The sequence below is a fragment of the Rhodococcus sp. Z13_19A genome, from assembly GCF_058133575.1.
This window is the reverse complement of record NZ_JBYUNN010000001.1, coordinates 1,070,622-1,425,051: the sequence shown is the minus strand read 5'-3', so window position 1 is coordinate 1,425,051 and position 354,430 is coordinate 1,070,622. Positions and strand designations below refer to the sequence as shown.

The 354,430-nt window shown below is 72.4% G+C and carries 333 protein-coding genes, 7 tRNA genes, 1 other RNA gene and 1 pseudogene (1 of these 342 running past the window's edge); 136 read left to right on the top strand and 206 right to left on the bottom strand.

The genetic code is table 11. The annotated features are described in order from the left end of the window. Positions 1-397: 397 nt before the first annotated feature. The gene (locus tag AC3YNX_RS06665) at positions 398-1,618 is read right to left on the bottom strand and encodes an acyl-CoA dehydrogenase family protein (RefSeq protein ID WP_127781898.1); all 1,221 of its coding nucleotides are present in this window, start codon (positions 1,616-1,618) and stop codon (positions 398-400) included. A gap of 93 nt (positions 1,619-1,711) precedes the next feature. Here AC3YNX_RS06665 and AC3YNX_RS06660 point away from each other — a divergent pair, with 93 nt between their 5' ends. From AC3YNX_RS06660 to AC3YNX_RS06635, 6 genes are all read left to right on the top strand, one after another. Then, positions 1,712-3,298, top strand: a complete 1,587-nt coding sequence (locus AC3YNX_RS06660) for a FadD3 family acyl-CoA ligase (protein WP_489994951.1) — start codon at positions 1,712-1,714, stop codon at positions 3,296-3,298. Between the two features lie 87 nt (positions 3,299-3,385). After that, on the top strand, positions 3,386-4,282 hold the full coding sequence (locus tag AC3YNX_RS06655; RefSeq protein WP_127781896.1) for an enoyl-CoA hydratase: 897 nt from the start codon (positions 3,386-3,388) through the stop codon (positions 4,280-4,282). A gap of 2 nt (positions 4,283-4,284) precedes the next feature. Further along, positions 4,285-5,445 (top strand): acyl-CoA dehydrogenase family protein, encoded by a 1,161-nt coding sequence (locus AC3YNX_RS06650; RefSeq protein WP_489994950.1) that lies wholly within the window; start codon positions 4,285-4,287, stop codon positions 5,443-5,445. Further along, positions 5,442-6,440: an acyl-CoA dehydrogenase family protein gene (locus AC3YNX_RS06645; protein WP_127781894.1), complete on the top strand. Its 999-nt coding sequence runs from the start codon at positions 5,442-5,444 to the stop codon at positions 6,438-6,440. The genes AC3YNX_RS06650 and AC3YNX_RS06645 overlap by 4 nt, the downstream gene beginning before the upstream one ends. Beyond that, a complete protein-coding gene (locus AC3YNX_RS06640) occupies positions 6,437-7,543 on the top strand; it encodes an acyl-CoA dehydrogenase family protein (RefSeq protein ID WP_489994949.1) in 1,107 nt (368 codons plus the stop codon). The genes AC3YNX_RS06645 and AC3YNX_RS06640 overlap by 4 nt, the downstream gene beginning before the upstream one ends. 152 nt (positions 7,544-7,695) lie before the next feature. Next, positions 7,696-8,559: an LLM class F420-dependent oxidoreductase gene (locus AC3YNX_RS06635; RefSeq protein ID WP_489994948.1), complete on the top strand. Its 864-nt coding sequence runs from the start codon at positions 7,696-7,698 to the stop codon at positions 8,557-8,559. Positions 8,560-8,622: 63 nt separating this feature from the next. Here AC3YNX_RS06635 and AC3YNX_RS06630 read toward each other — a convergent pair whose 3' ends face one another. From AC3YNX_RS06630 to AC3YNX_RS06605, 6 genes are all read right to left on the bottom strand, one after another. Then, positions 8,623-9,891, bottom strand: a complete 1,269-nt coding sequence (locus AC3YNX_RS06630) for a hypothetical protein (RefSeq protein ID WP_489994947.1) — start codon at positions 9,889-9,891, stop codon at positions 8,623-8,625. Next, positions 9,885-10,433 carry a nuclear transport factor 2 family protein gene (locus AC3YNX_RS06625; RefSeq protein ID WP_489994946.1) on the bottom strand — a complete coding sequence of 183 codons (549 nt, stop codon included), beginning with the start codon at positions 10,431-10,433 and terminating at the stop codon, positions 9,885-9,887. Before AC3YNX_RS06625 ends, AC3YNX_RS06630 begins: the two co-directional genes overlap by 7 nt. Next, a complete protein-coding gene (locus tag AC3YNX_RS06620; protein ID WP_489994945.1) occupies positions 10,420-10,653 on the bottom strand; it encodes a ferredoxin in 234 nt (77 codons plus the stop codon). The genes AC3YNX_RS06625 and AC3YNX_RS06620 overlap by 14 nt, the downstream gene beginning before the upstream one ends. Further along, on the bottom strand, positions 10,653-12,005 hold the full coding sequence (locus AC3YNX_RS06615) for a cytochrome P450 (protein WP_127781889.1): 1,353 nt from the start codon (positions 12,003-12,005) through the stop codon (positions 10,653-10,655). Before AC3YNX_RS06615 ends, AC3YNX_RS06620 begins: the two co-directional genes overlap by 1 nt. Further along, positions 12,002-12,802 (bottom strand): SDR family oxidoreductase, encoded by an 801-nt coding sequence (locus AC3YNX_RS06610; RefSeq protein ID WP_127781888.1) that lies wholly within the window; start codon positions 12,800-12,802, stop codon positions 12,002-12,004. Before AC3YNX_RS06610 ends, AC3YNX_RS06615 begins: the two co-directional genes overlap by 4 nt. 81 nt (positions 12,803-12,883) lie before the next feature. After that, positions 12,884-14,110, bottom strand: coding sequence for a cytochrome P450 (locus AC3YNX_RS06605; protein ID WP_489994944.1), 1,227 nt, complete (start codon positions 14,108-14,110; stop codon positions 12,884-12,886). A gap of 106 nt (positions 14,111-14,216) precedes the next feature. On the opposite strand from AC3YNX_RS06605, the gene AC3YNX_RS06600 reads away from it, so the two are divergent. Beyond that, positions 14,217-14,825 carry a TetR/AcrR family transcriptional regulator gene (locus tag AC3YNX_RS06600; protein ID WP_489994943.1) on the top strand — a complete coding sequence of 203 codons (609 nt, stop codon included), beginning with the start codon at positions 14,217-14,219 and terminating at the stop codon, positions 14,823-14,825. Here AC3YNX_RS06600 and AC3YNX_RS06595 read toward each other — a convergent pair. Then, positions 14,822-16,045 carry a cytochrome P450 gene (locus AC3YNX_RS06595; RefSeq protein ID WP_127781885.1) on the bottom strand — a complete coding sequence of 408 codons (1,224 nt, stop codon included), beginning with the start codon at positions 16,043-16,045 and terminating at the stop codon, positions 14,822-14,824. The genes AC3YNX_RS06600 and AC3YNX_RS06595 overlap by 4 nt on opposite strands. A 2-nt stretch (positions 16,046-16,047) precedes the next feature. Further along, a complete protein-coding gene (locus AC3YNX_RS06590) occupies positions 16,048-16,650 on the bottom strand; it encodes a TetR/AcrR family transcriptional regulator (RefSeq protein ID WP_489994993.1) in 603 nt (200 codons plus the stop codon). Positions 16,651-16,764: 114 nt separating this feature from the next. Between AC3YNX_RS06590 and AC3YNX_RS06585 the strand changes: the two genes are divergently transcribed. The 5 genes from AC3YNX_RS06585 (at position 16,765) to AC3YNX_RS06565 (ending at position 21,031) form a co-directional block, all read left to right on the top strand. Then, positions 16,765-18,255 carry an aldehyde dehydrogenase gene (locus tag AC3YNX_RS06585; RefSeq protein WP_489994942.1) on the top strand — a complete coding sequence of 497 codons (1,491 nt, stop codon included), beginning with the start codon at positions 16,765-16,767 and terminating at the stop codon, positions 18,253-18,255. A gap of 67 nt (positions 18,256-18,322) precedes the next feature. Beyond that, on the top strand, positions 18,323-19,075 hold the full coding sequence (locus tag AC3YNX_RS06580) for an SDR family oxidoreductase (RefSeq protein WP_127781883.1): 753 nt from the start codon (positions 18,323-18,325) through the stop codon (positions 19,073-19,075). Beyond that, positions 19,072-19,971: an NAD(P)-dependent oxidoreductase gene (locus tag AC3YNX_RS06575; RefSeq protein WP_489994941.1), complete on the top strand. Its 900-nt coding sequence runs from the start codon at positions 19,072-19,074 to the stop codon at positions 19,969-19,971. Before AC3YNX_RS06580 ends, AC3YNX_RS06575 begins: the two co-directional genes overlap by 4 nt. A 68-nt stretch (positions 19,972-20,039) precedes the next feature. Next, entirely contained in the window at positions 20,040-20,360 is a 321-nt protein-coding gene (locus tag AC3YNX_RS06570; protein WP_127784588.1) for a carboxymuconolactone decarboxylase family protein, read from the top strand. An 11-nt stretch (positions 20,361-20,371) separates the two neighbouring features. Further along, on the top strand, positions 20,372-21,031 hold the full coding sequence (locus AC3YNX_RS06565; protein ID WP_489982527.1) for a class I SAM-dependent methyltransferase: 660 nt from the start codon (positions 20,372-20,374) through the stop codon (positions 21,029-21,031). Here the strand turns inward: AC3YNX_RS06565 and AC3YNX_RS06560 are convergent. From AC3YNX_RS06560 to hsaA, 6 genes are all read right to left on the bottom strand, one after another. Beyond that, complete coding sequence (locus AC3YNX_RS06560) at positions 21,007-22,065, bottom strand: prenyltransferase/squalene oxidase repeat-containing protein (RefSeq protein ID WP_489994940.1); 1,059 nt, start codon at positions 22,063-22,065, stop codon at positions 21,007-21,009. The two genes, AC3YNX_RS06565 and AC3YNX_RS06560, sit on opposite strands and share 25 nt — an antisense overlap. A 52-nt stretch (positions 22,066-22,117) precedes the next feature. Continuing rightward, positions 22,118-22,849 (bottom strand): class I SAM-dependent methyltransferase, encoded by a 732-nt coding sequence (locus AC3YNX_RS06555; protein WP_489994939.1) that lies wholly within the window; start codon positions 22,847-22,849, stop codon positions 22,118-22,120. After that, complete coding sequence (locus AC3YNX_RS06550; RefSeq protein WP_127781879.1) at positions 22,843-24,117, bottom strand: glycosyltransferase family 4 protein; 1,275 nt, start codon at positions 24,115-24,117, stop codon at positions 22,843-22,845. Before AC3YNX_RS06550 ends, AC3YNX_RS06555 begins: the two co-directional genes overlap by 7 nt. A gap of 138 nt (positions 24,118-24,255) precedes the next feature. Next, positions 24,256-24,816 (bottom strand): 3-hydroxy-9,10-secoandrosta-1,3,5(10)-triene-9,17-dione monooxygenase reductase subunit, encoded by a 561-nt coding sequence (gene hsaB, locus AC3YNX_RS06545; RefSeq protein ID WP_489994992.1) that lies wholly within the window; start codon positions 24,814-24,816, stop codon positions 24,256-24,258. A 2-nt stretch (positions 24,817-24,818) separates the two neighbouring features. Then, complete coding sequence (hsaC, locus tag AC3YNX_RS06540) at positions 24,819-25,721, bottom strand: iron-dependent extradiol dioxygenase HsaC (RefSeq protein ID WP_489994938.1); 903 nt, start codon at positions 25,719-25,721, stop codon at positions 24,819-24,821. A gap of 77 nt (positions 25,722-25,798) precedes the next feature. Continuing rightward, entirely contained in the window at positions 25,799-26,977 is a 1,179-nt protein-coding gene (gene hsaA / locus AC3YNX_RS06535; RefSeq protein ID WP_489994937.1) for a 3-hydroxy-9,10-secoandrosta-1,3,5(10)-triene-9,17-dione monooxygenase oxygenase subunit, read from the bottom strand. Between the two features lie 170 nt (positions 26,978-27,147). Between hsaA and AC3YNX_RS06530 the strand changes: the two genes are divergently transcribed. From AC3YNX_RS06530 to AC3YNX_RS06510, 5 genes are all read left to right on the top strand, one after another. Beyond that, on the top strand, positions 27,148-28,329 hold the full coding sequence (locus tag AC3YNX_RS06530; protein ID WP_127781875.1) for a 3-ketosteroid-9-alpha-monooxygenase, oxygenase component: 1,182 nt from the start codon (positions 27,148-27,150) through the stop codon (positions 28,327-28,329). A gap of 5 nt (positions 28,330-28,334) precedes the next feature. Beyond that, positions 28,335-28,709, top strand: coding sequence for a hypothetical protein (locus AC3YNX_RS06525; protein ID WP_127781874.1), 375 nt, complete (start codon positions 28,335-28,337; stop codon positions 28,707-28,709). A 4-nt stretch (positions 28,710-28,713) separates the two neighbouring features. Next, positions 28,714-29,772, top strand: coding sequence for a 2Fe-2S iron-sulfur cluster-binding protein (locus AC3YNX_RS06520; RefSeq protein ID WP_489994991.1), 1,059 nt, complete (start codon positions 28,714-28,716; stop codon positions 29,770-29,772). 211 nt (positions 29,773-29,983) lie between these two features. After that, a complete protein-coding gene (gene kstD, locus AC3YNX_RS06515) occupies positions 29,984-31,765 on the top strand; it encodes a 3-oxosteroid 1-dehydrogenase (protein ID WP_489994936.1) in 1,782 nt (593 codons plus the stop codon). Next, entirely contained in the window at positions 31,755-32,615 is an 861-nt protein-coding gene (locus AC3YNX_RS06510; protein ID WP_489982520.1) for a MaoC/PaaZ C-terminal domain-containing protein, read from the top strand. Before kstD ends, AC3YNX_RS06510 begins: the two co-directional genes overlap by 11 nt. Positions 32,616-32,712: 97 nt before the next feature. On the opposite strand, the gene map is transcribed toward AC3YNX_RS06510, so the two are convergent. Beyond that, complete coding sequence (map, locus tag AC3YNX_RS06505; protein ID WP_489994935.1) at positions 32,713-33,495, bottom strand: type I methionyl aminopeptidase; 783 nt, start codon at positions 33,493-33,495, stop codon at positions 32,713-32,715. A 68-nt stretch (positions 33,496-33,563) separates the two neighbouring features. On the opposite strand from map, the gene AC3YNX_RS06500 reads away from it, so the two are divergent. Continuing rightward, complete coding sequence (locus AC3YNX_RS06500; protein WP_127781870.1) at positions 33,564-33,875, top strand: helix-turn-helix domain-containing protein; 312 nt, start codon at positions 33,564-33,566, stop codon at positions 33,873-33,875. Here the strand turns inward: AC3YNX_RS06500 and AC3YNX_RS06495 are convergent. Further along, the gene (locus AC3YNX_RS06495) at positions 33,872-36,058 is read right to left on the bottom strand and encodes an acyl-CoA dehydrogenase family protein (RefSeq protein WP_489994934.1); all 2,187 of its coding nucleotides are present in this window, start codon (positions 36,056-36,058) and stop codon (positions 33,872-33,874) included. The two genes, AC3YNX_RS06500 and AC3YNX_RS06495, sit on opposite strands and share 4 nt — an antisense overlap. Positions 36,059-36,174: 116 nt before the next feature. Between AC3YNX_RS06495 and kstR the strand changes: the two genes are divergently transcribed. Both kstR and otsB read left to right on the top strand, forming a co-directional pair. Further along, positions 36,175-36,816, top strand: a complete 642-nt coding sequence (kstR, locus tag AC3YNX_RS06490) for a cholesterol catabolism transcriptional regulator KstR (RefSeq protein ID WP_127781868.1) — start codon at positions 36,175-36,177, stop codon at positions 36,814-36,816. A 69-nt stretch (positions 36,817-36,885) separates the two neighbouring features. Continuing rightward, positions 36,886-37,644 carry a trehalose-phosphatase gene (gene otsB, locus AC3YNX_RS06485; RefSeq protein ID WP_489994933.1) on the top strand — a complete coding sequence of 253 codons (759 nt, stop codon included), beginning with the start codon at positions 36,886-36,888 and terminating at the stop codon, positions 37,642-37,644. Positions 37,645-37,696: 52 nt separating this feature from the next. On the opposite strand, the gene rlmB is transcribed toward otsB, so the two are convergent. Genes rlmB through AC3YNX_RS06460 form a run of 5 tightly spaced genes read right to left on the bottom strand, consistent with a single transcriptional unit; the run spans position 37,697 to position 41,852 of the window. Further along, complete coding sequence (gene rlmB, locus AC3YNX_RS06480; RefSeq protein WP_489982514.1) at positions 37,697-38,680, bottom strand: 23S rRNA (guanosine(2251)-2'-O)-methyltransferase RlmB; 984 nt, start codon at positions 38,678-38,680, stop codon at positions 37,697-37,699. After that, entirely contained in the window at positions 38,680-40,170 is a 1,491-nt protein-coding gene (cysS, locus tag AC3YNX_RS06475; RefSeq protein WP_489994932.1) for a cysteine--tRNA ligase, read from the bottom strand. The genes rlmB and cysS overlap by 1 nt, the downstream gene beginning before the upstream one ends. A 24-nt stretch (positions 40,171-40,194) precedes the next feature. Next, on the bottom strand, positions 40,195-40,665 hold the full coding sequence (gene ispF / locus AC3YNX_RS06470; protein ID WP_127781864.1) for a 2-C-methyl-D-erythritol 2,4-cyclodiphosphate synthase: 471 nt from the start codon (positions 40,663-40,665) through the stop codon (positions 40,195-40,197). 10 nt (positions 40,666-40,675) lie between these two features. Continuing rightward, the gene (gene ispD, locus AC3YNX_RS06465; RefSeq protein ID WP_489994931.1) at positions 40,676-41,350 is read right to left on the bottom strand and encodes a 2-C-methyl-D-erythritol 4-phosphate cytidylyltransferase; all 675 of its coding nucleotides are present in this window, start codon (positions 41,348-41,350) and stop codon (positions 40,676-40,678) included. A gap of 13 nt (positions 41,351-41,363) precedes the next feature. After that, complete coding sequence (locus AC3YNX_RS06460) at positions 41,364-41,852, bottom strand: CarD family transcriptional regulator (protein ID WP_127781862.1); 489 nt, start codon at positions 41,850-41,852, stop codon at positions 41,364-41,366. 289 nt (positions 41,853-42,141) lie between these two features. Here AC3YNX_RS06460 and AC3YNX_RS06455 point away from each other — a divergent pair, with 289 nt between their 5' ends. From AC3YNX_RS06455 to disA, 3 genes are all read left to right on the top strand, one after another. Next, positions 42,142-42,744, top strand: a complete 603-nt coding sequence (locus AC3YNX_RS06455) for a copper chaperone PCu(A)C domain-containing protein (RefSeq protein WP_127781861.1) — start codon at positions 42,142-42,144, stop codon at positions 42,742-42,744. Between the two features lie 151 nt (positions 42,745-42,895). Beyond that, positions 42,896-44,251: a DNA repair protein RadA gene (radA, locus tag AC3YNX_RS06450; RefSeq protein WP_127781860.1), complete on the top strand. Its 1,356-nt coding sequence runs from the start codon at positions 42,896-42,898 to the stop codon at positions 44,249-44,251. Positions 44,252-44,332: 81 nt separating this feature from the next. After that, the gene (gene disA, locus AC3YNX_RS06445) at positions 44,333-45,397 is read left to right on the top strand and encodes a DNA integrity scanning diadenylate cyclase DisA (protein ID WP_489994990.1); all 1,065 of its coding nucleotides are present in this window, start codon (positions 44,333-44,335) and stop codon (positions 45,395-45,397) included. A gap of 46 nt (positions 45,398-45,443) precedes the next feature. Here the strand turns inward: disA and AC3YNX_RS06440 are convergent, their stop codons facing one another. Next, complete coding sequence (locus AC3YNX_RS06440) at positions 45,444-46,157, bottom strand: hypothetical protein (RefSeq protein WP_489994930.1); 714 nt, start codon at positions 46,155-46,157, stop codon at positions 45,444-45,446. A gap of 71 nt (positions 46,158-46,228) precedes the next feature. Between AC3YNX_RS06440 and AC3YNX_RS06435 the strand changes: the two genes are divergently transcribed. Continuing rightward, positions 46,229-47,116 carry an HhH-GPD family protein gene (locus AC3YNX_RS06435; RefSeq protein ID WP_489982510.1) on the top strand — a complete coding sequence of 296 codons (888 nt, stop codon included), beginning with the start codon at positions 46,229-46,231 and terminating at the stop codon, positions 47,114-47,116. On the opposite strand, the gene AC3YNX_RS06430 is transcribed toward AC3YNX_RS06435, so the two are convergent. Beyond that, positions 47,113-47,868: an alpha/beta fold hydrolase gene (locus tag AC3YNX_RS06430; protein ID WP_489982509.1), complete on the bottom strand. Its 756-nt coding sequence runs from the start codon at positions 47,866-47,868 to the stop codon at positions 47,113-47,115. The two genes, AC3YNX_RS06435 and AC3YNX_RS06430, sit on opposite strands and share 4 nt — an antisense overlap. Before the next feature lie 55 nt (positions 47,869-47,923). On the opposite strand from AC3YNX_RS06430, the gene AC3YNX_RS06425 reads away from it, so the two are divergent. Next, entirely contained in the window at positions 47,924-48,229 is a 306-nt protein-coding gene (locus AC3YNX_RS06425; RefSeq protein ID WP_127781856.1) for an antibiotic biosynthesis monooxygenase family protein, read from the top strand. A 106-nt stretch (positions 48,230-48,335) separates the two neighbouring features. Beyond that, a complete protein-coding gene (locus AC3YNX_RS06420) occupies positions 48,336-48,848 on the top strand; it encodes a DUF4352 domain-containing protein (RefSeq protein WP_489982508.1) in 513 nt (170 codons plus the stop codon). 6 nt (positions 48,849-48,854) lie between these two features. Here AC3YNX_RS06420 and AC3YNX_RS06415 read toward each other — a convergent pair whose 3' ends face one another. The 10 genes from AC3YNX_RS06415 to AC3YNX_RS06370 form a co-directional block, all read right to left on the bottom strand. Beyond that, the gene (locus AC3YNX_RS06415) at positions 48,855-49,820 is read right to left on the bottom strand and encodes a TIGR03557 family F420-dependent LLM class oxidoreductase (RefSeq protein WP_489994929.1); all 966 of its coding nucleotides are present in this window, start codon (positions 49,818-49,820) and stop codon (positions 48,855-48,857) included. Then, positions 49,820-50,392, bottom strand: a complete 573-nt coding sequence (locus AC3YNX_RS06410; RefSeq protein WP_489994928.1) for a TIGR03086 family metal-binding protein — start codon at positions 50,390-50,392, stop codon at positions 49,820-49,822. The genes AC3YNX_RS06415 and AC3YNX_RS06410 overlap by 1 nt, the downstream gene beginning before the upstream one ends. Before the next feature lie 142 nt (positions 50,393-50,534). Then, positions 50,535-53,087: an ATP-dependent Clp protease ATP-binding subunit gene (locus AC3YNX_RS06405; protein ID WP_127781852.1), complete on the bottom strand. Its 2,553-nt coding sequence runs from the start codon at positions 53,085-53,087 to the stop codon at positions 50,535-50,537. A gap of 238 nt (positions 53,088-53,325) precedes the next feature. Continuing rightward, positions 53,326-53,667, bottom strand: coding sequence for a histone-like nucleoid-structuring protein Lsr2 (locus tag AC3YNX_RS06400; protein ID WP_127781851.1), 342 nt, complete (start codon positions 53,665-53,667; stop codon positions 53,326-53,328). 53 nt (positions 53,668-53,720) lie between these two features. After that, positions 53,721-55,178: a lysine--tRNA ligase gene (gene lysS, locus AC3YNX_RS06395; RefSeq protein WP_489994989.1), complete on the bottom strand. Its 1,458-nt coding sequence runs from the start codon at positions 55,176-55,178 to the stop codon at positions 53,721-53,723. 116 nt (positions 55,179-55,294) lie between these two features. Beyond that, the gene (locus tag AC3YNX_RS06390; RefSeq protein ID WP_489994927.1) at positions 55,295-55,678 is read right to left on the bottom strand and encodes a rhodanese-like domain-containing protein; all 384 of its coding nucleotides are present in this window, start codon (positions 55,676-55,678) and stop codon (positions 55,295-55,297) included. 47 nt (positions 55,679-55,725) lie between these two features. Then, complete coding sequence (locus tag AC3YNX_RS06385) at positions 55,726-56,526, bottom strand: type III pantothenate kinase (protein WP_489982504.1); 801 nt, start codon at positions 56,524-56,526, stop codon at positions 55,726-55,728. Positions 56,527-56,530: 4 nt separating this feature from the next. Then, positions 56,531-56,962 carry an aspartate 1-decarboxylase gene (gene panD, locus AC3YNX_RS06380; protein WP_127781847.1) on the bottom strand — a complete coding sequence of 144 codons (432 nt, stop codon included), beginning with the start codon at positions 56,960-56,962 and terminating at the stop codon, positions 56,531-56,533. Positions 56,963-56,976: 14 nt separating this feature from the next. Further along, entirely contained in the window at positions 56,977-57,861 is an 885-nt protein-coding gene (gene panC / locus AC3YNX_RS06375; RefSeq protein WP_489982503.1) for a pantoate--beta-alanine ligase, read from the bottom strand. Beyond that, on the bottom strand, positions 57,858-58,775 hold the full coding sequence (locus tag AC3YNX_RS06370; protein ID WP_489982502.1) for a Rossmann-like and DUF2520 domain-containing protein: 918 nt from the start codon (positions 58,773-58,775) through the stop codon (positions 57,858-57,860). The genes panC and AC3YNX_RS06370 overlap by 4 nt, the downstream gene beginning before the upstream one ends. A 126-nt stretch (positions 58,776-58,901) precedes the next feature. Here AC3YNX_RS06370 and AC3YNX_RS06365 point away from each other — a divergent pair, with 126 nt between their 5' ends. Both AC3YNX_RS06365 and AC3YNX_RS06360 read left to right on the top strand, forming a co-directional pair. After that, positions 58,902-59,858, top strand: a complete 957-nt coding sequence (locus tag AC3YNX_RS06365; protein ID WP_489994926.1) for an SAM-dependent methyltransferase — start codon at positions 58,902-58,904, stop codon at positions 59,856-59,858. Between the two features lie 20 nt (positions 59,859-59,878). Continuing rightward, positions 59,879-61,033, top strand: coding sequence for an NADH-quinone oxidoreductase subunit D-related protein (locus tag AC3YNX_RS06360; RefSeq protein WP_489994925.1), 1,155 nt, complete (start codon positions 59,879-59,881; stop codon positions 61,031-61,033). A gap of 16 nt (positions 61,034-61,049) precedes the next feature. On the opposite strand, the gene AC3YNX_RS06355 is transcribed toward AC3YNX_RS06360, so the two are convergent. From AC3YNX_RS06355 to dacB, 11 genes are all read right to left on the bottom strand, one after another. Next, positions 61,050-61,895 carry a DUF6779 domain-containing protein gene (locus AC3YNX_RS06355; RefSeq protein ID WP_127781843.1) on the bottom strand — a complete coding sequence of 282 codons (846 nt, stop codon included), beginning with the start codon at positions 61,893-61,895 and terminating at the stop codon, positions 61,050-61,052. Between the two features lie 68 nt (positions 61,896-61,963). Next, on the bottom strand, positions 61,964-62,446 hold the full coding sequence (locus AC3YNX_RS06350; protein ID WP_127781842.1) for a DUF3180 domain-containing protein: 483 nt from the start codon (positions 62,444-62,446) through the stop codon (positions 61,964-61,966). Continuing rightward, the gene (gene folK, locus AC3YNX_RS06345) at positions 62,443-62,943 is read right to left on the bottom strand and encodes a 2-amino-4-hydroxy-6-hydroxymethyldihydropteridine diphosphokinase (RefSeq protein ID WP_489994924.1); all 501 of its coding nucleotides are present in this window, start codon (positions 62,941-62,943) and stop codon (positions 62,443-62,445) included. Before folK ends, AC3YNX_RS06350 begins: the two co-directional genes overlap by 4 nt. Beyond that, positions 62,940-63,335 carry a dihydroneopterin aldolase gene (gene folB, locus AC3YNX_RS06340; protein ID WP_489982497.1) on the bottom strand — a complete coding sequence of 132 codons (396 nt, stop codon included), beginning with the start codon at positions 63,333-63,335 and terminating at the stop codon, positions 62,940-62,942. The genes folK and folB overlap by 4 nt, the downstream gene beginning before the upstream one ends. Continuing rightward, positions 63,332-64,180: a dihydropteroate synthase gene (gene folP, locus AC3YNX_RS06335; protein WP_206518070.1), complete on the bottom strand. Its 849-nt coding sequence runs from the start codon at positions 64,178-64,180 to the stop codon at positions 63,332-63,334. The genes folB and folP overlap by 4 nt, the downstream gene beginning before the upstream one ends. Beyond that, positions 64,177-64,758: a GTP cyclohydrolase I FolE gene (gene folE / locus AC3YNX_RS06330; RefSeq protein WP_241249613.1), complete on the bottom strand. Its 582-nt coding sequence runs from the start codon at positions 64,756-64,758 to the stop codon at positions 64,177-64,179. Before folE ends, folP begins: the two co-directional genes overlap by 4 nt. 114 nt (positions 64,759-64,872) lie before the next feature. After that, the gene (gene ftsH, locus AC3YNX_RS06325; protein ID WP_127781839.1) at positions 64,873-67,338 is read right to left on the bottom strand and encodes an ATP-dependent zinc metalloprotease FtsH; all 2,466 of its coding nucleotides are present in this window, start codon (positions 67,336-67,338) and stop codon (positions 64,873-64,875) included. 113 nt (positions 67,339-67,451) lie between these two features. Further along, the gene (gene hpt, locus AC3YNX_RS06320) at positions 67,452-68,003 is read right to left on the bottom strand and encodes a hypoxanthine phosphoribosyltransferase (protein ID WP_127781838.1); all 552 of its coding nucleotides are present in this window, start codon (positions 68,001-68,003) and stop codon (positions 67,452-67,454) included. Beyond that, positions 67,996-69,051, bottom strand: coding sequence for a tRNA lysidine(34) synthetase TilS (gene tilS / locus AC3YNX_RS06315; protein WP_489994923.1), 1,056 nt, complete (start codon positions 69,049-69,051; stop codon positions 67,996-67,998). The genes hpt and tilS overlap by 8 nt, the downstream gene beginning before the upstream one ends. Continuing rightward, complete coding sequence (locus AC3YNX_RS06310; protein ID WP_489994922.1) at positions 69,048-70,109, bottom strand: zinc-dependent metalloprotease; 1,062 nt, start codon at positions 70,107-70,109, stop codon at positions 69,048-69,050. The genes tilS and AC3YNX_RS06310 overlap by 4 nt, the downstream gene beginning before the upstream one ends. After that, entirely contained in the window at positions 70,106-71,485 is a 1,380-nt protein-coding gene (gene dacB, locus AC3YNX_RS06305) for a D-alanyl-D-alanine carboxypeptidase/D-alanyl-D-alanine endopeptidase (protein ID WP_489994921.1), read from the bottom strand. The genes AC3YNX_RS06310 and dacB overlap by 4 nt, the downstream gene beginning before the upstream one ends. Positions 71,486-71,609: 124 nt before the next feature. Here dacB and AC3YNX_RS06300 point away from each other — a divergent pair, with 124 nt between their 5' ends. Then, positions 71,610-72,101, top strand: coding sequence for an inorganic diphosphatase (locus AC3YNX_RS06300; RefSeq protein WP_127781835.1), 492 nt, complete (start codon positions 71,610-71,612; stop codon positions 72,099-72,101). Here the strand turns inward: AC3YNX_RS06300 and AC3YNX_RS06295 are convergent. After that, complete coding sequence (locus tag AC3YNX_RS06295; RefSeq protein WP_489994920.1) at positions 72,098-73,951, bottom strand: MDR family MFS transporter; 1,854 nt, start codon at positions 73,949-73,951, stop codon at positions 72,098-72,100. The genes AC3YNX_RS06300 and AC3YNX_RS06295 overlap by 4 nt on opposite strands. Before the next feature lie 147 nt (positions 73,952-74,098). Between AC3YNX_RS06295 and AC3YNX_RS06290 the strand changes: the two genes are divergently transcribed. Further along, the gene (locus AC3YNX_RS06290; protein WP_489994919.1) at positions 74,099-74,569 is read left to right on the top strand and encodes a DUF2269 family protein; all 471 of its coding nucleotides are present in this window, start codon (positions 74,099-74,101) and stop codon (positions 74,567-74,569) included. 254 nt (positions 74,570-74,823) lie between these two features. On the opposite strand, the gene AC3YNX_RS06285 is transcribed toward AC3YNX_RS06290, so the two are convergent. Beyond that, a complete protein-coding gene (locus AC3YNX_RS06285) occupies positions 74,824-75,654 on the bottom strand; it encodes a crotonase/enoyl-CoA hydratase family protein (protein WP_489994918.1) in 831 nt (276 codons plus the stop codon). Between the two features lie 263 nt (positions 75,655-75,917). Here AC3YNX_RS06285 and AC3YNX_RS06280 point away from each other — a divergent pair, with 263 nt between their 5' ends. From AC3YNX_RS06280 to AC3YNX_RS06255, 6 genes are all read left to right on the top strand, one after another. Further along, entirely contained in the window at positions 75,918-77,012 is a 1,095-nt protein-coding gene (locus AC3YNX_RS06280; RefSeq protein WP_489994917.1) for an ABC-2 transporter permease, read from the top strand. Positions 77,013-77,135: 123 nt separating this feature from the next. Then, positions 77,136-78,065 (top strand): metal ABC transporter solute-binding protein, Zn/Mn family, encoded by a 930-nt coding sequence (locus AC3YNX_RS06275; RefSeq protein ID WP_489994916.1) that lies wholly within the window; start codon positions 77,136-77,138, stop codon positions 78,063-78,065. After that, entirely contained in the window at positions 78,062-78,928 is an 867-nt protein-coding gene (locus AC3YNX_RS06270) for a metal ABC transporter ATP-binding protein (RefSeq protein WP_489994915.1), read from the top strand. The genes AC3YNX_RS06275 and AC3YNX_RS06270 overlap by 4 nt, the downstream gene beginning before the upstream one ends. After that, on the top strand, positions 78,928-79,797 hold the full coding sequence (locus AC3YNX_RS06265; RefSeq protein WP_489994914.1) for a metal ABC transporter permease: 870 nt from the start codon (positions 78,928-78,930) through the stop codon (positions 79,795-79,797). The genes AC3YNX_RS06270 and AC3YNX_RS06265 overlap by 1 nt, the downstream gene beginning before the upstream one ends. Continuing rightward, the gene (locus tag AC3YNX_RS06260) at positions 79,794-80,648 is read left to right on the top strand and encodes a metal ABC transporter permease (protein WP_489994913.1); all 855 of its coding nucleotides are present in this window, start codon (positions 79,794-79,796) and stop codon (positions 80,646-80,648) included. The genes AC3YNX_RS06265 and AC3YNX_RS06260 overlap by 4 nt, the downstream gene beginning before the upstream one ends. 96 nt (positions 80,649-80,744) lie before the next feature. Further along, a complete protein-coding gene (locus AC3YNX_RS06255) occupies positions 80,745-81,878 on the top strand; it encodes a CaiB/BaiF CoA transferase family protein (RefSeq protein WP_489994912.1) in 1,134 nt (377 codons plus the stop codon). Between the two features lie 16 nt (positions 81,879-81,894). Here AC3YNX_RS06255 and AC3YNX_RS06250 read toward each other — a convergent pair whose 3' ends face one another. From AC3YNX_RS06250 to AC3YNX_RS06225, 6 genes are all read right to left on the bottom strand, one after another. Continuing rightward, a complete protein-coding gene (locus AC3YNX_RS06250) occupies positions 81,895-82,368 on the bottom strand; it encodes a hypothetical protein (protein WP_489982479.1) in 474 nt (157 codons plus the stop codon). A gap of 82 nt (positions 82,369-82,450) precedes the next feature. Beyond that, positions 82,451-84,169, bottom strand: coding sequence for an acyl-CoA dehydrogenase family protein (locus tag AC3YNX_RS06245; protein WP_489994911.1), 1,719 nt, complete (start codon positions 84,167-84,169; stop codon positions 82,451-82,453). Positions 84,170-84,257: 88 nt separating this feature from the next. Further along, positions 84,258-84,920 (bottom strand): TetR/AcrR family transcriptional regulator, encoded by a 663-nt coding sequence (locus AC3YNX_RS06240; RefSeq protein ID WP_489994910.1) that lies wholly within the window; start codon positions 84,918-84,920, stop codon positions 84,258-84,260. Between the two features lie 73 nt (positions 84,921-84,993). Continuing rightward, positions 84,994-86,622 carry a GMC family oxidoreductase gene (locus AC3YNX_RS06235; RefSeq protein ID WP_489994909.1) on the bottom strand — a complete coding sequence of 543 codons (1,629 nt, stop codon included), beginning with the start codon at positions 86,620-86,622 and terminating at the stop codon, positions 84,994-84,996. A 69-nt stretch (positions 86,623-86,691) separates the two neighbouring features. Continuing rightward, positions 86,692-88,257, bottom strand: coding sequence for an aldehyde dehydrogenase family protein (locus AC3YNX_RS06230; protein ID WP_489994908.1), 1,566 nt, complete (start codon positions 88,255-88,257; stop codon positions 86,692-86,694). Then, a complete protein-coding gene (locus tag AC3YNX_RS06225) occupies positions 88,254-89,141 on the bottom strand; it encodes an alpha/beta fold hydrolase (RefSeq protein ID WP_489994907.1) in 888 nt (295 codons plus the stop codon). Before AC3YNX_RS06225 ends, AC3YNX_RS06230 begins: the two co-directional genes overlap by 4 nt. A gap of 135 nt (positions 89,142-89,276) precedes the next feature. Between AC3YNX_RS06225 and AC3YNX_RS06220 the strand changes: the two genes are divergently transcribed. The 3 genes from AC3YNX_RS06220 to nhaA all read left to right on the top strand — a co-directional run bounded on the left by AC3YNX_RS06220 (position 89,277) and on the right by nhaA (position 93,118). Continuing rightward, a complete protein-coding gene (locus AC3YNX_RS06220) occupies positions 89,277-90,770 on the top strand; it encodes a flavin-containing monooxygenase (RefSeq protein WP_489994906.1) in 1,494 nt (497 codons plus the stop codon). Then, positions 90,767-91,627, top strand: a complete 861-nt coding sequence (locus tag AC3YNX_RS06215; protein ID WP_489994905.1) for an oxygenase MpaB family protein — start codon at positions 90,767-90,769, stop codon at positions 91,625-91,627. The genes AC3YNX_RS06220 and AC3YNX_RS06215 overlap by 4 nt, the downstream gene beginning before the upstream one ends. Before the next feature lie 81 nt (positions 91,628-91,708). After that, the gene (nhaA, locus tag AC3YNX_RS06210) at positions 91,709-93,118 is read left to right on the top strand and encodes a Na+/H+ antiporter NhaA (protein ID WP_489994904.1); all 1,410 of its coding nucleotides are present in this window, start codon (positions 91,709-91,711) and stop codon (positions 93,116-93,118) included. A 4-nt stretch (positions 93,119-93,122) separates the two neighbouring features. On the opposite strand, the gene AC3YNX_RS06205 is transcribed toward nhaA, so the two are convergent. Both AC3YNX_RS06205 and AC3YNX_RS06200 read right to left on the bottom strand, forming a co-directional pair. Next, a complete protein-coding gene (locus tag AC3YNX_RS06205; RefSeq protein WP_127781819.1) occupies positions 93,123-93,611 on the bottom strand; it encodes a DsbA family protein in 489 nt (162 codons plus the stop codon). After that, positions 93,611-94,672, bottom strand: a complete 1,062-nt coding sequence (locus AC3YNX_RS06200; protein ID WP_489994903.1) for an enoyl-CoA hydratase/isomerase family protein — start codon at positions 94,670-94,672, stop codon at positions 93,611-93,613. Before AC3YNX_RS06200 ends, AC3YNX_RS06205 begins: the two co-directional genes overlap by 1 nt. Before the next feature lie 121 nt (positions 94,673-94,793). On the opposite strand from AC3YNX_RS06200, the gene AC3YNX_RS06195 reads away from it, so the two are divergent. Together AC3YNX_RS06195 and AC3YNX_RS06190 are read left to right on the top strand one after the other, a co-directional pair. Then, complete coding sequence (locus AC3YNX_RS06195; RefSeq protein ID WP_489994902.1) at positions 94,794-95,990, top strand: CoA transferase; 1,197 nt, start codon at positions 94,794-94,796, stop codon at positions 95,988-95,990. Beyond that, the gene (locus AC3YNX_RS06190) at positions 95,987-97,378 is read left to right on the top strand and encodes an amidohydrolase family protein (protein ID WP_489994901.1); all 1,392 of its coding nucleotides are present in this window, start codon (positions 95,987-95,989) and stop codon (positions 97,376-97,378) included. The genes AC3YNX_RS06195 and AC3YNX_RS06190 overlap by 4 nt, the downstream gene beginning before the upstream one ends. 1 nt (position 97,379) lies before the next feature. On the opposite strand, the gene AC3YNX_RS06185 is transcribed toward AC3YNX_RS06190, so the two are convergent. Beyond that, the gene (locus tag AC3YNX_RS06185) at positions 97,380-98,807 is read right to left on the bottom strand and encodes an FUSC family protein (protein WP_489994900.1); all 1,428 of its coding nucleotides are present in this window, start codon (positions 98,805-98,807) and stop codon (positions 97,380-97,382) included. Positions 98,808-98,878: 71 nt separating this feature from the next. On the opposite strand from AC3YNX_RS06185, the gene AC3YNX_RS06180 reads away from it, so the two are divergent. After that, positions 98,879-99,397, top strand: a complete 519-nt coding sequence (locus AC3YNX_RS06180; protein ID WP_127781814.1) for a MarR family winged helix-turn-helix transcriptional regulator — start codon at positions 98,879-98,881, stop codon at positions 99,395-99,397. A 160-nt stretch (positions 99,398-99,557) separates the two neighbouring features. Here AC3YNX_RS06180 and AC3YNX_RS06175 read toward each other — a convergent pair whose 3' ends face one another. The 6 genes from AC3YNX_RS06175 to AC3YNX_RS06150 all read right to left on the bottom strand — a co-directional run bounded on the left by AC3YNX_RS06175 (position 99,558) and on the right by AC3YNX_RS06150 (position 105,508). Next, entirely contained in the window at positions 99,558-100,070 is a 513-nt protein-coding gene (locus tag AC3YNX_RS06175; RefSeq protein WP_489994899.1) for a luciferase domain-containing protein, read from the bottom strand. 83 nt (positions 100,071-100,153) lie between these two features. Further along, positions 100,154-100,229 (bottom strand) — tRNA-Thr (locus AC3YNX_RS06170). A gap of 60 nt (positions 100,230-100,289) precedes the next feature. After that, entirely contained in the window at positions 100,290-101,489 is a 1,200-nt protein-coding gene (locus AC3YNX_RS06165) for a DNA polymerase III subunit delta' (RefSeq protein ID WP_489982465.1), read from the bottom strand. A 30-nt stretch (positions 101,490-101,519) separates the two neighbouring features. Next, on the bottom strand, positions 101,520-104,420 hold the full coding sequence (gene topA, locus AC3YNX_RS06160) for a type I DNA topoisomerase (RefSeq protein ID WP_489994898.1): 2,901 nt from the start codon (positions 104,418-104,420) through the stop codon (positions 101,520-101,522). Positions 104,421-104,547: 127 nt separating this feature from the next. Then, positions 104,548-105,102 carry a hypothetical protein gene (locus AC3YNX_RS06155; protein WP_489982586.1) on the bottom strand — a complete coding sequence of 185 codons (555 nt, stop codon included), beginning with the start codon at positions 105,100-105,102 and terminating at the stop codon, positions 104,548-104,550. A gap of 202 nt (positions 105,103-105,304) precedes the next feature. Next, positions 105,305-105,508, bottom strand: a complete 204-nt coding sequence (locus AC3YNX_RS06150; RefSeq protein WP_127781809.1) for a cold-shock protein — start codon at positions 105,506-105,508, stop codon at positions 105,305-105,307. A gap of 295 nt (positions 105,509-105,803) precedes the next feature. Between AC3YNX_RS06150 and AC3YNX_RS06145 the strand changes: the two genes are divergently transcribed. Further along, on the top strand, positions 105,804-108,128 hold the full coding sequence (locus AC3YNX_RS06145; RefSeq protein WP_489994897.1) for a DEAD/DEAH box helicase: 2,325 nt from the start codon (positions 105,804-105,806) through the stop codon (positions 108,126-108,128). 21 nt (positions 108,129-108,149) lie between these two features. On the opposite strand, the gene AC3YNX_RS06140 is transcribed toward AC3YNX_RS06145, so the two are convergent. From AC3YNX_RS06140 to ssd, 7 genes are all read right to left on the bottom strand, one after another. Beyond that, positions 108,150-108,488, bottom strand: a complete 339-nt coding sequence (locus AC3YNX_RS06140; RefSeq protein WP_489982462.1) for an Rv3654c family TadE-like protein — start codon at positions 108,486-108,488, stop codon at positions 108,150-108,152. Further along, complete coding sequence (locus AC3YNX_RS06135) at positions 108,485-108,868, bottom strand: TadE family type IV pilus minor pilin (RefSeq protein ID WP_489994896.1); 384 nt, start codon at positions 108,866-108,868, stop codon at positions 108,485-108,487. The genes AC3YNX_RS06140 and AC3YNX_RS06135 overlap by 4 nt, the downstream gene beginning before the upstream one ends. Continuing rightward, positions 108,868-109,065 (bottom strand): DUF4244 domain-containing protein, encoded by a 198-nt coding sequence (locus AC3YNX_RS06130; RefSeq protein WP_127784577.1) that lies wholly within the window; start codon positions 109,063-109,065, stop codon positions 108,868-108,870. The genes AC3YNX_RS06135 and AC3YNX_RS06130 overlap by 1 nt, the downstream gene beginning before the upstream one ends. Positions 109,066-109,182: 117 nt before the next feature. Then, positions 109,183-109,764, bottom strand: coding sequence for a type II secretion system F family protein (locus tag AC3YNX_RS06125; protein ID WP_489994988.1), 582 nt, complete (start codon positions 109,762-109,764; stop codon positions 109,183-109,185). Between the two features lie 131 nt (positions 109,765-109,895). Then, a complete protein-coding gene (locus AC3YNX_RS06120; protein WP_489994895.1) occupies positions 109,896-110,684 on the bottom strand; it encodes a type II secretion system F family protein in 789 nt (262 codons plus the stop codon). Further along, complete coding sequence (locus AC3YNX_RS06115) at positions 110,681-111,874, bottom strand: TadA family conjugal transfer-associated ATPase (protein ID WP_127781804.1); 1,194 nt, start codon at positions 111,872-111,874, stop codon at positions 110,681-110,683. Before AC3YNX_RS06115 ends, AC3YNX_RS06120 begins: the two co-directional genes overlap by 4 nt. Continuing rightward, entirely contained in the window at positions 111,862-112,947 is a 1,086-nt protein-coding gene (gene ssd, locus AC3YNX_RS06110; protein WP_489994894.1) for a septum site-determining protein Ssd, read from the bottom strand. The genes AC3YNX_RS06115 and ssd overlap by 13 nt, the downstream gene beginning before the upstream one ends. A 170-nt stretch (positions 112,948-113,117) precedes the next feature. Here ssd and AC3YNX_RS06105 point away from each other — a divergent pair, with 170 nt between their 5' ends. The 3 genes from AC3YNX_RS06105 (at position 113,118) to AC3YNX_RS06095 (ending at position 115,359) form a co-directional block, all read left to right on the top strand. Continuing rightward, positions 113,118-113,705 carry a DapH/DapD/GlmU-related protein gene (locus tag AC3YNX_RS06105; protein WP_489994893.1) on the top strand — a complete coding sequence of 196 codons (588 nt, stop codon included), beginning with the start codon at positions 113,118-113,120 and terminating at the stop codon, positions 113,703-113,705. Then, positions 113,702-114,298: a TMEM175 family protein gene (locus tag AC3YNX_RS06100; protein ID WP_489994892.1), complete on the top strand. Its 597-nt coding sequence runs from the start codon at positions 113,702-113,704 to the stop codon at positions 114,296-114,298. Before AC3YNX_RS06105 ends, AC3YNX_RS06100 begins: the two co-directional genes overlap by 4 nt. Positions 114,299-114,531: 233 nt before the next feature. Then, positions 114,532-115,359, top strand: a complete 828-nt coding sequence (locus AC3YNX_RS06095; protein ID WP_489982456.1) for an HAD family hydrolase — start codon at positions 114,532-114,534, stop codon at positions 115,357-115,359. Between the two features lie 343 nt (positions 115,360-115,702). Here the strand turns inward: AC3YNX_RS06095 and AC3YNX_RS06090 are convergent, their stop codons facing one another. Both AC3YNX_RS06090 and AC3YNX_RS06085 read right to left on the bottom strand, forming a co-directional pair. Beyond that, on the bottom strand, positions 115,703-116,140 hold the full coding sequence (locus AC3YNX_RS06090; RefSeq protein WP_127784575.1) for a pyridoxamine 5'-phosphate oxidase family protein: 438 nt from the start codon (positions 116,138-116,140) through the stop codon (positions 115,703-115,705). Positions 116,141-116,247: 107 nt separating this feature from the next. After that, complete coding sequence (locus tag AC3YNX_RS06085) at positions 116,248-117,039, bottom strand: Fic family protein (protein ID WP_489982455.1); 792 nt, start codon at positions 117,037-117,039, stop codon at positions 116,248-116,250. Between the two features lie 104 nt (positions 117,040-117,143). Between AC3YNX_RS06085 and acs the strand changes: the two genes are divergently transcribed. From acs to AC3YNX_RS06070, 3 genes are all read left to right on the top strand, one after another. Continuing rightward, on the top strand, positions 117,144-119,105 hold the full coding sequence (gene acs, locus AC3YNX_RS06080) for an acetate--CoA ligase (RefSeq protein WP_127781798.1): 1,962 nt from the start codon (positions 117,144-117,146) through the stop codon (positions 119,103-119,105). A gap of 138 nt (positions 119,106-119,243) precedes the next feature. Beyond that, positions 119,244-119,708, top strand: coding sequence for a phage holin family protein (locus AC3YNX_RS06075; protein WP_127781797.1), 465 nt, complete (start codon positions 119,244-119,246; stop codon positions 119,706-119,708). A 1-nt stretch (position 119,709) separates the two neighbouring features. Further along, positions 119,710-120,642 (top strand): alpha/beta fold hydrolase, encoded by a 933-nt coding sequence (locus AC3YNX_RS06070; protein WP_489982453.1) that lies wholly within the window; start codon positions 119,710-119,712, stop codon positions 120,640-120,642. A 26-nt stretch (positions 120,643-120,668) separates the two neighbouring features. Here the strand turns inward: AC3YNX_RS06070 and AC3YNX_RS06065 are convergent, their stop codons facing one another. Genes AC3YNX_RS06065 through nth form a run of 4 tightly spaced genes read right to left on the bottom strand, consistent with a single transcriptional unit; the run spans position 120,669 to position 123,887 of the window. Next, positions 120,669-121,853, bottom strand: coding sequence for a MarP family serine protease (locus tag AC3YNX_RS06065; protein WP_127781795.1), 1,185 nt, complete (start codon positions 121,851-121,853; stop codon positions 120,669-120,671). Beyond that, positions 121,850-122,548 carry an NUDIX hydrolase gene (locus tag AC3YNX_RS06060; protein ID WP_489982452.1) on the bottom strand — a complete coding sequence of 233 codons (699 nt, stop codon included), beginning with the start codon at positions 122,546-122,548 and terminating at the stop codon, positions 121,850-121,852. Before AC3YNX_RS06060 ends, AC3YNX_RS06065 begins: the two co-directional genes overlap by 4 nt. After that, on the bottom strand, positions 122,545-123,201 hold the full coding sequence (locus AC3YNX_RS06055; protein WP_127781793.1) for a TlpA disulfide reductase family protein: 657 nt from the start codon (positions 123,199-123,201) through the stop codon (positions 122,545-122,547). Before AC3YNX_RS06055 ends, AC3YNX_RS06060 begins: the two co-directional genes overlap by 4 nt. After that, the gene (nth, locus tag AC3YNX_RS06050) at positions 123,198-123,887 is read right to left on the bottom strand and encodes an endonuclease III (RefSeq protein WP_127784574.1); all 690 of its coding nucleotides are present in this window, start codon (positions 123,885-123,887) and stop codon (positions 123,198-123,200) included. Before nth ends, AC3YNX_RS06055 begins: the two co-directional genes overlap by 4 nt. 168 nt (positions 123,888-124,055) lie before the next feature. Between nth and AC3YNX_RS06045 the strand changes: the two genes are divergently transcribed. The 3 genes from AC3YNX_RS06045 to AC3YNX_RS06035 all read left to right on the top strand — a co-directional run bounded on the left by AC3YNX_RS06045 (position 124,056) and on the right by AC3YNX_RS06035 (position 125,950). Then, on the top strand, positions 124,056-124,340 hold the full coding sequence (locus tag AC3YNX_RS06045) for a hypothetical protein (RefSeq protein ID WP_489994891.1): 285 nt from the start codon (positions 124,056-124,058) through the stop codon (positions 124,338-124,340). A gap of 114 nt (positions 124,341-124,454) precedes the next feature. Continuing rightward, positions 124,455-125,141, top strand: a complete 687-nt coding sequence (locus tag AC3YNX_RS06040) for a Crp/Fnr family transcriptional regulator (protein WP_127781792.1) — start codon at positions 124,455-124,457, stop codon at positions 125,139-125,141. Between the two features lie 113 nt (positions 125,142-125,254). Further along, positions 125,255-125,950, top strand: coding sequence for a dienelactone hydrolase family protein (locus AC3YNX_RS06035; RefSeq protein ID WP_127781791.1), 696 nt, complete (start codon positions 125,255-125,257; stop codon positions 125,948-125,950). A 116-nt stretch (positions 125,951-126,066) separates the two neighbouring features. Here the strand turns inward: AC3YNX_RS06035 and AC3YNX_RS06030 are convergent, their stop codons facing one another. From AC3YNX_RS06030 to sp36, 4 genes are read right to left on the bottom strand one after another with little or no spacing between them, the layout of a single operon-like run. Further along, a complete protein-coding gene (locus AC3YNX_RS06030; RefSeq protein WP_127781790.1) occupies positions 126,067-126,855 on the bottom strand; it encodes an MBL fold metallo-hydrolase in 789 nt (262 codons plus the stop codon). After that, positions 126,852-127,667 (bottom strand): NUDIX hydrolase, encoded by an 816-nt coding sequence (locus AC3YNX_RS06025; protein WP_489994890.1) that lies wholly within the window; start codon positions 127,665-127,667, stop codon positions 126,852-126,854. Before AC3YNX_RS06025 ends, AC3YNX_RS06030 begins: the two co-directional genes overlap by 4 nt. A 42-nt stretch (positions 127,668-127,709) precedes the next feature. Next, positions 127,710-128,189 carry a RidA family protein gene (locus AC3YNX_RS06020; RefSeq protein ID WP_127781788.1) on the bottom strand — a complete coding sequence of 160 codons (480 nt, stop codon included), beginning with the start codon at positions 128,187-128,189 and terminating at the stop codon, positions 127,710-127,712. Between the two features lie 12 nt (positions 128,190-128,201). After that, positions 128,202-128,366: a Sp36 family protein gene (gene sp36, locus AC3YNX_RS06015; RefSeq protein ID WP_127781787.1), complete on the bottom strand. Its 165-nt coding sequence runs from the start codon at positions 128,364-128,366 to the stop codon at positions 128,202-128,204. Here sp36 and bagA point away from each other — a divergent pair. Together bagA and bagB are read left to right on the top strand one after the other, a co-directional pair. After that, a complete protein-coding gene (gene bagA / locus AC3YNX_RS06010; RefSeq protein ID WP_489982448.1) occupies positions 128,365-129,429 on the top strand; it encodes an ATPase BagA in 1,065 nt (354 codons plus the stop codon). The genes sp36 and bagA overlap by 2 nt on opposite strands. After that, positions 129,426-130,643 (top strand): ATPase BagB, encoded by a 1,218-nt coding sequence (gene bagB, locus AC3YNX_RS06005; protein ID WP_489994889.1) that lies wholly within the window; start codon positions 129,426-129,428, stop codon positions 130,641-130,643. The genes bagA and bagB overlap by 4 nt, the downstream gene beginning before the upstream one ends. Positions 130,644-130,683: 40 nt before the next feature. Here bagB and AC3YNX_RS06000 read toward each other — a convergent pair whose 3' ends face one another. Then, entirely contained in the window at positions 130,684-131,001 is a 318-nt protein-coding gene (locus tag AC3YNX_RS06000; RefSeq protein WP_346773859.1) for a WhiB family transcriptional regulator, read from the bottom strand. 297 nt (positions 131,002-131,298) lie between these two features. On the opposite strand from AC3YNX_RS06000, the gene AC3YNX_RS05995 reads away from it, so the two are divergent. Then, positions 131,299-133,644, top strand: a complete 2,346-nt coding sequence (locus AC3YNX_RS05995) for a penicillin-binding protein (protein WP_127781784.1) — start codon at positions 131,299-131,301, stop codon at positions 133,642-133,644. A gap of 106 nt (positions 133,645-133,750) precedes the next feature. On the opposite strand, the gene AC3YNX_RS05990 is transcribed toward AC3YNX_RS05995, so the two are convergent. Further along, positions 133,751-134,221 carry a GatB/YqeY domain-containing protein gene (locus AC3YNX_RS05990; protein WP_127781783.1) on the bottom strand — a complete coding sequence of 157 codons (471 nt, stop codon included), beginning with the start codon at positions 134,219-134,221 and terminating at the stop codon, positions 133,751-133,753. A gap of 45 nt (positions 134,222-134,266) precedes the next feature. On the opposite strand from AC3YNX_RS05990, the gene AC3YNX_RS05985 reads away from it, so the two are divergent. The 3 genes from AC3YNX_RS05985 (at position 134,267) to AC3YNX_RS05975 (ending at position 136,034) form a co-directional block, all read left to right on the top strand. Beyond that, entirely contained in the window at positions 134,267-135,256 is a 990-nt protein-coding gene (locus AC3YNX_RS05985) for a metallophosphoesterase (RefSeq protein ID WP_127781782.1), read from the top strand. After that, the gene (locus AC3YNX_RS05980; RefSeq protein WP_489982446.1) at positions 135,216-135,890 is read left to right on the top strand and encodes a TetR/AcrR family transcriptional regulator; all 675 of its coding nucleotides are present in this window, start codon (positions 135,216-135,218) and stop codon (positions 135,888-135,890) included. Before AC3YNX_RS05985 ends, AC3YNX_RS05980 begins: the two co-directional genes overlap by 41 nt. A 67-nt stretch (positions 135,891-135,957) precedes the next feature. Beyond that, positions 135,958-136,034 (top strand) — tRNA-Pro (locus AC3YNX_RS05975). Between the two features lie 59 nt (positions 136,035-136,093). Here AC3YNX_RS05975 and AC3YNX_RS05970 read toward each other — a convergent pair. Continuing rightward, positions 136,094-136,924, bottom strand: coding sequence for a hypothetical protein (locus AC3YNX_RS05970; RefSeq protein WP_489994888.1), 831 nt, complete (start codon positions 136,922-136,924; stop codon positions 136,094-136,096). Positions 136,925-137,052: 128 nt separating this feature from the next. On the opposite strand from AC3YNX_RS05970, the gene AC3YNX_RS05965 reads away from it, so the two are divergent. Genes AC3YNX_RS05965 through AC3YNX_RS05955 form a run of 3 tightly spaced genes read left to right on the top strand, consistent with a single transcriptional unit; the run spans position 137,053 to position 140,252 of the window. Continuing rightward, on the top strand, positions 137,053-137,625 hold the full coding sequence (locus tag AC3YNX_RS05965; protein ID WP_489994887.1) for a dihydrofolate reductase family protein: 573 nt from the start codon (positions 137,053-137,055) through the stop codon (positions 137,623-137,625). Between the two features lie 55 nt (positions 137,626-137,680). Further along, entirely contained in the window at positions 137,681-139,534 is a 1,854-nt protein-coding gene (locus tag AC3YNX_RS05960; protein ID WP_489994886.1) for an alpha/beta hydrolase family protein, read from the top strand. A 58-nt stretch (positions 139,535-139,592) separates the two neighbouring features. Next, positions 139,593-140,252 carry an NADPH-dependent FMN reductase gene (locus AC3YNX_RS05955; RefSeq protein ID WP_489994885.1) on the top strand — a complete coding sequence of 220 codons (660 nt, stop codon included), beginning with the start codon at positions 139,593-139,595 and terminating at the stop codon, positions 140,250-140,252. Here the strand turns inward: AC3YNX_RS05955 and AC3YNX_RS05950 are convergent. The 5 genes from AC3YNX_RS05950 to AC3YNX_RS05930 all read right to left on the bottom strand — a co-directional run bounded on the left by AC3YNX_RS05950 (position 140,249) and on the right by AC3YNX_RS05930 (position 145,463). After that, positions 140,249-140,686 carry a Fur family transcriptional regulator gene (locus AC3YNX_RS05950; protein WP_127781777.1) on the bottom strand — a complete coding sequence of 146 codons (438 nt, stop codon included), beginning with the start codon at positions 140,684-140,686 and terminating at the stop codon, positions 140,249-140,251. The genes AC3YNX_RS05955 and AC3YNX_RS05950 overlap by 4 nt on opposite strands. A gap of 73 nt (positions 140,687-140,759) precedes the next feature. Further along, positions 140,760-141,815: an aspartate-semialdehyde dehydrogenase gene (locus AC3YNX_RS05945; RefSeq protein ID WP_489994884.1), complete on the bottom strand. Its 1,056-nt coding sequence runs from the start codon at positions 141,813-141,815 to the stop codon at positions 140,760-140,762. After that, positions 141,812-143,077 carry an aspartate kinase gene (locus tag AC3YNX_RS05940; RefSeq protein WP_127781775.1) on the bottom strand — a complete coding sequence of 422 codons (1,266 nt, stop codon included), beginning with the start codon at positions 143,075-143,077 and terminating at the stop codon, positions 141,812-141,814. Before AC3YNX_RS05940 ends, AC3YNX_RS05945 begins: the two co-directional genes overlap by 4 nt. Before the next feature lie 157 nt (positions 143,078-143,234). Beyond that, positions 143,235-144,176, bottom strand: a complete 942-nt coding sequence (locus AC3YNX_RS05935) for a TauD/TfdA dioxygenase family protein (protein WP_489994883.1) — start codon at positions 144,174-144,176, stop codon at positions 143,235-143,237. Between the two features lie 102 nt (positions 144,177-144,278). Then, on the bottom strand, positions 144,279-145,463 hold the full coding sequence (locus tag AC3YNX_RS05930) for an LLM class flavin-dependent oxidoreductase (protein WP_489982439.1): 1,185 nt from the start codon (positions 145,461-145,463) through the stop codon (positions 144,279-144,281). A 169-nt stretch (positions 145,464-145,632) separates the two neighbouring features. Between AC3YNX_RS05930 and AC3YNX_RS05925 the strand changes: the two genes are divergently transcribed. From AC3YNX_RS05925 to leuA, 3 genes are all read left to right on the top strand, one after another. Then, a complete protein-coding gene (locus AC3YNX_RS05925; RefSeq protein WP_127781772.1) occupies positions 145,633-146,967 on the top strand; it encodes an MFS transporter in 1,335 nt (444 codons plus the stop codon). A 262-nt stretch (positions 146,968-147,229) separates the two neighbouring features. Further along, on the top strand, positions 147,230-148,468 hold the full coding sequence (locus tag AC3YNX_RS05920; protein WP_489994882.1) for an ROK family protein: 1,239 nt from the start codon (positions 147,230-147,232) through the stop codon (positions 148,466-148,468). Between the two features lie 182 nt (positions 148,469-148,650). Continuing rightward, complete coding sequence (gene leuA, locus AC3YNX_RS05915) at positions 148,651-150,465, top strand: 2-isopropylmalate synthase (protein ID WP_127781770.1); 1,815 nt, start codon at positions 148,651-148,653, stop codon at positions 150,463-150,465. 96 nt (positions 150,466-150,561) lie between these two features. Here leuA and AC3YNX_RS05910 read toward each other — a convergent pair whose 3' ends face one another. The 3 genes from AC3YNX_RS05910 to AC3YNX_RS05900 all read right to left on the bottom strand — a co-directional run bounded on the left by AC3YNX_RS05910 (position 150,562) and on the right by AC3YNX_RS05900 (position 152,336). Further along, positions 150,562-151,170: a hypothetical protein gene (locus tag AC3YNX_RS05910; protein ID WP_489994881.1), complete on the bottom strand. Its 609-nt coding sequence runs from the start codon at positions 151,168-151,170 to the stop codon at positions 150,562-150,564. A gap of 211 nt (positions 151,171-151,381) precedes the next feature. Then, positions 151,382-151,990, bottom strand: coding sequence for a recombination mediator RecR (gene recR / locus AC3YNX_RS05905; RefSeq protein ID WP_127781768.1), 609 nt, complete (start codon positions 151,988-151,990; stop codon positions 151,382-151,384). 13 nt (positions 151,991-152,003) lie between these two features. Continuing rightward, on the bottom strand, positions 152,004-152,336 hold the full coding sequence (locus tag AC3YNX_RS05900) for a YbaB/EbfC family nucleoid-associated protein (protein WP_127781767.1): 333 nt from the start codon (positions 152,334-152,336) through the stop codon (positions 152,004-152,006). Between the two features lie 191 nt (positions 152,337-152,527). Here AC3YNX_RS05900 and AC3YNX_RS05895 point away from each other — a divergent pair, with 191 nt between their 5' ends. From AC3YNX_RS05895 to AC3YNX_RS05885, 3 genes are read left to right on the top strand one after another with little or no spacing between them, the layout of a single operon-like run. Then, positions 152,528-153,946 (top strand): FAD-binding oxidoreductase, encoded by a 1,419-nt coding sequence (locus AC3YNX_RS05895; protein WP_489994880.1) that lies wholly within the window; start codon positions 152,528-152,530, stop codon positions 153,944-153,946. Between the two features lie 5 nt (positions 153,947-153,951). Then, complete coding sequence (locus AC3YNX_RS05890; RefSeq protein WP_489994879.1) at positions 153,952-155,271, top strand: class I SAM-dependent methyltransferase; 1,320 nt, start codon at positions 153,952-153,954, stop codon at positions 155,269-155,271. 3 nt (positions 155,272-155,274) lie between these two features. Further along, positions 155,275-157,080, top strand: a complete 1,806-nt coding sequence (locus AC3YNX_RS05885) for an alpha/beta hydrolase family protein (protein ID WP_489994878.1) — start codon at positions 155,275-155,277, stop codon at positions 157,078-157,080. 36 nt (positions 157,081-157,116) lie between these two features. On the opposite strand, the gene AC3YNX_RS05880 is transcribed toward AC3YNX_RS05885, so the two are convergent. The 3 genes from AC3YNX_RS05880 to ffs all read right to left on the bottom strand — a co-directional run bounded on the left by AC3YNX_RS05880 (position 157,117) and on the right by ffs (position 160,774). Continuing rightward, a complete protein-coding gene (locus AC3YNX_RS05880) occupies positions 157,117-159,267 on the bottom strand; it encodes a DNA polymerase III subunits gamma/tau (protein WP_489994877.1) in 2,151 nt (716 codons plus the stop codon). A gap of 95 nt (positions 159,268-159,362) precedes the next feature. Continuing rightward, complete coding sequence (locus tag AC3YNX_RS05875; protein WP_127781763.1) at positions 159,363-160,640, bottom strand: aspartate aminotransferase type Ic; 1,278 nt, start codon at positions 160,638-160,640, stop codon at positions 159,363-159,365. Positions 160,641-160,679: 39 nt separating this feature from the next. Beyond that, an RNA gene (ffs, locus tag AC3YNX_RS05870) (signal recognition particle sRNA small type) lies at positions 160,680-160,774 on the bottom strand. A gap of 61 nt (positions 160,775-160,835) precedes the next feature. On the opposite strand from ffs, the gene AC3YNX_RS05865 reads away from it, so the two are divergent. After that, positions 160,836-160,923 (top strand) — tRNA-Ser (locus tag AC3YNX_RS05865). A gap of 56 nt (positions 160,924-160,979) precedes the next feature. On the opposite strand, the gene AC3YNX_RS05860 is transcribed toward AC3YNX_RS05865, so the two are convergent. Together AC3YNX_RS05860 and AC3YNX_RS05855 are read right to left on the bottom strand one after the other, a co-directional pair. After that, a complete protein-coding gene (locus AC3YNX_RS05860; RefSeq protein WP_489994876.1) occupies positions 160,980-162,119 on the bottom strand; it encodes an NlpC/P60 family protein in 1,140 nt (379 codons plus the stop codon). A gap of 225 nt (positions 162,120-162,344) precedes the next feature. Further along, positions 162,345-162,854: a hypothetical protein gene (locus AC3YNX_RS05855; protein WP_127781761.1), complete on the bottom strand. Its 510-nt coding sequence runs from the start codon at positions 162,852-162,854 to the stop codon at positions 162,345-162,347. Between the two features lie 117 nt (positions 162,855-162,971). Here AC3YNX_RS05855 and AC3YNX_RS05850 point away from each other — a divergent pair, with 117 nt between their 5' ends. Then, complete coding sequence (locus tag AC3YNX_RS05850; RefSeq protein WP_489994875.1) at positions 162,972-164,780, top strand: thiamine pyrophosphate-requiring protein; 1,809 nt, start codon at positions 162,972-162,974, stop codon at positions 164,778-164,780. Here the strand turns inward: AC3YNX_RS05850 and AC3YNX_RS05845 are convergent, their stop codons facing one another. After that, positions 164,781-165,512 carry a peptidyl-tRNA hydrolase gene (locus AC3YNX_RS05845; RefSeq protein WP_489994874.1) on the bottom strand — a complete coding sequence of 244 codons (732 nt, stop codon included), beginning with the start codon at positions 165,510-165,512 and terminating at the stop codon, positions 164,781-164,783. A 177-nt stretch (positions 165,513-165,689) separates the two neighbouring features. Here AC3YNX_RS05845 and AC3YNX_RS05840 point away from each other — a divergent pair, with 177 nt between their 5' ends. Genes AC3YNX_RS05840 through AC3YNX_RS05830 form a run of 3 tightly spaced genes read left to right on the top strand, consistent with a single transcriptional unit; the run spans position 165,690 to position 168,867 of the window. Continuing rightward, positions 165,690-166,985 carry a cytochrome P450 gene (locus AC3YNX_RS05840; RefSeq protein ID WP_489994873.1) on the top strand — a complete coding sequence of 432 codons (1,296 nt, stop codon included), beginning with the start codon at positions 165,690-165,692 and terminating at the stop codon, positions 166,983-166,985. Continuing rightward, positions 166,982-168,187, top strand: coding sequence for an NAD(P)/FAD-dependent oxidoreductase (locus AC3YNX_RS05835; RefSeq protein WP_489994872.1), 1,206 nt, complete (start codon positions 166,982-166,984; stop codon positions 168,185-168,187). Before AC3YNX_RS05840 ends, AC3YNX_RS05835 begins: the two co-directional genes overlap by 4 nt. 59 nt (positions 168,188-168,246) lie before the next feature. After that, positions 168,247-168,867, top strand: coding sequence for a TetR/AcrR family transcriptional regulator (locus AC3YNX_RS05830; RefSeq protein ID WP_489994871.1), 621 nt, complete (start codon positions 168,247-168,249; stop codon positions 168,865-168,867). Here AC3YNX_RS05830 and AC3YNX_RS05825 read toward each other — a convergent pair. The 5 genes from AC3YNX_RS05825 to AC3YNX_RS05805 form a co-directional block, all read right to left on the bottom strand. Next, positions 168,864-169,367 (bottom strand): metallophosphoesterase family protein, encoded by a 504-nt coding sequence (locus AC3YNX_RS05825; RefSeq protein WP_489982428.1) that lies wholly within the window; start codon positions 169,365-169,367, stop codon positions 168,864-168,866. The genes AC3YNX_RS05830 and AC3YNX_RS05825 overlap by 4 nt on opposite strands. Before the next feature lie 20 nt (positions 169,368-169,387). Further along, positions 169,388-170,020, bottom strand: coding sequence for a hypothetical protein (locus tag AC3YNX_RS05820; RefSeq protein ID WP_127781755.1), 633 nt, complete (start codon positions 170,018-170,020; stop codon positions 169,388-169,390). 47 nt (positions 170,021-170,067) lie between these two features. Beyond that, positions 170,068-170,427: a hypothetical protein gene (locus tag AC3YNX_RS05815; protein WP_127781754.1), complete on the bottom strand. Its 360-nt coding sequence runs from the start codon at positions 170,425-170,427 to the stop codon at positions 170,068-170,070. Positions 170,428-170,457: 30 nt separating this feature from the next. After that, positions 170,458-171,639, bottom strand: coding sequence for an LLM class flavin-dependent oxidoreductase (locus AC3YNX_RS05810; protein ID WP_489982427.1), 1,182 nt, complete (start codon positions 171,637-171,639; stop codon positions 170,458-170,460). An 87-nt stretch (positions 171,640-171,726) separates the two neighbouring features. After that, positions 171,727-172,248 carry a DinB family protein gene (locus tag AC3YNX_RS05805; protein WP_127781752.1) on the bottom strand — a complete coding sequence of 174 codons (522 nt, stop codon included), beginning with the start codon at positions 172,246-172,248 and terminating at the stop codon, positions 171,727-171,729. 169 nt (positions 172,249-172,417) lie between these two features. Here AC3YNX_RS05805 and atzF point away from each other — a divergent pair, with 169 nt between their 5' ends. Continuing rightward, on the top strand, positions 172,418-174,208 hold the full coding sequence (atzF, locus tag AC3YNX_RS05800; RefSeq protein WP_489994870.1) for an allophanate hydrolase: 1,791 nt from the start codon (positions 172,418-172,420) through the stop codon (positions 174,206-174,208). A 77-nt stretch (positions 174,209-174,285) separates the two neighbouring features. Next, positions 174,286-175,008, top strand: a complete 723-nt coding sequence (locus AC3YNX_RS05795; protein ID WP_489994869.1) for a YoaK family protein — start codon at positions 174,286-174,288, stop codon at positions 175,006-175,008. A gap of 77 nt (positions 175,009-175,085) precedes the next feature. Here the strand turns inward: AC3YNX_RS05795 and AC3YNX_RS05790 are convergent, their stop codons facing one another. The 7 genes from AC3YNX_RS05790 to AC3YNX_RS05760 all read right to left on the bottom strand — a co-directional run bounded on the left by AC3YNX_RS05790 (position 175,086) and on the right by AC3YNX_RS05760 (position 183,137). Further along, positions 175,086-176,123: an isopenicillin N synthase family dioxygenase gene (locus AC3YNX_RS05790; protein ID WP_127781749.1), complete on the bottom strand. Its 1,038-nt coding sequence runs from the start codon at positions 176,121-176,123 to the stop codon at positions 175,086-175,088. Next, positions 176,120-176,989, bottom strand: coding sequence for an N-acyl homoserine lactonase family protein (locus tag AC3YNX_RS05785; RefSeq protein ID WP_489994868.1), 870 nt, complete (start codon positions 176,987-176,989; stop codon positions 176,120-176,122). Before AC3YNX_RS05785 ends, AC3YNX_RS05790 begins: the two co-directional genes overlap by 4 nt. Before the next feature lie 3 nt (positions 176,990-176,992). Beyond that, on the bottom strand, positions 176,993-178,594 hold the full coding sequence (locus AC3YNX_RS05780; protein WP_489994867.1) for an ABC transporter substrate-binding protein: 1,602 nt from the start codon (positions 178,592-178,594) through the stop codon (positions 176,993-176,995). Then, a complete protein-coding gene (locus tag AC3YNX_RS05775) occupies positions 178,591-179,187 on the bottom strand; it encodes a cysteine hydrolase family protein (protein WP_489994866.1) in 597 nt (198 codons plus the stop codon). The genes AC3YNX_RS05780 and AC3YNX_RS05775 overlap by 4 nt, the downstream gene beginning before the upstream one ends. Positions 179,188-179,276: 89 nt before the next feature. Then, the gene (locus tag AC3YNX_RS05770) at positions 179,277-180,272 is read right to left on the bottom strand and encodes an ABC transporter permease (RefSeq protein WP_127781746.1); all 996 of its coding nucleotides are present in this window, start codon (positions 180,270-180,272) and stop codon (positions 179,277-179,279) included. Positions 180,273-180,283: 11 nt separating this feature from the next. Further along, positions 180,284-181,069 (bottom strand): ABC transporter permease, encoded by a 786-nt coding sequence (locus AC3YNX_RS05765; protein ID WP_241249542.1) that lies wholly within the window; start codon positions 181,067-181,069, stop codon positions 180,284-180,286. Positions 181,070-181,154: 85 nt separating this feature from the next. Next, a complete protein-coding gene (locus AC3YNX_RS05760; RefSeq protein WP_489994865.1) occupies positions 181,155-183,137 on the bottom strand; it encodes an ABC transporter ATP-binding protein in 1,983 nt (660 codons plus the stop codon). Positions 183,138-183,336: 199 nt separating this feature from the next. Between AC3YNX_RS05760 and AC3YNX_RS05755 the strand changes: the two genes are divergently transcribed. Then, positions 183,337-184,071 (top strand): hypothetical protein, encoded by a 735-nt coding sequence (locus AC3YNX_RS05755; RefSeq protein WP_489994864.1) that lies wholly within the window; start codon positions 183,337-183,339, stop codon positions 184,069-184,071. Here the strand turns inward: AC3YNX_RS05755 and AC3YNX_RS05750 are convergent. After that, positions 184,068-185,123, bottom strand: a complete 1,056-nt coding sequence (locus AC3YNX_RS05750; RefSeq protein ID WP_489994863.1) for a hypothetical protein — start codon at positions 185,121-185,123, stop codon at positions 184,068-184,070. The genes AC3YNX_RS05755 and AC3YNX_RS05750 overlap by 4 nt on opposite strands. A 55-nt stretch (positions 185,124-185,178) precedes the next feature. On the opposite strand from AC3YNX_RS05750, the gene AC3YNX_RS05745 reads away from it, so the two are divergent. Beyond that, complete coding sequence (locus tag AC3YNX_RS05745) at positions 185,179-185,622, top strand: MarR family winged helix-turn-helix transcriptional regulator (protein WP_127781742.1); 444 nt, start codon at positions 185,179-185,181, stop codon at positions 185,620-185,622. Positions 185,623-185,728: 106 nt separating this feature from the next. Here the strand turns inward: AC3YNX_RS05745 and AC3YNX_RS05740 are convergent. The 3 genes from AC3YNX_RS05740 to AC3YNX_RS05730 all read right to left on the bottom strand — a co-directional run bounded on the left by AC3YNX_RS05740 (position 185,729) and on the right by AC3YNX_RS05730 (position 187,973). Beyond that, positions 185,729-185,818: transfer RNA gene (locus tag AC3YNX_RS05740), tRNA-Ser, on the bottom strand. 111 nt (positions 185,819-185,929) lie between these two features. After that, complete coding sequence (locus AC3YNX_RS05735) at positions 185,930-186,127, bottom strand: CsbD family protein (protein ID WP_127781741.1); 198 nt, start codon at positions 186,125-186,127, stop codon at positions 185,930-185,932. A gap of 112 nt (positions 186,128-186,239) precedes the next feature. After that, complete coding sequence (locus tag AC3YNX_RS05730; protein ID WP_489994862.1) at positions 186,240-187,973, bottom strand: hypothetical protein; 1,734 nt, start codon at positions 187,971-187,973, stop codon at positions 186,240-186,242. Between the two features lie 102 nt (positions 187,974-188,075). Here AC3YNX_RS05730 and AC3YNX_RS05725 point away from each other — a divergent pair, with 102 nt between their 5' ends. After that, positions 188,076-189,128: a DUF2776 family protein gene (locus tag AC3YNX_RS05725; protein ID WP_489994861.1), complete on the top strand. Its 1,053-nt coding sequence runs from the start codon at positions 188,076-188,078 to the stop codon at positions 189,126-189,128. A gap of 12 nt (positions 189,129-189,140) precedes the next feature. On the opposite strand, the gene AC3YNX_RS05720 is transcribed toward AC3YNX_RS05725, so the two are convergent. Continuing rightward, on the bottom strand, positions 189,141-189,575 hold the full coding sequence (locus AC3YNX_RS05720; RefSeq protein WP_489982583.1) for a nucleoside deaminase: 435 nt from the start codon (positions 189,573-189,575) through the stop codon (positions 189,141-189,143). Between the two features lie 65 nt (positions 189,576-189,640). Beyond that, complete coding sequence (locus AC3YNX_RS05715; RefSeq protein ID WP_127781739.1) at positions 189,641-190,183, bottom strand: tRNA adenosine deaminase-associated protein; 543 nt, start codon at positions 190,181-190,183, stop codon at positions 189,641-189,643. Between the two features lie 141 nt (positions 190,184-190,324). Between AC3YNX_RS05715 and AC3YNX_RS05710 the strand changes: the two genes are divergently transcribed. Together AC3YNX_RS05710 and AC3YNX_RS05705 are read left to right on the top strand one after the other, a co-directional pair. After that, a complete protein-coding gene (locus AC3YNX_RS05710; RefSeq protein WP_489994860.1) occupies positions 190,325-191,248 on the top strand; it encodes a prephenate dehydrogenase in 924 nt (307 codons plus the stop codon). 32 nt (positions 191,249-191,280) lie between these two features. Further along, a complete protein-coding gene (locus AC3YNX_RS05705) occupies positions 191,281-192,468 on the top strand; it encodes an amidase (RefSeq protein WP_489994859.1) in 1,188 nt (395 codons plus the stop codon). A gap of 187 nt (positions 192,469-192,655) precedes the next feature. Here AC3YNX_RS05705 and AC3YNX_RS05700 read toward each other — a convergent pair whose 3' ends face one another. From AC3YNX_RS05700 to AC3YNX_RS05690, 3 genes are read right to left on the bottom strand one after another with little or no spacing between them, the layout of a single operon-like run. After that, complete coding sequence (locus tag AC3YNX_RS05700) at positions 192,656-193,270, bottom strand: putative glycolipid-binding domain-containing protein (protein WP_127781737.1); 615 nt, start codon at positions 193,268-193,270, stop codon at positions 192,656-192,658. Between the two features lie 50 nt (positions 193,271-193,320). Further along, a complete protein-coding gene (locus AC3YNX_RS05695; RefSeq protein WP_489994858.1) occupies positions 193,321-194,868 on the bottom strand; it encodes a glycerol-3-phosphate dehydrogenase/oxidase in 1,548 nt (515 codons plus the stop codon). Then, entirely contained in the window at positions 194,865-195,479 is a 615-nt protein-coding gene (locus tag AC3YNX_RS05690; RefSeq protein ID WP_127781735.1) for a TetR/AcrR family transcriptional regulator, read from the bottom strand. Before AC3YNX_RS05690 ends, AC3YNX_RS05695 begins: the two co-directional genes overlap by 4 nt. 17 nt (positions 195,480-195,496) lie before the next feature. On the opposite strand from AC3YNX_RS05690, the gene AC3YNX_RS05685 reads away from it, so the two are divergent. Then, positions 195,497-197,161, top strand: coding sequence for an FAD-binding oxidoreductase (locus AC3YNX_RS05685; RefSeq protein WP_489994857.1), 1,665 nt, complete (start codon positions 195,497-195,499; stop codon positions 197,159-197,161). After that, positions 197,158-198,024 carry a diacylglycerol/lipid kinase family protein gene (locus AC3YNX_RS05680; RefSeq protein ID WP_489994856.1) on the top strand — a complete coding sequence of 289 codons (867 nt, stop codon included), beginning with the start codon at positions 197,158-197,160 and terminating at the stop codon, positions 198,022-198,024. The genes AC3YNX_RS05685 and AC3YNX_RS05680 overlap by 4 nt, the downstream gene beginning before the upstream one ends. A 24-nt stretch (positions 198,025-198,048) precedes the next feature. Here AC3YNX_RS05680 and AC3YNX_RS05675 read toward each other — a convergent pair whose 3' ends face one another. Continuing rightward, positions 198,049-198,741, bottom strand: a complete 693-nt coding sequence (locus tag AC3YNX_RS05675) for a YoaK family protein (protein ID WP_489994855.1) — start codon at positions 198,739-198,741, stop codon at positions 198,049-198,051. Between the two features lie 331 nt (positions 198,742-199,072). On the opposite strand from AC3YNX_RS05675, the gene fdxA reads away from it, so the two are divergent. Beyond that, complete coding sequence (gene fdxA, locus AC3YNX_RS05670; protein WP_489982409.1) at positions 199,073-199,387, top strand: ferredoxin; 315 nt, start codon at positions 199,073-199,075, stop codon at positions 199,385-199,387. Continuing rightward, positions 199,384-200,370 (top strand): NAD(P)/FAD-dependent oxidoreductase, encoded by a 987-nt coding sequence (locus AC3YNX_RS05665; RefSeq protein WP_489994854.1) that lies wholly within the window; start codon positions 199,384-199,386, stop codon positions 200,368-200,370. Before fdxA ends, AC3YNX_RS05665 begins: the two co-directional genes overlap by 4 nt. 287 nt (positions 200,371-200,657) lie before the next feature. Here the strand turns inward: AC3YNX_RS05665 and AC3YNX_RS05660 are convergent, their stop codons facing one another. The 4 genes from AC3YNX_RS05660 to AC3YNX_RS05645 form a co-directional block, all read right to left on the bottom strand. Continuing rightward, positions 200,658-200,828, bottom strand: a complete 171-nt coding sequence (locus tag AC3YNX_RS05660) for a hypothetical protein (protein ID WP_489982407.1) — start codon at positions 200,826-200,828, stop codon at positions 200,658-200,660. A 191-nt stretch (positions 200,829-201,019) separates the two neighbouring features. Next, a complete protein-coding gene (locus tag AC3YNX_RS05655; RefSeq protein WP_164860543.1) occupies positions 201,020-201,817 on the bottom strand; it encodes an IclR family transcriptional regulator in 798 nt (265 codons plus the stop codon). Continuing rightward, positions 201,814-203,109 carry a hypothetical protein gene (locus tag AC3YNX_RS05650; RefSeq protein WP_489994853.1) on the bottom strand — a complete coding sequence of 432 codons (1,296 nt, stop codon included), beginning with the start codon at positions 203,107-203,109 and terminating at the stop codon, positions 201,814-201,816. Before AC3YNX_RS05650 ends, AC3YNX_RS05655 begins: the two co-directional genes overlap by 4 nt. Beyond that, positions 203,097-203,993 (bottom strand): VOC family protein, encoded by an 897-nt coding sequence (locus AC3YNX_RS05645; protein ID WP_489994852.1) that lies wholly within the window; start codon positions 203,991-203,993, stop codon positions 203,097-203,099. The genes AC3YNX_RS05650 and AC3YNX_RS05645 overlap by 13 nt, the downstream gene beginning before the upstream one ends. 197 nt (positions 203,994-204,190) lie before the next feature. On the opposite strand from AC3YNX_RS05645, the gene AC3YNX_RS05640 reads away from it, so the two are divergent. Then, positions 204,191-205,279: an acetamidase/formamidase family protein gene (locus tag AC3YNX_RS05640; protein WP_489994851.1), complete on the top strand. Its 1,089-nt coding sequence runs from the start codon at positions 204,191-204,193 to the stop codon at positions 205,277-205,279. A gap of 68 nt (positions 205,280-205,347) precedes the next feature. On the opposite strand, the gene AC3YNX_RS05635 is transcribed toward AC3YNX_RS05640, so the two are convergent. Continuing rightward, complete coding sequence (locus tag AC3YNX_RS05635; RefSeq protein WP_489994850.1) at positions 205,348-206,805, bottom strand: aldehyde dehydrogenase family protein; 1,458 nt, start codon at positions 206,803-206,805, stop codon at positions 205,348-205,350. A gap of 129 nt (positions 206,806-206,934) precedes the next feature. Between AC3YNX_RS05635 and AC3YNX_RS05630 the strand changes: the two genes are divergently transcribed. After that, positions 206,935-208,017, top strand: coding sequence for a zinc-binding dehydrogenase (locus AC3YNX_RS05630; RefSeq protein WP_489994849.1), 1,083 nt, complete (start codon positions 206,935-206,937; stop codon positions 208,015-208,017). Between the two features lie 56 nt (positions 208,018-208,073). Here AC3YNX_RS05630 and AC3YNX_RS05625 read toward each other — a convergent pair whose 3' ends face one another. The 13 genes from AC3YNX_RS05625 to AC3YNX_RS05565 all read right to left on the bottom strand — a co-directional run bounded on the left by AC3YNX_RS05625 (position 208,074) and on the right by AC3YNX_RS05565 (position 223,724). After that, positions 208,074-210,260 carry a cytochrome P450/oxidoreductase gene (locus AC3YNX_RS05625; protein ID WP_489994848.1) on the bottom strand — a complete coding sequence of 729 codons (2,187 nt, stop codon included), beginning with the start codon at positions 210,258-210,260 and terminating at the stop codon, positions 208,074-208,076. Between the two features lie 50 nt (positions 210,261-210,310). Then, complete coding sequence (locus AC3YNX_RS05620) at positions 210,311-211,375, bottom strand: TauD/TfdA family dioxygenase (protein ID WP_127781724.1); 1,065 nt, start codon at positions 211,373-211,375, stop codon at positions 210,311-210,313. A 49-nt stretch (positions 211,376-211,424) separates the two neighbouring features. After that, positions 211,425-212,339 carry an ABC transporter permease gene (locus tag AC3YNX_RS05615; protein ID WP_489994847.1) on the bottom strand — a complete coding sequence of 305 codons (915 nt, stop codon included), beginning with the start codon at positions 212,337-212,339 and terminating at the stop codon, positions 211,425-211,427. Then, positions 212,336-213,490, bottom strand: a complete 1,155-nt coding sequence (locus AC3YNX_RS05610; RefSeq protein WP_127781722.1) for an ABC transporter permease — start codon at positions 213,488-213,490, stop codon at positions 212,336-212,338. Before AC3YNX_RS05610 ends, AC3YNX_RS05615 begins: the two co-directional genes overlap by 4 nt. Further along, positions 213,487-215,124 (bottom strand): ABC transporter ATP-binding protein, encoded by a 1,638-nt coding sequence (locus tag AC3YNX_RS05605; RefSeq protein WP_489994846.1) that lies wholly within the window; start codon positions 215,122-215,124, stop codon positions 213,487-213,489. Before AC3YNX_RS05605 ends, AC3YNX_RS05610 begins: the two co-directional genes overlap by 4 nt. A gap of 1 nt (position 215,125) precedes the next feature. Further along, positions 215,126-216,199 (bottom strand): BMP family ABC transporter substrate-binding protein, encoded by a 1,074-nt coding sequence (locus AC3YNX_RS05600; protein ID WP_127781720.1) that lies wholly within the window; start codon positions 216,197-216,199, stop codon positions 215,126-215,128. A gap of 54 nt (positions 216,200-216,253) precedes the next feature. Then, positions 216,254-216,994, bottom strand: a complete 741-nt coding sequence (locus AC3YNX_RS05595; RefSeq protein ID WP_489994845.1) for a flavin reductase family protein — start codon at positions 216,992-216,994, stop codon at positions 216,254-216,256. A 209-nt stretch (positions 216,995-217,203) separates the two neighbouring features. Then, on the bottom strand, positions 217,204-218,541 hold the full coding sequence (locus AC3YNX_RS05590; protein ID WP_489994844.1) for an NtaA/DmoA family FMN-dependent monooxygenase: 1,338 nt from the start codon (positions 218,539-218,541) through the stop codon (positions 217,204-217,206). Further along, a complete protein-coding gene (locus tag AC3YNX_RS05585) occupies positions 218,541-219,182 on the bottom strand; it encodes a cysteine hydrolase family protein (RefSeq protein WP_489994843.1) in 642 nt (213 codons plus the stop codon). Before AC3YNX_RS05585 ends, AC3YNX_RS05590 begins: the two co-directional genes overlap by 1 nt. Continuing rightward, complete coding sequence (locus AC3YNX_RS05580; protein ID WP_489994842.1) at positions 219,179-220,231, bottom strand: LLM class flavin-dependent oxidoreductase; 1,053 nt, start codon at positions 220,229-220,231, stop codon at positions 219,179-219,181. The genes AC3YNX_RS05585 and AC3YNX_RS05580 overlap by 4 nt, the downstream gene beginning before the upstream one ends. Positions 220,232-220,374: 143 nt before the next feature. After that, on the bottom strand, positions 220,375-220,929 hold the full coding sequence (locus tag AC3YNX_RS05575) for an aromatic-ring-hydroxylating dioxygenase subunit beta (RefSeq protein ID WP_489994841.1): 555 nt from the start codon (positions 220,927-220,929) through the stop codon (positions 220,375-220,377). Continuing rightward, a complete protein-coding gene (locus AC3YNX_RS05570; protein ID WP_489994840.1) occupies positions 220,926-222,308 on the bottom strand; it encodes an aromatic ring-hydroxylating oxygenase subunit alpha in 1,383 nt (460 codons plus the stop codon). The genes AC3YNX_RS05575 and AC3YNX_RS05570 overlap by 4 nt, the downstream gene beginning before the upstream one ends. A gap of 168 nt (positions 222,309-222,476) precedes the next feature. Next, a complete protein-coding gene (locus AC3YNX_RS05565) occupies positions 222,477-223,724 on the bottom strand; it encodes an MFS transporter (protein WP_489994839.1) in 1,248 nt (415 codons plus the stop codon). Positions 223,725-224,115: 391 nt separating this feature from the next. Here AC3YNX_RS05565 and AC3YNX_RS05560 point away from each other — a divergent pair, with 391 nt between their 5' ends. The 4 genes from AC3YNX_RS05560 to AC3YNX_RS05545 all read left to right on the top strand — a co-directional run bounded on the left by AC3YNX_RS05560 (position 224,116) and on the right by AC3YNX_RS05545 (position 229,370). Further along, on the top strand, positions 224,116-224,913 hold the full coding sequence (locus AC3YNX_RS05560; RefSeq protein ID WP_489994838.1) for a hypothetical protein: 798 nt from the start codon (positions 224,116-224,118) through the stop codon (positions 224,911-224,913). Between the two features lie 338 nt (positions 224,914-225,251). Further along, the gene (locus AC3YNX_RS05555; protein ID WP_489994837.1) at positions 225,252-226,598 is read left to right on the top strand and encodes a nucleotide sugar dehydrogenase; all 1,347 of its coding nucleotides are present in this window, start codon (positions 225,252-225,254) and stop codon (positions 226,596-226,598) included. Between the two features lie 202 nt (positions 226,599-226,800). Continuing rightward, the gene (locus AC3YNX_RS05550) at positions 226,801-228,048 is read left to right on the top strand and encodes a glycosyltransferase family 2 protein (protein ID WP_241249495.1); all 1,248 of its coding nucleotides are present in this window, start codon (positions 226,801-226,803) and stop codon (positions 228,046-228,048) included. After that, a complete protein-coding gene (locus AC3YNX_RS05545; protein ID WP_489994836.1) occupies positions 228,045-229,370 on the top strand; it encodes an LCP family protein in 1,326 nt (441 codons plus the stop codon). Before AC3YNX_RS05550 ends, AC3YNX_RS05545 begins: the two co-directional genes overlap by 4 nt. Positions 229,371-229,439: 69 nt before the next feature. Here AC3YNX_RS05545 and AC3YNX_RS05540 read toward each other — a convergent pair. The 3 genes from AC3YNX_RS05540 to AC3YNX_RS05530 all read right to left on the bottom strand — a co-directional run bounded on the left by AC3YNX_RS05540 (position 229,440) and on the right by AC3YNX_RS05530 (position 230,473). Continuing rightward, positions 229,440-229,512: transfer RNA gene (locus tag AC3YNX_RS05540), tRNA-Arg, on the bottom strand. 38 nt (positions 229,513-229,550) lie between these two features. Next, positions 229,551-229,641 (bottom strand) — tRNA-Ser (locus AC3YNX_RS05535). 136 nt (positions 229,642-229,777) lie between these two features. Then, a complete protein-coding gene (locus AC3YNX_RS05530) occupies positions 229,778-230,473 on the bottom strand; it encodes a dienelactone hydrolase family protein (RefSeq protein WP_489994835.1) in 696 nt (231 codons plus the stop codon). Between the two features lie 105 nt (positions 230,474-230,578). Here AC3YNX_RS05530 and hisC point away from each other — a divergent pair, with 105 nt between their 5' ends. After that, positions 230,579-231,625 (top strand): histidinol-phosphate transaminase, encoded by a 1,047-nt coding sequence (gene hisC / locus AC3YNX_RS05525; RefSeq protein WP_127781709.1) that lies wholly within the window; start codon positions 230,579-230,581, stop codon positions 231,623-231,625. A 39-nt stretch (positions 231,626-231,664) separates the two neighbouring features. On the opposite strand, the gene AC3YNX_RS05520 is transcribed toward hisC, so the two are convergent. The 6 genes from AC3YNX_RS05520 to AC3YNX_RS05495 form a co-directional block, all read right to left on the bottom strand. Beyond that, on the bottom strand, positions 231,665-233,977 hold the full coding sequence (locus AC3YNX_RS05520) for an arylsulfotransferase family protein (RefSeq protein WP_489994834.1): 2,313 nt from the start codon (positions 233,975-233,977) through the stop codon (positions 231,665-231,667). Positions 233,978-234,122: 145 nt separating this feature from the next. Next, positions 234,123-235,109 carry an inorganic phosphate transporter gene (locus tag AC3YNX_RS05515; protein WP_127781707.1) on the bottom strand — a complete coding sequence of 329 codons (987 nt, stop codon included), beginning with the start codon at positions 235,107-235,109 and terminating at the stop codon, positions 234,123-234,125. Between the two features lie 9 nt (positions 235,110-235,118). Next, positions 235,119-235,736, bottom strand: coding sequence for a DUF47 domain-containing protein (locus AC3YNX_RS05510; protein WP_127781706.1), 618 nt, complete (start codon positions 235,734-235,736; stop codon positions 235,119-235,121). 120 nt (positions 235,737-235,856) lie between these two features. Further along, on the bottom strand, positions 235,857-237,494 hold the full coding sequence (locus AC3YNX_RS05505; protein ID WP_489994833.1) for a CotH kinase family protein: 1,638 nt from the start codon (positions 237,492-237,494) through the stop codon (positions 235,857-235,859). Further along, the gene (locus AC3YNX_RS05500) at positions 237,494-238,171 is read right to left on the bottom strand and encodes a DUF4956 domain-containing protein (protein ID WP_127781704.1); all 678 of its coding nucleotides are present in this window, start codon (positions 238,169-238,171) and stop codon (positions 237,494-237,496) included. Before AC3YNX_RS05500 ends, AC3YNX_RS05505 begins: the two co-directional genes overlap by 1 nt. Then, on the bottom strand, positions 238,168-239,025 hold the full coding sequence (locus tag AC3YNX_RS05495; RefSeq protein WP_489994832.1) for a polyphosphate polymerase domain-containing protein: 858 nt from the start codon (positions 239,023-239,025) through the stop codon (positions 238,168-238,170). The genes AC3YNX_RS05500 and AC3YNX_RS05495 overlap by 4 nt, the downstream gene beginning before the upstream one ends. A gap of 205 nt (positions 239,026-239,230) precedes the next feature. Between AC3YNX_RS05495 and AC3YNX_RS05490 the strand changes: the two genes are divergently transcribed. Then, entirely contained in the window at positions 239,231-239,920 is a 690-nt protein-coding gene (locus AC3YNX_RS05490) for a YceI family protein (RefSeq protein WP_489994831.1), read from the top strand. Between the two features lie 9 nt (positions 239,921-239,929). On the opposite strand, the gene AC3YNX_RS05485 is transcribed toward AC3YNX_RS05490, so the two are convergent. The 4 genes from AC3YNX_RS05485 to AC3YNX_RS05470 all read right to left on the bottom strand — a co-directional run bounded on the left by AC3YNX_RS05485 (position 239,930) and on the right by AC3YNX_RS05470 (position 241,944). Continuing rightward, positions 239,930-240,017, bottom strand: a tRNA-Ser gene (locus tag AC3YNX_RS05485). A gap of 30 nt (positions 240,018-240,047) precedes the next feature. Further along, positions 240,048-240,488 carry a MarR family winged helix-turn-helix transcriptional regulator gene (locus AC3YNX_RS05480; RefSeq protein WP_489994987.1) on the bottom strand — a complete coding sequence of 147 codons (441 nt, stop codon included), beginning with the start codon at positions 240,486-240,488 and terminating at the stop codon, positions 240,048-240,050. 109 nt (positions 240,489-240,597) lie between these two features. Beyond that, positions 240,598-241,425, bottom strand: coding sequence for a fructosamine kinase family protein (locus tag AC3YNX_RS05475; protein WP_489994830.1), 828 nt, complete (start codon positions 241,423-241,425; stop codon positions 240,598-240,600). A gap of 24 nt (positions 241,426-241,449) precedes the next feature. Next, entirely contained in the window at positions 241,450-241,944 is a 495-nt protein-coding gene (locus AC3YNX_RS05470) for a low molecular weight protein-tyrosine-phosphatase (RefSeq protein ID WP_489982382.1), read from the bottom strand. A gap of 74 nt (positions 241,945-242,018) precedes the next feature. Here AC3YNX_RS05470 and AC3YNX_RS05465 point away from each other — a divergent pair, with 74 nt between their 5' ends. After that, positions 242,019-243,008: an NAD(P)H-quinone oxidoreductase gene (locus AC3YNX_RS05465; RefSeq protein WP_489982381.1), complete on the top strand. Its 990-nt coding sequence runs from the start codon at positions 242,019-242,021 to the stop codon at positions 243,006-243,008. Positions 243,009-243,141: 133 nt separating this feature from the next. Continuing rightward, positions 243,142-243,651 carry a bacterial proteasome activator family protein gene (locus AC3YNX_RS05460; protein WP_127781698.1) on the top strand — a complete coding sequence of 170 codons (510 nt, stop codon included), beginning with the start codon at positions 243,142-243,144 and terminating at the stop codon, positions 243,649-243,651. 9 nt (positions 243,652-243,660) lie between these two features. Here the strand turns inward: AC3YNX_RS05460 and AC3YNX_RS05455 are convergent, their stop codons facing one another. Further along, positions 243,661-244,263 carry a DUF732 domain-containing protein gene (locus tag AC3YNX_RS05455; protein ID WP_127781697.1) on the bottom strand — a complete coding sequence of 201 codons (603 nt, stop codon included), beginning with the start codon at positions 244,261-244,263 and terminating at the stop codon, positions 243,661-243,663. 97 nt (positions 244,264-244,360) lie between these two features. Between AC3YNX_RS05455 and wzm the strand changes: the two genes are divergently transcribed. Genes wzm through glfT1 form a run of 3 tightly spaced genes read left to right on the top strand, consistent with a single transcriptional unit; the run spans position 244,361 to position 246,981 of the window. Continuing rightward, on the top strand, positions 244,361-245,221 hold the full coding sequence (wzm, locus tag AC3YNX_RS05450; protein ID WP_489982380.1) for a galactan export ABC transporter permease subunit Wzm/RfbD: 861 nt from the start codon (positions 244,361-244,363) through the stop codon (positions 245,219-245,221). Positions 245,222-245,227: 6 nt separating this feature from the next. Continuing rightward, positions 245,228-246,070 carry a galactan export ABC transporter ATP-binding subunit Wzt/RfbE gene (wzt, locus tag AC3YNX_RS05445; protein WP_127781695.1) on the top strand — a complete coding sequence of 281 codons (843 nt, stop codon included), beginning with the start codon at positions 245,228-245,230 and terminating at the stop codon, positions 246,068-246,070. Continuing rightward, positions 246,067-246,981: a galactofuranosyltransferase GlfT1 gene (glfT1, locus tag AC3YNX_RS05440; RefSeq protein ID WP_489994829.1), complete on the top strand. Its 915-nt coding sequence runs from the start codon at positions 246,067-246,069 to the stop codon at positions 246,979-246,981. Before wzt ends, glfT1 begins: the two co-directional genes overlap by 4 nt. A gap of 3 nt (positions 246,982-246,984) precedes the next feature. Here glfT1 and AC3YNX_RS05435 read toward each other — a convergent pair whose 3' ends face one another. Beyond that, entirely contained in the window at positions 246,985-248,832 is a 1,848-nt protein-coding gene (locus AC3YNX_RS05435; protein ID WP_489994828.1) for a hypothetical protein, read from the bottom strand. 622 nt (positions 248,833-249,454) lie between these two features. Here AC3YNX_RS05435 and AC3YNX_RS05430 point away from each other — a divergent pair. Then, positions 249,455-250,174 carry a glycosyltransferase family 2 protein gene (locus AC3YNX_RS05430; protein ID WP_489982378.1) on the top strand — a complete coding sequence of 240 codons (720 nt, stop codon included), beginning with the start codon at positions 249,455-249,457 and terminating at the stop codon, positions 250,172-250,174. Continuing rightward, a complete protein-coding gene (locus AC3YNX_RS05425; RefSeq protein WP_489994827.1) occupies positions 250,171-250,581 on the top strand; it encodes a DUF2304 domain-containing protein in 411 nt (136 codons plus the stop codon). Before AC3YNX_RS05430 ends, AC3YNX_RS05425 begins: the two co-directional genes overlap by 4 nt. Here the strand turns inward: AC3YNX_RS05425 and AC3YNX_RS05420 are convergent. Beyond that, on the bottom strand, positions 250,578-251,018 hold the full coding sequence (locus AC3YNX_RS05420) for a GtrA family protein (RefSeq protein ID WP_489994826.1): 441 nt from the start codon (positions 251,016-251,018) through the stop codon (positions 250,578-250,580). The two genes, AC3YNX_RS05425 and AC3YNX_RS05420, sit on opposite strands and share 4 nt — an antisense overlap. A gap of 145 nt (positions 251,019-251,163) precedes the next feature. On the opposite strand from AC3YNX_RS05420, the gene AC3YNX_RS05415 reads away from it, so the two are divergent. The 7 genes from AC3YNX_RS05415 (at position 251,164) to AC3YNX_RS05385 (ending at position 264,857) form a co-directional block, all read left to right on the top strand. Further along, the gene (locus tag AC3YNX_RS05415) at positions 251,164-253,803 is read left to right on the top strand and encodes an arabinosyltransferase domain-containing protein (RefSeq protein WP_489994825.1); all 2,640 of its coding nucleotides are present in this window, start codon (positions 251,164-251,166) and stop codon (positions 253,801-253,803) included. A gap of 56 nt (positions 253,804-253,859) precedes the next feature. After that, positions 253,860-255,248 carry a decaprenylphosphoryl-beta-D-ribose oxidase gene (gene dprE1 / locus AC3YNX_RS05410; RefSeq protein WP_489982374.1) on the top strand — a complete coding sequence of 463 codons (1,389 nt, stop codon included), beginning with the start codon at positions 253,860-253,862 and terminating at the stop codon, positions 255,246-255,248. Beyond that, positions 255,245-256,000, top strand: coding sequence for a decaprenylphospho-beta-D-erythro-pentofuranosid-2-ulose 2-reductase (gene dprE2 / locus AC3YNX_RS05405; RefSeq protein WP_489982373.1), 756 nt, complete (start codon positions 255,245-255,247; stop codon positions 255,998-256,000). The genes dprE1 and dprE2 overlap by 4 nt, the downstream gene beginning before the upstream one ends. Next, the gene (locus AC3YNX_RS05400; RefSeq protein ID WP_489994824.1) at positions 255,919-258,951 is read left to right on the top strand and encodes an arabinosyltransferase domain-containing protein; all 3,033 of its coding nucleotides are present in this window, start codon (positions 255,919-255,921) and stop codon (positions 258,949-258,951) included. The genes dprE2 and AC3YNX_RS05400 overlap by 82 nt, the downstream gene beginning before the upstream one ends. 120 nt (positions 258,952-259,071) lie before the next feature. Continuing rightward, positions 259,072-261,081: an arabinofuranosyltransferase gene (locus tag AC3YNX_RS05395; RefSeq protein WP_489994823.1), complete on the top strand. Its 2,010-nt coding sequence runs from the start codon at positions 259,072-259,074 to the stop codon at positions 261,079-261,081. A gap of 58 nt (positions 261,082-261,139) precedes the next feature. Next, a complete protein-coding gene (locus AC3YNX_RS05390) occupies positions 261,140-264,283 on the top strand; it encodes an arabinosyltransferase domain-containing protein (RefSeq protein WP_489994822.1) in 3,144 nt (1,047 codons plus the stop codon). Between the two features lie 196 nt (positions 264,284-264,479). Further along, entirely contained in the window at positions 264,480-264,857 is a 378-nt protein-coding gene (locus tag AC3YNX_RS05385) for a hypothetical protein (RefSeq protein ID WP_489994821.1), read from the top strand. A 235-nt stretch (positions 264,858-265,092) separates the two neighbouring features. Here the strand turns inward: AC3YNX_RS05385 and AC3YNX_RS05380 are convergent, their stop codons facing one another. From AC3YNX_RS05380 to glf, 10 genes are all read right to left on the bottom strand, one after another. After that, a complete protein-coding gene (locus AC3YNX_RS05380) occupies positions 265,093-266,685 on the bottom strand; it encodes an alpha/beta hydrolase-fold protein (protein WP_489994820.1) in 1,593 nt (530 codons plus the stop codon). A gap of 237 nt (positions 266,686-266,922) precedes the next feature. After that, positions 266,923-268,461, bottom strand: coding sequence for an acyl-CoA carboxylase subunit beta (locus AC3YNX_RS05375; protein ID WP_489994819.1), 1,539 nt, complete (start codon positions 268,459-268,461; stop codon positions 266,923-266,925). Further along, positions 268,458-273,290 (bottom strand): beta-ketoacyl synthase N-terminal-like domain-containing protein, encoded by a 4,833-nt coding sequence (locus AC3YNX_RS05370; RefSeq protein WP_489994818.1) that lies wholly within the window; start codon positions 273,288-273,290, stop codon positions 268,458-268,460. Before AC3YNX_RS05370 ends, AC3YNX_RS05375 begins: the two co-directional genes overlap by 4 nt. After that, on the bottom strand, positions 273,287-275,167 hold the full coding sequence (locus AC3YNX_RS05365; RefSeq protein ID WP_489994817.1) for an AMP-binding protein: 1,881 nt from the start codon (positions 275,165-275,167) through the stop codon (positions 273,287-273,289). The genes AC3YNX_RS05370 and AC3YNX_RS05365 overlap by 4 nt, the downstream gene beginning before the upstream one ends. A gap of 267 nt (positions 275,168-275,434) precedes the next feature. Next, entirely contained in the window at positions 275,435-276,349 is a 915-nt protein-coding gene (locus tag AC3YNX_RS05360) for a cutinase family protein (protein ID WP_489994816.1), read from the bottom strand. 107 nt (positions 276,350-276,456) lie between these two features. Further along, entirely contained in the window at positions 276,457-277,368 is a 912-nt protein-coding gene (locus AC3YNX_RS05355) for a decaprenyl-phosphate phosphoribosyltransferase (protein ID WP_127781684.1), read from the bottom strand. Further along, positions 277,365-277,889: a phosphatase PAP2 family protein gene (locus AC3YNX_RS05350; protein WP_489994815.1), complete on the bottom strand. Its 525-nt coding sequence runs from the start codon at positions 277,887-277,889 to the stop codon at positions 277,365-277,367. The genes AC3YNX_RS05355 and AC3YNX_RS05350 overlap by 4 nt, the downstream gene beginning before the upstream one ends. After that, a complete protein-coding gene (locus AC3YNX_RS05345; protein ID WP_489994814.1) occupies positions 277,886-279,229 on the bottom strand; it encodes an acyltransferase family protein in 1,344 nt (447 codons plus the stop codon). Before AC3YNX_RS05345 ends, AC3YNX_RS05350 begins: the two co-directional genes overlap by 4 nt. Continuing rightward, positions 279,222-281,132 carry a glycosyltransferase gene (locus tag AC3YNX_RS05340; RefSeq protein WP_489982362.1) on the bottom strand — a complete coding sequence of 637 codons (1,911 nt, stop codon included), beginning with the start codon at positions 281,130-281,132 and terminating at the stop codon, positions 279,222-279,224. The genes AC3YNX_RS05345 and AC3YNX_RS05340 overlap by 8 nt, the downstream gene beginning before the upstream one ends. Before the next feature lie 7 nt (positions 281,133-281,139). Further along, positions 281,140-282,375, bottom strand: a complete 1,236-nt coding sequence (gene glf, locus AC3YNX_RS05335) for a UDP-galactopyranose mutase (protein ID WP_127781680.1) — start codon at positions 282,373-282,375, stop codon at positions 281,140-281,142. Positions 282,376-282,512: 137 nt separating this feature from the next. On the opposite strand from glf, the gene AC3YNX_RS05330 reads away from it, so the two are divergent. Then, positions 282,513-283,121 carry a class I SAM-dependent methyltransferase gene (locus AC3YNX_RS05330; protein ID WP_489982361.1) on the top strand — a complete coding sequence of 203 codons (609 nt, stop codon included), beginning with the start codon at positions 282,513-282,515 and terminating at the stop codon, positions 283,119-283,121. A 10-nt stretch (positions 283,122-283,131) separates the two neighbouring features. Here the strand turns inward: AC3YNX_RS05330 and AC3YNX_RS05325 are convergent, their stop codons facing one another. After that, positions 283,132-284,148, bottom strand: coding sequence for a glycosyltransferase family 2 protein (locus tag AC3YNX_RS05325; RefSeq protein WP_489982360.1), 1,017 nt, complete (start codon positions 284,146-284,148; stop codon positions 283,132-283,134). A 644-nt stretch (positions 284,149-284,792) separates the two neighbouring features. Here AC3YNX_RS05325 and AC3YNX_RS05320 point away from each other — a divergent pair. Next, positions 284,793-286,778: a DUF6541 family protein gene (locus AC3YNX_RS05320; protein ID WP_489994813.1), complete on the top strand. Its 1,986-nt coding sequence runs from the start codon at positions 284,793-284,795 to the stop codon at positions 286,776-286,778. Positions 286,779-286,875: 97 nt separating this feature from the next. Here AC3YNX_RS05320 and AC3YNX_RS05315 read toward each other — a convergent pair whose 3' ends face one another. Beyond that, entirely contained in the window at positions 286,876-287,694 is an 819-nt protein-coding gene (locus AC3YNX_RS05315) for an HAD family hydrolase (protein ID WP_489994986.1), read from the bottom strand. A gap of 36 nt (positions 287,695-287,730) precedes the next feature. Here AC3YNX_RS05315 and AC3YNX_RS05310 point away from each other — a divergent pair, with 36 nt between their 5' ends. Further along, positions 287,731-288,612, top strand: coding sequence for an LLM class flavin-dependent oxidoreductase (locus AC3YNX_RS05310; RefSeq protein WP_489994812.1), 882 nt, complete (start codon positions 287,731-287,733; stop codon positions 288,610-288,612). On the opposite strand, the gene AC3YNX_RS05305 is transcribed toward AC3YNX_RS05310, so the two are convergent. Together AC3YNX_RS05305 and AC3YNX_RS05300 are read right to left on the bottom strand one after the other, a co-directional pair. Next, complete coding sequence (locus tag AC3YNX_RS05305; protein WP_489994811.1) at positions 288,543-289,496, bottom strand: class I SAM-dependent methyltransferase; 954 nt, start codon at positions 289,494-289,496, stop codon at positions 288,543-288,545. The genes AC3YNX_RS05310 and AC3YNX_RS05305 overlap by 70 nt on opposite strands. Beyond that, positions 289,496-290,308 (bottom strand): lysophospholipid acyltransferase family protein, encoded by an 813-nt coding sequence (locus AC3YNX_RS05300; protein WP_127781666.1) that lies wholly within the window; start codon positions 290,306-290,308, stop codon positions 289,496-289,498. The genes AC3YNX_RS05305 and AC3YNX_RS05300 overlap by 1 nt, the downstream gene beginning before the upstream one ends. 84 nt (positions 290,309-290,392) lie before the next feature. On the opposite strand from AC3YNX_RS05300, the gene AC3YNX_RS05295 reads away from it, so the two are divergent. After that, positions 290,393-291,928 carry a Rieske 2Fe-2S domain-containing protein gene (locus AC3YNX_RS05295; protein WP_489994810.1) on the top strand — a complete coding sequence of 512 codons (1,536 nt, stop codon included), beginning with the start codon at positions 290,393-290,395 and terminating at the stop codon, positions 291,926-291,928. A gap of 45 nt (positions 291,929-291,973) precedes the next feature. On the opposite strand, the gene AC3YNX_RS05290 is transcribed toward AC3YNX_RS05295, so the two are convergent. The 4 genes from AC3YNX_RS05290 to AC3YNX_RS05275 all read right to left on the bottom strand — a co-directional run bounded on the left by AC3YNX_RS05290 (position 291,974) and on the right by AC3YNX_RS05275 (position 298,088). Further along, entirely contained in the window at positions 291,974-293,857 is a 1,884-nt protein-coding gene (locus tag AC3YNX_RS05290) for a glycosyltransferase (RefSeq protein WP_489994809.1), read from the bottom strand. Between the two features lie 96 nt (positions 293,858-293,953). Beyond that, positions 293,954-295,210, bottom strand: coding sequence for a serine--tRNA ligase (gene serS / locus AC3YNX_RS05285; RefSeq protein WP_489994808.1), 1,257 nt, complete (start codon positions 295,208-295,210; stop codon positions 293,954-293,956). 43 nt (positions 295,211-295,253) lie between these two features. Next, complete coding sequence (locus AC3YNX_RS05280) at positions 295,254-296,537, bottom strand: hypothetical protein (protein ID WP_489994807.1); 1,284 nt, start codon at positions 296,535-296,537, stop codon at positions 295,254-295,256. A 168-nt stretch (positions 296,538-296,705) separates the two neighbouring features. Further along, positions 296,706-298,088 carry a class I adenylate-forming enzyme family protein gene (locus AC3YNX_RS05275; RefSeq protein ID WP_489994806.1) on the bottom strand — a complete coding sequence of 461 codons (1,383 nt, stop codon included), beginning with the start codon at positions 298,086-298,088 and terminating at the stop codon, positions 296,706-296,708. A 39-nt stretch (positions 298,089-298,127) separates the two neighbouring features. Here AC3YNX_RS05275 and AC3YNX_RS05270 point away from each other — a divergent pair, with 39 nt between their 5' ends. The 5 genes from AC3YNX_RS05270 (at position 298,128) to AC3YNX_RS05250 (ending at position 302,338) form a co-directional block, all read left to right on the top strand. Further along, positions 298,128-299,156: a septum formation family protein gene (locus tag AC3YNX_RS05270; protein WP_489994805.1), complete on the top strand. Its 1,029-nt coding sequence runs from the start codon at positions 298,128-298,130 to the stop codon at positions 299,154-299,156. A gap of 3 nt (positions 299,157-299,159) precedes the next feature. Continuing rightward, positions 299,160-299,510, top strand: a complete 351-nt coding sequence (locus AC3YNX_RS05265) for a metallopeptidase family protein (protein ID WP_489994804.1) — start codon at positions 299,160-299,162, stop codon at positions 299,508-299,510. A 144-nt stretch (positions 299,511-299,654) separates the two neighbouring features. Beyond that, on the top strand, positions 299,655-299,999 hold the full coding sequence (locus AC3YNX_RS05260; RefSeq protein ID WP_489982348.1) for a PE family protein: 345 nt from the start codon (positions 299,655-299,657) through the stop codon (positions 299,997-299,999). A gap of 57 nt (positions 300,000-300,056) precedes the next feature. Then, a complete protein-coding gene (locus AC3YNX_RS05255; RefSeq protein ID WP_489994803.1) occupies positions 300,057-301,508 on the top strand; it encodes a PPE domain-containing protein in 1,452 nt (483 codons plus the stop codon). A gap of 14 nt (positions 301,509-301,522) precedes the next feature. Further along, positions 301,523-302,338: an ESX secretion-associated protein EspG gene (locus AC3YNX_RS05250; protein ID WP_489994802.1), complete on the top strand. Its 816-nt coding sequence runs from the start codon at positions 301,523-301,525 to the stop codon at positions 302,336-302,338. 102 nt (positions 302,339-302,440) lie between these two features. Here AC3YNX_RS05250 and AC3YNX_RS05245 read toward each other — a convergent pair whose 3' ends face one another. The 3 genes from AC3YNX_RS05245 to AC3YNX_RS05235 form a co-directional block, all read right to left on the bottom strand. Beyond that, entirely contained in the window at positions 302,441-303,133 is a 693-nt protein-coding gene (locus AC3YNX_RS05245) for a histidine phosphatase family protein (RefSeq protein ID WP_489994801.1), read from the bottom strand. Next, a complete protein-coding gene (gene pheA, locus AC3YNX_RS05240; protein ID WP_489994800.1) occupies positions 303,130-304,032 on the bottom strand; it encodes a prephenate dehydratase in 903 nt (300 codons plus the stop codon). Before pheA ends, AC3YNX_RS05245 begins: the two co-directional genes overlap by 4 nt. 91 nt (positions 304,033-304,123) lie before the next feature. Continuing rightward, positions 304,124-304,795, bottom strand: coding sequence for a hypothetical protein (locus AC3YNX_RS05235; protein WP_489994799.1), 672 nt, complete (start codon positions 304,793-304,795; stop codon positions 304,124-304,126). Positions 304,796-304,850: 55 nt separating this feature from the next. On the opposite strand from AC3YNX_RS05235, the gene AC3YNX_RS05230 reads away from it, so the two are divergent. The 3 genes from AC3YNX_RS05230 (at position 304,851) to AC3YNX_RS05220 (ending at position 308,168) form a co-directional block, all read left to right on the top strand. Continuing rightward, the gene (locus AC3YNX_RS05230; protein WP_489994798.1) at positions 304,851-305,645 is read left to right on the top strand and encodes a CPBP family intramembrane glutamic endopeptidase; all 795 of its coding nucleotides are present in this window, start codon (positions 304,851-304,853) and stop codon (positions 305,643-305,645) included. Beyond that, positions 305,642-306,877, top strand: a complete 1,236-nt coding sequence (locus AC3YNX_RS05225; protein ID WP_127781655.1) for an arginine deiminase — start codon at positions 305,642-305,644, stop codon at positions 306,875-306,877. Before AC3YNX_RS05230 ends, AC3YNX_RS05225 begins: the two co-directional genes overlap by 4 nt. A 130-nt stretch (positions 306,878-307,007) precedes the next feature. Continuing rightward, positions 307,008-308,168, top strand: coding sequence for an LCP family protein (locus AC3YNX_RS05220; RefSeq protein WP_489994797.1), 1,161 nt, complete (start codon positions 307,008-307,010; stop codon positions 308,166-308,168). A gap of 35 nt (positions 308,169-308,203) precedes the next feature. On the opposite strand, the gene AC3YNX_RS05215 is transcribed toward AC3YNX_RS05220, so the two are convergent. The 9 genes from AC3YNX_RS05215 to msrA all read right to left on the bottom strand — a co-directional run bounded on the left by AC3YNX_RS05215 (position 308,204) and on the right by msrA (position 316,418). Further along, a complete protein-coding gene (locus AC3YNX_RS05215) occupies positions 308,204-309,109 on the bottom strand; it encodes a DUF5926 family protein (protein ID WP_489982340.1) in 906 nt (301 codons plus the stop codon). A gap of 62 nt (positions 309,110-309,171) precedes the next feature. Then, on the bottom strand, positions 309,172-310,089 hold the full coding sequence (locus AC3YNX_RS05210) for a glycerophosphodiester phosphodiesterase family protein (protein ID WP_127781652.1): 918 nt from the start codon (positions 310,087-310,089) through the stop codon (positions 309,172-309,174). Next, entirely contained in the window at positions 310,086-311,129 is a 1,044-nt protein-coding gene (locus AC3YNX_RS05205) for a DUF4328 domain-containing protein (RefSeq protein WP_489994796.1), read from the bottom strand. Before AC3YNX_RS05205 ends, AC3YNX_RS05210 begins: the two co-directional genes overlap by 4 nt. Continuing rightward, positions 311,129-311,467: a rhodanese-like domain-containing protein gene (locus AC3YNX_RS05200; protein WP_127781650.1), complete on the bottom strand. Its 339-nt coding sequence runs from the start codon at positions 311,465-311,467 to the stop codon at positions 311,129-311,131. The genes AC3YNX_RS05205 and AC3YNX_RS05200 overlap by 1 nt, the downstream gene beginning before the upstream one ends. An 83-nt stretch (positions 311,468-311,550) precedes the next feature. Beyond that, positions 311,551-312,462, bottom strand: coding sequence for a S49 family peptidase (locus AC3YNX_RS05195; RefSeq protein ID WP_489994795.1), 912 nt, complete (start codon positions 312,460-312,462; stop codon positions 311,551-311,553). Positions 312,463-312,498: 36 nt separating this feature from the next. Next, entirely contained in the window at positions 312,499-312,831 is a 333-nt protein-coding gene (locus AC3YNX_RS05190; RefSeq protein WP_127781648.1) for a hypothetical protein, read from the bottom strand. Positions 312,832-312,881: 50 nt separating this feature from the next. Beyond that, positions 312,882-313,745, bottom strand: coding sequence for an Fpg/Nei family DNA glycosylase (locus AC3YNX_RS05185; RefSeq protein WP_127781647.1), 864 nt, complete (start codon positions 313,743-313,745; stop codon positions 312,882-312,884). Between the two features lie 44 nt (positions 313,746-313,789). Beyond that, complete coding sequence (ctaD, locus tag AC3YNX_RS05180) at positions 313,790-315,586, bottom strand: aa3-type cytochrome oxidase subunit I (RefSeq protein ID WP_489994794.1); 1,797 nt, start codon at positions 315,584-315,586, stop codon at positions 313,790-313,792. Between the two features lie 154 nt (positions 315,587-315,740). Continuing rightward, positions 315,741-316,418, bottom strand: coding sequence for a peptide-methionine (S)-S-oxide reductase MsrA (gene msrA, locus AC3YNX_RS05175; RefSeq protein ID WP_127781645.1), 678 nt, complete (start codon positions 316,416-316,418; stop codon positions 315,741-315,743). A gap of 196 nt (positions 316,419-316,614) precedes the next feature. Here msrA and AC3YNX_RS05170 point away from each other — a divergent pair, with 196 nt between their 5' ends. From AC3YNX_RS05170 to AC3YNX_RS05160, 3 genes are all read left to right on the top strand, one after another. Then, positions 316,615-317,361: a hypothetical protein gene (locus AC3YNX_RS05170; RefSeq protein WP_489994793.1), complete on the top strand. Its 747-nt coding sequence runs from the start codon at positions 316,615-316,617 to the stop codon at positions 317,359-317,361. A gap of 50 nt (positions 317,362-317,411) precedes the next feature. After that, complete coding sequence (locus AC3YNX_RS05165; RefSeq protein ID WP_489994792.1) at positions 317,412-318,032, top strand: alpha/beta fold hydrolase; 621 nt, start codon at positions 317,412-317,414, stop codon at positions 318,030-318,032. A 135-nt stretch (positions 318,033-318,167) separates the two neighbouring features. Next, positions 318,168-319,295 (top strand): YncE family protein, encoded by a 1,128-nt coding sequence (locus tag AC3YNX_RS05160; protein ID WP_489982333.1) that lies wholly within the window; start codon positions 318,168-318,170, stop codon positions 319,293-319,295. A 22-nt stretch (positions 319,296-319,317) separates the two neighbouring features. On the opposite strand, the gene AC3YNX_RS05155 is transcribed toward AC3YNX_RS05160, so the two are convergent. From AC3YNX_RS05155 to AC3YNX_RS05140, 4 genes and pseudogenes are all read right to left on the bottom strand, one after another. Further along, complete coding sequence (locus tag AC3YNX_RS05155) at positions 319,318-320,004, bottom strand: hypothetical protein (RefSeq protein ID WP_489994791.1); 687 nt, start codon at positions 320,002-320,004, stop codon at positions 319,318-319,320. Further along, entirely contained in the window at positions 320,001-320,834 is an 834-nt protein-coding gene (locus AC3YNX_RS05150) for an MBL fold metallo-hydrolase (RefSeq protein ID WP_489994790.1), read from the bottom strand. The genes AC3YNX_RS05155 and AC3YNX_RS05150 overlap by 4 nt, the downstream gene beginning before the upstream one ends. Positions 320,835-320,856: 22 nt before the next feature. Continuing rightward, positions 320,857-321,423 carry a zinc-binding dehydrogenase gene (locus tag AC3YNX_RS05145; protein ID WP_489994985.1) on the bottom strand — a complete coding sequence of 189 codons (567 nt, stop codon included), beginning with the start codon at positions 321,421-321,423 and terminating at the stop codon, positions 320,857-320,859. Between the two features lie 93 nt (positions 321,424-321,516). Then, positions 321,517-321,663 (bottom strand): annotated as a pseudogene (locus AC3YNX_RS05140) (alcohol dehydrogenase catalytic domain-containing protein); the annotation flags it as partial. Positions 321,664-321,921: 258 nt separating this feature from the next. Here AC3YNX_RS05140 and AC3YNX_RS05135 point away from each other — a divergent pair. Continuing rightward, complete coding sequence (locus tag AC3YNX_RS05135; RefSeq protein WP_127781639.1) at positions 321,922-322,455, top strand: peptidase; 534 nt, start codon at positions 321,922-321,924, stop codon at positions 322,453-322,455. A 17-nt stretch (positions 322,456-322,472) separates the two neighbouring features. Here AC3YNX_RS05135 and AC3YNX_RS05130 read toward each other — a convergent pair whose 3' ends face one another. Then, positions 322,473-323,441 carry an aldo/keto reductase gene (locus AC3YNX_RS05130; protein ID WP_489982329.1) on the bottom strand — a complete coding sequence of 323 codons (969 nt, stop codon included), beginning with the start codon at positions 323,439-323,441 and terminating at the stop codon, positions 322,473-322,475. Positions 323,442-323,518: 77 nt separating this feature from the next. On the opposite strand from AC3YNX_RS05130, the gene AC3YNX_RS05125 reads away from it, so the two are divergent. Next, on the top strand, positions 323,519-324,625 hold the full coding sequence (locus AC3YNX_RS05125; protein ID WP_489994789.1) for an MBL fold metallo-hydrolase: 1,107 nt from the start codon (positions 323,519-323,521) through the stop codon (positions 324,623-324,625). Positions 324,626-324,755: 130 nt separating this feature from the next. Here AC3YNX_RS05125 and AC3YNX_RS05120 read toward each other — a convergent pair whose 3' ends face one another. From AC3YNX_RS05120 to AC3YNX_RS05105, 4 genes are all read right to left on the bottom strand, one after another. Then, complete coding sequence (locus tag AC3YNX_RS05120; protein WP_489982327.1) at positions 324,756-325,904, bottom strand: DUF475 domain-containing protein; 1,149 nt, start codon at positions 325,902-325,904, stop codon at positions 324,756-324,758. Positions 325,905-325,977: 73 nt separating this feature from the next. Next, on the bottom strand, positions 325,978-326,778 hold the full coding sequence (locus AC3YNX_RS05115) for an HAD family hydrolase (protein WP_489994788.1): 801 nt from the start codon (positions 326,776-326,778) through the stop codon (positions 325,978-325,980). Beyond that, positions 326,775-329,273, bottom strand: a complete 2,499-nt coding sequence (locus AC3YNX_RS05110; protein ID WP_489994787.1) for a phosphoribosyltransferase — start codon at positions 329,271-329,273, stop codon at positions 326,775-326,777. The genes AC3YNX_RS05115 and AC3YNX_RS05110 overlap by 4 nt, the downstream gene beginning before the upstream one ends. Then, the gene (locus tag AC3YNX_RS05105) at positions 329,270-330,430 is read right to left on the bottom strand and encodes an HpcH/HpaI aldolase/citrate lyase family protein (protein ID WP_489994786.1); all 1,161 of its coding nucleotides are present in this window, start codon (positions 330,428-330,430) and stop codon (positions 329,270-329,272) included. Before AC3YNX_RS05105 ends, AC3YNX_RS05110 begins: the two co-directional genes overlap by 4 nt. A gap of 99 nt (positions 330,431-330,529) precedes the next feature. Here AC3YNX_RS05105 and AC3YNX_RS05100 point away from each other — a divergent pair, with 99 nt between their 5' ends. From AC3YNX_RS05100 to AC3YNX_RS05080, 5 genes are all read left to right on the top strand, one after another. Further along, positions 330,530-331,942: a VWA domain-containing protein gene (locus tag AC3YNX_RS05100; protein ID WP_489994785.1), complete on the top strand. Its 1,413-nt coding sequence runs from the start codon at positions 330,530-330,532 to the stop codon at positions 331,940-331,942. Positions 331,943-332,078: 136 nt separating this feature from the next. Beyond that, positions 332,079-332,534 (top strand): TerB family tellurite resistance protein, encoded by a 456-nt coding sequence (locus AC3YNX_RS05095; RefSeq protein WP_127781632.1) that lies wholly within the window; start codon positions 332,079-332,081, stop codon positions 332,532-332,534. Positions 332,535-332,588: 54 nt separating this feature from the next. After that, positions 332,589-333,164 carry a TerD family protein gene (locus AC3YNX_RS05090; RefSeq protein WP_127781631.1) on the top strand — a complete coding sequence of 192 codons (576 nt, stop codon included), beginning with the start codon at positions 332,589-332,591 and terminating at the stop codon, positions 333,162-333,164. 3 nt (positions 333,165-333,167) lie between these two features. After that, on the top strand, positions 333,168-333,848 hold the full coding sequence (locus AC3YNX_RS05085) for a TerD family protein (RefSeq protein WP_127781630.1): 681 nt from the start codon (positions 333,168-333,170) through the stop codon (positions 333,846-333,848). Between the two features lie 28 nt (positions 333,849-333,876). Then, a complete protein-coding gene (locus AC3YNX_RS05080; protein ID WP_489994784.1) occupies positions 333,877-334,656 on the top strand; it encodes an enoyl-CoA hydratase/isomerase family protein in 780 nt (259 codons plus the stop codon). Between the two features lie 42 nt (positions 334,657-334,698). Here AC3YNX_RS05080 and AC3YNX_RS05075 read toward each other — a convergent pair whose 3' ends face one another. From AC3YNX_RS05075 to AC3YNX_RS05045, 7 genes are all read right to left on the bottom strand, one after another. Further along, entirely contained in the window at positions 334,699-335,445 is a 747-nt protein-coding gene (locus tag AC3YNX_RS05075; RefSeq protein ID WP_127781628.1) for an AIM24 family protein, read from the bottom strand. 10 nt (positions 335,446-335,455) lie between these two features. Further along, positions 335,456-336,136: an AIM24 family protein gene (locus tag AC3YNX_RS05070; protein WP_127781627.1), complete on the bottom strand. Its 681-nt coding sequence runs from the start codon at positions 336,134-336,136 to the stop codon at positions 335,456-335,458. Then, positions 336,136-336,759 (bottom strand): AIM24 family protein, encoded by a 624-nt coding sequence (locus AC3YNX_RS05065; RefSeq protein ID WP_241249457.1) that lies wholly within the window; start codon positions 336,757-336,759, stop codon positions 336,136-336,138. Before AC3YNX_RS05065 ends, AC3YNX_RS05070 begins: the two co-directional genes overlap by 1 nt. A gap of 87 nt (positions 336,760-336,846) precedes the next feature. After that, positions 336,847-337,428: a TerD family protein gene (locus AC3YNX_RS05060; RefSeq protein ID WP_127781626.1), complete on the bottom strand. Its 582-nt coding sequence runs from the start codon at positions 337,426-337,428 to the stop codon at positions 336,847-336,849. Positions 337,429-337,499: 71 nt separating this feature from the next. Beyond that, a complete protein-coding gene (locus AC3YNX_RS05055; RefSeq protein ID WP_127781625.1) occupies positions 337,500-338,081 on the bottom strand; it encodes a TerD family protein in 582 nt (193 codons plus the stop codon). 49 nt (positions 338,082-338,130) lie between these two features. After that, the gene (locus AC3YNX_RS05050) at positions 338,131-338,709 is read right to left on the bottom strand and encodes a TerD family protein (protein WP_127781624.1); all 579 of its coding nucleotides are present in this window, start codon (positions 338,707-338,709) and stop codon (positions 338,131-338,133) included. After that, entirely contained in the window at positions 338,706-340,310 is a 1,605-nt protein-coding gene (locus AC3YNX_RS05045; RefSeq protein ID WP_489994783.1) for a TM0106 family RecB-like putative nuclease, read from the bottom strand. The genes AC3YNX_RS05050 and AC3YNX_RS05045 overlap by 4 nt, the downstream gene beginning before the upstream one ends. Positions 340,311-340,385: 75 nt before the next feature. Here AC3YNX_RS05045 and AC3YNX_RS05040 point away from each other — a divergent pair, with 75 nt between their 5' ends. Further along, positions 340,386-341,126, top strand: a complete 741-nt coding sequence (locus AC3YNX_RS05040; RefSeq protein ID WP_489994782.1) for a DUF6474 family protein — start codon at positions 340,386-340,388, stop codon at positions 341,124-341,126. Positions 341,127-341,147: 21 nt separating this feature from the next. Here the strand turns inward: AC3YNX_RS05040 and AC3YNX_RS05035 are convergent, their stop codons facing one another. Next, complete coding sequence (locus tag AC3YNX_RS05035) at positions 341,148-341,348, bottom strand: hypothetical protein (protein ID WP_489994781.1); 201 nt, start codon at positions 341,346-341,348, stop codon at positions 341,148-341,150. 354 nt (positions 341,349-341,702) lie between these two features. Here AC3YNX_RS05035 and AC3YNX_RS05030 point away from each other — a divergent pair, with 354 nt between their 5' ends. From AC3YNX_RS05030 to AC3YNX_RS05015, 4 genes are all read left to right on the top strand, one after another. Then, positions 341,703-341,984, top strand: coding sequence for a metal-sensitive transcriptional regulator (locus AC3YNX_RS05030; protein WP_489994780.1), 282 nt, complete (start codon positions 341,703-341,705; stop codon positions 341,982-341,984). 27 nt (positions 341,985-342,011) lie between these two features. Beyond that, positions 342,012-342,245, top strand: a complete 234-nt coding sequence (locus AC3YNX_RS05025; RefSeq protein ID WP_489982319.1) for a heavy-metal-associated domain-containing protein — start codon at positions 342,012-342,014, stop codon at positions 342,243-342,245. Continuing rightward, on the top strand, positions 342,242-344,485 hold the full coding sequence (locus tag AC3YNX_RS05020) for a heavy metal translocating P-type ATPase (protein ID WP_489994779.1): 2,244 nt from the start codon (positions 342,242-342,244) through the stop codon (positions 344,483-344,485). The genes AC3YNX_RS05025 and AC3YNX_RS05020 overlap by 4 nt, the downstream gene beginning before the upstream one ends. A 168-nt stretch (positions 344,486-344,653) precedes the next feature. Next, positions 344,654-344,959, top strand: a complete 306-nt coding sequence (locus tag AC3YNX_RS05015; protein ID WP_489994778.1) for an ANTAR domain-containing protein — start codon at positions 344,654-344,656, stop codon at positions 344,957-344,959. On the opposite strand, the gene AC3YNX_RS05010 is transcribed toward AC3YNX_RS05015, so the two are convergent. Genes AC3YNX_RS05010 through AC3YNX_RS04995 form a run of 4 tightly spaced genes read right to left on the bottom strand, consistent with a single transcriptional unit; the run spans position 344,949 to position 348,720 of the window. After that, a complete protein-coding gene (locus AC3YNX_RS05010) occupies positions 344,949-345,932 on the bottom strand; it encodes a glycine betaine ABC transporter substrate-binding protein (RefSeq protein WP_489982317.1) in 984 nt (327 codons plus the stop codon). The two genes, AC3YNX_RS05015 and AC3YNX_RS05010, sit on opposite strands and share 11 nt — an antisense overlap. Before the next feature lie 22 nt (positions 345,933-345,954). Further along, a complete protein-coding gene (locus AC3YNX_RS05005) occupies positions 345,955-346,818 on the bottom strand; it encodes an ABC transporter permease (protein WP_489994777.1) in 864 nt (287 codons plus the stop codon). Next, complete coding sequence (locus AC3YNX_RS05000) at positions 346,815-348,056, bottom strand: ABC transporter ATP-binding protein (protein ID WP_489994984.1); 1,242 nt, start codon at positions 348,054-348,056, stop codon at positions 346,815-346,817. The genes AC3YNX_RS05005 and AC3YNX_RS05000 overlap by 4 nt, the downstream gene beginning before the upstream one ends. Before the next feature lies 1 nt (position 348,057). After that, on the bottom strand, positions 348,058-348,720 hold the full coding sequence (locus tag AC3YNX_RS04995; protein ID WP_127781618.1) for an ABC transporter permease: 663 nt from the start codon (positions 348,718-348,720) through the stop codon (positions 348,058-348,060). A gap of 143 nt (positions 348,721-348,863) precedes the next feature. On the opposite strand from AC3YNX_RS04995, the gene AC3YNX_RS04990 reads away from it, so the two are divergent. From AC3YNX_RS04990 to AC3YNX_RS04975, 4 genes are all read left to right on the top strand, one after another. Next, positions 348,864-349,391: a hypothetical protein gene (locus tag AC3YNX_RS04990; RefSeq protein WP_489994776.1), complete on the top strand. Its 528-nt coding sequence runs from the start codon at positions 348,864-348,866 to the stop codon at positions 349,389-349,391. A gap of 63 nt (positions 349,392-349,454) precedes the next feature. Continuing rightward, the gene (locus AC3YNX_RS04985) at positions 349,455-350,147 is read left to right on the top strand and encodes a YcnI family copper-binding membrane protein (RefSeq protein WP_489994775.1); all 693 of its coding nucleotides are present in this window, start codon (positions 349,455-349,457) and stop codon (positions 350,145-350,147) included. Continuing rightward, the gene (locus tag AC3YNX_RS04980) at positions 350,144-350,707 is read left to right on the top strand and encodes a copper resistance CopC family protein (protein ID WP_489994774.1); all 564 of its coding nucleotides are present in this window, start codon (positions 350,144-350,146) and stop codon (positions 350,705-350,707) included. Before AC3YNX_RS04985 ends, AC3YNX_RS04980 begins: the two co-directional genes overlap by 4 nt. Further along, a complete protein-coding gene (locus AC3YNX_RS04975; RefSeq protein WP_489982313.1) occupies positions 350,704-351,663 on the top strand; it encodes a CopD family protein in 960 nt (319 codons plus the stop codon). The genes AC3YNX_RS04980 and AC3YNX_RS04975 overlap by 4 nt, the downstream gene beginning before the upstream one ends. On the opposite strand, the gene AC3YNX_RS04970 is transcribed toward AC3YNX_RS04975, so the two are convergent. The 3 genes from AC3YNX_RS04970 to AC3YNX_RS04960 all read right to left on the bottom strand — a co-directional run. Continuing rightward, positions 351,660-352,331 (bottom strand): SDR family oxidoreductase, encoded by a 672-nt coding sequence (locus tag AC3YNX_RS04970; RefSeq protein WP_489982312.1) that lies wholly within the window; start codon positions 352,329-352,331, stop codon positions 351,660-351,662. The two genes, AC3YNX_RS04975 and AC3YNX_RS04970, sit on opposite strands and share 4 nt — an antisense overlap. Positions 352,332-352,376: 45 nt before the next feature. After that, entirely contained in the window at positions 352,377-353,930 is a 1,554-nt protein-coding gene (locus AC3YNX_RS04965; protein WP_489982311.1) for a succinic semialdehyde dehydrogenase, read from the bottom strand. A gap of 94 nt (positions 353,931-354,024) precedes the next feature. Then, positions 354,025-354,430, bottom strand: the 3' portion of a protein-coding gene (locus tag AC3YNX_RS04960) for a TetR family transcriptional regulator (protein WP_127781612.1). The gene runs 260 nt beyond the window's last position; the window shows 406 of its 666 coding nt (coding positions 261-666); the start codon falls outside the window, past its right edge — the gene reads right to left on this strand; it ends in the stop codon at positions 354,025-354,027.

Genomic DNA, 354,430 nt, shown 5'->3' with positions numbered 1-354,430 from the left:
CGAATGAAGGAGCCAAAACAAAATAAATTGGCACTGACATTCATCGGCACACTGTTGAGTTCTCAAAGAACACACGCACACCCAAAAACCTCGGCCTATTCAGCCGGTGCATCCGGGGGCTTGTTCGTACTTGTCCTACTGTACACGCACCCGAAGGTGCTCAGTACCGCAGGTGGTCCGCTACCGGCGTCCAACCTCGTGACCGTCGTGGTGACCGGTTCGGCGTCCGCCTCGCTGACAAGGAGAAATTTACGCACTCCGCGGGGCCACGTCAAATCGCCTGGACAGCACCCCGCGGGCGGGGCGAACCTGCTGGTCAGAGCCCGGCAGCGCCGCTCCCGCTGGTCTCATGCTGGCACGGACCGCCCCTCCGGGCGATATGGCCTGCGTCACCGGCCTACGGACGCGCCTCGCGCGGCAGGCCCAGCACCCGCTCGGAGATGATGTTGCGCTGCACCTCGTTGGACCCGCCGTAGATGGTGTCGGCCCGGGTGAACAGGAAGAGTCGCTGCAGCTCGTCGAGCTCCAGGTGCTCCGGGTCGTGCAGGTTGTTGGGCACGCCCTCGCTCGTGGCGTCCGGGCCGACCAGCGACGCCGCTCCCTGCACCTGCATGGCCAGCTCGCCGAGGTTGCGGTGCCAGTTCGCCCAGAGCAGCTTGGCGGCCGAGGCCTCCCCGCCACTGCCCCCGGTGTCCACCGTCGCGAGGGTGCGGACGGCGTGGGCCCGGATGACGTGCAGCTCCAGCCAGGCACGGGCGATGCGCTCGCGCACCACCGGGTTGGTGTCCGCCCCGTTGGCCCGGGCGAGTGCCACGACCGCCTCGAGCTCCCGGCGAAAGCCGATCTGCTGGCCGAGCGTGGAGACCCCGCGCTCGAACTGCAGCAGGCCCATGGCGACCTTCCAGCCCTCGCCGGGCTCGCCGACCACCAGCTCGGCCTCGGTCTCGGCGTCGTCGAAGAAGACCTCGTTGAACTCCGAGGTCCCGGTGAGCTGCTGGATGGGGCGGATGGTGACGCCAGGCTGGTCCAGCGGGACGAGCAGGAAGCTCAGCCCCTTGTGCCGCTGCGAGCCGGGCTCGGTGCGGCAGATGACGAACGCCCACTGCGCCACGTGGGCCAGCGACGTCCAGACCTTCTGCCCGTTGATCACCCACTTGCCCCCCTCCAGGCGGGCGGTGGTGGAGACGTTGGCGAGGTCGGAACCGGCGCCGGGCTCGGAGTACCCCTGCGCCCAGAGCTCGGTGACGTTCTTGATGCCGGGCAGGAAGCGCTTCTTCTGCTCCTCCGTGCCGAAGGCGATGAGCGTGGGCCCAAGCAGCTCCTCGCCCACGTGGCTCACCCGTGCCGGCGCGTTGGCCCGGGCGTACTCCTGGTGGAACAGCACCTGCTGCTCCAGCGTCGCGGCCCGCCCACCGTGCTCGGTGGGCCAGCCCAGGCACGTCCAGCCGGCCGCGGCCAGGTGGCGGTCCCAGGCCAGCCGGTCCTCGAAGAACTCGTGCTCGCTGCCGGGCCCGCCCTTGCCACGCAGGTCCGCAAACCTGCCGGTCAGGTTCTCCTCGAGCCACTGCCCGACCTCGTGGGCGAGGACCTCGTCCTCCGCACGCTCCTGGGTCGTCACCGTCTGATCCTTCCGCCTGAACCGCTCGCCAGTCACCCCGGCAATGCCCTGCTACGGTAACCTACCAAGCACTTGCTAGGTATCGGAGGAACGGTGGCTACGGACACAGGGGACGGCGCTGTCCCGACCACGCCGCACGCGCTGCGGCGCGCCGCAGCACGGTGGGGCGGGCGCACGGCGGTCGCGGACGTCCAGCCCGGACAGGACGTGCGGCTGACCTGGTCGGAGCTGCTCGAGGAGGTTCGCTCCTTCGCCGGCGCGCTGGTCGGCAGCGGCGTGCAGGCCGGGGACCGGGTGGCGGTCTGGGCGCCCAACACCCACCACTGGATCATCGCGGCGCTGGGCGTGCACTACGCCGGCGCGACGCTCATCCCGGTGAACACCCGCTACACCGGCGCCGAGACGCTCGACCTGGTCCAGCGGTCGCACTCCGTGGCGCTCGTCGTGGCCGGGACGTTCCTCAAGTCCGACCGGCTGGCCGAGCTGCGCGCCGCCGCGGACGGTGACCTCGCCGCCGCCACCGAGCTGCACACCATCGTGCGCGTCCCGCTGGGCGCTGCCGACGCCCCGGTGGAGGGCGTGCTGGAGTGGGACGACTTCCTGGCCACCGGCACCGACGAGCTGCGCACGCAGGCCGACGGCCGCGCCGACGCTCTCACCGGTGACGACATCGCCGACATCCTGTTCACCTCCGGCACCACCGGGCGCAGCAAGGGCGTGCTGGCCACCCACCAGCAGGGCGTCACCGTCGGCCGGCTCTGGGGCGCCATCGGCGACATGACCGAGGACGACCGCTACCTCATCGCCAGCCCGTTCTTCCACTCCTACGGCTACAAGGCCGGGATCCTGGTCTGCCTCTACTACGGCGCCACCATGATTCCGCTGTCGGTGTACTCCCCCACCGCCGCCATGGCACTGATCCAGGACGAGCGCGCCACCGTCTTCCCCGGCGCCCCGACCATCTTCCAGACGATCCTGGACGCCCCCGAGCGGGCCGACCACGACCTCAGCTCGCTGCGCTTCGCCACCACCGGCGCGGCCATCGTCCCGGTGGTGCTCATGGAGCGCATGCAGGCCGAGCTGGGCTTCGAGGTGGTCGTCACCGCCTACGGGCTGACCGAGACCAGCGGGTTCGTCAGCACCTGCCTGCCCGGCGACGACGACGTCACCGTGGCCACCACGTGCGGCCGAGCCATCGAGGGCATGGAGATGCGGCTGTCCGAGCAGGGGGAGCTGCTGGTGCGCGGACCGCTGGTGATGAAGGGCTACCTGGACGACCCCGAGGCGACGGCGCAGACCATCGACCCGGACGGCTGGCTGCACACCGGCGACGTCGGCACCATCGACGAGCAGGGTTACCTGCGCATCACCGACCGGCTCAAGGACATGTACATCTCCGGCGGGTTCAACGTCTACCCCGCCGAGGTCGAGCAGGCGCTCGCCCGGCTGGACGGCGTGGTGGAGTCCGCGGTCATCGGCGTGCCCGACCACCGCCTGGGCGAGGTGGGGCGCGCGTTCGTGCGGGTCCGGCCCGGCTCCGCGCTCACCGCGGACGACGTCATCGCCTACAGCAAGGAGAAGCTCGCCGGCTTCAAGGTGCCCCGCTCGGTGGTGCTCGTGGACGAGTTCCCCCGCAACGCCGGCGGCAAGATCCTCAAGCGCGAGCTGCGCCGGGACTGACCATGGTGGTGCCGGCGGAACCGCCGTAGCATCCCAACCAAGCACTTGCTAGGTAGTAGTTGTGCACGGCACACGGAACGGACGGACATGACCCACGCTTCCATCCCCGCCCCACTGAGCCAGGACGAGCTCGGGCCCGACACCCAGCCCGTCGCCTACGAGGTGGCCGACGGGGTTGCCTACGTCAGCCTGAACCGTCCCGAGTTCCGCAACGCCCAGAACTCGGTGATGACCTACTCGCTGGACAACGCCTTCATCAAGGCCGTCGAGGACGCCTCGGTCAAGGTGATCGTGCTGCGCGCCAAGGGCAAGCACTTCTCCGCCGGCCACGACATCGGCACGCCCGAGCGCGACTTCCACGTGCAGTACGAGAACAAGGCTGCGCTGCACTGGGACCACACCGACCGCAGCGGCGGCGACCAGCGCCTGGCCCGCGAGCTCGAGGTCTACCTGGGCATGTGCCGCCGCTGGCGGGAGATCCCCAAGCCGGTGATCGCCCAGGTGCACGGCGCCTGCATCGCCGGCGGGCTGATGCTCGCGTGGATCTGCGACTTCATCGTGGCCTCCGACGACGCCTTCTTCTCCGACCCCGTGGTGCGGATGGGCATCCCCGGCGTGGAGTACTTCGCCCACGCCTTCGTGCTCGGCCCGCGCCGGGCCAAGGAGATCCTCTACACCGGCGAGCGCTTCAGCGCCGCCAAGGCCGAGCAGTGGGGCATGGTCAACCACGTCGTGCCGCGCGAGGAGCTCGAGGCCAAGGTCGCCTCCATCGCCGCGAACATCGCCGAGATGCCGCAGCTGGGCCTGTCGCTGACCAAGAAGGCCGTGAACATCTGCGAGGACCAGATGGGCCTGCGCAACGCGATGGACTCGGTGTTCGGGTGGCACCACTTCGCTCACTCCGCCAACGCCGAGGCCGACGGCGACTCCCTGGGCGGGATGGACGCCCGCTCCATGCGCGACTCCGCGAAGAAGGGGCAGTAACCGTGGACCTGCAGTTCGACGACGCCACCACGGCGTTTCGTCACGAGGTGCGCAGCTGGCTGCAGGCGAACGTGCCTGCCGAGCCGCTGTCGTCGATGGACACCGCCGAGGGCTTCGAGGCCCACCGGCAGTGGGAGCGCCGGCTCGCCGACGCCGGCCTGGCCGTCGTCTCCTGGCCCAAGGCCTACGGCGGCCGCGACGCGTCGCTGCTGGAGTGGGTGATCTTCGAGGAGGAGTACTACCGCTCCGGTGCCCCCGCACGGGTGAGCCAGAACGGCATCTTCCTGCTGGCCCCCACCCTGTTCGAGCACGCCAAGCCCGAGCAGCTCGACCGGATCATGCCCCGCATGGCCCGCTCGGAGGACATCTGGGCGCAGGCGTGGTCGGAGCCGGAGTCCGGCAGCGACCTGGCCAGCCTGCGCTCCACCGCCAAGCGGGTGGACGGCGGCTGGGTGCTCAACGGACAGAAGACCTGGAGCTCGCGCGCCAGCTTCGCCGACTGGGGGTTCGGGCTGTTCCGCAGCGACCCCGAGGCCGGCAAGCACAAGGGCATCACCTACTTCATGTTCGACCTGCGCGCGCCGGGCGTCACCGTTCGCCCGATCGCCCAGCTCGACGGTGAGCCCGGTTTCGCCGAGCTGTTCCTGGAGGACGTGTTCGTCCCCGACTCCCCCGAGGACCCCGCGTCCTCCGGCGTGATCGGCGAGGTGAACAACGGCTGGAAGGTGGCCATGAGCACCGCGGCCAACGAGCGTGGCCTCTCGCTGCGCTCGCCCGGCCGCTTCCTCGCCACCGTCGACCGGCTGCTCGCGCTGCGGGCCCGCCAGGCCGACACCGTGAGCACCGCCGTGGACGAGCAGATCGTGGACGCCTGGATCGGCGCGCGCGCCTACCAGCTGTCCACCTTCGGCACCGTGACCCGCCTGGCCGACGGCGGCCAGCTGGGCCTGGAGTCCTCCATCAACAAGGTGTTCTGGTCGGAGTGGGACATCGCGACCCACGAGACCGCCCTGGAGCTGCAGGCCGCCGACGCCGAGCTGGCCGACGGCTGGACCGACGGCTACCTCTTCTCCCTGTCCGGCCCGATCTACGCCGGCACCAACGAGATCCAGAAGAACGTCATCGCCGAGCGGCTGCTCGGCCTACCGAGGGGCGACCGATGAGATTCGTCCTTGAGCCGGAGCACAAGGAGCTCGGTGCCAGCATCGACTCGATGCTGGCCAAGTCCGACCTGCCCGCCGTGGTCCGCGCCTGGGGCGCTGGCGACACCGAGCCCGGCCGCAAGGTCTGGGCACGGCTGGCCGAGACCGGCGTCAACGGCCTGGTCATCGACGAGGACCACGGTGGCTTCGGCGCCGGGGCCGTGGAGATGATCGTGGCGGTGGAGCAGCTGGGCCGCCACTGCGTGCCTGGACCGGTCGCCGAGACCGTCGCGGCCGCGCCGGCACTGCTGGCCGCCGCGGGACTGACCGACCGCCTGGAGAGCCTGGCCGAGGGCCAGCTGGCCACCCTGGCGTGGGCGCCGCACGTGCCCTTCGCGGTGGACGCCGGCGTCGCCGACCTGACCCTGCTGGTGGACGCCGACGGCGCGCTGGCCGTGGGTGAGCCCGGTGCCGCGAAGCAGTCGGTGGACCCGGCGCGCAGCCTGTTCCCGCTGACCGCGGGCGCGAGCCTGGCCACCGGTGTGGACACCACCCGGGCGTTCGACCTGGCCGCGCTGGCCACCGCCGCCCAGCTGCAGGGCCTGGGCCAGACCATGCTGTCGATCAGCACGGAGTACGCCAAGGCGCGCAAGCAGTTCGGCCGCGAGATCGGCAGCTTCCAGGCCATCAAGCACCACCTGGCCGAGGTCGCGATCGCCCTGGAGATGGCCCGCCCGCTGCTGCTCGGCGCGGCACTGGCCGTGGACGGCGTCAGCGACGTGGAGCGCGCTGCGGACGTCTCGCGGGACGTCTCCGCCGCCAAGATCGCCTGCGGCGCTGCGGCCAACCGCGCGGCCCGCACGGCGCTGCAGGTGATGGGTGCCATCGGTTACACCCAGGAGCACGACCTGTCGCTGTACCTGACCCGCACGCGCGCGCTGCTCACCTCGTGGGGCACCCCCGCGGTGCACCGGGCCCGCGTGCTGGCGGCGGTGTCCGCGGCGGAGCCGGCATGAGCTCACCGGTGACCGACTCCCCGGGCATCGACACCGAGGAGCAGGCCGGCCTGCGGGCGTCCGTGCGCGACCTGCTGAGCAAGCACTCCGACTCCGCCGCGGTGCGCAAGGCCATCCAGGCCGAGCAGCGCCACGACACTGCGCTGTGGGAGCGGCTGTGCCAGCAGGTGGGGGTGGCTGCGCTGGCCGTCCCCGAGGCCTACGACGGCGTGGGCGCCACGTTCATGGAGTGCCACGTGGTGCAGGAGGAGCTGGGCCGCCGGCTCGCTCCCACCCCGATGCTGGGCTCGGCGGTGCTGGCCGTGCAGGCCCTGCTGCTCTCCGGCGACGACGCAGCCTGCGCCCGCCTGCTGCCCGGCATCGCCTCCGGTGAGTCCACCGTGGCGGTGTGCTGGGCCAGCGCGGCCGGCTGGGACACCCCTGGGGTGGCGGTGCGAGACGGCGTGCTGCACGGCAGCGCCCACTACGTGCTCGACGGCGAGCACGCCGACGTGCTGCTGGTGCTCGCCACCGACGGCGCGGCGGTCTCGCTGCACGAGGTGGCGGCGGACGCCGACGGCGTGCGCCGGACGGCACGACCCAGCATGGACCCCACCCGCGGGCTGTCCACGGTGGACTTCGACGGCGTGGCCGCCACCCGGCTGTCCGCACCGGAGGACCTGGCCGAGAAGCTGCGCACCGTCGCGGTGGTGGCGGTGTCGGCCGAGCAGGTCGGCGGCGCGCAGGCCGTGCTGGACCTGACGGTGGCCTACACCAAGGACCGCAGGCAGTTCGGCCGGCAGATCGGCTCCTTCCAGGCGCTGAAGCACCGGATGGCGGACATGTACGTGCTGGTGGAGAGCGCGCGATCGATCTCCTACGCCGCTGCCGACGCCGTCTCCCGGGGCACCGCCGACGCTGCCGAGCTGGCGGCGACGGCCAAGGTGTACTGCTCCGAGGCGTTCAGCACGGTGGCGGGCGAGGCGATCCAGCTGCACGGCGGCATCGGCATCACCTGGGAGCACGACGCGCAGCTGTACTTCAAGCGCGCGCACGGCACCGCCCAGCTGTTCGGCCAGCCGTCCGAGCACCTGCTGCGGCTGGAGTCGATGGCCGGGCTGTAGGTGGTGTGCACGTCCCCTGGGGCGGCGTCTGGGCAGCGGTTGCTGCTGCCTGGCGCCGCCCTTGGTGCGTCTGCAAGTACGCCCAACCCCTGTTGCTGGACAGGTGTCCGGACTAGGGTCTGGAAAAGCCCCTGAGCACCCGAGGAGAGCACGTGAAGCACGGCATCACCCTGTTCACCAGCGACCGGGGCATCACCCCGGCTGCTGCGGCACGCGCCGCCGAGGAGCACGGGTTCGACTCGTTCTACGTCCCCGAGCACACCCACATCCCGGTCAAGCGGGAGGCGGCGCACCCACGCACCGGTGACTCCTCGCTGCCCGACGACCGCTACATGCGCACCCTGGACCCCTGGGTCGCGCTGGCCACCGCGGCGTCGGTCACCGAGCGCATCCGCCTGGGCACGGGGGTGGCGCTGCCGGTGGAGAGCGATGCCATCACCCTGGCCAAGACGATCGCCTCGCTGGACCACCTCTCCGGCGGCCGGGTGACCCTGGGCGTCGGCTACGGGTGGAACCTCGACGAGCTCACCGACCACGGGGTCCCGCTGGCCAAGAAGCGGACCATGCTCCGGGAGTACCTGGAGGGGATGCAGGCGCTGTGGTCGCAGGAGCAGGCCTCCTACGACGGGGAGTTCCTCAGCTTCGGACCGTCCTGGGCGTGGCCCAAGCCGGTGCAGCAGCCGCGCGTGCCGGTGCTCGTGGGTGCGGCGGGCACGGACAAGAACTTCGCGTGGATCGTGCGCTCGGCCGACGGCTGGCTCACCACGCCGGCCCAGGAGGGCGTGGAGGAGCGGGTGCCGGTGCTGCAGCAGATGTGGCGCGACGCCGGGCGGGAGGGCACCCCACAGGTGGCGGTGCTCGACGGCAAGCCCGACCCGGAGAAGCTGGCGCGCTGGGCCGAGCTGGGCGTCACCGAGACCATCTACGGCCTGCCGGACAAGCCGGAGGCCGACGTGGTGGCCTACCTCGGCCGGCTGGCCGGCAAGCTGGGCCGGACCCCGGTGGCCAGCGCCTGACCCTCCGCTTGGTGGTACTTGCAGACGTACCGTGCCGCAGGTTGGTACGTCTGCAAGTACCCCCTAGAGCACGGTGAGCGGCAGCGGGATCCCGCGATCGGCGAACGCGAAGTCGGCGCCGGTGCTGAAGCGGGTGATCCGCACCTCCGACGCCTCCTTGGCCGCCTCCTCCGCCACCCGCACGCCGACGGTCAGCGCCTGCTCGTCCTCCGCCAGCACCTCCACGGCGAAGTGCGGGTTGACCCCGCGCACCAGCGCGTGCAGCGCCTCGAGGTGCTCGCCGTCCACCAGCGTGGGCCAGGCACCGTCGGCGTCCGCGGCGGCCTGACGGCCCAGCCGGAGCTCGAGGCGGGCGCCGTGCACCACCTCGGCGTCCACGTACTGGTGCGGGTTGACCAGCGGGTGCACCGTCAGCACGGTGGCCAGCGCGGCGAGGTCGTCGCCCAGCTCCAGCGCGTCGCGCAGCCGCTCGGCGGTGAGCCCGGCGATGCCGGTGAGCTGCTTGCGGGCGATCTCCCGCACGCTGGCCTCATCGGTACGAGCCCGCAGCGAGCGCAGGAAGCCCAGCGTGAGCAGCTGCTGCTGCAGGCACACCTCCTCGGCCATCCGCACCAGCGCCGAGTGGGAGAAGTCGCCGAAGCGCAGGTCGCTGAGCAGCGGCCCGGCGTAGTCGTGGTGGCCCTCCCCCGCGGAGCTGATCGGAGTGAGCTCCAGCCCCGCGGCCGCGGACTTCTCGATGGCGCGCAGCCCGTCGGGCACGGCTGGCGGCGTGTGCGACTCGTCGATGACCACCGTCCACGCGCAGTGCGGGTGCCGGCCCGCCGGGTCGCGCGGCGGTCGGTGGATCGGCCGCACCTGGGCGCGGTCGTTGGTGGCCAGCGCGGTGGCGTCGAAGGTGGGGTCCTCGATGTCGTGGCACATGCCACGGACGTACTCCTCGCCCATCGGCTCCACGTCCATCAGGGCACCGCAGTGGTCCAGCCAGAACTCGCCGTGGTCGTGGTCGTCCACCCGGAAGCGGAAGTCCATGAACTGCGGTGGCGCCCCGATGTCCAGCTGCAGGCCCTTGAAGATGGTCTCCACGCTGTCGCCGGTGAAGCCCAGCGCCTGCTGCATGCGCCGGGTGTAGATGGGGCTGGAGCTCTGCCACTCCTCGATGGCCACCTCGACCATGCCCTCCCGGCCGAACGCGCCGATGACGTGCGCCATGCCGGAGCGGTCGATGAGCTGCCCGGTGAGCAGCAGCTCGGGCAGCAGCACCGCCAGCTGCTCGCGGCTGAGCGCGGCGAACGGCGACGTCGCGGCGGGAGCCGCGCGCAGCGGGCTCACCACAGCGGGACCGGAGCCTGCCCCACCCGGTACCAGCCGGGCAGCCGGCCCTTGCCGGAGCGCGCGATCCGCTCGTTCATCCCGTCCGAGAGCGCGTTGGCGGTGATCATCTCCAGGAATAGGTGGGAGACGTTGCCGAAGTCGAAGAAGTCCCGCTGCCAGGACCACTGGAAGTTGCCGCCGTAGCGGAACCAGCTGCCGCCGATGCCGTGCACCTCGTAGGGCGTCCCGTCCGGGCGCGTCCGGTCTGCGGTCTGCTTCCACAGCCCGATCACGTTGCCGGTGCGGTCGTCCACCACCACCTCCTGGTACGGGTACTCCCAGCCCTCCAGGCCGAACATCTCCTGGCCCAGGGCGATCTCCCGGATCTCGTCCCGGCCGACCGCCATGAAGTCGTCCTTGGGGCCGTAGTTCCAGCCGTAGGTGGCGTCCTCGGTGTACATCTCGGCCAGCGGCTTCCAGTCCCGCTTCTCCTCGCAGCGCTTGTTCTCGTCGATCCAGCGCTGCACCATCTCGTCGAGCTCGGCGCGGTCAAACGGGGCCATCGGGGGTCTCCTTCAGGTTGGCGTCGCCGGACTCCTCCAGGCGCAGCGCACGGGTGGGGCAGTAGCGGACGGCCTGCTCGACGTCCTCGCGCAGGCTCTCGGCCGGTTCCGGCTCGAGGATGTGGACCTTGTCGTTCTTGGGCACGGTGAACACGTCGGGCGCCTCGAGCGCGCACATGGCGTGGCCCTGGCAGAGATCGAGGTCGACGGTCACCTTCATCAGCTCACCCGCCTCCGGTACCGCACCCGGCAGGGCTGCTCCAGCTGGACGACCATCTTGGAGTGGTCGTTGCGGTAGGACTCCGCGGGCTGGGCCATCTCGAACTCGTAGTCGCGCAGCAGCCCGGAGAAGATCGCCTTGAGCTGCATCATCGCGAACGCCGCCCCCACGCAGCGGTGCCGTCCGGCCCCGAACGGGATCCAGGTCCACCGGTTGACGATGTCCTCCTGGTTGGGGTCGATGTAGCGCTCCGGGTTGAACAGGTCGGGCTCGGGGAAGTCCTCGGCGATCCGGTTGGAGATGGCCGGGGTGGCCGCGACCAGGTCGTTCTCCGCGATCCGGTAGCCACCGACCTCGAAGTCACCCCGCGCCAGGCGCAGCAGGATGATCAGCGGCGGGTGCAGCCGCAGGGTCTCCTTGAGCACCGACTCCAGCACCGGGATCTGCCGCAGCGCGCGGAAGCTGATGTCGGAGCCGTCGGAGTAGAGCTCGTCCAGCTCGGAGACGACCTTCTTCATCTGGTCGGGGTGGCGCAGCAGCTCGATCAGCGTCCAGGCGGCGGTGCCGGAGGTGGTGTGGTGCCCGGCGAACATCATCGAGATGAAGATGCCGGTGATCTCGTCGGCGGTGAAGCGCTCCGTGCCGTCCTCGTCCTTGATGGACACCAGGACGTCGAGCATGTCCCGGTCCTCCTTGCCGGCGGGCGGGTTGGCGATGCGGCCGACCATGATCTCCTGCACCAGCGCGACCAGCGCCACCCGCGCCTGGTCCCGGCGGCGGAAGCTCTCGATGTCGGCGTAGGGATCGACGAAGGCCAGCGCGTCGGTTCCCTGCTCCAGCTCGTGGTACAGGTGGGCGAAGCGGTCGTCGAGCTGCTCCCGGAACTTCTGCCCGATGAGGCAGGCAGAGGAGGTGTAGATGGTCAGCTCGGCGAAGAAGTCGAGCAGGTCGATCTCCCCGGACTCCCCCCACTGCGCGACCATGCGGTCGACCTCAGCGGCGATGGTGGCGGCGTGGCCGCGCATCTGCTCGCCGCGCAGGGCCTGGTTGTGCAGCATCTCCTTGCGCCGCTCCGGGCTGGCGTCGAACACCACGCCCTCGCCGAAGATCGGCTTCATGAACGGGTAGGCCGCCTGCTGGTCGAGGTCCTCGTCGGAGGAGCGGAAGAAGAACTCGTTGGCCTCGGCGCCGGAGAGCAGCACCACGTTGCGCTCGGCCAGCTGGAAGGTGCCGACGTCGCCGCACTCCTCGCGCACCCGCCGCATCAGGGCGATCGGGTCGGTGCGGAGCTCGTCGAGGTGGCCGTGCTCGGTCTGTCCGCCGGAGACGCGCTGGGGAACGGAGGTGGTCATCGGTTGTCCTTTGCTGGGTCGTCCTGGCGCAGGGGCGCCTCGGGCTGGACCTCGACGAGGACCAGGTGTGCCCCGCGCGGGGTGGAGACCACGGTGGCCACGGCCGCCGCGATGTCGCTGGCGCGCAGGAAGTACGGGTGGCGGGCGAAGCCCCACTTCTCCCAGTCCGCGATCAGCGGGTCGATCACCTCCGACGGTGCGTTCATGCCCATGGCGGTCTGGGTGGGCCCCGGCCGGACGACGGAGGCTCGGACGCCGGTGCCCTCCAGCTCCATCCGCATCTGGTGGGCGAGCGCCTCGACACCGGTCTTGGCCCCGTTGTAGGCCCCCATCCGGGGGCGGGGCTGGTCGGCGCAGTCCGACCCGATCACCACGAAGTCGCCCCGGCGACGCTCGATCATCCCCGGCAGCAGCCGGTGCGCCAGCCGCTGCGTGCCCACCAGGTGCACGTTCACCTGGAGCTCGAAGCGCTCGGGGTCCATCTCGTGCACCAGCGCGAAGTCCTGGTCGCCGGCCCCGGAGAGCACGATCTCGGCCGGGCCGATCGCGGCCTCCGCCGCGGTGGCGAACTCCTGCACCGACTCCGTGGAGGAGACGTCGAGGTAGTGCGCGAAGGCCTCTCCGCCGTCGGCCCGGATCTTCTCCGCGAGCACCTGGCACTCGGCCACCCGGCGAGCCCCCAGGGCGACGGGATGGCCCAGCTCGGCCAGCGCGTGCGCCGTGGCCGCGCCGATCCCCGACGACGCACCGGTGATGTAGGCCGGGCGCCTGGGTGGGTTGGGCTGGAACCTAGGCATCAGTCACCTGCTGTTCTGGACACATGTCTGGACAGTAACCCAGTTACTCGGGCCGGGCAACGGTTTCCGCAGCGCCGAACCTCAACGCGCGTGGATGCGCACCGGCATCTCCTTGATGCCGTTGATGAAGTTGGACCGGAGGCGGCGCACGTGGCCGGTGGGCTCCACCCGGTCGATGCGCTCAGCCATCACCTCGAAGAGCACCTTCAGCTCCAGCCGAGCCAGGTGGGTGCCCAGGCAGTAGTGCGCTCCACCGCCGCCGAAGGCGAGGTGCAGGTTGGCGTCGCGGCTGATGTCGAAGCGGAAGGGGTCGGGGAAGACCGACTCGTCCCGGTTGGCGCTGGGGTAGAAGATGACCACCTTGTCGCCGGCTGCCACCGGCTGCTCGCCGATCAGGCAGTCCCGGGTGGCGGTGCGCCGGAAGTCCATCACCGGGCTCACCCAGCGCAGCACCTCCTCCACCGCCGAGCCGACCAGCTCCGGGCGCTCCTGCAGCAGGCGCCACTGCTCGGGGTGGTCGATGAAGGCCTGCATGCCGCCGGCCGTGGCGTTGCGAGTGGTCTCGTTGCCGGCGATCACCAGCAGGACGAAGAACATGTTGAACTCCATCTCGCTGATCACGTCGCCGTGCTCGTCCGGCTGGACCAGCTTGGTGACGATGTCCTCGCGAGGCTCCAGCCGGCGCTGGGCGGCCAGCTCGTTGGCGTAGAGGAAGATCTCCATCGCCGCCATCTCGCCGTCGGCCTCGGTGGTGCCGAACTCCGGGTCGTCGAAGCCGATCATCCGGTTGGACCAGTCGTAGAGCTTGTCCACGTCCTCGGCGGGTGCGCCGAGGAGGGCGGCGATGACCTCCAGCGGCAGCGGCGAGGCAGCACCCCGCACGAAGTCCACGTCACCCTGCTCCAACAGCCGGTCCACGATGCGCGTGCAGATCTCCCGGATGTGCTCCTCCAGCGTGGCGATCACCCGCGGGGTGAAGCCGCGGGAGACCAGCAACCTCAGGCGGGTGTGGTCCGGCGGGTCGAGGTTGATCAGCATGGCGGCCTGCTTGGCGCGGGCCTCCTCGTCGAAGTCGTCGATCTGGGTGGTGCCCGCGGCGCAGGAGAACGTGGCGATGTCGCGGGAGACGGCCACCACGTCGGCGTGACGGGTGACGGCCCAGAAGCCGCTGCCGCCCTCCTCCGGCTGCCAGTACACCGGGCAGCTGGTGCGCAGCTCGGTGAAGAAGTCGTGCGGCACCGCCTCGGCGTAGACGCCAGCGTCCTTCAGGTCCGGCACGGGGGTTCGGTCAGAGACGGAAGCAGTCATGGTCAACCTCGGCAGCGTGGGGTGTGATCTAGCCAACACCGTTAAACTACACAGATTAGTTTAGAAGGGAAGGCATGCTGACCCTGGACGAGCCGGGAGGCCACCGATGAGCGCACCGCGTGCGCCGCGACGCCGAACCCTGAACCGCGACAAGGTGATCGGTGCCGCGGTCGAGGTGATTGACGAGCTGGGCTGGGACCAGCTGTCGATGACCAGCCTCTCCGCCCGCGTCGGCGTGGTGGTCCCGTCGCTGTACAACCACGTGCGCAGCCTGGACGACGTGCGCGGCGCCGTGCAGGTGCGCACCATGGCCGAGCTGGGCGAGCAGCTGCGCGCGGCCGCGCTCGGTCGCACCGGAACCGCGGGCATCACGGCCCTGGCCGACACCCTGCGCACGTTCGCCACCACCCACCCGCAGCGCTACCAGGCGCTGACTGCCGCCCCGGTGGAACGCACCGAGCTGGTGGTGGCGGCGCTGGACGTGAACACGGTGCTCAGCGAGATGCTCCTGTCCTGCGGTGTGCCGCCGGAGGAGTCGCTGCAGGCCGCGGTGTCGCTCTTCGCCGCGCTGCACGGCTTCGCCACGCTGGTCAACAGCGGCTTCCTGGGTGACGAGCTGGACCTGGAGCTGATCTACGACACGGTGCTGCGCGCCGCGCTGAGCGGCATCGCACCCGCGCGCGCCACCGACCGGCGACCCCCACCGGTCGGCTAGGCGCGCACCGTCACCCGCACCGGCAGGGTGGCGAAGCCGCGCACGTTGGAGGAGTGCACCCGGCGAGCGCTGGCCTCGTCCACCTCGAAGCTCTCCACCCGGCGCACCAGCTCGGTGAGCGCGATGTTGGCCTCCAGCCGCGCCATGTGCGCACCCAGGCAGAAGTGGGTGCCGCCGCCGAAGCTGACCAGGTTGTTGTCGTGGTCGCGGCCGATGCGGAAGGTGTCGGCGTCGGCGAAGACGGTGGAGTCCCGGTTGGCCGAGCCCACCAGCAGCAGCACCTGGGCTCCGGCGGGCACCGTCTGTCCGTAGTAGGTCAGGTCAACCTTGGCGGTGCGCGCCAACATCTGGCTGGAGGTGTCGTAGCGCAGCGTCTCCTCCGTCCACTCCGGAACCCGGGCGGGGTCGGCGAACGGCTTGGCCAGCTCGTCGGGGTTGCGGAAGCCCCAGCTGAGCGCGTTGCCCAACAGCTTGGTGGTGGTCTCGTTGCCGGCCACCACCATGAGGAACATGAAGCCGATGATCTCGTCGTCGGTGAGCCGGTCACCGTCCAGCTCGGCGTCCAGCAGGGCCGAGGTGAGGTCGTCGGTGCGCTTGGTGCGTCGCTCGGCCAGCATGTCCGCGTAGTAGCCGACCAGGTGCAGGGACGCCTCCATCGCCGGCACCGGGACGTCCTGCACGCCCTCCTCGCGATGCATCACCAGGTCGGCCAGGCGACGCAGCTCGGCCCGGTCAGCCTCGGGCACGCCCATCAGCTCGGAGATGACGTCCATCGGGAGCTTGCCGGCCACCTCCTCGATGAAGTCGAACTCCCCCTGGGCCAGCGCAGGCTCGAGGTGCTGGCGGGTGAGCTCGAGGATGCGCCCGGACAGCTCCTGCACCCGCCGCGGGGTGAAGCCCTTGGAGACCAGCCGACGCATCCGCTGGTGGCGGGGGTCGTCCAGGGCGAGGAAGGACATGGTCTTGTGCGCGTGCGGGCCGTAGGCGGCCGGGTCGAGCGAGACACCGTTGGCGCTGGAGAGCCGCTCGGCGTCGCGGAAGCCCGCCATCACGTCGACGTGGCGCGACAGCGCCCAGAAGTCGAGGTCGGGGTTGTAGTACAGCGGCGCCTCGTCGCGCAGCCGCTCGTAGGTGGGGTAGGGGTCCTCGTGGATCGCGTAGTCGTACGGGCTGAAGGCCAGCGGCGGTCTGGTGGTCGTGGTGCTCGCGGTCTCGGTCATCGTCACTCCCCTGTCGGGCCGGCCCGGGTGCCGGCGCCTGCGGTGTTGGGCACGACCAGGGCGGCCGCAGCCTCGAGCCGGTCGGCCACGGTGGTGTAGGACCCGTAGCCCATCCCCGCGCGCACCAGGGCGCCGGAGTAGAGCATCTCCAGCGTCTCCAGCTCGGCCGGCGTGTGGTCGGGTCCGAGCGCGTCGGCCAGCTGGCGGCGGATGGTCAGGCCAATGCGGGCACGCAGGTGCTCCACGTCCGGGTCACCACCCAGCAGCGCCGCCGTCACCGCCCCGGCCAGCTCGGGCTCGTCGGCCACCAGCAGCGCGATCTTGCGCAGCACCGCCGCCACCCGGCCGGTGCGGTCGTCGGTGGCGGGCTCCGGGTCCGGCGCGGCCGCCAGGGTGCGCCAGAACATCTCCGCCACCAGGTGCTCCTTGGAGGAGAAGTACGTGTAGGCCGTGGCCGGGGCCACCCCGGCGCGGGAGGCGACCAGGCGCACGGTGAGCCCGCTGAAGCCGACCTCGCGCAGCACGTCGAGGGCGGCCTTGGTGAGCCGGTCGACGGTGTCGGCCTGCTTCTCGGTGAGGCGCCTGCGGGTCGACTCGTTGTTCATACTACTAGACACGTGTCCAGACACTACTACAGCGCATGCGCCTGCGCACCATTGCGCGGCCCTCACCCGTGGACTACGGTCCAGACACATGTCCAGAAACCACGGCGGTGCGCGATGACCACGACCACGACCCCGCTCCGGCCGGGCCCCACGGAGAGCTCCTCCCTCCTCGTCGACGGCAAGCTCGTGCCCGGCGCGGGCGGGGTGTTCGACATCCTCAACCCAGCCACCGAGGAGGTCATCGGCCAGGCCGCCGACGCCACCGCCCAAGACATGGACGCCGCGATCGCCGCCGCCCGCCGCGCCTTCGACGAGACCGACTGGTCCCGGGACGTGCAGCTGCGGGTGCGCTGCCTGCGCCAGCTGCAGCAGGCGCTGCTGAACCACCTGGAGGAGCTGCGGGAGATCACCATCGCCGAGGTGGGCGCACCCCGCTTCCTCACCTCCGGCCCCCAGCTGGAGCTGCCCATCCAGTACCTCGGCTACTACGCCGACCTGGCGGAGTCCTACGCCTGGCGGCAGGAGCTCGGGGTGGCTGAGCCGATGGGGGTGCGCACCAACCGCTACGTGCTCAAGGAGCCGGTGGGCGTGGTCGGGGCCATCACCCCGTGGAACTTCCCGCACCAGATCAACTTCGCCAAGCTGGCCCCCGCGCTGGCCGCGGGAAACACGGTGGTCCTCAAGCCCGCCCCGGACACCCCGTGGTGCGCCGCCCTGGTCGGCCGCATCATCGCCGAGGAGACCGACATCCCCGCCGGGGTGGTCAACGTGATCACCTCCACCGACCACTCCGTGGGTGCGCAGCTGGCCACCGACCCGCGGGTGGACCTGGTGTCGTTCACCGGTTCCACCGCCACCGGCACCGCGGTGATGACCGCGGCGGCCCAGACGCTGAAGAAGGTCTTCCTGGAGCTGGGCGGCAAGTCCGCGTTCATCGTGCTCGACGACGCCGACGTGGCGGGCGCCTGCACCATGGCGGCGTTCACCGTGTGCACCCACGCGGGCCAGGGCTGCGCCCTCACCACCCGCCTGCTGGTCCCCCGGGAGCGGTACGAGGAGGCGGTCAAGGCCACCGCCGACACCATGGCGGGACTGCGTGCCGGCGACCCGGACAGCAGCCGCACCATCTGTGGTCCGCTGATCTCCGCCCGTCAGCGCGACCGCGTGGAGGGCTACCTGCGCCTGGCCACCGAGGAGGGCGGCACCATCGCCGCCGGCGGCGGCCGGCCGGCCGACAAGGAGCACGGCTTCTTCATCGAGCCCACCCTCGTCGCCGGGCTGGACAACACCGCCCGCACCGCCCGCGAGGAGATCTTCGGCCCGGTGCTGGTGATCCTGCCGCACGACGGCGACGAGGACGCCGTGCGCATCGCCAACGACTCCCCCTACGGCCTCTCCGGCGAGGTCTACGGCACCGACCCCGACCGGCTCGCCGCGGTCGTCGCCGGTGTGCGCACCGGAACCCTGGGGGTCAACGGCGGGGTCTGGTACGGCATCGACGCGCCCTTCGGCGGCTACAAGGCCTCCGGCATCGGCCGCGAGATGGGCGTGGCGGGCTTCGAGGAGTACCTGGAGACCAAGCTCGTCGCCGAGCCGGCCTCCTGATGCGCCCGCGCGCGGCCACGCACACCCCCGACCACCGCCCCACCCAGTGCACCAAGGAGATCCACGGATGAACCGCTTCGAGGGAAAGACCGCCATCGTGACCGGCGCCGCGCAGGGCATCGGGGAGGCCTACGCCCGCGCGCTCGCCGCCGAGGGCGCCTCCGTGGTGGTGGCCGACCTCAACCGCGAGCTGGGCGAGGCGGTGGCCAAGCAGATCACCAGCGACGGTGGCACGGCGGTGTTCCAGGAGGTCGACGTGGCCGACGAGGCCTCCGCGAAGGCGCTGGCCGAGGCGGCGGTGCAGGCCTACGGCGGCATCGACTACCTGGTGAACAACGCCGCCATCTACGGCGGCATGCAGCTGGACTTCCTGATCACCGTGCCGTGGGACTACTACAAGAAGTTCATGAGCGTGAACTTCGACGGTGCGCTGAACGTGACCCGGGCGGTGTACCCGCACATGGCCGAGCGCGGGGGTGGCGCCATCGTCAACCAGTCCTCCACCGCGGCGTGGTTGTACTCCGGCTTCTACGGCCTGGCCAAGGTGGGCGTGAACGGGATGACCCAGCAGCTGGCCACCGAGATCGGTCCGGCCAACGTGCGCATCAACGCCATCGCCCCGGGTCCCATCGACACCGAGGCCACCCGCACCGTCACCCCGGGCACCATCGTCAAGGACATGGTGAAGGCGCTGCCGCTCAAGCGCATCGGCACCCCGCAGGACCTGGTGGGCATGTGCCTGTTCCTGCTCTCCGACGAGGCCGGCTGGGTCACCGGGCAGATCTTCAACGTCGACGGTGGCCAGGTCATCCGGTCATGACTGCGGCACAGCGCCCGGTGGGCTACATCGGCCTGGGCAACATCGGTGCGCCGATGGCCAAGCGCCTGCTGGCGTGGCCCGGCGGGCTGGTCGTCTTCGACACCCGCACCGAGGCGGTCGAGCCGTTCGTGCAGGCCGGCGCCACCGCCGCCGCCAGCCCCCGTGAGGTGGCCCAGGCCGCCGACCTGGTCTGCGTCACGGTGGTCAACGACGAGCAGGTGCGCCAGGTGCTCACCGGCCCGGACGGGATCCTGGCCGGCGCAGCCCCGGGCACGGTGGTGGCGGTGCACTCCACCATCAGCGACGCCACCGCGGTCGAGCTGGCCGCGGTGTGCGCCGAGGCCGGGGTGGACCTGGTGGACGCCCCGGTCAGCGGCGGCGCGGCCGGCGCGGCCACCGGCGCCCTCGCGGTGATGGTGGGCGGCAGCGAGCGGGCCTTCGCGGCCGTGCGCGAGCCCTTCGGCCTGATCGGTGAGCTGGTGCTGCACGCCGGGGAGGTGGGCGCAGGAACCCGGATGAAGCTGGCGCGCAACCTGTTGCACTTCGTGGCCTTCACCGCCGTCACCGAGGCCGCCCAGCTGGCGGAGGCGGCGGGGCTCAACCTCGTCGACCTCGGCAAGGTGGTGCGCCACTCCGACGCCCTCACCGGCGGCGCCGGGGCGATCATGCACCGCGACACCGCGGCACCGGTGGCCGACAGCGACGGCTGGCACGCCATCCTCAGCCACGTGCGCAACCTGGGCGAGAAGGACCTGTCCCTCGCGCTGGACCTGGGCGAGCGCACCAAGGTGGACCTGCCCCTGGCCCGGCTGGCGCTGGCCCGGCTCGGCCCCGGACTCGGGGTAGGCCAGGGCAGCACCGCCCGAGAAGCAGCAGCAGACAAGGAGCAGCAGTGAGCGGAGAAGCAGCAGTGGACGCACCAGGCACAGAGACCAGCGCCGAGCGGCGGGCCCGCGGGCTCGAGATGATGGAGCAGGTCTACGGCTTCACCATGCAGGACGGCCCCGGCGCGCACTTCGCCGCCACCGCCGACCACCTATTCGCCGACATCTGGTCGCGGCCGGGGCTGAGCATCCGGGACCGCCGCCTGCTGCTGCTCGGAGCACTGACCGCACAGGGCCAGATCGACGTCGCGGAGATCCAGGTGGGTGCGGCACTGCACAATGAGGAGCTAGACGAGACGCAGCTCCGCGAGATCGCGCTCTTCCTGTGCCACTACGTCGGTTGGGCGCAGGGCACCAAGCTGGACGCGATGGTGGGGCGCGTGGCCGCCAACCGAAAGTAGGACCGCTGACCGTGAGCACCCAGACCCTGCCCATCGAGCTGGTGGACCTGGCCGAGCAGACCCCGGGCTTCATGCCGATCGACGAGGGCACCGCCCTGCACGAGGCGGCCCTGGCCTACCTGGGCGACGGGGTGGGGGTGGAGATCGGCACCTACTGCGGCCGTTCCACCGTCTACCTCGGCGCCGCGGCCAAGGCGGTGGGCGCCACCGTGGTGACGGTGGACCACCACCGTGGCTCGGAGGAGCACCAGCCTGGCTGGGAGTACCACGACCCGACGTTCATCGACGCCCACACCGGCCGGTTCGACACCTCCACGCGGCTGCGCCACACCCTGGCCGACGCCGGGCTGGAGGAGCACGTGGTCACGGTGGTGGCCGCGTCCACCCAGGTGTCGGCGTTCTGGCGCACCCCGCTGTCGCTGCTGTTCATCGACGGCGGGCACAGCAGCGAGGCAGCGCAGGCCGACTTCTCCGGCTGGGCGCCGTGGGTGGCGGTGGGTGGCGCGCTGGTGATCCACGACGTCTTCCCCGACCCCGCCGACGGCGGCCGTCCCCCGTACGAGATCTACCAGCGCGCGCTGGCCACCGGTGACTTCAAGGAGGTCTCCGTGCAGGGCTCGCTGCGGGTGCTCGAGCGCACCAGCGGTCAGACCGGGGAGCCGCTGGCGTAGCAGTGGTCGCCGCAGCTGTCCGGCCCGAGCTCGGCGGCCGGCAGCGCGGCGTCGCGGAACAGCCCGGCCCCAGGAGTGGCGCCGGAGAGCGCGTCGGCGGCCAGGATGACCGCAGCGCTGGTCCAGGAGCTCTTCTCCTCGGGCCAGCGCTTGCCGTCGGCGTAGACCAGCCCGGTCCAGTAGGAGCCGTCCGGGTCGCGCAGGTGCTGCATGTTGGTGAACAGCTCCAGCGCCTGCCCCCGCCGGCCCATGGCGTCCAGCGCCAGCACCAGCTCGCAGGTCTCCGCGCCGGTCACCCACGGCTTGTGGTCCACGCAGCGGATGCCCAGGCCGGCCACCACGAAGTCGTCCCAGCGCTCGGCGATCAGCTCGGCGGCCTGCTCACCGCGCACCGCCCCGCCCAGCACCGGGTAGTACCAGTCCATGGAGAACTCGGGCTTGGGCGTGAACGCCTCCGGGTGGCGGCGCAGGGCGTGGCCCAGCTGGTACAGCGCCACCTCCCACTCCGGCTGCGGGTCGTCCAGCTCCTCGGCCAGCAGCACCGCGCAGCGCAGGCTCTGGTGGATGCTGGCGGAGCCGGTGAGCAGCGCCTCGGTGAGCACCCCGCCCGGGCCCCGGGCCCAGTAGATCTCCCCGCCCGGGGCCTGCAGCTGCAGCACCAGGTCGATCGCTGCCCGCACCGCCGGCCACAGCCGGGCCGTGCGAGCGGCGTCGCCGCGCACCAGGTGCTGGTGCCAGGCCGCCACCGCGAGGTAGGCGCAGAAGTTGCTGTCGGTGCCGGCGTTCTCCACCGTGGTGCCGCGCACCTGCATCGGCCAGGAGCCGTCGGCGCGCTGGGTGCGCAGCGACCACTCCAGGGCCGCGTCGGCCTCCTCGTCCAGGCCCAGCGTGGTCAGCGCCATGGCCGACTCCAGGTGGTCCCACGGATCGGTCTGCCCGCCAGGGAACCACGGGATGGCACCGGAGGGCTCCTGCATGGCCGCGATCGCCCGTCCGGTCTGCACCGCCTGCTCGGCGGTGAGCACTCCGGGCACCGCGGGCGCCGGGTGCCGGTCCGACCGGGGCGTCGGCTGTCGACGCCGCAGGTCAGACGGCCGCAACGGGGGCCTTCGGCTTGCTGAGGTAGAACACCACGCTCTTGCCGATCACCGGGTTGAGCAGCTTCTCCGCGGTCCGGGTCAGCCACGGGCCCTTCATCAGGTCCCAGACCAGCATCTGGTGGTAGGCCTTGGGCAGCGGGTGCTCCTGCTTGTCCACCCCGACGGCACACTTGAGCCACCAGTACGGCGAGTGCAGCGCGTGGGCGTGGTGGACGTGCTCCACCGTCAGGTTGGCCGCCTCCAGCTTGGCGGCGAGCTCGTCGGCGCGGTAGATGCGGACGTGGCCGCCCTCCACCTCGTGGTAGGCGTCCGAGAGCGCCCAGCAGATCTTCTCCGGGAAGTACCGCGGGACGGTCACCGCGGCCACGCCGCCGGGCTTGAGGATGCGGGTGAGCTCGGCGATGGCCCGCTCGTCCTCGGGGACGTGCTCGAGCACCTCGGAGATCAGCACCACGTCGAAGGACTCGTCCTCGTAGGGCAGGGCGAGGGCGTCACCCACCTCGGTGCGAGCCGTGGCCCCCTCGGGGACCTCGCCCTCCAGCTCCATGGCCCCGAACATGTCCGCGACCGCGGCCATGTCCGACTCGCTCTGGTCGAAGGCGATGACGTCGGCGCCACGGCGGTACAGCTCGAAGGAGTGCCGTCCGGCTCCGGCCCCGATGTCGATGACCTTGTCTCCCGGCTTGACGCCCAGACGATCGAAGTCGACGGTCAGCATGCTGTGCGTGGCTCCTTCTGCTCCCCAGTGCCGTTCTCCTGGTGGAACCGGTCGATGGTGGTGGCGTAGAACTGCGCGGTGCGGGCCGCCACGGCGGCCCAGCTGTAGCGCTCCAGGACGCGGGCGCGTCCCGCGGTGCCCATCCGCTCCCGCAGCGCGGCGTCGTCGAGCAAGGTGGCCAGCGCGCCGGCCAGCGCCTCGGAGTCGCCGGGCTCCACGAGCAGGGCCGCGTCACCGTGCTCGCCGACGACCTCGGGCAGCGCCCCGGTGCGGGTGGCGACCAGCGGGGTGCCGCAGGACATCGCCTCCACGGCGGGCAGCGAGAAGCCCTCGTACAGCGAGGGCACGGCGGCGACCTCGGCCGAGGCCATCAGCCGGCCCAGCTCGTCGTCGTCCACCCCGGACACCGTCTGCACGATGTCGGCGATGCCCAGCTGCTCGATCAGCCGCGCGGAGCGACCCGCCGGGTCCAGCTTGGACACCAGCACCAGCTCCACGGTGCGCTCGGTGCGGAGCTTCGCCACGGCCTCCAGCAGGTTGGCCACGCCTTTCAGCGGCATGTCCGCGCTGGCGATGCAGGCGATGCGCCCGGGCACCCGGGGCGTGCTCGGCGGGGCGAAGATCTCGGTGTCCACGCCCAGCGGGATGGTCTGCAGCCGACCGTCCGGCACGTCGAAGGCGGTGCGGATGTCCTGCTCGGAGGACTTGGAGACGGTGAGCAGCGCGGGGATCCGCCGGGCCACCCGGCCCTGCATGCGCAGGAACCCGTACCAGCGGCGCAGGCTGAGCTTGCGGCGGCCGCGCGCGGCAGCGAGGTCGACGTCGCGGTCGCGGGTGATGGGGTGGTGGATGGTGGCCACCAGCGGCAGCCCGGCCTTGACCAGGCGGAGCAGGCCGTAGCCGAGGCTCTGGTTGTCGTGCACCACGTCGAACTCCGCGGCCCGCTTCCCCAGCAGCCGCGCGGCCCGCAGGCTGAACGTGAGCGGCTCCGGGAACCCGGCAGTCCACATGGTGGCGACCTCGAGCACGTCGATGCCGTCACGGATCTCCCGCAGGTGCGGCGTGCGGAACGGGTCGGGGTCGCGGTAGAGGTCCAGGCTGGGGACCTTGGTCAGCGCCACGCCCGGGTCCAGCTCGGGGTAGGGCTGGCCGGAGAACACCTCGACGGTGTGGCCCAGCGAGACGAGCTCACGGCTGAGGTGGCGCACGTACACGCCCTGTCCCCCGCAGTGCGGCTTGCTTCGGTAGGACAGGAGTGCGATCCGCACTGCTCACCTCAATCCATCGGGTCGGTGTGATCGGCTCCACTTTAGAACACGTTCACCCTGGGTCCGGGCATCGCCCTGGGCCAGTCAGCCGCGCGGCGCTGCCCGCCGACCCGCGGCGGGTGGGGCCACGAGTCCGGACTAGACCCAGTCGTCGTGCCGCGGCCAGGTGAGGAAGGCCTCCAGGTCGGTCCGCTCGGGCGCGGGGCCGGTGTCCCCGAGGTCCACCGAGGTGTACGCGCCCCGGTAGAACAGCAGCGGACGCTCGTGCCCCAGCTGGCCCAGCGTCTCCACCCGGCCCACCACGATGTCGTGGTCTCCGCCGGGGTGCACGTCCTCGATCACGCAGTCCACCCAGGTCAGCACGCCGTCGAGCACCGGAGAACCGCCCGGCGACGGGAACCAGGTCAGCCCGGCGAACTTGTCCTCGGCGCGGGAGCCGAACACCGAGCTGACGTCGCGCTGGTGGTCGGCGAGGACGTTCACGCAGAACCGGCCCGAGCTGCGGATGGCCGCCCAGGCCCGGGACAGCCTGCCCGGGCAGAAGGTCACCAGCGGCGGGTCCAGCGACAGCGCGGCGAAGGACTGGCAGGCGAAGCCCACCGGCACCCCGTCGGCGACCGCGGTGACCACGGTGACGCCGGTGGCGAACTGGCCGAGGACGGTGCGGAAGCGGGTGGAGTCGAAGGCAGCGTCGGTCAGGCTCACTGCTGGCCCCGGACGCTGAAGTCGTGTCCCCACAGCGACACCGCGGTGCTCTCCCTGGCGATCCAGCCCTCGTCCTCCACCTGCAGGCCCTCGCAGCCGAACTCGACGTCGAAGCCGCCCGGGGTCTTCATGTAGAAGGAGAGCATCTGGTCGTTGACGTGCCGGCCCAGCGTCGCCGACATCGGCACCTTGCGGCGCAGCGCGCGGTCCAGGGTGAGTCCGACGTCGTCGGAGTGCTCCACCTCGATCATCAGGTGCACGATGCCGCTGGGGGTGGGCATGGGCAGGAAGGCCAGGCTGTGGTGGCGCGGGTTGCAGCCGAAGAAGCGCAGCCACGCCGGCTCGCTGTCCGGCGCCCGGCCGACGAACTCCGGAGCCAGCCGCATGGAGTCGCGCAGCCGGAACCCGAGCACGTCGCGGTAGAAGGTCAGCGCGGCGGCGTCGTCGTCGGTGGACAGCACCACGTGGCCCAGGCCCTGCTCGCCGGTGACGAAGCGGTGCCCGTAGGGGCTGACCACCCGGCGGTGCTCCAGGGCCGCGCCGTGAAACGCCTCCAGGGTGTTGCCCGAGGGGTCGGCGAAGCTGATCAGCCCGACCACCCGACGGTCGGCCAGCTGCTCGGCGGTGCCCTCCTTGAACGGGACCCCGGCGGCGTCCAGGCGGGCGCGGACGTCGTCCAGCTCGGCAGCGTTGGCGGTCTCCCAGCCGGAGAGCTGCAGCCGGTCGTGCTCGCCGGGGACGATGACCAGCCGGGCCGGGAAGTCGTCCATCCGCAGGTACAGCGCCGCCGGATCGGCACCCTTGCCCTCCACCATGCCGAGGACCTTGAGGCCGTACTCCCGCCACGCGGCCATGTCGGTGGTCTCGATGCGCATGTACGCCAGCGAACGGATCCCCATCACGTCACTCCCACTCCGAAGTCGGTCGAACGGTCAGCGAGCGCGGACGGGCCGGCTCGGTCCTGCGTGGCCCCTGTCTAGACCATCGAGTCGGTGATCGGCAGCCCGAACTCGCCGCTGCCGTACATCACGTAGGCGCGCTCGGGCTCGTTGGCGGCGTGCACCCGGCCGGCGTGGGCGTCGCGCCAGAAGCGCTGGATGGGCGTGCCGTTCTGCAGGGCGCTGGCGCCGGAGTTCTCGAACAGCCGGTCCACCGCCCCGATGGCGCGGCCGGTGGCGCGCACCTGGTCCCGGCGGGCCCGCAGGCGCAACGACATCGGCACCTCCTCGCCGGCAGCGAGCAGCGCGTGCTCGGCGGCCACGTTGCCCGCGAGCTGCAGCCAGGCGGCGTCGATGTCGCTGGCGGCCTCGGCGATGCGGACCTTGGCGAACGGGTCGTCCCTGGCCTTCTCCCCCGCGAACGCGGCCCGCACCCGCTTGCCCTGGTGCTCCACGTGTGCGGCGTAGGCACCCGCGGCCATGCCCACGATGGGGGTGCTGATGGTGGTGGGGTGGATGGTGCCCCAGGGCATCTTGTACAGCGCGGCGGTGTTCTCCACCAGGCCCGGGGCGGTGCCGTTGCTCATGTCCATGAAGCTGAGCACGCGGTGGGCCGGGACGAAGACGTCGTTGATGACGATGTCGTTGCTGCCGGTGCCGCGCAGGCCGACGACGTCCCAGACGTCGTTGACGGTGTAGTCCGGCCGGGGCACCAGGAAGGTGCAGAAGTCCACCGGCTTGCCGTCACCGTTGAGCACCGGGCCACCCACCATCACCCAGGTGGCGTGGTCGCAGCCGGAGGACCACGACCACTTGCCGGTGAGCCGGTAGCCGCCCTCGGTGATCACGCCCTTGCCCATGGGGGCGTAGGAGGAGGAGATGCGGGTGTCCGGGTTCTCCCCCCACACGTCCTCCTGCGCCTGCTTGGGGAACAGCGCCAGGTGCCAGTTGTGCACCCCGATGATGGAGGAGACCCAGCCGGTGGAGCCGCACGCGGCGGCGATCTCCTTGACCACCGAGTAGAACGTCACCGGGTCTGCCTCGTGGCCGCCGTAGGTCTTCGGCTGCAGCAACCGGAAGAAGCCGAGCTCCTGCAGCTCCTTGATGCTCGCGTCGGGGATGCGACGCAGGTCCTCCGCCTCCTGCGCACGCGCCCGAAACGCCGGGAGCAGCGTGCTCACACCGGCCAGGACGTCGTGTCCGCCTACTTCGCTCATCCCGTGCTCCCGTGTCTGGCCGGGGTGCCTGGCGACCGTGCGGCACCGTCTTCTGCGGCCCAGACTAGAACATGTTCCAATTCGTGTCGAGGCCACTCGCGCTGGCGATTTAGCCACCCATTCTGTAACGTGTTCTACCACCAGATCGGCCCTAGCTCGGAGGCACCAAGATGACCCAGACCAGCAGCACCGCACACGACACCGACGAGGTGCGGCAGATCGACGTCGGCGAGCTGCAGACCCGCTTCGCCCGCGGCTGGCACTGCATCGGCCTGGCCGACACCTTCCGCGACGGCAAGCCGCACTCCATCGAGGCATTCGGCCAGAAGCTCGTGGTCTTCGCCGGCGAGGACGGCAAGATCAGCGTGCTCGACGCCTACTGCCGCCACATGGGCGGCGACCTCTCCCAGGGCCAGGTCAAGGGCAACACGGTGGCCTGCCCGTTCCACGACTGGCGCTGGGGCGGCGACGGCAAGTGCAAGGCCGTGCCCTACGCCAAGCGCGTCCCGCTGCGCGCCCGCACCGCCGCCTGGACCACCATGGAGCAGAACCAGCAGCTCTTCGTGTGGAACGACCCGGAGGGCAACCCGCCGCCGGCGGAGGTCACCATCCCCCGCATCGAGGGCGCCTTCAGCGACGAGTGGACCGACTGGACCTGGGAGACGCTGGTCATCGAGGGCTCCAACTGCCGCGAGATCATCGACAACGTCGTGGACATGGCGCACTTCTTCTACGTGCACTACGCCTTCCCGCTGTACTTCAAGAACATCTTCGAGGGCCACATCGCCTCGCAGTACATGAACAGCCGCGGTCGCCCCGACGTCGGCATGTCCACCCAGTACGCCGGCACCGAGACGCTGGTCGAGTCCGAGGCCGCCTACTACGGCCCCTCGTACATGATCAACCCGCTGGTCAACAAGTACGGCGGCTACGAGGTGGACAGCGTGCTCATCAACTGCCACTACCCCGTCTCGGCCAACAAGTTCGTGCTGCAGTACGGCGTCATCGTCAAGAAGCCCCAGGGCGTCAGCGACGAGACGGCCGCGAAGATCGGCCGCAAGTTCGCCGAGGGCGTGGGCGAGGGCTTCATGCAGGACGTGGAGATCTGGAAGAACAAGACCAAGATCGAGAACCCGCTGCTGACCGAGGAGGACGGCCCGGTCTACCAGCTGCGTCGCTGGTACGAGCAGTTCTACGTCGACGTCGACCAGGTCACCGAGGAGATGACCCAGCGTTTCGAGTTCGAGGTGGACACCACCCACGCGAACGAGAACTGGGAGGCCGAGGTGCAGGAGAACATGCGGCGGATGCAGGCCGAGGCCGAGGCCGCCAAGACCTCCCAGGAGGTCTGAGCACCATGGCCGACACCGCCACCTGGGCCAAGGCACCCAGCTTCGCCAACCAGCGCGAGGTCGCCGAGCGCCTGCACGCTGAGACTGAGGCTGACAAGCTGCTGTACACCACGGCAGGATTGCAGCCCGTCGACTGCGGGACCTGCGGGACGCGCGTGCTGGTGAAGAAGAACAGCAAGCAGCACACCAGCATCCAGTGGACGACGCGCGCGAAGGAGAGCTGTCCCGAGCTGCGGGCCGGAACGAGCACGGGGTCGATGACCGCGCTGCCCGACACCTGCCCCAGACTGAGGGCCAGCATCAGCTACGCAGTGGCCGAAGGCATGCTGCAGGTGGGCGACCCCGACGGGGAAGCCGGAAACAGGAGTGACAGTGACTGAGACGGTGACCGCCGAGTCGGTGCCCACAGGGGCACACTCGCACCTGCTGCGAGTGCTCGACGTCGTCGAGGAGACCCACGACGCCCGGTCGCTGGTCTTCGAGATCCCGGCCGAGGCCAAGGAGCGCTTCGCCTACGAGCCGGGGCAGTTCCTCACGCTGCGCATCCCCAGCGACCAGACCGGCTCGGTGGCGCGCTGCTACTCGTTGTCCAGCTCGCCGCACACCGACGGCGTGCTCAAGGTGACCGCCAAGCGCACCTCCGACGGCTACGGGTCCAACTGGTTGTGCGACCACGTGACCGCGGGCATGACGATCGAGGTCCTGCCGCCCGCCGGACTGTTCGTGCCCAAGTCGCTGGACGACGACTTCCTGCTGCTCGCCGCGGGCAGCGGCGTCACCCCGGTGATGGCCATCCTCAAGTCGGCTCTCGCCAAGGGCGACGGCCAGGTGGTGCTGCTCTACGCCAACCGGGACGAGAAGTCGGTGATCTTCGCCGACGAGCTGCGCGAGCTGGCCGCCGAGCACCCGCACCGGCTGCGGGTCATCCACTGGCTGGAGAGCGTGCAGGGCCTGCCCTCCCGCGCCCAGCTGGAGGAGCTGTCCCGGCCGTTCATCGGCTACCAGGCGTTCATCTGCGGGCCGGGCCCGTTCATGGACGTGGCCACGCACGCGCTGCGCGAGCTCGGCATGGACCGACACCAGATCCACGTCGAGCTGTTCAAGTCGTTGATCGGCGACCCCTTCGCGCCGACGCAGCAGGAGGTGTCCGCCGAGGATGCCGGCACGGCAGCCACCGTCGAGGTGGACCTCGACGGCACGGTGCACAGCCTGGAGTGGCCGGCCGACACCCTGCTGCTGGACCTGCTGCTGGAGAAGGGCATCGACGCGCCGTTCTCCTGCCGCCAGGGCGCGTGCAGCGCCTGCGCCTGCATCGTCAAGGAGGGCGAGGTGAAGATGCTGGTCAACGAGATCCTGGACGACCAGGACCTCGCGGACGGCTTCGTGCTCGCCTGCCAGGCACTGCCGATGACCGACACGGTCAAGGTCACCTACTCCGAGTAGGCCGCCACGCGGTCGGCCGACCACCGCGGGACGCCCGGTTGCCGCACGGCGACCGGGCGTCCTGCGTGCCGGCCCCGCCGCCCCCAGGCCACCCGCTACTGGAACAGGTTCCACTGCCTGCGCAGAGCCATCGTGCCTGTTCGTGCGCCTAGGATGGCGATCCTGAGCGCAACAGCTACAACCTGTTGCAGCCCGACCAAGTGGAGGATCCATGGGTGCGAACGAGGCCGAGCAGACGCCAACCGACACCAGCAGCGCGGCGCCCGCGCGCGGCCAGGACGAGACCTACGACGTAGTCGTCGTGGGCAGCGGGGCGGCTGGCATGACCGCGGCGCTCGCGGCGGCCAAGCAGGGCCTGTCGGTGGTGCTGGTGGAGAAGGCCAAGCACTTCGGCGGCTCCACCGCCCGGTCCGGCGGCGGCGTCTGGATCCCCAACAACGAGGCGCTCAAGGCCTCCGGGGTCACCGACGACACTCCCGCGGCGGCCCGCACCTACCTGCTGAGCATCATCGGCAAGGACGTGCCCGTGGAGCGCATCGACGCCTACCTCGACCGCGGCCCGGAGATGCTGTCGTTCGTGCTCCGCAACAGCCCGCTCAAGCTGACCTGGGTGCCCAACTACTCCGACTACTACCCCGAGGCGCCCGGTGGTCGCCTGGGCGGCCGCTCGGTGGAGCCCAAGCCGTTCGACCTGAAGAAGCTGGGCAAGGAGGCCGAGAACCTCGAGCCCGACGTGGCGAAGGCACCGCTGGGCGTGGTGGTGACCCAGGCTGACTTCAAGTGGCTGAACCTGATGATGCGCAACCCCCGCGGTCCCGCACGGGTGCTGCGGGTGGGTGCCCGCTGGATGTACAGCCGCGCCACCGGCAAGGCTCTCGTCGGACGCGGCCAGGCGCTGGCCGGCGGGCTGCGCGCGGGGCTGCTGGACGCCGGCGTGCCGGTGCTGCTGGACACCCCGATGCGCGACCTGGTGAGCACCAACGGCCGGGTCACGGGTGTGGAGGTGTTGCGGGAGGGCGCGGTGTCCGTGTTGCACGCCCGTCACGGCGTCATCGTCACCAGCGGCGGCTTCGACCACAACGACGAGATGCGCAAGAAGTACCAGCGCGGCCCGATCGGCACCGAGTGGACGGTGGGCGCCAAGGCCAACACCGGTGACGGCATCCTGGCGGGACAGAAGCTGGGCGCCGCGCTGGACCTCATGGACGACGCCTGGTGGGGCCCGTCCATCCCGCTGACCGGCGGCCCCTGGTTCTGCCTGGCCGAGCGCACCCTGCCCGGCGGCATCATGGTCAACACCCGCGGCAAGCGGTTCTTCAACGAGGCTGCGCCCTACGTGGAGGCCGTGCACCGCATGTACGGCGGTGAGCACGGCCAGGGCGAGGGTCCGGGCGAGAACGTGCCGGCCTGGATGATCATCGACACCCGCTACCGCAACCGGTACATGTTCGCCGGCCTGCAGCCGCGCGCACCGTTCCCCGGCCGCTGGCTCAAGGCGGGTGTCATCGTCAAGGGCTCCACCATCGCCGAGCTGGCCGAGCGCATCGAGGTGCCCGCCGACGTGCTGAGCGAGACCGTCGAGCGCTTCAACGGCTTCGCCGCCAAGGGCAAGGACGAGGACTTCGGCCGCGGTGACAGCGGCTACGACCTGTACTACGGCGACCCCTGCAACAAGCCCAACGCCACGCTCGGCGCGCTCGAGGTCGGACCGTTCTACGCGGTGAAGATCGTGCCCGGTGACCTCGGCACCAAGGGCGGCATGCGCACCGACGTCAACGGCCGAGTGCTGCGCGAGGACGGCTCGGCCATCGAGGGCCTCTACGCTGCGGGCAACGCCTCCGGGCCGGTGATGGGCCACACCTACGCCGGGCCGGGCGCCACCATCGGCCCTGCGATGACCTTCGGCTACCTGGCCGCTCTGGACATCGCCGCCCGCAAGGCCGGCAACAAGCCCGACAACAACGACACGAAGGCGGCCACCAGTGCCCATTGATCTCTCCGTCGCACTCGGCGCGGAGCTTCCCGAGCAGACCTTCTCCTGGACCGCCTCCGACGTCCAGCTCTACCAGCTGGGCGTGGGAGCCGGGGCGCACAGCCTGGACCCCCAGGAGCTGGCCTACGTGCTGGAGGACCGGCTGCAGGTGCTGCCGACCTTCGCCACCGTGGCCGCCAGCTTCCACGCCACCGAGGCCCCCAAGGTCTCCTTCCCGGGTGTGGAGATCGACCTGGCCAAGGTGGTGCACGGACACCAGAAGGTGACGGTGCACCGCCCGATCCCCACCGCGGGCACGGCGACCACCCGCACCCGTATCGCCGAGGTGTGGGACAAGGGCAAGGCCGCCGTCATCATCCAGGAGGGCGAGACCGTGGACGCGGACGGCAACCCGCTGTGGACCACCCGGTCGGGCATCTTCGCCCGGGGCGAGGGCGGCTTCGGCGGCGAGCGGGGCCCCTCCGACAAGGTGGAGCTGCCCGACCGGGCGCCCGACCACGTGGTGGAGTCGCCGATCCTGCCGCAGCAGGCGCTGCTGTACCGCCTGTGCGGCGACCGCAACCCGTTGCACTCTGACCCCGAGTTCGCCAAGGCGGCCGGCTTCGACAAGCCCATCCTGCACGGGCTGTGCTCCTACGGGGTGGCCGGCAAGGCCGTGGTGGACGCCGTGCTCGGGGGCGACACCAGCAAGGTGGCCTCCTTCGGGGTGCGCTTTGCCGGCGTGCTGTTCCCGGGCGAGACGCTGCGCACCCGCATCTGGGAGGACGACGGCCAGTACCTGGTCACCGCCAGCGTGGTGGAGCGCGACGACGCCCCGGTGCTCGCCGACGGTGTGCTGACCACCGCCTGAGCCTGCGAGGCACCACCGCCGACCCGACTGCGGCCCCCACCCGATCCGGGCGGGGGCCGCAGTCATCGGTCGGGCCGCACCATGGCCGGCCGCGAGCTCAGGCGTGCGCGCGCGAGGGCAGGGTGAGGATCTCCGCGCCGTCACCGGTGATGGCGATGGTGTGCTCGCTGTGGGCGGTCCGGCAGCCGGTCGCGCTGCGCAGCGTCCACCCGTCGGCGTCGGTGACGAGCTCTGCGGTGTCGGCCATGACCCACGGCTCCAGCGCGAGCAGCAGGCCGGGGCGCAGCTTGTACCCACGGCCGGGCCGTCCGGTGTTCGCCACGTGCGGGTCCTGGTGCATCGTCGAGCCGATGCCGTGACCGCCGAACTCGGTGTTCACCGGGTACCCCGCCTCGCGCAGGACCGTCCCGATGGCGTGGGAGATGTCCCCGATGCGGGCTCCCGGGCCGGCAGCGGCGATCCCCGCGTGCAGCGCGCGCTCGGTCGCCTCGATCATCGCGACGCTCTCCGGGGGCTGCGCGTCGCCCACGATGAAGCTGATGGCGGCATCGGCAGCGACGCCGTCCTTGGTGACGGCGAGGTCCAGCGACAGCAGGTCGCCGTCGGCGAGGGCGTAGTCGCGCGGCAGGCCGTGCAGCACGGCGTCGTTCACGCCCGTGCAGATGTAGTGACCGAACGGCCCGCGCCCGAAGGACGGCGCGTAGTCGACGTAGCAGGACAGCGCCCCGGCGTCGGCGATCAGGGCCTGGGCCCACCGGTCGATCTCCAGGAGGTTGGTGCCGACTGCGCTGCGGCCCCTGAGGGTCTGCAAGATGTCCGCGACCAGCGCACCCGCCTCCTTCGCGCGGGCCAGCTGGGAGGGGTTCAGGATCTCGATCACGTGGCGCGTTCCTCACGGGTAGCCAACAACTATCCCGGCCATGGTATCCCGGTACTAGAATTGGCGTCATGGTCAGGTTGCCGCTCACCCCTGCAGAGCTCGAGCGCGGACAGCGCCTGGGTGCGGTGCTCCGCCGGGCCAGGGGGGCGCGCTCGATGCTGGAGACCGCGCTCGATGCTGGTGTGTCGCCGGAGACCCTGCGCAAGATCGAGTCGGGCCGCGTGGCCACCCCGTCCTTCCCGACCGTCGCCGCGATCGCCGGCGTTCTCGGCCTCTCCCTGGACGCGGTCTGGGGCGAGGTCAACCAGCCCGAGGGTGGCGGGGGGCCGGCTCGCGCCAAGCGACTGGCCTCGCAGGTCGCAGTCCCGCTGCCGGACTAGCGGGGCAGGCCGAGGATCCGCTCGGCGGCCACGTTGAGCAGGATCTGGGTGGTGCCGCCGGCGATGGACAGGCAGCGGTCGTTGAGGAAGGTGCGCAGCAGCGGGCCCGCCTCGGCGGCGTCCGGGCCGAGCAGCTCCAGCGCTGCCTCCGACAGCGCCTGGCGGTGCCGCACCCCCACCAGCTTGCGCACGCTCGACTCCGGGCCGGGGTCCTGCCCGTCCAGCTGGCGCAGCGTGGTGCGCACCTCCAGCACCGACTGGGCCTGCCCCTCGCTCACCAGCACGCCCAGGGTCTCCCGCACGCTCTGGTCAGTGTCCAGCCCGCGCTCGGCGACCAGCCGCAGCAGCGCCTCCACCCCCTCCCCAAGGCTGGAGCCGCCACCCATCGCCACCCGCTCGTTGGCCAGCGTGGTCCGGGCCAGCTTCCAGCCGCCGTCGACCTCCCCGACCACCGCGTCGTCGGGCACGAAGACGTCGTCCAGGAACACCTCGTTGAACAGGGCGTCGCCGGTGATCTCCCGCAGCGGGCGGATGTCGATGCCCGGAGTGCTCATGTCCACCAGGAAGTAGGTGATGCCGCGGTGCTTGGGCACGTCGGGGTTGGTGCGGGCCAGGCAGATGGCCCAGGTGGCCTGCTTGGCCAGCGAGGTCCACACCTTCTGCCCGGACAGCCTCCAGCCGCCGTCCACCCGCACCGCCCTGGTGCGCAGCGCGGCCAGGTCCGAGCCCGCGCCGGGCTCGCTGAACAGCTGGCACCAGCGCACCTCGCCGGTGAGGGTGGGCCCCACGAAGCGCTCCACCTGCTCCGGGGTGCCGTGCTCCAGGATGGTCGGCACGGCCCAGGCGCCGATGACGATGTCCGGCCGGCTCACCCCGGCCCGGGCCAGCTCCTCGTCGATCAGCAGCTGCTGGGCAGGGCTGGCGTCCAGGCCCTGCGGGCGCGGCCAGTGCGGGGCGAGGAAGCCGGCGTCCACCAGGCCCTGGCGCTGCTCACCGGGTGCCATCGCCGCGATCTGCTCGGCCTGCCGGCGCACGTCGGCGCGGCCGGCCTCCGTCTGCTCCCCCAGGTCGACGCCGAGCGAGCGCCGGGTCCCGCCGAGGGCGAGGTCGGCGGTGCGCCGGCGCCAGCGGCCGCTGCCGCCGAGCAGCTGGCGCAGCACCAGCGCACGGCGCAGGTAGTAGTGCGCGTCGTGCTCCCAGGTGAAGCCGATGCCGCCGAGCACCTGGATGCAGTCCTTGGCGTTGTCCACCCCCGCGTCCAGCGCGGCGGCCGCGGCGACCGCCACGGCCAGCGCCCGCTCGGTGGCGGCGTTCCCAGTGCCGGGCCCCTCGGTGGCGGCGTCCCAGGCCGTGGCCGCGTCCCAGGCGACCGCGGTGGCCAGCGACTCCCGGGTGAGCATCTCCGCGCACAGGTGCTTGACGGCCTGGAAGGAGCCGATCGGCCGACCGAACTGCTCGCGCACCCGGGCGTACTCGGTGGCCGTCCGCAGGCACCAGCCCGCGACGCCCGCTGACTCCGCGGCGAACAGGCAGGCGGCCAGGTCGCGCACCTCCGCCGAGCTGATCCGCTCCAGCTGCCGCTCGGCCGGCACGCGCACCTGCTCCAGGCGCACGTGGGCCAGGCTGCGGGAGAGGTCGCTGGCCTGGCGCGGGTCCAGGTGCACCCCCGGCGTTCCGGCGTCGAGGACGAACCACACCTCGTCGGCGCCCACCGTGGTGCCCAGCACCAGGGCGGTGTCCGCGTCCGCACCCAGCACCGGCCCGACCGAGCCGCTCACCACCAGCGCGCCGTCGGCGTCCCGCTCGGCGACCAGGGAGCCCGCGTCCAGGGCCACCGCCAGGCTGAGCGCACCCTCGGCCAGCGCGGGCAGCAGCTTCTGGGCGGCCGGGGCCCCGGAGCGCAGCAGCACCTGACCCGCCAGCACGGTGCCCACCAGCGGTCCGGGCACGAGCGCCGCGGCGGCCGCCTCCACCACCACGGCCAGGTCCACGGTGGTCCCGCCAGCGCCACCGAGCTCCTCCGGCAGCCCCACCGCGAGGAACCCGAGCTCGGCGAAGGAGCTCCAGGCGGCGCGGGGCGCGTCCTGCTCAGCGCGGACGGCGTCCGCCGGGTGCGCCCGGTCGGCCCAGGCCTGGATGGCGTCCTGCACGGCGCGCTGCTCGTCGGTGGTGGCGATCGACACTGAGTTCACTCCTGATGAGGAATTGCACGGAGAGAGCGATAAGATTTCCCCACAGGGTAGAACGTGTTCCAGTCTTCTGCCGGGCAGTGCCACCCCACGCGTGTTAGGAACTCAGCATGGCCACCAAGCCGACCGACGAGGGATCGGGCTCCTCGGCCCAGCGGGAGCGGCGCAAGCGAATCCTGGACGCCACGCTCGCGCTGTCCTCCAAGGGTGGCTACGACGCCGTGCAGATGCGCGCGGTGGCGGAGAAGGCCGATGTCGCGGTAGGCACGTTGTACCGGTACTTCCCCTCCAAGATCCACCTGCTCGTCTCCGCCCTGGAGCGCGAGCTGCAGCGGCTGCACGAGCGCGCCTCGCGGCTGCCCGCCCCCGGCGACACCGCCTACGAGCGGGCCCGCCGCATCCTGCGCCAGACCACCAACGGCATGCAGCGCGACCCGAACACGACCGAGGCCATGACCCGGGCGTTCATGTTCGCCGACGCCTCGGTGTCCGCCGAGGTGGATGCCGTGGGCCGGCTGATGGACACGATGTTCGCCAAGGCCATGTTCTCCGCCGAGCCCACCGACGAGCAGCGCGCGGTGGCCCGGGTGATCAGCGACGTGTGGCTGGCCAACCTGGTTGCCTGGGTCACCCGGCGGGCCTCGGCCACCGACGTGGCCAACCGCCTCGACCTCACCGCCCGCCTGCTGCTCAGCCACGAGGACGTCACCTCGCCCCCCGAGTCCACTGCGCCCGCCGACCCCACTGCCTGAGCCACCCGGGCGGTCACCGCCCAGCCGGTTCGGGCGCCCTCGCGGCCCAGCCCACGTAAGTTCTCTGCCATGGGACTGCCCGTCGACCTCTGTGCCGCGCTCGAGACGATCGCCGCCACCCCGCGGCTGCTGGTGACGTCGGACTACGACGGCACCATCGCGCCGTTCGTGAGCGACCCCAGCCAGGCCTTCCCGCGCGAGGACGCCATCGAGCTGCTCCACGCCCTGGCCGACCTGCCCGACACCGCCGTGGCGCTGGTCTCCGGGCGCGCCAGGGACGACCTGGCGGTGCTGTCCGGCGCCGGTGCCGACGTGCAGCTGGTGGGCAGCCACGGCGCGGAGTTCGCCGCGGGCTTCACCCGGCCCCAGGGGCCCGCCGAGCTGGACCTGCACCGGCGGCTGCACGCCACCCTGCAGGCCATCGCGGCTGACCGACCCGGAGTCAGCCTGGAGGTGAAGCCGGCCAGCATCGCCGTGCACGTGCGCAACGCCGCCATGGACGTGGGCAAGCAGGTGCTGGAGCTGGTGCGCCTGGGCCCCGCCACCTGGTCAGGGGTGCAGGTCACCGAGGGCAAGGCGGTGATCGAGCTGGCCGTCATCGAGACCGACAAGGGGCTGGCCCTGAACCTGCTGCGCGAGCAGCACGAGGCGACCGCCGTGGTGTTCTTCGGCGACGACGTGACCGACGAGAAGGCGTTCCGGGTGCTCCGCCCGGACGACGTGGGCGTGAAGGTCGGCGAGGGTGTCAGCGCCGCCCGCTACCGGGTGGGCGAGATCGACGACGTGCTGTCAGCGCTGCGGGTGCTGCTGGACCTCCGCAGCGCCTGACCAGCCAGCGCGTGACCCCCGGCTCCGCAGGCCCGCCGGGGGTCAGGCCGGGTCAGGCCTGTCGGCGGCGCCGAGCGATCTCGGCCAGCACCACGCCGGTGGCCACCGACGCGTTCAGGCTCTCCACCGGGCCGGCCATCGGGATGCTCAACGTGGCGTCGCAGCTCTCCCGCACCAGGCGCGAGAGCCCCTTGCCCTCCGAGCCCACCACGATGACCAGCGGCTCGGTGGCGGCGGCGAAGTCGTCCAGGCTGGTGTCGCCCTCGGCGTCCAGGCCGACCACGGTGATGCCCTTGCCCGCCCAGTCCTTGAGGGTGCGGGTGAGGTTGGTGGCGCGGGCGACCGGCAGCCGGGCGGCGGTCCCGGCGCTGGTGCGCCAGGCCACGGCCGTGACGCTGGCGCTGCGCCGCTGCGGGATCACCACGCCGTGGCCGCCGAAGGCCGCCACCGAGCGGATCACCGCCCCGAGGTTTCGCGGGTCGGTCACGTTGTCCAGCGCGACCAGCAGCGGGGCCCCGCCGTCGGCCCGGGAGCGGGAGAGCAGGTCGTCGGGGTGGGCGTAGGTGTAGGCCGGAACCTGCAGACCCACGCCCTGGTGCAGCCCGTTGTTGCTCATCCGGTCGAGGTCGGTGCGGGGCACCTCGAGGATGGCGATGCCGTGCTCGGAGGCGTAGCGCACGCTCTCGTCCAGGCGCTCGTCGGACTCGGTGCCCACTGCGATGTAGAGCGCGGTGGCCGGCACGCCGGCGCGCAGGCACTCCACCACGGGGTTGCGGCCCAGCACGGTCTCCGGCCCGTCCACGGGCTTGCCCGCGGGGCGGCCCCGGCCACCGCTGCTGGGGCGACCCCCGGTCTGCGCGGCCTTCGCCTTGGCCTTGGCGCGGCGGTGCGCGGCGTGCTTGGTGCGCTCCTCCGCGGGCGGGGTGGCGCCGCGGGGCTCGAGACCCCGGCGGCGCTGGCCGCCGGAGCCGACGGTGGCGCCCTTCTTGGCGTCGCCCTTGCGCACCGCGCCGCGGCGCGAGGAGTTGCCTGCCATCAGTGGACCTCTTCCTGTGGTGCTGCAGTCCGCTGCTGAGCATCTGTGTCTGGTTGCCCGGGGGAGCCCGGTGCGGGGGTGGTGGTGGTGCTGGGTGCCGGGGCCGCGTCGCGGATGCTCCACTGCGGGCCGTCGGGGGTGTCGGTGACCTCCACGCCTGCGGCCGCGAGGCGGTCGCGCACGGCGTCGGCGGTGGCGAAGTCCCTGGCGGCGCGGGCAGCCTGCCTGCGCTCGAGCTCGGCGCCCACCAGCACCTCCAGCGCGTGGTCGGTGCCCGCGGAGTGCTCGGCCGCCGCCCAGTGCGGGTGCAGCGGGTCGACGCCGAGGATGTCCAACATGGCCCGCACGCTCGCCGCCGCCTCCAGGGCCGCGGCGTGCTCGCCGGCCTCCAGTGCGGTGTTGCCCTCCCGGACGCGCCCGTGCACCACGGCCAGCGCGGCCGGGACACCGAGGTCGTCGTCCATGGCAGCGGCGAACTCGGCCGTCACCTCGCCGACGGGCGGGGCGCTGACGCGCTCCCGCACCCGGTGCACGAACGACTCGCAGCGCCGGTAGCCGGCCGCGGCCTCCTGCAGTGCCTGCTCGGAGAACTCGATCATCGAGCGGTAGTGGGCGCCGCCGAGGTAGTAGCGCAGCTCCTGCGGCCGGATGCGCTTGAGCACCTCGGGCACCGAGAGCACGTTGCCCAGCGACTTGGACATCTTCTCCCCGCCCAGGGTCACCCAGCCGTTGTGCATCCAGCAGGAGGCGAACCCGTCACCGGCCGCGCGGCTCTGCGCCTGCTCGTTCTCGTGGTGGGGGAACACCAGGTCCAGGCCGCCGCAGTGGATGTCGAACTGCGGCCCGAGGTAGGCGCGTGCCATCGCCGAGCACTCCAGGTGCCAGCCGGGACGACCGTGGCCCCACGGGGTGGGCCAGGAGGGCTCGCCGGGCTTGGCGGCCTTCCAGAGGGTGAAGTCGCGGGGGTCACGCTTGCCGGCGGCCGAGGTCTCGCCCTGGTGCACGTCGTCCAGGCGGTGCCCGGAGAGCTCCCCGTAGGCGGGGTAGCTGACCACGTCGAAGTACACGTTGCCCTCGGCGGCGTAGGCGTGGCCGGTGTCGAGGAGGCGCTGCATCAGCTCGATCATCTGGGTGACGTGTCCGGTGGCGCGCGGGGACACCGAGGGCGGCAGCACCCCGAGGGCGGCGTAGGCGTCGTCGAAGGCGCGCTCGTGCGTCGCGGCCCACTCCCACCACGGCCGGCCGTGGTCGGCGGCCTTGGTGAGGATCTTGTCGTCGATGTCGGTGACGTTGCGGACGAACAGCACGTCGCTGCCGTTGTGCGCCAGCCAGCGGCGCAGCACGTCGAAGGCGACGCCGCTGCGCACGTGCCCGATGTGCGGGACCCCTTGCACGGTGGCGCCGCACAGGTAGATGGACGCCTGCCCCGGCTTCAGCGGGACGAACTCACGCAGCGTGCGCGTGGCGGTGTCGTACAGGTGCAGGCTCACAACGGGCCATGCTACCGGCCTGCCTCAGCCCGCAGACGCCACCAGCAGCGCGGTTGCGGTGGCAGCCACGCCCTCGCCGCGGCCGGTGAGCCCCAGCCCGTCGGTGGTGGTGGCCGAGACCGACACGGGCCCACCAAGGACCTCCGACAGCAGGGTCTGCGCCTCCACACGGCGCGGACCCACCTTGGGGGTGTTGCCAATCACCTGGACGGCGGCGTTGCCCAGCTGCCAACCGGCGTCGGTGAGCAGTCGGCGCACCTCGGTGAGCAGCTGCACGCCGGAGGCGCCGGCCCACTCGGGCCTGCCGGTGCCGAACACCGCACCCAGGTCACCCAGGCCGGCGGCCGACAGCAGGGCGTCGCACAGCGCGTGGCAGGCGACGTCGCCGTCGGAGTGCCCGGCCATGCCGTCCACCCCGGGGAACAGCAGCCCGGCCACCCAGCACTCCCGACCGGGCTCCACCGGGTGCACGTCGGTGCCGATGCCTACCCGCACGGGGTCGTCCTCACTGCTCGGCCAGCAGGGCCTGGGCCAGCCGCAGGTCCAGCGGGGTGGTGATCTTGAAGGCCAGCGGGTGGCCGGGCACCGTGTGCACCGGCGAGCCGCCACGCTCCACGAGCGCGGCGTCGTCGGTGGCGATCAGCTGTTGGGCGTGGGCCGTGCGCAGCACGTCCACGTGAAATCCCTGCGGGGTCTGCACCGCGCGCAGGGTGGCTCGCTCCGGGGTGGCGGTGACCAGCCCGGCGGCGTCCACCACCTTGATGGTGTCGGCCACCGGCAGGGCCGGCACCACGGCCACGGCCCCGGCGCGCAGGGCGTTCACCACGTCACAGGCCAGCTCCGCCGGGGCGAGCGCACGGGCGGCGTCGTGCACCAGCACGTACCGGGCACCCGGCACCGCCTGCACGGCGGCGGCCAGCCCGGCGCGCACCGACTCCGAGCGCTCCGCGCCGCCGGCGACCACCAGCGTCGCCTCGTCCGCGTACTGCTCGGCGACCTCCGACACGAGATCGGGGGCGACGACGATCACCACGAGGGCGAGGCCGTCGACGCCGAGCAGCACGTCGACGCTGCGTCGCAGCAGCGTCTTGCCCGCCAGCTGCACGAACGCCTTGGGCACGTCCGAACCGAGCCGCAGCCCGAGACCCGCGGCCGGCACGACCGCGACGACCTCACCCACGCCGGGCGTCCGGCTAGGAGGCCTCGACAAGAATCTCGTTGAGGATGCTGGTCGCCTTCTCCTCGTCAGTGCCCTCGGCGAGCGCGAGCTCGCCCACCAGGATCTGCCGAGCCTTGGCTAGCATGCGCTTCTCGCCGGCCGACAGCCCGCGGTCCTCCTCGCGCCGCCAGAGGTCGCGCACGACCTCGGCCACCTTGTTCACGTCACCAGAGGCGAGCTTCTCGAGGTTGGCCTTGTACCGCCGGGACCAGTTGGTCGGCTCCTCGGTGTGCGGGGCGCGGAGCACCTCGAACACCTTGTCCAGGCCCTCCTGGCCCACCACGTCACGGACGCCCACGTACTCGGCGTTGCCGGACGGCACGCGAACGGTCAAGTCGCCCTGTGCAACCTTGAGAACTAGGTATTCTTTTTCCTCACCCTTGATGGTGCGCGTCTCGATTGCCTCGATGAGCGCAGCACCGTGGTGGGGGTAAACGACAGTCTCGCCGACCTTGAAAATCATCTGCTCGCAGCCCCTTTCGCTCCCAGCAGTCTAGCATGCGGCTGACCTGCAGGTTGAACGTCTTCGCAGGTCAGGGGCCTAGGATCGGGAGCGTGGCCCCTGTGACGGGGGTTGACAACCCGCCCCGAACGTGCCTAATCGACCCGGTCTGACCGATGCACTACCACAACCACTAGTCTGCCTGTTCGAGTCGAGGCGCAACCGCGCTCGTACGGCGATCGATCGGCCCCGGGCCGCGCACCGTCTGAGAGGACGCACAGTGATCTGGTTGGGAAGCTCGGCGAGCCCCATGAGAAGTTCCGTGAAGGCCGCCATCGGCGCCGCGCTGGCCGTGGGTTCGGTCACCCTGCTTGCCGGCTGTGGCGCCGGGCAGGTCAACACCATCGGCAGCCAGGTTGCCGCCGTCAACGGCGCCACCGCCCGCGTCGGCGAGCTGACGGTGCTCGACGCCACCATCGCCGCCCCGGTCGGCGAGCAGTACTACTACCGGTCCGGCGAGAGCGCCCCGCTGCTCTTCACCGTCGCGAACCCCAGCGTGCAGGGCGACAAGCTGGTCTCGGTCAGCAGCGCTGCCGCCCAGGAGGTGACGCTCTCCGGCGCCACCGACATCGGCGCGGGCACCAACCTGGTCGCCACCGCGCCGAACAGCTCCCAGCCCAGTGCCGCCGCAGTGGCCCCGGGCCGCTCGACGGACAAGGAGGGCCAGCTCACGGCCACCCTCGAGGGCCTCAAGCAGGACGTCGGCCCCGGCCCGACGGTGGACGTCACCTTCACGTTCGAGCGCGCCGGCCAGATCACGCTGCCCGTGCCGATGGGCGCACCGGCCACCACCGAGCGCCCCACCCCCAAGGCATCGACCGGCGAGCACTCCGACAGCAAGGGCGGTCACTGACCGCCGCTCGACCCCAGCTGAAGACGCAGCCCCGACGCCCACGGCGCCGGGGCTGTGTCTGTTCAGGCCGGGTGTCGCGTCCGGGCCGGGCATCGCGTCAAGGTCGGGCACGGCGTCCGGGCCTGTCGGGGGCGCCGCCTAGCCTGACCCGGTGGCCAAACCCCGGAGCACCTTTCGCTGCGCCCAGTGCGCGCACACCCTGAGCAAGTGGGTCGGCCGCTGCCCCGAGTGCGGCGAGTGGGGCTCGATCGCCGAGGCCCCGGCGCTGACCTCGGTCGGCGGACGCAGCTCCGCCACCGCACTGGTCCCGGCCACTCCCGCCGTCCCGATGACCGAGGTCGACCTGCAGACCGCGACGGTGCGGCCCACCGGGGTGGCCGAGCTGGACCGGGTGCTCGGGGGCGGCATGGTGCCGGGCGCGGTGGTGCTGCTGGCCGGTGAGCCCGGCGTGGGCAAGTCCACCCTGCTGCTGGAGGTGGTCCGCCAGTGGGCACCGGGCAGCAAGGCCCTCTACGTCACCGGCGAGGAGTCGGCCGCGCAGGTGCGGCTGCGGGCCGAGCGGACCGACGCCGTGCACCCCGAGGTGTACCTGGCGGCGGAGACCGACCTGGCCACCGTGCTCAGCCACGTGGACCAGGTGCAGCCCGAGCTGCTCATCGTCGACTCGGTGCAGACCATGTACGCCGCCGACGTGGACGGCGTGCCCGGTGGCGTCACCCAGGTGCGCGCCATCACCGCCGCGCTCACCTCGCTGGCCAAGGCCCGCGGGCTGCCGATCATCCTGGTCGGTCACGTCACCAAGGACGGTGCAGTGGCCGGGCCCCGCTCGCTGGAGCACCTGGTGGACGTGGTGCTGCACTTCGAGGGCGACAAGCACTCCACCCTGCGGATGGTGCGGGGGGTGAAGAACCGCTTCGGTGCTGCCGACGAGGTGGGTTGCTTCGAGCTGCGGGCCGACGGCATCCACGGAGTCAGCGACCCCTCCGGGCTCTTCCTGCACCACCAGGGGGCCGCCGTGCCCGGAACGGCCGTCACCGTGGCCGTGGAGGGCAAGCGGCCCCTGCTGTGCGAGGTGCAGGCCCTGGTGGCCCCATCCAGCCAGGCCACCCCGCGCCGCGCGGTGAGCGGGCTGGACTCCTCCCGCGTGGCGATGATCCTGGCCGTGCTCGAGCGCCGCGGCGGGGTGAAGGTCTCCGACGCCGAGGTCTACACCGCCACGGTCGGCGGCATGCGGGTCACCGAGCCGGCCGCTGACCTGGCCCTGGCGCTGGCCGTCGCCTCGGCCGCGAGCGACCGGGCCCTGCCCAGCAATCTGGTGGTCATCGGTGAGCTGGGCCTGGCCGGCGAGGTCAGGAGGGTCGCCGGCACCGATCGCCGGGTGACCGAGGCGCGCCGGCTGGGATTCACCCACGCCCTCGTCCCGCCCGACTCCGGGCCCATGCCGCCGGGGGTGCGGACCACCGTTGTGGCCGACATCCCTAGCGCGCTACGAGTGCTCTTCGGCTGATCAGGCACGATAGGCAACAACGCGGCGCCCGGGGGCGCCTGACCGGGTGCAACGAGGGGACAGTGAGTGGCTGAGCAGCCGATGTCGGCGCTGCGCACGACCTTGGCCCGCCTCGCGCCGGGCACGGGGCTGCGGGAGGGCCTCGAGCGCATCCTGCGGGGCCGCACCGGGGCGCTCATCGTGCTGGGCTACGACGAGCTGGTGGAGACCATCAGCGACGGCGGGTTCGAGCTGGACATCGAGTTCGCCCCGCCCCGCCTGCGGGAGCTGTCCAAGATGGACGGCGCCGTGGTGCTCTCCACCGACGCCACCCGCATCCTGCGCGCCAACGTGCAGCTGGTGCCCGACTACACCGTGCCCACCGGCGAGACCGGTACCCGGCACCGGGCCGCGGAGCGCACCGCGGTGCAGACCGGTTACCCCGTGGTGTCGGTCAGCCAGTCCATGGGCATCATCAGCGTCTACGTCGACGGCGTCCGCCACGTGCTGGACGACTCGGCCACCATCCTGTCCCGCGCGAACCAGGCGCTGGACACCCTGGAGCGGTACAAGTCACGCCTGGACGAGGTCACCCAGCAGCTGTCCGCGCTGGAGATCGAGGACTTCGTCACCCTGCGCGACGCCATGACGGTGGTGCAGCGCCTGGAGATGGTGCGGCGCATCTCCGCCGAGATCACCGGCGACGTGGTGGAGCTGGGCACCAACGGGCGGCTGCTGGCCCTGCAGCTGGCCGAGCTGGCCGGCGGCACGGACAACGACCGCGAGCTGGTGGTGCGCGACTACCTGCCCGGCGACGACGTGCAGCACGCCGCCCTGGGGCCGGTGCTCGACGCGCTCGACGCGCTGACCCCGCAGGACCTCATCGACCTCACCACCCTGGCCCGGTCGTTCGGGCTGCCCGGCTCGGTGGACAGCCTGGACATGCCGATGTCGCCGCGCGGCTACCGGCTGCTGGCCCGAGTCCCCCGGCTGCCCGGCCCCGTCATCGAGCGGCTGGTGGATGCCTTCGGCTCGTTGCAGGCGCTGCTGGCCGCCACCGCCGACGAGCTGCAGACGGTGGACGGGGTGGGCGAGGCGCGGGCCCGCTACGTCCGGGAGGGGCTGTCCCGCCTGGCGGAGTCCAGCATCGTGGAGCGCTACGGGTAGCAGCACTGCTGCTGCACTCGCCCCCACTGGGTTCACTCCACTGGGTTCACTCCACGATCGCGAAGGGCACCGGCGGGCTCTGCCGTGCCCCCAGCACCGCCATCACCAGGTAGCGGTCCGGCGGGACCGGCGTGCGCGGCGTGGCGCACCCCTCGGTGGAGGTGTTGGTGGACCACTGGGCGCTGTAGACCACCTGCTCCCCGGGAGCCAGCGCGCGGGCCTCGGTGGTGGTGCCTGGCGAGCAGTCGCTGCTCGACCACACCCGGGCCTTGTCGGCGGCGCGGTAGACCACCACCTGCTGCCGGTTGGGGCTCACGTCCAGCGCGCAGGGCTCGGTGCTGGTGTTGCTGAAGAGCAGCCGGAACACCGGCTGGGTGCCGCGCGGGTAACCAGGGGCGGCGGACTCGGCCCGGACCTCCACCGCGGAGTCGCTGCAGGGCTGCACCGGCACGCCGTCGCTGCCCAGCACCACCGGCGCGGGGCGGGGTGCCGTCGGGGGCTGCGTGGGGGCGGCTGCAGCGGTGGCCGAGGGCGCCGTGGCGGTGCCCGCGGTGGACGGGGCGGGGGTGTCCGAGGGCGCGGCGGGGGTCGGCGGCAAGGTGAGTCTTGCGGTGGCGGGCTGCGGAGCTCCTGGCGAGGAGCCGACCACGGACGTGAGCAGCCACACCACGGCCACCATCACGACCACTGCCACTCCGACCAGCGCAGCGCGTCGTCGCAGGTAGACGTCTCGGGACTCCGGTCCCACGGGCTTGAGCACGAGCCGAAGGTAGCGCCCTGCCCCCGGGTGCAGGGTGCAGCACCCCCGCGTGTCGCACGTACGGTTCTGCCGTGGACTCCGACGTGCTCAACACCTGGTTCGCCGCGACGGCGCGGGCGCTGCCGTGGCGGGAGCCCGGGACCACCGCCTGGGGGGTGCTGATGAGCGAGGTGATGCTCCAGCAGACCCCCGTGGCGCGGGTGGCGCCGGTGTGGCTGCAGTGGGTCCAGCAGTGGCCGACGCCCGCCGACATGGCCGCGGCGTCGCCGGCCGAGGTGCTCCGCGCCTGGGGCCGGCTGGGCTACCCGCGCCGCGCCGTCCGGCTGCACGCCTGCGCCACCGCGATCGTCGAGCGCCACGACGGGGTGGTGCCCAGCGACGTGGACACCCTGCTGACCCTGCCCGGCATCGGCGCCTACACCGCCAGGGCGGTGTGCTGCTTCGCCCACGGTCAGCGGGTGCCGGTGGTGGACACCAACGTGCGCCGGGTGGTGGCTCGGGCCGTGCACGGGCGCGCCGAGCCCGGCCTGCCCTCGACCACCCGTGACCTGGCCGACGTGGCCGCGATGCTGCCCGAGGACGTGCCCAGCGCCGCCGTGTTCTCCGCGGCGCTGATGGAGCTGGGCGCCACCGTGTGCACCGCCCGCAACCCCGGCTGCCCGCAGTGCCCGGTCCGTCAGGAGTGCCGGTGGGTGGCGCTGGGCCGCCCGGCCAGCACCGAGCCCCGCCGTCCCGGGCAGCGCTTCGCCGGTACCGACCGACAGGTGCGCGGGCTGCTGATGGAGGTGCTGCGCACCAGCACCACGCCGGTGCAGCGAACGCAGCTGGACGTGGTCTGGCCGGCTGACCCCGTGCAGCGCGACCGTGCGCTGGGTTCCTTGCTCACCGACGGGCTGGTGGAGCAGACCGCCGCCGGTCTGTTCGCACTGGCCGGCGAGGGCGAGCCGGCCACCAGCTAGCCCGCTGGCAGCGAGCGCAGCAGCCCCTCCACCGCCGCTTGGTAGGCCTGTGGCGCGTCGTCGTGCACCAGGTGCCCGGCCCCAGCCACCACCAGGTGCGTGCACGGCGCCGCAGCCACCTCAGCCATCTGCGCCATCTGCCCGGGCGGGGTGAAGGAGTGCTCCGCCTCCAGCAGCAGGCTGGGCGCCCGCACGGCCTGCCACTGCGCCCAGTGGTCCCGGCTGCCCCAGTGCTCGGCGATGGCGAACCAGTGCGCCAGCTCGCCGTGCAGGTGCCAGCCGTCGGAGCGGTGGTCGAAGCTCTCCAGGAAGTAGCGCCCGGCCACCGGACCGAAGAACGCCAGCACCTCGTCCGGGTCGGTGAAGGGCACGGGCCACTGCTCCAGCTGCGCCATCCAGCCCACGGCGGTGCGCCCCCGGAAGTCCGGTGCCATGTCCTCCACCACCAGCGCGCGCACCAGCTCGGGCCGGGTCCCCGCCAGGCACCAGGCGTGCAGGCCACCCATGGAGTGCCCGAGCACCGCGACCGGGCCGGCGTCGATGCGCTCCACCGCGGCGGCGGCGTCAGCGACGAAGCGCTCGGTGTGCCAGGGGCCCCGCGCTGGCGCGTCGCCGTGGCCGGCGGCGTCCAGGGCCCAGACGTGGCCGTGCTCGCGCAGCCACGGCAGGCAGCGAACCCAGGTGCGGGCCCGTCCCATCAGCCCGTGGAGCAGGAGGATGGGCGGGCCGGCACCCCCGTAGTCGTGCAGCACGAGGCAGGACGCTACCCACCACCGGCGCGCACCCGCCCGCAGGTAACCTCGCGCCATGGCTGTTGTGAAGATCAACGCGATCGAGGTCCCCGAGGGCGCCGGAGCCGAGCTGGAGAAGCGCTTCGCGGCGCGGGCCGGAGCGGTGGAGGGCTCACCCGGCTTCCTCGGCTTCGAGCTGCTGCGCCCGACCGGCGGCGACAGCCGGTACTTCGTCTACACCCGCTGGGAGGACGAGGCCTCCTACCAGGCCTGGGCCGAGGGCTCGGGCATGGCGGCACACGCCGGCGAGCGGGCCAAGCCCGTGGCCACCGGTGCCTCGCTGCTGGAGTTCGACGTGGTGCTGCACGTCGACCCCAGCTGAGCACACGCTCACCCCTGGATCCGGTTGCGGTGGGGGGCAGGTAGTTCCGTCGCTGCGCGCGCCTTATCGTGTGCCGACAAGTCCTCAGCCCCTGAAGGGTCCTCCGATGCACCTGCGCCCTGCGGCAGCCGCGCTGCTTGCTGCCACCACCGTGCTCGTCGGCGCGGGTTGCAGCTCCGCCGAGCCGGGCGAGGCGGTTGCCGACCCCGCTGCGGCGGAGACGAGCCCCGCGGCACCGGCTGGCGAGGTCGGCCGGGCCCAGGCCGGCGGCTGGAAGGCGAGCGTGCTCGGCGTCGAGGACCCGTACACCAACCCGACGTCGATCTTCAAGCCGGCGGCCGGCACCCGGTGGATCGCCCTGGACGTGGAGGTCACCAACCTCACCGGGCAGGTGAAGATGGTGCCCACCATGCTCGGGTTCGGTCTCTACGACGGTGACACCAGGCTGACCGCGCCGGTGGGCCAGGGGTCTCTGTCGGACACCCTGGAGCCCAACGCCTCCAAGCGCGGCAAGCTGGTCTACCAGCTGCCGGCGGAGCAGCCCACCCGCGGGCTCACGCTGGTGGTGCGCGGCGACCTCGGCACCAGCAGCGAGCGCTCCCCGATCACCCTGCCCTGACGGCGCCTACAGCTTGCGCAGCTCGGGCAACAGCTCGGCCTCGGCCCACCGGATGAAGTCGGCCTGGGATCCGCGCCCGACCTGCGCCAGCGCCACCTCGGTGTACCCGGCCTCCACGTAGGGCCGCACGGCCTCGACGAAGAGCTCCACGTCCGGGCCACAGGCGATCGACTCGGCCACGTCCGCCGGACGAGTGTTGGCCGAGGCCGCCGCGAACGCCGCGGTGCCGGGCAGCTCGGAGTTGACCTTCCAGCCCAGGCTGAACCAGCGCATCAGCTCGTGGGCCCGCTCCACCGCGGTGTCCCGGTCGGGGTCGTAGCAGACCGGAACCTGGCCGACCCGGGGCTTGCCGGCACCGCCGGCCAGGTCGAACGCCTCCCCCAGCGAAGCCTTGGGCTCGGTGCCGATCATCACGTCGGCCAGCTCGCCGGCCAGCTCGCACGACTGCGGCCCGGAGACCGCCACCCCGATCTTGGGTGGCGGCGTGCCCACGTCCCACAGCTTGGCCGAGTCGACCTGGTAGTGGTCGCCGCGGTAGCTGAGGTACTCGCCGGTGAACAGCGCCTGGATGATCTGGATGGCCTCGGCCAGCATCTCGTGGCGGACGTTCACCGGGGGCCACCCACCACCGGTGACGTGCTCGTTGAGGTTCTCCCCGGAGCCCAGCCCCAGGGTGAACCGGCCGTCGGCGAGCAGGTCGACGGTGGCGGCCATCTGGGCGACCACCGTCGGGTGGTAGCGCTTGATGGGGCAGGTCACGTAGGTCATCAGGTCGATGGTGTCGGTGGCCTGGGCGACCGCGCCGAGCACGGAGAACACGAACGGCGCGTGGCCCTGGGCGTCCAGCCACGGGAAGTAGTGGTCGCTGGCGACGGCGAGGTCGAAGCCGGCCTGCTCGGCAGCCACCGCGTTGGCCACCAGGTCCTTGGGCGATGCCTGCTCCCCGAGCAGGGTGTAGCCGATGCGCACCATCAGGGCTTCCTCCCCAGCAGCGCCACCAGCTGCTCCATCGGGTTGTCCGAGCTGGTCTCCACCGGCGGGCCGAACACCGACGCACCGGCGAGGTTGTTGTCGCGGACGTAGGCCAGCACGTGCAGCACCGCAGCCGGGTCTGGCGTGTCGTCCGGCACGCCGGCGCCCCTGGCCAGGTCCCAGGCGTGCACGGTGAGGTCCAGCAGCATCTGCTCGGCGTACTCCCCGGCCGGGGTGGGCCCGAAGGACAGGTCCACCGTGGTGTCGTCGGACGCCGCCGCCCACGCCTCGCGGGAGGCGATCTCCACGGTGTCCCACGTACCTGCCGGGTCGTCGCCCAGGACGTCGCCGTCGTAGGCGTCACCCACCTGGGCCATGGTCTCCCCGGCGAGCAGGCGCGGCGCCCACAGGTGCTCGGCCGTCACGTGGTTGAGCAGGTCGCGCACCGTCCAGTCCGTACACGGCGTCTGGTTGGTCCACGCGTCGTCGGGCAGCTGGTGCACCACCCTCGTGAAGTGGTCGAACCCCTCCTGGAGCAGCTCGCGGGCAGGGGCTTCGTCGGGAGTTGCCATGTCCCCTGTCTACCGGTGCCGAGCTGCGCACGCATCCGGAGGCGCCCCAGGCACCGGCCACGGCGGCGTGCCCGGACGCACGACACCGCCGCACCCTCGAAGGGGTGCGACGGTGTCGGGTTCGTGCAGGCGCCGCGGGTGGCTACTCGGAGCTGGACTCCGAGGTGTTGCCGCCCTCAGCCGCCTTGGCCAGGTCGATCGGCGGTGCGTCGGGAACCGAGTCGGGCTTGGCCTCGCCGCGGAAGGTGAACTTCGCGTCCTCCCCCGTGCCCTCGCCGTCCCAGTTCTCCACGTCCACGACCACGATCTGGCCGGGCTGGATCTCGCCGAAGAGGATCTTCTCCGACAGCTGGTCCTCGATCTCGCGCTGGATGGTGCGACGCAGCGGCCGTGCACCCAGCACCGGGTCGAAGCCCCGCTTGGCGAGCAGCTGCTTCGCCTGGTCGGTGATCTCGATCCCCATGTCCTTGTTCTTCAGCGCCGTCTCGACCCGGGTGATCATCAGGTCGACCATCTGCACGATCTCGTCCGAGGTCAGCTGGTGGAAGACCACGATGTCGTCGATGCGGTTGAGGAACTCCGGGCGGAAGTGCTTCTTCAGCTCGTCGTTGACCTTCTGCTTCATCCGGTCGTAGTTGGAGTCAGCACCCGATCCGCTGGAGAACCCGAGACCGACCGCCTTGGAGATGTCGCTGGTGCCCAGGTTGGACGTGAAGATGAGCACGGTGTTCTTGAAGTCCACCGTGCGGCCCTGACCGTCAGTGAGACGGCCGTCCTCGAGAACCTGCAGGAGCGTGTTGTAGATCTCCTGGTGCGCCTTTTCGATCTCGTCGAACAGCACCACGCTGAATGGCTTGCGGCGCACCTTCTCGGTGAGCTGTCCGCCCTCTTCGTAACCGACGTATCCGGGCGGGGCGCCAAACAGCCGAGACGCTGTGAAGCGGTCGTGAAACTCGCCCATGTCGATCTGGATGAGTGCGTCGTCGTCACCGAAGAGGAAGTTCGCCAGCGCCTTGCTCAGCTCGGTCTTTCCAACACCGGACGGGCCGGCGAAGATGAACGAGCCACTGGGCCGCTTCGGGTCCTTCAGTCCGGCGCGCGTGCGACGAATTGCCTTGGCAACAGACGTGACTGCCTCACGCTGACCAATGATGCGCTTGTGGAGCTCGTCCTCCATGCGCAGCAGCCGAGTGGTCTCCTCCTCGGTCAGCTTGAACACCGGAATACCGGTCCAGTTGCCCAGGACCTCCGCGATCTGCTCGTCGTCGACCTCGGCCACGACGTCCAGGTCACCGGCGCGCCACTGCTTCTCGCGCTCGCTCTTCTGGCTGAGCAGCTGCTTCTCGGTGTCGCGCAGGCTGGCGGCCTTCTCGAAGTCCTGCGCGTCGATCGCGGACTCCTTCTCCCGACGCGTGTTCGCGATCTTCTCGTCGAACTCCCGCAGGTCCGGCGGCGCGGTCATCCGGCGGATGCGCATCCGGGCACCGGCCTCGTCGATCAGGTCGATCGCCTTGTCCGGCAGGAAGCGGTCGGAGATGTAGCGGTCGGCCAGCGTGGACGCCGCCACCAGGGCGCCGTCGGTGATGGAGACGCGGTGGTGCGCCTCGTACCGGTCACGCAGACCCTTGAGGATCTCGATGGTGTGCTCGACGCTGGGCTCGCCCACCTGCACGGGCTGGAAGCGCCGCTCCAGGGCGGCGTCCTTCTCCACGTACTTGCGGTACTCGTCCAGGGTGGTGGCACCGATGGTCTGCAGCTCACCGCGAGCCAGCATCGGCTTGAGGATGGAGGCCGCGTCGATCGCGCCCTCGGCCGCACCGGCACCGACGAGGGTGTGGATCTCGTCGATGAACAGGATGATGTCGCCGCGGGTGCGGATCTCCTTGAGCACCTTCTTCAGGCGCTCCTCGAAGTCACCGCGGTAGCGGCTGCCGGCCACCAGCGAACCGAGGTCCAGGGTGTACAGCTGCTTGTCGGTGAGCGTCTCGGGGACCTCGCCGGTGACGATGGCCTGCGCGAGGCCCTCGACCACGGCGGTCTTGCCGACGCCCGGCTCACCGATGAGGCACGGGTTGTTCTTGGTGCGCCGCGACAGCACCTGCATGACCCGCTCGATCTCCTTCTCCCGCCCGATGACCGGGTCGAGCTTGCCCTCGCGGGCAGCCTGAGTGAGGTTGCGACCGAACTGGTCGAGCACCAGCGACGTGGACGGGGTGCCCTCGCTGCCGCGCCCGCCGGACTCCGCGGGCTCCTTGCCCTGGTACCCCGACAGCAGCTGGATGACCTGCTGACGGACCCGGTTGAGGTCGGCGCCGAGCTTGACCAGCACCTGCGCGGCGACACCCTCACCCTCGCGGATGAGACCGAGCAGGATGTGCTCGGTGCCGATGTAGTTGTGGCCGAGCTGCAGGGCCTCCCGGAGGGAGAGCTCGAGCACCTTCTTGGCACGCGGGGTGAACGGGATGTGCCCGGACGGCGCCTGCTGGCCCTGGCCGATGATCTCCTCGACCTGGCTGCGCACACCCTCGAGGGAGATGCCGAGCGACTCCAGCGACTTGGCGGCGACACCCTCACCCTCGTGGATGAGGCCGAGCAAGATGTGCTCGGTACCGATGTAGTTGTGGTTGAGCATCCGGGCTTCTTCTTGAGCCAGGACGACGACGCGCCTGGCGCGGTCAGTGAACCTCTCGAACATGGCGCTCCTCACACTCCTGCTGCGGTGTCCGCCACGACGTGTCTCGCCACGGGGAACGTCCGCCTACTCTAGTGGGCCGCTTGCAGCCACGTGGCGCTCACGGGGTCTTTAACAGCGACTCACCGGTCCAACGCACCGGTCCCACCAAGCGATCCCGTTCTCGCTACGCCCAGGGCGAACAGCGACGGACCCCCGCCCAGGAAGGGCAGGGGTCCGTCGTGCTGCTGCTCGGGAGCGCTCAGCTGGCCTGGTGGTAGGCCTCGATGATCGCGGCCGGGATGCGGCCGCGGTCGGAGACCTCGTGGCCGGAACGGCGGGCCCACTCGCGGATCGCGGCACTCTGCTCGCGGTCCACCGAGGCGCGGCCCTTGGTGGTCGATCCACGAGAAGTGCGCTTGCGTCCACTTTCCTTGCGGGCGTGCGCAATCCACATTGCGAAGTCGTTGCGGAGCTTCTGCGCATTGTCCGCGGATAGGTCGATCGAGTAGTTCACACCGTCCACAGAAAACTCGACAGTCTCGTCAGCAGCGAGCTCGTCGTCGATGTCGTCAACGAATGTGACGGTGACCTTTTGCGACATTAGTCGACTTCCTTTTCCCTCATGTTGATCGGTGTCACCGAGAGTAGCGCAATTCAGCCGCCGGGTCGAACCAGCGGAAACAGGATCGTGTCCCGGATCCCGCGCCCAGTAAGCGCCATCAGCAACCGGTCGACACCCATTCCGGTTCCCGTTGTGGGCGGCATCGCATACTCCATGGCGGTAAGGAAGTCCTCGTCCAGCCGCATGGCCTCGTCATCACCTGCTGCAGCCAGGCGCATCTGCTGCACAAAGCGCTCTCGCTGCACCACTGGATCAACCAGCTCGGAATATCCGGTGGCGAGCTCGAAACCGCGCACATACAGATCCCATTTCTCGACAACACCGTCAATTGTGCGGTGCTGCCGAGTCAAAGGTGAAGTCTCCACAGGGAAGTCGCGCACGAAGGTGGGTGCGACGAGGTCGTCGCCGACCAGGTGCTCCCACAGCTCCTCGACCAGCTTGCCGTGCCCGTGCGCCGGATCGACCGGCATCTCCACCCGCTCGGCCAATGCACGCAGCTGCTCCACGCTGGTGGCCGGCGTCACTTCCTCGCCGATCGCGGCGGAGAGGGAGGGATACATCTCCAGCGTGGTCCACTCACCACTGAGGTCGTACTCCGTGCCGTCGGCGAGAGTGACCACCTGGGTGCCGAACGCAGCCTGCGCCACTTCCTGCACCAGCTCGCGGGTCATTCGGGCGGAGTCGTCGTAGGTGCCGTAGGCCTCGTAGGTCTCCAGCATCGCGAACTCCGGGGAGTGCGAGGAGTCCACACCCTCGTTGCGGAAGTTCCGGTTGATCTCGAACACCTTGTCGATGCCCCCGACCACGCACCGCTTGAGGAACAGCTCCGGGGCGATGCGCAGGTAGAGGTCCAGGTCCAGGGCGTTGGAGTGGGTGACGAACGGGCGTGCGGCCGCGCCCCCGTGCAGGGTCTGCAGCATGGGGGTCTCCACCTCCAGGAAGCCGCGCTGCTCCAGGGAGCGGCGCAGCTCGCGCACCACGGTGCTGCGGTGGCGGACCATGTCGCGCGCGGCCGGGCGCACGATCAGGTCCACGTAGCGCTGGCGGATGCGGGTCTCCTCGCTCAGCTCCTTGTGCGCCACGGGCAGCGGCCGCAGGCTCTTGGCCGCCATCCGCCACTCGTCGGCCATCACGCTGAGCTCACCGCGGCGGGAGGTGATCACCTCGCCGTGCACGAAGACGTGGTCGCCGAGGTCGACATCGGCCTTCCAGGCGGCGAGGGACTCCTCACCGACGCCGGCCAGGCTGAGCATCGCCTGCAGCTGGGTTCCGTCGCCCTCCTGCAGGGTGGCGAAGCAGAGCTTTCCGGTGTTGCGGATGAACATCACCCGGCCGGCGACCCCGACCTGCTCGCCGGTGGCGGTGTCCGGCTCGAGGCTCTGGTGGGCGGCGCGGACCTCGGCGAGGGTGTGCGTGCGGGGCACCGCGACCGGGTAGGGGTCGAGGCCCTCGGCGAGCATCCGTTCCCGTTTGCCCTGCCGGATCCGCATCTGCTCGGGAAGGTCGTCAGAGGAATGCGGCTGCGCGGCGTCGGTCACGGGTCCCCAGCCTAGCTACGGTGCGTCAGCGTCCTGCACCACACGCACCCCGGGCACCGCGAGCGACGTCAGCGGTCGGTGAGCACGTCCACCAGCCCCGCGGCCTGCAGCTGCTGGTAGCCGCCGACGAGGTCGGTGGCCCGGTGCAGTCCCAGCTGCTGCAGGGCGGCGGCGGCCAGGCTGGAGGTGTAGCCCTGCGAGCACATCACCACCCAGGCGACGTCGTGGTCGACGGCCTCCGGCAGCCGGGCGTCGCTGGCGGGGTCACAGCGCCACTCCAGCACGTTGCGCTCGATCACCAGGGCGCCGGGCAGCTCGCCCTCCTCGGCCCGCTGGGCGGCGGGGCGGATGTCCACCACCACCGCGCCCGCGCGCACGGCCGCGGGCAGCTGCTCCGCGCTGAGTCGGTCCAGCCGGGCGCGGGCCTGCTCCAGCAGCTCGTCGATGGTCATGGTGGTGGCCCTCCCGGTCGGCGGTGTGCTCGGGTCAGGCACGGTGCTCAGACCCGAGCGGAGATGCGGTCCAGGTTGCGCTCGTAGACCAGCCGCAGGCCGGTCAGCGTCAGGAACGCCTCGTGGTGGGTGATGGTGCGGCACTCGGTGACCATCAGCGGTGCCAGGCCCCCGGTGGCCAGCACCGTCACCGGCGGTCCAGCCGTGCCGAGCTCGGCGATGATTCGCCCGACCAGTCCGTCGACCTGTCCGGCGAAGCCGTAGACCACGCCGGACTGCAGGCACTCGACGGTGTTCTTGCCGATCACCGAGCGGGGCCGGACCAGCTCCACCTTGCGCAGCGCCGCGGCGCGGTTGGTGAGGGCGTCCATGGAGACCTCGATGCCCGGGGCCAGCGCCCCGCCGAGGAACTCCCCGCGGGCGGAGACCACGTCGATGTTGGTGGAGGTGCCGAAGTCGACGACGACGCAGGCGGTGCCGAACAGGTGGTGCGCGGCCAGGGTGTTGACCACCCGGTCGGCACCCACCTCCTTGGGGTTGTCCACCAGCAGCGGCACCCCGGTGCGCACCCCCGGCTGCACGATGACCTGGGGGATGCCGGCCCAGTAGCGCTCGAGCATGCTGCGCAGCTCGCGCAGCAGGGACGGCACCGTGGACAGCCCGGCCACCCCGGTGATCTCCGGCAGGTACCTGCCGATGAGCCCGCGCATGATCAGCGCCATCTCGTCAGCGGTCATCCGGGCGTCGGTGCGCATCCGCCAGTTGTGCACCAGGACGGCGTCGGCGCCGGTCCCCTCGAAGAGCCCGAGCGCGACGTTGGTGTTGCCGATGTCGACGGTGAGCAGCACCGGGCTAGACCGACAGCAGCTCGTCAGCGGGTCGACTGCCGGAGGTGAGACCGGAGCCGGCCGGGGCGTGCGCCGGGTCGGCACCGAGCTCGACGACCTGGTTGTCACTGCCCACGAAGACCACCTTGGGCTGGTACGTGCGGCACTCCTCGGCGTCCATCACCCCGTAGGAGATGAGGATGACCAGGTCGCCGGGGTGCACCAGGTGCGCGGCGGCACCGTTGATCCCGATCACGCCGCTGCCGCGGGGGCCGGGGATGACGTAGGTCTCCAGGCGGGCGCCGTTGGTGACGTCCACGATGGCCACCTGCTCACCCTCGAGCAGGTCGGCGGCGTCCATCAGGTCCTGGTCGATGGTGACCGAGCCGACGTAGTGCAGGTCAGCCTGGGTGACGGTGGCGCGGTGGATCTTGGACTTCAGCATGGTGCGGAACATGGGTTTCCTCCCGGTCAGAGCTGGTTCGCATGGTGTTCGTTGCCCAACGCCACTCCGACGTTGTCGATGAGGCGGGTGGAGCCCACCCGGGCTGCCACCAGCAGCCGACCGGCTCCGTGCTCGGGCGGCGGTCCGAGGTGCGGGTCCCGGACCTCCAGGTAGTCGACCGATATGTCCGGTTCAGTGTCGAGCACGGCACGTGCTGTGGCAACAGCTTGGGCCGCCCCGTCTCGGGCGGCGTGCGCGCCGGCCACCAGCGCGGCCGACAGCACCGTGGCCGCACGCCGCTGGTCGGCGGTGAGGTAGGCGTTGCGCGAGGACAGGGCCAGCCCGTCGGGCTCGCGGATGGTGGGCACCCCGACGACGCGGACGTCCATGTCCAGGTCGCGCACCATCTGCCGGATCAGGGTGAGCTGCTGGTAGTCCTTCTCCCCGAAGAGGGCGACGTGGGGACCGACGATGTTGAACAGCTTGTTGACCACGGTGAGCATGCCGGCGAAGTGGGTGGGCCGCGAGACGCCCTCGAGCTCGGCGCCCAGCGGGCCGGGCACCACGGTGGTGCGAGCGCCTCCGTGCGGGTACATCTGTGCGGCCGACGGCGCGAACACCAGCTGGACGCCGGCCTCGCGGAGCAGCTCCACGTCGCGGTCCAGGGTGCGCGGGTAGGCGTCGAGGTCCTCGCCGGGCCCGAACTGCAGCGGGTTGACGAAGATGGAGACCACCACCACCGCCGCGGGCACGCACCTGGCCTCGCGCACCAGCTCCAGGTGACCGGCGTGCAGCGCGCCCATGGTGGGCACCAGGACCAGCTGGCGGCCGGTCCCCCGCAGCGCTCGGGTGACCCGCCGGAGCTCGGCCGGGTCGTGGTAGACGGTGGTCGCCGTCAGGTCGAGCGTCATGCCAGCTCCTCCAGGATTGCGCGCGCCGCGGTGGCGCTGATCAGGCCGTCCTCGCGCGCCCGCTGGGCGGTGCGCCGGGACAGGGCACGGTAGGCCGCGCCCACGCCGGCGTCGGCGTCGGTCAGCACGGCCAGGTGGGTGGCCACCGCCTCGGCGTCACCGCGGGCGACCGGGCCGGTGAGCGCGCGGTCGCCGTGGCGCAGGGCGTTGTCCAGCGCGGCAGACAGCAGCGGGGCCAGCACGCGCTCGGCTGGGGTGGTGTTGCCGGCGGTGATGGACTCCAGCACGCTGACCGCGTCACGCACCAGGGTGACCAGGTGGTTGGCGCCGTGGGCCAGGGCGGCGTGGTAGAGCGGGCGGTCGGTCTCGGCGATGCGCACCGGCTCCGCCCCCACCTCCAGCACCAGCGCCTCGGCCACCGTCCAGCCCGCGTCGTCGGCGGCGGTGACGCCGAAGCAGCAGCTGGCCAGGCGGGCGGTGTCCTCGTCGCGGCCGGTGAAGGTCATCGCGGGGTGCAGGGCCAGCGGCAGCGCCCCCAGTGCGGCGAGCGGGGCGAGCACGTCCACCCCACGGGCACCGGCGGTGTGCACCACGATCTGGCCCGGGCGCACCGAGCCGGTGGCGGCCAGGCCGCGGACCAGGCCAGGCAGCTCGACGTCGGGCACGGCCAGCACCAGCAGGTCGGCGCGGGCGGCCACCTCGTCCGGCGTGGTGACCTCGGCGCTGGGCAGGCGCTGCGCGGCGCGGCGCAGCGACTGCTCGGAGATGGCGGAGGCGGCGACGACGCGGTGTCCGGAGAGCTCGAGAGCGGCACCGAGGGCAGTGCCCACCCGGCCGGCTGACACGACCCCCACCGCGAGGCGGGGCCGACCCTGGGCGCGGCGGTGCGCACCAGTGAATTCGGCTGAACTCACCGTTGTCCTCTCTGTCGTTCCAGTCCTGCTGAGCAGGTACCGGACGTCGTCGGGGCAAAGCGTAGGCCCACCCGCCGCGTCGTGGCGGCCCGAGGTGACTCGACTCACTGGGGCAGAGTTGATCTCGTGCCCCCCACCCCGCGCTGGACCGACTGGGAGCAGGCGTGGGAGCAGGCGCTGTACGGGCCCGCCGGTTTCGTGCACGCCGCCGGCCCGCCCGAGGCGCACTTCCGGACCTCGGTGCACGTGGGCACGGTGCTGGCCGAGGCAATGCTGGAGCTGCTGCGGCGCACCGACCACGCCCTGCAGCGCCCGGCCCGCCTGGACGTGGTGGATCTCGGCGCCGGTGGTGGGGAGCTGCTGGCCGCGGTGTGGGAGCTGGCCGAGCCGGACCTGCGTCGCCGGCTGCGCCCGGTGGCGGTGGACCTGCGCGCGGCGCCGCCGGGGTGGGCGCTGCCGTGGCGCTCGACCCTGCCCGCGACCATCACCGGCCTGGTGGTGGCGCACGAGTGGCTGGACGCGCTGGCCTGCCCGGTGGTGCAGCGCCACGGTGCGGTGGTGCACCGGCTGGAGGTCGCCCCCGACGGCCAGGAGCGGCTCGGCCCACCAGTGGCCGCCCCGGAGCTGGCCTGGCTGCGGCGCTGGTGGCCGCTGGCCGACGGCGAGCGCGCCGAGGTGGGCCTGCCGCGGGAGCGGGCGTGGGTGCAGGTGCGGCGGCGGTTGCGCGCCGGGGCGGCGCTGGCGGTGGACTACGGGCACGTGCGCGGCACCCGCCCGGCTGCGGGGACGCTGTCGGCCTACCGCGCGGGGCGGCAGGTGCGGCCGGTGCCCGACGGCACCTGCGACCTCACCGCCCACGTCGCGCTGGACGCGGTGGCCGCGCTCGCCCCCGGCAGCACCACCACCCAGGCCGAGGCGCTGGGGTCGCTGGCCGGGGGGACGCTGGCCGGGGGGACGCCGCCGGAGCAGCCGTGGCTGCAGCGGGCCGTGCGGGCCGGGCAGCTGGCCGAGCTCACCGACCCCGACGGGCTTGGCGGTTTCGGCTGGGTGCTGCACCCCACCCACGTGGACCTGCGGCTCTAGCCTGGGGCACGATCGCGGATGTGGACCGCACCCTCACCGTCGGCATCGGCTCCGCGACCGAGCACCTCGGGGTGGACCAGGTGGTGGACCTCGGACCGCTGCACCCGGCCGCGCACGGCGCCTACCGGTTGCGCCTGCGCGTGGGTGTGGACGCGGTGGTGCGCGAGGCGGTGCCGCTGGTGGGCCACCTGCACCGTGGTGCGGAGAAGCTGTACGAGGTGCGCGACTACCGCCAGGTGATGGCCCTGGCCAACCGGCACGACTGGTGGGCGGCCTTCGCCAACGAGCTGCTGGTGGCGCACGCCGTGGAGCAGATGACCGGCATGACGCCGCCGCCGCGGGCGGTGCAGCTGCGGGTGCTGCTGTGCGAGCTCACCCGCGCCATGGCCCACCTGGGCTTCCTGACCCCGCTGACCCGCGACCCCGCCGCACCCGGCACCAACACCGCCGGCACCGACGCCGCAGTGGCAGGGCGCGAGGCGCTGCAGCGCGTGCTGGAGGAAGCCTCCGGCGGGCGCATCCACTTCATGGCCAACCGGGTGGGTGGGCTGCGCGAGGACGTGCCCGCCGCCTGGTTCGACCACGTCGCCGCCGCGCTGGACACGGTGACCACCGCCGCCGCAGCCATCAGCGCGTGCACCGTCGCGGACGCCGAGTTCGTGGGCAGGCACACCGGGGTGGGGGTGCTGAGCCTGGCCGACGCCACCGCGCTGGGCGTGAGCGGTCCGGTGGGGCGGGCCAGCGGCCTGGACGTGGACCTGCGCCGCGACGACCCCGCGCCCGGCTACGACCAGCTCGCCCCGCTGCGCACCATCACCCGCACCACCGGCGACGCCCTGGCGCGGGTGGCCTGCCAGCTGGACGAGGTGACCCTGGCGGTGCAGCTGGCCCGCCAGTGCCTGATCGACGTGCCGGACGGGCCGGTGAACGTGCGCCTGCCCAGCACCATCGCCCCGCCGGAGGGCTCGGTGTACGTGTGGGGCGAGGCGCCGCTGGGCATCGCCGGGGTGCACCTGGTGTCGCGCGGCGAGCGCACTCCCTGGCGGCTGCGGCTGCGCACCGCGTCGTTCAACAACGTCCAGGCGCTGTCGTGCCTGCTGCCCGGGACGTCGCTGGAGCAGCTGCCGGTCGCGCTGGCCTCGTTCGCCGTGGTGGTCGGCGACATCGACAAGTAGCGGTGGCGGCTGGTGCTCAGTCGCCGGTGCGGCGACGGCGACGGCCACCGGGGACGGACCCGCCATAGGCCGCGATCAGCTCGGTGACCGACCGGCCCGCCGAGTGCGCCCCGTCCGGCTCGTCGGTGGAGGGCTCCGCGGTGGTGGGCTCGTCGGTGGCAGGCTCCGCGCTGGTGTCCAGGTCTGCGGTGTCCAGGTCTGCGGGGTCCAGGTCTGCCGTGTCCAGGTCTGCGGCTGGCTCGGCGGACCACCCCGGCTCGGTCGGCTCGGAGTACTCGGTGGGCTCGACGTCCACCACGTTGTCGTCGATGCCGACGCCGTGGGCCTCCAGCGTCGCCGGTCCGGTGGTGAGCAGCGTGGTGTCGCCGCGGGAGAGCACTCGGGTGGACTCCGCGTGCAGCGACACCCGCTCCACCAGCATCTGGCCGTCGAACAGCGCCGAGAGCGTCTCGCGCAGCGCCCTGATCTCCGCGCGCAGCTCAGCCAGCTCGTCGGTGGCCTCCGCCCGCACCTGCTCGCTGATCTCCGCGCGCAAGGTGCGCTGCAGCACCAGCTGCTGCTCCTGGCGGGCGTTCAGCTCGCGGGCCAGCTCCAGCTCGTAGATCTTCTGCTGCTCGTCTGCTCGCGCGTCGCTCAGCGCCGCCTCCCGGCGGTACCGGGTGAGGGCGATGCCGCACAGCATGGCCACCCAGGCCAGCACCACGACCGCCAGCCGCAGCAGCGGGGCCGAGCTGGAGAACACCAGCAGCGCACTGCCGGCCACGGCGAGCACGAGCGCCGCTCCCAGCGCGAGCTGGGCGGGGGTGCGAGCCGGGGCGCCGGCTGCGGCACGGGGGTGTGCGCGGTCGGCGAGCTGCGTCATGCGCGTGACGATACCTGTGGGAGAAGCGATTTGGGCTTGAGAAGTGGCTGGCAGCGGGCTTGGGCCGGTCAGTCGTCGCGGTCGTCGGGGCGGGCCGGCTCGTCGTCGTGCGGCGTCCGGCAGCACTGCTCCAGCCACAGCGCCGCGGCCACCAGCAGCAGCGAGCTGACCACGCCGATGGCTGCGCCGGGCAGGTCCTGGGCCGCCGCGGTGAGCACGGCGCGGTTCTGCGCGGTGTAGAGCAACAGCCCGCCCCACAGCCCGGCCATCAGCGACCCCACCAGGGACGACGCCTTGGCCAGCGCCACCGAGCGGGCGGCCATCAGCGGGTCGAGCAGCCGGGCGTCGTCGCGGCGCTCGCCCCGGCGCTGGATGCGCGAGCGCAGCACGAAGGCCAGCACCAGCTCGGCGACGGCCAGCGCCAGCAGGGTGAGCCCGGCGAAGCGGGGCAGCGGGGGGATGGAGCCGTAGCTGGTGCGCACCAGCAGCCAGCTCGCCAGCGCGGCCACCACCAGGATGGTCAACAGGTCTTGCCAGCGGGTGAACCTCACGCTCGCACCAGCCGCTGGTCGTCGCTGCGGTGCACCCCGGCGCGCTCGCCGGCGGGCAGGGCGGCCAGCAGGTCGGCGACCGGGCCACGGCCGGTGAGCACCGCGGCAGGGTCGACCTCCAGCCAGGGCAGCAGCACGAAGGCCCGCTCGTGGGCACGTGGGTGGGGCAGCAGCAGCCGGGGGTCGTCGCTGTGCAACCCGTCGCAGTCCAGCACGTCGACGTCCAGGCTGCGCGGGCCCCAGTGCTGCACCCGCTCGCGGTGTGCGCGGGCCTCCAGCTGCTGGCCCCGCCGGAGCCAGCCCCAGCAGTCGGTGCCGGCGTCGGAGACCAGCAGCACGGCGTTGAGGAAGTCCGCCTGCTCCACCCCGCCCCACGGAGCGGTGACGTACACCGAGGAACAGGCGGTGACGGCGGGGCCGAGCTCGTCCAGCACCAGCTGCAGGTGAGCGAGCCGGTCGCCGAGGTTGGAGCCGATGGACAGCACCGCGGTGCTCACGGCTGCACCGGCCCGCGGGTGCGGTGCACCACCACAGCCACGTCGGCGAACGTCAGCGGGATGGGCGCCGACGGCTTGTGCAGGCGCACCTGCACCCCGCGCACCCGCGGGTCGCCGGCCAGCACCGCCTCGGCGATCTCGTGGGCGACCGTCTCGATGAGGTCGCGGCTGGGCCCGGCCACCACGCTCGCTGCCTGCTGGGCCAGCGCGCCGTAGTCGAGGGTGTCGGCCAGGTCGTCGGTGCGCGCAGCCGGGGCGAGGTCGGCCCACACGGTGAGGTCGACCAGGAAGTCCTGGCCGTCGCGCTTCTCGTGGGCGAACACGCCGTGGTTTCCCCGCACCCGCAGGCCGGTCAGCTCGATGCGGTCGCCGTCGGCGCTGGGAGCGCTCATGCGGTGGCCGAGCCTCGTTGCCAGGCGCCGGCCACGGCCACCGCGTCCACCGAGGCGAGCACGTCGTGCACCCGCACGCCCCAGGCGCCGTGGGTGGCCGCCAGCGCGCTGAGCACCGCGGTGGCCACCTCCCGGCCGGCGGCCGGGCGCGGGGTGCCGTCGGCGTCGGCCAGCAGCGCGCCGAGGAACCGCTTGCGAGAGGCGCCGACCAGCACGGGCAGCCCGGTGGCGACGAGGTCGGGCAGCGCGCGCAGCAGCGCCCAGTTGTGGTCGCCGGTCTTGGCGAAGCCCAGGCCGGGGTCGATGACCAGCCGGCTGGGGTCCACCCCGGCCCGCACCGCCTCCTCCACCCGGGCCATCAGCTCGGTCCGCACGTCGGCCACCACGTCGTCGTAGGTGGCCAGCTGGGCCATGGTGTCGCTGTGCGCCCGCCAGTGCATCAGCACCCAGGTGGCGCCGGTCTCGGCCACCACCCGGGCCATGTCCGGGTCGGCCTTGCCGCCGGAGACGTCGTTGATGATGGTGGCGCCCGCGGCGACGGCGGCCGCGGCGACGCTGGCGCGCATGGTGTCCACGCTCACCGGCACACCCTCGGCGCACAGCGCCGCCACCACGGGAACCACCCGCTCGGTCTCGGCCGCGGCGTCCACCCGCTGCGCACCGGGCCGGGTGGACTCCCCGCCGACGTCGACCACGTCCGCACCGGCACGGCGCAGCTCCACGCCGTGCGCGATCGCCGCACCCCGGTCGAGGTAGCGGCCACCGTCGGAGAACGAGTCGGAGGTGACGTTGAGGATGCCCATCACCTGGCAGCGCTGCCCGGCGGTGCTCGTGGCGAAGGTCATCGGCCGCGGATCAGCGACAGCGCCTCCGCGCGGGAGGGCGCCGAGGTCTTGAACTGCCCGCGCACCGCCGAGGTGGTGGTGGTGGAACCGGGCTTCCGGATGCCGCGCATGGCCATGCACAGGTGCTCGGCCTCCATCACCACGATCACCCCACGCGGGTCGAGGCGGCGCATCAGCGCGTCGGCCACCTGACCGGTGAGCCGCTCCTGCACCTGGGGCCGCTTGGCGTAGAGGTCCACCACGCGCGCCAGCTTGGACAGGCCGGTGACGCGGCCGTGGTGGCCGGGGATGTAGCCGACGTGGGCCACCCCGTGGAAGGGCACCAGGTGGTGCTCGCAGGTGGAGTACATCGGGATGTCCTTGACCAGCACCAGCTCGTCGTGGCCCTCGTCGAAGGTGGTGGCCAGCACCTCGTCGGGGTCGGTGTAGAGGCCGGCGAACATCTCCCGGTACGCGCGGGCCACCCGTTCCGGCGTCTCCTTGAGCCCGGCGCGGTCGGGGTCCTCCCCCACCGCGAGCAGCAGCTCGCGCACCGCGTTGGCCGCGCGGACGTGGTCGAAGGTGTCACTCCCCGGCACCGCGGGCCCCCTCACCGGCACGGCAGGCGACTCGGCAGGGACAGGGGTGGGCACGTCGGGCCTCCAAGTTCGATCGGCTGTCAGCAACGGTCCCCCGGACCAGCACCACGACCATCAGTCGCGGCGGTGCTGGGCTCCCCCACCGTCGCCGGCGTCGCCCTGCCCCCCGTTGCCCTCGGGGGCATCGTAGTAGCCGTTGCCGGCGGGCTGGCCGTTGTCCTGCCGGCCCTGCCCCTGGTCGCCGTAACCCTGGTCGCCGTAACCCTGCTCGCCGTAACCCTGGCCGCCATGACCCTGGTTCCCGTAGCCCGGGGTCGCCGGCTGCTGGGCGTCGCCCTGCCACGGCCCGTTCGGCTGGGGACGGTCGTTGCCTCGCTGCGGGGGCCAGCCGGGGGCCGACCACCCGGGAGGGGCGCCGTAGTCCGGGCGGGAGCCGCTGCGCGGCGGCGAGCTGTAGCCGCCGGGCGAGCTGCCGTAGGAACCCTGGTTTCCGGGAGCGCCCTGGTTGCCGTAGGAGCCCTGGTTGCCCTGCCCCCACTGGCCGGTCTGGCTGCCCTGGTTGGGGTAGCCACCCTGGTTGCTCTGCTGGCCGTAGCTGCCGGCACCCACCGGCTCCGTCTGCTTGCGGAAGTACGGCTCCGGCGGGGCCGGCGGCCACGGCTCGCCGCGCTCCATCGCCAGCTCGCCCGGAGTCTTCACCGGCGGCTTGTCCGAGGGGGTCCGTCCACCGAAGTCGTTGAACGCGGTGATCCGCGGACGCTTCTGCACGTCGGCGAAGACCCGCTGCAGGTCCTTGCGGTTGAGCGTCTCGGTCTCCAGCAGCTCTGCGGCCAGCTCGTCGAGCACGTCGCGGTAGGTGTTCAGGATCTCCCACGCCTCGGTGTGCGCGGCCTCGATGAGCGCCCGCACCTCCTCGTCGATCTCGTGGGCGACCTCGAGGGAGTAGTCGCTCTGGGTGCCCATGGTGCGGCCCAGGAAGGGGTCGCCCTGCTCCTGGCCGTAGCGCACCGCGCCGAGGCGCGAGCTCATGCCGTACTCGGTGACCATGGCGCGGGCGATCTTGGTGGCCTGGTCGATGTCCGACGACGCCCCGGTGGTGGGCTCGTGGAAGACCAGCTCCTCGGCGGCGCGGCCACCCATGGCCATCACCAGCCGAGCCAGCATCTCCGAGCGGGTCATCAGGCCCTTGTCGTCCTCGGGCACGGCCAGGGCGTGGCCGCCGGTGCGCCCGCGGGCCAGGATCGTCACCTTGTACACCGGCTCGATGTCCGGCATCGCCCACGCGGCCAGCGCGTGACCACCCTCGTGGTAGGCGGTGATCTTCTTCTCGTGCTCGCTGATGATGCGGCTCTTGCGGCGGGGCCCGCCGATGACGCGGTCGACCGACTCCTCCAGCGCGGCGCCGGTGATGACGTTGCCGTTCTCGCGCGCGGTGAGCAGGGCCGCCTCGTTGAGGACGTTGGCCAGGTCGGCGCCGGACATGCCCACGGTGCGCTTGGCCAGGCCGTCCAGGTCGGCGTCGCCGGCGATCGGCTTGCCCGCGGAGTGCACCTTGAGGATCGCGCGGCGCCCGGCCAGGTCGGGTGCGGCCACCGGGATCTGCCGGTCGAAGCGACCCGGGCGCAGCAGCGCGGGGTCGAGGATGTCGGGCCGGTTGGTGGCGGCGATGAGGATGACGCCGGTGCGGGCACCGAAGCCGTCCATCTCCACCAGCAGCTGGTTCAGGGTCTGCTCCCGCTCGTCGTGGCCGCCGCCCATGCCGGCGCCGCGCTGGCGGCCGACCGCGTCGATCTCGTCCACGAAGATGATGCAGGGGCTGTTCTGCTTGGCCTGCTCGAACAGGTCGCGCACCCGGGAGGCACCGACACCGACGAACATCTCCACGAAGTCCGAGCCGGAGATGGTGAAGAAGGGCACGCCCGCCTCGCCGGCGACGGCCCGAGCCAGCAGCGTCTTGCCGGTTCCGGGCGGACCGTAGAGCAGCACGCCCTTGGGGATCTTGGCGCCCAGGGCCTGGTAGCGGCCCGGGTTCTGCAGGAAGTCCTTGATCTCGTAGAGCTCCTCCACCGCCTCGTCGGCACCGGCGACGTCGGCGAAGGTGGTCTTGGGAGTGTCCTTGCTCAGCTGCTTGGCCTTGGACTTGCCAAAGCCCATCACGCCGCCGCGGCCGCCGCCCTGCATGCGGTTCATGACGAAGAACAGCAGACCCATGATCAGCAGGATCGGCAGCATGAACGACAGGATCGAGACCAGGAAGCTCTGCTGGGTGACCGTGGTGGAGTAGCTGGCGAGCCGGGCGTCCTGGACGTCGTTGAAGATCTCCTCCGCCGCACCCGAGGGGTACTTGGTGATGATCTTCTCGTCGCCGTCGACGGGCTGCTTCAGGGTCAGCCGCAGCTGCTGCTCGCGGTCGTCGATCTGGGCGGACTCGGCGTTGCCGTCGGCGAGCTGCTGCAGCGCCACCGAGGTGTCCACCGACTTGTAGCCCCGGGTGTTGTCGCCGAAGTAGCTGAACGCGAAGATGACCAGCAGGACACCGGCAACGATGGCCAGGGTGCGGTACAAAGGCTTACGTGTCATACAGCTGCGGCCGGTGCGGCCTCGTCCTTCCAGGAGCCAGGATCTCCGGAGACATCCAGAGAGATCCCCAGGCTACCTTGACGGCGGGAACCTGACATTTCAGTCGCTGTACATCAGTCGCTGTACACCTTGGGGTCCAGGGTGCCGATGTAGGGCAGGTCGCGGTAGCGCTCGGCGTAGTCCAGGCCGTAGCCCACGACGAACTCGTTGGGGATCTCGAAGCCGACGTGCGCGACGTCGACCGCGGCACGCACCGCGTCGGGCTTGCGCAGCAGGGTGCACACCTGCAGCGAGGCGGGGTTGCGCGAGGCGAGGTTGCGCAGCAGCCACGACAGCGTCAGCCCAGAGTCGATGATGTCCTCCACGATGAGCACCCGGCGGCCGGTGATGTCGCGGTCGAGGTCCTTGAGGATGCGCACCACGCCCGAGGACGAGGTGGCCGAGCCGTAGGAGCTGACGGCCATGAACTCCAGCTGCACCGGCACCGGCAGGATGCGGGCGAGGTCTGTCATGAACATCACGGCGCCCTTGAGCACCCCCACCAGCACCAGGTCGTCAGCGGCGTCCGCCGGCTCGTTGGCGGCAATGGCCGCGGCGAGCTCGTGGGTCCGCTCGCGGATGCGCTCCTCGGAGATCAGCACCGAAGAGATATCGCCCTCATACACCGCGTCGACTCCTTGGCTGTTCGTGTGAGACTTGTTGGGCTGCAGGTTCTTCGCCTGCGATCGGCGCGGATCCGGCCTGCCGGGGGGCGCGAACCGTCTCCGACCGCGCCGGCTGGGACTGCACCGAGAGCCTGCCATGTCGGCGCGACACCACCAAGTGGCCACCGACGGAGACCCCGCCCTGCCCGCGCCACGCGCCCAGCAGCTCGTCGGCCCAGCGCAGCTGGCGGTCGGTGAGCGCGGTGGCGCCGTGTGCGGTGAGCCACTGCCGCAGCACCCGGCGGCGGAGGGCGGCCGGGGCGGGGGTGAGCACGTCGGCGTCCAGCTCGGGCCCGCGCAGCGCCTGGGTGGCCAGCTCGGCAGCCAGGGCGTCGAGGGCGTCGCAGTCCTCGCGCAGCTGGGTGGCGGTGCGCCCCAGCGCCTCGGCCACGCCGCCGGCGAGCACGTCCTCCAGCAGCGGCAGCACCTCGTGGCGCAGCCGCACGCGGGTGAAGCCGGGGTCGTCGTTGTGCGGGTCGTGGTGCGGGTGCAGCCCCAGCGCCTGGCACGCCGCCAGGGTGACGCCCCGGTGCACGCCCAGCAGCGGGCGACCCCACGGCGCGTCCCAGGGCCGCATGCCGGCCACCGAGCGCGGCCCCGAGCCACGGCCCAGCCCCAGCAGCACGGTCTCGGCCTGGTCGTCGAGGGTGTGCCCCAGCAGCACGGGCGAGCCGGCGGTGCGCAGCGCCTGGTAGCGCGCGCGGCGGGCGGCGGCCTCGAGCCCGCCGGTGCCCACCACCTCCACGGTGCGCACCTGCACCTCGGCGGCACCCAGGGCGCGCGCCTGTGCGGCGGCGGTGGCGGCGGTGCGGGCGCTGTCCGGCTGCAGCTGGTGGTCGACCACCAGCACGCTCACCCGTGGCGCCTCGTGCACGGCGGCGGCGGTGAGCGCCAGGGAGTCGGCGCCGCCGGAGCAGGCCACCACCACCGGGGCCTGCGGGGCGTGCTCGGCCAGCCAGCGGCGCACCGCCACCCGGGTCTCCGCGACGGCCGGGTCCGGCCCCCTCATGCCAGCACCCGGTTGATCCAGCGCTGCGGGTCGGTGATCTCGGCGTCCACCGGCAGCGCGGCGGCGCTGGACCACACCTGGTTGAACCCGGCCATGCCCTCGCGGCCCACCACGTGCTCGACGAAGACCTTGCCCCGCTCGTACTGGGCGATCTTGGCGTCGATGCCGAGCAGCGCGCGGAGCACCCGCTGCACCGGGTTGGCCGGGCGGGCGCGACGCCGGTCGAAGCCGGCACGGATGTGGCGCACCGAGGGCACCACCGCGGGCCCGACGGCGTCCATCACGTGGTCGGCGTGGCCCTCCAGCAGGGTGCCCAGTGCCATCAGCTTCTGCAGGGCCTCCCGCTGGGGCGGCGCCTGCAGCGCGCCGAGCAGCCCCACCACCCCGTCCGGGCCGGTGCCCTCCCGCGCCACCGAGCGCAGCACTCCGCTGAGCCGGCCGGCCAGCTCGCCCAGTGGCGCGTCCAGGCCCGTGGTCAGGGTGGTGACGGTGGCGGCCATGTGGTCCACCAGCCACGGGGTGGCGGTGAACTGCACCCGGTGGGTCACCTCGTGCAGGCACACCCACAGCCGGAAGTCGGCGGGGTCGACCTGCAGGGCGCGCTCGGTGGCCACCACGTTGGGCGCCACCAGGAGCAGGGAGCCGCCGCCGGCCGGGTCGTCGTCGGCGCCGGTGACCGGGGCGAACGGGTCGTACTGGCCGAGCACGGCCGAGGCCAGGTACGACAGCACCACCCCCACCTGCAGGCCCGCGGTGCGTCCGGACAACCCGGGGCCCGGGCCGCCCGGACGCACGGCGGTACCGGTCAGCGCGCCCATCGAGGTGGCGGCCGCGGCGGCCCAGCGCGGCCGGTCCAGGACCTGGGCGGCGGGCACGGGCACGCCGTCGGCCAGGCCGGTGACCGCACGCACCGGGAGCTCGGCACGGCCGGCGGCGTCATGCAGCTCGGCAACGACCTCGGTGGCCTGCTGGGGGCTGACCACCGGGCCGGGGCGGACCAGCCGCTGGGCCGTGCGGCCCGCGAGCCGCCAGTCCACCACCGGGGCCTGGGCAGTCATCGGCAGCCGCAGGTCCGCAGGGTGGCCGCGATGGCGTCGAGGGCGGGGCGGGTGTCCGCGGTGGCCGCGCCGTTGGCGATCAGGGCGAAGGTCAGCACCCGGCCGTCGACGTCGGTGACGGTTCCAGCGAGGGAGTTCACCCCCGTCAGTGTGCCCGTCTTGGCCCGCACCCACCCGGCGCCAGTCTTGGCGACGGGGCCGCCGTAGCGGTCGGTCAGCGTGCCGCTCACCCCGGCCACGGGCAGGGAGGCGAGGATCGGGCGCAGCGCGTCCGCGTGCGGGCCGTTGCCCGCGGCCATCCGCACCACGTCGGCCAGCACCCGCGCCGGCGCACGGTTGAGGATGGAGAGGCCACTGGTGTCCTGCATGATCAGGCTGTTGGTGTTGACGCCCACCTCGGACAGCGTCGTGGCCACGGCCGATGCCGCCCCCACGAAGGACTGGGGCTGGCCCTTGGCGGCGGCGACCTCCCGGCCCAGCGCCTCGGCGACCACGTTGTCGGACCGCTCGGTGAGCTGCTGGATGCGGATCCGCAGCGGCGCCGAGCTGACCACGGCCAGCTCCTGCGCCCCGGGTGCGGCCACCCCGGCGGTCACCGCCTGCGCGGGCACGCCCAGCCGCTGGGCGAAGACCCGGGCGGTGTCCAGGGCGGGGGTCGCCGAGCGCGGCGACTCCTCCTTGCTCGGGTCGAGCCGGCCCCCCTCCAGCATCAGCGGCTCCATCGGCGCGATGTAGCCCTCGCCGACGTCGGCGCCGATCCAGCCGGTGGCCAGCGGCGGGCCGGCGTACGCGCTGGTGTCCACCACCACCGAGGACACCTGGATGCCCTTGGCGCGCACCTGGTTGACCAGGTCGTCCAGGTGCGCCGCCTGCGGGTAGTACCCCTGGGTGCCCACCGGGGCTGCGGTGAGGGTGACGTCACCGCCGCCCACCAGCACCACCTGGCCGGGCACCGCCGAGCTCATCACCCGGGTCTGCACGGTGTGGTCCGGGCCCAGCGCCAGCAGCGCACCGGCCACGGTCAGCACCTTGGAGGTGGAGGCGGGCAGCTGCGGCACGTCGGGGCTGGACTGCCACAGCACGGCGCCGGTCTCGGCGTCGTCCACCCGCCCGGTCAGCGTGCCCAGCGAGGGATCGGTGACCAGCGGGGCGAGCGTGGCGGCCAGCCCGGCTGGGGTGGGGATCGGGGCGTCGGAGGACGCCGGCTTGATCTGCGGGCTGACCTGGACCGGCGTCGGCGGGGCACTGGTGCCCGCCGCCGAAGCCGTGCTGGAGTCCCGGTCGGAGGTGCGCACGACCACCAGGACGGCGATCACCACCACCAGCACCACGAGGACCAGTCCGGCGGCTTGCCGGAGCGCCCGTCTACGCCGCACGAACCCACCTCTCACACCTGGGCCGCGCCGTTTGCCGACCTGCTTCACCGTTCGGCGACCCTGGTACGTCAGACTAGCGTCGAGAAGTCACATCCCAGTCAACCCACTCACTAAGCGAGGGCGCGTGGAATTCGACGTCACCATTGAGATCCCCAAGGGTCAGCGCAACAAGTACGAGATGGACCACGAGTCCGGGCGGATCCGGTTGGACCGCACGCTCTTCACGGCCACCCAGTACCCGGCTGACTACGGGTTCATCGACGACACCCTCGGCGAGGACGGCGACCCGCTGGACGCTCTCGTCCTGCTGCCGGAGCCCACGTTCCCGGGCTGCCTGATCCGCTGCCGCGCGGTCGCCATGTTCCGGATGACCGACGAGGCCGGCGGCGACGACAAGGTGCTCTGCGTCCCCGCCACCGACCCGCGGTTCTCCTACATGCAGGACATCGACGACGTGTCGAGCTTCTACCGCCTGGAGATCAAGCACTTCTTCGAGGTCTACAAGGACCTGGAGCCGGGCAAGAGCGTCGAGGGGGCCGACTGGGTCGGCCGGGCCGACGCCGAGAAGGAGATCGCGGCGTCGTTCCAGCGCCAGAAGGACAACCCGGGGCACTAGCCGGAACTGAGCCGGCGCGGCTCCACGCCCGCCGCACCGCCCGTCGAGGGGCTGGGCACGCCGATCACCGGCTGCCCAGCCCCTTCGGCGTGCCTGGGGCTTGCTGGGGCCTGCTGGCGCGTGGGGCCTGCTCCGGCGGTGCTGCTCCCGCTCTGCGGCGCCGCGGCGGCCGCGTCCCGCTCGGCCTGCTGGGCGGCGAGGCCGGACATGGTGCGCAGCGGCACCTCCTTGACGAACCAGACCAGCACGAAGCCGACGATCATCAGCGCGCTGACGGCCAGGAACACGTGGTCCATCGCAGCCGAGAAGCCGACCTTGAACGGTTCGGCCAGCACCGGGTCGAGGCGCTGGATGAACGAGGTGTCCACCAGGGCCGCCCCGGCCACCGCGGGGTCACCGGCCGCCACGCCCTGGGCGAGGTGTGCCTGTGCGGGGTCCGCGCCCTGCGCCGCCGCCTGCAGCGCGCTGCGGAAGCCGGGGTCGGTCGAGGCGGTGGTCAGCGCTGCCGACGTCGCGGGCGTGAGCTGGGAGAACAGCAGGGACAGGAACACCGCGACCCCCAGCGTCGCGCCGATCTGGCGGAAGAAGGTGGCCGCCGAGGTGGACACCCCCATGTCCCTGGGCGGCATGGCGTTCTGGATCGCCAGCGTCAGCGGTTGCATCATGCAGCCCAGGCCCAGGCCGAAGGTGGCCATCATGGTCATGGTCAGCCAGAGCGGGGTGTCCGCGCGCACGAGGTGCAGGGCGAACATGCCCGCGCTCATCAGTGCCGTGCCCACCAGCGGGAAGATCTTGTAGCGCCCGGTCCGCGAGATCAGCTGTCCGGAGACGATGGAGGCGAGCATCATCGCGCCGACCATCGGCAGCACCTGGTAGCCGGCCAGCGTGGGCGAGGAGCCCTTGACCACCTGCAGGTACTGCGGGATGAGCGAGATCCCGCCGAACATCCCCGCTCCGGCGATCACGCTGACGGCGATGCACAGCGAGAACAGCCGGTTGCGGAAGAAGCGCAGGGGGATCAGCGCCTCGTCGCCCATCCGGACCTCGGCCAGCACGAAGGCAGCCACCCCCAGCACGCCCACCACGTAGCAGCACAGCGCAGCCGGGGACGACCAGCCCCAGGTGCGGCCCTGCTCGGCGACCACCAGCAGCGGAACCACCCCGACGCTCAGCAGCGTCGCTCCCCACCAGTCGACCTTGGCCTCGCGGTGGTGCACCGGCAGGTTGAGCACCCGCCACACCACCAGCAGAGCCAGCACGCCCAGCGGCACGTTGAGGTAGAACACCCAGCGCCAGCCGGTGACGCCGAGCAGCGACGGCTGTCCGGCCAGCACCCCGCCGAGCACCGGGCCGAGCACGCTGGCGGTGGCGAACACGGCCAGGAAGTACCCCTGGTACCGCGCCCGCTCCCGCGGCGGCACGATGTCGCCGATGATGGCCAGGGCCATGGACATCAGCCCGCCGGCACCCACTCCCTGCACCGCGCGGAAGGCGGCCAGCTCGTACATCGACGTGGCGATGCCGCAGAGCATCGACCCCACCACGAAGATCGTGATGGCCAGCATGAAGAAGGGCTTGCGCCCGTGCAGGTCGGAGAGCTTGCCGTACAGCGGCGTCGTGATGGTGGACGTGACGAGGTAGGCGGTGGTGACCCAGGCCAGCACCGAGTAGCCCTGCAGGTCGTCGGCGATGGTGCGCACCGCGGTGGAGACGATGGTCTGGTCCAGCGCGGCCAGGAACATGCCCAGCACCAGGCCGGACAGGATGGTGAGGATCTGACGGTGGGTGAAGACCCCGGTCTCCGGCGAGCCCGGTCCGGACGCCGCCGGCGTCGCCTGGGTGGTGGGCATGGATCCCCTTCCGGGACCGCGGACTCCAGCAGCTGTCCGACGCAAGGGTGCGTGCGGATCGGCGACCGTGCAAGGTGGTCAGGTGTCCTAGATGGGCAGACACGCCGACCGTTGGGGCCGCGGGCAGGCGCGCTCTAGGCTGAGCGCATGGAAGATGTCCTGAACGTCCTGCACGTCGTCACCGGCGTCTTCATCGTCGGCCCCATGGCGATCCTGCCGCACACCGCGCTGCGCGCGGTCCGCAACGGAGATGCCGCGCAGGTGCGCTCGCTGGCGCAGTCGACCAACATCATGACGCTGGCCTCGGTGCTGGTGGTCATCTTCGGGTTCGGGCTGGTGTCGGTGGTCGACTACGACCTCTCGTTCACCACTCCGTGGATCCTCATCTCGATCATCCTCTACGTGATCGCCCTGGTGCTCAGCCTGGTGATGGTGGTTCCGGCGCTGCAGAAGGCCGCCGACACCCTGCAGCCCGCGGGCGTGGCGGCCACCGCCGGCAGCGAGGCCACGGCACCGCGTGGCGGCAGCCCGGACTACGGCCGCATCGCGATGAGCTCGGGAATCGTCTCGCTGCTGCTCATCGCCATCGTGGTGCTGATGGTGGTCAAGCCCGGCTGACGCCGCTCGCTCGGCCCGGGGCGGGTTGGTAGCAGCTGCAGACGGTGCGGGGCGCGCTTGGTGGTACTTGCAGACGCACCTACCGGCGGATGAGCCCGCGGGCAGTCGCGGCGGCGAACTGCAGGTCCATCAGCACCACGTCCACGTCCAGCTCGCCCAGCAACGCCCAACCGCCGTCCCAGCTCGAGCCGGGACGGCGGTTGGTAGCGGTTGCAGACCCCGCGGGGGCAGGTAGGGCGTACTTGCAGACGCCCCTACTTGCCCTTGAACTCGGGGGCGCGCTGGGCGAAGACGGCCTGGATCGCCTCGCCGAGGTCCTCCGAGGCGAGGAACGCGGAGTTCCACGCGGCCACGTAGCGCAGCCCCGAGGCGACCCGGGCGGCGCGCTCCTGGTCCAGCACGTCCTTGATGCCGTGCACCACCAGCGGTGGGTTTCCTGCGATCTCCTTGGCGGTGGCGTGCGCGGCGGCGAGCACGGCCTCGGCGTCAGGGAGCACGTCGTTGACCAGGCCGATGCGCTCGGCGCGGGCGGCATCGATGTCGCGACCGGTCAGCGCCAGCTCGCGCAGGTGGCCGTCGCCGATGATCGCTGGCAGCCGCTGCAGGCTGCCCATGTCGGCCACGATGGCCACCTTCACCTCGCGGATGCTGAAGGACGCGTCGGCGCTGGCGTAGCGGACGTCGCAGGCGGCGATGAGGTCGACGCCGCCCCCGATGCAGCGGCCCTGCACGGCGGCGATCACCGGCTTGCGGCAGTCGGCGACGGCGTTCAGCGCCTTCTGCATCTTCTTGATGTCGTCGTAGAGCGCGGTGCGCGGGCCGGCGAGCAGGTTCTCCCCGCTCATCACCGGGCCGAGCGTCTCCCCCATCGCTGCCAGGTCGAGCCCGTAGGAGAAGTTGCGCCCGGAGCCGGCGACCACCACGGCGCGCACCTCGGGGTCGGCGTCGAGCTCGGCGAACACCTGCGGCATCTCGGCCCAGAAGTCCGGGCCCATCGCGTTGTGCTTGCCCGGCCCGACCAGGGTCACCTGCGCGACGCTCCCGGCGCGGTCGACGGTTACGGACTTCCAGGCGCTCTCAGTCATGCGGACACTGTATTGGGGGCACGGAGCCCCACGTCCACCGGCGAGCGTCCACCCAGCACCGTCCTTCCCGCCCGCCCCACCGGTTGGGGCGACTTTGGTTGCGGCACAACGCAGCACCGTTGGGTGGCGCGTCGCGGCCGGCTTGCGCCGGGTCGCCCACCGCACTGGCTTGTACGTTTGGTGCAGAGCCCCTGCGTTCTGGTGAGTGCAGCACCCTCGAGCGAGCGCCCCGGGCGAGCGGTGGCGAGGCGGGGGAGACCGACATGGCGACTGACCACGGCGACCGCTCGGCGACGGCCGAGCTCGAGCTGGCACCGACCCGGGACACCGGGCGCACGGCGATCGTCCTCGGCGGCCTGGTGGTGCTGGGCGTGCTGATCCTGCAGCTCGGCTTCATCCTCAGCTACGTGGGTGCGTTCCACGACCCAGCACCGCGGGACGTGGACATCGCCGTGGTGGGCCCGGCTCCGGCGGCGGAGCAGACCGTCGCGGCGCTGGGGTCGCTGCCCGGGCACCCGCTGAGCCCGAGCACCACCACCAGCGTGGAGCAGGCCCGCTCGATGGTGGCCAACCGCGACGTGGAGTCGGCACTGGTCCTGGGGCCGGACGGCAGGGACACCCTGCTCGTGGCCAGCGCCGCCAGCACCTCGGTGGCCGACGCCGTGGAGACCGTGGTGACGCAGTTCGCCGCCGCCCAGCAGCGCACCGTCACCGTGGACGACCTGGTGCCCATCAGCTCCGGGGACAACCGCGGCCTCTCCGACTTCTACATCGCCGTCGGCTGGGTGGTGGGCGGTTACCTGCTGGCCACCGTGATGGAGCTGGTCGCCGGCAGCTCCCGCGCCCCTCGGACGGCAGCGCGGCGGCTGCTCGTCGCCGTCGGCTACGCCGTGCTGTCGGGCATCGGCACCGCCATCATCGTGGAGCCGGTGCTCGGTGTGTACTCCGGGCACTTCTGGTCACTGGCTGCGCTCGGCGCCCTGGTGGTCTTCGCCACCTTCGCCTTCACCCTCTTCCTCGAGGCGGCGCTGGACTTCGTGGGCATCGGGCTGGTGATCGGGCTGTTCGTGGTGCTGGGCAACCCCAGCGCCGGCGGCGCCTACGGCACCCAGCTGATCCCCCCGTTCTGGGCCGCGATCGGTCCGTGGCTCACGCCCGGCGCCGCCACCAGCGGCGTCCGCAACATCGCCTACTTCCACGGAACCGAGATGGCGCAACCGCTGTGGGTGCTCTTCGGCTACGCCGTGGTCGGCGTGGTGGGGGCGATGGCGGCCGCGACGTACTTCGATCGCCGCGCACGACGGAAGCAGTCGCCGAGCGACACCACCGCGGCCACCGGCGCCACCGTCACGATCTGAGGACGTGGCGAGGACGGCTGCCAGGTGCCGGGAACAGATCCTTATCGGGTATCGTTGTCATCACCAATAAGGCAGGTGTCTCAGACACCTGGTGTCGACGTGCCGCCAGTGCAGGAGCAAACCGTGCGAAAGATCCACCGGGCCGCGTGCGCCGCCCTCGTCGGGACCGTGCTGGTCCTCACCGGGTGCGCCACCAGCCCCTCCACCCCGAGCGCCTCCGGCAGCGAGCCCGGCAAGACGATCACCGTGGTGGCCGCGGAGAACTTCTGGGGCCTGCTGGCCGACCAGCTCGGTGGCGACAAGGTGGATGTGCACAGCATCGTCAGCTCCCCCGGCGCCGACCCGCACGACTACGAGGCCACCGCCTCCGACGCCCGCGCCATCGCCACCGCCGACCTGACCGTGGTCAACGGACTCGGCTACGACGGCTGGGCCGACGACCTGGCCGCAGCCAACCCCGCCCCCAACCGGGCCAACCTCAACGTGGGCTCGGTGCTGGCGCTGCCCGACGATGCCAACCCGCACCGCTGGTACAACCCCGCCGACGTGGCCAAGGTCGCGGAGAGCATCACCGCCGCCTACAAGAAGATCAGCCCCGACCAGGCCGGCTACTTCGACACCCAGCTGCAGGCCTTCAGCACCACCGCGATGGCGGAGTACGACAAGGTGGCCACCGAGATCCGCACCACCTTCGGCGGCACCCCGGTGGGCGGTTCGGAGAGCGTCCTGGAGATGCTCGTGCCCTCCCTCGGCCTCGACCTCGTCACCCCGCCCGGCTTCCTCAGCGCGGTGAGCCACGGCGACGAGCCGACGGCGGCGGACAAGACCACCGCGGACCAGCAGATCCGCAGCGGCGCCATCAAGGCCTACGTCTACAACGCCCAGAACGCCTCCCCCGACGTGCAGCAGCAGGTGGACGCCGCCCGCGCCCAGGGCATCCCGGTCACCACCGTCACCGAGACCCCGCCCGCGGGCACGCAGAGCTGGCAGCAGTGGCAGACCGACCAGCTCGTGGCGCTGCGCGACGCGCTGTCGGCCAGCAGCGCACGATGACGAGCGGCGCCACTGCCACTGCGGACCCGGTGCTGCAGCTGCGCGGCGCTGCGGTGCGCCGCGGCGCCACCACGCTGTGGGACGGCCTGGACGTCACCGTCGCCGCCGGGGAGTTCGTCGCGGTGCTGGGCCCCAACGGCGTCGGCAAGTCCACCCTGGTCAAGGCCGCGCTCGGGCAGGTCCGCCTGTCCGCCGGCGAGGTCAGCGTGCTCGGCCAGTCCCCGCCCGGGGCGAACCGGCAGATCGGCTACCTCCCGCAGCGGCGCAGCTTCGACCGCAGCCTGCGGGTGCGCGGCACCGACGTGGTGCGCCTGGGCCTGGACGGCAGCCGGTGGGGCTTCCCGCTGCCGGGCCGCCGCCGCTTCAGCGCCGCCGCGCGCGCCGCGGAGGAGCGGGTGCGCCACGTGGTGGAGATGGTGGGGGCGCAGGACTACGCCGACCGCCCCATCGGCCGGCTGTCCGGTGGTGAGCAGCAGCGCCTGCTCATCGCCCAGGCACTGGTCTCGCGCCCCCGGCTGCTGCTGCTGGACGAGCCGCTGGACTCCCTCGACCTGCCCAACCAGGCGTCGGTGGCGGCCCTGATCTCCCGCATCTGCCACGAGCACGACGTGGCGGTGGTGATGGTCGCCCACGACGTCAACCCGATCCTGACCTACCTCGACCAGGTGGTGTACCTCGCTCAGCACGGCGCCGCCGCCGGCCCCGCCCACGAGGTGATCACCAGCGACACCCTCACCCGGCTGTACGGCACCCAGGTGGAGGTGCTGACCACCTCCGACGGTGGGCTGGTGGTGGTGGGTGAGCCCCAGGCGCCGTCGCTGCACGCGCCGCGGCACTCCGACCCGGCCGGACACCGCCACTGATGCAGCCGGTGCTCACCTGGAACCTGGTGGAGGACGTCCGCCAGATGTTCCAGTTCCCGTTCATGGTCAACGCCTTCCGCGCCGGCACCATCGTCGCGGTGCTGGCCGGGCTGGTCGGCTGGTTCATGGTGCTGCGCCGGCAGAGCTTCGCCGGCCACACCCTGGCCGTGGTGGGGTTCCCCGGTGCCGCGGGCGCGGTGCTGCTGGGTGTCAGCGCCACCTACGGCCTGCTCACCTTCGCCGTGGCGGCGGCCCTGGTGATCGCCGCCATCCCGGGCTCGCGCTCCGGCGGCTACAGCGAGGAGTCCGCGGTCACCGGCACCGTGCAGGCCTTCGCGCTGGCCTGCGGCTTCCTCTTCCTCAGCCTGCACGGCGGCCAGCTGGGTGGGGTGAACAACCTGCTGTTCGGCAGCTTCCTGGGCATCACCGCGGCGCAGGTGCAGGTGCTGGCCGTGATCGCCGTGGTGGCGATGGCCATCCTCGCCGCCATCGCCCGGCCGCTGCTGTTCGCCTCGGTCGACCCGGACGTGGCCGCCGCGCGCGGGGTGCCGGTGCGGGCCCTGGGCGCGGGCTTCCTGGTCCTGCTCGGCGTGGCCGCGGGCGCGGCCGCCCAGATCACCGGCAGCCTGCTGGTGTTCGCGCTGCTGGTGGCGCCCGCCGCCACCGCCCAGCTGATCACCGCTCGCCCGGTGGTCAGCGCCGGCCTGGCCGTGCTGATCGGGGTGCTCACCACCTGGGCCTCGCTGTTCGTCGCGTACTACCTGGACTACCCCATCGGCTTCTTCATCACCTCCATCGCCTTCGCCGGGTACCTGCTGGTCGCCGGCGGCACCTGGGCGCGGGGCGCCCTTGCCGGGGACGACCGGTGAGCGCCACCGTGCTGGCCGCCGAGGGCGGCATGCTGGCCCAGCCGTTCGTGCGGCACGCGCTGCTGGCCGGCATCCCCATCGCCGCGCTGTCCGGGGTGGTCGGGTTCTTCATGGTGCTGCGCAACCAGGTCTTCACCGGCGACGCCCTCAGCCACGTGGCCTTCACCGGGGCGGCGCTGGCCCTGGCGCTCGGGGTGGACCTGCGGCTGGGCCTGGTGGTGGCCACCGTCGCGGTGGGTGCGCTGCTCGGCGTGCTGGGCAACCGCGGCCGGGCCGACGACGTGGTCACCGGCACGGTGTTCGCCTGGATCCTGGGCATCGGCGTGCTGGCGCTGTCGCTCTACACCGCCAGCGAGCGCTCCGCGGTGGGCGGGGCCGCCGGGGTGAGCGTGCTGTTCGGGTCGATCTTCGGCCTCAGCGCCGCCAGCGCGTGGACCGCGGCCGGGGTGGCCGGGGGGCTGCTGGTGCTCACCCTGCTCATCGCCCGCCCCCTGCTGTTCGCCAGCCTCGACCCCGCGGTGGCCGCGGCGCGACGGGTGCCGGTGCGAGCGCTGGGCGTGGGCTTCCTGGTGGTGGTGGGACTGACCGCCGCCGAGGCCACCCAGGCCGTGGGGGCGCTGCTGCTGCTGGGTCTGCTCGCGGCCCCGGCCGGCGCGGCGCTGCGGCTCACCGACCGGCCGTGGGTGGCGCTGGCGCTGGCCCCGGTCATCGCGGTGGGCTCCATGGTGGGCGGGCTGGTGCTCAGCTACGCCTTCCCGTCGCTGCCGCCGAGCTTCAGCATCCTGGCCCTGGCCACCGCCTGTTACGCCCTGAGCTTCCTGCGGGGCTCCGGCCGGGCCGCGCGGGCCTGACCGTCAGGCGGGAGCAGGCCGGACACACCCGGCTCTCGCTGCCAGGATCGGCGCACGGCGTCCACGTGGCGCACCGGTCGACCTGAGGAGCCCCCCGTGGGACCACTGTCCGGCTACACCGTGCTCGAGATGGCGGGCATCGGGCCGGCCCCGTTCGCCGGGATGGTGCTGGCCGACCTGGGCGCCGACGTCATCTGCCTGCACCGTGCCAGCGCAGCGGGCAGCCGACCCACCGACGAGGAGGTGACCGGGCGCGGTCGGCGCTCCGTCGCGGTCGACCTCAAGCACCCGGACGGCCCGGCCACGGTGCTGCGGCTGGTGGAGAGCGCGGACGCGCTGATCGAGGGCTTTCGGCCCGGGGTGATGGAGCGCCTGGGCCTGGGGCCGCAGGAGTGCCTGGCCCGCAACCCCAGGCTGGTGTTCGGCCGGATGACCGGCTGGGGCCAGGACGGCCCGCTCGCCCACACCGCCGGGCACGACATCAGCTACATCTCGCTGTCCGGCGCGCTGTCGGCCATCGGCCGCGCCGGACAGGCCCCGGTGCCGCCGCTGAACCTGGTGGGCGACTACGGCGGCGGCGCGATGCTGCTGGCCACCGGCGTGCTGGCCGCGCTGCTGGCGGTGGCCCGCGGGGGCGAGGGGCAGGTGGTGGACGCGGCCATGGTGGACGGCTCGGCGCTGCTGCTGGCGCCCATCATGGGCGGGCACTCCCGCGGCGCGTGGGGCCCGCGCGGGACCAACCTGCTGGACACCGGCAGCCCGTTCTACGACGTCTACGAGACCGCCGACGGCGAGCACGTGTCGGTGGGGCCGATCGAGCCGCAGTTCTTCGCCGAGCTGGTTGCCCGCCTCGGCCTGGGCGAGCTGCCCGCCCCGCAGCACGACCGCGCCGGCTGGCCCGAGCTGCGGGCCCGGCTCACCGCGGCCTTCGCCGCGCAGCCCCGCGCGCACTGGGAGGAGGTCTTCGCCGGCAGCGACGCCTGCGTGGTGCCGGTGCTGTCGATGGCCGAGGCCCCGCAGCACCCGCACAACGTGGCCCGCAACACCTTCTTCACCGCCGACGGCATCACCCAGCCCTCGCCGGCCCCGCGGTTCTCCGCCACCTCGCTGGACACCCCGACACCGCAGCCGGTGGTCGGCGCCGACACCCGTGCGGTGCTGCTGGGCAGCGGCTTGTCCGAGGAGCAGGTGCAGGTGCTGCTGAGCTCCGGCGCGGTGGCCGAGGGCTAGCCAGGCAAGGTCGGCGTCAGGCGCTCTCGGAGCCGGCGCGCTCGGCCGACACCTCGCTCTCGGCCTGCTCCTCACCCACCACGTCCGGGGCCGCCTCGTCGGCCAGCGCCACCGCGTTCTCCACCGACTCCCCGCGGCCCAGCGCCTCGTCCCACACCACCATCCAGGCCGCGCGCTGCTCGTCCGTCCAGTCCGAGCGCTCCTGCAGTGCCAGGTCCTTGAGCGACTCCGCCGCCTGCACCCGCTCGGCGGCCAGCGCCTCCACCCGGGCGATGACGTCGGCCGGCCACACCGCGCGGGACTCGTGGCTGTAGTGCATCCACACCGCGTCGATCACGTCCTGGTGGGCGAAGCCGTCCAGCAGCGCCAGCCACGGGTGCGGGCCGCTGCCGGGGTCCTGAGGTTCTCGGGCGGACTGGTCGACACCCCCGCGGATGCGCAGCACCTCGGCGATGGTCTCGTTGTCGACCTGCTTGACTCCGCCGATCATGGCTGTCCCCCAACGCCGGTCCGACTCAGTGGCGTGACCGTACCGCCGGACCGGCGCCCGCGCAGGGCTAGCCGTGGATCAGCTACTCGTTCATCTCGTAGGTGCCGGAGAGGGCGGCCACCTGCTGCCACACGCGGTCGAAGCGGGCGGTGTCGGTGGCGGGCTTGCGCACGTGCGCCAGCGCCCAGCGCTGCTGCGCCTCCGTGGACGACGCCTTGCCGTGCAGCTGCACCGCGCAGGCGGAGAAGTCGCGCACCAGCACGTCGAAGACCTGGTCCAGCACGTCGCGGTCCAGGCCGGCCAGCTCGGCCTGCTCCAGCACCAGCTGGCCGTAGACCACCAGGGTGAACAGCTGGCCCACCACCAGCTGGAAGTCCAGGTCCTTGGCCTGCTCGGCGTCCGGGGCGCACTCGGTCAGGAAGCGGACCAGGCCGTCGGCCTGCTCGGTGAACACCGCGACGTTGGGCACCTCGGCAAAGCCCTGGTAGGCGGTGCGCCAGTCGTGGAAGGTGACCTTGCCCAGCCCCCGGGCGGGACCCTGGCGGAAGAAGAACGAATCGTCACCGGCGTCGTGGCGCTGCGGCACCGGCGGGTAGTCCTGCGGGTTGAGCAGGTAGCTGGGCATGAACTTCAGCACCAGCGCCAGGTTCACCTGCACGGTGCCCTCCAGCTTGGGCAGCGCGCGGATGTCGCGGGTGGCCATCCTGAAGTAGGTGTCCTTCTCGAAGCCCTTGGCCGCGATGACGTCCCACAGCAGGTCGATCACCCGCTCGCCCTCGCTGGTCACCTTCATCTTGGTGATCGGGTTGAACAGCAGGTAGCGGCGGTCCTCGGGGGTGGCGGTGCGGAAGTAGTCCACGGCGCGGTCGCTGAACAGCTTCATGGCCACGGTGCGGGCGTAGGCGTCGACGAAGCCGGCCCGCACGTGCGGGAAGTCGGTGACCGGGTGGCCGTAGAGGACGCGGTTGTGCGCGTGCGTGATCGCCTCGTAGAAGGCGTGCTCGCTGATGCCGATGGAGGCGGTGCAGAGGTTGAACTTGCCGACGTTGACGGTGTTCAGCGCCGCGCTGAAGGCCTCCGGCCCGGTGTGCAGCACGTCGACCTCGCGCACCGGGTAGTCGCGCAGCTCGAAGGCGCTGACGAACATCTGGGACGGGACCACGTTCTTGACCAGGTGGAAGGCGGGGTGCTGGCTGTCCACCGCGAAGAACACGTAGCCGTCGGGGCCCTCGACGTCGGCGCGACGGCCGAACACCGACACCATCCCGGCGACGTTGCCGTTGCCGATGTAGTACTTCTCGCCGCTGGCGGTGAATCCTCCGTCTGGCTGGGGGGTGAGCACCATGTCGGTGGAGTAGACGTCGGCGCCGTGGGACTTCTCCGACAGCCCGAAGGCGAACACCGCGCCGTCGTCGAGCAGGGCGGCGGCCCGGCGGCGGGCGTCGGCGTTCTCGCTCATCCAGATGGGGCCGAGGCCGAGGATGGTGACCTGCCAGGCGTACCAGTACTGCAGGCCGTAGAAGCCCAGCACCTCGCTGAGGGCGGCGTTGCGGGTGGCGTCCCAGCGCTTGTCCGGGTGCCCGTCGGCCTCTGCGGCCGGGGTCTGGAAGGTGGCGAAGAGCTTCTCCCGCCGCACGAAGTCCAGGAACTCCGTGTACCAGACGCCGCTGAGGTCGTCGGCGATCAGCTGGTCCTTGCCCCGCGCCTCGAACCAGTCGATGGTGGCCCGCAGCAGGCGCCGGGACTCGACGTCCAGGTGCGTCGGGTCGTAGGTGCTCGGGTTGAACAGCAGCTCGCTCACGGGGGCCTTCCTCAGTGGTCGTCCGGGGTGGGGACGACCCGAGGTTACCCGCCGGTAACTTCGCTGCTGCCGGCCGCTGGGCGCCGGGTCAGAAGCCGGTGGAGCTGACGCCGGCGAGCTGCTCCACCACCAGCGAGACGTGCTCCACCATGCGGTCGGTGGAGATGGTGAAGCCGTCGCGCAGCCACCGCTGGTAGAGGTAGGCCACCGCCCCGAAGGTGGCCAGCGCGTCCAGCTCCACGTCCAGCTCGTCCACCCGGCCGCGCTCAGTGCCGAAGCTGGCCGCCACCGCGGCGATGGGGGCGGTGAACTCGCTGACCAGCTCCGCGCCACGACGGATCAGCTCCGGGGCTGCCAGCGACTCCACGAACATCACCCGGGCCCGCCGGGGGTCGTCGCGGACGTAGCGGGTGAACACCCGCACCAGCTCGCGGATCAGCTCGGCCCGGTTGCTCGCTCCCGCCGACAGCGTCTGCAGCACCGCGTCCCGGGCCCGCAGCGCCACCATGTCCAGCACCGCCACCAGCAGCTGCTCACGGTTGCGGAAGCTCTCGTAGAAGTAGCGCTCGGTGAGCTCGGCCTCGCGGCACACCCCACGCATGGTCACCGCGGCCGCGCCCTCGGTGCCCAGGATCTGCAGGCCGGCCTCGAGCAGCTTGGCGCGGCGCTCGGCCTGGCGCTGCTCGGGCTGCTGCCCGCGCCACGGCCGCTTGGGGCCGGGTTCCACCGCCGCCTCCCGCACCGGGTCCATCAGCCCATCCTCCCACCGGCACCTGGTGCGGCCGGCGGTCCCAGCAGCCGTGGCGGTGGGGGTGTCGGCGAGGTCACGCCGACACGGTCGCGGTGGCCGGGGTGGTGGCGCTCGGCGTGCGCACCCGGCCGCGCAGCAGGTCCGCGGCCCGCTCCCCGATCATGATGGCCGGCGCGTTGGTGTGGCCGCGGATGATCTCCGGCATCACCGAGGCGTCGGCCACCCGCAGGCCGTCGATGCCGCGCACCCGCAGCTCGGGATCGACCACCGACTGCTCGTCGCTGCCCATCCGGCACGTGCCCACCGGGTGATACAGCGTCTGGGTGTAGCGCTCCGCAGCAGCCACCAGCCGCTCCGCGGGGTCACCGCCGGGGGGCTGCAGGTACTCGCCGGTGCAGTGCCGGGCCAGGCCGGGCATGCTCAGCAGCTCCTCGGCCAGGCCCAGCCCGGTGAGCAGCGCCTGCCGGTCCAGTCCCTCGGGGTCGGACAGGTAGCGCGGGTCGATCTTGGCGGCGGCGAACGGGTCGGCCGAGGCCAGGGTGATCTCGCCCCGGCTGTGCGGGCTCAGCAGGATCGGGCCGACGGTCATCCCGTGCGCGGTGGGCTCGGTGAGGCCCTGCCCGACGAACGGGGCTGGGGCGAAGAGCATCTCCAGGTCGGGCAGCGCCAGCTCGGGGCGGCTGCGGACGAAGCCGTAGGCCTCGCCGACGTTGGAGGTGAGCATCCCGCGGCGCCGGGTGAAGTAGGCCAGCAGGTGCTTGGCCTCGGTGGCGGTGAACATCGACTCCGGCCCCTGCGAGCCGACCACCAGGGCCGCGCACAGGTGGTCGGCCAGGTTCTGGCCCACCTCGGCGGCGTCGCGCACCACCTCGATGCCGTGCGAGCGCAGGTGCTCGGCCGGGCCGATGCCGGAGAGCATGAGCAGCTGCGGGGTGTTGATCGACCCACCGGAGAGCACCACCTCGCGGCGCACCTGCGCGCGGCGGTGCACGCCGTCGAGCACGTAGGTGACGCCGGTGGCGCGCCGGCCGGTGAGGTTCACCCGGGTGACGTGCGCGCCGGTACGCACCGTGAGGTTGGGGCGGCTGCGGGCCGGCTTGAGGTAGGCCGCGGCGGTGCTGCAGCGCTGCCCGCGGCGCTGGGTGACCTCGGTGGCGGTGAAGCCCTCCGGGGTGTCCCGGTTGGCCCGGTCGTCCACCCGGTGACCCGCCTCGCCCGCGGCGAGCAGGAAGGCGGTGGTCAGCGGGTTGGTGGAGCGCTGCGTGCTGACGGGCATCGGACCGCCCACACCGTGCCCCTCGCCCGGCAGGTTGTTCACGTCCTCGATGCGCTCGAAGTAGCCGCGGACCGACTCGTAGGACCAGCCCGGGCCGGCCTGCTCCGCCCAGCCGTCGTAGTCGGCGGCGAAGCCGCGCACCCACATCATGGCGTTCATCGACGAGCTGCCGCCGAGCATCTTCCCGCGCGGCCAGTACAGCCGGCGCCCGGCCAGGCCCGGCTGCGGCTCGGTCCAGTAGTCCCAGTCGCGCTCGGTGCGGAACAGCTGGGGGAAGGCCGCAGGGATGCTCACCGCGGTGACGTTGTCCCGCGGGCCCGCCTCCAGCAGCAGCACCGAGGTGGCGGGGTCCTCGCTGAGCCGGGCGGCGACGACGGCGCCAGCCGACCCCGAGCCCACCACGACGTAGTCAAAGGTGTCGGACACGGACGAGCTCCTCAGGGTCGGCGAACGGGTCGGGCCAGGGCAGGACGCAGCGGGGCAGGACGGGCGAGCTCAGGAGCGGCGCACGTGGCGCAGCCCGATGACGCGGGGCAGCAGCGCGGTGATGGCCTTGGCCCGCCCGAAGCTCAGCAGCTTCACCCCGGGCAGCGGAAAGCGTTGCGAGGCAATGCCCTTGGTGCGGGAGAACTCGCGCAGACCCTCGGGACCGTGGATGCGCCCGAAGCCGCTGGCCCCGGTGCCGCCCAGCGGCAGCGACGGGATGCCGGCAAAGCCGATCACCGAGTTCACCGACACCACGCCGGTGTCCAGGCGCCGGGCCAGCTCGGCGCCGCGCGCCTGGGAGAACACCGCCCCGCCCAGCCCGTACTGGGAGTCGTTGGCCAGGCGCACCGCCTCGTCCATGTCGTCCACCGTGGTGACGGTGAGCGTGGGGCCGAAGGTCTCCTCCCGCACCGCGAGGCTGTCCTCGGGGGCGTCCAGGATGACCACCGGGGAGATGTAGCGCTCGCCGACGGAGTCCAGCCCACCCACCACGGCCGTGCCGCCGCGCTCGAGGGCGTCGGCGACGTGGCTGCGGACCACGTCCACCTGCGCGGGCATGGTCATCGGCCCGTAGCTGGCGCCGTCCTCGGAGCCCGGGTGCACCTGCGCCAGCGCCTTCTGCAGCTCGGCCACCAGCTGGTCACGCACCGAGCGGTGCACGTACACCCGCTCCACGCCGACGCAGGTCTGCCCGCTGTTGCCCATGGCGCCCCAGGCGATGGCGTCGGCGGCGGCGGGCACGTCGGCGTCGGCGGCCACCAGCGCGGCGTCCTTGCCGCCCAGCTCCATCACCACCGGGGTGAGGTTCTGGGCCGCGGCCATCATCACCCGGCGGCCGGTGGCGGTGGAGCCGGTGAAGGCCACCTTGTTCACCGCCGACGCTGCCAGCGCCGCCCCGGTGGGACCGAAGCCGTGCACCACCGACAGCACCCCCTCAGGGGCGTCGGGGTTGGCCGCGGCGAAGGCCTTGACGTACCAGTCGCCCACCGCGGGGGTGTGCTCGCTGGGCTTGAACACCACGGTGTTGCCCGCCGCCAGTGCCAGCGCGATGGAGCCGGACGGGGTGTACATGGGGTAGTTCCACGGCCCGATCACCCCGACCACGCCGTAGGGCACGAAGGACGTGGTGGCGGAGAAGTTCGCCAGCAGCAGCCCCGGGCGGTGGCTCTGGTCGGCCAGCACCTTGGCGGCGTGCTTGGCCGCCCAGTCCAGGTGCTCCAGCGTCATCAGCAGCTCGATGGTGGCGTCGGGGCGGGGCTTGCCGTTCTCCCGGTGCAGCAGGTCCACCGCCTCGTCGCGGTGCGCCGCCATCCACGACGCCCAGCGCAGCAGGTGCCGGCGCCGCCCGGCGAAGCCCTGCTCCTGCCACCACGGCGCCGCCTCGTGTGCGCGGGCGACCGCGGCGTCCACGGCGGCCGGCCCGTCCACGGCGAAGCGGGCCACGCTGGCGTCGGTGGCGGGGTTGAGGGACTCCACGAAGGCGGGACCCTGCTCGGTGCCGTCCTGGGCAGGGCTGGCCTGGGCAGGGCTGGCCTGGGCGGGGCTCGTCTGGGTGGGCTCGCTGACGGTGCTCATGCCACATCTCCATCGTCGGATCGGGTGGTGCCGGTTGGTGCAGGTGAGGGCAGCGCTGGTGCGGCGAACGCCTCGGCCGGGGCGAGCACCACGTCGGCGCACAGCGACGGGTCGTCGGAGAAGGGCAGGTGACCGCACCCGCGCAGGGTGACGTGCCGGGCCTGCGGCAGCAGCGCCCGGGCCACCTCGGCCTGCCGCGGCAGCAGCACCGCGTCCCTGGTGCCCCAGGCCACCGTCACCGGGATGTCGGCGAGCCCGCCGGCCGGGCGCGGGTGCCGCGTGAGGTCGTAGGTGGCGAAGCCCTTGCGGGCCTCGGTGAAGCGGGTGGCGCCGATGAGCCCGTCGAGGTCACCCACGGCGGCCTCCGGCGAGACCTGCCACGGGCGGCCGAAGAACGGTCCGAAGAGCGCGGCGCGGCCGAGGGCGGTCTGCGCGGCCGGGGTGATCACCGGACGCAGCGCCCGGCCCACCACCCGCATGGTGGTGACCACCGACTGGCACCACACCCGGCCGGGGCCGGTCCAGTACCCGACCGGCGCAAAGGCCGTGACCTGGCCGGCCACCCCGCGCCGGCCGAGCTCCATGGCGATGCCGCCACCCATCGAGCTGCCCACCACGTGCGGGCGGGTGATGCCGAGCTCGTCGAGCAGCTGGGCGACCCACGCGGCGTAGCCGTCCACGGTGGAGGCGACCCCGGCCACCGCGGGGGTGGCTCCGAAGCCGGGCAGGTCCAGGGCGAGCACCTCGTGCTCGGCGGCCAGGGCGTCGATGATCGGCTCGAACACCTGCCAGCGGCTGCCGATGCCGTGGATCAGCACGATCGGTGGGCCGTGGCCCGCCCGGTGGTAGCTGGTGCCGTTCGGCAGCGCGTCGGTGCGCCCCATCGCGTCCTCCCAAATGTTGACATCACGCACTGTTGACAGCGGGTGATGTCGATGCCATGTTAGTCGACACCACTGCCTCGATTGATGTCAAGCATGGCGCCGAAGAGCCGTGGGTGCGCGCCGCAGGAGGACTGCATGAACCAGCGACAGCCGACCTACCGAAAGCCCACCGCGCTGATCATCGGCACCGGCTTCGGGGGGATCGCGGCGGCCATCGAGATCGGCACGGCCGGCTACGACTACACCGTCCTGGAGAAGGCCGACGACGTGGGCGGGGTGTGGCGGGAGAACACCTATCCCGGCGCCGGCTGCGACATCCCCTCCCCGCTGTACTCCTTCTCCTACGAGCCCAATCCCGAGTGGCCCAAGCGGTTCTCGCTGCAGCCGGACATCCTGGCCTACCTGCAGCGCACCGCCACCAAGCACGGCGTGCGCGAGCGCACCCACTTCGGGGTGGAGGTGACCAGCGCGGAGTTCGACGCGGCGGCCGGGCAGTGGCGGGTGCACACCAGCACCGGGGAGACCTTCTCCGCCGACGTGCTGGTCCCCGCCGTCGGCCAGCTCTCCCGTCCCGCCATGCCCCGCATCCCCGGGATCGACACCTTCACCGGGCACTCCTTCCACTCCGCCCGCTGGGACCACAGCCGCGACCTCACCGGCGACCGGGTGGCGGTGATCGGCACCGGCGCCAGCGCCGTCCAGCTCGTGCCGCAGATCCAGCCCCGCGTGTCGCACCTGAGCCTGTTCCAGCGCTCGGCGCCATTCGTCCTGCCGCGACCGGACCGCACCTACACGCGGGCCCACCACGCCGCCTTCCGCCGGCTGCCCACCACCCAGCTGCTCGGCCGGGGCACGGTGTGGGCGCTGGCCGAGGCGATGACCCTGGGCTTCACCACCGTGCCCGCCCTGGGTGCAGCCATCCGCCAGACCTGCCTGACCCACCTGCGCATGACGGTGCGGGACAAGACGCTGCGGGCCAAGCTGACGCCGGACTACCCGGTGGGCTGCAAGCGGGTGCTGTTCTCCAGCAGCTACCTGCCCGCGCTCACCCAGCGCAACGTGGAGGTGGTCACCGACGCCATCACCGAGATCACCCCGCGGGGGGTGCGCACCGCCGACGGCGCCGAGCACGAGGTGGACACCATCATCTACGGCACCGGGTTCACCGCCACCGAGTTCCTCGCCCCGATGACCATCACCGGGCTGGACGGCCAGCAGCTGAGCGAGCACTGGCGCGACGGCGCGCGGGCCTACCTGGGCATGACCGTGCCGGGCTTTCCCAACCTGTTCCTGATGTACGGGCCCAACACCAACCTGGGCGCCGGCTCCATCGTCTACATGCAGGAGTGCCAGGCCCGCTACCTGCGCCAGGCCATGCGCCGGCTGGAGGTGGGCGGACCGGGCTACCTGGACGTGCGCCCGGAGGTGGAGGAGCGCTTCGACGCGGAGATCCAGGGCCGGGTGCAGGGCGGGGTGTGGACGCTGTGCGACAGCTGGTACCGCAACCCCAGCGGCCGGGTGACGGCGAACTGGCCGGGCCGGGTGGCGGAGTACCGCGACCGCACGGAGGTCTTCGACGCCGACAGCTACCGCCACGTCAGCATCGACGCCCCGGTGGCCGTGGCATGAGCGCGGTGTCGAACGTGGCGGCGACGGACGTGGCGGCCACCAGCACCGAGCCGCGCCCGCTCGGCCCGGAGTCGATGACCTGGTACCGCTTCGGCGACTGGCGCACCACCCTGCTCACCCTGTGGGCCGGTGCGCTGCAGGCGATGCACCCGGTGATCGACACCGCGCTGGTGCAGCACTCGGACGTCTTCGACAACGAGACCGCGCGGCTGGCCCGCTCGTCGGCGCCCATCGTCGGGGCGCTGTACGACCCCACCGGGGAGGTGGCGCGCCGGGTGCGCAGCTTCCACACCGAGATCAGGGGCGAGACCGCCGAGGGGCAGCGCTACCACGCCCTGGCGCCGGAGCCCTTCTACTGGGCGCACGCCACCTTCCTCTACACCCAGTACGTGTGGGCGGAGTACTTCGGCGACCCGCTGACCGAGGCGCAGAAGGAGCAGCTCTACGCCGAGTCGGTGCAGTGGTACGCCCTGTACGGCATGCCGATGCAGGACGTGCCCGCCACCTGGGCCGACTTCCAGCGGTACTGGGACCACGTGGTCACCGACGTGCTGGTGGCCTCGGAGACGGTGCGCCGGTCCCGGGCCCTCAACGACCGGATGCCGGAGCGGCCCACGGAGCGCATCCCGCGGCTGGTGTGGCTGCTGGCCGGGCCCAAGCTGAACCGGATGCTGGCCTGGGTCACCCGGGGCACGCTGCCGCCGGTGGCTCGACGCAAGCTCGGCTGGGACTGGAGCGCCGAGGACGAGCGCCGGCTGCGCCGCTTCGGCACCGTCGTCCGCGTCGCCTTCCGGCTGCTGCCCCCCACGTGGCGGCTGTCACCGGCGGCCCGCGCCGCCATCCGCCGCCACTCCTGAGCGCAGCCCCGGCCAACCCGGTGGCAGGATCGGCGAAACACCACCGCAGATGACGGCCACGGACGGTGAGGGAGACCGACGGTGAGCACCGAGAGCCTCCTGCCCCGCCCAGGCCGACCGGGTCCCTCGTCGCGGGTGACCGTCCCGCTGCCCTACCTGTCGGAGTCGGTGCGCCGCTTCATGGCCCGCGAGTCGGGCAGCGCGGCGCTGCTGCTCGGCGCCACCCTGGCCGCGCTGGTGTGGGCCAACCTCCCCGGCCACACCTACGCCTCCTTCTGGCACACCGTGACGTCGGTGCAGGTGGGGTCGTGGTCGTTGGCGCTGGACCTGGAGCACCTGGTCAACGACGGGGCGATGGCCCTCTTCTTCCTGGTGGTGGGCCTGGAGATCAGCCGGGAGCTGACCGTCGGGGAGCTGCGCGACGCCCGCACGGTGGTGGTGCCCGCCGTGGGCGCGCTGGGTGGCCTGGTGCTGCCGGCACTGATCTACCTGGCCTTCGAGCCCAGCGGTCCCGCCGCGGCCGGCTGGGGCATCCCCATGTCCACCGACACCGCGTTCCTGCTGGGGGTGCTGGCCCTGTTCGGCCCGCGCTGCCCCGACCAGCTGCGGCTGTTCCTGCTCACCCTGGCCATCGTGGACGACATCGGCGCCATCGTGGTGATGGCGGTGTTCTACACCGACCACGTGTCGGTGGTGGCGCTGCTGGTGGCCGCCGCGCTGGTGGTGGCGCTGGTGGTGCTGCGCCAGGCGCAGGTGTGGCAGCTGACGCCGTACCTGCTGGTGGGGCTCGGGCTGTGGCTGGCCGTCTACGAGTCGGGCGTGCACCCCACGCTGGCGGGCGTGCTGGTCGGCCTGCTCGTGCCGGCCGCCGCGGTCGGGCCCGAGGCCCGCAAGCACCTGCCGTTCTACGGGCGGGCGGTGCTCGAGAACGCCGATCCGCGGCGGGTGCGACTGGCCACCGCCGCCGCCCGGGCCACCGTCTCGGCCAACCACCGGCTGCAGGACGCGCTGCACCCGGTGAGCGCGTACCTGGTGCTGCCGCTGTTCGCGCTGGCCAACGCCGGGGTGCTGCTGAGCTGGGACGCGCTGCGCGACGCCGCGCAGTCCGGGGTGACCATCGGCATCGTGGTGGCCCTGGTCGCCGGGAACGCGGTGGGCATCTCGCTGACCGCGGGGCTGGTGCTGCGCATGGGGGTGGGCACCCTGGCCGGGCGGGTGCGCTACGGGCACCTGGTGGGTGGGGCGATGCTGGCGGGCATCGGGTTCACCATCTCGCTGTTCATCACCGGGCTGGCCTTCGACGACCAGCAGCTGCGCCAGGAGGCGAAGATCGGCGTGCTCGTCGGGTCGCTGGTGGCGGCGGTGCTGGGCTCGCTGGTGCTGCGCGTGCTGGGTGAGCGGCTGCCGCTGTGCGAGGTGAGCGACCCCGACGGCCCACCGCCGCTGCCGTCCGGGCCGTGGGTGGATCCCACCGCCCGCGCCCGGTCGTGAGCCCTCAGACCAGCGCGGCCTGCAGCGCCCGCAGCTCGGTGCGCCCGGTGTAGATGCGCCCGTTGATGAACAGCGTGGGCGTGCCCCGCGCGCCGTCGGCGATCCCCGCCGCGTAGTCGGCCTGCACTGCGGGCTGGAACGCCTGCGCGGCCTCCCCCGTCACCGGCCCCGCGCCCACCTTGTCGGCCAGGCTCTGCAGGTCCGGGTCGCGCAGGTGGTCCTGGTGGGTGAAGAGCAGCGCGTGCAGCTGCCAGAAGTGCTCCCCGGACGCCTCTGCCGCCAGCGCTGCGGTGAGCGCGAAGGGGTGCACCTCGAACAGCGGGAAGTGCCGGAACACCAGCCGCACCGCGCCGTCGGAGGTGTCCACCAGCTCGCGCAGCACCGGCGCCGCCGCCCCGCAGTACGGGCACTCGAAGTCGCCGTACTCCACCACGGTGATCGGGGCGGTCACGTTGCCGTAGACGTGCCGGTACAGGTCGATCTCGCCGTTCATCAGCCCACCGTATCGCCGGTGAGCGCGTCCACCAGCCCCCAGGCGAGCGCGGTCGCGGCGTCCAGCGCCACGCCGGTGGCGCACAGGTGGAAGGCTCGCCACCGGCCGATGCGGCGCGGCAGGCTCGCCGTTCCACCGGCCCCTGGGATCAGCCCCATCCCCACCTCCGGCAGCCGGAACACCGTGCCGGGGTGGGCGAGCACCCGCCCGGCCAGGGCCGGCAGCTCGATCCCCGCACCGATGCAGCTGCCGTGCAGGTGCACCGTGGTTCGCTCGGCCAGCCGGTGCAGCAGCCGGCCGGCCCCGCCGCGGGTGCGCACCAGGTGGGCGGTGGCCAGGTCGGGCGTGGTGCCGAACTCGTCCAGGTCACCGCCGGCGGAGAACACCGGACCGGCCCCGTCGAGCACCACCTGCAGCGTCTCCTCGTGCACGGCCAGGCGCAGCGCCTCCACCAGGCTGTCGCGCAGCTGGGCGCCGTAGGCGTTGCGCCGCTCGGGCCGGTTGAGCGTCAGGTGCAGGGTGTCGCCGGCGCGGCGCACCAGCAGCGGCGGCCGCACGGCCGGTGGTGGCAGCGGCCGCGGTCCGCGCTCGCCCAGCCAGTGGGCGAAGTCGGGCCCGCCCAGCAGGGTGGAGTACGCGTAGGACTCCACGTCCAGCGCGGCGTCCACGCTGAGGTGCTCCGAGGTCCGCAGCACCTGGCCGAGCACCAGCACCGGCTGGGGGTGGACGGTGACCGCGGCCTGCAGCAGCGTCAGCGCGGCGGCGGGGTCAGCGCTGGGCACGACGGTGCGTCCGCCCGTCGGGGCCAGCGTGGTGTCCAGGGCCTCGGTCAGCACGGCGAGCTCCGGGGGCACCTGGCCCCGGGTGCGCACCCCCACCAGCAGCCGGTCGACGCTGCCGGCCCGCTCGGCGGCCCGGCGGGCGGTGTCGGCGCCGGTGGGCACGTCGAGGTCGACGACCACCAGGGGGTCGACGAGGCCAGCGCCGTCCAGCAGCGGCGGCCACTCGGCGGCGCCGTCGGCCAGCTCGCGCGGGGTGAGTCGTCGCAGCGGGGACGCCATGCGCGAACCCCTTCTCCGGCCGACTCGCGGTGCCTGACCTGTGGCGGAGCGTAACATCGCCGCTGTGCCGGGACCGCTGCCCACAGGTCCACACCAGACTGCGCCGGACAGCCGAGAAGTGGTGCGCGACTGGGCCGCCAGCGGGGTCCTCGCGCTCACCGGGCACCGGGACGGGCCGCCGCTGCTGCCACCCGGCCACGCCGCCACCACCGCCCGCCGGCTCGCCTCCTGGATCGCCGACGCCACCTGCGGGACGGCGCAGGTGGACGGGGGCGCGCTGCTCGCCGAGCGCGCCGCCCTCACTGGCCACCAGCGCCAGGGCGCAACCTCGCTGGGCGGCAGCTGCAGGCTGCTGCCCACCGCCGACGGCTGGGCGGCCGTCTCGTGCGCCCGACCCGGCGACCCGCTGCTGCTGGGTGCGCTGGTGGGCGAGACGCTGGGCGAGGACCCGTGGCCCACGGTGGCAGCCTGGCTGCGCGTCACCGCCGGTGCCGAGCTGGCAGAGCGGGCCGAGCTGCTGGGCGTGCCGGCCGCACCGGTGCACCCTCGCGCTGCGGCGCCGCTCTGGCCCGCGCGTCCCCGACCGGTGGCCGGGCTGCTGGTGGTGGACTTCAGCGCGCTGTGGGCGGGACCGCTGTGCGCGCACCTGCTGGGCCTGGCCGGGGCGCGGGTGGTCACGGTGGAGACCCCGCAGCGTCCCGACGGAGCGCGCCGCGGCAACCCCGACTTCTACCGCCTGCTGCACGGCGGGCACGCCTCGGTGGTGCTCGACCCCGCCACCGCCGGGGGCCGCCAGTCCCTGCAGGCCCTGGTGCGACGGGCCGACATCGTCATCGAGTCCTCTCGTCCGCGGGCACTGGCCCGGTTCGGGTTGAGCGCCGCGGAGCACGTGTCCGGCGGCGGCACCTGGGTCTCCATCACCGCGGCCGGCCGGGCGAGTGATCGCGTCGGCTTCGGCGACGACGTGGCGGCGTCCAGCGGCCTGGTGGCTCACGACGCGGCCGGGCTTCCGGTGTTCGTGGGTGACGCCCTGGCCGATCCGCTCACTGGCCTGACCGCCGCGGCGCTGGCGATGTCCGACCCACTGGGCGGCGGCGGGGCGCTGTGGGACGTGTCGATGGCCGACGTGGTCGCGGCCACCCTGAGCGGGCCGGCGCCGGAGGGACGAGTGGTGCGGGGCGAGCAGGGCTGGGTGGTGCGGGGTGAGGAGGACCTGCCGGTGGCGCTGCCGCGGGCCCGGCCGCCACGCGGGCTCGCGCCGACCAGCGGGGCGAGCACCAACGAGGTGCTGCGCGGCCTCGGGATCGCCGCTCCGTGACCAGCCTGCTGCTGCGCGGCTGTGAGGTGGACGGCCAGGCCGGGGTGGACGTGCAGGTGGTGGCGGGAGTGGTGGCCGAGGTCGGCCGTGGCCTGCAGCCGACCCCAGGGCGCCTCGTGGTGGACGCCCGCGGCGGTGCCCTGCTGCCCGGGCTGGCCGACCACCACCTGCACCTGCACGCCGTGACCGCCCACGCGCAGTCCGTCCGGTGTGGACGGTGCACCGACGCCACCGGCCTGGCCCGGGCCCTGCACGCCGCGGCCGGTGACCCCCACGGCTGGGTGCGCGGGGTCGGCTACCACGAGGGGGTGGCCGGCGACCTCGACCGCGACACCCTGGACGCCCTCTGCGCGCAGCGCCCGGTGCGGCTGCAGCACCGCAGCGGCGCGCTGTGGGTGCTCAACAACCTGGCCGCCGCCGCCGTCGGGCTGGACACCGCCACCCACCCCGGGGTGGAGCGCGACACCGCCGGACGGCCCACCGGACGGGTGTGGCGCGCCGACGACTGGCTGCGCGAGCGGCTGCCGGCCAGCGGTCCGCCCCCGCTGTCGGGCGTGGGCGCGGACCTGTCCCGGTTGGGCATCACCGCGGTCACCGACGCCTCCCCCGACCTGGCCGAGAAGTCGGTGCGCGCGATCGCCGAGGCGGTGCAGGGTGGTCAGCTCCCGCAACGGGTGCAGCTGCTGGGCGCCCCGACCGGGATGGCTGCGACCGAGCGCCTCACCGTGGGCCCGTACAAGATCGTGCTCGCCGACTCCGGGCTGCCCGAGCCGTCCGCGCTGGCCGCGCTGGTGACCGAGGTGCACGGTCAGGGGCGGCCGATCGCGGCGCACTGCGTGTCCCGGGAGGCGCTGTTGATCCTGCTCGCGGCGCTCGAGGAGGTGGGAGCGCGACCGGGCGACCGCGTCGAGCACGCGGCACTCGTGCCGGTGGAGAGCCTCACCGAGCTGCGCCGGCACGGGCTGCGGGTGATCACCCAACCGGGCTTCCTCGCCGACCGCGGCGATGACTACCTCGCCCACGTCGACGCCTGCGACCTCCCCGACCTGTACCGCTGCCGCACGCTGCTCGACGCCGGGGTGCCGCTGGCGCTGTCCAGCGACGCCCCCTACGGGCCGCTGGACCCGTGGGCGGTGCTGGCCGCGGCGGTCACCCGGCGCGCAGCGTCCGGTGCGGTGGTCGGTGCCGCCGAACGGCTCACGCCCGCCGAGGCGCTGGCCGGCTACCTCGGGCCGCCGGACGACCCCGGCGGCCCGGCGCGCCGCGTCCGTCCGGGCGTCCTGGCTGACCTGGTGCTGCTGCACGCCCCGCTGGCCGAGGTGCTGGCCGCACCCCGCTCCGACGCCGTGCGGATGACTCTGGTGGGTGGCGAGCGGGTGTTCGGCTGAGCTACTGGTGGCGCACCTGGAGGTGGTGGTGGTCGGCCAGGGAGATGGTCGCCACGCCCACCACCGCGCCGACCAGCACCCCCACCAGGGTGTCGCCCACCCGGTCCAGTGCCATGTTCGGGCCGAACGGGCTGCCCAGCGACGCCAGCAACAGCGCCATCGGCGTGACCCCCACCTGCACCAACAGGTAGCTGCGGGCGACCATCAGCTCCACCAGCAGCTGCAGCAGCACGGCGATCGCGGCCAGCGGCCAGTAGCCCAGGTCCAGCGCCAGCAGACCGGCCGCGACCAGCCCGCCGACCACGTTGCCGGACAGACGCTGCACGCCCCGCTGCAGGGTGCTGTGGTAGGTCAGGCCCTGCAGCGCCGCCATCGCCCCCATCCCCGCCCACAGCGGGTGAGCCAGGCCCAGCTCCACCGCGAGCAGCCCGGCCAGTGCCGCGCCCGCCAGCACCCGCACGGACCCGCGCAGCAGCTCCGCGTCCGCCAGGCGGCGCAACGACTGGGCGAGCAGTCCCGGTGTGCGGGCCGGGGTGCCCAGCTGGTCGGCGTGGGCGAGCAGGTCCGCGTCCAGGTGCTCGGTGTCCAGGGGGATCGGCCACAGCCGCCGCAGGGCCGGCTCGTGGCGGGTGAGCCGCTGGCGCCCCGCGAGGTCGCCGGTGGCCAGCACCTGCTCGGCCTGGTCCAGCAGGGCCCACAGCACGCGGCGGCGGGGGTCGGTGCGGGGGCCGGCCGGGCTCCACGCGACGGTGGTGCGAGCAGCGGCGACGGCCTGCCGCACCGGCTCGACGCTCGCCCCCGGCGCGTGGCGGTCGAGGGCACCGAGCGCTCGGGCGACGGCCAGGCGTGCGGGCCCCAGCGGCAGCCAGAGCACGCCGACCAGGCAGCAGGCCGCGCCCACCGCCACGCCCAGGCCGGTGGCCAGGGTGACCCGTCCGACGTCGGCGGCGCTGTCGGCGAAGCCGGCTCCGGCCGAGGCGGCGAACATCATGATCACCGGTCCGGGGCCGAGGATGCGGAAGGCGGTGAGCACCACCAGCGCCACCGCGCCCAGCACGGCGAGCACCCCCACCTGCACGCCGATGGGCGCCTCCGCGGCACCCAGCCCGCCGCCCACCGCGGTGCTGGCGACGAGCAGCAGCCCCACCAGCACCAGGCGCCGCGCCAGGTAGGGGTAGGCCTCGTAGCGGCAGAACGCCGAGCACAGCGCGCCCAGGGTGGCGATGGCTGCCAGCTGCTGCTGGCCCACCAGTCCACCGACGCACAGGGTCACCAGCATGGCCACGGCGACCCGCAGGGCTGGCACGATGGCCGCGTCGGCGGGGCGGACAGCGAGCACGTCCCGCCAGGCGTGCGGGGACCAGGCGTGCGCCAGGGCGCTCCGGGTGTGCTGGACTCGGGCGGTGGTCATCGACGCGGGGACCGGCACTCCGCTAATAATACACCGGTAAACTATCCCTGAAACGTATTCGCGCCGCCGTGCTGGAAGCAGGACCTCCCATGACTACCGACTCCGGCTCCACCGGGGACTTCGTCGACCGCGCCCGGGCGGCGTGGGCCGAGGCCAGCCCGACGCTGGACACCTCGTCGATGGAGCTGATCGCCCGGATGGGGCGCATCGCGGCACTGTGGCACCAGGCGCAGGAGCGTCGGCTGCGCCCGGCCGGCGTCTCGCGCACCGAGCTCGACCTGCTGTGCTCGCTGGCCCGTGCGGATCGTCCGCTGCGGGCCAGCGAGGTCACTGCCGCCACGCTGCTGAGCAACGCCTCCACCACCAAGCTGACCACCCGGCTGGCCGAGGCGGGCCTGGTGCGGCGCTCGCGGGGTGACCGCGACGCCCGGGTGGTGCTGCTGGAGCTGACCGAGGCCGGGCGCACGCTGGTGGAGCGGGAGCTGCCGGCCTGCCTGGCGCTGGACGAGAGCCTGCTGGCCGGGCTGGACACCGGTGATCGGGAGCAGCTGGAGGCGGCGTTGCGGCTGGTGCTGCGCCACACCGAGGACGCCGTGCGGCGCGACTAGCAGGGGAGGGCGAAAGCCGGCGAGGGATGATGACAGCGTGCCGACTCAGTGGTCTTGCGTGGCAGCGTCGCGCTGCTGCGCGACGAGCTCGCGCAGGGCGGGGACGACGCCGCGATCGAGCAGCTTCCGGACCGGACCGGAGGGCGGCCGGATGCACTGGTCAGCCTTCGTCGAGGCCCAGGGCGCGTCCGTCCTGATCGCTGAGGTGCCCGCCAGCGGCCAGGTAGGCCTCCTCGACAATGGCTGCGCAGACGGCGAGCTCCTCTTCGTCGCGAGGCCCGTAGAGCATGATCACGATCGGCGGTATGAAGCCTGGGGCGACCAGGCAGTGGTACTCCGCCCAGCCGGCCGCGATCAACCGCTCGGCCAGGGCGGTCGGGACGTGGAGATGCAGGCTGCCATCGAGGTGGGGATGAATGTGGCCCCATTCACCGCCCAGGATGTCGGGCAGCGCCGGCGGCTCCGCCGGATCGTTGAGGAAGAAGGCGACGGTGCCGGGCACGGAGACCCGGCTCTCGCCGCGGCTGACGCCCGGCAGTGACAGGGCGTGGTCACGTAGCTGGTCCTGCAGCTCGACCGGGGCGTTCTGATCAAGCTGCACGTGCGGGTTGGTCGATGTGGTCGAGGGACGCGGTCCGCCGCGGACCGGGATCTCGAGCTCTGCGGTGTTCATCAAAGTTCCTGCCCCGTGGTTATCCTCAATGAATAATCCCCCGGCCTCGCTGTAGAGGAAACCAGCGTGACCGAGGGAGATGGTGGAGCCGCCTGTCGGAATCGAACCGACGACCTTCTCATTACGAGTGAGATGCTCTACCGACTGAGCTAAGGCGGCGTGCCCCTGAGGGCGCGGCAAGTGTAGCGAGCCCCTGGGCTGCGGGCCCAACCCGGGCTCCTAGCGGACGGCTGATCCCAGCGTGGCGACCATGGCGTCCACCGCGATCCGCGGCTTGACGTTGGCGGCGAGGGCCTCCCGGCAGGCCAGCACGGCCTCCAGGCAGCGCAGCAGCCCCTCCGGCGTCGACCGGGCCACCAGCTGGCCCACCGCGTCCGCCTGGTCGGGGTGGGTGGCGCTGACCTGGGCTCCGCAGGCGCGAGCCAGGGCGTCGCGGTAGTAGCCGGCCAGGTCCACCAGGGCGCGGTCCATGGCGTCGCGCTGGGCCCGGGTGGCCCGCGACTTCTGCCGGCGCTCCAGGTCCTTGAGGACCCCGGCCGAGCCGCGCAGCGCCCCCACCGCCCCCTTGCCGGTGCCGCCGGCGCCCAGGGCGGTGCGCATCTCCTCGGTCTCCGCGGCGTCGCGGCCGGCAGAGGCGGCCTTGGCCTCCGCCTCGGCGGCCGCCACCAGGTCCTCCGCCGCGGCGTAGGCGGTGCGCGGGCTGGTGGCGGCGTGCGGGATCTGCAGCACCGCGGCGCGGCGCTGGCGGGCGTCGCCGTCGGTGGCCAGGCGCCGGGCGCGGCCCACGTGGCCACCGCCAACCGAGGCTGCCCACTGCGCACGCTCGGGCTCCAGGCCGTCGCGCTCGCGCAGCACCTGGGCGATGGCGTCGGCCGACGGGGTGCGCAGGGCCACGTGCCGGCAGCGCGAGCGCAGCGTCACCGAGATGTCCTGCGGGTCCACCGACGGCGCGCACAGCAGGAACACGGTGCGCGGCGGCGGCTCCTCCACCACCTTGAGCAGCGCGTTGGCCGCGCCCTCGGTGAGCCGGTCGGCGTCCTCCACCACCACCACCTGCCAGCGGCCGGTGCTGGGCCGGCGCGAGGCGATCTGCACGATGGCCCGCATCTCGGCCACCCCGATGGTGAGGCCCTCGGGGATCACCCGGCGCACGTCGCCGTGGGTGCCGGCCAGCACGGTGTGGCAGGCCTGGCACACCCCGCAGCCGGGCTCGCCCGGTGCGGTGCACTCCAGCGCCGCCGCGAAGCACAGCGCGGCCACCGAGCGACCGGAGCCGGGCGGGCCGGTGAACAGCCAGGCGTGCGTCATGGCCGAGTCGCCACCGGCCGCGGCGGTCGCCGACCTGGCGGCCGTGGCAGCAGCTGACAGTCCGTCGACCACGGCCTGCTGGCCGACGAGCCGGTCGAAGACTCCGCTCACCTGAACTCCACCTCTTGCCTCGTGCCCGTGCTACTTCTCGGCAGCGACCTTCTTGGCTGCAGCCTTCTTGGCAGGCGCCTTCTTGGCCGCCGCCTTCTTCGCCGGGGCCTTCTTGGCGGGCGACTTCTTGGGTGCCGGGCCCCGGGCCCGACGCTCGGCGAGCAGCTCGATGGCCCGCTCGTCGGTCAGGCTCTCCACCGCGTCGCCCTTGCGCAGGCTGGCGTTGGTCTCACCGTCGGTGACGTAGGGACCGAAGCGGCCCTCCTTGATCACCATCGGCTGGTCGGTGTTGGGGTCCTTGCCCAGCTCGCGCAGCGGCGGCTTGGCCGCACCCTGCCGTCCCCGCCGCTTGGGCTCGGCGTAGATCTTCAGCGCCTCCTCCAGGGTGACGGTGAACATCTGCTCCTCGTCGGTGAGCGAACGGGAGTCGGTGCCGCGCTTGAGGTACGGGCCGTAGCGGCCGTTCTGCGCGGTGATCTCCTCACCGTTGTCCGGGTCCACGCCCACCACCCGCGGCAGCGACAGCAGCCGCAGGGCGTCCTCCAGCGTCACCGTGGACAGGTCCATCGACTTCAGCAGCGAGGCGGTGCGCGGCTTGGGGCCGGCCGCCTTCTTCGCCGTCTTCTTGGCCGGTGTCTTCTTGGCAGCAGTCTTCTTGGCTGCGGTCTTGGTTGCCGTCTTGGTCGCGGTCGACGCGGCCGGCTCCTCGGCAGCAGCCTCCGCCGGGGCCTCGGCCTCGGCCGGCGGCTCGGGCAGCAGCTCGGTGACGTAGGGGCCGAAGCGGCCCTCCTTGGCCACGATCTCGTGCCCGCTGATGGGGTCGGTGCCGAGCTTGCGGCCCTCCTGCGGCGTGGCGAACAGCTTCTCCGCCACCTCCAGGGTCAGCTCGTCGGGCGAGAGGTCGTCGGGCAGGTTGGCCCGCTGCGACTCCGGCTCGCCGGACTCCCCGGTGACGGTGCGCTCCAGGTACGGGCCGAAGCGCCCCACCCGGACGTAGACCGCTCGACCCTCGGAGTCGTCGAACATCCGGATGGAGTTGACCTCGCGGGCGTCGATGCCCTCCAGGTTCACCCCCACCAGCTTCTTCAGCCCACCGGTGCGGGCCACGGAGTCGGCGTCGCCGTCCTGGCCGCCGAAGTAGAAGGAGGTGAGCCAGTCGATGCGGCTCTCCCGGCCCCCGGCGATGCTGTCGAGGTCGTCCTCCATGGAGGCGGTGAAGTTGTAGTCCACCAACCTGCCGAAGTGCCCCTCCAGCAGCCCGATGACGGCGAAGGCCACCCACGAGGGCACCAGCGCGCTGCCCCGCTTGTAGACGTAGCCGCGGTCCTGGATGGTCTTGATGATCGCGGCGTAGGTGGAGGGGCGACCGATGCCCATCTCCTCCATCGCCTTGACCAGGCTCGGCTCGGTGTAGCGCGCCGGGGGGCTGGTGGTGTGGCCGTCGGCCTCGAGGTCGGCGGCGGTCACCACGTGGCCCTCGGTCAGCTGCGGCAGCCGCGACTCGGCGTCGTCGGCGGCGGCGTCGGAGCTGTCCTCCACCGTCTCCACGTAGGCCTTGAGGAAGCCGGCGAAGGTGATGGTGCGGCCGGAGGCGGCGAACACGCACTCCTCGCCGGTGCCGGCGGTGCCGCTGATGCGCAGGCTCAGCGTGGTGCCGCGCACGTCGGCCATCTGGGAGGCGATGGTGCGCTGCCAGATCAGCTCGTAGAGGCGGTACTCGTCCTGGGTGAGCGTGGAGTGCAGCTCGCCCGGGGTCTGGAAGCGCTCCCCGGCGGGGCGGATTGCCTCGTGCGCCTCCTGGGAGTTCTTCACCTTCTTGGTGTACTGGCGCGGCTGCGGGTGCACGTAGGCCTCGCCGTAGAGCTCGCGGGCCTGGGTGCGGGCTGCGCTGATGGCCGACTCCGACAGCGTGGTGGAGTCGGTGCGCATGTAGGTGATGTAGCCGTTCTCGTACAGCCCCTGGGCGATGCGCATGGTCCGGTCGCTGGAGAAGCGCAGCTTGCGGCCGGCCTCCTGCTGCAGCGTGGAGGTCATGAACGGCGCGTAGGGACGGCGCGTGTACGGCTTGTCCTCGGCGGAGGTGACGGTGAGCCCGACACCCTGCATCGCCTCGGCCAGGCGGCGGGCGTGCGCCTCGTCCAGCACCGTGACGGTGGAGGAGGACTTCACCTGGCCGTCGGGGCCGAAGTCGCGGCCGGTGGCCACCCGGGCGCCGTCCACGCTGTACAGCCGCGCGCCGAAGGTCTGCGGGGTGGCGTCGGCGCCGGCGTCCATGGTGGCGGAGATGTCCCAGTACGAGGCGGAGCGGAACGCCATGCGCTCCCGCTCCCGCTGCACGATGATGCGGGTGGCCACCGACTGCACGCGGCCGGCCGACAGCCGCGGCATGACCTTCTTCCACAGCACGGGGCTGACCTCGTAGCCGTAGAGGCGGTCGAGGATGCGGCGGGTCTCCTGGGCGTCGACCAGGTCGGTGTCCAGCTCGCGGGTGTTGGCGGCGGCCTCGCGGATCGCGCTCTCGGTGACCTCGTGGAACACCATGCGGCGCACCGGCACCTTGGGCTTGAGGGTCTCCTGCAGGTGCCAGGCGATGGCCTCGCCCTCGCGGTCGGGGTCAGTGGCGAGGTAGAGCTCGTCCACGTCGGCCAGCAGCCGCTTGAGCTCGGCGACCTTGCTCTTCTTGTCCGGGCTGACGACGTAGAGGGCGGCGAAGTCGTGGTCGACGTCCACGCCCAGCCGGGCCCAGCCCTCGCCCTTGTACTTGGCGGGAACGTCGGCGGCACCACGGGGGAGGTCGCGGATGTGCCCGCTGGAAGCCTCGACGACGTAGTCAGCACCCAGGTAGGGGGCGATCTTGCGCGCCTTGGTGGGTGACTCGACGATCACCAACCGGCGCGTGCCGCTGCCTGCCGCCTTGCTGCGTGTTGCCAACTAGATCCGCACCTTCCTGCTGCCCCCGACGTGCCACGCGCTCACTGCCCGAGCCCTGCGGCAAGCACAGAGTGGCACACGACGCCCACAACCACAGTAGGCGGCCGGGTGCGGTGCGCTCTGAGTCTCAGCGCTTCGCGACCGGCCAGTACCCGCTGGCGGGCACTGCCGACGGTGCCGAACCCAGCATCTCGCTCAGGCGCAGCACCCGTCGCCGCCCGCTCACCCGCAGGCTCGGGCCACCCCCACGGGCGCCCAGCAGGATGGAGGCGAGGCCGGCGCGGGCCAGCGCGGCGGCCGCGGCCTGGTGGGTGTCCGGCGCGTGCGGGTCCAGCCCCAGGACGTAGTCGTTGTCCTGGCAGCGGCCCGCTGCCAGGGCCCACGCGCGCAGCGCCCGGCCGTCGGGCACCCAGCCGCGGGGCACGGCCTTGACCGCCCCCTTGGTCCAGGCCCGGCCCAGCGCGGCCAGCCCGTCGGAGCCACCGGTGCGCACCAGCGGCGCACCCTGCTCGGAGACGTCCGTCTCAGCCGTGAGTCCGGTCTCCCGGATCAGCTCAGCCACCGCGACGGCACGCCACGGGGCATCGAGCACCACCGACACGCGCGTGCGCCCCCCAGCGCGGAACGCCTGCCCGTGCGCGACCAGCAGCCCCGCCAGGTCGCTCACCGCGGGCACGGCCATGTCCGCAGAGAAGAAGGACAGCTGGTCGGTCACCGCCGGCCCTGCCCTCGACAGCTGGTGTTGCCCCGCATCGTTCATGTCCCCCGGTTGTGTGCTGAGCTGACGCGGCACGGTCGACGGGCCCGCCGGCGCCCGTGCCCAGAAATGACTGAGCCCCCACCGTCGAGGACGGTGGGGGCTCAGTGAAGCTGAGTGGGAAAACTCAGAGGGCGCGGACGCCCGTCGCCTGGGGACCCTTGGTGCCCTGGCCGACCTCGAACTCCACGCGCTGGTTCTCCTCGAGGGTGCGGAAGCCGCTGCCCGAGATCTCGGAGTAGTGCACGAAGACGTCAGCCGAACCGTCCTCGGGGGCGATGAAGCCAAACCCCTTCTCCGCGTTGAACCACTTCACAGTTCCCTGTGCCATGCCTGTATCTCCTCTTGCAAAATGATTTCAGTCGGCCGCACGTACGACCTACCGGGTCGGTAACGAGTGGGCCCCCCGAAAGACACCACACCCGCAACACCGATCCTGCGAGCGCGTGTGCTTTCTCAAGACCTCACGAACACAGAAGCTGCGACCGAGTACAAGTGAACCACGATCTTCGCCTCGGCGACACCCCACGGGCAGAAATCACCCCAAATCTCTGTGATGCACACCCCATCCGCGCCGCTCGGGGGTGCTCGTGCAGGGGTGCGGGCGGGACTAGGGTCGCACCCAGATGACTACCTCTCTGCCCTGCTCACCCGGCACGTACGGCTCCGAGCTGCTCGACCGGGTGCTGGCCGGCGTTCCCGGCGCACAGTCACCTGTGACGCACGTCGCACAGCTGCCTGCCCGGGTGGCTGCCCACACCGCCTGGCCCGGCTGGGTGACGCCCGCCCTGGTGTCCGCGCTCGGCGAGCGGGGGGTGGCCCAGCCGTGGACCCACCAGAGCACCGCGGCCACGCTGGCCCACTCCGGGCAGCACGTGGTGGTGGCCACCGGCACCGCGTCGGGCAAGTCGCTGGCCTACCAGCTGCCTGTGCTCACCGCGCTGGCCCAGGACCCGCGGGCCACCGCGCTGTACCTCTCTCCCACCAAGGCCCTGGGCGCGGACCAGCTGCGCTCGGCGCAGGCGCTGGGCGACCGGGAGGTGCGGGCGGCGATGTTCGACGGCGACACCCCGCTGGACGAGCGCGACTGGGTGCGGGCGCACTCGCGCTGGGTGTTCACCAACCCGGACATGCTGCACCGCGGGGTGCTGCCCCGGCACGAGCGCTGGGTGCGCTTCCTGCGCCGGCTGCGCTACGTGGTGGTGGACGAGTGCCACTCCTACCGCGGGGTGTTCGGCTCGCACGTGGCCCTGGTGCTGCGCCGGCTGCAGCGGCTGTGCGCGCGCTACGGCTCCGAGCCGGTGTTCATCCTGGCCAGCGCCACCTCCGCCGACCCAGGTCCCGCGGCGTCGCGGCTGGTGGGCGCACCGGTGGTGGCGGTGACCGAGGACGGCTCGCCGCACGGACCGCGCACGGTGGCGCTGTGGGAGCCGCCGCTGCTGGCCGAGGTGACCGGGGAGAACGGCGCCCCGGTGCGCCGGCCCGCGGGCACCGAGGCCGCGCGGATCATGAGCGACCTGGTGGTGGAGGGCGCCCGCACCATGACGTTCGTGCGCTCCCGCCGGGGGGCGGAGCTGACCGCCCTGGGCGCGCAGCGCGCGCTGGCACAGGTCGACCCCGCGCTGGCCGGGCGGGTGGCCGCCTACCGGGCCGGCTACCTGGCCGAGGACCGCCGCAAGCTGGAGCGCTCGCTCAACGACGGCACCCTGCTGGGGGTGGCCACCACCAACGCGCTGGAGCTGGGGGTGGACGTGGCCGGCCTGGACGCGGTGGTGGTGGCGGGCTTTCCCGGCACGGTGGCGTCGTTCTGGCAGCAGGCCGGCCGGGCCGGACGGCGCGGCGAGGGCTCGCTGGTGGTGCTGGTGGCCCGGGACGACCCGCTGGACACCTACCTGGTGCACCACCCCGCGGCGCTGCTGGACCGCCCGGTGGAGGCGGCGGTGACCGACCCGACCAACCCCTACATCCTGGGCCCGCACCTGGCGTGCGCCGCGGCCGAGCAGCCGCTGACCGACGCGGAGGTGGAGCAGCTGTGGGGCTCGCCCACGGAGCTGCTGGCCGAGCTGTGCGAGCTGGGCGTGCTGCGCCGACGCCCGCGCGGCTGGTACCTGGCCGCGGGGCAGCACCCGCACCAGGAGCTGGACCTGCGTGGTTCCGGTGGCCTGCTGGTGGCGGTGGTGGAGGAGTCCACCGGCCGGATGCTGGGCACGGTGGAGAGCGGGCAGGCCCCGGCCCAGGTGCACCCCGGCGCGGTGCACCTGCACCAGGGTGAGTCGTACGTGGTGGACGCCCTGGACCTGGAGCACGGGGTGGCGCTGGTGCACGCGGAGGACCCCGACTGGTCCACCTCGGCCCGGGAGGCCAGTGACATCGCCATCGTCAAGGTGCTGGAGCAGACCAACCACGGCGAGGTGTCGGTGGCACTGACCGAGGTGGACGTGACCAGCCAGGTGACCGGCTACCTGCGCCGGGCGCCGTCGGGGGAGGTGCTGGAGTCGGTGGAGCTGGACATGCCGGCGAACACGCTGCGCACCCGCGCGGTGATGTACACCGTCACCGAGGAGCTGCTGTCCCGCGCCGGGGTGGCCGCGGCCGACGTGCCGGGCTCGCTGCACGCCGCCGAGCACGCCGCCATCGGGCTGCTGCCGCTGGTGGCCACCTGCGACCGCGGCGACATCGGCGGGGTGTCCACGGCGCTGCACCCCGACACCGGGCTGCCCACGGTGTTCGTGCACGACGGCCACCCCGGTGGGGCGGGCTTTGCCGACCGCGGGCACGCCGAGCTGCCGCGGTGGCTGCAGGCCACCCGGGACGCCATCGCGGCGTGCGAGTGCACCAGCGGCTGCCCGTCCTGCGTGCAGTCGCCCAAGTGCGGCAACGGCAACGACCCGCTGGACAAGGCGGGCGCGGTGCGGGTGCTCGACGCCGTGCTCGCCGCGATCTCCGCCTAGCCACCTCCGCCCAGCCCCCGCTCACTCGCCCTGCACCGGGCCGGCGCGGGCTCGGCCGTGGGCGGAGCCCAGCGAGGCGGGTCCGGCGGCGTCCACCTCCACCACCGCGTCCCAGCCGTCCAGGCGGCACGACGCCAGGCTCACGTCCATCCCGTCGGTGACCACCGCCGCCCGCCCACAAGCAGCGGCCTCCCCCTCCAGCACGTGGCTCGCCGCAGCCAGCGCCGCGAGGTCGGCAGCGGCCTCCGCACGGTGGCGGGCGCCGACTGCAGCACCGAGCTGCACCACCACGCCGACCACCACCAGCAGCGTGGCCATGCCCAGCACCGTCCACACGGTGGCCGAACCCCGCTCGTTCACGGCCCGACCAGCGCGGCGCTGGGTTCTCCGGCAGAGGGCTCGAGCACCGCCACCGCCTCCCCGGAGATGTCGACCGCGGGCAGCAGGGCACTGGTGGCCTCCACTCGCACCACCACGGTGTCACCCTCGGTGCGCACCGACACCGCCGCTCCGCGGGGCGCCACCTGCTCGGCCACCGACACCGCCCGCTCTCCCTCTCCCCGCGCCGTCAGCCGGGCCGCCTCCCGCGCAGCGTCGAGGCACTGCACGTGCATCGCCACCGCGAGCACCGCGCCCATCCCCGCCACCAGCACCACGGTGAGCGAGGACAGCGCGATGGCTGCCTCCACCGTGACCCCGCCACAGTCATCGCGGACGGCGGCCCGACCGACGGCTCGCATCAGACGCTGGTGGACAGCGCTCGCTGCACCAGGCCGGTGAGCGCACCGACCACCGAGTCACCGGTGACCACGGTGTAGAGCACCGCCCCGAAGGCTGCGGCGGCGATGGTGCCGATGGCGTACTCGGCCGTGGACATCCCGTCGTCCTGCGCCGCTGCCAGCAGCAGCCTGGTGGTCAGCCGCTGCTTGAGGCTGATCGTCTCCCCCGTGCCCTTCGCTCCTGCGCCGTCCTGCTTCCGCACGTCCTGCGTGGTTCTGGTCATCACGTCCCCCTTCTGCGCACCGTGGACCGTCCACGGTGGACAACTCGTGGCTCAGACAAGCCCGCCCTGCAGCAGCGGCCCGGCCAGCCCCACCACCACCGGCGCGACGCCGAGGCAGACGAAGGCCGGCAGGAAGCACAGCCCCAGCGGCCCGGCCACCAGCACGCCCGCGCGTTCGGCCCCCGCGGCCGCGCTGTCCTCGGCGGCCGCCCGCTGCAGCTCGGCCAGCTCGGCCACGCCCCCGGCCAGCGACGCACCGGAGCGCCCGGAGCGGCGGGCGAGCCGGGCGAGCGGCTCGGTGTCCTCCTGCTCCGCCGCCGTGGCCCAGGCCGCTGCCGGGTCGGCACCCAGCTGGAGCAGCTCGCCCGCCTGGCGCAGCGCCGCAGCCATCGCCGGGGGCGCCGAGGGGGCCACCACCAGCACGGCGGTGGCCACCGGCAGCCCGGAGTGCAGGCACGCGGCCAGCAGGTCGTAGGCACCCGCCGCACCCAGCCGGTCTGGCGGAGTGGCGGGACCGCGACTGACTCGGCGCATCCCCACGTAGCCACCCGCCGCCAGCAGCACCCCGCAGGTCGCTCCGGCAGCACCGCCGATGCCCAGCACGGCCGCGAGCCCCAGCAGTACAGCCACCACCACCGGGGCCACCGCGTCAGCCCGACTCGACTGGCTCGGGTCCGCGGCGCTGAGCAGGGCCTGCACCCGGGCGCGGGACGGCACCGTGGGCGCCGCCAGCAGAGCCAGCGCGAGCAGCACCGCCGTGGCCGTCACCGCACGGCCCTGGCCGTGATGCGCCCGGTCCAGGCCAGGCCCGCGCAGATCAGCACCGTGCCGGTGACCAGCAGCAGTCCGCCGGTGGTGTCGCGCAGCAGCAGCCGCACGGGGTGCGCGCCGATCGCCTGGCCCAGCGCGATGCCCAGCAGCGGCAGACCCGCGAGCACCGCGGCCGTGGAGCGGGCACCGGCCAGCCCGGCCTCGGTGCGGCTGCGAAAGCGCAACCGGCCCGCGAGGTCGCGGCGCACCGCCTCGAGCAGCTCGGCCAGCGCCACCCCGCGCTCGTCGGCCACCCGCCACGCGGCGGCCACCCGGTCCAGCTCGGCGTCCAGCCCGGGTCGGCGCGAGCGCAACCCGGACGCGGCGCTGGCACCCAGCCGGGCGCGGGCAGCGGCCTCGGCGAGCACCACCGACACCGGACCACTGACCTCCGCAGCCGCCGCGGCGCACGCTGCTGCCGGGTGGGCGCCCACCCGCAGCTCGCCGACCAGCACCTCCAGCGCCGCGACCAGCGTGGCAGAGGCCAGCGCGTCCTCGCGGGACCGTCGGCGCAGCCGCCAGCGCCGGTGGGCGGTGACCGCCAGCAGCAGCGCCGCCACGGCCGGCAGCGGTCCGCCCGCCAGCACGCCGACGCTCGCAGCGGCCACAGCCACCCCGGCCGCCGACAGCGTCGGGAGGCGGCGTGCCGCAGCTGCGTCGTGGCCCAGCCCACGCAGCCGCGCTCGGGCACCGCTGTCGGGCAGCACGAGCAGGCCGGCTGCGAGGGCGAGGGTGGCGGTCACAGCGGCACCCCGCGCTGGGCGAGCAGCTCGACCAGCAGCCCCATGCCCGCGCCGGCGCCGTCGTCGCGGGTCCACGCCCGCAGCACCGAGACGGTGCCGCCGGGCGAGCGGGTGAGCACGCCGATGCCGGTCAACCCCCTGGCCCCGTCGGCGCCGCGGTGCACGTGCAGCACCACCTGCACCGCGGCGGCCAGCTGGCTGTGCAGCGCGCTGGCCCCCAGCCCGCCCAGCGCGGCCAGTGCCTCCAGCCGGGCGGGCACCTCCTGTGGGGAGTTGGCGTGCACCGTGCCGGCTCCCCCGTCGTGCCCGGTGTTCAGGGCGGTGAGCAGGTCCACCACCTCCGCGCCGCGGACCTCCCCCACCACCACCCGGTCCGGCCGCATCCGCAGGGCTTGGCGCACCAGCTGGCGCACGGTCACCTCACCGACGCCCTCCACGTTGGGCGCACGCGCGACCAGGCGGACCACGTGCGGGTGCTGGGGCGCCAGCTCGGCAGCGTCCTCCACGCAGACGATGCGCTCGGCGGCATCCACCCGGGCGAGCAGGGCGGCCAACAGGGTCGTCTTGCCGGCGCCGGTGCCGCCGACCACGAGGAAGGCCAGGCGCGCGGACACGATGGCCGCCAGCAGCTGCGCGCCCTCCACGCTGACGGCGCCGCCGGCCACCAACGCGTCCAGGCCCTGGGTGGCCGGGCGCAGCACCCGCAGCGACAGGCAGGTGCCATCGGCGGCGACGGGTGGCAGCACCGCGTGCAGCCGAACCCCGGCCCCGCCGTAGCCCGCGTCGGGCAGCCGACCGTCCACCCACGGCTGAGCCTCGTCCAGCCGGCGCCCGGCCGACAGCGCCAGCCGCTGGGCCAGGCGGCGGACGGCGGCCTCGTCGGCGAAGCGCACCTCGCTGCGCCGCAGCCCGGCGCCACGGTCCACCCACACCGCGTCCGGCGCCGTGACCAGGACGTCGGCGACGTCAGGCTCGTGCAGCAGCCCCTCCAGCGGCCCGGCACCGGAGAGCTCGGTCTGCAGCATCCGCAGCGCGGCGAGCAGGTCGGTGTCCCCGAGCACCCCACCGGACTCTGCGCGGATCGCAGCGGCCACCACCGCCGGGCTCAGCTCCCCGGGAACCTCGGCCAAGCGGTGGCGCACCCGGTCCAGGAGCTCCTCGCGCTCCAGCAGCGCGCTCACGCCGCCCACCCGCGGCCACCGGCGGTCTCCAGCGCGGCGAGCACCTGCCGGGCCGCGCTGAACAGCGGCGAGCGCCGCGTCTCGCTGAGCCCACCCCGCTCGAGCGCTGCACCGAGCCCCGGCTGCGGGCGCATGGTCGTCAGCAGCGGCAGCCCCAGCGCCTGCCCGACGTCGACCGCGCGAAGACCACCGGGTGCCGGGCCGCGCACCACCAGCTGCAGCCCTGCACCGTGTGCCCCCAGCGCCTGCACCAGGGCGGCGGCTGCGGCGCACGCCCGCACCTCGGCCGGCACCACCAGCACAGCCAGGTCCGCGCGGTCGAGCACGGCGGCGGTGACCGGGCCCGGCTCCCTCGGCAGGTCGCACACCACCACCTCGCCACCCCTCGCCCCGGCGTCCACCACTGCCGCCACCGCCTCGGCCGAGGGGACGCTCTCCTGCCGCCCGCAGGAGAGCACCGTGAGCAGACCGCGGGCGTCGGCGCTGGGCAGCGCCTCCCGCAGCGCACCGGCTGCCACCCTGCCGCCGGTCAGGGCCACCCCGGACCACCGCAGGCCCGCGCGGTCCTCGGCTCCGAGCACCAGGTCCAACCCGCCGCCCAGGCGGTCGCAGTCGACCAGCAGGCAGCGGTGAGCCTCCGCCACCGCTGCGGTGGCCACCGCAGCCGCGAGCACCGAGGCCCCCGCCCCGCCGCGTCCGCCGAGCACGGCGACCACCAGCCCGGCGCCAGCCGCAGTCTCCTGCTGCTCGCTCATCAGGTGCACCAGGAACCGCTCGCCCTCGGGCAGGGTCACCACGTGCTCCGCCCCCACCGCCACGGCGCTGCGCCACGGCTCGTCGCCCACCGGTCCCTCGCCCAGCACCACCACCCCGGGTCGGCGCGGCAGCCCGGTCGCGACGCAGCCCTGTGCCGCCCGGTCGTCGAGCAGCACCAGCGGCGCGCTGCCCCAGGACAGCCGCGCCCCGCCGGGGTCCAGGCAGAGCTCCAGCTCGCAGCCCGCGGCCGCAGCCAGGCGCAGCGCCTCCTCCTGCAGCGACTCGGCGGACAGCAGAGCGAGGATCCGTGGGGCCGTGGTGGTCATGACAGTCAGCGTGGGCGGACTCCCCCGCGAGCCCTGTGGTGCGGCTGTGACCTGTGGATGACTCCGCCCGCTGTGGACAGGGCCACCCGGCACGCCCCAGAAGTCCCCGTCCCAGTGATCACTGAGGCACCGCGGCACCACGACGAGCGCTGAGTGGCAGGATCCGGACGATGGAGCTGCAGGACTTCCTGGACCACGTGAACCGCGGCGCGCTGATCGAAGCCGGCTCCGAACAACACCAGTTCATGCACGGCGCCGCCCAGGAGGCGCTGCGGACCGTGGCCGAGATCAACACCGGATACCGCACCCCCGAGGAGGTGCGCGCCCTGCTGGCTCGACTCACCGGAAAGACCGTGCACGAGTCAGTCGCTGTCTTCCCGCCGTTCTACAGCGAGTTCGGCAAGAACCTCACCCTGGGCAAGGACATCTTCATCAACATCGGCTGCCGCTTCCAGGACACCGGCGGCATCACCGTTGGGGACGGTGCGCTCATCGGCCACGGCAGCACCCTGACGACGCTCAACCACGGGATCAACCCCGACCAGCGCGCGGACATGTCCCCGGCGCCGGTCGTGATCGGCCGCAAGGTGTGGCTCGGTGCTGGGGTGACCGTCGTCCCGGGCGTGACGGTCGGTGACGGCGCGATCGTGGGAGCTGGTTCGGTCGTGACCAAGGACGTGCCGGCCAACGCGATCGTCGCTGGCGTGCCGGCCAAGCTCATCCGCATGACCGGGTACGACGCCTTCCCGAGCGGGTGAGCGAGCAACGCGCCGTCGAGCGGCTGATCAGCTACAGCGACGCGGTCGTGGCCATCGCCGCCACGCTGCTGGTGCTGCCGCTGGTGGACATCGCGCCCGAGGTGCAGGCCAGACCGCTCGGTGAGGTGCTCGCCGACCACCGCAGCCAGCTGCTCGCGTTCGTGCTCAGCTTCGTGGTGATCGGCCGCTTCTGGGCGGCCCACCACCGCCTGTTCCAACCGCTGCGGGGACACACGCCGGCGCTGGTGTGGCTGAACATGCTGTGGCTGCTCAGCATCGTGTTCCTGCCGTTTCCCACCCAGGTGGTGGCCACGCTCGACGGTCAGCACCGTGGAGCGGTGGGCCTCTACATCGGCACCATGCTGGTGACCAGCGCTGCGGGGGTGGCGATGGCGGTGCTGATGAGTCGTGACGAGGCACTGACGGCCCCGAGCGAGCGCACCGGGCTCGGCGTCCAGCACGCAGCGAGCGCCGCGGTCGCCCTGGCCGCAGCGCTGGCGCTCGGGGTGGCCATGCCGACCGTGGGGCTGTGGGCCCTGCTCCTGCTGGTCCTGCAGGGACCGCTGCTGCGGCTGTTCCTGCGGATGCGGTAACGCTGGAGGTCGGGACTCCGAAATACAGGAGAACTCGTCCTTGACGACAGCGTCCAGAAGTTAAGGGACGACCCCCGCCAGGGGGGAGGGGCGGGGGTCGTCGAGCTCAGCCCCGGGGGGTCGGGCTGAGCACACCTGGAACAAGTCCAGGCGACGTCGACTCTACCCCCAAAACTTCGACACATGCACCACCCGTGTCGATACTTCCCCGGCCGATGTCGGGGCCGCGCCCTATGCTGCCTCGTGTGACCGCTGCCGTGCCCACCAACCAGCGCCCGGTAGCGGCGTTCTTCGACCTGGACAAGACGATCATCGCCAAGTCCAGCACGCTGGCGTTCAGCCGCCCGTTCTTCCACGAGGGCCTGATCAACCGCCGAGCAGTGCTCAAGAGCAGCTACGCGCAGTTCCTCTTCCTGCTCGCCGGCGCCGACGCCGACCAGGTGGAGCGCATGCGTGCCCACCTCACCTCCCTCTGCGCCGGCTGGGACGTCAAGCAGGTGCGGGCCATCGTCGAGGAGACGCTGCACGACGTGGTCGACCCGCTGGTCTACGTCGAGGCCGCCGAGCTCATCACCGAGCACAAGGCGCGGGGCCACGACGTGGTGGTGGTGTCGACGTCGGGCGACGAGATGGTCACCCCCATCGCCCGGATGGTCGGTGCTGACCACAGCGTGGCCACCCGCATGGTGGAGGCCGACGGGCGCTACACCGGCGAGGTCGACTTCTACTGCTACGGCGAGGCCAAGGCGGAGGCGATCCGACGGCTCGCCGACGAGCGCGGCTACGACCTCGAGGCCAGCTACGCCTACAGCGACTCCTCCACCGACCTGCCGATGCTCACCGCGGTCGGGCACCCCACCGCCGTCAACCCCGACCGGCTGCTGCGCAAGGAGGCCACCCAGCGGGGCTGGCCGATGCTCACCTTCTCCGCACCGGTGCCGTTGCGAGCCCGCATCCCCACGGCCTCCTCCTCCGCCGTCGCCACCGCCGCGGTAGGGCTGGGTGCCGCGGCGGCCGGCGCCACCTGGTACGGCCTCGCCCGCCGTCGCCGCGGGCGCTGATCCGCCACCAGCACGGGGCAGGAGTCGTTGCCCGAAGAGTCTTGATGTGGGCGAAATCACGGCGTAGAACTGAGGGCAGAGCCGCGAACCGGCCACGGTGGGATCGGATGAGAAGGTCTCACCCCCCACTCGAGGCTCGACGCGAAACGCTCGGAACCCACGCGCAGGCCGACGACAAAGGCAGCGTGGCAGGGCCTGCGACAGTCGACAGATGTCCTCTGACGCCGAGGCCTACCAACTCCGCGCACCGTGCACGCTTGGTACCCGAGCTGCTCGTGACCGTGAACGGCGTCCCGGCCACCCCTGGCGGGGCGTCGTTCCGCGTGCGCGGGGGCGAGGCGGGCTAGCGGCCCAGCTCGGCGAGCTTGCGGAAGTCCCAGCTGACGATCTTGGTCGGCACCAGCCGGTGCCACGCGTGCTTGCCGTCGTGCGGCAGCTCGTCCAGACCGAAGTACTTCTGGGCGAAGCTGCGCTCCATCGGAACCAGCACCTCGTCGGGCGCACCGGTGCGAGGCACCTCGCCCACCACCTCGACGCTGCCGTGCAGCTCCACCCCGCGCAGCTCCAGGTAGTCGTGACCGTCGTCCACCACCACCGCCACCCGGGGGTCACGGGCCAGGTTGGCCCAGCGCTTGCTGCGGGTGATGCTCTGCATCCACAGCGCCTCGCCGTCCCAGATGAACCACAGCGGTGACACGTGCGGGGCGCCGTCGGCGCTGACGGTGGCCATCCGGCAGGTGCGCTGCTCGGCCAGGAACGCGTCTCGCTCGGGCGCAGACATGGCGATCTTGCGGCCGCGCTTCTGCTCTGCAGCACTCACGGAAATCTCCTTCACGTCCGTGGCCGATCCTGGTGACGCGGACCACAACTGCTCCGGAGCGTAGGGCACTAGCCCGGGTGGGCGTCGGCGATGGAGGTCGCCTCGCGCGCACCGGCCTCCAGCGCGGCACAGCAGCTGAGCACCCACGTGGCGATGCCGTCGGCACTGCCGGCGGCGAAGGCGGCCGCCTCGTCGCGGTACTGGGCCGGGCGGCGCATCCAGTACACCTCGGGCACCGTGAGGTTCTTCGGGTCCAGCCCGGTGCTCACCGCCACCAGCCGGGAGGCGGCACGGGCGACCACCCCGTCGGCGGTGCCGAAGGGCGCCAGCGTGACCAGCTCGCCGTGCAGCACCGCGGCGAGCACCGCGGCCGGGACCTTGGTGCCCCCGGTGACCAGCTGGGCCAGCAGGTCCAGCCGCTGGGCCACCCCGGCGCCCGGGCGCGGCCGGCCCAGCGCGTCGGGATCGCTCAGCCCGGACGCGGCCAGCAGGTGCAGCCGCGCCAGCACCTGTAGCGGGGCCCGGCTCCACACCCGCAGGGTGGCCTCCAGGGCGGTGCCGTCCAGCGCCGCTGCCACCCGCACCGAGCCGGCGAGCACGGGGTCGGCCACCTCGCCGTCGGAGTCCTCCGCCGGCAGCTCGGGCGCGCCACCGTCGAGGGTGGCCGACGCACGGGCGGCCCGGATGGAGGCCTCGGTGGCCGAGAGCGGGAAGCCCCGCCGGTTGGCGCGGTGGCGGTGCACCTCGGCGATCGCCGCCCCGGCGGACTCTGCGGCCTCGGCCACACCAGGAAGCCGCAGGATCGGCACAAGGGGGTCGTCGGCGGAGGGTTGCGCGGAGGAACGAGCGGCGGCAGACACGTCGAGTAACGCTACCGGCGTGCACCGCCACTACCGCACGGAGTTGCGCCACGTCACCCCCACCTACGGTCGCCGGTGTGACGCACGACGCATATGTTGATCTCATGACCCCCAGCGCTGAGACCCCCCACGCCGAGACCGAGGTGTTCGCACCGACCCCCGAGTTCGCCGCGCAGGCCAACGCCGGCACCGAGCTGCAGGCGCTGGCCGACGCCGACCGGGACGCCTTCTGGGCCGAGCAGGCCCGGCGCCTGCACTGGCACGAGCCGTTCGAGCAGGTCCTGGACTGGACCGACGCCCCGGTGGCCAAGTGGTTCGTCAACGGCAAGCTCAACGTCGCCTACAACTGCGTGGACCGCCACGTGGAGGCCGGCAACGGCGACCGGGTGGCCATCCACTGGGAGGGCGAGCCCGGCGACTCCCGCGACATCACCTACCGCGACCTGCTCGCCGAGGTGAGCCGCGCCGCCAACACCTTCGTCGAGCTGGGCCTGGTCACCGGCGACCGGGTGGCCATCTACATGCCGATGATCCCCGAGGCCATCGTCTCCATGCTGGCCTGCGCCCGGCTCGGCCTCACCCACTCCGTGGTGTTCGCCGGGTTCTCCGCCGGCGCGCTGCGCTCCCGGATCGACGACGCCGCAGCGCGCCTGGTCATCACCACCGACGGGCAGTGGCGCCGCGGCAAGGCTGCCCCGCTCAAGGCCGCGGTGGACGAGGCGGTGGACGGAGCCAAGTCGGTCGAGCACGTGCTGGTGGTCAACCGCACCGACTCCGAGGTGGCCTGGACCGAGGGCCGTGACCTGTGGTGGCACGAGACGGTCGCACAGGCCTCACCCGAGCACACCTGCGAGGCCTTCGACTCCGAGCACCCGCTGTTCGTGCTCTACACCTCCGGCACCACCGGCAAGCCCAAGGGCATCATCCACACCTCCGGCGGGTACCTGACGCAGACGTCGTACACCCACCACTACGTCTTCGACCACAAGCCGGGCCAGGACGTCTACTGGTGCACCGCCGACATCGGCTGGGTCACCGGGCACTCCTACATCGTCTACGGACCGCTCAGCAACGGTGCCACCCAGGTGGTCTACGAGGGCACCCCCAACTCCCCCGACGAGCACCGGCACTGGAACATCGTGGAGAAGTACCAGGTCTCCATCTACTACACCGCCCCCACGCTGGTGCGCACGTTCATGAAGTGGGGCCGCGAGATCCCCGACGCCCACGACCTGTCGTCACTGCGGGTGCTGGGCAGCGTGGGCGAGCCGATCAACCCCGAGGCCTGGCTCTGGTACCACGAGGTGATCGGTGGCGGCCGCTGCCCGATCGTGGACACCTGGTGGCAGACCGAGACCGGCGCCATCATGATCTCCCCGCTGCCCGGCGTCACCGCCTGCAAGCCCGGCTCCGCCATGGCCACCGTGCCCGGCATCTCCGCCGCCGTGGTGGACGAGGAGGCCAACGTGCTGCACGCCGAGGACGGCGAGGTCTCCGGCTACCTGGTGCTCGACCAGCCCTGGCCGGCGATGCTCCGCGGCATCTGGGGAGACATGGAGCGGTACAAGGACACCTACTGGTCGCGCTACGCCGAGCAGGGCTGGTACTTCGCCGGGGACGGCGCCAAGATCGACACCGACGGCGCCATCTGGCTGCTCGGCCGGGTGGACGACGTCATGAACGTCTCCGGGCACCGCATCTCCACCACCGAGGTGGAGTCGGCGCTGGTCAGCCACCACGCCGTGGCCGAGGCCGCCGTGGTGGGCGCCTCGGACGAGACCACCGGGCAGGGCATCGTGGCGTTCGTGATCCTGCGCGGCGGCCAGGACGACGGCGGCGAGGAGCTGGTGGCCGAGCTGCGCAACCACGTCGGCAAGGAGATCGGCCCCATCGCCAAGCCCCGCCAGGTCCTGGTGGTGCCGGAGCTGCCCAAGACCCGCAGCGGCAAGATCATGCGCCGGCTGCTGCGCGACATCGCGGAGAACCGCGAGGTGGGCGACGTGTCCACACTGGCCGACTCCACCGTGATGGACCTCATCTCCTCTGGACTGAACAAGCCCTCCTGAGCCGCGATGCACACCACGGGTTGGTCGCGGGCAGTGCCTGATCGGCTTGTCCGCGACCAACCGTGGCACCATGACCCCTGACGAGCGGTGGCCGGGCCTTGCGCCGTGGCGCCCACAAGACGCACGTGGAGGGGCGAGTTGAGCACTAGCGACCGCAGCACCGGCCAACGCAGCACGGGAGAGGGAGTGCCCACCACGGTGGCCTCCATCCCGCTGTCCGAGATCGACCGGGGCAACCCCAGCATCGGGACGCTGGTGAAGGACGCCACCGCGCAGGTCTCCACCCTGGTGCGCGCCGAGGTGGAGCTGGCCAAGCAGGAGGTGACCGCCGAGGTCAAGAAGGGCGTGCAGGGCAGCATCTTCTTCGTCATCGCCCTCACCGTCGCGCTGTTCAGCGCGTTCTTCCTGTTCTTCACCATCGCCGAGGTCATCGACATCTGGCTGCCGCGCTCGGCCGCCTTCGGCATCGTCTTCGCGCTCATGGTCGTGGTGGCCGCGGTGTTCGGCCTGCTCGGCTACCGCAAGGTGCGCAAGGTCCGCAAGCCCGAGAAGACCATCGACGCGATCAAGGACAACGCGAAGATCGTCAAGCGCGCGAGCTGAGATGTCCCCGCTGGATCCCTCCAGCGTCCGGATCGAGGGTCCCTGGACGCACCGCGACGTGCACGCCAACGGGATCCGCTTCCACGTCGCCGAGGTTGACGGCCGTGACGGCTCCGGCCCGCTGGTGCTGCTGCTGCACGGGTTCCCGGAGTTCTGGTGGAGCTGGCGGCACCAGCTGACCGGGCTGGCCGAGCAGGGTGCCCGCGTGGTCGCGGTGGACCTGCGCGGCTACGGCGACTCCGACAAGCCGCCCCGCGGCTACGACGGCTGGACCCTCGCCGGCGACGTCGCCGGGCTGATCCGGGCCCTGGGCGAGACCAGCGCGGTGCTGGTCGGCCACGACTGGGGCGGGCTCATCGCCTGGTCCACCGCCACCCTGCACTCGCGGCTGGTCCGTGGGCTCGCCGTGCTCGGGGCCCCGCACCCGGTGGCCCTGCGCCGGGCGCTGCGCAGCGGCGGCGCCCAGGCCAAGGCACTGCGCCACGCCGCCGCCTACCAGCTGCCTCGCTGGCCGGAGCGCACGCTGCCCGCCGACGACGCCGCCGCCATCGGACGGGTGCTGCGGGAGTGGTCCGGTCCGGACTGGGCCGCCTCCCCCGAGTTCGCCGAGGTGGCTCGCTGCAACCAGCAGGCCATGCAGGTGCCCGGGGTGGTGCACTCCGCGATGGAGTACTACCGCTGGGCCATGCGCAGCCAGCTGCGCAGCGACGGCCACCGCTTCAGCGTGGAGCTGGACCGGCCGCTGACCATCCCCGTGCTGCAGCTGCACGGCGAGCTCGACCCCTGCCTGCTGCCCGCGACCGCAGCGGCGTCCGGCCCGTGGGCGCCCTACCGCGACTACCACCTGCTGCCGGGCGTGGGCCACTTCGTGCACCAGGAGGCCCCGGAGCGCACCAACGCGCTGCTGGCCGGCTTCCTGCAGCGACTGCCCTAGCGCCGGTCGGGCCCGGCGCTCCCGGCTCAGGACGCGGTGCAGGTGCCGGTGGCCACCGGGCGGTCCAGCCCCGCTGCGGCCGCCACCTCGTCGCGCACCTCCGGGCCGGTGAGCACGTAGCCGGTGTCGGCGTTGTCCAGGGCAGCGCCGAACACCACCCCCAGCACGAAGCCGTTGGTGTCGATCATCGGCCCGCCGGAGTTGCCGCTGCGAATCTGGCCGCGGACGGTGTAGACGTCGCGCACCACGGTGGAGTCGTCGTAGATGTTGGGCCCGCGCAGGGAGATCTCCGAGCGCACCCGGGCCGGGGTGGCGGTGTAGGGCCCGTCCAGGGGGTAGCCGAGCACGATCGCCGACTCCCCGGTGGTGGCCGGCTCCTGGGCCAGGGAGAGCACCGGCGCCGTGAGCCCCGGCACGGCGAGCACGGCGAGGTCGCTCTGCGGGTCGTAGAGCACCACGGTGGCCGACAGCTGGCCGCCGGCGGTCTCCACCGCCACCTTGTTGGCCCCGGCGATCACGTGGGCGTTGGTCATCACCCGCTGCGGGGCCACCACGAACCCGGTGCCCTCCAGGCCGCGCGAGCACGACGGCGCGGCGGCCCGCACCTTGAGCACGCTGGCCCGGGTGCGCTGCACCACCTGGCTGGCCTGCACCTCGGTGTCCGGGGCCTCCACCTCGGTGATGGGGGTGCGGGCGAACGGGCTGAGCACAGTGGGCAGCCCGGAGGTGTCCAGCAGGTCGCCGAACTCCGAGGGCAGCCGCTGAGCGCTGTCGGGCAGCACGTCGTTGACCTCGCCGAGCACCCGCGAGTCACGCACCGCGCTGGCCAGGTCGGCGTCGCCGGCGGAGGCCAGCGGGACCGCCAGCAGCCACGCGGCGATGAGCACGGCCGCCGCCTGCACCGCCGCGCCCAGCGCGCTGTCCACCACTCGCACTGCGGCGACGCGCATGGTGCCGCGGATGGTGCGCCCCACCAGCACCCCGAGGGTCTCCCCCACGGCGATGAGCATCACCACCACGCCGACACCGACGGCGATCCGGGCGGCGGCGCCGTCCACCATCTCCACGAAGGTGGGCGCCAGGCGCAGGCCGACCACCGCGCCCAGCAGCACGCCGGCGAAGGCCAGCAGCGAGACGGCCACCCCCTGCCGCCAGCCCGACGCCGCGGCCAGCAGCGCCAGCACGATGACCAGCAGGTCCACCCAGTTCACGCGGTCACCTCGGGCTCGGGGTCGGTGCCGGTGCGCCGCAGCACGGTGTCCAGGTCACGGACGTCGCCGGTGTCCCAGGGGCGGTCCCAGCCGGCCAGCGACGACAGGGTGGCCAGCAGACCGCCGGTGAAGCCCCAGACCAGCAACCCGTCCACGGTGAAGGCGGGGCTGGTGTAGCCGGAGGGGTGGTGCAGCTGGAAGCGGTTGGCCGGGTCGAGCAGGGTGCGCAGCGGGATGCGCTCCACGCGGGCGGCCTCGGCAGGGTCGACCACGCGGACCGGGCTGGGCTGGGCCCAGTGTGCGAGCACCGGGGTGACCCGGAAGCCCGATGGCGGGACGTTCAGCTCGGGCAGCAGGGCCAGCGGGTGCACTCCCGAGGCGTCCAGGCCGGTCTCCTCCTCCGCCTCGCGCAGCGCCGCGCCCACCGGTCCGTCGTCGCCGGGATCGAGGGCTCCGCCGGGGAAGGCCACCTGGCCGCTGTGGGTGCGCATCGAGCTGGCGCGCTCCAGCAGCAGCACGTCGGCGTCGTCCACGTCGTGACCGGAGAACAGCATGAGCACCGCCGCGGGACGCGCGGAGACCGGCGGCGTGCGCATCCGGGTCAGGTCGGCCATGGACACGTCCTGCAGGGTGCGCAGCAACCCCTCGAGCAACGGGGGAACGTGCACCTCCGGCCCAGCCAGCCGCACGGTCATACCTGCACCCCCAACCACCGGTCGACTGCGCTGGCGACCTGGTCCACACTGCTGAACGCGACCGCGAGCACTTGCGCGACAGTTCCATCCGCCCGCAGCAGCACAGTAACGGGGTAGGCCGCCGGCGCCCCGGCAAGCGCGCCCAGGCGTTGCTGGGAGTCCTGCACCGAGGCCAGGTGCACCCCGTAGTCGCGCATCGCCTGCAGCCCGCGCAGCTGGTTGGGGTCGCTGTGCACGGTCAGCACCGCCACCTCCGGCTCGGCTCGCGCGGCGAACTCGGCCATCACCGGCAGCTCCTTGGCGCAGGGGCCGCACCACCAGGCCCACAGGTTGAGCACCGCCGGTCGTCCACCCAGCGCGGTGGCCAGGTCCACCGTCTGCCCGCCGGCCAGGCACTGCAGCCGCAGGTCAGCCAGCGGGCCGGTGCTGCGCGGGCCGTCGGCGGCAGGACAGGGGTCGAGGTTGGCGGCCGCCGCGACCTCGGCGAGCCGGGCAGGGTCTTGCTGCTGGGTGGCCTGGGTTCCGGCGGAGCCCGGCACCGGCGCGGAGTCGGTCCGGGGCCACAGCGCGGCCACCAGGGCCAGCACCACGGCCACGCCGACGATGTTCCACCGCACCGTGGGGCTCAGCAGCGCGGCTCGCAGTCGCGTCATGCAGGCTGCTGCCCGGCGAGCGCCAGCAGGTGCTCAGCCTCCGGCCCACGCACCAGCTTGGCGGCGGCGGCGGGATCGGTCGGGCCGGTGCCGTAGGCGGGGCAGTCAGCCGCCAGCACACACACCCCGCACGCCGGGTTGCGCGAGTGGCACACCCGGCGGCCGTGGAAGATCACCCGGTGCGAGAGCACTGTCCAGTCCCGACGCTCGAACAGCGCGCCCACGGCGTGCTCCACCTTCACCGGGTCCTCCTCGGCGGTCCAGCCCCAGCGGCGCACCAGCCGTCCGAAGTGGGTGTCCACGGTAATGCCCGGCACCCCGAAGGCGTTGCCCAAGATCACGTTCGCGGTCTTGCGGCCGATGCCGGGCAGCGCCACCAGCTCGGGCAGCGTGCTCGGCAGCACCCCGTCGTGCTGCTCCACCACCGTCTGGGCCAGACCGAGCAGCGACGACGCCTTGTTGCGGTAGAAGCCGGTCTGGCGGATCAGCTCCTCCAGCTCGGTGCGGTCGGCCCCGGCCAGGGCGTACACGTCGGGGTAGCGGGCGAACAGCGCCGGCGTCACCTGGTTGACCTTCTTGTCGGTGCACTGGGCGGACAAGATGGTGGCCACCGCCAGCTGCAGCGGCGTGCTGAAGTCCAGCTCGCAGTAGACGTGCGGGAACGCCACGCCCAGCGCCCTGTTCATCCGGCGCGCTCGGCGCACCAGCCCCAGCCGCGTCTCCGCAGCGCGGCTGCGGGCCAGTCCTCTCGTCACAGCCACACAGTACGTAGCCGTGGCCGCCGCGGGTCACGGCTCGGTCACCGTGCGCCCTCCGCGGGAGAGCTGCCAGTGAGATGGGGGATACTCGCAAGCATGGAGGGCCTCGCTGTTGTCATCTTCCCGGTGCTGCTGATGTTCTTCGCGCTGTCCATGGAGCGGGTCGAGTCGCGGTTGCGTCGCAGCTCCGTGGGTGGTGAGGACCTCGAGCAGTTCTTCGCCCAGGCGAGCGACGACGAGGTCAACACCTTTGTCCGCGAGGGGCTGCCGCGCAGCATGGACGTCTTCCGCATTCGCCGTCGCCGGGCGGGCCGTCGGGCGCGCCGTCGCAAGGCCAAGGTCGCGGCCACCGCGACCGGGCTGGGTGCGCAATCCCACTGACCGACGTGGTGTGATGCCAGTGACATCAGCGCACTAAGATGGTTGGTCCCGGCATCAACGTCGGCGCGCACCCGGGCAAAACCTGTGCGGCTGGTGATCGAAAGAGGAGTGGTAGTGGACACGGACACGGACGAGGTGCTCGCCAGGGCGGGCATCTTCCAGGGCGTCGAGCCCGCAGCGGTGCAGGCGCTGACGCATCAGCTGCAGCCGGTGGACTTCCCCCGCGGTCACACCATCTTCAACGAGGGTGAGCCTGGCGACCGGCTCTACATCATCATCTCGGGCAAGGTGAAGATCGGTCGGCGCTCGCCGGACGGCCGCGAGAACCTGCTGACCATCATGGGCCCCTCGGACATGTTCGGTGAGCTGTCGATCTTCGACCCCGGCCCCCGCACGTCCGGCGCCACCACGGTCACCGAGGTGCGCGCGGTGAGCATGGACCGCTCCGCGCTGAAGTCCTGGATCACCCAGCGCCCGGAGATCGCCGAGCAGCTGCTGCGCGTGCTGGCCCGCCGGCTGCGCCGCACCAACAACAACCTGGCGGACCTCATCTTCACCGACGTCCCCGGCCGCGTCGCCAAGGCCCTGCTGCAGCTGGCCCAGCGCTTCGGCACCCAGGAGGCTGGCGCGCTGCGGGTCACCCACGACCTCACCCAGGAGGAGATCGCCCAGCTGGTCGGCGCCTCCCGCGAGACGGTCAACAAGGCCCTCGCCGACTTCGCCCAGCGCGGCTGGCTGCGCCTTGAGGGCAAGAGCGTGCTCATCTCCGACCCCGAGCGCCTGGCTCGCCGCGCGCGCTAGCCGCTGACGTCCGGGAGCCGGTGAGCACCACCCCCGCTCAGGCTCCCGGTCGGGCCGCGCCCGCCACCCAGGGCATTCGGCACCACCGCACCACCCGTGCTCTCATTGGGCACATGACAGCTGAGAACCCCGTGCAGAACGTCACCTTTCCGAGCAACGGCTCGACCGCCCACGGCTACCTGAAGCTCCCGGAGTCGGGCAGCGGCCCCGGTGTGATCGTGATCCAGGAGTGGTGGGGCCTGACCACCCACATCGCGGACGTGACCGACCGGCTGGCCGCAGCGGGCTTCGTGGCGCTGGCACCCGACCTCTACGGCGGTGCCACCGCCCATGACGCCGACGAGGCCGGCGAGCTGATGCAGAAGCTGCCCGTGGACCAGGCCGCCCGTGACCTCTCCGGTGCGGTGGACTTCCTGCTGGGCAACGACGCCGTCACCTCCGACAAGGTCGGCGTGGTCGGCTTCTGCATGGGCGGTGGCTTCGTCATCTCGATGGCGGCGCAGCTCGGCGACAAGATCGCCGTGGCCGTGCCCTTCTACGGCATCCTGCAGACCGAGCCGGACTTCACCAACCTCACCGCCCGGATGGTCGGCCACTTCGGCACCCACGACCAGATGATCTCCGAGGAGGCGCTGGGCGAGCTGGAGGCCAAGATCACCGAGGGCAGCGGTCGCGCCCCGGAGTTCTACCGCTACGACGCCGGGCACGCGTTCTTCAACGACGAGAACCTGATGGGCACCTACGACGCCGACAAGGCCAAGCTGGCCTGGGACCGCACCCTGGACGCGCTGCACGCCGAGCTCGGCTAGGGGCGTCTGCAAGTACCACCAAGCGCGCCCGGCTGCGTCTGCAACCGCTACCCACCGCCGTCCGCACCCCGCGGGCGGCGGTGGTGCGTGCAGGGCCCGCGCCCAGTCCCCGTCCGCTAGCGCAGGTAGTCCAGCTGGGCCCGCACCGACCACTCCGCCGCCGGCCACAGCGTCTGGTCCACGTCGGCGTACACCAGCTCCACCACCTGCCGGGGCGTGGCGTCGGCGCCCAGCGTCTGCAGCGCGCCGCGCACCTGCTCGAGGCGCTCCTCGCGGTGGGCCAGGTAGTACTGCACCGCGGCACGGGCGTCGGGCAGGTCGGGCCCGTGCCCGGGCAGCACGGTGGCCCCCTCGGGCAGCTCGGCCAGCATCCGCAGCGACTCCAGGTACGGGCCCAGCGCACCGTCCGGCGGCGCGATCACCGTGGTACCGCGGCCGAGCACCGTGTCCCCGGTGATGACGCTGCCGCGCTCGCCGTCGCCGTCGAGCACCAGGCACACCGAGTCCGCGGTGTGGCCCGGAGTGGCCAGCACCCGCAGCTCCACCCCCGCGGCGGCCACCACGTCCCCCTCCGCGAGACCCTCCGAGCCCAGCCGCAGCGCGGGGTCCACCGCGCGCACCACGGAGCCGGTCAGCTCGGCGAACCGCTTGGCTCCCGCGGCGTGGTCGACGTGGCCGTGGGTGAGCACCGTGGCCACCACGTCACCGACCGCCGCCACCCGCCGCAAGTGCGCCTCGTCGTCCGGTCCGGGGTCCACCACCACGCACTGCTCGGAGCCGGGCGCGCGCAGCACCCAGGTGTTGGTGCCCTCCAGGGTCATCACCGAGGGGTTCTCGCAGAGCAGCACCGCCGCGCTGGGGGTCACCTGTCGCAGCTGCCCGTACGCCGGGTGCACCAGGCTCATGACGCGTCCTGGGCCGACTGGCGACCGAGGCCCACCGGGTAGTCGTCCCCGCCGGGAAACTCGATGCGCACCGCGGTGCCGTCCGACACCAGCCTGGGGGCCACCGGGTCCAGGTCGCGCTCCGCGCCGAGCACCCCGGCCACGTCGCCGCAGGCGTCGAGCTCCCGGAGCGTGGACCAGGTGGGAGGCAGCAGTCCCCGCCGGCCCTGCTGCCAGTCGGCGATGGCGTCCTGTGGCCGCTGCCAGCCGGCGTCGGAGGCCTCGGTGGTCACGCCGTCGGCGATCTGCCCCTGCGGCATGGCGGCCACGAAGAAGCGGGTGTCGTAGCGGCGGGTCTCCGCCTCGGGGGTGATCCAGTTGGACCAGGGACGCACCAGGTCGGCGCGCAGCACCAGCCCTTCGCGGGCGAGGAACTGCGCGAACGACAGCTCGCGGTCCACCAGCGCCTGCCGGGCCGGCCCGTAGCCGGAGGTGTCGGCGACGACGGTGTCGGCCGTGGGGCCGGCGAGCAGCACGCCGCACTCCTCGAAGGTCTCCCGCACGGCTGCACACACCAAGGCGGCTGCCGTGCTCTCCGGGCAGCGGAAGCGCTCGGCCCACCAGCTCGGCGGCGGTCCCACCCAGCCGAGGTCGGTCTCCTCGTCGCGCGCGTCCACACCACCACCGGGAAACACCGTCATCCCGCCGGCGAAGGCCATCGCGGTGGTGCGGTGCAGGAGGAAGACCTCCATGCCGGCATCGGTGTCTCGCACCAGCGCAATGGTGGAGGCGTCCCGCAGCGGGGTTGCCGGAGCAGCGTCTGGTGAGGTCACCTTCGTGATGCTACGTCCGGCGGTGTCGCCGTCGTCACAGCATCAGACGAGCACGGCGGCCGGCGCCAGCACCTCGACGACGAGCTCCACCTCGACGGGGGCGTTCATCGGCAGCTCGGCCACCCCCACGGCGGAGCGGGCGTGCTGGCCGGCCTCCTCGAAGACCTCGCCCAGCAGCTCCGAGGCACCGTTGACCACGCCGGGCTGGCCGGTGAAGCCCTCGGCGGAGGCGACGAAGCCGACGACCTTGACCACCCGCACCACGGAGTCGATGCCCACGAGGGCGTGCACAGCCGCCAGCGCGTTGAGGGCGCAGGCCCGGGCGAGCTCCTTGGCCTGCTCGGGGCTCACCGCGTCGCCGACCTTGCCGGTGCCGGCGAGGGCGCCGTCGACGAAGGGCAGCTGGCCGGAGGTGTAGACGAGGCTGCCCGAGCGCACCGCGGGCACGTAGGCCGCCACCGGCGCCGCGACCGGCGGGAGGGTGATGCCGAGGAAGGACAGCCGGGTGGACCAGTCAGCCATCGGGGTGCCCGCTCAGCCCTGGGAGGAGCGCGGGCGCTTGAGGTAGGCGACGTGCTGCTCGCCGGTGGGCCCGGGCAGCACCGCGACGAGCTCCCAGCCGTCGGCACCCCACTGGTCGAGAATCTGCTTGGTGGCGTGCGTGAGCAGCGGAACTGTGGCGTATTCCCAGGTGGTCATGCGCTCACTGTACGGCGCGCATAGAGTGCTGCGCGTGCCTGCAACCGACACGACTACTGCTGCGGCCGCCGAGACCCACTGGCCCGCCGCAGCCGCCCAGGCCCGCCTGCACGTGGTCTCCGGCAAGGGCGGAACCGGAAAGTCCACTGTGGCGGCCTCCCTCGCCCTGGCCCTCGCCGCGGGCGGGCGCAAGGTGCTGCTGGTGGAGGTGGAGGGGCGGCAGGGCATCGCGCAGATGTTCGACACGCCCCCGCTGCCCCACGAGGAGAAGCGGATCGCGGTGGCGGCCGACGGCGGCGAGGTGCGCGCACTGGCCATCGACGTCGAGACGGCTCTGCTGGAGTACCTCGACATGTTCTACAACCTCGGCTTCGCCGGCCGGGCGATGCGCCGGGTGGGTGCCATCGAGTTCGCCACCACCCTGGCGCCGGGCCTGCGCGACGTGCTGCTCACCGGCAAGATCAAGGAGTGCGTGGTGCGCACCGAGAAGAACGGGCGCCGCACCTACGACGCGGTGGTCGTCGACGCGCCACCGACCGGCCGGGTGGTCAACTTCCTCGACGTCACCCGGGCCATGGCCGACCTGGCCAAGAGCGGTCCCATCCGCGCGCAGAGCGAGGGCGTCATCGAGCTGCTGCACTCCGACCAGACGGTGGTGCACCTGGTGACGCTGCTGGAGGAGCTGCCCGTGCAGGAGACCCTGGACGCGCTCGAGGAGCTGCGGGCGGCCGACCTGCGCACCGGCGCGGTGATCGTCAACCGCGCCAAGGCCCACGAGCTGCCCGAGGACGCCCTGCAGGCCGCGGCCGACGGAGCGGTGGACACCGAGGCCCTGCGCGCCGGGCTGGACGTCGCCGGCATCAAGCTCAGCGACGACGACATCGCGGGGCTGGTCACCCAGACCGTGCAGCACGCCCTGCGCGTGCGCACCGAGCAGGCCAGTCGAGCTCGGCTGGCCAAGGCAGGAGCCGAGATGGTGGAGCTGCCCGCGCTGGCCGACGGGGTGGATCTCGGTGCCCTGTACGAGCTCGCCGAGGTTCTCGCTGAGCAGGGTGTGCGATGAGCGCCAAGAAGGCCCCGGTGCCCACCAACGCCGCCGCCACCAACACCACGGCCATCGAGGCCACCGCCGCAGGGTCGGGGCTGCTGGACGTGGGCGCGCTGCTGGCCAACGAGAAGACGAAGGTCATCGTGGTGTGCGGTGCCGGCGGCGTCGGCAAGACCACCACCGCGGCCGCGCTGGCGCTGCGCGCTGCCGAGCAGGGCCGCCGCGCGGTGGTGCTGACCATCGACCCCGCGCGGCGGCTGGCTCAGGCCCTGGGTGTGGCCGAGCTGACCAACACCCCGCAGCGGGTGGCCCTCACCGGCGACAAGGACGACGAGCCCGAGCACGGCGGTGAGCTGCACGCGATGATGCTGGACATGCGTCGCACGTTCGACGAGATGGTGCTGGAGAACGCCGAGCCCGGCCGGGCCGAGGCCATCCTGTCCAACCCCTTCTACCAGACCATCGCCACCTCGTTCTCCGGGACGCAGGAGTACATGGCCATGGAGAAGCTGGGCCAGCTGGCGGCCTCCGGGCAGTGGGACCTCATCGTGGTCGACACCCCGCCCTCGCGCTCGGCGCTGGACTTCCTCGACGCCCCGCAGCGGCTCTCGGCGTTCCTGGACGGCCGGATGATCCGGCTGCTCTCCGCCCCCGCCCGCGCCGGCGGGTTGGGGCTGCGCAAGGTGGTGGGCGGCGCGGTGGGCCTGGCCGCCAAGGGGGTGTCCACCATCATCGGCGGACAGATGCTCAACGACGCCGCCGCCTTCGTGCAGGCCTTCGAGACGATGTTCGGCAGCTTCCGTGAGCGATCCAAGGCCACCTACGAGCTGCTGCGCCGTCCGGGCACCGCGTTCATGGTGATCTCCGCACCCGAGCCCGACGCCCTGCGCGAGGCCGCGTACTTCGTCGACCGGCTCTCCACCGAGAACATGCCGCTGGTGGGGCTGGTGCTCAACCGCACCCATCCCACCCTGGTGGAGCTCAGCCCCGCGCTGGCCGAGGAGGCCGCCGGCACGCTGGAGAAGACCGGGGACAACGCCCTGGCCGCCGGTGCGCTGCGGGTGCACGCCGACCAGGCGGTGACCGCCGAGCGGGAGGTGCACCTGCTCAGCCGGTTCACCCACGCCCACCCGAGGGTGCCGCTGATCGGCGTGCCCGCCCTGCCCTTCGAGGTGGCTGACCTGGACGCGCTGCGCGCGCTGGGCGACGAGCTCACCGGGGCCGGCTAGCCCAGCCCAGCCCGGTACGGGCTGGGCCAGCCGACCTGGGCTAGCCGACCTGAGCCACGGGGTGGCCGGCCTCGACCCGCTCCAGGTGCTCGCGCCACGAGCGCACGTCCGGCCGAGCCTTGAGCAGGGCGCGGCGCTCTCGCTCGGTCAGTCCGCCCCACACGCCGAAGGGCACCTGGTGGTCGAGGGCGTCGGCCAGGCACTCCAGCTGCACCGGGCAGGGCCGGCAGATCGCCTTGGCCGCCCGTTGCTCGGCGCCCTGCACGAACAGCTCCTCCGGGTCGACCCCGGTGCACGCCGCCTGGGCCGTCCACGCCGCGCGCTCGTCGCCGGCCAACGGTTGCTCTGGTCTCCGCACAGCTGATCCCCCCTCGTCAACTACCTGTGTCGATCTGCGCCCGCCGCTCCCCTGCGGCACCCAGGCGTGTGTGACGCATCGCTAACCACCTGGGTTCCACAGTGTCGCAGTGACGCTCGCCATTCGGTAGTCCCCTGAGGGTGAGATCCCTGCTTTGCCAGGGTCCTTGCGTACCCTGTGCCTGTGGCTCCAGCTAATCCCTTTGTCAGGCTCGCCGGCTGCTGTCTCATCGCGGGGGTCCTGCTCGCAGGTCTGCTCTTCCCTGCCGTGGGCGGCGCGGGCCTGCTCTCGAACAAGATGAGTGACACCGTCGACAGCGTCTCCACCGAGCTAGCCCAAGGTGAGGCGCCCCAGACGACCACGATGCTCGACAACCAGGGCAACCCCATCGCCTACCTCTACGACCCGGCCGGCCGGCGCACCGTGGTCGAGGCGGACCAGATCTCCGACGCGATGAAGCTGGCCATCGTGTCCGTCGAGGACCGGCGCTTCTTCGACCACCAGGGCGTGGACTGGCGGGGAACCTTCCGCGCCTTCCTCACCAACACCTCCTCGGGCGAGACCCAGCAGGGCGCCTCGACGCTCACCCAGCAGTACGTGAAGAACTACATGCTGCTGGTGGTGGCCCAGAACGACGCCGAGCGCCAGGAGGCCACCGAGGCGACCTCGGCACGCAAGCTCAAGGAGATCCGGATCGCCCTGGCCCTGGACAAGGAGCTGGGCAAGGAGGAGATCCTCACCCGGTACCTGAACCTGGTGCCCTTCGGCTCCGGGGCCTACGGCATCCAGTCGGCGGCACAGACCTACTTCGGCGTGGACGCCAAGGACCTCAAGGTCCCGCAGGCCGCCATGCTCGCCGGGATGGTGCAGCGCAGCTCGGTCACCCCCTACACCAACCCCGAGGCCGTGCTGGCTCGCCGCAACGTCGTGCTGGACACCATGCAGACCAACGGCGTGCTCAACGCCCAGGACACCGCTGCCGCCAAGGCCTCCCCGCTGGGGGTGCTGCCCAAGCCCAACAGCACCAACAACGGGTGCATGGGCGTGGGCGACTCGGCCAGCAACGGGTTCTTCTGCAAGTACGTGGTGGACTACCTCGCCGACGCCGGCATCAGCCCGGACCAGGTGAACAAGGGCGGCTACACCATCAAGACCACGCTCGACCCGGTGGTGCAGGCCTCGGCCAAGGCGGCGGTGAACAAGTTCGCCCCGGCCGACCTGCCCAAGATCTCCAGCGTCATGAACATCATCCAGCCGGGCCAGACCGACCACAAGGTGCTGGCGATGGCCAGCAGCCGTACCTACGGCCTGGACTCCGCCCGGAAGGAGACCTCCTTCCCGCAGACGCACACGCTGGAGAGCGACGGCGCGGGATCGATCTTCAAGGTGTTCACCACGGCTGCCGCGATGGAGCAGGGCATGGGCATCAACACCGTGCTCGACTCGCCGCAGACCGTGCGGGTCAGCGGGGTGGGCGTGGGTGGCTGCGAGGACGGCAGCAAGGACTACTGCGTCAAGAACTACAACGAGTCCTACAAGCTGAAGTACACGGTGACCGACGCCCTGGCCTTCTCCCCCAACACCGCCTTCGTCAAGCTGATCGCCGCCACCGGCGTCGCCCCGACGGTGGACATGGCGGTGAAGCTGGGCCTGCGCTCCTACGCCACCACCCCCGCCAGCCCGGCCACCCCGAACATCTCCATCGCGGAGAAGCTGAAGGCGGAGGGCTCCGCGTCCTTCACCCTGGGCCCGGTGCAGGTGAACCCGCTGGAGATGGCCAACGTGGCGGCCACCATCGCCTCCGGCGGGGTGTGGTGCCCGCCCAACCCGATCGACTCGATCACCGACTCCAAGGGGCAGCCGGTCAAGGTCAGCTCCCCCGCCTGCGAGCAGGTGGTCGAGCCCGGCCTGGCGCACGCCCTGGCCAACGCGATGAGCAAGGACGACACCATCGGCACCGCGGCGGGTGCGGCCAAGACCGTCGGCTGGGACCTGCCGATGTCAGCCAAGACCGGCACCACCGACCGCGAGTACTCCTCAGCGTTCCTCGGCTTCACCAACACCCTGGCCGGGGCCAACCTGGTGTTCGACGACTCCGGCAACCCGGGCGGCATCTGCCACGACCCGCTGCGCAGCTGCGTCAAGCCCGACCTCACCGGTGGTCAGGAACCCGCGCGCACCTGGTTCGCGGCGATGAAGCCGATCGCCCTCAACTACGGGCCCGTGGTGCTGCCCCCGGTGGACGAGAAGTACCTGAACGGCAGCGGCAAGGGCGCCGTGCCCAGCGTCAAGGGCCTGACCGTCGGCGACGCGTCCAAGCGGCTCACCGATCTTGGCTTCAAGGTGGCCCAGACCGATCAGCCCAACGGCTCCACCAAGGGCACCGTGGTGGACCAGAGCGTCACCGGCACCGCCCAGCCCGGCTCGACGGTCACCCTGTCGGTGAGCACCGGGCAGGCCCCCTCCGGCCGGTCGACGTCGCCGGCACCCGGGTCGGCCCCCGGGTCGGCATCGTCGTCCCCGGGTGGCTCGAGCGGCTCGGGTGGGTCTGCTCCCCAGCAGACCATCCAGGTTCCGGTGCCGGGAGTGCCGCCGATCGTGCTGCCGCCCGGCGTGGTCATCCCGGGCATCCCGCCCGGCTAGGCCGTCCCCGAACGCCACGCGAGGCGCGTCCCCACTGGGGACGCGCCTCGCGTCGTCTCTGCCCTCGGCGGTTCTCGGGTCCCGGCGGAGGTCCGCCGGTCGCGTCTCAGCCCGCCAGCGCCGCCCGCACCGCGGCGGAGAGCCGCTTGCCGTCGGCCCGGCCCGCGGCCAGCGCGCCGGCCTCCTTCATGACCTGCCCCATCTGGCGCTGCCCGGGCTGCTCCCCGGTGGTCTCCGCCACCGCTGCCACCGCGCGCGCCACCACGTCGTCCACCTCGGCGTCGCTGAGCTGGGTGGGCAGGTAGGCGTCGATCACCTGCGCCTCGGCGCGCTCCTTGTCCGCCAGCTCGCCTCGCCCGGCCCCGTCGAACGCCTCGGCCGACTCGCCGCGCTTCTTGGACTCCCGCGCCAGCACCCGCAGCACGTCCTCGTCCGTGAGCTCGCGGGCCTGCTTGCCCGACACCTCCTCGTACTGCAGCGCCGAGAGCACCATTCGCAGCGTGGACACGGTGAGCGCGTCCTTGGCCTTCATCGCCGTCGTGAGGTCTGCCTTGATGCGTTGCTTCAGCTCTGCCATGTGCTCTGACGTTACGCGGCAAAGGGGGCGTCGTACCCTAAAGGTGTGTCCCCCAGCTCCCGCACCCCGCTAGTCGCCCTGGCCGCCGCAGGAACCGTCGCCGCAGGCGTCGGCTACGCCGCGGGCATCGAGCGCAACGCCTTCGCGCTGCGCGAGGTCACCCTGCCCGTGCTGGACCCGGGGTCGCCGACCCTGCGGGTGCTGCACCTGTCCGACCTGCACATGATGCCCAACCAGCGCCGCAAGCAGGCGTGGGTGCGCGCCCTCGACGAGCTCAACCCCGACCTGGTGGTCAACACCGGCGACAACCTCGCCCACCCCAGCGCGGTGCCCGCCGTGGTGCAGGCCCTCGGACCGCTGCTCGACCGGCCCGGCCTGTTCGTCTTCGGCAGCAACGACTACTTCGGGCCGCAGCCGAAGAACCCGTTCAAGTACTTCCGCACCAACCACAAGCGGGTGCACGGTGTCGCGCTGCCCTGGCAGGACCTGCGGGCGGCGTTCACCGAGCGCGGTTGGCTGGACCTCACCCACGTGCGCCGCGAGCTCGAGGTGGCCGGGGTGCGCGTCGCCGCCGCCGGGGTGGACGACCCGCACATCGAGCGTGACCGGTACGCCACCATCGCCGGCCGGGCTCCCACCGAGGTGGAGCTGCGGCTGGGCCTGACGCACTCCCCCGAGCCCCGCGTGCTGGATGCCTTCGCCACCGACGGGTACGACCTGGTGCTGGCCGGGCACACCCACGGCGGGCAGCTGTGCGTCCCCTTCCACGGTGCCCTGGTCACCAACTGCGAGCTGGACAGCAGCCGGGCCAAGGGTGCCTCGCACTGGGGGGCGCACACCTGGCTGCACGTCTCCGCCGGGCTGGGCACCTCGCCCTACGCGCCGGTGCGCTTCGCGTGCCGCCCCGAGGCGAGCCTGCTCACCCTGGTTCCCGCCTCGCGAGGTGGAGCTGCGCATGCGGGGCAGAGCGCTATTGACGATCTACACTTCAACGGTGACTCCTCAGCAGCGCCCCACGAAGGTGCGGCGCCGTAGGGCGCCGGAAGACGCGCGCAAGGAGATCTTGGCGGGCGCCGAGGAGTTTCTTCGCGACAACCCCTGGCACGACCTGACGATCGACCGGGTGATGGCGTGCACCACGCTGTCCCGCCCCTCGTTCTACGTGCACTTCACCGACCGGCTCGACCTGCTGGCCCAGCTGGGTGCGGCGGTGACGGTGACCCTGGCCGAGCGCAGCGACCGCGCGCAGTGGCTGGCCGGGGAGGGCAGCCCCGCCACCATCTCCCGCCAGGCCATCGAGGGCCTGGTCGCGCTGTACCGCGAGCACGGCACGCTGATCAACGCGCTGGTGGAGGCCTCCTACCACGAGACCGCCATCAAGGAGGGCCGCACGGAGGTGGAGGATCGCTTCGCTGCAGCCACCGCCGGGCGCATCCGCGAGGAGATCGCCGCCGGCCGTGCCCCGGAGTGCAACGCCGACCTGGTCGCCCAGGCCCTGACGCTGCTCACCGAGTCGACCCTGATCCGCTGGTACGGCGTGGCCCACCCCACGGTGGCCCCCGAGGACGCGGCGGACGCCCTGCTGCGCATCTGGGTCGGGGCGATCTACGGCACCACGCTCGAGGAGATCGAGCGGCGCTGGCCGGAAGAGCCGGCCGCCACGTCGTAGGGCGGACCGTCTAGGGGGTACCCGGTCAACGACGCCAGGAACATCCGCTAGACTTGGCGAGCCGCACCGGGGTGTGGCGCAGCTTGGTAGCGCGCTTCGTTCGGGACGAAGAGGGCGCAGGTTCAAATCCTGTCACCCCGACCAGTGCAGTACGCAGAGGCCCTAGCCGGTTCGCCGGCCAGGGCCTCTGCTGTTTCTGCTGGCTACAGACCCAGGGCGGAGCAGCCGGGGCTGGCCCGCAGCGCCGAGAGCATCGCCGGGCTGCTGCCCGAGCGCAGTGACGCCACCCCAGAGCTCGCGGTGGTCTGCACCTGCTGCCGGGCCTGCTGCGCCAGGCTGACCAGGGCCAGCGGGTTGTTGGGGTCGACCGCACGAGCCTGGCCGAGGTACGTCTGGGCGGATCCGACGCCCGCGCGCAGGGCCTGGGCGAAGCCGGCGATGCCCGCGGCGGACTGGGCGTCCGGGGCGGGGCCGAGCGAGCTCACCGCGCTGAGCGAGGCGTTGCCCTGGGCGACAGCCTCGCCCAGGATGCGCACCGCGAGGTCCTTGGCCTGCTGTCCGTTGGTGATCCCGGAGAGGTCGGGATTCTGGTAGCGCTCCTTCAGCGAGTACAGCGGGGTGACCGCGCCGCACACCTGGTTGGCGTAGGCACTGACGGCCTGACCACTGGCCGGGGGAGCGGCCGGGGCTGCGGGACTGCCGGTGCCGGCGCTCCCGGCTCCACCCGGCCCGGTGCCACCCGGGCCCGGAGCCGCGCCCGGTGCTGCCGTGCCGGTGGACCCACCGGTCGCCGGGGCGCCGGGGGTGGCCTCGCCGGCCGCGGTGGGCGTGGGCACGCCCGCCGTGGTGCTGCTGGCGTCCGGGCTGGGTGCGGCGGTCGCCGTCGCAGCGTCCTGGGTGGTGGCGGGCAGGGCGCTGGTGGGGCCCTCCCCGTCCAGCGAGCTGGTGTCGGACCCGCAGCCGGCCAGCACGGCCGCGGCCAGCACCCCGGAGGCCAGGACGACGGTGCCACGGAGAACGGTTCTCTGACTCATGAGCCACATCATGCCTGGTCCACCCACCGTCCCCGGTGAGCCAGCCCACAGCCGACGGCGACCGATGAGTTTGCCGGTCAGCCGCAGTCAGAAGGGCAGGAGGACACGACAACACGGAGGGACCACCCATGCGCGCCCTGATCAGCACCGCCTTCCTCTCGCTCGACGGCGTCATGGAAGCCCCGGGCGGCGAACCCGGCTACCGCAACGCCGGGTGGAGCTTCAAGGACGTGGAGTTCCTCCCCGAGGCGTACGAGATCAAGGGCCGGGAGCAGGAGGAAGCCACCGCGATGCTGCTGGGCCGGACCAGCTACGAGGCGTTCAGTCCGGTGTGGCCCGACATGGAGGACTTCGCTGACTACAACGTGATGCCGAAGTACGTCGTCTCCACCACGCTGACCGAGGACCAGCTGGCGTCAGGCTGGGGCGAGACCACGATCCTGCGCTCGCCCGAGGAGGTCGCCGCGCTGAAGGAGACCGAGGGCGGCCCGATCATCGTCCACGGCAGCGCGTCGCTGAACCACGCTCTCTCCGACGCCGGGCTGGTGGATCGATACCACCTGCTCGTCTTCCCGCTCCTGCTCGGAGCCGGCAAGCGGCTCTTCAGCGCGGCGGACAAGGACACCCAGAAGCTGGCGCTCGTCGAGCACGAGGTCTACGCCAACGGTGTGCAGAAGAACGTCTGGGACGTCCTCCGCTGACCGGCTCCCGCACTGCGCGGGGATGGGGTGCATCGCGGCTGGCATCATCGCGGGGGTGACGACCCAGCATCCCGCAGCACCCGTGCCCGAGACCCTGTTCGACGACCCCGCGGCCGAGGCACGCTGGCGGGCCCGGTTCACCGCCCCGCGGATCAGCCTGCCGGACTGGGCGCTGCACGCTCCCGACCGCAACGTGTTCTCCTCCAACGCCTCCGGGACCTGGGAGATCTACACCTGGGACCGGCTCACCGACCTGCGTCGCCAGGTCACCGACCGCCCCTCGGGCACGCACGGAGCGACCATCAGCCCGGACGGCGCCCACGTGTGGTGGTTCGACGACACCGACGGCGACGAGTTCGGGCACTGGGTGTCGGAGCCCTTCGCCGGCCGACCCACCGACTGGACCCCGCAGCAAGCGGTCGCGGGCACCACCGCCGGGTACCCGGCGGGGCTGGAGCTGGGCAGCAAGATCACCGCCATCGCCGCCTCGACCGACGAGGGCACCACCATCTGGGCCACCGCGGACCGCACCCGCGCGGCAGCCACCCAGGTGGTCTACGCCCACGCCCAGGACGCGGGCACCGGCGCGCTCTCGCGCGACGAGACGCTGCTGGCCATCCACCACTCCGAGCACGGCGACTCCCGCCACCCCGCGCTGCGGGTGTTCCGGCTGGCCGCCGACGGCTCGGTGACCGAGACGGTGGCCGAGCTGCACGACGGCGAGGGCAAGGGCGTGGACGCGCTCGCCTTCGCCCCGGTGGAGGGCGACACCCGGCTGCTGGTCAACCACGAGCGCCGGGGCCGCGACGAGCTCGTGATCTGGGACGTGGCCACCGGCGAGCAGACCGAGCTGGCCATCGACCTGCCGGGCGACCTCAGCGGCGACTTCTACCTCGACGCCACCGCCCTGGTGGTGGTGCACACCCACGCCGGCCGCTCCACGCTGCACCGCTACGACCTCATCACCGGTGCGCTGTCGGACCTGGACACCCCGCCCGGCAGCATCGGCGGCGCCGACGCCCGCCCGGACGCCTCGGTGGAGTACTCCTGGTCCAGCGCCGCCCAGCCGTCCATGGTGCGGGTGCGCTACGCCGACGGCACCGACGCCGTGCTGCTCACCCCGCCCGACGCCGACCCCGCGCCCGCCTCGCAGCCGCTGGAGGACGCCTGGGTGGGCGACGTGCACGCCCTCGTGGCCCGCCCGGCCGGCGCCGACGGCCCGCTGCCCACCGTGTTCAGCCTGCACGGCGGGCCGCACGCTGCTGACGAGGACCGCTACTCCGCGATGCGGGCCACCTGGCTGGACGCCGGGTTCGCGGTGGTGCACGTGAACTACCGCGGCTCCACCGGCTACGGCAGCGCCTGGCGCGACGCCATCGAGGGACGTCCCGGCCTCACCGAGCTGGCCGACGTCGCGGCCGTGCAGGACTGGGCGGTGGCCTCCGGGCTGGCCGACCCGGACCGGTGCGTGGTGGAGGGCTGGTCGTGGGGCGGCTACCTGAGCCTGCTGGCCGCGGGCACCCAGCCCGACCGGTGGGCGGCAGTCATCGCGGGCGTGCCGGTGGCCGACTACCTGGCGGCCTTCGCCGACGAGATGGAGCCGCTGCGCGCCTACGACCGCGCGCTGTTCGGCGGCTCCCCCGAGGAGCTGCCCGAGCTCTACGCCGAGTGCTCCCCGCTGACCTACGTCGACGCGGTGCGCGCCCCGGTGCTGATCCTGGCCGGCGAGAACGACCCGCGCTGCCCCATCCGCCAGGTGGACAACTACCTGGACGGCCTGGCTGCCGGCGGCAAGCGCTACGAGATGGTCCGCTACGACGCCGGGCACGGGTCGCTGGTGGTGGCCGAGCTGGTGCAGCACGTGGCCACCGAGGTGGACTTCGCCCGGCGGGTGCTCGGCCTCGGCTGACCCGGCTCACACCTGTCGGCGGCCTCCGCGGTGTGGTTCCCTGGTCAGCACCGGGCGAGTGGGGACCAGCGTGGCCCAGGGCAGCACACCACAGAGCAGCACACCGCAGAACCAGGCGTCGCAGATCCAGGCGCCACTGAGGATCGTGGGCATCGGCGGTTCCACCCGCAGCGGGTCGCAGAGCGAGCGGGCCCTGCGGGTGGTGCTGGCCGCCGCGCGCGAGCTGGGCGCGGAGACCACCGTCGTCACCGGCACCGACCTGGTGATGCCGTTCTACGATCCCGCCCTCACCGAGCGCACCGACGCCGCCCGCGCCCTGGTGGACGCGGTGCGCGAGGCCGACGGCGTGGTGCTGTCCAGCCCCGGCTACCACGGGACGATCTCCGGTCTGGTCAAGAACGCCCTGGACTACGTGGAGGACCTGCGCCAGGACGCCCGCCCCTACCTGGACGGGCGGGCGGTGGGCTGCGTGGCCACCGCCTACGGCTGGCAGGCCTCGGTCACCACGCTGACCGCGCTGCGGTCGGTGGTGCACGCGCTGCGCGGCTGGCCCACCCCGCTGGGGGCGGCCGTGAACTCCGCCGTCGCCCGCTTCGACGACGACGGCGGAGTCAGCGACGCCACCGTGGCGAACAACCTGGGGCTGCTGGCCGCCCAGGTGGTCGGCTTCGCCCGGCAGCAGCCGGGCCGGCCGCTGGGCAGCGAGGCAGGGCGCTAGACCTTCGCAGCCTGGCAGGCGGCGCAGCAGCCCCAGAAGACCAGCTCTGCCTCGTCCACGACGAAGCCGTGGTCCTCCGAGGGTGTCAGGCAGGGCGCCGCGCCGGTGGCACAGTCGATGTCGGCGATCGCACCACAGGACCGGCACACCTGGTGGTGGTGGTTGTCCCCGGCCCTGGTCTCGTACAGCGCCGGGTACCCGGCCGGCTCGATGCGTCGGACCAGTCCGTGCTGCACGCAGACCCGCAGCACGTCGTAGACGGCCTGGGTGGAGACGCGACCATGTGCCTCACGCACCCACGAGGCCACCATGTCGGCGGTCGAGTGCGGGTGCTCCTGCAGCGCGGTCAGCACCGCCACCCGGGGAGCGGTCACCCGCAGCCCCACCTGGCGCAGCATGGCGCGAGGGTCGAGGTGAGCGGTTTGCAGGTCCATCTGCCCGAGTGTCCGCGTCTCTCTGGAACCGTGCAAGTCTGTCCTCACGGTCCACACCCCCCGGGGGGGCGGTTCAGCCTGCGGCAGCGAGCAGCTCCGCGATCTGCACGGTGTTCAGCGCGGCACCCTTGCGGAGGTTGTCGCCGCTGACGAACAGGGTCAGTCCCCGCCCGTCGGGCACGCCCTCGTCCTGGCGCACCCGGCCGACCAGGCTCACGTCGCCGCCGGCGGCAGCCAGCGGGGTGGGCACGTCGACCAGCTGCACTCCCGCAGCGTCAGCCAGCAGCTCCCGCGCCCGCTCCACCGACAGCGGCCGGTCGAACTCCGCGCTGATGGACAGCGAGTGGCCGGTGAACACCGGGACCCGCACGCAGGTGCCGGACACCAGCAGCTCGGGGATGCCGAGGATCTTGCGGCTCTCGTGGCGCAGCTTCTGCTCCTCGTCGGTCTCGAAGGAGCCGTCGTCGACCAGCTTGCCGGCCATGGGCAGCACGTTGAACGCGATCGGGGCGACGTAGTTGTCCGGGGCGGGGAACTCCACCGCGCCACCGTCGTGGGTGAGCTGCGCGGCGTCGGCCGCCACGGCCTGCACCTGCGACTCCAGCTCGGCGACGCCGGACAGGCCGCTGCCGGAGACCGCCTGGTAGGTGCTGACCACCAGGCGGCGCAGACCGGCCTCGTCGTGCAGCACCTTGAGCACCGGCATGGCGGCCATGGTGGTGCAGTTGGGGTTGGCGATGATGCCCTTGGGCAGGTTCTGCAGGTCCTGCGGGTTGACCTCGCTGACCACCAGCGGCACCTCGGGGTCACGGCGCCACGCCGAGGAGTTGTCCACCACGGTGACGCCGGCAGCGGCGAAGCGCGGTGCCTGCGCCCGGGAGGTGGTGGCTCCGGCGGAGAACAGCGCCACGTCGAGCCCGCTGGGGTCGGCGGTGGCCGCGTCCTCCACCACGATCTCCCCGTCCCGCCACGGCAGCTTGGTGCCCGCCGAGCGCGCGGAGGCGAAGAAGCGCAGCTCGGCCAGCGGGAAGTCACGCTCGTCCAGCAGCCGGCGCATCACGGCACCGACCTGCCCGGTGGCGCCGACCACGCCGACGCGCAGGCCGGCACCCGAGTCGTGGGCGCTCATCGGCCCGTGCCCCCGTAGACCACGGCCTCGTCCTCGCCGCCCAGCTCGAAGGCGCCGTGGATGGCCTGCACCGCGTCGTCGAGCTGGGTGTCCTTGCACAGCACCGAGATGCGGATCTCCGAGGTGGAGATGATGTCGATGTTCACCCCCGCCTTGGCCAGCGCCTCGCAGAAGGTGGCGGTGACGCCGGGGTGGCTGCGCATGCCGGCCCCGATCAGCGACACCTTGCCCACGTGGTCGTCGTAGAGCACCTGGGTGAAGCCGATCTCCGCCTGCAGCTTGGTCAGCTTCTCCACGGCGGTGGGGCCGTCGCTGCGCGGCAGCGTGAAGGTGATGTCGGTGGTTCCGGTGGAGGCGCCGGAGATGTTCTGCAGCACCATGTCGATGTCGATCTCGGCGTCGGCGACGGCACGGAAGACCTGCGCGGCCTTGCCGGGGCTGTCCGGCAGACCGACGACGGTGACCTTGGCCTCGGACCGGTCGTGCGAGACGCCGGTGAGAATTGCCTGCTCCAATGGAATGTCCTTAATCGATCCGGACACCACGGTGCCCGGCTTGGTCGAGTAGGAGGAACGCACGTGCACGGGAACGTTGTAGCGCCGGGCGTACTCCACGCAGCGCAGCATCAGCACCTTGGTGCCCGCCGCGGCCATCTCCAGCATCTCCTCGTAGGTGACGGACTCGAGGCGCTTGGCGTCCGGGACGATGCGCGGGTCGGCGGAGAACACGCCGTCGACGTCGGTGTAGATCTCGCAGACGTCGGCCTCCAGCGCTGCGGCCAGCGCCACGGCGGTGGTGTCCGACCCGCCGCGTCCCAGGGTGGTGACGTCCTTGCTGTCCTGGCTCACGCCCTGGAACCCGGCGACCAGCACGATCGAGCCCTCGTCCAGCGCGGCGCGGACCCGGCCCGGGGTGACGTCGATGATGCGGGCCTTGCCGTGCGAGCCGTCGGTGATGACGCCGGCCTGGGAGCCGGTGAAGCTGCGGGCCTCGGCACCGAGGGAGTGGATGGCCATGGCCACCAGCGCGTTGGAGATGCGCTCGCCAGAGGTGAGCAGCATGTCCATCTCGCGGGCCGGGGGCACCGGGGACACCTGGCGGGCGAGGTCGAGGAGCTCGTCGGTGGTGTCGCCCATGGCGGACACCACCACGACCACGTCGTCGCCAGCCTTCTTCCGGTCGACGATCCGCTCGGCCACGCGTCGGATCCGCTCGGCGCTGCCGACCGATGATCCGCCGTACTTCTGCACGACGAGCGCCACGCCGTCAACCTCCTGGAATGGTCGAGCTCAGGGTGAATGTCCGGGCCGACTCTACCGATGCCGCGCGGCGGCGGTGGCGCTCGCACCGCAGCGAGGTGGTTCGGCGACCGCGTGTGCCCTGTTCAGGAAGGGTGTGGGCGGCTGTCCACGAAGGATCTCAGGGCGCCACCACGGGCGAGTAGCGGGAGGCGTCGCCGGCCACCACTCGGCTGTGCTCACCGCTCGGGCTCACCGGCACGTCACCGGCCAGGGTCACTCGGTGCAGCCGGCGGTACTGGTTGTCGTAGTCGGCCACCGCGTAGTGCTGGGTGCTGCGGTTGTCCCAGAGGGCCACGTCGCCGAGCTCCCAGCTCCAGCGCACCGTGTTCTCCAGCCGGGTGATGCGGTCCTGCAGCAGCGTGTAGACGGCCTGGGACTCCTTGGTGCCCAGCCCCACCAGGGCCTTGACGAACTGGCCCAGCAGCAGCGACCGCTCGCCGGTCTCCGGGTGCACCCGCACCACCGGGTGCACCGTCTCGTAGTAGGAGGACTGGAACTCCGCGCGGTGGGCGTCCACCGCGGCGCTGCGCACCTGCTCGGCGGCCTCCGCCGCGTAGTCGTAGACGTTGGTGTGCACCGCCCACAGGGTGTCGGCCAGTGCCCGCAGCGGGGCGGGCAGCTGCGCGTAGGCAGCCACCGTGGAGGCCCAGGTGGTGGTGCCGCCGTAGGGCGGCAGGGCGATCGCCCGCAGCACCGACGCCTTGGGCACGCGGTCGACGAAGGTGACGTCGGTGTGCCAGCTGTTGGCGGTGCCGTGCTCGGAGTCGATGGGCAGCACGTCTGCTCCCAGCGAGGCCACCGTGGGGTGTGCCGCGGTGGGCACGCCGAGCAGGCTGGCGAACGCCCGCTGGCCCGCGTCGTCCAGGTGGTGCTGGCCGCGGAAGAACAGCACCTCGTGCTCCAGCAGGGCCCGGTTGATCGCGCGCACGGTCTCCGCATCCAGGTCACCACCCAGCGCCACCCCTTCCACCCGGGCCCCGATGTGGGCGCCGAGCTTCACCACCCGCAGGTCGGTGGTGGTGGTGGTGGTGCTGGTGCGGGTGTGGTCGGCGAGCGTCATGGTGCGACCTTTCGGGGTGCGGGTGGGACCGCCCTCCAGGTCACCCGCTGAGCGCTCTCCCGCCAAGGGTTGGCCGCACGCTGATTTGAACTCGCGAACCGCTCAGGAGGCGCCTGCGGGCGCGGGGTCGCCGGAGATGAACGGGGTGCGCACCACCTGCGAGCCGTCCAGGGCGCGAGGGGTGAGCAGGCCGCGGCGCTCCAGGACCGGGCGCACGCCCTCGCCGAACTGGTAGGTCTCCTCCAGGTGGGGGTAGCCGGAGAGGATGAAGTGGTCGCAACCCACCGCGGCGTACTCCGCGATGCGCTCGGCCACCTCCTCGTGCGAGCCCACCAGCGCGGTTCCCGCCCCACCACGCACCAGGCCCACGCCGGTCCACAGGTTGGGCGAGATCTCCAGGGCACGGGCGTCGCCGCTGCCGGTGTAGCTGGACCCGCCGCCGTGCAGCTCGAGCATCCGGCGCTGACCCTCTGACTCCGAGCGGGCCAGGTTGCGCTGGGCCGTGGCCACCGTCTCCGGGTCGAGCGCGCCGAGCAGGCGGTCGGCCTCGGCCCAGGCCTGCTCGGCGGTGTCGCGGCTGATCACGTGCAGCCGGATGCCGTAGTCGAGGGTGCGCCCCTGCGCCTGCGCCAGCCCGCGGATCCAGTCGATCTTGGTGGCGACCGCCGCGGGCGGCTCACCCCAGGTGAGGTAGGTGTCGGCGAACTGCGCGGCCACCGTGCCCGCCGCCGGGGATGACCCGCCGAAGAAGATCGGTGGCACCGGGTCGGGAAAGCGGCCCAGCACGGCGTTCTCCACCTGCACGTGCTCGCCGGAGAAGGTGACCGGGCCGGTGTTGGCCCACAGTCGGCGGATGACGTCGAGGAACTCCCCGCACCGGGCGTAGCGCTGCTCCTTGTCGTGGAAGTCGCCGTAGGTGCGCTGCTCGGCGGACTCCCCGCCGGTGACCACGTTGAGCAGCAGCCGGCCCTGCGACTGCCACTGGAACGTGGCCGCCATCTGCGCGGCCAGCGTGGGGCTCATCAGGCCCGGGCGCAGCGCGACCAGGAACTTCAGCGTCTCGGTGGCGTCGATCATCATCGCCGTGGTCAGCCACGCGTCCTCGCACCACTGCCCGGTGGGGGTGAGCACCGCCTCGAAGCCGTTGGTCTCCGCAGCCGCGCCGATCTGGTTCAGGTACTTCAGCGTCGCGGGTCGGTCCCCGGACATGGAGCTGCCGTGGCCCCCGGCCATCAGGTTGCGGGAGTCCCCGTAGGTGGGGAGGAACCAGTGGAAGCGCAGCGACATCAGGGCCTCTTCGACGACGGGTCAGAACTAGCCCAGTCAAGAGCATCTCAGCGCGGCCGCGCACCCCTGCACGCAGTTTTTCTCTGCGTGATTTGAACTCGACGCCGGCGGCAGCGACCACGTTAGCGTCGCCCTTCCCTGCCCGAACCACCCCCGCGATTGGCTGCGCATGACCACTCTGTCCGACGTCCAGCCGACGCCGGGAGGTGCGGACGAGAGCGCCGAGGACCGGCGCAAGCGGTTGCGCACCGTCGTGGCTGCCAGCCTGCTCGGCACCACCATCGAGTGGTATGACTTCTTCCTCTACGCCACCGCGGCCAGCCTGGTCTTCAACAAGATCTTCTTCCCCGACACCAGCTCCACCGTGGGCACGATGCTCGCCTTCGCCACCTTCGCGGTCGGCTTCGTGGTGCGCCCGGTCGGCGGGGTGGTCTTCGGCCACGTCGGCGACCGCATCGGCCGCAAGAAGACCCTGGCGCTGACCATGGTGCTGATGGGCGTGGCCACCGCCCTGATGGGCGTGCTGCCCACCACCGCCCAGATCGGCGTGCTGGCACCCATCCTGCTGCTGCTGCTGCGGGTGCTGCAGGGCTTCGCCCTCGGTGGGGAGTGGGCCGGCGCGGTGCTGCTGGCGGTGGAGCACAGCCCGCCGGGCAAGCGGGGCCGCTTCGGCTCCATCCCCCAGATCGGCCTGGCCCTGGGCCTGGCCCTGGGCACCGGGGTGTTCGCGCTGCTGCAGGTGGTCTTCGACGAGGAGCAGTTCCTCAGCTACGGCTGGCGCATCGCGTTCCTGCTGAGCCTGGTGCTGGTGGTGGTGGGCATCGTGGTCCGCCTGGCGGTGGAGGAGACCCCCGCCTTCCGGGAGGTCGAGCACCTGCAGCAGCGCTCCACCGCGCCGTTCAAGCAGGTCTTCACCGGCCGCCGCAACATCCGCAACAGCATCCTCGGGCTGCTGTCCCGGTGGGGCGAGGGCGCGGCGTTCAACACCTGGGGCGTCTTCGCCATCACCTACGCCACCGGCACGCTGGCCATGAACAAGGTGTCGGTGCTGCTGGCGGTGACGGTGGCCTCGCTGGTGATGGCCGTGCTGCTGCCGGTCTCCGGGCTGCTGGTGGAGCGCCACGGCGCCCAGCGGGTGTACCTGGCCGGCATCGCCGCCTACGGCGTGCTGGTGTTCCCGGTGTTCGCGCTGTTCCACACGGGCAACCTGGCGCTGTTCGGGCTGGGCCTGATCCTGGTGTTCGGCATCGTGCACGCGCTGTTCTACGGCGCCCAGGGCACCCTCTACGCCAGCCTGTACCCCACCGAGATCCGCTACACCGGCCTGTCGGTGGTGTACCAGTTCTCCGGCATCTACGCCTCGGGCCTCACCCCGCTGATCCTCACCTCGCTGATCGCGGCCACCAACGGGGCGCCGTGGCTGGCCTGCGGGTTCCTGGTGGCCACCTCGGTGATCAGCGTGGTCGCGACGGTGCTGATCCGCCCGCGTGACCTGCACCTGTAGCGCCGATCGCTGCTAGATTCGCTGCCATGTCCTGGAACCCCGTGCGCGTCACCTACGTGACCGTCGCGCTGGGGTGCCGGCTGCCTCGACCGCGAGCGCTCGGAGACCGAGTGGCGCACTGTCCCGGCTGCTGCTGAGTGCCCTCGGCACCACACAGCCGCCCGACGTCGCCCATCCCTCCCCCGCGACCAGTCGTCGCACCCCGAGCGGAGCCGCCAGCTCCCCGTGGGGCCGGCGGTCGCACGCCGCTCCCTGAGGACCCATGACCGCCGCCTTGCACCAGCCCACCAGCCCGACTGCCTCACCCGTAGCCACCACCCGCCGCCTGCACGTGAGCACCCCGTCGCTGCAGCTCTCCACCACGCCCGCTGCCGCGGTGTTCCGCACCGTCCGCCTGCGGGGACCGCTGTTTCGCGACGCCGTGGCCACGGCCACCGGGCTGAGCAGCGCCACGGTCAACCGCCAGGTCGGTGCGCTGCTCGCCGCCGGCCTGCTGCGCGAGCGTGCCGACCTCTCCCCCGCCGGGGCCATCGGCCGGCCCCGGCTGCCCGTGGAGGTCAACCACACCGCCTTCGTCACCGTGGGGCTGCACATCGGCTTCAAGGTCACCGTGGTGACCGCGCACGACCTGCACGGACGCATCATCGGTGGCCTGCAGCTGACCACGGTCCCGGACCCCGGTGCCAGCGTGCCCGAGATCCTCCGCGCGATCGGCCTGCGCACCAAGCGGTTCCTGGCCCGCTGGGCGAACCGTCGGGTGCTGTGGGCCGGCGTGGCCATCGGCGGCCGGGTGCACCCCAACGGCCGGGTCGACCACCCACGGCTGGGGTGGACCGACGCCCCGGTCGGGGAGGTGCTCAGCGCCAGCCTGGGCCTGCCGGTCTCGGTGGCCCCGCACGTGGAGGCGATGGCGGCAGCCGAGCTGATGCTCACGCCGGAGACCAGTCCCCGCGAGTCCACGCTGTACTTCTACGCCCGCGAGATGGTCGGGGTGTCGCTCACCATCAACGGCGCGGTGCACACCCCCACGTCGGGTCCGGGCACGCTGGGGCACCTGCCCACCGGTGGCACCACCCTGCTGGACCCCCGTCGCACCGGCCGCCTCGAGGCCGCGGTGGGTGACACCGGGCTGGTCGACGCCGCGGTGGCCGTGGGCCTGGCGGTGACCGACATCGCCCAGCTGCACGAGCAGGCTGCGGCGGGGCAGCCGACGGCCATGGCCCTGCTCAGCGAGCGCGCCCTGGTGCTCGGCCGGGCGGTGGGCCTGATCAGCGACATCATCAACCCCGACCACATCATCCTGGGCGGCCAGGCCTTCACCGACGCTCCGCAGACGCTGCGCGAGGTGGCCGCGGCCATCAACACGCACTCGGCTGCACCGCAGCGCGACGTGCGGGTGACGGCTGCCGGCGAGCACGTCCAGCAGCAGGCCGCCGGCGCGGTGTCGCTGGCCGCGGTGTTCTCCGAACCCCTTGCAGCGCTGCGCCACACCGCCCTCTAACGTCCGAGCCGCGGCCCACCACGGCGCGTCTTGCGCCCGCGGGTATCGTGGCGGGCATGCAGCGTGCGCTCCTGCTTAGCCGCCGCGACGGGGTCTGAGTCCAGACTGGCTCCCCGGCGCGGGTTCTTGGCGCACGCGCCGTGCCGGTCGATCACCCGCCACACCTTCGGAGCCCCACGCACATGCCAAACCATGACTCCTTCGTCTCCACCGGTGCGTCCAGGACCGGACGCATCAACACCCCGTCCCGGCCTGCCCCGGCCGACCAGCCCCGGTGGAACACCCAGCGTGGCTCGTCGATGCCCACGCACCGGTACCGCTCCTTCGCCGACGAGGTCGAGCGCATCTCGCTGCCCGACCGCACCTGGCCGGAGAAGGTCATCGACCGGGCACCGCTGTGGGGCGCGGTGGACCTGCGCGACGGCAACCAGGCGCTGATCGACCCGATGAGCCCGGCCCGCAAGCGCCGGATGTTCGACCTGCTGGTCTCCATGGGCTACAAGGAGATCGAGGTGGGCTTCCCGGCCGCGAGCCAGACCGACTTCGACTTCGTCCGCGAGCTGGTCACCGAGAACGCCATCCCCGACGACGTCACCATCCAGGTGCTCAGCCAGTGCCGGCCGGAGCTGATCGAGCGCACCTTCGCCGCGTGCGAGGGCGCCGAGCGCGCCATCGTGCACATCTACAACTCCACCTCGATCCTGCAGCGCCGCGTGGTGTTCCGCGCCGACCGTCCGGCCATCACCAAGATCGCCACGGACGGCGCCGAGCTCACCCTGCGGCTGGCCGAGCGCTACCCCGACACCCAGTGGCGCTGGCAGTACTCGCCGGAGTCGTTCACCGGCACCGAGCTGGGCTACGCCGCCGAGATCTGCAACGCCGTCACCGAGATCTGGCAGCCCACCCCCGACCAGCCGGCAATCATCAACCTGCCCGCCACCGTGGAGATGGCCACGCCCAACGTCTACGCCGACTCCATCGAGTGGATGCACCGCAACCTGGCGCGGCGCGACTCGGTGATCCTCAGCCTGCACCCGCACAACGACCGCGGCACCGGGGTGGCCGCCGCCGAGCTGGGCTACCTGGCCGGCGCCGACCGCATCGAGGGCTGCCTGTTCGGCAACGGGGAGCGCACCGGCAACGTCTGCCTGGTCACCCTGGGCCTGAACCTGCTCAGCCGCGGCGTCGACCCGCAGATCGACTTCTCCGACATCGACGAGGTGCGGCGCACGGTCGAGTACTGCAACCAGCTGCCGGTGCCCGAGCGCCACCCCTACGGTGGCGACCTGGTCTACACCGCCTTCTCCGGCTCGCACCAGGACGCCATCAACAAGGGCCTGGACGCGATGAAGGTGGCCGCTGACGAGGCGGACTCCACCGTGGAGGACATCACCTGGGAGGTGCCCTACCTGCCGATCGACCCCAAGGACGTGGGCCGCACCTACGAAGCCGTCATCCGGGTCAACTCGCAGTCGGGCAAGGGCGGCGTCGCCTACATCATGAAGACCGACCACCAGCTGACGCTGCCGCGCCGGCTGCAGATCGAGTTCTCCCAGAGCGTCCAGCGGGTCACCGACAACGAGGGGGGCGAGGTCAGCCCCAAGGCGATGTGGGACGTCTTCTCCGAGGACTACCTGGACCTGGTGAGCCCGCTGGAGCGCATCAGCCAGAAGGTCACTGCCGCCGAGACCGACGACGGGCTGGACACCATCACCGCGAAGGTGCTGCTCAACGGCGCGGAGCACGAGATCACCGGCACCGGCAACGGCCCGGTCGCGGCCTTCGTCGACGCCCTGGGTGAGCTGGACTTCGACGTGCGGGTGCTGGACTACTCCGAGCACGCCATGTCCGCCGGCGGGGACGCCAGCGCGGCGGCGTACGTGGAGTGCGCGGTGGGCGAGACCGTCGTCTGGGGGGTGGGCATCGCGCCCTCCATCACCACGGCCTCGCTGCGAGCGGTGCTCTCCGCGGTGAACCGGGCGGCCAGTCGGGCCTGACCCACCCATCGCACCCGCGCGAGCGGCACACGACAGAGCTGACCCCCGGCGCCTCGCGCCGGGGGTCAGCTGTCTGCCGGGGGTGGCGCGGCCAGGCTAGCTCTGGCGGGCCTTCCGCGCGGCCTCGTCGGCGGCGATCTGACGGTCGGCCTTCTCCTTCTGCAGCTCGGCGAAGGTGGCCTTGTCCACCGGCGCAGCAGGCGCGGCAGGCGCGGCAGGCTCGCTCACCAGGCTGGTCTCGTCACCGGGGGCGGCCGGCACCAGGTCGATCGCCTCGAGCGCGGCCGCGGCGTCGGCGCGGGCGTTCTCCGCCTCGATCTTCTCGGTGAGGGCGTCCGGGTCGAGCACTGGCGCGGGACGCACCTGCGGGGCGGGCTTCACCGGCTCGGCGGTGGGGACAGGGCGCGGCTCGTCCTTGGGCAGGGTGGTGCTCGCCGCCTTGGCCGCGGCGTCCTGCAGGGTGGGCGCGGGCTTGTCGGCGGGGGCGGGCTTCTCGCCGTCGCCCTTGAGGCGGGTGCCACGCTCGATCAACGACTCGTCCTGCAGCACCATGCCCACCAGCTGGTCAGCGGTGCCCAGCAGGCGCGAGGTGGTGGCCCGCGGCTCGGCGCCGGCCGGCACGAACCGGTCGATCACCTGCTCCTGCACCAGCATGAGCGGCAGGCGCACGGCGGTGTAGGCCGGGCGCAGCGCAGTGAGTGCCAAGCTCGAGACGTTCACAGGCGATCATCTCCATCTCGCGGTGTCCGCGACATCGGGGGGGTGCAGGGCGGGCGTACGCACAGCTGCAGGCGGACCACCGCGAAAGGGCCGTCGTGCACCCTCAGCAAGGCCCACCAGCAAGATTCGAACGCTACCCATGTCTGGAGCACCCCGCCACCGGGTGAGCCGACCCGGCAGCCGCCTCGCCCGGCGGCTACATCGCCCGGCGACCCGACAGCGCCCGGCCCAGAGTCACCTCGTCGGCGAACTCCAGGTCACCACCCATCGGCAGCCCGGACGCCAGCCGGGTGACGCTCAGTCCCGGGAAGTCGCGCATCATCCGCACCAGGTAGGTGGCGGTGGCCTCGCCCTCGGTGTTGGGGTCGGTGGCGATGATCACCTCGGTGACGTCGACGCCGTCCTCCTGGTTGCCCAGCCGGGCCAGCAGCTCCCGGATGCGCAGCTGGTCGGGGCCCACCCCCGACATCGGATCCAGCGCCCCGCCCAGCACGTGGTAGCGCCCCCGGAACTCCCGGGTGCGCTCCACCGCCTGCACGTCCTTGGGCTCCTCCACCACGCAGATGATGCTGCGGTCACGACGCAGGTCGGCGCAGATGCGGCAGGTCTCCTTCTCCGAGACGGTGCCGCACACCACGCAGAACTGGACGCCGTCGCGCACCTTCTGCAGGGCAGCCTGCAGCCGCGCGATGTCCGCCGGCTCCACCGTCAACAGGTGGAAGGCGATGCGCTGCGCACTCTTGGGGCCCACGCCGGGCAACCTGCCCAGCTCGTCGATCAGGTCCTGAACCGGGCCTTCATACATTCGGGTCGAGCACTCACATTCCCGGCAGGCCCAGCCCGCCGCCGCCACCAGCCAGCGGCCCCATCAGCTGGGCCGCCTTCTCCTGCGCCTTCTGGCTGGCGTCGGCGATGGCACCGATCACCAGGTCCTGCAGCGTCTCCACGTCCTCGGGGTCGACCACCTTGGGGTCGATGCCGAGGGCGATCACGTCACCAGTGCCCGTCACCGTCGCCGTCACCAGGCCGCCGCCGGCCTGGCCGGTGATCTGCGTCTGCGCCAGCTCGGCCTGGGCGCTCATGAGCTGTTCCTGCATCTTCTGTGCCTGCTGCATCAGCTGCTGCATGTCGGGCTGGCCACCGGGTTGCACGGATTCAGGTCCTCTCGATGAGACGCACGCGAGTCCGAGCCGGACTCGTGCCGACAGCGCGGGGGGTCGACTGTCGGTTCCCGAGGGTAGTCCGCAGCAGACCGCGCAGCGCCATCCGCCGTCGGTGGCGGGTCGAGACTCACCGGCGCGAGACATGCGCCGGACCACCGTGCGGGTCTAACCTGACACGAGTGCAAACGCCTGTGCCCGCCGCCACGGGAGACACCGCCGGCCACGACGCCGCCGTGCGGCAGCTGATCGCCTCCTACCGGGCCATTCCTCGCAATGCCACTGTGCGCCTGGCCAAGAAGACCTCCAACCTCTTCCGCGCCCGGGCTGCTGCCAACGCCCCTGGGCTCGACGTCTCCGGGCTCACCGGCGTCCTGCACGTCGACCCGGTGAACCGCACCGCCGACGTCGCCGGCATGTGCACCTACGAGGACCTGGTCGCCGCGACCCTCCCGCACGGGCTGGCTCCGCTGGTGGTGCCACAGCTGAAGACGATCACCCTGGGCGGGGCGGTCACCGGGCTGGGCATCGAGTCGACCAGCTTCCGCAACGGGCTGCCGCACGAGTCGGTGCTGGAGATGGACATCCTCACCGGTGCGGGCGAGGTGCTCACCGTGACGCCCGACGGCGAGCACACCGACCTCTTCCACGGCTTCCCCAACTCCTACGGCACGCTCGGCTACTGCACCCGGCTGCGCATCGAGCTGGAGCCGGTGCAGCCCTACGTGGCGCTGCGGCACCTGCGCTTGCACGACCTCGACCAGCTGCAGCAGCAGATGGACGCCATCGCCGCCGCCGGGGAGCACGACGGCGTGCGGGTGGACTACCTCGACGGCGTGGTCTTCACCGCCACGGAGAGCTACCTGACCCTGGGCACCCTCACCGCCGAGCCGGGTCCGGTCAGCGACTACACCGGCCGGGACATCTACTACCGCTCCCTCCAGCAGCGCAGCACCGACCGGCTGACCATCCACGACTACCTGTGGCGCTGGGACACCGACTGGTTCTGGTGCTCCCGCGCGTTCGGGGCGCAGAACCCCACGATCCGCCGCTTCTGGCCCAAGCGACTGCTGCGCAGCTCCTTCTACTGGAAGCTGATCGCGCTGGACCACAAGTACGACGTGGCCGACCGGCTGGAGGCCCGCAAGGGCCGGCCCCCGCGCGAGCGCGTGGTGCAGGACGTCGAGGTACCCATCGAGCGCACGGCGGACTTCCTGCGGTGGTTCCTGGACACCATCCCCATCGAGCCGCTGTGGCTGTGCCCGCTGCGGCTGCGCGAGGTCGCTGGGGCCACCGGCACCGAGGCCGGCCGGCGCACCTGGCCGCTGTACCCGTTGCACCCGGGCCAGACGTACGTCAACGTGGGCTTCTGGTCGTCCGTCCCGGTGGATCCGGCCGGGCCGGAGGGCGCGACGAACCGCAAGATCGAGGAGATCGTCACCGAGTTCGACGGCCACAAGTCGTTGTACTCCGACTCCTACTACACCCCAGAGACGTTCGCCGAGCTCTACGGCGACAGCACCTACCGGGCGCTCAAGCGGCGCTACGACCCCGAGTCAAGGCTGCTCGACCTTTACGCGAAGGCTGTGCGGAGGAAGTAGGACAGATGACCACCTTGCGGAAGCCCCCGGTCCGGTCGCACCGGACGCCTGCACCGAAGATGAACCTCGCCGACATCGTCGAGACCCTGGCCGACGGACGAGTCCCGGTGCGCTTCACCGCCTACGACGGCAGCGCCACCGGGCCCGAGAACGCCGAGATCGGGCTGCACCTGACCGCCCCGCGAGGCACCACCTACCTCGCCACCGCACCCGGCGACCTGGGCATGGTCCGGGCCTACATCGCCGGCGACCTGCAGATCAGCGGCGTGCACCCGGGTGATCCCTACCCCGTGCTGCGCACGATGATGGACGACGTCAAGCTGCAGCGCCCCTCGCCAGCCGTGCTCGCGCAGATCACCCGGTCGCTGGGCTGGGAGCTGCTCAAGCCGGTGGCCCCGCCGCCACAGGAGACCTTGCCGCGCTGGCGGCGCATCGCCAACGGGCTGCGGCACTCCAGGACCCGCGACGCCGAGGCGATCAGCAAGCACTACGACGTCTCCAACGCCTTCTACGAGCACGTCCTGGGTCCGTCCATGACCTACACCTGCGCCACCTACGCCACCCCGGAGACCTCGCTGGAGGACGCCCAGGAAGCCAAGTACCAGCTGGTGTTCGACAAGCTCGGCCTGCAGCCCGGCATGCGGCTGCTGGACATCGGCTGCGGCTGGGGCGGCATGGTGCGCTTCGCGGCCCGCCGCGGCGTGCACGCCATCGGTGCCACGCTCTCGGCCCAGCAGGCGCAGTGGGCGCGCGAGGCGATCGCGGCCGAGGGGCTGACCGAGCTCGCCGAGGTGCGGTTCATGGACTACCGCGACGTGCCCGAGACCGGCTTCGACGCCATCTCCTCCATCGGCCTCACCGAGCACATCGGCATCGACCAGTACCCGGCGTACTTCGCCACCCTGCGCGACAAGCTGCGCCCGGGCGGACGCCTGCTCAACCACTGCATCACCCGCCCGCACAACGACCGGCGAGTGAAGACCGGCCAGTTCATCGACCGCTACGTCTTCCCCGACGGCGAGCTGATCGGCTCGGGCACCATCATCAGCGAGATCCAGGACGTCGGCCTGGAGGTGCGCCACGAGGAGAACCTGCGGGAGCACTACGGGCTGACCCTGCGCGACTGGAACCGCAACCTGGTGGAGCACTGGGACGAGTGCGTGGCCGAGGTCGGCGAGGGCACCGCCAAGCTGTGGGGGCTGTACATGGCCGGGTCCCGGCTCGGCTTCGAGCGCAACGTGGTGCAGCTGCACCAGGTGCTGGCGGTCAAGGTCGGCGAGAAGGGCGACGCGGCCGTGCCGCTGCGCCCGTGGTGGAGCGGTTAGACCGTGCAGATCACCGAGCTGCTCGACGTCAGGACCTGGCGGGCTTTCGACGTCGACGACTCCGGCCGCGTGCTGGCCGGCTGGGACGACTCCGGGTCGGTCCAGCTGGTGGAGCTGTCGCCGGACGGCCCGCCCACCGTGCTCACCGACCTGCCCGGGTCGTGCTCGGGGCGGTACCTGCCTGGGGAGCGCACCATCGTGGTGCAGCACGACGACGGCGGCAACGAGCGTGCCCAGCTGTCCTTGCTGCACCCCGACCGTGCGCCGGAGGACGGTGGCCTCGAGCTGACGCCGCTGGTGCACGACCCGGACTACATCCACTCCATGGCAGGGGTGCTGCCCGGACGGGTGGCCTACCGGACCAACCGCGGCAACGGGGTGGACTTCGAGGTGGTGCTGCGCAACGTCAGCAGCGGCGTCGAGGAGGTCGTCTACTCCGGCGGTGGCAACGTCTCCTCGGTGGCGGTGTCGCCGGACTCCCGCTACGCCCTGGTGGTGCTGGTGGGGGCGCAGCCGGTGTCCACCCAGATGGTGCTGGTGGACAGCCTGGCCGTCACCGCCGACCAGCGGGTGCGGGCGCTCACCGCCGCCGACGAGCACGCGGCCTACGAGAACGCCCACTGGCTGCCGGACTCCTCGGGCTTCGTGCTCACCAGCAACCACGGCCGGGACCTGGCCGCCCTCGCCCGCTACGACGTGCACGACGAGCGGTTGACGTGGCTGGTGACCGACGACGACCACGAGCTGACCGGCTGGCTGTCCCCCGACGGCGCCACCCTGCTGGTGGAGCGCAACGCCGAGGGCTGGAGCGAGCTGGCGCTGCACGACGGGCGCACCGGCGAGCACCTGCGCGACCTGGCCCTGCCCACCCCGGGCGTGGTCACCTCGCCCTACCCCGACCCGCGGTTCAGCCCGGACGGGGCGACGGTGGTGCTGTCGCTGGCGGCGCCGTCGGTGCCCGGTGACGTGCTGGTGCTGGACGTGGCGACCGCGGAGATCCGTGCGCTCACCGACTCCGGCGCCGCGCTGGACGGGCCGGTGTCGGTGCCGCAGGTGCACCGGGTGCCGGCCGCCGACGGCGAGCAGATCCCCTGCTTCACCTATCCCCCGACGGCACGGACGGCGCTGGCCGGCTCGGCGGTGCTGGTGGTGCACGGCGGCCCGGAGGGGCAGAGCCGCCCGCTGTTCAGCCCCGTCGTCGTGGCGCTGACCGCCGCCGGGCACACCGTGGTGGTGCCCAACGTGCGCGGCTCGGCCGGCTACGGCAAGCGCTGGGTGTCGCTGGACGACGTGCGCCTGCGGCTGGACTCGGTGGCCGACCTCGGCGCGATCCACGACTGGTTGCCCACCGTGGACTGCGACCCGGCTCGTGCCGCGCTCTACGGCGGGTCCTACGGCGGCTACATGGTGCTGGCCGGGTGCGCGTTCCAGCCCGAGCGCTGGCGCGCCGGCGTGGACATCGTGGGCATGTCCTCGCTGGTGACGTTCCTGGAGAACACCTCGCCGTACCGGCGGGCGGCGCGGGAGCGCGAGTACGGGACGCTGGAGCACGACCGCGAGTTCCTCGAGCAGGCGTCACCGCTGAGCCGCATCGACGACATCCAGGCCGCGCTGCTGGTCATCCACGGGGCCAACGACCCCCGGGTGCCGCTCAGCGAGGCTGAGCAGCTGCACGACGCGCTGACCACCCGTGGGGTGGAGTGCGACCTGCTGGTGTACCCCGACGAGGGTCACGGGCTGGCCAAGCGGGTGAACCGGATGGACGCCTACCCGCGCGCGGTGGAGTTCCTGGCCAAGCACCTGGCCTGAGGGACAGCTCGGCGGAGGGTCCGCTCGGCCCGCCGCTCAGCGGGGGTCGAGCGGGCGGGCACCGAGCTCGGCGGCCAGCAGCTCCAGGGCGACCTCCTCGGGGTCACGTCGGCCGGCCGGGTCACCCAGGTCGCCGCTGGCGGCCTCGGCGAGCATCGCCTCCTCGTCCAGCGGCTCGGGCTCCGGGGCGTGGCGCCCTGCGTCGTCGGGGTCGTCGGGGTCGCTCGGGCCGTCAGGCAGTGGCACCTCGTCGGCCGGCGCCGCCTGCCCGGTGGAGCCACCGGAGGGACGGGTGAAGCGCGGCGGGGCGGCGGGGGCCTGGCGCTGCGCGGCGGCGGGCGGCGCCGCCGGGGCAGCGGCCGGCTCGCCACCGGTCTCGCACACCACCACCCAGTCGACCCCCAGCACGTCGCGCAGGGCCGCGGAGACCACCGCGGAGTTGCGGGACTCGGTGAGCCGCTTGGCCAGCGGCGCGGAGTCGTGGCCGAGCACCAGGGTGTTGCCGTCGAGGCGGCGCACGGTGGCGCTGGAGAGCATCACCTCGGTGGTGCGGCTGCGCTCGCGGACGGCGGAGCGGACCTCCGACCACACGGTGCGCACGGTGGCGGCGTCGGGCTGCCCGGCCACCGGACCGGTAGCCGCGGGCGCCTCCGGTGCTGGCGCGGCGGGGGCTGGGGCGGCGGGCGCTGGGGCGGGTGCCCGGCGCTCGGGTGCGGCCGGGGGCTGCGCCTGCTTGGCCTGGGCTGCCGGGGGTTGGGCTGCCGGTGGTGGGGCTGCCGGTGGCGTGGGCGCTTGCCGGGGCGCGGCCGGGGCCGACTCGGCCGCCGGCTCGGGGCGGCGCACGGGCGCCGGCTGCGGGGCGGGCGCGGCGACCGGACGCTCGGCCACCGCAGGCTCGGGCTCGGCGGCCGCAGGCGCAGGAGCGGGCGCGGCGGCGGGAGCGGGCGCGGCGGCCGGCTCGACGCGGCGGGAGGGCCGCTGGAACGCCGGCTCGGCGGGGGCGACCTGGTCGGTCTCCTCGGTGGGCGGGGTGATGACCATGCGCCGCTCCACCCGCTCCAGGCGGTGCAGCACGGCCGACTCGGCGTCCGAGGCGGAGGGCAGCAGCATCCGCGCGCACATCACCTCGAGCAACAGCCGCGGGGAGGTGGCCCCACGCATCTCGCCCAGTCCGCTGTGGATGATCTCGGCGTAGCGGGCGAGGGTGGCCCCGCCCAGGTGCTCGGCCTCGTCGCGCATCCGCTCCAGCACGTCGCCGGGTGCCTCCACCAGACCGCGCTCCCCGGCGTCGGGCACCGCGCGCAGCAGGATCAGGTCGCGCACCCGGTCGAGCAGGTCGACGGCGAAGCGGCGCGGGTCGTGCCCGGCGTCCACCAGCGTCTGCACGGTGCCGAACAGCGCCGCCCCGTCGTCGGCGGCCAGCGCGTCCACCGCGTCGTCGATGAGCGCGACGTCAGTGACCCCGAGCAGGGCCAGCGCCCGCTGGTAGGTGACGCCCTCAGGTCCGGCCCCGGCCAGCAGCTGGTCCAGCACGCTCAGGGAGTCGCGCGGCGAGCCGCCGCCGGCCCGGATCACCAGCGGGTACACCGCGGCGTCCACCTGCACCTGCTCCTGCTGGCAGATGCGCTCCAGCAGACCGCGCATGGTGGCCGGGGGCAGCAGCCGGAACGGGTAGTGGTGGGTGCGCGAGCGGATGGTGGCGAGCACCTTCTCCGGCTCGGTGGTGGCGAAGATGAAGACCAGGTGCTCCGGCGGCTCCTCCACGATCTTCAGCAGCGCGTTGAAGCCCTGCGTGGTGACCATGTGCGCCTCGTCCACGATGAAGACGCGGTAGCGCGAGGAGGCGGGGGCGTAGAAGGCGCGGTCGCGCAGCTCGCGGGCGTCGTCCACCCCACCGTGGCTGGCGGCGTCGAGCTCCACCACGTCGAGGGTGCCCGCACCACCGGGGGCGAGGCCGATGCAGGACTCGCAGACTCCGCACGGGGTGGCCGTGGGGCCCTGCTCGCAGTTGAGCGAGCGGGCCAGGATGCGGGCCGAGGACGTCTTGCCGCAACCGCGCGGGCCGGAGAACAGGTAGGCGTGGTTGATGCGGCCGGACTCGAGCGCCACGCTGAGCGGCTCGGTGACGTGCTCCTGGCCGACGACCTCGGCAAAGGTCGCCGGACGGTACTTGCGGTAGAGGGCCACGGGGTGAGGGTACCGGCGCGCACTGACAGCCATCAGTCAGCAGCAGCACACCGCCGCTGTGACCTCGGCCGGGCCCGGGTGCTCAGGCGGTCAGGTCAGGAGCTGAGCAGCTTCTCTGCCGCCGCCAGCAGCACGCAGGTGGCCAGCCCGTCGATGGCCACCCGCAGCTCCTCGACACCGGGGTAGGTGGGGGCGATGCGGATGTTGCGGTCGTGCGGGTCGTCGCCGTAGGGGAAGGCCGCACCCGCCGGGGTCATGGCGATGCCGGCGTGCTTGGCCAGCGCGATCACCCGGGAGGCAGTGCCGTCGAGCACGTCCAGGCTGACGAAGTACCCACCGGCGGGCTCGCTCCAGCTGGCGGCCTTGAGCTCACCGAGGCGGTTCTCCAGGATCTCCAGCACCAGGGCGAACTTGGGGGCCAGGATCTGGCGGTGGCGCTCCATCAGCGCGCGCACGCCGTCCGGGCTCTGCAGGAACTGCGCGTGCCGCAGCTGGTTGACCTTGTCCGGGCCGATGCTCTGCGCGGCCAGGTGCTTGAGGTACCAGGCCACGTTGGCCGACGAGCCGCCCAGGAAGCTGACCCCGGCGCCGGGGAAGGTGATCTTGGAGGTGGAGGCGAAGACCAGCACCCGGTTGGGGTTGCCAGCCTCGGCGCACAGGCCCACCACGTCCACCGGCTCCGCCGGGCTGTCGGTGAGGTGGTGCACCGCGTAGGCGTTGTCCCAGTACAGCCGGAAGTCGGCGGCCGCAGTGGGCATCTTGGCCAGCTGCGCGACGACCTCGGGCGAGCAGACCGTGCCGGTGGGGTTGGCGTAGGTGGGCACCAGCCACATGCCCTTGATCAGCGGGTCGGCGGCGACGAGCTGGGAGACCAGCGCCATGTCCGGGCCGTCCTCGCGCATCGGCACGGGGATCATCTCGATGCCGTAGCGCTCGCAGATGGCGAAGTGCCGGTCGTAGCCGGGCGCGGGGCAGAGGAACTTGACGCGCGGGTGCTGGCTCCACGGGCGCTCGGAGTCGGGCGTGCCGTGCAGCAGCGAGAAGATGATCGAGTCGTGCATCAGCGTCAGGCTGGAGTTGCCCGCCGCGATGAGCTGGTCGACGGGGACGCGCACGAGCGGGGCGAAGATCTCGCGGATCTCCCGCAGCCCCTGCAGGCCGCCGTAGTTGCGGACGTCGGTGCCGTCGGCGGAGCGGTGGTGCTCGACGCCGGGCAGCTCCAGCAGCTCCTTGGACAGGTCCAGCTGCTCGGGACCGGGCTTGCCACGGGTGAGGTCGAGCGACACCGCCTTGGCGACGAGCTCCTCGTAGGCCGGGCGCTGGGCGTCTCGCAGGTCCGCGAGCTCGTGCTGACCGAGCGTCGTCAGTGACATGTACCCGTTGCCCTTCCGTGGTGGCCGATGGTCCAGACATGAAGGGGACCCCGCGCACCCGGCAGAGCCCGTTGACCCTTGCTGCCTTCCGGCCCTGGGGGAGTTCACAGGATGGACGCCGCGCGGGGTCCGTGGATCAGTGTAGCCGCAGGGGGCGATTGGGTTCACCGGGCGTCGCCCGGTAGAGTGCCCCACGGAGGATTCGCCTAGTGGCCTATGGCGCTCGCCTGGAACGCGGGTTGGGTTAACGCCCTCAGGGGTTCAAATCCCCTATCCTCCGCCACGAACGACGTGAGCCCCGACCAAGCGGTCGGGGCTCACGTCGTTTCTGCAGGTCCGTCACATCCGGCGGGCCGTGGTGTAGGGCAGGTACTTGATCGGCGTGTACTGCACGCCCTGGCCCTCGGTCGGGGCGTTGAGCACGTTGCCGTTGCCGTCGTAGATGCCGACGTGCGTGACCGGGCTGTAGAAGAACACCAGGTCGCCGGCCTGCAGGTTGCTCTTGTCCACGTAGGTGCCCACCTTGGCCTGGTCGGCCGCCACCCGTGGCAGCGTCACCCCGACCTGGCGAAACGCCCACGACGTCAGCCCCGAGCAGTCGAACACGGTGGGGCCGTTGCCGCCCCACACGTAGCGGGCACCCAGCTTGGTGTGCGCGACGGCCAGGGCGCGCTTGCCCTTGGACTCAGCCGCCGGCGGGGGGCTGGGGGTGGCGGCCGCACCCACCACCCGGGTGGTGTTGCTGGCCGCGGTCCAGATGACCGACCCGCCCTGGAAGTCGGTGCGCCGCCCCTCGGCCACCACGTACTCGTCGCTGGTGGGGAAACCCAGCGCGCTGGTCTCCCAGCCAAGCCCGGCCCACCGCTCGCGAATGGCGCCGCGCACCTCGTGCGCACCGGTGGCCGGCGACCAGTAGATGCTGCCGCCCTGGAAGTGGTTGAACGCGCCCGCCTTGGTGGGGGTGCCGGCCTCGCCGGTGGTGGGGAACCCGAGCGCGCCGCCCTCCCAACCGAGCGCGGCCCACTTGTCCCGGATGGAGCCGTGCACCTCGCGGACCCCGGTGCCCGGCGACCAGTACAGGCTGCCGCCCTGGAAGTGGTTGAACGCCCCGAAGACGCGCGGGGTGAAGGCCTCGTCGGTGGTGGGGAAGCCCAGGAACGAGCCGGTGGCTCCGGCGGCGGTGTAGCCGTCCCGGATCAGGCCCTTGACGCTGTGCGCCCCGGTGGCCGCGCTCCAGTAGACGGTGCCTCCGCCAAAGCCGGTGGCCCGTCCACCGGGCACCGCGTGCTCGTCCTTGGTGCAGCTGCCGAGGAACGACCTCTCGGCTCCCGCGCCCTGCCAGTAGGCGCCGATGGCCCCGTAGGGCTGGCACGCCGGTGCGGCCTGCGCCGCCGCGGGCTGGAGCCCGGCTCCCGTAACGGTCGCGGCAGCTACGGCGGCCAGCACCGCCACGCTGCGCAGGCGGTCGGTGAGACCCATCTGCAGTGTTTCCTTCCACGCTTGCCCAGCAGGCGTCCTCGCACGGTGGGGCAGCCGTCGGCGTGCACGCCGGCAGCGGGAAGCAGGCGCCAGCGGCACGTGCCCGCCTCGGCAGCCCTGTCCACGACCCCCGGAGGTCTTCACCTCCGACGAGGAGCTCACCCTCCCCATCGCCCAGCGACCGTCGAACCTGAGCGCGGCTCCGCAATCGGCCGGCACCAGCCGTCACCGGCTGCTGTGCGCCGCCCGCCACCCGGCGCGGGCGTACCCCGCGGCCAGGGTCACCACGCAGGACCCGGCCAGCGCCCACTTGGTGGTGCTGGCCACGCCGGTCGCGGTGATCACCGGCGGGGTGATCGCCTCGCGGTGGTCGAGCAGGTACAGGTGCGCCACGTTCTCCGCGTAGTCGCAGGCCGCGGCCACCCACGGCGCCACCAGCAGCGCCGTGCGCACCCGCGGTGGCAGCGCCACCAGCTCGTCCAGCTTGAGCGTGCTGGCGGTGAGGCTGCAGCCGTAGATCACCGGGTGCACCATGTCCGGCGGCAGGTGCGAGCGGTAGCGCGCCAGCTGCCCCTCGTCCCAGCCGTCCACGATGGACCGGAACGTGGGCGCCGAGGTGGTCAGCTGCAGCCGGAACAGGTCCTTGGTCATCGGCCCCAGGCGGCGGCCGATGAACGTCTGCGAGGCCAGGTACAGCGCGTTGAGCCCGAGGGCGGCAGCGGTGCGCGAGTTCATCCGACCACCCTGGCCGCCGGGGCGGTCCTCCACAAGGGCTCGTTCAGCGCCGCCCCGCAGCGGCGTCCCATACTGGCCGCGCCCGTGAATCTCGGCGAGCCCCAAGGGAGATCTGACGTGAGCGACGAGCGACTGGTGGCCGACGTGGTGGTCGAGCGGATGCGCAGCTGGGGCGTGCCACGGCTGTTCGGCTACCCCGGCGACGGTGCCAACCCGCTGATGGCCGCGCTGCGCCGGGCGGGCGACGACCCGGAGTTCGTGCAGGCCCGCCACGAGGAGAACGCCGCGCTGATGGCGGTGGGCCACGCCAAGTACACCGGGCAGGTGGGCGTGGTGATGACGACGCAGGGCCCGGGCGCGGTGCACGTGCTCAACGGCCTCTACGACGCCAAGCTCGACCACGTGCCGGTGGTGGCCCTGGTGGGGCAGCAGAACCGCTCCATCATCGGCTCGCAGTACCAGCAGGAGGTGGACCTGCAGCGGCTCTTCGCCGACGTCGCGGCCCGGTTCTGCCAGACCGCGCTCACCGCCGAGCAGGTACCGATGCTGCTGGACCGCGCCTTCCGCACGGCGCTGACCACCCGGACCCCGACGGTGGTGGTGCTGCCGCACGACGTGCAGCAGCTGCCGGCCCCGGACCTGCCGCACGCCCACGCCATCATGGTGACCACGCCGGTCTGGCGCCGCCCGGTGGCCGTCCCCAACGCCGACGACCTCGCGGCCGCCGCCGAGGTGCTCAACGCCGGCGAGCGGGTGGCGCTGCTGGTGGGCCAGGGCGCCCGAGACGCGCAGGCGGAGGTGCTGGCGGTGGCGGAGCGGCTCGGCGCCGGCATCGCCACCAGCCTGCTGGGCAAGCCCTACGTGGACGAGGACCACCCGCTGGTGGCCGGCACCATGGGCCACCTCGGCACCACCGCCAGCGCCCACGTGCTGGGCGAGTGCGACACCCTGCTCGTGGTCGGCTCCAACGACCCGTGGACGGAGTACTACCCGCCGCCGGGGCAGGCCCGGGCGGTGCAGGTGGACGCCGCCAGCGAGCACCTGGGCAACCGCTACCCCATCGAGGTGCCGCTGGCCGGTGACGCCGCGGCCACCCTCACCGCCCTGCTTCCGCTGCTGCACGAGCGCACCGACCACGCCTGGGAGCGCAGCGTCCGCGCCGACGTCGCCGCCTGGCACCAGGTCAGCGCCGACCGGGCGCAGGTCCCCGCCCGCCCGGTGAACCCCGAGCTGGTGGTGCGGACGCTGTCGGCGCAGCTGCCCGCTGATGCACAGGTGAGCGTGGACGTCGGTTCGGTCGTCTACTGGTACGCCCGGCAGCTGCGCCTGCCCCCAGGGGTGCCCGCGCACCTGTCCTCCACCCTGGCCTCGATGGGCTCGGCCCTGCCGTACGGCATCGCCGCCAAGCTGGCCCACCCCGACCGCCCGCTGGTCGCCCTGGCCGGGGACGGCGCCATGCAGATGAACGGCCTGGCCGAGCTGATCACGGTGGCGCGGATGTGGCCACAGTGGACGCACCCCGGGTTCGTGGTGTGCGTGCTGCACAACGAGGAGCTGGGCGAGGTGACGTGGGAGCAGCGCGAGATGGAGGGCGACCCGCGGTACGAGGCCAGCCAGGCGCTGCCGTCGTTCCCCTACGCCGGCTACGCCGAGCTGTTGGGGCTCACCGGAATCCGCGTCACTGACCCGGGCGAGCTGAGCGACGCCTGGAGCCAGGCGCTGGCCGCGCAGCGCCCCGTGGTGCTGGAGGTGCTCACCGATGCCGACGTGCCGCTGCTGCCGCCCTACCCCGCCGGCGCGGAGAAGCTGGCGAAGTTCCGCGCCGGCCTCGAGCAGGAGCCGAGCAGCGAGCACGCCCGTGAGCTGCTGGAGATCTACCGAGCCATGGAGGACGCGCTCACCGAGCAGCGCCAGGCGCGCAGCTGATCAGCGCCAGCGGGCGGTGGCCGTGCAGGTGCCTGGCGCCACGTCGGTGAGCCCGCCGTCGATCACCTGCACCGGCTGTTGGGTGCGCTCGTGCGCCCACCGGGCAGGGGTGGGCTGCTCGATCACCACGGGGAACCCGGCCGCGGCCCACGCCGCCCGGCGCCGCTCGTCCATCCGGTAGAGGGCCAGCTGCGCGGCGTGCCCGGCCGCGGCGGCGGCCTTGCCCAGCGACAGCGGGGGCTCGGCGCACAACGTCACCACCACCGGTCCGTCCACCACCGCCTCGACCTCGGCCCGCGCGTCCGGGTCGGCCAGCTCGCTGCCGGCCAGCTGCAGCTTGGCGATGGGAGCGGGGATGGCGTCGGTGGCGCACGGCACGAAGGCTCGCACCTGCGCGCCCTGCACCTCGGCGGTCACCCCGGGCAGGGACTGCACCGCCTGCCACGCCGCCCCGCGGGCGCGGCGGGAGTGCTTGCGGATGCGCCCGTCGGTCCAGCGCACCACCTCCGGCGCCCACTCACCCCCGGTGCGAGCCCGGGGGTCGTCCAGCAGGGTGGCCACGGCAGTGGCCGATGCCGCGCACACCGCCGAGCGGGTGGGTGGGTCGGTCTTCTCGATGCGGGTGACCAGCTGCATCACCCACGGCGCCTGGCCCTCGGGGTCGGCGTCACCGCTGGGCTCGATGAGCTCGCCGCCGTCCTCGGCGAGCTCGCCCTCCGTGGGATCAGTCATGCGTCGTCTCCTCCTGGTGCGCCCGGCCGGCCGGTCACCATGCTGCCCGGCACCACTCGCGGCGCGCCCACCCCACCCTTGACAAAGACTCAGTGCGTGTAAAGATGATTGACACGTAGATCTTTTTTGTTCACCTTCTGGTCATCAGGGGGTGCCGTGTACAGCAGGAGGCTCACCGTGACCACCACCCCCCACACCGCCCACCCCCGCGAGACCCGCCCCAAGGACCCGGCCGACATCTCCTCCACCGCGTTCTGGTCCAAGACCGCGGCCGAGCGGGAGACCACCTTCGCCGAGCTGCGCGCCGAGCGGCCGGTGAGCTGGCACGCCCCCATCGAGGGCCTGATGTTCGAGGACCCCAACGACCAGGGTTTCTGGGCCGTCACCCGGCACGCCGACCTCATCGAGGCCACCAAGCGGCACGAGGACTTCCTCTCTGGTGAGGGCATCCTGATGGAGTCCATGCCCCAGGAGCTGCTGGACACCGCACAGGGCTTCATCGCGATGGACCCACCGCGGCACACCAAGATCCGCCGGCTGCTCACCTCCGCCTTCACCCCCAGGCAGCTCGACCGGATCAACGGCCAGATCGACGCCAACGCCGCCGCCGTGGTGGACGGCATCGCCGCCAAGGGCTCGGTGGACTTCGTCGCCGAGGTCGCAGCGCTGGTGCCCATGCACAACATCTGCGACATGATGGGCGTGCCGCAGGAGGTGCGCGCCAAGGTCGCCCACGAGGCCCAGTTCGCCGGCAGCTGGAACGACCCCGAGCTGTTGGACGGCGCGGAGCCACTGCCCCGGCTGTTCGAGGCGTCGGGCTACATCTTCGAGGTGGCCAGTGACCTCATCGCCCAGCGGCGCCGCAAGCCCGAGGCTGACCTGATGACCAACCTGGTGCAGGCCGAGGTGGACGGCGAGCAGCTGACCGACGAGGAGATCATCAGCTTCTTCGGCCTGCTCACCGTGGCCGGCAACGACACCACCCGGCAGAGCCTGAGCCACACCATGAAGGCGCTCACCGACTTCCCCGACCAGCGGGAGTGGCTGATGGCGGACTTCGACGGCCGGATCAAGCCCGCGGTGGAGGAGATGGTGCGCTGGGCCACCCCGATCATGACCTTCCGCCGCACCGCCGCCCGCGACTGCGAGCTGAACGGTGCGCAGATCACCGCCGGCGACAAGGTGGTGCTGTTCTACGCCTCCGCCAACTGGGACACCGAGGTCTTCGACCACCCCGAGCGCCTGAACCTGGGCCGCAACCCCAACCCGCACATCGCCTTCGGCGGCGGCGGCATCCACCACTGCCTGGGCGGCCAGCTCGCCCGCCGCCAGATCACCGCCACCTGGCGGGAGCTGCTGCACCGGCTGCCCGACATCGCGGTGAGCGGTGAGCCCAGCTACACGGTGAGCAACTTCTTCCACGGCGTGAACCACCTGCCGGTCACCTTCACCCCCGAGCGCCGCCCGGCGTGAGCAGCAGCCAACCGCCGCTGGTCGTCGTCGGCGCCTCGCTGGCCGGGCTGCGGGCAGTGGAGGCGGCGCGGCGCACCGGCCACACCGGGCCCATCACCCTCCTCGGCGCCGAGGAGCACCTGCCCTACGACCGTCCGCCGCTGTCCAAGGCGTTCCTGGACGCCGACGGCAGCACCGCGCCCAGCAGCTACCGCACCCGCGAGCAGCTGGCGGAGCTGGACGTGGACCTGCACCTGGGCAGCCCCGCCACCGCGCTGGACCCCGCCGGCCACCGCGTGCAGGTCGGCGGGCAGTGGCTGGAATACGCCGCGGCAGTGATCGCCACCGGCGCCACCGCGCGCACCCTGCCCGGGGAGCAGCTGGCTGGGGTGCACACCCTGCGCACCCTCGACGACGCCCGCCAGGTGCGCGCGGCGCTGGACGCGGGGGCACAGACCGTGGTGGTCGGTGGCGGGTTCATCGGCTCGGAGGTGGCCTCGGCCGCCGCCCGGCGCCAGGTGGACGTCACCGTGGTGGAGGCCGCCCCGCTGCCGCTGGTGCGGGCGGTGGGCGCGGAGATGGCCCAGGCCTGCGCCGACCTGCACCACCGGTACGGCACCCGGCTGCTGTGCGGGTCCGGGGTGCAGCGGCTGGTGGGCACCGACCGGGTGGAGGCCGTGGTGCTCGAGGACGGCACCCACCTGGACGCCGACCTGGTGGTGGTGGGCATCGGGGCGCAGCCGGCCACTGGCTGGCTGGCCGGCTCGGGGCTGACGCTGGACGACGGCGTGGTGTGCGACCCCACGCTGCGCGCCGCCGACGGGGTGTACGCCGCCGGCGACGTCGCCCGCTGGGTGAACCCGCTGTTCGGCACCAGCATGCGCCTGGAGCACTGGACCAACGCCACCGAGCAGGCGGGCACCGCCGCCCGCAACGCCCTGGACCCCGCCAGCGCCACGGAGCACCGCGCGGTGCCCTACTTCTGGTCGGAGTGGTACGGCAACAAGCTGCAGATGGTGGGTGTCGCCGACGGTGACGAGGTGCACGTGGTGGGTGGGCCGGACGCGCTGGCCGGCGACCAGTGGGTGGCGCTGTTCCGTCGCGGCGACCTGCTCACCGGGGCGCTCACGCTGAACCTGCCCGGCAAGACCATGAAGTACCGCGCCCGCATCGCCGCCGGGGGCAGCTGGGCGGACGCGCTCGACTTTGCCGGTGCCCGGTAGCCCGCCAGGCCCTGCCCCGCGCGTGGGCCGGCGCGAGCCGGCTCCGTAGGGTCTCCAGCGTGTCGGCCGACTCGCTCCGGGTGTCCTACCGCCAGCACCTGCGTGCCCAGGCGCTGGCCGCCGCGCACGCCCTCACCGCCGAGAAGGGGTGGGGCCGAGTTCGGGTGAGCGAGGTCGCGGCCGCGGTCGGCACCTCCCGCACCACCCTCTACAACGAGTTCGGCGACAAGCAGGGCCTGGGCGAGGCGCTGGTGCTGCAGGAGGCCGACCGCTTCCTCACCGGCATCCGGGACGCGCTCGACGCCCACCCCGACGACGTCCGCACCGGCATCACCGCCGCGGTGCAGCACACCATGGACCAGGCCGCGGCGAGCCCGCTGCTCAAGGCGGTGCTGACCAGCCCGCGAGCGGCCACGCAGGCCGAGACCGTGCCGGAGGCCCACCGCGACGGCGGGATCCTGCCGCTGCTCACCACGTCCATCTCGCTGCTCGAGCTCGCCTCCGACCAGCTGGTCAGCTGGCTCACCGAGCACCTGCCCGACGTCACCGACGCGGACGCCAGGCACGGCATCGACGCCGTCGTCCGGCTCACCGTCAGCCACCTGGTGCTGCCGGCCGCCGACAGCACCGAGACCAGCCACCAGGTCGCCGAGGTCGCGATCCGCTACTTCCGCCTCTAGCCGGCCCGCGGCGGCAGGCGGTGCAGCACCACGTCGCTGAGCACCCCGCCGCCCACCTGGGCTGTCAGGTAGGTGCAGTGCGGCTGACGGCGGCGGTCGGTGGGCGAGCCGGGGTTGAGCACGCGCAGCCCGTCGTGCTCGCCGTCCCAGGGGATGTGGCTGTGGCCGAAGACCAGGACGTCGACGTCGGGGTACAGCGCCCGCATGCGCTGGTCGCGCCGGGTGCTCGGTCCGGTCTCGTGCACCACCGCGAAGCGCAGGCCGCCCAGCTCCACCCGGGCCACCTCGGGCAGGCGGGCCCGCAGCTCGGCGCCGTCGTTGTTGCCCCACACCCCGACCAGCCGGCGGGCCCGCTGCTCCAGCTCGTCCAGCGCCTGCGGCACGACCCAGTCACCGGCGTGGATCACCACGTCGGCCCGGTCCACCTCCGCCCACACCTGCTCCGGGAGCGCGCGGGCCCGCTTGGGCAGGTGGGTGTCGGCGATGATCAGCAGCTGCACGGGAGGAGTTCCTGCACCGGTCAGCCTCCGTGCGGGCGGACGCCCAGCCGCTGCAGCTCCAGGGTGCCCAGCGCCTCCAGGGTCTGCTGGTCCACGCCGGCCGGGCGCGACTGCAGCACCGCGCCCAGGGCACCCACCGGCGCCCGGCCCGCCGCGCGCAGGCCCAGCACCTGCAGGCCCTCCCGGCTGCCCCGGAGCACGCTGGCCGCCTGGGCGTCGTTGGCCCAGCGCAACCGGTTGACCACCCACCAGACGAGCACCACCCCGACACAGAGGACCAGCACGAGGGCGTAGAGCATGGTGGCGGTGGTCCCGACCGCGCTCTGCGCGCTGCGCCCCACGGCGACCAGGTCGGTGCCGGCCTCGCCGGCGGTGCGCAGCGGCGAGGCGAGGGTGCCGCCCAGCAGGGGCACGCTGCCGAGGATGGCGCTGGCGTCGCCCAGCTCGTTGTTGAGCTTGGTGCCGGCCGCCTCGGCGCGGCGGGCGGTGTCCTGGACGTCGAGCACCCGTTCCCGCAGCATCCCGGCGAGCACGATCCACACCACGCACCACAGCAGCACCCCGAGGTCGCTGATCACCTGGCGCGAGCGACGCTCAGGGACCTCGGAGTACAGCGACCAGGATCGCGCCGGTGCGGCAACAGGTGTCGTCATGGCAGGCATCTTGTCGCACAACCAGCGGGTGAGCCCGTCGCCACCGGTCAGAGACGCACGCCGAGCCGGGCCCGCAGCGCGTCCGCCACCAGCTCCGCGTCGTCCATGCCGATCAGCAGGGTGTCGAAGCGCTGCCCGCTCAGCCGCACCCGCACGGCCGGCTGCCCGCGCCGCACCGAGACCATGGTGCGCTCACCCTTGTGGCGCCAGGTGCCGATGGCTCGCAGGCCCGGCAGCCCCAGCCCGGGGGCGCGCAGGCCGCGCAACGCCTTGAGGCCGTTGGGCACCAGCTCGACGTCTCGCACGGACGAGGCGGGCACCTGGAGGTTGCGCAGCAACCCGCCCACGTGCTCGCCCACGTTCAGCCGTACCCGCAGGATGCTGTCGGACAGAACGATCGTTGCCATGCAAGCCATTCTGTCACGCGAGTCCTGCCGTCACGGCTTGTCGGCGAGCTCCTTGGCGTACTTGTCGGCCATGTGGCTGACGGCGCTCCACTGGGCGTCGGCGTGGCTGTCGCGCACTCCGGTGGCGTAGGCCTTGGCGGCCAGGGTGGACTCGGCGTGGCTGCGGCCCGGGCCCTGGAAGTGCGGCATCACGTGCTGGGCGACCAGCTCGTAGGAGCGGCGGGTGGCCTCGGGGTTGGCCCACTCGTGGCTGAGCAGCAGCATGGCGCCGAAGCCCCCGGACTGCTCCTGCAGGCGCTGCACCTGGGCGCGGGCGTCGTCGGGCGTGCCGATGACCCCCACCCCGTGGTCGTTGATGAAGTCGATCATCTCGCGGACGTCGCCGCCCTCCACCCCCATCTGTGGGAACGCCGCCACCTTCTGGAAGTACCTGAACCACTGCTCGATCCCGTGCTCCACGTCGCGGTAGGCCTGCTCGCGGGTCTCGGCAACGTGCATCAGCCCCACCAGGCGCCACTTGTCCCGGTCCGGCGGGGGCTGGTGGAAGTGCGCCGCCCGCTCCTGCACCACGCCCCAGTGCAGCGCGAGGGCGTCGAAGCCGTCCTGGGTCAGCGTGGCCCCGATGGACAGCAGCCCCACGCCGTAGCGCCCGGCCAGCCGGGGACCGGTGGGCGAGGCGACCGCGGCGACGGCGATGTCGAAGCAGGGCTCGGAGTAGGGCCGCAGCTGCAGCCGGGCGTCCACCAGGTTGTGGGTGGCGGTCTGCTCGGTGACTGTCTCGCCGGCCAGCAACCGCATGATGATGTCGATGTTGACGTCGAGCAGCTCGCGCGTGTCGGTGGGGTTGAGCCCGATCATCGCCGAGTCGGTGGGCAGCGAGCCCGGGCCGACGCCGAGCATGCTGCGGCCCCGGGTGAGGTGATCGAGCAGCACCATGCGGTCAGCCACCCACAGCGGGTTGTGGTAGCTGATGGAGGTGACGCCGGTGCCCAGCTTGATGCGCCGGGTGCGCTCGGCGGCGGCGGCGATGAAGATCTCCGGCGAGGCGATGATCTCGCTGCCCGCCGAGTGGTGCTCGCCGATCCAGGCCTCGTCGTAGCCCAGGTCGTCGAGGTGCTGGACGAGGCGCAGGTCCCGCTGCAGCGCCAGCGTCGGGTTCTCCCCCGCGGGGTGGAACGGGGCCAGGAACGTGCCGAACCGCAGCTTGCTCATGGTGTGCCTCTCGCGCGCTCATCACCGTTGACGAAGGTCAAATGTAACCTGCGTCACACCACGCGGCCAGCGGAAGGCGGCCGTCGCTCAGGCCATGGTCTTGGCTCCGTCCAGCGACTCGCGGATGATGTCGGCGTGCCCGGAGTGCTGGGCCGTCTCGGCGATGAGGTGCAGCAGCACCCGGCGCCCGGTCCAGCTCAGGCCCTGGGGGAACCACGGGGCGTCGGGCAGCGCCTGGGCGGTGTCCAGGTCGGGCAGCGAGGCGGCGAGCGCCTCGGTGCGGCGGGCAGTCTCCTCGTAGCCGTCGAGCAGCCCGGCCAGGGTGTCGCCCTCGACCATCTGGAAGCCGTCCGCCCACTGCGCCGTGCCGCCGCCCATCATCGCGGCCGCACCCTCGGTGAGGAAGCTGGCCCACTGCCGCTCGGTGGCGGCGACGTGCTTGATCAACCCGCCCAGGGTCAGCGTGCTGGCGGTGGTCCGCTGGGCGGCCTGCTCGTCGGTGAGGTCGCGGACGGTGTGCCGCAGGAACTGCCGGTGCTGGGCCAGGGTGCCCAGCAGCTCAGCCAGCTCTCCTCCGGCCGGGGCGGGGTTGACTGACAGGTCGCTCATGACGTTCTCCTCGGGTCGGGGCGGGAGTCCTCTGGGGCGAGGCCTCTGGGGCCTTTCCCAAGGTAGGAGACAGCACCGACAGAACTGTGACTGCCCGCACATCGCCCCGACCCCGGCCCGTAACACGTAGGCCCTGATGGCGTAACTGTCGCGGGATACCTTCGCCCGCATGGACACAACGGCACGCCGAGGCGGCACGACGACCTCGGTGCAGGAGCGCCCGGTGGTGCTCGAGACCCCCGCTGTCAGTGCGACCCGACGGGTGGAGGCGACGCTGGCCAGCCTCGCGCTGCGCGAGCGTCCCGAGGCCTGGATCGCGCTGCGCCCGCCCGCCGAGCTGCTCGCGGAGGCGGCCGAGGTGGACGCCCGGGTGCAGGCGGGCGAGGTGCTGCCGCTGGCCGGCACGGTGTTCGGCGTCAAGGACAACATCGACGTGGCTGGGCTGTCCACCACCGCGGCCTGCCCCAGCTTCGCCTACCAGCCCACGGTCAGCGCACCGGCGGTGGTGCGGCTGGTGCAGGCCGGCGCCATCGTGGTGGGCAAGACCAACATGGACCAGTTCGCCACCGGGCTGGTGGGCACCCGCAGCCCGTACGGCGTGGTGCGCAACGCCCACGCCCCGGAGCGCATCTCCGGCGGTTCCAGCTCCGGGTCGGCCGTCGCCGTGGCGCTGGGCACCGTGGACTTCGCGCTGGGCACCGACACCGCAGGGTCGGGGCGGGTGCCGGCTGCGCTGCACGGCATCGTCGGGATCAAGCCCACCCTGGGCCTGGTGCCCTCCCTGGGCGTGGTGCCTGCGGCCCGCTCCTACGACACGGTCAGCGTCTTCGCCCCCACCCTGGCCGCGGCGGAGGCGGTCACGGCCGTGCTGTTCGGACCCGAGGCTGCTGACCCCAGCTCACGCCCCTGGCCCACCGATGCCCCGCTGGCCGCACCTCCGGCGCCCAAGGTAGGCGTGCCTGACGAGGCTCAGCTGCTGCACCTCTCGCCCGCCCGGGTTCAGCGCTTCACCGAGACGGCTGAGCAGCTCCGTCAGGCCGGCGCCACGCTGGTGCCGGTGGACATCGCCCCGCTGCTGGAGGCGGCCACGCTGCTCTACAACGGTGCGCTGGTGGCCGAGCGCTACGCCGCGGTGGGCCCCTTCCTGGCCACCCAACCCGCTGACGCCGACCCGGTGGTGTCCTCCATCATCCTGGGCGCCCAGGACGTTCCGGCGCACGAGCTGGTGGCGGACCAGGGACGGCTGGCCGGCTTCGCCCGCCTGGCGCGTGCGGTGTTCGCCGAGGTGGACACGCTGCTGCTGCCCACCACCACCGAGAACCCCACCATCGCCGAGGTGCAGGCCGACCCGGTCGGGGTGAACAGCCGGCTGGGCACCTACACCAACTTCGCCAACCTGCTGGACCTGTGCGGGGTGGCGGTGCCCGCCGGCGAGGCCGACGGCGCCCCGTTCGGGGTGACGGTGCTGGCCCCGGCGTTCCACGACCGGGTGGCCGCTGACGTTGCCCACCTGCTCGACGGGAAGGGCAGCAACGACGTGGCGGTGGTGGGCGCGCAGCCCAGCCTGGAGCTGGTGGTGGTGGGCGCACACCTGGCCGGCCACCCGCTCAACCACCAGCTCACCGAGCGCGGCGCGCGCCTGGTGGGCCCGGTGCGCACGGCGCCGGAGTATCGCCTGCACGCCCTGCCCACCACCCCGCCCAAGCCGGGACTGGTGCACGACGCCGCCTGGGGTGCCGCCATCGCCGGGGAGAAGTGGCTGCTGCCACCGGCCGGGCTGGGCACCTTCCTGGCCGAGCTGCCCGAGCCGATGGTGCTGGGCACGGTGCGCCTGGACGACGGCTCGCAGTGCACCGGGTTCCTGTGCCCCAGCGAGGCGGCCGAGACCGGCCGCGAGATCACCAGCTTCGGCGGCTGGGTCGCGTACCTGGAGCGCGGCAGCACCCCCATGACCCCGTGAGCCCCGTGCCCCAGGCGCCGCGCTGAGCAGACGCCACCCGGGCCGGGGCGCGTGGGTGCTTGGGCACACTGGAGAGGGTGACGTCCCAGGCGGGCAGCACCGGCCCCGCAGAGCCTGCTGACCTCAGGCTGCGCAACGTCCTGGTGACGCTGCTGGCGGTGAACAGCGGCGCCACCGACGCCACCAGCTACCTGCTGCTCGGGGGCGTCTTCACCAGCGTGATGACCGGCAACATGGTGATCTTCGGGCTCTCCCTCGGCGACCAGGACTGGCCCACCCTCGGCAAGGCCGCCACCGCCATCGGCCTCTACGTCGTCGGCGCTGCCCTCGGCGGCTGGATGGTGGGGCTGGCCCGCAAGCCCGACGTGCTGTGGCCGCGGGCCGTCCAGCCCGCTCTGGCCGTGGAGCTGGCGCTGCTGGTGGTCTACGCGGTCGTGTGGTGGGCCGAGGACGGGCGCCCCGACCAGGGTGCGGCGCTGGCGCTGCTGGTCGCCAGCTGCCTCGCGCTGGGCATCCAGGCTGCCGCGGTGCAGCGCCTGGGGGTGCCCGGGCTGTCCACCACGTACCTCACCGGCACGCTCACCACGCTGGTGGTGCAGCTGGTCAACGGCCGGCGCGGTGAGCCGGCGCAGCGGGCTCTGCTGGCGCTCGGTGGGCTGGTCGGCGGTGCTGCCCTCGCCGGGGCGCTGGTGCGCCACGCCCCCCAGGCGGTGCCGGCGGTGCACCTGGCCAGCCTGGGGCCGGTGCTGCTGGCCGGGGCGCTGAGCCGGCTCCGTCAGGTGCCGCGGCCCGCGGCCTGACGCCCCTCCGCTCGGGGCACGGCGTCCGGCACCGCAGCTGGGGGCGTCGCCAGCAGACGCCCCCAGCGGGACCCGGCCTACCCGGCCTTGGCCTGGAGCGCTCCCTGACCGAACTGTCCCCGGGGCACAGAACCCTCCGGCAGGGTGAGCTCCCCACTCTCCAGCCGCGTGCGCAGGTACTGGAACGACTGCGCGGTCTGGGCGAAGAGGTGCTCACCGGCCTTCAGCGCCGGACGCTCGCGGCCGTCAGCGGAGGCGAACTGGGGCAGCGGCGCCACCACCGTGTCGTAGTCGACGTTGAAGAAGAGCGGGAAGGAGTACCGCTCCTCCTGCACCTTGCGCACCCGGTGGGTGGTGGCGACGAACTCTCCCGCGGTCCACAGCTCGAGCAGGTCGCCGATGTTCACCACGAAGGTGTCCGGCACAGGTGGGACGTCGATCCACTCGCCGGCTCCGTTGAGCACCTCCAGGCCGGGTGCGGTGGGCTTGAGCAGGGTGAAGCACTCGTAGTCGCTGTGCGCCCCGATGCCCTCCACGTCCACCGCCTCGTCGTTGCGCCAGTAGTGCATCAGCCGCAACTGGCTCGGCGTCTTGGTGGCCTTGGCGGTGAACAGCTCGGGGTCCTCGCCCAGAGCCACCGCGAACGCGCGCAGCAGCTGGTTCCCGACCCCGAGCACCGCGGTGTAGTAGGCGGTCACCGTCTCGGCGAAACCGGGGATGTCCGGCCAGGTGTTGGGCCCGAGCATGGGGTTGCCCGCCAGATGGTCCGGGTCGTCGGCAGGCAGGTCGAGCGCTGAGTCGAAGGCCTCCTTCAGGTCCACCTTCGCCGGGTCGCCCTCCTCCCCCATCGGGACGTACCCGCGGTGGCACCGGGACAGCCCGATGTAGGTGCGCATCTTCTCCTCCAGCGGCCGGGCGAAGAAGTCCCTCGTCACCTCCACCAGGCTGTCGAACAGCGCCGGGTCGACCCCGGTGTTGCTCACGTAGAAGAAGCCCACCTCCCGGGAGGCACGGCCGATCTCGGCGACCACCGCCTGCTGCGCGTCGGGGTCGGCCGAGCGCAGGCCACCGATGTCGATGATGGGCACGGACTGGAACGACGTGGTCTTGCTCATGCCGGCACTTCTCCTTCTGGGTGGGCGACGAGACGGGAGTGGGAGTGGGCACCGACCGGGCCGAAGCGCTCGTAAAAGTGCTCGGTCAGCTCGGGCCAGACGTGCGGGTCGTGCCCGGGCACGAGGGTGAAGCCGCGCTCGGTGGCGAGGCGCTTGAGCCGCCGGATGGGTTCCACGGTCTCCTCGGGGGCCACCCCCACGAAACCGCCGATGGCCAGCTCGTGCTCGATGTTCTCGGTCAGGTCGGCGGCGTCGAAGGCGAAGACGAACCCGCCGCCGCCCACCGACTCGTCGAGCTCGACGGAGAAGCTCTGGTGGCCGGGGGTGTGCCCGTAGGTGGGCACGGCGTGGATGCCTGGGGCGATCTCGGCGTCCCCGTCGGCGAGCCGCCAGTCGATCCGCGGGTCGTCGAAGTCGATCCTGGCCATCGCGTGGCGCTCCGGCTCCGGGTGGTTGGACAGGCCGTACTCCAGCTCCCGCCGCTGGGCGTGCACCGGCACCTTGCCGGCAAACAGCTTGAGCCCACCGGAGTGGTCGTGGTGCAGGTGGCTGACGCCCACCGCGTGGATGTCGTCGACGTCCACCCCGATGTCGGCGAGCGCCTGCTCGACGGGCTCCCCCGTCGGGGAGATCACCGGGACGTAGTCCACGCCCGGGTAGAAGCGCTGGCGCAGGGCAGCGTCCCGGATGAGGGCGGTGTTGAAGCCCGTGTCCAGCAGCACCCACCCCCCGTCGGCCTGCAGCAGCACCCCGGGCACGGGCTCCCGCAGGCGCTCGTGAGCGGGCGCGCCGTGCACGGAGACCGACTTGGGCAGCTCTTCCCAGCCGAGGGTCAGCAGCACGATTCGACGAACCAGGTTTCCCATCGCTCAGCCCACCGTCAGCTCGGCCAGGCGCAGCGCCGTGGGGTTGGTGACGACGTGGGCCTTCTCCACGCCCTTGAGCCAGGACTGCGCGACGATGAAGTCGTTGATGTCGACGAAGTTGAGCCAGCAGCCCGTCTCCAGCGCCCTGGCGGCTGCGGTCGAGAACGCCTCGCTGGAGCCGGTCCGCTTGCCCTCCGTCAACGCGCTGGTGGTCTCTGGCGAGGAGCAGCCCAGGTAGTTCAGGCCACCGTCGGGGTCGTAGGTGATGTGCCCCCACGTGTAGGGCGAGGGGGCGTCCGGCCAGGCGCTCGAGGCGAAGAGCTCCGGCGCGTCCTTGCCCTTGGTGCCCACCCAGCCGTAGACCTCCGAGGAGGGATACCCCTGGACCTTGGCCGTGATCCCCATGCTCGCCAGCTGGGTAGAGACCAGGTTCGCCACCAGCTGGTAGTCCGGGTTGGACGAGTCGTAGCCCACGGTGATGTTCTTCTGGTCCGAGGGCAGGCCGGCGGCCACCTTCGTCAGCGGCGCTGGATCATGGCGGACGGTCTGCAGCGCGAGCTGCGGGTCGATCATGTTCGGTGGGTAGACCTGCTTGGCCACCGTGCCCCGGCCGAAGTAGGTCTGCTTGACCAGGCTTTCCACGTCGATCGCCTGCTGCAGCGCGCGTCTGGTCGTGACGTCGGTGAACATCCCCTTGTTGGGGTTCACGTAGATGTTGCCGGACATCATGGTGGGCAGGGAGTAGCTGGTGAACCCGGTGTTCTTGCTGTACGACTCCACCGCTGACGAGGGCAGGTCGTGGGTGATGGCGGCTACCTGGCCGTTCTTGAACTGCAGCTGCTGCGCGGAGGTGTCGGTGAGGACGGGCAGCTCGACGTCGGTGAAGTACGGCTTCTTCCCCCAGTAGCCGGGGTAGGCCTTGAGCGCGTAGCGCGAGCCGACCTGGGCGTCGGAGAGCGTGTAGGGGCCGGTGCCGATGTCGTGGGTCTGCAGGTAGGTCTGGGCGTGGTCGGAACCGGCGTGCTGGGCCAGCGCCGTCGGGCTCATCATGCGGGGGCCGTAGGGCGAGGCGAGGTAGTCCAGGAACGCGGAGTTGGGCTCGGCCAGGGTGATGGTGGCCCGGTAGTCGCCGTCGGTGGTCACCGTGGCCACGTCGGCCACCATGTACGCCGGTCCCTGGTTCACCGCGAGCCGCCGGTCGAAGGACGCCTTGATCGCCGCGGCGGTGAAGGGGGTGCCGTCGTGGAAGGTGACGCCCTGGCGCAGCACGAAGCTGAACACCCGGTTGTCCGGCGAGGCAGTCCAGGAGGTGGCCAGCAGCGGCTCGAGCACCGGCTTCTCGGTGCCTGCCTTGAACTGGAGCAGCCCCTCGTAGGTGTTGGTGGTGAGCATCAGGCCCTGACCCGCGTAGTAGATGTCCGGGTCTGGGGGCTGGCCGATGTCCTGCAGGAACGACAGCTTGAGCACCGTGTCGGTGGGAGCGGCGTTGGGTGCGCTGGACCCACCACCCCCGCACGCGGTGAGGGTGAGCGCCACCGCGGCGGCCATGGCGCCAGCGGCAAGGACGCGTCGCCGCGAGGAGGTCAGTCCCGGTCGTCTTCTCACAGGCTTGCTCCTTCGAGGTGGGACAGGCTGAGGTTGTTGAACGCAGCGACGATCTCGTCGCTGGTGCGCACGGCACCGGTCTGCAGGTACTCCATGGCCTCGAGCGCGGCCGCGTGGCTGCGCTCGGACGAGCCACCCACGCAGTCGGAGACCACCCGGACGTAGAAGTCGCGCTGGTGGGCGTCGGCGAAGGTGTAGTGCACACAGACGTCGGTGAGCCCACCGACCAGGATCAGCGTGGATGCCCGCAGCCCGCGCAGCACGATCTCGAGCTCGGTGCCGATGAATCCGGAGTAGCGCCGCTTGACGATGTGGAACTCGTCCTCCCGCGGTCGCAGGCTCGGCTCCAGCGCGGTGCCCCGGGCACCCTCGATGCAGTGCGGACCCTCGGCGCCGTCCAGCTCGCGCCCGAAGTCGATCCCACTGGGGCGGTGCACCTCCTGGAAGAACACCACCGGGACGCCGGCGTCTCGGGCCGCTGCGAGCAGGCCCTCGACCCGGGCGACACGGTCAGCGTTGCCCCCCATCACCTCGATGCCCATCTCGTCGCCGGGCAGGCCGGCGCCCTCCTGCATGTCGACGACCACGAGCACGGGATTTCCCACTATCAGGGGCTGAGCTGGCACGGCAGTCTCCTCTGGTTGTCGGCGGAAGAGCAGGAGGAAGGGGAGGTCGAGGGGAGTCAGACCTTGATGCGGGGATCGGCGGCCGCCTGGAGCAGGTCGACGACCGCGTTGATGACGACGTAGACGGCGCCGAGGAGCAGGGTGACGCCGGCGATGGCGGGGAAATCGGCGACCGGGATGCTCTGGGCCACGTACTGCCCGATGCCGGGCCAGGCGAAGACCTGCTCCACGACCAGCACTCCGGAGAACATCAGCCCCAGCTGCAGGCCGGTCATCGCCAGGGAGGATCCGACGCAGTTGCGCAGCACGTGCTTGAACAGCACCCCCCGGCTGGACAAGCCCTTGGCGCGGCCGGTGCGGGCGTAGTCGCTCTCCAGGTCGGTGAGCAGGCTGGAGCGCAGCACCCGGCCGATCGCCACCGCGGGCCCGAGCGCCAGCGCCGTGGCCGGCAGCACCAGGTGTTGCAGCGCGTCGGCCACCACGTCCAGGCGCCCGGCCAGCAGCCCGTCGACGGTGAGCAGTCCGGTGGGGCCGTCCGGCAGGTCGGCCACGGACGAGCGGCCGGTGGCGGGCAGCCAGCCCAGCTGCTGGTAGAAGACGATGATCCCCACGATGCCGAGCAGGAACATCGGCGCCGCTGCCCCGGTGAACAGCACCACCCGGAGCACCTCGGCGCCGCGCCAGCGCAGCGTGGTGCTGAAGGCGAGCAGCATGGCCAGCAGCAGCGCGATGGTGATGCCGGCCAGCGCCAGCTCGAGCGTCGCGGGCACGAACGACAACAGGTCGGTGCCCACTGGGCGGCGGGTGCGGAAGGACGTCCCGAAGTCACCCTGCACCACCGCGACCAGGTAGTTCCAGAACTGGGTGGTGAGCGGAAGGTCGAGCCCCAGCTCGTGCCGGCGGGCCGCCACGGCGTCCGCAGATGCCTGTGCGCCCAGCTGGGCGTGCACCGGGTCGAGGCTGGAGACGCTCTGGAGCACGAACATCACCCCGGTGAGGACCACCAGGATCAGCACCATCGCCGAGAGGCGCTTGAGCACGAAGGCAGGCACGGCGGGTCCTCTCAGCTCGTCTTCATGAGGTTGCGGGCGCTGTCCCCGGCGATGTTGGCGACCAGGGTGAGCAGCAGGACCCCCACGCCTGGCAGCACCGGGATCCACCACTGCTGCAGGAAGTAGCTGAGGTTGCGGGCGGTGTCCGCACCCAGCTCCGCGGCGGGGGCGGACTGGCCGAGCCCGAGGAAGGACAGCGCGGCCAACGTGAGGACGAGCGCTCCGATGTCCTGGCTGGCAGCCACCACCGTGTTGGGAACGGCTCCGGGCAGCACGTGGCGCCGGGCCAGGCGCAACCGTCCGGCCCCCGCCAACCGCGCCGCCTCGACGTGTGGCCGAGCCATCAGGCGAGCCACCTCGCCGCGGACCAGCCGGGCGTAGAAGGGCCACCACACGATGGACACCGCGATCAAGGTGTGCAGGAAGCCAGGACCCAGTGCGGCCACCACGGCGATGGCCAGCACCGGCGCCGGCATGGAGAGGAAGCCGTCGGTGATGCGCATCAGGGCGAAGTCGACCCAGCCACCGGCCATCCCGGCGACGAGGCCCACCAGGCCGCCGACCAGCACGCCGAGGGCGACCACGGCGAGGGCGGCGAACCAGCTGGCCCGCACCCCGTACAGCACCCGGCTGAGCACGTCCCTGCCGATGCTGTCGGTGCCCAGCAGGTTCGCCCCCCAGGACGGCCCGGTCAGCGGTACTCCCACGGGCAGCAAGGGGTCGTGCGGCGCCAGGACCGGCACCGCCACGGCCACCAGCGTGAGCAGCAGCAGCAGGCTGGCTCCCAGCCAGCTCATGGTGGCTCCGCGTGAGCTGAACCAGCGGGTCCGGCGTCGAGCGGGTGCGGCCAGCGGCACCGCCCTGGACAAGGTCAGCGTCATGTCAGCTCGCCCTCCGCTCGATGCACGCCACTCGGTGGTTGCTGCCGGGCGTCCCCTCCAGCCCGACGTCCAGCGCAGGCTCGCTGCAGGTGGCGATGGCAAGCGGGCACCGGGGGTGGAAGGCGCAGCCGGAGGGCGGTGACAGAGGGCTGCCCGGCTCTCCGATCATCACCTCCGGCTCGCGGCCGATGTCGGGGATCGAGGCGATGAGCGCCTGCGTGTAGGGGTGGGCGGGGCGGGCGGTGACCTGCTCGACGTCGCCGATCTCCACGATCCGACCCAGGTACATCACGGCGATGCGGTCGGCGACCACCCGGGCGACGGACAGGTCGTGGGTCACGAACACCACGGCCATGTCCAGGCTCTCCCGCAGCTGCCCGATCAGGTTGATCACCGAGGCGGCGAGGGAGACGTCCAGAGCACTGGTCGGCTCGTCGCAGAGCAGCACCGCCGGGGGCACCACGGTGGCGCGGGCCAGCGACACCCGTTGGCGCTGCCCGCCGGAGAGCTGGGCTGCGCGGGCCCTGGCCACGTCGGCAGGCAGGCCCACCCGAGTGAGCGCCTCGGTCACCCGCGCGTCGCGCTGCCGGCGCGAGAGCTTGCGGCCTCGCAGGCGCTCGGAGACCAGCTCCTGCACCGACATCCACGGTGTCAGCGAGGCGCCGGCGTCCTGGAAGACCATCTGGGGGCGCTCGGTGGCGGCGAGGCCCACCTGCCCGGTCGTCGGAGTCTCCAGCCCGGCGATCACTCGGAGCAGGGTTGACTTGCCCGAGCCGCTCTCCCCCACGATCGCCACGGCCTCACCAGCGCCGACGGTGAGGGAGACCCCCCGCAGGGCCTGCAACCGAGCCCGTCCCCGCACCGCGCCGCCCGTGGGGAACGCCTTGGTGACCTCGCGCACGGAGACCGCCACGCCACGCTCGCGCGCTGGGTCGTCGGTGGTGGTCTGCGGAGCGACTACCTCGTCGGGGGGCACGGCCGCGTCAGGAGGTACGGCGTCCTCGGGAGGTACGGCCTCCTCGGGGTGCAGCCGGGCGAGGACGGTGGGTGCCGGCAGCACGCAGGCACTCACCCGGCCCGGCCCGGCCTCCGTCGGCGCAGGTGGCCGGGTGCTGCACTGGTCGTGCGCGAGCGGGCAGCGCGGGACGAAGGGGCAACCCGACAGCACCGCGGTGGGGCTGGGCACCTCGCCAGGCAGCACTGCGAGCGCACGCTGGCGGTGGGTGTCGAAGGTCAGCCGTGACTGCAGCAACCCGTGCGTGTACGGGTGCGCGGGGGCTTGCAGCACCTCCGCGGCGGGCCCGACCTCCGCGATCCGACCGGCGTAGAGCACGGCCACCCGGTCGGCGATCTGCGCGGCAACGCCCAGGTCGTGGGTGATCATCAGGACGCTGCACCCGAGCTCGTCCCGGAGTCGACGCAGCAGCACCAGCACCTGCGCCTGGACCGTGACGTCCAGGGCGGTGGTCGGCTCGTCCGCGACGATCAGCTCGGGGTCGCCCGCGACCGCCATGGCGATCATGACGCGCTGGCGAAGGCCGCCGGAGAGCTCGTGGGGATAGCTGCGCATCCGCCGCGCCGGGTCCGGGATGCCCACCGCGGCGAGCAGGCGCTCCGCCTCTGCGGTGCTGCCGGCCGACTCGGCCACCTGCTGCCCCACCCGCATCGTCGGGTTCAGCGACGTCATCGGGTCCTGGAAGATGGAGCCCAGGTTGAGTCGCCGCACCTTCTGCCGCGACTTCTCGTCACCGTGCAGCATGTCTGAGCCCATCACGCGCACGGCACCACCCAGCTCGGCGGACCGCGGCAGCAGACCCAGCAGGGAAAACCCCAGAACGCTTTTCCCGGAACCGGACTCGCCCACCAGGCCCACGATCTCGCCGGGGGAAATGGTGAGGGAGACGCCCCGGAGGGCGCGAACTGCAGCGCCCCTTCGCTGAAAAGTGACCTCCAGTTCCTCGACCTCGGCCGTTGTTTGGTTCACCGACGTGTTCGTGGTCAAGGCCAGGTCAGAAGCACTGCGGGTGATGAGGGTGTCACTCAAAGAAGCCCCCTACAGCGGAAGGAGTGAATCTCTCCGGCAATACCGGTTGCGCGATAGTTTTAGGTGCAAGTGTTTCGGCTGAACGTTCGCAGGTAACTATGAAGTGAATTGACTTGCCCGCCTTTGTCACGATGGTCAGGTGCCGACGCTGCGCTCGCTGAACCTCGCGGTGGACCTGCGCGCCGAGCCGTGGCGCTACCCCGGGCCGGCGCTGCCGTTCTCCGCGCTGCAGGTGGACGACCACCTCATCGCCCTGCACGGGGCCGCGGGCGAGGTTGACAGGCTGCTGGCCGACATCGGCGCCGCGCCCCTGGCCCGCCGGGCGCTGGTGGTCGGCATCGGCTCCAACCGCTGCCCGGACGTGCTGCGCCGCAAGCTCGCCGCAGCCGGCGCCGCCACGGTGGTGCCCACTGGCGTGGGGGTGCTGCACGGCACCGACGTGGGCCACTCCGCCCACGTCAGCCAGGGCGGGTACGTCGCGGCCACCCCGTTCGCGCGGCGAGGTGCGACCGCAGCGGTGACCGTGTCCGCGCTCAGCGCCGAACAGCTGAGCTGCCTGGACGCCACCGAGGGCAGCTACGACCGTCGTGCCGTCGCCGCGGACCGCCTCACCCTGCAGCAGGGTTTCCCGCTCGGCGATCGCCCGCTGCTGATGTACGTGTCGCGCTGGGGGGTGCTCGGCGACCACGACCGGCAGCCGCTGCCCTTCGGCACCCAGGACCAGGTGCTGACCCACCTGGGCGAGCTCGGCGTGGTGGACCCACAGCTGGTGGGCCGGGGAGCGCAGCACACGACGACAGCGCTGGCCGCCGACCCGCAGCTGCGGCGAGAGGTGAGCGAGCGGATGCACCCGTTCGCCCGCCCGTGCACCTAGGAGACGACGCTCTCTGCCAGCTCGATCTCCCGCTCCTCGGCCTCGCTGACCTCGGCGCCCCGCAGGGCCGCCGCGCGTCGACGCCGCTCCACGAGGGCCGCCACACCCAGCAGAGCCGCGGCGACCACCAGCCAGCCCCCGATCGTGCCGAGGTCACGGGCCAGGGACAGGTCCGGGAAGTACACGATCTTGCGGGCGGCCTCGAGCATGCCGGAGCCGATCCAGAACTGGTGCAGCCACGCGAAGAGGCCGGGCTGCAGCCACGGCTGGTACACCCCACCCGCACTGGTGAAGTTCAGCGCCACGAACAGGATGACCATGCACGCCGTGGTGAACCGGCCGACCAGGGTGTGCAGACCGACGCCGAAGAGGGTGAGCACCAGGGCGTAGGCGAAGGCCGTCCCGCCAATGGCCCAGACGTGTCCGCCCATGGTGCCGTTGATCAGCTCCGCCACCGCGGTGACCAGGACGGCGTTGGCCGCGGCTCCACCCACGGCCAGGCCGATGCGGCTGCGCAGGGTTCGCGAGGCGCCCGCGGTGCCGATCGCCGTGCCCGTGCCGTAGGCGCCGACGGTGAGCGCCACCAGGTAGAAGAAGAGGGCCTGTCCCGAGGGATCGTCCGGCGAGGTGGGCACCACGTCCTCCACCGCCAGCGGGAGCGACTGCTGCAGCGCGATCGGGGCGAACATCCGCTCCACGGTCACCGCCGTGGTGTCCGACGCCGCCGAGCTGACGAGCAGGCTGGGCCGGTCCGCGTCGAGCACGTAGGCAGCGCTGGTCTCCTGCGCCGCGATGCGGTCCGCCGCCGCCTGCCGGTCGGGCTGCACGGTGAGGCTGACCTTGTCGCCCAGCGTGCCGCGCAGCGACTCCACCAGCGCAGTGGCCTGTGGGGCGTCGCCGACCACGTCCACCGGCACCTGCTGCGGGTCGGGCTTGGCGAACCCGCCCACGTAGGCCGCCGCCATCACCACTCCGAGGAGGACCGGGACGAGGGCGTGGCTCAGCACGAAGGAGACGGAGACGCGGGGGTGGCCGTGAGCGGCGGCAGACATCGGCAGAACTCTCTGGTTGTATTTTACAACTGGTTGAGGTTGTAGAGTACAACTCATGGCGGCCGACCAGCAACCCTCAGCGCGTCGCTGGGCTGAGCAGATTCATGACGACCTCGCAGACTTCAGCCGCCGCATCCGGGCGGAGGGCGGGTCGGCGAAGGCCGGGCTGAGCTACGTCGACTTCTCGCTGCTGTCCCACGTGGATGGACATCCCGGCGCCCGGGTCACCGAGGTGGCTGCCGCGCTGCGCGTCGACAAGTCCACCGCCAGCCGGCAGCTCACCGGCCTGGAGGCTCGCGGCCTGCTGGTGCGCCACCCCGACCCGGAGCGCCCCCGCTCGCACACCCTGGCGCTGAGCGAGCAGGCGGCGACGCTGCTGCACGGTGTCCGGGACGAGCAGGTGCGGGCCATCGAGGGCCGGTTGCGCGACTGGTCGGAGGAGGACGTGCAGACCTTCGCCCGGCTGCTGCACCGCTACAACCGCAGCGACGACGCCTGAGCCCGCCGAACCGCTGCTCCCCCTCCGCTGCGTGCTGGGGCGGAACGACCCAGGACGACCAAAGCCCCTCACCGCGTGCGCGGGAGGGGCTTCGTCGTGGTGCTCGTGGCGGTAGCGGTGGGATTTGAACCCACGGAGGGGGTGAACCCTCACACGCTTTCGAGGCGTGCTCCTTAGGCCGCTCGGACACGCTACCGCCGGCTACCTTACCGGATCGCGGTCGGCGCTCCTGCCCGGCCACCTCTGGGTGCACCGCGCACGAGCCATCGCCGGGCCACCCACGCAACCCGGGCCACCTGGTGCGAGCCTAGTCGCCGGTGAGCTTGTCCTTGGTGTCGCTGGCAGCGTCCTTGACGTTCTCGCCCCCCTGCTTGACGTTGCCCTTGGCCTGGTCGCCCTGGCCCTCGTGCTTGAGGTCCTTGTTGCCGCTGGCCCCACCCACGGCTTCCTTGGCCTTGCCGATCAGCTCTTCAGCCTTGTTCTTGGCCTTGTCGATTGCGCTCATCGTCACCCTCCGTCGTGCCGCCGTCGGACTGCAGCCGCCCATCCGGACGAGCCCTCGGCACTGCGCTGACGGTACCGCCGGACGATCCTGCTCGCAGCGGCAGAAAACGCCGCTACCTGGGCGGAAGGCCCGCGGTGAACTCCACCAAGCGGTGGCTGATCTGCTCGGGGCGCCCGTCGTTCTGCTTCCACGCCGCCGTGGTCACGTCCAGGTGGTTGTAGCCGGGCAGCACCACCTGCACGCCGCCGTTGACGATGGGGCCCCCGATGGCCGGGCCGTCGGCCACCCCGGAGTCACCAGCGTCGAAGTAGATCGCCGGGCGCTGGTTGGGCCCGTCGTACCGGAGCCCGGCCAGTGAACCGTGCCGGTCGCCCAGCTGCGCAGCCTGCAGGTCGGTGACCAGCCGGATAGGGAAGTACCACTCCGTCCCGTCGGACTCCGGGATGCTGAACGCCGAGGCGAACTGCTGCACGTCGGTGATCTCGCTGGCCGGGGTGGTGAAGACGTCGCCGTCGGCGGTGGTCGCCCCCGCCGCGGGCAGCTCGTCGTAGTTCAGCCAGCTGCTCACCGCCGCGGGGTCGCTGGCGATGACCAGCTTGTTGCCGCCGAGCAGCGAGTTGCTGGGCGCGCCGTAGGGCAGCGGGAAGTTCTTGGGCGCGATCGATCCACCACCGGTGGGCGCACCGAAGCTGGCCCGCAGGATGGTGATGGGCGAGGAGTTGTCGTCCAGCACCGTGCCCAGCACCGTCGCGTTGGTGGCGTTGAAGTCGCGCAGGTCGGGCTGCCCGGTGAGCGCGGACGCCCAGTCCTTGGCGCCGAACAGCCGCAGCGCCACCTCGAAGTTGAGGTCCCGCGGGATGCGCGGCAGCACCGTGCTGCGTGCGTCCGGCGCCTGCCCGGCCGCCGTGTTGAGCACCCCGAGCAGCGCGAAGGTCTGCGGCGTCAGCGGGGAGAGGTTGATGTAGGGGGAGGCGGCCCGCAGCCCGCTGAGCGCGTCGGCCAGGCCCACCGGCAGCATCGCCTGCAGGGCGGCCAGCCCCTCGGTGCCGGGCCGGGTGATGCTCAGCCGAGAGTCGAGCACGTAGTAGCCGCCGCAGAGGGTGTACCCGGGGGTGCCGTTGAAGTCCCAGCTGCTCAGCGCTGCGGTGATCGGGCCGCCCAGGGAGTGGCCGCCGCACATCACCTTGCTGCGGTAGCTGGCGGGCAGCTGCATCAGCACCGTGGCGTAGTCCTGCACGGTCTGCGCCAGGCCCACCTCGTTGAGGAAGGCGGTGTCGGCGGCGCTGGCGGTGCCGGCGTAGCTCCGCCCGTCCTGCTCCGCACCGTCGAAGTAGTAGTCGAAGGCGACGTCTGCGCTGCTCGCGTCCGCGGCGGCGAGCAGCCCGGTGTGGTCCTCCAGGCAGTTGGACCGGCGGTCCAGCGCCCACACCTCCACCTGCTTGCCGGTCTCCGCCGCCGCCCGCACCACGTTGCGCGCGACGGGCTCCAGCGATCCCGCGCCCGCCAGGATGCCGGGCATGAGCACGTAGACGTTGTCAGTCTCGGCGGGGTCGGCCGGGCCGTCGGCGGCGCGCACCCGCAGGTAGCCCAGGCGGTCGCAGGCGGCGGGGTGTGCCGGGGCGGCGTCCGGCATCGGCGCGTACAGGCTGACGTAGCTGACCTGCACCCCGTCCCCGGTGGCCGACCCGGTCACCGGCTCCTCGGTGCGCTCGGCCTGCACGGGCTGCTGCGCGGCAGCGCTGGGCGGCAGCGCCAGCCCGAGCAGCGCGGTGGCGCCCGCCACGGCCAGGGCCGCGACCTTTCGAGAACGGGCGAGTCCGGCGCGCACTGCGATCTGGGTCACCATGGACGGAGACTAACCACCTCGTTGCCTGACCAACCAGTTGAAGCGTCGCCCCCACGTACGGTCGATCTCAGTCCACTCCGGCGAGCGCCTGCGAGGTGTCGCGTGAACGTCAGCATCAGCGTCCTGTTCCGGGCCATCCCGTTGGTGATGGGCGCGCTGTGCCTGGCCTACGGCCTGGACGTGCGCCTGGCCGCCGACGACGCCGGTAGCCGGCCCGCCCACGTCACCGCCGGCACGGTGCTCATCGCCCTCACCGCGATCTGCTTCGCGCTGTTCACCACGGCGGCGACGATCATCCGGCAGCTGATCCACCGCTACAGCACGGTGTGGAAGGTGGTGCTGCCCTGCGCGGGCTACGTCGTCGCGCTGGCCACCGTGGTGTGGGGCGCGGTGATCGCCGCGGGCAGCTCCACCGAGCACCACACCATCGGGCCGGTGGTGGTGGGCATCGGGCTGGTGGCGACGTGCGTGAGCACCGTGGCCACCGCATCGACCGCCTTCACCCGCATCCCGGCCAACAGTGCTCGTCCGGCCGACGCCGGCCCGCCGGACGGCGCCTACTCCGCAGCGGTGGGCTGGGCGCTGGGCGCGGTGCCGGCGGCCTGCGCGGTTGCGGCGATCGGCTACGCGGCGGTGCTGCTGGCCGAGGCCGGCGCCGACGACGTCGGTGGCCACGTGCTGCTCGGCCTGGGCATGATCTGCGCGAGCCTGGTGGCGCTGGTGCTCAGCATCGTGCGCCAGGTGCGCAACACCTTCACCGGCCGCGAGCGCTACTGGTGGACCTGGTGGGTGGCCGCGATGGGGACGGTCAACCTGGTGTGGGGCCTGGTGGTGCTGCTGGGCACCGACTGGCCTGCCCGCTACGCGCCCGGGTTCGTGCTCATCGGCCTGGGGCTGATCTGCTTCAGCATCCTGTCCAAGGTGCTGCTGCTGGCCCTGGTGTGGCGGCAGAGCTTCCCGCTGGCCAGCCGCATCCCGCTCATCCCGGTGGTGACCGCGCTGACCTGCCTGTTCCTGGCCGCGTTCGTGTTCGAGGCGGCAGTGGTCAGCCCCGGGTTCTTCGTCCCCGCTCGGGTGCTGGTGGGCCTGGGCGCGGTCTGCTTCACGCTGTACTCCATCGTGTCGATCCTGGAGGCCGGCGCCAGCTCGGACTGATCCGGGAGGCCCTCAGCGGTGGCCGGTGAAGAACTCCTCCAGCAGCGCCGCGCACTCGCTCTGCAAGACCCCGCCGCGCACCTCGGGCCGGTGGGTGAGCCGACGGTCGCGCACCACGTCCCACAACGACCCGACGGCCCCGCTGCGCGGCTCCCACGCCCCGAACACCACCCGACCCACGCGGGCGGCCACCGCGGCGCCGGCGCACATGGTGCACGGCTCCACGGTCACCGCCAGGGTGCACTCCAGCAGCCGCCAGCCGTCGCCGTGCACCTGTGCCGCCGCCCGCAGCGCCAGCACCTCGGCGTGCGCGGTGGGGTCACCCAGGTGCTCGCGGGCGTTGGCGGCACGGGCCAGCTCGGTGCCGTCGGCGGCGAACACCACCGCACCGATGGGCACGTCACCGGCAGGGGTCTGCCCCGCGGCGTCCAGCGCGGCGCGCACCATCGCCTCGTCGGCGGCAGGGCTCCAGGAGGGGCTCACGCAGGGCGCCGGACGTCGGGAGGGAGGGCTCAGCGCCCGTAGGCGTCCACGGCGGCGGCGAGCTCGTCGGCGAACCCGCAGCGCTCGGCGATCATCGTCAGCTGCTCGTCGGCGTAGAGGTCGGTGTCGCTGGCGATCACGTTGAGCACGGTCGCGGGCAGGCCCAGGTCGTCCAGCAGGCCCAGCTCGCCCTCGGCCCACGGGTCGACGTCGTCGAGCTCGTCGGGGTCGAGGTCGGGGATGTCGATGTTGAGGTGCTCGAGGGCGTCAGCGGCGATGTCGTAGTCCAGCGCCGCGGTGGCGTCGGAGAGCACCAGCCGGATGCCCTGCGGACCCGGCCGCAGGATGAGGAAGAACTCGTCGTCGACGTCCAGCAGGCCGAACACCGCTCCCGCACTGCGCAGCTCGCGCAGCTCGGTCACCGCCTCGGACAGGCTGTGCAGCGCGGCCGGCTTGAGCGGCTTGCACCGCCACGTGCCCTCCTCGCGAGTGACGGCGATGGCGGTGCCCTCGAGGTCGTCGTCGGAGGCTTCCTGGGCGACCTTGCTCTTGGACCCACGCTGCTCGGACATGGGCATCACGGTAGTCGTTGTCCAGCCGCCGGCGGACCGTCGTCCCGGTGCGAGGCACGCGGTGTCGCGGTGGGGTGCCAGGATCGTGCCCGGCAGGCGGTGTCCACCAGGCACCGGGGCGAGGCGAGGAGCTGAGGCGGCGTGACCAGACCGGTGTGTGTGCTGGGGCTCGGGCTGATCGGCGGCTCGCTGCTGCGGGCTGCCACCGACGCGGGCCGACCGGCGTGGGGCTACAACCGCTCCCCAGTGGCGCCCGCCGACGGTTACGACGTCAGCAGCGACCTGCCCGCCACCCTGCGCCGTGCCGCCGACGCCGACGCGCTGGTGGTGGTGGCGGTGCCGATGACCGCCCTGCAGCCGGTGCTGGCCGCGGTGGCCGAGCACGCCCCGGGCTGCGCGCTGACCGACGCGGTGAGCGTCAAGGCGCCGGTGGCCGCGGCGGTGGCCCAGCACGGGCTGGCCGCGCGCTACGTGGGTGGGCACCCGATGGCCGGCACCGCGCACTCCGGCTGGGCCGCCGGCAGCGCCACGTTGTTCCGCGACGCTGCCTGGGTGGTGGCCGCCGACGACGGCCTGGACCTGGACGTGTGGCGGGGCGTGGCCCAGCTGGCCCTGGACTGCGGCGCCCACGTGGTGCCGGCGTCGGCGGAGGAGCACGACCGCGCCGTCGCCGCCATCTCCCACCTGCCGCACGTGCTGGCCGCGGTCCTGGCGGCGGTGGGTGGCGAGGGCGGAGAGCTGGCGCTGAGCCTGGCCGCCGGGTCCTTCCGCGACGGCACCCGGGTGGCGGCCACCCGTCCCGAGCTGGTGCAGGCGATGTGCGAGGCCAACCGCACCAGCCTGCTCGACGCGCTGGAGGACACCCTCACCCGGCTGACGAACGCGCGTGACTCGTTGCGCGACAACGCAACCCTGGGTAGCACCGTAGCTGCGGGGCACACCGCCCGGCTGCGCCTGGACGAGCTGCACCGCACCGAGGTCACCGACGTCGACCTCACCGGTCCGCACGCGCTGGAGCGACTGCGCGCGCTGGGCCGCAACGGGGGGATGATCCGCCGGCTCTGAGCGCCCCGGGCAGGATGGACACCATGGCCAGGATGAAGGACTCCACCCTCGATCTCCGTGAGCTCGCGATGCACCTGCGCTCGGGGCGGCTGAGCCCGGTGGACCACGTGGAGTCCACCCTGGCCGGGCTGACCGAGGCCGGCGGACTGGTCACTGCGCGCGACGACGACGCCGCCATGCGGGCGGCCGAGCTGGCCGCCACCGAGATCACGAGCGGGCAGTGGCGCGGACCGCTGCACGGCATGGCGGTCGCCGTCAGCGACACCATCGACGTGGCCGGCCTGCCCACCCGCTGCGGCAGCGCGGTGCGCGCCGGCGCCGCACCCGCTCGCACCGACGCCGAGGCGGTGGCCCGGCTCCGGGCGGCCGGCGCCATCGTGGTGGGCAAGGCGCAGTGCCAGGAGCTCGGCCTGGGTCCCACCGGCGACGTCGGCGTGGGCTCGGCGCCGCACAACCCGCACGAGCACGGGGCCATCACCGGCGGCGCGTCCTCCGGTGCGGCCGCGCTCGTGGCGCGGGGCTACGTGCCGTTCGCGCTGGGCAGCGACACCGGCGGCGACGTCCGCGTGCCCGCGGCGCTGTGCGGCGTCGTCGGGCTGCGACCGCACCAGGGCGCGGTGCCCACCACCGGGATGGTGCCGGTGTCCACCACGCTGGACCTGCCCGGGCTGCTCACCGGCGACGTGCACGGCGCGTCAGTGGTGTGGGACGTGCTGGCCCGCGGCGCCGAGGGCACCGGGGGCGGCATCCAGGAGCCCGGCGTGACCGGGTTGCGCATCGGGCTGCCGCAGAACGCGCTGCTGGGGGTGGACGACCCGCAGCTGGAGGTGGTGCTGCAGGCCGCCGCCGCCCGGCTGAGCCAGCACGGCGCGGAGCTGGTGGAGATCGAGATCCCCGACCTCGACGCCCTCGCCGCCACCTACGCCGTGATCGTCGGGGCGGAGGCGCACGCCACCCACGCCGCCGAGCTGGTGGAGCGCCGGGAGGACTTCCAGCCGGAGACGGCGCAGCGCCTGCTGGCGCAGTCCGAGCGCACCGCGCAGGAGTACATCCGCGCGCTGCGCACCCGCGACCGGCTGCGGACGTCGATCATGGCCACGCTGCGCAGGACCTACGGGCTGGACGCGCTGCTGCTGGGCACCACGCCGCTGCGCGCCACCCCGCTGGGCGAGCGCACCCTGGCCGGCGACTGGACCTGCGGGCCGAGCTGTCCCGGCTGACCAGCCCGTTCAGCCTGCTGGGTGCACCCGCGGTGAGCGTGCCCGCCCGCGCCGTGGACGGGCTGCCGATCGGCATCCAGGTGGCCGGGGTGAAGCTGGAGGAGCGCGGCATCCTGCGGGTGGCCGCCGTGGTCGACGGCAAGGACTGACCGACGGCCCCGAGGGGTGGAACGCCCCGGAGGAAACGTCAGATGCGGTGGGTGATGCCCGCGTAGTCCAGCGCGAAGCCGTCCTCGTCCACCGCCATGAGCGCCACCCCGGACGGGGTCACAGCCTCCACGCCGGTGGGCGAGCTGGTGTAGGTGCACGTCGCCGGCTGCACGGTCAGGTCGGGCAGGCTCACCGCCACCACGGGCACGGTCTCCGCGCGGTGGTCGTTGACCAGCCCGAGGCGACGCACCGGCAGGGTGGCGAACAACGAGCTCACGCCGACGTGCACGTCGATGGCGCCGTCGAAGCCCGAGCTCTTGGGTCCCTGGCCGTGGTCGATCAGCCAGAGCCCGTCGGAGTTCCGGCTCAGGGCCACCTGCCGGTCGCCCTGGGCGACGGTGCTGCGGATGGCCAGCCGACGGGTCACGCCGGCCTCGTCCAGCAGCAGCTCGTAGGAGGCGCTGAACGACTCGTGCGCGCTGGTGCGCCCGGCGACGATGCGGCCGTGCACCTTCACCGCTCGGCTGGTCATCTGGACACGGGCGGACTCGAGCAGCGCGGCGGCGTCGCCGGCCCAGGTCAGCATGGCCGGCCAGGTGTTGCTCTCGTCGTTCGGAGCCGCTGTGTTCTCAACGGTCACTGATGCAGTCACGCGACCAGGGTAGGCGTCCGCAGCTGGAGCGGTCGCAGAGGTGGGGATGCTCACTCGCCCAGAGCTTTTGACGCTTCAGTCAGCACCTGTTTGGCCACCTCAGCTGCGGTGGGCACGAGGGCGGGGGCCACTGTGGTCAGCCGGCTGCGCCGGGACAGCAGGTCGCCGACGTCCAGCGCCCCCTCGGCCAGCGCTCCGAACAGCAGCTCCTCGCGGCACAGCGGGTGCCCCGGCACCACGCGCTCGCCCGGCCGCTCCACCACGCTGCGCACCACCGGGGCCTCGGCGCCGTACCGCTGCACCAGCCGGGCCGGCGCGTCCACGCCCAGCAGCTCGGCGCGCGGCAGGGCGCCCACCAGCCCCAGCTTGGCGGTGACGCAGGGACCGGCGTCCAGCCCGCGCAGCGCCACGGCGTGGTCCACCGCGTCCTGGGCCATGGCGCGGTAGGTGGTCAGCTTGCCGCCCACCACGGTCACCACGCCGGGGGGCTGCTCCAGCACGGAGTGCTGGCGGGAGAGGTCGGCGGTGCTGGCGTCGCCGGTGTCCAGCAGCGGGCGCAGGCCGGTGTAGGTGGCCAGCACGTCGGCGCGGGTGAGCGGGGTGCGCAGCGCGGCGTTGACCACCTCGAGCAGGAAGTCGACGTCGCGCTCGGCGGCCTGCGGCTCCTCGCTGACCTCCTCGGCGGGGTCGTCGGTGAGCCCCACGTAGACCACCCCCTCCGGCTGGGGCAGGGCGAAGACGTAGCGGCCGAAGTGGCCGGGCACGCCCACGGTGAGCGCGGCGGAGGGCCGGCCCAGGCGCTCGGCGGGCACCACCAGGTGCACCCCCTTGCTGGGCCGCAGCCGCACCTCGGGGGCAAGGCGGTCGGCCCACACCCCGGTGGCGTTGACCACCGCCCGCGCCCGCAGGTCCAGCTCGGCGCCGGTGCGCACGTCGCGCACCCGGGCCCCGTCGGCGTGCACCTGCAGTGCCTGCGCGTAGGTGAGCACCCGCGCCCCGAAGCCGGCCGCGGTGCGGGCCAGGCCGATCACCAGCCGGGCGTCGTCGGTGAGCTGGCCGTCCCAGTGCACCAGCCCGCCGCGCAGCCCGGCGGGGCGCAGGCCCGGCACCAGCTGCAGCGCCTCGGTGCTGGACACCCGGCGCGGGGCGGGCAGGGTGTGGGCGGAGGTGCCGGCGACGCGTCGCAGCCCGTCACCGATGCGCATCCCCAGCAGGCTCACCACCCCCGGCAGCGGCGGGGTGTGCTCGTCCAGCGGGGTGAGGAAGGGCAGCGCCCGGGTGAGGTGCGGGGCGGTGTGCTCCATCAGCACGTGCCGCTCCCGGGCGGACTCCCAGGCCAGCGCCACGTCGCCCTTGACCAGGTAGCGCAGCCCGCCGTGCACCAGCTTGCTGGACCAGCGGCTGGTGCCGTGGGCCAGGTCGGCCTTCTCCACCAGCGCCACCGACAATCCGCGGCTGGCCGCGTCCAGGGCGACGCCGGCCCCGGTGACCCCGCCGCCGACCACCAGCAGGTCCACCTCAGCGCCGTCGGCCAGCTGGGCCAGCTCGGCGCTGCGTCGGCGGCTGTTGAGCCAGGTGCCGGGCTGCGGGCCGCTCACGCCTGACGCTCCGACAGCCCCGGGGCCAGGTAGTGGTCGAGCATGATGCCCAGCTCGGCCAGCGCACCCTCCGGGTCGCTCTCCCGCAGCGTGATCGCCCAGGACATCACGAAGACCTGCACCATCAGCAGGATGTTGCGGGCGGCCAGCTCCGGGTCGCACTCGCGCACCGAGCCGTCGGCGTGCCCGGCGGTGATGGCGGCGACCAGCAGGTCCAGGAACATCCGCTGGCTGGCCCCGGTGCGCTCGCGCAGGTACGGCAGCAGCACCTCGGGGTCGACCTCCAGCACCCGGTTGAGCAGCGGGTCGGTGCTGAGCCGGCGCACCACGGCCAGCGTGGTGGCGCACAGCCGCTGCCGCGCCGTTCCCGTGCCGTGGTCGGCCACCTCGGCGAACAGGACGGCGGACTCGCGGGTGAGCAGCGCGGCCAGCACCCGCTGGATGTCGGGGAAGCGGCGGTAGAACGTCATGCGGCTGACGTCGGCCCGGCGTGCCACGTCGGTGGCGGTGGTGCGGCGCAGGCCGAACGCGATGACCAGCTCCCGGGCGGCGTCGAGGATCCGGCCGGTGACCTCGTCGTCGTCCTCGGCCTTGTTACGGCTAGACGTCATGTGTCACTGTGTACCGCATGAGCAGCGAGGACGCCAGCGCCCACTCGTCGGTGCGGCTCGGCTCGGTGTGGCACGGCTGGGGCGACCCGGCCCGGCGCACCCCCCTGCCCCGGGCCGCGCGGGAGCACCTGGCCGCGGCCGGCCTGCTGGGCGAGCGCAGCACTCCGGTGCCGCTGGAGCAGGTGCGCCTGCCCGACCCGCTGCTGAGCGAGGCCGCGACCGCGGCACTGGTGGCGGCGGTGGGCATCGAGCACGTGCGCACCGACCGCCTGACCCGGGTGCTGCACGCCGGCGGCAAGTCCTACCTGGACCTGCTGCGCCGGCGTCGCGGCGACGCCGAGCACGCCCCGGACGCCGTGGTGTGCCCGGCCGACCACCAGCAGGTGCGGCAGGTGCTGCAGGCGTGCGTGCAGCACGAGGTGGCCGTGGTGCCCTTCGGGGGCGGGACCAGCGTGGTGGGTGGGGTGGAGCCGCTGAGGGGTCGGTTCTCCGCGCTCGTCGCCCTGGACCTCACCCGGCTGGACGCGCTGGTGGACGTCGACCCGGTGTCGATGACGGCCACGCTGCAGGCCGGCATGCGCGGGCCGCAGGTGGAGCGCGAGCTCGGCGCGCACGGGCTCACCCTGGGCCACTTCCCGCAGAGCTGGGAGCAGGCCACCGTCGGCGGGTTCGTGGCCACCCGCTCGGCCGGCCAGGCCTCCACCGGCTACGGCCGCTTCGACGAGGTGCTGATCGGTGCCACCTGCGCCACCCCCAGCGGTGACCTGGTGCTGGGCCGCGGACCGGCCAGCGCCGCCGGCCCGCGGCTGCTGGACGTGGTGGTGGGCTCGGAGGGTCGCCTCGGCGTGGTCACCTCCGCCACGGTGGCGGTGCGCCCCGCGCCGGCGGTGCAGAAGTTCACCGGCTGGTCGTTCCCGTCGTTCGCGGCGGGCACGGCGGCGTTCCGGGCGCTGGCCCAGCAGCTCGGCCACGGGGTGGCGCCGGACTCCTGCCGGCTGTCCGACGAGGAGGAGACCACCACCACGCTGCGCCTGGCCGGGGGCTCCCTCGGCGCCCGCGCGCTGCGCGGCTACCTGCGCGCCCGCGGACGCCGCACCGGCAGCCTGGCCATCTTCGGCTGGGACGGCACCGCCGCGGAGGTCGCCCGCCGCAGCCGGGCGGCGGCGGCACTGCTGCGCCAGCACGGCGGTGTCCCGCTGGGCAGCGGCCCGGGCCAGGCCTGGTCGCACGGGCGCTTCCACGCCCCGTACCTGCGCGACGAGCTGCTCGACCACGGAGTGCTGGTGGAGACGCTGGAGACCGCCACCTCCTGGCGCGACCTGCCTGCGCTGCACACCGCGGTGGCCGCCGCGCTGCGCCGCTCGCTGACCACCGCCGCCAGCGCCCCGCTGGTGCAGTGCCACGTCTCGCACGTCTACCGCACGGGTGCCTCGCTGTACTTCACCGTGGTGGCCCACCGGGACCCCACCGACCCGGAGGGCCAGTGGCTCGCCGCCAAGCGCGCGGCCTCTGACGTCATCGCCGCGCACGGCGCCCCGGCCACCCACCAGCACGCGGTGGGCACCGATCACGCCCCGTGGATGGCGGCGGAGGTGGGCGAGACCGGCCTGCAGCTGCTGCGGTCCATGAAGGACTCGCTCGACCCCACCGGCATCCTCAACCCGGGCAAGATGATGCCGTGAACGTGCTGCTGCTCGTCAGCCCCAGCTCTGGTGGCGGCCGGGCGGCGGCGGCCATGCCGGCGGTGCAGCGCGCGCTGGCTGCCAACGGCTGGCAGGTGCGCACTCACCTCACCCGTGACCTCGACGACGCCGAGCAGGTGGCCGCGGCGGCCGAGCCCGGCACGGTGGTGGCCGCACTCGGCGGCGATGGGTTGCTGAGCCGGGCAGCCGCAGGCACCCGGGCGTCGGGCACGGTCCTCGCGCCGCTGCCCGGCGGACGCGGCAACGACTTCTGTGCCGCGCTGGGCGTCCCGCGCGACCCGGCGGTGGCCGCGGCGGCGCTGCTGGGCGCGGTGGAGCGGGCGGTGGACGTGGCCGAGCTGGACGGGCGCACCGTGCTGGGGGTGATCAGCTGCGGGTTCGACTCCGAGGCCACCCGGCGAGCCAACGCCACCACCGTGGTGCGCGGCCAGCTGGTGTACGCGTGGGCAGCGCTGCGCACCCTGGCCACCTGGGTCCCCGCCGAGCTCACCGTCACCGTGGACGGAACGGCACGGTCGTTTCGCGGCTACACCGTGGCGGTGGGCAGCTCCGGGCGCTACGGCGGGGGCATGAAGATCGCCCCGGACGCGCGGATGGACGACGGCCTGCTCGACGTGGTGACCGTCTCGCACGCCGGGCGGTGGCACTTCGTGTCCAACCTGCCCAAGCTGTTCAGCGGCACCCACGTGGACGGCGACGTGGTGCAGGTGCAGCTGGGCCGGCAGGTGCACCTCACGGCGGTGACGCCCATCGAGCTCTACGCCGACGGCGAGCCGGCGGGGTGGGTGCCGTGCACCGTCCGCGTGGCGCCGGGCGCGCTGCGGGTGCTCGGCGGCCGCTGAGCTCGCCCCACGAGGGCGCGCGGGTCAGCGAAGCGCGCGGTGGCCCACGGCGGTCACACCGAGGGTGAGCACGCTCGCCACCGCCATCGCCACGCTCATGTGCACCTGCAGCAGCAGGGCACCCACCACCGCGCCGAGCAGGATGAGCACCAGCGCACCCAGCCGGCGGTTCCAGATCGCGCCGCGCCACCCCGTCACCAGCGACTCGCTGGCCCACGAGGTGAGCGTGGAGGTCACCACCACGGTGGTCATGTCCTTGATGGCCAGCTTGCGCGCCACGCAGGCCTGGCTGCCCATGGCCAGCGCGGTGCCCGCGGCGATCACCAGCTGCTCGTCGGGGGTGTAGCCGTCGTCGAGCACCCACAGCGCGACGGCCAGCACTCCCAGCATCACGCCGCCGGCGGCCAGCAGCGCGGTGACGCGGGTGGTCCACGCCGCCGCGGCTCGACGCAGCACCATGCCGGCCCCGAGCGCGCCGAGGGTGAACGCCAGCAGGGCGATCGCGGGGCCCAGCACGGGCAGCTCGTCGGCGCCGGCCACACCCATGCCGAGGATCACGATGTTGCCGGTCATGTTGCCGGTGAAGACCCGGTCGAGGCCGAGGTAACCCACCGCGTCCACCACGCCGGTGACGAAGGTGAGCACCAGCATCAGCACCAGCGCCACCTGCTGGGTGTCAGCGGCAACCCGGCGGGGAGCCGCGGCGGGGGCGCTCACCGCGCGCACGGTCGAACGGTCATGGGAGCTCCTCGGGGCTGGCCAACGCCCTGCCACCACCAGCGCGGGCGGCAGGAGCAAGTCGCCGTAACGCTAAGCGAGACACTCGAAGAGCGTCAACCGGCCCCATGCTCCCCCGCGACGTTCGTCGGCCTCGTCCCTTGCGGGGCCGGCAAGGGGCCTGGCAGCCTGCCCGGTCCGCCACGGTTACGAGTGCGTAAATCTCCGGCCGCAGCCGGGATCTGCGTTGACACCGGCGATCACCTCCGGCGAGTCTATCTCGCATTACGCGGTGACGACCTGCATTGCGTGACGCCAGTGAAGGAGTGCCATGGCCTACGTGATCACCGATCCCTGCATCGACGAGACCGACCAGTCGTGCGTGGACGAGTGCCCCGTGGACTGCATCTACGAGGGCGACCGGATGATGTACATCAACCCGGACGAGTGCGTGGACTGCGGCCGCTGCGAGCCCGTCTGCCCGGTGATCTCCATCTTTCACGAGGAGGACGTGCCGGCCGACCGTGCCGTGTTCATCGAGATCAACGAGCAGTTCTTCGCCACCATCGGCTCCCCCGGCGGCGCCCGCAAGATCGGCCCCGTGGGCACCGACCACCCCGCCGTCACCGAGTGGGCCGCGACGTGACCGCCCCGCAGCCCACCGTGCAGGTGGACCTGCTGGTGGTCGGCGCCGGCCCGTCCGGGCTGTACGCCACCTACTACGCCGGCTTCCGCGGCATGACGGTCGCGCTGCTGGACTCCCTGCCCCAGCTGGGCGGGCAGGTCGCCGCGCTGTACCCGGAGAAGGCGATCTACGACGTCGCCGGCTTCACCGCGGTGAAGGGCCAGGACCTGGTGGACGCCCTGTCCGAGCAGGCGCGCCAGCACGACCCGCTGCTCATCCTCGGCGAGACCGCCACCACCCTGGAGCACGGCGACGACGGCGCGGCCGTCACCACCGACACCGGCCGCCGCATCGAGGCCAAGGCCATCCTCGTCACCGGCGGGGTGGGCAGCTTCATCCCCCGCGAGCTGCCGGTGGGCTCGGACTACCTCGGCCGCGGGCTGCGCTACTTCGTGCCGCGGCTGGACGAGCTGGCCGGGCAGGACGTGGTGGTGGTCGGCGGTGGCGACTCCGCGCTCGACTGGGCGCTGGGCCTGCAGCCGATCGCGTCCTCGGTGACGCTGGTGCACCGCCGACCGGTGTTCCGCGCGCACGAGCGCAGCCAGGCGCTGCTCAAGCTCGCCCCCATCCGGGTGCTCACCCCGCACGAGGTGGTGGGTGTGCACGGCGAGGAGTGGATCACCGGCATCACCGTGCAGAACAAGAAGGACCCCGAGCCCGTCCAGCTCGCCGCCACCGCGGTGGTGGCCGCGCTGGGGTTCATCGCCGACCTGGGGCCGCTGGACACCTGGGGGCTGGAGCAGCAGAAGCGGCGCATCGTGGTGGGCCGGGACATGCAGACGTCGATCCCGCGGGTCTACGCCGCCGGCGACATCAGCGAGTACCCCGGCAAGGTGCGGCTGATGAGCGTGGGCTTCGGCGAGGCGGCGTCGGCGGTCAACAACCTGGCGCCGCTGGTGAATCCAGCCCTGTCGGTGACGCCGGGCCACTCCTCCGACGCGTAGCGCCTGCCCGACTACGGGACCAGGAGCAGGAACAACATGCCCATCAGCATCATCCCGATGGCCCCGACCACGGTGTACCTCCGCCAGAACTCAGGTTTCTTGTCCTTGAGCCCGAACGGCGCTGTCGGCATGCTCTGCACTGTGTGGCCCAGGAACCTGGCATAGGGCTTCCGGAACACGATAGCCAGCACGCCCAGCACGATCGTTGCTGCGGTGAGCGGCCACGCACTACTCATCGGACGAATCCCCCCTGCTGCTGCGACAAACCGTTGACCGAGCCACGCGCCCTACTTGTCGAGCGCGCCGATGACGAGGGCGAGGACGGGCCCGGCTGCGATAAAGAGGCAGCCGATGACGAACGACAACCGTGCCGAGGACTCAGCGCTGCGACGACCGCGCCAGAAGTTCTCCTCGAAGCGCCCCATCCAGTGCCGACTGACGATGATCAGCACCCCCATGATCACTGACGCGACACCAAGAGGCAGTCCATCCGCGCTCACGCACTCGCCACCGATCGTCTAGTCGGAACAGCGCGGAGGCCGACGCCCCCGCAGCCCCAGCCGGCACGAAGATACCCACTCCTGCGGGTGTCCACAAGAGACAGATTGACGCGAGAAGGCCTGCATCTCAACGATTTCCTTTGAGCCGCTCAGGCGCGGCCGAGCTCCGCGGAGATCAGCTCGGCGGTCTGCTGCAGGGCGGCGATGGTCTCGTCCTCGCCCTGCTGCCCGGCCACCGACGTGGCGATGACGGCCAGCGCCGCCACCACCCGGCCATCTTGGAACACCGGCGCCGCCAGTGTGCGCAGCCCGTTGACCACCGGCGACTTCACGCTCACCTTGGTCTCCCGGATGCCTACCAGCTCCTCGGCGAAGTCGGGGTTGGTCTGCATCTCCCGCTTGAGCATGGGCACCTCGCCCTCGGGCAGAAAGGTGCAGAACACCCGCCCCTGGGCGGAGGCGGTGGGCGACAGGCGCGCGCCCAGGCGCACTGCCACCCGAGCCACGTGGTCGGTGTTGTCGTTGGAGGCCACCACGATCGGACTCTCCCCGTCCCAGACGCTGAGCACCACCGTCTCCTGCACCTGGCGCAGCAGCTGGTCCATGAACGGCTCGGCGATCTTGATCACCGGCAGCGCCGAGCGGGCGGCCGCGGCCAGGGTGAGGATCTGCGGGCCCAGGGAGTACACCGTCTCGGTGGGGTCGTAGCGCAGCAGGTTCGCCGCCCGCAGCGCCTTGGTGTAGCGGTGCGCGGTGGCCTTGCTGGTGCCCAGCGCCGCGGTGATCTCGTTCAGGCTCATCCGCGGTCGCTGTGGGGTGAACGCAGCCAGGATGACCGCGGCCCGCTCCACCGCCTGGATGGCCGGCGCCCGGCCCCGGCCCTGCGCAGACCCGTCGTCGTGGTCGTCGGCCGTGGCCGGACCCGTGCTGGTTGTCAGTGCACTCACTCTCCCCTGTTGACCGCGAAGCGCACGGCCGCAGCTGCGTACACCTGTGCGTACCGTACAAGTTCCTCCGCCGAGCACACATCCCGTCCAGGCCGGTCAGGATCGGCTCGAACCTGGGGTCCGGTGCGCACGGTGTCGATCCCCCGGGCGCGGAACAGCACGCCGTCGGTGGAGCCGGTCCACCCGGTGATGTCCGGTTCTCCACCGCGCTGCAGGTGGCGGGCTCGCGCGGCGCGCACCAGCTCCACGATGGGCGCCGACGCCGGCGTGGCGCCGCCCGGCTCCGCGTCGCCCACCGTCACCTCCACCGTGCAGCCGGCCAGCGGGCTGCCGCGCAGGTGCCCCACCAGGGTGTTGTGCAGCCGGTCCAGGTGCGCGCCCAGCTCGTCGCCGGGGGCCGACACCAGGTAGACGAACAGGTCCAGGTGCGCCGGCAGCAGGTCAGGCTTGGCCACCGCGCCGGTGCGGATGGCGCCGATGCCGGCCTCCCGCCCGGTCTGCCCGGTGGTGGGCAGCGCCCGCCACTGCCCGCGCCACGCCTCGAACGCCGCGCACACCAGGCCGACGTGCTGGGGCAGCCCGCCCACCGGCTGCGCCTGGTCACGGAAGAGCACCACCCCCGGGCCGGGCGCGCTCACCCGGATGCGCAGGAACGCCGCCCCCGGCTCCTCGTGCAGCACCCCGGGCGGGCCCGACTTGCCCACGATCACCGCGTCGGGTGCACCACCGTGGTTCAGGTAGTGCCGAACCCCCGAGCAGGCCGGCTGCGGTGGCTCGGCCAGCGCGGTGTTGCGGTGGGTGCCACCGCTGGCCAGCAGCAGCTGCACGGTGCCGGCCACCCCGGCCTCGGCCAGCGCGGTGGCGGCCGCGGCGTAGCCGACCAGCACCGCCGCCGCCGGCGCCCGGGCCACCCCCAGGCCGAAGCCGGAGAGCGCGTCACCGTCCAGGCACACGCCTGCCTGGTACGGCGCGGTGGAGCCGGTGACCTCGCGGTGCACCGTGCCCTCGCCGGAGGTGGAGGTGTCCAGGTGCGAGCACAGCAGCACTCCGCCGCGGTCCGACCCGGTGCTCGCCGCCAGGTTGGCCCCGCCAGCGCCTGTGTCCCGCACGGTGAAGCCCAGCTGCGGCCAGCGCTGCCGGCTCCACGCCGCCAGCGCCTCAGCGCAGTTGCGCTCCGCGCCACGCTCTACCGGTGCGGCGCTGAGCACCTCCAGCGCGGCGAGCAGGTCGTCGCGCCGGACCAGCTCGGCAGCCGTGTCCGCCAGGTGCTCGGCGGGGATCAGTGCGCCCACGTCCGGTCGTCGGCCTCGGCCCGCCAGACGTCGATGTTGCGCGGGTCGCGCTTGAGGCGGCGCGGCCGGTGCGTCTCGTGCTCGGCCGGCGTGAAGATCCGGTGGCCGTCGCACAGCTCGTAGCGCGGGCCGTGCTGGTCGTCGTAGAGGTAGAAGGCGATGGAGGTGGACGCGGAGTGGTTCACCACGTCGCCGAGGATCTTGACGTTGCGGTACTGCGCTCGCGCGCGGCGGCGCATCACGCCGTCCATGTCGCCCATGATGAAGCACAGGTGCTCCAGGGCGAAGCGGTCGCTGCGGCGCACGGCCAGGCTGTGGTGGTAGCGGTCCTCGCAGCGCAGGAACGCGGTGAAGTCCTCCACGTAGTCCGAGGCCTGGAAGCCCAGCACGTCGAGGTAGAACGCCAGGGTCTCGTCGTAGCGGTCGGTGATGATGAACGGGTGCACCAGCGTCTGCGGGCGCAGGTCCGGCCACGGCGTCTCGGCGTACTCGATGAAGTCGGTGAACAGCTCCACCAGCGTGCCGTTGGGGTCGCGCACGGCGAAGCCCGCCTGGCACAGCCCCTTCATCCCCTGCGTCAGCGGCAGCACCTCGTGGCCGGCGGCTCGCACCCGCTGCTCCAGGTCGGCCAGCACGGTGTCGTTGTCCACGCTGTAGCCCACGCCGTCGTAGCGGAACGCCGACAGGCTCGGCTCGTGCAGCAGCTCCACGCTGTGGTGCTCGGTGCCCACCCGCAGGTAGGCGTGGCTCTCGTCGTGCTCCTCCAGGGCCAGACCGACGTGGTACGAGAGGAACTCGATCGTCGCGGTCATGTCCGGCACGGCCAGGCGCACGTACTGCACGCTGGCGGGGCCCAGGGGGCGGGTTTGCACCGGCTCGGTCACTGCGGTTCACCTTCCGTCGCGGCACCCTGCGGTGCACAGTCCGAACCCTAGGAATCGCCCGAGACCGTCGTCAAGCCATGTGAGACGTCATAGCGTAATGCAACACGTAGTTAACCTGCCCGGAACGCCGCACCCCTAGTTTTTGAGCCGTCGAGGCACTCGTCTCCGCTTCCCCGGCTCACTGGAAGGCTCCCGAGTTGACTGTCCTGCAACCTCACACCGGCCCTGTCCCCGGACAGCACTACCTGACGGCGACCGGCGCGGCGCTGTCCTGGGGACGGCTGCCCACGCCCGACCGCAAGCCCGTGCTGACCATCGCCTCCGGCGAGACCGTCACCGTCGACACCCTCTCCCACGAGGGGCTGATGGAGGACCAGGGCCGCGACCCGCTGACCTACTTCGACAGCCACGGCGTGGCCGCCGAGGACGTGCTCACCGACCTGGTGGAGCTGGCCGCCTCCGACGTGGTGCACACCCGCGGCCCGGACGGCCCGCACGTGGTCACCGGCCCCATCCACGTGGAGGGCGCGCGCCCCGGCGACGTCCTCAAGATCGAGTACCTGCAGCTGGACCCGCGGGTCCCCTACGGAGTGGTCTCCAGCCGGCACGGGCTGGGCTGCCTGGCCGGCGAGCGCCCCGTCGACGACGAGACCGGTGAGCCGGTGAACCTGCTCAGCCAGTTCTGCACCGTGGACCTGGCCGCGCACACCGCGACCATGCGCTGGGACTCCGGCAGCGGCATCACCTTCCCGCTGCACCCCTTCATGGGCCTGTCCGGGGTCACCGCGGCCACCGAGGAGGCGCTCAACACCATCCCGCCGGGCCGCCACGGCGGCAACCTCGACGTCCGCGACCTGGGCGGCGGCTCCACCATGTACCTGCCGGTGCAGGTGCCGGGCGCGGGCTACTACCTGGGCGACCCACACTTCGCCCAGGGCAACGGCGAGGTGTCGCTGACCGCGCTGGAGGCGTCGCTGCGCACCACCGTGCGCCTCACCGTGCTCACCCCGGACGCGGCCTTCGCCTCGGTGGGCGCGCTGGACGGCCCCGTCGGCGAGACCCCCGCCCACTGGGTGGCCATCGGGCTCGACCGCGACCTGGACGAGGCGATGCGCAAGTGCGTGCGCGAGGCCATCCGGGTGCTGGCCGAGGTGGCGGAGGTGCCGCCGTCGGTGGCCTACCTCTACCTCAGCGCGGCCGGCAACTTCGTGGTGAGCCAGGTGGTGGACGACGTCAAGGGCGTGCACTGCCTGATCAGCAAGAAGGACTTCCCCGCCTGGGCCTGAGCCCTACCCCAGCGCCCGAGAAGCCCCGCACCGGGTGGTGCGGGGCTTCTCGCGGTGCCAGGTCCGGCTCACCACGCGCCGAGGCGCATGCTCACCGCCTTCTCCGCGGTGTACTCGCGCATCGCCGTGTAGCCGCCGCCGCTGTTGAAGCCGCTGGCCTTGGTGACGTTGAAGGGCAGGCCGATGACGCCCACGTTGGACGGCTCGTTGACCGACACCTGACCGCTGCGCACCTCGCGCACCACCCGCAGCGCCCGCGAGACGTCCCGGGTCCAGATGCCCACCTGCAGGCCGAAGTCGGTGTCGTCCACCAGCTTCACCGCCTCGTCGGTGTCGCCGAACTCCTGCACGGTGAGTACCGGGCCGAAGATCTCCTCGCGGCTGACGGCCATGGTCGGGTCCACCTGGTCGATGAGCGCGGGGGTGACGAAGTAGCCGTGGGCGAAGCGCTCCCCCTCGGGCCGGCCCCCACCGGTGACGATGCGTGCGCCGGCACCCCGGGCCAGCTGCACGTGGTGCTCCACCTTCTGCCGCTGCGCCTCGCTGGCCAGCGGACCCATGTCCAGGTCGTCGTCCCAGTGCCCGATGCGGGTGGCCGCCATGATCGCCGCCAGCCGCTCGGTGACGTCGGCGGCGATGCTGCGGTGCACCAGCAGCCGCGAGCCGGCGTTGCAGTTCTGCCCGGAGTTCTCCGTGATCGACGCCGCGATCAGCGGCAGCGCGGCGTCCAGGTCGGCGTCGGCGAACACCACGTTGGGCGACTTGCCGCCCAGCTCCAGCTTCACCGGCACCAGCCGCTCGGCGGCGCCACGCATGATGGCCTTGCCGGTGGTGGTGGAGCCGACGAAGCTGACGTGGTTGACCAGCGGGTGGCTCACCAGCGGCTGTCCGGCGTCGGTCCCGAGGCCGGTGAGGACGCTGATCGTCCCCGGCGGCAGGCCGGCCTCCACCCCGAGGGCGGCCAGCCGCAGCACCACCAGCGGGGCCACCTCCGACGGCTTGACCACCAGGGTGTTGCCGGCGGCCAGCGCGGGGGCGGCCTCGGCCATCATCAGCAGCGCCGGCACGTTCCAGGCCGTGATGAGCGCGCACACCCCGTGCGGCTCGGCCACGGTGAAGCCGAAGCTCTCCTCCAGCCGCGAGGGCAGCGTGGCCCCGGTGACCTTGTCGGCCATCCCGGCGAAGTACACCAGCATGTCGTGAGCGATCCACACGTTGCGGCGGGCGTCGCTGAGCGGCTTGCCCACGTCGCGGGCCTCCAGCGCCGCCAGCTCCTCGCTGGCCGCGGCGATGAGCCCGGCCCACGCGCGCAGCACCGTCCCGCGCTCGGCGGGCGAGGTGCGGGCCCAGGCCCGGGCTGCCTCGGCCGCCCCGCGCACGGCCCGGTCCACGTCGGCGGGACCGGCCGCACCCACCGTGGTGATCACCTCGCCGGTGGCTGGGTCGGTGACGGCGAGAGTGCCGCCGTCGGTGGCGGGGATCCAGTCCCCGTTGATCAGCAGCTGGGATTCGGGCAGCGACAACATGACTGGACGATGGCATACTTCCGTCTTGGCAAGCAATACGCTATCTCGCATTTAACAACGTTGTTTCCTGCGGGGCACAGGCCAGCCACAACCCCTCCCGACGCACCTCCCCCGACCAAGGAGCTCCCCGTGTCCCGTGACGTTCTCGCCGCCGTGGTGACCACCCCCGGCCGCGCCCCTGAGCTGCAGACGGTCAGCCTGGACGACCCGCGCCCCGGCGAGGTGCTGGTGCGCCTGGCCGCCACCGGCATCTGCGCCACCGACCTGCACTTCTCCCACGACGTCTCCCGGCCGTCGGTGCTGGGCCACGAGGGCGCCGGCCACGTGGAGGAGTGGGGCGAGGGCGTCAGCCGGTTCGCCGTGGGCGACGCGGTGATCGCCAGCTTCGCCCGGTGCGGCACCTGCCTGCGCTGCCGCACCGGTGAGCCCGCCTACTGCAGCGAGTTCGACCGGCTGAACTTCACTGGTGGCCGAGCCGACGGCTCGTCCACCATCACCGTGGACGGGGCGGGTGCGTACGCGCACTTCCTGGGCCAGTCCAGCTTCGCCACCCACATGCTGGTGCGCGAGTCCAGCCTGGTGGCGCTGCCGGCCGGGGTGGACCCCGCCGCGGTCGCCCCCTACGGCTGCGGGCTGATGACCGGGGCCGGTGCCGTGCTCAACGTGCTCAAGCCCGGCCCTGCCGACACGGTGGCGGTGTTCGGCGCCGGCACGGTGGGCCTGGCCGCGGTGATGGCGGCGGCGGCCGCCGGAGCACGGGAGGTGGTGGTGGTCGACCTCAGCACCGAGCGCCTGGCGCTGGCCAAGGAGCTGGGCGCCACCCGCACGGTGCTGCCCGAGGAGCTGGCCGCCACCCTGGCGGAGGTGGCCCCGGACGGGGTGGACCACGCGGTGGAGAGCACCGGGGTGGGCCGCGTGCTGCACACCGCCGTGGAGTCGCTGAACCGCCGCGGCACCTGTGCGGTGGTGGGCATCGGGGCGGAGACCACCATCAGCCTGGACTGGCGCACCGTCCTCAACGGCCGCACCGTCACCGGCGTCATCTCCGGCTCCAGCCTGCCCGACGTGGCCATCCCCAGCCTGCTGGCGCTGGCCGAGGCCGGTCGGTTCCCCGCGGAGAAGCTGATGCAGTCGTTCGCCTTCGCCGACGTCGCCGAGGCCTGGGAGCACCTCCGCAGCGGCGCGGTGGTCAAGGCCGTGCTGACCTTCTAGCGCGCACGCCGCACGGCCCGGCCACCTGCTAAGCGTGACCGGGCCGTGGGGGGTAGCTACAGGTCCAGCACCAGCTCCTGCCCGGCCGCGCAGCGGCTCACGCACAGCATCATCGACTCCGAGCGGGTGCGCTCCGCGGCGGTGAGCACGCTGTCGCGGTGCACCACCGGCCCGGCCAGCACCCGCACCTCGCAGGAGCCGCAGTAGCCCTCCTCGCAGTCCGACGCCACGCCCGGCACCACCTCGCGCACCGCCTGCAGCAGCGTCTGGTCGGCCGCCACCGCCAGCGAGCGGCCGGTGCGCTGCAGGTGCACGGCGAAGCCGGCCGCGTCCGGGCCCAGCACGTCCACCTCCGCGCCGGCGCCGAAGCGCTCCACGAACAGCGGGGTGTCGGTGTGCGCCACCGCCGCAGCCACCCCGTCCATCAGCGAGTCCGGGCCGCAGCAGAACACCGCCGCCCCCGCGGGCAGGCCGGCCACCACCGCGTCCAGGTCCACCCGGCCCTGCTCGCCGGAGACGTGCACCCGCCCGCCCAGCGCCCGCACCTCCGCCAGCAGCGGCATCAGCGCGGTGTCCCGGCCGCAGTAGAGCAGGTCCCAGGCGGTGTCGCCGCGGGCGACCAGCGAGCGCACCATCGCGATGATCGGGGTGATGCCGATGCCCCCGGCGATGAACGTCCGCCACGGCGCCTCGGCCAGCCCGAAGCGCTCGCGCGGCGCGGACATCCCCACCGTGGTGCCGGGCAGCAGCACCTGGTGCACCTCCGCCGAGCCGCCGCGTCCGGCGGCCTCCCGCCGCACCGCCACGGTGTAGCGGGAGAGGTCGTCCGGGTCGCCACACAACGAGTAGTGCCGGGTGGCGCCCGAGGGCAGGGTGAGCGCCACGTGCGCACCGGGCCGCCACGGCGGCAGGGCGGCGCCGTCGGGGGCGGCGAGGTCCAGCGCCACCACGTCGGCGGTCCACTGCTGGCGGCCCACCACCACCGCCGACCGCACGCCCGGTCGCACCGGGGCGGCGGAGTCCAGCCGCGAACCGGGGGTGAAGGTGACGGGCACCCGGTCCCAGCCGGCCTGGCTGCCGCACGACTCGTAGCGCGCCAGCCCCGCCTCGTCCACCTGGTAGTCGGGCAGCCGCTGCAGCACCCGGGTGAGCATGGCGGTGAACATCGCCCGGGCCAGGTGCGCCCCTGCGCAGCGGTGGCTGCCGATGCCGAAGCTCAGGTGCCCCTTGGGGTTGCGCTCCAGCTGCACCTGCTCGGGGTCGGTGAACACCTCGGGGTCGAAGTTGCCGGCCACCCAGGGGATGAGCACCCGCTCCCCGCGGCTCATGGGGCAACCGCCCACCTCGGTGTCGGTGGTGACGGTGCGGGCCATCGACTGCGACGGGGCGAACACCCGCAGGAACTCCTCGGTGGCCGCGGGCAGCAGCTCCGGGTCGGCGATCAGTCGCGCGCGGTCGGCGGGGTTGCGGGCCAGGTGCACCAGGGTGGAGCCGGTGAGCGAGGTGGTGGTGTCCACCCCGCCGGCGATGAGCAGGAACACCACCGACACCAGCTCGTCGTCGTCGAAGCGGGTGCCGTCGGGGCGGGTCTGCACCACCAGCCGGCTCAGCACGTCGGCGCGCGGCTCGGCGCGCCGGGCGGCGAGCAGATCGCGGATGCGCGTCTCCATCCAGCCCAGCGCCTGCCCCCCACGGGCGGCCCGCTCGCTGCCCGGGGCGGCGGCGAAGATGTCGTGCACCGGCCCCGCCAGGCGCTTCCAGTCCTCCCGAGGGAAGCCCAGCCAGTCCAGGGTCACCGCGGTGGGCAGCGGGTTGGTCAGCTGCGCCACCAGGTCGGCGTGGCCGTCGGCGATGAAGGCGTCGATCACCTCGTCGGTGTGCCGGTGGATCATCGGCACCAGCTCGGCCACCGCCTCCCGGGTGAGCAGCGGGTTGACCAGCTCCCGGTAGACGGTGGCCCGCGGCGGGTCCAGCTCGATGGGGAACTGCTCCAGGCCCGGCCCACGGGGGATCACGATGGCCGTGCCCCGCTGCGGGTTGGCGCCGCGGGCGGAGGAGAAGGTGACGTCGTCGCGGGCGATGCGCACGATGTCGGCGTAGCGGCTGGTCACCCAGTACCCGTCGTGCGCCGGCGTCCACGCCACCGGGCAGGACTCCCGCACCCGGGCGTAGGCCGTGGTGGCGTGCTCGCGGAACTCCTCCCGGTGGTGGTCGAAGTCGATGACCGTTCGCTGCTGCGCCACTCTCTGCTGCCCTTCGCCGTGCCGTCGTTCCGGAACCTCTGCTCGCGCGGCTACAGCCCCCAGGTCTCCTGGGGGATGACGGCCTCGACGATGTCGAACGACCCGCCCTCCTGTTGCGGGGCCTTGTCCGCGGTGACCGGCTTGCCGAAGCTGGGCACCAGCGGGCGCTGCTCGTGGCGGCGCAGCCACAGCCGGAGCAGGTGGCGACGCTTCTGCATCGAGGGGAAGTCGGTGAACTCCCGGCGCGAGTGCAGGGCCGCGTAGTTCAGCAGCCACTGCATGTCGCCGGGCTGGAACTGCATGTCCAGCGGCAGGCTCTCGTCGGCGGTGATCTCCGGGATCAGCTCCAGCAGCTCCTTCTGGGCGTCGGTGAGCCGCGGGGTCTCCGGGTAGTCCTGCGCGCTCCAGATCATCGAGCCGCCGGCGTAGATGCTGAACACGCCGTCGGTGTGGCTGACCATCGGCGAGACGTAGGTCTTGGCGGGTGCGTCGTGGTCCTGCTTGTACCAGTCCCAGTACCAGGGCTCGAACATCAGCGGTGCCAGGTCCGGACGCAGCTCGAGCACCCGGTTGTACAGCGCCGCACCGCTGATCAGCCGGCTCTCGCCGCCGCTCTTGGCGCCGCGCAGGCAGATCAGCCCCACCACGTCGGAGGAGTCGGAGTGGAACTCCAGCTTGTCGCGCACCCGCGAGGGCAGCGCCTCGGGGTCGTCCATCGTCTTGTTGGAGGTGGCCACCACGTGGTCCACCAGGTCGCCCATCTGGTTCTGCGGCATGGGTGCCCCCAGGTACAGGCCCAGCAGGAAGAAGATGGCGCCGGACACCGCGTCGGAGTACAGCTCGGTGCGCAGGCCGCGCACCAGCACGAAGCCGCGGCCTCGGTCCAGGTCGTGGGTCCAGGTGGCGATGCCCGCCGCGCACACCGGCAGCGGGTAGTCGGCCGGGGTCACGGTGCGCAGGTCGGGGTTGTCGGTGACGAACCGGCGGCCCGCCTCCTCCAGCTCGGCGATCTCGGCGTCGCTGAGCAGGTACACCCACTCGGTGCTGCCGGCGAGCTCGGCGCCGGTCCAGGCCGCGGGTCCGGTGATCGGCTGCAGCGCCGTCGAGGTCGTCATGGTGGTTCTCCTTGGGGGTTCGGCAGAGAGTCGGAGTGGACGGGACGAGCTAGGTGAGTCCGCGGGCGAAGGGCCGGCCCAGGTAGCGCGGCTCGCGGCCGGACTTGGTCATGGCCACCATGGCCACCAGCGCCAGCAGGTACGGCGCGGCGATGAGCACCTGGGAGTTCAGCTGCAGGCCCAGGGCGGGCAGCGCCAGCCGCAGGGCGTCGGCGAAGCCGAACACCGCGCAGCCGACCAGGGTGCCCTTGAGGCGCCAGCAGCCGAAGATCACCGCGGCCAGCACCAGGAAGCCGCGGCCGCCGGTCATGTTGGCGTTGAACGAGCCGACCTCGCCGACGGCCAGGTAGGCACCGCCGAGGCCGGACAGCAGCCCGCACCACAGCAGGGCCTGCCGGCGGCGGCGGTTGACGTCGATGCCGGTGGCGTCGCAGGCCTGCGGGTTGTCGCCCACCGCCCGCAGCTCCAGGCCCCACCGGCTGCGCTCCACCAGCCACCAGGTGAGCGGGACGAGGCCCAGCAGCAGGTACATCGGCCAGCGCTGGGAGAACAGCACCGGCCCCAGCACCGGGATCTCGCTGAGCCCGGGGATGGTGAGCAGGTCCACCTGGTGGTTGGTGAAGTCGGCGATGGAGATGAGGTAGCTGGTCAGCCCGAGGGCCAAGGTGTTGAGCACCAGGCCGACGACGAAGGTGTTGACCTCCAGCCGGTGCGCGAGGTGGCCGTGCAGCATCCCCACCAGCAGCCCGAGGACGGCGCCCGCCACCAGGCCCACCAGGGCGCTGCCGGTCTGGCTGGCCACCGCGATGGAGGTGAACGCCCCGGAGAGCATCATCGACTCCACCGAGATGTTCTGGGTGCCGGCCCGCTCGGCCAGGTACTCCCCGCAGGCGGCGAAGGCCAGCGGCGCGGTCAGGCGCACCGCGCTGGAGAGGATGACCTCGGAGCTGTCCACGATGCTCATGCGGCGGTCCCCCGGTTCAGGCGCCGGCGGGCCAGCACGAGGCTGATCGCCGGGGCGATGACGAATGCCAGCACCAGCAGGGACTGGACGACGTTGACGAGGTAGATGGGCACCCCGGTGGAGGCCAGGAAGTTGGACCCGGTGCGCAGCGCGCCGAAGGCGATGGCCACCGGGATGGCCACCAGCGGCCGGTTGCGGGCGATGAGGGCGACCAGCAGGCCGTCCCAGCCGAAGTTGTTGGACACCGCCGGCTGCAGCCGGAAGGCGGAGCCCTCCACGATGACGGCGCCGGCCACCCCGGCCATCGCGCCGGAGAACGCCAGGGCCGCGGCGCTGACCAGCGCCACCCGCACCCCGGCGTGGGCGGCGGTGAGCGGGTTGAGCCCGAGCATCTGGATCCGGAAGCCCCAGGCGGTGCGGGAGAGCACGGTCCAGGCCAGGCACGCGGCCAGCACGGCCAGGATGAGCCCCGCGCTCAGCGCCAGCCCCGGGTACTCGCCGATGGTGGGCAGCCGGACGTCGGCCGGGATGAGCGCCGACTGCGAGGCCGCGGTGCCCGAGGCCGACTTGCGTGGCTCCTGCAGCAGCCAAGGGGTGCTCACCGCGTAGCTGACCACCTGGATGGCCACGAAGGACAGCAGCAGGGTGGAGACCACGATGTTCACCCGGCGGATGCGGAAGAGCAGCGAGCTGATGCCGGCCAGCACCCCGCCCAGCAGGGCTCCGGCAAGCAGGCTGACCACGATGACCGCCGTGGACGGGCCGGCCATCTTCAGCGCGATGAACGTGCCGCCCATCGCGCCGAGCAGGACCTGGCCCTCCTGGCCGATGTTGAACACCCCGGCGCGGCTGGCCACGCAGGCCCCGACGGCGACCAGCAGCAGCGGGGCCGCCACGGTGAGGGTCTGCGACCACGCGGCGGCGTCGCCCACCCCGCCCTGCACGATCGCGGTGGCCACCGCCCAGGGGGAGCCACCCGTGGCGGCCACCAGCAGGGTGGACAGCAGCAGCGCGCCCGCCACCGCAAGCACGGTGATGCCCAGCTGGCCGACGGCCGAGCCGTCCACCCGCAGCCACCGCGGCGGGCCCCCGGGGGTGGGTGCGGGGGCGGGCGGCGCCGGGTCGGGCGTGATCGTGGCGACGGAGCTCATGCCGCCTCCTCCCCGCCCAGGAGCATGCCCAGGCGCTCGTTGGTGGCCTCGGACCGGGCGAGCACGCCCACGATGCGGCCGCCGGAGAGCACGGCCACCCGGTCGGACAGCGCCATCACCTCCTCCAGCTCGGTGCTGACCAGGAGCACCGCCACGCCGCTGTCGGCGGCCTCCCGCAGCCGCACGTACATGTCCTCGATGGCCCCCACGTCCAGGCCGTGGGTGGCCTGGGCGGCCACCAGCACCGCCGGCCGAGCGGAGAGCTCACGGGCCAGCACCACCTTCTGCTGGTTGCCGCCGGAGAGGCTGCGGATGGGCGCGTCCACCGAGGGGGTGGCGATGTTGAACTGCGCCACCAGCTGCTCGGCGCGCTCGCGAATCGCCTTGCGGTTGAGCCAGCCCCGCCGGGACACCGCGGTGAGGTCCTTCATCACCAGGTTGTCGGCGATGCTCATGTCCAGCACCACGCCGCTGCGGTGGCGGTCCTCGGGGATCACCCCGATGCCGGCGGCAGCCACCGCCCCGGGCGCGGAGACGTCCACCGGCGTGCCGGCCACGCTCAGCGTTCCCGTGACCTCCGGCACCAGGCCGGAGACCACGTCGCCCAGCTCGGACTGGCCGTTGCCCTCCACCCCGTACAGCCCGACGATCTCCCCCGGCTGCACGGTGAGCGACAGCGAGTCCAGCAGCAGCCGACCCTCGGCGTTGCGCAGCGTCAGCCCGTCCAGCGACAGCGCGGGCACCGTCCCCTCCGACGGCTCGGTCACCGACTTCCCCAGCTGTGCCGACGCTGCCGGCTCCACCAGCTCGATCTGGTCGAGCTCCACCCCGAGCGCCCCGCCGTGGTGCAGCGAGACCTCCCGGCCCACCATCTGCCGGGCCAGCTCGGCCGGGGAGGAGTCGGCGGTGAGCCCGCGGTGCACCACCCGACCCCGGCGCAGCACGGTCACCCGGTCGGTGGCCACCGCGATCTCCGACAGCTTGTGGCTGATCAGGATCACCGAGCGCTTCTCGGCCACGACCGCGTTGCGCAGCACCGCGAACAGCTCCTGCGACTCCGCCGAGGTCAGGACCGAGGTGGGCTCGTCCAGGATGAGCACCTGCGGGTCCCGCCGCAGGCACTTGATCAGCTCCACCCGCTGGCGCTGGCCGGCGGAGAGCTCGGTGACCGTGGCCAGCGGGTCGATGGGCAGCCCGTAGCGGGCACCCACCGCCTCCACGTCGGCGCAGGCGGCGGCACGGTCGACCTTGCCCCGCTCGCCCAGCACCACGTTCTCCCACACCGTGAGCGCCTCGATCAGGCTGAAGTGCTGGTGCACCATGCCGATGCCCAGGTTCAGCGCCGCGTAGGGACTGTCGATGCGGACCCGCTTGCCCGACCGGTACACCGTGCCGTCGTCCGGGCTGACCAGGCCCAGCAGGATCTTCATCAGGGTCGACTTGCCGGCACCGTTCTCCCCGAGCAGGCCGTGGATCTCTGCCTCGCCCACCGTCATGTCGATCGCCTCGCACGCGGTGACGCGTCCGTAGTGCTTGGTGATGCCGCGCAGCACCAGCGGTGCGGGCGGTCCACCGATCTCAGGGGCCTCGGACAGCGGGACGGGCTGCTCCGGGGCGGTGCCGGCAGTGGTCATGTCATGCGCCGGCCTGGGCGATGACCTTGTCCGGCACGATCTCGCCGCTGCCGACCTTGGCGATGAAGGCGTTCAGCTCGGCCTTCTGCGCGTCGGTGCCCTTGCACAGCAGCACGGTGGGCACCGAGTCCTTGCCCAGGTGCCACTCACGCATCTTTCCCATCGCCAGCTTGCCGTCGGCAAACTCCTTCAGCGCAGCGGAGAAGTAGGCGCCCGGGTCGAAGACGACCGAGACGCTCCAGTTGATCGCGCTCTCCCCGCACCGGTCGGTGCCCGGGGTGGAGATGATGGCCCCCTTGCCGCTGCCGAGCTCGGCCACGGAGTCGGTGGCGCCGCCGAGGTAGGGGTACAGCGCCTGCACGCCCTGGCTCAGCTGGGCCTGGGCGGCCTCGCGAGCCTTGGCCGAGTCGTTGAAGTCACCGGTGTAGGTGGTGGCCAGGGTGGCGCTGGGCACCACCATCTTCAGGCCCACCTCGAACGCCTTCGCGCCCATCACGGAGAAGTCCGCCTGCGGGCCGGTGATGTAGCCGGCCTTGGTCATGCCGGCGTCGCGCATCAGGATGCCGTTGGCGTAGCCGGCCGCCAGCATCGACTCGTTGACGAAGTCGCGGGACAGGGCGATGTAGGGCGTGACCTCCAGGTCGGTGCTGGACGGGGCGTACCAGGCCGTCTTGGCGCACTCCGGGTCGGCGGCCACCGGGATGGCGTCCTTGAGCTCGGCGGCGGCGAGCGCCACCAGGTCGACCTTCTGCCGGCAGAGGTTGCGGGCCTGCTCGGACGCGTTGGCCGGGTTCACCGAGCCGATCTTGATGACGCTCCAGCCCTTGCTGTCGGCGAACGTCTGGGCGCTGGAGACGAAGCTCTCGTAGTAGCCGTTGTCGTTGAGGTCGCCGGGGCTGATGACGCCGATGACGACCTTGCCGTCCCCGTTGACGTCGGGCTGGCTGGACGTCGCGGCGGCTGGTCCGGAGCCGGCGGCGTCGGGGGTGTCCGAGGCGCGGTCGGCACAACCGGTGAGCCCCAGGGCGAGGGCGCATACCCCCGCGAGAATCGGGGTGGCTCGAGCAGTTCTCACGTGTTCCTCCGGGGAAGTTGGCAGAGCGCGGGTGGCACTGGGGGCGGAGCAGAATCAGGCAGGCAGGTCAGCTGTGGTGGGCAGGTCTGCGGTGTCCGGCAGGTCTGCGGTGTCCGGCAGGTCTGCTGTGTCCGGCAGGTCTGCGTAGGCGATGCGCTCCTGCTGGAACAGGGCCTCGCCGGCGGCGGCGACGAAGTAGGGGAAGCCCATGCGGCCGATCGGCGTGACGCGCTCGGGGTCGATGCGTCCGGGGCCGGCCAGGATGGCCTCGTCCACGGTGATGCAGAGGACCTCGACCAGCACCAGGTGGAAGCCGGAGAACCGGGCGCCCATGTCGCCGCGGTCGATCACCTCGCGCACCCGGCACTCCAGGTGCGCCGGGCTCTGCGCCAACGACGGCGGCGACACCATCCGGGACGGAACCGTCTCCCAGCCGACCACGTCCGCCTCCGAGACGTCAGTGGGGTACTCCCGCGCCACGGTCTCGATGTAGGGGCCCAGGGCCGCGCCGGTCACGTTGATGACCAGCTCGCCGGTGCGCTCGATGTTGGTCCAGGTGTCCTTGGGGGCGTCGCTGGCCTCCCGCAGCCCACCGATGGTGAGGGCGATCGTCGGTGGCTCGCCGCACACCGGCATGTAGTAGCTGTACGGGGCGACGTTGAGCTGGCCGTCGGCGCCGACGGTGGTGATCATCGCGATGGGGCGCGGGACCACCAGGTGCGAGAGCAGGCCCTGCTTCTGGGCGGCGGTACGGCCCGTCATCTCCAGGGTCGTCCAGGTGGGGCTGGCACTCATGAGCGGCACTCACTCTCACTTGATGTGATACGGCATGTCGTTAAGCGAGATGGTTCGCGAACAAGCAGAACGGTGTCAACGGTTTCTTCGCGCCTGGTACGAACTAGAAACACACGCTCACATCAGGTAACCGCGACGAAACGAAGCTGAGCCATAGAGCACCTGTCTCGTAATGAAAGACGGCATCTTCACCTGTTCCCGTCCGCTGCTCAGCGCAGCGGTCGGCCCAGGAGGGTGCCCGCGAGGGTGTCCTCGGTGTAGCCGTCCGGGCGCAGCCCGCGTCGCTGCAGCTCGGGCACCAGCAACCCGGACACCTGGTCCAGCGCACCGGGCATGGACCCGGGGTTGGTCACCATGAACCCGCCGCGGGCGCCGGTGGCCTCGTGCTCCTCCTGCAGCTCGTCGGCCACCTGCTCGGCGGTCCCGGCGATGGTCTGGTCGTAGCCGGTGGCGTGGCGCCAGCCCTCGTCGAAGAACTCCGCACGGCTGATCCGCGCGTCGGCACCCATCCGGTCGACCAGCTGGCTGACGAACCCGGCCTGGCTGGCCTGCGCCGCCTCGATCTGCTCCTGCACCTCGCCCAGCACGAACGACTCGGGCAGCCGGGAGAAGTCGAACCCGCAGTTGTAGGACAGGTAGGTCCCGATGCCCTCCAGCGAGAGCTGGTCGAGCATCGCCGCCCGCTGTCGCTGCGCCTCCTCCGCGGTGGCGGCGACGATGAGCTGGACCGCCCAGAGGATGCCCACCTCCGCCGGGTCGCGCCCGGCCGCCACCAGCTCGTGGTCGAGGGCGGCGCGGTGGCGCAGCTGCCACTCCCGGTGCCCGCCCACGCCGAACACCACGTCGGCGAAGGCGGCCGAGGCCGCGATGCCCCGCGGCGACGACCCCGCCTGCACCAGCACCGGACGCCCCTGCGGGCTGGGCACGCTGGGCAGCGGCCCGCGCACGGCGAAGTGCTTGCCACGGTGGTGGATCGGGTGCACCTTGGCGGGGTCGCCGTACTGCCCGGTGGTCCGGTCGGCCACGATCACGTCCGGCTCCACCGACGCCCACAGCCGGCGGCAGACGTCGACGAACTCCTCCATCAGCTCGTAGCGCTCCCCGTGGGGCAGCAGCGCGTCAAAGCCGTAGTTGGCCGCGTCCGACAACCGGCCCGACGCCACCACGTTGAGCGCGATGCGCCCGCCGGTGACGTGGTCCAGGGAGTTCATCAGCCGGGCCACGTAGAAGGGATGCAGGTAGGTGGAGGAGTAGGTGAGCCCGAAGCCGATGTGCGAGGTGTGCTGCGCCATGGCCGCGATCACCGGGCTCATGTCCTGGCGGGGCCACTGGATGCCCCAGCGCACCGCCGCGTCCAGCGAGCCCTTCCAGGTGTCCGGGATGCCCACCCCGTCGCCGAAGAACAGCATGTCCACGCCCGCGCGCTCGGCGCTGACGGCCAGCTCGGTGAACATCCGGTGGTCGGGATAGCTCGTGCCCACCCACGAGCCGGGGGCGGCCCAGCGGCCCTCGGTGTGGGTGAACGACAGGTCGTAGGCCAGCTTCATCAGGACGCCACCGCTCGCGTCAGGCCGTCGCCCAGGGCGTGGCGCAGCTCGGTGCTGCTCGTCAGCCGGGCAGCGTGCGCCGCCAGGATCCCCAGTGCCGCCCCGTGCTCGGCGGCGGTGTAGCTGGCCACCGCGTCGGCGGCCACCAGCACTCGGTAGCCCAGCTGCGCCGCGTCCAAGGTGCTGGCCAGCACGCAGCACTCGGTGGTCAGCCCGGCCGTGCACAGCCACTGCACCCCGGCGTCGCGCAGCACCTGGTCCAGCTCGGTGCCCAGGAAGGCGCTGTAGCCCCGCTTGCTCACCACCGTCTCCCCCGGCGCCGGGCTCAGCTGGAACCACTCGACCCCGGCGCTGCCCTGCACGCAGGGCTCCTCGGCCGGCCACGGGGTGTCAGCGGTCAGTCCGCGCAGCCAGCGCGAGGACTCCCACGGTTGGTCGGGGGTCTGCTCCAGGCGCACCCACACCACCGGGACGCCGGCGGCACGGAAGGCGTCCACCAGCTCACCGGTGCGCTGCACCGCCGTGGCCACCGCGGCCAGTCCGTCGTCGTCCACCCACCCCAGGTGGGCGGGGTCGGCGAAGTCGCGCTGCACGTCGATCACCAGCAGGGCCCCGTGGGCAGCGGGCCCGGGCAGGGTCACACCCGTGCCTGGTTCAGCTTGGGCAGCACCAGGGTGCCGAAGTGCTCCAGGTCCACCACGTAGTCCGGGAAGATGAGCATCAGCCCGTCCAGCTCGGCGTAGCTGACCAGCTCCTCGATCTTCTCCAGCACCGTCTCCGGCGACCCGGCGACCACCTCGGACTGGAAGCCGGCCTGCTCCTGGGCCTTGGCGCTGGGGGTGGCGTTCTTGTCGGTCTGCATGCCGTAGGCGATGGCCATGTTCTCCAGCGCCTCCCGGTCCACGCCGCGGGAGTACTCCCGGCAGCGTGCCTCGGCGGCGGCGTCGGTCTCGTCCATCACCACGGTGGTCATCGTGTAGGTCTTGATCGCCCGCCCCTGCTCGGCGGCCGCCTGCTTCACCTCCCGGCTGACCTGCTGCAGCCCGGCCAGGTCGAAGGCGGAGAGGAACGACGCGTCGCAGTACTTGGCCTGGAAGTCGATGCCCGCCGGGGAGCGCCCGGCGCAGATCAGCGTGGGGGTCTTCTCCGGGTGCGGCCGCGAGGAGCAGTCCTCCAGCTTGAAGAACTCCCCGTGCGCGGTCACCGAGTCCTCGCTCCACAGCCGCAGCAGCAGCTGCACCCACTCCTCGGAGTACCGGTAGCGGTCAGCGTGGTTGAGGTGCTCCGGCCACAGGCCCATCTGGGCGAACTCCTGGGAGTAGGAGCCCACCACCACGTTCATGCCCACCCGGCCGTTGCTGATCTGGTCGAGGGTGGTGAACATCTTGGCCACGATCGCGGGGTTGAACAGGATGGTGTGCACGGTGGACCAGATCTTGACCCGCTCGGTGGCCTCGGCCAGCCCGGCCATCATGGTCATCGACTCCAGGGTGCGGCCCCAGTGGTCGGTTCGACCGCCGTAGCCGCGCCACTTGCCCTGCGACATCACGAAGTCGAAGCCGAGCCGGTCGGCGGCGACGGCGGCCTGCTTGTTGTAGTCGTAGGTGGCCTCGATCGGCGGCGTCGTGTCGGACACGATCCATCCGCCGTTGGAGATGGGCAGGAAAACTCCGTACTCGGTGGTGCTCACTGGTGGCCTCCGCCTGGGGTGGGTGGGGTTCACACGCCACGCCCGTCCGGGGTCTCGGTAGACGTGTCCGGGAGCGGGGCGGAAGCGTTCTCGTCGACGGCCCAATGGTGTGTGAGGTTCTCGGGTTCCTTCGTGGTCGCGGGTCAGAGGATGAAGCTCAAGCGGGCTCCCGGGCTCATCGACTCGTTGGTGAGGACCGAGCGCCGCAGCAGGAAGCGCAGCCCGTCCGGCTGCACCTGCAGCAGGTGGTCGTAGCGGCCGACGTAGGTGAACTCCCCGCCGTCCCGGAAGCGGTTGACGACGAAGTTCGCCGAGACCCGCAGCTGGTCGCCCGCCCGCTCGGTGAGGCGGACGTTGCTCACCAACCGGTTGGTCCGCGAGTGCGGGTTCTCTGCGTGCGCCTTGCGGCTCTTCAGCCGCTTCACCCTGGCGCGCACCAGGTCCCAGTCGTCGGCGACGAAGTAGCCGGCGTTCTCCGGGCCGAGCCCGGTGACGTCGGTGGTGGGCACCTGCATCGCCGCACCGGGGACGAAGAGCGTGAGCCAGTCGTCCAGGCGCCACTCGTCCAGCGCGGCCGCCTCGGCGAAGAGGAAGTCCTCCACCTCCGCACGGACGACCGCCCGGTCGCTGCCCTGCTCCTGCGGCGGGACGGTCCCGTTCGGCAGCACTGCGCTGGTGTGCACTGCACCGGTGCTCATGCCACGCCTCCCAGCCGGCTCGCGTCGGGGCCGATCCGGGGCAGCTCGCCGACGCGTCGGCTCCAGTGCCGCCAGAAGCTGCGCATCACGCCCTCGTCGATGGAGCGTCCGCGCGGTCCGGTGAGGTCGTCGGCCATGCCGCGGGACATGTCGCTCCAGTCCAGGTCGGTGTCGGCGAAGCCGCCGAAGGGGTCGAGGTCGGCGGTGGCGACCACCCCCCGCTGCACGGCCTCGTAGGCCTCGATGTCGTCGGGAGTGGCCAGGCCGCCGGGGCCGACGAAGCTGGCCATCGTCTTCAGCCGCAGGGCGCGGACGTCGTCGGGCTCGTCCCGCTCCACCAGCTGCCAGGCCCGCACGTCGGTCACCCCGGGCTCCACCGGCTCCAGCTGCCGGATGGTCAGTGCCTCCAGGTCGAACAGCAGCAGGTTGGGGAAGACGAACAGGATCTTGGAGGAGTCCGCCACGGCCGCGGCCCGCTCGGCGCCGAGCCGGGCGACCAGCTCCTTCCGCTTGGCCTCGGTGCGGATCTTCTCCCGCTCCCCGAAGCGGGGCTCCCAGATCATCCCGATGCGGCCGTTGTGCCCGGTGAGCACAGCCAGGCCGTGGCCGTCGCCGAGGTCGTGGGCGTACTGGGCGTCGTCGTTGACCGCGAAGCCGGTCTCCCGCAGGTACCCGACGAAGGTGTTGTGCGTGGGGGCGAAGTGGTATCCGTCCATGGCGTTCTCCACCGCCAGCTTCCAGTTGCCCTTGACGCTGTAGCGCTGCACGCCGGGCACGGTGGTCATGCCGCTGGGCCCGATCGAGGCGGTCATCGACATGACGTCGGCCGCCTTGCCCAGGTGCTCCAGCAGGTCGGGCACCTGCTCGTCGAAGGCGACGAAGACGAAGCCCTCGTGGATGCCCAGGCGCGGGACCGTGCGCAGCGACAGCGACTCGACGAACGCGCTGTCCTGCGGGTAGGCGTCGCTGTCCGGCAGGGCCGCCAGCTCGCCGGAGTTCTTGAACGTCCACGCGTGGTAGAAGCACTGGAAGTTCTTCGCCCGGCCCTCCGGCTCGCGGCACAGGATGGTGCCGCGGTGCGGGCAGGCGTTGAGGTAGGCCTGCACGGTGCCGTGCCGGTCCCGCACGAAGATCAGCGGGCGCCCGCCCAGGGTGCGGGTCTTGAAGTCGCCGGCCTCGGGGATCTCGGTCTCGTGGCCGAGGTAGAGCCAGGTGTGACCCCAGATCTCGTTGCGCTCGCGGTTGAACACCGCGTTCTCCCGGTACGCCGAACGGTGCACCTTGAAGGTGAGGGCCTCCCAGTCCTGGGCGATCAGCGTGTTGCCGACCTCCAGGCGCTCGTCCACTGCCGTGGCCCCGGGCGAGTCGATCATGGTCATAAGGGGCGCTCCCACGAGTTGGTCAGTCAGCGCTGCCGTTGTGCACCAGCGCTGTCGGTTTGACTGAGATGCCGTCTCGAACTACGAGATATTCGACCAACCGCTCGTGGGGCCTGTCAACCGGTTGCAGCCCTGGGGCACAGGGTTTTACCGGGCCGTCTTCCAGAGTTAACGCACCGCCGAGACTCCGCTCAGCCGGGACAGCACCACGCTGGCCAGGGCCGCAGCAGCGGCCACCGCGGCAAAGGCCACCGCCCAGCTGGAGAGCTCCACCACGGTGCCCATCACTGGCGGCGTGAGCGCCATCCCGGCGGCCACCGCGGTGTTCTGGACGCCCAGCACGAACCCGATGCGCCGCGGGTCGGCCAGCTCGCCCACCGCGGTGAACGCCAGCCCGTTCCAGCTGATGGCCGCGAAGCCCGCCAGCACCAGTGCGGCCACCGCCACCACGCCGCCGACCAGCTCACCCGCCGCGGCCGCCAGCAGCAGGCCGGTGGTCACCAGTGCCACCGCGCGCAGCGGCCCCAGCCGCGATCCCGTCCGGTCGCTCCACCAGCCCAGCCCGATGCGGGCAGCGCCGCCACCCAGCTGCACCACCGCCAGCAGCACCACGGCTGTGGCGGCGGAGATGCCGTGGCCGTCCACCAGGTAGATCACCAGGAAGCTGACGATGGTGAGCTGCGGGATCACCAGCAGGGCGGAGACACCGCACAGCAGCACCACGGCACGGCCGCTTCCCGCCGGCTGGGCCGGTTCACCTGCGGTTTCCTCGTCGCCGTCCGGCGGGCTGCGCGGGTCGGTGACGAACACGCAGACCACCACCGCCGCCACCACGAGCACCACGGCGGCGGAGAGGAAGGCCCCGGGCAGGCCCCAGGCGCGCGCGGCCACCGGCAGACCCAGCGCCGCCAGTGCGGCACCCAGCGGGATCGCGGTCTGCCTGGTGCCCATGGCGATTCCGCGCTGGCGACGCGGGAACCACATGATCACCGCACGGCCGCTGGCGGCGTTGACGCTGGCGCAGGCGGCGCCCGCCAGCAGCAGCGAGACCATCAGCACCGCCACGCTGCCCGCCCGGCTGGCCCCCACCAGGGCGGCGGCGGTGAGCAGCAGCCCCCACGTCATCACCCAGCGCTCGCCCACCCGGTCGGCCAGCCAGCCCCAGGGGACCAGCGCCAGCAGCAGACCCACGGTGCTGGCGGCGAGCACCAGCCCGAGGGCGGCCAGCGACAGGTCGTGCTCGGCGCGCAGCGTGGTCGCCAGGCTGGGCAGACCCTGCAGCACCGACGCGGCCGCGCCCTGGGCGAACACCCCCGCGGCGAGCACCACCCAGCGGTAGGCAGGCGCGGAGCGAGCCAGCCGGCGCTGCGGCAAGGTGCCGGCAGGGACCGCTTCGGACCGCTCCGCCTGCACCATCTCCTCATCTTGTAATGCGTGACGACATCGTGTCAATCAATATCGGAGCCTCGCCCCCTAGCGACCCGTCCGCCCCGGGAGCGACACGGCAGGTGGCGCGTCGGCGCCACCCCTCGCGTTCGCTGGTTCCGCACAACCCCCAGGCCGCGGACAGCTCTCCGCGCACTCGAGACAACTTGCCCAACCATTGTCGCCGGTACCCACTAGAATGGCGCACGCGCGATTGTCACAGCCATTCCTCGACGAGGGAGAAGGGCGCCACATGGCGTTTCTCGGAAAGCGTTCCCCGGGCCGCCCAGCCCCATTCCGCGGGGACGGCCTGGCGCCCAGGTGCGAGATGGTCAAGCGACCAAGAATGCGGACACCCGATAACGGGTGGACAGTGAGCCGAGTGCGCATCCCTCGTCGACCCGTCCGTTACCTCGTCGCGGCGCTGGCAGTGCTGTTCGCCGCGGCACTAGTCCCGGTGTTCGTGCACGCGGAACGACAACCGCTGGACGGGCCGTGGCAGCCGACGTTCGACATGGGCCGCTCACTGGTCACCAACGAGGTCGCCTACCGGTCTCCGCGCCGGCCCGGGGCCGTGACCTCACCGGACTGGATCGTGACGAGCGGATCGCTGTTCGCCGACGGCGGGCGGGCATGGTCGGGCTACCCCGACGACGCCTCGCCCGACGTCAGCTCCAGCCGCGGAACCGGGTCCGCGGTGCTGCGAGCGGTGAGCAGGCCGGACCACTTCGCCGACGTCCGGTTTCACCTGAGCCTGGAAGTGGCGGCGCCGACCACCTCAGCCCGCACGGGCATGCACAGCTGGGACGGCGTGCACCTGTTCGTGCGCTACACCTCACCAAGCCAGCTGTACGCGGTCACGGTGTGTCGTCGGGACGGGACGACAGCGATCAAGAAGAAGGCGCCGACCGCCGGCGCTCCCACCTCGGGCCGCTACACCACCATGGCGTCGGGGTCGTTGCCGTGCACCGTCGGGCGGCCGGTGGACGTGGACCTGGACGTGCGCAACGCCGCCGACGGGGTCCACGTCGCCCTGCTGGTCAACGGAGCTCCAGTGCTCTCCGCCGTCGACAGCGGGCAGGACGGGACCCCTGCGCTGACCGGTCCTGGACGCGTGGGCGTGCGCGGGGACAACACCGAGCTCCGCTTCGGCAGTGTCACGGTGAGCAAGGCCAGCTAGCCCTTTCCGACACTGGTGTCAATTCTTTGCGGTCACCGTAAGTGCAATGGGGCCACTTTAAGTGGCCAATTCTGACCATTACGCACAACTCATTGTGACAGCAGTTCTACAGAGAGAGATTTTGCCGTTCTACCTCCGTTTTCGGTAGACCGTGGTAATAGTCACACTCGCCCTTCTTTCCGGTTGACAAGGGTCGCCCCACACTGGGAATCTCTGCGCAAATACTTTGAGGTTTCTCGGGCGGAAATTGCTGCCAAGGTCGCCACCGACGACGCAACTGGCCACGCGGTCGCACGCACACGCTGTTTGACCAGCCGAACTGCCTACCAGGGGGGTAAGTGGTGAACGTTGACCTGTCCACCCCGACCGCAGTCACCACCGGCAGCCGCGTCGTCCCACCCGTGTCGCCGCCGGGGGGCGCGACCACCTTCACCTACGACGTGGCCGTGGTGGGTCTCGGCTACGTCGGCCTCCCCACGGCGCTGGCGTTCCACCACGCCGGCGACCGGGTGGTCGGGATCGACCTCGACCCACAGCGGCTGCACGCGATCGCCCGGGGCCAGGTGGACCTGCTCGGGGCAGACCAGGACCGGCTCGCCGTGGCTCTCGCCGACCCGGAGCTTCTGCTGACCGACCAGTCGTGGCGCCTGCGGGAGGCCGCCGCGGTCATCATCTGTGTGCCGACCCCGGTCGACGCGGCTCGCAACCCGGACCTGCGGGCGCTGCGCCGCGCGTGCGCCGCCCTGGTCCAGCTGGCCGTGCCCGGGCAGACCTTGGTCCTGACCTCGACCTCCTACGCCGGATGCACCCGCGACCTGCTCGTCGACCCGCTCCGCATGCGTGGCCTGGTGGCGGGGCAGGACGTCTTCGTGGCGTTCAGCCCCGAGCGCATCGATCCCGGCAACGCCCGGTACCCGCAGGAACAGGTCACCCGGGTGGTCGGTGGAGCCAGCGCCGGCTGCACCGTGGCGGCCGCCGGGCTCGTCGCGCGGGCGGCCGGGTCGGTGCACGAGGTGGACTCGCTCGAGGTGGCAGAGATGGCCAAGCTCGTGGAGAACATTTTCCGGGCCGTGAACATCGCGCTCGCCAACGAGTTCGCCGACGTGTGCGCCACCGTGGGGGTGGACGTGAGCGACGTGATCGATGCCGCCGCGACCAAGCCCTACGGGTTCATGCCGTTCTACCCGGGGCCGGGGGTGGGAGGCGAGTGCATCCCGTGCGACCCGCACTACCTGCTCTGGCAGCTCCGCCGCCAGCAGGTGCACGCACCCCTGATCTCCGCCGCCATGACGGCGATCGCACGGCGGCCCAGCCAGGTCGTGGAACGGGTTGCGCAGACGCTGCGCGGGCTGGGCCACGCCGTGCGCGGTGCCCGCGTGCTCGTCGTCGGCGTCACCTACAAGCCCGACGTGGCCGACGTGCGGGAGTCCCCAGCGCTGGCCATCCTGGCCGAGCTGTCCGCGGCCGGCGCGGTGGTGAGCTTCTACGACCCGCTCATCACCAGCGTGGGCCTGGCCGACGGGTCCGTGCTCACCGGGGTCGCGGACCCCGCCGCTGTCACCGTCGACGTCGCCGTGCTGCACACCGCCCACAGCTCCCTCGACCTGGGCTGGCTCACCGCGGTCCCTGGCGTCGTGGACACCACCTACCGGCTCGACGGTGTTCCGCACCGCGACGTCCCGTGACGAGTCGTTGACTCTCCACGACGGGGTCCGCGGCAAGCACCGCCACGCCGGCCTGAGTCCCCCCCGCCGCCCGCGGTCGGCCGCCCGCCACCCTGACCCGAACCTCGTCGCCCCGGACGTGACGGCGGCGGTAGCGACGGCCCGGACGGGACAGGCGCTGACGACACGCGGCAGGGGCGCGCACCGTGCGCCGCGGAGCGTGGTGGCCGAGCGGCGCGCCCTCTACCTGGCGATCGCGGTGCTGGTGGCGATCGTGGTGGCCGTGAAGATCGTCTCCGTCGAGGTGCTGCGGGAGGAGCCCGTCCTGCTGGCCTACGGGCTGGTCACCTCCGGCTACATCCTTTCCAGGTACGCCCTCGCCTGGTGCTACGTGCCTCAGCCCCCCCAGCTCTCGCCCACCGGCCTGCCCTCGGTGGCGCTGATCGTGCCGGCCTACAACGAGCAGGACGAGATCGCGGCCACCGTGACCGCGTGCCTCGACGTCGACTACCCCGCCCACCTGCTGCGCGTGGTCGTGGTCGACGACTGCTCCACCGACGACACGCTGGCCCGCGTGCGCGAGCTGCAGCGCACCCGCGAGAGCCTGGTCGTCGTGCCGCAGCCGGAGAACCGCGGAAAGCGGCACGCCATGGCCACCGGGATCGACTTCGCCGGCGAGGCCGAGGTCTTGGTGTTCATCGACTCCGACTCCCGGCTCGAGCCCGAGTCGGTCGCCACGATGATGCGCTACTTCGCCGACGAGTCGGTCGGGGCGGTCACCGGTCACACCGACGTCCTCAACCGCAACACCAACGTGCTCACCCGCATGCAGGCGGTCCGCTACTTCGTGGCCTTCCGGGTGCACAAGTCTGCGGAGGCGCTGTTCGGCTCCGTCACCTGCTGCTCGGGGTGCTTCTCGGCCTACCGGCGCACCGCCGTCGACCCGGTGCTCGAGGAGTGGCGCAACCAGACGTTCCTCGGCGAGCCGGCCACGTTCGGGGACGACCGCAGCCTGACCAACCTGATGCTGCAGAAGTGGAAGGTGCTCTACGCGCCCGACGCCTACGCCCACACCAACGTGCCCGACGACATCAAGACGTTCCTGCGCCAGCAGCTGCGGTGGAAGAAGAGCTGGACGCGGGAGTCGCTGCGGGCGTGCCGGTTCATGTGGCGGAAGAACCCGATCATGTCGGTGTCGTTCCTCCTCGGCTTCGTGCTGCCGCTGCTGGGACCGCTGGTCGTGGCCCGCGTCGTGTGGCACCTGTTCGCCCTCGACCCGGTCGCCCCGGTGTGGTTCCTCGGTGGCGTGGTGGTGATGGCGCTGATGTACGGCCTCTACTTCCGCGTGCACCGCCCCGAGCGCATCTGGGCGTACAGCATCCTGTTCTCGCTGCTCTACGCCTCCGTCTTCGTCTGGCAGATGCCCTACGCGATCCTGACCATCCGCAACTCCAAGTGGGGCACGCGGTGACCGCTTCGGGCCGCTACCCGCTGCTGCGGCGCTTCCCCGGACCGCCCCGCCCGGTCGGCAGCCCCGTGGTCCACGGCGCTCCGCGGCCCCGGCGGAGGGGCTCGCCCTGGGCCACCGCGGGGCTGACGTTCACCCTGGTCGTGGCAGTGGTCGCCGGGGGTGGCGCGTTCCTCTACGACCGGCTGACCGACACCATCGCCCACTCCCCGCTCACCGACGGCCTGTCCGCCCAGCCCGACCACCCGGAGGACGCGCAGGGCCGGACCCCGCTGAACATCCTGGTCATCGGCTCGGACAGCCGGTCCACCGCCGACGACTGCGCGCTGGGCGGAAGCTGCGCGGCGGGGGGTGACCGGGGCGGCGCCAACGCCGACGTGCAGCTGCTCGTCCACGTGACCCCCGACCGCACGAGCGCGACCGTCACCAGCATCCCCCGCGACACCATCGTCGACGTGCCCCGCTGCAAGGACCGATACGGACGGGTCCGCGATGCCCGCACCGGCCGCATCGGCAACACCCTGCAGGCCGCCCCCAGCTGCACCGTCGCCGCGGCCAGCCAGCTCACGGGCATGCGGATCGACCACTTCGTGCTCGTCGACTTCCGGGGGGTGGTGTCGCTGTCCAACGCCCTGGGCGGCGTCGACGTGTGTGTGGACGGCGACGTCTACGACCCGTACTCCGGGCTCAAGCTCGCCGCGGGCAGGCACTCGCTCGTCGGAGTGCCCGCGCTGCAGTTCCTGCGCACCCGCCACGGCTTCGGCAACGGCAGCGACCTCGGCCGCCAGCAGGCCCAGCAGGCGTTCCTCGCCTCGATGGTCACCAAGCTCACCAGCGCCGGCACCCTCGCCAACCCCGGGAAGGTGCTCTCCCTGGTCAACGCCGCCACCAAGGCCGTGACCGTCGACGACGACCTCGCCTCGGTCCCCGCCCTGCTGGACCTCGCCAACATCCTGCGCCAGGTGCCGCCAGCGCAGCTGACCTTCACCACCATGCCCACCGTGCCCAGCGCAGGCGGGGCGAACACGGTGGACCCGGCACCCGAGGCTGCGGCGTACTTCGACCGGCTTCGCAACGGCACCCCGCAACCGCTCGCCCCGCCCCAGGCGCCACCACCCGTGGTTCCCGCTCCTGCTGAGGTACCACCGGCCGCGCCGAGCCCGGCTCAGCCCGTGCTGCTCGCCCCCACCCCGAGGGCAGCGCCGGCACAACCCGCCGAGCCGGGTTGCATACCCGTCGCGCGGGGTCGCTCGACCCACCTCGGCACCCCTGCGCAGGCCTACGCCGCTAGTCCCGAGGTTCCCGACTCAGCGCCGCGGCGATGACCAGCACGCAGACGCAGAACGGGACCGCCACGTGCGTGACGGTCCCGTTCTGCGTTGTCTCAACCAACGTGCGCTCGAAGGGATTCGAACCCCTAACCTTCTGATCCGTAGTCAGATGCTCTATCCGTTGAGCTACGAGCGCGTGTTCATTCAGTTGTGCCGGTCTTGCGACCGACCCAGCGGAGGCTCCGGGATTCGAACCCGGGATGGGGTTGAAGCCCCAAACCGCATTAGCAGTGCGGCGCCATAGACCAGACTAGGCGAAGCCTCCCGAGGCGTAGAGCGAACCCTGCGGCCACCGGAAGAGAAGGTTACACAGGCGCATGGCCGCAGGGCAAAACGCCCCCCTGCTCCCCACCGGAAGCCCAGGTGAAGGGCTTGTCCGGGGCGGCAGCCGAGGCGCTCGCTCAGCGCAGGTGGCTGTCGAACCAGTCGAACACCCGCTGCAGCGCCTCGGAGTCGGCGTCGGCAGAGTCGAACCGGTGGCCCGCCCCGTCGTAGGTGACCAGGTTGGTGGCCACCAGCGAGGTGGCGGCCGCGTCTCGCAGCGCCTCCACCTGCTCGACGGTGATGCCCTCGTCCTGGCCGTACAGGCCGAGCCACGGGCAGGCCAGCGACGGCGCGAGGTCCAGCAGCGTGGGCAGCCCGCGGGACAGTGGCTGGTCGATCCCAGCGCCGGCCACGGTCACCGCAGCACCGACCTGCCGGCTGGAGGCCACCATCAGCGCCACCGAGCCGCCGAGGTCGAAGCCCATCACCCCGGTCCGGTCAGCGTCGATGCCACGGGCGGCGAGCCAGGAGAAGGTGGCATCGCAGTCCTCCAGCACCATCTCCGCGTCCAGCTCGTCGGCACTGTCGCCCCCGCCCTGGTGGCGGTGGTACAGGTGTGGCGCGACCGCCACCCAGCCCTCCCCCGCCAGAGCCTCCTGCAGGTGCTGCACGGCCTCGGCGCCCTCGTGGGCGCCCTGCAGCACCACGATGCCGCCCCGCGCCACGGTGTCGGGCTCCTGGACGGTCAGCGGCACGCGCTGGCCGCCCGGGCCCCTGGCAAAGTCCGGCGTCGCCCCGTCCAGCGCGGCGACCTCTACGTGTGATCCCGACATGCGGCCAGTGTCCCACCGCACACACTCCACGGCCATAGCACGCGTGGCCTCGGCCTGGCCAGGGTCGCGGCCGGTGGAGTGCCCGCCGGGCCCTACCCTGGGTGGGTGCCTGCATCCCACGTCCGCACCGACCTCGACGCCGTGCCCGCCTACGTGCCGGGGCGGGCGGAGGCCGGGGCGATCAAGCTGTCCAGCAACGAAGTTCCGGGCGGCCCGCTGCCCAGCGTGCTGGCCGCGATCACCGACGCCGCCCAGCACGCCAACCGCTACCCGGACATGACCTCCCACGCGCTGGTGCAGGCACTGGCCGCCCACCTGGACGTGCCGGCAGAGCGCCTGGCGGTGGGCTGTGGCTCCTCGAGCCTGTTCACCCAGCTGGTGCAGGCCACCTGCCACGACGGCGACGAGGTGGTCTTCCCCTGGCGCTCCTTCGAGGCGTACCCGATCATCGTGCGGGTGGTGGGGGCGGCACCGGTTCCCGTACCGCTGACCGAGGACTTCCGCCACGACCTCGACGGCATGCTCGCCGCCATCACCGACCGGACGCGGCTGGTGTTCCTGTGCAGCCCGAACAACCCCACCGGCACGGTCATCCACACCGCGGAGCTGCACCGCTTCCTGGACGCGGTGCCGCCGCACGTGCTGGTGGTGCTGGACGAGGCCTACCTCGACTTCGTGCGGGACGCCGACGTCGCCGACGGCGTGCAGGTGGCCACCGACCGGCCCAACGTGGTGGTGATGCGCACCTTCTCCAAGGCCTTCGGCCTGGCCGGGCTGCGGGTGGGCTACTGCTACGCCTCCCCCGAGGTCGCCGCGGGCGTGCGCAAGGTGGCAGTGCCCTTCGCGGTCAGCGCGATCGCCCAGGTGGCCGCCATCGCCTCGCTGGAGGCTGCCGACGAGCTGGCGCAGCGCTGCGAGCAGGTGGCCACCGAGCGGGTGCGAGTGCGAGCGGCGCTGCTGGCGGCCGGGTACTCCGTGCCCCCCACCGAGGCGAACTTCGTGTGGCTGCCCCTGGGCGAGGACTCCACCGCCTTCGCGGAGAAGTGCGCGGCCGACGGCGTGCTGGTGCGGGCCTTCGCCGGTGAGGGCGTGCGGGTGAGCATCGGCACCCCGGCGGAGAACGACGCGTTCCTGACGATCGCGTGCCGCTGAGGGCAGTCCCTCAGCGGCACGCGAGCACCGCTGCCCGGCTCAGCTGAGGGTGAGCCGCAGCGTGTTGTCGGGCACCGAGATGGACGACACCAACCCGTCCGCCAGCCCGCAGCCCGCGAAGGAGGGGATGGCGTAGGACCCGGTGAGCTCCGAACCCAGGCGGGCGTCACCGCTGGAGGTGAGCGTCACCGTGACCGGGGCCGTGGTCTCGCAGGTGCTGCCGATCAGCGGCTGCACGGAGTACCCGAAGAACGACAGGTCCTCCAGGTGCAGGCGGGCCTGGAAGCTCAGCGTGCTGCCGGTCTCGGAGTAGCTGGCCTGCACCGGGATCGCCGTGCCCTGGGCGTTGGTGGTGGGACGCAGCGACAGCGTGGTGCGGGCCGGAACCAGACCGAACAGCAGCGAGAAGTCCGCCGTCACCGGCGGCAGCTGCAGGCTGTCGCCGCTGGGGGAGGCGCTCAACGTGCCCGCGCCCACCGGCGCCGTGGCCTGCAGCGCCGTCAGCGTGGTGCTGCCGGACACCGGGGTGCCACTGGTGCCCAGCACCGTGCCGCGCTCGTCCAGCGCCTGCACCCGCACCACCGGGCCTGCCGACGCCGGGAGGGTGAGCGCGGTCTCGAACCCGGTGCGTGGCTGGCGGGCGCCGACCGGCTCCAGGCTGGTGGCGTCGGCACCGGCGAGCACCTGGTAGGAGCGCACCTCGGTGGCGCCGTTCCAGCTGACGTGCACGGTGCTGCGGTCGGCGCTCACCACTGCGCTGGGCCCGCCGGTCGGCGCGCCCTTCCACGGGGCGCTGTAGGCGCGGTAGCCGGCCTCGGTGAAGCCCATCTCCAGGGTCGGGGTGCCGTCAGCGTCGAGCAGGGTGGCCCGCGGGACGCCGCCCAGGCCCAGCAGCCGGCTGCCGTCGGGCAGGGTCTGCATGTTGGCGGCGAAGCCGGCAGCGGCTCCGGGTGAGGGCCGGTAGACGTCGGTGATCACCGACGTGCCCGGGGCGCCGGCGACCGGGTCGGTGAGGGTGAACTGCAGGCCGCGCGTCTCCCCGTTGCCGCAGCGCTGCGGGATGCCGAGCGCGGAGGCGTTGTCCAGCACGGTGTAGGTGTTGGGCGCCACCTCCTGCACGTCGTGCTGCCAGCAGTACTCGTGCGCCTCGGACGCGGCCACACCCGGGCCGGCCGTCATCGGCCCGAAGCTGCTCCGCTTGCCGCCGTGGGTCCAGATGAGGTCACCGGTGCTGCGGCTGATCTTGTAGGAGGCCCAGGTGTGCCGGGCGGAGACCAGGAGGTTGCCGTCGGCGGTCTGCTGCACGGAGTTGCCGTGGATGTAGTCCCAGGGCAGGAACAGCGCGCGGGGGAAGTAGGAGTCGGCGATGTCGACGTGGTCCAGGGCGTGCCACTCGAAGAGCTTCTTGCCGGTGTCGACCTCCACCTCCTGAACCACGAAGTCGATGATGTCGCCCAGCGGCGTCCACACCGAGGCGTAGATGCCCACCAGTGCGGTGCCCTGCGGCGTGATCTCGACCTCGTGCAGGTCGGCCTGGTAGCCGTCCGCGGCGCGCACCGTGTGCACCCGCTGGTAGCTCTGGTCGACCAGCACGTACTCACCCTGGCCGCTGCCGGGCACCGCGGAGCTGTTTCCGCTGTAGTAGGCCAGCAGGTTCTCCCCGCGGTAGGTGACCGGCTTGACGGTGCCGAAGATGTTGCCGCCGGCCTTGGCGTGCCAGACCAGCTCACCGGTGCGGTCGTAGATGCCCGGGCCCGGGGCCATCGAGGTGAAGATCTTGTCGCCACTGGCGTCGGCGTCCGGGCCGGAGGCGCACGCGCCGGGCACGACGCCCAGGTCGGGCTGGGTGACGTACTGGCGCGGCGCGGCTTGGCAGGGCGTGGGAGCTGCGACGTCGGTGCCGGCGACGAGGGCGGCGGGGTCGATGGCCGCGCCGGGACGAGCCACGGTGAAGGTGTACTCCGAGCTGCCGGTGTCGGCGAAGGAGATGCCCGCTGCGCGGACGCTCACCTGCTCCCCCGGCACGAAGTCCTCCGCCGGGTTGAAGGTCACGCCCTCGGCGGCGCTCAGCCGGGTGAGCACACCGGGGTGCTCACCGCTGACCGAGCCGGTGACGGTGACGCTGGCGACCGCGGCGGGGTCGACGCCCCGGACGGTGATGTCGGCGCCGGCAGCGGCGTGGGCGTCACCCGGCGCGGGAAACGCGGTGGCGGCCCGGGTCTCGCTGGGTGCGGCCGACGCCGCGGACGGCACCAGGACGGGGAAAAGGCTCGCCGCCAGCACCACCGCCGTCGTCGTCCCGACAGCCCGGCTGCGGGTGATCCCCCTGAGCTTGATCCTTCTGCGGCGCATACCTTTTCCCCCCAAGACCGTCCCCTGTGGACGTTCGTGTCATTGGAGGTCAAGGTAGACCAAAGTCAACGCAGTGCGCTGACGATCTGACCGAGTGTCACAAAACCTTTACTGAGGTGAATGAGCTCTCGAACCACCGGCTCACTCAGAACGCCAAGGTGGCCGCCCAGTAGCAGATCGCAGCCAGCAGCGCCGCTGCCGGGAAGGTGAGGATCCAGGCGGTGAGCATGTTGCCCGCCACGCCCCAGCGCACCGCGGAGAGCCGCTTGGTGGTGCCCACGCCCATGATCGCCGAGGACATCACGTGCGTCGTGGACACCGGCGCACCCATTCCCGCCGAGGCGACGTAGAGCACCGACGCCGCGGTCATCTCGGCCGCGAACCCGTGCGGCGGGTCGAGCTCGATCACCTTGCGGCCCAGGGTGCGCATGATCCGGGTGCCACCCACGGCGGTGCCGGCGGCGAGCACGGCGGCGGTGGCCAGGAAGCACCAGAGCGGGATGTCGTGACCCTCCTGGCGGCCGGAGACCACCAGCGCCAGCACCACGATGCCCATCGTCTTCGCCGCGTCCTGCATGCCGTGGCCGAACGCCATCGCAGCGGCCGAGCACGTCTGGGCGTGGCGAAACCCGCGGCTGGTCCGCGAGGGCGAGGAGCTTCGGAAGATCCACATGATCGCGATCATCACCGCGTAGCCGACGACGAAGCCCACCAGCGGGGAGATCACCATGGGCACCAGCACCTTCGTGGTGACCCCGTGCCACAGCACCTCCATGCTGCCGGCCAGCGCCGCGCCCACCATGCCGCCGATCAGCGCGTGCGAGGACGACGACGGCAGGCCGAACCACCAGGTGGCCATGTTCCAGCCGATGGCACCCACCAGGGCGCACGCCACGATGACCAGGGCCCGGTCGCTGGCGTCGATGTTGATGATGCCGGCACCCACGGTGGAGGCCACCTTGGCCCCGAAGAACGAGCCGAGCAGGTTGCCGACCGCGGCCATGGCCAGCGCGGTGCGCATGGTCAGCGCCCGGGTGGACACCGAGGTGGCGATGGCGTTGGCGGAGTCGTGGAAGCCGTTGGTGAAGGTGAAGGCCATCGCGAGGGCGATGACCAGCAGCAGCATCAGCATGTGCGCCGGTCACGACTCCTTGAGGACGATCGACTCGACGATGTTGGCCACCGTCTCGAACGCGTCCGCGGCGTCCTCGAGCTCGTCCCCGACGTCCTTGAGCTTCATCACCGTCAGCGCGTCGTAGTCGCCGCCGAACAGGTCGGCGAGCAGGCTGCGGTAGGTGCTGTCCGCCCGGTTCTCCAGGTTGTTGATCTCGATCCAGAAGCCGTCCAGCCCGTCCAGCGAGCGCAGCCGGGGCAGCGCCTCGGCGGTGACCTGCCCGCACTTGTCCAGGATCTCCACCATCTGGCGCATGTGCGGGGTCAGCTCGGTGATGCCGTAGAGGGTCATCAGCTGGGTGGCCGCCTCCATGTGGTCCATCACGTCGTCCAGCGCCGAGCCGAGCGAGTAGATGTCGGATCGGTCGAAGGGGGTGACGAAGCTGGAGTTCAGGGTGCGGAAGAGCTCGTGGGTGATGTCGTCGCAGGCGTGCTCGAGCTCGGCCATCTTCTCGGACACCGTCACGAAGTCCGGGCTGGGCTGCAGCAGCTCGCTGAGCGTCTTGCCGCCGGAGGCGAGGTTGTGCCCGCACGAGCTGAACAGGTCGTAGAACAGGTTGTTCTTGGGTTTGAACCGGGAGAACACGGTGACAGTCTCCAATAGCGGACTTGGGGAGATAAGCGGCCAAGGCACCCGCAAGGGTGCCGTACCGCCCTGCGTCGGTCGGCACCGGACACCCCTTTGTGGCGCCCGTCGCAGGGCCTCTCACTGCGGGCGCAGCGCGGCGAGCGAGGCGGTTCGTGCCTGGATCCAGGTTCGCATCGTCTCGACGCTCGCCTGCAGGGTCTCCCTGGTCAGCCCGCTGCTGGTGGGGACGCTGGCGGCGACCTGGTCGAGGGTCCGCAGCGCAGTCCCGTCCCCGTAGAACCGCTCGAACAACGTCCAGTACGCGGCCTGGTAGGTGCCCTGGAACGCCTCGGAGTCGAGAAAGCGGGCCTTGAGGGTGTTGCCGCCGATGCTGCGGCCGGCCCCGGGCTGGTTCGCGGCGTCCGGTGGTGCTCCCGGCCGCCCGGCCACGCCGGGCTGCTCACCGAGACCGGGACGGGGCCGGTCCGCACCAGCTGGCTGCGGCGCACCGCCGCGCTGTGGTCCTCCCTGGGCCCCGCCCCCCATGCTGATCGTGTCGTTCGGCCCGGCGGTGGTGGCGCCGGTCATGGCGAGGTTGAGGTCCCAGGAGACCACCGAGAGCTTCTTGGTCGTCAGGTCGTACCAGAGGTAGTAGTTCTGCCCGGCGCCCGCCATGTCGTCGGCGTTGACCAGCAGGTTCTGGGTGGCGAGGTAGCGGGCGAGGGACTCCACGTCCACCCAGTCGGCGAGGTGCTGGTCGAGCTCGTCGTCGCTGGCGGAGTCCAGCCACTTCACAAAGCTGATGATCGGCTGGACGTCCCCGGTGCCCTCGGCGTTGACCAGGGTGAACTGACCGGTGTAGTCCGCCTGGTCGTCCCCGACGTAGGCGAGCCTCGACGAGGCGTCGGCCTTGTAGAGGTAGCCGTCGCCGTCGAGCAGCGAGCTGGCGTACTGCTCGTCCGGGTGTTCCAGCAGCAGCCGGGTGGTGGTGGCGCCATCGTTGATGGAGTAGACCGAGTACGCGTACCGCTGGGTGGGCTGGTCGGTGGCCGCGGTGAGGGACAGGGCCATCGCCTCGTTGAGGACGGGTGCGCCCGGGCGCACCGACAGCTCAGTCAGGCCCTGGTAGGCCCGACCCTCCACGTACTTGTCGAAGCTGATCAGCAGGGGCAGCGACGTCGGATCATCGCTGGAGATCGCGGACGCACCGGGCAGCCCCATGCCGCCACCAGGCTGCCCACCCCCCGGGCCCTGCGGCAGCTGCATGCCCGCCGGTGGCTCCATGCCTTCAGGTGGCTGCATGCCCGCCGGTGGCTGCATGCCGGGAGGTCCTTGGCCATCCGCACCAGCACCTGGACCGCGCCCGCCGAGCCCCATCAGGGTGGAGTTCCCCTTCAGCCGCACGCCCACGTCGCTGACCAGGGTGCCGTCGATCGTGATGGCGGCCTTCGCCCAGTCCTTGTCCCCGTCCTTCTGGTAGGCCTCGATCATCTCTCGGTACTCGGTGTCGCTGATCTGCACGGCCACCTCGTGGCTGGCCGATGAGTCGAACAGGTCCACCGTCCCGGCGATGTTCTCGGTGATCGACGACGCGATCACCGAGGGATCGCCGGTGATGTACGGACGTACCCGGGCACCCCCGAAGACCGTGGTCATCACCACCACGAAGGCTACGAAGACGGCCAGGACCCTCCAGTGCCGGCGAAGCGGAGTGGGGAGCCGGTGACGCCACCGGGCCCTCGGTGGCGCCTCGTTCACCTCCGCACCCTCGACCATCAGATGTCCGTCTGGTCGTAGCCGGTCAGCACCGTGACGCGCTGCCCTGAGTTGACCTCGGTGAGCGCGGAGACCAGCTCACTGGGCTTGACTCCCTTCTTCAGCTGCGCCGTGAAGTACAGCTCGGTGAGCGCCCCGGACCGCACCGAGTCCGTGGAGACCAGCTCGTGCTCGGTGCAGTGCTCGATCAGGATGTCCTCGACGAGCGCGGCGTAGGCCCCCTCGGGCGGCACCTGCACCTTGACCACCTGGCGCTGCACGTCCAGCTTGAACCAGCTGAACTTGTTCATCAGCACCATCACCAGGCAGATCGCCACGGTCGCGCAGATGGCCAGCAGGTAGAACCGCGTGCCGGTCGTCATGCCGATGGCCATCACCAAGAAGATGAAGCCGACGTCCCTGGTCTCCTTCACCGCGTTGCGGAAGCGGACCACGGACAGCGCACCGACGAGGGCGAACGCCCTGGCGATGTTGGAACCGACCACCAGCATCACCAGCGAGACGACCATGCCGATCATGACCAGCGTCTGCACGTAGGACTGGCTGTAGGAGACGTTCTTGTGCGTGTAGCGGTAGACCCAGCCGATGATCGCCGAGAGCACGAACGACAGCGCCAACGACACGACTATGTCGAACGCCGTGAACGTGCCGCTGAGGTCCTGGATGTCGAAGTTCATGCCGTTCCTGTCGTTGCGGTGAGTGAGTGGGGGCCGAGGTTGACGGCGTCGGACGGGAGCACCAGCTCGGGGGCGCCCGCGAGGGAGCGCGGCGCCAAGCCGAACGCCTGCACGCTCTGGCAGTACTTGGAGACCCGGACCACGGACATGTCCAGCCGGGCGGTGAGGTCGGTCACCCAGTACGGGATGCGCTCGTTGGCCTTGATCTCCAGGATCGCCAGCTTTGGCGGGATGATGAACCGGTTCTCCGCTCCGGAGGCGAAGTGGAAGTCCCGGTCGCGGCCGTGCACCTTGTGGTCGAGCGTGACCCGCAGGCCCAGCTCGGCCCCGGTGCCCACGAACGCCTCGCGCAGGTAGCCGGTGGTGACCACCGGGCGCAGGTCCAGGTTGCCGACCAGCGTGGTGACCTCGTTGACGAACGGCTGCTCGCGGCGACCGCAGCTCAGCTCCTCGCGACCGTGCAGCCAGCGCTGCGCCGTGGCGTAGGGCACAGCCATGCGCCGCTTCTGGGTGACGCGGTTGACCCGCTGCTTGATCTCCACCTGCACGCTGGTGTCGTCCGTGCAGTCTGCCGGGTCGCCGTAGAGACGCAGCCGCAGCTTGCGGCGGAACTTCAGGCCCTCGATCTTCTCCCAGTAGAAGCGCAGGTCCGCGGTGTCGTAGTACAGCGAGGTGACGGGGTACCCGCCCACCGGGGAGTGCTGATCGCTGTCCATCCGCTGCGCCAGCTCGGCGCGCAGTCGCGGCACCGTGAGCTCGTCCACGAGGTACTTGATCTCGTAGCGGTTGAAGGCGTGCAGCCTGCTCGCCGTCGCCTGGTAGCCGCTGGCAGCAGCGCCAACATCGGCTGCCACCTGGTCGACCACCTCCGCCTGCTTGCGATATCGGCCGAGTAATCGCACTTGAGTCTCTCTTTCCGGTTCGCGTTGCGTCCGGACCAGTAGAGGGGGCGAGGCTGGGCACCAGGTGGGACCAACCTGGGGGCGGGCTGTGAACGCGCTGCACGCCGGCCCACGCCGGCTTAGGTCAGCCTCGCCTTGGCCGCTCTAGGGTGGGCGCATGCGCAGAGTCGGATGGTCAGTCGTTGCCGTGGTGGTGGTCGCGCTCGTCGGCTACTTCGTGGCGCCCTGGGTGTACGGCACCTTCATCGCCACCGACGACGCGCCGGCCGCCGCGGTCAGCGCCGAGGGCGCCCAGGCCGCCAGCACCGCCCTGGACGGCCAGTGGACCGTGGTGGCCGGGGACGAGCGCAACCGGACCGCGGCCGGCTACACCGTGCACGAGATCTTGCGCGGCGCCTCGGTCAACGTCGTGGGCACCACCACGTCGGTCACCGGCCAGGCGAGCATCACCGGCGACACGCTGACCACCGCCCAGTTCACCATCCAGGTGGCCGACGTCAGCACCGACAGCGCGCAGCGGGACAGCCGCTTCACCGGCCGCGACATCATGGACGTGGCGAGCCACCCGACGGCGACGCTCACGGTGCGCACGCCCGTCGACCTCAGCGGCGTGCCCGCCGACGGGGCGGCCGCGACGGTGTCCGTGCCGGTGCAGGTCACCATCAAGGGCACCACCCGGGATGCCACGGTGCCGGTGCAGGTGCTGCGCAGCGGGGACACCCTCGTCGCCTCCGGCAGCGTGCCCGCGACGTGGACCGACTTCGGGGTGCAGCCGCCCAACCTGGGCTTCGTCAGCGTGGACCCCACGGGGACCATCGACTTCCTGGTCAGCCTGGCCAAGCGCTGAGCGGAGGAGTGGCGGAAGCGGAGGGATTTGAACCCCCGGACCCTCTCAGGTCTCTCGCTTTCAAGGCGAGTGCATTCGGCCGCTCTGCCACGCTTCCGCCGCAGAGCATATAGGCACCCCGACCGGCTCACTCCGGGCCGCGGGCCTCCCGCACCAGGGCGCTGTCGGCGCGCTCGAGCACCTCGGCCATCGTGCGCAGCTCGGCGGCGTCGAGCTGGTCGATGAGGTGGGCGCGCACGCCGGCCAGGTGGGTGGGGGCGGCCGCCTCCAGCTGGCGGCGGCCCTCGGCCGTGAGGGTGGCCAGGATCCCGCGACGGTCGTCGGGACACTCCTCGCGCCGCACCAGGCCGGCCTCCTCGAGCCGACGAACCTGGTGGGTGAGGCGGCTGCGAGAGGACACGATGCCGTCGGCGAGGTCGCTCATCCGTACCGAGTTGCCCTCGGTCTCGGACAGGATCACCAGGATGCGGTAGTCGGCCAGGGTCAGCCCGTGCGCCTCGCTCAGCTCGCGGTTGAGCGCCTCCAGCAGGCGCTGGCTGCCCTGGATGAACGCGCGCCAGGCCCGCATCTCGTCCTTGTCCAGCCAGCGCGGCTCAGCAGCGGGTTCGGCGGCACTGCTCTCGACGTTCGCGTGGCTCACGGAGCCAGACTAGAACGGCCCTGCGCCGCCGCGGTCATCACACGTACCGCCGGGCCGCAGCCTCGGCCGCCCACACGTAGCTGCCCCCGAACAGCACGGCGTGCACCAGCAGCGGGAACAGCTGGTAGAGGGCGAGGCGGTCCTGGTGGCCCGCCGCACGCGGCCACACCTCGTCGTAGGCGGCCAGGGTGCGGGGGGCAGGCGTGCCGAACAGCGCCAGCATGGCCAGGTCCACCTCGCGGTGCCCGCCGTAGGCGGCGGGGTCGATCAGCCACGGGCGCCCGTCCCGGCCGGCCAGCACGTTGCCCGACCACAGGTCGCCGTGCAGCCGGGCCGGGGGTTCTGCCGGGCCGACGAGGTCGTCGAGGCGCTCGCAGACCCGGCCGACCACGCGGTCCAGCCCTGCCCGCCCAGCCAGCGGGAGGAGCCGGCGCCCCGCGTAGAAGGACGGCCAGTGCGGCGACGGGTCGTTGGGCAGCTCGAGCGGGCCCAGCCGCAGTGGCCGCGTGCCGCCGAAGGCGGGCGCACCCGCCCGGTGCAGCTGCGCCAGGCCGCGCCCGAGCTCCTCCTGGCCGGCCGCGTCGAGCCGACCCACCGCGATCCAGCGCAGCGCGAGCCAGTCCTCACCCACCGCGAGCACCTCGGCCACCCGCAGGGCCCCCGCCGCGGCGAGCCACCGCAGACCCTCGGCCTCGGTGGCGAACTCGCCGGGCGCGGCCCCGGCCCGGGTCTTGACGAAGACCTCCTCCCCGCCGGCCAGGCGGGCGGAGTACGCCTCGTTGAGGTCACCGCCGGCCACTGGACGCAGGTCCAGCACCTCGCGGCCGAGCGCCTCGCTCAGCCGACGGCCCAGCGGCCCCGTCACGTCGCCACCGTCACGTCGCCACCGTCACGTGGCCTCGTGCGTGCGCACCACGGTCAGCAGCCCGCGGCAGGCCGCCTCCACCAGGTCGAGCACGTGCTCGAAGCCGTGCTCGCCGCCGTAGTAGGGATCGGGGACGTCCAGGTAGGCCCTGTCCCCTTCCGGCGCGTCCTCCGACGCCGGGTCGAGCTCGCGGAGCAGCCGGATCTTGTGGTCGGTTCCCGGCGGAGCCAGCGCCAGCAGGTCGATCATGTTGTTTCGGTCGGCGGCGAGGATCAGGTCGAAGGACTCGAAGTCGTCGGTGCGGATCTGGCGCGCCTTGCCCGCCAGGGTGATCCCGCGGGCCGCGGCCGCCGCGGTGGCCCTGCGGTCGGGCGGGTTGCCGGCGTGCCAGCCGCCGGTGCCCGCGCTGTCCACCTCGATCACGTCCTGCAGGCCCTCCTCGGCGAGGAGGTGCCGCATGACACCCTCCGCCGTGGGAGAGCGGCAGATGTTGCCCATGCACACGAAGAGGATCCGCATGACCCGAGGCTAGCGCCGAACACACCGGCACTCGGCGTGCCACTGACCTGGCTGCACCGCTAGCGTCAGAACCCATGTACGCGATCACGATCACTGAGCCCGGCGGACCCGACGTGCTGACCTGGACCGAGGTGGCCGACCCGGTGCCCGGCCCCGGGGAGGTGCTGCTGGACGTGGCCGCCACCGCGCTGAACCGCGCCGACGTGCAGCAGCGGCAGGGCCACTACCCGCCCCCGCCCGGCGCCAGCGACATCCTCGGGCTGGAGTGCTCCGGCGTGGTGGCCGAGCTGGGCGAGGGTGTCACCGGGTGGAACGTGGGCGAGGAGGTGTGCGCGCTGCTCGCCGGCGGCGGGTACGCGGAGAAGGTCGTCGTGCCCGCGGTCCAGCTCATGCCGCTGCCCCAGGGCATCAGCCTGGTGGAGGCGGCCGGGCTGCCCGAGGTGGCCTGCACGGTGTGGTCGAACGTGGTGATGACCGCAGGCCTGCACGCCGGCGACGTGCTGCTGGTGCACGGCGGTGGCGGGGGCATCGGCACGCACGCCATCCAGGTGGGCAAGGCGCTGGGCGCCACGGTGGCCGTCACCGCGGGCAGCGCGGAGAAGCTGGCGCGCTGCCGCGAGCTGGGCGCGGACATCCTCATCAACTACAAGGAGCAGGACTTCGTCGAGGAGCTCCGCTCCGCCACCGACGGCCACGGTGCGGACGTCATCCTGGACAACATGGGCGCCAAGTACCTGGCCCGCAACGTCGACGCCCTGGCCAAGGACGGCCACCTGGTGGTCATCGGCCTGCAGGGTGGCCGCAAGGCCGAGCTGGACCTGGGCAAGATGCTCGCCAAGCGGGCCAGCGTCACCGCCACCGGGCTGCGCGGGCGCCCCGTCACCGGCGAGGCCAGCAAGGCCGAGGTGGTGGCGGCAGTGGTGGACAACGTCTGGCCGATGTACGCCGACGGCCGAGTTCGCCCGATCATCGACACCACCCTGCCGATGGCCGAGGCCGCGCGCGCCCACGAGCTGCTGGACTCCGCCGACGTGGTGGGCAAGATCGTGCTCACCACCGGCTAGGTCGGGTCGACCGCTCCAGCGACGCAGCCTGGCCCCTGCCCAGCGAGGGCACGCCTACGGTGGAAGGAACCGCGCGGTGTGCGTGGCGGCGGCCTGACCAGCAGGCGGCGGCCTGCACCAGGGAGAGGAACCCATGACACAACCGCACCAGTTCCACGTCGTCGGCCCCGGGACGGACCGTCCGGCACCCGCGAAGGGCACCAAGGCACCCGAGGGCGGCAGCCCACCGAGCGAGATGCTGCAGCAGCCGGCCAAGGTGATGCGGATCGGCACGATGGTCAAGCAGCTGCTGGAGGAGGTGCGTGGCGCGCCGCTGGACGAGGCGAGCCGCAGCCGCCTGCGCGACATCTACGCCGCGTCCGTCAAGGAGCTCGAGCCGAGCCTGTCGCCCGAGCTGCGCGAGGAGCTCGACCGCCTGGCCACCCCGTTCAGCTCCGAGCAGGCCCCGTCGGACGGGGAGCTGCGGGTGGCGCAGGCGCAGCTGGTCGGCTGGCTGGAAGGGGTCTTCCACGGCATCCAGGCCGCCGTGTTCGCCCAGCAGATGGCCTCGCGGGCCCAGCTGGAGCAGCTGCAGCGCGGCGCGCTGCCGCCGGGCATGACCAGCGAGCCACCGGCCGGCGCGAGCACCGGCCAGTACCTGTAGACCGCCGGGTCAGCCCCCGCTGCCGCAGAGGGTGCTGGTGGCGCTGTCGATGTAGAGCTGGGCCACCTGGTCGCCGCTGAGCGTGCTCTTGGCCAGCCCGGCCGCCAGCGCACCGGCCGGCACCAGCAGCTTCTTCATGTCGGCGATGTTGGCGCCGCGCCCCAGCTCGTCGCACACGGCCTGACCGATGGTGAGCTCGGTGGCGCCGGTGGCGGTGGGGGTGAGCCCGCCCTTCTGCAGGGCGTCCAGGTACGCGCTCTTGCTCGGCGTGGTGCCGCTGGAGCGGGGCACCTCCGGCGGCGGGTAGAGCTTGGTGTCCAGCGGCACCTGCGCGATCGAGGACGGCGACCGCACCACCGGCGGGGGCGCGGCAGTCACCGGGGCCGTGGTGGTGGCGCGCGGGACCGGGGACGGGGTGGCGGCGGCCTGCGGAGCCGGCGTGACCGCCGGCGAAGTGGTCGGCTCTGACGTCGGCGCGGGCGGGGTCGGCGTGGTGGTCGAGCTGCTCACCGGGGGCAGTGGCTCCTCGGCCGGCGCGTCGCTGCCGCATCCCGCCGTCAGCGCCACCGCGGTGGCAGCCACCATGGCTCCGAGCATGAACTTCCGAGCCATCGAAAAGCCTCCCTCTGCTGGCACAACCGTCACAGGCTACCCCGAGCGCGCCGCGGGTCCGGGGGTACCGAGGCCGTAGGCGGTAGTCTCGGCGACCGTGTCAGTCACAGCAAGCGTCGAGACCTCCGAACCGCTCCGCGGCGCGCCGTCCCGCAGCTACGCCCGGGCCTTCGAGGACCTCAGGACGGGGTTCAACCAGCGCGAGCTGTGGGCCCACCTGGGGTTTCAGGACATCAAGCAGCGCTACCGCCGCAGCCTCCTCGGGCCCATCTGGATCACCATCGCCACGGGCGCGACCGCCACCGCGATGGGGCTGATGTACTCGGTGCTCTTCGGCCAGGACCTCAAGGTGCTGCTGCCGCACATCACCCTCGGGCTGATCGTCTGGAACATGATCTCCGGCTGCATCCTCGAGGGCGCCGCGGTCTTCTCCAGCAACGTGGGCCTGATCACCCAGCTGCCCGCCCCGCTGAGCGTGCACGTCTACCGCATGGTGTGGCGCCAGCTGCTGCTGTTCGCGCACAACCTGATCATCTACTTCATCCTGCTGGCGGTGTTCCAGATCCCGATCCACTGGACGGTGTTCACCGCGTTCGCCGCCCTGGGGCTGCTCGCGGTGAACGGGATCTGGATCGGGCTGGTCGCCGGCATCGTGGCCACCCGCTTCCGCGACATCCAGCCCATCCTGGAGAGCGCGGTGCAGCTGCTGTTCTTCATGACGCCGATCGTGTGGATGACCGAGACCATCCGGCAGAACGGTGGGGACTACGCCGAGCGAGCCCGGCTGGCCGAGCTCAACCCGCTCTACCACTACCTGGAGATCATCCGGGCGCCCATGCTCGGCCAGGACCAGGCGGCCTACCACTGGTACATCGTGCTGGCCTTCACCGCCGCCGGCTGGGCACTGGCCCTGTGGGCCCTCCGCAACTACCGGGCCCGCGTGGCCTACTGGGTGTGACGAACTGTGACTGACGTAAGTATCGAGACGCACGGCGCCTGCATCGACTTCCCCATCTTCGACGCCAAGAGCCGCTCGCTGAAGAAGGCCTTCCTGGGCAAGGCCGGTGGCGCCATCGGCCGCAACGACAGCAACGTCGTGGTGATCGAGGCGCTGCGCGACGTCACCCTCAGCCTCAAGCTGGGCGACCGCGTCGGCCTGGTCGGGCACAACGGCGCCGGCAAGTCCACCCTGCTGCGGCTGCTGTCGGGCATCTACGAGCCCACCCGCGGCAGCGCCGTGGTGCGGGGCCGGGTGGCCCCGGTGTTCGACCTCGGCGTCGGCATGGACCCGGAGATCTCCGGCTACGAGAACATCATCATCCGGGGGCTGTTCCTGGGCCAGACCCGCAAGTCGATGCTGGCCAAGATGGACGAGATCATCGACTTCACCGAGCTCGGCGAGTACATCTCCATGCCACTGCGCACCTACTCCACCGGCATGCGGGTGCGGCTGGCGCTGGGCGTGGTCACCAGCATCAACCCGGAGATCCTGCTGCTCGACGAGGGGATCGGCGCGGTGGACGCGGCGTTCCTGCGCAAGGCCAAGAACCGGCTGCGCGACCTGGTCTCCCGCTCCGGGATCCTGGTGTTCGCCAGCCACTCCGACGAGTTCCTGCTGCAGCTGTGCAACTCGGCGCTGTGGATCGACCACGGCACCATCCGGGAGGCCGGGGAGATCCGCGACATCCTGATCTCCTACAAGGGACCCGAGGCCGGCGAGACCGTGGACCGGATGCTGGCGGAGATGGCGAAGGAAGACGCCAAGGACGCTGCTGCCCAGGGCGCCGACCCCGCGATCACGGGGTGAGCGCGGCCCCCACCGGTGCCGGCACGATCGTCGCCGTCGTCGTCACCATGCACCGCGCCGAGCTGCTCGCCCAGTCGCTGAAGGTGCTCACCACCCAGAGCCGCCCGATCGACCACCTGGTGGTGGTGGACAACGGCAACGAGGAGCAGGTGCGCGAGCTGGTCGAGGCCGCGCCCGTGCCCACCACCTACCTCGGCTCGCAGCACAACCTCGGTGGTGCCGGTGGCTTCGCGCTGGGCATGCTGCACGCGCTGAGCCTGGGCGCGGACTGGCTGTGGCTGGCCGACGACGATGGCCGCCCGGAGGGACCGGAGGTGCTGGCCACGCTGCTGCACTGCGCGCAGCGCCACGGCCTGGCGGCGGTCTCGCCCGTGGTCTGCAACATCAACGACCCGGACAAGCTGGCGTTCCCGCTGCGCCGCGGTGTGGTGTGGCGCCGCCGCCGCAGCGAGCTCAGCGTCACCGACGCCGACGAGCTCATCCCCGGCTACGCCTCCCTGTTCAACGGAGCGCTGTTCTCCGCCAGCTGCGTGGACGCGGTGGGGGTGCCCGACCTGCGGCTGTTCGTGCGCGGCGACGAGGTGGAGATCCACCGGCGGCTCGCCCGCTCCGGCCTGCCGTTCGGCACCTGCCTGAGCACCGCCTACCTGCACCCGGACGGCACCGACGAGTTCCGGCCGATCCTGGGCGGGCGCATGCACACCCAGTACCCGGACAACGACACCAAGCGCTTCTACACCTACCGCAACCGCGGCTACCTGATGGCGCAGCCCGGCATGCGCAAGCTGCTGCCGCAGGAGTGGCTGCGCTTCAGCTGGTACTTCCTCGTCACCCGCCGCGACCCGAAGGGGCTGCGCGAGTGGTTCCGGCTGCGCTCGCTCGGGCGCAAGGAGCGGTTCAGCCGTCCCTGAGCCTCACCAGGTGACGATGCGGCTCGCCGACACCGACGATGGCATGGCGGCGCGCAGGGGAAGCAGCTGGTCAGGGGCCACGACGATGTAGACGTCGGGACTCTCAGTCAGCACCCGCTGCACCGACGACACCACCTCCGGCAAGGTGTTGCCGAGAAAGTCGATGTTGCTCGTGGCGGTGTTGTCCTCCCACCGCCACGTGTTCGTCAGCGCGAAGTACCACTGCGTGGACATCATCGGGTGGATGCGTCCGTCCGTCGGGTAGGCGATGAAGATGACCGGTGCATCGGAGTACCGGTCGTGCACCGCACCCGCGACGTCGACCAGCTCCGCAGCAGGCACCGGACGGGCCACCAGGTCCTGCTGGACCAGGCGCAGCTGGGCCCCGGGAGCCGTGGAGGGCAGTCCCACCGAGGTCATGTCGGGGGTCGCCAGGCCGAACGCCTGGGTGACCGCCACGGCGGCGGCAGCGGCGCTGAACGCCGGCACCACCGGAGCACCGCGACGTCGCGGCAGCCAGCGCACCAGCAGGTAACCGAGCGGCACCACCGCGATGATCAGCAGCGTGATCTCCACGCCGGTGGCGAACTTGAAGAAGTAGTAGCTCAGCTTGTCCCGGTTGGCCAGCTGGAACGCGGCGAGGCATCCCCCCACCAGCACGGCGACGAGCGCGACACCCACCAGCCCGACGACGCGAGCATCGCGTCCCCTGCCCCGACCTCGCCCGGTCCAGGCAAGCATGGCGCACAGGGCGGCGCAGCCGAGCAGCGCCATGATGATCACCCCCAGCTGCGGAGTCTCCGTCCCGCCGATCGCCAGCAGCGCGTCCTCACCGGGAGCACCGACCAGCACCACCACGGCAGCGCGGAGGACGGCCGCGAGGGTCGCCACGGCCACCACGGCGCACACGACGGCGGTGCCTCGTCCGGCACGCCAGCGCGACCGTCGCAATGGGAGGGCCACCACCAGCGCAGCCGGCGCCGCGAGCACCAGCAGCAGGATCCAGCTGTTCGCCACGGCTGCGGTCGCGCCACCGAGGGCGGCAAGATGGATCGGGGAGAGCACTCTGGCCATCGGCACGGCAACCAGGGCGATGGCAGCCACCAGCACGCAGGCCATGGCGAAGTTCACGAACCCGAGCTGGATGGCCGGTGCGCCCGGACCGAAGATCAGCACGGCCCCCACGAACGACACCAGCGGCAGGGCCAGCACCGGCCGACGCCGAAGAACGGGCAGCGCGCAGATTCCGGCCGTCGCCGTGAGCACCAGGCCGCACGTGAGCAGCGCCAGCGCCTGGCTGTACACGACCAGCTCGGTCGCCGCTGGGCCCACGCGCGGGCCGGTCAACAGCTCCACCAGCGTCGCCGCACTCGCGTGGAATGCCTGCGGGTAGTGCGCGAACTGCCACTGGCCGGTTGCGGGCGGAGCCATGCGGTCCACCGTCAGCCCGTGCTCCCGGATCATCTGCACCATGGAGAAGTGCGCCGAGTGGTCCCACCCACCCATCAGCAGGCTCAGCGTGGCGACGCCGGACTTGGCCTGCAGCCACGGCCAGAGCACCACAGCCGCGAGCCCGGTCAGCAGCACCGGGTAGACGTCAACCACCGCGAGCCGCGGCACGAGCTCCCGCAGGCGCTCCCGCGGCCGGGTTCCCGCCGCGACCCAGCCGCTGAGCCCGCCCAGCGCTGCCGCCACCAGCACAGCCCCTCGCCCCAGGGCGCCGACCGGCAGGTCCCACCACCACAGCAGCGGCACCCACCCCAGCAGCAGGCACGCAGCGAGCAGGATCCGGCGCGAGAGCTGCCTGGAGGTGGGGATGGCCAGCACTACGATCGCCGTCAGCACGAGCATCACCGCTCCGTGCAGGAGGCCTTCCACGCGTGCCCAGCACAGCAGCCCGGCCAGCACACCACCTACCGCCACACCTCGCCCTCGACGCCCCCAGGCGCCAGCGCGCACCGGTCGCGGGGTCCCTGACGGATCAGCACCGGTGCGCGCCCCGACGGTGGCCTCGGCTTCCTGGCGCACCACCACGGCTACCAGCACCTCAGGGCGGTGATCGCAGCGGCGCGGAGGGGCGATGGCCTCTCACCGTGCTGCGTGCTGATCGCCCCTGGTCTCACCGGCGAGATCTCGGTCCGCACTGCTGCCTGCTCTCTCGTCGTCCGTCGTCTGGGCGGGGCACGCGTAGGCGATGGGATCGGTGCCCTCCGCCCCGACGCCCTGGTGGTGCTCGGCGCTCGTGGTGACCGTCACCCAAGAACACCACAGGTGGGGCCCGGGCTCGGCGACCGGGCAGCACAGGCCACCAAACTTCCAGTGACACGGGGTAATTGGGACGCAGAGCGGGAAATGACCGGCGCGCCCTCGATCGGGGCTCCGCCGCTTGAGTACCGTTCAGTTAGTGATGCCAACAGAAGCGAGGCGTGCGGTTGTGGGGCGACCCGCTGGCCCGGTGGGGCAGGTTTTGGTGGTGCTTCCTGCGCTGAACGAGGAGGCCTCGGTGGCGCAGGTGGTGCAGCAGGTGCGCCGTGCTCACCCCCGCGCGAACCTGCTGGTGGTCGACGACGGATCCACCGACCGCACCGCCAGCGTGGCCCGTGCCGCCGGCGCTGACGTGCTCCGGCTGCCGTTCAACCTCGGGGTCGGCGGGGCGATGCGGGCGGCATTCCGCTACGCCCACGCGCACGGGGTGTCCTACGTCGTCCAGGTGGACGCCGACGGCCAGCACGACCCCGCCGAGATCGACGAGCTGCTGGACGCGGCCCGCACCGCCGACGTCGTGGTCGGCGCACGCTTCGCCGGGCGCGGCACCTACCAGGCCAAGGGACCGCGGCGGTGGGCGATGCGGCTGCTCGCCGCCGTGCTCAGCCGCGTCACCGGCACCCGGCTCACTGACCCCACCTCGGGCTTCCGCGTCAGCGGCCCCCGCGCCATCCCAGTGTTCGCCCGGCACTACCCGGAGGAGTACCTCGGTGACACCGTCGAGTCGCTGGTCATCGCCCACCGTGTGGGGCTGACCATCACCCAGGTTCCCGTGGAGATGCGGGTGCGGGCCGCCGGGGCCGCCAGCCAGAGCCCGGCCCGCGCCGCCCTCTACCTGCTGCGGGTGGGCGTGGCCGTGGTCCTCGCGCTGTTCCGGCAGGTGCCCGAGACCGATCCTCGCGACCTCCAGCTGAGGAGTGCCGCGTGAGCCGTCTCGCGGTCGGGTCGCTGGTGCTCGCCGCGGTGCTGCTGGTGCTGGTGTTCGAGCTGCTCCGCCGCCGGCGACTGCGCGAGAAGTACGCGGCGATCTGGGTGGCCGTCGCCCTGAGCGCGATGGTGCTGGCCATCTTCCCGTCCCTGTTGTTCCGGGCCGCTGACCTCGCCGGCGTGCAGACCCCGAGCAACCTGTTGTTCCTGGTGTCGCTGGTGGTGCTGCTGGCCATCTCCCTGCAGCTGTCCGGGGAGGTGGGCGAGCTCGAGGAGCAGACTCGGACGCTGGCCGAGGAGACGGGCGCAATGCGCCTGGAGCTGGAGCGCCTGCGCAATCGGGTGGAGGCGGCCTCGGACGGCACTGAGCCCAGGGACCCGGACGCCGACGCCTGGCCAGGGAGCTAGTCGGTCGGAACGGCCGGAGCAGCGGCAGGGGTCTTGAAGATCACCATGCGCTGCACCACGAAGTTGATGACGGTGGCGGTGCCCTGCGCCACCACGTAGGCCAGCGTGGTGCCCACCAGGTTGTGCTCCACGTACAGCAGCACCAGCGCGTTGACGCCGATCTGTGCCGCGAAGGTTGCGGCGTAGAGCAGCAGCACCGCCGCGAACTGGCCGCGTCCGCCCTGGGACTGGAACGTCCACCGCCGGTTGATCAGGTACGCGGTGGTGGTGCCCAGCACGAAGCTGATGGCCTTGGCCAGGTGGATGTAGACGTCGAGCTGCAGCATCAGCTGGTACGTGCCGAAGTCGACGACGGCAGACAGCCCACCGGTGATGACGAACCGCACCAGCTGCGTCCGCAGCGGCAGCTGGACCGCGACGGTCTCGGTGGCAGCCACGGATCTCCTCAGGTGTTGCGCTGACGCGTGCTGGGGCTGGTGCCCTCCGCCCGAAGGGCGCACTCGGATCGACAGTACCGGCTGGTCACCGGCGCGCGACTGCGCCCCCAGGCCGTGCACCGCATCGCCGGTTACAGTCCCTCGCATGATCCTTCGCACAGCCGGTGGCTGGCGATCACGGATCGGCTGGGGGGTCGCAACGCTCGCGGTGGCAACCATCGTGCTCGGGGTGCTGGCGGTGCTGGCACCCGTTCGGGTGGACGATCCGGTCGTGACGTGGCCGCAGGCCGGGCAGCAACCCGTCTCCACCATCGTTCCGCTGTCTCCGTACCGCCCCCTGGAGCTGACGGCGACGGTGCCCTGCACCGCACTCGAGCAATCCAGCACTGCCGGCGCCTCGGCTGCCGTGGGAGGTGGGGCCGCCGGCCCCGGTGAGGCCCTGCGGACGCTGCCGGCCGACGCGGCTCACGGGCGCGACCAGGGGCTGGTGGTGGCGGCCGCGGGCGGGCGGGTGACGGTGGTGGCCTCCGGCGCCACGCTGGTGGACGAGCCGCTGCCCGCCGGCGGCTGCACCTACCAGGTGCGTGCGGACGGCTCCGGGATCGAGGTGGCGCGGGACGGGATGGTGCTCGCCCAGCGGCCCGACCTGCTGGTGCCCCAGGTGGCCGAGCTGGCGACCAGCGCCACCGGCGCCGCGGCCACCGGCCTGAGCGTGCAGCTGCACACCGACGCCCGCTACCAGTCCAGCCCGACCACGCTGAAGATCGTGCTGCTGGTGGCACACGCGCTGAGCCTGCTGGCGCTGCTGGCCACGGCGCTGCTGGCCTGGCCGGGGCTGCGCCGGGCGCCGGTGGCCTGGCCCCGCCCCCGGGTGCCGGACGCCCTCGTGGCGGCGGCCTCGGTGGCGTGGATGTTCCTGGCGCCGGTGAACATCGACGACTCTTGGTACCTGCTGATGTCTCGCAACGCCGCGGAGACCGGTGCCGTGGGCAACTACATCAACATGTTCAACAGCGCGGAGAACCCGTTCGTGCTGAGCCAGTACGCCATGCAGGCGTGGGGGGTGGCCGGCAGCTGGAGCCTGCTCTGGATGCGGGTGCTCCCCCTGGTCTACGGCCTGCTCACCTACGTGGTGCTCCGGGTGTTGCTGGGCACCCTGCTGCGCCACTACCTGGCCGGCCGGAGCAGCCGGCTGGACTCCCGGGCGCCGTGGGCCCTGGCGCTGGCGCACCTGGTGTGGTGGCTGCCCTACGGGATGACCCTGCGACCCGAGCCGCTCATCGTGCTCGGTGGCGCGCTGGTGCTGGCGCTCAGCGAGCTGGGCCGGCTGCGTCGGTCGGTGGGGCTGGTGGTGGTGGCCACCGCGGTGGCCGCGGTGACGCTGACGGCGTCCCCGACCGCGCTGGTGGCGGCCGCGCCGCTGCTGCTGCACCTGCCCTGGGGATGGCGCTGGCTGCGGGCCACCGGGTGGCTGAACCGGGTGGCGGCGGTGCTCGCGCTGGGCGCCGCCACCACTGCCCTGGTGCCCGTGGGCCTGGCCGACGCCACCCTGGGCGACGTCATCGAGGGCACCTCGGTGCGCACCTACTACTACTTCCGCTACCGCTGGTACGAGGAGTTCCAGCACTACGTCAGCCTGATGAGCTCGCCGTGGTCGGTACGGCTGCCGGTGCTGCTCACTCTGGCGGTCCTGGTCACCGCCCTGGTCACCGTGGGCAGCGGTCGCCGCCTGGGGCCGCTACGGCGCCTGGCCCTCGCCCAGGCCACGGTGGTGGTCCTGACCCTGGTGGCGCTGGCTCCCACCCCGTCCAAGTGGGTCAACCACTTCGGGGCGATCGCCGCACCCGCCACCGTGCTGCTGGCCCTGGCGCTGCTGAGCACTCCGCTGCCGCGGCGCTCCCGGACGTCGGCCCGCGTGCTCGCGGCCGGGTTCGCCGTCGTCGCCGCCTCCGCGGCGTTCGCCGGGCCCAACAGCTGGCGACCGTTCAGCGACTGGGGGCAGCCCTTCGGCACCCACGTGCTGGTCGACACCCCGCTGCAGCGCTGGTCCACCGCCCCACAGCTCGGCCTGCTGCAGCCCCGCAGCCCGCTGCTGTGGCTGGTGGTCGCCGGGCTGGGCCTGGGGTGGGCGTGGCGGCGGCGCACGCGCGGCACACCCACCGCGGTCACCGCCGACCGCACGGTGCTGTGGGGGGCCACCGCCCTCGGCGTGGTGCTGTCGCTGGTGGTGTTCGTCGTCGCGCCGCTGCGCCAGCACCCCGGGCCCTCGGTGGCCGCGGTGAACCTCGACTTCCTCACCGGCGACCGGTGCGGCCTCGCCCCGCACGTGCAGGTCGACCAGGACGGCCGCCAGCAGAGTGCCGCCACCCTGCTGGCCGACTCAGCCGTGCTCGCCGACCAGGTGACGGCGGCGTTGTGGCCGTGCGTGCGCCAGGTGCAGGCCCGCGACGGCATGGTGCAGGCGCCGCGCTACCGCATCCAGGCCGGCGAGGAGCTGGAGGCCGCCACCGCCGCCAACGCCTACACGGAGCTCAACGGCGGGGTGTTCGCCGCGATCTCCCGCACCGCCACCGGCACCGAGCTGGACACCACCCTGGTTCCCAGCCCCGGGGCGCCGAGGCTGAAGTGGGGCCACCTCGAGGAGCTGTCGTACCCGCTGCCGGTGGGTCTGGTGGACGTGCAGGTGGGCACGGTGCAGCGCTCGGGCTGGGCTCGGCTGCCCACCCTGGCCACCGTCGACTACACCGGCCGCGACAACAGCCCCCACGCGGTGAACACCCCGTAGCGACGTCGACCACGGGTGACCGGCTCTGGGGGTACCACCGGGTAACCTGCAGACCTATGCCTGCGACCCAGCCCCACTCCCCGTCAGGGACGACCCAGCGGTCACTCAGCGGCTGGGGGCGCACCTCTCCCACGCTGTCCACGGTCCGCACCGTGCGCACCCCGCAGGACGTGCTCGACGCGCTGGGCGACGCCGGAGAGCGCGGCCTGATCGCCCGCGGCCTGGGCCGCAGCTACGGCGACCCCGCGCAGAACGCCGGCGGCACCGTGCTGGACATGACCGGCCTGGACCGCTTCCACTCCCTGGACGCCGACACCGGCGTGGTGGACCTGGACGCCGGGGTGAGCCTGGACGCCCTGATGCGCCGCACCATCGCCTTCGGCCTGTGGGTGCCGGTGCTGCCGGGCACCCGCCAGGTCACCATCGGTGGCGCGATCGCGTCGGACATCCACGGCAAGAACCACCACACCGCGGGCAGCTTCGGCAACCACGTGCTGTCGATGGACCTGCTCACCGCCGACGGCGAGGTGCGCACGCTCACCCCCGAGGGGGAGTCCGCTCCGCTGTTCTGGGCCACGGTGGGCGGGATGGGCCTCACCGGCGTCATCCTGCGCGCGCGCATCCAGCTCAAGCACACCCAGAGCGCGTACTTCCTCGTCGACTCCGACCGCACCGCCAGCTTCGAGGAGACCCTGGAGCTGTTCAGCAACGGCTCCGACGCCGGCTACGACTACTCGATGGCCTGGTTCGACGCCATCACCACCGGGCCCAAGATGGGCCGGGCGGTGTTCTCCCGGGGCTCGCTGGCCACGGTGGACCAGCTGCCCGCCAAGCTCGCGCACGACCCGCTGAAGTTCGAGGCACCGCAGCTGCTCAGCTTCCCGGACGTCTTCCCCAACGGCCTGGCCAACAAGCTGACCTTCGGCGCACTCGGTGAGGTCTGGTACCGCAAGGCCCCCAAGCGCGGCCGCGGAATGGTGCAGAACCTCACCGCCTTCTACCACCCGCTGGACATGTTCGGGGAGTGGAACCGGGCGTACGGCTCCAAGGGGTTCCTGCAGTACCAGTTCATCATTCCCTTCGAGGCCCGGGCCGAGCTGCGCCAGATCATGGAGCGCATCGCCGGGTCGGGCCACGTGTCCTTCCTCAACGTCCTCAAGCGGATGGGGGAGGGCAACCAGGCGCCGCTGTCGTTCCCCCGCGCCGGCTGGACCATCACCGTCGACCTGCCCATCACCGCCGGGCTGCACGAGCTGTGCAGCGAGCTGGACCAGCGGGTGCTGGACGCCGGCGGCCGCCTCTACCTGGCCAAGGAGTCGCGCACCACCGCCGCGACCTTCGCGGCGATGTACCCGCGGCTGGAGGAGTGGCGCGAGGTGCGTCGCGCGGTCGACCCCCACGGAATGTTCGTCTCTGACATGGCACGAAGGCTGGAGCTGTTGTGATCGACGCTGTTGGAAACCCCCAGACGCTGCTGCTGCTGGGAGGAACCTCGGAGATCGCGCTGGCCACCGCCGCCGCCTACGCCGGGCGCCGCCCGCTGCGGGTGATCCTCGCCGCCCGCCCCTCCGACCGGCGGGACGCCGCCGAGGTCACCCTGCGTGAGCTAGGTGCCACCGTGGAGTCGGTGGACTTCGACGCCCGCGCCACCGACACCCACCCCAAGGCCATCGAGCAGTGCTTCGCCGGCGGGGACGTCGACGTGTCGCTGGTGGCCTTCGGCCTGCTCGGTGACCAGGAGCAGGCGTGGACCGACGTCACCGCCGCCGTGGCGCTGGCGGAGACCAACTACGTGGGCGCGGTGTCGGTGGGCGTGCTGCTGGCCGAGCGGCTGCAGGCGCAGGGCCACGGCTCCATCGTGGCGCTGTCCACCGTGGCCGCGGAGCGTCCGCGCCGGTCCAACTTCGTCTACGGTTCCACCAAGGCGGGCCTGGACGCGTTCTACACCGGACTCACCGAGGCCCTGCGCCCGGCCGGGATCCACGTCGCCGTGGTTCGCCCCGGGTTCGTGCGCAGCCGGATGACCGAGGGCATGGACGCCGCGCCGCTGGCCACCACACCCGAGGCTGTGGCGCAGGTGATCCTGGACGTGGTGCGCAACAAGAAGGAGCAGGCATGGGCACCGGCACCGCTGCGGGCAGTGATGAGCACGCTGCGGCACGTCCCGCGACCGATCTTCCGTCGCCTGCCGGTCTGACCACCACCACCGAGCGCCCCGCACCGCCCCGCTCCGACACCCCCGCCCCGCGCGACCGCGACCGGGGTCCCCTGCTGGTGACGCTGCTCGCCGTCCTGTCCGGCCTGTGCACGCTGGGCTTCGTGCTGGCCCCGGTCACCGAGCACACCGCCAGCTACTCCTGGGCGAGCGCCACGGACGGGACGGCGGCGGCCCTGCCGCTGCTGCCCTACCAGCCGATGGCGCTGGACGTCAGCCTGCCGTGCACGGCGGTGGCCGCCGCCGTCGACGGCACCGTGCTGTCCACCTACCCGCTGGACTCCACCTCCCCCGCCGGCCTCCGGGTGGACAAGGTGGGCACCGGGCTCTCCGTGCTGTCCAACGGGTCGCCGCTGGCCACGGACGTGGCGCTGCCCGCCTCCTGCAACCGGCTGACGCTGAGCTTCACCCCGCAGGCCCAGGTGGTGGCCGCCGACGGCGCTGAGCTCGCCCGCGTGGACGCCGACCAGCGTCCCCAGGTGGTCGGGTTCTTCACCCCGCTGGACGGGCAGGACGGCCTCTCCGCCGAGACCGTGGCCGACACCCGCTTCGACACCTCCCCGTCGGTGCTGAAGTACCTGCTGGGTGCCGCGGCGGTGGTCGCACTGGTGGCCGCCCTGGCGCTGGTGCGCCGCGGTGAGCGGCACCGACGGCAGCTGCCGTGGGCCCCGGCCGGGGCGTGGCGACCCCGGGCGTCCGACGGCGTGGTCACCCTGGTGCTCGCCGTCTGGGCGGTGATCGGCCCGTCCACGGTGGACGACGGCTACATCATGGGCATCCTGCGGGGCCGGGGCGAGGCCGGCTTCGTGGGCAACTACTCGCACTGGTTCAACGCCCCCGAGGCGCCGTTCGGCTGGTTCTACGAGCCCTACTCGTGGTGGGCCGCCATCAGCGCCGACCCGGTGTGGATGCGCCTCCCCGCGCTGGTGGCCGGCGTGCTCAGCTGGCTGGTGCTCAGCCGGCTGCTGGCACCACGCCTGTTCCGGGCCCGCGCCACCCTGCTGGTGGCGGTCGCCATGCCCACGGCGTTCCTGGTGTGGTGGCTGCCGTTCAACAGCGGCGTGCGGCCGGAGCCGCTGATCGCGCTGGGCGCCGCCCTGGTGCTGGTGTGCGTCGACCGCGCCCGGGTCACCCGCACCGTGCTGCCACTGGCCCTGGGTGGCCTCGCCGCCGGGCTCACCCTCGGGCTGGGACCCACCGGGGTCATCGCGTTCCTGCCCTTCCTGGCGATGCTCGTCCCGCTGCTGCGCTGGCTGCGCACGCTGCCCGCGCTGCAGTTGCTGGCCGCCGCCACCGCCCTGCTGGCCTCGGTCGGGCTATCGCTGCTGGTGATGTGCGGCGACCAGAGCCTCGCGGCACTGCTGTCGGCCAACCACGCCCGCACCGAGATCGGCCCCAGCCTGGGCTGGCAGGAGGAGCTGGCGCGCTACCAGGCCCTCGCCAACCAGAGCTACATCGAGGGATCGCTTTTCCGCCGACTGCCGCTGCTGGCCAGCCTGGCCGGTGCCGCGCTGCTGCTGTTCACCACGGTGGGCGGCCGCACCGTGGCCGGGCTCAACCGGCGGGTCAGCCACCTGCTCACCCTCACGTTCCTGCTCTGCTTCGCCGCCATCGCCTTCACCCCCACCAAGTGGACGCACCACTTCGGCGCGTTCGCGGTGCTCGGGGCGGCCGTGCTGGTGGCCGCCGTGCACGCTGCCGCTGCCGCCGCGCACACCTCCCCCGCCCGCCGTGCTGCCGTGTACGCCGGCGCCGGCGTGGTCTTCGGACTCACCCTCTACGGCAACAACACCTGGTGGTACCTGTCCTCCCTGGCGGTGCCCTTCGGTGGGCGCCCGCCGGCGCTGGGGGGAGTTGGCCTGAGCACCCTGGTGATGGTGCTCGGCGTGCTGGTGGCGCTCGGCGTGGTGGTCTGGGGCACCTGGCGCGGTCGCCGCGGACCGCAGCGCGACGCCGCCGCCGCCCGTCGTGCCGCCGGGCTGGTGGTGGCCGCCCTGGTGCTGGCCGTGCTGGCGCAGGTCGGCACGTTCGCCGTGGTGCTGCAGCAGCGCGGCGAGGCCTACAGCGTCCCGCGCGCAGGCCTGGCCAGCCTCACCGGCAGCACCTGCTCGCTGGAGCAGGCCCTGCTGGTGGAGCCCCGCAAGGCCGACGGGGTGCTGGGCACCGCCACGGAGCCTCCCACCACCGGCGGCTTCGCCCCGGTGGCTGCCGGGGCCGAGCTACCTGCCTGGCAGTCGGCGCCCACCGGCACCTCCCGGCTGAGCACCACCTGGGTCGCCCTGCCGGAGCGGGCGCGCACCGGCACCGTGCCGCTGGTGGTCGCCGCCCAGGGCGCACCCGACCCAGCCACCACCCTCACCGTCCAGCTCCGCACGGGCCCGGGGGCAGCTCCGGTGGACGTGCCCCTCACGCCCGGTCCCGCGCTGACCGACGCACGGGTGGACGTGTCCGCCGTCGCCCCGGAGGCCACCGAGGTGCGGCTGGTGGCAGCACACACCGCCCGCCCGGGCCGTCCGGCGCTGCTGGTCGCCCCGCCCCGGGTCCCGGTCACCCAGACGCTGGCCGAGCTCACCGCCGGACGGACCGTGGCCACCGACTGGACGTCGGCCTTCTACTTCCCCTGCACCGCCCAGCCGCAGGCCGTGGCCGGCCGGGCGGAGGTCGCCGACTTCCGGCTCGCCGGCAGCGGCGGCTACGTCGACGGCGGACAGGTGAACTACGCCCCTGGCGCCGGCGGGACGTTCGCCGGGGTGGCGGCCGTGACCGAGCTGGTGGAGATCCCCACCTACCTCAGCAACGACTCGACCACGGACGTCGCGCACCTGTACCGCATGCAGCCGCGCTACTCCAGCACCCTCACCGCCGCAGTCGAGCACGACGTGACCCGGCAGAGCTGGTCCACGCAGCCGTCACTGCTGGTGCCTGCAACCTGACCTAGCGTCTCGGGCTGGCTGCCTGATCCCGCCGCGGCGCCATTACGCCTGGTCACCGGGTGTTTACGGGTTGGCTTTCGAGTGGTGCCGAAGGCCCGGTGGGCAGAACAATCAGCGAGCATGAGGGCCGAGGCCGCAGAGAGCACCGATGGGCGGACCAGCGCTGTGGGTCTGCGCCGCACGGCCGCCAGCCCGGGTCGGCCGGCGCCCCCTGGCCCGGCACCGCGCCGCGGGCGTCGCACCGTCGTGCTGCTGGCGGCGGCGCTGGTGGCGCTGCTGTGCACCACGGCCGTCCAGCTGGCTGCGCGCCGGCTGACGCTGGCCCCGCCCACCGTCTCGGCCACGCGCTCCGCGGTGGTGGTCGTGGCCCTGGTCGCAGTCTTCGTCCCGCTGGCGGCCTCGGTGCTGCTGGTGCGCGCGCCACGATGGCGCCTGCTGGGCACGGTGCTGTCCTGGGCGTCGCTGGCTGCCCTGGTCAGCGTGGTGCTCGCGGTGCCGCTGGGGGGCTCTCGGCTGTACCTCAACGGAGTGAGCGTCGACCAGGACTTCCGCACCCAGCTGCTCACCCGGCTCACCGACTCCGCCGCGCTGGGCAGCCCGGGCGGCAGCGACATGAGCTACGCCGACCTGCCGTCCTACTACCCCACTGGCTGGTTCTGGGTGGGTGGGCGCCTGGCCGACGGGCTGGGGCTGCCGGGCTGGCAGATCTACCAGCCCCTGGCCATCGGCACGCTGGCCGTCGGCGCAGTGGTGGCGGCGGTGCTCTGGGCACGGCTGCTGCGACCGGACCACGCCGTGGTGGTGGCCGCGACCAGCGCAGTGGTGGCCGTCCCGGTGGGGGCGCCCGAGCCCTACGCCGCGGTGCTGGCCATGGTGGCTCCACCGGTGCTGGTGGTGGCCTGGACGGGCCTGCGCGCCAGCGGTGGCCGCCGGCGCTGGCTTCCGTCGATGGTGGCAACCGGGGTCTTTCTCGGCGTCACGGCCATGTTCTACACCCTCTACCTGGGGCTGTGGACGCTGGTGGTGACGACGATGGCCCTGCTGGCGGCCTGGCTCGCTGGGCGCCGCACCCCGGGCGGAGGCCGGGCAGCGGCGCTCACCGTCCTGGTGCGGCTGGTGCCGGCGGCGCTGGTCGCCGGGACGCTGGCCCTGCTGGTGTGGGCGCCCTACCTGTGGCGAGTGGCGCAGGGCGGGCCCAGCTCTGGCGCGGCCCAGCGCTACCTGCCCAGCTACGGCGCCTACCTGATGCTGCCGATGACGGTGCCGTCGATGCTGGGCCTGCTCTGCCTGGTCGGCACCGTGTGGCTGGTGCTGCGCGCTGGCAGCTCACCGGTGGCGCAGGCACTGGGCATCGGTGTGCTCTGCGTCTACGCGTGGTCGCTGCTGTCGCTGCTCGCGGTGTTCGCCCAGACCACCCTGCTGAGCTTCCGCCTGCAGGCACCGCTGGAGGTGCTCCTCGCCTGCGCAGGTGCACTGGGCGTGCTGGACGCGGCCCAGGGGGTGGCCGCGCAGCTGCGTGCCCGCCACCGGCAGGACCTGCTGCGCCCGGCAGGGACGGCGCTGGTGGTGCTGGCGCTGGCCGGAGCATTCGGGCTGGCGCAGGCGATCCCGGCGACCTTGTCCACCGAGATCGGCCGGGCCTACACCGACCCCACCGCCGACGGAACACGCGCCGACGGCGCGCCTGCCGGTGACGCCGCCTTCTACCCACAGCTGGACGCGGTCATCCGCAGCCAGACCCAGCGCCCTCCACGGGACGTGGTGGTGCTCAGCACCGACTACCGCTGGCTGTCCTTCTACCCGTACCGGGGATTCCAGATGGTGTCTCCGCACTACGCCAACCCCCTCGCCGAGTTCCCCGCCCGAGCGGAGCAGGTGCAGCGCTGGGCCGCATCCACCGACCCCACCGACCTGCTCCGCCAGCTCGACGCCAGCGCGTGGCCAGCGCCGCAGGTGTTCGTCCTGCGCGAGGACGGCGCGGGCTACAGCCTCCAGCTCTCCGCCGACGCCTACCCGGCGAACCCCAACGTGCGCTTCTACACCGTGGTCCTGCCCAAGGCCCTGTTCGACCACCCTGCGTTCACCACCACCCGGGTCGGACCGTTCACCGTCGTGGTGCGAGACGAGTGAACGCCACGGTGAGCCCGTCGGTCAGCAAGGCCTGACCCACCACCTAGGCTCACTGGTCGTGACCTTGACAGCACAGGCGGCCGCAGCTCGCCCCGAGAACCCCGAGCGCGCGGGGGCACCGCGGTGGGCCGTGCTGCTGGCTGCCGTGCTCGGCGTGGTGGGGACGCTGCTGGCCGTGGCCACGCCGCTGCTGCCGGTCTCCCAGACCAGCGCCACCATCAGCTGGCCGCAGCAGGGGACGCTGGACCCGGTCACCGCGCCACTGTCCTCCTACTTCCCGCAGCGGCTCGACGTCACCGTGCCCTGCTCCCTGGCCACCGCCGCGCCCGCGGGTGGCCAGGACCTGCTCACCACGGTGCCCTCCACCGCACCCGGCTCGGCCCAGCTCGGCCTGACCGTGCAGACCAAGGACGGCGCGCTCGCCGTGCTGTCGAGGGGCCAGGCGCTGCTGAGCGTGCCGGTCAGCGCACTGGCCGGCAGCGACTGCTCGGTGAGCATCGCGTCCACCGCCGAGCAGACCACCGTGCGCATCGGTGAGACCACGCGCAGCTTCACCACCGACCTCAGGCCACAGGTGGTCGGAGTGTTCACCGAGGTCCAGGGGACGCCTCCGGCTGGGCTCTCCGTCACCGCCGAGGTGGACACCCGCTACTCCACCAGCCCCACCCCGCTCAAGCTGGTCCTGATGCTGGTGGGTGCGGCGTGCGCGATCGGGTCGCTGGCGGCGCTGTACCGGATGGAGCGGGTGGACGGACGCCGGCACATCCGTGCCCTGCCCGCACGCTGGTGGGTGCCGCGCTGGTGCGATGCGGCCGTGCTCGCGGTGCTCGGCGTCTGGTACGTCATCGGCGCCAACACCTCCGACGACGGCTACCTGCTCACCATGGCGCGCGCCGCCCGCGACAGCGGCTACATGGGCAACTACTACCGCTGGTTCGACGTGCCCGAGGCCCCCTTCGGGTGGTCCTACGAGCTGATCAGCCTGATGACCCAGGTCAGCACCGCCAGCCCGTGGATCCGGCTGCCCACGCTGGTGGCGGCGATCGTGTGCTGGCTGCTGGTCAGTCGCGAGGTGCTGCCTCGGCTGGGCCGGCAGGTGCGCAGCTCGAGCGCCGCCACCTGGACCGCGGCAGGGGTGCTGCTGCTCTTCTGGCTGCCCTACAACAACGGCCTGCGGCCCGAGCCGATCATCGCCCTGGGCACGCTCATCACCTGGTGCTCGGTGGAGCGGGCGATCGCCACCAAGCGGCTGCTGCCGGCCGCGGTGGCCCTGCTCGTCGCGGCGCTGTCCCTGGCTGCCGGGCCCACCGGCCTGATCGGCGTAGCCGTGCTCCTGGCGGCAGTGCGACCGCTGTTCCACCTGCTGCGCAGCAAGGTGCGCGACTTCGGGGTGCTGCCGGTGCTGGCGCCGCTGGTCGCCATGGGGCTATCCGTGCTCTACGTGGTCTTTGCCGACCAGACGCTGCACAGCGTCCTGCAGTCCACCGAGGTCCGCACCAGCTACGGGGGCAGTCGGCACTGGAACGACGAGATCGAGCGCTACGTCACGCTGATGAACAACTTCAGTGCTGACGGCGCGTTCGCCCGACGGCTGCCGGTGCTGCTGCTGCTGCTCTGCCTGGTGGCCATCTTCGTGGTGATGCTGCGCCGCGGCCGCGTTCCCGGCGCGGCCCTGGGCCCGAGCCAGCGGCTGCTGGGCGCCGGCGCCCTCTCGCTGGCCATCATCTCGCTGACTCCGACGAAGTGGACCCACCACTTCGGCGCCTTCGCCGGGGTCGGCGCCTGCGTCGCGGCCCTGGCCGTGGTCGCCGTGCGGGCGCCTGCACGGCACCGGCGCCGGAACTTCGGCGTGTTCCTCAGCGTCGTGCTGGTGGCGCTGGCGCTCGCCGCGACCGGCTCCAACAACTGGTGGTACACCGCCAGCTACGGCATCACCTGGGTGGACCGCCCCGGCACGATCGCCGGCTACCAGGTGAGCAGCATCCTGCTGGGCCTGGCGGTGCTGGCGGCGCTGTTCGCGGTGTGGGAGCACCTGCGAGACGGCCCGTCCGCCGCACGCTCCAGCCAGCTGCGGGCCCGGGTCGCCGGCCTAGCGCCCGGCACCCTCGCGGTGATCTGCTGGCTGGTGGTGATCTGCGAGGTGCTGGTCTTCGCCAAGGCGATGGTGCAGCGCTGGCCGGCCTACACCATCGGCAAGTCCAACCTGCAGGCCATCAGTGGCGACACCTGCGCGCTGGCCAACGACGTGCTGGTGGAGCGCGACCCCAGCGGCAGCGTGCTGGCCCCGGTGGCCGGCGGCTCGGCAGCGGACGCCCTCGGCGGTGTCACGAACGACGGGTTCACCCCGGGCGGGGTGCCGGTGAGCCAGGACCCGCTGCCCATGCCCGACCAGCGCACGGTGCGCTCGGCAGAGGCCACCGGCTTCGACCCGGCGACCCCCGCGCCGCTGCCCTTCGCGCTGGGGCCCGAGGTACCGGTGCTGGGCAGCTACGCGCCCGGCGCACAGGGCGACGCCAGCCTCACCTCGTCGTGGTACCGCCTGCCCGCGCGCTCGGCCGACCAACCGCTGGTGGTGCTGACCGCGGCCGGCACCACCGCGGCGGCGGGCACCTCCCTGGTGGTGGAGTACGGCCGCAGCAGCGGTGCCGCCGTCGAGCAGACCGGCGCCTACGTGCCGCTGGACCCGGGGCCGAGCCCGACGTGGCGCAACCTGCGCGTGCCGCTGGCCGACCTGCCCGACGACGTGGACTCCGTGCGGGTGCGCGCGGTGGTGTCCACCCTGCAGCCGGGTGCGTGGTTGGCGGTGACGCCACCGCGCGTGCCACAGATGCAGACGCTGAACACAGTGGTCGGCTCCAGCCAGCCGGTGCTGCTCGACTGGGTGGTACCGCTGGCGTTCCCGTGCCAGCGGCCCTTCGCGGTGGTCAACGGCGTCGCCGAGATCCCCACCTACCGGATCAGCCCGGCACAGTTCCTGGCCCGTGACGCGAGCCGGTGGCAGGACGCCAGCGGGGGCGGGCCGCTCGGGTGGCTGGAGCTGGTCGCGGCCCCGCGCGACCTGGGCACCTACCTCGCCGGCGACTGGGCCCGGGACTGGGGTGCGCTCACCGAGCTGGTGCCCCGGAGCTCCACGGCCCGGCCCGCCCAGCTGGCCAGCACCACCGCACCGGTGAGCGGACTGAGCTCCCCAGTACCTAGCTGACTGGGTGGTACTTGCAGACCACCCCAGCGCCGCCGGGACCGTCTGCAAGTACCACCCAGCGTCCCGGCACTGTCACCCGTTGCGCCTGGCCCCGCCCTACCATCGAGGCGTTCGACAGCCGATGTTCCTGCGGGTGTGATCACTGCACCCCGGGCAGCTGGCTGACCTTCCGTCCCCGGACCCGAGCGAGATGCCCATGCCCCCGAGCTCCAGGCAACCAGCGCTGAACCGACGAGGTTCCGCCGTCTCGGCGGGACTGGCCACAGCGATCGCCTACGGCGGATGGCTCGCCTGGGACCGGGCCAGGTACGTCGACGCTGAGGGTTACCAGCATGGGCCGTACCAGGCGTGGCAGGTCGTCGGACTCGCCCTCACGCTCGGGGTGGTCGCGGCCGTCGGTGGTTGGCGGTGCTTGCCCTGGACGACGGCTGCCGCGATCACCGTCGTGCTCACGGTGGTCTGGTCGGTCAACGCCATGGTCGACAGCGCCACCGAGAACGCCAGCCTGTGGCCGGTGGGCGCGAGCATGGTCGCGCTGGGGACGCTGGCGGAACCACTCTGGTGGCGGCCCTGACCGAGGCGCTGAGGGCACGCAAGGACGGCTTCTCCCCGTCTCCACCCTTCACGGCGCGGTAGCCCGCGCAGGCACGCCGGTCGGCCCCTGCCCGGTTGGTGGCGGTTGCAGACCCCGCCGAGCCCGCATGGTGGTACTTGCAGACGCCCCAAGGCAGTGGCGCAGCACTGAGGGCCCCATCCGATGTGGATGGGGCCCTCAGTGGACGCCTCAGCTCCGCAGGGAGCGTGCTCGATCAGGACGCGATGATCTGTCCGTTCACGAACTGGATGAAGCCATTCTGGAAGTTGGTCTGCCGACCGCCCGGGATGTCGAACTCGCCGCGGGTCGGGAAGCCGTACTTGGAGTTCTCGTAGCCCTGGCGCGCCCACTCCTCCAGGATCAGCCCGTACACCTCGTGGGCGCCGGTGCCCGGCGTCCAGTAGATGTAGCCGCCGCCGGAGCCCTGGAACTGGTTGAACCTGCCCACCCCGTTCGGGGTGGTGCGCTCGTCGGTGACCGGCAGGCCGAGCAGCCCGGTGGGGCCGCCCAGCTCGTTGTAGCGGGCGCGGATCGCGCCCTGCACCGCCTGGGCGCCGGTGGCCTGCGACCAGTAGATCTCACCGTTGGTGAAGCTGGCCACGCGGGCACCGGGGACGCCCGGCACGTCCCGCTCGGCGCTGGTCGGCGTGCCGATCAGGCTGTTGGCCCCGCCCAGCTGGTTCCACTTGACCGCGATCGCGCCCGTCACGGCAACGCCCTCGGTGGCGCCGATGGCCTTGGCCAGCTGCGGCCAGGAGCGCTTGTACTGGTCGCTCCAGTAGGGCCAGTCGTGCACGCCCGGGTTGGTCAGGTCGGTGGTGACCGCGACGCTGTTGGCCCCGGCGACCTGGGCGAAGTTCTGGCTGGAGTAGTTGGAGATGACCTCGATGAGGGCACCCACGTAGTTCCTGCTCAGGCCGAGGAAGCCCAGCGCCTCGTCGTAGGGACCGTTGCCACCGGTACCGGCCGACATGTAGAGGCTGACGTTCTTCAGCTTGGCGACCTGGACCGTGGGGTTGTTGGCGGTCCAGGCGGGCGAGTTGTTCGGACCCCAGATGTTGTCCGGGTTGGTCGCGCCGCTCTCTGCGCCCAGCACGTAGCGCAGGTACTCCGGCAGCCCGAAGCCCTGGATGTCGGGGTAGCCGCTGTAGGAGGCCGCGGCCTTGTACAGCCCCGGGTGCTTGGCGGCCAGGGAGAAGGCGGAGAACCCGCTCATGGACAGGCCGGAGATGGCGCGCTGGCCGTTGCCGTGGAAGGCGTTGCCGATGACGAACGGCAGCTCCTTGGTGAGGAACGACTCCCACTTGAGCGTGCCCACCGGGGAGCCGGGGTTCTGCTTGGCCTGCGCCAGGATGCCCGGGTCGTCGGTCTGCCAGTCCTGGTAGAAGCTGCCGTACCCACCGATGGGCTGGACCACCAGCACGTTCTTGTTGGCGAAGAAGCCCTGGGTGTCCGCCTTGCGGGTCCAGTCGGTGATGTTCGCGTCTGCCCGGAGCCCGTCCAGCTGGTACAGCTCGGGGTAGGTCGTCGCGGCGTTGATGTTGTAGCCCGCGGGGAGCAGCACCTGGATCGGCACGTCACGGCCCATGGACGGCGAGTAGACGTTGAACCGGGCCAGCTGCCCGGCGATGGCCGGGGCACCGATGACGTAGGCGCCGTTGGCACCGGCGATCGGGACGCCGGGGGTCACCTGGGTGGGGGACGGCGTGGGCGCGGCGCTCGCCGCACCGACACCTGCCGAGAGGGGCAGCACGAGTGCGGCTGCGCACACTCCGACCGCTTTCCGCCAAGAGGAGGAGATGGGCATGGAAGAGACTCCTTTGTAACACTTCACCAACCGCCCCCCGAGGCGGAACGGACTTCATGAACTCCACGGTACGACGGGCAAACCGCCGGGTGGATAGTAGCGGTAACCCTCACTTGTACAACGGTGCAAGCACTGCTCCGTGACGAAAATCCTCAGACCAGCTGCAGACGATCGTCCTGCCCTTGCGGGACAACGTCTTCCGAAGAGGACTCCGGCCTGGACCGACGCAGCGGCTCGCTACAACGGCATCGTGTTGTGCTTGCGCGGGTGCGGCTCGTCGACCTTGCTCTGCAGGACGCGCAGCGCCGCCGCCAGCTGCAGCCGGGTGCTCGACGGCGCGATCACTGCGTCGACGTATCCGCGCTCGGCCGCCGCGTAGGGCGTGGCGGTGGTGGCGTTGTAGTCGTCCATGTACTGCTGGCGCAGCGCTGCCGCCCCGTCACCGGCCGCGGCCAGCTCCCGCCGGCGCAGCAGCGCCACCGCGCTGGCGGCGCCCATCACCGCGATCCGCGCGGTGGGCCAGGCGAAGTTCACGTCCGCACCGAAGTGCTTGGACCCCATCACCGCGTAGCCGCCGCCGTAGGCCTTGCGCACCACCACTGTCACCTTGGGCACGGTGGCCTCGGAGTAGGCGAAGATCAGCTTGGCGCCGCGCCGGATGATGCCGCCGCGCTCCTGCGCCAGACCGGGCAGGTAGCCGGGCACGTCCACCACGGTCACCAGCGGGATGCCGAACGCGTCGCAGAACCGGACGAAGCGCGCACCCTTCTCCGAGGCGTCGATGTCCAGCGCCCCGGTCAGGTGCATCGGCTGGTTGGCCACGATTCCCACGCTGCGCCCCTCGATGCGGGCCAGCGCCGTGATGAGGTTGGGCGCGAAGGTCGGCGAGATCTCCAGCAGGTGCCCGTCGTCCACCAGGCGGCCGACGATCTCGTGCATGTCGTAGCCGGTGTTGTCCGAGTCGGGGACCGCGGCGTCGAGCTCACGGTCGGAGTCGGTGAGCTGGTCGTCGAAGTCGCTGGGCAGCACCGGCGCCTGGCCGTTGTAGTTGCTGGGCAGAAAGCTCAGCAGCTCCCGGACCCACTCCACCGCGTCGGCGTCGTCAGCGGCGACGTGGTGCACGTTGCCGCCCTCGCCCTGGGCCGTGGCACCGCCGAGCTCCTCGAAGGACACGTCCTCGCCGGTGACCGACTTGAGCACGTCGGGGCCGGTGACGAACATGTAGGACGTCTTGTCCACCGCCACCGTGAAGTCGGTGATGGCCGGCGAGTACACGGCGCCGCCCGCACAGGGCCCCATGATCATGGAGATCTGCGGGACCACCCCGGACGCACGGACGTTGCGCAGCCCGATCTCGGCGTAGAACGCGAGCGCCACCACGCCCTCCTGCACGCGGGCCCCACCAGAGTCGTTGATGCCCACGATCGGGCAGCCGATCTTGATGGCCAGGTCCATGAGGTCGGTGACCTTGCGCCCGAACACCTCGCCGAGGCTGCCGCCGAAGATGGTGGCGTCGTGGGAGAACACGCACACCGGTCGGCCGTCGACCGTGCCGTAGCCGGTGATCACGCCGTCACCGAGCGGGTTCTCCGCCCCGGGCTTGCGGGCCAGCTCGCCGGTCTCCACGAAGCTGCCCGGGTCGAAGAGCATGTCGATGCGCTGCTGGGCGGTGGGCAGGCCCGCCTCCGCCCGCGCCGCGATCGCCCGGGACGAGCCCTGGGTGGTCTTGGCCTTGCGCATCGCCTCGAGGGCGTCGAGCTTCTCCGCAGTGCTCATCCCTGAGCCTCCTCCGACCTGTTCGTGGTGTCCCGGCCGGAGGCCGTGTCGTGCGGGGCCAGGTTGGCCAGGGTGGCGACCAGGTGGTCGGCCACCTTGGACACCACCGGCTCGTCGATGATCGCCAAGTGGTCCCCGCCCACGGTGACCACCTCCAGCTGCGGGCAGGCGCCGGCCCAACCACCGTCGGGCTCCACGTGGGTGTAGCGCGGCTCCAGCTCGATGGCACCGTCGTGCATGCGCTCCGCGCGGTAGAGCACCACCCGGCCCGGGTAGGGCTGCGGGTCCAGCTGCTCCACCGCCCGGGAGTCCACCCAGGACGTGCGCTGGTGCTCCAGCACCCCGGCGCTGATGCCGCCGGCCCCGGCCTTGACCGCAGCGGTCTTGAGCAGCTCGAGCACGATCTCCATCTGCTCCTCGTCGTCGGCGGCGAGCAGCTCCCGCTCCGGCAGGGGCACCGGCTGGCCGTAGGTGCGCTCCACGTAGGCGGCGAACCGGCGCCACCGGGCGAGGGACTCCTCGGCCCCGGCGGGCACCCGCTCGGAGGGCTGCACGGTGTCCAGCATCGCGATGAGCTCGACGTCGGCACCCTCCTCACGCAGCTGCCTGCCGACCTCGAAGGCCAGCGCGCCGCCGAAGGACCATCCCGCGAGGCGGTAGGGACCCTGCCCGCCGTGCTGGCGGATGAGCGGCAGGTAGTGGGCGATGCGCTCGGACATCGGCCCCTCCACCCGCTCCACCCCGAACACCGGCTGGTCGTCCGGCAGCAGCTGGATGAGCGGCTCGTACACCGAGCACGAACCGCCGGCCGGGTGGAACAGGAACAGCGGCGGAGCCTCGGTCTCACCGGGGGCGACGACGGAGGCCCTGAGCACGTGCACCAGGCCGGTGCCGGCGGCATTCTCCATCAGTGGACGCACCTCGTCGGCCAGCTCAGCCAGGCTGCCCGCGGTGGCCACCGCGCCCTGGTCCACGCTGGCCGCCCAGCGCCCACCGAGCGCCGCGGCCAGGTCGAGCACCTGGCCCGGGGTGCGTCGGGGCAGCGGGTTGGTGACGCCCGGCATCGGCGTGCCGATCACCGCGTTCCACTGCGCCGTCACCCAGCGCTCCGCAGCGTCCCGCGCTCCCACGGCCGCCACCTTGGGCAGCCCGTCCTGCATGGTGCCGGCGAACCCAGCCGGGCTGCCACCGTTGGCGAGGTCGTCCAGCTGGGCCTGCAGGTCGCCGAGGCTCACCCCGCGCAGGCTCTCCAGGGCCACCGGCGGTGTGCCCAGCTCGTGCTCCACCCGGTTCTTGATGCGCACCGCCATCAGCGAGTCCAGCCCCAGCTCGGTGAGCGGGACGTCGCTGGGCAGCTTGTTGGACGTGTAGCCCAGCACCTCGGCGATGATGCGACGCAGCGTCTCCACCGGCTGAGGTGCCTCCGGCTCCACCGTCCGCTCCGGCTCCGGGGCGTCCGCGGGCTGCAGCGCGCCGCCGTGCACGGCTACCTCGGTGGCACCGGAGGACTGCACCACCGCCTCCGCCAGGAGCACCCAGAACGGCGGGGTGGGCAGCCCGTCGGCGGTCTCCACCCCGGAGTCCAGCCGGGCGTGCACCTGCACCGAGGCACCCCCGGGGTGCTGCAGCAGGATGGTGGTGACCGGGGTTCCGGCCCCGGGCGCCAGCTGGTGCACCTGCAGGGTGGTCACGGTGGCACCCGCACCCAGCGCCTGGGTGGCCGCGGCGGCCACCAGCGTCTCGGTGGGCGTGCCCGCACTGCTCTGCCAGGTGTGCCTGCCGTCGGGCAGGGCCACGTAGACGCCGGGCGGCGGTACCGCGGAGGACGAGCCCAGCGCGGCGGTGGGTCGTGACTCGGTCCAGTGCCGGGTGTGCTGCCAGGCGGTGCGGGGCACGTCGGCCAGCGGACCCTCGCCGTGGAGCATGCGCAGGTTCACCTCGTGGCCGTGCACCTGCAGCTCGGCGAGCGCGCCCCGCAGGGTGGCCACACCGTCGGTCTTGCGGCGCTGGGTGGCCACCAGCAACGGGTCGCTGACGCCTTCGGCCGCAGCGGTGGCCCCCACCGAGGGCAGCGTGACGGGGTGCGGGGAGAGCTCGACGAAGCTGGTGTACCCCGCCTGCACCGCGGCGGCGACCGCCTCAGCGAACAGCACGGGCTGGCGCACCCCGGTGGTCCAGTAGTCCGAGCCGTGCACCGCGGGCATGCCCGGCCCGGCGGACTGGGAACCGGTCACCGAGGAGAACAGCACCACCTCGCACGCGCTGCTCTCCAGCCCGGCCAGCTCCGCGGTCAGCTCACCCAGCATCGGGTCGACGGCGGAGGTGTGTCCGGCGCCGCCGACGTCGAGCAGACGGGCCAGCCGCCCCAGCGACTCGGCGTGCGCCACCAGCGCACGCACCTCGTCGCGGTCACCGGCGATGGTGGTCTGGGCGGGCGCGGCGTGCACGGCTGCGCTCACCGAGGGCCAGCGCGAGGCCAGCTCGGCCAGCTCGGCGGCCGACATGCCGACCAGGCCCATCGCCCCGGCACCGAGGTCGTTGATCTCGGCCAGCAGGGTGGAGCGGGAGACGATGACGCGCACTGCGCTCTCCAGGTCCAGCCCGCCGGCGACGACGGCCGCGGCCACCTCGCCCATGGAGTGGCCCAACACGGCAGCCGGCCGGGCGCCGTGCTTGCGCAGCACCGCAGCCAGGCCGACCTGCACCGCGAACAGCACGATCTGCACCTTGTCCAGACCGGTCACCGGCTCCGCGGCCTGCACCGCCTCGCGCAGGGAGAAGCCGGCCTCGTGCTCGATGAGCGGCTCCAGCTCGTCCCACGCCTCGGCGAAGGCAGGCTCGCCGGCGAGCAGGTCGCGGGCCATGCCGTGCCACTGCGAGCCGTAGCCGGAGAACACCCACACCGCGCCGCTCACGTCGGAGGCGACACCTCGGTGCACACCCGGGCCCGGGCTGCCCTCGGCCACGGCGCGCGCGGCCTCGATGGCCTCGTCGTGCTTCTGCACCACCAGTGCGGCTCGGTGGCGGCCATGGGTGCGCCGAGCCAGTGCCCGCCCGACCGACGCCAGCGAGTCACCGCGCCCGGGCAGGTCGACCAGCCAGTCGGCCAGGTCGGCGGCGGCGTCCTGCAGCCGCTGCCGGGTGGGGGCGGACAGCGCGAGCACCGCGGTGGCCGAGCCGGAGGACTCCGCCGCTGGCTCGACGGCCGGCGCCTCGCGCACCACCAGGTGGGCGTTGGTGCCGCCGAAGCCGAAGCCGGAGATGCCGGCCACCGCCTGGCCGCTGTGCCGCGGCCACTCGTGCAGGTCGGTGACCACCGACAGCCGGGCCCGCTCGAAGGGGATGTGCGGGTTGGGGGTGGTGAAGTGCAGGCTCGGCGGGATGGCGCCCTGCTGCAGCGCCAGGACCACCTTGATCAGCCCGGTGATGCCGGCGGCCGCCTCGAGGTGGCCGAAGTTGGTCTTGGCCGAGCCGAGCAGCAGCGGCTTGTCCGCGTCGCGCCCGCTACCCAGCACCGCGCCCAGCGCCCGCGCCTCGATGGGGTCGCCGAGCAGGGTCCCGGTGCCGTGGGCCTCCACGTAGTCCACCTGGTTGGGGTGCACCCCGGCGTCGCGGTAGGCCAGCCGCAGCAGGTCGGCCTGGGCCGCCGGGTTCGGCGCCATCAGCCCGTTCGAGCGGCCGTCGGAGTTCACCGCGGAGCCGGCGATGACGGCGAGCACCTCGTCGCCGTCGCGCTGGGCGTCGCTGAGCCGCTTGAGCACCACCATTCCGGCGCCCTCACCGCGGGCGATGCCGTCGGCGGAGGCGTCGAAGGCCTTGCAGCGGCCGTCCGGCGCCAGTGCCCCCGCTTGGTCGAAGACCACTGTGGTGGTGGGGGCGACCACCAGGTTCACCCCGCCGGCCAGCGCCATGTCGGTCTCGCCCGAGCGCAGGCTGCGCACTGCCTGGTGCACGGCCAGCAGCGAGGAGGAGCAGGCGGAGTCCAGCGTCATGCTAGGCCCGCGCAGGTCGAGCATGTAGGAGACCCGGTTGGCCACGATGCTGCCCGCGGCGCCGGTGGCCGTCCAGGCATCCAGCCCGCCGAGGTCGGCGGTGGTGATCAGGCCGTAGTCGTGGGTGGACACACCGACGTAGACGCCGGTGGCACTGCCCCGGAGGTCGTCGGGGTTGATGCGGGCGTGCTCCAGCGACTCCCAGGCCACCTCGAGCACCAGGCGCTGCTGCGGGTCCATCGCCGCAGCCTCGCGCGGGGCGATGCCGAAGAACTCCGCGTCGAAGCCCTGCACGTCGTCCAGGAAGCCACCGTGGACGTTGGTGCGCTCCAGCACCGCCGCCTGCTCGGGGTTGGCCGCGAAGGCCTCCCACCGGCTCGCCTCCACCTCGCTGATGGCGTCCACCCCGCCGCTGAGCAGCTCCCAGAGCTGGCCGGGCGAGCGCACTCCACCGGGCAGCCGGGCCGCCAGGCCCACCACCGCGACCTGGTCGTCCAGGGACGCCGGTCCGGACGTGCCGTCGTGGTCGTAGAACGATCCGCTGAGCTCCTCCACCGCGGGCTCACCCTCGACCAGCCGCGTGGCGAGGGCGGCGATGGTCGGGTACTCCCACACCAGGGTGGCCGAGAGGGTGACGCCGAGCATCTCCTCCAGCTCGCCGGAGAGCGCCACCGTGTCGCGGGAGGCCAGGCCGAACTCCTCCAGCGGCCGGTCCTCCCGGACCTCGGAACGAGGCAGTCCCGTGCTCCCGGCAACCCAGTCCACGAGCCACCCACGAAGGGCAGCCACGGTCATGGGCTGGCCGGGCACGGTCCCCGCTCCTGGCGCTCCGGTCATGCAGTCACCTGTGTCTCTTCCGTCTCGTGCGTGTCATCCTGCACGTCCGGGAACGCGCCGGGGCGGGGAGCACCCCGCAGGGTGCCGTCGAGGTACTGCTGGCGGCAGGCTCGTCGGGCGATCTTTCCACTGGAGGTCCGTGGGATCGAGCCCCCTGGCAGCAGCAGCACCTCGCGCACGCTGAGGCCGTGCCGCTGCGCCAGTGCGGCCCGCACGGCGGCGATGGCCGGCTCGGGGTCGGCCTTGCCCTGGCCGGAGGCCCGCTCGGCCACCACGACCAGCTGCTCGGCCGAGCCGGTGGCACCGTCGGCGGCGGGCACCGAGAACGCGGCCACGAAGCCGGAGCGGAGCACCTTGCTGGCCTCGGTGGCCGTGAACTCCACGTCCTGCGGGTAGTGGTTGCGCCCGCCGATGATGATCATGTCCTTGGCCCGGCCGGTGATGTAGAGCTGGCCGTCGACGATGGTGCCCAGGTCGCCGGTGCGCAGCCAGTGCCTGCCGTCAGTGCTCCCCGCCACCAGTGCGCGGAAGGTCTGCTCGGTCTCCTCGGCACGGTTGTAGTAGCCCGCGCCGATGTTCTCCCCGTGCAGCCAGATCTCGCCCACGGAGCCGTCCGGCAGCGCCTCGCAGGTCTGCGGGTCGACGATGAGGGACTCCTGCTCCACCGACATGTCCCCGACGGCGACGTACATGCTGGCCGCAGGCGCGTCGGCGGCCACCTCGACCGCCTTGCCGGCACCGAGCTGGTCGCGGTCGAAGTGGCTGACCCTCGGAGGCTGGCCAGCGGTGCTGGCGGCCACGAACAGGGTGGCCTCGGCCATGCCGTAGGAGGGCCGCTGCGCGTACGGCGACAGCCCGTAGGGGCCGAAGGCGTCCTGGAACTGCTGCAGCGAGGACGGCCGCACCGGCTCGCTGCCGTTGATCAGCGCGACGACCCCGCTGAGGTCGAGATCGGCACCCTCGGGCGGGCGGCCCCGGCGGGCGGCGTGCTCGTAGGCGAAGTCCGGTGCCGCGGCGATCACGCCGGGCGCCTCGGCCAGCAGCTTGATCCACCGCAGCGGACGCTGCACGAACGCCCGCGGGGTCATCACCGCGCAGGGGCGGCCGATCATCGCCGGGATGATCACCACGAGCAGGCCCATGTCGTGGAACAGCGGCAACCAGCTGACGCCTCGCCCGGTCTCCGGCGGGACCTCGAAGCTGGTGACCATCTGCATGACGTTGGTGAGCACGCCACCGTGGGTGATCTCCACACCGGCGGGCACCCGGGTGGAACCGGACGTGTACTGCAGGTAGGCGATCGAGCTGCGGTCCAGCTGCGGGGCGGTCCAGGACTGGGCCAGGGAGTCCGGCACCCCGTCGACGGCGATGGTGCGGGGACGCTGCGCGGCGGGCACCGCCTTGAAGAAGGCTCGCACCCCCGGTGCGGCCGAGGTGGAGGTGAGCACCACCGTGGGCGCGCAGTCGCCGAGCACGGCGTGCAGCCGGTCGGAGTGCCCCGGCTCCTCCGGGTCGAACAGCGGCACCGCGACCAGGCCGGCGTGGACGGCGGCGAAGAAGCCGACGATGTACTCCATGCCCTGGGGCGCGAGGATGGCCACCCGCGCGCCGGGCTCGGCCACCTGCTGCAGGCGCGCGGCCACGGCGCGCACCCGCACGCCGAGCTCGGCGAAGGTCAGGGTGGTCCGGGTACCGTCCGCCTCGGTGGAGTAGTCCACAGTGGTGAAGGAGGGCGCGTCGCCGCGCGCAGCGGTCATCGCCTCCAGGTGGTCCACCACGGTGCCGCGGGAGAGCCCGGCCACCAGGTCACCACCTGTCAGGGCCTGAACCTCGGACCCGCCGTCGTTCGTATCCTGAACGGACAAGTGACCCGTCATGGAACCTCCTCGATCGAGCTGCTCGCGAATGTCGGCGCGACGCTGGCTCCCTGTTGCCCGGCTCTGGGCCCGTAAGGTCGCTCAGCGTTGCGGCGCGGCGGACCGCACCGTTGCTTGACTTGACCCCCGCGCGAACGCCCCGCGGTATGTTACAGCGGTCTCACACCACGGCCCGGGACCCCGGCAGTGGCCGTGAGGTTCGTCCGGTGTATGCCTGGGCCGGTCGCGTGTCCGAAGCGTACGTTTCCTGACGATCATGTCAACAGATCAGCCCTTGGGCACCTCCTCCACGCGCGCGGCAAGCCATCCGGCCAGCCACTGGGTGGCAGACGTTGCGCCTTCCACCTTGTACGTCGCGTAGGACGAGTGAACGTTGCTCTGCATGTACTGGCCCACCAGCGCGAGCGTCGCAGGCAGGTTGGCGAGGTTGGTCGCACTCGGCGGGGTCGCGCAGATCAGGTCGCCGGGAGCGCAGAAGGTGACCACCCGGTCCCCCACCGCGCCAAAGCCCTTCGGCCTCGGCCCGCCCAGGCCGGCGCCGGCAACCGGGGCGCCGATGAGCCGGTCCGCGGCACCGTTGCGGTTGGGGTCGGACACCAGACCCACTCCGATCAGCTTCTCCGGTGGGATCACCGCGCCGCCCTGGCCGATCTCGGCAGCCAGGTCGCCGGCCACGGCCGCCCCCTGGGAGAAGCCGACCAGGGCGAACTTGGTGGTGGCGCAGCGCTTGGTGGTCTCGGCGATGGCTGCCCGGGCGGCCCGCACCCCGTCCTGCTCGCTCGCCAGGTAGGGCGTCGGGTTGTTGAACTGCGCCAGGTACGGCACGAAGTAGGTGCTCACCCGGCCGGCGTCCCCGCCGAACCGCGCGGTGAGCGGGTTGGCGACCGCGGCGAGCAGGCCCGCAGGCGCACCAGGGTTGGCCCCCGGGTTGGTCTCGTAGGTGCCCGGCACGAACACCACCTGCACGTCCGGACAGCCGGCCGGCTTGGCCGAGGTCGCCGGCGGCTGGGCGGAGGTCCCCGGCGGCTGGGTGGCGGTGGAGCCGGGGCCCGGGCCAACCTCGGGCGTGTCGGGACCCGACCCGGGCAGCCGGGTGAGGACCGAGCCGACCACCACCAGTGCCACCAGCACCACGAGCCAGATGCCCCAGCGCCGCTTCCGCGGCTGGTAGGCGTTGCTCATTGACCGGACCTCCTCCTGCTTGCTGCGAACACCCGACCTGACCGCGGGTGGGGCAGCGGCGCAGTTCTGGGGTTCAGCCTGAGCACGTTACCGGTCCAAGCCCCCGGTCATGCGTAGACAGAGATTCCAATCACGACGAGCCACGCGACCGCGAGCACCTGCAGGACCCGGTCGCGCAGCGCGATCTCCTCGGGCTCCCCCGCCACGCCGCCGTCGACGTCCACGGCGTAGCGCAGCACGGCGACGGTGAACGGCACCATCGAGATGACCGACCAGACCGAGTCGCTGGTCTCGTTGAGCTGGAAGGCCCACAACCCGTAGGACAGGATCACGGCGGTGGCCGACATGGTCCAGACGAAGCGCAGGTAGGTGGAGGTGTAGCTCTCCAGCGACTTGCGGATCTTGCCGCCCGTCTGCTCGGCCACCCGCATCTCGGCGTAGCGCTTGCCGGAGACCATGAACAGCGAGCCGAAGGCCGCCACCAGCAGGAACCACTGCGACAGCTCCAGACCGGCCGCCACGCCACCGGCGATGGCCCGCAGCAGGAAGCCCGAGGCCACGATGCAGATGTCCAGCACGGGCTGGTGCTTGAGCCCGAAGCAGTACGCCAGCTGCACGGCCACGTATACCGCGATCACCACCAGCAGCTCCCAGGACGCCACCAGCGACAGCGCCATGCTGGCCAGCAGCAGCACCACCGCCAGCACGTAGGCCAGGCGCACCGGAACCACCCCGGCCGCGATGGGCCGGTGGCGCTTGCGCGGGTGGGCACGGTCGGCGTCCACGTCCATCGCGTCGTTGACGAGGTAGACGCCGGACGCGGCCAGGCAGAACGCCAGGAAGGCGATCGCGGCATCGCCGAGGATCGACAGCTCGCCGACCTTGCCTGCGGCGACCGGCGCCGCCAGCACCAGGACGTTCTTCACCCACTGCCTCGGTCGGACGGCCTTGAGCAGGCCGGCGGGCAGCGACATCGGGGCGGTGGGTGGGCCCGTGACAGTGGTGTCTGGTGTGCTCATCGATCTCCTCCTGGAAGGCCATGTCGATCTTGCGCCGTGAGGAGCGCTTGGGCGGTAGCCGCGCCCAGGGCAGCACCCACGAGCACGTCGGAGGGGTAGTGGACGCCCAGGACCAGCCGGGACAGCAGCATCGGTGGCACCAGCAGCGCCGGCAGCGGCAGGCCGGTGAGCCGGCCCAGCAGCACGGCAGCGGCCGCGGTGGACGTGGCGTGCGAGGACGGGAAGCTGAGCTTGCTGGGCGTGGAGACGCCCACGCGCACCGACGGGTGGTCGGGCCGGGGACGACGGACCACCCGCTTGACGGCGATGGAGACCGCATGGGCGCCGACCGCCCCCACCGCGGCGCTGGCCCACCGAGCACGGCGGGGCCGGTCCAGCACGGCGCCGGCGCCAGCAAGAGCCACCCAGCCCAACGCGTGCTCACCGAAGTGCGACATCGCCCGAGCGCCGGCGAGCACACCGGGCCGGTGGGCCAGGTTCCGCTGCACCGCGGCCAGCGCGCGGACCTCGACGGCGCTCACGGCCCTGCCGCCACGGGTACCGGCGTGACCCGCACCGAGGACGACTTCGGCCCGTGTCGGCGCAGCCACACCCGGGCCGGCTCCTCCACGAAGCGGTAGAAGAGGTGACCCAGCAGCACAACCAGCAGCAGCACCTGCGGAATGAGGAAGGTGGCCAGCGCGGTGCCAGGGGCCAGGGAGGATCGCAGAGCCATCTCCGTCCAGAAGATCTCGAACACCGGCACGTGCACCAGGTAGATGCTGAAGGAGATCCGGCCCCCGTGCACCATCCACGGGTGCGCCAGCACCTTGGCCAGACCGGTCTGGTGCAGCGCGAGGCCGGCGACGAGCACCGGGAACATCACCACGACGACTCCGCCGTAGCCGCCCTGGGGCGCGCGCCAGGAGGCCCACAGCAGGCCGAGGACGATCTCCACCAGCGCGATCGCGGTCAGCAGCGGGGCATAGCGCCGCAGCCGGGAGGCCGCGCCCACGTTGCGCACCGCCAGGTAGGTCAGGGCACCGGCCAGGAAGCCACAGCTGATCCGCAGCAGCCAGGCGTAGCGCAGACCGGCCTCCTCGCCGGTGTAGCTGAGGTAGGCGAAGGGGACCATGACGGCCACCGCGAGCGCCCCCAGCACCGGGGCGGGCAGCCGGCGGACCCGGTAGAGCACCAGCACCAGCAGCGGGAAGGCGAGGTAGGCGGCCCACTCCGCGCTGATCGACCAGGCCGGGCCGACGAAGGAGACACCGTCGAAGTACGGCTGGGTCCACAGCTGCACCATGAGCAGCTGCTGCAGGTAGCTCCACACGGTCAGGTCGGGCTGGACCGTCTGGTAAGCCAGGTACCCGTCGGTCACCCGGGTCTGCTTGTAGAGCAGCCAGCCCAGGAACAGCGTGGTGACGGTGGCGTAGACCGGCCAGATCCGGCAGATCCGCGCCCACAGGAACACCAGTGCTGCCCGCACCCGCAGCCGCGGGCCCACCTTGGTCAGGTAGGTGAGCGTGATCACGAACCCGCTGAGCACGTAGAACAGGTCCACGCCGAGCGCCCCGGAGGACACGATCGGGCGCAACGGCTCCCAGAAGCGGGTGTAGGCGTCGCCGGGGGTGAACTGGAAGTGGAACACCACCACCCACATCGCGGCGACGATGCGCAGGCCGGTCAGCGAGCGGATCTCCCCGCCACCGCCGACGGTGCCCGTGGGCGCCGCTGCGCGCTGGGCGGTGCCGGCTGGCGCACGGTTGCCGGAGTGGCCTCCGCTGCGCGACCGGCTCCCGCCGCCCGACCGGGTGCCGGTGCCCGCCGTGGGGTCCTGGAGAGGACGATCCGCAACCTGCCCGGTTGCGTCGTCAGCCATTGAAGATGCGACGCCAGGACTCGTGGGAGGTCAGTGCAGGCAGACCCTGGCGGTAGGTCTTGCTCAGCCGCGGGAACTCCCGACGCAGCTCGGCGTGGGCACGCACCGACTCCCCCAGCAGCTTCCAGAACGTCTTGGGGTTGCGCTTGCGGTAGGCCACCCCGCGGCCGTCGGCAGTGGCCACCGTCGCACCGTCCAGGCGCGCGAGCAGGAACCACCGCGCATCCTGGGCAGCGATGTTCAGCTGCGGGTTGTGGTGGTGCTCCTCCTTGACCGGCAGCACGTTGTGCACCAGCGAGGCGGCGAGGGTGGCGCCGATGGTCACCGGGTTGGTCGGCGGCTTGAGGAAGCGCTCAGCCTTGACCGCGTCCATGGACGGCAGGGGCAGCGCCCGCGAGGAGGCCAGCACCTTGCCGTCGTCGAACTCCGACCGGGCCGAGCGGACCTCGCCGAGCGCGGTGGGCAGCTGGTCGAACAGCGCGTCCGGGCCCGCCAGGAAGTCGCGGATGGCGAGGTTCTGCAGGGCCACGGTGGAGTACTCCAGCGACAGCAGGTGCTTGATGGTGCTCTTCATGCTGTGCTGGATCATCCCGCCGCCGCGCTTGTACTTGCTGTACAGCGAGGCGACCACCAGGCGGTTGCGCAGGTGGAAGTAGGCCTGCCAGTCGGTGGCGTCGTCCTTGTCCGACCAGGGCATGTGCCAGATGGCCACGCCGGGCAGGGTCGCGGTCGGGTAGCCGGCCTTGCCCGCGCGCAGGCCGTACTCGGCGTCGTCCCACTTGATGAACAGCGGCAGCGGCAGCCCGAGCTCCTCGGCCACCACGCGCGGGATGAGGCACATCCACCAGCCGTTGTAGTCCACGTCGATGCGCCGGTGCATGCGCGCGGTCTGGCGCAGGCTCTTCTTGGCGAAGTCGTGGTCGTACTCGACGTTGGGGGCCGCGCGCCACATGAACTTGTCGCGGTCGACGACCTCCCCCATGGAGTGCAGGTGCGAGCGGGCCTGCAGGTTGAGCATCTGCCCACCCACCAGCGTGGGGCGCTCGGTGAACCGGGAGAAGGCCACCGCCCGCAGGATGCTGTCCGGCTCGATGACGATGTCGTCGTCCATCAGCAGGATCTGCTCGCAGCTGGTGGTGTTCAGCGCCTCGTACATGCCGCGGGAGAACCCGCCGCTGCCGCCGAGGTTGCCCTGGTTGTGGATGCGCAGGCGGTCGCCGAGCTGCGCCGCTGCCGCGGGGAACTCGGCGGCGTCGACCACCTTGCGGTTGCCCTGGTCGGCGACGAATACCGCGTCGACGAGGTCCAGCACGGCGGGGTCCTCACCGATCGCGCTGAGCGCGGCGGCGCAGTCGTCCGGCCGGTTGAACGTGGTGATGCCGATGGCGACCGAGGCGCGCACCGACGACTCCTGGGCGGCGAACCAGGCCGCCTCGTGCAGCGTGACCGTGCCCTCGTCGGTGGTGACGTCGAACCACAGCCAGCCGCCGTCCTCGAACGGGGCCAGGTCGAGCGCGAACTCCAGGGTGGTGTCGTCGGTGGCCGTCACGACTGCGCCGTCGGCGTGGATGATGGTGGCGTCGGCCTTGGACCGGTAGACGTCCACCCGGCACTTGCCGCTCAGCTTGAGCTGCAGCACCACCTTGTCCAGCACCGTCCAGCGGCGCCAGTAGCTGGCGGCGAAGGCGTTGAAGTAGGTCGCGAAGGACACCTCGGACTCCGCGGGCAGCTCCAGCGCAGTGCGGCTCAGCGCCCGGGAGCGCTTGCGGTTGGTCTCGTCCTCGTCCAGGTAGAGCGCCCGCAGGTCGAGCGGGTCGCCGCTGCGCGGAAGGATGACGCGCTGCAGCAAGGACACCGCCTGGGTGGACTCGGTGGTGTCGGTGAGCTGTTGGGTGGCGGTCATCTGTAGATCAGTCCTCCGGCGTCTCTGAAGCCTCGGCGAGCGCCCGGCCCTCGGTGAAGTGCGGGGCCAGCGTGTTGTCGAACATGGAGAGCGCGCTGGCGATGGCCATGTGCATGTCAAGGTACTGGTAGGTACCCAGCCGTCCGCCGAAGAGCACGCCCTTGCGGGCGGTCTCGGTCTTGGCCAGCTTGCGGTAGGCCGCGACCTTGGCCCGGTCCTCCGCGGTGTTGATCGGGTAGTACGGCTCGTCCCCGGACTCGGCGAAGCGGGAGTACTCCCGCATGATCACCGTCTTGTCCTTGGGGTAGTCCCGCTCCGGGTGGAAGTGCCGGAACTCGTGGATGCGGGTGTAGGCGATGTCGGTGTCGGCGTAGTTCATCACCGGGGTGCCCTGGTAGTCCCCGACCGGCACGACCTCCTGCTCGAAGTCCAGCGTGCGCCAGCCCAGCTCACCCTCGGCGTTGTCGAAGTAGGCGTCCAGCGGGCCGGTGTAGACGATCGGCGCGTCCGGGCTGGCGGCGACCAGCTCCTCGCGCACGTCGAAGAAGTCGGTGTCCAGCCGGACCTCGATCAGCTCGTGGTCGGCCATCTTCTCCAGCCACGCGGTGTAGCCGTCGACCGGCAGGCCCTCGTAGGTGTCGTTGAAGTACCGGTTGTCGAAGGTGTAGCGCACCGGCAGCCGGCTGATGATCTCCGCGGGCAGCTCGGTGGGGTCGGTCTGCCACTGCTTGGCGGTGTAGCCGCGGAAGAACGCCTCGTACAGCGGGCGCCCCACCAGGGAGACGGCCTTCTCCTCGAAGTTCGCGGCCTCCTTGCCGTCGATCTCCGCGGCCTGCTCGGCCACCAGCGCACGCGCCTGGTCCGGGGTGAGGTACTTGCCGAAGTAGGCGCACATCGTCGCCAGGTTCACCGGCATGGAGTACGCCTGGTCCTTGAACACGGTGAACACCCGGTGGGTGTAGCCGGTGAAGTCGGTGAACTGGTTGACGTAGTCCCACACCCGCTGGTTGGACGTGTGGAACAGGTGGGCGCCGTACTTGTGGATCTCGATGCCCGTCTCCGGCTCAGGCTCGGAGTAGGCGTTGCCCCCGATGTGGTGGCGGCGGTCGAGCACCAGCACCCGCTTGCCCAGCTGGGTGGCGGCACGCTCGGCGATCGTCAGCCCGAAGAAGCCAGAGCCGACGATGATGAGGTCGTAGCGCTGATCTGCCTGCACACTTGCCGCGTCAGAGGAAGAGGTCACGGGGACCTAGGGTAACGGACGTCCGTGTGCCAGCGACCCGGCGCGCGCAGGCTCCTGCGCAGATGCACCCCCGCCACCCACCACGGCGCCACTTTGACCAGCGTTCTCCTTGTGCCCGTTGCGTGTAGGTTTTCCGAATGAGCCACGACGAGCCGCCGGACACCACCGGTGAGGAGTACACCGAGCGATTGGTGAAGCTCAGCACGCCTCGGTGGAAGCAGGTGCTGGACGTCCAGCGGCCGTACCGGTGGAACCTGCACCGCCTGCTCGGGCAGCGCCGCGTCCTGGACGTCGGGTGTGGAATCGGCAGGAACCTGGTGGCCCTTTCCCCTGGCAGCGTGGGGGTGGACCACAACGTCGACTCAGTGGCGCACTGTCGGGCCCTGGGCCTCTCCGCGCACACCACCGCCGAGCTGCCATCCGCCGCTGATCTCGGGTCCTTCTCCGGCCTGCTGCTCGCCCACGTGATCGAGCACCTCCCCCCTGGCGAGGAGGCGGCGATCGTCGGGGCCTACCTGCCGTACCTGGAGCCGGACTCGGTCGTCGTGCTGATCTGCCCGCAGGAGCGCGGCTTCGCCACCGACGCCACCCACACCACCTTCTTCGACATCGACGCGCTGACCACGCTCGCTGAGCAGCTCGGCCTCGTCGTCACCAGGACCATGTCATTCCCGCTGCCCAGGTTTGCCGGGAAGGCTTTTCCCTACAACGAGTTCGTCGTGGTCGCGCGCACCCCGGCCGGCTAGCCACCCTGCCTCACAGCAGTCGGTGGACCAGCCGCCAGTAGACAGTGACGCCGGCGTTGACCACGCGGGTGGCTGCGGCTGAGCCGACGACGTGCGGGTCCAGCCTCGACGTGAGAGTCGACATCCACTCCGCGTCGGGAACCTGCGCCTCAGCCCGCATCGCTGCCCGCCGGCTGAGCAGGTGGTCCCGGTGCCGCCACAGCCACACCCAGCCGCGGAGCTTGTGGCGTCCCCAGCCCTGCATCACCGCCTGTCCCAGGATGCCGATCTCGAGCACTACCAGCAGCGGCGCCAGCAAGGCCAGAGCTCGTGCTGGCCACGTGGTGGCCAGCAGCATCAACCGGTTGCGCTCGATCAGGTACATCTTGGTGGGGTTGCGGGAGAACTCGTAGTGGTGGCGGGCGATCGCAGTGGGCACGCAACGCGCCCGCAGCCCCAGACGCCGACACCGCAGGCTGAGCTCGGTGTCCTCCAGGTAGGCGAAGTAGGAGTCGTCGAAGCCCCCCAGCTGCTGCCAGAGCGAGCGGCGCAGCAGCAGCGCAGCGCCGCTGGCACCGGTGACGTCGTAGGGGGCAGTGCGGTCCTCCCGCTCGTCCAGCCGCCCCGCCCAGGAGACACCGAGGACGTGCACCGGGTTGCCGGCACTGTTGATGAGCTCGGGCCGGTCGGCGAGCCGGACGCTGGCCATCACGGGGCCCACCTCGGGCTGGGCCGCCTCGGCCACCAGCTGCGCCAGGGTGCCGGGCTCCAGGAGGCAGTCCGAGTTGACCAGCGCCAGGTACTCGTCCTCGAGCTTCTCTGCCCCCAGGTTGCACCCACCTGCGAACCCGGTGTTCGTGCCCGGCCGCAACAGCGTGACCCCGGGACGGTCGACCAGCTGGTCGAGGTCCGCTCGCGTGCAGCCGTTGTCCACCAACACCACCTGCACGGCTACGCCGGTGCTGGCCAGTACCGAGTCGAGGCACTCCGCCAGCCAGGGCTCGTCCTGCCACGCCAGCACCACTACGCCGACCGATGGTGTTCTCACGCGTGTTCCTCCTGATCACCTGCTGGCAGCTGCGCTGCCGGGCTCGAGCCACAGCGAGCGGCGCAGCCGGACCGCGCATCGCCACCAGCAGCACTGCGCAGCTGGCCAGCCGCCAAGCACCGCCGCCGGGCAGCCTCACCACGCCGGGCCCGGGGCACGATCATGTCGCCAAGGGTGCGGCGCACGGCGGCCGGGGTAGTGCGCGGGAGAGCAACCGGCCACCAGCGGCCACCACGGAAGGAAGCGTGCCTGCAGCAGACTCCACCGCCACAACGACTGCTTTGCTCCCCATGGACAAAGGGCGGCCAGGCTTGACCTGCGGGAGGGCCTTCGGGGACCGAGGAACGGACCTGCGCCGCCCTTCACCAACAGCCACGCCCATCAGGCGCGTCAATACCCTCCCGGTGCAACGCTTCCCGCATCCGGCCACCGGCACTGGGCCGCCACGGCCGCGGCCGGGTGGGCGGGTTGGAGGGGTGTAGGTTGTCTCGCGCCGGCGCAGTGGGCAACCGTTTCGAGGGCTCTGCGCCGCGGCTCCCACCGGTCAAACCTGACTAGGGTCGACTGAGGCAATCGATGGTGTGCCTCCGCCAACGGCGGGCTGGACACTCGAGCGAAGGAATGTTTTGGCTCCTGTTCTTGGTGTGCTCCTGGTCACCGCGCTCATCCTGACGCTCCCGGGTCTCGCAGCCGGAATGGCGGTGGGTCTGCGCGGGTGGATGCTGCTCGGATCAGCTCCCGCTCTGACCTTGGGCGTTGCCGGAGTCCTTGCGCTCGCCACCTCGACACTGGGGCTCGCGTGGGCGCCCTGGGCAGCAGCAGTGGGACTGGCGCTGCTGTGCATCCTTCTGCTCGTGCTGCGCCGACCGTGGCGGACCCGTGGCGCGGACGCACCACGGCAAGAGGCTCGCCAGGAGGCTCCGAGCTGGCGGCCCGCGGACCACCTCGTGGTGACGCTGACGGTGCTCGCCGCCGGAGCCTGGGCCAGTGCGCTCGTCCTTCGCGCCACGAGGCGCCTCACCGCCGTACCGCAGGGCTGGGATGCAATGTTCCACGCCTCAGCAATCAGGCGCATTGCCGAGGTGCAGGACGCGGATTCCGCGGTGCTCAACGTGATCAACCAGCCAGATAAAGCTGATTACTACTACCCGGACGTCTATCACGCGCTGGGCGCACTGGTGAGCGACCTCCTGCCCATTTCGCCTCTCGAAACGCTCAATGCCTTCTCGGTAGTCATGCCCGCCTTGTTTTGCCTCACCATGGTCACGCTTGCCCGAACGGTGTCCACCCGTCCGGCGGTGACCATTGCCGTCGTGCTGCTCGCGACCTTCTCCACCTACTTCCCTTTCGGCACCATCGTCTACGGTCCGCTGTACCCGTACACGCTGGCACTCGTGGCGGTCCCTGCACTGATCGCCGCGCTCGACCGAGTCATCATCCAGCCAGCCGTAGTCACTGTCCTGACTCTCGCGCTCATCTTCTCCGGCATCATGGCCACCCACCCCTCGGTGGGGCTTGGCGCAGCACTGTGGTGCTTCCTGCACGTCCTTGTTCGTGCCGCCACCTTGCGGCGAGCCGTGGTTCCAGGCCTCGTTGCTCTTGCTGTCGCCGGTGCAGTCACCGCAGTGTTGGCCTACCCGGTTCTGGGCTCGCTGGTCTCGGGGGCGTCCGAGGCCACCGGCGTGGACTGGCCGGCCATCACCACACCTGGTTCTGCGATCGGAATGCTCACCACTTTCCACTTCGGGCTCACGTCACCCATGTGGATTCTCGCCCTGCTGTTCTTCGTGGGAATGGTGGTCAGTGCGCGAACCGTGACCATGTGGGCGCCCCTCGGGGCTGCGGCGATCTACCTCGTCATCTTTGTGCTTGCCGCCGCCTACGACACCGACTGGGCCCTCTCCATAACCTCGCTGTGGTGGGACACCACGCAGCGCCTGGCCGCGTTGTTCGCGCTACCGGCAATCCTGATCGCCGGCGTCGGCCTGGTGGCCGTGCGCGACCGGCTGCTCGCGCTGCTGAAGCCGCACTGGGGAAGGTTCCGCGGCCTCAGCTGGTCCATCGTCCGCCCGGCCACCTTTGGGGTCGCTTTCCTGGCGATCTGGATCACCACTGGTTTTGGGTACGGCTCGGTGCAGCTGGAGCAGCTCCGTTCCGCATTTGGGAACGGCCCCACGCTGTCCGCCGGCGAACAACAGGCACTGGAGTACCTGGCGACGGTCCACGATGGTTCCACCGTGCTGAACGATCCCTATGACGGCATGGGATGGGGTTATGCCCTCAACGACATCGACATGGCATTTCCCACCCCGATTGGCGGAGACTCGAACGTCTACGGGCGGGACCGGCTGTTGCTGATCCGATTCTTCAACCAGATCGACATCATGCCCGAGGTGCGCCAAACGGCGGCGAACCTGCGGGTCGGCTGGGTCGTGGTCGGCGAGGGCTTCGTCCCTCCGCACAAGGGTCGTCAGCCGGGTCTGCTCGCCCTCGATGGCGTCCCGGGCCTGACGAAGGTGTTTCAGAACAGCGAGGCGGTGATCTACCGGTACGACTCCCGTGACGGAGTCACGCCTCCAGCTCAGGTGCAGCCGTCCTCGTCGGAGATGCAGCCGGACACCGGCCGGTAGCTGCAGTTCTGCGGGGCGTCGTGCTCAGCGTGGCGCACCAGGGCGAGCAAGCGACAACACCCACTGCGGTCTCATGCCGCCTGGCCACTGAGGACGGTCAGCTCCACCAGCGCTCGAGCACCTGGGCCAGCCCGTCCTCGGTGTGCGAGCCGGTCACCTCGTCGGCCGCGGCCAGGGCATCCGGGTGCGCGTTGCCCATCGCCACCCCGTGGCCCGCCCACCGCAGCATCGGCACGTCGTTGGGCATGTCGCCGAACGCGATCACCTCGGTCTGCGCCACCCCGTGCTGCGTCGCCACCCGGCCCAGGCCGCTGGCCTTGGTCACCCCCGGCGCGGACAGCTCCACCAACCCGTTGTTGGTGGAGTAGGTCAGGTCCACCGCGCCGTCGAACAGCGGCAGCAGCCGCTCGGCCATGTCGGCGCTGGCCATCTCGCTGTGCCGCACGAGCACCTTCACCGCCGGCTCCGACGTCAGCTCGTCCGAGCTCACCTCGGTGTTCTCCGGGTTCAGCCAGGCGTGGGCGTAGCCAGGGGCGGTGACGAACTGCGGGGTGGCCGAGTCGTGCGCACCGACGCGCTCCGCCGCCAGGCCGCACCCCGGGATCGCCTCCCTGGCGATCTCGGTGGCCCGCTGCAGCAGCGCCACGTCCAGGGTCTGCGAGTGCAGCACCCGCTCGGTGGCCGTGTCGTAGAGCACCGCGCCGTTGGCGCACACCGCCAGCGGCGCAAAGCCCAGCTGGTCCACCACCGGGCCCACCCAGCGCGGCGGGCGACCGGTGACCAGCACGAAGGGCACGCCGTCCTGCCACAGCGCCCGCACCGTCGCCAGGGTGCGGGGGGTGATGTCGTCGTTGCGGTCCAGGAGGGTGCCGTCGACGTCGGTGGCCACGAGCCGGGGGGTCTGCACGACCGCCATCATGCCGTGTCGGTCGGGACGGCTACCGTCGCCCACATGCGCGTCGGAGTAGTGCTGCTGCCCCAAGCCCGCTGGCACGGCCCGGACGGGGCCGCCCAGCAGTGGCGCCGGGTCGAGGAGCTCGGCTTCGACCACGCCTGGACCTACGACCACCTGTCCTGGCAGTCGCTGGTGGACGAGTCGTGGTTCGCCACCGTCCCCACCCTCAGCGCCGCCGCCCTGGTCACCTCCCGCATCCGGCTGGGCACCTGGGTGGCCTCCCCGAACTACCGCCACCCGGTGCCCTTCGCCAAGGAGCTGCTGAGCCTGGACGACCTGTCCCAGGGCCGCTTCACCCTCGGCCTGGGCGCCGGTGGCACCGGCTTCGACGCGCGGGTGCTGGGCCAGGAGCTGCTCACCCCGGGCGAGCGGGTGCGCCGCCTCGCCGAGTTCACCGGGCTGCTCGACGAGCTGCTCACCCAGCCGGCCACCACCGCCACCGGCGAGCGCTACGCGGCAGTGGACGCCCGGATGCTGCCCGGGTGCGTGCAGCAGCCCCGGCTGCCCTTCGTGATCGCGGCCAACGGGCCGCGGGCGATGCGGGTGGCCGTCGCGCACGGTCAGGGCTGGGCCACCACCGGCTGCACCGACCCGGCCGACGGCCAGCAGGCGTGGTGGCGCGGAGTGGCGGGGCTGGTGCGGCGCCTGGACGACCTGGCCGAGGGGCGCGTGCTGGAGCGCTACCTGAACCTGGACTCCGCGCCGGTGTACTCGTTGAGCTCGGTGGCGGCGTTCACCGACGCGGCGGGCCGAGCCGGCGAGCTGGGCTTCACCGACGTGGTGGTGCACCACCCCCGGGCTGAGGGCATCTACTCCGGCGACGTGGCCGTGCTCGAGGCAGCGGCAGAGCTGGCATCCTCCGGCGCATTGGGGGCCTGACCGGTCACCACCGCCACCACCTGCTCGTGGTCGTAGGTGTAGCTGTCGAAGCGGAAGCTCAGCCCGGTGGCCTGCACGTGCTCCATCCAGGCGCGGTGCTCGCCCTGCTGCCAGCCCGGGTAGTTGAAGTACTCGTCGAAGAGCACCACCGAGCCCTCGCGCAGCCGCGGCCCGATCAGCTCCAGCGCCGTGACGGTGGCGGAGTACAGGTCGGCGTCCAGGTGCAGGAAGGCCACCGGCTCGTCGTTGTCGGCCAGGAAGCCGGGCAGGGTGTCGGCGAACAGCCCCACCACCAGCTCGGCTCCGGGCACCTCCGGTGGCTCGTCCTGGGCGAAGGCGCCGGCGGGAAAGCCGGTGCGCCAGTCCTCGGGCAGGCCGGTGAACACGTCGAACCCCACCACCCGGCGCTCGGGCAGCAGCTCGCGCATCAGCCGGAGGGTGTGTCCGCCGCCGACGCCGAGCTCCAGGGCGAGGCCGGGTCCGGTCACCAGCCCGGCGGCGTGGCGCAGCGTCTCGTCGGGGTGCGGGAACGTCGGCACGGTGGGCATGTGCTCCAGCGCGAACGCCGCCGACTCCGTCGCGGCCCGCACCTCCGCCCGGTAGTGCAGGTCTCGCCGCGCGCGCACCTCGACCTGGCGGAGCTTCTCGTGCAGCACCCCCAGCTCGGTGCGCACGTCGGCCAGCGTCTCCGCCCGCGCGCTGTCCGCGGCGAGCGCGGTGACGTCGGTGTGCAGCTTGGCGATCTCCGCGCGCAGCAGGCCCAGCTCGCGGCCCAGCTCCTCGTGCCGCTCGGTCTGCCTCCCGTCCTGCTCCTGCGCCTGCTGGTCCAGGACCTCCCGGAGCGCGCGCTGCAGCTTGGCTCGTGCGGCGTCCCGCAGGCCCATCAGGCGTCGGAGCTCGGGGCGGGGGCGATGGTCGGGGGCAGCTTGCCCTTCTTGCGCAGCTCCTCCATCTTGGCGCGCCGGGCCGCCACCTTCGCCTTGGTCTCCTCGCGGTCGAGCGCCTCGGCGTCCTCCAGCGTGGGGGCGCCACCACCCAGCGACGCCGGCACCCAGAAGGCGCCCTTCGGGTGCTCGGGGTAGGCCGCGCGCACCTTCTCCAGCTGCGCGCTCATCTGGGTGTGCAGCTGCTTGGTCACCGCAGCGGGGTTTCCCTCGGCCGAGACGGGCGGCTCGATGTCGATGTGGATGGGGGTGTTGGTGCGGCCCAGCCGCTTGGGGTGGCCCTTGGTCCACACTCGCTGGGACCCCCAGATGATCATCGGCAGCAGCGGGACCCCGGCCTCGGCCGCCATCCGCGCCGCGCCGGACTTGAAGCCCTTGAGCTCGAAGCTGCGACTGATGGTGGCCTCGGGGAACACGCCGATGATCTCGCCGGCCCGCAGCGCCTCCACGGCTGAGTGGTAAGACCCCGCCCCGGCTGCGCGGTCCACCGGGATGTGGTGCATCCCACGCATCAGCGGCCCCGCCACCGGGTGCTCGAAGACCTCCTGCTTGGCCATGAACCGCACCAGGCGCTTGGCCGGCCGAGCACCCAGGCCGGCGTAGGTGAAGTCGAGGTAGCCGACGTGGTTCATCACCAGCACGGCCCCGCCCACGCGCGGGACGTTCTCCGACCCGGTGACGGTGAACTTCAGGCCCTGGGCCGCGAACATGCCGCGGGCGAAGGTGATGACCGAGTCATAGACAGGTTCCACGGCAATGAGGCTAGCGGTTGCCGGTCACACCCGGTGGCCGCATAGCCTGGTGGCTGCAGACCCCATCTCGAGGAGGACGTACCCGTGCAGGTCACCAGTGTCGGACACGCCGGCTTTCGCATCCAGACCAAGGCCGGTTCCGTGCTGTGCGACCCGTGGGTCAATCCCGCGTACTTCGCCTCCTGGTTCCCCTTTCCGGACAACACCCAGCTCGACTGGGACAGCCTGGGTGCCTGCGACTACCTCTACGTCTCTCACCTGCACCGTGACCACTTCGACCGGGAGAACCTGGCGCGCCACGTCAACAAGGACGCCACGGTGCTGCTGCCGGACTTCCCGGTGGACGACCTGCGCAAGGAGTTCGAGGCGCTGGGCTTCCACAAGTTCCTGGAGACCACCGACTCGGTCAAGCACTCGGTGCCTGGGCTGGACCTGATGATCATCGCGCTGCGCTCGCCGGCGGACGGCCCCATCGGCGACTCGGGCCTGGTGCTCGACGACGGCGAGACGGTCTTCTTCAACATGAACGACGCGCGCCCGGTCGACCTGGACATGGTGCGCGCCGAGTTCGGCCGCGTGGACGTGCACGCGCTGCAGTTCTCCGGCGCCATCTGGTACCCGATGGTCTACGACCTGCCCGAGCGCGCCAAGGTCGCCTTCGGCACCCAGAAGCGCCAGCGCGGGATGGACCGGTCCCGCCGCTACGTCGAGCAGGTGGGCGCCACCTGGGTCATTCCCTCCGCCGGACCGCCGGCGTTCCTGGACGACGAGCTGCGCTACCTCAACGACGACCACGGCGACCCGTCCAACATCTTCCCCGACCAGACGGTGTTCCTGGAGCAGATGCGGGCCAACGGCCAGGACCAGGGTCTGCTGATGATCCCCGGCTCCGTCGCAGACTTCTCCGGCTCGGCCACCCCGTCGCTCAAGCACCCGGTGTCCGACGACGAGGTCGCGGCGATCTTCACCGACAAGGCCGCCTACATCGAGGCGTTCGCGCAGCGCCAGCGCCCGGTGATCGAGGCGGAGAAGGCCCGCTGGGCCCCCGCGGAGGGAGAGCCGCTGCTCGGCCCGCTCAAGGAGCTGTTCGAGCCGCTGCTGGCCCAGGCCGACGCCATCTGTGCCGGCATCGGCGGACCGGTGGTGCTGGAGATGGGCCCGGAGTCGGTGGTGATCGACTTCCCGGCCCGCGAGGTCCGGGCGCTGACCGACGAGAAGGCCCGCTACGGCTTCGCCATCCCGCCGGAGCTGGTGCGCACCGTGCTCCGCGACGGCGAGACCGACTGGGTGAACAGCATCTTCCTGTCCACCCGCTTCCGGGCCTGGCGCGTGGGTGGCTACAACGAGTTCCTCTACACCTTCTTCAAGTGCCTGACGCCGGAGCGCATCAGCTACGCCGACGGCTGGTTCGCCGAGCAGCACGACGACAGCGCGGAGATCGTCATGGACGGCTGGCGCGTGCAGAAGCGCTGCCCGCACCTCAAGGCCGACCTGTCCCGCTTCGGCGTGATCGAGGGCAACACCCTCACCTGCCAGCTGCACGGCTGGGACTTCGACCTGCCGAGCGGGCGCTGCCTGACCAGCAAGGGCCACCAGCTGCGCACCAGCAAGGTCGACTGACCCCCGCGGTTCGGCCCGGGTGTCACCGCGCCCGGGGCGGGCCGATCACGAGCCGCTGAACAGCCGCTGCCAGTTCTCCCGGCTGGTCAGCTCGGGCAGGGCGTCGCGGTAGCGCTGGGCGACGTCGGGTCCCTCCCGGTACAGCTGGTAGCAGACCCGGGTCAGCCGGGCCAGCAGGTCGCGCCGGGCGACGGGGTCCTGCCTGCGGACGTGGACCCCCTCCTGCGAGGCATCGGTGACCACCGCGGTCTCGAAGCGCGCCACGTGCCACCAGTGGGCGTCGCGCGCCGGCACCCCCGCGGGGCTGGCGATCGAGCGTCCCCGCACCTGGTCCACGATCCGGCGGGCGAAGGTGAGGTTCTCCCGGCTCGGCTCTGGCGGCAGCTCCGCGATGCTGACGTCGGCTGCCCGCAGCCCGTCCAGCTGCGCGGCCGGCTGGCGGCGCGTCTCGTCGAACAGCGCACGCTCGCGTCGCACCGCCGCCAGCGCAGCGGCGCCTCCGTCGGCGAGCACCTGCGGTCCGCGCAGGAAGTCCTCCATGCCGCGGATTCGGGTGAGCGCCAGCCCGTACTGCATGCCCAGCACGTCCTGGCTGATCTCACGCCAGAGGTTCTGCACCGCGCGCTTGCGGTCGAAGCCGGTGTGCAGCGCCGCGCCGATCAGGGCGTTGCGCACGTGGAAGTAGCGCGGCCACTCGTCGCGGTCCTTCCAGGAGAAGTCCACGTGCCACAGGCCCGCTCCAGGCAGGTTCACCGTGGCGAAGCCGGCCGCGCGCGCCCGGTAGCCGTACTCGATGTCGTCCCACTGGATGAAGACCGGCAGCGGGTAGCCGATGGCCGCGACCACCTCGGCGGGGATCAGGCAGGTCCACCAGCCGTTGTACGTGCCGTCGACGCGGCGGTCCTGGTTGTGCAGGGTCATGTCGGAGTTCACCGGCGAGTGCTGGCTGGCGATGCCCGCCCGAACCGCCTCGAAGTCCGCGTGCTCGGCGCCGATGTGCAGCCGGTGCGGGTGCAGCAGGTGCAGCATCTGCGCGCCCACGATGGTGGGCTCCACGGTGCAGCAGGCGAAGGCGTTCAGCCGGACCACCACGTCGGGCTCGCAGCGCACGTCGTCGTCCATGAAGATCACGTTGGCGTGCTCGGCGCCGCCCTTGCCCGCCACCTCGTACATGCCGCGGGTGAACCCGCCCGCCCCGCCCAGGTTCGGCTGCTGCAGGTACGTGAGGCGCTCGTCCAGTGCTGCTGCGGCTGCGGCGAAGCGCGGGTTGTCGACCACCTTGTCGGTGCCCTGGTCCACCACGTAGACGCCCTCGGTCCAGGCGTCCGCCTCGGCGTCCCCGGCGAGCGCCTCGAGGATGTTCACGCAGTCGTCGGGGCGGTTGTGCGTGCAGATCACCACTGCGGCCCGGCGCACCGGGCGCGGAGGGACGACCTCCCACTGCATGTCGCGCACCACCAGCACGTCGGGGCCGGTGCTCAGCTCGGCCCACAGCGCACCGCCGTCCACGAAGCGGTCGATGGCCAGCAGCACCTCCAGCGGCCCGTCCTCGACCACGTCGATGGTGGCCACGGTGCGCGGGTCGCCGTCCATGTCCGAGGCGAGCACCGACACGCGGCCGGCCCCGCTCGCCCAGGCAGTCAGGCGAACCTCGGTCACCGGGGTCCAGCGCTGCCAGTAGCTGGCCGGGAAGCGGCCGAAGTAGGTGTTCAGGCTGACCACGGTTTCCGGCTCGAGCCGGATCTCCTGGCGGGCGCGGCGCGCGCGACCGCTGACGGTGTCGGCGTACAGCGCCTCGGCCACCACTGTGGACGGCCCCAGGAACGGGCAGCGCTGGGCCACCATCCTGGTGGCGGTCTGGCCTGGCTGGACGGCCGGGTTGGACTCGCCGCCGAGCAGGGAAGTGCCGGACTCCTGGTTCAAGACCATCCTCGTGAGATCTCCCCCGCCGACGTGTGGGCATGGCCAAGCTCTGCGCCCAGCGTAACCGCCAACGGACGTGAGCCGACCTAACAGACGCTAGTGTCAGCGAGGCGGACGTAACACTTCGGCGCCCACGAAGGGTTGCAGCGCAACCGGAACCCGCACTGATCCGTCGGGCTGCTGGTGGTTCTCCAGGATCGCCACCAGCCACCGAGTGGTGGCCAGCGTGCCGTTGAGAGTGGCTGCCACCTGGGTCTTTCCGTCCGCGTCGCGGTAGCGGGTGTTGAGCCGGCGTGCCTGGAAGGTGGTGCAGTTGGAGGTGGACGTCAGCTCGCGGTAGGTCTGCTGGCTGGGCACCCACGCCTCGCAGTCGAACTTGCGGGCGGCGCTGGAGCCGAGGTCGCCGGCGGCCACGTCGATCACCCGGTAGGGCACCTCCACGGCGGCGAGCATCTCCTTCTCCCAGCCGAGCAGCCGCTGGTGCTCGGCCGTGGCCTCCTCCGGGCGGCAGTAGGAGAACATCTCCACCTTGTCGAACTGGTGGACGCGGATGATCCCGCGGGTGTCCTTGCCGTAGCTGCCCGCCTCGCGGCGGAAGCAGGTGGACCAGCCGGTGTAGCGCTTGGGCTCGGCCAGGTCGAGGATCTCCGCGGAGTGGTACCCCGCCAGCGGCACCTCGGAGGTGCCCACCAGGTAGAGGTCGTCCTCGGCCAGGCGGTAGACCTCCGCGGCGTGCGAGCCGAGGAAGCCGGTGCCGGACATGATCTCGGGGCGCACCAGCACCGGCGGGATCATCATGGTGAAACCCGCGGCGGTGGCCCGCTGCGCGGCCAGCTGCAGCAGTCCCAGCTGGAGCATGGCGCCCATGCCGGTGAGGAAGTAGAAGCGGGCGCCAGAGACCTTGGCCCCGCGCTCCATGTCGATCAGCCCGAGTGACTCGCCCAGCTCAAGGTGGTCCTTGGGGTCCTCGATCTGCGGAAGCTCACCCACGTGCTCGAGCACCACGTAGTCGTCCTCGCCACCAGCGGGCGCGCCCTCCTGCACCACGTTGGAGATGGCGCGGTGGGCCGCCTCCAGCGCGGCGTTGGCCTCGGTCTGCTCCGCCTCGGCCGCCTTGACCTTGGCGCTGAGCTCCTGGGAGCCCTGCAGCAGCGCCGGACGGTCCTCGGGGCTGGCCTGGCCAACTCGCTTGCCCAGCGCCTTCTGCTCGGCACGCAGGTTGTCCGCGGCCAGCACCGCGGCGCGTCGGGCCGCGTCGGCCTCGAGCAGCGCGTCCACGAGCCCGGGATCCTCCCCCCGCGCACGCTGGGACTGGCGGACGAGGTCGGGGTCTTCCCGCAGCAGCTTGAGGTCGATCACGACCCGAAGCCTACGGGCGCGGCAAACCCGTCAGCCACGCGCGTCAGGCTTGCCCGACGCCCACCGGGGACGGTCGCCGACCGCGCTGGCTGAGCACGAGCACCGTGGTCGACCCCGCCAGCAGCACGCTCAGCGCCACCAGCAGACCCGCGGCTGCGCTCGGGGGGCTGACCCCGGGCAGCAAGGTCACCAGCAGCAGGCTCAGCACGGCGAGAACGCACACCAGAGCGGCCCGCCCCTGCCTGCGGTCGGCCACCAGCTTGGTCTGCGCCAGCTGCGCGGCGGCGCCCACCAGCGCGGCTGCCGCCAGCATCGCCAGCACCCCGACGCCCGGCAGCGCGAGCGAGCCGAAGGTCAGCCGCACGGCCAGCGGGGTGAGCCCGGTGGCCGCCACCATCCACAGCACCCCGACGAGCCCGGCCCCCACCAGCACCTGCGCACGCAACCCGGGTCGGGCGGATATCGGCTCCCGAGCTCCGAGCAGCGGCAGCACCAGCGCCTGCATCGCGGGGAACAGCATCGCGGGGACGCGGAGCACCAGGGCCACCGCGCCGAACCCTGCGGCAACGGCCGGGTCATGGGCAGTACCCGCCGCCACCAACACCGGCGGCAAGTTCCACACCGCCTGCACGCCGGCGAGGATCCCCACCCCGGCGACCAGGTCCCGCAGGTCGCTGTCGGCGGGTCCTCCGCTGCGTAGCGCCCGGACTGCCGCGTGGCGCAGCGGCCAGCCGACCACTGCCGTGGCCACCAGCGGAGCGCCAGCCATGCCCACCGCCCACCAGAGCACGTTGGTCTCGCCCAGCCCCAGGAGCACCACACCAAACCCCAGCACCACCGCTGCCTCCACCACGAAGGTTGCGGCATAGGGCCCGTACCGGCGGCTGCCGGCGAGCGGTCCGCGGAGGACGTGGGCCCCGGCCATGCCAGGCAGGCTGAGCACGAGCAGCGCGGTGAGCAGCGGGTCCGCCACGAAGACCCGGTTCAGCAGCGGCACCGCAGCCGCCAGCGCCACCAGCGCCAGGCCGAGCAGCACCGCCGTGTGCCGGATAGCGGCACGACAGACACCTCCGAGTCCCAGTCCCCGCAGCAGGGCGTGTGCCACCGACCGGGTCAGCTCCAGCTCGGAGGCCGAGCACAGCCCGCGCCCCACCACGTTGAGGAGCAGGTAGAAGGAGGTGATGGCCGCAAAGTCCGCCGCGTCCAGGCTGCGACCGGCCAGCACCAAGGTGATGTAGCCGGTGCCAGCGAGGGCGAACTGGCTGCCGCTGACCCCGATCGCGGGAACCAACCGCCGCAGCCTCGCGCGGCTACCGGTCCTCGTCACCCGGCCATGGTGCCTCGCCGCGGGTTGGAGGAGCCACGCGGGGCGCGATGCCCAGCGCGTGCCGAGCCGGTGTCCGCGGGTGGACCCGGACAGCACCTGGTCGATTGCCATGGCGAGGCAGTGCGCACAGGCCGGCGCGGTGCCGCACCAGTGCTGCCCAGGTGCTCGTCAGGACCGCTGCGAACCGCCTGCGCGCAGCTCCCCGCGGAGCACCTTCCCCGTGCTGGTGCGGGGCAGAGCGTCTCGGACGTGCAGCGCCTTCGGTCGCTGCGCGGCGGTCAGGTGCTCCCGAGCGAACGCGGCGATCGGCTCGGACGTGTCGACGCCGGGGCGCAGCACCACGGCGGCCTCGACGCGCTGGCCCCACCGCTCGTCGTCCACCCCGTACACCGCGATCTCGTGCACCGCCGGGCACTGCTCGAGCACCCGCTCCACCTCCAACGGGTAGACGTTCACCCCACCGGTGATCACCAGGTCGTCCCGGCGCCCGTCCAGGTAGAGGTAGCCCTCCTCGTCCAGCCGGCCCAGGTCACCGACGCTGAAGGCCCTGCCCTGCGGGGCGTTTCGCCACGTCTGGGCCGTCTTGTCCGGCGCCCGCCAGTACTCGAAGTAGCCGTGCTCAGGCACGGTGCACCAGATGGTGCCGTCCGGGTCGGTGGACAGGGTGCGGCCGGGGCGGGCCTTGCCCACGGTGTTGGGATGGCGCTCCCAGTCCGCGGCGGAGCAGGCGGTGAACTGGCCCTCGGTGGAGCCGTAGAACTCCCACACCGCCTTGTGGTCGGCGTGGTCGAGCACCCAGCGCTTGACCACGTCCGGACACGGCGCACCGGCGTGGGCCAGCAGCCGCAGCCGCCCGAGCACCTCGGCGGTGCGGGGATCGTCGAGCTCGCGCAGCCGCTGCAGCTGGGCCGGCGCCGTGAACAGGGTGGTCGGACGGTGCTCGACGGCCAGAGCCAGGAAGCGCTCGGGGTCGAAGCGTCCGGGCACCAGGACTGATCCACCGGCCAGCAGCGTGCCGATGGCGAACCGGAGCGGGGCAGAGTGGTACAGCGGCGAGACCACCACGTGCAGGTCGTCCGGGCCGAAGCCCCAGAGCTCGCGCTCCTCGCCCCACAGCCGCCGCGCGGTCTCCACCGCGAGCACCCCCGACCAGACGCCCTTGCGGCGGCCGGTGGTGCCGGAGGTGTAGTGCATCGGTCGTCCCAGCGGCACCTCGGCCAGCGGGGCAGGGTCGCCGGCGTGCAGCTCGTCCAGCTTCTCGGCGGAGTCCACCACCAGGGCCGCGTCGGCGTCGGCCAGCAGGTCGGCCAGCTCGGCCGCGGGCGTGCCGGGGTCCAGCACCACGGGCACCACTCCCACCCGCAGGGCCCCGGCCACCGCCGTGACCAGGTCCGTTCCCGGCGGCACCACCAGGGCCACCCGGTCGCCCCGCCGCAGGTGCTGCAGCGCACCTGCCACCCGGGACTGGGCGAGCTCGGCCTGCTCGGCGGTGATCATGGTGTGCACGGCGACGATCCTCCCCCACGCCGCGGCGACCCACTGTCCGGTCACCCTGCGTCGGCCTCGTGTGCACCCGGCATCATGGGAGCGATGCCTGCTCGCCTGAACCCCTTCGTCGCCACCGTGTCGCTGCGTCGCGCCGTCGCCCTCGTCCTGGTGGCCGCCCTGCTGCTGGGCGGGGTGGCCGTGCTGCTGGCCGCCACCTCGAGCGGAGGGACCACCGCCCAGACCAGGGTGGACACCACAGCCGTGCCCACCACCACGGCCACCGCGGCCGAGCAGGTCTTCACCGCGAGCCAGCCCGGCGACTGCCTCACCTGGACCGCACCCACCGTCAGCGACCTCTCCGTGGTCGACTGCGCCACACCGCACCGCTTCGAGGTGGCCGCCGTCCTCGACCTGAGCACCCGCCCGGAGCTGGAGCTCGCGGCCACCGCGCCGCTGCCGGGCGCTGACACCTTCACCCACCTGCGGGACACCCTGTGCGTGCCCGCCGTCACCAGCTACCTCGGCGGTCGCTTCGACCCGTACGGGCTGTTCACCGTCGGTCTGATCGACCCGGGCGAGCTGGCCTGGGACAGCGGCGAGCGCAGCGTCCGCTGCGGCCTGCAGCACGTCGGCAGCCAGGGTGAGCAGTTCCCCATCGTGGGCCGGGTGTCCGAGCTGGACCAGTCCGACGTGGCCCCGGTCGGCTCCTGCGCGGACATCTCCGCGGCGGGGCTGCCGTCGGACCCGGTGGACTGCCGGCAGCCGCACGCCTCGGAGGTGGTGGCGGTGCTGCACCTCGCGGGCCGGTTTCCCGGCGCCTTCCCTGCGGTGGCCGAGCAGGACGCCTTCCTCGACGAGGCGTGCCGCACCGCGGCGGCCGCCGCGCTGGGTGGCCCCGAGGCTGCCTCCGCGCGAGGGTTGACGGTGTTCTGGACCAACCTGCGCCCAGAGAGCTGGGCCGCCGGCAGCCGGTCGGTCAGCTGCCTGGTGGGCGCCCGGCTGCCCGCCGGGGGGTTTGCCCCGCTGCTGGGGTCTGCGACGGCGCCGGCCTCCCCTGCACCAGCCGCCTCCCCGCCGCCTGCCCCGGCGGTCGCCCCGCCCGTGCCGGACGCCACGATCCAGGGCGGCTGAGCCGTGCCGGTGACCATGTCGTCCGAGCGGTTCGAGGAGCTGGTGTCCGACGCGCTCGACCAGATCCCCGCCGCGCTGGCCAACGCGATGGACAACGTGGTGGTGCTGGTTGAGGACCGCAACGACGAGGAGCCGACCCTGCTGGGGCTCTACCAGGGAGTGGCCCTCACCGAGCGCGACACCCAGTACTCCGGGATGCTGCCCGACACCATCACCATCTACCAGCAGGCACTGCTGGACGTGTGCGCGGACGAGGCCGAGGTGGTCGAGGAGGTCCTGGTGACCGTGGTGCACGAGATCGCCCACCACTTCGGCATCTCCGAGGGTCGGCTGCACGAGCTCGGCTGGGGCTGACCTCCGCCCGGGCCCACTGGCCACCCTGTGTGACCAAACCTGCTGGTACGCAGGTCGTTCAGGGCAATGTTGTTCTCTGTGGAACCACCGGCCAGTGGGGTGCGTCCTTGTTAGGGTCAGGCGGCCACTTCGGGAAGGAACACCATGCCCATGTTGCACGACGGCGGCGGCAGCGCTGCCCCGATCGGACCCACCGTGCCGCTCATGGTCCAGCCAGACCAGCTGCTGACCACCGCCCAGCGCTTCGACGCCATCGCCGACAACCTCGAGCAGGCAGTCAAGGCCCACGGACACCAGCTCCAGGTGGCGCCCGCCGGCGCCGAGGAGGTCTCCCGCCAGGCAGCTGCCGGCTTCAGCAGCCAGGGGCGCGCCGCCGTCCGGGAGATCACCACGAGCGTGCAGGAGCTGCGCGCCGCGGCCCAGGCGTGCCGCACCAGTGCCCAGCAGTACGAGCAGCACGACGTGCTGCAGTCGATCCCGTCCTCCTGACGGACTGAGTCGACCACCAGTCCGTCACCCCTCGCACCCTCGGGAGCAACAGCCACCATGACCACCGGAATCAACTGGGCGTCCCGGCCCACCGTGCAGCTCGTCGGCGACATCAACGGTGGCGCCGGCCCCTCGTCGGCGGTCGAAGCGGCCACCGCCTGGCGCGCGCTCAGTGCTGCGCTCACCCAGGCGGACGAGGACTTCCACAGCGCCATGAAGGTGGCCATGGGCGGGTGGGAGGGCCCCGCAGCCGAGGAGGCCCGCAGCGCGCTGAGCCCGTTTGCCGACTGGGCCACCGCGGCCGACGCCATGGCCCACAAGCTGGGCGCCCAGACCGCGCGCCACAGCACCACCTTCCTGGCCACCCGCGCCGCCATGCCCTCCATGCCGGAGGTGGTGGCCACCCAGTCGGTCCGGGACAACCTCATCGACCGCGCCGTCGGACTGATGACGGGGGTGCCCACGCCCGGTGAGGTGGCCGAGGCCAAGGCGGCGACGCAGCAGGCCGAGGCGGTCGCCGCCATGAACCGGTACGACGCCGCGACCAGCTCCACCGCCACCACCGTGCCGCTGCAGCCAGCTCCTCGGCTGACCGCCGGCGTGGTTCCGGTGACCGCGCCTCCCGCTCCGGTCGACCCGGGCCAGGGGTACGGGCGTGCCCCGGGCTACTTCCCGCCGCTGTCCCCCGCCTCGCCCGGTTCAGGCAGCGCACCCGGCCAGCCCGGCTCCCCCAGCCCCGGCATCCACCACTTCGAGCCGTCCCCGCAGACCCACCCCGCCGGGGTGGGCGATTCTCCTCCCGCCGGTGGTGGCCACGGCCCGGGCGGCGGTGGGCCAGGCGGGAACGGGCCAGGCGGGAGCGGCCCGGGGACCAGCACAGGCCCGCAGGGCAGCGGGGGCCCCGGTCACGGCACCGCCCCGGGCGGGTCCAGCGGCGTGGGCGGCGCCGGTTCGGGCGGCCAGCCCGGTGGACCCGGCTCGGCACCCGCCGGCGGCAGCAGCGGGGCGGGGGCCGCGGCCACCGCCGCCGGTGCCGCAGGGCTCGGCGTCGGCGCCCGCGCGGCCGGCGTGTCTCCGTCCACCGGCGCGCTCAGCGGCGGCTCGGGCACGACAGCGGCGGGCCAGGGGCGAGCAGGACAGGTCGGCAACGCCGGCGTCGGCAACAGCGTCACCGGCAAGGCGCCCAGCGCTGGCGCCGGCTCCCACGGCCGGCTCGGTCCGGTTGGGTTGGGCGAGGGCGGTGCCCGTGGCCCGGTGGGTTCCGGGGTCAGCGCCGTGGGCGCTCCCGGCGAGACCGGCGCGGCCCGCCCGGGGGTTCCTGCCGCTGGGGCCGCGAGCGAGCCGGGCGCACGCGGTGGCGCCGCGGCCGGAGTCGGTGCGGGCGCCCGCGGAGCCAACGGCCAGGACGACGACGAGCACGCAGTGCCGGACTACCTCAAGGACCTCGATCACTTCACCGACGGCCGGGTGGTCGCACCCCCGGTCATCGGCGCCGACCACCAGCAGTGAGGACGGCCGCCACCGTGGCCGTGGTCGGCCAACCGTGCAGCCTCTCCACCCTCGAGCTGGACCTGCTGTGGGAGCGCCTCGCGCTGGGCGCCTTCCCGCTGGTGCTGCAGCTGCGTCCGCACGGCGACACCTTCGCCGAGCGACACGCCCTGCTGGACGGGGCACGTGCCCAGCTCCAGGACCGCGGCCTGGTGCACGGCACGCACGTCGAGCCACGGCTGGAGGGCTGGCTGCACGCGCTCGCCCGTCCCGACGAGGAGCTGGACGTTCGCTGGCGCGACGGCGAGAAGGAGGTGCGTGCCCTCGTGGTGCGGCAGGACGAGTGCACCGTCCGCGCCGTCCGCCGCGACGACGAGGTGGTGCTGACACCGATCACCCCCGGCTCCATGGTGGCTGCGACGGTGGAAGTGCTGCCCACGGTGGCTGCCGCCGCCACGGGCCAGGTGAGCGGGCCCACCGACCAGCTCTCCGCCGCCTACGAGACCTCGGCCCGGTCGGTGGACGCCGGCGTGCAGGCGATGCTGGCGCTGGGCGCCGCGCACGCCGACGCCACGGCAGTGGCCGCAGCCCTGGCGAAGGCGGTGGGGGTCGCGCAGCTCGGAGCGGCGTGCACCACCCGCGGGCGTCGGTGGCGCCATCCCAGCGTGGTCGCGGTGCTGGACACCGAGGTCGGTCGCTACACCTCCACCGAGCGGGCCGCGCCCGACCACCGCATGTGGTCGACCATCCGGCCGGCCAGCCCGGCACACCTGGTGCGGGCGACCGCAGCGCTGCTGGGCGAGGCCCAGGCGGTCGCGACCCAGTCCACCGGCTCGGCGTTGCGGCTCTGAGCGCGCCCGCTGCGACGGGCTGGTAGCGGTCCGGGGTGGTCTTGGTAGCGGTTGCAGACCGCTGGGGGCGCTGTTGGTGGTACTTGCAGACGCCCCAAGGGCTCAGGCGGGGCCGTGCACCGCGGCGTCGTCCGGCGGGGTGAACGGCGGGGTGTGGGTGTCCCACTGCACGCAGCGCCACCCCCCGTCCAGCGTCGGCTGCAGCACCACCAGCGCGGTGTTGGGCAGGGCGTAGGTGGCGGCGAAGGCGCGGTTGACGTTGGCCAGGTGAGCCGCCACCAGCCGGATCGCCGCGCCGTGGCTGACCACCAGCACGTTCGGCGAGTCCGGGGTCTGCAGGTGCTCCTCCCGCAGCTCCTCCAGCACGGGCACGAACCGGGTCAGCACCTCCCGGCCGCTCTCCCCGTCGGGCATCCGCTCGTCCAGGGCACCCTCGTGCCACGACCCGTACACGCGGATGAACTCCTCGTGCGCCTTGCGGTCCTCCCGGTCCTCCAGCGCCCCGGCGTCGGTCTCGTGCAGCCCCGGCAGCACTCGCAGGTCCAGCCCGGACGTGGTGGCCACCGGTGTCGCCGTCTGTCGGGCGCGGGTCGCCACCGAGCTGACCACCACCGCCTTGGGCACCGGCGCCAGCGTCTGGGCCAGCGCCTGCGCCTGCTGGTGGCCGAGGTCGGTCAGGGGCGCCCCGGGCGGCCGGGAGTCCAGCCGGTGGCGCACGTTGGAGAAGGTCTGCCCGTGCCGAGCCAGGATCAGGCTGCCCTGCGGCAGTCCCACCTGCGCCACCTGCTCGCTCACTCCTGGCCTCCCGTCCGCATGCTGGCGACCCACTGTGCGGCATCGCCCGGCGGCGGGGGAGGTGAGCCCGGGTCGGTCACCGCCGCCGGCCACGAGCCCAGGAAGCGCAGCTCGGTGCAGCGACGGTGCAGCGCCGCGAGCGCCTCCGCCACCACGGGGTCCTCCACGTGGCCGACCCAGTCCAGGTAGAAGCGGTAGGTGCCCATCGCCGTGCGGGTGGGTCGGGACTCGATGCGGGTGAGGTCGATGCCGCGCAGCCCCAGCTCGCTCATCGCCTGCACCAGCGCACCCGGGGTGTTGTCCAGCGTGAGCACCACCGAGGTGCGGTCGGCGCCGGTCCGGGGCGGCGGCGGGCACGGCGGCACCACCAGCACGAAGCGGGTGCGGGCGTCGGCGACGTCGGCCACGCCCTCGGCCAGCGGCTCCAGCCCGAGCTGGCGGCCGACCAGCGCGGTGGCCACGGCAGCGTCGGCGGTGCCCTGCTGCACCTCGTGGGCAGCGGCGGCGGTGGAGCCGCCCACCTGCAGGTCGGCCCAGGGCAGGTGCTCCTGCAGCCAGCCCTGCACCTGCGCGGCCGCGTGCGGGTGGGTGCGCACCGTGCGGACGTCGGCGGCGGCCGTGCCCGGTCGCACCAGCACCGAGAAGCGGATCGCCAGCTCCGTCTCCGCCACCACCTGCAGGCGGCTGCCGCTGGCCAGGGCGTCCAGCGTGGGGGGCACCGAGCCCTCCACCGAGTTCTCGATCGGCACGCAGGCCGCGTCCACCACCCCGTCGCGCACCAGCGCCAGGGCCGCGGGCGGGGTTGCGGCGGGGACCAGCTCGGCGCTGGGGTCGACCAGCTGCCGGCAGGCGGCCTCGGTGAAGGTTCCCGCCGGTCCGAGATAGCTCACGCGCTGCACGTGTCGACCCTACGCAGTGTCGCGGCACCGGTCGCGCAGGCACGGCCGCCCGATACTCGGTCGGCGACACCCGAACTCACCCGGCCCCCGCTCAGGGCAGTGGCTCCAGCCCGGCCTCGGCCAGGTCGGCGGCCACCCGCGACGCGTCGGGGACCTCCACGCTCAGCAGCACCTCGCGCAGCGCCTTCGCCGCCGGGGCCGGCACGGCGCGCACCCGGGCGGCGTCCGGCGCCCGCCAGGCGGTGCGCACGTCGTCGCCACGCAGCGCGGCCACCGTGGCGGCCAGCACTCGCAGCACCCCGGCGGCGTCGTCGGCCCGGGCGATGAAGCCCACCGGGCTGTGGGCCAGGACGGCGAGGAAGTCGGCCACCGTGGCCGGGTCGGCGTCGGCGTCCAGCTGCGGGTGGTGCCCGGCCGCCTCCACCCGGTGCACGTCCGTCAGCGCGCTCACCCGCACGGCGCGGGGGCTGGGCAGGTCCACGGCGAGGGCGTCGGCCACCTGCTCCGGCGGTGGGCGCAGGGTGTAGCGGACGGCGGTGTGCTCGGGCAGCCCGGCGGGGTCGACGTCGAGCTCCACCACCACCGGTCCGGCGGCCGGGGCGCCGCCGTCAGCGCCTGGGCGGCTCAGCCGGGAGGCGAGCACCACCGGGTGGGCGTGCAGGGGCCCCGCCAGTCGTCGACCGGCGCGGTCGTCCAGCAGCCGGGCCAGCAGCGGATCGCCCGCGCGCGGCTCCGGGACGCCGAGGGTGAGGAAAGTGGCCACCCTGCGACGGTAGCCAGTCCGCACCACCGGCGTGCGCGCGGCTAACGTCGCAGCCGTGACCAGTGCCTGGCTGCGGCCCCCGCCCCCGGTCGCGACGGTGGTGGCCGGCCGCGAGCGTCGGGTGCTGCACTGGGAGATCGCCCTGGTGCTGCTGGTGACGCTGGGCATGTCCGGGCTGCGCAGCCTGGTGTCGCTGCTGGACTCCCTGGCTGCCCCGGCCCCGCTGTCGGACCAGAGCGTGGCCATCAACGTGCCGCAGGCCTCGGCCGACCTGCTCGACCTGGCCGGCCAGCTGCTCAGCATCCTGCGCCTGGCCGCGTGGGGTGGGCTCGGCATCTTCCTGCTCTGGCGCGGCGGGCTCGCGCTGCGTGCGGTGGGCCTGGACCGCAGCGCACCGCGGCGCGACCTGCTGTCGGGCGCCGGTCTGGCCGCCCTCATCGGCATTCCCGGGCTGGGCTTCTACCTGGTGACCCGCGCCATCGGCATCAACCTCACCGTGGTCCCCACCGAGCTGGGCGACACCTGGTGGCGGGTGCCGGTGCTGGTGGGCGCGGCCATGGCCAACGCCTGGGCGGAGGAGGCCCTGGTAGTGGCCTACCTGATCACCCGGCTGCGCCAGCTGGGCTGGAGCGAGAACCGCTCCCTGCTGGCCTCGGCGCTGCTGCGCGGCAGCTACCACCTTTACCAGGGCTTCGGCGGCTTCCTGGGCAACGTTGTGCTGGGCCTGGTGTTCGGCCGGGTCTGGCAGCGCACCCACCGCCTGTGGGCGCTGGTGGTCGGCCACGCCCTCATCGACGTGGTGGCCTTCGTCGGGTACGCCCTGCTCGCCCCACACGTGGGGTGGCTGTGAGCAGCACCGTGGGCCCGGTGGACACCGAGGTGGGACGGCTGCGCAGCGTGCTGCTGCACCGCCCCGGCCCCGAGCTGACGCGGTTGACGCCACGCAACACCGACCAGCTGCTCTTCGACGGCCTGCCCTGGGTGGAGCGGGCGCAGCAGGAGCACGACGCCTTCGCCGACCTGCTGCGTGGACGCGGGGTGGAGGTGCTGCTGCTGGCCCAGCTGCTCACCGAGACCCTCACCGGCACCGACGCGCGCATCCGGGGCATCTCCGAGGCCGTGGACGCCCGTCGGCTGGGCACCGGGCTCGCCGAGGCGCTGAGCGAGCACCTGCACCAGCTAGACGCCGCCGAGCTGGCCGGGGTGCTCATGGCCGGGCTGACCTTCGACGAGCTGCCGGTCAGCCGGGCCGCCGCCGGCACGTCGCTGGTGCACCGCATGCACCACGGCAGCGACTTCCTCCTCGCTCCGCTGCCCAACCTGCTGTTCACCCGCGACCCGTCGTTCTGGGTGGGTGAGCGGGTGGCGATCAGCGCGCTGGCCCTGCCCGCCCGGTCGCGGGAGACCGCACTGACCGACCTGGTGTACTGCCACCACCCGCGCTTCGCCGGCTCCGCCCGGGCCTACGGCCACGCCTCGGCGCCGGTGGAGGGTGGCGACGTGCTGCTGCTGGCGCCCGGTGTGCTGGCCATCGGTGTCGGGGAGCGCACCACCCCGGCCGGGGCGGAGGCGGTGGCGCGCAGCGCGTTCAGCGACGGGGTGGCGCACACCGTGCTGGCGGTGCCCATCGCCCAGCAGCGGGCCACCATGCACCTGGACACCGTCTGCACCATGGTCGACCGGGACGCCATGGTGATGTACTCCGCCGTGGTGGACAGCCTCACCGCGTACACGATCCGGCCGGGCCACGACGGGGACCCGGGAGCGGGAACCGTGCTGGTGGGTGGACCGACTCCCTTCCGCAGCGCCGCGGCTGCGGCCATGGGCATCGACCGGTTGCGCGTGATCGACACCGGCAGCGACCCGGTGACCGCCGAGCGTGAGCAGTGGGACGACGGCAACAACACCCTGGCGCTGGAGCCCGGGGTGGTCATCTCCTACGAGCGCAACGTGCGCACCAACGCCCGGCTGAGCGAGGCCGGCGTGGAGGTGCTGCCCATCGCCGGCTCCGAGCTCGGCTCCGGCCGGGGCGGACCCCGCTGCATGTCCTGCCCGCTGGTGCGCGACCCGCTGCCGGGCTGAGGCGCGGCGCACCGGCGCGGGGTGCTTCACGGCCGGACCGGCACCCCCCTGCGTATCGTCGCTGTGCATGGATGGCTGGAATGCGGGCAGAAGTCCGTCGCGAGGTGGTGGCGACGAGCCGACCAGGGCCATGCCGCAGGCCCCCCGGGAACGTCCCCGCGCGTGGTCGCAGGTGCCCCCGCAGCCTGGTGCCGGCGCGCGGTCCGACCAGCAGTACCCGCCCACCCGCGTCGGACGGCCCTACGCCGACCAGCCCTACCGTGACCAGCCCCCGGCACAGCCACGCTCCGGTGAGCCGCCCCAGCGCCCGGCCGACCCCCGCCGAGTGGGCTCTGCCCCGCCACGACCCCGACGCCGTCGCCCCCGCTGGGGCCGCCGCATCGGGGTGGTGGCGCTGGTGCTGGTGCTGCTGTTCGTCGGGTTCTTCTTCTACCTCGACTCCAGCCTCAAGCGCACCGAGGCACTGGAGGACTACCCGGGCCGCGTCGCCGACACGCCGGGCACCAACTGGCTGCTCGTCGGCTCGGACAGCCGGGTGGGCCTCACCCCGGACCAGGAGCAGGCGCTGAACACCGGCAGCGAGTCCGACGCCGGCGGCTCGCGCACCGACACGATCATGCTGCTGCACATCCCGGAGGGCAGCGACAGCCCGACGCTCGTCTCCATCCCGCGCGACTCCGAGCTCACCATCCCCGGCCACGGCAGGGACAAGGTGAACGCTGCGTTCGCGATCGGGGGTGCGCCGCTGCTGGCGCAGACCATCGAGGTGGCCACCAAGGTGCGCATCGACCACTACGCGGAGATCGGCTTCGGCGGCTTCGCCAACCTCGTCGACGCCGTCGGCGGGGTGAACATGTGCATCGACCCGCCCGGCATGAACGACCCGTTCTCCGGAGCCCGGTTCGAGCCCGGCTGCCAGGACCTCACCGGCGCCCAGGCACTGGCCTACGTCCGCAACCGGCACGACTACCCCGACGCCGACGTCACCCGGGTGGCCCACCAGCGGGAGTTCCTCTCCGCGCTGATGGGCAAGGCCTCCAGCGTGGGCACGCTGCTCAACCCGTTCCGGGTGTTCCCGCTGGTCACCAACGGGGTCAGCTCATTCACCGTGGACGACGGCGACCACCTGTGGCACCTGGCCGCGATGGGCTGGGCCATGCGCGGCGGAATGGTCACCACCACCGTGCCGTTCGACGGCGGGTCACGGTGGACCTCCGACGCCCCCCGGTTCTGGGCCGCGATCGCCGCGGACGAGCCGGTGCCGAGCGAGCTGCTGACCAAGCCCAGGTAGGCCCGGGCAGCAGCTCGCCGCGGCGTGCGGAAGCTCTAGCGGATGGTGATCTGGCGGGTGCGCAGCCCGTCCCGGGAGCGACGCTGCTCCGCAGTGAGTGGCGCGTCCACGGCCAGGGCCTCGTCCAGGGCCCGGCCCAGCTCGGTGGTGGCCTCGGCCCACTCCTGGGCGTGCTTCTCCCGGTCGAGGTCGAACACCGGCACCAGCAGCCCGTGGGCGCGGAAGGACCCGGCGTAGCGGGAGCCCTCACCGAGGGTGAGCCGGCCCTCGGCGTGCACCCGGGCCAGCGCCAGCATCAGCGCGTCCTCGTCCTCCGGGCGGACCCAGCGCAGGTGCGCCTTCTCCCCGGCGTCCACCCACCAGGCGCTGCGCACGCCGTCGGCCTGCAGCAGCGCGGTGGGCAGGATGGCGTCGTTGGCCCGCTCCAGGCTCAGCGTCACCTCGTCGGTGGGCGTCTGCCCCTCGGGCAGCCACCAGCCGAAGTCGTCGTGCACGGTGATGTCCAGCTCGGCGGTGGGATCGAGCAGCTCCTGCGCCCGGGGAGCGTGCTCACCAGTGCCGTCCACCATCTGCAGCACCTCGCCGGCCGTGGCCTGGCGCGACCAGGCGATCGCCCCACCCAGGTCGCGGCTGATGTCGTCGGACCGGGTCTGCACCTGCAGGCCGACGATGCCGGTCTCCGGCGGCGTGCCGCCCTCGCCACCGGCGCGCACCAGCGCGGCCGAGGCCATCGGCAGCACCGTGCCCAGCAGCACCGGGCGGCCCGACTCGGCCAGCGTCAGCTGCGCGGTGGCGGACGGGACGAACTCCCGCAGCGCCACCAGGTCGCACTCGGCGGCCAGGCCCTCGTAGGGCCGGGAGACCACTACCGGGCGAGGGGCCTTCTCGGTACGGGTGCGCCCTGCTCGGGGCCCCGCCTTGCGTCCACTCTTCTTAGCCACAGGCTCAACCTACAGAGGCCGCACCGGCCCGTCCCCGGCCGCTGTGGTGGTCGGCGGCCGCCTCAGGTGAGCCAGCCCCGCATGGCCTGCGGGTGGTTGGTGGCGATCCAGCCCACGCCCAGCTCCTGGCAGAACGCGGCCTCCTCGGCGGAGTCCACCGTCCAGGTGTAGGTGGCGCGGCCCTGCTCGGCGGCGCGCAGCACCAGGCCGGGGTCGGCGCGCAGCAGGTTGATGCCGGGGCCGACGGCGGTGGCCCCCACCGCGGCCACCGTCAGCGGGGCGAGCGCAGCGGCGGTGCGCCCCAGCAGCACGGTGGGCAGCATGGGCGCCGAGCGCCGCACCCGCCAGACCGCGCTCGGGGAGAAGCTCATCACCACCGCGCGGGCGTGCGCGGCCGAGGGGGGCGACGCCAGGCCGTAGCGGCGCAGCTCCGCCAGCAGCTTGGCCTCCACCAGCCCGCCGTAGCGCACCGGGTGCTTGGTCTCGATGAACAGCCGGGCCGGGCGCGCGTAGTCCGTCACCAGCTCCAGCAGCTGGGCCAGCGTGAGCATGCTGGGAACCGTGTCGGTCTCCTCGGTCTGCGCATCAGCCTCGCCCCGCTCGCCGGCGTCGAGGTCGAGGAGGTCGGCGCGGTGCGAGCCCTCACCCACCAGCTCGTCGGCGCTCTCCGGTACCGGGTCGTGCCAGCTGGTGAAGTCCAGCGCCGCGAGGCCCTCCAGGGTCATCTGGCTCACCACGCCCCGGCCGGTGGAGGTGCGGTCCACCCGGCGGTCGTGCACGCAGACCAGGTGCCCGTCGCGGGTCAGGCGAACGTCGCACTCCAGGGCGTCGGCGCCGTGCTCCAGGGCCAGCTCGTAGGCCTGCAGGGTGTGCTCGGCGCGCACCGCCGACGCCCCTCGGTGCGCCACCACCAGCGGGGTGCGACGCCGGCCGGAGTCCCCGCTCACCACAGGTCGCTGCCCGGGAAGGTCGCTGCTCATGAACCGGTGGCGGCCAGCGCAGGTTCGGTGTCGGTCCGGGCGCCCGGCGCGGGTGCCTCGGTGCGCGGCGCGACGGCCGCACTCGGTGCTGTGGCCACGGCCGGAGCTGCGCCGACGGGGACCGCGGCCACCCAGCGGGTGCGCCGCCGCCGGCGGGAGCCCGCGGCTGGGTCCAGCGCCGCGGTGTGCTCGCGCACCAGCCGCAGCGTCAGCACCACCACGGCGGCAGCCACCACGTCCGACAGCGCCACCAGCAGCACTCCGTCGGCCTGGGCCTGCACGCTGTCGCGCAGCCGCCACAACCACGCCCCGACGGCCAGCGCCACCGACAGCACCCACCCGGCCCACCACCAGCGCAGCCGTCGGGACGGCCGCGGGCCGTGGCTTTCCGGGTCGATGTCGCGCTCCAGCTCGGTGAGCAGCACACCGGGGGCCACCAGGTTCCAGCCGGGCACGAAGATGCCCAGGGCGATGCTGCGGGCGCTGCGCGCATCGCGGCGGCCGATCCGCTCGGCCGCCGCCGCCCGGGCGCGCACCAGCCACACCGTGCAGACGACCATGGCGAACAGGACGGTGAGCACCGACAGCACGCCGGTGGTGATCACCGCGGCGTCGGAGATGGCCACGGTGGTGGCGCCCAGCAGCTCGGACCGGCTGCGCAGCAGCAGCAGGTAGCGCCACAGCTCGGCCAGCGCGGCCAGCGCCAGCACCACTGCGGCGCCGGTCAGCAGGGCACCGGCGGTGTCGGCCAGTGCAGCCATCCGCTGGCGGGCAGTGGGCGGGCGCGGCACGCTCACCCGCGGCACCGGGGTGTGCGGCATCCCCCAGCGGGGGACGTGCTGGTAGCGGGGGGTGGGGCCGAGCTCGCGGCGCAGCACCACGCGCTCCACCACTCTCGGCGGGGGCTTGGCCACCCACCGCAGCGCCACCGGCGGGGTGGTGGTGGGCGCCGACAGCACGCCGCCACACCGCGGGCACCACTGCATGGGCCGTCCCCGCAGGGGCAGCGCGGCGGCACACCGGTGACAGAACTGCTGCATCAGATCACGGTGGGCTCAGCGCCGGTCTCGCTCACCAGCGGGCGACCGGCGGCCTGCCAGTCCAGCATGCCGCCCTCGACGTTGGTGGCCTGGCGGCCGGCCTGCTGCAGGTAGGCCACCACGCGAGCGGAGCGGCCACCGGCCTTGCAGACCACCTGCAGGTCGGCGTCGGCGGGCAGCTCGTCCAGCCGAGCCGGGATGTCGGCCATCGGCACGTGCACCGCCTCGGGGGCGTGCCCGGCGGCCCACTCGTCGTCCTCGCGGACGTCCAGCAGGACGACCCCCTCGGGCAGCTCGGCGGGAAGATCGGCAACGGTGGTGCTCGGCAGGTCGGTCACCGCTTCATGCTGCCACGCCGGCCCTGCGCGGGCACACGCCCTCGTCCCCGCCCCGGTCCCCGCCCCGGTCCGCGGGGCCGTCGCTACAGGCCGAAGCGGGCCCAGGCGGCGCGCTGCTCCACCGCGCCCACGAGCTCCCCGGCCAGGGCCGCCGCCAGCCCCGCACCGGGCAGGGCCCCGCCGAGCACGGCCTCCGCACCGCCACCGGGCAGCCCCAGCCGGGCGGCCAGCGACTTCTTGGCGTGCATGGTGCGCACCGTCGCCCTGGGGTACCGCTCGGCGAGCACCTCGCGCATCACGCCCACCTGGTCGGCCAGGCCCATCTGCACCGCCCGACGGCCGATCCACACGTCGCCGGTGAACAGCTCGTCGTCGGTGCCCACCAGCTTGTCGCCGCGTCGCTCGCGCACCCAGGCGCCGAACTCGCGGTGGATGTCGGCCTGCATGCTCAGCAGCCACTGCACGTCCTCCTCCTTCTCCGGGGAGAAGGGGTCCAGACGGGCCTTGTTCGACCCTGCGGTGTGCAGCCGGCGGTCCACGCCGAGCTTGTCGATCAGGCCCTCCATGCCGAAGCCGGCGCTGACCACCCCGATGCTGCCGACCATGGAGGTGGGCGTGGTGATGATCTCGTCGGCGGCGCAGGCCAACCAGTAGCCACCAGAGGCGGCGACGTCCTCGCAGAACGCCAGGACGGGCACGTCGTGCTCGGCCGCCAGCTGGCGGATGCGGCTGCCGATGAGCTGGCTCTGCGTGGGCGAGCCACCAGGGGAGTTGATGGCCAGCGCCACCGCCTGCACCCCGTCGGCGGTGAAGGCCCGCTTGAGCGCGGCCTCCACGTTGTCGGCGTTCAGCTGCTGGCGGCCCAGCCCGGCCGCTCCGGCGGCGATCACGCCGTGCAGGCGCACCACCGACACCACCGGCGCGTGCTCGCCGGTGAGCCGGGCGGGCAACCGGTCGCTGAGCGGCTTGGGCACGGCAACACTCCAGCTCGTCATGGGAGTCAGGATACGGAGCGCCCGTGCCGCACAGGCTCAGTCGTAGCTGATGTCCTCGCCGTCCACGGGCTCGTCCGGCACCACCACGTCGTCCACCGTCTCGTCGAGCTCCTCGGGCTCCAGCGCCGCGGCCGGGCGGTCGAGCTGCTCGATCGGCTCGATGTCGGGCACCTCCTCGGCCAGGCGCTCGTCCAGGGTCTCGCCCTCGCGCTCCTCGGCGGCGGTGGTGCCGACGCGGTCGGCGCCCAGCCAGTCCTCGGTCGTCTCCGCGATGGTGGTGTCCGACACCGGGTCACCGATCTCGTCGGGGTCCAGGCTCACGCTCGGCTCGAGCATGTCCTCGTTCATTGCGTTGTCGTCTCCAGCCATGCCGTCAAGCCTGCCACGGACCCGGAGGCGGCACCGACGGGTGGGTGGAGTCAGCGCAGCAGGCGCGACATCCTGCGGTCGGCCAGCGGCTTGCCCCCGGTCTGGCAGGTGGGGCAGTACTGGAAGGAGCGCTCGGCGTAGGAGACCTCCCGCACGGTGTCCCCGCACACCGGGCAGGCCAGTCCGGTGCGGGCGTGCACCTGCAGGCCGGAGCGCTTCTCCCCCTTCAGCCGGGCCGCGTCCTGGCCCACCGAGCGCTGCACCGCGTCGGTGAGCACCGTCTGCATCGCGGCGTGCAGGCGGGCCACCTCGTCGTCGGTGAGCCGGGCGGCGGTGGCGAACGGCGACAGCCGCGCCACGTGCAGGATCTCGTCGGAGTAGGCGTTGCCGATGCCGGCCAGCCACGACTGGTTGACGACCAGCGTCTTCAGCCGCTCCCGGTGCCCGGCCAGCAGCGGCGCCAGCTCGTCCACGGAGACGCTGAGCGCGTCCGGCCCGAGCTTGGCCACCCCCGGCACCTCGCTGGGATCGGCCACCACCCACACCGCGAGCCGCTTCTGCGTGCCGGCCTCGGTGAGGTCGAAGCCGGGGGCACCCGGCGGCTCGCCCAAGTGCACCCGCAGCGCGAGCGGGCCCTTGCCCGGCTTGGGCGGGGTGGCGCTGAGGGAGTCCGACCACCGCAGCCAGCCGGCGCGGGACAGGTGCACCACCAGGTGCAGCCCGTCGCAGTCCAGGTCGAGGTGCTTGCCGTGGCGGGTCGCGCCGGTCACGGTCCGTCCCACCAGGGCGCTCACCGGTGGGTCGAAGGTCTTGAGCACGGTGACGGCGGCGACGTCCACCCGACCGATGACCGCGCCGACGGCGTGCTCGCGCAGGTGGTGGGCCAGCGCTTCTACCTCGGGCAGCTCAGGCACGGACCCAGTGTGCCGCCGCTGGCAGCGGTTGGCCAGAGCAAGCGCTACTGGTGGGTGCTCCCGCTGGTGGTGCCCGGATCCTTTGGCTCGTTGCCGCCGGGGGTGTACTCCGACAGGTTGGGGTTCGAGGACTTCTCGATCGGCTCCGTGCGGGGCTGGTAGGTGGGTCCCACGTGCGCCTCGGTGCGAATCCGGTCCTGCATGTGCGGGTAGTGCAGCTCGAAGGCGGGACGCTCCGACCGGATGCGGGGCAGCTCGGTGAAGTTGTGCCGCGGCGGGGGACAGGTGGTGGCCCACTCCAGGGAGTTGCCGCCGCCCCACGGGTCGTCGACGTCGACCGCCTTGCCGTAGCGATAGCTGACGAAGACGTTCCACAGGAACGGCAGCGTGGAGGCGCCGAGGACGAACGCCCCGATGGTGGACACCGTGTTCAGCGTGGTGAAGCCGTCGGAGGGCAGGTAGTCGGCGTAGCGGCGCGGCATGCCCTCGTTGCCCAGCCAGTGCTGCACCAGGAACGTCAGGTGGAAACCGATGAAGGTCAGCCAGAAGTGGAACTTGCCCAGCTTCTCGTCCAGCATCCGGCCGGTCATCTTGGGGAACCAGTAGTAGATGCCGGCGTAGGTGGCGAAGACGATGGTGCCGAAGAGCACGTAGTGGAAGTGCGCCACCACGAAGTAGCTGTCAGTCACGTGGAAGTCGATCGGCGGGGCGGCCAGCAGCACCCCGGTGAGGCCACCCAGCAGGAAGGTCACCAGGAAGCCGATCGCGAACAGCATGGGTGACTCGAAGGTGATCTGGCCCTTCCACACGGTGCCGATCCAGTTGAAGAACTTCACGCCGGTGGGCACGGCGATGAGGAAGGTGGTGAAGGCGAAGAACGGCAGCAGCACCGCGCCGGTGGCGTACATGTGGTGCGCCCACACCGCGGCCGAGAGGGCCCCGATGGCCAGGGTGGCGAAGATGAGCCCCTTGTAGCCGAAGATCGGCTTGCGGGAGAACACCGGGAAGATCTCGCTCACGATGCCGAAGAACGGCAGCGCCACGATGTAGACCTCGGGATGACCGAAGAACCAGAACAGGTGCTGCCACAAGATCGCCCCACCGTTGGCGGGGTCGAAGATGCGCGAACCGAGGTTTCGGTCGCTCGCCAGCGCCAGCAGCGCGGCGGTGAGGATGGGAAACGCCAACAGGATCAGCACCGACGTGATGAGGATGTTCCAGGTGAAGATCGGCATCCGGAACATCGTCATGCCGGGGGCGCGCAGGCAGACGACGGTGGTGATCATGTTGACCGCACCGAGGATGGTGCCCAGGCCGGCGATGGCCAGACCCATGATCCACAGGTCGGCGCCGGCACCCGGCGAGCTCTCCACCGACGACAGTGGCGTGTAGGCCGTCCAGCCGTAGTCAGCGGCACCACCAGGGGTGATGAACCCACCCAGGGTGATCAGTCCACCGAACAGGAACAGCCAGTACGAGAAGGCGTTCAACCGCGGGAACGCCACGTCCGGCGAGCCGATCTGCAGCGGCACGATGTAGTTGGCAAAACCGAACACCACCGGAGTGGCGTACAGCAGCAACATGATCGTGCCGTGCATGGTGAACAGCTGGTTGTACTGCTCGTAGGAGAGGAACTGCATCCCCGGCCGGGCCAGCTCGGCCCGCATGAACAGGGCCATGGCCCCGCCGACCATGAAGAACGCGAACGCCGTGACCAGGTACATCAGCCCGATCGTCTTGGGATCGGTGGTGCTGAAGTACTTGACGATGGCGCTGCCCTTGGGCGCCACCCGGGCCGGGTAGGGGCGGGTGACGACCGGCCGCGGGGCGACCTCGGTCATGACTGCTCGGGCATGGTCGGACGGACCGCCCTAGCGGCGGCTGCACCCACGACACACTGCATCGGCCCTCCAAGGAGGCTCGCACGGCGACAGGCACCCCAAGGTAGCCCCGTCGCCGTGCGCCGGCCATCCGAAAAGACGGCCCGATCAGCGGTTACACCGCGCCGAGACCCACCGGGCAGGACACCCCGGTCCCGCCGATCCCGCAGTAGCCGTTGGGGTTCTTGGCCAGGTACTGCTGGTGGTAGTCCTCGGCGTAGTAGAAGCCGCCACCCCCAGCCTCGGTCAGCAGCGCTGTCTCGGTGGTGATCTCGCCGTAGCCCGCCTTGGCCAGCTCAGCCTGGTAGGACTCCTGGGACTTGCGGGCGGCTTGCAGCTGCGCCTCGTCCATGGCGTAGATGGCGGAGCGGTACTGGGTGCCGCGGTCGTTGCCCTGACGCATGCCCTGCGTGGGGTCGTGGTTCTCCCAGAACACCCGCAGCAGCTGCTCGTAGCTGATCTGGGCCGGGTCGAAGACGATCAGCACCGACTCGGCGTGCCCGGTGCGCCCGGTACAGGTCTCCTCGTAGGTGGGGTTGGGGGTGTGGCCACCGGCGTAGCCGACGGCGGTGGTGTACACCCCGTCCAGCTCCCAGAAGACGCGCTCGGCACCCCAGAAGCAGCCCATCGCCACCACGGCGGTGGCCATGCCGTCGGGAAACGGCGGGTGCAGCGGGCGGCCGTTGACGTAGTGCGTCTCGCCGGCGCGCACCGGCGTGTCCCGCCCGGGCAGCGCGTCACCGGGGGCGATCACGGTGGATGGGGACCCGAACATGCTGTCGAACCAGGACATTGCGACACCCTACGTCGATCGGACGGCAGGTCGTCGACGATCTGCGCCTGCCGGCACGGTTGTGCGTGCACAATGTCAACAGTCCACGACGGGGCTGCTATTCCGTGCCTGCACAGCCACGCACCAGACCTGCACCCCGCCCGAAGCACGACAAGCCCCTGCACCGCGACGCGCATGCACGGCAGAAGGAGGCACAGTGGCGCTGCACGACGAGCTGAGCAGGCTCGACTCCGAGGTCGCCGCCGGCCGCATCTCCACCGAGCAGTTCCGCCAGCAGCGCGACCTGCTGCTCGCCGCCGCGGGCAGCGGACCGGCCTCGGGCGGCCCCTTCCCGCCGCCGTTCCAGTGGCCCGACGGTGCCGGCACCCCTGCCGCCGGCGGTGTGGGTGCTGGTGCCACCGCTGAGGACCGCACCCAGGTGGTGCGCCGGCCGGCACCCGCCGCGAGCACCCCCGCCGAGGCGGACACCAGCGACCGCACCCAGGTGGTCCCCCGCCGCGGCCCCACCGCCAGCAGCACGCCCGCCGAGGACCGCACCCAGGTGGTGCGCCGGCCCGCCGGTGCGACGGCACCGACCGCCCGGGCCGCTGCCGGACCGGCGGCCCGACCAGGTTCGGCAGCGCCCACCGGCGACGCCGACCGCACCCAGATGGTCCGTTCCGCACCGTCGGGCTACTCCACCGTCGGCGCTCCCCCGTGGGCCCGCGGCGGCGTCGGTCCCCAGCGCGGACCGAGCGGCTCCAGCGCGGCCGGCGCAGAGGGCAACCTGCCGCCGTGGACGCTGGGGCAGCAGCCGCAGGCCGCACCGCAGCACGTGGGCGCCCACAGCGACGCAGCCCCATTCGCCGGGCCCGCCTCCCCCAGCCGGCGCTGGCTGGTGCCGGTGGCGGTGCTGGTGGTGCTCGCCATCGTTCTGGCCCTCTGCCTGGTGCTCTTCCTCTGACCGCCCTCCCCCGCGTCGACTGGCTGCGCGCACCCCGGGGCGAGGAGCCGGTGGTCCTGGTGCTGCCCGGCGGCAGGGCCAGCTCGCGGGCCCAGCCCACGCCCCTCGGGCTGGCCCGGCTGCGGATGCTGCCCCTTGCCCGCGCCGTGCAGCGGGCGCTGCCTGACGTCGCGGTGGGCACCGTCCGCTACCGCTACCGGGGCTGGAACGGACACCACCAGGACCCCCTGCACGACGTGCGGGCCGTGCTCGCCGAGCTGGTCGGCACCTCTCCGGTGGTGCTGCTGGGCCACTCCATGGGCGGGCGCACCGCGGTCGCCGCCGCCGCCCACCCCCGTGTGGTCGGCGTGGTGGGTCTGGCGCCCTGGCTGCCCGACGGGGAGAGCGTGTCCACCGTGCGCGGGCGCACCGTGGTGCTCGCCCACGGGGACCAGGACCAGCTGGTGCCCGCCCGGCTCTCCGCCCGCTGGGCCGAGCGCGCCCAGGGCGTCCCCGACCGGCTCGCCCGCTTCGTGGTGACCGGCGACAGCCACGCCATGCTGCGCAGAGCCCGCTGGTGGACCTCGCTGGCGGTGTGGGGCTGCCGCGCCGCGCTGGGCCGAGAGGTCGACCCCGTGCTGCAGGCCGCCTTCGACGCCGGGGCCCAGGGCGAGCTGGCGCACCCCGGTTGATCCCCTCGGCCCTCGGCGCCGCGGTGGCGGCTGGAAGTCGCTGCCGCGGGCCCGGGAGCGCAAGATGAGCGGCGTGCTGGATCTGGCTGAGGTGCGCGCGGGCGGCAGGGCGCCGGTGATCGGGCTCGGCCGGCCGTGACCCAGCGGGGATGGGTGGCGCTGGCGCTGGCCGGCTCGCTGCTGCTGCCGGCGTGCACCGGCTCGGACACCTCGTCCTCCACCGCGTCGCAGACCCCCGCCCCCGGCAACCCCCCGGTGGCCGACGGTCCCGCCGAGCCAGGGCTGGCACCCGCCCCGAGCGTCGCCCCGGTCGGCCGCACCATCGCGGTGGGCAACAACCCGGAGGCCGTGGTGGTGGGCAGCGACGGCACAGCGGCGGTGGGGCTCAAGGGCCCCGACGGCATCGCCCTGGTGGACGTGGCCGCGGGCACGGTGCGCCAGGTGGTGCCCACCGACGGCGGTGCCCCGCGCCACCTCGACCTGGCCGCCCCCGGGGGGCCGGTGCTCGCGCCGCTGGAGCAGAACGACACGGTGCTGGAGGTCAGCCTGGCCGACGGGGCCGTGCTGCGCCGCACCACGGAGGTTGGCCGCAACCCGCACAACGCCGTGCGCACCGCCGACGGCACGGTGGTGGTGAACAACGAGCTCGGCGGCGGCGTGGTGTTCCTGCGCGAGGGCGCCGTCGTCGGCGAGCTGCCCGCCGGACCACCGCAGCCGGGCGGGCTCGCCGCTGTGGGCGGGTACGCAGTGGTCTCCGACGTCCGCGGCCAGGGGTTGTGGGTCTACGACGCCGCGCAGCGGACGCTGGTGGCGCAGACGCCACTGGGCACCCAGCTCACCCACACCATCGCGCTGGCCGCACCCGGGCAGACCCAGGGCACGGGCAGCGCAGCGGGGGTGGTGGCGGTGGCCGACACGGTGGGCGAGGCGGTGTACCTGGTGCGCGTGACCCCGCCCGACCACCGCCAGGGCCGCCCCGACGTGCAGCTGCAGGTGCTGGCCCGGATCGCGGCGACAGGGAGGCCGTACGGCCTGGCCTACGACGCCGCCCGAGCGTTGCTGTTCATCACCCGCACCGCCGACAACCAGCTGGCGGTGGTGGACGTGGCCGACCCGCGGGCGCCGCGCACCCTGGGGACGCTGCCCACGGTGCGCCAGCCCAACTCGGTGGCGGTGGATCCTGCCTCGGGGGAGGTCCTGGTGGCGGGCAACACCGACGGACTGCTGCAGGTGATCCCCCAGGACCAGGTGCCCTCGCGCTGAGCCAGCGCGACGGCTGCGGGCCTCAGGCTCGGTCCGCGCCGGTGCGGGCGCGCAGCCGCCGCAGCTCCCAGGTCCGCTCGTCCGGTCCCAGCACCCGCAGGACCCGGGCGTAGGTGCGGTGCTGGCGCCAGGTGCTCCCGCACACCGCCGCCGCCCCGACCGGGAACACCACCAGACCAGGCACGGCCGAGCCAGGCACCGCACCGCCCAGCAGCACCACCAGCAGGTAGACCACTGTCGCGGCGACCAGCCCCGCGGCCAGCAGCTGCGCGGGTCGGCGCTGCTCCAGGCGGACCCAGGCGTAGCGGCGGGCCAGCTCCCGCTCGGTGGCGTCGGTGCGGGGCAGCCGGCCGGAGTCCACGTCGGACTGCACGGCCCGCAGCCATCCGGGGCCGCTCTCCCAGCCCAGTCGCTCGGCCAGGGCCTGGGTCTGCCCGGGCTCGGCCGCCACCACCACCGCACCCATTGCCGCGCCGGCCAGCACGCACAACAGCGTCACCCACCAGCTGCCGCCGGAAGCGGCCAGCCCGACAGCGCCCAGGTACACCAGGCCCACCACCGCGGCACCGAGCGCGCGAACCCGTCGCGGTGCGGCGACCAGGCGCGTGCGCAGCCCCACCCGGTCGGGGGCGGTCGGCGGCGCGGTGCGGCGGGCCGGCCGGGCCCCGCTCGGGCGGCGGCCAGGGGGACGGGGCGCACGGGTGCTCATCGGAACGGGTCCTCCGTCTCCCACGCGGTGGGCACGCTGACCTGCACGCCCTCGGCCGCGCCGCGCTCGGTGAGAAACCGCAGCGAGGCGGCGAAGCTGTCGACGAAGAACGGCAGCGGCTGCAGCGGCTTGCTCAACGGACGCCAGAACCGGTCCCAGTGCACCGGCAGCACCCGGCGAGCCCCGGTGCGGGTGACCACCTCGCGCCAGTAGGCGTCGCGGAACTCCGCCGAGCGCCGGCCCAGGGTGGCCACCCCCAGGTAGACGGTGTCCGCCACCACGCCCGCCAGTGCTCCCGGGATGAAGTTGGTGCTGGCGTGCACCAGGACCGCGCCGTCGGGGTGATCGACGTGGATGGAGTAGCAGCCACCCTCCTTGTAGCTGCGGACGGAGCTCGGCGGGCGCAGCGGACGGTCGATCACGCCAGGGAAGGCCGGCCGCGGGGTGTGCGCGGCGGGGAAGAGGGTGACCGCGAAGCTGCCGTAGCGCACGGTCTCGCCGGTGGTTGCCACGCGGACCTGAGCGGCGTCCAGGCCGTGCCCAGCACCGATCTGGGCGGTGGAGGCCGAGCCCACCAGCTCAGCCCCGGTGCGCCGCGCCACCGTGGGCGCGTCGAGGGCGTGGTCGTGGTGGGAGTGCGCCACCACCACCGCGTCCAGCCGGTCCACCCCGAGCCGGGTGAGGGCGGAGCCGATCAGCGCCTCGTCCGGGCGGACCGAGCCCACGACCGAGCGCAGCAGGCCGGGGCGGGTGAGGAATCCGTCGGTGAGCACAGCAGAGCTGTTGTCGCGCAACAGGACGCTGGAGACGCCGAGGAAGGTGGCCCGCACCCGGGTGAGGGTACGGGCGGGGTCAGGGCCGCAGGATAATCTTGCCGTGGGTGTGTCCGGTGAGGATCTTGCGGTGGGCGTCGGCGGCCCGGCTCAGCGGGAAGGTCTCGTCCACCACCACGGTCAGCGCACCCTCCTCGGCCAGGGCGACCAGCTCCATGCGGGCGGCGTCGCGCAGCGCGGTGCCGGGGTCGGCGCCGGGACCGTTGCCCAGCACCTTGATGCCCGTGTCACCGCGGCCGAACGCGGCGATGGTGGCCACTCGGGCCGGGCTGCCCACCAGCTGCAGCGACACGTCCACCGCCTCGTCGCCGCCCACCGTGTCCACCGCGGCCTGCACCCCGTGCGGAGCGAGCTCGCGGACCCGCTCGGCCAGCCCGGCGCCGTGCTCCACCGGCTCCGCGCCCAGGGAGCGGAGCAGGTCGTGCTGGGCGGATCCGGCCGTGCCGATGACGGTGGCGCCCCACGCCCGGGCGATCTGCACCGCCATCAGGCCCACCCCGCCCGCGGCGCCGTGCACCAGCACCGTCTCACCCGCGGCCACCCGGGTGGCGGTCAGCGCGTGCACGGCGGTGGTGCCGGTCAGCATCAGCCCGGCAGCCTGCTCCCAGCTGTAGTGGTGGGGCCGGGGCAGCACCGCGCGGCCGGGGACGAACACCTCCTCGGCGTAGCCGCCGCCCACCCGGTAGCCGATCACCGCGTCTCCCACCGACACCGTCCCGGCGGGGCCGACCGCGCCGCCCGGGCCGACCGCCTCCACCACGCCGGAGACCTCGAAGCCGAGCCGCATCGGCAGCTTGGCGGCGTCGTCGCCCATCTGGCCGCTGTAGAGCTTGACGTCGATGGGGTTGACCCCCGCGGCGTGCACCCGCACCCGCGCCACCCCCGGTGCAGGCTCGCGGATCTCCTCGTCGTACTCCGCCAGCACCTCGGGTCCGCCGTAGGCCGTGGCCGCCACGTAGGTCGTCATGCACTGTGAAACAGATCACGGGCGGTGGCTGTTCCCGCGCGGGCTGGCACTCGACACGCCTTGTGTGCCAGCGGGGTCCGCGTCCAGGATGTCCCCTCGCCGTGGAGGAGGTCCGTGATGCCCGGACAGACGAGCGCCAACGTCGAGGTCGCACCGCTGCACGTGGGTGGTGAGCTGCGCGGATTCATGGTCAGCGGCCGGTGGCCGGCCTCCACCCGGGAGTGGACCCAGCTGCTGGTGCTGGCCGTGCGCACCGCCGCGGTGCCGGGGCTGCTGCCCACCACCACGGTCTTCGGCGTGCACGAGGAGTGCCCCGACGATCCCGACCTGCGCGCGGTGGGCATGGTGACCGCGGAGGGCCCGGTGCTGGGCGAGGGAGCGGTGCAGCCCGGCCGCTTCGCCGGACACCAGCCGCCCGCGCTGCTGATGCTGCACCCGCCGTCGGAGACCACCCCGTCGCTGCCCGAGTGCGCCGGGGTGGCCTCGGGGTGCCTGCTGCTGCCGGGCATTCCGTACCTGGGGCTGGCGCACCGGGCAGCGTGGGTGGAGACCGAGCCCGGCGGGACGATCACCGGGCTGATCAGCCGCGACGGGGTCGATCCCAGCCGTGATCCGGACACCGCCGTACTGGCGATGCTGCTCGCCGCCTAGCCCTCCGACGCGTTGCGCTAGATGCCGATCCGCTCCCGCACGCCGTCGGTGAGGGTGCGGACGGTGGACACCGGGCGGAAGGCGCGGGCGGCGTCGGTGAGCGCCGTGCGGGCGTCGGCGGGCAGCTCCAGGTCGGCGGCGGCCACGTTGAACTCCAGCTGCTCCACGCTGGACGCCCCGGGAATCACCACCACCTGCGGCAGGCTGAGCAGCCAGGCCAGCGCCACCTGGGCGGGCTTGGCGTCCACCCCGGCGGCCACCTCGCGCAGGGTGTCCAGCAGCGGCGCCACCCGGCGCAGGTTCTCGGTGCCGAACAGCGGGTTGGCCGCCCGCACCCCACCGGGCCGGTTGGCCACGCTGTACTTGCCGCCGAGCAGACCCTGGGCCAGCGGGCTGTACGCCATCACCATGCGGTTCTCCCGCTCGGCGAAGGGCACCAGGTCCTCCAGCGGGTCGGCGTGGGCCAGGGAGAACTGCACCTGGTTGCTCACCACGGGCTGCCCCAGCGCCTCGTCGGCCTTGCGCCAGCGCTGCAGCGAGTAGTTGGACACGCCCACCGCCCCGATGCGGCCCTCCTCCAGCAGGCTGCGCATCCCCGGCATGATCACCGAGTCCGGCACCACCGGGTTTGGCTGGTGCACCTGGTACAGCGGGATGGAGCTCAGCTCCAGCCGCTTGGCGCTGCCCTCCGCCCGGCGCCGCACGAGGGGCGGGAACGGCGCCACCGGGAACACCTTGCTGGCCACCACCACCTCGGCGCGCTCAGCCCCCAGCGCCTCGGCCAGGATCCGCTCGCTCTTGCCGAAGCCGTACACCTCGGCGGTGTCGAACAGCGTCACGCCCAGCTCGCGAGCCCGCCGCACGATGTCGCGGGCGGCCCCGGAGGCGTAGCCGTCGCCGTAGCCCCACTCCTTGGAGCCGAACTGCCACGTACCCAACCCCACTCGGCTGACCGGACCAAGACCGCTGACCTCCAGGAACTTCATCGTCCCAGTGTGGGTCACCCGGGCCCGTGGCGACACCGGAGAGGCAGCAGCCACGCCCAGGTGTCAGGCTCTGGGACATGATCCGCACTCTCCGCCGCAACGCCCTGCTGGCCACCCTGGTCGCCCCCGCCACCTTCGTCGGCCGCGCCGCGTGGGGCCTGCCCCGCGCGCTGGGCGCCTCCCGGTCCCAGATCCGCCCGTACGCCGCGGGCTCGTCGCACTACCGCGACGGCTCCTTCCACAACACGCTGCCCTCCGACGGCGTGGTCGCCACGGAGGGCGGCTCGCTGGCCTGGTCGATGATCACGCGTCGGCACGGCGGACGCCCGTCGCGGCCGGTGCCCCTGGTGGAGCCCGACCTGAGCACCCCGGCCGCCGAGCTCGCCGCCACCTGGCTGGGCCACGCCACGGTGCTGGTGGAGGTCGACGGAGCCACGGTGCTGGTCGACCCGGTGTGGTCGGACCGCGTCTCGCCCTCCCCGGTGATCGGCCCGCGGCGCATCCACCCGGTGCCGGCCGAGCTGTCCGAGCTGCCGCAGCTGGCCGCGGTGGTGATCTCCCACGACCACTACGACCACCTCGACCTGCCCACGGTGCGCGCCCTGCTGCGCACCCAGAGCGCGCCGTTCGTGGTGCCGCTGGGCATCGGCGCGCACCTGCGGGGCTGGGGCGTGCCCGAGGAGCGCATCGTCGAGCTCGACTGGAACCAGCACACCACCGTGGGCGGGCTGACCATCACCTGCACCGAGGCCCGGCACTTCTCCGGCCGCTCGCTGCTGCGCGACACCACCCTCTGGGCCTCCTGGGTGATCGCCGGACCACGCCACTCGGTGTTCTTCGGCGGCGACACCGGCTACACCCCGGCCTTCGCGGGCATCGGGGAGACCTACGGCCCCTTCGACCTCACCCTGCTCCCCATCGGCGCCTACGGCGACCAGTGGCCGGACATCCACATGAACCCGGAGGAGGCCGTCCGCGCGCACGGCGACCTGGGCGGCGGGCTGCTCATCCCCATCCACTGGGCCACCTTCAACCTGGCCTTCCACTCCTGGCCCGAGCCCGCCCAGCGGGTGCGCGAGGCCGCCCTGCAGCACGGCGTGGCGCTCGCCGTGCCGCGCCCCGGGGAGCGGGTCGTGGTGGACGAGGCCCCCGCGCTCGACGACTGGTGGACGCCGCTCAGCTGAGGCGCTCACCCCGCATCGTCACTCACGTTTCGGGGGACCCGCCCCACCTCACTACCGAATGTCCGAAATGCGTCGCTTGCGCCGTTCGCGCCATTCTTTTCGCGAATTGACGCCTCGCCGCGGACGCGGGTCAGACGAACGTGTGCGGCCGTTCTCCGACCTTTTTGTTCCGAATGACCGAGTTGATGAACGCGGCACCGATGAAGCCGACCCCGATCAGCCCGGTGATGACCTCGGGCACCTCGTACTCCACGGTCACCAGCAGGAGCACCGCCAGCGCCCCGATGGCCCAGTGCGCGCCGTGCTCGAGGTAGACGTAGTCCTCCAGCGTCCCCTTGCGCACCAGGTACACCGTGAGCGAGCGGATCCAGAAGGCGCCGACGCCCAGGCCGATCGCGATGATGAAGATGTCCTGGGTGATGGCGAAGGCCCCCACCACGCCGTCGAAGGAGAACGACGCGTCGAGCACCTCGAGGTAGAGGAACAGGAAGAACGCGGCCTTGCCGCTGGCCTTGGCCAGGGTGCTGGGGCCGCTGCCGGCCGCGCCGGCGGGCTCGAGCGCGCTGCCGTCCGCCTGCCTCGCGTCCGCGCCGACCGGGACCAGCTCGGCCTCGTCGTCATCGTCCTGGGCGCCCTCGAACAGTGATCCCAGGCCGTTGACCACCAGGTACGTGACGATGCCGAGCACCCCGGAGAGGAGCACCTCGAAGGACTTGTCCCCGGAGTGCGCGTGCGGGCCGAAGAAGCCCGCAGCCAGGGCGAGGGCGATCAGGGCCACCGCGACGGAGACCTGCTTGAGGGCGCCGATGCGGGCGAGCGGACGCTCCAGCCAGCTCAGCCAGGTGATGTCACGCTGCTCGAACAGCCAGTCCAGGAACAGCATCCCCAGGAACATGCCGCCGAAGCCGGCGATGGCGGGGTGTGCGGCGTTGATCAGGTTGGCGTACGTGCCGGGCTCGTCGATCGAGCCGCCCTCCAGCGCCAGGCTCACCACCTCGACCGGGCTGATCTTGGCCGTCACCGCCACCAGCAGCAGCGGGAAGATCAGCCGCATGCCGAACACCGCGATGAGCACGCCCACGGTGAGGAAGATGCGCTGCCAGAACTCGTTCATCCGGACGAGCACCTTGGCGTTGACCACGGCGTTGTCGAAGGACAGCGAGACCTCGAGCACGATGAGGATCGCCACGATGGTCAGGGCCGCCGGCCCACCCACCAACAACGTGCCCACCAGGGCCGCGATGGTGATCGCGACTGACCAACCAAAAATTCTGAACACAGCACAATCCTTCGGCGCAATAGGGAAAGGTCGCGAGAACGACGGAAGTGTACTGAGAATTCTGCGGCTGCCGTTATTGGGCTGCGAACCAGTCGATGATCTCTGCGCCGGCCCGCACTCCGTGGTGCTGGGTGACGGTGAGGTGTGGTGCCGCCCACCCGGTGTCGTGCAGCTCGCCGTGCCGGGGCCGGATGGCGAGGTCGGCGGCGGCGAGCAGGTCGGTGTCCAGCAGCGAGTCGCCCGCGGCGAGCATCCGGTCCGCGCCCACTCGGCGGCGGACCTCTGCCGCGGCGGCGGACTTGCGCAGCCGCTCGGGCACGCAGTAGACCTTGCGGCCCTGCATCGACACCGTCCACCCGCGTGGCAGGCAGAACTCGCTGAGCTCTGCGAGCCAGCCCGCCGGCAGGTCGTCGCGCTCCACCACCGCGTAGACGAACAGCTCCGAGGCCACCCGCACGGTGCGCACGAACTGCGGCGCGGGCTCGAACCAGGCGCGCACCTCCGCCAGCGGGGCCGAGGCCGCCAGCAGGGTGTCCACGTGGGTGGACCAGTCGCCGTCCACCGCGCCGTCGACGAGCAGCCGGCCGCCGTTGGCGCAGATGGCGTAGGTCGGCGGCGGGCCGGGCACCTGCACCCGCTGGTACTGCTCCACGGTGCGGGTGGTGGTGGGCACCAGCACGTGCCGGGCGGCCACCTCGGCCAGGCACCGGGCGGCGTCGGTGAGCATGAACGACTGCGGTGCTCCCTGGTAGAGCTCCACGCACAGCAGCGACGGCGCGTCGGCGTCCGCGCAGTCCAGGGCGAGCGCCGCGGCGGAGTAGATCAGGGTGCGGTCGAGGTCGGCGCAGATGACGGTGGGTCCGGGCGCGCTCACGCCGGCACCTGCGCGGCGGCGCCGTCGGCCCCGGTGGCCCCGCGGGTGTAGCGCGGGTGGATCAGCCCGACGCAGGAGTAGGCCAGGTCGGCCACGTCCTCCACCGGCACTCCTCGCCGCTCGGCGAGCAGCAGCACGTGCCCCAGCTCGGCGCGGGCGTCCGGGCGCACCAGCACCTTCCACGGCACCCGCCGCAGCAGCACCCGGGTGGTCTCCCCCACGCCGGGCTTGACCAGGTTCTCCTGCCCGATGCCGTAGGCCTCGCTGATCTCCCGCACCGCCGCCCAGCCCGACCAGGTGGGCTCGCGGTCGCCGGCCGCGACGTGCGGCCAGGAGCTGGCGACCTCCGCGCGGACGGCGTCGAAGTGGGCGGTGACGGCGTCCAGGAAGTCGGTGGAGACGTCGGAGCCGGCCAGCTCGGCGTAGAACTTGGCGCCGTGGAAGTCGGCGGGTCCGATGTGCGTGGCGTTGAGCACCGTGCGCGACACCAGGCCGGAGACGGTGGAGTTCAGGCAGGCCGAGGCGATGAGGTAGTCCTCGCGGGTGCCGAAGGTGCGCACGCAGCGCCCGGGGTCGGCCAGCACCGCCAGGTCGGGGTTGAACCGCGCACCGGTGGCCAGCTCGTGCTCGGCCAGGGCAGCGGTGAGCTCGGAGGTGATGGCGCCCTTGCCCGTCCAGCCGTCCACGAACACCACCGCGGCGGGGTCGTGGTGGGCGGCCAGGTAGCGCAGCGCCACCGGGTCGATGCCGCGGCCGCGCACGATGGACACCGCGTAGTGCGGCAGCTGCAGCCCGTGCACGTGCTGCGCCCAGCGGCGCACCAGGATCCCCACCGGGGTGCCGGCGCGAGCCAGGGAGGCCAGCACCAGGTCGGGTCCGCGCTCGGCCAGCAGCAGCTCGGTGAGCACCCCGACGGCGTGGGCCAGGCGGCGGGCGGAGCCGGCCAGGGCCTGCTGGAACAGTGCCAGGTAGGCCGGGTCGGGCTGGTACTCCACCGGCAGCGACTCCGCGTAGTGAGCCCCGCCGTTCTGCACCGCCTCCTCGCGCTCCTCCACCGGCGCCTCCAGCGCGACCGCGGAGAGGTCCTTGAGCAGCCAGGTCACCTCGTCGGCGGCGTAGGAGCCGAACTCCGGGCCGTGCAGCGGGGTGGGCAGCGGGCCGGCGCTGGGCAGCGTCACCAGCAGCACCGGGGCCGGCAGCGCGTCGAGCAGGCCGGTCAGCTGCGGGGTGTCGGCCACGTCGTCGACCACCACCACCACGGCGTCCGGGCGGCCGACGTTGTAGGCGAAGCGCGGGCCGGGCCCGTCCACCGGGTCGTCGTGGGCGGGAAAGGTGATGCCGCCGCGGATGGCGTAGCCGGGGTCGTCGACGGCCAGCACCGGCGAGCGGGTGGTGGTGGAGCTGCGGACCGCCACGCCGCGGTCGTCCAGCCGGTCAGCCAGCGCCTCGGCCAGGCGCAGCGGGGCGTGCATCAGCTCCTCGGTGCCCAGCACCAGCACCGACCCGCCGGCCGGTACCTGCAGCGCCGCGTCCAGCTGGGCGGCCAGCGCGGGCAGCACCTGCTCCAGCTGGGCTCGGTGCGGGCGCTGCACTCCGTGCCGTCCCCCGTCGGGCAGGGTCACCGGCCAGTCCAGCGCCACCCGCCGCACCGGGTGCGGCGGGGCGGGCACGGGCTGCGGCGTGCTGTGGGCCTGCACCAGCTCGGCGCCGCGGCGCAGCGCGTCGGCGGGCACCTGCACCCGCCCGCGGGCCAGCGACACCACGCTGACCTGGGCGCCCAGCTCGGCGGCCAGCTCCTGCAGGGCGGCCTCGTCCTCGGCGCTGCGCAGGTCGATCAGTGCGGCCACCACGTAGCGGGGCCGCGGGGCGATGGCGTGCAGCATGGCCAGGGTGTTGCGCACGGTGCGCCCGGTGGAGAGCTCGTCGTCCACCAGCACCAGCGGTCCGGTGCCGGTGAGCAGCTCGGGGCTGCGCGGCAGCAGCCGGTGCTCGGTGGCGTGCGAGTGCTCCTCGGCGAAGCGGCCCAGCTGCACCGCGCCGGCGGGGTGGCGTCGGGTGGAGTGCAGGTACACGTCGGCGTCCAGCGCCTCGGCCACCAGGTGGCCGAGCCCGGTGGCGGTCTCGGCGTAGCCCAGCACGCAGACGTCCTCGCTCACACCGGCGCCGCCCAGGGCGACGGCGCGGTCGCGCAGGTCGCGGGCGGCACCGTCGTGGCCGGCCAGCGCGGCCCGCACCGGGTCCTGCCAGCCGGTGGGCGCGGGTGCGCCCAGCTCGGCGGCCACCCGGGCGCCCAGCAGCAGCCCGGCCGCGCGCACCAGCCGCGGGTCGGTGGGGACGTGCTTGCCCAGCACCCGGGAGACCAGCAGGTGCGCCCGCCGCGGGTTGCGCCGCAGCGCCAGGCCCACCAGCTCCTCCACCCGGAGGTCGTCGCCGCTCGCGCCCTGCAGCTGCACCCCCAGGTGCTCGTGCACCCAGGAGCCCGTCCACCCGCTCACGCGGCGTCGCTGGCGGTCAGCAGCTCCACGTAGGAGACGTCCTCGGCCGCCACCCCGAACGCCGCGGCCCGCAGCTGCACCTTGTGCGCCCAGGCCCGGTGGGGGTTCACCTCGTTCATCTTGTTGCCGTACTCGCTGCGCAGCACCCCGCCCGGCGAGGTCGCGGCCAGCACGTCGTTGGCGTCGGCGAACTCCTCGTGCGTCACCACCGACAGCGCGTGCACGGCGGTGACGTGGCTGGGGTGGATCACCGTCTTGCCGGTCAAGCCGTTCACCTTGTCCAGCTGGACCTCGCGGATCAGCCCGTCCAGGTCGTGGCGCAGCAGCGCCGACCGCAGCTCCTGGGCTCCGTGCTCGGCGAACACCGAGGCCCGCAGCTGGGGCTTGAAGATGCGCTCGCCGCCGGTGAAGTACTCCCACACCGGTCCGGTGATGGTGAACCCGGTGCCGTCGGCGCGGCCCAGCACGTTGACCACGTCGGCGATGGCGTTGCCCACCAGCCGCACGTCGTAGATGGTCATCTCCGCGGTGCGGCGCAAGCCGAACACCCCGGAGAAGTCGCTGGCACCCAGGCGCACCGCCAGCACCTGCTCGCGCGCCTGGTTGAGCAGCGCGCGGATGCCGGCCAGCGCCTGCGCGCGGGTCTCCAGGTAGAGCACGTCGGCCGACTCGATCACCGGCATCGCCCACAGCCGCACCCCGCTGTCCGAGGACGCCTGGGCCAGCTCCTGCAGGTAGCCCGCCCCGTTGTGCACGGTGAACTTGGGCAGCACGAAGCCGCTGAGCAGCGTCGTCGCTGGACCCAGCCGCCGCACCAGGTCGCCGATCTGCTCGGCGGTGCGCACCCGCACGAACAGCCGCGGCCTGGGGGCGGTGTCGGCCTGCAGTGCCACCAGCTGGTCCACCAGGTTCTGCTCCGCCGCGGCCAGCTCGGTGTTGGCCACCGAGTCCTCCAGGCACAGCACCATGCTGGTGACGCCGGCGGCGCGGCTGCGCACCACGTCGCGCGCCAGGTTGGGCCGGGTGGCAGGGCAGTACAGGGTGGCGCCCAGGTGGGTGGCCAGCAGGTCGTGCGGACTGTCCGCGGTCACTGGCTGGGGTGGCTTGCTGAACAACGACGCACGCACGTCCTCAGCGAGGAAGTCGAAGTGGATCACGGGTTGTCTCCTCGGCGAGCGGCGGTGGTCGTCGCCGTCAGTCTGCCCGTTTGCCCCAGTCGGCTGTGCACGCCGTGCCCCACGAGGCACGATGTACGTATGACGCTGATGGCCAAGGGTTCCAACGTCGCGCTCTCGGTTCCGGTGGTGCGGATGGAGCTGGCGTGGAGCCCCGGACCCGGCTGTCCGGACGTCGACGCCGCCGCGCTGCTGCTCACCGGCTCCGGCAAGGTGCGCTCGGACGCGGACTTCGTCTTCTACAACCAGCCTCAGCACGCCTCGGGCGCGGTGTCCCACACCGGCAAGGGCGCGGGGGCCAGCACCGACGGGGTCACCGTGGACACCTCCCGGCTCGAGGCCGACGTGGAGACGGTGGTGCTCACCGCCTCCGCCGACGGCGGCACCTTCGCCGCGGTGCCGGGCCTGCACATGCGCCTGCTGGACCCCTCCGGCACCGAGCTGGTCCGCTTCGACGTCACCGACGCCAGCACCGAGACCGCGATGGTGCTCGGCGAGGTCTACCGCCGCGGCGACGGCTGGAAGTTCCGCGCCGTCGGCCAGGGCTACGCCGCGGGGCTGGGGGGACTGGCCACCGACTTCGGCATCTCGGTGGACGACGAACCCGCCCCCCAGACCGCCGCACCGGCCACCCCCCAAGCCGGCGCACCCGCCGTCAGCCTGAAGAAGCAGAAGCTGATCGACCTGGAGAAGAAGCTCACCACCAGCGCGCCGGAGATGCTCAGCCTCACCAAGAAGGCGGCGGTGTCGCTGGAGAAGCGCGGCCTGGGCGAGCACACCGCGCGGGTGGCGCTGTGCCTGGACATCTCCGGGTCGATGAACCGGCTCTACCGCAACGGCAGCATCGCCGCCCTGGCCGAGCGCATCCTGGCGCTGGGCCTGCGCTTCGACGACGACGGCCAGGTGGACGTCTTCCTGTTCGGCAAGAACGGCCACCAGGCGGGTTCGCTGCAGCTGGACAACCGCACCGACTACGTCCCCACCATGCTCGGCGAGTTCGGGCTGGAGCCGGCGACCTACTACGGCAAGGCCATGGCGCTCATCCGCGAGCACTACTTCGGCAGCTCCGCGGCCCGGCGCGAGCCGTTCTCCGCCGCGGTGCCGGTGTACGTCATGTTCGTCACCGACGGCCAGACCTTCGACGAGGACGGCGCCCGCGAGCAGGTGGTCTCCTCCAGCTACGAGCCGCTGTTCTGGCAGTTCATGGCCATCGGCCGCAGCTCGCGCTCCGTCACCCCCGGCGCTGCTCCCACGCCCCCGCCGTCCACGGGGCTGTTCGGCCGACGCAAGTCCGCCCCGGCTCCAGCCCGCGGCAGCAGCGAGTTCCGCTTCCTGGAGGAGCTGGACGACATGCCGGGGCGCTACCTCGACAACGCCGACTTCTTCGCCGTGGAGGACCCCGCCGCCATCCCCGACGACCAGCTGTTCGAGCTGCTGATGACGGAGTACCCGGGCTGGATCACCCAGGCCCGCGGCAAGGGCCTGCTCCGCTGATCTGCCTGATTGCCGCAACCCGGCAATCGGGTGACCTGAACACGACGGCCATTGCACCGTGCCTGCTGACTCCGCACCTGGCAGGCTTGAACAATCGATGGCCTCAACCGGGCTGTCCGGATCTCGAGGAGAGCCTGTGGCGTTCTGGGACCAGCTGAAAGCGAAGACGCAGACCATGAACGACCAGCTCAAGACCAAGGCTGGCCAGTTCAAGAGCAAGGAGTTCGCCAACGCCAGCATGGCGATGTGCGCCTTGATCGCCGCCGCTGACGGCTCCATCGACGCCGCTGAGCGCCAGAAGACCGCTGCTCTGATCGCCAGCAACGACGTGCTGACCATCTTCCCGCCTGCCGAGCTGCAGCAGAAGTTCGACTGGTACTGCGACAAGCTCAACAAGGACTTCGCCTTCGGCCAGGTCGAGGCCATCGCCACCATCGGCAAGCTGAAGTCCAAGCCGGACCAGGGCCGCGCGGTCATCCAGATCGGCATCATCATCGGCGGCGCGGACGGCAACTTCGACGCCGACGAGCGCAAGGCCGTCAAGGACGCCTGCTACGCCCTGGGGATCAACCCCAGCGAGTTCGACCTCTAGCTCGCTCTTCCTCCGCTCCAACACCCCCCGCACCACAACCGAAAGGAACACACCATGGGAGTCAGCCTGAGCAAGGGCGGCAACGTCTCACTGTCCAAGGAGGCGCCCGGCATGACCGCCGTGCTCGTCGGCCTCGGCTGGGACGCCCGCACCACCACCGGCACCGACTTCGACCTGGACGCCTCGGCAATCATGGTCGACACCAACGGCAAGGTGATCTCGGACAAGCACTTCATCTTCTTCAACAACATGACGTCCCCGGAGGGCTCCGTGGAGCACACCGGCGACAACCTCACCGGTGAGGGCGATGGCGACGACGAGGCCATCAAGGTGGACCTGGCCAAGGTGCCCGCCGAGGTCGACAAGATCGTGTTCCCGGTCAGCATCTACGAGGCCGAGTCGCGCAACCAGGGCTTCGGCCAGGTGCGCAACGCCTTCATCCGCATCGTGAACCAGACCGGTGGCAGCGAGATCGCCCGCTACGACCTCACCGAGGACGCCTCCACCGAGACCGCGATGGTCTTCGGCGAGCTCTACCGCAACGGCACCGACTGGAAGTTCCGCGCGGTCGGCCAGGGCTACGCCTCCGGCCTCAAGGGCATCGCCACCGACTACGGCGTCTCGGTCTAGTCCGTGGCCATCGACTACAACAAGCGGAAGCCGGCCGCGGCGGCCGGTGGCGACGGCGGCGGCCCGGTGTCGCTGAGCAAGGTGACGCTGACCAAGGCCAGCCCCTCCATCTCGCTGAGCAAGCAGAGCGGGCAGCTGCGGGTGAACCTGAACTGGGACGCACGCTCCCCCGAGCCCGCCAAGGGTGGGTTCCTCAAGAAGCTCGCCGCCGCGGCCGCCCGGCCGATCGACCTGGACCTGGGCTGCCTGTACGAGCTGAACGACGGCAGCAAGGGCGTCATCCAGGCGCTCGGCAACTCCTTCGGGTCGCTGGAGCAGGCGCCGTACATCTTCCTCAACGGTGACGACCGCTCCGGCGCCAACAGCGGGGGCGAGGACATGTTCATCAACCTCGCCCACGCCAAGGACATCCGTCGGGTGCTGGTGTTCGCCTGCATCTACGACGGTGCGCCCAGCTTCGACCAGGCCAACGGGGTGGTGACGTTGACTCCGGCCAGCGGTGCCCCCATCGAGGTGCGCCTGGACGAGCAGGCCGGTGGTTCGCGGATGTGCGCCATCGCGCTGCTGGAGGGTGGCGGTGGCGACCTGAAGATTCGCCGCGAGGTCCGCTACGTCGAGGGGGCGCAGGACGCCCTGGACGACGCCTACGGCTGGGGCCTCACGTGGGCCCGGGGCCGCAAGTAGCACTGGAGCCCTCAGGCACAATCGCCCGGTGAGCACCGAGCCGCGGGTCACCGTCACCCGCTCCGCACCGCACGTCGCCCTGGTCACCGTCACCAAGCCGCCGCAGAACGCCCTGGACAAGCAAGCCAGGGACGAGCTGGTGGCGGCCCTGGCGGAGGTGAACGAGGACCTCGACGTGCGGTGCGTCGTGCTCACCGGCGGTGGCCGGTCGTTCTGCGCCGGCGCCGAGCTGTCCGAGACCCGGCGGGTCGCCACCGGCCCCGACGAGGCCCGGATCTACCTGCAGGAGTTCGACGAGCTGGCGCTGGCCCTGGAGCAGTGCCGGGTGCCGGTGATCGCGGCGATCAACGGTCCCGTCGTCGGCGGTGGGCTGGAGGTGGCGCTGGCCTGCGACCTGCGGATCTGCGTCTCGTCGGCGTTCTTCATCGCCGCCGGCGTCAACGTCGGCCTGATCGCCAACTTCTGGCGCCTCGCCCGCACCATCGGCCTCGGCCCCGCCAAGGAGATGGTGCTCACCGGCGACCGCTACACCCCGGCGCAGGCGCTGGGCTGGGGGCTGGTGACCGAGGTGACCAGCGCCGAGGACCTGCTGCCCGCCGCGCTGAGGCGGGCCGAGCGCATCGCCAGCCGGGTGCCGCTGTCGGTGGAGAAGGTGAAGCAGGCGCTCAACCGCGCCCAGACCCTGGACGTGGACGCCTTCATGGCGGTGCAGGGCGAGGCGTTCGTCGAGCTGGCCGGCACCGCCGACCACACCGAGGCGCTGGACTCCTTCCTGGCCAAGCGCCCCGGGGACTTCCACCGCAAGTAGCCGGCGCTGGACGAGCCCGGCACCAGCCGAGCCGGGGGCAGGCTAGCTGCTCTGCAGGCGCTGACCGATGCTGCGGTGCAGGTGCTGCAGCTGCGGCTGTCCCAGCAGCACCGTCTGCGACTCGATGTGGCTCACCACGTGGTGGTCGGCCCGCACCGCCTCGCTGGACTGGATCAGCACGGTGCCTGCCCCGGTGAAGTCGAACTGGCGCTCCTCACCGGTCTCGGTGCCCAGCACCAGGTGCCGGGCCGCTCCCAGGAAGCTGCCCATCCAGCCGGCGTCGTAGTGATGGCTCGGCGACGGACAGTCCGACCAGCCCACCAGCGCCTGCGGGTCCACCCGCACCGGTGGCTCGGCGAACATCACCGGTCCGTTGCTGGAGGCCAGGAACTTGCCCGTGCCGATGAGGGTGAGGAAGCCCGGCACGATCGACTGCTTGAGGCTCAGCCCGGTCTCGAACGCCAGCAGGTTGCTGGCGCGGATGGTGAGGTTGCCGTCGTCGAGGTCGTAGGAGTTGATGTTGAAGCCGCGGTCGCCGAGGACCAGCTTGCCCTGACCCTGCGTCACCACCCAGTCCTGGACGTACAGCGGTGAGGAGAACCGGGCGGCGACCAGGCCGCTGACCGTGGTGGCGGCGAGCGGCTCGAAGGTGATCTGCCCGTAGTAGGCGATCATCGCCCCCTTGGCCATGAACCACGGGGCGCTGCCCACCTCCACGCAGAAGGCGTAGTCGTTGCCAGGGACGTTGTCGTCCACCGGCAGCGTGTAGGGGTTGAGGATGTCTGTCATCGCGGCCTCCTCAGAACTTCTGCTCGGACGCCTGGACGTACACCACGCCCTGGCCGCTGACCTTGAGCTGGATCGCCTCGCCGGAGCCGCGGCCCACGGCGTCGCGCCAGCCCACCGAGGCCGACACGTCCAGGCTCAGGTTGCCGATGTGTCCGACGTAGGCCTGCGGGTCCACCACCGTCTGGCTGCCCGGGCCCACCGGGATCTCGAACGACCCACCGTGGGACAGCACCGCCACCTGGCCCACCCCGGACAGCTGGGTGGTGAACAGGCCCTGCCCGGTCATCGCCCCACGCACCGCGCCGCGCACGCCGCCCTGCGAGCCGAGGAACACCACCGACGAGCTGAGCGAGGCGTCGTGGGCGAGCAGCCGGTCGGCCTCCACGGTGAGCATCGCGGAGCCGTCCAGGTTGATCACCGTGACGTGCAGGCCGGCGTGGCCGTAGAAGACCTCGCCCTGGCCCTGGGCGGCCATCATGGCGACGTGCTCGCCGGACATCGCTCGACCCGCCAGCCCGGCGACGCCACCCATGCCACCCATGCCGCCGTTCATCCCGCCCCCGGGCGAGTGCGGGATGAACTGGACCTCGCCGCTGTAGTAGAGCATCGCCCCGCGACGGGCCAGCACGTGCTGACCGGGGACCAGCGTCGCCTTGGCGACCCTGCTGTTGACCTGCTCGATCTGGACCATCAACGCTCCGCGGGCTGGATGTAGACCACGCCCTGGCCGTCGAAGCGCAGCGAGAACGGCTCACCGCTGCCCTCGCCGATCACCGACTTCCAGGACACGTCGGTGACGAACGTCTGGTTGAGCTGTCCGCGGCAGGCCACGAAGGCGTCCGGGTCGACCACCAGCGGGAACTGCGGCGCGACCTCCAGCGCGATCGGCGGCCCACCGGCCGACAGCAGCGCCACCGTGCCCGTCCCGCTGACCAGCGTGGTGAACAGGCCCTGCCCGGAGGTGGCCCCGCGCAGCCCGGAGAACTTCACGTCGGTCTGCAGCTTGCCCACCAGCGCGAGCAGCTGCGAGGACTCGACCTGCAGGGTCTCGTTGGCCAGCTCGACGATGGTGATGTCCTGGGCGTCCACCGCGAAGTGCACCACGCCGGTGCCGGAGCACTCCATCAGCGACAGCGACTCCCCGGTCACCTTGCGCTTGAGCGCGGCCTTGATGCCGTCACCGCCGCCGAGGCCGGCGTTCTTGAAGGCCACCTGTCCGTCGAAGGCCACCATGGCGCCGGTGATGGCACGAATGGCCTCACCCTGCAGCCGAGCCTCGAGCACCCGTGAGCCGTTGACGCGCAGCTGAGCCACGGGTCTCCCTTCTCCGGCTGATGTCGTTGGCTTGCAGGCTAACCGGTGCCACCACCGCCGGTGACCAGCGACACGACCGCAGCGGGGTCAGACGTTGACGCCGTAGTCCTGCGCGATGCCCTGCAGGCCGCTGGCGTAGCCCTGTCCCACCGCGCGGAACTTCCACTCCGCGCCGCTGCGGTAGAGCTCGCCGAAGACCATCGCGGTCTCGGTGGAGGCGTCCTCGGTGAGGTCGTAGCGGGCGAGCTCGGTGTTGTTGGCCTGGTTCACCACCCGGATGAAGGCGTTGCGCACCTGGCCGAAGCTCTGCGAGCGCGCCTCGCCGTCGTAGATGGACACCGGGAAGACGATCTTGTCGATGTCGGCGGGCAGCGACGCCACGTTCACCTTGATCTGCTCGTCGTCGCCCTCGCCCTCACCCGTGAGGTTGTCGCCGGTGTGCTCGATGGCGCCGTCCGGCGTCTTCAGGTTGTTGAAGAACACGAAGTGCTGGTCGGAGGAGACCCGACCGTCGGCCCCGCAGGCGATGGCCGAGGCGTCGAGGTCGAAGTCGGTACCGGTGGTGGTGCGCACGTCCCACCCGAGCCCGACGGTGACCGCGGACAAGCCGGCCGTTCCCGCCTCCTTGGTCAGCGAGACGTTGCCACCCTTGCTCAGACTTACTCCCACGAGAGCTCCTTCATCGATGACGGAACAGCCATTGCTCGCTTCAGTGTGCCCGTTTCCGTGGAGTCGGGGAATCAGACGTTGACGCCGTAGTCCACGACAATTCCGCGAAGACCGCTGGCGTACCCCTGGCCCACGGCGCGGAACTTCCACTCACCGTTGTGCCGGTACAGCTCGCCATAGATCATCGCGGTCTCGGTGGAGGCGTCCTCGGTGAGGTCGAAGCGGGCCAGCTCCACGTCGTTGGCCTGGTTGACCACCCGGATGAAGGCGTTGCTCACCTGGCCGAAGTTCTGCCCGCGGGCGTCGGCGTCGTCGATGGAGACCACGATGACGATCTTCTGGACCTCTGCCCCGAGGGTGGCCAGGTTGACGTTGATCTGCTCGTCGTCGCCCTCGCCCTCACCGGTGCGGTTGTCACCGGTGTGCTCGACCGCCCCGTCCGGGGAGGCGAGGTTGTTGTAGAAGACGAAGTGCTCGTCGGAGACCACCTTGCCGTTGGCGCCGCACAACAGCGCGGACGCGTCCAGGTCGTAGTCGACCCCGGTGGTGGTGCGGACGTCCCAACCGAGTCCGACGACCACCGCCTTCAGGCCGGCTGCCCCGGCCTCCTTGGTCAACGAGACGTTTCCGCCCTTGCTCAGCACTACGCTCACAGAAGCCTCTTTCTTGCGGTTTCCCCAGCTGACGGCCCCCGGTGACGGGCTACAGGGTCGTGCTCACGACCGGCAGCAGGTCGGCGAAGGTGCGTCCGTTGGCCACCGCACCGATGGCCGTCATCGTCCAGCCCTGCGGGTTGCGGGTCAGCTTGGCCATCACCTGCGCGTTGTGCGTCCCCGATCCGGTCAGCTCGTAGCGCGCCAGCTCGGTGTCGGTGGTGGCGTCCACCAGCCGGCAGAAGGCGTTCTCGATCTGGCTGAAGTTCTGCCCGGTGAAGGAGTTGACCACGAAGACCAGCGTGGTGACCGTGGGCGACAGCGCGCTCAGGTCCACCGCGATGGACTCGTCGTCACCCTCGCCGGCGCCGGTCAGGTTGTCGCCGGTGTGCTGCACGGCGCCGTCCTTGCTGTGCAGCTGGTTGAACCAGACCTGGTCGAGCAGCTTGCCCTGGGCGTCGAACATCAGGCACGACGCGTCCAGGTCGATGGACTGCTCCTTGAGCCGACCCAGCAGCCCCTTCTTCTTCATCGCGTCCCACCCCAGGCCCATCCGGACCTTGGTGAGCGATCCACCGCCCTCCTTGGTGAGGGAGACCTGCTGACCCTTGCCTAGGTTGACTGTCATAGCTCCGACGCTAGCGGAACCTCACGCTCGGCGGGGCCGCTCATCCACTCGCGCAGCACCCGGGTGGCCCACACGTCGTCGGCGTTGTAGTCCAGCAGCCGCCGCCGCTGCACCAGGTCAGGGGCGTCCCCGTCCAGGCCGACGGCCTTGCGGTACCACCCCATCGACGCCGCGCCACTGGCCTCGGCGTCGCGCCAGGTGAACCCGGCCACCGGCGCCACCTTCTTCAGGCCCTTGCCCAGCGGGCAGAGGAAGGCGGTGCCCACGGCGGCGTAGACGTCCACCCACTGCTCGCTGCCGATGAACTCGCGCACCTGGGCCTCGGTGGGCACCCCGGGGTGTCCGGCGAAGCGCCGCGCCGAGGCCAGCAGCCAACGGTTCTCCGCCGCCTCGGAGTAGCAGTAGGCGGCGAAGGTGCGCCCCTGCGCGGCCGCATCGGCGCGCACCTGCATCAACCACGTCCAGAACTCGCCGAAGGAGCGGGCCTCGTCCTCGGTGGGCACCGGGTCCCAGGTGACGAACGGGTGGTACACCGACTGCTGCCCCGGCTCGCTGAGCAGCGCACCCCACAGGTAGGCGCCGTGCTCGAGATAGCTCTCCATGTCCACGTCCACCTCGACGTCAGCGCGGTGCACCTGGACGTGCTCGGTGCGCCGCACCAGCGGAACGCCCCGCAGCCACGCCCGGGCCAGCACCACCGCGTCGGCGAAGGCACCCCCGGGCCAGGACGCGGGGGCCGGCCCTGCCCAGGTCGCGAGCTCGTCCACCGTGCGCACCCCCAGGGCACGCAGCACGCTCACCTGCGGGCCGGCCACCACCAGGCTCACGTCGCGACTCTCCCGCAGGTCGGCCGAGCACCGCGGCCACCACGGGCAGGTGCGGCACTCCCCGATGCGCGAGGCGCTGGTGGGCACCTGGCCGGTGGCCACGGCCAGCCGGTCGGCGAAGCGGGTGTCGTACTCCTGCAGGGTGCTGCGCCCGCCCGGCCAGGTCGCGGCGGCGAGGTCGTGCACCACCACGCAGTCGGCGTCCAGGCCGATCACCCCGCCGACCTGCTCGGTGGGGGCGGCACCCAGGGTCTGCAGCATCCGGGTGAGGTGGGCCAGGCGCAGCTGGTCGCGCGGGAAGGAGCGCAGGCTGCGCGTCTCGTCCAGCCGCGGCGCCCACTGCAGCAGCTCGGAGGTGCGGGCCCCGCGGCCAGGGTCGGTGGTGCGGTGGTTGACCACGATCACCGGCACGTAGCCCCCGGCGTGGCGGACCAGCAGGTCGGCGCGGCCCCGGCGGTGGGCGGCACGGTCTGGGCCCAGCGTCGCCCCCCAGATGCGCTCGGCACCGCTGGCCAGGGCCTGGCGGGTGCGCTCGCGCCGCTCGGCCGGTGGCAGGTCGGCAGGCACCTCCACCCAGCTCGCCGAGCCCGCGGCCAGCAGCTCGGCCACCCGCCGCCGGTGCGCGGCGGCCTCGTCCTGGCGCTGGCGCACGGCGGGGTCGACAGTGCCGGGCGGGTCGATGCCGATGTGCTCCAGCGACACCCGGTGACGGCACCGGGTGAGCTCCGCCGAGTCCAGCAGCACCGGCGGAGAAGGGTGCTGGGGCTGGTCCACAGGCAGGAACAGTAGGCCCTCCCCTAGGCTGCACCCGACGGTAGTGGTGGGCGATGCACCGGAGGGATCTCACTGATGGGCCTGTTGAGCAAGCGCACGAGGACCAAGCGCACGAGCAAGCGTGCCCTGCGCAAGGCGCACACCAAGACCCTCAAGGCGCAGGCCCAGGCGGAGCGCAAGTTCCGGGAGAAGGCCGAGAAGAAGGCCGCCAAGGACCTCCGCAAGCGCAAGAACAAGGCGAAGGCCACCGGCAAGGCCACGGTCGCCGCCTCGGTGGCGCGCACGCAGCCAGCGGCGGAGACCACCTCCGGCAAGGGCAAGAAGGCCGACACGAAGGCTGACAAGAAGGCGCAGAAGAAGAACGCCGAGAAGGCCGCGGCGCAGGAGAAGGGCCTCAACCCCAAGAAGGTGCGCAACGCCCTCGGCATCATGCGCGTGCTGGCTCCGGTGCTCGCCCCGCTGGCCTACAAGGCGGCCACCGCCACCCGTGGCCAGCTGGACCAGGCCCGGGCCCGCAAGATGGGCGTGAGCGTGCACGAGCTGGGCGACTTCAGCGGTCATGGCGCGGCGCTCAACGCCCGCATCGCCGGCCTGGAGCCCACTCTCGACCAGCTGGTGAGCGCCAACGGCACCGGTGCGCACAGCGACGCCGTGGCCTTCCGCGACGCCACTCGGGCACGGCTGGGCGAGCTGTCCACCGCGGTGCACGCGGCTGAGCGCATGCCGGCGGCCCGCCGCAAGGCCGCCCACCGTGCCGTGGCCACCGAGCTCGACGCCATCGAGGCCGACCTGCTGGCCCGCCTGGGTGTGCGCTGACCGCTCCACCTTCTGCCCGGTCTAGGACTGCTGTTGCCGGGCGCGTGATTGATCGACCAGGTCGGCGACATCCAGCGGTACCGGTGGGGTCATGGTCTGGTCGGGGATGGCCTGCAGCCCCCCGGCGGTGATCCACACGGTGCCGGCACCGTCGAGGGCGACGTCCGGCTCGGGATAGCGGATCGGTGTGCTGGAGATGGGCTGCCGGGTTGCGCCGTCCAAGTCAGGTCCCCGACCTGCCCGCCCCTGTCCACCTGCATGGGCAGCGGTGCTGCATCCGCGACGGTGAGGTCGTCGAGCACGCGACGAGCACTGCGGCCGTCGAAGACCGTCGCTGGTGTGCCGGCCAGGAATGGCCGGTAGAACGTCCCGGCGGCTCAGCGGTGGCCCCAGGGTCGCGGCACCGTGCAGGTCTACCCGCACGAGGCGGGCTCCCACGGTGCCGCCGACCGGCTGCACGACAGCCCAAGAGCACACTGGATCCCGAGCTCGTCCTGGCGTGCCGGTACCCTAGGGGGGTACCGTATCAACCAGCAGGACGCGACCACTGGTTGACCAAGCTCACGGAGGCGCCCGGTGCCCGGATACACCACCAACAAGCAGGACCACCTCAAGCGGCTGCGCCGCATCGAGGGGCAGACACGTGGCCTCCAGAAGATGATCGAGGAGGACAAGTACTGCATCGACGTCCTCACCCAGATCAGCGCGGCCACCAAGGCCCTGGAGTCGGTGGCCCTGTCGCTGCTGGAGGAGCACATGGCCGGCTGCATGGTGGAGGCGGCGCGCGCCGGCGGCGCCGAGGCCGACGAGAAGGTCCGGGAAGCCGCCGACGCCATCGCCCGCCTGGTGCGGTCCTGACCACCCACAAACCCTGAGGAGAACACCATGATGACCACCCGCTCCTACACCGTCACCGGCATGACCTGCGAGCACTGCGAGCGGGCGGTCGCCACCGAGGTCGGCGAGCTGCCCGGCGTTACGGCCGTCAACGTCGACCTGCCCACCGGCAAGCTCACCGTCACCAGCGAGGCCCCGCTGGAGGACACCATGGTCGCCGCAGCCGTGGACGAGGCCGGCTACGAGCTGGTCAGCGACGACGGAGGGAGGGACCAGCAATGACCGCCACGACCGGCACCGACCGCACCACCGTCGACCTGCAGATCGGCGGCATGACCTGCGCCTCCTGCGCCGCCCGGGTGGAGAAGCGGCTGAACAAGCTGGACGGCGTGCAGGCCACGGTGAACTACTCCACCGAGCAGGCCCACGTCAGCTACCCGCCGACGATGGACCCCGCCGACCTCGTCGCGCAGGTGGAGGCCACCGGCTACACCGCCGCCCTGCCCACCCCGCCCGAGGCCGACGCCGAACCCGACGACCGGCCGAGCGCCGACGACGCCGCCACCGAGTCGCTGCGGCAGCGGCTGCTGATCAGCGCGCTGCTCACTCTGCCGGTGCTGGTGCTGGCGATGGTGCCGCCGCTGCAGTTCGACAGCTGGCAGTGGCTCTCCCTCACCCTCGCCGCCCCGGTGGTGGTGTGGGGCGCCTGGCCGTTCCACCGCGCCACCTGGCTGAACCTGCGCCACCGCGCGGTCACCATGGACACCCTCATCAGCGTCGGCACCCTGTCGGCCTTCGGCTGGTCGCTGTACGCGCTGTTCCTCGGCGCCGCGGGCGACCCGATGATGCGCATGCCGTTCAGCTTCACCGTCGCCCGCGGGCACGGCAGCAGCGAGATCTACCTGGAGGTGGCGTCGGCGGTCACCGTGTTCCTGCTGGCCGGGCGCTACTTCGAGGCCCGCTCCAAGCGCAACGCCGGCGCCGCGCTGCGCGCGCTGATGACCATGGGCGCCAAGGACGTGGCGGTGCTGCGGGGCGGGGTTGAGCAGCGCATCAGCGTCAGTGCGCTGGTGGTCGGCGACGAGTTCGTGGTGCGGCCGGGCGAGAAGATCGCCACCGACGGCGTGGTGGTGGACGGCTCCTCGGCCGTGGACGCCAGCATGCTCACCGGCGAGTCGGTGCCGGTGGAGGTCGGCCCGGGCGACGCCGTGGTGGGCGCGACCACCAACGCCGGCGGACGCCTCGCCGTGCGCGCCACCCGCGTGGGCGCCGACACCCAGCTGGCGCAGATGGCGCAGATGGTCAACGACGCCCAGAGCGGCAAGGCACCGGTGCAGCGGCTGGCCGACCGCGTCTCCAGCGTCTTCGTGCCCGCGGTGATCGTGCTGGCGCTGGGCACCCTGGCCACCTGGCTGCTGCTGGGCGAGCCCGTGGACGCCGCCTTCACCGCCGCGGTTGCCGTGCTGATCATCGCCTGCCCCTGCGCGCTGGGTCTGGCCACGCCGACCGCCCTGCTGGTGGGCACCGGCCGCGGCGCACAGCTGGGCATCCTCATCAAGGGCCCCGAGGTGCTGGAGTCGACCCGCCGGGTGGACACGGTGGTGCTGGACAAGACCGGCACCGTCACCACCGGGCAGATGAGCCTGCAGCAGGTGATCCCCGCCCCCGGCGTGGACGCCGACGAGCTGCTGCGGCTGGCCGCCGCGGTGGAGCACGCCTCCGAGCACCCCATCGCCCGCGCCATCGCCGCCGGCGCCGCCCAGCCGCTGCCCGCGGTGCAGGACTTCGCCAGCACCGGCGGCCTGGGCGTGCACGGCACCGTGGACGGCCACCGCGTGGTGGTGGGCCGCGCCTCCCTGCTGGAGCAGCCGCTGCCCGCCGAGCTGCAGCAGGCCAAGGACGCCGCCGAGGAGCAGGGGAGCACCGCGGTGGTGGTGGGCTGGGACGGTGCGGTCACCGGCGTGCTCACGGTGTCCGACACCCTCAAGCCCAGCAGCGCGGAGGCTGTGGCCGGGCTACGCCGCCTGGGGCTCACCCCGGTGCTGCTCACCGGCGACAGCTCCGCCGCCGCACACGCCGTGGCCCGCCGGGTGGGCATCGAGGAGGTGCACGCCGAGGTGCTGCCCGCGGAGAAGGTGGACGTGGTCCGTCGGCTGCAGGGCGAGGGCAAGGTGGTGGCCATGATCGGCGACGGGGTGAACGACGCCGCCGCGCTCGCCCAGGCTGACCTGGGCCTGGCCATGGGCACTGGCACCGACGTGGCCATCGAGGCCAGCGACCTGACCCTGGTGCGCGGTGACCTGCGGGCCGCGGTGGACGCGATCCGGCTGGCCCGCCGCACGCTGAGCACCATCAAGGGCAACCTGTTCTGGGCCTTCGCCTACAACGTGGCGGCGCTGCCGCTGGCCGCGCTGGGGCTGCTCAACCCGCTGATCGCGGGCCTGGCCATGGCCCTGTCCAGCGTGTTCGTGGTGTCCAACAGCCTGCGGCTGCGCCGGTTCCGCCCGGTGGCCACCGGCTAGGTCACCACCGCCCTGCCACGCCGGTCACGTCGGAGGGCCACGCCGGAGGGCCACGCCGGAGGGCACTGTGACGCGCTGCACGATCTCTGGCGCCCTGGTCGCAGGTCGGCGAGACTTGGCCCCTAGTGGAGAACACCGCTTTCCAGCATCGTTGGCGGGAGGTGTTCTGTGCAGGACAAGTCAATGCTCAGCGCAGGCCGTGTGCTCGAGGTCGAGGCTGAGGTGCTGCGCCACAGCTTGCAGGAGCGCCCCAACGTCGACGTGGCCAAGGGCATGCTGATGGCGATGTTCCGCTACAGCGAGGCCGAGGCGTTCGCCGAGCTCTGCCGTGTTGCCGGCCAGGACGGGATCAGCCTCTACTCGCTCGCTGCGGCGCTGGTGGAGCTGGTGTCCGGGGCCGACTCGGTGGCGGGCTCCACCGAGCCCGCCACCGTCGCCGCCCACCGTCACTGGGGCACGACCGCTACAGCGTGACGAAGCCCTTGTCCACCATCCACTGGCGGGCGACCTCGGCGGGGTCCTCGCCGTCCACGTCCACCTTGGCGTTGAGCTTGGTGATCTCCTCGTTGGTGAGGATCTTGGAGATGGGCTCGAGCACCGTGGCGATCTCCGGGTACTTCTCCGCCACCTCCTGGCGGATGACCACCGTGGCGTTGTAGCGGGGGAAGAACTGCTTGTCGTCCTCCACCAGCTGCAGGTCCAGGCCGAGGATGCGGCCGTCGGTGGTGAAGACCTCGCCGAACCGGCACCCGCCGGTCGCGGTGGACGCGTAGATCAGGCCGGTCTGCAGCGTCTTCACCGGCACCACCGCGGGGTCGAAGCCGTAGGTGGCCGCCATGCCCGGGAAGCCGTCCTGGCGGCTGACGAACTCTGTCTCCAGGCAGGTCTGCGCCAGGGCAGGGTCCTTCTTCACCAGCTCGGCGTAGTCCGACAGCGTCTTGACGCCGGTCTCCTCGGCCACCTTGCGGCTCATGGCCAAGGCGTAGGTGTTGTCCATCGGCGCCGGGTTGACCCACACCAGGCCGTTCTTGGCGTCCGCGTCGCGCACTGCCTCGAACTGCTTGGTGGCGTCGGGGATCGGCTTCTCGTTCTTGAGGTAGTTGATCCAGCCGGTGCCGGTGTACTCGAAGGTGATGTCCACCTGGCCGTTGAGCATGGCCTGGTGGGTGCTGTTGGAGCCCTGGATGTTGGTCAGGTCGCGGACGTCGGCGCCGGCGGCGCTGAGCGCGTACTCGATCATGTAGCCCAGGATGAGCTGCTCGGTGAAGTCCTTGGACCCCACCGTCAGGCTCACGCCCTCCAGGGCGGGCACCGGCTGGATGCTGCCAGGCTCGACCGCCAGCGGCACGGCACTACCGGACTGCAGCCCGCAGGAGGCGACCAGCGTCGTGCAGACCACCGCCACGGTGGCGGTGACCGCACGTCGGGCCAGTCTCAGCTTGGTCATCGTCATGGTTGGCCTCGTCATGTCAGCGCAGTCCCTTCGGGCCGAGAACCTGTTCGGCGAGCGCGCCGACCCAGTCGACCAGCAGTGCCAGTGCGACGGCGAGCAGCGCGCCCACCAGCAGCGCCACCATGTCGTTGAGCTTGTAGCCGGTGTCGATCAGCTGACCCAGCCCGCCGGCACCCACCAGGAACACCAGGGTGGCGGTGCCCACCGCCAGCACCAGCGAGGTGCGCAGCCCAGCGAGGATGTAGGGCACCGCCAGGGGGAACTCCACCTGGCGCAGCACCGTCCAGGCGGACATGCCCTGGCCGCGGCCGGCATCCACCAGGATGGCATCGACCTCTTGGTAGCCAAGGATGGTGTTGCGCAGCACCGGCAGCAACGCGTACAGCGCGAGGGGCAGCACCCCCACCCAGAAGGTGTCGCCCTCCAGGAAGCTCCAGACACCGCCCTCCTGCACCCACAGGTAGAACAGCACCAGCAGGCCGATGGCCGGCGCGGAGGCACCGATGTTGGCGATCCCGATGAAGAGCGGCGACAGCCAGGTCAGGCCCGACCGGGTGACCAGGGTGCCCACCACGATCGCCACCACCACCACGATCAGCGCCACCGCGAAGGTGATCTTGAGGTGCTCGAGCGTGAGGTCGCGGATGTTGGTCCAGTTGACGGTGGCCTTCTGGGTGTCGTTGAGGTCGGTGACCACCAGCGCCCAGATGAGCACACCGGCAGCCAGCAGCAGCGCGGCCACCGGCTGGACCACCAGGCGCACCCGGTCCGCCCGGCGGGCGTCGCGCTCGACCGCCTGCAGCCCGGTGTCGCCCGCCTGGCCCACCTCGACGAAGGACAGCGACTCGTCGACCTCCGCAGTCTGCGTGGGTGCGGTCATGCCTCGGCCCTCACGGCCGCGGGCTGCTGCCCCGCACCGGGTCCGGGCTCGTCGTTGTCGTGGTCGTGCTCGTGCTGCTCGCGCAGCGTGCGGATGGTGCCCACCAGGGTCTCGATGGTGATCATGCCGACGTACTCGCCCCGCTTGCCGGTGACGGCGGTGGAGGCGTTGCTCTCCGCCAGCAGGGCCTCCAGGGCGTCCTGCAGCGTCGACTGCGTGGACACCGTCTCCCCGATGGGGATGCCCACGTCCTGCAGGCTGGTGGCGTTGGCCAGGTGGTGCGGGCCGACCCACCGGTAGGGCCGGTCGCGCGAGTCGAGCACGATGCCCCACGAGCCGCGTCGGTCTCCCACCGCCAGCCGCAGCTCGTCCACCGATCCGTCCACCCGCGCGGTGGGGCGCTGCTCGAGCTCCACGTCGCGCACCCGCAGCAGGGTGAGCTGCTTGAGCGAGGCACCGGCACCGACGAACTTGGCCACGGTGTCGTTGGCCGGGTTGGCCAGGATGGCCTCCGGGGTGTCGTACTGCAGGACGGTGGAGCGATCACCCAGCACGGCGATCTTGTCGCCGAGCTTCACCGCCTCGCCGAAGTCGTGGGTGACGAAGACGATGGTCTTGCGCAGCTCCGCCTGCAGTCGCATCAGCTCGTCCTGCAGCAGGCCGCGGGTGATGGGGTCGACGGCACCGAAGGGCTCGTCCATCAGCAGCACCGGCGGGTCGGCCGCCAGCGCGCGGGCCACCCCCACTCGCTGCTGCTGCCCGCCGGAGAGCTGGCGCGGGTAGCGGGTGAGGTACTGCGCCGGGTCCAGCCCGACCAGCTCCAGCATCTCGTTGGTGCGGTCGCGGATCCGCTTCTTGTCCCAGCCCAGCAGGCTGGGCACCATGCCGACGTTCTGGGCGATGGTCATGTGCGGGAACAGCCCGGCCGCCTGGATGGAGTAGCCGATGCCGCGGCGCAGCTCGTCGGCGTTGAGCTCCAGGGCGTTGCGGCCGCCGATGGTGATCCGCCCCGAGGTGGGCTCGATCAGCCGGTTGATCATGCGCATGGTGGTGGTCTTGCCACAGCCGGAGGGCCCGACGAAGACCACGATCTCCCCGGCCGGGATGGTCAGCGAGAAGTGGTCGACCGCAGGCTGCGGGCTGCCGGGGTACTGCTTGACCACGTCCTCGAGCACGATCTCGACGCCGGAGACGGAACCGGCGTCAGGCTCGGCGGCGACGGTGCTGTTCTTCTGCATGTCAGGCACGGATACCCCTTGAAGTTGTCAGGCGGCCGATGAGCACGTAGATGCCGTCCAGGATGAGCGCGAGGATGATGATGAGGACCGTGGCGCTGAGCGCCTGCGGGACGGCGGTGGGGCTGCCCACCCGGGAGAGGCCGGAGAAGATCAGGTTGCCCAGGCCCGGCCCCTTGGCGTACGCGGCGATGGCGAGGATGCCCATCACCATCTGGGTGCTCACCCGCATCCCGGTGAGGATCGACGGCCACGCCAGCGGAAGCTCGACGCGGCTGAGCACCGCCATGCGGCTCATCCCCACCCCACGGGCGGCGTCGGTGACCGCAGGGTCCACCGAGGCCAGCCCGAGAATGGTGTTCCGGATGATCGGCAGGAGCGCGTAGAGCACCAGCGCGGTGATGGTGGGCGGCACGCCCAGGCCCATCACCGGGATCAGCAGGCCGAGCAGGGCGAAGGAGGGAATGGTGAGAATGGTGCTGGCCAGCGCGGTGGACACGGCCGAGGCAGCGGGGCTGCGGTAGACCGCGATTCCCACCAGCACGGCGATGATCGTGGCGATGAGGACGCACTGCACCGCGGCGCTGACGTGCAGGTACGAGTCGATGGCTAGCTGTCTGCGGAACTTGACCACGTAGTCCCAGACGTCGATCCAAAAATCAGGCATGCCTGACGATCACCCGCTCTCTCGATCCTGAACAATTCCTGCACCAGGACGTGCAATGACGAAAAAATGGTGTGAGCGGAGTAACCATAGGCCAAGGCCTCCTGACCCGAAGGTCACAATTCGGCAATGGGTAGCCTGAGCACGTGCAGCGAGGCCGATCCCGCGACGGCGCAGCCCGGGTCCGGGGCGCCGCTCTCGGTGCTGCCTCGGCGACGATGGCGGTGGCCGCGCACGGGGCCTCCGGCGGCGGGCTGCCCACCGCCACAGGGCTCTACCTGCTGCTCGGACTTGCTGTGTCGCTCAGCGTAGTCGCGGCCACGGTGCCGCGCCTGCGCGAAGGCCGCCCCGCGCTCCTGGCCCTGCTGGTGACCGGGCAGGTCGCCGGCCACGAGGTGATCGGCCTGGACGCCCACCACCAGGGCGCCACCTCGGCGCAGATGCTGCTGGCCCACGCGCTGGCGGTGCTGGTGTGCGTGCAGGTCATCGCGCTGGTCGAGCGGCTGGCACCCGCGTCGGTGGCCGCCCTGCAGCGCATCGTGCTCGTCCTGCCCCCGCTGCTCCCGCGCGCCCGGGTGCCCCGCGTGCTGCCGCAGGGCGTGGCCCCGGCTCCGCTGTTCTCGGCGCTGCTCGACGTCTCCGTGCCCCGCAGAGGACCGCCCGTGCGTGCGTGAGCCCTCCGCACCCACCGCCACGTGCGTGGCGAAGCACCCCCTCTGACCTCAAGGACCACACTGATGAACAGCTGGATCATGCGCGCCTGCGTCACCGCCGGCGCGCTCACCGTGGCCGGCACGCTGGCCACCGGCACGGCCGCCGCCCACGTCTCGGTGAGCAGCCCCGACGCCGCCCAGGGCGGCTACACCGTGCTCACCTTCCGGGTGCCCAACGAGTCACCCACGGCCGCCACCACCGGCCTCAAGGTCACCCTGCCCGCCCAGAGCGGTGAGGGTGCGCCGATGAAGTCGGTGCGGACCTCACCAACCCCGGGCTGGACCGCCACCGTGGAGAAGGACCCGGCGACGTCGGTGCCCACCTCGGTCACCTGGACCGCTCAGCCCGGCGCTGCCATCGGCGACGGCCAGTTCGGCCAGTTCCTGCTGCAGGTGGGCCCGCTGCCCGCCACCGACAACCTGAGCCTGCCCGCCGAGCAGGTCTACAGCGACGGCACCGTGGTTCGCTGGGACCAGCAGGCGACCGTGCACGGCGACGAGCCCGAGCACCCGGCACCGTCGCTGACCCTCGCTGCCGCTGCCCCGGCGTCCGGTCACGGCTCGACGAGCGCGGCCACGCAGTCGAGCACCGCCCCCGAGGCCTCCAGCGGCAGCGACACCACCGCGCGCTGGCTGGGCGGGGCCGGCCTCGTCCTCGGTGCGCTCGGCCTGGGGCTGGGCGCCGGAGCCGTGCTGCGCAGCCGCAGGCCCGCGTGAGCGGCGCCCGAGCCGGCCTGCGGGCCGCCGCGGTGAGCCTGCTGCTGGGCCTGGCCCTGCTGGTGGGGGCCGGTCCCGCCTCCGCGCACAGCTACCTGGTCAGCTCCGATCCCGCTGACGGCACCGAGGTGGCGACCAGCCCGGCCCAGGTCGCGCTGACGTTCAACGAGCCGCTGCAGCCGGCGTTCGGCTCGGTGAGCGTGGTCGGGCCGGACGGCAACCAGTGGTCCACCGGCAGCGCCACCATCACCGGCTCCACTGCCTCGGTGGCGCTCCCCGAGCTGGGCCCGGCCGGGCGCTACACGGTGGCCTACCGGGTGCTCTCGGCCGACAGCCACCCGGTCACCGGCACCGTGAGCTTCACCCTCACCACCCCGGGCACGGGCACGCCCGGGCCTGCGGTGGGCGCCGTGGGCAGCGAGCAGCCGGCCGACACCGACGGGGTGCCCGCCTGGCCGTTCGTGGTGGGCGCGGCGGTGCTGGTGCTCGCCCTCGGCCTGGTGGTGGGGCTGCGCAGCGGTCCCCGCCGGAGCAGCGGCACGGGCTCCGCGCCGCAGTGAGCACCGTGGGCGCGGCCAGCAGCACCCGGCGTCAGCTGGTGCTGCTGGTGGCCGCGCCCACGGCACTGCTCGGGCTGCTGGTGGCGGCGCTGGTGTCGCGACCGGCGCACCAGCCGCCCTCGGACTACCTGCGGCTGGCGGCGCTGCTGGCCGGCACCGCGCTGCTGGGCACCTGCGTGGTGGTGTACCTGGAGCAGCCGCGTCGGCGGGCGGCGATGGCCCAGCGCCTGCACACCACGCAGCTGGCGCTGGCCACGGCGTGGCTGCTGGCGGAGGTGGTGCTGCTGGCCGCGGCTGCGGCGGAGGCCGACGGCCGCTCGTTGCCCACCGTGCGGGCGGCCAGCGTCGGCGCGTACCTGCAGTCCACGGTCGGCGGCTCGGTGGCGCTGGTGGTCTGCGGCTGCGTCGTGGCGTTGCTGGCACTGGTCGCGGTGGCCCGCCGCACCGGCGCGGCCTGGAGCAGCGCCGGCGTGCTGGCCCTGGCGGTGGTGGCGCTGGCGGCCCGGCCGCTCACCGGCCACGCCCATGCCAGCGCGCTGGCCCAGCTGCTGGTGGTGGTGCACGTGGTGGCCGCGGCCACCTGGTGCGGCGGCCTGGTGGCGCTCGCCCTGGCCGCGGGACCAGCCCGCGGCACCTGGGCGCGCACGCTCCCCCGCTTCTCGGCGCTGGCCGGCTGGTGCGTGCTCGCCCTGGCCGTGAGCGGCGCTGGGACTGCGCTGCTCGAGGTGGGCGGTGTGGGAGCCCTGCTCAGCACCGGCTACGGACGCATCGTGCTGGTCAAGGTGGCGGTGCTGGCGGCGCTGCTCGGCCTGGGCCTGCTGGCGCGGCGCCGGTGGGTGCCCGCCGCGGCCGACCACCGCACGCCGGCGGAGGTCTCGCTGCGGCGCGCGGTGGTGGAGGTGGCGGTGATGGGGCTCGCGCTGGGCCTGGCCACCGCGCTGGCCACCACCGGCTAGCCGCTCGCCCCGACCACTGCCTGCACGGCGTCGGCGATCGGGGTGTCCCCCGAGGTGAGCATGAGCGTGTGCCCCGCGGTGGCCGGGGTGTCCAGCAGGGCCAGCAGCACCGCAGCCACGTCGGCGCGAGGAACCTGGCCGGGCTCCAGCGGCGGGGACGTCAGCGCAACCAGGCCGGTCGGGTCCTCGTCGGTGAGGCCACCGGGGCGCAGCACCGTCCAGTCCAGCCCCTCGCGGCGGGTGAGGTCGTCCTCGGCGGCGGTCTTGGCCGCCAGGTAGGCGGTGAACACCTCGTCGGTGCCCTCGGGCACCGGCTCACCGGCGCCGAAGGAGCTGACCTGCACGAAGCGACGCACCCCGGCCTGCTCCGCCCCGTCGGCCAGCAGCACCGAGCCGGCGCGGTCCACGGTGTCCTTGCGCTCGATGCTGCTGCCCGGGCCCGCCCCGGCCGCGAAGACCACGGCGTCGGCACCCTGCAGCACCTCAGCCACCTGGGCGACGTCGGCGCTCTCCAGGTCGAGCACCACCGCGTCCGCGCCCAGGTCGCTGATGTCGCCGATGTGGGCGGGGTTGCGGATCAGGGCGACGGCGTCGTCGCCCCGCTCCGCGAGCAGCCTGAGCAGGTGCTGGGCGATCTTGCCGTGCCCGCCGGCGATGACCACGCGCATGAGTTCTCCTTGGTTGCTCGAAGGTGGGGCGACCGTGCGGTGGAGCTAGCGGCCCGGCAGGTGCTTCATCAGCTTGACCAGGGCGAACACCGTCGAGGTGTAGGCCTTCTGGGAGACCCCGCGCGGAGGTGCGGCGGGGACGAGGCGCTGGGTGGCTACGGTCTGCGACTCGGTGTACTTGAGCAGCCCCTCGGCGCCGTGACGACGGCCCATCCCGGAGGTGCCCATGCCACCCATCGGGGCGTCGGTGCTGCCCCAGGCCGCCGCGTAGCCCTCGTTGACGTTCACGGTGCCGGCGCGCAGGCGGGCGCCGATGGCCTCGCCCTGGGCACGGGTGGCGGCCCAGACGCTGGCGTTGAGGCCGTACTCGGTGTCGTTGGCCCGCTCGATGGCCTCCTCGACGTCGGCCACCGGGTAGATGGACACCACCGGGCCGAAGGTCTCGTTGCGGCCGCAGTCCATCTCGTCGGTGACGCCGGTGAGCACGGTGGGCTCGTGGAAGAACGGGCCCAGGTCGGGGCGGGCCTTGCCGCCGGCCACCGCGGTCGCACCCTTGGCCAGGGCGTCCTGCACCTGCGCGCTCACGGTGTCCAGCTGGTCCTGGGAGGCCAGGCTGCCCATCTCCGGGCCGTAGTCGTAGCCCGCGCCGAGCTTGACCGCGCGCACCCGCTCGGCGAAGGCGCGGGTGAACTCCTCGGCGATGGACTGCTCCACGTAGAGGCGCTCGATGGAGATGCACAGCTGGCCGGAGTTGGCGAAGCAGGCGCGGATGGCGGCGTTGACCACCTTGGGGATGTCCACCCCGGCGGTGACGATCATCGGGTTCTTGCCACCGAGCTCGGCGGAGAAGCCGATCAGGCGACGGCCGGTCTGCTCAGCCAGCGTGCGCCCAGTGGCGGTGGAGCCGGTGAACATCAGGTAGTCGGTGTTCTCCACGATGGCGGTGCCGACCACCGAGCCCGCGCCGGTGACCACGGCGTAGAGGTCCTGGGGCAGCCCCGCCTCGTAGAGCAGCTCGATGGCGGCCAGCGCGGTGTGCGGGGTCTGGCGGTCCGGCTTGATCACCACGCCGTTGCCGGCCATCAGCGCGGCCAGCGCGTCGGTGACGGCGAGGGTGAGCGGGTAGTTCCAGGGGGCGATGACGCCGACGACACCCTTGGGCTGGTGGTGCACCACGGTCTTGGTGAAGCCCGGGAACAGGCCCTGCCGACGCTTGGGGGCGAGCAGCTTGGCGCTGGCCCGCGCGTAGTAGCGCGCCGTGAGGGCCACGTCCATGATCTCCTCGGCCGCAGCCAGCCGGGACTTGCCGGTCTCCGCCTGCGCCATGTCGATCAGCTGCTCGCGGCGCTCCAGGACCAGGTCGTGGTAGCGGTTGAGCACCGCGGCTCGCGCGGCCACCGGCAGCTGCGACCAGGACTTCTGGGCGGCCCGGGCACGGCGCACCGCCTGCTCGACGTCCTCGGCGGTGCCCATGGGGACGGTGGCGAGGGTGTTGCCGGTGAAGGGCTCGATGACCGTCGAGCTGTCGCGCTGGGCCTCCGCCGGAATGGCGATGTGCGCGGCCAGACGCTTGAAGACGTCGGGGCTGGGGACAGGCATGAAGGCACTCCCGGTGGTGACGCAAGGTGTGTGACAGCGGTTCACACCAACCTACCCGGCAGTAGCGTGAGCCGCACCGCAGCAGGCGCTGCCGCTACTCGCTGCGCCAGGAGACCACGCCGACCAGGATCATCCGCAGCTGGCGCTCGGCCCGGGCGATGGCCGCGTCCTCGTCCCCGGGCTGGTCCAGGATCTGCTCGGCCACCACCACCATCTGGTTGACGATCATCTGCGCCAGCAGCTCGCGGTCGGACTCCAGCCACTCGTCGACCACCGGGTAGGAGGCCAGGTCGGTGGCCAGCTCGGTGACGAACAGCCGCAGGTGGTGCTGCACCGACTCGCGGATCACCCGCACCCCGCCGGAGCGCTCCCGGATGATGAACCGGAAGTGCGCCCGGTGCAGGTGCACGTAGCGCACCAGCACCACCACGGACCGGTGGATGACCTCGTAGTAGTCCTCGGTCTCGGAGCGGACGGCGCGGATCATGCCGCGCAGCGTG

Excerpts from the sequence above, each read along its gene's own strand:
- AC3YNX_RS06655 (WP_127781896.1), top strand. The coding sequence starts at position 3,386 with ATGACCCACGCTTCCATCCCCGCCCCACTGAGCCAGGACGAGCTCGGG.
- AC3YNX_RS06645 (WP_127781894.1), top strand. The coding sequence starts at position 5,442 with ATGAGATTCGTCCTTGAGCCGGAGCACAAGGAGCTCGGTGCCAGCATC.
- AC3YNX_RS06640 (WP_489994949.1), top strand. The coding sequence starts at position 6,437 with ATGAGCTCACCGGTGACCGACTCCCCGGGCATCGACACCGAGGAGCAG.
- AC3YNX_RS06625 (WP_489994946.1), bottom strand. The coding sequence starts at position 10,433 with ATGGCCCCGTTTGACCGCGCCGAGCTCGACGAGATGGTGCAGCGCTGG.
- AC3YNX_RS06620 (WP_489994945.1), bottom strand. The coding sequence starts at position 10,653 with ATGAAGGTGACCGTCGACCTCGATCTCTGCCAGGGCCACGCCATGTGC.
- AC3YNX_RS06615 (WP_127781889.1), bottom strand. The coding sequence starts at position 12,005 with ATGACCACCTCCGTTCCCCAGCGCGTCTCCGGCGGACAGACCGAGCAC.
- AC3YNX_RS06610 (WP_127781888.1), bottom strand. The coding sequence starts at position 12,802 with ATGCCTAGGTTCCAGCCCAACCCACCCAGGCGCCCGGCCTACATCACC.
- AC3YNX_RS06605 (WP_489994944.1), bottom strand. The coding sequence starts at position 14,110 with ATGACTGCTTCCGTCTCTGACCGAACCCCCGTGCCGGACCTGAAGGAC.
- AC3YNX_RS06600 (WP_489994943.1), top strand. The coding sequence starts at position 14,217 with ATGAGCGCACCGCGTGCGCCGCGACGCCGAACCCTGAACCGCGACAAG.
- AC3YNX_RS06595 (WP_127781885.1), bottom strand. The coding sequence starts at position 16,045 with ATGACCGAGACCGCGAGCACCACGACCACCAGACCGCCGCTGGCCTTC.
- AC3YNX_RS06590 (WP_489994993.1), bottom strand. The coding sequence starts at position 16,650 with ATGAACAACGAGTCGACCCGCAGGCGCCTCACCGAGAAGCAGGCCGAC.
- AC3YNX_RS06585 (WP_489994942.1), top strand. The coding sequence starts at position 16,765 with ATGACCACGACCACGACCCCGCTCCGGCCGGGCCCCACGGAGAGCTCC.
- AC3YNX_RS06580 (WP_127781883.1), top strand. The coding sequence starts at position 18,323 with ATGAACCGCTTCGAGGGAAAGACCGCCATCGTGACCGGCGCCGCGCAG.
- AC3YNX_RS06575 (WP_489994941.1), top strand. The coding sequence starts at position 19,072 with ATGACTGCGGCACAGCGCCCGGTGGGCTACATCGGCCTGGGCAACATC.
- AC3YNX_RS06570 (WP_127784588.1), top strand. The coding sequence starts at position 20,040 with ATGATGGAGCAGGTCTACGGCTTCACCATGCAGGACGGCCCCGGCGCG.
- AC3YNX_RS06555 (WP_489994939.1), bottom strand. The coding sequence starts at position 22,849 with ATGCTGACCGTCGACTTCGATCGTCTGGGCGTCAAGCCGGGAGACAAG.
- hsaC (WP_489994938.1), bottom strand. The coding sequence starts at position 25,721 with ATGGGGATCCGTTCGCTGGCGTACATGCGCATCGAGACCACCGACATG.
- hsaA (WP_489994937.1), bottom strand. The coding sequence starts at position 26,977 with ATGAGCGAAGTAGGCGGACACGACGTCCTGGCCGGTGTGAGCACGCTG.
- AC3YNX_RS06530 (WP_127781875.1), top strand. The coding sequence starts at position 27,148 with ATGACCCAGACCAGCAGCACCGCACACGACACCGACGAGGTGCGGCAG.
- AC3YNX_RS06525 (WP_127781874.1), top strand. The coding sequence starts at position 28,335 with ATGGCCGACACCGCCACCTGGGCCAAGGCACCCAGCTTCGCCAACCAG.
- kstD (WP_489994936.1), top strand. The coding sequence starts at position 29,984 with ATGGGTGCGAACGAGGCCGAGCAGACGCCAACCGACACCAGCAGCGCG.
- AC3YNX_RS06500 (WP_127781870.1), top strand. The coding sequence starts at position 33,564 with ATGGTCAGGTTGCCGCTCACCCCTGCAGAGCTCGAGCGCGGACAGCGC.
- kstR (WP_127781868.1), top strand. The coding sequence starts at position 36,175 with ATGGCCACCAAGCCGACCGACGAGGGATCGGGCTCCTCGGCCCAGCGG.
- otsB (WP_489994933.1), top strand. The coding sequence starts at position 36,886 with ATGGGACTGCCCGTCGACCTCTGTGCCGCGCTCGAGACGATCGCCGCC.
- rlmB (WP_489982514.1), bottom strand. The coding sequence starts at position 38,680 with ATGGCAGGCAACTCCTCGCGCCGCGGCGCGGTGCGCAAGGGCGACGCC.
- AC3YNX_RS06460 (WP_127781862.1), bottom strand. The coding sequence starts at position 41,852 with ATGATTTTCAAGGTCGGCGAGACTGTCGTTTACCCCCACCACGGTGCT.
- AC3YNX_RS06455 (WP_127781861.1), top strand. The coding sequence starts at position 42,142 with ATGAGAAGTTCCGTGAAGGCCGCCATCGGCGCCGCGCTGGCCGTGGGT.
- disA (WP_489994990.1), top strand. The coding sequence starts at position 44,333 with ATGTCGGCGCTGCGCACGACCTTGGCCCGCCTCGCGCCGGGCACGGGG.
- AC3YNX_RS06425 (WP_127781856.1), top strand. The coding sequence starts at position 47,924 with ATGGCTGTTGTGAAGATCAACGCGATCGAGGTCCCCGAGGGCGCCGGA.
- AC3YNX_RS06420 (WP_489982508.1), top strand. The coding sequence starts at position 48,336 with ATGCACCTGCGCCCTGCGGCAGCCGCGCTGCTTGCTGCCACCACCGTG.
- AC3YNX_RS06415 (WP_489994929.1), bottom strand. The coding sequence starts at position 49,820 with ATGGTGCGCATCGGCTACACCCTGCTCGGGGAGCAGGCATCGCCCAAG.
- AC3YNX_RS06410 (WP_489994928.1), bottom strand. The coding sequence starts at position 50,392 with ATGGCAACTCCCGACGAAGCCCCTGCCCGCGAGCTGCTCCAGGAGGGG.
- AC3YNX_RS06405 (WP_127781852.1), bottom strand. The coding sequence starts at position 53,087 with ATGTTCGAGAGGTTCACTGACCGCGCCAGGCGCGTCGTCGTCCTGGCT.
- AC3YNX_RS06400 (WP_127781851.1), bottom strand. The coding sequence starts at position 53,667 with ATGTCGCAAAAGGTCACCGTCACATTCGTTGACGACATCGACGACGAG.
- lysS (WP_489994989.1), bottom strand. The coding sequence starts at position 55,178 with ATGCGGATCCGGCAGGGCAAACGGGAACGGATGCTCGCCGAGGGCCTC.
- AC3YNX_RS06390 (WP_489994927.1), bottom strand. The coding sequence starts at position 55,678 with ATGACCATCGACGAGCTGCTGGAGCAGGCCCGCGCCCGGCTGGACCGA.
- panD (WP_127781847.1), bottom strand. The coding sequence starts at position 56,962 with ATGTTCCGCACCATGCTGAAGTCCAAGATCCACCGCGCCACCGTCACC.
- panC (WP_489982503.1), bottom strand. The coding sequence starts at position 57,861 with ATGACGCTCGACCTGACGGCGACCACCGTCTACCACGACCCGGCCGAG.
- AC3YNX_RS06355 (WP_127781843.1), bottom strand. The coding sequence starts at position 61,895 with ATGACGCAGCTCGCCGACCGCGCACACCCCCGTGCCGCAGCCGGCGCC.
- folB (WP_489982497.1), bottom strand. The coding sequence starts at position 63,335 with ATGAGCGCTCCCAGCGCCGACGGCGACCGCATCGAGCTGACCGGCCTG.
- folP (WP_206518070.1), bottom strand. The coding sequence starts at position 64,180 with ATGACCTTCGCCACGAGCACCGCCGGGCAGCGCTGCCAGGTGATGGGC.
- ftsH (WP_127781839.1), bottom strand. The coding sequence starts at position 67,338 with ATGACACGTAAGCCTTTGTACCGCACCCTGGCCATCGTTGCCGGTGTC.
- tilS (WP_489994923.1), bottom strand. The coding sequence starts at position 69,051 with ATGAGGGGGCCGGACCCGGCCGTCGCGGAGACCCGGGTGGCGGTGCGC.
- AC3YNX_RS06310 (WP_489994922.1), bottom strand. The coding sequence starts at position 70,109 with ATGACTGCCCAGGCCCCGGTGGTGGACTGGCGGCTCGCGGGCCGCACG.
- AC3YNX_RS06295 (WP_489994920.1), bottom strand. The coding sequence starts at position 73,951 with ATGCCCACCACCCAGGCGACGCCGGCGGCGTCCGGACCGGGCTCGCCG.
- AC3YNX_RS06290 (WP_489994919.1), top strand. The coding sequence starts at position 74,099 with ATGGAAGATGTCCTGAACGTCCTGCACGTCGTCACCGGCGTCTTCATC.
- AC3YNX_RS06285 (WP_489994918.1), bottom strand. The coding sequence starts at position 75,654 with ATGACTGAGAGCGCCTGGAAGTCCGTAACCGTCGACCGCGCCGGGAGC.
- AC3YNX_RS06280 (WP_489994917.1), top strand. The coding sequence starts at position 75,918 with ATGGCGACTGACCACGGCGACCGCTCGGCGACGGCCGAGCTCGAGCTG.
- AC3YNX_RS06270 (WP_489994915.1), top strand. The coding sequence starts at position 78,062 with ATGACGAGCGGCGCCACTGCCACTGCGGACCCGGTGCTGCAGCTGCGC.
- AC3YNX_RS06265 (WP_489994914.1), top strand. The coding sequence starts at position 78,928 with ATGCAGCCGGTGCTCACCTGGAACCTGGTGGAGGACGTCCGCCAGATG.
- AC3YNX_RS06250 (WP_489982479.1), bottom strand. The coding sequence starts at position 82,368 with ATGATCGGCGGAGTCAAGCAGGTCGACAACGAGACCATCGCCGAGGTG.
- AC3YNX_RS06240 (WP_489994910.1), bottom strand. The coding sequence starts at position 84,920 with ATGGACCCGGTGCGGGAGGCGGCGGTGGAACCCGGCCCCAAGCGGCCG.
- AC3YNX_RS06230 (WP_489994908.1), bottom strand. The coding sequence starts at position 88,257 with ATGAGCACCGTCAGCGAGCCCACCCAGACGAGCCCCGCCCAGGCCAGC.
- AC3YNX_RS06225 (WP_489994907.1), bottom strand. The coding sequence starts at position 89,141 with ATGGGGCGCACCGACGCGCTGCCGAACGGCACCAGCTACCACCGGGCG.
- AC3YNX_RS06220 (WP_489994906.1), top strand. The coding sequence starts at position 89,277 with ATGAACCAGCGACAGCCGACCTACCGAAAGCCCACCGCGCTGATCATC.
- AC3YNX_RS06215 (WP_489994905.1), top strand. The coding sequence starts at position 90,767 with ATGAGCGCGGTGTCGAACGTGGCGGCGACGGACGTGGCGGCCACCAGC.
- AC3YNX_RS06205 (WP_127781819.1), bottom strand. The coding sequence starts at position 93,611 with ATGAACGGCGAGATCGACCTGTACCGGCACGTCTACGGCAACGTGACC.
- AC3YNX_RS06200 (WP_489994903.1), bottom strand. The coding sequence starts at position 94,672 with ATGGCGTCCCCGCTGCGACGACTCACCCCGCGCGAGCTGGCCGACGGC.
- AC3YNX_RS06180 (WP_127781814.1), top strand. The coding sequence starts at position 98,879 with ATGACTACCGACTCCGGCTCCACCGGGGACTTCGTCGACCGCGCCCGG.
- AC3YNX_RS06175 (WP_489994899.1), bottom strand. The coding sequence starts at position 100,070 with ATGAACACCGCAGAGCTCGAGATCCCGGTCCGCGGCGGACCGCGTCCC.
- AC3YNX_RS06155 (WP_489982586.1), bottom strand. The coding sequence starts at position 105,102 with ATGGCCGTGCCCGCGGTGAGCGACCTGGCGGGGCTGCTGGTCGCGCAC.
- AC3YNX_RS06150 (WP_127781809.1), bottom strand. The coding sequence starts at position 105,508 with ATGGCACAGGGAACTGTGAAGTGGTTCAACGCGGAGAAGGGGTTTGGC.
- AC3YNX_RS06145 (WP_489994897.1), top strand. The coding sequence starts at position 105,804 with ATGACTACCTCTCTGCCCTGCTCACCCGGCACGTACGGCTCCGAGCTG.
- AC3YNX_RS06135 (WP_489994896.1), bottom strand. The coding sequence starts at position 108,868 with ATGCGAGCCGTCGGTCGGGCCGCCGTCCGCGATGACTGTGGCGGGGTC.
- ssd (WP_489994894.1), bottom strand. The coding sequence starts at position 112,947 with ATGACCACCACGGCCCCACGGATCCTCGCTCTGCTGTCCGCCGAGTCG.
- AC3YNX_RS06105 (WP_489994893.1), top strand. The coding sequence starts at position 113,118 with ATGGAGCTGCAGGACTTCCTGGACCACGTGAACCGCGGCGCGCTGATC.
- AC3YNX_RS06095 (WP_489982456.1), top strand. The coding sequence starts at position 114,532 with ATGCTGCCTCGTGTGACCGCTGCCGTGCCCACCAACCAGCGCCCGGTA.
- AC3YNX_RS06090 (WP_127784575.1), bottom strand. The coding sequence starts at position 116,140 with ATGTCTGCGCCCGAGCGAGACGCGTTCCTGGCCGAGCAGCGCACCTGC.
- acs (WP_127781798.1), top strand. The coding sequence starts at position 117,144 with ATGACCCCCAGCGCTGAGACCCCCCACGCCGAGACCGAGGTGTTCGCA.
- AC3YNX_RS06070 (WP_489982453.1), top strand. The coding sequence starts at position 119,710 with ATGTCCCCGCTGGATCCCTCCAGCGTCCGGATCGAGGGTCCCTGGACG.
- AC3YNX_RS06060 (WP_489982452.1), bottom strand. The coding sequence starts at position 122,548 with ATGACCGTGCGGCTGGCTGGGCCGGAGGTGCACGTTCCCCCGTTGCTC.
- AC3YNX_RS06055 (WP_127781793.1), bottom strand. The coding sequence starts at position 123,201 with ATGACGCGACTGCGAGCCGCGCTGCTGAGCCCCACGGTGCGGTGGAAC.
- nth (WP_127784574.1), bottom strand. The coding sequence starts at position 123,887 with ATGAACAGGGCGCTGGGCGTGGCGTTCCCGCACGTCTACTGCGAGCTG.
- AC3YNX_RS06045 (WP_489994891.1), top strand. The coding sequence starts at position 124,056 with ATGGAGGGCCTCGCTGTTGTCATCTTCCCGGTGCTGCTGATGTTCTTC.
- AC3YNX_RS06035 (WP_127781791.1), top strand. The coding sequence starts at position 125,255 with ATGACAGCTGAGAACCCCGTGCAGAACGTCACCTTTCCGAGCAACGGC.
- AC3YNX_RS06030 (WP_127781790.1), bottom strand. The coding sequence starts at position 126,855 with ATGAGCCTGGTGCACCCGGCGTACGGGCAGCTGCGACAGGTGACCCCC.
- AC3YNX_RS06020 (WP_127781788.1), bottom strand. The coding sequence starts at position 128,189 with ATGGCTGACTGGTCCACCCGGCTGTCCTTCCTCGGCATCACCCTCCCG.
- bagA (WP_489982448.1), top strand. The coding sequence starts at position 128,365 with ATGCGCTCACTGTACGGCGCGCATAGAGTGCTGCGCGTGCCTGCAACC.
- sp36 (WP_127781787.1), bottom strand. The coding sequence starts at position 128,366 with ATGACCACCTGGGAATACGCCACAGTTCCGCTGCTCACGCACGCCACC.
- bagB (WP_489994889.1), top strand. The coding sequence starts at position 129,426 with ATGAGCGCCAAGAAGGCCCCGGTGCCCACCAACGCCGCCGCCACCAAC.
- AC3YNX_RS05995 (WP_127781784.1), top strand. The coding sequence starts at position 131,299 with ATGAGTGACACCGTCGACAGCGTCTCCACCGAGCTAGCCCAAGGTGAG.
- AC3YNX_RS05990 (WP_127781783.1), bottom strand. The coding sequence starts at position 134,221 with ATGGCAGAGCTGAAGCAACGCATCAAGGCAGACCTCACGACGGCGATG.
- AC3YNX_RS05970 (WP_489994888.1), bottom strand. The coding sequence starts at position 136,924 with ATGAGTCAGAGAACCGTTCTCCGTGGCACCGTCGTCCTGGCCTCCGGG.
- AC3YNX_RS05965 (WP_489994887.1), top strand. The coding sequence starts at position 137,053 with ATGCGCGCCCTGATCAGCACCGCCTTCCTCTCGCTCGACGGCGTCATG.
- AC3YNX_RS05950 (WP_127781777.1), bottom strand. The coding sequence starts at position 140,686 with ATGGACCTGCAAACCGCTCACCTCGACCCTCGCGCCATGCTGCGCCAG.
- AC3YNX_RS05945 (WP_489994884.1), bottom strand. The coding sequence starts at position 141,815 with ATGAGCGCCCACGACTCGGGTGCCGGCCTGCGCGTCGGCGTGGTCGGC.
- AC3YNX_RS05935 (WP_489994883.1), bottom strand. The coding sequence starts at position 144,176 with ATGACGCTCGCCGACCACACCCGCACCAGCACCACCACCACCACCACC.
- AC3YNX_RS05930 (WP_489982439.1), bottom strand. The coding sequence starts at position 145,463 with ATGTCGCTGCGCTTCCACTGGTTCCTCCCCACCTACGGGGACTCCCGC.
- AC3YNX_RS05925 (WP_127781772.1), top strand. The coding sequence starts at position 145,633 with ATGACCACTCTGTCCGACGTCCAGCCGACGCCGGGAGGTGCGGACGAG.
- AC3YNX_RS05920 (WP_489994882.1), top strand. The coding sequence starts at position 147,230 with ATGACCGCCGCCTTGCACCAGCCCACCAGCCCGACTGCCTCACCCGTA.
- leuA (WP_127781770.1), top strand. The coding sequence starts at position 148,651 with ATGCCAAACCATGACTCCTTCGTCTCCACCGGTGCGTCCAGGACCGGA.
- recR (WP_127781768.1), bottom strand. The coding sequence starts at position 151,990 with ATGTATGAAGGCCCGGTTCAGGACCTGATCGACGAGCTGGGCAGGTTG.
- AC3YNX_RS05890 (WP_489994879.1), top strand. The coding sequence starts at position 153,952 with ATGACCACCTTGCGGAAGCCCCCGGTCCGGTCGCACCGGACGCCTGCA.
- AC3YNX_RS05875 (WP_127781763.1), bottom strand. The coding sequence starts at position 160,640 with ATGTCACTGACGACGCTCGGTCAGCACGAGCTCGCGGACCTGCGAGAC.
- AC3YNX_RS05860 (WP_489994876.1), bottom strand. The coding sequence starts at position 162,119 with ATGGGTCTCACCGACCGCCTGCGCAGCGTGGCGGTGCTGGCCGCCGTA.
- AC3YNX_RS05855 (WP_127781761.1), bottom strand. The coding sequence starts at position 162,854 with ATGAACTCGCGCACCGCTGCCGCCCTCGGGCTCAACGCGCTGTACCTG.
- AC3YNX_RS05845 (WP_489994874.1), bottom strand. The coding sequence starts at position 165,512 with ATGACTGATCCCACGGAGGGCGAGCTCGCCGAGGACGGCGGCGAGCTC.
- AC3YNX_RS05820 (WP_127781755.1), bottom strand. The coding sequence starts at position 170,020 with ATGACGACACCTGTTGCCGCACCGGCGCGATCCTGGTCGCTGTACTCC.
- AC3YNX_RS05815 (WP_127781754.1), bottom strand. The coding sequence starts at position 170,427 with ATGGCAACGATCGTTCTGTCCGACAGCATCCTGCGGGTACGGCTGAAC.
- AC3YNX_RS05810 (WP_489982427.1), bottom strand. The coding sequence starts at position 171,639 with ATGAGCAAGCTGCGGTTCGGCACGTTCCTGGCCCCGTTCCACCCCGCG.
- AC3YNX_RS05805 (WP_127781752.1), bottom strand. The coding sequence starts at position 172,248 with ATGAGCGACCTGTCAGTCAACCCCGCCCCGGCCGGAGGAGAGCTGGCT.
- atzF (WP_489994870.1), top strand. The coding sequence starts at position 172,418 with ATGGACACAACGGCACGCCGAGGCGGCACGACGACCTCGGTGCAGGAG.
- AC3YNX_RS05790 (WP_127781749.1), bottom strand. The coding sequence starts at position 176,123 with ATGAGCAAGACCACGTCGTTCCAGTCCGTGCCCATCATCGACATCGGT.
- AC3YNX_RS05785 (WP_489994868.1), bottom strand. The coding sequence starts at position 176,989 with ATGGGAAACCTGGTTCGTCGAATCGTGCTGCTGACCCTCGGCTGGGAA.
- AC3YNX_RS05765 (WP_241249542.1), bottom strand. The coding sequence starts at position 181,069 with ATGAGCTGGCTGGGAGCCAGCCTGCTGCTGCTGCTCACGCTGGTGGCC.
- AC3YNX_RS05750 (WP_489994863.1), bottom strand. The coding sequence starts at position 185,123 with ATGTCTGCCGCCGCTCACGGCCACCCCCGCGTCTCCGTCTCCTTCGTG.
- AC3YNX_RS05745 (WP_127781742.1), top strand. The coding sequence starts at position 185,179 with ATGGCGGCCGACCAGCAACCCTCAGCGCGTCGCTGGGCTGAGCAGATT.
- AC3YNX_RS05735 (WP_127781741.1), bottom strand. The coding sequence starts at position 186,127 with ATGAGCGCAATCGACAAGGCCAAGAACAAGGCTGAAGAGCTGATCGGC.
- AC3YNX_RS05730 (WP_489994862.1), bottom strand. The coding sequence starts at position 187,973 with ATGGTGACCCAGATCGCAGTGCGCGCCGGACTCGCCCGTTCTCGAAAG.
- AC3YNX_RS05720 (WP_489982583.1), bottom strand. The coding sequence starts at position 189,575 with ATGGTGCGCGCCGCGCTGGACGCCGCGGGGCAGACCCCTGCCGGTGAC.
- AC3YNX_RS05715 (WP_127781739.1), bottom strand. The coding sequence starts at position 190,183 with ATGTCCGAGCAGCGTGGGTCCAAGAGCAAGGTCGCCCAGGAAGCCTCC.
- AC3YNX_RS05705 (WP_489994859.1), top strand. The coding sequence starts at position 191,281 with ATGAAGGACTCCACCCTCGATCTCCGTGAGCTCGCGATGCACCTGCGC.
- AC3YNX_RS05690 (WP_127781735.1), bottom strand. The coding sequence starts at position 195,479 with ATGACGTCTAGCCGTAACAAGGCCGAGGACGACGACGAGGTCACCGGC.
- AC3YNX_RS05685 (WP_489994857.1), top strand. The coding sequence starts at position 195,497 with ATGAGCAGCGAGGACGCCAGCGCCCACTCGTCGGTGCGGCTCGGCTCG.
- fdxA (WP_489982409.1), top strand. The coding sequence starts at position 199,073 with ATGGCCTACGTGATCACCGATCCCTGCATCGACGAGACCGACCAGTCG.
- AC3YNX_RS05660 (WP_489982407.1), bottom strand. The coding sequence starts at position 200,828 with ATGGGGGTGCTGATCATCGTCAGTCGGCACTGGATGGGGCGCTTCGAG.
- AC3YNX_RS05635 (WP_489994850.1), bottom strand. The coding sequence starts at position 206,805 with ATGTTGTCGCTGCCCGAATCCCAGCTGCTGATCAACGGGGACTGGATC.
- AC3YNX_RS05620 (WP_127781724.1), bottom strand. The coding sequence starts at position 211,375 with ATGACGACCTCGACGGCGCTGCAGCCGATCACCGGACCCGCGGCCTGG.
- AC3YNX_RS05615 (WP_489994847.1), bottom strand. The coding sequence starts at position 212,339 with ATGAGCATCGTGGACAGCTCCGAGGTCATCCTCTCCAGCGCGGTGCGC.
- AC3YNX_RS05610 (WP_127781722.1), bottom strand. The coding sequence starts at position 213,490 with ATGAGCTCCGTCGCCACGATCACGCCCGACCCGGCGCCGCCCGCCCCC.
- AC3YNX_RS05605 (WP_489994846.1), bottom strand. The coding sequence starts at position 215,124 with ATGACCACTGCCGGCACCGCCCCGGAGCAGCCCGTCCCGCTGTCCGAG.
- AC3YNX_RS05595 (WP_489994845.1), bottom strand. The coding sequence starts at position 216,994 with ATGAGTGCCAGCCCCACCTGGACGACCCTGGAGATGACGGGCCGTACC.
- AC3YNX_RS05590 (WP_489994844.1), bottom strand. The coding sequence starts at position 218,541 with ATGAAGCTGGCCTACGACCTGTCGTTCACCCACACCGAGGGCCGCTGG.
- AC3YNX_RS05575 (WP_489994841.1), bottom strand. The coding sequence starts at position 220,929 with ATGAGCACCGGTGCAGTGCACACCAGCGCAGTGCTGCCGAACGGGACC.
- AC3YNX_RS05570 (WP_489994840.1), bottom strand. The coding sequence starts at position 222,308 with ATGACCATGATCGACTCGCCCGGGGCCACGGCAGTGGACGAGCGCCTG.
- AC3YNX_RS05565 (WP_489994839.1), bottom strand. The coding sequence starts at position 223,724 with ATGGTGCAGGCGGAGCGGTCCGAAGCGGTCCCTGCCGGCACCTTGCCG.
- AC3YNX_RS05530 (WP_489994835.1), bottom strand. The coding sequence starts at position 230,473 with ATGTCGGGATCACACGTAGAGGTCGCCGCGCTGGACGGGGCGACGCCG.
- AC3YNX_RS05520 (WP_489994834.1), bottom strand. The coding sequence starts at position 233,977 with ATGCGCCGCAGAAGGATCAAGCTCAGGGGGATCACCCGCAGCCGGGCT.
- AC3YNX_RS05515 (WP_127781707.1), bottom strand. The coding sequence starts at position 235,109 with ATGCTGATGCTGCTGCTGGTCATCGCCCTCGCGATGGCCTTCACCTTC.
- AC3YNX_RS05505 (WP_489994833.1), bottom strand. The coding sequence starts at position 237,494 with ATGGTCGAGGGTGCGGAGGTGAACGAGGCGCCACCGAGGGCCCGGTGG.
- AC3YNX_RS05500 (WP_127781704.1), bottom strand. The coding sequence starts at position 238,171 with ATGAACTTCGACATCCAGGACCTCAGCGGCACGTTCACGGCGTTCGAC.
- AC3YNX_RS05490 (WP_489994831.1), top strand. The coding sequence starts at position 239,231 with ATGCGCAGAGTCGGATGGTCAGTCGTTGCCGTGGTGGTGGTCGCGCTC.
- AC3YNX_RS05480 (WP_489994987.1), bottom strand. The coding sequence starts at position 240,488 with ATGCGGGCCTGGCGCGCGTTCATCCAGGGCAGCCAGCGCCTGCTGGAG.
- AC3YNX_RS05470 (WP_489982382.1), bottom strand. The coding sequence starts at position 241,944 with ATGCGGATCCTCTTCGTGTGCATGGGCAACATCTGCCGCTCTCCCACG.
- AC3YNX_RS05465 (WP_489982381.1), top strand. The coding sequence starts at position 242,019 with ATGTACGCGATCACGATCACTGAGCCCGGCGGACCCGACGTGCTGACC.
- AC3YNX_RS05460 (WP_127781698.1), top strand. The coding sequence starts at position 243,142 with ATGACACAACCGCACCAGTTCCACGTCGTCGGCCCCGGGACGGACCGT.
- AC3YNX_RS05455 (WP_127781697.1), bottom strand. The coding sequence starts at position 244,263 with ATGGCTCGGAAGTTCATGCTCGGAGCCATGGTGGCTGCCACCGCGGTG.
- AC3YNX_RS05435 (WP_489994828.1), bottom strand. The coding sequence starts at position 248,832 with ATGCTCGTGCTGACGGCGATCGTAGTGCTGGCCATCCCCACCTCCAGG.
- AC3YNX_RS05415 (WP_489994825.1), top strand. The coding sequence starts at position 251,164 with ATGATCCTTCGCACAGCCGGTGGCTGGCGATCACGGATCGGCTGGGGG.
- dprE1 (WP_489982374.1), top strand. The coding sequence starts at position 253,860 with ATGCCTGCGACCCAGCCCCACTCCCCGTCAGGGACGACCCAGCGGTCA.
- AC3YNX_RS05400 (WP_489994824.1), top strand. The coding sequence starts at position 255,919 with ATGGGCACCGGCACCGCTGCGGGCAGTGATGAGCACGCTGCGGCACGT.
- AC3YNX_RS05395 (WP_489994823.1), top strand. The coding sequence starts at position 259,072 with ATGAGGGCCGAGGCCGCAGAGAGCACCGATGGGCGGACCAGCGCTGTG.
- AC3YNX_RS05385 (WP_489994821.1), top strand. The coding sequence starts at position 264,480 with ATGCCCCCGAGCTCCAGGCAACCAGCGCTGAACCGACGAGGTTCCGCC.
- AC3YNX_RS05380 (WP_489994820.1), bottom strand. The coding sequence starts at position 266,685 with ATGCCCATCTCCTCCTCTTGGCGGAAAGCGGTCGGAGTGTGCGCAGCC.
- AC3YNX_RS05375 (WP_489994819.1), bottom strand. The coding sequence starts at position 268,461 with ATGAGCACTGCGGAGAAGCTCGACGCCCTCGAGGCGATGCGCAAGGCC.
- AC3YNX_RS05370 (WP_489994818.1), bottom strand. The coding sequence starts at position 273,290 with ATGACCGGAGCGCCAGGAGCGGGGACCGTGCCCGGCCAGCCCATGACC.
- AC3YNX_RS05365 (WP_489994817.1), bottom strand. The coding sequence starts at position 275,167 with ATGACGGGTCACTTGTCCGTTCAGGATACGAACGACGGCGGGTCCGAG.
- AC3YNX_RS05360 (WP_489994816.1), bottom strand. The coding sequence starts at position 276,349 with ATGAGCAACGCCTACCAGCCGCGGAAGCGGCGCTGGGGCATCTGGCTC.
- AC3YNX_RS05355 (WP_127781684.1), bottom strand. The coding sequence starts at position 277,368 with ATGAGCACACCAGACACCACTGTCACGGGCCCACCCACCGCCCCGATG.
- AC3YNX_RS05345 (WP_489994814.1), bottom strand. The coding sequence starts at position 279,229 with ATGGCTGACGACGCAACCGGGCAGGTTGCGGATCGTCCTCTCCAGGAC.
- AC3YNX_RS05340 (WP_489982362.1), bottom strand. The coding sequence starts at position 281,132 with ATGACCGCCACCCAACAGCTCACCGACACCACCGAGTCCACCCAGGCG.
- AC3YNX_RS05330 (WP_489982361.1), top strand. The coding sequence starts at position 282,513 with ATGAGCCACGACGAGCCGCCGGACACCACCGGTGAGGAGTACACCGAG.
- AC3YNX_RS05315 (WP_489994986.1), bottom strand. The coding sequence starts at position 287,694 with ATGGCGGTCGTGCAGACCCCCCGGCTCGTGGCCACCGACGTCGACGGC.
- AC3YNX_RS05310 (WP_489994812.1), top strand. The coding sequence starts at position 287,731 with ATGCGCGTCGGAGTAGTGCTGCTGCCCCAAGCCCGCTGGCACGGCCCG.
- AC3YNX_RS05305 (WP_489994811.1), bottom strand. The coding sequence starts at position 289,496 with ATGGGCCTGCGGGACGCCGCACGAGCCAAGCTGCAGCGCGCGCTCCGG.
- AC3YNX_RS05290 (WP_489994809.1), bottom strand. The coding sequence starts at position 293,857 with ATGGTCTTGAACCAGGAGTCCGGCACTTCCCTGCTCGGCGGCGAGTCC.
- AC3YNX_RS05270 (WP_489994805.1), top strand. The coding sequence starts at position 298,128 with ATGCCTGCTCGCCTGAACCCCTTCGTCGCCACCGTGTCGCTGCGTCGC.
- AC3YNX_RS05260 (WP_489982348.1), top strand. The coding sequence starts at position 299,655 with ATGCCCATGTTGCACGACGGCGGCGGCAGCGCTGCCCCGATCGGACCC.
- AC3YNX_RS05255 (WP_489994803.1), top strand. The coding sequence starts at position 300,057 with ATGACCACCGGAATCAACTGGGCGTCCCGGCCCACCGTGCAGCTCGTC.
- AC3YNX_RS05220 (WP_489994797.1), top strand. The coding sequence starts at position 307,008 with ATGCCGCAGGCCCCCCGGGAACGTCCCCGCGCGTGGTCGCAGGTGCCC.
- AC3YNX_RS05210 (WP_127781652.1), bottom strand. The coding sequence starts at position 310,089 with ATGAGCAGCGACCTTCCCGGGCAGCGACCTGTGGTGAGCGGGGACTCC.
- AC3YNX_RS05205 (WP_489994796.1), bottom strand. The coding sequence starts at position 311,129 with ATGCAGCAGTTCTGTCACCGGTGTGCCGCCGCGCTGCCCCTGCGGGGA.
- AC3YNX_RS05195 (WP_489994795.1), bottom strand. The coding sequence starts at position 312,462 with ATGACGAGCTGGAGTGTTGCCGTGCCCAAGCCGCTCAGCGACCGGTTG.
- AC3YNX_RS05190 (WP_127781648.1), bottom strand. The coding sequence starts at position 312,831 with ATGGCTGGAGACGACAACGCAATGAACGAGGACATGCTCGAGCCGAGC.
- ctaD (WP_489994794.1), bottom strand. The coding sequence starts at position 315,586 with ATGACCGAGGTCGCCCCGCGGCCGGTCGTCACCCGCCCCTACCCGGCC.
- msrA (WP_127781645.1), bottom strand. The coding sequence starts at position 316,418 with ATGTCCTGGTTCGACAGCATGTTCGGGTCCCCATCCACCGTGATCGCC.
- AC3YNX_RS05155 (WP_489994791.1), bottom strand. The coding sequence starts at position 320,004 with ATGAGCACCCGTGCGCCCCGTCCCCCTGGCCGCCGCCCGAGCGGGGCC.
- AC3YNX_RS05145 (WP_489994985.1), bottom strand. The coding sequence starts at position 321,423 with ATGCTGACCGGCACCACCGCCGTGCACGCGCTGACCGCCACCCGGGTG.
- AC3YNX_RS05135 (WP_127781639.1), top strand. The coding sequence starts at position 321,922 with ATGCCCGGACAGACGAGCGCCAACGTCGAGGTCGCACCGCTGCACGTG.
- AC3YNX_RS05130 (WP_489982329.1), bottom strand. The coding sequence starts at position 323,441 with ATGAAGTTCCTGGAGGTCAGCGGTCTTGGTCCGGTCAGCCGAGTGGGG.
- AC3YNX_RS05125 (WP_489994789.1), top strand. The coding sequence starts at position 323,519 with ATGATCCGCACTCTCCGCCGCAACGCCCTGCTGGCCACCCTGGTCGCC.
- AC3YNX_RS05100 (WP_489994785.1), top strand. The coding sequence starts at position 330,530 with ATGACGCTGATGGCCAAGGGTTCCAACGTCGCGCTCTCGGTTCCGGTG.
- AC3YNX_RS05090 (WP_127781631.1), top strand. The coding sequence starts at position 332,589 with ATGGGAGTCAGCCTGAGCAAGGGCGGCAACGTCTCACTGTCCAAGGAG.
- AC3YNX_RS05075 (WP_127781628.1), bottom strand. The coding sequence starts at position 335,445 with ATGACAGACATCCTCAACCCCTACACGCTGCCGGTGGACGACAACGTC.
- AC3YNX_RS05070 (WP_127781627.1), bottom strand. The coding sequence starts at position 336,136 with ATGGTCCAGATCGAGCAGGTCAACAGCAGGGTCGCCAAGGCGACGCTG.
- AC3YNX_RS05050 (WP_127781624.1), bottom strand. The coding sequence starts at position 338,709 with ATGACAGTCAACCTAGGCAAGGGTCAGCAGGTCTCCCTCACCAAGGAG.
- AC3YNX_RS05040 (WP_489994782.1), top strand. The coding sequence starts at position 340,386 with ATGGGCCTGTTGAGCAAGCGCACGAGGACCAAGCGCACGAGCAAGCGT.
- AC3YNX_RS05025 (WP_489982319.1), top strand. The coding sequence starts at position 342,012 with ATGATGACCACCCGCTCCTACACCGTCACCGGCATGACCTGCGAGCAC.
- AC3YNX_RS05020 (WP_489994779.1), top strand. The coding sequence starts at position 342,242 with ATGACCGCCACGACCGGCACCGACCGCACCACCGTCGACCTGCAGATC.
- AC3YNX_RS05010 (WP_489982317.1), bottom strand. The coding sequence starts at position 345,932 with ATGACCAAGCTGAGACTGGCCCGACGTGCGGTCACCGCCACCGTGGCG.
- AC3YNX_RS05005 (WP_489994777.1), bottom strand. The coding sequence starts at position 346,818 with ATGACCGCACCCACGCAGACTGCGGAGGTCGACGAGTCGCTGTCCTTC.
- AC3YNX_RS05000 (WP_489994984.1), bottom strand. The coding sequence starts at position 348,056 with ATGCAGAAGAACAGCACCGTCGCCGCCGAGCCTGACGCCGGTTCCGTC.
- AC3YNX_RS04995 (WP_127781618.1), bottom strand. The coding sequence starts at position 348,720 with ATGCCTGATTTTTGGATCGACGTCTGGGACTACGTGGTCAAGTTCCGC.
- AC3YNX_RS04985 (WP_489994775.1), top strand. The coding sequence starts at position 349,455 with ATGAACAGCTGGATCATGCGCGCCTGCGTCACCGCCGGCGCGCTCACC.
- AC3YNX_RS04970 (WP_489982312.1), bottom strand. The coding sequence starts at position 352,331 with ATGCGCGTGGTCATCGCCGGCGGGCACGGCAAGATCGCCCAGCACCTG.
- AC3YNX_RS04965 (WP_489982311.1), bottom strand. The coding sequence starts at position 353,930 with ATGCCTGTCCCCAGCCCCGACGTCTTCAAGCGTCTGGCCGCGCACATC.